This is a genomic window from Aureispira sp. CCB-E (assembly GCF_031326345.1).
Classification (GTDB): Bacteria; Bacteroidota; Bacteroidia; order Chitinophagales; family Saprospiraceae; genus Aureispira.
This window is the reverse complement of the sequence record NZ_CP133671.1, coordinates 4148491-4609863: the sequence shown is the minus strand read 5'-3', so window position 1 is coordinate 4609863 and position 461373 is coordinate 4148491. Positions and strand designations below refer to the sequence as shown.

Sequence of the window (461373 nt, the reverse complement as noted above, 5' to 3'; positions counted from 1 at the left end):
CTCATATACTTCGCCTTCGTCTTCAAGAGCTTGAAGATTTTCGATTACTTCAATAGGCGCACCAGAACGAATTGCGTAGTCAATTAACTCATCGCGAGTTGCTGGCCAAGGAGCATCTTGTAGGTGAGAGGCTAATTCTAAAGTCCAATACATAATATAGTATAATTTTAGTTTTTAAATTCAATTGTTAAGGTTCCTCAACCATGTTATAATATGGCTGTTGTTGGAAACGCTGCAAATGTAAAAAAGTTAATGTGAAATTGTATAACCTAACGTACTTTTTTTCAAAAGGTTGCTTTTTTTCTTTTTTTTTAGTCAAATAAAGCATTTATAAGCTATTTATTAAGGTAAACAGATGAAGAATAGAAAAAGTTTTGAAGCTTTATATTTTACTCATGAAATGTTTTTTTTACTAAATGTTAATAGCTTTTTCATAGAAAGAAGTTAGACTTTTTAGATTTTTAATTGGTTGATCATTATGTTTTTAGTTAAGAGTGGGCTTCGTTTGAGTTTAGATTATGGCGAAAAAAAGATGAATTAAGGGATGAAGTATTTTATACTTTTGAGTAGTAAAAAATATTAAAATCCCCCTTTTGTAAGTGAAATTATCTTTTTTATTAAAATCTAAATTTCTTATGAAGAAACTACTATTAATTTTGATCAGTTTGTGTTTTATTTTAACTGCCTATGGGCAACCTTCGGGTAATTCAGGACAGTTAACAGCAATTGAAAAAGTGCAAGGAGATGGCAAGCCTTATGGTTATTATGAATATTTGCCACAAAATTATACTTCAGGGCAAGTTTATCCACTTGTTTTATTCCTACATGGTCGAGGAGAACGAGGTAGTGGGCAGCTTCCTGATTTGAATAGAGTATTGAGACATGGACCAATGAAGCGAATCGGTCAGGCGATTAGCAATCCTAATGGAGGTTCTGGTAGACATTTTCCTGCTATTATTATTGCTCCACAAACATCGTCAAGGCATATGCCTATCTTATTGGAACAATTGATTGACTATTTATTAAATGTGGGTTACCCAATTGATGTTAGCCGAATTTATGTCACTGGATTAAGTGCAGGAGGGGGCTCTGTGTGGAAATTTGGAGAGGCTTATCCCAATTTGGTGGCAGCGATGGTGCCTATTTGTGGAGCAGATAAGGTAGCCGACCCATCCCCGCATCTTCAAAGTGTGCCAATTTGGGCATTTCATAATTTTGGAGATAAAGTAGTAAAAATTCCTTTTACAGCACAAAATGTAGATAGAATAGCAAATGTAGGTGGTCCTACAATCCTCAGAGAAGGGTACTTGTATCCTTATACTTACCCCAACCCAAATGACCCTAATGAATTGGGACCAGCAACAACAGACCAAACATTTCAATTTGATGGAACTAGTTTTAGCATCGCATCAGGTGTGCATTCTCCTACTCAAAACCTTGCTTTTACTTTATACAAAGCATCAGGGCACAATGCTTGGTCGGCTGCGTATTACAACGATAATATGTGGGCATGGTTATTTGCTCAAAGCAAATCTGTTGTTGTCCCTAATGTTCCGCCTGTCGCGGATGCGGGAGCAGATATACATATTACAAGCCCACAAAATGCAGTTACTTTAGATGGGACTGGGAGCTTAGATAGTGATGGTACCATTACTTCTTACCAATGGCGTTTGTTGAGTGGGCCAGTTAGTACTTCTGGTAATCCAATATTAATCAACTTTAGTTATACTCCGAATACGATATTAGCAACAGCCCCTTGGAATAATACGCTTGGTCAAGTATCTGTAGGAACAACTATTAATAATTTGGTTGATGATCAAAATAATCCAACAGGAGTTACTTTGCATCTCTTGGATGCTTGGAGCGCTAAGCTAAGCGGACTTTCTACAGGAAATAATTCTGGAGTAATGCCAGATGCTGTTATAGCATCTACTTATTGGATACGTAGTAGAGGTGTTGCTAGAAAAATTATCGTTGATGGTTTGGCTCCAAATGGTTTGTATGATTTTACATTTTATGGTGGGAGAAATGGAACAGGAAATAAAACAACTCGGTACACAATAGGGAGTCAATCTGGAATTCTTAATGCAACAAACAATACAACACAAGCAGTTATCCTCAATGATGTTGTAGCGGATGCTTCTGGGGAAATTTTATTTGAAGTAGATACTGCCAATGGAGCAGAATATGCTTATTTGAATGGATTGATTATAAGTCCAAAGGCTTCTGTTGTTTCGCTTCAAACGCCACAAAATGTCACGACTATGGTGAATAATTTAGCAGTAGGAACCTATGTGTTTGAATTGGAGGTAATGGATGACCAAGGAGCAACTCACACAGATCAAGTTTCAGTGACAATTGCCAATCCATCTATGAGAAAAAGTTCACAACACTCTATTGTTATCAAGGAAGACCATGTTACTGCAACCGTATTTCCCAATCCTGTTGAAACAGAAGTATATCTAACCAATGTGGCATCAGATATTGAACAAATTATTGTTATAGATATTTCAGGAAAGCTTATGTATCAAGCTAACTCTGCGAATGGAAATTATAAAATTTCAATGGCTGATTGGAAAGAGGGAATTTATTTTATTGCCTTGATGAATGCAGAAAAAGTAGTTGAGACTAAAAAAATTATAAAGAGAGGAAAATAAATCGGAAGGTTTAGTAAGGGCAAAAAAAATGGGTTGGTCATTTCCCCCGAGCAGACCAACCCTGTTAGGTTTGATTACCCCACCAAACCTAAGCTATGAAAACCATTATATTTAATTACTAAAATTTAATTTTAGTAGTGTTTTTTTAGAAGAAGATCAAGTGCTTTTTTTGATCTATTCCCAATGTCAGACTTTTTCTTTTTTTTTGCAAGAAAAAAGACATAAAAATATAGATTTATTTAACGAAGGCTTAAAGTACTATTTTTTAGAAACCTTATTTTCTCGCTTAATGCGTAATATATAGGGTTGATAAACTTGCGCAATATATAGATGATTTTTGTAGCTAACAGCAGTTGATGCAGCACTAATTTGCTTCCCATCGTTAGAATATGCCACTTCTTTGGTTCCATCAGTAGTATTTACACTATAAACAACGCTAGGAGCTATCTTGGATGAGTCCTTGAAATGAGCAAAAAACTTAAATGCTTTGAGATGTGCAGGAATTAAGAGTTCTTTGTTTTGACCTAATCTTATATTGTCTCCGCCGACCAATTGAGTAACTTTTTCTCGATTAATCAAGTTTCCATCTGCTTTAATACTGTACTTAAATAGAGTATGCTGGCGTGTGGTACTTGCGTATAAATAACGCTCTTTGGATGTAATATACAAGCCATTTGGGTACGCCAATTTAGAAGCAACTTTTGCCCAACCACCTTGCTCATCACAAAAAACGATGCTACCTGATTTTGCTTTAAAAAGCAAGGCGAGTTGATTGCCTCGTTTCTTTTGGTCAATACTAGTATAGAAGCCTCCTTTTTTTAAGGCAACAACAGTATTAGGGGAGTTCATTAATATATTTTGATAGGCTTTTACAAATTTAAGTTGTTGCTCGTTTACTTCATATTTGTAAACATAGTGTTTGTCTCTTTGCTCGTCATGAGAAACGATAAATAAATACACTTTTCCATTTTGACGAACCAAGTCAAATCCATGTGGTTGAAAAACGAGTGTGTCGGGTTCGTTGACCCGTAGGAGAGGACGACTGATTAAAGAATCTTTGTCCAAATCAATGGCATAAATATTCCCATTAGGAATACTATCTTTTAAGCGGCGATTGGTGCAAGAAACCAGTAATCTAGGGTGTTGACATGAAATAGTATCTAAGAGTATATCTTCGGGACCTGCCCCTGTAGCAATACGCTCAGAAGAGTTGTGCGTGTTTTTGGGTACCGAAACACAGGCAAGACAGATGGAAAAATAAGCGATAGAAATTAGATAATAAGTAAGTTTATACATATTCATTAAGCTTTTTGTTAAGTAATAGTAATAGGGGGTACTAATGTACGAATCATTACTGTTTAAAAGATAAAAATAGAAATATGTATTGCATAAATGTTTCTAGAATACCTGTTAGATGAACTTGTAATTAAGGGTATAATTTTTTATGTTTACACGATTTTAGTACCCTATCTATTAAGTATATGGCATTTTATAGGAGTCTTTTGAGGAGGCGTAATGTTTTTACGACTAAAAAAAGGATACTTATTTTATGTCCTCCTTATTACTGTAAGCATACTATTCTTTTGCTTTTAAAACAAACGGAATCTTTATGAGGATATCAAATAAACAATATATTCTTCTTTTCTTTCTTCTTTCTATTGTACTATGTATCCCAGCTTTTTATAATGGTTTTCCCTTGTTTTTTACCGACTCATTGGGGTATATTATTTCAGGATTTGAAGGGAAAGCAGGCAATACACGATTGTGGTTGTATGGTGGTTTTATACGACACGTTAGTTTATGGGAGTCTTTGTGGTTGGTTTTATTGGCACAGGGAATTATTTTGATAGGAGCTATTCACTTGATTTTTAAATACTTTTTCCCTAGCAAATACTTAGCAGTTTCTTTGACTTCTTATATTTGCATGATTGCAGCAACAACGGCAGCTTCTTTTCACGTTAGCATGCTAATGCCAGATATTTTTACTCCAATTGTCCTACTCAGTTTCTGTCTTTTATTACTAGCAACCAATATATCAAGAAGAGATTTTGGAATAGCAGTCTTTTTATTTCTTCTATCTTCAGGAATGCATAATTCGCATACGTTGTTAAATCTAATTCTACTTTTGGTAGTGTTGTTGGGAAGGTTCTTGAAAGGAGGGAAAGCTAGATACCAACAATTGGGGATTACAGGCCGAAAATTGGCATTTATGATGGCTCTGGTAGGAGGGAGTTATCTAACAACTTGTACCATTCAATACAGTCGAGGTGGAGGCTTTGTTGGAACTGAAGGCGGAGGAATATTTTTGTTTGCTCGATTGTGTGATTTTGGTCTAGCCCAAAGCTATTTAGAAGAAAATTGCACGGAATTCGACCATGATATTTGCGGGCATATAAAGTCATTGGGTTTGGGGCGGTACTTTTTATGGTCGCCAGGAAGTTATTTTAACAAGAAGGAGTTATGGCATTGGTCAGATGAAAAAGTAGCCCTTTACAATGAGTTATGTTGGAAAATTTTAACCCACCCTAAGTATTTAAAAAAGTATATCATTCGCAGTTTAGAAGCCACCTTGATGCAGCTGTCTTTTTTTGATTATAACAATCAGGAAGATATGGGGAATACCAAAGATCGCCCATTTATGGCTCCCATAAAACCTTATTTTCCTACCTATTATTTGGCAGGGCAAGACAGTCGCCAAGTTCTAAAAACATATACAGAGCAGGAAGTATATGTCGCTAATTTTGTGCAAAAGGTTGTGTTATATTTATCTGCGTTTATTGTTTTGATGGCTTTCTTTTTTTATAGAGGTTATTCAGAACAAGAAAAGGCATTGGCTACACTGCTAATTTTGGGAATTTTGGTAAATGCATTTATTGTTGCTTCAACTTCTGGTGTTTATGATCGTTATAATAGCCGAGTAGCTTGGTTGATTACCTTACCTGCTTTTGGATTGGTATGGAATATTCTGAAAACAAGAAAAGCAAGAGATAAAAAGTTGATTTAAAATAGCACCAAAAATAAGATCGTATTATTGATCGTTGGTTTATCTTTGGTGCTATATCAGAATATTTTATCAAGAGAAAATGAGGCAAAATCAATTGCATTTATAAAACTAATACAAGGTGCTACTGCGTGGAATACTTAAGCCTCAATTTCATATTGACGAATTTTTCGATACAATGTCCGTTCTGAAATGCCGAGTTCCTTTGCCGCTTCTTTGCGCTTTCCTCGATGTTTGGCTAGCGCTTTTTTGATTAACTCTTGCTCCATATCTTCAATGGATAAGGATTCTTCAATTTCTTCCACATCGCTATATTTATTACTAACAGGTCGTTCAGAATTGATGACAATAGGAGTATGTTTGCTATTGTGTTCCTCGTAATTTTCTTCCTCATAGTCCGAGTTGTTAAAGCTAGCCTTGGTTTGAGCTTGAAAACTGGGGACAGGCGTTAGACTCGAAGCTGTTGTGCCATTAGGCATTTGAAGATTATTGGTATGAGCAATTTCGGCAATCAATGTTTTTAGATCAGCCAAATCTTTTTTCATCTCATACAAAAACTTGAACAAAATCTCCCGTTCATAAAAACCAGAACCTGCGGCATTATCAAAACCGCCTCCAAATTGATTGCTGACTGCTGGCAGATTTCTATCCAATGCCTTGGGAATAAATTGCAAGAGTTCGTCTGCGGTAATTGTTTTACTATCAGAAAGGGCAGATACTTGTAAGGCGATGTTTTTTAACTCTCGGATATTACCTGGCCAACTATAATTTTCTAATAGTAGCTGGGCTCGTTCGTCCAAACGAACGGGAGTCGTTTTATAACGTTCTGCAAAGTCAGCTGCAAATTTTCGGAACAAAATGTGAATATCTTCTGAACGATCTTTTAATGGAGGAACCTTGATGGGAACCGTATTGAGTCGATAGTACAAATCTTCTCTAAATTTCCCTTGCTGTACATTCTCCAGTAGCTTAACATTAGTGGCTGCAATGACCCGAACATCTGTTTTTTCAACTTTGTTGGAACCCATTTTGACAAACTCACCTTGTTCCAAAACACGCAGTAAGAACTGTTGTAGTTTGGCAGGCATTTCTCCAATTTCATCTAAGAAAATAGTTCCACCATTGACCGTTTCAAAATAACCTTTTCGTTCTGTTGTTGCTCCTGTAAAGGCATTTTTAGTATGCCCAAAGAGTTCAGAATACAACGTGCTTTCGGGCAAAGCACCACAGTTAATGGCAATAAATTTTTGATGCTTTCGACTCGATAAATTGTGTATAATTTTGGAAAAAGATTCTTTTCCAACACCACTTGCCCCCTCTATGAGTACAGATAAATCTGTTGGTGCCACTTGTACGGCTATTTGCAAGGCATGATTTAAGGTTGGAGAATTACCTATAATTCCAAAACGTTGTTTAATTGATTGTAAATTCATATAGTATTATCTGTGTTCAGATGTATAAAATGAGTAAGTATATCGAATGACTTTTTCTTCACCGGCTTTCAATTTTAGCTCCCAGCATACATCCGTTTTTTTATTTAAAGTATAGCCAAACTGCACCCTTGGAGCCAATTGCCATTCAAGGTTGGATTTATCCAATTCACCAGCAATAGCACGTTTTAGGTCTAGGCGGATGGCTTTGTTTTTGTAATTATGAACCGTTACTTCTGCTTCAACCTCTACTAAATCATTATAATAAGTATAATTTCCCTTCTTTAAGCTTTTTTTATTGGGAGTACGATTGGTTTCTTTTTCTAAAAAGCGGACACTAACATCAGGTGCTTCCGTAAGTTTGACAGAAATATCATCTTTCTGGGAAGTATAGCCCAATTTATCTTGGCTAATAGGAGCTTGTTGGTTTTTATCATTTTTTAAAACGAGTGCAGAACCAGCTGTCCACGTAAACTTAGAATTGTTGGTTAGTTTAATGGTATGAACAACAGGATTTTCTTTTTTTATGAAGCTATATTCTAAGGCATAGGTAATGTTATTGTCTGATAGAACTGCTTCATAAATATGCTCTACGGGAACATCAACTGTGAAAATATCAAAGAAAGCTCGTTCCCCTTTTTTTAGAACAACATCATTGAGTGTATAAAAATATAGATCTTCCATAGCAGTAGCCTCGCCAAAAGAGGGAGCAGGTGAGGCGGTCGTTGTATTGCCCGAAAAAGTAGTTGGACTGTTGTAGACCGTTTCATTGAACTGGTTTTGAGGAATCGCAATGTTACCAAATGCTTGAACGTTATTGGCAAATCCTCCAATATGAATGTCTAAAAAATTAATTAATTCAGAAATGCTTGTAGCATATTTAAAATTGGGAACACCGGCTACTAAATTAAGTTTTTTGGTGCTGATGTCTTCTGCTTCATTCAAAACGGTAGACCGAAGGGATAATTTGGCTTTATTTTCTTCAATCAATTCAATTTTATAATCGGGTTTCCAAGCCAACCCATTGCATAAATACATCATATCCAAAGCCTGTTTGGGTTTATCTGATTTAAAATCAATTTGCAGAGCAGGCAATTGTTTTGACTGAGTATAGTCATAAGTAAATTGAGGCGTGTTAGAAAATTCGATGTGCATCAACCCATTAATACTGCTCTCTTTGAATACCATAGTTTTACCTTCTTTGGTAATTAAAGCGAATAATGGAGCTTTTAGATTGGGAGCATCGGGTTTCTTTTTGGGCGTTACTTGCATGAATAAAATTTTCCCTGTGTATAGCGTATCTTTAAAATATAGTGTTGCTGTTTTTCCATCGTTCAAAGCTAGCATAGCTGCAAAATCACTAGCTACTGCTTGCTCTTTTGTTTTAATGGTTTTTTTGTAAGCTTTTACCAATTTAAAATCATTGTCAGGAGAGTTGAGCCAAAACGTTCCGTTTAAAGCGGCGGGGATGGTATCTCCTAAAATCAGCCAACTATTGTTTTGGGTAGCAACAGTTCCTTTTTTTACAAAGAATGCAGTTTTGTTCTTAAAAATAGAAACAGATTCAATGTTCAATCCTTCTTGAGCTTGCGTTGTAATACAAACTAATAGGCAGATTAAAAATGTTGATAAACTTGATTTTGAAGGCATAATTTTGTGGCTTGAAACGAATAATTAAATTAAGTAGAGGAGTTTTTTATTGAATCTCTAGAATTCCATCCTTGCTACTAATGAAAAGTATTTTGGGCTTCTCCTCGTCTAGTGCCCTTTTGGCTTTGGCATAAGCTCCAATTTGTTGAGGACTAGGATTGATGCTCAATTCAGTTGGATGTACAAAAGTATATATTCCATAACCATTTCCGTACACCGACCAACCTTCTACCTGATCCAAGTCGCTAATGGTAAAATCCCAGTTAGTATCTGCAATCGTTTTAGGTTTGTATTGTGCTAAATAGCGTAAAGCAGATTGTTGAATATCAGGAATCGTATCTATGTAATCAAAAATAATATACGTTCCATTTTTGAATAAAACCCAATCTTTGTAGCTAGGAATAATAGCTGCTTGTACATACCCCAATAGCTCTTTAGGTGCTATCATCAAATCTTGATTCACAACAGCGGGAGCCATGTCTTCAATGGGCTGATTGGTCATGGTGCCAGACGATTTACGAGGTGTTGTTGTTGCAGGAGGCGATTCAGGAAGTGTTTGAGATTGATAGGTAGTTGGTTCGGGAAGTGTTGAAATTGGATCCTGTTCGATTGGAGTAGGTTGTTGGTTGCAACTATACAACAATAAAAGTATAAGAGAGAGAGAAAAGAAGAGTGATTTTATCATTGTAAGAATATTTTAATTAACGTGTTTAGGATTAGGAGCTATTGTTCAATTGTTTTTTTTAGCATGATCATATGGTTCAAAAGAATTCCTTTTTCGTAAATAGGCGTTGGATAATTATCAATAAAAAAATTCTTTTTGATGTCATCAATTTCAAATCCCTCTTTTTGGTACAAATACAACTGTTTGAAGGCCGTATTAGCAGTACCTATAAGAATGGTTGTATAGGATTGCTCCTTTGCTTTTTGGATGGCATCTCTAATTAACAACGTGCCAATTCCTTTGCCTTGAGCACTTTCTAAAACAGCAATGTTTTTTATTTCTATGCAATGATTGTTGATGGGGAATAAGACATATAAACCAAGCAGCTGCCCTTGGTGTTCAAAGACATAACAATCCGATTGATGGATGTATCGATTAATAGCTTCTATCGTTTCATCAGCAAGCAGTAGCAAATCATAAGGAATTTCTTCTTCCTTAGAACAGCGTCTAGTTATAACATTATATTCAAACAATACGTCAATAGATTTTCAGATGCGCTTGCATCAGCTTGATAAAACTGTTCCTTTTCTAAAATAGCTATAGAAGCCAAATTTTGAGGATGGACAAAAGCTTTTATCGTTTTGCAGTTGGTTGTTCTTACTTCTTGAACCATTGCATGTAGCAACTCTTTGCCATATCCTTTATTCCAAAACATTTTACCAATAGAATACCCAATGGTACAGGTTGGCTCTTGTTTATCATAGGTCAAGACGCAAGTGCCAATTAACTCATTGGTATCGTTTTTAGCAATCGCCCATCTTTTAGACGAAAAATGGGCAGCTTCCTGCGTTGCCTTTTTAATCATTTGGAGCGCCTCCTCTTCGTTTAAGAGAGGAGGATTAGCCCTAAATTTCATCGCTTCTGCATCCGAATAAATGCGAATTAATGCCGTTGTATCTTCTGTTGTTAAGGATCTAAAATGCAATCGTTTACTTGCTTTCATACATAGATTGTATTAAGCCTTGTGTTGCAAGTATTCTGCTTCGTCTACTAATGTTCCTTTTAGAGTAGCAGAAGTGAAGTCGTGAATTTTGACATAGGCATAAGTACCTATTTGGGCATCTTCACGAGGGAAAACGACCATTTTGTTTTGAGAGGTACGCCCTGCCAATTCTTGGTCTGACTTTTTAGAAACTTTCTCAATCAAAATTTTGTGATATTGCCCTACTTCTTTGCGATTGTGCTCAAATGACATTTGATTTTGCAAACGGATAATTTCATTCAAACGACGTTTTTTAACTTCCAAAGGAACATCGTCTTCGTATTTTTTATGCGCTAGTGTATTGGGACGCTCAGAATAAAAGAACATATAAGACATACTATATTGAGCAATCTCCATGATAGAAAGTGTCTCTTGGTGTTCCTCTTCTGTTTCACCACAGAAACCAGCAATCATATCTGAAGAAATGGCACAATCAGGCATAATTTCGTAGATACGATGTATTTTGTTGATGTACCATTCTCTATCGTAGGTACGATTCATTTTTTTAAGAATATTAGAATTACCAGACTGAACAGGTAGGTGAATGTACTTACAAATATTTTCATATTTTGCCATATTGAACAAGACCTTATCGGTAATGTCCTTGGGGTGTGAAGTAGAAAAACGTACACGCAAATCTGGGCTGACTTTAGCCGTCAATTCTAATAAATCCGCAAAATCAATGGTTTCATCTGTATCTGGATTTTTCCATTTATAAGAATCTACATTTTGACCCAAAAGGGTAACTTCACGAAAACCTCTGTTGAATAAGTCGGTACATTCTGCCAAAATAGAAAAAGGATCACGGCTACGTTCTCGTCCACGAGTGAAAGGAACCACACAGAACGAACACATATTATCACAACCTCTCATGATGGTTACAAAAGCGGTTACTCCATTGCTTCCCAATCGAACAGGATTGATATTTGAATAAGTTTCTTCCCTAGATAGAAATACATTGATTCCTTTATCTCCATCTTCTGCTGTTGCAATCAAGTTGGGAAGATCACGGTAAGCATCTGGTCCGACCACCAAATCCACTAATTTTTCTTGGTCAAGCAATTTTTGCTTCAATCGCTCAGCCATACAACCTAAGACGCCTACTAAAGTACCTGGTTTTTTGTCTTTGATTTTGTCAAAGACACGCAATCGCTTGCGAACGGTATCCTCTGCTTTTTCTCGGATAGAACAAGTATTGATCAAAATCAAATCAGAGTTATCCATATCCCTAGTTGGAGAATAACCTACTTCAGATAGGATAGAGGCAACAATTTCACTATCACTAAAATTCATCTGGCAACCATAACTCTCAATGTAGAATTTTTTGTTATTGTCATCAGTTTGATTAGCGACTTGCTCTTTGAAGAAAACATCACCTTGTTTGCTTTCGTCTATGTTTTTTATTGTTGGATTGTCGTTGTACATATTTAATTTGTAAAATTCAAAACGCTATAAAGTCGAACAAATAACTTAATTTCTACCTATATCGTTCACAGGATTGGAAACTTATAATTTGTTCTTTAAATTAGAATTACTCCGTTGGAAAATCATATTGTTTACTTCGTGAGGGCTTCGCCGTTGGTTATTAGTAAGATGCAGTTTTATTTGCTTTGATTCTAATAGCCTGATAAGTAAGCTAATACAAGATGCTTTTTTATGTTTTGTATAGAAAAACTAAAAAAATAACAGAGTATTAAGTAATAACACTGCAAAGATACAAAAAAAGAATGCAAAGCTGCCATTTTGTCAGAGAGTTTTTTGTGTCTAATTTCTGATATAGGCTTCTTGTACCAAAGAAAGTGCTTTTTGAGGCAAAATGGTAAATTATTGTTTAGCTTTGTTTGGCTTGTGGAAAGAACTTTATAGGGAGGCTAATGAATAAGGGTATACAATTTATCGTTGTATGGTTCTAAAAGAAAAGACTTAGAATACACAGTAATAGGCTCAAAAATAACACCATAAGTATAGGGAATAAGAATGCACCAACAATCCCAAACAAGGGAAGTATAAAAACAGTCGATTGTTTGAGTAGGTCTTTAAGTAATCGTTCATAAAAAATTATAGGCAAAATAGAATTCTTTTTGCACTGTTCTTCATCAAAAAATCTCGTTTTAGCCTGCTAAAACTTCAATTTTTTTCTTTGAACAGCACTAAAAACAATTACATTTTTAACTATACTTTTTTCGGTAGTGATGTAGATTGTATGATAAGTTAGAAAAAAAGACAATGAAGACTATATTTGTAAGATGTGTTCAATATCTATACAAATAAAATGTCCTCATTGCCACAATTCAAAGGTCGTTAAAAACGGGAAAAAAACCACAGGAAGACAAAACTTTCTGTGTAAGAATTGTGGCAAACAATTTCAAGCTGAATATTTATACCAAGGAGCAGATCCAAGTATGAAAGCCCAGCTACAAAGTTCTTTATTACATGGTAGTGGTATTAGAGATTGTTACAAAATATTTGGAATTAGTCCTAAAACTACTCTTCGATTTATACTAGAGCAAGGAGAAAAAATTAAAATTACTCCTAGACAAAAGAAGTATAAAAAAGTGCAAATTGATGAGTTATATTCCTTTGTGAATCAGAAAGGTAAAAAAGTGTGGGTTTTCTACGTTTACGCTCCTGAGACCAAAGAAATATTAGCTGTAACAATGGGCAAACGTACAAAAAAGCAACTTCGATATTTAATGACACAATTAAAGTGTCTAGATATAGAAATTGAATTTTACTGTACAGATGCTTTTAAGAGTTTTAAAGAGGTCTTACCTTATTATCAACATATTATTGGTAAATCTTTTACTAAAGATATTGAAGGTATTAATACTCTTATTCGCTCTAAAATTGCACGATTTCACCGAAGAACTACCAAGTTTTCTAAGAAACTTAAGTATCAATGGCATTTGTTTAAAATTTTTGTCTTTTATTTCAATGAACTTCCATCATACATTTAACAACACAACCCTTTTTTCTGTCCACTTACTTAAAAGTAAATTTGTTAAACTTATTCTCAGAATAGTCATTAAAATCATCTAGAGGAGACATTATTGTTTTTAATAAAAAGTTAATGCAAATAATTAATCAATATCAAATTAATGAATTGTTTTACGAGGTCAATGAAAGAATAAAACATTGGTTTTGCCAAGATGCTAAAGGAGTAAAACATGAACTCTTAACGATTCAACGAACAAAAGAAACAGCTTTTATATTAAAATGTTTGTTTAAATATGAGTTGCCCCTTTTGGTGAACCAATCTATAGAAGGAATACAAAATATTCAAGCGATAGGTTTTGACGAGCACGAACAATGTTACTTTATTGTCTACGAATATTTAGAAGGCTTTGTTCGATTGAGTAGTGGTCGTTCTATGACAAGTTTTCAAAATCTGTTAGACCTAGCAAAAGGCTTGGAGAGCTTGCAAGCGAAACAATATACAACACAAATTATAAGTCCCAATACGATTCGGATTAATTCAGAAGGAAGGGCTGTATTGAGTTATGTGGGACTATGGGACTTGTTTAGAAAAGAAGAGGTATTGCCTGAACGACAACTCTCGCCAGATACACAGGCATTTCTGAAATCCAATCAAAATGATGTCGTCAGCCGCCCTAGTCATCAAGATAATGTGTACGCTTTAATCAAGAGTTTTGAATCGTTCTTAAAAAAAGAACAAAAGCAAATGGTTGTTGGGGCTATTTTACAAAGGGGTTTATTTCCTCAAAGAGCAGACTCTCTAAGTAGTTATTCAGAATTGATAGAATTATTAGAACAAGTTAGCTTTAAAATGCCTTACGATGAGAAACGTCGAGCAATTCGAGTGATTGTGAACCGAAAAGCTATTGATGCCAATACCTTGCGCTTGCTGTTGAAAGAAATGAATCAAGAAGTGTGTTTGGATTTGGCGCATCAGCGTTCGGATAGAGGCTTGATAACAGGGCGTTTTAGTACCGCAAATTGGAACGGAAAATTTGTATTAAATAATGATAAGTCGCTTTTTATTCCACATTGTAATAACGAACGCAACAACCGCGTTTGGGATGCTCCTTACTCTTTTGTGCTGAAAGCTTCTTTTTCAGAATATCCATCTAACTACAATTGCATCCCATTTTTTACTCAAAAGTTCGAGTCTCAAAATGACTTGCTCAAATTGCAACGCAAACAGAAAAGTTTGGTGCGTGCTTGGAAGTTATTACCAGAAAAAGAGTTACAACAGTTGGAGCAAAATGCGTTTCAAGTAAACTATAAGCACCGAACTCAAGACGCAGAGGGGCGATTGGTATTTCGACTAAGCAAAACAAGTATCAGTACTTGGGTGAGAGTAGCCGCAATACATCAACAATCAATTGGTTTGTGTGTGGAGAGGCAGTTGGTGGGGCGCTTGGTGGATTATGATAAGATCCAAAAAACCATTGTTTTGGGAGATATACACTGTCTATTGGAGGAAATTCCTAAGAAAGGAATTTTAAAAGAAGATCTTCGTCAGGAGAGTAGTCAGCTAAGAAAGCAGTTGGAAGCATTGCAAAACTTTGAAGCGTCAAAGATAGTTAATCCTTTGTTGTGTCGGATTCTGGCACGTCCTGAGGTGAATGCTTTTGTCGAGAATCAACCGTTGCAGGAGGAAAATTACCAAGCATTTAGCAAGACTTTGTTTAATCCAAATTTGTGTAACGATAGAACGCAAGCAGAAGCAGTGTTAGAAGCTTTAAATCGGCAGCCACTTTATTTAATTCAAGGACCTCCGGGGACAGGTAAAACAACGGTTATTATTGAGCTTTTGCAGCAAATATTGCAACGAGAAAAAGAAGCCAAAATATTGGTAACTTCTCAATCTAATCTAGCCGTTGATAATGTCTTGGAAGGGATTTTGAAGATAAATAAAAGAACACAAAATAGCTTGCCTTTTATGCGTTTGGCTAGTAAGTATACCTTGAATAAATCCGCTATACCCACAGAAATTATGGCGCATACCTACGAACACAAACTGCAACAATGGATTCAAGAAAAAGAACAAAAATCTGTGGACTATATCAAGGGTTGTTCTCCGTCAGAGCAAAAACAACTGAAGGCAATACAGCAACGTTGGTTTGCTTTTTTGAATGGTGCGAATGTTGATTTAGCAAATGGTAAAAAACAAGCAATGGTGCAAACTGGGCATGGAGCAGTTGACTTTTTAAGTGCTTTGTTGCAAGAAGTTTCCATTGTAGGGGCTACCTGTATGCACATCGCTAGCGGTCAATATCAAAATATGAATTTTGAGTTTGATTATGTTATTATGGATGAAAGTAGCAAAGCGACTCCTTCCGAAACATTGGTTCCTATCAATATGGGGCGAAATATTATTTTAATAGGTGATCATCAACAGTTACCGCCTGTGGTTGCTAAAGATAGAGTACTGAAAGGAGCTTTAAAAAAGACTTTAGTAGATAATGGTTTGGGGGAGGATAGAGATTTTGGAAAAAGTTTATTTGAAACATTAATTGAAGCATTTGAGCAAGATGAGAAACAAAAAGCACACATAAAAATGCTGGCGGTTCAATATCGAATGCCTGCCCAAATTGGAAGTTTGATTTCTAAGTATTTTTATAAGAATACATTGCAAAATGCAGCACCTGAACTATTGAAGCATACTCAGCATGGTTTGAATTTGAAAAAAGATACGTCAATTGTTTTTATAAATACTTCTAATCGTTCTAATCCTAGTGATAATGGAGATTCCGTTCATCGTAGCAATGCTTGTAATGTTGCTGTTATTACTGAATTGTTGACTCAATTAAATACTTTGTATGTGGGGAACAAAGAGCAGGAAAAACCACTTTCAATTGGTGTGATTGCTGGTTATAATGGACAAGTGAAGTTGTTGCGAAAAGCAATTGATCAAAAGAATTACGAAAATTTTGAAGCGTTGATCAGCGTGGATACTGTTGATAAATTTCAAGGGGCTGAACGAGATATTATTATTTATGATATTGTACGAAGTAGCCCTCAAAAGAAAGATGTTATTGGTTTTTTAGAAGATCATCGGCGTATTAATGTTGCTTTTTCGAGGGTCAAACGCTTGCTTTTTATTGTAGGCGACAAAGACTATCTATTAAATAGAGCAATCCTTCATCCACAAAGTGCGGTTAAAATATTTAAATTGCAGCAAATTGTTCAAGCGCTGGATAAAGAGGGACTTGTATATGATGATTTTAGTGACTTGTTAGAGAAAGATTTTTAGAATGAATAACCGTATGCATACAGAAAAAATATGGCAAGAATATAAAGACCGATATCAAGATAAAGGGTATACATTGGTTGATGTACAGGAAACTTATTTTCCAATATGGAAATGTACACAGGAGCTAATCAGTTGTTCACAAATACCTTTGGATGGATTTAGTCGGGTGATCTTGCAAACGATAGAGGCTGGAAAGGTGGCGCACAAAGAAATTTGTGCTTTTCTAGGTTTAGATCAGGAGCGTTTTGTTTTAGGACAATTTCATTATTTGTTGCAACAAGATTTTGTCCGACTAGCGGAGGATCAAACTTATTGGATAACTCCCCAAGGAAAAGAGTTGTTGAAAGAACAGGCAAAAGTAGAGCAATTAGATAGCATTAAATTTGAGTATTATATTATACAAGGACAAGCTAGTACTCGAAAAGAAAAAATGGCGTTGCAGTTTTTTAATCCTAAGCAGCCTCTAAATACGGACTTATCCACTGCCAAACAAGCAAATTTTGAAGGATATCGAGTTTATCAAAGTAATCGTTTAGAACGAAGCTCTAGCGTTCAAATATTGCCTCATGATCAAAATCAAGCTCCCAATTTGAGTAAATTAAGAAGTCAAAAAAATAAGTTGGCTGATTTTTTTACCAAAGTGACAGGCAAGCAATTGTATAGTTTTGGAACAGGGGGCGTAAAATGTTATCCACATCATCTTTGTTTTTTGAAATTACTCTATCAGAAAGAAGGAGATAAGAGGGCTTCTGTGATAGATGTTCGGCAATCTCCTAAATCAGTATGGCGTTTTGAGGGGTTTGAATTAGAAACCTTTTTTTATAGTTGATCCAATTTTATGCTCTAAAAGATCAACGACCACGAAGTAGCAGCGAACCGAGCTATGCGAGCTCACGACCGTAGGGAGTAACAAAGCTAACTACTAAAACTAAATTAAGTAACGATAAAAAATAATATGAAAAGAACAATAGGAATTTTTTTGATGGGATTGTTACTCGTAGGATGCGAAGGCAATGGTACGATTTCGGGAGAAATGAGTGGCAAATACGAATCTACAACAACACATTCTTATACAGAGAAAGTGAATGGGAAAACGGTCAAAGAGACCAATTCTAAAACAACTTCTAGCGGTGGTTTTGAAAATGATTTTAATGTGGTGATAGGAAATGGAGATACAACATTGGCACAAAATGAAATTCCAGTTTTAAATCCTAAAATTAGTTGCACAAAGCAGTTGAGTCTAGAGGATGTGGAGGTCTTAAAAACGAAAGTTAGCCAAGCGCATTTGGATAAAAATAGAGTATTAACGGCTAAAATTTTAATCAATGATTGGTGCTTAACTTCCAATCAGGTAAGAGATGTTTTAGCCTTGTTTACAATGGATAAATATCGGTTGGAATTTGCAAAATTTGCTTATGGTCATGTCACCGATAGAATTAATTATGGTCGTGTCAAAGATGCTTTTTCTTTTGATGCTACCAAGCAACTGTTGGATAATTATATCAATACTTTGTAACGAAGAAAAGTTTGGTCTATAAACCTTTTATGGTCGAGGAATAATGTAAAGATTGCCTTGGGTTCTAATAGAATTCAAGGTTTTTTTATTGCTTACAATATAGTAATACTCCGTTGCTTTTTAGTTTTTCTACGAACTTGTAGGCTCACGAAGTAAAAACATAAAAAAGTACCTTGCATTAGTTTATTACATGAGCGCTTTGCTTTTAGTTAGCTGCGCTGCTATTGCGTGGTTTCAAGGGAGTAATGATATAGACAAGCGTTCAATATCCTTATTTAATGGGATTTTACAAAAGTAAAAAAGTTGGTTTCTTATTGTTTTGTAGATGCTTTATCTTTAAAATAGTTATTCGAATAATATATTTATTAACTTATAAGTAATCATCTAGAAAAAAATCTATAAAAATAAGATTCTTTTTTAACTATAATTTTTTATGTCCACTTACTCAAGATAGGCTTAGATGATAACAATACTTCTAAATTTAGTGCTATTGATTAATAATAACTCGATTTATAACCAACTAAAAGAAAATGTATGCGTAATTTATTAATGCTCTTAATGCTAGGGGCTATCTTTTTGGGAGCTTGTTCTCAAGATGATTTTTTTGACAAGCTAAGAAAAGAAACCCCACCTCATGTAGTTCTCAAAACGCTCACCTATTATGGAACACCGATTGTTAATTTGGAGTTTCAACAATACTTAGCGAGAGATTATACCAATCAAATAGATACAGGATCTATTTTACTCAAAGTAAGGAATTTAGATGCTCAACCCATTGATTCCTTAGAAATTACCTTGTTTTTGTACGAACAAGAAAGTCGAACCTCTAATGATTTGGCACAAGCTAAAAAGACAACGTTTTTGATTGCCAATTTGGTAGATTCTACCGTATTGCCTCTTTTCAAAACGGTTACCACCTTAAAAACAGCAGAACATATAGAGGTTTTTTGTACCCAATACAACCGCCAAAATTCATGGAGTGGCTATTATATTGGTCAGGTCGAAGCTTTTGATACCGTCTCAACAGCCACATTGTTAGGAGCGGGGAGTGTATACGGTGTGATTACAGCTGATAATAAGCTAGATTTTAGATTGCCACAATCGCCCCTTAGTACACAACAAATACGAGGAGTGTTCACTACTGATTTTAGTGCTTTTGTTGGGACAGGTTATACCGATTCGGGGGATACCACTGCTCAATTTTCCTTGGATACCTTGACAAGAATCAATGCTGACAACATACAAATCAGTTGGATACATCATCCAAGAAATGCTGCTGACCCTGTTGATAGTTTAAACTTTACATCATTTAATTAACCTCTAACGCCAATTTATTATGAAATATCTAATTATAATAAGCTTATTGTTAGGCTGTATTATCAGTTCCCTAGCGCAAACAACACTCATATCAGGAAGAACCATTTTAATTTCTGATGGAACGAATGATCATGTTTATGAAGCAACCGTAATCCGTACTTCTAAAGACAGATTTCGGGTAGAGATTAAAGATGGAAATGGAGCAGAACAACCCTTTGAAAGCCCTTTTAGATTAAATATATTTACGGCTAAATTTAATGCCGCAGTGTGTGGTCTGCCAGCACCAAGTGTTTGTGCACCAGCCAATAGATCCAATTTGCAAGTGGCGGCAAGTGCTTTGTATCATAATATTGTGATGCTAAATAGCCTAAATCCAGCTGCTGCTACAGGACCCAAAGCAGGCGATTTTAAGGTGCATCAAACGGTTCCTGTGTACGCTACTATTTATGATAATTCTGCGAAGATTAATAGACATTATCCCAATTCATCAAAGGGAGGGGGAATACTCCCTGTTACCACTTCATCTACTATACGTACAAATGTAAAATCAACGACTCCTTTGGCAAAGATAACCCCCAGTACATTTACAGTAAATAAAGTAGAGATAGTTGTTCACAATGGTTTTATCAATGAACTTAGGGCAACTGTATCCATAGGAGGTACGGAGTACCTTTTTACGAATCCTATTCCAATTGGTATTTCATCCAACAGGAATATCAGTAGATTTAACGAATACTATATCCGTTGTCATGATCCCATTCACTATAGGGTAGCAGGTGAAGATCTATTTAAACCTAAAGGCTATGTGGATTATGTAATTAACTTAAAAGATTTGTTAGAATATATCCCTGATTTAACGAGAAATGTGTTGGATAAAAGCCCTCAAAATGGAACCCATATTATTCTAGTGAAGCAAGACCCGACCGTACATACGGTATACAAAGAACCCCTAAGTCGAATCATACAAGCTGCTGTCTTTTCTGATTTTATGGGGATAGAAGAGGACAAGCCCAATGGCTTAATTCAGACAGATATATACCGACGAATCAACTTGCATACAATCCGAAATCAATTGTGGGGAAGTAAAGATATCAATTGGGGGATTTTCCAATATTTACGACCTAATATAACCATATCAAAAGTAGAAGACAAAGAACGAGTTTTGCCGCTAGATTATTTAACCACCACGATTAATGGTCAAGAAAAAACGCATGGATATGCTACCTCCATTGATTTACATTTGTATCAATACATGAGAGTAGGGAGTTTGTTTAATTTGGCATTATTTCAAAATCCTCATTTACATACTACCGTTGAGTTTAATTCTGGGTTTTACTTTGGTTTGGTTCCGTTAAAAGATTCGTTACGATTAAACCCTGTTCGACTCCCCGAAAATAATGAATACACAGCAGTGACATTGGAAACATTTTTGGAAGCCAATATAAAATTTTCGATGGATAAATACTTTGGTTTTAGTATGAGTTATACACCCTTTTTGTTATTGGGTTTGGGGGAATATTACAACCAAGTAAAAGACAGAGATGATTTTAGGAATGACTTGAAACAGGGCGAATTTTGGGATCGTTCTCTGTTAGGAAAAGCAGAGCTATTGGTTTGGTTAAAACCAGCTCCGAATAAAAGCAATGGTAGATTTTTTGGTCGTTACAGGTTCATACACCAATTCACGAATGCCAATTTATATTATCATCAAATTCAAGTCGGTTATTCTTTCTATTTAGAAATTCCGAGACCTAAGAGCTAGAAAAACAAAAGCCTTAAACTCAGAGATAGAGTTTAAGGCTTCTTTTTATATTTTAAGTAAGTGGACAGAAAAAAGTATAGTTAAAAATGTAATTGTTTTTAGTGCTGTTCAAAGAAAAGAATTGAAGTTTTAGCGGGCTAAAACGAGATTTTTTGATGAAGAACAGTGCAAAAAGAATTCTATTTTGCCTATAAATTTTTATGAACGATTACTTATTACAGTTATTGAGATCGAACTAACGTCCAGGGAATTTTGGCATGCTCATTCCACCACCACCTTGGCCTTGCATTTTGCTCATTTGATGCATCATCTTACGCATTTGCTCAAATTGGCGCATAAATTGGTTGACCTCTTCTAGTTTATTTCCAGAACCACGAGCGATACGTTTTTTGCGGCTACCATTGATAATACTAGGGTTTTTACGTTCTTGAGGAGTCATCGAATTGATAATAGCTTCAATTTTGCTAAAGGCATTATCATCAATGTCCAAATTTTTAGCAATTTTGCCCATACCAGGAATCATGCTAATCAAGTTCTTTAAGTTACCCATTTTGCGGATATGGTTCAACTGAGTTTTGAAGTCGTCAAAATCAAATTTGTTCTTTTTGATTTTGCTTTCCAAACGTTTGGCTTCTTTCTCATCGAATTGTTCTTGAGCTTTTTCAACCAAAGAAACAATATCTCCCATACCTAAAATACGCTGAGCCATACGATCAGGGTGGAAGACATCTAATTCATCCATTTTTTCCCCTCTACTAACAAACTTAATTGGCTTGCCAACCGTGTATTTGATAGAAAGTGCCGCACCACCACGAGTATCACCATCCATTTTGGTCAATACAACTCCATCGTAATTAATACGTTCGTTAAAGGCTTTTGCCGTATTAACAGCATCTTGACCTGTCATGGCATCCACAACGAATAATGCTTCAGAAGGATTGATACCATTTTTAACAGCTTCAATTTCATTCATCATTTCTTCGTCTACAGCCAAACGACCCGCTGTATCGACAATAACCACATCAAAGCCCATTTTGGCAGCGTGAGCCACTGCATTTTGAGCAATTTCAACAGGGTTTTTGTTTTCTAATTCTTTATATACCTCTACTCCCACTTGCTCTCCTAAAACAGTTAGCTGAGTGATGGCCGCAGGACGATAAACATCACAAGCAGAAAGTAAAACACGCTTACCTTTTTTTACTTTTAAAAATTTTGCTAATTTACCTGTAAAAGTAGTTTTACCCGAACCTTGTAAACCAGCAATTAAGATAATACCTGGTTTCCCTTTGATATTAATACCTGTTGCTTGACCACCCATTAGTTCGACCAATTCATCGTTAACGATTTTGGTCATTAATTCACCAGGACGAACAGAAGCAAGTACATTTTTAGTTCCCAAAGCTTGCGCCTTGATTTTATCTGTAAATTCTTTGGCAATTTTGTAGTTTACATCGGCACCAACTAAGGCACGACGAATCTCTTTAATGGAGGTAGCGACGTTAATTTCCGTTAGTTTACCGTCTCCTGTCAACGACTTAAAGGCACCTTCTAAACGTTCTGATAAACTGTCAAACATGGTATTTCTTTATTTGATTCTTAATTTTTTTCTATATAAATGCTTACTGAAAACTTGAAAATACTATCTGCCAAATCATTCAAATGTAGGTTGTGATTTTTGTGATAAAACAACTACTTTGAATGCATTTATAAACAATAAAATAGTAAGGAATCAGTATCGACCTGCGAATATACTAAAAATATGAAAAAGTAACTTTATCTGATTGTACTTTTTTATCTTTGAACAAAGTCAATAGCTATCTAGTTTACAAAAACTAAGTGAAACCTACTAAAAAAGACCCGCTGAAGTAGCACTTATCGGCTTTTTTATTTTTTAGAAAAAACAAAGGGCATCTCTGTATTTCAGCAATAATAAATCTATGGAGCGTATCAAAAATACATAAAATGAATTTCAATAAAATAAAGCTTTATAGCGCCAATTTAGCGGCACAAATATCCTTCTATACGCAAACGTTAGGATTTGAGTTGTTAGAAAAAACAGCCAATACGTTTAGCCTAAAAATAGGAAAAACAGTCTTGCAGTTTGTTGAGAAAAGTGGAGCAACCAATTATCATTATGCTTTTAACATTCCGTCCAACAAAGGAGCAGAGGCATTAAAATGGCTTCAACAGCGGGTAAATATTTTGGATTGGCAAGGAATGGATTTAGTTGACTTTTCAGATTGGAATGCTGAGGCAATGTATTTTTATGACAAAGATATGAATATCGTGGAGCTGATTGCCAGAAAAAATTTAAATATGGATAGGAAGGAAGCATTTGGAGTAGATCAAGTACTGGAAGTTAGCGAAATAGGAGTGCCAACCAATGCTGTAAAAGCTGTCTATAAGAGCTTGCTACAAACTTTTCCTATAGAACGCTACAGTGGTGATTTGGCACGTTTTGCGGCTTTGGGTGATGAGCATGGTTTATTTATTGTTATTAATAACAAGCAGAAAAAATGGATTCCTAGAGATGACGAAGCCCACTTTTCGCCTTTTGAAGTACATTTAAAACACCAGAACAGCCACTTTGAACTTCAATACAAAAATGGAATGTTTGTTAGAATTAACTAGGCTTAGAGGAACCAAAGACTATTATTTTCAACCGAATACTAATTATTAAAAAATAGTACTTAAAAATAAAAAAAAGTAACTTATTTTGTATTTTATAAGTGAATTTTAGCCGTTGGAAACCTTTTATTATAGGTTGTTCAGGACAATTAATTGGAGCAGGCATTAAAAAAAAATACAAAAATAGAGATCACTAAATGAGATTATGTTACGTGCTTTTAGTAGCACTTTTTACGATTACCATAGCTTGTGAAGCCCCTCAAGAAGAAGCACTCGATACATCAATACTAGAAACAGTAGCAAAAAAAATAGATACGTCTTTAGTCAAAAAAAAATTAACAAAAGAAGAAACAATAGGTCTGGGCAAACCAATCTGGGGATATCGCTTTGTCTTATTAGGAGATTTTAATGGAGATCATATTCAAGATACCTTGGTAGAACGTCATGTAAATGCAAAAACAAAACAAGAAACCAATAAATTTTTTGAAAACTTGGATATAATGGCTTATCAAGGTGGAAAGATAGAAGATCATGAGTTTTATTCTTATATGGTTAGCAATACCTTAAAAGATACGTTTCCCTTTACGTCTGATTTGGGAGTCGCTTATGCCGAAACAATCGGAGATATTGATGGTGATGGTGCGGATGAAATAGGAGTTGTAGAGTTTCATGCGGATTATTCAAGTGTGAATACCTATAGAATTTATACTTACAAAGATACTTGGAAGCTGTACTATTCTTTTGAAATTAGAGATTGGGAATTTCCTGACTTGCCAGAACACAATATTAGATATGGGTTGTTTGGAGCAATGGGTAAAGTCGTGGTACACGATGTGGATCAAAATAAAGCTCTAGAAGAAGCAATTAAAAATTATCAACGTGTCAAAATAGTCGCTCCAAATACGATTGAATATGCCGCTTTTGATGTTGGAGATTGTGCCATGAATTACATCTACCAAGCATATGAAGACAGCATACTTTGGGTTGTACCTGAGTTTCCAATCAAGGATAAAAGAATTGTTTCTGTTTGGACAGAATATGAATATTATGCTGCAGATGAATTAGAACAAATTAAAACAGGCAAGGAACTACTCGAAATTTGTGATCCTGCTTCTTTGTTTAGACAAAGAGTTCAATTTAAACCAGCTCCAAACACCCATTGGGTACAATAGTGCATCTAGCTTATATGAATGTAATGATTATTTCTAAAAGTTGATGATTTTGAAAATATTACTTTTATTCCTTATCTGTTTACTGGTTAGTTGTCAAAGCCCTGGTTCGCTGGTGCCTGAAATTAGTTACCCTATTTGTATTGATAATGTTAATTTTGATTCTAAAGTACTTGAATATGATGATTATAATCAAATGTTAAAGGGACATATTTTATATATAGGCAAAGAAAAAGATACAATATACATTGATTATCAACCGCCATTTTATATAGGTATCCCGCCTCCGCCGCCACCTCAAGATTTCTTACAAACAGTAACGGTTCAAAAAGATACAATGAAAGATAGTTTGACAAAAAAGTTAACTACTTTAAAACCCAAATGGGATTCCTGTAGATGTTATATGGCAGATTGTAATAGTCAATATGCATCGGTTTTGATAGGTGATACCGTTGATTTGAGAGTTATCGTAGATACCAACCGCCATTTGTTATCCTATAATTATTTGGCAATTAAGAGACAAGCGTTTAAAGCCTATCCTGTTATTATCAAAAATTTAGAAGAAGATACGATAGTTTTTGCAACGCAATATTCTATCCCTTTGGTTCTAGAAGGATATATGGGGAAAAAATGGGAAGAATTAAAAGAGCCTTATCAGTATAGAGGTTGTGGTATGGGGGCAATTTATTGGTTGTTACCACCTAATGAAATTGCTGTTACTACTATTCCAATCTATCAGTGGAAAACACAACGAAAACTTAGAATAAAATTAGGGCAAAACTACTCTTCTACTTTTACGGGCTACATCCATCCTTCATAAACCTATTCTTCGTTTTTCCAAAGCATATTTCTTATGTGAATTGGACTATTTCTCTTGATAAACCACCACCACTCTAAACCCATCAGGGTCTACATAAGTTAGCCCATAGTTATCCCAGTAGGTGTTTTTTGCCTTGACAGAGGGAATCTTGTTGGCTTCAAAATTTGCTTTTATACGTTCCAAATCTTCTACACTTGGCATATAAAAAACCAATAAATCATCCTCGTCTGGATGGTGTTCAGGAGCATCAGAAGATACTGTAAATTCTAGATGCCAATCCAAGCCTTTTTTGCCTAAAAAGACCCCATCATAATCACTATGATTGTTAAAACCACCTAAGATTTCCAGTTCCAAATTTTGAGTGTAAAAATCAACCATAGCTTGCAAATTAGTTGCATGTCGAGCAATTCGGAATTTCATAGTTGTATTGTTTGTATCGGTTACTGAAACGTTGTTTTAACTAAAAATCTTACGTTCAACTTCTTTTAACTCATTTTTGAGTTGGTGCGCAACTTTGTCGTATTCCTTGATTTGGTTGGCTTCTGATTTTAGGTGATAGTCAAAATCGACAAACTGATCGTTGATTTTTAGTTTAATTTGATTAAAATAACTACTTAAATTTTGGGTCAGCGTTTCTTCAAAAAGTACTCGTTTTTGAGCCAAAGCTTCTTTTACATCAGCGATATATTTTCCTTTTTTGCTAAAGGCAATACCGCCAGCCAATAACAAGCCAAGTCCCGTAGCAATGCCCCCAGTAATGTCCAAAACAGAAATTTGAGTAATAAATGTCAAGGCACCACCAACAGCGGCAACACCACCCGCTACATTAACACCTGTATAATCAACCCCATTGCCTTTGACAACTTGATCACCTTTAAAAACAGAAGATTTATCCAAAAAGTCGGTCAAATTTTGCTTGAGAGAATGTACAATTTCATTGCGTTTTTCGTCAATTTTATGAAACATTTCTGTCGGACGAATACGAATGTCCTCCAAAGCATCTAGTTCCTCTTTGACACCAATAACCATATAGGTAATGTCACTTTTAAGGCTATCAACACCACTATCTAAGATTAAATTGGTATCCTTGTTCAAGCGTTCTACATGTTCTTTGTTGACTTTTTCTAGCCATTCTTGGGTACTTTCACCTCCAAAGACAGAGCGAATGGACTTAAAGGTAAAGCTAAAGAATCCAATACCTTTGTTCAATTCCTCCAATGTCTTTTCAGTATTGGCATCATAAGCCGCCAAGCATTTACGGGTTAAATTTTGAATGTTAGACAAAGTGAGCGATTCTTTGCTTTTGATAATGCTAGCGATTCTTTCCCTTGCTTCCGTATCTTTAGCAAATTTTGTTTTGCGCAAATCGAACTCCTGATGAATATCTGCCATGAGCTTTTTAATCACCTTGACATCTTCAATAATTTTATTTAGAGCAGCATTTTTTAAAACATCACTATTGATATAATCTCGAATGGGAGCAAAACCACTTTCAGCAGTTTTGCCTTCGTCTTCTAATTTAGAAGAGGTAACATATATCAATGGATTTTCAATGTTTTCGTTAATGGCGTACTTGGTTAGAATGTTCTTATAGTTGATCTTTTCTTCCTCGCTGTAACGGTCGGCTTTGGTAAGAACAAAAACTACTTTTTTAGACCATTCGCCTTTTATTTTTTGAAACAAATCCCAAGCAGATTGTACGTGGATGTTGTCCAATTGAAAAACAAACAAGACCAAATTACATTTAGGAATGAAGCGTTCTGTAATCACTTGATGATCTAGTTCTCTACTGTTGGTGCCAGGCGTATCAACTACCGTAATTTCTTTTAGAATGTCCGCGGGAAACTGACGTGTTGTAATGCGTTCGTGTGTATCTTGAGTCAATGTTTCTTGTTCGCCATAGATGATTTTTTGTACATCTTGCGTACAAATTTCATGGCTAGTGGCACAGATAGGGCTACCCAACAAAGCATTGACAAAACTACTTTTGCCTGCATTTACTTCTCCAACAATGACAAACAAAAAGTTTTCATTAATATTATCAATTTGCCCTTTTAAAATTTCTCTAGTTTCTTTACTAGCACCAAATTCTCTAGCAGCTACTAGAAGATTGGAGCCCATTAATTTTAAGGAGGCTTTTAACTCTTTTATATGTTGACTGACTTCTATTTTGCTCATAGTTTGTTGTGATTATAACCATAATGGGGTATAAGGTAAGGAAACTATACGATTCTCCAAAGGGATTATAGAAAGGACAAAAAGTTTTTTCTAATCCCATTGGGCAGGAGTGGGATATCCAAGATTTTTTCAAGCAAAACTTTATCTTTTCCCTTACTTACAAAAGTATTGACAAGGTCTTGGATAGAAATAGCGTAAGGAGAAGACTCTATCAACTTAATTGTGTCTCCAGCCTCCAAAGTCCCTTCTTCTAAGACGCGAAAATAAATGCCATAACGTTTGAAATTATAAAACAAACTCGTCATATCTTCCCGATCAAAGCAAATATTTAATTTAAAACACGGAATTCTAGGCTGAGTAGCTTGAATGACCACCGAACCAATTTGGTAAATGTTCCCAATTAAAACTTGTGTTTCATCCAATCCCTCTGTACTCAGATTTTCCCCAAAAAGACCAAAAGACCACTCGTCTCGATGAAGTTGCTTTTTCCAAGCTTCGTAATGTGATAGGTCATAACTATAAATAGCTTTGTCTCTACCACCATGATAACGAAGGTCTGCTTGTTGGTCTCCTACTATATTCAAGAAAGAAACCGATTGTTTACCATGAATAGGTTGTTTAAAAATACTAGTTTGAACAGTTTTTCCTTTCCAAGTAAGCGTTTGAGGTTGTCCTACATTTAATGATATTAATTTCATGCAATAATTTGTTTAAAAAATCCAACAATAGTTAGCTGCGCTGCTACTGCGTGGTCATTGAAAAACTTTATTAGTTTGATAATTAATAAGTTGTGAATTTACTATGTTTTGTGTTAAAATTTTGATTATCAACTGCGCAGCACTTACGAAGTACCACGAAGTAGCAGCGCAGCTAAACTAGTATAAATGTGATTTTTTATCTTTTGGGTAACTAAGTTTGCGATCTCACGAGCGCAGCGAGCTAAAAAAGTAAAAAATCAACGAACTACTAATCCAAGGAGTATAACTAATATTTTATTCCCAAATAAGTGAAAAATCTAAGTTTTCCCCAGCCGTTTTTAAGTGATAAACTTCTTGTTTTTCAAATGCCATCCAAAATGCTTCCCATGCTTCTTTTGTTAATAATAATGCAAAACCATCCTCAAGCATTCGACTAGAATTTTCGGATTGTTCGCCAATTAATACCAACATACAACCACTAATAACCGTACCATTGCTATTAGGAAGGGTAATGGCTTCTGGTGTATTGGGAGCAAAAGACCAAGTTAGACAAGCATCTGCCTCTGCTGCCAAGGATGGTAAGATGCCAATTGGCACAGGTCCCGACAAGGCATCTGGAGGAAAGTCAATTTTTAAAGAGGTAGAAATTTTTAAATAGATGTGATTGTTATTTAACATGGTAACAGTCGCTTCTCTCAAATTGACCCGATTGACACGCAATAACAAACTATCCTGAAGTTCTTTAATTAACAAGTTTTCCCGATGATGGTCTGTCCAGTAAGGAAATGGATAATAGCGGGCTTGTTTGCCTAGCATAGATAAAATTCTAAGGGCTCCAAAATCTTGAACTGCTTGCACTTCTTCTAAAGTTAATAGAATCATACTGAGGCAATTTTGGGGAAGTTTGGATTGCAAATGCAATGGCGCAGGGGCATATACAATGCCTTTCCATCCCCACATATCTTTACTGCCAAATTGTGTAATATCACCCTCTTTGACAATGCGCCCTTGTTGTGCTAATTGATAGACTTGGGCTAGAAAAAATAGAGGATCTTGTGGGATATTTGACACATCAATTTGATTGGTTTTTAGAACAAAAAACAATTCTTGTTGCCCCACTGATGTTAGCCCTTTGCTAAGATAAGACAGAGCATTAAGGTTGCTGTTACCCATACTTTTAGGGATTTGATGCTCGTCAACAATAACGGATAGCTGATTTGGGACAACTTCTATAGTTATAGGAAAATGATCATTGGTTGCCTTCCCTTTAAATTTGGATAGTAGTTTATTTATAAATTTCATAAGTTGAATGGTTGTTTTCTAGTTCAAGAATATTTTGCCAAAGTAAAAATGGAGCAACGCTTGCATCAAAACCCAATTCTTGATAGGTAAGATATAATGAGGAATAATCTGCAATGGCACCAATTCTAGCAACAATTTTTGATGGCTCATTTATACGAGGTCGAGAAACTGAAAAAAGAGGTGTGAATTGAAAATCATATGCTCGAATGTTCGTGGTTTGATTGGCAAGCCAAAGTTTTTTTTCAAGGCAAAAAAAGTCTGTTTTCTTTAAATCTTGTTTCATGAGTTAATTTGGATATTGAATGTGTGTTTTCTATATGTAATAAACATTTTCTGTCAAATAAGGAAGATAAACTAAGTAATCTATTTAGACATACTTTTTTAGTAATGATGTATTTGGTACCATTTAATGATAGATGATTGATTGTAAGAAAAAAATCAGCCAATGATAGATACGTATAATAGTTGAAAAAAAGGATAAACAAGATTCTTTTTTTGTTGTAGAAAAAAAACAATACAAAGGTTACTATTGTATTGCATAGAATCAGTTAAATGTAAAGTGTTTTTTATTAAAAACGAAAAACACACAGCGCATGAATTAATCAACAACCAAGAAGTAGCAGCACAGCTAACTACTAAGTTAATAGTAATAGCAATGAAAACAAGTCTTTCTTTTATCTTAATTTTTGCATTTTTAATAAAAGCACAAAGTCAAAATTTGGTTCCAGACCCTAGTTTTGAAAATTCAGGTTGTGCAACTGGCAATATCAGACTACCTTGGCAGCGACCAACTGGTTCTACAACTACTCCTGATTTATTTAATGTCTGTGGTTTCCCCTCAACAGCAAGCTGTGCTTCAAAAGGAATCCCTGTCAATATGGGAGGTAGCACCAATCCTGCTCATAGTGGCAATGCTTATGCTGGAATTGTAGATGTATATGATTTGGGTGCTCCCAATGGTAGAGAGTATTTGCAAGTACGGTTAACAAGCCCATTAGCAGCAGGCCAACGATATAATATTGGATTTTGGATATTAAGACCCGATTCTACCAAATATGCCACCAACGGTAAAGGCATGTATCTTTCTTCGAGTCAGACGCCTCAAGCAGGAAATCAATTTATTAATGTGGTTCCGCAAGTAGTTTCAGGGGTAGTCTCAGATGCCAATAATTGGACGTTGGTCAGTGGCATTTATACTGCTTCGGGAGGAGAAGAGTGGTTGACGATTGGTAATTTTTATGATGATGCAACAACAACCATTCAATTAACAGGAACTGCGGCTACCAATGGTTGTATATTAATAAATCGAGCGGCCTACTATTTTATAGATGATGTATTTGTTGAAGCTCACATTGTGCTTCCATTGAAACAATTTCAAGTCAAAAAAAGAGGGGTGATGACAAGCTTGCTATCTTGGGAAGTGTCTAATATAGAATCATACCAAGAGATACACATCCAAAGAGGTTCAGACGGAATTCATTTTGAAACCATCGCAACATTAGAAGAATTAAAGTCATTGCAAGAATGGGAGGATAATAATCCTTTGAGTGGAGCGAATTATTACCGTCTAGAGATGGTCTTAAAAGCAGAAATTATAGAACATTCTGCTATAAAAGTCTTGAATCATTCAACATCAAATATGGTTATTAATGTTTATCCAAATCCATTTGTCCATCAAATAGAGGTTAAATTTGAGGAAGACATTGCGCTTGAAGCGTTAGAAATAGAGTTATGGAATAGTCTTGGAGAGTGTATGCCAATTCATTTATCTGAGGTATACCAAAATCAAAAAGTAAAGCTTGAGGTTCCAGAAACACTTCCCAAAGGGATGTATTGGTTGCGACTAACAAATGGAAGAAATATAACGTGCCACAAGGTTTTAAAAGATTAGTTCTATAGTTGTGACTACTGTGATGAAGTCGTATCTTTAAGTTGTCAAAAAAAATTGCAAAACAAAATAAAAATAATGATCGACTTAAGGAGTGATACGGTGACTCGACCTTCATTGGCAATGAAACAAATTATGTTAGAAGCACCAGTAGGAGATGATGTGTTTGGTGATGATCCTTCTATTAATGCGTTAGAAGCTTATGTTTCTGATTTGTTTGGTATGGAAGCAGCTGTTTTTTGTCCTTCAGGGACAATGACAAATCAAATTGCCATTAAAATAAATAGTAATGCGCCTGGGGAGTTAATCTGTGATCAGTTGTCGCATATTTACAAGTACGAAGGTGGTGGAATTGGGTTTAATTCAGGCTTAGCAACGCATCTTTTAGAAGGCAAACAGGGACGGTTGACCGCAGAACAAATAGAAGCAGCAATTCAGCCAGATGACCCACATTTTCCTGAAACACAATTGGTGAGTTTAGAAAATACTTGTAACAAAGGAGGTGGAACAATGTACGATATAGAAGAAATAAGAAAAATTAGACAACTTTGTAAAAGGAGAGGGTTGAAGTTGCATTTAGATGGAGCTAGAGTTTTTAACGCTATTGTTGAGTCAGATTATACGGCTCAAGATTTAGGAGCGGAGTTTGATACCATTTCTGTTTGTTTGTCCAAAGGTTTGGGAGCGCCAGTAGGTTCGGTGTTACTTGGAACAAAAGAAAGCATTAAAAAGGCTAGGCGAATTCGAAAAATATTTGGAGGTGGGATGCGCCAAGCGGGTAGCTTGGCTGCTGCTGCAAGTTTTGCCTTAAAAAACAATATTGAACGATTGAAGGAAGATCATGCTAGAGCAAAAACTTTAGGAGAAACCTTAGAAAAGTGTTCTTTTGTTAAGGATGTATTGCCAGTGTATACCAATATAGTAGTATTTGAGGTGAGGGAAGATTTGTCTCATATAGACGTAATTAATAAATTGCAAAATAAGGGAGTAAGAACGGTTGCTTTTGGTCCTCAACAAATTCGCTTGGTGACACATCTTGATTTTACAGAGCATCATTTGGATCAGACGCTTACAGTACTTCAAGAACTTTATTAAAAACTGCCTTAGGACACTGTTAAGTGATTTTCTGCTATTTTTAGAGCGTACTCAGAATGCTTAAAAATAGCATTTTATTTTACTTATAGATCGCCTTTTAATTACTTTTTAAAACACTTTTACAGCCTGAAACACCCTAATAACCGACTTTTAGAGCGATTTTTTAAAAAAAAAGGGTGTGTGTTTTGGATATTTTAGATGTTATTGTACATTTGCTTTCCCTTGAAAAAGGATTTTTTTAAAAACACCTTTGTAATATTCATTTATTGCAAAAGAAAACAAAGAAACTGTAATGGACAAATTTAATGAATTAAAAGGCATCGTTGATGCTTTAGAAGCTGATTTTGGAAAATTCTACAATGACAACAATAATGCTGCTGGTACTCGTGTACGTAAAGGTATGCAAGAAATCAAAACTCTTGCTCAAAGCATCCGTCTTGAAGTACAAGAGATCAAAAACAAAGCAAAATAAGCATTGTATATTGACCACACTTAGTGATACTCAAAAAAAACCGTTGATAGCAATTGTTATCAACGGTTTTTTTGTTTTAGTAGTTGGTAAAGTTAAATTTTAGCAGCTAATCGAGCGCCTTGGTTAATTGCTCGTTTGGCGTCTAGTTCTGCAGCAACATCAGCCCCTCCAATGAGGTGTACTTTTGCCCCAGCAGCTTCCAAAGGAGCATATAAGGTTTTTAATGGTAGTTGCCCAGCGCATATAATGACGTTATCAACTTCCAATATTTGCGGTTTTTCATCAATGGTAACATGTAGTCCTTGATCATCAATCTTTTGATAGGATACCCCATTAAGCATTTGTACTTTCTTTTTCTTGAGGCTTGCACGATGCCCAAAACCAGTTGTTTTGCCCAAGCCACCACCTACTTTTTTCTTCTTTCGTTGGAGTAAATAAATTTCTCTAGGAGAAGGGTGTACTTCTGGAGCGGTAAGTCCTGCACGACTTTCTAAGGTCATGTCTACACCCCATTCACTCATATAAGTAGGAATGTCAACACTAGGCGCAACACCTTCGTGCGACAAATATTCAGCTACATCAAATCCAATTCCACCAGCACCAATAATCGCAACCCTGTTTCCAACAGGCTTCTTGTCTCTTAGTACTTCGATGTAAGTTAATGTTTTGGGATGATTTTCTCCTTCTAGTTGAATGACTCTTGGACTAATCCCTGTTGCTAGAATTATTTCATCAAAATTGCCAATCAAATCTTCAGCACTTACTTTAGTATTTAATTTAAGATGAACACCAGTCAACTCTATCTGACGTTTAAAGTATCGAATTGTTTCGTAAAATTCCTCTTTGCCAGGAATTTGTTTCGCCATATTAAATTGTCCACCTATTTCATGGCTCGCATCAAATAGGGTAACTTGGTGTCCTCGACGAGCGGCAACAGTAGAGGCTGATAAGCCCGCAGGACCAGCGCCTACAACAGCGATTTTCTTTTTGTTATTGGTTGGTAGATAGTTGAGTTCTGTTTCATGACCAGCGCGTGGGTTGACTAAGCAAGAAACTTTCTTTTGTTCAAAGACATGGTCTAAACAGGCTTGATTACAAGCAATACAAGTATTAATTTCGTCCTCTCTTCCTTCCATTGTCTTTAGAACAATCTCTGGGTCTGCCAAAAAAGGGCGGGCCATAGAAACCATGTCTGCTTTCCCTTCGGCAAGGATACTTTCGGCAACACTAGGCATATTGATACGATTGGTTGCAATTAAAGGGATAGAAACTTCTCCTTTCATCTTTTCGGTAACCCAAGCAAAAGCTGCTCTTGGAACCCTAGTAGATATGGTGGGAACACGTGCTTCGTGCCAGCCAATACCCGTATTAATAATAGTAACGCCTGCTTCTTCTAAGCCTTTTGCTAGTTGAACAATTTCTTCCCATGTAGATCCTCCTTCAACTAAATCAAGCATCGATAATCTAAATATGATGATAAAGTTTTTGCCAACACGTGCTCTGGTTTTTCGAACAATTTCTAGTGCAAAGCGGATGCGATTTTCATAACTGCCGCCCCATTTATCTGTTCTTTTGTTGGTTCGAGCAGCGATAAATTGATTGATGAGATAGCCTTCAGAACCCATAATTTCTACACCATCATACCCCGCTTGTTGTGCTAAATAAGCAGAATTAGCATAGTCGTTAATCGTCCAATTAATCATGAAATTGGGCAACTTCCATGCTTTAAACATAGAAATCGGAGATTTGGTAGAAGAAGCAGAAACACAATAAGGAACATAAGCATATCGTCCTGCATGTAGAATTTGCATGCAAATTTTGCCCCCTTCCTTGTGTACCGCGTCTGTAACTACTTTATGATGTGCAATTTGAGATTTTTTCTTTAGTTGAGCAGCTAATGGTTTGACAACACCAGCGTGATTGGGAGAGATACCTCCTGTAACAATAAGTCCAACTTGTCCGCGGGCACGTTCTGCAAAATAAGCAGCCAATACTTTGGGGTCTCCTTCTTCTAACCCTGTATGCATAGAACCCATAAGAACTCTGTTTTTAAGGGTGGTAAATCCTAAGTCTAAAGGGGCTAGCAAATGCGGATATTTTTCCTTTGTCATAATAGTAAATTATAAATTGATTGATTTTGGTCAAACTCACCTTATCTAAAAAAAGAAACCTATTGAAGTTGTTTTTGAAGATTAGAATGAATAGGTAGCAATATAAATAATAAAGTTTAATCAAACGATTGTTTGGTAAAAAAACAAGATGAATTTCTATCTATTCTATTTTTAGCAAAATCTAAAAATAGGCACAACAGTCTAAAATATAATTAAATACACAAAAAAAAATCTTAAAATCTTAATAAAATGTTATGGTTTTGTTGTTATAAAATTGTAAATTTAAAGATAAGTAAGTCACTAAAAAATCAATCCCTTAAACTGATTTATTAATCCAATTTATTTACAGTACAATTATTTTAATCATGAAAAAACTAAGATTACTAGAATGTGCGACCTTTGTGCTCAGTTTTCTATTATCTGTAGGAGCTGCCAATGCGCAAACAAAACTATGGGGAGTTGGAGCATCTAATGGTCAAGCAGATGCAGAGTTTCAAAATGCTTTTGTACAGTCAACAACGGCAGGGTCTTATTCTGCAACTCAATGGACTGCGTTGACCGTCAATGAAAATGATGCGGCTGTGATGCCTGGAAATGCTTATTGGGTAAGAAGTACCACAGGTATTTCGCAAGGTGCTTATGTCGGTACATTAAATCCTGCCAATTCTGTTTCGGCGGCAAATGGAGTGGCAATATTTGATTCTGACTTTATGGATAATGGAGGCGTTAGTACTGCTCCAGGAACAGGAACTTCTCCAGCAGAACATAGGGGAGAGTTGATTTCTCCAAGAATAGACTTGACTGGAGCTACCGATTCTGCTATTGTTGTGCAGTTCTATTCTTATTATAGACCTTTTCGATTGACAGAGTTATCCTTGTCGATTTCTACAGATGATGGGACAACATGGAGTACACCTGTTAGTATACCTGCATTGCAACCTACTCCTCAAAACTCTTTTGTTCGAGGGATGGTTAGAGCTATGTTTCCATCTGTAACAGCAGGGGTGGCTAACTTGTCTCAGTGTCGCTTGAAATTTTCATTTGATGGAGAGCTTTATTTTTCTATTTTGGATGATATTGTTATCGAAATGGCTCCAGAATATGATATTGCTATAGGACTTCCAGATGCAGATGCACCAACTTATTTTGGTGTTGGAGATATGGTTAGAATAGGTAACAATGCTTATAATCCGCTTGTGAACATTGATCGTTACAACTTGGGTGAATGGTTATGGGGAGCGAAAGTTATTAATAATGGATGGAAAAATATCTTGCCAGCGGATGCACCAAGAGTGAAGTGCTCTATTGACTTTGAAGATGCCGTGACAGGAGCCTTAACAACAGGGGTTTATTTAGATACAATTGTAGGAGGGGCGACCGATTCGATCAAATCAAATGATCGCAACGGTATTGGTTTAGTTGACTACTTGAGAGATTTAGATTTTATTATGAACAATGGTGCTGGGCGTTACTATGTGACGTATTGGGTAGAGCATAACAATGCAGATGGAACACCAGAGAATGATACCATTAGACATTCTTTTGTTATTACAGATGATCAAGGAGGGGCTTCTTCGCATTACTTGTCTAAAGCGAGGTTAGCCAATTCAGATGGTCGAGTATTTGCCCGTAGTCGCATATTCCCAGGGGGGGCGCCACATTCAGCATTTGAGTATGGGTCTGTATTTTATTTTCCAAAAGGAATGACAGACGATATAAAAATAGATTCTATTGATTTCCGTTACTACGTACCTTCTGGTTTTACAGGAGCAGCCAACCAAACGATGTTTATCAATATCTATGAATATGTAGATGGTTCTAATGGTGGAGCATCTAATGGATTTGTGACGGGCGATGAATTAACACAAGTGGGGATAGGAACGATGGCTTTAACTGGTTTGGGGACTACTGTTGCCAATGGTGATTATGGCTTGGCTGTAGTTCGTAGCTTTGCAGATGCTTCGTCAGGAGGACCAATGGGTCCCTTATCCGATGGAGGATTTTATTATATTTCTGTTTTAACACAACCTTCCTTGGCTGGCGGGGTTTCAACTTTTGGGTTTAACGATGTGCCAATTCATGGAGTAGATCGTTTGAACTATGCTATGAATATAGGGACAACTTCTAATGCATCACCAGTAGCTCCATCTACTATGAGAGTAGTTGATGCGGCTGGTTCTATAGATTGGTTCGCAGGTTTCACAGGGTTCGATGAAGTACCTTCTATAGGATTGCATTTGAACTCCTCAGCGTTGATAACAGGAAATCAAGCAATATTGGAGGCAGAGAATGCTACAATGAGCGTTTATCCTAATCCAGTAGGAAATCATTTGAATGTCGAAGTAGAATTTGATGCTCCTATCGATGTTACATATATTATGACAGATGTATCTGGTCGTGTGGTTTATTTAAGCCAAAGCAAAAATGTAACTTCCGAAAAACAAACCATTGACGTAAGTAATCTTGCAATGGGAGTTTATTTTGTCACAGCTGAAACATCCGAAGGCGTATCTACTAGTCGTTTTATCAAAAAATAATAGAATAGTTTGAGAAGATTTATTTGCTCTTAAAGCTATTTGTAATAAAAATCACCTTGACATATGGGTTGGGGTGATTTTTGTATTTGTATATGCTACGTTGCAAAAAAAAACGTAATTCTTAGATAGTCCCAACCAATTGAGTTGCACAAGTTCGTGTCTTCGTGTAATGCAGGAAGGAACTAAAGGAAAGTAGCGAAAGTAACGCTTCTGTTTGCTTTTCAATTAACACTCAAAATAAACCTAGTTTTCTACTCATTTACTCTAAAAAAAAGTTACCCTAGTTGAAAAAATAAACTAAGGTAACTTTAGAAAAACTGTGAAGAAGTATATTTAAACGTACTGTTTTTAGTGGATTACTTTTACTTTTTGATTATAAATTCCATTATTTGTTTGGATTGATAAAAAGTAAACACCTGAAGCTAATCTTTCCATAGAAATTTTATTAGTATATGGATCAGGACTATTATTGCTGTCAATTAATTGCCCCATAGCATTAAATACTTTGATAGAGGTAATTTCTGATTTTTCGCTGATGATATTTAGTAAGCCATCTGTTGGGTTAGGGAACAATCGAATATCTAAATTATCAGGAGTAGGAGGTATATCTAAAAGCCCTGAAATAGTGATATGACCTGTTATTGGTGTTGTTCCAATTTCCAAATTCTGGTGGTTAATAAGACGAACAGACGAAATTGTTACTGGAGAAATAATAGTATCTGATGACCATTTACCCATAATTAGGTCATCTTTAATAGTGAAATGCATGGCTCCAATAGGTCCCTGTCCACTAATAGGGTATTTATCTTTTCTAGAGACAGCAACTTCAATTTGACCAACTCTATGAAAGACTTTTTGAATATGAATAAGATCATTACCTAGCCAAGAATTGCTAAAGTCCACCATTACTGAACCTGCTTCGATATGATCTGGATTGTAGTTAATCGTAAACGCTAGACCATAAGCATCCGTTATTGGATAAAAAGTACTTCCTAAATAAATATCAGTCGCTAGACTATCGCCTGTATTGGCAATAGCATTATTGATACCAAATGGGCTAATACCAGCTAAAGAGTGCCCCCCAGAACGGAAGTAAGAACGACCGTAGTTAAGTTGAATCGCATTGATATCTAGAGAATCAACAACACCATCTCCATTGGAGTCAAAGTGCTTTCCATTGGGTAAATCGATAATTGGAGTTGTACTCCAGTCGGAAGCAGCGTAAGGTGTCCATGTATTGGAGGTGATTGCTCTCGGAGGTCCTGCGTCACCATAAGCCAATCCAATTGGTAATAAATCAAAGTTGTTGGCTACCGTATTATCATCCGTATCACCTGGCCATACACAACCGCTTACCCCAACAGTAACAATCGAAGCTACGCTGTAGCCAAATAAGTCACTAACAACAACGGTATAATTGCCTGGACACATATTGGTTGGAGAAAAACCAGAGATGGTCGTATCACTCCAAGTGATGTTATAAGGAGGTAAGCCGCCCAATACAGAAATATTGACAGTTCCAGAACAACCAATAATAGTATCGCAACTAGCATCAGGAGTTGTAGAAACAATTAAGGACAAACTATTGGTGCCACCACAAGGTCCTTGTGTCCAACTCGCAATGCCATATTTATGGGTAGCGACACAAGCATTTATATAAGTGAGACTATCACAACCACAAACTGGCGCATAAACAGCAGGGCAGCTTAATGCTGAATCGATCAAATTACTATCTATACAGGCGCCATTAAAACAGCCTGTACTGACGATTGCAGTATGAATAACTCCATTGACATCACTAACGGAAAGGACATAATTTTGCTCAGGACACAAATCTGTTCTGATTGGTCCAGCAGTAGAGCCATCACTCCATGCAAACGTAGCTGGTCCTGTAGCGGTAGTGCTGTCCATGAATTGGATGAAAGTATAGCTTCCATCACAAGTAGCACAGTTAGAAGAATTGGTTGTATTTCCAATTACTTCATTAGTGTTGCCAATAAGTCCATTACAAGCATTTAGAGTATCCTGAATATTTACCAAGACAGTACAAGTATCTGGAATTTGCTGAATAGAATCAATAAGCAATAAAGTGAAATAGTGATACCCTAAGTTATTGCAATCAAAATATTGGCTGGTAGTTATTGCTCCTGATGGATCAATGAGATAAGCTTGAGTTTTATTGGTGTCAATTCCTATAAGACTTAGATCGTTAGGTGTTATGCTTACTTGATTATTAGCATCTAAATAACGAGTAATGCTATTAAAACAAGTCGCTACTTGAGGAGTAGTAGGACTATTACAAGTAACGGTTAGACTAGTAGCGCTTCTATTGCCAGCGTTATCTGTAACAACAATGGTATAAATACCAGGGCACAAGTTATTTCTAGTATGTTGAAGCGTGTCTGTAGCAGTGATCCCATCACTCCACTGAAATGTATACGGCGATCCATTAGGGTTTAAAATACTTATTTGTCCTGAACCATTACATTGGGTGCAAGTCGTTGGGCTTTGGAGAAGCGAATCGGTCAATAAAATACTAGGACCGTTAAAAGTTTGTCCACAAATAAGGTTTATACTATCATAGTAGTAATTTAAGTTCCCATCAATGACTTCTATTGAGTAAAAGGAATTGGCGGCGAGTTGAGATGCGTCAATACTAACCGATCCTAAAGAGTTGCTACTGACGTTAATACCTCCAAGTGAAAAATGGTAGGGAGGGTTAAAACTAGCAACAATATTATTGCTGTCTAGTAGATTAATCGTAACAATACAGTTGGAGTCAACGTCATAATCTAGTGTCAACATTTGCGCTTGGCTAGACCTTATTAGTCCAAACCAGAGGAGGCAGGCAAAAATTGCATACTGGATTTTTAAACTGAGATTTTTTGTCATTGTGATATAAGTTTCTTTTGTATATTTAGTGCGGTGTGAATACAGTATGATTGTTAAATGTATACTTTTGGTCGATAAAAATTAAATTTTAATTGTTTCTTTACAAGTTCAGGATTTGTTTGTGTTTTAAACAAAGTAGTGATTAAGTTTTGATTATGATTTAAAATTAATATTTTATATATAAATATAAACAAAGCGATGATTTAGATTTTGGAATACTACAAATATGAAACTTTATTTGAGCTAGATCAAAAACAAAAAATAGCTTTTCTTGGAAATATTATAGTTGATTTGATTTTTATAGCATTGGTTTTTAGTGATTTGAATGTATTTATGCTTCGATAAACTTTGTTTGAAATGTTTTGGTTGATTAGGGATGTTCAAGAATAAAGTCATTTTTTGATGTTATATTAGCTAATCCAATAGCTTAAGCACCTTATTTGTGTCAAAAAACGCAAATAACACACTTTTTAATGAACTAACAAAATAGTATGAAGTTCCCCACAAAATCTAATACTACTGATTGGAAAATCGTTAGTCGAATATTAGAACCCTTATTTTATTATGATATTTTTTCTTACCCCTTAACAGTAGAAGAAGTACACGAATTTAGTTGTCATAAATCGTCTGATAAAACATTAATAAAAGAGGTGCAGGAGATTTTAGAGGAGTTGGTAGCAAAGGGCTATTTATATAAAATAGACCAGTTTTACCTGTTGGCGAATCGACCGAATTGGGTAACAAGTCGAAGAGAGAACAATCAACGCGCATTAAGGTATCTCAAACGAGCTAAAAGAATGACGCAGTTAATGACTTTTTTCCCATATGTTCGAGGAGTATTTATCTCAGGATCACTATCCAAAAATGTAATGCCCTCGGATGGGGATATAGACTATTTTATTGTTACCAAGCCCCAACGTTTGTGGGTAGCTCGAACTTTTTTAATTTTATTTAAAAAGATTTTCTTATTCAATTCTAAAAAACACTTTTGCGTTAACTATTTTGTCGATGAGCATTTGCTTGAAATCGAAGAAAAAAATCGTTTCACAGCAACAGAAGTGGCTACTGTTTTGCCAATGTATGGGACTCAAATTTACCAAGATTTTTGGCTGGCTAACGATTGGTTAGAAAACTATTATCCCAACGTAAAACCTCGTGATTTGAAGCAGACCTTGCCAGAGAAACAAAGATGGGTGCAATATCTTACGGAAGCATTATTAAATACTAGGTTAGGCGATTGGTTGGATCTTTTTTTTATGAAAAAAACCTTGAAAAGATGGAATATAAAGTTTGAAGATATGCCTGTAGAAGATTTTAACATTGCCCTAAAATCAAGACGAAATGTTTCCAAGCATCATCCTCGATTATTCCAACAAAAAGTTATCAAAGCTTTTGCCGAACGAGTCCAAAATTTTGAACAACAACATCAAATCCAGCTTTATATGACTCCCTCAGAGTTATAAAAAATTAATAGCAAGATCTATTATCGTATCATCTGTCTCTAACTATTATCGTATACGTATGAAATTATTATTTACACATTCTTATTTTTATCGCTTTGATCCCAAACAGTGGGAAGATGGACGTCCTTACCCGCCCTACGGAACGATTTATGCAGCCGCTTTGATGCGGCAAGAAGGCTATGACGTGGGATTATATGATACCAACTTAAAAGAGCGAACGGACGAAATAATTCCTGTTTTGGATCAAGAAAAACCACAATATTTGATTATCTATGATGATGGGTTTAACTACTTGACAAAGATGTGTTTGACAAAGATGCGGGAGGCGGCTTTTGAGATGATTGCTTATGGCAAAGCACGAGATTGTACGGTAATTGTTTCTAGTTCTGATTCGACAGATCATTATGCCAAGTATTTGGAAAAAGGAGCAGATTATGTACTGTTAGGAGAAGGAGAGCAGACCTTATTAGAGTTGATCAATGCACTTGAATCGGAAAAGATCAATAAAGCTTCTGTTTTAGGAATGGTGTGGTCGGATGAGTTGGGGACTATTATAAAAAATCCAAGGAGACCTGTCTTAAGAAATTTGGATGAATTGCCACAACCTGCATGGGATTTGGTGGATATTGAGGCATATCGAAAGATATGGCTTCAAAAACAAGGTTACTTTTCGTTGAATATTGCAACAACTAGAGGGTGTCCTTATAAATGCAATTGGTGTGCAAAGCCTATTTATGGCAATCGTTACAATTCGAGATCGCCAGAGCGTATTGTTGACGAAATCGAGATGCTGGTAACGAAGTATGGTGCAGAGTACTTTTGGGTATGTGATGATATTTTTGGCTTAAAGCCTGGGTGGGTACAATCTTTTCGAGATTTGTTGCAAACTCGTAATTTATCCATTCAGTACAAAATTCAATCTAGGGTTGACTTATTGCTAAAAGAGGATACCATAGATGCCTTGGCAGCGTCAGGCTTAGAGACCGTTTGGGTGGGCGCAGAATCAGGATCTCAAAAGATTTTGGATGCTATGGACAAAGGAACGGATGTTGCACAAATTTACGAAGCTACGAAGCTTCTAAAAAGCAAAGGGGTAAAAGTCGCTTTCTTTTTGCAGTTTGGCTATTTAGGAGAAACAATGGAAGATATCGAAAAAACGATTCAAATGTTGTTGGATTTGCTGCCAGATGATATTGGAATTTCTGTTTCTTATCCCTTGCCAGGAACTAAATTTTTTGAGATGGTGCAGGCAGAATTAAAAGACAAACAAAACTGGGAAGACTCTGATGATTTGGATATGATGTATCAAGCTACTTTTTCGCCTGCTTTTTATAGACGATTACATCGGTTGGTGCACAAGGTATTTCGGAAGAAGCAAGGTTGGGAAAATTTGAAACTATTATTAAAATCTCCTCAAAAAACCAATCGGGTACGCTTGCGCTCAGCACTGGGAACATTTTATTATCTTCCTGCTGCGGCAATAGATAAAATGCGTTTAAAACGTTTGGAAAATGCCTAAATTAAATCAACAACCTATAGAGCAACCTTTTAATAGTATAGCGAAGGTCTACGATCGTGAATTTACACATACTCAAACAGGCGTACTACAACGCAAGCGAGTATATAATTATCTTCAAAGGTATGTATCTACATATTCTAATTGTTCTGTTTTGGAACTGAATTGCGGGACAGGAGAAGATGCCATTTGGTTGGCAAAACAGGGCTGTTCTGTTTTGGCAACGGATATTTCGGAGACGATGGTTGCCGTAACTAAAGAGAAGGTTTTAGAAAATAAATTGGAGACAAATATCACTTGCCAAAGGCTAGGAATACAAGATTTGGAGCAGTTGAATTCGAATGATAAATACGATCTTATTTTTTCTGATTTTGGAGGTTTGAATTGTGTGTCACCTAAAGAATTAAAAAAAATAAGTATTGTTTTGCAACGTTTACTGAAACCCAATGGTCGTTTTATAGGAGTCGTGATGTCAAGGTTTTGTTGGTGGGAAACGTTGTATTTTACTTTTAAAGGGCAATTCAAAAAAGCTTGGAGACGAGAGGCTAAGGAAGCAATTGCCGCCCCGTTGACTCTTGCCACTACCGTAGATACTTGGTATTATAGCCCCAAAGAATTTGGTCATCTTTTGCAAATGGAGTTTCATTGTCAACAGACTTATCCGATTGGATTTATGTTGCCTCCCTCTTATTTGGATAATTGGTTTAAAAATAAACCTTCGTTGCTTCGAGGGTTGAATCAACTAGAAAAATGGACTCCCAAAGTTTGTGCCCGATGGAGTGACCATTATATGATTGTATTGAGACCTAAAAAAAATTAATGAAGATAATTTTTACACACGGATATTTTATAAAAGAAGACGAAAAAGAGCAGGAAATTATGCGCCCCTACCCACCTCTGGGGATTTTGTATTTGTCAGCTTGGTTGGAAAAAAATGGTGTGGATAATACAGTGTTTGACACTACTTTTTCTACTAAAAAAGAACTGTATCAACACCTGGAGCAAAAGCAACCAGACTTAATTCCCATTTATACCAATCTGATGACAAAAGTAAATGTGATTGAGTTGGTACAATTCATTCGTTCTAGTTCTATACTAAAAGATACGATTGTGGTATTGGGAGGACCTGATGTTACTTACAATATAACTGACTATCTGGCTACAGGAGCGGATATAGTTGTAATAGGAGAAGGTGAACAAACAATGCTTGAAATTGCCCAAACCATTGCACAAGGGAATCGTCAAGAGTTTGCCCATATTGATGGCTTGGCATATCGCACAAGTGATGGAGAAATATTTAAGACAAAAGCACGAAAGCGATTGCGTCCAGTAGATGATTTGCCCTTTCCCAATCGCAAAAAAATAAATCTACATCAATACTTACATACATGGAAAAAACATCATGGTCTGAATGCAGTCTCTGTAAGTACTCAACGAGGTTGTCCTTATACTTGTAAGTGGTGCAGCACTGCTGTATATGGGCAAAGTTATCGGAGGCGTTCTCCTAAGGTAGTGGTGGATGAATTAGTACACATTAAAACGTGTTATAATCCAGAAACGCTATGGTTTGTAGATGATGTATTTACGGTAAGCCACAAATGGTTGGCAGCGTTTGCGCAAGAGGTGAATGAACGCAATGCAATTATTCCTTTTGAATGTATTACTAGGGCAGATCGAATGGATGAATCGGTGATTGATTTGTTGAAAAAAGCAGGTTGTTTTCGTATTTGGATTGGTGCAGAGAGTGGCTCGCAAAAAATTATTGATGCTATGGATAGAAGGGTTGACGTGCATCAAGTCCGTTCTATGATTCAACTTACTCGCAAAAAAGGAATTGAGGCGGGAACATTTATTATGTTAGGTTATCCTGGCGAAACAGAGGAAGACATAGAAGAAACCATTCATCACCTAAAAACATCGAATCCAGATCATTTCACAATTACGATTGCTTATCCTATCAAGGGAACAGGACTTTATGAGCAGGTAGATGCATTGCAAACAACTGTTAATGATTGGAATACAAGTACAGATCGGGATCGAGATTTTAAGCGAACTTATCCCAAACGTTATTACGATTATGCTGTGCGTCGAGTCGTTAATGAGGTAAATTATCATAAACAGGTACTAAAAGGACAACAGTTTAGCCTTGCAGCAACTAAATTGAAACTAAAATCTGTTGCTGCCAAAACAGGGATGGCGTATACCAAGCGCTTTTTATAATTTATTTTGCGATAGCGTTTTGTTAAGAATAGGGCGATTTATCCAAAATACCAGCCATTGAAAAAATTAAAAATTTAAAGCAATATTCATGAATAACTTAGGCTTTTTTACTGATTTTAAACTACTAGGATCGGATGCAAAAGTGACAGAATATGTCGATTATTATTTGGTAGAAACTCCAACCAATCCAACGTTTATAGATGGAAACTGCATGGTGTTAAAATCACCTGATTTACTTCTAGACAAAGACGAGCTGGAAAAGCTTTTTAAGTGTCATTTTTCTGAAGCAACAAATCAGCATCATGTAGGTTTTCGATTGATGCATATACCTTCGGATGAAATACTTGCCCCTTACCTTCAAAATGATCAATACCAAATAGACAACTTGGCGGTAATGACTTATGACAAGGAGGCTGTAGAGGCAAAAACAGTATTGCAGGAGGAGCGTGACCACATTCGAACATTTTCTTCTGATTTAGATTGGGAACAATGGACACAGCATGAAATTAGAGAGCGCCCAACGGTTTTTTCAGAAGCTTCTTTTAAGGCTTATTTATTGAATAGAAGAAATGTTTATAAAACCATGATAACACAGGAGATGGGGAACTTTTATGGCGTTTTTCGAGATGGAAAATTATTAGCTGCTGCGGGCTTGTATATTTTTGATAAAATTGGTCGATTTCAACAAGTTCGAACTATTGAAAGTGCTAGAAGGCAAGGTTTGTGCAAGCGTTTGATTCAACATATCTATACTGTAAATATGCTGCAAATGGAAGAAGCGGTTATTGTTGCCGATGAAGACTATCATGCCTTGAAAATATACGAAGGTTTAGGCTTTAGAACGAGAGAAAATCAATATGATTTGACTAAAGTTGTTGCTCAATAGTCTGAAAAAGAAGCCTTTAAATAATTGCTGTTTATAGAATTTCTGACGAATACCTACCAATTGAAAAAAACGACAAATATACCAACCTTATTATTTCTTGGACCACTACTATTGGGGCTGTGTTATTGGCTTATTAGAACGTATGGACTCCCTATTCATGATTTTTCGAATGCTTATATTGGTGCTGTATTTCTAAAAGAGGGTTGGTGGTCAACAGAAGTTTATGATGCTTGGAAATTCAATTCGATGGCTTTAGAAAAGGGATTTTCTAATTTATTTTTGGCCTATTATCCTAATACACCTTTTTTAGCCTTTTTCTTTTATCCTGCTACTTTTTTGTCACCAATATGGGCTAAGATTTGCTTTAATCTATTGAGTAGTAGTTTGTTTCTATTGATGTTGGTGCGAGCGCAGCGACGATGGCGATTTTCAGCTGGGGTATTTCTCCTAGTGCCTGTTGTATTTTTTACAAGCCTGCGGAATGGGCTATATTTTGGACAAGTATACTTATTATTGAGTTTTTTACTAGCCGAAGGACTGCATGCATTTCAAAAAAAACGCTTTGTTGTTGGGGCTTTTTGTTGGGCAATAGCATTGATGTTAAAAGTATTTCCAGTGTTGCTAGGTGTATTGCTAATTGCAGAAAAGCACTATAAGGCAGCGTTGGTTTATGGAGTCGCTTGTATTAGTTTGTTGAGCGTATCGTTATTTCAAGTAGACATGGCAAACTGGATGTATTATTTCACCGATGTATTTCCAAAATCATCTTCAGGAACCTACTACGATGGTTTTACACCTGCTGCAAAGTCCGCAACAATGCTGTTTAAGCATCTCTTTGTATACGATGCCTTACATAATCCTACGCCTGTTTTCAATTCGTACACAGCATTTATCTTCATGCAAGCTTTTTATAAAACGATTATATTAAGTACAGCTATTTTTTTTACTTGGAAGTCAAAACAAGACTTGATAACAAAAGTAGGGCTATGGCTCATTGCAGGTATGCTCTTGTCTCCAGGATTGAGTTCTTATGCAGGAATACTGTTATTATTTCCTTGGTTGGTTGTGTTTCGAAACGATTTGCAATTAACACAAAAACAACAGATTTTATTTTCTGTGCTAATCGCTCTATATGTTAACCTTCCGATTACTTATTTTTACGAATTACCTCTGTATTTAAAGTTCCCAAAAGTATATGTGTTGCTCTTGATTTTTATATACTACCAACAGTTATTGCTCCCAAAAGAAAGTAAGCGCATCAATCACATTAGCCAAGTAGGGATAGGAATGGGGCTGTTCTTGTTTTTTACCGTACCAGCTGTTATTAAAAAGACGCCTCCTCAAAATACCTATGTATTAGAAAAAGAGAAGCATATTTTGACGAGCGACTATACGATTAAGAATGGGCAATTGGAATACGAATATTGGACGGTTCCTACTCCCAAAAGACTTACCACTAATATTATGGTTCATCAATTTGATACGAATGTTGTACGGATCAAAGACAAACAAATTTATTATAAGGGAATGCCTTTGACCAACACGAACTCAAACAAGCGAAAGCCTATGGTTATTAATGGAAAAGAGATCTTTTATTTGTCGGATCAGAACCGTGGGATGGGATTTTATACTTTAATGAAAGTGAGGTTGACAGAGAAAAAATAAGGCAGTATGAAGTATTATTTAAAGTCATTTTACCGTTATCATATTCGTGGACAATGGTACTATTTAAAGGCTAAAAAATCATTATCATCGGAGCAAAAACCAATTGTAATTTACAGTATGGGAAAAGTAGGATCGTTGTCTTTGTATCATTCGATTCGAAGTCATAGTAACAGCCCAATATTCCACATACATAGCTTAAATCAAAGGCGTATAGATTGGGAATACAAGACTTGTAGAGCAAAAGGTTGGTGGCCCGATTCTAAAAATACGGGTGCTCTAATTTATAACAAAAAAATTCAACCCAACCAACCAACTTCAATTATAACAACAATAAGAGAACCGATAGAACGCAATGTATCTGCTTTTTTTGAAGTGTTTCGTTATTATAATAATATGGATGCTTCCAACTATGATAATGATGTTTCTCTTTTGCAAGAACAATTCTTACAACTAGTGCCTCATGATTATCCGTTAAATTGGCTAGACGATGAATTAAAAATGATGCTGGAAATAGATGTTTTTGCGACTAATTTTGATACTCAAAAAAAGTATAAAGAATATCAGAGAGGAAATTTTGAATTGTTATTAATGCGGGTAGATTTGCCAGATGCTAAAAAAGAAAAAAGGTTGAAGGAATTTCTTAATATTCCTAATTTGAAATTGGAGCGCCATAATATTGGAGCACAAAAAGACTATGCGCATTTATACCACACATTTAAAACCAGTTTGAGATTGCCTAAAAACTATGTAGAGCAAATGTTAGATTCTAAATATTGCCGCCATTTTTACAGTCAAGAAGAACGCCATAGCTTATTTAAAAAATGGACGAACTAGATAGAAAAAAAAAGCAACGATTGACATGGATTGTTCTGTATGGTAGTCTTCAAATTCTACCTCCACTAGGACAGTTTCTTATTTCTTATTTTGTCATTCGATTCAATTCAGAGGCAGCTTGGGGCGAAATAGTAAATTATTTGATTTTTGTCAACTTAGCTATTTTATTTTTTAATTGGGGGCAGAATACCTACTTGATTCGAGCCTTTAGTCAAAATGTTCAAATGGTAGCCGTTTATTGGCAAGAGTCGTTTTGCAGTCGTTTGGTTTTGTTGGGATTAGTGCAGATGGTTGCCATTGTTTTTTTTTATGGAGATGGGGTAAGTTGTTGGTGGCTTTCTGTTTGGTTGTGGGGAGCTTTTGGAGTGCGCTCCTTTGATCCGTTGCCTATTTATACTAGAAGATTAAAAGGAGCTTTGAGCATAGAAGGGGGAGGATTGATGATGATATTAATAGCCTTGTGGTCACATCGTTCCAATTTGGATACCAACTACCTACTTTTTTTATATGCATTTTTAGCTGTTGCCAAAGCTATGGCTTATGCCTTTTTTTATCGACGTGTTGTTTTAAAGAATTGGAAATGGAGGTTTCGAAAAGCATTTTTGGTCACTGCTTTTCCTTTTTTTATACCAGCGATGATTGGATTTGTTCAAAGTAGAATAGATTTGTATGGAGTAGCATTTTATTTATCAGAAGAAACATTGGGGGCTTATCAAGTTTTTTTCAAAGCATTTAGTTTGTTTATACTAGGAAATAGAATTATTGTGAGTCCATTTTTAAAAAACATTTATCGAATGCCTGATACAGCCTTACAACGGCTCAACCATTGGATGTTTGGGTTGGGAATATGGGGAACAGCACCAGTTGTAATTGCTTTTTACTATTTATTACCTTGGATATACGGAATTAACTTTTCTGCTTGGATGTATGGTTTGGGGTATCTAATGATCGTACCTTTTTTTGGCTATGCTATTCAAACGCATCATCTAATAAAAATAGAAAAAGAAAAGCAGTTAGTTGTGGTCTTTTTGGGGGCTGCATTCGCGAATATTTGTTGCAACTATATTCTAATTCCGACCTATGGTGCTTTGGGAGCAATTGCTTCAACGGCTATAGTACAGTGGTTGCTATTTTTTGTTTTTAGGATATTGCTTGGTAAGTCGTCAAAATGGCAAAAAATTAATAATTAGGCTCATAAAAAGATGCTTCTTGAGCAGATTCAGGAGTTGCTAGCACAGGCAAAGGATTTAAATGATCTACTTCTGAACGATGGTACAAGTTGCCCAATTGAGGATATTCTGGATGCGTATGTGTCGTATAGCTTTGTAATAATGCTTGAGTTTGTGGCAAGGTATAATTCCATTCTAACGCCAATCGTTCGGCGCTTGGTTCCATAAAAGATATATACAGTAATTCAGCAAAGTGGTGTTCTTGTAGTAATGCATAACTTAGATCAGAGTGTAGTTGATTTCTGGCATCGCTTAACAAGGCATTCTTGTGTCGGATGTTTTGATTAAAAGAAGCAGCTTGAGGATGTTGTAACACAAAATTAGGCTGTATAATTGATTCATGGCACCACATACACTTGGCAGGCTTTCCAGCTTCTCCTAAGGATGGAGGAACGGCCGTTTTTAGTTGTCCCAACTCATTATAAATAGCAAAACGAGGTTGTCCGTTAGGCATAAAATCAAATACCTCAAAATCGCTTGCTTGGAAAGTTCCTTGTTGGACATCTCCGGTTCCTTCTACAGCCATAAACGCCATTTTTTTAAAATCTATAATCGTATTATTGGTTTGGTAAATCACTCGATTTCCCATTGTTACACTCGAATTACCACTGTCCAAACGAATAACAGCAGTATCTTCAAAATTATAGACATTTTTAAAGCCCTCTAACGTAGGATAAACTCCTGTAATCGCGTAATAATGGTAACTGCTATTCAATGTGAGGACAACAAATCGCCCCAAATCCATATATTGATTTTTTTGGTAGGCGGCACTGCTTTTGATGGTATTAATAATTCGTTGCAAAGCATTTTGAGCATTGTTAGAGAAGCCTAGTAGCGCACAATCAATTTCTAGTAGCGCCAATTGATGATTCTCTTTTTTCCAACGAATCGCCTTTTCTAATTGTCCTTGAGGTAAGGCAGCTCCCAAATAAGAAAAATACCACTTTAAACCACTTTTGAGGGTCTCAGAGTCAGATGATGGAGGGTTGTAATAATATTGCAAACAAATTTTTAAATCAGAAGGTGGATTTAATTTATCGCTAGAACAAGCCAAGGGCAGAGCAATAAGGCTGGAAAGACCTCCATAAAATAAAAAAAAAGTTAGGTAACGTAAGGTTGCTGCAATCATAAAAGTAGACGATTCAAACGAAGAATTTATGACATAGATGGTTAAAATACTAAGTTTTACAAAAAACATTGTAAATTACGACAATAGAGCTAAAGTTAAAAATAACAAGGAATGATGAGAATCTCCCCCCACAAAGTAATTTTATTTAATCCTAGAAGTGCCAATTCCAAATATCGAATTCCGAATAGTATTTTACAAGTAGGAGCCTCTATAGAAGGTAAATTTGATTATGTATTTGTTGATGGTAATATGGAGCAAGATCCTTACGCTAAGATAGCTTCTTATTTGAAAACAGGTGAATTTAAGTATTTGGGCATGACGGTTATGCCCGGTCCACAACTTAGCCAAGCCATCCCATTTGCCAAAAAAGCCAAAGAAGAATTTCCAGATATTATTAATATATGGGGAGGATACTTTCCTTCCAATCAATATAAAGTGGTTATTCAAGCGCCTTTTATTGATTATATTGTGAATGGTCCTGGTGATAATGCCTTTCCTGCTTTGTTGATGGCGTTGGAGAACGACTTGCCTTATGAGTTTATTCCCAATTTAATTTATCAGACTGTTGATGGTCAAATTGTAAAAACTAAAAAAGAAGGTCTACTCAATCAAGATCAACTAACAGAGTTGCCTTATGATTATTTAAATACATTTTACCCAATTGAAAAATACCTCGGAAAGACGTATTTAGGCAACAAAACCTTGGCTTACCATTCTAGTGTAGGTTGCCCTTTTAAATGTTCTTTTTGTGCCGTTGTTCCTATTTATAATGGTCGTTGGCAAGCTAAAAGTGCTCAAAATGTATACAAAGATGTATTAAAAATTAAGAAAGAGTACGGAGCAACAGCAATAGAGTTTCACGACAACAATTTCTTTGTTTCTGAAAAACGTACAGCAGAATTCTCAAGGTTGATGTTGAAAGAAAATATGGTTTGGTGGGGTGAAGGTAGAATTGATACCATTGATCGTTATTCGGATGAAACATTGCATTTGATGCGAAAAGCTGGGTGCAAAATGATTTTCTTTGGGGCAGAGAGTGGTGATGATGCCATTCTTCAACAAATGGACAAAGGAGGGAAGCAAACGGCAGCACAAATAAAAAGCTTTGCCGCTAGAATGAAAAAAGTAGATATTATTCCAGAATATTCATTTGTCTTGGGGTTGCCTGCCGAAAGTGAAGAAAAAGTGATGGCTCAGATTGATGCTGATATTGCGTTCATCAAGGAAATAAAAGAAATTAATCCTGCAACAGAAATTATTATTTATTTATATAGCCCAGTGCCGACAGAAGGCTCCGAGTTATTTGAACGAATCACGGCTGCTGGATTTGAATTCCCTAGTCAACTAGAAGATTGGATTACACCACAATGGCAAAACTTTGATTTGAGAAAAAATCCGCTTACCCCTTGGCTGACTCCTGCTATGGTCGATAAGATTAAAAACTTTGAAACAGTTTTGAATGCGTATTATCCAACGGTATCAGACATTCGATTGAGTAAATTTCAGCGAAAGATGATACATATTCTATCCGTATTACGTTATCGCCTTGGGCTGTACAAATTTCCCTATGAGTTAAAAGTATTGCAGAAAATTTGGAAATATCGTCAACCCGAAATTGAAGGCTTTTAGAGTGTAGTATAAACATTATGATAGATCGAATACGACGTCAATTCAGACGATTGACGCAACCTATATTGTGGCGATTATACAAGGCTTATTTGTCCAAAACACGTTGGTTTAATTACGATGGCTTGTCTATAAAAGTAGCACCTTCTGTATTTCATCCAGGATTGCTATTTAGTACTAAAATTTTAGCCCAATTTGCATTAAATTTAGAATTAAAAGGCTCTAAAGTACTTGAATTAGGGGCAGGAAGTGGATTAATAGCTTCTTTAATGGCGAGAGAGGGTTTCCTTGTCACAGCAAGTGACATTAATCCTATAGCTGTTCGCTCTATCTTAGAAACTAAGGATATGAATAACTTAGAATTGGAGGTCATCGAATCTGATTTATTGGAAAATATACCCCCTACAATATTTCAATATATTCTAATTAATCCACCTTATTTTCCGCAAGAACCCACAAATAATCGAGAAAAAGCGTTTTTTTGTGGGCAGAATTTTGAGTACTTTCATAACTTATTTTCTACAATAGGTACTTACATGCAAGTGCAAAGTTCTATCTTTATGATTTTGTCCGACGATTGTGCCATTGAAACGATACAGAGTATTGCACGCAAACATCATTTTACGTGGAAGTTATTGCACGAAGAAAAAGTATGGGGCGAAACAAATTTCATTTATGAGATAACAAAAGACAGGTTAACACCAATTTAAAGAAATTAAATTTATCGCGTTTTATAATGCACAAAACCAAGCTAGTAAACCTATTTCAGCATTTAGACTCTAGAGAAATTACTCGTTTCTTAGATTATGTCAATTCCCCATTTTATAACAAACATGCGGAAGTTAAGAAGCTATGTGCTTACTTAGCGAAGTATGTTCCTAATCCTAAGCGACAGCATCGTTTAGAAAAAGAACGTGTTTTTAAATATGTTTATCCTAACAAAAAATTTGATGGCAATGCCCTTCATAGTATTAGTTCCAAATTACTTTCTTTGTTGCACGATTACTTAGTGATAACAGCGCACGAAGAAAAGCACAACCAACATTTGATCAAGATACTAGCAGAGTTGCGGCATAGAAAACAATTTAAAGATTATGATGCTATTCTTCGAAAGATTGAAAGAAGCGAAGAGAGTTCTTATACAGATGTAGAAGATTTGTACTGGGAAAAGTTTTCTTATCACAAAGAATTGGATGTTAATTTTGTAACACAGGGAGGACGGACTTACAATGAAAATTTGCAACTTAAAAATGATTTTTTAGACTTGTTCTTTATTACTAAAAAGCTTAAAGTTGCTTGTGATATGGTGAGTCGAAATATTGTTATTGGTAGTAATTATGAATACCGTTTGGTGGATGAACTTTTTGTTTATTTGGATCAACCGAATAGTCCATATGGGCAAGAGCCTACGATTAAAATTTATGCGGGAGTATTAAAAATGTTGTTGTATGGAGAAAAAGGAGATGGGGAATATTTTAAAGTAAAAGGCTGGTTGGTAGAGCATCAGGCAATTTTTTCAAAGAAAGAGCTCAAAAATATATACGACTACCTAGAAAATTATTGCATTCGTTGTTATAATAAAACGGCAAGTGAACAATATCTAAAGGAAATACTGGATATTTCTAAGTTTTTAGTCAAGCATGAGATCAATTTTGTAGATGGTTATTTGTCTGATGGAGATTATAAAAACATAGGAACAAGTGCAATTAGTCTGGGAGATTATGAATGGGCAGCCGAGTTTATTGAAACCTATAAAAAAGCTTTGATACCCCAATATCAAGAGAGCGCCTATTCTTTGTTGATGGGGTTTTTACTTTATTCCAAAAAAGAATATGGAGTTGCGTTGCAAGCTTTACACAATGTAGTGTTTACCAATTATACCTATCATATTGGAGCCAAAATGATTCAACTTAAAATTTATTATGAAATAAATGAAGGAGAAGCCTTATATTCCTTGACCGATGCCTTTCGAAATTACCTCAAACGGAACAAACAGTTGACAGAAGACATCCGAGTTGTGTATTATAATTTCATTAACCTTATTCGGCGGACGTATAAATTAAAAGAAAGTAAGGATTATCTGTCTGACAATAAGTTTTTAAAGGAATTTCAAAAATTAGAAATATTATTTAATACAACCAATCCGATTGCTAGTAAAACGTGGTTGGTAGAAATGTTTGAAGCATTGAGGAATACATAATTTCAGTGCGTTAAGACGATGGTGTTAATAGAACACAAATGGCATGGACAAGATTTTTATAATTTTTATAACTAAACACTAAATAAAATGATACGACTAATTATGCTGACAGTAGCACTATTATCAGGAGTATTGACTATGGCACAAGATAGATTGCCTGACGCTACTTTAAAGACATCCACAGGTCAAGAGGTGAATGCAAAAACATTGAGCAACGATGGAAAGCCATTCGTCGTTGTAATATGGGCAACTTGGGACAGTCCTAGTAAGCGATTGCTAAACACCATTCATGAGGAATACGAAGATTGGGTTGATGGAACAGGAGTGAAACTTATTGCCGTTTCTATAGACGATGCTCGAAATATGGCTAGAGTAAAACCTTATGTGGTATCAAAAGGCTGGCAATATGAGTACTATCTCAATCCAGAAAAAGATTTTATGACCAAAATGAATGCAAACCATCCACCACACGTAGCTGTTTTTGATGGGGAAGGAAAATTGATGTGGAAACAAACTGGATATGAACAAGGAGATGAGGAAAAAATACTTGAGGCAATCAAAAAATGTATTCCTTAATCCAAGTTAATCGTCGTACCAAAAAATTATAGTAAATAATAGATTAATTCTTACTATAATTTTTTGGACGATTTATGAGTAGAGTAAATTACAACTTGTTGATTGATAGTTTTGGTTTTGTAGAAACGGAAAAAGATCTAAAAATCAATTTGGAAACTAAGTACTGGCAAAATTCCAGCTTGATAACGAGGAAATAATTCATTCTTTTGACGATCATAACCATAAAAACTAATATTTCTATAGTTGGTAACATTTTGAACATCAAGAGCAATGGTATAGGAGAATTTTTTGTGATCTTTTCGATATGCGATACGCGTATCTAAGCGAAAATAAATAGGAGCTTTAGCACTATACGCTTTATCTTCGTCCTCTACCAAAGCACGAGCAGCAATAGAAGCAGCTTCATCTGCTGGAGTATAGCGAATACCATCTGCTAAAAATGTTTTAATACCCACTTGTAAAACACCCCCTTTTTTGAAGGTAAATTCATAGCCTCCCATCAAGCTTGTTCCCCAACCTCTATTGTAACGAGTATTACGCCATTCTGTATCGCCCAGAGATTTATACTGTGCTTGATAAATAGAACCCGTTGCCAATAAAAAGAAGTTTCTACCAAAGGCTTTTTCTATCGTAATATCTAAGCCGTAGTTTTGGGCAAACCCTTCCGAAGTCATTGCTACATGACCATAGGTTTGGCGTTCATTGAACAGCCAATAAGTACTTGCGCTATCAATACCTGTCGGGATATCAAAGCCATATTGATAGTAAATTTCAGCTGTTGCTCTAAAGCCCAATGCAATAACTTGTTGGTAAGATAAAATAGCGTGATGCCATTTAGCAATTTCTAAGTTTTTGTTAGGCTGACTTACGTTGCCAAATTGATCTTTGATGCGCAAATGATAGGTTCCAATAGGAATTAATTTGCCATGCAAGCCATAAGCAGCACTGATTGTTGTTTTGGAAAAAGGTTTGTATTGCACCGAAAACCTAGGTTCAATACTGTAGGTATTGTTCATTGCAAAATACATGGCATGAAGCCCAGCATTAATTGTAAAATAGTTGTTTGGGCGATAGCTTCCTTGGGCATAAGCTTGTATTAAAAAGTTTGTATTTGCATCACTGATATCCAAATACTGGTGATTGGTTAGATCGTTGGCGCGTCGTTCACTTAGACTTAACCAATGAGAAATGGCATGCACCAAAGCGCCTGATTTTAGACGAAAACGATTGCTAAATTTATAGCCATAAGTAACATGAGCTTGCGAACGGAGTATCTTATAATCGTACAGTAAAAAGCTATCTCTATTCTCTAAATTAGTAATTTCGGGTTCATACTGTGTCGAAAAAATATGAGTTAATACCGTTCCTACAGTAGCTTTTAAATAAGATTTTTCATTCATGAGTCGACGAAAACTTGCCCCTATGACCCCTAAATTAGAACCTGCTTTTTCGTATTGATAATCCCATGTGTTTTGCCAGTCTGCGGTATCTTCTTTAACAGACCAAAGTTCATTACTGATGCCTCCAACCCCAAATATTTTAAACTCATTTTTATTGTCTTTCGAATTAAACGTTAAGCAGAAAGATAGATCTTGAAAATCGTTTGCTACATTCTCACGAACAACATAAAGTCCCATTGCATTTAAAAGCCCCAGAGTTGAATAACGATAATTTATTAGATAAGAACTTCTACCTTTTTTCATCGGCCCTTCTGTGGAAAAACCCAGCCCAACCAATCCAATTTTGGCAGAATGTTCTCGTTGTATCATATTTCCTTTGCGAAAACGCATATCAAACACACCAGCAAAAGCATTGCCATACTCTGCGGCAAAGCCACCCGTAGAAAAATCAGTATTGCCTAGCAAAGCAGCACTAAAAACAGTGATTCCACCCCCCGTAGAAGCAGGTCGGGCAAAATGAGTTGGGTTGGTAATTTCTAAACCCTCTAAACGCCACAAAACACCTACGGAAGAATTACCTCGAATGATGACATCGTTTTCATTGTCTTGGTCACTTTGTACCCCTGGCAATGCTGCTGCCATACGTCCAGGGTCGTCCAAGCTAGCGGCATAACGTTTGGTTTCTTCTACAGAAAAAGAACGGGTACTGACAACAGACAAATCATTTAAAGCTTGGTTACCAACTCCATCGGCACTTTTAGAGGCATTGACAACAACTGTTTCTGTAACCTCTACTTGTTCTTTTAATAAGATGTCTAAGTATATTTCCTTACTTGAAGAGACAATTAAATCTTCTGATACATAAGGCTCATAACCTAAATATTGCGCTTTTATTTGTTGACGCCCTACAGGAACCTTTTCTAAAACAAAATCACCATTTTCATCAGAGACACCATTAATATTTGTCTGATCGACAACTAAGGTAACTCCAATTAAGGGCATTTGGCTAGCATGGTCTACAACTTTTCCTCGAATAGTTTGCGTTTGAGCAAAAGAAGAAAAAAGAAAAATAAAGTTAAAACACAAAGAAAGTAACAGTTTCATTGATTGTATGTTTATAGATCAATTTCAAGTGATAATGTTCATAAAAGTAAGTTTTTAAATAATAAATTTAGGTAAGCAAGGATAAAAAGTATGGGAAAAATATTCTTGTTCATTCTACAAAGTTCTGAGAGAAAACTAAGTTTTATAACGAAAGTGATGCCGTGAAAATAAAAAAGAAGTAGTCTTGTAGAGCACTATATTGGTGTTATATGAACGAAAGAACACTGTTCGCTAAATTAGATGTTTTAGCGAACAGTGCATTTGCCTTGTTTAGAAGTCAATTTGGAAACTAATAACAGGAAGTAAGCCCGATTGATAACGAGGGATTAGTGTGATTTCTTGGCGATCATAAATAAAATACCTTGGATTTTTGGTGTTGGTAATGTTCTGAACATCTAAGGAAATTGTATAGGAAAATTTCTTATGATCTTTGCGATAAGCTACTCGACCATCCAAACGGAAATAGGTGCCCGCAGAAGCTCCCCAATATTGATTGGTATCCTCGACTAGTTGCCCTGCTAGTTTGGACGCTTCAAAATCAGCAGGAGTATATCGTAGACCACCAGAAAGAAAACTCTTTAGACCAATTTGCAAAACGCCTCCTTTCTTGAAGGTAAATTCATATCCTCCCATCACGGAAGTTCCCCAACGTTTGTCTATGCGAGTACGCCTCCATTCTGTATCGCCCAAAGACTTGTATTGAGACCAAAATAAAGAACCTGTTACTAAGACAAAAAAACTGCGGCTAAATGCCTTTTCTACGCTTAAGTCAACACCATAATTTTGCCCTTGCCCTTCCGAAATCATTTCTCGTGTTCCGTAATTGTCACGTTCATTAAAAAACCAGTAACCACTATTGGGAATGGTACTAGTTGGATTGTCAAAGGTATATTGATAATATCCCTCCAAGTTGAGGCGGAAGCCCAAACCAATGATTTGTTGGAATGATAGAATGGCGTGGTGTGCTTTGGCAATTTCTAAATCTTTATTGGGTTGTGTAATATTTCCGTTGCCATTAGGCAATTGAAGGAGGTAGGTTCCAATAGGGAGCACTTTGCCATGCAAGCCATAGGCAGCACTAAAGGTCGTATTTTCAAAGGGTTTGTATTGTATGGATAATCTTGGTTCAATACTATAGGTATTGTTTAAGGTTAAAAACAAGGCATGGAACCCAAAATTGAACATTAATTTTTTGACAGGACGATAACTACCTTGAGCGTATGCTTGTAGCAAGAACGTATTACCATGGATGTTGTCCAAATAAGTATAGTCTCCATTACCCAAGTCCTTTGAATAATTTAACCAGTAAGTATTGGCTGTTAAGGAGGCACCTGTTTTTAGACGAAAACGATTGCTAATTTTGTTGCTATAAGTTAGATGCAGTTGACTTCTTAGGGTTTTGTAATCGTAATCCTCAACAACATCTTTATCTTCGATATCTAAAGTAGTAAGATTCGGTATGGCTTGTTTCAAAAAGATATGATTAAGAACAGAACCGACAACTACTTTTAAGTATGATTTTTCATTGATTAAGCGTCGGTAGGTGAATCCCAAAACCCCTAAGTTAGAACCATTGCGCTCATCAATATAATCTAAGTAAGTTTGCCAATCGGCTGTATCTTCTTTGGTAAACCAACGTTCATCACTTAGCCCGCCAATACCAAAAATCTTGAACTCATCTTTGTTGTCTTTCGAATTGAAGGTTAGGTTAAACGATAAATCCATGAAGTTATTTCCTACGTTTTCACGAACAACATACAAGCCCATGGCATTTAGTAATCCAAGTGTAGAGTAACGGTAGTTGACCAAATAAGAACTGCGGCCTTTCTTAATAGGACCTTCTGTAGAGGCACCTAACCCTATCAATCCAATTTTTACAGAATGTTCTCTATTGACCATATTTCCCCTACGATTGCGCATGTCAAAAACTCCTGATAGCGCATTGCCATACTCGGCAGCAAAACCTCCTGTAGACAAATCTGTATTGCCAATAACCGAAGCACTGAAAACAGAAATACCACCTCCTGTTGTCCCTGGGCGACCAAAATGGCTTGGATTAGGAATTTCTAAACCTTCCATTCTCCACAAGACACCAAAGGCAGAGTTGCCACGGATAACAACATCGTTTTCATTGTCTTGGTCGGTTTGAATACCAGGAAGGGCAGCGGCCATACGACCAGGATCATCAATACTAGCAGCATAGCGTTTGGTTTCTTCCACCGAAAAAGACCGAGCACTAACAACCGACAAATCATTGATGGCTTGGTTGCCAACCCCATCTTTGCCACCAGAAGCCGTAACAACAACCGTTTCTGTTACCTCAACTTGCTCAATTAAACCAATTTCAAGATAAGCTTCTTTGCTGGAGGAGATTACTAATCCTTCCGTCGAGTAAGGTTCATAACCAAGATATTGGGTCGTGATGACTTGTCGACCAATCGGAACATTCGATAAAATAAAGTTGCCATCAAGATCTGTGGTTGTATTCAAATCTGTTTCTGCTACCATAACAACAACTCCAATGAGTGGCATTTGACTAGCTTTATCTACAACTTTGCCTCTAATTGTTTGAGTAGGGGAATTTTGTGCTTGACTGGCAAAAAAATAAAAACAGCCAAACAAAAGGGTGAGCATGTTTTTCATCAGTAGTTTTTTTATTATCATTTCTTCTTTTTGGTTTGAAGAGTTTGTCTAGAAATTGAAGGTGTTTTGAGTCAAGAGTAGGACGTATACATTGATCTTGAATGTTTCCAATGTTTTTTAGTAGAGTATTGATAGGCTCGTTTAAAAAACTAAAGATAGACTCAACATCTTTTACTCTTAACTGAAAAAATAATGTTTTAGATAAACTCTATTGAGCGTAATTTAATAGGGAATTCTGATGAAAGATAAGAAATTTTAACTAATGAATTTATATGAAGTTTAATTTTATCTTGATAATGGCTGTGTAAATGGACGGCTGATAAATTCTAGCCTAGGCGTTTTTTTCTAATTGCTTTGCTTAAATAGATGAAGCCATTGATCCAGAAAATAATGGCAAGTATTGCGATTACAATACCCGCAATGGCTAATACGATACCGAGTGTTGCAGGTATACTAAATAGAAAGGACAGGCTACCAAGTAGGATGCCAACAAAGAGTATTGTAGCTACAGAAGCTAGTATGATGTAGGTGATGGCTTTTTTGCTTTCTGGACTTTGATGATGTTGACGGGCTTGTTTTAATTTTAAGGATTTTTGGAATCGCAATCTTTTTTTGAGTTTTCTAGGGTGTTGAGGTTTTACTTTTTTTTCAATGCGAGGCGTGACTTTGTCGTAAGAGTATACAATAGCGGCTTGTGTGGGATTCGTAGAATAGCAAATAATGCATAAACATAGTATGCAAATCTTATTAAATAGCTTCATAGTTTTTGTATTTATAAAATAACTGAATGTTTATTTAATTTAAAATAGATCAAAAAAATATCCCTCTTAGATTTGGATAGGGGTAAATATATTATACTTTAAATGAATGATCAAAATTAAAAAATGAATTTGTGACAAAAGAGCAAAGGTTGAAGGTGGATGTTTGATGTTTAATGTGTTGTTTTGTAAAGTCTTAGGTTGTATAATTTGTGAGAGAGTTTAGCACCTTGTAATTTAGTTTACTCGATACCATTGTGTTTTAATTTTTTTATCTTTTGGGTAAACAAAACTTTCTTCATTAAGATAATATCGAACTTGTCTATTATTTTTAATATGAAATAGAATGGAGTTATGTCTCATCTCAAAGCCTATTATGTAGCTTTGTCTCAACAGTTTTTCCAATTCATTGGAGGAAATTGGGTGTATTTCTTTGGTACTTGCTATCTTCGTTAATAGAGAATGATTGTATGATTGCTTAGAAAGTATGGGGGCGTTACCATTGGAGATGACGTAAGTCGTCAATTTTTTATACTTGTTGTCAGACTGAACAACTTGGATGATTTCTTGAAGTATGTTCTCTTTTTCCCATAAAAAAAAATGATCTGCAAAGCTGTTGGGATGAATTAAAATTAAAAGCCAAATAGGAAGTAGCATAGAAGTGATAAAATAAAGCAACTTCTTAGTTCGCATCCAAATAACAATGAAATAGAGGATGATAACCAAGCTTATGATAATTCGAATGGACTCTGCCAAAATAGGTTGTTGGTTATAAAGCGCTAAATACAGCAAACTAAATGCAAGGATGATACTGATGATTTTTAGGTGCAGTTCGAGTTTCATAGTAGCTTTTTTTGTTGTTATTCTCAATCTTACAAAGAAGCTCTATTTTATGAGGAAATCCTATTTTAAAAATATAGACTTATTATTTGGTATTTCCTTGGATCATTTGGAGGTAAATGCCAAGTCCAACCAAGAATATAATGCACCTAAATGCTGCTTTCCTATTCATATCCTTTATATTAGATGATTGTAAGAACATGTAGATTTGTATCAATAATTTTTATGGTCTATTGACATAGGGGTGTCATGCACTAGGCATAAGTTTGCAGTGTTATTAATCAATAGTTCGTTGAAACCACGCAGTAGCAGCGCAGCTAAACTTTATTAGTTTGATAATTAGCAAGTTGTGTCTTTGTTGCGTTTTATGTTAAAATTTTAATTATCAACTGCGTAGCACTCATGGAATAAACTAATATAAATGTGCTTTTTTATCTTTTTGGTAAAAAAGTAAAAAATCAACGAACTACTAAAGGTTATGCATGTAAAAAGTTATGGGAATAGTTACTATATCTTTTGGTTTTTAGCAGTAGGGAATAGTTTACTCCTCTGTCCTTCTTTTCTTGATAAAAGAAGCAAAATCAAGACCCAACACTACGATTAGATGATTTTTGCTGCTTGTTTGCTGAACTAGCTTGCATGCTTCGCCAAGCTAGTTCGGACGCAAAGCTGCGCAGAAATCATTGTCTAATCTCCGTTAACGGTCATTTTTATTGTTCATACAAAATTTACTTAAATAACCTTTACTAATTAATGACAGTTACGTTAATTTTTTAATAGTTATGCTTTACTGCTGTTTGTTATAATGGTTTGATTTTTTTTAATAGATAGGCAGGGGTGGAGCCGAATGTAAATAAAATGGAAGTAGAAACATATTGTCCTAGCAGCCGAGCAGATTGGCGAAAATGGTTGGAAGAAAATCATGAATCAAAACAGTCTATTTGGCTTGTTTATTATAGGTTCTCAACAAAAATTCCCTCGATCAGTTGGAGTGAAGCTGTTGACGAAGCATTGTGTTTCGGATGGATCGATAGTACTAAAAAATCTATTGACAAAGAAAGATATATGCAATATTTTTGCAAAAGAAAACCTAGCAGTACTTGGTCAAAAGTAAATAAAGATAAAATTGAACAGCTTATCCAAAATAACTTAATGACAAACGCAGGTTTTGAAAGCATAGAAAGAGCAAAAAAAAATGGAACATGGACATTGATGGATGATGTTGAAAAGTTGATTGTACCTGACGATTTAAAAATAGCCTTAAATAAGAACGATAATTCAATGGAGTTTTTTCAAAGCCAGTCAAAAACAATTAGAAAAGGTATGTTACATTGGGTTGTTATCGCCAAAAGAAATGAAACTAGAAAGAGGAGAATTGATGAAATAGCCCGATTGGCTGCCAAAGGGATGTTGCCCAACAAGTTTCAATAAAAAGCAATTGGTAAAAAAACTGAAATGACACCTGATATGAGAGTTCTAAACCTAATTATTCAAATGTAAAACGTCGGCAGTAAAACAAATTTATTTATTATGAAGAAAATAAAATACATTTTACTATTAACTAGTATTTTGATAATCGGCAACAGTATGACAACTATACAAGAACAAAATCCTCCTAAAGAAACCTCTTTAAAATCTGTTTTGGTAATTCATGGTGGTGCAGGTACTATTTTGAGAGAAAAGATGAGCAATGAAAAAGACAAGGCGTATCGAGATCAACTCGAAAAGGTATTAAGAAGTGGTATGAAAGCTCTAAAGGAAGGAAAATCATCTGTTGAAACAGTAGAGTTAGTGGTGCGATTGATGGAAGATTCTCCTTTGTTTAATGCAGGAAAAGGTGCTGTTTTTAATCATAAAGGAGAACAAGAAATGGATGCCTCTATTATGAATGGAGCAGATTTGAATGCAGGGGCTATTGCTGGGGTAAGGCATATTAAAAACCCTATTACAGCTGCCAGAATGGTGATGGAAAGATCAAAACACGTTATGTTGTCAGGGCAAGGAGCAGAAGATTTTATGAAAGAACAAGGCGGGGAATTGGTCGAGCCAGCGTATTTTTATGATGAGCGTCGTTATAGACAACTTAAAAATGCGATTAGACGTTCTCAAATAGAATTGGATCACGATGGAAAAGACTCAACCAATCCTTTAGATAAGGAAGATGGAAAACAAGGAAGCCTTTGGTCGAAAGAGAGCGAAAAATTTGGGACAGTAGGTGCTGTAGCCTTGGATTATAAAGGAAATTTAGCTGCTGCAACTTCTACCGGAGGGATGACCAATAAGCAATACGGTAGGATAGGAGATAGCCCAATTATTGGAGCGGGTACCTATGCCAATAATAAAACGTGTGCCGTATCTTGTACAGGACATGGCGAATATTTTATTAGAAACGTTGTTGCTTATGATGTTGCTGCTATTATGGATTACCAAAATAAATCTTTGAAAGAAGCCGCAGAATATGTAGTCAATACAAAATTAAAAGAACAAAATGCTAGCGGTGGTTTGATCGCTCTAGATGCCAAGGGGAATGTGGCTATGCCTTTTAATACCAAAGGGATGTATAGAGGTGTGATTTATGAAGATGGTCGGATTGAGGTAAAGATTTATGCAGAAGAGTAAGGTTTGGGGTAGAAATTATTTTAGTAAGAAATGATTGTCTACTTCCTTTTTTAGGTAATATGGCTTATTTTGTGTATAAATATACAAATATCAATCGTTCCCTACAAGTTGCTGATTTATAAATATCCTTTATTGGTAATATCACTTTAATGCCAATTAATTAGATGTCTATACACTCAAGTGTATATCATTGCATGACTCTTTTGCAATAGTCTAGTGTTTTAGGATATAAAACTTGTTAGAAATTATGAAGAAAATACTGTTTTTGACCTTGTTGTGTTACGCTTTAGGAAGTAATGCTCAAACAGATTGGCAAGAAAAAGTAGACTCGGAAGTTTGGGCAACGGCTCATCAAGCGAATTTTGAATATTTTGTTTTGCTGGAAGACCAAGCCAATACCAAGGCGGCCAAAAACTTTTCAACCAAAGAAAGAAAAGCACAATATGTTTTTCGACAATTAGAAACAAAAGCAAACGAAACACAGAGTGATTTGCTAGAGTTGATCGATCAGCATCAAGGTATGTATCGTCCCTATTTTATTGTTAACGGAATTTGGGTGAAAGGAAGTCGAACGTTGTTGGAAGCATTGGCTAAGCGAGAAGAAGTAGCCTTGATTGCTCCGAATCCTAAAATTTATAATAATTTGCCGAATCGTCCAGACGGCTCGTCATTAAATGCTCATCTTGCTAGAGGTCCACGAGCTTACGAGTGGGGAATAGGGATGATTCGCGCGCATTTGCTTTGGAATCAAAACTTGAAAGGTGCTGGAGTTGTAGTTGGTGGTCAAGATACTGGATACGAATGGATTCATCCTGCGTTGAGAAATCAATATCGAGGCGATTCTTTGGATCATAATTATCACTGGCACGATGCTATTCATGGTCAACTAAGTGCCGATACGTTTAATAAATGTGGGTACGATGTCAACTATCCCTGTGATGATGCCACGCACGGAACGCATACGATGGGAACGATGATTGGCGATGATGGATTGGGCAACCAAATTGGAGTTGCACCAGAGGCGGAGTGGATTGGTTGTAGAAATATGGAGAATGGTTGGGGAACCCCCGCAACTTATATAGAGTGTTTTGAGTGGTTCTTAGCACCTACCGATACCAATAATTTGAACCCCAATCCAAGCATGGCACCTCATGTAATTGCTAACTCTTGGGGATGCCCTCCTGTAGAAGGGTGCAACCCAAGCAACTTTCACATTATGCAGTTGGCAGTAGAAAACCTGAAAAATGCAGGGGTATTTGTTGTAGTATCAGCAGGAAACGATGGTTGGGCTGGTTGCAATTCTATTAGGAATCCTGCTGCAATTTACGAAGCTAGCTTTTCAGTTGGTGCAACGGATATCTTAGATACATTGACAAACTTTAGCAGTTTGGGGAGTGTTACTTCTGATGGAAGTATGCGTATGAAGCCCAATGTCGTTGCGCCAGGGGCAGGAATTCGTTCTTCTATTCCTAATGGAGGCTACGCTGCTTATTCGGGAACAAGTATGGCTGGTCCTCATGTTGCGGGTGCTGTTGCTTTGCTGATTAATGCTAAACCTAGTTTAGCAGGAAATGTAGATTCTTTGGAAACTTTATTAGAAATGACAGCCGATACGGTTTATACTTATAGAGACGATACTTGTGGAACGACTTCTCAATATGTTTTTCCTAATAATATGGTAGGGTATGGGCGTATTAATTTATACAAAGCATTACAAATTATCCGTCCCGATTTAATGCTAAACGTTACCCAAAAAACTGTACAAGATTTGCGTATCTATCCAAACCCTTCTTCTGGATTTGTTCAAATACAAACTGCTCAATCTATGGAGAATTGTCGTGTGACGATTATCAACTCGTTAGGGCAAGTCGTCCGTCAGTTTGATACTTATTTTAATACCGTATTAGAAATAGATTTAGGAGCAATGAGTACAGGAATTTACAGTATTACAATAGAGAATAAGACACAGAAAGTGATTGGGAAGATGATAAAATTCTAATCTTTGTATAGGCTTGTTTGGAATCGTTAATTTTTAAGCAAGTCTTTTAATATTTTTTTTAGGGCTTTGATTTCTAGATAATTGGTGTACGGAGGAAAATAATATGTTATAGTTTCTTCATTGCTTTGCTCTATCTTTAGTACATTTATTTCATAATCAATGTTGTTCATTGTTTCTAAAAAAAGTTTGGATTCTTTTAATACGGAAACTGAAGTTATTTTTTTGAGCTCGAAGAAGTATATCTTTTTCCGAAATATACTTTTTTGTACGACAATCAAAACATCTGAATGCAACTGGAAACGATAGATGTATAAGTGGAGTAGGTATTTGCCTATTTGCCATAGTATAAAAAGAAAAAAGAATAGAGGCATTATTGCTTCAGTATTAAAGTTAGGTTTACGAGACCATGGATGTTGATAGTGGATGATAGACACATTTTTTAGATATAAAAAAGTGATTAATAATGCTATCGAAAAAAAGAAAATTCCTTGAAAAAATAAGAAATTTTGATTCGATCTTGTTGCAGGAATAGAGATTTCTTTGAGCATAGTAGGATAAATGTTTTTTACCTAATTAACTCTTTTTATCACAAAATAATTTCAACTGCCTCTATAAATGTAACAGATTTGTACTTGAAAATTAACTAAAAAAAACGGATGAAGCTATCTAAAATATTACTTTTTATGCTGACTATTATTTCTACAGATGCCATGTGGGGGCAGCATATTAAGGTTGAGAAACGGAATGAACATCCTTTTTTAGTCGACCATGGCAGAGTGGCTAAGTCGTATGACAAAGCGGGAATGCTAAAAGACTCCATTACAATCAGTAGTCATACGGGGAGTGCATCTTCTATTAATCTATTTGAAATGGATACGGCTTTAATTTTAATAGATGTAAATGGTATGTGGTATTTTGTTTCTAAGAGTAGTGGAAAGTTTATCAATGGTTTTTGGGGATGGGAAAAGGATTTACCTATATATTATATAGGCACATATACTTATGATAAGGGCTTAAACGCATATCGTTTTGAGAAACAAGTGGTATCGAAGGAAAGTGTCTATCAACAGAAAGATCCAAGTGATTATAGTGGTCGATTTTTGGGGGAAGAAAGGGAATAGAGATGGGCTAAATGAACTTGATTGAAAATTTTTGTGTTCGGAAAGGACATTATTTTAAGATTGATTTTTTCTTAAAAAATCGAAATACATGGAAAACTGCACACAAATACTTGATGACGAAAAAGAAACTTCTTATTCTATTATTTTAAAAAATGAGAGACGAAAAAGAATTCCAATCTATTTTATAGGATATGGGGTGATTATTGGAGCTTTTTTGTGGGGAGGGCTTGATCCAAAGTTTTTTTCTGGAATTTTGTTTTTTGGAAGTATATTTATTTTTTATGAAATAATGAATTGGCAAGCCATATATCATATTTCAAATGCTGAGGAGCACATTAGATTATATATGCTGGATTTTTTTGGCAGAAAAAATGAAATCTCTTTATATGAAAATGATGTACGACAGGTAAGAGTAAATCACTTATTCAATTCCATACAAATTCCTCAATATAATTTACAATTGCCTCTTGAAGAAAAGAAATTTAAGATTTTGGTTTTAATGATTCAAAATCTAGCTTTAAAAAAACAACATTAAGCAAAACTTTATACAAGAAATAGATATTATATATTAGTAGAAACTCACCATTCCTAATAGAACAATGTCTAGACCATCACATACCGCCAATAAACAGGACTTAAATCCTAAGCTTTTAGAAACTATTGAACACTTTTTAAGAGATGCTACGTCTTGTGCCACACATTTAGGCTTAGAATATTGGACAGCATACGAGAAAGGAATTCAACGAAAACCTTGTGGCGATTCGTTCTGCTACTTTAGGCGTGGGCATCAAATTACAAATATCAGAAGAAAAAAATACTACGACCAGTTAGGAATTCCCCCTGCATGGCAAAACGTCTTTATTGCTCCCCTAAAACAAGCCCATTTGCTTAGCCTTGGAAATGATGATGCTGGTAGAAAACAATATTTATATCATCCCAAGTGGGTAGATGGAAGGAGTAAATTACATTTTTATGAGTTGTTAAATGTATATCCAACCTTATCAAAATTGCGGGAGTGGATAGCAAAGAACTTGGAGAGCGAAAACGATCTATTGGTGGAATATGCAGTTTGTTTTTACTTGTTAGATACTTTTGCACTTCGGGTTGGTTCTGAGCGATATTATGAACGGAATAATACGGTTGGTCTAACAACAATTCGTATGGAACATATTACTATTCAAGAAGGTGAAATAGAAATAAAGTACCAAGCAAAATCGCAGAAAGAACGTACATTTGTCATTAAGAATGATCGGATTATTTCCTTTATTTCAGAAATAGAAGAGGAAAGAAAGGGGGCTGTTCCTCTTTTTCCAGATATTGATGCTACTGCTCTTAATGATAAGCTGCACGAAATTACAGGTCAACGCTATACGGTAAAAGCATTTAGAACATGGCATGGCACTCAAAAAGCTTATACGATGCTTTGTCAAGAACTTTCAGAAAAAAAGGCTTATAAAAAGGCAGCTCAGTTCTTGAGCAATACGCCAGCGGTGGCAAAGGCTTCTTATGTACATCCAGAAGTGGTTCAAGCATCAAAAAAGCGAAAATACAAAGCTTTTTTTAAGCAACAAAAAACAAAAGAAGCTTATGAAAAGCAACTGTACCAGCTGATTGCTGTTTTGGCACAGGAGCATTTAAAACTTTAGAATGAAGTTGTGTTGTTGCTTGAAGATAGCGTTTGAGCGTTCTCTTAAAAAGAACAAAATAGCCTTGAAAAATTCCAAGACTATTTTGTTAGAGATTCAGTATGGTTGAATGACTACTTATCGATTTTGGATGGTAAGTTTTTGAGTACTAATTTCGTTGCCAACTTGGAAACGGACAAAGTAAGTTCCACTTGGTAATGCATCAGTTGGTAGTTTTATGACTGCTTCTTGAGTAGCGTGGAGACTGATTTTCTCTTGGCTACGCCCAGTAATATCAATGATTTCAATTGTTAAATCCGTTGTTTCAGCAAAACTAAACTTAGCAAAAGCATTCCCAAGGGTTGGGTTGGGATAAACTTGGATGTTCTCTTCCATTTCCAAACTATTAAGCCCTAGATTAATACTGATGCAAGCACTATCCGAACAACCATTATCATCTGTAATCGTTACACAATAAGCCACTCCAGCAGCTAATCCTGTTGCTGTAGCAGTCGTATCGCCATTACTCCATAAGAAAGTATAAGTAGTAGTGGTAACACCTCCCGAACCCGTAGCCGTAGCCGTTCCATTGCCATTATCAACAGCACTAGCAACAAGATCTGAAATACTCACCTCGATTGTATCCATTCCAACGCAACTGTTTGTATCTATAACCGTAGCTATATACATTCCAGAAGTATTTACGACAGTAGTTTGTGTTGTATCTCCGTTGGACCAATTGTAGCTGCTTCCCAAATTACCTGCATCTAAAGTAACCGTGCTGTGATCGCATTCTATAATATCTGCTCCTAGCATAACAATAGGATTGGAATGAATTTCAATGTCAATGGTATCTGTTGCCGAGCAGTTGTTGCTATCCGTGACCATTACAGTGTATATTCCAGAAGTACTTATTACAGTAGTTTGTGTTGTATCTCCATTAGACCAATTGTAGTTGCTCCCAGAATTTGCTGCGTCTAAAGTAACCACTCCACCACATTGATTAATATTGGTGCCTAAATTAATACTTGGTGCATTGCCAACGGTTACAGGAACAGGGATTCTAGCACTAGGGCAAAGCAAACCTGTTATTTTCCAGTCGTAAAAGAAAAAGTAGATACCACCATTACTAGAACCTGTAATATCAACAATATTAGTAGCGCTATAAGGAAAGGCAGCACCATTAGAATAACCTAAGGCTCCAACTGTGGATCCAAAGCTATTCATTCTATAATCACCAGGAGCAATTGTTATTCCTACAGGAATGCGCACAGGATCAAAAGCAGCATTAGGCTCGACTAAAACACTGATAGAGTCATAGACAATAGCACCAGTAGGATCTGTAATTCTTATACTTACCAAACCCGTATCGTTGGGGTAAAGGGTCATACTATCTATTGTAAATTCGCCCAGTGCTGTAAAGTTTTGATAAAAATTAAGCGTATTAGGATTGGTTGAGTTGGTATTTGGACCTAGGTGTCCTACGTTGGTCGTGACGACTTGAGCTGCATTGACATAAAACGTAGTGTTGGTAGCGATAGGACCTGTTGGGTAGTTGTCTCCTTTGGCTAATATATTGCCACCGAAAGCGCTATCAAACCAAGTATGAACAAAACCAGAGATGGGCGTTGCGATTAAGGTTGTAGAGTCTCCTAGAGAACAAATACTTGCCCCTGTTACAGTAGGGTTAGTAATACCTGTAAATGTAAGTGTTATACTAGCAGTATCGTTTTCAGGAATAGAATCTGTTGTTAAGGTAGTAAAAGCAGTAAGAGTAACGGTACCACCAGCATAAGTGTTGAGGAAGTCAATGGTAAAAGTATCTAGCTGACCAAAAGCAACTGAGTCACTGTTTGTTCCAGATACCGTTCCTGCCAAATCACCTGTCATGTTAATGGTTACATTTGCTCCGACTATCGTATTGGCTCCACAGTTTTCCATGACAACGGTCACACTTGTCATACTGTCTCCACAAGTGATACCACTAGGAGATAAAATGGCGACGACTCCAATGTTGTAAGGGACAATTTTTTCTAATTTGACATCATCAACGGTGAACCCATCTGAGCCATTAGGAGTAGAAGACATAAAATTATCTTCCTGTCCAAAACGAATCTCAAAAGTAGAAGAGTAATTTTGCCCTGCATTGAGTAGAATCGTAGAAATATTCATTTTCTCTACAAATTGATACGTGCCATTAGGAACAGAGATGCTGCTCCAATTCAATATTTCGATCCAAGTATCGGTATTGCTACCTCGTATCCAGACACGATCATTTACATCAGGTTCATCCCCATGATCCATCCAAGCAAAACTTAACCCAATAGCATCGGCATTAGCATCATAATTCGATAAATCCCAATGACCAATTAAATAGTTAATAGGTTCTGGATTAGCTCCATTAAGTATGGCATCTAATGTAATTGCTTTAGTACCGCTATTAGGGTAGCCTGTTCCTGCTTGTGTACGTATTCTACCTTGAGCCGTTGAAGTCTCGAACTCCCAACCTGTGAGCCCAGTAATAGTTGCTAAATTTGAAGAGGTTTCAATAGAATCTGCTCCTTCAAAATCTTCATGATAAGGTAAGGTGATTTGAGCATAAGTTTCTAGAGAGAAAAAAGATAGAAATAGGAATAGTAGAAAATTAAATGTTTGATTCATAGTCTTTATTTTAATAAAAGATGTACCTACAAAAAATGTTTTTTTGAAAAAATTAATACTGCAAAATTCTACTGCTAGAATTAAGATTGAAAGAATACAATTAGAAGTAGTTTCTACTGTATTGATAACTCAAATGTAGGTAATGAAAAATGTAGTAAAAAAACTATGTTCTCAAGCTCATTAATTCTGTTATGAACGAACACTTTTCTGTTATTGGGAATATTATAGAAAGGTTGAATCGCATTGAGAAAGGGGCATAGGAGTGAATTCAGCAAGTTATCGCTCTTGTTGATTGCGTTGGTAGTTTAGGAGTTAAACTAGCAAAAGAAGACGGGGCTGAAATTAATAAATTAGGGCTAAGGATAGAAGCTGCGTCCTAACTCTGAGAACGCAAGCATTAAGATAAAAACTAACTAACTGTTAGTTTCAAATGTTTAAGTTTTAATTTGCGTTTTAGATTTGTTTTTCTATCCTCAGTAACAAATTCCTTTTTGCTAAGATAGACAATTGTTTGGGCAGGCAGTGCTGCTAGGTTTGAAAAATCTTCTAATTTATTATTTTTGAGAGAGAGTGATTTTAAATTAACCAATCCTTCTAGCCCTTCGACTTTAGAAATAGCGCTCGATTCGATTTTTAAGAGTTGAATATTTTTCAAATGCTCTAGTTGTTCTATTTTTGAAATTTGTGTGGAGCTTAGGGCCAAATACTGAAGCTGATCGCCTTTGATGTATGGAATAGCTTGTAGTGCATTCATCCAAATAGTAAGAGAAAGGGTACTGTCGGGTAAAATAAGTTTTTGAATGCCAGTGTGTTGTTTTTTATCTGCGGAAATAGATATGGTTTTTAGATTTTTACAAAAAGACCAGTCTTCTGGTAGCCTGTTATCTTTGAGCAAAGACAATCGAAGGGTCGATAAGTTTGGAAAAGAACGTAAAAAGTCAAGGTTTTGGACGCCAACTAAATTGTTGAGCCAAAGCGTTTCAATAGAGGGTATATCCTTATCAAGCCATGCTTCAAAGTTGTTTGGACCATCCCCAATATAATTCAAATGAAGTTCTGTAACACTATCCGCTTTCTCAAGAGCATGTATGTTGCAATGATTAGGAACATTTTGAAGGAGTATTTTGGGCGCAGAAGCACTATCTTGTGTTGCCAATTGGCGATGCAAATTAGAAAACTTCGCAAAATCTATGTGGGAGGGTTGGGAATCAAAAGTTATATGGTCAAGTCCTCCATAGGATACTTTAGAATCTATTGTTTTTAAGTACTTTACTAGTCGGGTTTCTTCTTCTTTAAAATCCGTTTTTGTATCGGCTGTAAGGTCTGTTTCTGCTGCTGCTTGAAGGTCAAAATTAGAACTAGTATCAATTCCAAATGCAGACAAATCTAATTCAAGATGTGGTAATAAATGTGGCAACATGATGCCTAAATGCTTGTTATAAAAATTCTCCTTGTCCTGAAATAAAAATGCATATTGCCAATTATAGAAACATTTGGCTTGGTAAGCTAATTGAATGTAATCTAGGACTCCTATTTTTAGGTCATAGACCTTTTTTGCGTTTTCGCTATCAAAGAAATAGACCTTGTTTTTAACCTGTCCATTTACCTTTTTTAAACAAGCAACACGAGTCCAATGTCGATCAAATGGCAAATATTCAACGCCTTTTTGATTCAAAAAATTGGTATAAAATGTATCAGACATCATTTCTTGAAAGGAAACTATATTTAAGTTACCTCCAAGGCATTCTTCAGGAGGCAATCCCCTGTCTTCCAATACCTCCTTCTGAACCCAATTGCTAGTCAGTAAATTACCTTTTTTATCTTTAGAAAGTGACCAAAAGACACTGATTTTTTGAACAGTTGTATAGAGCTTATGCAGATCATGTAGAAGGTCTGGATGAAAAATATCTTTATAATTATCAAGGTTAAAAGCCGGATTAGGTTGCTCCAATATAAGAGGGTCAACGGAAAGCTCAACTTGTTTTTTATCAAAAGCCAAGAGTTCTTGGTGTAACTGTTGTGTGTATTGGAGTGGAGTCATGATACTTAGATTATTAATACAATAAAGAATAAAATAGGTAAGTGCTTGGACATTGCTAATATACCTAGGTCTCTCGTTCTTGGAATTCTAGAATCGCCTCAATAAATTGCGAACCATAATGTGCTGCCTTGTGTTCACCAACTCCATTGACTTCCAAAAAAGCATCTAGTGTTGTTGGGGCTTTGGCACTCATGTCTTTTAAACTAGCATTACTAAAGACAACAAAAGCAGGTTTGTTGATTTGTTTGGCAAGCTTTTGACGCAACAAACGCAAGTGTTCGTATAGAGAAGGATTGCTTTCTAAAACGAGTTTAGGAGCTACTTTGGCTTGTTTTTTTTGAGTGTCTTGACGTTCTCTAATAACATCATAACTTACCAGTTTGACAGAAACATCCCCCTTTAATATACGCCAACTATAATCGTTAAGCTTGAGATTATAGTGATCCTTGTAATCTAATTCTAGTATTCCTTGTTGAATCAGTTGTTGAATGTAAAGTTGCCAAGCTACAGCCGTTGTTTTTTTGCCGACAGCAAAGGTTTTTATATCGTGATATTTTTTTTCTCGAACTACTTCAGTATAAAAACCTTTCAAAATATCAATCAAGGTGCTAAGACTAATTTTTTGCTGTGTTCTTGCCACCGCAGAAAGTGCCATTTGAGCAAGCAGAGTTCCATCAAAAAATTTAGGAGGATTTTTGCAGACATCGCAATTGCCGCAATCCTCTTCTAAGGTTTCGCTAAAGTAACTCAATAGAATTTTTCGCCGACAAACTTGCGCTTCTGCATATTCTTGCATTCGCTGGAGCTTGGCAATTTGAATATCTCTATAAATTTCATTGTCAATTTCACTAGCAAAACCCAAATGCGTTTGAACATCTCGATAACTATAAAATAGAATTGTATCAGAGTTTTGTCCATCTCGTCCTGCCCGACCAATTTCTTGATAAAAGCTCTCCAAGTTGCCAGGCATATTGTAATGAATTACGTAACGCACATCAGGTTTGTCAATCCCCATTCCAAAAGCGATGGTAGCACAAATAACATCCAAATCCCCTTGAATAAAGGCATCCTGCGTTTTTTCTTTGAGGCGATTCATCATACCTGCATGATAACAAGCAGCTTTGACACCTTCAGCTTTTAGTTTTGCTGCCAAGGATTCGGTTGATTTTCGACTACTACAATATATAATGCCGCTTTTATTGGCATATTTTCGAACAATCCGACGAATCTGTTCCCATTTTTTTTGCCCAGGCAAAACAGATAACGATAGATTGGAACGATCAAAAGAAGAAAGAAAGGTAGTAGGGTTCTGCATACCCAATAGTTGACCAATATCTGATCGTACTGCTTTGTCTGCGGTAGCGGTTAAGGCAACCATTGTAGCTTGTGGTAGTTTGTTTTTGAGTAAGTATAATTTTTGATATTCTGGACGAAAATGATGTCCCCAACTACTAACGCAATGGGCTTCGTCTATAGCAATTAGTCGAATGTTTAATAAAGTAAGAAAAGAAAGAAAATTTTGAGCAAAAACTTTTTCAGGAGAAACATAGAGCAACTTTAACTCATGACGTTCTAGTTGTGCTTCAATTTCTTTTTCTTCGGCTGTGGTAAGACTAGAGTTGAGGTATGCCGCAGGAATGCCATTGGCATTTAAGGCTTGCACTTGATCTTTCATTAAGGCAATTAGAGGGGAAATGACCAACGTTAGCCCCTCTAAAAGCAATGCGGGGACTTGGTAGCAAAGTGATTTTCCGCCTCCTGTTGGCATCAGTACAATGGTATCATTGCCTTCTAAAATATGTGTGATAATGGCTTCTTGTTGATCTCGAAAACTATTGTAGCCAAAATGAGTCTTTAATTTTTGGTAAAGTGTACTTTTGTCGTGCTTTATGATCATTCTTAATTTCGTATCAGTATTATCGGAAGGGAATAAAGCCAACCTTTAACGCTATAAGTAATCGTTCAGAAAAAACTATATAAAAAACAACCTTCTTTTTGCGCTACTCTTCATCGAAACATCTTGCTTTAGCCCGCTACCACGCAGTAGCACCGCAGGTAAATCTGCACTTTTTCTCTTTGACTAGCACTAAAAATAAGTCTATTTTTTTAGCTATATTTTTTTCTGCCCACTTACTTATCGCAAATTATTGTTACAAATAAAGCTTGAATTTATCGTTTTTTTTTGTGAATTACGATTTCTTAACTCATCTTATCGTGAAAAAGTGGTTGCAAATTTTAAAATAGATGCACCTCAAAAAACTAGCTGTTACATTATTTAATACTCCGTTGATTTTTTAGTTTTCCTACGAACCCGTAGGCTCACGAAGTAAAAACGTAAAAAAGCATCTTGCATTAGTTTGATTATCAGTCTTTTAGTGCAAAGGCTGTTAAAAGTACATCTTGCTGATAATCAAACTAATACGATTTAGCTGCGCTGCTACTACGTGGTTTCAACGGAGTAATGATTATTGGGAGCATATTTTAATTAAATACAATTTTCTATAGAGTAATATTAATTAGCAAAAGCAGTGTTTTGATTGACAGCTGCTTGTATGATAGAACGCTTGTCTTTTATACATTTTTTTTTGTAGCGTTTGGCAACATAATCAGGCGTTTCCAGACAAGTGCAAAAGCGAAACGTTTCCTCTTTTTGCTCCAATGCAAGGTTCATTTTTTTATCATTGAGAGGCGTAAGAAAATAAAAAGCACCTAAACGTTCGTAGATTGGTAAGGTTCCGTTGGTCATAATTTCGCTTGCCTTTTTTTCTTGTTCTCGGACACTTTCTATCAAATCAGGATCAATAAATATGAAATGAATCGACTGTTCTTTTGTCTCGTTATAAAATGTACCATACCAGCGTTGAGCCAAGCCAATTTGCTCTAGTCGATCGGAATCAAATTTGTAGCCTGCTTCATTTCTAACATTACGAGCAATTAGTTTCTGTGCAGCTACAGAGTTAATAATATAACTAGGTTTCTTGATGTAATTGGTTAAATATTCAGGATTCAAACGATGGTGTTTGATTAAATATGCCCAAAGGCAAATGTCTTGAAATTCGGTACGAACAGCTTCATCATCAGGGTTGTCTTGCAAATAGGTTAAAGCTGTTTTGTAGGCACTTTCAAAATCCCCCTTTTGTAAATATGCTCGACTTAATCCGAGGATGCATCGTTGATTAATGCGATTGATATTGTCAAATTGAAGTGTTTTTTCATAATAATGTATGGCAGAATCCAATTGGTGTAAATGATAATAAGCCTTAGCAATATGGAATTGCGTGCTAGGTTGTTGAGCTGCAATTGTTGTTTCATATTGCTTGAAATTGGCAATTGCAGCTTTATAGTTAGCCGATTCAAAACTTTGAATACCATTTTCCCAATGTGCCTCTTGACCATGTATTGTAGCAAGAAATGATGAAAATAAAACGAAATAAATTGGTAGTAGTGACTTCATAATTTTTATAATTATTTTTTTAAAAAATATTATTTTGTCAACAGTTCGAATGAAATGTAAGTGAAGCTTATTCTACAATAAGTAGAGGTGCATACCCTAGAATAGCCAATAATAGGATAGGTGAGAGAGAGAACGCATTCTTTTGGGCTAAAGAATGTTCTTACTGTAGTGAAAGTTAGTAAGGAAAAATGCTTGTGAGTAGCATTGTTATTATTTATAACGAATGAAAGGCAATTTTGTTTGTAAAAATAGTATAAAATATAATATGAAATGAAGGTTTTTAAGATAGGTGTTAACATCTATCTTATCACTTAACGTTATGAAAATTGTAATAAGCCGAAATATTAGGGCTATGAATTCGTTGAGTTGGTTCAAATTTGTATTTTTGTCGGGTTTAGTCGAAATACTACTTAATAGTTAGTTATTCAAAAACTTAAAATTGGTATTAAGAACAAACAATTTAAAACCAACAAAATGGTATTTATTGTAAATAGTATTTTACCTCAATTAAGTAAATTTTTGTTGGGAAAATAAACAGAGTTATAATTTATAAAAGAAAAATAAAAAATGAATTTAGAGAAACTTGTTGCGGTTAGTGGACGTTCAGGAATTTATAAAATGGCAGCTAATCGTCCTAATGGATTAATTATTGAAGATTTGGATACAGGCAAGAAATTTTTTGCGCCAAGTAGAAGACATCAATTTACTCCTTTAGAATCTATTTCTATTTATACAGATACAGAAGAGGCTACAGTAGAACTAAAAGCAGTATTTATTAGCATGTTAACTCAATTGGAATCCAACCCTCCAGTAGCAACAAAAGCAAGTTCTGTAGAGATTAAGAACTATTTTGAAGGAATTTTGCCAGAGTATGACAGAGATAAAGTATTGGTGAGTGACATCAAGAAATTGATCAAATGGTTCAATTTCTTAAATGAAAGAGGTTTATTGAGTTTGCCAACAGAAGAAGAACTAGCGGCAGAGGCAGCGGCAAAAGAAGAAGCAGCCAAAAAGGAGGAAAAAGTAGACCAAACAGAGGAGTAGTTTATCTGAAAGAAAGCTATCAATAAAAATAATGAAGCAGAGTCCTTTACTTTAAAGGCTCTGTTTTTTTTTATTAAAAAAAAAGTCTGCAATTGACATCAATTGCAGACTTATAAGGAAGGAAGAAAGTAAATTTTTAGTTCTTCAAGATGTTCATAATTTCATCCAACTGAGGAGATAAAATAATTTCAGTACGACGGTTTTTAGCTTTTCCAGCTTCAGTATCGTTAGATGCAATAGGCACATGCTCGCCACGTCCTGCCGCAGTAATTCTACTTGGTTTAACTTTGTTTTTGATTAACTGATCGACAATAGACAAAGAGCGTTTGGTACTCAATTCCCAGTTCATTTTTTCATCTCCATCGCTATCGGTATGCCCTTCTACCAAGACGTTGATTTCATTATTTTTGTTCAAAACCTCAGCCAATTTTGTAATTGCCCCAGCCCCCTTGCTGTCCAAACGAGCACTTCCAGTAGCAAATAGCAAATTCTGACTTAAAGACACGTATACCTTTCCATTGCGTTGCTCTACACTCAAATCAGAGGACTCAAAACCCAACAAAGCTTGTGATAATTTGTCTTTTAGCGCTTTGGCTTTTGCATCGCGAGAGGCAATAGCATCTTCTAATTCTTTAACTCGTTTTTCACGTGCTGCCAAGCTGCTTTCTAGTGCAGCTACTTTTTCTTCGCGGGCTTTTAGACTTTTTTCTAACGCTGATTTATCGCCTTGAAGGTTATCAATATTAGCATTTTTGTCTTCTAAGTCTTTTTGCAGTCGTTCGATTTCTGCACGTTCTTGGTCCATGCGTTGTTTCATGTCTGCCATTTCTCGCTCACGACGGCGAATCTCGTCCTCTTTGCGGCGAATTTCTTCTTGCTTGCGTGTAACTTCTTCTGTCAATTCTCTGCTTTTTCCTGCTGCTTCTTGTGTTAATTTTTCGTTGACTGCCAATACTTTGTCATAAAGAATTTGCAAGTCTTTGTTAAGCTTTTCTTGTTGATCATAACGAGTTTTAATCAAAGTATAATCTTTGTCTAGTTCTTGAAGCTCTTTTTCAATTTTTTGAATTTCTTTTTGAGCTAACTCAAGTTCCTCTTGTGCTTGTTCGGCACTTTGTTTTGCTTGTGAAGCCTCTTGTTGAGCCTTTGTTTTAGCAGATACTTCTTCTTGGAATTTTCGATTGGGAACACAAGACAATAATGATCCAAAAAAGAAAAGGATAATACAGTAGTTAAAGTATTTTTGCATGACGATTTAATTAATTGTTTTGGAAGTTATAAGCAACTCCACTATGTGAGATTAAAATATCAAGTGTTACTAACAATAGTTCGTTGAAACCACGAAGTAGCAGCGTAGCTAACTACTATTACTAAATAATTTTCATTGATTGACTGCTTTCGTTTGAAAGGATAAAGCAACTCTAAAACCGAATAGTTAGTCAATTGGAACTACCTTTAGTAGTTCTAGGTTTTGATAATGCAAGACAATTTCAGTACGGCTATTTTTGTGATTAGCTTCGGGATCTTCTTCCGAAACAATAGGTTTGAACTGCCCGTAACCAATCACCCGAATCTTATCTTGCGGGATGTCCTTCTGTGTTAACGTATAGAGCACCGATAAGGTTTTGCGAGTACTATTTTTCCAATTATCTTTAACGGCACTACTAGCGGGCATATGCCCATTGATGTCAATATAAACCGCAGGGTATTTTTTGAATAGTTCTGCTAGTTGATAGAGCAATGCTCGTCCATTGCTTGATACCGAACGACTAGAGGATGAAAATAAGTCTTTGTTATCAAATGTCAAGGTTAATTCATCCTTGTTGAGCCATTGAACTAATTTAAATTCAGGATTAGCAGCAAGTAAAGCGTTAATATCATCCCGAATAGCTCGCAAAGAGCGATTTTGAGTCGTTAACCCTGATTTAATTTTTCTATAAGGTTCTAATTCTGTTTTGATTAATAAATCTTTGTCGGCTAATTTTTTTTGTGTTTGTTTCAACTGAGCCTGACAATTAACGGTAGCCGATTGTGCAGCATCTAAAGCCGATTGGTTGTCTTCCAGTTGTTGCTGCAAACTCTTGATTGTTCCCGATTGTGTTAGGTTGGCAGATGACGAAGCGTCTTTCAATTTGTTGAGTTCTCGTTTGGCTTGTGACAACTCTTGCTTGGTTCCTAAAAGTGTATTTTCCAATTTTAGTTTTTCTTCTTCCAACGCCTTGAATTTTTTTGTTCCGACACAGCTTGAACACAAAAAAGACAATAAGACAATAATGTACCCTAAAGATAACAGTTGTTTCATCTAATGAATGGATTACTTAAGTAAATGGCTATAATAATAGTAGTTAATGGTACTGCTATGGTAATAACATAATACATTACTTCGTGGCTTTTTTATAAAAGACCCAAAAAGCCACGAAGTATTAATAACGTATACCTAAAACACATGGGTAAAGTTAAGAGTTTTTGAATAAAAGAAGTCATTTTTCTAGAACTTCATGTTATATGATTTTGATCTTAATACGCTAAATGAAATCTATTGGCAAAAGACCTAGTCAAATGTCGTATTATCAAGGTCAATTCGCTCTTTGCGTCTTCTGAGAAACAATCGGAAAAGGACAATAACCAATACAATTGAAAGTATAAATAAGAACAAATTTGTCATCGAAAAAAGAAGTTCTTGTTCCAGTTTTAAAGCCTCATGGTTGCCCAATTGGATAAAGGCAGCCCACAAAGCAGGATGTGCAGAAATACCTTCGGTGTTTTCTAAATAGAATAATTTGGCAGCTTGTAGTGCTTCGCTCTTTGTTTTGCCCATTTTGAGTTCGTTATAAAAATATTCCATTATTTTAGAAGTAGAGTAGTCGTTGACTTGCCACAAGCTAACCACCAAACTAGGCACCCCCGCATGCATGAACGAACGTGCCAAGGACATAATCCCTTCTCCACGTTCAAACTTTCCATACCCCGTTTCGCAAGCACTTAAAACAACCAATTGTGCGTCAAACGATAAATTACTTATTTCGAAAGCATGTAAAAAATTGTCTTCGACCTCGCTGCCATTTTCGGTAAATGCTAAAGAAGAAGTAATCGGATTTTTTTGATTTAAAATACCGTGCATGGCCAAATGGATAATTCCATGTTGAGGAACCTTCTTTTTAAAAAGATGTTCCGACGCCTCATTGCCATAAAGAAATGTGCCCAAGGCTATTTTTTCCAATGTTTTAACCTCGTTGATCGCTTCGGGGAGAGGGGCTAGATTATGCCGAATAAGCAAATCTTCCTCTGTTCGATTTTGTTGCGTAAAATTCGTTTTATTATAATCGGCTGCAACAGCAAGTAGACGAACATTTTGCGACAAAAAATTGTACTGATCTTTATTTTTTAAAAGCAGCGTACCCGAATAAGAGTACTGTATTTCATAGTCTTTGAGTAAATAATTTTTCTGGTGATAATCGACAAGGGGTTGTGCTTGATAACTTGTGGTAAATGCCTCAAAGGGAAGGTGTCCTAGTAGATGATCGGGAATAATAATTAGTCGTTTGAATTTTTGTGATGTTAGGGCAGGCGCTACAAAGGAATTATAAAATTTATAGGATAGTTGGTCGTATAATTCTCCTGCTTTTATAGGATTTTTTTGAACATACTTCAAATTGGTTAATACCTTTCTAAAAGTATGGATGTCATTCATATAATTACTGTCTAATTGGATGGTTTGTAGGTGTGCATTTTGTTGAGTAATCGACCAGATATAAGCCTTTGGGTATTGTATATAGTAGGCAATTAGTTGAGTATTGGGGTCTAAAATTCGTGTTTGCAAATCTACGACAGATGCTATATTTGATTTGTACTTGATTTGGTAATATTGAGGATAGTTTTGTTCCAATTGTTTGATGAGCTGTTCTTGGGCTCGTTTGAGTTCAAAAGTTTGCTCTTGCAAATCATAATAATCTACTTCAGAATTTTTTTTGTGTAATAATTTTTTATTCAATTGGCTAATAGCTTTTTTTAGTTGATTTTCTTTGAGAATCAGACTATCTGGAACGCCGCCAAAATTAAGTGCCTTTTGAGCGCTTAATGCACTTGTTAAAACGGCATCTCTGCTGCGTTCGGCTAATTGAAAGGCTGCTTCCAAATAACGCTTGTCTTTTGTGATTTGATACAATTCTTCTGCAAATTGAACGCCTAAAGTAAAGGGCATAAATCGCTCATTGAGTAAACCAAGTTTATCTTCATCACTCAATTCATTTTTAACTTTGTCTAAAATTTCTATTTGAGCAAGGATGGTTTGATGAGCGTGTTTGAGGTATTCTAATTTTTCTTCTTTTTGGTATAATTTATAGAAAACTCTAGAACGGTTATTGAGATTGCCAATAGCATTAATGGGATCTAGTATGTTGTGTTTTTGAACGACAGGGACTAAGTTAAGATAGGGATTATTGTCCTCAAAATCTTTGGTATTGGCGATAAAACTTTGTTGACTCGCTTGAAGGGCAGCTTCGTATCGTTCCATCAAATCTAATAGAATGACAAGGTTGCCATATGCAATTGCTACATCAGGATTGTGTTTGCCATGGATGTTTTCTTTGATTTGAATATTTTTCCTAAAATAAGTCTCGGCTGTTTCCAAATCACCAGTTTGAGCATAAGAAATTCCCAAATTGCTATAAGCAACAGATGCCAAAACGCTATTAGGTCCATGTTCTTTGACTGTAGCGGTTACATATTTGTGATACGTCTCTAGTCCTTTGTTGGGTTGTTTGGTTTGAATGTAATAAGCCCCTAAATTATTTAGCAACGATATTTCTAGTTGTTTACTAAGCGAACTGGTATCTTTTTGGGTAATAGCTAGTGCTTTGTTGATATACTTAATTTGTTCGTTATATTGCCCAGAAGTACTGTAAGCCATAGAAAAAGCACGATACAAACTTGCATAATCAATAAGAGATGCTTGAGGTGTTTTGTTATAAATAGAAAGTGTTTTATTAAAATATTCTAAGGCTTTGGTGGGTTCTCTCTTTTCTATGTAAAAAATCCCCATTTTCTGGTAGTTTCTACCCAAGTCAATTTGTTCTTCTAAACCTCCCAAGCTGTAGATAGAGGCTAATTTTTCGCCTTGTTGAATGGCTTTTTGATATTGGCTTGTTTGCTCGTAAATGGAGCGTGCTGCCCAGTGTGTTAAACTTAGATAGCGCAAAGAATCAGGATGTTGTTTGGCAATTTTTAACGCTTGGGTGATGTGAATGAGTGCCTCGTCGTAGGATTCTTGTACGCCAAAGAGATGTGATTTTACAGTATGATATGTTTGCAATTCAAGACTAGATTGGTCGAGTAGATGCAAATAATTTTGTTGAAATAACTTTAAATTAAAACGTGCTTCTTTTAATTTTTTTTCTTTAATTAAGTCGTGAATTTGAACCAACTGCTCTAGAAGAGGGGGATCGCCTTGAGCTATAAGGTTGGGGCTGACCAAAAATAAAAAAACTAGTATTAGGTAATTCATATAATCTTGGTTCTTTTGTTGTAAATTAGGGTTCGTTTTGAAGCCTTTTCACACAAAATACTACCTCCATTTTCAGTATCCAAATAAATTTCTATATGAAATTAGTAATCGATCAAATGCATCAACAATTAGAAGTTCCTAAGGAGCCTAAGCGTATTGTTTCGTTAGTTCCTTCTCAGACCGAATTGCTTTATTATTGGGGATTAGATGAACGGGTAGTTGGAATAACGAAGTTTTGTATACATCCTAAAGAATGGTACAAAAATAAACCAAGAATAGGAGGAACTAAAACCGTTGATCTAGAAAAAGTAAGGGCTTTGAAGCCTGATTTGATTATTGGCAATAAAGAAGAAAATACGCAGTCAGATATTGAAGCTTTGAAAAAGGAATTCCCTGTTTGGATGAGTGACATGCAAACCTTGGAAGAGGCTTGGGATATGATGACTTTGTTAGGAAATGTTTTAAATGTGCCCGATCAAAGTACGGCTCTAATTCAACAGTTAAAAGAAGATTTTTTAGCTTTAGTTAACGAACAAAGTGAGCCGCCTTGGCGAGTAGCGTATTTTATTTGGCAAAATCCTTTTATGGTAGCGGGAGGTGACACGTTTATTGATGATGTATTAAAAAAAGCCAATTTTGAAAATGTTTTTGCTGAATCGTTGCGCTATCCATCGGTAACTGTGGCAGAAATTCAGGCGAAGCAACCAGAATTAATTTTATTATCTTCAGAACCTTATCCATTCAAAGAAAAGCACGTTCAAATATTTCAAGAAATTTGCCCTAACGCTAGAGTAGAAATAGTTGATGGTGAACTCTTTTCTTGGTATGGTTCACGGTTGTTGGAGACAACCCATTATATTAAAAAATTGCATCAAAAATTGGGTGCAAAAACTTGATATTGTACTTTTGTACGCAGTTGAATGGATAACACTACGATTTTTGGGACTTTGAAAGTTCAAAGTTATTGTTTTAGTAGGAGTTGGTCATAACAATAGTTAGCTGCGCTGCTGCTTTGTGGTCGTTGAAAAACTTTATTAGCTTGATAATTAATAAGTTGTTTGCTTGTTGTATTTTGGATTCAAAATTTAATTATCAAATTAATGTAAATGTGATTTTTTATCTTTTTGGTAAAAGTAAACAACTAAGCGATAGCGATCTCACGACTGCAGGGAGCTACCACGAAGTAGCACCGTAGGTAATCAACGACCACGTAGTAGCAGCGTAGCTAACTACTATCATCAGTCATGCGTTTATTAAATTCTAAAATCAAAAAGCAGAAGAAAATTGACACCACAAGAAGTACTCAAAAAATATTGGGGGTATGATGATTTTCGTCCATTACAATTGGACATCGTTCAGTCTGTATTGGACGGGAATGATACCTTGGCTCTGTTGCCAACAGGTGGAGGGAAGTCAATTTGTTTTCAGGTGCCAGCACTTTGTTTAGAAGGGATTTGTATAGTGGTTTCTCCCCTTATTGCATTGATGAAAGATCAAGTTAAAAACTTGAAAGAAAGGGGAGTTAGAGCTTATGCCATTTATTCGGGGATGAACATAGCCGAAATGGATCGAGTGTTGGACAATTGCATTCACGGAGGAGTACAGTTTTTATATTTATCGCCTGAACGCTTGACATCAGACTTGGCTATAGAGCGTATCAAGCAAATGAATGTAAGTCTAATAGCAATAGATGAGGCGCATTGTATCTCTCAATGGGGCTATGATTTTAGGCCATCGTACCTGAATATAGCAGAGATTAGAGAATTACTACCTAAAGTACCGCTAATTGCGCTGACGGCTACGGCAACAGCACCTGTCGTAAAGGATATTCAAGAAAAATTAGTCTTTTCCAAAGGAGCTAAAGTATTCCAAAAGAGTTTTACGCGTGAAAACTTATCCTACATTGTTCTTTATGAAGAAAATAAGCGCCGTAAGATGTTGGATATTCTTAAGCGAATAGCAGGCGCAGGAATTGTATATGTACAAAATCGACGAGAAACGCAGGAAGTAGCCTATTTTTTGAAAAAAAATGGTATATCGGCAGAATATTATCATGCTGGTAGAAATGGAGATACCAGAGAGAAAGTACAAGAAGATTGGATTAATAACAAAACTAGAATTATTGTGGCAACCAATGCCTTTGGAATGGGGATTGATAAGCCAGATGTTCGAGTTGTTATTCATTTGACGTTGCCAGATAGCTTGGAGGCTTATTTTCAAGAAGCTGGTCGAGCAGGTCGAGACGAACAAAGAGCATATGGTATTTTATTGTACAACCAATCGGATCGAATCAAGCAAGAACGCTATTTCAAACAGGCTTATCCTTCTGTCAAAGAAATTAGAAGGGTCTATCAAGCGCTGGGGTCTTATTATCAATTGGCGGTTGGAGCTGGTTTAGGACAGACGTTTGATTTGGATGTTCCAGATTTTGCCAAAACATTTAATCTAAATCCAATAGAAACCTTACATGCGCTTAAAGTGTTGATGAAGGAAGAGTATCTGGATTTGACAGAAAATGTATTTTTCCCTTCGACCTTGCGGGTGATTGTTCGGAAAGAAGAGATGTATGATTATATGCTTCGAAATAATAAGTTGCAACGACTAGTGCATATTATTTTACGTTCTTCGCAAGGAGCGTTTAATCATGATGTGAATATCAAAGAAGGGCAGCTGGCACACTCCTTAAAAGTGCCTCACAAGGAGTTGATTTTTATGTTAGAAAAATTGCACAAAGACGCAATTATTCAGTACAAACCCCAAAAAGATGCCCCCCAATTGACCTTTTTAGTAGAACGCTTACCTGAAAAAGAGCTTGTGATAGATCAACAGCGTTACCATTTTTTGAAAGAGCGTCAAAAAAAACGTTTAGAAAGCACGTTGTACTATGCCGAAACTTTGCAATGTAGAAATCAGCTTTTATTGGCTTATTTTGATGAAAATGGCGCCCCAAAATGTGGTCATTGTGATGTTTGCTTGGGTAGACACGACCAGTATGTGAAGCATCATGAGTATTATCAAATTAAAACTAAATTGGAATACTTGCTCAAAAAAGAGCCCACCGATTTGCATACGATAGTAGATGCATTTCCTGAGGACATCAAAGAAAAGGTACTCAAAGCTATTGAGCACCTTATGGATAATTATATGATTGTTCGAACGGGAAACAATCAGTTGCGTTGGAATTGACACAACTAATTAGAGTCTTATGTCTAAATAGTGGGAGGGGCTACGCCAATAAAAATTACAATTCCATCGCCTCCAGGATTTTCTTTTATGTCTACAGTCGCAGCAGGCTTCCAATTATTAGCAGCCCATAGATTTCCGCAACGATCAATAGAAGAAGCTGTTAAGCGCATAAGAGGGCTGTAACAAGGTAAGGGCAAGGGTTGACTAGTATCACCAGAAATGTTGCCATATAACGGAAATCCGTTTTTCAATAAGACTTCATGACCTCCAGATGGCAAAGTCATAAAATGATTGCTGGCACCATTGGGTGTTTCTTGAATGATTGTAACTCCAGTAGGTCCAAGGACTTCTTTGCCATTTGTTGCGTAGGTTTCTTTGCCAAAATTGCTAACCCAGATTGTATCGTTTCGATCAATTAAAATTCCCCAAGGCAAATGTATGTTTTGTTTGAATTCTTTGAGGTAGTTCAAATCTTTGTCAAACTTAATAATTCGACTCGATTTTATAGCTGCCAAATAAATTTCTCCCTTGGAATTGACAGCAGCTTGGCGAAAAATTTCATAGCCATTGGTTTCTGGATTATCAGCAGCAGTCCATTGCGCTAAAGGCTGAATGACGCCATCTTTTAGTTGTAGTTTATAAATAGAAGATATTTGACATTTACTGGGATCATCTTTAGAGTAAGCCCCCGCATTGCTAACAATGGCATTATCATCTTTGTCAAAAGTAACAGAAAATGTTAAGTTATATGGGCTCGCCATCTCGTCAAAGTCATAAGAAACAACTTTGTTTGGGTCACCGCCTAAATAAACAACAATGGAACTATTGTGCGATTTAAAGTTATAATAGGTAGCATCAGAAGGAGCTAAAGGATCTTGAGTGCCCCAAGAACACATCCACAGATTTCCCTTGCTATCAAAATTTAAACCTTGGATTCTATGCAAGGAATTGGTATACCCTTGAGGAGGGCTGATGGCTTTCCCTTCACAATTAAAGACCGAAATACTCCCTTCTTGTGGGTTGCACTGTGTTGGTCCCCATCCATAGTTACCAAAGTAAATTGTTTCCTTGTTTAAATCTGTAGCAACTCCAAAGCCAGAACCTAGTAGCCCTCCACCAAATAGTGGCGAAAAAGAAGCGGGAGAACCATCGGGTTCTAAAACAGTGCAAAAAGTACTTGAGTTGGGGGTGCCTTGGGTTACATTGTTGGTAATCCAAGCTCTGTCATTTTTATCAAAAACAACAAAAGCAGGTCCTCCAATTAGGAAATTTTTAGCTCCTGAATCGTGTACTTTTATAGTTAATGTCCATTGAGAAACTGCTTTTGTTTGTTTGCCAATTGGTTGGATTTGTGGTAATGAGGGGGTATAAACTTGTTCTTCTCCACAGACTAGGTCATAAATAAGATCAACATTATTAAATGGATGATGGACTAAAAAAGAAAGTCCACCTAGGAAAGAGGTAGCCTGCAAATCAGGAGTGCTTGTTGCGCTCAAAAAAGCTTGATAAATTGAAGCATCTGTCAAGCAATAATACAATAAATTTGACAAGGAGTTCCACATAGAATAGCTGTTGGTTTCCAGATGATTCGGAGAAGTAGAGATGACAGGAGATAAATTTCCTGCATCGTCCATAAAGTTGAGACGCATCAAATGCGCTACTTCAATACTTCTAGAAAGTCCTGTAATAGCTATTGTTTGCTCTTGTGATACTTGCATAAATTGAGCATAACAAAAAGCATTTGCAATCGTTAATGGTTCATTGAGCATAACTTCGGTACTAGCTCCATTAAAAACAGAAAGCAACTGAATGGGGTGTTGTTCTGAATAATTGCCTTCATTAGTTTGAGTAATGGTTAGAATAAGGCAGTAGTAAACATCCGAGTTGCTATTCAAGGTAACAGTAAAAGTAGGCGTATTTACTGAAATCTTTTCAGTATTGGGTGTACTCTGTTCTTGTATGGCATAAATTTCGAAATAGCCTTCTTTGAATGTTAAGGAAGAACCTAAATTGATTTGAAAATGGACAACTTGCATTGGGTTATTCATACGATAATAGAATTAAATAATGTAGAATGATTTCTTATTTAATATAATGCAATGCAATAAAATTGGCGCTTTTTGAATCGTTTAGATTCAAAGCTGTCCGATTTCATCTATAGAATGTCCATAATCGTATACTAAGTTCTAGTAAACAGACTTAAGAAGGCATCTTTTTTTCTGTTTTAGTAGCAGTATTGGTTTGTTTTTCAAAACGTTTTAAGAAAGATTTTAATCGAAAATTTTCTTGTTTTTTGCCCAATTGTTGAGCTGCTTTTTTAGCCTGATTCAGAATAATAGCTTGCTCTTGTTGAGAAAATCGACTATCGTAAGGAAAAAAGATTTCAGCTTCTATGTTTTTTAGTTCTAACAAGAGAATTTCTTTCTGGAAAATGGCTTTTATAATTTCTTCAAATGCTTTTGTATTCTTATCGTCTCGATACAAGATGAGAAACTCTATGGCTGCGTCTACAGCAGCGGTAGGATCGGGCAACTCTTTGCGAAAGGCAGGATTTGTCAAAATTTTCTTAGAATTTTTTTCAATACTTCTTGCTTCATTGGGACGGAGTGTTCGATGATGTTCTAGATTATACACTGCTTCGGTATAAGGGTACAAAGGGTATTGTGGCAAGACCATTCGTTCAACAGCTCTTTTATCCATTAGATCAGCCAAACCGTGTACAAACAAATTAACAGCACCCGTAGCATTTTTTAAGGTTTGGGGAGGCATGGGATGTTTTGATCTGCTTGCTTCTCCTACAAAACGATAGACTTTTTTCATGGCTCTAGTCCGCCAAGCTTTGTCATGGGTACAAAGATAAGAAATACGTCCTTCTTTGGTGAAATAATAATCTGCGAGCGGGTTGCCTACTAATTCTAATAATTTCTTGTCGAGGGGACAAATACCTTCTTGGGCATCTAGAGTTTCCTTAATGCTTGGGTTATTGGCAAATTGCGCCTCCGTTTCCATTTTTGCAACATAGTCCGTTAAAAGATCTTCGGGGCTTTTTAGTGTTTTTTGTTGAAATGCGGTACTATTTTTTTTCAATTCTACCTTTTTAAAAGTAGTAGAAAAGGGCGCTCCTAGTGGCAAGATATGATAAACATCAACAGGTTCTCCTAAGTGTTTGACAAGCAAATGTTGTTGGTCTTCACTTATTTCTAAGCTTAGATCATTTTGATATTGTTGAACGCTATCAGTTTTGGCTGCATCGTGCTCAAAAATAGCTTTTCGGTAAGGGCGGTCATTTAGTTTTAAGTTGTAGCGCATCGCATAAGAAGCCTTGCCTCCATGTTTTTTAAACTTAAATGTAAAACTCATTTTTTTCTTTTCTAGATGCTCAATTTGAATGGTGGCAACATTATCAGCATCCAATCGAATGTCTTTGGTCAGTTTTTCTAAGACAAAAGTTTTGGGTGGACTACAGCTGCATCCTCGACAACCTACAAGTGCTGTGATAAGAAAAATATAGAGATAAATGTGGTTCGATTTTATAGACATGATTGATTTTGTTTTGGTTCGATTGTTCTAATTAGAGAGCATCAATAAGAAAGATAGAGAAAAAAAGATTGTAGGGACTTTTGTCCCTCAAAATCAAGATACTTAAAAAAAGAAAGTCATCCTAAAAGAGATGACCTTAATTTGTACTCAGTACTTTGTAATAGTAGTTCGTTGTTATTTTTACAGCCTGCTGTTTTTGAGGCTTACTACTACAATCAATTGCCAATATTATCGAAATAGCCGAGGACTTTAGCTTTTAATCTATGAGAAACTGGAACTTGGTAATTCAGTGTCGTTATTAGAGCATTTTTGTCTTTTTTGTCGTATCGTTGAACATGATTTAGGTTGACCAAAAAAGACTGATGTACTCGCATGAAGTTTTTCTTAGGCAATATTTCTTCGTATTCTCTTATAATTTTAGAGACAATAATTTTTTGTTTGTCTGTCGTATAAAAAGTAGTATATCCTTTGTCCGATTCACAATAAATAATATCATCCACATTGAGAATATAGAGGCTATCAGCGGTGCTAATGGTTAGCTTTTGTATGCTCTCTTTTTCGTCTTGAAGATTAGAAAGAAGGGTGTCGATATATTGATAGCGTTGTTGTTCGGATCGTTTTTGTTCTACTTTTTGAACCGCTGCCATCAATTCACTGCCTTTGACGGGTTTTAACAAAAAATCGACTGCTGAGGCGCGTAATGCCTTGAGTAAATAATCGTTGTGTCCTGTTACAAATACAACATTTAGAGGCTCTTTTTCAAAGTATTGTAAGATTTCGAAACCATTGTTTGAACCTAAATTGATGTCTAAAAATAGAATGTCAGGTCGCTCTTTTTCTATCTCAATGATAGCATCTAATACGCTGTTGGCTTCTCTACAAATTGTGATGTTGGTACAACATAATCGAATGATTTGCAAAAGCGTTTCTCTTGCTTGTTTTTCGTCGTCAACAATAAGTGCATTCATTATAAAGGGAATATGATTGGTATTAATATTTATAATTTAAAGGTAGCGAAAAAGAAACTAAAGTTCCTTTAGAAGGAAGGCTTTTCATATTAAAGAATATTTTTTTTCCACGTTTTTTGTTGAGAAATTGTAGGCGTTCTTTAGTAATTTTAAGGGCTAATGATTGGTGCTTTTTTTGATCGTTAGGTTTATTATTCGCTTCTAAACCAACGCCATTATCATAAACTTTAATGTGCAAAATGTCGTTAGATATGTTAATTTTGACCTCAATTTTACCTTTGTAATCTACATCTTGCAGACCGTGTTCCAAAGCATTTTCAATAAAAGGTTGTGTGAGCATTGGAGGAATAAGCATATTATCCAAGTCAATGTTTTCATCTAAATCAATGGAATAATCAAAGTTGTTGTCAAAACGTAATAGTTGCAACTTTAGATAATTATCAAGCCATTGAATTTCTTTTTCCAACGGGATGTATTCTTCCATAGAATTTTCTAAAATAGCACGAATTAGTTGAGCAAAAGAAGCTAAATAATCTCCTGCTTGAATGGGGTTGCTTTTGTAAACAAAGTTTTGAATAGCGACCAAAGAGTTAAAGATAAAATGAGGGCTCATTTGATTGCGCAACAGGCGATTTTTGAGTTGATTGGTCAAACGAGCTGCATTTATTTTGGATTGGCGAACTAAGAGAATGGAAATAATTATTATTAGTATAATCGCAAAAATAGACAGATAAAGTAGTTGACGGTTGCGATCTGCTCTAATTTTTTCGATAGCTTTTTCTTGAGCAAGCAATTTATTTTCTTGCTCAATTTTTTCTGTTTGATACTTGGTTTCTAAATTTAGTAATTCATTTTGCTTTTCTAATGTTAGAAATGAATCTAGAACACTTTCTCGTTTTTTTTGATAGTTGTAGGCGGCTTCAAAATCATTGAGCTGCACCATGTTCTTAATCAGGCGATTTAGGCTTTGTTCTTGAAAATAAAAGTCGTTTAAAATAGTTGCTGTGTCTAACACTGTTTGGGATATAGCGATGCTTTGGTTGTAATTTTCAATGGCATAATAGGTGTGAGCAATATAAAGTTGCAATTCGAGGGTGTTACTTTGAGAATTAATAAATGGTTGGAACTCTATTGCTTGTTGAATCGCTTCCAAAGCCAATGATTTCTTTTTTTGGAAGGCATAAAGATGTGCTATGTGACCATAGGACAAAGCGACTTGTTCATAGTTATTTGCGTTTTTAAATGCAGGAATAGATTTAAGATAATAAGCTAAAGAAGAGTCGATTTGATGCGAGTTGAACATAATAGCTCCTATAGATTGATAGGCAAATCCTTGCATTGAAATATCATGGGTAGAGTGAGCGAGGGACAAAATTTTTCTCCCTGTTTCCAAGGCTTTGTTGTGTTCGCCAATCATTCGATAAATTTCCAAGAGATTTTGAAGCCCAGGCATTAGGGAAGCGGTATCACTCATTTGTTCGTTTAATTGTAGATTCTTATACAAATATTCAGCTCCTTTTTCAAATTGTTGTAATTGAATGAGAATGGCTCCTTTAGTGTTGTAGGCTATTGCTATTCCAACGGTATCTTTGGCTATTTCATAGAAATAAATAGAGCTATCTACGTAGGTTAAAGCTTGGGGGGATCTAGAAGTTTGGGCATAAATGGCAGCAAAAAGACCATAACAATCTCCCAATTGGCTATGATTGTCATCAGAGCAAAACTTTAAGGCCAAGTTTTCGTAGGCTTCTGCTTTTTCAAAATCTACATTTAAGTATTCTTTTGCAATCGAATGATATAGCTCTGATTTTTGGTCAGAAGAAAGGGCAGTATCGGCTAATTTTTCTAAACTGTCAATCCTGTGATTTTCTTGTGCTAGAAGGAGTTGAAAAGGGAATAAAAAGCAAAAAATGCGGAATAAAAAAGAAAGATACATTAGATAATTGTTTTATAAGGGGTAAATATGCTTAAAGATAAGATACAAAAAATTGTTGTTTGGCAAATTAGCTAAATGAATTGTCAAAAATCTAATAAATGGATGGCTATCATAACGAAAAATATACATACTTTGTGTGTCTATCAAATAAGGGTTGTGTTGTTAAATGTATGATGGAAGTTCATTGAAATAAAAGACAAAAATTTTAAACAAATGCCATTGATACTTAAGTTTCTTAGAAAACTTGGTAGTTCTTCGGTGAAATCGTGCAATTTTAGAGCGAATAAGAGTATTAATACCTTCAATATCTTTAGTAAAAGATTTACCAATAATATGTTGATAATAAGGTAAGACCTCTTTAAAACTCTTAAAAGCATCTGTACAGTAAAATTCAATTTCTATATCTAGACACTTTAATTGTGTCATTAAATATCGAAGTTGCTTTTTTGTACGTTTGCCCATTGTTACAGCTAATATTTCTTTGGTCTCAGGAGCGTAAACGTAGAAAACCCACACTTTTTTACCTTTCTGATTCACAAAGGAATATAACTCATCAATTTGCACTTTTTTATACTTCTTTTGTCTAGGAGTAATTTTAATTTTTTCTCCTTGCTCTAGTATAAATCGAAGAGTAGTTTTAGGACTAATTCCAAATATTTTGTAACAATCTCTAATACCACTACCATGTAATAAAGAACTTTGTAGCTGGGCTTTCATACTTGGATCTGCTCCTTGGTATAAATATTCAGCTTGAAATTGTTTGCCACAATTCTTACACAGAAAGTTTTGTCTTCCTGTGGTTTTTTTCCCGTTTTTAACGACCTTTGAATTGTGGCAATGAGGACATTTTATTTGTATAGATATTGAACACATCTTACAAATATAGTCTTCATTGTCTTTTTTTCTAACTTATCATACAATCTACATCACTACCCAAATAAGAATTGCTTGTTGATTCTTTTTGTTATAAATTGCAACTATGGAAAAGATTGAAGGAAGCTTAGAGCATATTATTTATAGAAACGAAGAAAATGGATATACTGTTGGCAAAATATTGGAAACAGGGCATGCCAACGTGACCACAGTAGTGGGGAGTATGATGGGAGTTCAGGTTGGTGAAACCTTGCTTTGTGAAGGTTATTGGAAGAATGATAAGAAGTTTGGTAAGCAGTTTGTTGTAGAGGCTTTTGATGTTAAAATTCCATCTACTACTAGGGGCATTGAGTTGTATTTAGCTTCGGGATCTGTGGCAGGAATTGGTGCTGTATTTGCCAAGAAAATTGTCGATCATTTTGGAGAAATAACACTAGAAGTTTTTGATATTGCTCCGCATCGTTTGTTAGAAATAGAAGGAATTGGCAAGAAGAAATTAGAACGGATACAATCGGCATGGGCAAAACAGAAAGATGTTCGGCAGGTTATGATCTTTCTTCAAAATTATGGCGTTTCACCTGCTTATGCTCAACGTATTTTTAAGGTTTACGGTCAAAAAAGCATTGAAAAGGTCAAAGAAAATCCGTATCGTTTATCAACGGAAATTGATGGTATTGGTTTTAAGAAATCAGATGCCATTGCTCAAAAAATGGGTGTGGATGTCAATGATGCCGCAAGAATTGCTTCTGGAATAGAATTTACTCTGGAACAGGTTGCTCGAATGGGACACAGTTGCTATCCTTTAGAAGGGTTGGTAAAGGAGGCAGCGATGTTGCTAGGAGTTGCTTTTGACTTGGTAGAAGATGCCTTAAATAGGTTGGCAGCAAAAGGAAGGGTTATTCTCAAATTATTAACACACAAAGGAGGTAGCCCTAAGACTTTTGTTTGGTCAAAGGTCAATTATGACTATGAAAAAGAAATTGCGGCAGAAATACAGCGCTTAAAGGTCTTTGAGGATGTTTTTGAAGCAACCGATTTGGAACTTGCTATAGAAAAATCTAGCAAGAAAAATGGAATTACTTTGGCTGTACAACAAGAAGCCGCCGTCATTAAAAGTATAGAAGACAAGCTGCATATTATTACAGGAGGACCTGGTACTGGAAAAAGTACGATTACAAAAGTAGTCTTAGATATTTGTTTAGAAACCACCGAGTCTATTGTTCTTGCTGCTCCTACTGGACGAGCTGCTAAGCGACTTAGCGAAATTACGAAAAGGGAAGCTTCTACCATTCATAGCTTATTAACCTTTGATTTTGTTACTCGCTATTTTCGTAAGAATAAATACGATCAGTTGGATTGTGAGGTGCTTATTGTAGATGAGGCAAGTATGATTGATGCTTTTTTGATGAGTGCTTTGTTGAAAGCTGTTCCTGATAATTGTAAGGTGATTTTGGTAGGAGATGTTGACCAATTGCCTAGTGTGGGGGCAGGGAATGTGCTAAACGATTTGATTCAAAGCGAACGAGTGCCTGTTACAAGGTTGACAGAAATTTTTAGACAAGCCATTAATTCGCAGATTGTAATCAATGCACATAAAATCAACCAAGGAATTTTTCCTAATATTACGACAGAAAAAGATAGTGATTTCTTTTTTATTACTGAACGTCAACCTGAACGACTCATACAACACATTTTAGGGCTAATTGACAAACGTTTGCCCAAAGCATATGGTTTACACAAGCTAAAAGACATTCAGTTGTTATGTCCGATGAATAAGGGGAAAATAGGAAGTGTAGAATTTAATCGTATTTTACAACTCAACTTAAATCCTAAGAAGAAAAACGAAGACATGGGGGTTGGACATAAAAAGTTGGTGGAAGGGGATAAAGTGATACAGACTAGAAATAATTATGATAAGGGTGTGTATAATGGAGATATTGGTTACCTTAAGAAAGTGATTGATGTTGATAAAATAGTTGTAGTAGAATTTGATGGAAAAGAGGTAGAATACGAATTTTCAGAATTGTTGGAGCTCGACTTGGCTTATGCTGTTTCTGTCCATAAGTATCAAGGAAGTGAAAGTCCTTGTATCATCTTGCCGATTCATGAGTCGTATAATCGGTTGCTTTTTAGAAATTTATTGTACACAGGGATAACAAGGGGCAAACAATTGGTTATTTTGGTGGGAACAAAGGAAGCTGTTAGTGCTGCGATTCGAAATAATAAGGCACACAAACGTTATACAGGCTTAGTGGCAATGCTGCAACAAGAAGAGAAAGGTTTGCCTATTATACAGATTGTACCCATGTTGGGGGCGGAAGGGTATGCCGATTGGGTAACAAAACATTTTAGTGAAAATGAAGCATAATGTAGATGAAAAGCGTACGGAATTAGTACCTTACCTCATTTTGGATGAATCGGCAGATGTAGAGGCATTTCAAGAAGTTATGAAGAAAGAGGGGATAGCAATGGTTTTAGAGTGGCGTTATTATTATGCTTACAAAGATGCGATTCGGATTATTGATTTTGTAGAAACAAAAGGAATTTATGATGGTTGGGCGGTTTTTTTGCCAGAAGCGTGCAAAGAAAAAGCAGACCAATTGGTTCAAAGATACAGCACTATTTTGACCTATTTTGAAGCTGCTGAAGAGCGTTTTTTCAGAGGTTTGCCAGTTACAGTATTGCAAAAAGCATTGGCTTCAGCGCAAATGAATGGAAAGAGCTTAGAATTGGCTTTGAAAGTATTGGCAGAGCAAAATATTGCCTATTCACTATCAGAAGTACAGCAGTTGAAGGAGACCTTAGTAGCTCGAAACCTTCAAAAAGCTTCCCAAGTATTGCCGGCTAAAATTCTCATTTGGTGTTTGTTAATAATAATAGTAGTAACGTATTTGTATTTGGTTGGAATGTTTGGATAGCATCATTATGATGTTGTCAGACAATAGAATTGGTATTTAAAATATCTTTCACAACTTCGCCAGGAAAAACACAGAATATAGGTATGTTTAAAGCATATTTTTGAGCGAAGGACATTACCGCTTGTTGGATTTGTTGCTTGGAATAACGAGAAGAAAAATGCCCTAAAATTAATTGTTCTACTTTAGATGCTGCCACCATTTCTATGACTTCTTCTAAGGTGCTATGTTGGTTCTTTTTCTGCCCTTTGGGGGGATTGATAGAATTATCCAAAAATGTTGCTTCGTGAATGAGAATTTTAGAATGCTTCCAGCGATCGAAATCTTGGACAGGAGTATCACCTGAATAACTTAAAATAGACTGTTTTTTTTCTTCTGTAATAAAATCATTGCCCTTTTGCAGTCGAAGGGTTTGCAATTCTTTAGGAGATAATGTTTTGAATTGTTCTTTTAGTTTTTGTTTGACTTCGATAACATCAAAGCTTAGACTTTTAATGCTATTTTTAGGAGCTTCAATGTGCTCATTTCTTATACTATGCACCAAAATTCCTTTTTTTATGGGAACGTCTTGTGTATCATTTAGAGGATGCCAAATATTGTGTTGGGTATGTGGATCAAATTTACTCATAAAGTTGTCCATAGCAGGAAAGGAGCCTGCATCTTTTGGATAGTAGACCCAAGGAAAACCGCCTTCACGGGCATTTAACTGACGGATTTGCAATAGACCTGTAATATGATCTCTATCAGGATGACTGATGAAAATATGTTTAATTTTTCTAGATTTTTGTAGTAAATGAGCCGATACCCCATCTCCTGCATCAAAGAGTAAACCCAACTCTTCAATAAAATACCATGTTGCAAATAAAGCGGTCGAATATCCTGTAATTGTTAGTTTCATAAATTATGTAACTATCTAGTACCCTAATAAGTTCCAAGGTTCATTATATCATTGAACACAAGCATAGGATTATCCTGCAACAAGAAAGTAAAAAAGCCATAAGCAACGATTGAACGAAAACTTATGGCTTGAATTATGGTATTTAGGATTGAATGCTTTTTTATTTTGAGTAAGTTCTCAACCCCTAATTAATGCTTTGTTTATAGTAGTGGATGTAAAGCCGTTGGAACAACATGGTATTTAATGCCATTAGGAATAAGGATTTCTACTTCCAAGAATTCGACCATTTTTTCGGCATTGTTTAGTACTGCTTTGTCTTGATTAGGAAGTTCAAAAATCATGACCCTTTCTTCTTCGTAAAACTGCATTTCAACTTGATGAAAGACTTTGTCTGTGTTGTTAGCTTCGGGAAGGTTTTTAAGGGTGTAAGTAATTTTGATGGTTGGTTCATCCCATGTATTTACTGTCGCATTAGCATTTAAAGCAAAAACGGCAAAATAACAATCTTCTTCAGGAATAAACGTTTGAACAAATGTGTTTTCTGTCTGCGCCCATCCTAGACCAAAGGTTAGTAGTACAATTACCCAAGTTAATAGTAGCTTTTTCATGATTGATCTGTTTTATAGTGAAGTAATTGTTTTTTGATTACAGACCAAATATAGTGGGATTCAATAGATCATAAAATGATGTTGCTTAGTTTAAAAAATGATGTTGCTTAGTATGAGCAAAAAGACAAAAAAACATGCTTTGACAAGTTAATAGTCCGCTGTTTTTAGCGGACTACTAAACAAGTAAAACATGTTTTTATAGGAAGATAAACACTATATCGAGGATTCTAAAAATCATTAAGTCGCTTGTCTCAATAGCTAGCTGTATTATTATCATAGTAGTTCGTTGATTAGCTCCCTGCGGTCGTGAGATCGCTATCGCTTAGTTGTTTACTTTTTACCAAAAAAACAAAAAAGCACATTTATATTAGTTTGATAATCAAAGCTTTAGTACGAAGTGAAACAAATGTGCAACTTACTGATTATCAAACTAATAAAGTTTAGCTGCGCTGCTACTCCGTGGTTTCAACGAACTATTGTATCAAATACATAGCTAATAAAACTTGGGATTGGACGAACTAAATTACATCAACATAAAATCCAAACCAATTTGATAATTCATTCCTTTCGGAACGAAAATTTTATAGTCTAATTGATCGTCAAGATCAACACCATTAATCATAATCGCATTCTCTTTTTTAGGCATATCAATGGTGATGGTTTGATTCATATCATCTATTGTCATTTCATAATCGTAACGCCCAGCTGCTACCAAAGCTTTTAAGACGTTTTCAGGAGTATTGGCAGTTGTAATTGTGGTGACAATTCGAATGGTTTTATTGTCCCATTCTTCAACGTCAACCTGTCCTTTTAAGGCAAAAATAGCTTCGTAAGTAGGGCACTCAACAGGCAGAGTTTTGACCAAGGTTTTTTGTGTTTGAGCAAAAGTGAGTGCTACAATACCCAAGAGGGTGATCCAAGTTAAAAAGAATTTTTTCATGATTGATATATTTTTTAGAATAACTAAATCTATTTGTATTTTGTATTATAAAAATACGGTTATTCTAAGTGTCTTACAATAACTTACATCATCACAAAGAATGATTTTAATCACTTTTTAACGCTTTAATTACTTGATTTTATAGACGTAGATTCTACAACTGATCTTTTAAGATAATAAAAGGCAATTTACTCTTAGTAGCTACATTAGAAGAAGTACTTTTGTGGAATAACTGTTGCCACGTTGTGTAGTCGTGTTTGATCAAACACAACAAATCTATTTGATGTTCTTCTGCCATTGTTAAGAGCGCATCGGTGGGGTTTTCAGAATCCATTTTATACAAATTAATTTGATACCCTTTTCTAGCAATTTGAATGGCTGTCTCTTTATGTGTATTAGAATGAGCGGCTTCTTGTTCTACATGAAAAAGAACTAATTCTGTATTAAACCGATCGACTAATTCATAAATAGGAGCCAAGGTTTTGTTGGATGGAACAAACCGATCGTCAATGGCAATAGCAATTTTTTTAGGAGGCTGAACAATGGCTATTCGAGGAATCACCATAACAGGAATCTCACTTTTTTCAATTAGTTGCAACGTGTTATTCCCCAACAGCCAATTTTTGACTCCTGAATGACCATTTCTACCAATAACGATACATTCAGACTTGCTTTCTCTAGCCTCCTGCAAAATAGTTTCTACAACAGGTCCTTTTCTTAATACTCCTTTTAAACTCACATGTGCTGGCAGATTTTTAGATTGTTTGTAAATTGCCAAATCAAATAATTCGTGCCGAGATAATTTTTCGATGTATTCTTCTGATAAAATAGGCTTCAATTCTTCCTTAATGTGATAAACGTTTAGTAATTTTAGTTCCACAGGTGTTTTTTGACCCTTTGCAATCATACTAGCGTAATCAACCGCTTTGTTGGCAGTAGAAGAGAAGTCGGTAGCTGACAATATATTTTTCATAATAATAGGTTACAAATTCAATGATTAGTTGTTGATTTGCTACAAAAATAAACCATTTATATGGACTATATTATGATAGTGGTCATAAACAAAAATGATTAAAAACACATTTCTATTTTTGCAAAAAGCTTATTTTTGACTTCATAGCTACCTAGTAGGAAGTGTAGAGGTGGATTTAGAATAACTTGTTGTATTCATTTTGAAGAACGAAGGAAGAACTACTAAATTAAAAATTACCAATTATGAAACCAATAAAAAGAATACTTTACCCAACTGATTTTTCAGCAATGTCTGTTCTAGGTTACCAGTATTGCCTAAATCTTGCACGCCAATTAAAGGCTAGGGTAGATGTTCTACATGTGTATCGTATAGACTTAGGGGTTCCTGTAACAGACCCAATTGCTTATAAAATGATTGAAGAACGGAAAGAAAATGCCCATCTAAAATTGGGGCGATTCGCCCACCTTCAAAAAACAGGACAGCAGAAATTAACAGAGGGATTGGACATCCACGCTCATGCATCTGTAGGTTTGCCAGAAGATGAAATCGTCGCTTTTAGCAAAAAAAATGATATTGACTTAATTGTAATGCCAACACATGGTGAACACAATATTATAGAGAGTTTATTTGGAAGTGTGACAACAGAAGTTGCCGCTACCTCACATTGTCCCGTCTTGATTGTACCAGAACAAGTAACGTATCGCAAAATAACGGACATTGCTTACGCCACGGATTTGAGCTTAGAAAATATGAATCAAGTTTCTATGCCCTTGGCTTTAGCAGAATTGTTAAATTCAAATTTGCATTATGTACATGTTTATTCTGATAAAAAAGCAGAACCAGGGGAAGTTGACGAGTTGTTGACCGCAAATTCAGCCGATATCGAAGTGCTTTTTCACGAACTAAAAGGAAAAACAGTTCAGGAAGGGCTGAAGTTGTTTCTAAAAGAAAAGAGCATTGATTTATTGATGGCGTATAGTCCTCCTAAAAACTTTTTTGAGCGTTTATTTAGATTAAGTACAACCAGACATTTGTTAGAGCATATTACCTGTCCATTGATGGTCATGCGTTAAGTCGTATAGGCTGTTTTTTGATAGGCAATCATCTATATTGATAAAAAAAGACCACTAGCTTTGAAGCAAATTGCATCAGAAACTAGTGGTCTATATGAACGATTATATTAATAACCGTAAGCAGTCCATCTTACAAGCATTTTGTTCTACCACCATCTACAGGAACATTAATTCCGTTGATGTAAGCAGCCGCAGGAGAAGCTAGAAACGCAATAGCATTTGCAACTTCGGAAGCCTCTGCGAAACGCCCCGCAGGAATGGTTGCTTTCATCACATTGGCAACCACATCAACCGTACTATTTTGTTTTTGCGCCTTATTTTCGATAATGGATTGAAGGCGAACAGTATTGGTTGCACCAGGAAGAACATTGTTGACGGTAATCCCATGAATACCGAGTTCGTTGGCCATTGTTTTAGCCCAATTCGCCACAGCGCCACGAATAGTATTGGAGACTCCTAGTCCATTCAAAGGTTGTTTGACAGAGGTAGAAATGACATTGATGACTCGACCGTAGCCTGCCTTTTTCATCCCATCTTTTACCGCAGATACTAAGATATGATTGCAAATCAAATGCATTTCAAAAGCTGCTCTAAATTCCTGTATTGCTGCTTTCTCAATAGGTCCACCCGCAGGACCTCCTGTATTGTTGATTAGAATGTGCATGATTTTTCCGTCTGCCAAGTAAGCAGTCAAGGTGTCTGCTAATACCTCAGGTTTTGAAAAGTCTACACATAAATATTGATGTGTTTGCCCTTTAGAAGTGTCTAAATCTGCTAGTGTTTTCTTTAGACGTTCTTCATTACGGGCTACCAAAGTGATATTAGCACCCATTTGTGCTAATTCTAAAGCTGTTGCCTTTCCAATACCTTGTGTGCTGCCACAAACTAAAGCGTTTTTATGGACTAAATTTAAGTTCATTTTAGAATATTTTTATCAATTAGAAGGTCAATTAAAGAACAAATTGAAAAATTAAACGTTTACTAATTTAGTTCTTCGAACCGAAACATAAATGTACTCAAAAGAAGTACGGCTTCAAAATCAGAATCAATCATAAATTCTAAAAAAACAAAAAAAATAGCTATCAATTATTTGTAAATAATAATTTTTTTGTATTATCTTAATCTTACTTAACTGAATAACAGTTATTTTTAGATTCAATTCTATTTAATTCATTTCTCATCTTGATGTTTTCATAAATCCAACAACTGAAACATCATACTTAGCCTTCAACAATTTATTTTTCCAAAAAATTAAAAATTCTACTTTAATTTTCTTGCCCCACTACCACCATTGAGGAATCCCTCGTGTTTATGTATTGCCCAACCAATACATTTAATTATGATATTAAAAACATATTTATAATATTTTAAACCACTCAAATTATGAAGGATACAAATTCGCAAGCTGCTAATTTTCAGCAGCAATTAAAAGAGCAATTAATCAACTTGGGTATTAGTATTGATGAAAAACGTTCCTTTGAAGGAGAAAGCAAACGACTTAAATTTTATTCCTTAGAAGATCACAAAGAGTGGCAAGGTCAAGATCCTAAGGAACAACTCCAACGTATTTCGCAGACATTGCATACGCTCTTTTTGATTGATTGGCGTGGAAATACAACAGTCCATAAAAAAAATGAGGAAGGAACTTATGATGAAATTGAGTTTAGTAGAACAACAGAAAATTTTGATACCGAATATAATGATGAACGCGTCTTATTGTATCAAATTGCTTGGAACATGAATAGTCAAGTTTTATATGCGGTTAATTTATTAGAAGCTGGAGAGAATTTGCGTGTTTATGGCTTAGAAAATGATGGAAGTGAGGTGGTTATGGAGTACTACTCTATCATGGACTTTTTAAATGCTTTAACTAAGAAATAGTCAAACATATTATATGTAAAAAAAATGGAGTCATTTTATTAAAGAATGACTCCATTTTTTTTGTTGTTAATTTGCATTAATTGTAGTATATTTATTGGTGCATTAGGCTCTATACCTTATAAATTCTCTCCTCTAGTAGAATAGAATGTTAAATAGGTTTTTAGTGGATCTGTCGTTTGCAAAACGACATGATTGCAAAATGTATTAAATACTAGAAACTTTACAGGAGACTCAACGTTGTAAACAAACTAAATAAAAATATGAAAGATTCTCTAACTAAGTCAACAGGTGATGAAAAGCAGTCGATATCTAACGAGTCGATTAGGAAACAACCTGATACGACCAATTCTGATTTTGTAGATAACAGCACAGAAGCAATTCGCATGCGCCAATTTCAGTCTGATGTGGATAATAACAATGAAAATAAAGAATTGTCCGATTATCAGGATAGTATCGGTAAAACCTCTAAGCCGAATAAAACAGGAATTCCAGATGATTTGAAAGCATCTATTGAAAGTCTTTCGGGGTATTCTTTGGATGATGTTAAAGTGCATTATAATTCTGATAAACCAGCACAAATAGGTGCGTATGCTTACACTGAAGGCAATAATATATATATTGGACCAGGGCAAGAGGAACATCTAGCACATGAGTTATGGCATGTTATTCAACAGAAACAAGGAAATGTGAAACCTAATACGGAATTGGGAACAGGTACCTTGGCTAATACAGAAACTAGCTTAGAGGATCAGGCGACTAGAATGGGAGATAAGGCAAAAAAAACAGAGATAACAGAAGAAAGAACGGATTTAAAAATAGCAACTACTTCTGGACCTGTACAAATGTTATCACAACCCAATCAAAATATCATTCATGCAGGAGATGATGAAGAGGATTTGTCTAGTGAACAACAGGATAAACAAATTGAAGCATTGTTGGCTGATGCGGCAAAAGCGTTGGGACCTTTTACACAGGTTTTTAATCAATTAAAAGTAGATACACGTGCTTCGACTAAGAAAATTGATCAACAAAAAAAGGTTAAATACAAAGCAGATCATCCTAAAGTGCTTGATGAGCAAGATCCTACGCAAGAAGGAGATATTATGTATCACCAACACACTAAGCGTCCAATTATGGAAACCAAAAACTTGGCAGCTACAAGTATGGGAGGGTTGAAAGGAAAAGAACGCATCAAGCAAAAGATGAATACTAAATATGCAGGGGCTGGAAAAAATGCTGTTAATGAAATCAATGATGTTGTGCGAGGAACCTTGGCGTTTGAAAACTTCCAAGAGATGTTATTTGCTTTGAACAAAATAGAAGAACTAGCAGGTTCTGATTTTGGTAATTTTAGCTACACAATTGCTCGCATCAAGCAAATATATACGCCTCTTAGTGCATTGCTTTATGGAGATGTAAAACTAAATCTAAATGTCAAGAGTGGTAGTGATTATGATGGAGAGGCGTTTAATCACAACTGTGAATTACAGTTAAACACGCTTCAGATGTTGGAAGGGAAAGGTACAACACAAGGTCATGGAGCATATGTTAAATGGAGGGACTTGGATGAAGAGCATTGGAAAAATGAGGGTTCTGCCTTGCCTGTGAAACTCAAAGATATGACCGATGAGCCGCTTACTAAATATAGAAGTAGAGCACGTCAAGCGGTTTTCTCTTCACATGACGCTTATAGAGCAGCTGATATAGCAAGACAAAGAGATTCTCATTTTAATGAAGTTGTTGAAAAAGTGAAAGAAATTGGTGGTAATACAGTAGATGTTGAACCGCAATATTTTAGTGAGCAAACTTTTGAGCAAACAGCAGAGTCCTTTGATGCGAATTACGCTAAGTTTATTAAAGCAAATATGAAAGAAATTGAAAATAAAGACTAAATAGATTGTCACTTAGTAAGTTAGCTTCGTGATATGATAGTTTTGTTTATGAAAAAATGAGCCAAATCGTTGAGAGTTGGCTCATTTTCTATTGGTAGAATAAGTATCAATAGTTAGCTGCGCTGCTACTACGTGGTCGTTGAAAAACTTTATTAGTTTGATAATCAGTAAGTTGTGATTTCATTGAGTTTTGTGTTAAAGTTTTGATTATCAGGCTAATATAAATGTTCTTTTTTATCTTTTTGGTAAAAAAGTAAACAACTAAGCGATAGCGATCTCACGACCGCAGGGAGCTAATCAACGACCACGAAGTAGCAGCGTAGCTAACTACTAATAAGTATAGAGCAGGGATATTTTTTTTGAGAAAGCGTTATTATCTTTTTGCCAAAACATCAGGATAGCGTTTGGCGTCCTTACTTTTTGTGTTCCATGGCGGAATCGTATATCCAGAACTTCCATTATAATTCACAGAACCATCTTCCTCTACAGAAAACGACCAGTTTCGGAATTTTTGGCATTGAAAACTGCAATCACCAAATTTAAAACTATAAACTAAATCCCAGCCTGTTTTGGTACGCATGATGCTAATATCGTTGCCGTCACCATAAGGTAAAACTTCTTCAATAGACCCAATTCCTTCACTAATAAAAAAACGCATCATTAAAGCAGGAATGTTAATAGGTTCACTAGATTGCAATACTAATGCAACTCGCTCTTCATCTAAATGAACTAACTTGGTAAGAACTAGGTGATGTTCCTTGATGATAGCATTCATCGCAACACTTCCTGTCGTATCTTGGCGTTGCCTTAGTGGTTCTAACCAAGGAGCGTCGTGCTCGGCAACCAAGACAATTTTTTCAACATTAGGCACTGGAAATGTCCGAATATAATATTGATTGGTAATTGTGTCAATAGAACTGTAGTCGCTTGTACGAACGGCAACCATAGCATTATAAACCGCTTGAACCAATTCTTCGGGAATTTGAACAGTTTGTTTGGATACACGCAATTCATTGTTTAGTAGTCGAATAGACATTCGTGCCGCATCTCGCTTATAGATTTGTTTTAAATAACTAGGAAACCTAGAATCATCGACAAAAAAAGTTGGCAAATTATCTAAGATAGATTTTTTATACCTTTGATTTTTCCTAATTTTGCGTTCCTTTCTAGGCTTTTGTTGAGCGTAGGAATTGGAGGTAAGGCAAAAAAAACAGCAGAGTAAAATAAAGCAAGAAAAGTTTTGTTTAAGTGGCATATCAAGAGAATTTTCATGTTGAACAAATGATAGCAGGTGGTTGCTAAAACAAATGGAGCCAAGCTCCATTTAAAGCTTAATTCGCCAAATAAAAAAAGGTAATCACCTAATACTTAATATTTCCAAAAAAACGTTTCTTTTCTATGAAATTCTAAACTCAAAAGCTTATCTTATTTGAGATTGCTCGCTTTATTAAAGGAGTAGCGTAGTTGCAAAAAATCTCCCATATTTAAAATGATTGTTTTTTTGACAATTTAGATAATGGTTCTATAAAGGAATGGTATATGTTGTTACAGACAATCAATTCAATACGATTTTGCGACGAAGTAACGATAGAATAAAAACATAAAGAAAAAAAGAATGACGCCAAAAGTAGGTATCACCGTTATTGTAATTATATTGACTAGTTTTTTAATGTGTCAATCTGATGTTCCTAACCGAGCTGAGTTGGAACGACAAAAATTTGTCCAAGATTCTATTGCACAAGCCGAAGAAGCTGCTCGTTTGTTGGCAGAAGAACGCCGAAAAGAGGAGGAAGCCTGGGTTAATAAGCAACTTCAAAAAATGGATAAAGAGGCTCGCTTGGGGCAGTTGTTTATGGTTGGTGCTTATCCTCCTAAGGGGGGGAGTGATGAAAAAAAGATCTTGGAGGCGATTGATAAGCATAAGATTGGAGGGATCATTTTTTTTAGAGGTCATGAAGATCGCATTGCTGCATTGACCAATAAATATCAAGAGCGTTCAGAAATGCCACTAATGATGGCTATGGATGCCGAATGGGGAACCAATATGCGGGTTAGTGCCTCTGTTAAATTTCCTCGTCAACTATTGATGGGGGCTATTCAAAACAACGCATTAATTTATGACTTTGGGGCAGCAGTAGCTGCGGAGTGCAAGGCAATGGGAATTCACGTTAATTTTGCACCAGTTGTAGATGTTAATAACAATCCTGCCAATCCTGTTATTGGAGACCGCTCTTTTGGTGAAAATAGAGAAAATGTAACCGCAAAATCTTTTCAGTATATCAAAGGTTTACAAGATAATGGAGTAATGGCTTGCGCCAAACATTTCCCTGGGCATGGAGATACAGATGTCGATTCACATAAAGATTTGCCTGTAATACCACATAATATGCAACGGTTGGATAGTGTAGAACTGTACCCTTTCAAAAATTTAGCGCAACATGGTGTACAAAGTGTGATGGTTGCTCATTTGCATATTCCTGCCTTAGATTCTACACCTAATTTGCCCATTACACTCTCCAAACCCGCTGTCACGGGATTGTTGAAAGAAAAATTGGGCTTTAAAGGACTTATTTTTACGGATGCTCTTAATATGAAGGGGGTAACAAAGCATTATAAAGATGGAGAAACAGATTTAAAAGCATTATTAGCTGGAAATGATATCTTGTTGGTGACGCAAGATATTCCTAATGCGAAAAAGCGAATTTATGCAGCGATCAAAGAAGGACTCATCACATGGGAAGAAATTGATAGCCGAGTGCGTAAGATTTTGCATGCTAAGTACAAACTAGGATTGCATAGTTACAAGCCTGTTAATGCTAAAAATGTTGTTAATCGTTTAAATGTTCAAGCGAATAAAGCTTTGAAGCAAGAAATGGTCAGTCAGGCGTTAACGTTGGTTGATCACGCAGCTATCTTTCCTTTAGGAAAACAGCGTATTGCTTGTATATCAGTGGGAACAAGCCGTAATGAAACTGCATTTACCAAAGAACTTTCAAGATATGGCATCAAACACCACCACTTTGCTAAAAATAATGTTTCTAATAATCGAATCAAACAGTTAGCAAAGAAAGACATTGTTATTGTTGCCGTTCATAATATTGGCAAAAATGCTAAGAATAATTTTGGAATTGCTTCAGGCATTCAAAAAGCAGTTCGAACAATAAGTTCTAAAACAAAAGTTCTAGTTGTTGTCTTTGGAACGCCTTATGCTTTGAAGAATTTCCCAACTGCTCAAGGAGCTGTGGTTGCTTTTAATGATGAAATATTAACACAGCAATTAGCAGCGCGAGGGATTGCAGGAGCCCTACCATTTAGAGGTCGCTTGCCTGTTTCTGCTTCGACTAAATTTCAATATGGCATGGGAAAAGACACTGAAGTACAAAAAATGATGTATGCATCTAGCCCTGAATCGGTCGGATTGGATGCTTCTATTTTGTCTAAAATTGATAGAATTGCTGCTGAAATGATTCGAGAAAAGGCGGCTCCTGGTTGTCAGGTATTGGTAGCAAAAGATGGTAAAATTGCTTTCCATAGAACCTATGGCTATTATGATTATCAAAAGAAGAAACGAGTAACCCTAGAAAATATTTATGATTTAGCTTCTGTTACAAAGGTAGCTGCCACAACAATTTCGATCATGCGTTTGGTGGACGAAGGTAAGCTGGATATCAATCAGCCTATGAGTCTCTATTTGCCAGAATTGCGCGGCACCAACAAGTCTAGGATGACGATCAAAGAGGTCTTATTGCATCAAGCAGGGCTCAAACCTTGGATTCCTTTTTATGTAAAAACCTTGGATGACAACAAGAAGCCTATTATGGGGCGTTATTATTCTGACAAACCAAGTAAGGACTATTCAATAAGGGTAGCAGAAGATCTATATTTCGCTCAATCTAAGGTTGATTCTGTTATTTGGCAACGAATTTATAATCAAGATTTGCGCTCAAGAAAGAATTATAAGTATAGTGATTTGGGCTTTTATTTATTTGCAAAATTGATTAAAAAGGTAAGCGGTAAAAATATAGATGACTATGCTAACGAAACCTTTTATCGCCCAATGGGATTGACGACAATGATGTTCAATCCATTAAAAAAGGGAGTGCCACGAGATTTGATTATTCCAACCGAAGATGACCAGTATTTTAGATACCAACGAATCCAAGGCGATGTACATGACATGGGGGCTGCAATGATTAATGGGGTTTCTGGGCATGCAGGATTGTTTTCGAATGCAAGGGATTTGGCAGCTATTTTTCAAATGTTGATTAATGGAGGAGAGTATGGTGGCAAGCGTTATTTGAAAGAAGCAACCGTAAAACAATTTACAGCAAAATACAGCAACCAATCTAGGAGAGGATTAGGTTTTGACCGAAAAGAAGAAAGCGACAAGCCTAGAACTTCTATTAATGTAGCGTATCAGGCATCTAATTTAACTTTTGGACATCAAGGATTTACAGGCATTGGTGCTTGGGGCGACCCTGAGAATAAGATTGTATATTTATTTTTGTCTAACCGAACGCTTCCTTCTGGTGAAAATATGACCTTAATTCGCAAAGACATTCGTTCTAGAATGCAAGAAGTGGTATACGAATCCATTCTTCGAGAGGCAATTTCGAGCGATGAATAAATGTATGGCTGCTGACATAAGGCTGTCATGAGCATGGTGTAGCTTTGACTTCATATTATTCATTAACATCTAAAATAAGTTTATGAAACACGAATGGAGAAAAAAAGAGAAAAAAGTTTACTTGCCTAAGAATAAGCCTGAAATAATTGAAGTGCCAGCTTATCAATTTATTACACTCCATGGAGAAGGAAATCCTAATAGTGGCCTATTTTCAGAATGCATTGCGGCTTTGTATAGCGTGTCTTATGCTATAAAAATGACGTTGAAAAAATTAGACAATCGCCCTAAAAACTACGTGGATTATACCGTTTATCCTTTAGAGGGAGTGTGGGATATTAATCAAGCTGCTAAAGAGAACTTTACTGGATTAATTAATAAGGATGATTTGGTGTTTAAGTTAATGATTCGACAACCTGATTTTGTTAGCCAAGCCTTCTTTGAAGAAATGTTGGCACTTACCCAACAGAAAAAACCTCAAAAGCAGTTAACTAACCTCCAATTTGAAACTATAAAAGAGGGAAAATGTGTACAAATGTTGCACATTGGGAGTTATGATAATGAGCCAGAAAGTTTTCAATTGATGGAAGCATTTGCTAAAGAGCAGAATCTAACCAGAATATCAAAAGTGCATAGAGAAATTTATCTATCAGATTTTAGAAAAGTGGCTGTCGATAAGCTTAAAACGGTATTAAGGTTTCGAGTGGTTTGATGTTGATTTGCTTTGAGCAGCTTCCTAATTAAACTTTCAATCTTCTTCATATTACTATTTCTCTTCAAGGCAATTTTGGCAGTAAATTGCCTTGAACTGAGGATTTTGCATTAGTTGATAATTGGTGTTCATCCAAGTACAACATCGATTAGCATTCATCTCTAGAGCTTTAGCTATGTCTTCCAAATAAGACGTATCCAATGCTTGATTAAAATCCTGTAACAAAGTCGATGTTTGAACATAGGTAAAATAAGTATCTTCGTGATTCGGTGCTTCTTTTAAGCTGTTTTTGAGCAAATCAATTGCCCAAGTAAAACGATAATTTTGATTAAAATAAGTAGCTAAATAAAGCGCCTCATCTATTTTTAAATCTTGATTAGCGTAGTGTTTACGAACGTATTTTAGAGAGTTATCTCGTTTTTCGTACTCAAATTTTTGATAAAAATAATCGGCAGCAGCTAAGTGAAAATTTAATTTCAAACGTTCTATTTCTATTTGATTCCAAGTACTGAATTTCCCATAAATATTACTATCAGAGAATCCCAATATTTTTTCGTAAAGTTGTGCGGCATCCATAATACTTGCTCGTGTGTATCGCATGTATTTGATAGCAAAAGCGCTTAAATTGTATTGGAGTGGTAAATCTGTTTCAGATAATTGAACAAGTTGAACTAATTTGTCCAAAAAAGCTTGATCAACACTAAAAAATGGATCGCCCCAATTGGGAACCAAAACAGAATGAGGAATATAATCCCCAAAGAATAACTCTACCGCAATTTGATTACTGAGCATAGGAATATACTCTTTTTCTAATGGAATTTTAGTCGCCAACAGCGTTGATTTTTTTAGCTTATCATTGACAAAAGCATAGACCATTTGAGACTGAATTTCCAAAGCTGCTTCTAACTCCTTATTCTCCAAAAGGCGTTCAAAGTCTATTAATAACTCTTGTTCATTGTAGGGGATTGTTGCGAATTTTTCTTCGGTAGCAATTTTTAGCGTAATTTGAGTTTTTCGTTGTTGTGCCAATAGATATTCAACTTTGTTAAATAGCTCTTGATCTGTATTAAGGCGTTGTTGAATTTGAGCATTGGTCATTTCCAAAAGAAAGGCAAAAGGCGTTCCTTTGACTTGCTGACGGAATAGATCCCAACGTTCTAAAGTGTGATAATTGATGATGTCAGAAGGATAGCCTGCTTGTTCAAAAATTTGTTGTATGTGCATGGCTCTATCTATTCCCAACTGTTCGTTTTTATCACTATTGCCTTCAACTGAACTTGTTGCAAAAATGTGTATGCGTTGGATGTTCTTTTGATAGTTTTGTATCAATTGTTTTATTTGAGCTATTTCTGAATGATTTAAATCTGATTTTCCTTGACCAAATTGAACCTCTGTGATTTGTTCTTCGTAGTCCAATTTGTTTACCTTGAATGTCGTGTGCCAAACGGGAAGAATTTTGACCAAGGGAATATCATTAACAGGAACTTCTAAATAGCTAGAATTGGTACAAGCACAATTTTCTCGAATGCTAACAACATTTAATTGATAATTATCTACCAAACCTTCGGGAAGAACGCCAAGAAAAGCTAAGAATTTGTTCTGTGCTTGCATAGGATTGTTAAGCAACAACTCATCTCTAAATTTAGGAGGCATTGGAACTCCTTGATAAGCCCCTGTAGAACTGATCAAGTTACTCGCGTCGCAAGGAAATTGCTTGCGTTCAACAATGTCGATTGTAAAACCATCGTTTTCATTGGTCAAAAAATATTGTTGAATGTGCTTTAAATTATGATAATGCAAATAGACAGAGTCTTTTTTGACAACAACAAAATTTGCTAAGACTTCGGCGATGGCATTGGTTTTTTTGTAATAATTACACGTCTCGTTATAGGGCAATACACCATAATTATCACTAGGAGTAATGACATCAGAAAAGAAGCGAGCTTTTAATCCAGCAAATACATGAGTTGCATAAATGATTGGTGTTTTAGTTTTGGAATCTTTCCCAAACCGAAAACGAATGCCAGAGTTCTTATAATCTGGGCTAATCATATTCTTATAATGCGGTGGTGAGTTTTTCCAAGCTTGAAAAAAATCTTCTGCTATACTGGCATAGGTGCTTTCTACACCCAAAGGAACCAAAGCAACATTTTCACCAACTAAATTAAAGTTGCCACCAAATTTAGCAACCCTCAAAGCGGGAGTTTTCAGACTAGCATTCCGCTGTTCGTGTGTTAATTCTTTGATGCTTCCTTGATAAGAAGAGTGATTAGCAGCTGCTTTGGCAAGTGTTGCTTCATTTTGTAATTCTCCTAGACTTTTCTCCTGACGATGTGTATTGACTTTTTCAAGAATCAATGCTTCTAACAAAGGTTCAGAAAGACGCCCTACTTCTAATTTAGATGTGGCTGTTTGTGCCCAGCTGGAAACAGAACAAAAGGCAAGAATTATTAAGCTATAAAAAAAAATCATGATTATGGATTAGTTGATTGCATGAGTGTTATGCAGTTGATAATCAAAATCTTAGTACAAAATACATAGCAAGTAAAAGCATGACTGGACGAAACCATCCATAAAACTATAACTTGAGTTGGTTGATATTTATTGTGAATAGTCGCTTAGCTCACTAATCAATAGATTTTATGCTTCTTCTGAGCGAATGGTTAAAGAGTCCTCCAAGACACTTCCGATAACGAGCAGTTGTTCGTCATTCATAGCTTTTATAATACTTTTGCCAACACCCAAAATTGCTTTTTTACCAACTTTGATGGCATTTTCAACAGCAATCATTTTGATTTTACTTAAGCCTGCTTTTTTTAAAGATTGAATAAAGTAATAATCTAATCCTTCGTCAGACAAATCACTAATTACTTGGAATAGCTTTAGGGCAAATTGGCGACGGTCATGGTTATTTTTTAGATCCAATAAAACGTCTTGAACACGATTTTCTAATTCTTTTGATAATGGAAAACCCAAGTATTTTTGAGACATGTTTCAACTAAATTAAAAGTGAATGAATAGCGTTAAATTTGAGATTTTTAAGAGAGGGGCATTCAACGTCTATGTTTTAATAATACTCCGTTGCTTTGCTTCGCTGCTACTACGAGGTTTCAATGGAGTAATGTTTTAAAAAACAATTCTTTTATTAAAAATCCAAAAAAAACTAATGTTAGTTTGATTGAAAAACAAATTGAATGCCTTAATCGTAATATATAGCTTAGTAAGCAGCCATACCTAGTGCTACATCGTTATAATTGTAATTTAAAAAAAATACCTTATGAGGTATCTTTAGCAATTATAAAAAACATCACATAACCATTAAAACACTTTATCTAATGAAAAAGAATTTTAACCTTCTTTGGGCATTAATTGTAAGCTATTTATGGGGAATAAATCTTGTTAATGGACAAACAGCAAGCCTATTAGGAGGAGAAATATCTTACGAATGTATAGGAGTAAATACCTATCAAGTTTCCTTAAATGTGTATGCCGATTGTTCGGGTGCTGATCTACCCGATTCTATATCTTTAAACTGGTCGGGTGCTTGCCAAGGATTGAATGCAGGAGTACTTTTGATGCCCAAAGCAGCAGGCTCACCTGTGGATGTAACTAGTTCTATATTTGGGGGTGCTAGTGGAAGTTCTTGTAATGGAGGAACAGGAACTAGAGGAGTAGAGCACTATTCATATATAGATACGCTTGTTATTCCTGCTACTTGCTCCATGATTAATCTTAGTTGGCAAAGCTGCTGTCGCAGCGATAGTTTAACATCTATAAATGATCCAGATACTACGCTATTTTATTTAGAAACGGAAATAAAAAATTTTTCTATTCCATGCAATACATCTCCTTTTTTTATGAATCCTCCTATTATTGGGGCTTGTGCTAATTGGTCATCAACCTACAATCAAGGTGCTGTAGATCCTGATGGTGATAGTTTGAGATTTTCTCTGATTCCTTGTCTTCAAGATTCTAATCAAACGGTTAATTATAACTCAGGCTATAGCGGAACAGCTCCTTTGGGGGCGACTAATCCTGTTTCTATTGATACGCAAACAGGGCAAATTAATTATACCGCATCAATACAACAGGCAAGTATGTTTTGTGTTTTGGTTGAAGAGGTACGAAATGGGCTTGTCATTGGTTCTACAATACGAGAAATAGCGATTGTTAGTTTAAATTGCTCTACTAATAACATTCCTATTATAACAGGAATAGACAGTACGAATAATTTTGATACCACGATACTAGTTGGTCAAACACTTTGTTTTGATATACATGGAGAAGATTTGGATACAAGCCAACAGTTGACCATGACATGGAACAACGCTATAGCAGGAGCAACATTTACGATTGATACAACCAACAATCCTATAGGAACATTTTGTTGGACACCAACGGTTCAAGATACAGGGGTACATACCTTTTGGGTGGAAGTCAACGACCATGCAATGCCAGTTCCTGGGGTAGAGGTTAAGGGATTTACAATTCAAGTCAATACAACGGTAGGGACGGATGCAATTAAAACCAGTTCCAAGAATACCTTCAATGTGTATCCCAATCCAGCTAGTAACACTATTCAAATAACTTTCGATTTTCCAAGCAACAGAGAAACGCTGAAATGGAAAATTGTGGATACGCAAGGCAAGGTTGTTAAGGAAGAAACGACGATAGGAAAGGGAAATTTAACAGTAGATGTACAAAGTTTAGCAACAGGTTTGTATTCTATTATAGCAACCAACAATCAAGGAGTATTTTATGAAGAAAAGTTGATCGTTCGATAAGCAGAAAGTAACTATGAAAAAACGAAAGCCCTCTATTAACAATTAGAGGGCTATATAGTAATTATTATGATTAGGAATGAACTAGATTCGAGCTTTTCGAATCATCATTGTTAATCGACTGACACAAACCATTTTACCTGCTTCATTTGTAATATCAATGTGCCATACATGTGTTTTTTTACCCAAATGAATTGGAGTAACTTTTGCTTGGACTTTCCCTCCTTCGGGAACAGAGCGCAAATGATTGGCGTTGATGTCTAACCCTACGGGATGATTTGTTGTAGGGTCGTCCAAACAAAGGACAGAGGCAATACTTCCAACAGTTTCTGCTAGTGCAACAGAGGCTCCACCGTGTAAAATGCGCATAGGTTGTACATTTTTATTTGTGACAGGCATTTCTGCTATCAAATAATTATCACCAAACTCTACAAATTTGATATCAAAGGTTTCGGATAGAGTATTAGCGGACATATTGTCCAAGCCTTCTAAGGTAAACGATTGTTTCCAGATTTTCATAAATATAATTGATACAATTTTTATCCCTCTTCTGTAACGAATTTATATCCAACGCCACGGACAGAGTGGAAAAACTTAGGAGATTTGGGATCCTCTTCGAAATATTTGCGGAAAGATAAGATAAAATTATCAATTGTTCTAGTAGAAGGATAGACATCATAGCCCCAAACACTTTGTAAAATTTGTTGTCTAGACACGACTTCACCACGGCGTTCAATCAGCAGTTTTAGAAGCATGGCCTCTTTTTTTGTCAATTTAAAATCACCTTGTTTGCCTGTTGCTTCAAATGTTTTAAAATTAGCTTTGTTATCTCCAAATTCAAAGCTATCCAAAGAAGTGCTCGTTTTGCCTTGGCTGCGTTTGAGCAAAATTTGAATTCTAAGCAACAATTCTTCTAAGTTAAAAGGTTTGACAATATAATCGTCAGCGCCTTTTTTGAGTCCTGTAACCTTGTCTGCGGTTGTATCTTTTGCGGTTAAAAAGATAATTGGAATATCCATATTAACCAACCTGATTTGCTCACAAAGTTCCAAACCGCTAACTTCAGGCAACATGATATCTAACAATACAATATCAAAGTGTTGTTCTTTGAACATTTTTAAGACTTGTTTTCCATCACCAGTGGTGACAACTTCGTAGCCTTCTAATTCTAAATTTAATTTGAGTGCATCTCGGATGCTAATTTCATCTTCGACTAAAAAAATTCGTACTGCCATACTATTTAACTTGTAATTCGTTAGGAGTTTTTAATCATGTAATTCTCTAACCTTAATAAACCTTTAAATGTTCATTTTGTTGGCATTAGATTTTACAAGATTACTTAATTATTAAAGGTAACAATAATTGATTTGCAAGTTGCTACCGTTTTATTTTATCATGCTTTAGGCAAAGAAATGGTAAAAATACTACCAGTAGGTTGATTACTTTTGATACTAACATTGCCTTTGTGTGCTTTTACTATTTGCTTAACAATGTACAATCCTAATCCAGTACCCTTTGTTTTTCTCGTATCTTCATTGCCAATTCGATAAAATTTTTCAAAAATATTTTCACGTTCCAGTTTAGAAATTCCTGGACCAAAATCGGAAATTTCGACACAATAAGTATTTTCCTTATTTTGCATCAAGCTAATAATAATTTTTGAAGTATTGGGGGCATACTTTATAGCATTTTCTATAATATTTAAAAAAACAGAAGATAAAGTAGTTTGATCACCTCTGTTGAGGGTTGCATCTCCAACATTATTATTAAATTCAATGGTTCCGCTATATTTAGGAGCAGCTATTTTTATACACTTTTGGAGCAAGAGCCCCAAGTCAAGAGATTCAAAAGTATACTGATATCCTCCATCTACGCGCGCAGCCAAGAGCAAATCTTCTACCAATTTATTGAGCCGGTCGGTGTCTGCAAGAGCATTGGTAGTGAGCATCTTGCTTTGTTCGGCGGTGAGTGTCCTTTTGTTAAACGTATCTAGGGTTAATTTTATAACAGCAATGGGGGACTTTAATTCATGGGTAATTGATAATAAAAAATTTCGTTGTTGTTCAGCTAAAGCCAATTCTTTTTGGCGGCTTTTGGCTATTCGCCAAATACCAAGTACAATTAGGATAAGCAAAACAGAAGATTCGCCAAAAATCATCCATTTTTGCCGACCATATTGCTCTATTAAACGGGTATACTCTGCGGATTCCAGATAAACCTGCCGGTCAGTGATGCCTTGTTCTTTCATTTGCAACCACAAAACTTCTTTTTTAGCATTAAGTGCATCCGAGTTTTTGATATACAAAAGATAAGACCACCAACTCCCAGCAACCATCACATAAGTAATGACCAAATAGAATAATATGTCAGCACCTTTTAACCTTTTTAAAACCATAGCAACAATTCAAACACTTTAACAAAAAAATAGTTTGTAATTTAATAAAATTTATTGTTTAAGGCTCCCTAAAGTAACGAATAAGATTACAAAAAAAGCACCAATTCAGAAATGAATTGATGCTCAGGTAAAATATTTTTTATGAATTAGTACAATCCTAGTGGACGCCTAATTGGATGGTAATATCTCCACAAGCCTCTGGTTGACCGGGGGCTTTTTCATAGCGATATTCTTTGGCACAGCCAACCACCAAATCAATCAAAGCTTGGCTTGTAATGGTTGATTTTCGGCGATTAAATTCAGCGCTAACCACTTTGCCTCTGGCATCCACACAAATTGTGACAACAGCCGTTCCTTTTTCTTGCCAAGAAGCATTGCCCGCTTTGTAATCTTCGCATTTACGAATATTGCGGCGACTACCAATTTTTCCTTTTCCTTTCCCTTTATCACCATTTCCTGTACCTCCTAAATCTCCTTTTCCATCTGGGCGACCTTGGGTACCATCACCTTTAGCTGTTCCTTTTCCATTGGATTTACTTGATCCAGGGAATAAAGAACCAGGATCTGGTTTAGGTGGTGTCGGAGTTGGTTCAGGTTCAGGTTCTGGAGTAGGTGGTGTTGGAGTAGGCTCTGGTTTTTCGTTGACGATAGGTTCTTCGTCATTCTTAACCGTTTCAACTTCATCTACCTTTTCTACAACAGGTTTTGTTTCGACAGGATCTGGTTGAGGAGGAGTAGGTTCAGCAGGTTTGACAAAATCTTCACTGCCACCTGCGAGTTCCACATCCCCAAAGGACGCCATCAAGCCCTCTGCCTCAGGAATTGGGTAAATAGTTTTGAACCAAGGAACAAATAATAGAACTAGTACTGTAACTAAGAAAATGCCTGCGCCAATACGTCCTTTTCGTTTGTCTTCTGGTTTTTCGAAGTCTTCTAGACTCGTATAGTTGTTGGTAATCATAGTATTAATATTTTATTTCCCAATCCAAATTCATTCCATTAACAATCATAATAATGTCTGCAACTTCTTTAGATTGTTTGCTAGTAGAAGGTAGTTTCAATTGAATTTGATTGTTCAAATGCTCTTTTTTAGATTGTATAACTTCCTTTTTTAGTTTAGATGCAAATTCCTCGTAATTAGTTGTATCGCCTTGTATAATAAACTGATTTCTATCCAACATCTCGACTTCAATCAAATGAGGTGTATCTGAATGGCTGAGCTCCCATGCCAATTGAGCTAATATAACAACAGTCACAATTGTTCCAATTAATACAATTATCTTTCGGCGAATTTGAGCATCATCAGCTTTATTAAAATTTCGTCTAAATGCCATGCTTTTTAAGCATTTATGATTTTGTGTAGCAATACTTGCTACAGTTATATTAAACGCTTATTTAGAAAGTTTTGTTGCCAAAATCATTTTAATACCTAAATCGTTGATTAAATCTACATTAGTTACCAATGTTTGAGCATCTACATTTTCATCAATAGATAAAATGATTGTAATGTCCTCTGGTTGTCTTCGATCATTGTTTACGATAGACGTTAATTTTCCTCGGACGGCTTTTTCTGCCAAGCGTTTACCATTAATTGTGTATTCTTTACGTTTATTAATGTCTAATTTGATTGGTCCTTCTACTTTTTTAGTATCGCGTTTAGCATCGGTACTAGAGTTAGGCAATTTTAAATTAATTGCGGTTGGACTTACCAAACTAGATGTTAACATAAAAAAGATTAACAGCAAAAAGATAATATCCGTCAAAGACGACATATTAAACTCTGCAGATACTTTTGTTCTTTTTTTTAATCCCATTGTTTGATGTTTTTTAGCAAACTTATAACGTTTTAATACTTTGAGGGGTGCAGCAGCAACCGATCAACTCAAAGTATAATAGAGTGCGTTTAATTATTCATCTCCTGGTTCTGTTGCCAAAATAAGGCGCACACCTAGTTTGTTGCTAAGCTTCATATATTCAACGATAGTTCCTGTTGTTTCAGTCATTTCTACATTTAAAACAACCGTTACTTCAGTTTGGATATTTTTTTCTCGATTTTTTCTTCTTTCTTTATTAATTGCTTCAAGCAATTTTTGTTCTAGTTGAGACTCAGGAACCTCATCTGCATCTACAAAAAATTTGCCTTCTGGTGTAATCGAAAGCGCAACGTTTTGAGGAGAAGGCGTTTTACTACTAGATTTTGGTCGGTCCAAGTTCTGACTATTAGGACTGGTCAAGCTTGAAGTTAACATAAAGAAAATCAATAACAAAAAGATAATATCCGTCAAAGACGACATATTAAATTCTGCATTGAATTTATTTCTCTTTTTTAATCCCATATTAAAGGTGCTTTAATAAAATAAATAGTTCGATTTGGATATACCTCCAAAAATTTAAATCTAACTTAAATGGCAAATCATTACTCTTTTTAAGAGAAAAGTTACCGAAAATAAGCAACGAACTATTCTAAAAATAGTGAAGAGAAAAATTTTAGTTCTAATAGGAAATAAACTCTCAGCACACTATAAAATAAATTTTTCAGCTTAGAAAGCCTTAAATTCAATACTTTTTAGCAGTTTGAAACAAAGATTTGCTTGAAAATTATTGAACATTCACTTTGCAGTGTGCTTAAGAACTAAAATATAATTTATGTTAGTGTCTAGCAGGCTCTTGTAATAAGTCTAGGAATTCTACGGTAGCCGCTTCCATTTTAAATACAACTCGATCCATTTGAGCAATCAATGTATTATAACCAATAAAGGCAATAATACCTACCACCAAACCAAATGCTGTTGTTACCAAGGCTTGGTAAATACCACCAGCCAACGATTCCGTACTAACATCACCACCAGCCATATTCATAAAAGACAAGATCATACCAGTCACCGTACCCAAGAACCCAATCATAGGAGCAGCTCCTGAGATGGTTGCTAATAAAGACAATCGCTTTTCTAGTTTGTAAATTTCCAAATTACCAACATTTTGTACAGCTGTATTGATATCTTCTAATGGTTTTCCAATGCGTTGTAACCCTTTAGAAACTAATCTGGCAACAGGTGTGTCTGTTACATTGCATTTGTTGATTGCCGACTGAATGTCACCATTTTGTACAAAACTTCCAATCTCCTTCATGAAATTATCATCTACTTCTCCAGCGCGCTTGATGGTCAAATAACGCTCAATTAAAATGTAGATAGCTATAACAGATAAGAACAAAAGAATAATAGCGATAGTGATACCAATAGCACCACCTTTGGCAACTACTCCAATTAAAGAAAATGCTTGTACAGTTGGTTCTAAACCAGTTGTATCTGTTGGTGGTGTTTGAAACAAGAAAAATAGATTCGAAAACATAGTGTTATGATTTGTTTTATCTTAAATTAAAAAAAATGCCAAAGCAATTCAAACAGACATTTGACCGTAATATATAAATTATAAGAAGTACTTACTACTATTTCAAGGATATTTTTATTTAGCGGCACACTAAATTTATTTGAAGTTTAGGGGATAAAGCATTTTGGTATTTAATTTTATTAAAAAACGCACGTTACGTTTTTTTATTTTTTTATTCGGCAAAAAGTTAGATATAATGCTAATTCTTATCTAGTAAAATGAAAAGATGCCTTCTTAAGTCAGCTTAAATCTAACGGGCAAATTATATTTTACTCGAACATGTTTCCCTCTTTGTTTCCCTGGCGTCCAGCGACTTGGCAATTCATTCATGAATTTAATTACTCGCAATGCCTCTTGTCCACAAGCACCGCCTGGATCTCTAAGGATTTTAAAATCAACAATAGTACCATATTCTGTTACTGTAAAACTAACGACAGACATCCCTTGTATGCCGTTTTCTAAAGCAGGTGTAGGATAGGTTATTTTTTTGTAGATAAATTGCAATAGTTTTAGATCTGCGCAAGCTTTTTTCTCTTTATGATCTTCTTGGAGTGCTTCACAACCTGGAAACCTAGGCATTTCTTCTACTGAAACAAATATGGGAGAATTTTCTTCTTTTCCTTCTTCTTCTGGCAAAGTGATATCGTCCTTTACATCTAAGTCCTCTTGTGGTGGTACATAGTCCGCATTGTTTCCAAAGGCATAAGGCCAATGTTTTTCAATGGTTGTTTTTAAGGTGTTATAGGTTTCTGTGTCATTGGTTCTATCACAAAAACTAGCATATCCAAACAATACTTCAAGGTGTGTAAAACTTTCTTCTTGAGACTCCTGAGCTCGATGCTGAGTAATTGCTTTCCAAAGATTTCTAGCTTGTTGCAAGTTATAGTAGTTGACACTATTGTATAAAAAATAAGCTTTCTCCCAGTTATTCAAATAATCTTCGTGTTGGCTACCTATAAACCGATGAGCAATTTGAAAGAAATGCATGATACCCAAGTATGCTTTTGCTTTAATGCTTCGTTCTATCCAATCTTTTTCTTGAATCAATTGTTGCGCAGTGGAATATTGTTCCTGTCTTATAAAACTTTCCCATTGTGTCAAGTATTGCTTTAAACGCAGGTTTTCTAATTGTCCTTGAATGATGTATTCGGTTTCATAATCTGGAGGAATACTGTCAGAAAACGTATTTAAAATAAGCGTTACTTCTTGGTCCAAATCGGTGGCTTTCTGAAAATCTTTTTGAATTTGGTACATTTGGGCAAGTTCCAATAATTTTTCAGCATATGAAAAACTGATAGAACCTTCCTCTTTTTTTATTTGATCAGCCTCTGTTTGGATTTCTGAAATAGTTTGTTGAGCCAATAGCATAGTGGAAGATACTAAGAAGCAACCCAACATAAAAAGTGTTGTGAATTTCATGGATTTAATTTGTTTCTTTACTTACATGACTCCGTTGAAAAATCGTATTAGTTTGAGCCTGCGGGTTCGTAGGAAAACTAAAAAACTAAGCTTGCGCCCTCACGACCGCAGGGAGCTACCACGAAGTAGCACCGCAGGTAATCAACGGAGTATAGTATTATTACTTAATGTTTGTAAACTTTAGAAGGCAAAGGTAATGTTTTCATATTATAAAATCAAGAAAAATTTCTATTCTACATCCATATTGAGCGCTAATCTAGGGTGGTCGTCAACATCTGCCAATATGATGATCTTTTGCCAAATTTTGCGACTCAAACCACTTGTCAAAGATTCTATTTCATTAACAACCGTAACAATAACATCGTCTGGAAGGCTTTGAGAATACAGCGCAGCAACCTTGCCAATTAAAGAGAGCATTTCAGTACAATAGTCCAAGTAACGTTGCAATTCAAATTTACTTAACGTACGTTCAGGAGAATTATATGTTTTTAGCTTTATTACGCCAACCATAACAGGGTCTTTAGTCAATTGATGCATATCAATGACATGTGCAAGTCCTCGCAGTTGATCTAGTATTTTTATAGCTTTGTTACGTTTTAAACGTACTTCTAAGGTGACTAAAAAAAAGATAGCAGCTCCAAGCAAAACAACATCATTAATTGTAGCTTCTGCAAGTGTGACAACATCTACAATGGTCATGCTAGAAAACTTGAAATTGACTAAAGTAAAACTATACAAAAGCGCTACTAAACCCATTAAGATAATAGCTAAAGCAAATAATCGAATTGGTAAATTGCGTCTGCCGATATAATCAATGTTGTTTTGACTATGGTCGGCTATTTGTGAGAAACCCTTGCACGTTTTTAAGAGACTAGATTCAGGGAAACGATCTTCAATACGTTTTTCTAGGGCTTGTATGGTTGCCATGATTTTGGCGCTATCCAAAACAAGGTTCACTTCGGTATGCGGCATAATAGTTTATTTAGAGGGCTATTTATTGTGACTATGTGTGAGCAATAGTTAGCTGTGGTGCTACTATGTGAGACAACAATCCTTTAATTTATAAATTCTTCTTTAAATTGCCACATCTTCTTCTTTGATTTTTGGTTCTTGATAATTGCTGTGAAATAAGATCATTCCAAAAGACAATGGACCGACTCGACCTAAAAACATAAGTATCATAACAATTATTTTGCCCAAAACGCTTAAATCACTTGTTATGCCAGTACTTAATCCAACTGTTCCAAGTGCCGAAACAGCCTCAAATAAGACCTCAAATTTGTCTTGTGGTTGGACCAATAACAATAAGTAAGTGCCTAGGCAAACTACTAAGACGTAAAAGAAAAAATTGCTAGTTGCCAGTCGTATTCTGTGTTCAGGAATTTTGCAGTGCATATAAATAATGTCTTGTGTTCCCCTAAACGTACTTTTCAGTTGGGCATACAACGTTGTAACGGTTGTTGATTTCATTCCCCCACCAGTTCCTGATGGAGAGGCTCCAATAATCATTAACAATAGCATAAAAAACAAAGGTCCTGAACTAATATTGCTAATATTATAAGAATTGAAACCAACGGTTGTAAAAGCTGCAACACTTTGGAATAAGGATGCTAGTAACCGCTTTTCAGGGGCTAAGTTGGCAATAGATAAATCGCTCAAAAAAAGAACAGCAGCCCCTAACAAAATGCCCCAAAAAGTGAAATGTATAATAATTTTACTAGTAAGGGTTATTTTTTCCTTTCGTCCAGAAAAACGTTCAAATAAATCGGTAAAAACAATAAAACCCAATGCTCCTGCAATAGATAAAAAAGAGATAACAAAATTTAAGAAAAAGTGGTCTCGATATCCAACAAAACTATCTGGAAATAAGCTTAAACCTGCCGTGCAAAAAGCAGAGATGCTGTGAAAAATGCCATTCCAAACAGCATTGTTTTCGCCTGCATTCCAAAAGATGAACGCTAAGAGAATAGCTCCGATTAGTTCTATAACCAAAGTAACAATAACCATATCTCGAATAAAGCTTCTAACTTCAAAATGTTCGGGCAAGCTAAAGTCATAATTGATTAGCTCAAAGTTCATCTCAGTAAGCTTTCTGCGAGTTAATAAAACAATAAAAGAACCAATAGACATATACCCCAAACCACCTATTTGAACTAGTAGTAAAATGACAATCTGACCACCCAAATTGTAAGATTCAGGAATGCTTACCGTTGCCAAGCCTGTGGTTGAGAGGGCAGATGTAGCGATAAATAGATTGTCTATGACTCGAATGGAGGTAGTTTGAAAGAACGGAAGGCAAAGCAACCCAAATCCAACAAACAGAATAACTAAGTACCCATACATCAAAAGTTGTAAAGGTTTTAGGGTTTTTACGAAGTGCTTGACCATTATTTTGAAAGGTTATTTTTTGCAAATAGAAACGCCTTCTGTTAAGAATGAGATTCCTTGTTGTCCGTTGGTAGAAATCATCACGCCTTGGAAAATAGGGGTAACATGTTGATTATTAGCTGCCCAGTTGATGATGAAATTGGCACCTGTACCTCCTTCGGTATCATCTTCTTCGATGACATATTCAATGGATTGCATGGGGCTTAATTCTAGTGTTTGATCTACTAAATAATGACGTACAAGTTGTCCGTTGGTATCATAATAATCAATATCATCAATATAAATGGTGTCTACTAAACTTGTATTTCGAATACTTAGCGTTGCCGTTAAATTAAATTTCACATCTTTGGTCTCGCTGTATATATCGGAGTAAATTGGAATATAAACCGTATCTCGGTACAGTAAATCACTACTGTTTGTCGTAGAATTATATTGGTCCAAAATTGGATCTGAAGTTGGTGGTTGAGCAGGCTTAGGAAGTTCGCAAGACTGGAATAAACAGGCTGTCAACAGTAGTAGGTAAAATAATGATTTCAAGATATTCATATTATTATATGATGTATAGAGTAGTTGTTAGACATAGTCGTCTACTATTTATTCTATTGCTTCTATGGGTGATGTTAAAAGTAGTTATACAGGAAAAAAGGCTTGTTATAAATAGTCATCCAATATAATGCATTTTACAACAAAAAAGTTTAAATTATAGATCTGTTTTAAGGTAGAGTGAAATTAAAAAATAAAAAAAATAAATAAATCATGTAACCTTATTATTCTATGTCATTATGGAGTCATACAATTAAAAAAATGCAACTAAGTAAAGCAAAAACAAAAAAATCTCTATTAACGATTATCACAAAACGTAGTTGGTGTACTTATAACCTTGGATGAATCACCGTAGCTTTTTTACTTTCTCTATAACATCGAAAAATGCAAAGCTTCTCTAAAAGATGCTCATTTCCGTTTCTTGGATAAAAGGAGAAAGTCGAATAGCCCACTTCTCATAAACTTCACGGAGGATAATTGGTATTAATAACAGTTCAATTTGCAACTTAGATTTTATGAATTCCTAAATATTGGATCATTCTAAAAACAAAATAACATGATGACTGTCAAAAACAAAATTTTAAGACTTTTTACGCCTGTTGTAGCAGGTGCTGCTTTGTTAGCAGCCTGTGATTCTAATTCTAATAACCAAAAAAATCAAGCAATTAACCTTCCTACTGATGAGCAAGGAATAGAAGCACCAGTTTTAGCTGTGAGTCCCCCGATTCAGGGATTGGATATTCCGTTTCAATCCTACTCTGTTGCCACATCAGATGGGATGACCATCGAAACAGCAACAGGAACGACCATCGAAATCCCTGCGAATGCTTTTGTAGACAAAGATGGCAATCCAATATCGGGTAATGTAGAGATTAAATTTAGAGAGTTTCATGATGCAACGGATATTATTGCCAGTGGAATTCCGATGCATGATCCAGAAACGGGAGAGTATATGGAGACAGCTGGGATGTTTGAAATAAAAGGGGAGCAGGCAGGACAAGAAATTTTTGTTAAAGGAGACAAAGATATCAAAGTAAATCTAGCCTCTTTTAATGAAGGTAACCAATTTAATTTTTATAAGCTAGGTCCCAAGGATTGTCGGTGGGAAGATAAAGGAACCGCAGCAGCAACGCCCAATGTTAAAAAACAAGAACGGTTGGCAGCTTTGGACGCAGCTTTACCACCTGTGCCTGTTAAACCAAGAAAACATTCCAATGTGGAAAACTTTGTATTTGATTTGGATGTCAATTATTCAATGTTTCCAGAATTAAAAACGTTCAAAGGCGTTGTATGGGAATATGCTGGCGAAGGAAAAAATCCAGAGAAAAATGAGTGGATTTTTAGCTCTGATTGGGACAAAATTAAGTTAGAGAAATCTCCGACAGGATATTTTGAATTGATCTTGTCGAATAAAGAGAAAGACTTCAAAACTTTGGTGCGACCAGTTTTGAGTGATGAAAATTATGAAGAAGCCTTGGCTGCGTTTACAGAAACTAAAATGAAAGCTTACAACGAAGTCAAGAAAGCACAAAAAGATGAGCGAGAACGTTTGGTTGCTCAAGCAAATTTGGTGCGTACTTTTAACGTAGGAGGGTTTGGTATTTATAATTGGGATATTTGGCACAAACCAGGAAGAACTCGTTGTGCTGCTCAACCTAAATTTGATGAATTGGCAAAGGTGAATTCAGATATTAATAAAAAGATTTCGTATTTTTTAGTCATGGGAAAACAACACTCCGTAGTTCGTTACCGTCCAACCGACTTGTCTAAATTTTCTTTTGACCCAGTAGATGAAAACGCTTTGTTGGCTATCTTGCCAGAGGGAAAAGTAGCTATTTTCTCTGCTAAAGATTTCAAAGCACTGAATTTGGAACAAATAAAAGAAGATGGTCATGCTTTGATGGAAATGGCAACAGAAATCGCAACGATATCTTCTGTAGACGGATTGGATGAAGTTATTGACCGAGCGTTTGCTATTTAGATAAGTGCGCAAAAGTTCAGGAAAATAGTTTTTTAGTAGGAGAACTTTTGTAGACTATGCTTTGTCGTAATAGATGATCATGTCTAGTATTATAGTAGCAGCGCAGCTAACTATTGGTATTAAACACATAAATTTTGATAGCTTTTCTAGGAATGGGGGTGTAGTTGTGAACACCTCCATTTTATCTCATTACATTTTCATTTTATCACTTTCCTAAACATCTAATTATGTTGCGTCCCTTTTTGGTAATGATATTCGCCATAGCAGCTCTTGTCGTAGAGGCTCAACAAAATCAACATTTATACCCTGTTCATATTAATAAAAAATGGGGAATGATGGATGTTAACGGCAATTTGATTGTTAATCCTTCTTACAGTGCAATTGGTGCTTTTCAAGATGGTTTGTATGCTATTGCCGAAAAAGAGGGCTTGTTGGGTGTTTTGGATACAACAGGGGCTTTGGTGATTCCTTGTCAATATGACTGGATGGACTATATAGGTCGAGGACTATTTTCTGTCAAAACAGAAGGTGCGAATTGGCGTGTGATTAATACAGAGCAGAAACTTATCTTGGATGATATGGCTGCCAGTATTGAGTTTTTGGAAGATGCTTTTTTGTCTTATGAAGAAATCACAGGACTAGGCTTGGCACATCTCAAAAAAGGGGTGATTTTGCCACCCCAATTTGAAAAATTTAGTTTCCTAAAAAACAAATTTATTGTAGCCAAAGATGAAGAGGGCATAGAAAAATTGTACGATTATGACGGAAAAGTAATTTTGGGGGCAGGGTATGACCGAATTGCTGTTCAAGATAATTTAATTTGGGCAAAAAGGAGTGGTAAATGGGGGGCTTTTAATGAAGAAGGAGTGAATGTAATACCACATAATTGGCTTAATTACAAAGCAATAGGCAATAAGTTTTACCGATTTGTAGACGAAGAAAACAAAATAGCTCTGTATTCAGTAGAACTAAATACAGTCCTATTAAAAGGCTGCAAGCAGGTTAAGGTGTTTGATGAAAATCATGTAGAGGTAATTATGGCTAGTGGCGTAAGGTCTCTAATTGATGGGACAGGGCAAACAGTTTTGTCTGGAGCATATGATTTTATTACAAAGTTTGGAAAGAATACTTTTAGAGTAAGAGAAAATGGATTAGAGGGAGTCTTAAATCAAGACGGATCGGTTTTAATTCCTCTTATTTATGATCATATTAGCAATTTAAATACGACGGTAGCTATTGCTCGTAAGGGCAAAAAATATGGCATTATTAATAATAATGGGGAAATTGTTGTTCCTATTGCTTATCCTCCGTCACTGGAGTTAAATGATAACAATGCTCGTTATCAAGATGATAAAGGGAACTTACAGCTGTTTGCTTTTGATGAAAATGGTCAATTGTCAAATAATACAAAATTTTCAAATTTAAAGTCTTTAAAAGTACGTTCTTCAGGACGGACGTTTCGTTCTACTACTACTGTCAACAATACCAATAATGCTACCTCCAATCCTTTTCAAATTAGCGATAGTTTGTGTTGGAAATATCACACAAGAGCGAGAAAATGGGGACTGTGGCACATACAAGAAGAACGGTATAAATTTGCACCACAGTGGGCAAGTGTTCAAGTATTTAAGAAGCAAGGAATTTCGATCGTAGAAAAAGAAAAAATCGATATAGGAGGTCGTATTAATACAGGAAGAATTCGGTTCAAAATTCACGAAGTTTATGGTGTTTTCTCAAATGTACATGGGTTGCCTGTTACTAAAATGGAGTTTTTAGATATAAAAACATCTGATTTTACGCTTCGCAATATGGATATTGCCCGTTGTGTCTTTGTTGGAGGAAAACATGGTTTAATAGCACAAAATGGAAAGATTATAAAAAGAGGCTTTGCTTATATTGGTGAATTTGTAGAAGGAAAAGCTAGAGCGACCAAAAAAGGACGGTTATTGGTTGACTTAGAGGGAAAAATTGAACGTCCTATAGGAAAAGCAGCTCCATTTTTTAACGATTTTTTGGCTGCTTATATTTTTGACAACGACAATGACCCCAAATATTTTGAAGCATTTAAAAAGGAAGGGACACTGTATTGCGCAGATGCAGAATGGGGATACTTGGATACGTTAGGTATGGTGCACAGTCCTTTTAAGTATGATTATGCAGAGAATTATTCTAATGATAGAGCGCTGGTTAGAAAAGAAGGGAAATGGGGAATGTTAGACGAAGAGGGAAACGAAATACTGCCCCCAGCTTACGATAATTTCAATTTTCTACCTAAATCCAACCAGCAATTATTTTTTATTGCACAGCATCGAGTTTTGCATGGTGCGATTGATAGTAATGCCAATATAGTTGTTCCAGTACAATATTTGAAGGTTCGAGATTATCAAGAAGATCGAGTTGCGGTTAAAAATTTGTCTGGTCGTTGGGGTTTTGTCAATCGAAGTGGCAAAGAGGTGATAAAATCAAAGTATAGAATAGCGAGAGATTTTAGCGAAGGTCTGGCTGTTATTTTTGATCAATCAAGATGGGGCGCGATAGATCCTTCAGGGAATGTTGTTATTAAGCCTCAATATCTAAGAATGGGAGATTTTAAAGAAGGCAAGGCTTGGGTACATCTTCCTAAAGGAAAAAAAGGATACATCAGCCCCACAGGAGAGTTGTTATTTGCTGGTAGGTTCTCTCGTTTAACAGATTTTAAAAATGGTATAGCAAGAGTCTATATTCGCAAAAAAGGTTGGGGACTGATTAATACCCAAGGGGAATTTATCCTAAAACCGAAAAGGCGCTATGAGAATATAAGTGCTTTTAATGAATATGGACTAGCAAAAGTGAAAATTGGCAAAAAGTATCGTTTAATGAATCAAAGGGGTGAGCTAGTTGGAAAAAAAGCGTATGGTAAAATTCGTGATTTTAAGGAAGGCTTTGCTGTTGTTCGCATTCAACCACTAGGAAAGAAAGCATTGGGAAAAACGAATTTGAATTGGATGTTTATTGACACAACAGGTACCTTGGTTTGTGATAAAGAATTTCGTCAATTGAAGGACTTTTCAGAAGGGCGAGCTGCTTTTACTTCTGATGAATCTAAACGAGGGTACATTAATACCAAAGGCGATGTCGTTATTGAACCGACTTATTTTAGGGTAGAGCCATTTCAAGGCAATCGAGCTGTCGTTTGGGAGAGTTATAATAAAACGGGAGTTGTTGATACGACTGGAAATGTAATTATTCCTGTAAAATATAATAAAATTTTGGACATCAACAAAGGCTTGGCATTGGTGCGTAGAAATTCTTGGACGTATTATTTTGTGCATGAAGATACCAAACGACATACCCCCAACAATTTTACAGGGGCAATGAGATTTGAAAACCATGTCGCTCCTGTTCGAGTCAAAAACAAGTGGGGAGTCATTAATGAAAAGGGATTGCAACTCTTAACTCCTAAATATGCAAAAATTACGCCCTTTAAAAAAGGAGTGGCCAATGTGAGTATTACCAACTTACTAGGAGTGGTTGATTTGCAAGGAAAGATAATTATTCAGCCCGAATATGAGTACGTGGATTATGTGGGAAATGGCTTGTTTAGAGTAGAACAAGGGGATAAAGTAGGATATTTAAACATGGAAGGGAACTGGGTTTGGGAAATGCAATAGTAGTTTTGGTTTGATTTTCTTTGAAATTAATTAACAGTACTTGTCTTTGATTTCCTGCTTAGAAGGGTTGCGAATATCTGTCAAATTTTGTATGTTTAGCTTTTTTTGAACGATTACTTATACTTATTCTTTGATAATTAATGTTGTTTGTAATGCGAGTATTCAACAACCAAGTAGTCAAAGCATTGAAAAACTGTAACCATGAATAAAAAACTTCCCGCATTTACCCTGACTGAATTGATGATGGTATTGGTCATCATCGGAATTCTAATTTTATTAGCCTTGCCCAATTTGCAAGGATTGTTTGGACAAGCTTACAGCTTGGAAGCCAAAAAACAATTAAAATACATTCAAACCTTACAAAAGGCATATTACCAAACCAATTTTCGATATACTGACAATTTTCAAGAACTGCGATTTGAAGCGCCTGCATTGAAACAAACAGGGGGAGATGCTTTGTATGTATACGAGGTGGTGAATGCCTCAAAAGAGAATTTTATTGCTAGAGCAACGGCTTCTGAAGACTTTGATGGTGATGGACAACTCAATGTTTGGGAGGTCGATAAAACGGGAACGCTCAAAGAAACCGTACTGGATTAATGCATCCTTATTATTGGCTTTGTTTGGTTTTGGGAATGGTTGTTTATCAAGATTTTAAAGACAGAGCGATTAGCGTTTGGACGATTCCCTCTATTTTTTTGTTAGGATTGTATGCAGCTTGGTCAAGTCCTACATGGGAGCCTTGGTTTTTGTATTTTAATCTTTCTTTTGTGGCAATACAATTGATAGGAGTTAGTCTCTATTTCTCCATCAAACACAAACAATGGATCAACATTACAGAGCATTATTTGGGATGGGGTGATATTTACTTTTTTTTAGCTATCACAACACTATTTTCTCCTGCACAATTTTGTTGTTTTTTTATAGGCTCCCTAATATTAATTTTATTGGTAACAGGCATTTATCATTGGAGCGTACAAAAAATTAAAACCATTCCGCTCGCTGGTGCCATGAGCCTTTGTTGGTTGCTTTATTTAATAGCACTTTATTATTATAATACTTCTTCTTACAACGATTGGAGTTTATTACAATACATTTATGGATAATTTAGAACTTCAACAAGTCGATCGTAGTATTTTACAATTAGTAAGTACAGAACAAGCTTGGCATTATAAAATTATCCCTTTTCAAAAAAAGGAAGGGGTCTTGTATTGTGCAGCGATAGAAGAAGAAAATACGTCTGTGGAAGAATTGGAAGTCTTGTTAGGAGCAGAAATTGTTTTAAAATATGTTCCAGCGAACACATTGCAACCTTTCTTGAGTCAATACTATAGGCGACAAGCTAGAGAACAAAAGAGCAAGGTATTAGATAAAAATCAAGACATCTTGGATCAACTAATTCATGAAGCACATCAATTAGGTTCTAGTGATATACACATTGAGACCTACGAGCACAAATGTCGAGTACGAATTCGTATTGATGGAGAATTAGTAGAACGATATCATCTAGAAAAAGCAACCTACCCTAGTTTAGTCAACAAAATTAAGATTCGCGCCAATTTGGATATTGCAGAAAAACGCTTGCCGCAAGATGGACGTATTTTCTTTCAGAATAACCATCAGAAATTTGATTTACGGGTTTCTATTTTGCCTACTTTATATGGCGAAAAGGTGGTGATGCGTTTGTTGAGTAGTGATATAGGAAATATTGCGTTAGAAGAATTGGGCTTTGAACAACAACAATTAGAAGACTATCTAGAGGGCATAAAACGACCTAATGGAATTGTTTTGATTAGCGGTCCCACAGGTTCAGGAAAGACAACCACTTTGTATGCTACGATGCACTTGTTGAACGAAACGAGTCGAAATATTACGACAATAGAAGACCCTATTGAATATACATTAGAGGGGATTAATCAAGTGCAATTAAAAGAAGCCATTGGTTTGGATTTTTCTTCTGCGATGCGAACATTTTTGCGCCAAGATCCTAACATTATCATGGTAGGAGAAATACGAGATAAGGATACCGCGGAAATGGCGATTCGTGCTTCTTTGGTTGGGCGTTTGGTGTTGTCTACCATTCACACCAATTCAGCTTGGGGGATCATTCCACGTTTAGTTGATATGGGGATTCCTGCCTATTTATTAGCAGATACACTTAATACAGCAGTCGCCCAACGACTGGTTCGCTTGCTTTGTGTGCATTGCAAGGAAGAACAACCCTTATCAGCCAAAGAATATCCTAGAAATTACAAGGCGTCTCTTGCATTGACAACACAATACGTAGCCAAAGGCTGTGACCACTGTTTTTATACGGGATATAAAGGTCGAAAAGCTGTTTATGAAATTATTCCACTAGATGAAGAATTGGCAAATTTGGTCAAACAAGAGGAGTTTAATGTAAAAGAACTACTAAAAGAAAAAGGAATTAGTTCTTTAGCTGACAATGCCTTTGAATTGCTTAAAAAGGGACTAACTTCTATGGACGAAATTTATCCCATCTTAGCCAGTCGTTAATAGAATATAGAAGAATGATTTCTTTGTTAGTTAGTGTTTGATTATCATTGTTTTGTGTGTTTGTTTGGTGGTTGGATCTCATAATTAACCACTAAAGTTTGTTTGTAATTGGTATCCTATCCATTTATTTTTGTGCTTGTTAATCTTACAGGTATGTAGGATTAAACAAGATCGCAGAATATAAAACTTGCCCCATGTTTTAGCTATCAATAGTTTTATTTTTTGTGTGTAGTAGGCGACTCAACGTTTACACTACCTACATCTTGTATGAATGCATTGTATGAAGTTTTGGATACAATGTATGCCCCCTCTATTCGGTAATAGTAATATAGCTTATGTATTTAAAATAATCCTATTCCACCTGTATCAGTGGATAGACGATCAATACACATTAATTACCAATTAAAACACACGAATTATGAAAACAAGAATAATCGGCTTGTTGGTTGTGATGATAACGACCTGTCATGCCCAATTAACCCATTCCTTTGTTAATAAGTTGGTCTTGCACCATACTCCATTTGTAGCACCAAATTATTACAGCAACGAATTTGTCGCAACTTCATTAGCAGATTTAGCCAATCCTAGTAACGCAGGCAAAATAGCTTGTTTTGAATCTATTATTACATTAAACAGCAATTTTGTATTAGCCGAAAATTTGACACTCAAAAGCTGTGGAGGCTATTTAGATATTGATTCATTTACCTTAACAGGGGTAAATACATCTATTTATGGACTAGAAGATCAATTAATTGTAGAGAGTTCTAACGGTGAATTGAAAGGAACTTGGAATGCAGGGGCAACACTATATGCCAAAAATTTGGGTTTGAAAAATGACGGAGTAGAATATACAACAGGAAGCATCAGCGCAGGAAGTGCTACTTTGGTGGTGACCGATGGGGTTTTTTCCGCTGCTGATGTTGGAAAATTTGTAGCAGTTTATGGGGCAGATGCAGGCTTTGTGGCTTCCAATCCTCAAATAAGTCAAAATTCTTTGCAAACTAAGATAAAATCGGTTGTTAATACCACCACTGTTGTTCTTGATAAACCTGCCACTAGAACAGTTAGTAATACAGAGGTCTGGACTGGAACGGATAACTTTCAAGCAGGAAAGAATTTGTTTTTTGTCAAAAATCAGACTTCAGGAAATACGCTGATTTTTACAGAGGGACTTTATTTTACCAGTGTTCGAGAGTATGTCAATAATCTTCGATTAACTACCTCTGTTGTTGGTTGGTACATGGGAGATGGTACCGATAAGCATACGCTCATGGGAGCTGGTGTGATACGAGCTATTCCTCATAATTTGAGAAAATCTAGGTTGTTGACAATCGGAAATACTCATAATTATACGATTTCCATTGACTTGGAACAAGATAAAAAAATGCATAATTATTCTGGTCTTACAGCTGCTAATACAGGAGATGATTTTAATATAGTTGTTTTTATTCGAACGGCAGCTTATAATGGATTGATAAAAGATTGTTCTATAAGCAATACAGAAGGAACATTAATGTCTAGCTCTGGTGACTTGCAGTTTACTAATTATATAAAAGGAGATAGCACGATTAATGTGCATCAACGAGCATCAAATGTAACAAATGGAGACATTAATGGTATAACTGGTGTACCACTTCCTGGAAATGGAAATTATACATATAATATTGATTTAATAGATATAAGCAAGTCACAGTTTGAAACAACTCGAATTGCGAGAAATGATCGAAGAGGAAGAAGGCATTATCAATTTTCTGGACTTGGATACGCTGGATGGTCAGGTTTGACAACACCAAGATACTGGGCGTATTATTACGATGAAAATGGTATGTTTTTACGGAAAAGCCAAGAGCAGGTATTTTATCATACTTATGAGTACGAAGACGATGTTAAGTTTATCAGAGTAAAGTTTGAGAAAGTAATAGATGCTACACTTGTTAACGCGCAAATTAGGGCTAATCTAAATCCAATAGGTTTGACGCTGCAAAATGTTCATTTTAACGCTGGTGGTGCTCATGGACTAAGTAATATGCCTACTAATTTTTTGATGGATGGAGGAAGTATTACGGATGTGGGAAATGTATTACCAGCCTATGCTTCGAATACAGAAGATATGCGTCGTGGTGTCCAAAATCAGACTTTTAGAAATGTGTTGTTTAAAGATGGTTATACAGGATATTTAAATTGGGTAGGTACAGATGGAATTGTTGTTGATCACTGTTATTTTTTGGGGACAACGGCACCAAGTAGACAAAGAAGAAATGATGGTTATACAAATTCATTAAGCGCAGATAAAGCAAGAAATGACAGAACAATTAACAACTTATTTTATAATGCTGCCATAGATCTTGGAAGGAGTTCCTTTTTTACCAATAATACAATGATTGGTGGAAGTTTGCAAATAACTGCTAATGGTTCAGAAGTGGTTGACAACCGCTTTCATAATGTTCAAATTGCCAATATTAATTATCCTCAAGCAGATAGAGATTATTCTAAACTTAAGGATGCTACATTTACATACGATAAGACTTGGAAGGGGTATTTGATTAGAGATGTTAATATGGGGTTGATTATGGAAAACGTAACCATCGAGTTTAACAAAAAAACTAGATTGACGTACTTAGTAGATCAATCAACGTCTTTTGAACCTATTGTTTTGGGACAGAATGGCAATAAGTTATTTAGCAATAACCCTAAAATAAAACATGATTTTGGCGGCTATCTTAAAAATGTAAGTGTTAGTGGTGCTCGGATAGAGCGATCAGTACGAGACTATTCGTTGACAGCTGTCTATTGGCCAGTAACGGATTATTATAATGTTTATTCAGAATCTAGCATGGTTTTAAAGTATGGTTTGCCTAAAGATCGTGTTTTTAATGATTTAACTGTTGATGGTCGTTTACAGTTGGATTACGATGATTATAAAACAACGTTAACAGCAAAACGCCCTGTACATACGTTTAACAACCTAAAAGTAACTATTCCTGAAGGAGAGTTCGATTGGACAAGTAGTTCGGCTTATATCTTGCGAATAAGTAAAAGAAATGTAGATCTAGTTTTTAACGATGCTGTTTTTGATTTACAAGTACCCTCTACTCAAGTAGGAACTTATGGTAAATGGATGCGTTTAGAACAATTGGGAACAACAGAATTTAACCGAACGACCTTTAAATCCGCTAGTCCTAGAGTAATTGATTTATCTACTTTTCCAGCTACTCTAGGAGCCATTACTTTCACCGATTGTATTTTTGAAAATGTAACATTTATACCTCGACCAGGAATTGATGTTATTCAAACAACAACCATTCCTACAACTATTGTCAATTATGCTGCAAGCCAAGATTTTGCCGTAACTGATTTAAACAAAAGTAGAAATTATACAGGAGGAGGCAATGACACTTGGTCAATGACAACCAATGTAGATGATTATGCCACGATTGGCACTAGCATCGAACTCTATAATTCAGGAGTTGGCAGCGTTACTGTCGCAGCTGGAACAGGCATTACGATCTTGAATTCTGGAAATGGGATGACCTTATCCACTAGTAGTAGAAGTGGAAAATTAATTAAAGTGGCTCCAAGAACTTGGTTGTTGAGTTTGTACAATTAAAAAAGAGGGTAGAAGTTGTCAATTTAAGGCAGCTTCTATTTTTTTTGTAAATCAAGGTGTTTACCAATTCTTAGCTTTAGAATGGGGTGTTTGGTTTATTTTGTGTTTGATCCAAGTTAAAATCCAAGACATTTGAATTGTTCTTTGTTCTGTATGGGTAGCATTGGTTTGAAAATCAGATAATTGTTGATGTAGTTTTTTTAGAATAAGCAAAATCTCGGAGGGTTTGGCTTGTAGTAACTGTCTAAATCCATTGACAACGATAAGTTCTACTTGATGATTTTTCTTATCTAAGTTAAACTTTCGTTGAATAGAACGAACGTGGCTCTCTAGTAATGAGAACTCTTGTGTATCAAAATAAATGCAGAGTTTGAGTAGAAGAGCAGGGGCGGTTAGCTTTTTCTTTTTATTATCTTTCTTCAAAACCACATCCAAAAAAGTCAATGCATGGTCGTAGTTCTTAATCATCAACGAAAGGATAACAAAACAGTAATAAACAGCACAAGCGTCTAATTTAGAATGCTCCAACCAAGCAGTATTTTGATTGATCAGTTGCAATCCACTATCAATATCTTGAATGCCAATATACCAATTGGCTTTCATTTCAATAGTTCTTAATTCATACCTATCTCTTTCGGCTTGTATGGTCAAGTTGTTTTGGTCTATTTTTTCAAATAATTCAGCAACCAGTTTATGATCTTTGTTGTATTGAGCAGCGGTACAAGCATTTTGTAAATAATCCATATACTCCTCGGCAGTTCGGATTGTTTTAAAGTGTTTTTCAAATAGCTCAAGTGCTTGAATGGAATATTGTAAACTCTGAGGATAGTCTGTTTTTAAGAAACTATAAGTAGAATGAATTTGTAAAAAATGCAAATGAGAAGTAATGCTGTTAGCTTGATTAAAAGAGGTTAACAAGTCATGTTGCAGGAGTTGTTCCATTTGATGGATATAGTCAGGAGACAGCTTTTTCTTTTTGAATAGATAATGTATTTGAGTTTTTAGAATGCTGTAATGAGTGGCACAAGCAGCCTGTTCTTTTTCTAGCAACATATTATCTACAAAATTTTGAAAAGATTGATCGGTGTGGCACGAAAAAAATGAAACCTTATTTTCTAATTGGATAAGTTGCTGATTGATAAGTTGAATGTAGTGAAATGCCTCGTGTTTTTGGGCAAATTGTCTTAATTGATGAATTTTGGTTTTTGCCTGTTCGTATAACTCTTTCTGATATAAAATATGAAATTGTTGTAAGCCAGCTAACAATTCGTGTTCTATCGTAGAATTTTGATGAAATTGACTAAGTGCTTCCATGACTAGTTGATACAATCGCTTTTTTTCTAAACTTAGCGCACTGCCTCTAAATATTTTTTTTAGCGCATTTTCATTATAAACTTCTTGCTTGGTAAGCATTTTAAAAAGACGTAAATGCTTGACTCCTTTTTTTCCTAATTCTTGAATACGGATGCTCACTCTTTTCTTTTCCTCTTTATTTAAACTATTAACTAGTTGGTGTAATTTGGCTGATGGTTTTCTCATTTTTTGACTTTTAATTAGTTGCTCTTTAGTGCCTTGGTTTTATACTCTAAATGGCAATGAAATCTATTGGTACAAATGACGCTTTGTATTGAATCTTACTTAATCATCTTAAGATGTTTGTCAGTCCCTTTTTGCTAAAAAAGTAAAAAGTCAACAAACTAATTCTTCAATATAAGGCTTTTATTAATATTTATTAGAACACTCAAAATCTATGCTATTAACGAAGTATATACCAAGCCTAAGGTGTGGGAAATTGACCAAATGGGAATACTAAAGGAGACGGTATTGGATTAATCTAGGCATCTCCAAAAAGCTGCCTAAAAAAATTATATTTGTATAGCAGGGTAGGTATAAAAGTATATGTAATATTTATATGTTGAATTTTAAGAAAGACTTAACTTATATTGGGAAAAAATATCCTATTTTTGGGATCTAATTGCCTAAACCAAATATAAAAAACATGAGATTACGATATTGGGGAGTTGTTCTTCTTTTATTAGTAATGGGAACCTGTCATGCTCAATTTGATAGAATTGATAACTTGACCGATGCCTTGGAGAATTTTTCGACCGACCACAAAAATTTAAATCGAAAGATTGATATTGCTGCTTTAGGCTCTGTCCAAGAAATTATTACCTCTATAGCCCAACAAACTAAAGTTAACATTACAATTGATCCAAATATTAATCAGAATGTTATTAGCAATTTTACCAAAGTAAAAGTCAAGGATATCTTAATTTACCTTTGTCGGCAGTACAATTTAGATTTAAAATTTACAGGTTCTATTATTTCTGTTGTTCCCTATCAAGTGCCTCCCAAACCTCCTACACTAAAAGAAATAGGCGTTTATTATAATAAATACAATTCTACGCTAAGTTTGGATTTAAAGAACGATACCTTAGCCAATGTAGCAAGAAAAATTACGCAGCAAAGCGGTCAAAATGTTATTATAAGTCCGCAAGCACAAAATCAAAAGGTAAATGGTTTTGTAGACAAACAGCCTGTTGGAAATGCTCTAAAATTTCTAGCCAAAAGTAACGGCTTGTATCTAACAGAGACCCCCGAAGGCGCTTTCTTTTTAAGAACAAATACAGAAGTTCCACCAGAAGAAATTGAAGAAACGAAAAAGAAAAAGAACCTTATTATTGGCGGAGGGGTCGATTATGAAGCCATAGAAAATTTGGCGTTAACTGTGAAACTGGATTCTATTAATGAGGAGTATCGAATGGATATTCAGGCAATTAATGTTCCTTTTGTACAAATTATAAAAGGGGTGTCAATTGAAATGGGGAAAGACTATTTCTTATTTGATGCACAGGGAACGATTGCAACTTCTGGCGCAACAAACAATCCTGCTCAAATTAATAAATACAATCGAAACCGAAATACCAATAATGGCAATGTAGGTTCTAATGGGATTAGCCTAAAATTAGAAAACGTTACTTACGAAGAATTTTTAAACTACATTCTCAAAGGAACAAATCTGACCTACAAAATAGACAATGATATTTATTTGATTGGAGATAGAGAAATGGAAGGCTTGCGCCAAACCAAAACCATTCAGTTGCAATATCGTTCTGCCAAGGAAATCGAGAAGCTAATTCCCAAAGAATTACAAGATAAAATTGCCATGTATCCTTTCTTGGAGTTGAATGCAATTATTCTAAGTGGCTCGGCACCTAATATTCGAGAAGTAGAGGACTTTTTGAGAGGAATTGACAAATTGGTGCCTGTGGTGATGATTGAGTTGATAATTATGGATGTGCAACGAACTCGACTGACGGAAACAGGGCTTCAAATGGGAATTGGTGAGAAACCTGTCGAAAAAGAACGCATTGGACTATCTCCTGGGTTTGATTTTCAGTTGGGGGCTAGTTCTGTCAATAAGTTGCTAAATATGTTAGCAGGACAAGGAATTGTGAATCTAGGAAACGTACTGCCAAACTTTTATTTATCTATTCAAGCGATGGAAGATGTTGGATTGGTAAAAACGCATTCTAGACCACAGCTTTCCACTTTAAATAGTCATGAGGCAAATTTTAATATTGGAGAAACACGGTATTATCTAGAGACAAGAACTACGGTGCAAGGGGTACAAGGAGCTGTGACACAGCAAGATGCCAATTATAAATCTGTACAAGCAGATTTTACAATTAACGTAACACCGTATGTGTCAGGAGATGAACAAATTACTTTGGAAATTGACGTGCAACAATCCGACTTTTTGGGAGAATTACAACTAAATGCTCCACCGGCACAAGTTACTCGAAAATTTGATTCTCAAATTCGCGTCAAAAATGGAGATATGATTGCTTTGGGAGGTTTAGAAACCAAAGAAAAAAGCAAAACAGGACAAGGTCTGCCAGGCTTGGCTAGAGTTCCAGTGTTAAATTGGTTTGGAAATCGAAAGAACAGGAAAAGTAATAGTGAATTGATTATCTTTATTAAGCCAACTATTGTTTATTAGTATGCAACCCAAAATCAAAGAGCTGATTTATAGTCGAGAAGCTTTTGCAGGAATAGAATGTTTGCAAAAGGAGGGAGAACTATATTATCATTTGTGCATTCTAAAAAAAGAAAAGAATAGTGCTAAAATTGTCCTGCAAAAAGAACAGATTGCTTCACTTGTTGATCTAAAAGAAATACTAAACGATGATGCAATTCCTATTTTTTTAGCAATCAACATCAAGGGAATTTTAAATCGAATATTGAATTATATTCCTAACTCTAAAGAAGAGGCGCTAAAAGCAGTTTTTCCTTCTGCCAAAGAAGCGGATTTTTACTGGCAACAAATAGAGCAGGATCAAAGAGCTTTGGTAAGTGTCATTCGAAGAGATAGTGTACAGAAGCTATTAAAGGAATTTGAAGCTGCTGGACTTTGGGTGGTGAATGTATTTGTAGGACCGTTTTGGATAGAAGAAATCTTACCTATTTTGTCCAGTTATACCCAACGCATTCAAGTAGGAGAACAAGCATTAATTATAGAAGGGCAACAGATAATAAACTTAGAGAAAAATAGTGCTGCTGCCCAAGAATTGTTTTCGGTTGGAGATGATAGAGTTTCAGAGTCGTTGTTATTGGCATTAGCGATGTCATTTATAGCATTGACACAACCTAATGCAGAGGGCATAAAGGCAGATTTTGTTCAACAACAGCAAGTCGATTTTTATTACAAAAAACTCTTTCATTACACAGCATTACTTGCCTTAGGTTTTTTCTTTACAACTTTGTTAGTTAATTACTTATTGTTTGAGCATTACAATGCGCAACAGCAAGGCTTAAAAATGGAAGTAAGCCAGCAGCAAAGTTTGTTGAATCAGCGCGATAGTTTGGAAAAAAAGTACAACGATAAACGCGCTTTGTTGGGCGATCAATTGAACTTAGGGCAGTCTAAGTCTTCTTACTATGCCGACCAGTTGGCGGCAACTCTGCCAAGTACATTGCAGTTGAGTAAGTTGATTTTATTTCCTGAAATAAAAGAAGAAGGTTATCAGACAGAGGAAGTATTGCCTCGATATAATAATCAAACCATTATAGTAGAAGGTCAGTGCCAAGCAAGTGTGTTTTACAACAATTGGAAGCGTTCTCTGGAGGAATTAGATTGGGTCGCCTCTATTCACAATTTAAGTTATCAGAATAATAAAAATGGGTATGGAATCTTTAAGTTGAAAATAACATTAAAGTATGAATAGTCAATTGCCCGCACGAGCTCTTTTTTATGCGGTGATTGTCTCTGTTTTTGTGGCAATGCTTAGTGCTGCTATTTTGTTGAGTAGTTATCATCAACATTTGTTGTTGGGGTATTATCAGAATCAAGAACGATTGATGGATAATTGTCAGTCGGGAGTAGAGTTATTATTGGGAACAAGTGCGCCATTAATTCCCGCTATGACATTGGATTTATTTCAGCAACATAGAGATAGCGTGCGTTTGGAGCAAAAAGCTTGGGGATTATTGGATGTGGGGATGGTTAAAAGTTGGTCGGGAGCAGGAATGTATGAAGATAGTGTTGTCACTACTTTTTTGTTAGGCAAAACAACACCAAATTATGCTTTAAGCCTTTCTGAAGGAACAGCGCCTTTGTATGTTTGTGGTAATACTAGAATTGTCGGAAAAGCCTTTTTGCCAACGGAAGGAGTGGAGCGGGGGTATTTTCATGTCGTACAAGGCAAACCCTATACTGGAGAGAAGTTAATTTATGGAAAAAAGGAAATTGTACGCCCTACAGATATGGCGGTTTTGAAAGAGCGTTTTGAAGACCTAGAAGCATTAAAATACAAAAATGCCACGATAAATCTAGAAGCAGACTCTGTTGTTCAGGCGTTTAATCAGTCCACTTTAATTTTGGGAGGCGATAACTTCGATACACAAAATTTGACTTTAAAAGGCAATGTAATGGTAATTGCTAATAACAGGATAGATGTTAGTCCGCATTCAATTTTAGAAGATGTTATCTTGTTGGCACCAGAAATTAGAATTCAATCGGGATTTCAAGGCTCCTTACAAGCCTTTGCTTGGGATAGTTTGTTGGTGGAAACAGGTGTGTTTTTAGATGTTCCATCTGTATTAAGTTTGCTGCCTTATTCTAATAAAACAACGTTTTCACCTGAGTTAATTGTCGAAGAAGGAGTAGAAATGTTTGGGACTATATTGGTGCCTAGTTTTCAATATAATAGTTATAAATCTAAGGTAACCATAGCGCCAATGACAACCATAACAGGGCAAGTGTGGGTAAATGGAGTATTACAACATAAAGGAACCGTTTATGGTAGTGTTTTTTGTGATGAGTTTTTATTAAAAACGCCAGCAGGTGTTTATGAAAATTATTTGTTGGATGCTGTTATAGACCGAACCTTGTTGCCGACGTATTACTTGACACCTAGTGTGTTGGGAGAACAGGAGGACAAACACATTTTAAAATATTTATAAATGAAGTTGCAAGCCTTTACAATTGTAGAATCTATGATGGCAATGGTAATTATCATGATTAGCTTTACAGCTGGAATGACAATTTACTTAACCGTGTTGGAGGGAGATGCATTTCCATTAAAAACAAAAGCAAAAAATGCCTTAGCTATCGTTTTTGAAACGACTCAAAAAGAGCGTCGTTTTATAGATGAAACGTTGCATCAAGATGGCTTGACAATTCAAAAAAAAGTATTGCCTTACAAAGCTTATGAAGGTATTCTGAAACAAAATAATGTTTACCAAGTTTCTTTGGAAGCATATAGCCCTGATGAAAAGTTAATTGCTGTTCAAGAACATTTAATTCGAGTGGCTTATGAGAACTAAATTGGCAGCGTTTACAATGGTTGAATTGATTGCTGTAATGGTTTTGTCTGGACTGATTTTTAGTATGGCGATGTTGGTAATTGGAATCGTTCAAGAACAAGCGAAACACCAAGAACAACAGCACGAAGAGGTCTTAGCAATAGAACAGCTAAAAGGCTTGCTTAAAAAGGATGCTTATGCTGCAACGGATGTTTGGGTTCAAGATCAGCAGTTGTTATTTGATTATGAAACGTATAGCATTCATTATTTTTTTAACCCAAAGAATATTTGTAGAAAAATCGTTCAGTCAGAGCCTCATATAGATACGTTTAGGTTGCCAACTTTAAAGATTACAACAACTTGGCAGTTGCAAGAAGTTCAAGAAGGTCGAGTAGATGCTGTAGAGCTGAAAACTCAGTTTTTTGAGCAAAATTTTACCATTTTTATAAAAAAAGCCTACGATTACAAAACCCTAATGCAGATAGAAAACAAATGAGTATCCAATTACCACAAAAGAAAGCTACAAAGGCGGTTCCTAAAGATTCAACAAAGACTTCTATTTGGAGTTTTATGAATCGGGATATTCAGTTTTTTGAACCCAAATTTGGCATCAAAAAAAAATTGGTACTCTATGGTCAATTGGAAACGCTATTGGGATCAGGACTAGATATTCAAGCTTCTTTAGAATTAATTGAACAAAGTTTTAAAAAGAAACAAGATCAAGCTTTGATTCGGGGCTTGAAAGAGTCTATTGTAAAGGGAAAATCGCTGTCAGAAAGTATGGCAGAGCTGGGCAAATTTTCAATTTATGAACAATACAGCGTGCAGATTGGAGAAGAAACGGGGCGTCTGCATTTGATTTTAAGAGATTTGTCTAGCTTTTTTGAAAAAACATTGAGCTATCAACGACAATTAACAGGGGCATTAGCCTATCCAGTTTTTGTGTTGTCTTTTTCGGTGTTAGCCGTTCTGTTCTTATTGCGTTATTTGGTGCCTATGTTTAGTGGCATTTACGGTCGTTTTAAGCAAGAGCTACCTTCCTTGACACAAATGGTTGTGAATTTATCGGGTTGGGTTGGTGTCTTGATGCCTTATTTATTGATAAGTGTATTATTGCTCATTGTTGGAGCTTATAGCCAACGAGAAAAGTTGTGGTATCGCAAAATGATGGGGTGGGTTTTATCGCATATTCCATTGTTTGGAGGAATTATTCAAAAGGTTTATTTGTCTCGCTTTTGCCAAGCAATGGCTTTGCTTTTGGCAGCAGGAGTACCTTTGTTGAATGCCTTAAAATTAGTTCAACAAATGATCAATTTTTATCCTGTTAGTTCGTCACTAAAAAAAACAGAGCAAGCCGTGTTTCAAGGGGCACAACTACACGAAGTTTTATCCCAGTTTGATTTTTATCCTCCCCAAGCGTTGGCATTAATAAAAGTGGGTGAGGAATCTGGTAAATTGGATATGATGTTTGAACGCTTGGCGAGACAATATACCGAAGAGGTCGATCAACAAACGGCAGTTATTGGTAGTTTGATAGAACCTGTATTAATCGTATTTTTGGGCGGAATTGTAGCTGTAATTTTGGTAGCTATGTATTTGCCTTTGTTTAAGATGAGCACTTCGATGGGCTTTTAAAAACTTAAAATGAATTACAAACAAAAATATCAGTTGTTATTAGGAGGAATGGTTCTTTTCTTGGGCATTGCTTATTGGTTGGCTTTTGGAAAAACATGGACAGCTTATCATGCTACGAATCAATTAAGACGACAAATGTCTAGTGCAGGGCAAGCTTGGGAACAAATAGAACGTTATCAAAAGCAATTGACAAAGTTGGAGTCGGAACAAAACAATCAGTCGTTTACTCAAAATCATTTGTTTCAAAAGGTAACGACCTTTTGTCAAGAAAATAAGTTGGCTATACAAGAAATGCCAGAATCCATTGTCTATGAAGAACAAGATTTAAATTTCTTGCACAATCCAATAAAAGTGGAAGGAACTTTTATCCCAATGGTAAAATTATTATACCACTTGGAACACGAACAGCAATTGGGAAGGATCGTTTCTGTGAGCTTTAATTTAGGTAAGAATTATCAAAGCCGAGCACCAGAATTGACCGCTGATATACACTTGCAAAATATTCAAAATAAATCCAAAAAAGAAACCGAATAACCATGAAATATTTAATTGTATTTAGCCTATTAATATCTACCATTAGTTGCAATTTAATTTTTGAAGAAGATTTAAGCAAACGAAAAGTAGATATGCTTTCACCGCCTAATGGTTATACTACTTATACCCAGACACAAACCTTTGTGTGGGATAGCCTCCCCGATGTCAGCACCTATCGTTTTCAAATTGTCTCCCAGCGATTTGATTTTATAGAAGACTATGTGTTAGATACCGTAATATCGGGAAGGCGTTTGACTTTAGGCTTAGAGCCCAAAGAGTATCAGTGGAGGGTAATCGGTAGAAATAATTCTAGTGAAACGGATTATAATACTTATAGTTTAAGTGTTGTACAAGATACGACTTTAGCTAACCAAACAGTCAATCTAATTGCTCCAACTCCTAGTACAATTTATGCCAAAGATTCTGTCGCTTTTTTCTGGACAGCACTTGGATTAGCCAATCAGTATCAGTTACAAGTAGCAACGCATCCCTCTTTTAATAGTCAAACTATTGCCGTAGATACTGCCACTACACAAGATTATGTTTATTTGATACGTCGATTAGGTTTGGGAACATTTTACTATCGAATTCGTGCCATGCGCGTGGGAAGAGATACCACTTCTTACACTTCCGTAAAACAGTTTAATATCAATATGATTCCAATTCATAATACACCAGCAAATAATAGCACATTGACGTTACCTTTTAATATGAGTTGGCAACGAGCTTCTAGAATTGCAAAAGATAGCCTCTTTTTATATCATAACAATACGGCAACTCCTTATCAAAAATTGGAATTGACAAACAATAATTACACTTTTAATAGTTCGGATACAGTTGGATATGGCGCAGGTACTTATTATTGGCAAGTGAAGTCTGTTGGAACGAATAATCAACAAAGCAGTCGATCTAGTTTGTGGCAATTTACAATTAACTAAGGAATGAAAGATAATAAATATGCACCCTATGTTTTAGGTCCTGTATTATTGGTGGTATGGGGGCTGGTTTTTTATAAAATTTATCAAGCTGTATATGGTTCAGAGGAAGTGTTTGACATTCCTCAATATAATAAGCTACCTGTATTTGAAGAAAAGCAGGAGGATAGTACTTATGTTTTGTTAGTAGACTATAAAGACCCATTTTTGGGAAAACGATTTTATTATTCTTCTGATAATAATGGAAGCGCAGTTGGTTCGAGAACAAAGTCTTCTAGAACGAAAAGTACGCCTCCCAAAATCAGTAAAAAAACACCTCAACCTATCGTGCAAAATGTAACCTCAAAACCCTTTCCTGCTATTGTCTATCAAGGTTATCAAGTGATGGATAATGATACCGTTGCTCTCTTGAAAATAAACAATCGATTTTATCCCATAGCCAGAAAGCGAGATGTTTTTCAACAGGTGCACGTAAAGGAAATCTATAAAGATTCTATTCGACTACAATTTGGGCAACAAGAACAAACTTTTATGAAGAAACGTTAGGTTTTCTGAAACACTATTTTGGATTGTTTGGAAGGTCTTTTTTGGCAGAGGATTGTTTTTTCTTCTGTTGTTTATGGTTGCGCTTTTTAGTAGGGCGAGTCTCTTTTTTTTGAGCAGGTTTAGCAGATTTTGAGGACTTTTTGGGGGACTGTTTAGCTTGGTCGTTGGGTTGTTTCTTTTTCTTAAAAAGTTGGAATTTATTGCTTGCTTCTTTTTTGACAACAATTTTGTCTTTACGATATTTTACCTTGGTTTCTTTTCCGTCCACAAAGGTAGAAAAAGGACCATGTAATTGCCCGTTCTTATACCTCCCTTTTTGAGTTAGCTGACCATTGGCATCAAAAGTCTCAAAAGAACCATGTCGCACCCCTTTTTTCCAAGAGACTTGCTCTTTTAGAGTGCCATCAGCATACCAACGTTTCCAAAGCCCAACTTTCCATCCTTTTTCATAAATGCCTTGCTCTAGTAGGTTGTGATTGGGGTAAAAAGATTCGTATTTCCCTTGTAGTAGTTTGCCAGACCAAGCCCCTTGTGTGTGTAAGATAAGTTGTTTTTGATACCAAGTATAAAATTTATTTTCCTCAATTTTCACTTTGGGATTGGCGATAAATATTCTGATTTTTTGAATTGTATCGGCAGCATTTAAGACAATCTCTCTAGTCGTAGGAATTTTGTTAGGAAGTTTTTGGGCTTGAGTAGAAGGCAATAAATAGAATAGGATAAGGGCAATAAAAAGCTTTTTCATCGTTTTTGTTTTAGTTTTTCACAAAGTACGAGTTTTTGTGTTTATTGGCAATGTTTGAGGTTGATTTTATTGGTTTGTAAGACACTCAAAAATAGAAGGTCATTTTTGATGTTTTGCAAACACGTTATAATAGTTTTTTCGAATTTTAGGGGGTAGGCAATTAATGGACGACCTTTTAATGTTTTTTAGATGGAAATAATCAACAATAAAAGATGACGACAATAAAGAATTATCAATTAGAGAAAATGTCTGCAAAAGAATTAACAAGTTTGTGGAAATCCATTAAATCTGTTTATACTCGGCATTTTGATACCCCAATACAGGATGATTACTTAAATAAAAAATGCAAGAATGCTGTCGTTGCAAGGTTGAGAGTAATTTGGAATGGAGCAGATGCCGTTGGTATTATGGTACTCTTTGGTTATAAATTGAAGTTAAATGGTCATAAAAGTATTGTATACAGAGGTTCTGGAGCAATAGATAAAGGATATCGAAACAAGAACAATTTGTCCAATTTTTTATTCTATAATGTTTTGCCACAAATTATTCGCTATCGTGGATACGCCCAATATATTATCGAAGGGTTTATACATCCTTCTTCTTTTTGTATTAGCCAAAAAGCGGTTCAAAAAATATATCCCTCACCCAATATGAATACGCCCTCAAAAATCTTAAATTTAATGGAAACGGTTAAAGAGCAGGGCTTGTTAGGAGGATACGAGTTTGAAGATGAACATCCATTTTTAGGTACTTACCCTTGCAATGTGGTTCAGTCTAGTAGGGAAAACAAACGTTGGGAAAATAAAGTAGCTATAGATGAGTATACAGAGTTTTTTTATCAACTTGGTGCCATGAAGGAGAACAAAGCAATCATTTGTATCGTTCCTTTATCTGTGTCTAATTTTGTCTTGTCGATTGTAAAGAGTGGAAAAGAAAGACTAAGGCAACTATTTTTGAAAAAAAACAATCTAGTAATGAGAAGAAATTACAACCATTCGTAAATGTTTTGTATCACAGTGCTACTGTTCTTGAGTACAAAATAGCAGCACTGCGACAGCATTTCTAATAAAAAGTTTCTTGATTCACAGCCATTTCACGAAGCGATTCTGGAACGATAAAACGAGGACCATAGCAACTTGCAAAATTGTCACAATCTTCTACAAATTCACGAATTCCTACATAATCAATGTAAGAAAAAACACCTCCTGTGTAAGGAGGAAATCCAAAACCTGTTAGAGAACCGACATCTCCATCGGTAGGCGAGTTGAGAACTCCTTCTTCCAAACAACGATAAGATTCTAAAGCCATGATATGCAAGATACGTTTACCAACAGTTTCTGCATCAAGGTAATTGGGATCACTTGGGAAGTGTTCTTTTAGACCAGCCCAAAGATGTTTATGACCACCAGAAGGGTATTCATAAAATCCTTTACCCGCTTTTTTGCCTGGTCTACCTAGATCAACAGCCATTTTATGCAACAATTCATATAAAGTTTGAGCAGTTTTACCCCGTTCTTTTTGATCTGCATCCATAACATTTAATGCTAAACTCAATGAAACTTCATCAGTTACGGCAAGAGGACCAACAGGCATACCGACACGTTTGGCTACATTTTCAATGACCGCAGGCGGAACTCCTTCATGGAGCAACAAAGCACCTTCACGAGTAAAGGTAGAAAATACTCTAGAAGTAAAAAATCCTCTACTATCATTTACTACAATTGGAATTTTACCAATTTGCGTTACGTAATCTACTGCCGCTGCAACCGCATAATCAGAAGTCTCTTTACCTACAATCAACTCTACGAGTGGCATTTTGTCAACAGGAGAGAAAAAATGCATGCCAATAAAATTCTCTGGGCGTTTGGCTGCTTTGGCTAGTAAAGTAATAGGAATTGTAGAGGTATTAGAAGCAAAGATTTTTTTAGGATTTAAATAAGCTTCTGCTTCTTGAGTAACCTTAGCTTTTAATTCAGGATTTTCATAAACAGCTTCTATAATCAAATCACAATCAGCCATGTCCTTTGTTTGATCTGTCGTTTGGATTTTATCCAGAGTTTGTTGCAATAATTCTGGCGTAATTCGCCCTTTAGAAACATTTTTTTGAAGTAATTTTTCAGAATATGCTTTTCCTTTTTCTGCATTTTCTACGGAGGTATCCTTTAGCACAACATCCATCCCAACACGAGCAGAAACATAAGCAATTCCTGCGCCCATCATTCCTGCGCCTAAAATACCTACTTTGTTAATTGTATAAAAGTCAAATCCTTTAGGTTTAACTTTGCCCTTTTTGGCTTCGTTGATAGCAAAAAATCCTGTACGGATTAAATTTTGAGCCTCTTTTGAATAAAACGCTTTGATAAAATAACGTGCTTCGATTTCCAATCCTCTATCAATAGGGAGCAACATTCCATCGTGAATGCAAGCCATTGCATATTGAGCGCCTGGATAATTGCCATGCGTTTTTTTCCGTAAATTGCCAATCCCACCAATCATAGTGTCAGTGCCAGATTTAGACATCAAGCCTCCTTGAGGAATTTTATAGCGTTTGTCATCCCAAGGCTGAATAGGGGCACTGTTCTTTAGAATCCACTGTTTAGCAGCGGCAATCAGAGCTTCTTGGTCGGTGACAACTTGATCGATAAAACCTTCTGATAAGGCTTGAGTCGGGCGAAATTGTTTTCCTTGAAGGATATAAGTCGTCGCTTTAGGAATGCCAATAAGATAGCTCAAGCGTTGTGTTCCACCTCCGCCAGGTAGCAAACCTAAATTAACTTCTGGCAAACCAATTTTAATACTAGGCTTGCTTAATGCAATTCGATGATGACAAGTTAAGGCGAGCTCGTACCCACCCCCCAAAGCAGTGCCATTGATAGCGGCTACAAAAGGTTTTCCCGCTTGTTCAAGTGTACGGAAACCTTTATGAACATTTAAAATATCTTTAAATAGACCTTCCTTGTTTTTAGGGGGATTACCAATGAATTTTAGATCGGCTCCTGCCATAAAATCTCTATGAGCAGAAGTGACAATAACCCCTTTTACGGTAGGGTTTTCTACTGCTTGTTGAGCAATTTCTAAATAAGATTGAATAAAATCTATACTAAATAAGTTAGTTGGCTCATTGACCATATTGATGGTAATGGTTGCAAAACCATCGGCATCAATTGCATATTCCAGCAAGTCATTTTTTATTGTTGTTGATTCCATTATTTTTAATCTTCTTCTTGAGTTATGTTTTTAATGAATAGATAAAAACTAGAGATAAGTAGGGAAATAAGCAGACTAGTTGCAAAAAAAAGACCAGCAACAATTAAGGAATTGCCAATTTTGACACCATCTATTTGCATTAAGGTCAACTGTGTAGTCGTTGCGCCCATAGCAAACCCAGTTCCAATAATCATTAATTTTCCAAATGTCTTTTTTCGTTTTTCCTGTGGCTGCCATCTATGATATAAGTAAATGGTCAAAAATAGAAACATTGCCATTAAAGAAAAAGGCGCAAAAATAGACACAATTTCTGTCAAATGATCTGGGTCAAAATTTTTGTACCAATCTAAAATTCCTGTCAAAGTAGCTGCCCAAGTGACAAAGATATAACCAATACCACCTACAAAACCTGCAATTAGTTTTCGTTCCATTGTATTTCGTGCTTACACTCGTTCTATAATTGTTGCAATCCCCATACCACCACCGATACAAAGGGTAATTAGTGCTGTACTCAACCCTCGTCTTTCCAATTCATCCAAAGCCGTACCGACCAACATACAACCAGTAGCGCCCAACGGATGCCCTAGGGCAATAGCTCCACCATTAACATTTACTTTAGCATGGTCAATGTCTAAATCATCCATAAAACGAAGTGCAACAGAAGCAAAAGCTTCATTAACTTCAAATAAATCGATATCGTTTTTAGACATACCTGCTTTTTGTAGAGCTTTGCGACTAGCAGGAGCAGGACCAACCAACATAATAGTAGGATCTGTGCCATAAGTGGCAACAGATTTAATTCTAGCTCTTGGTTTTAGACCTAGGCGTTCTCCAGCCAATTGGTTGCCAATTAAAGTAAGTGCTGCTCCATCAACAATAGCTGAGGAATTGCCAGCATGATGCACATGGTTAATCGCTTCTACTTCTGGGTATCGGTCAATTGCAACAGCATCAAAGCCGCCCATTTGTCCCATCTTTTCAAAGGCAGGTTTTAGGCTTCCCAAGCCTTCTAAGGTTGTGCTTGGACGAACATTCTCATCTTTATCCAGCACGAGAAAATCATTAATATCTCGAATAGGAACAATGGATTTTTCAAAAGCATTTTCTGCCCATGCTTTGGCAGCACGTTTTTGAGATTCTAACGCAAATTTATCGGCATCATTTCTTGAGTAACCGTATTTTGTGGCGATAAGATCGGCCGAGATACCTTGAGGAACAAAGTGCCCAGGAAGAGCAACAGTGGGGTCCATCGCAATTGCACCACCGTCTAAGCCAATTTTAACTCTAGACATAGATTCCACACCGCCCGCTAACATTAAATCATTAAATCCAGATTTAATATAGGCGGCAGCTTGATTAATGGCTTCAAGTCCTGAACCACAAAATCTATTTAAAGTAACTGCTGTAAGATGTTCTCCGTAGCCAGAATGTTGTGCAGCAGTCTTAGCCACATTGGCACCTTGATCCATGATTTGAGTCACACAGCCTAAAATCATATCTTCAACTTGAGTGGTATCTAAGTTATGGCGCTTTCTAAGTTCGTCCATAACAGTAACAACCAGTTGAGTGGCTGTAGTGCCAACCAAAGCGCCTTTTTTATTCCCTCTACCTCTTGGTGTGCGAAGGCTATCATATATGTATGCTTCCATAAAAATAGATAATTATTTTTTTAATGCCTCGACAGCATTTATAAGTTGATTGATTTGTTTTTGTTGTTGCTCAATAAGAGCTTGTTGCTCTTGATTGCTTTTGATAAGCAAGGGAATAAGCTCTGTATAGTTAATCCCTTTGTAGCCTTCTAGATCAGTATAAACTAAGTTAGGCAATACTTCCTCTAGTTCTTGAGCGATAATTCCATAGTGTAATTTATTATCAAATTGCCCATCACCAAATTTTTCTGTTCTAAAATTATAAGCGACTGGACGAATGTGATTCAATAAATCTGTACTATTGGTTAAATTTTGAATTTCCTTTTTATAACGTTGGTCAGAACTAGTAATGGTACCTGAAGCTAAAATATTTCCGATAACATGTAAACGTTGAGCGGGCGTAGTTGTTTTAATTCCTACGTTTCCATTTCCTTGAATGCGCATGGCTTCTGTAAAAACACCTCCTGTTTCACCACCAAAGGTAAATTTATCGCCTGCACTTCCCACATCAAAGTCGTCAGAAGCTACAAAACGCATTTCCGCAGCGTTCGAGTTGCCACGGTGGCGTATGTATCCTGGTTCTGTTGAGCTATTGGTAAAATAAATAGTACTAACATCCGCTACCTTGTTTATTTCTAAGACACCATTGACCGTTAATTTGCTTGTAGCATTGGTTGTTCCAACACCAACATTACCTGTATTGTTACCTGTGGCAATATATGTGTTTCCACCAACTGTATAGTGATTGATGTAAGTGTCAAATCCTGTGCGTGCTTCGAGGTGCAGGTTGCCATTTGTGCTACCAATGGTTGCCTCTGGAACAGTAGTGAGAGGGGCATCAATCCCTATTCTAGTTTGTTGCCCCCAAGTGTTGTTAGGTCCTTGAAGGATTGTTCCGTTTACATCTAGTTTGGCACTAGGAGCAATGGTTCCGATACCTACATTACCATTGTTTTGAACTCTAAAAAGCTGGCTAGTGGCACTGCCATTATTGGTTCGAACCCAGAATGCAGGATTATTAGTAGCTGTAGCCTCTGTTGTCTCAATAAGTTGACCATAAGGAGTGCCTGAATTTAAGGATATACCGTAACCTGTCCCTAAGTTAGCACCAATGGTAAGTTTATTGTTGGGAGTACTTTCTCCGATGCCTACATTTCCATTGGGTTGTAATATCATTACTTCTCTGCTAGTTGTGAGTCCTGACTCGTTGTATAAGAAGCGCAGGTCATCTTGAGGGTTGTCTCCCCAAGCAATAATAGCATCATCTTGATCTGCTCCTTCATCTTTGACTCCCACAAAAATACCATCTGTGTCGTTTCCAATGATTACTCCGTAATCCATCCAAGCTCGATAAGTGCCAGCAGGTGAGTTTCCGATTTGTAATTTGGTTAAAGGGGTTGTTGCTGCAATTCCTACGTTCCCCTCAGTATAAATATTATTATTGATGCTGTTGGCCGGAGAAGTAGTACCCACTTCATACCAATCATGATCAACTAATCCAGATAAATTGACAGGGCTAGCATCGTTGGTTAGGGAGAGGGTATTGGTTGCAGAGTTGTAGGTTAAATCTTGATTGTCTGTGTTGTCAAGGCTTCTCCACAGGCTTCCATCCCAGTAATAGTAACCAGGGCTAACATCTGCTACCGTAGCAGTATTGTAAACAAGTAATGCTGTTACGTTGCCATTGGTAATCGTTGTAGCATCGGTACTACTTGTTAGTGCAACTCTTGGAGCTAAGAGTCCTCTAGAAGTAGAACTTACATCGAGCATGGCAGAAGGGTTGGGGACTGTCCCTATGCCAACACCTTGCGAATAGCTAAGGTTGATGCAAGCCGTTAATAGAATTGCGGTTGAAATTTTTTTCATAGCTTTTTTTAATCTTTTATTTTGAAATGATATTTGGGTGAAAGAATGTATTAAACATTTGTTGTTTCAATTAGTAGTTTGTTGATTATTAACCTAATAAAGGTTGCTGTGTGCTTTCAACGAACTATAGAGAGAAGCATTAGTAATGCTAATCAAACAAGAGATTTGGAGTTGAACAAACGAACCTTGAACTACTCTGTGATTGTTTAATAGGAGGGGGATTGTTTTAATGTGCTAGGCAAATCGTATAAGGACTGTGTAAAATACAGTATTTTTATAAAATGTGTAAGTTATTTTAAAATAAAAAACTCATACCCTTTAGAGGTATGAGTTCTGTGAAATTGTAAGCTTATAAATTGAGGTGTTAGTAAGTCGATTTAATGGCTTTTACGGTATGAACATTGGCACTGTTTAAATGGTGTACCCGAATCATGTAACTCCCTGTGGGATAGCTGTTCAAGTGGATGGGGACAGTGTTGAGCCCCATCGTTGCCGTAAATGATTTTGTTGAGAGCGTTCTGCCATAAACATCAATAACTTGTATTTCTAAAAATTCTTTGGAGGATGCCTCATATTGGTAATGAATAACATCTTGAGTAGGGTTGGGATAGAAAAGGTACCCCAATCCATCTTCTGGAATAATTAGTTGTATGGTAGTGGAATAACTTATAGCTCCATCAGTGTCAATTAATTCTAAACGATAATAGTTAATCCCTTTGTATGGTGTTTTATCATCAAAAGTATAATGGTGCGTATTAGTAGAGTTGCCTTGTGCTGCGACAGCTCCTATTGTTTCAAATGAAATGCCATCTTTGCTTCGTTGAATATTGAAGTAATCAGAATTGATTTCAGATGCTGTAGCCCAACTCAAAAAGTTAGTTTTAGTATTGGTTTCTCCTTTGAAGTAAAGCCATTCAGAGGGCAAAGATTGGTCAGGAGTGAGTATTAAGGCTGCTGTTCCTCCTGAAAAACTTGTGATGCCTGAAAGTTCGACATAATTAATACTATTGCTAGTAATTCCAGTTGTATGAGGCAAATGGGTGCCATCATAATCAGGAGCGCTGTAATTAGAACCCGTGTTTTTAAACCAAAACAAACCATTGGGAGTGGAATATTTATAAGTATAGCCACAAGCGGCATAAGTAGCAGCCCATGTTGCGGCAGCTGTCTCAATGGCAATCCGTTCAGTTGGTTCGTAATAAAAACGGACTTGATAAGGAGGAATTAATGTTCCTCCACCAAAATCTACATTCCAACTACGTTCCATCTCAAAACGCTCTTCTCCTGGAGTATTGCCAGTTAATGCGCAAGCAGAAGGACTAAAAGGTCCTTGACTTTGTTGGTGCCAAGTTCCGTTGTCTCGGATGGTAATTTCTGGATAGCCTGCTGGAGCCCCACTTAAATCACCGTGGATGGACAATAAAATTTCATTACCGTTATAAAAGTGATGCCAACCCGTATTATCCGTACAATAATTACTTGTTGTTGCACCATCTAAGCCATAAATATAGTCTTTTATGTCAACAAGAACCATATCGTCTGCCGTTGTATTGCATCCTCCTTCCCGACGTACATAGTAGCTGGTTGTGTTGGTAGGAGTAACGGTTAGTGAGTTGCCACTTCCAAGAGAAGTGCCAGTTCCATTAGGACCTGTATACCATTCGATTGTTGAACCTGAGCTAGCTTGCCCACCACTGGCTGTTAAGGTTACGGAAGTATTGGGGCAGAGCGTTCCTCCAACAGGTGCTAATACAGGAGGGGTAGAAGCAGGCGTGACGGTTGCACAAAGTACATCACTGTAAGTACATCCAAAATTATCGGTTACTTCATAGGTATAACAAGCGTTGCCTGGTGCTGTTGGAGTAATGCTTGCAGTATTGCTAGTCAATGGACTTAAGCTAGGACTGGGAGTCCATGTTTCTGAAACAATAGTTGGTGTAAAGGAACCTGTTGGAAATAAGGTGGCGGCTAGATCCAAATCCCAGTTAAAAATGTATCCATCATCTTGTGCCAAATTATCGGTTACTTCAATAGTCCAGTTTCCATTGGCTGGGCAACCTATAAGATTGGCAAAAGACTGTGTCGGTTGATAGTTCCCTGCCACAATAGAGGCACTAGCAGGACTGCCCACATTGGTAGTAGCACCATTGACTAGTAAGGTTGTTGCAGTTGGAGTAAAACAATAGTTATAACCCGTTCCTGGACCAGAAGTTAAATCGTCAATAGCTTCTCCTAAATAAGTCCCTGCTCCTCCATCTGCATACGATTTTAGTACGGCAGATTGGCCATTTGGGCAAATAATTCTTACCTCAAGATCTCCCAAATAAGAATGTTCCATATTTAAACAAACATCCACAATATCTGTAGCGGATGTAATAGTTTGACCTGGGGCATAGCAATTGACAGGGATAGAGGTAGTATACGAAACACCAGAGCCATCTGGTAGGAATGTTGTTCCACTAACAGGAGGAGTACAATTGGTGATGTGTGCGGTTGGAATTGCTGTTCCTGTTACAACAGAACTATTTCCTTGACAAAAAATACCAGGAGCAGCTACAGTAGCAAGAGTAGGAGTAGTTGAAACTTGAACAACTTGATTAAATACATTATTATTGATACAACCTGCATTATCTGTAATGAGTAGATTAACAGAGTAGCTACCCGATGTTGTATAAGTATGATTGATGCTGGTACCCATTATTGTTGTGCCATCACCCATGTCCCAAGCATAAGTAGCACCTGCATTATTATTAGAAAAGGTACCACTGCCTACAAAATTCACAGATTGACCTTGACAAAGTCGGATAATTCCATCTGCATCAGCGGTAGGACTCGTGCTATTGAGATTCGCTGTAATAGTTTGGCAATTAGAAAAACAACTTATTGCAGCAATCCATCCAGAACGTGTTACGCTACCATCTGTTGTAAATCTAAAGGTCAAGCAGCCACTTGTATTGCTTGGAGTTGCTTGAGTCAAGCCAGGCCCCAATGTTCCCGTATATGTCCCCAAGGATGGGGCACTTGTATTAGGACCATCAAAGATTTCTAGAAAATCATAATTGTTCTCAATATTAAAGCTTGTAAAGTTTGCTTCTACTTTATTGCCAGTAATAGAGGGGCAAATCGTATAGACATAGTTTTCATTATTACCATAATTACCTCCTGAACCACCGCTATCATAGAATGTTCCAGTACAAGTTGTTGTGCTACTATTGGACATAAGGATTGAATTTCCAGAAATACATGAAATTGTAGCAGTCCACCCAGAACGGGTTACACTGCCATCCGTGGTGAAACGAATTGTTAAACAGCCACTTGTACTAGTTATGGTTCCTGGATTATTGGTATTGGTAAAGGTTCCTAGAGAAGGGGCAGTAGTAGAATTACCGTCATAAATGTAGAGGAAGTCGTAATTGTTTTCTAAGTCGAATGAGCTAAAGTTGATTTCTATCTGATTGCCAGATGTTGCACAAAATGTATGTGTCAAGTTCTGATTGTTGGTGTAGTTACCCGTGTTGCCATTGTCGTAAAAGGTTCCTGAACAGGTAGTTGTCGTCCCATTACTCATGTTGTAGGTTTGAGCATAGGTAGCAAACGAAATGACATTTGCTATGATGAAGTAAATATACTTATCCATGATATTGTCTTTTTAACATTACTCCGTTGAAAAATCGTATTAGTTTGATTATCAGTAAGATGTACTTTTATTAGCCTTTGCACTAAAAGACTGATAATCAAACTAATGCAAGATGCTTTTTTACGTTTTTCGTAGGAAAACTAAAAAATCAACGGAGTATTATTTTTAAAATAGGGGAATTTTATTGAGGTTTGATGATAAGGATATAGTCGCTATCGTCAATTCTATAGATTTGAGTTTGCTTTGAAAAGAAGTTTAAATCGTACCGTAAAGGATTGAAAGTGTTGGGGTTGAAGTTTCTGTCTAAGATGAGCTCACCATGCTTGTTCATTAACGGAACTTGTGAAAGTTTTGTGTATTTCTCATCTGAACGAAAAGGAAGGATTTTGTATTCAATTCTGTGGTTTAGTAGGCGATGAAAATGCCGAAGCAAGTCTTGCTTGTTGTCAAAAAAATGAGAACCATACACTTCTTCAATTTTTTGATTGTTTGCATATACGCTATTGTTCGCTACTGCATTGTTGGCAGTTTGAGAGAAGGATGAGGTTGTTCCATGTAGGAACCAAAAAACTACGAATAGTTTTGGTAAAAAATTTTTCATGTTGACTTTGTTAATAAGTTAAAAAAAGTTCAGAGACAATTTTTAATGGGAAACCTTAGATAACAAATAGCCTAATTTGATAAATGAGGGGCCTTTTGTGTATTAAATCTCTTGCATTTAGAGAGTTTAGGGATCAATTTATTTGGGGTGAAAGCAATATGAAATAATATTACATAAAAGTGTTATTTGGTGAAATATTATTATTGGGGGTATTGCTACTTGTAAAGAAAAGGCTTTTTTTTTGTTTAAGAGACTTTTTGCTATAAAAAAAAGTTTTTTTTGGGTTAAAAATGTCTTGTAGTATTTTGTAAATCAGTTTTGTGCATATTTTTTTTTGTCTTTTTTAATTTTTTTAAATAAAAATTATTAAAAATTAATCATAGAGTTGTTTGTACAATTCAAATGTTTGTTGCGTTGTTAGGATGTGCTAAAGTGTGTAGAGCATAAAGTGTTATTTTATAAAAAAGTGAAAACTCGGTATGTAATTGTTTTATAGTGCTTTTATGTCGGGTAAAATGTTTTTGTGAATTTATTCTGCAAAAAAAAAGCTGAAATCAGATACTAGAAAACTTTTTTTCGATAAAAAACTTCTTAGATATGCGTATTTTTTGAAAACACTTTTTGTTAAAACTATGTTTTGATTTTTGATTTTTATTTGATTATATATTTGGCTTGACTGTTGTTTTGTAGGATATTAATTTATATTTACTTGTTAATTAATTGTAACTTATTAGACTAGAATATGATATTTGTACGTTTCTAAGAAGACTTTTTAATTCTTCAAAAAAGTATAGGAGTTTATGACTAATTCTAAATAAGATTCAAAACTAAAATGATATTTTGTATGGCGTTATAGTCTTATTGCCAACAAAAAGTTGGTTGAGTATGAAAGGACACCACTCTATATGTATTAATTATTTTTATTCAACTTAAAATTGTAAAAATGAAAAAATTGACCCCGAAAGCATTTTTCTCTTTGGTAGTGATACTCTGTATGTCTAGTTGGACAGCGACGGCTCAAAATCAAGAGAAGAAAGCAATCATTAAGGAATGGCTTATTGCGAATAAAGGCAATGTTACTTTGCTCTCAACAAAAGAGTACCAACAAATGTCACCTTCTGTAAAAGCAATTATGGATGCTAATAAACAGACTTTGATCTATGATCAAGAGGTCACTCAGAAGGACTTGGAAGCCTTTGAAGCAAAAAATGTAGAAGGTAGTTATGTTTCTTTTAAGACTATTTGTGAAAATGCAACAGCAAAGAAGCTTGAAATAGTAAATGCTGAAAAAAAACAAGAAGAGCGTAAATATAAATTAACCAAATGGCTAGATTCTAATCGAGACAGAAATATAAAAATTATTTCTAGACAAGATTACGAAAGTCGTCCAGAGGCAGAGCGTACTTATATTGATAATCTAGAAGATAAGATTATTTATGAAGGGACTGCATTGACACTGGAGGATGTAAAAGCCTTTGAAAAAAAGAAACGATAACTGTGTTCTTTTGAATTTGTATGTAAATCTAGTTTGCTATTAAGCAAATAATTAATTAAGAATGATAGAATTCCAATATTATGAATTATAAAAAATTTACACTCTTTTTGTTGGCCTTTGGCTTCATGTTCCAAAATACATTTGGACAAGCAGATGACCCCTGTAGTGCTTCTGCCTTAGCTGTAAATACTTCTTGTTCCTTTGGCTCTTTTACTACAGCAGGAGCAACTGCAACCGCCAGTGCGCCTGCGCCTGGATGCGCCAACTATGTTGGATCAGATGTGTGGTTTACGGTGACTGTACCAGGATCTGGACATTTGATTTTTGATACCAATACGGGCGTTATTACAGACGGGGGAATGGCAATCTACACTGGCACATGTGCTTCCTTGACCTTGGTAGAATGTGACGATGATGACAGTGCGAATGGGTTGATGCCAATGATTGACAATTCGACATTGACACCAGGAGCAACGGTTTGGGTTAGAGTATGGGAGTATGGAGGTGATAACAATGGAACATTTGATATTTGTGTGGTAGATGGTAACCCAGCAGCTAGTGGACCAAGTAATGATGAGCCTTGTACGGCAACAGCATTAACTGTAGGTGCTGCTTGTAACTTTTCAACGTTTACTAATGCAGGGGCAGGAAATTCAAGCTTAACAGCAGGAACAACGGTTCCAACTTGTGCCAATTACAACGGTGCGGATGTGTGGTTTACAGTAACTGTGCCTGCTTCAGGACATTTGATTTTTGATACCAATACGGGCGTTATTACAGATGGGGGAATGGCAATTTATAGAGGAACTTGTGGCGCTTTAACAGAGCTAGATTGTGACGATGATGATAGTGCCAATGGAGCCATGGCAATGATTGATCAAAATACTTTGGTGCCAGGAGAAACTATTTGGATTAGAGTATGGGAGTACGGCGGAGATAACAATGGAACATTTGATATTTGCGTACACGATGGAGGTGGTTCTGGATCAGGTCCATGTGCAGGAGGTGCGGGAGGAAATAGCTGTGCGCAAGCTCAACCAATTTGTACCGATAACACGTATTGTTATACTGCGGGTATTGGTTCAACAGCAGCAGGCGGAAATGATTATGGTTGTTTGTTGACACAACCTAATCCATCTTGGTATTATTTTGAAATATCGACAGCAGGGAATTTAATATTTGATTTGTCTGCTGTTTCGGATATTGATTTTGCTATTTGGGGACCTTACGCTAATGTTGCCGCTGCTAATGCAGCTTGTGGAACTTTACCAGCTCCTGTCGATTGTAGTTACAGCACGTCACCAACAGAGCAAGTTAGCTTGACAGGAGTTGCTGTAGGTGAAATTTATGTATTGGTGGTAACAAATTACGCCAATGTGGTACAGGACATCACTTTAACAGCAGCAGGAGGAAACACTGCGGCGACAAATTGTGGTATTGTAAATCCAACCCCTTGTGCTGCAGATGCAGGAAATTGGTAATGTTCAAACTTGAAAAAAAACAATTATGACTAGCTATATAACAAAGCATTGTCAACTGTTTAGCATAGGAACATTATTCCTTTTGTGTGGACTTTTTAGTCAACCTGCTACAGCACAATGTGACTTTATTAATAATATAACAGGAATCGTACAAGGAACTCCACCTACAGGCAATGCAGCAAATCCACTGTTGTATACGCATGTATATGTCCTAGTAGATAATCAAGGAAATATTTTTGCTACGAGCCCAACACCTGACTTTTTGGCTGTTCCAGCTGGATTTTATAATTTATATGCTGTTAATTATGATAATAATGAATCAGCAGCAGTCGCCCCTTTGTTAGTGGTGGGGCAGCCTTGGTTTAATGTAGAGGTTTATGGTAATGATGATGTGAATAATTGTTTGGATTATTCATTACCTTATGGCTCGGGCTGTCCAATTGTGGTGTGTGAGGAGATGACAATTTGTGAGATAGATACGTTGAATACTTTGGCCTTGAATTATAATACCACAGGGCATACTCAAACCTATTGCTTGGTTTGTAATGATCTTGTTGTTGCTATGGAAACAAATGGAATTTTTCCATTACAAGATTATTCAGCAGCAGTGGCAGGAGCCAATTGCCAGTTGTTTGGTTTGAATTTTAATACTAATGATGGCAATCCTTTGAGTGTGGGCGCAACATGGACGACAACCACCGATGCAGAGTGTTCTAATGCTTGTATTGATTTTGTAGGAATGAATTTGAATATTACACCAATTACGCAACCATCAGGAAATGGGATTAGTACGACTGTAGATTGGTGGAATACATCGGGATGTATAGGTGCTCAAAGTGCTACAAATGGAGGCGGTACTTTCTCAGAGATTGTTAATAATATCTGTGTGCCAAGTTATAATCCTGGACCAATTAATGCTCGCCCTAATGCTATTGGGGATGATTTGCAACAGTATGCAGCGGCTAGAAGTGTTTATGGTAGATTTCCTTGTTCTGGAGGGATGGACTTAACTCAACAGCCTATTTTTTACACCGTAGAATGTGCTCCCACAGGACCATCTATATTAAATGTTTTGGTGTCAGGAGCTGGTGCAGGCATAACAGGAGTACAAGCTGCTCTGTATGGACCAGTAAATGCTGCTTGCCCAACGTTTACTGGTGGTAGTTTTGTTGATTGTAATGATGTGGGAACCAATGCAACATCTGGCTTGCCTCTAGGGGATTTGACTTTAACAACAACAGGAAACCCTGGTGAAGTTTACTTGGTTATCGTAGATACAGAAGGAGCCGATTTGTTTACAATTAGCTCTTCTATTATTTTATTAAACACCAAATTAGTTTCTTTTAGTGGAGTGAAGAATGATGTAGATAATCTTTTGACATGGGAGGTTCAAGACGAAAAGCAAGTAGACCGATATGTTTTGGAGCGTTCTACTAATGGGATAGATTTTGCTGTCTTATCAGAAACAGTAGCATTAAATAATGGAAATTCTTTAACTAATTATAGTTATACCGATGTGCTTCCTGGTATAGGTTCTAGATACTATCGTTTAAAATCATTGACTCAAGATGGAAGCTTTGAATATTCTAATACCGTTGTCTTGTCTCGTGGAGATGATAATTTGGGAGGCGTTGCAATTTATCCTAACCCAACAAAAGGAACCTTTTTTGTAGAGTTTGATGCTGATGCAGAAGCAGAACTGACTTATGAAATTCAAGACATTGTTGGACAGACGATAAAAGAAGGTACTCTAAGAACAGTTTTAGGATTGAATAAGATTGAACTAGATTTGGAAGATATCCCAACTGCTACTTATGTTGTTGCATTGACGATGAACGATCAACGTATTCAACGAAAGTTGATTAAGCAATGATACTTGAAGGAGCTGAAAATATATCTATGATTGTTTTCCGTTTATTTGCTTGACAATAATTTAATCAATCAATAAATAAAAGTACTTCTATTTTTAGAGGTGCTTTTTTGTTTTTATATTTAGAGGTAGCCAGTTATCAACAGAGTATTAAGTCATGAAATGTTTGCCTAATTTATGTGTTTAATCGAGATCAAATTGACAGTAGGTTGGTTGCTTGGCATTGATTTGTAAGACTTTAGTAGATGTTTGTAAAAGGTATTAGAGTAAAATTATTCAATTTAAAAAATGATTTATGAAAACATTGATGAATTCTTTAGCAGGTTTTGCTATGATGATTATGGGAGCATTAACAGTTGTTTCTTGTGATCCTTGTTCAGGGGTAGTTTGTAATAATGGTACTTGTAGTAATGGTACTTGTATTTGTGAGGATGGTTATGAAAGAAACAATTCTAGTTGTGTTGCTGTTAACAAGTTGTATGTAGGAACAGGTTCAGTTAGTGCCACAGTAGTAACCGTAGATGCTGCTGGAAATTCAAATACAACTAATAATGTTGGGTATACTTTGACAGCTTCGTCAACGAATCCGTATGAGTTTACTCTAGTGAGTTTTAATGGATTGGTCAAAAATGATATTACATTTATGATAAGTAGCTCTAATTATGAAGTTATTTCGTCAGGAACTATTGTAACAGGAGCTGGAAACAGTTATACTTATAGCGGTGCCAAGGTAGGTAGCCAAATTCAGTTGACTATAATAGATAGTGCAGATCAAAAAACATATACTTTATCTTATGTAGCGTAAGGTATTGGTAGATTGTTGTACTATTTTGAAAAAACACGAATCTGCTTTTCAGATTCGTGTTTTTTCAAAATTAACAATGCTTTAAAAGCTAAACGTTAACTTATTGATAAAAGAAAAATAAAGATGATCAATAGGAACGGGAGGAAGGGCGTCATAAAATAGGTTATAAATAATGGCAAAGTGAATGTTTTTAGTAAACTTAAAAGTCATTTTTCCATTGAGCGAAATTCTAGGATAACGAATGAAACTATCGGGGCGGGCTTGAAAATAAGCGGTCACTTGAAAATAAGCAAGTTCCTTTATTTTTTGGGTGAATGAAAGGTAGCAATTGAGCTTTATAAAGTGATTTTCTATAGGTGTTTCGTCTGCAATGGTAATGGATGAGGGGATGGCACTATAATTCCAACGTTCAAATTCATACATTGCTCCTAAGCCGAGGTGCAAATGTCCTTGATCATATTCTGTTAGGATAAAACGTAAGTTTCCACCACCCAATACGCGAGTTTCCATACCTCGAATGCCATCTAGTTGATATTGACCAAAAAACTCTGGATGCACCCAGTTGTCTTTTAAAATTCTAACTCGTCCATGAGCAAAACCTCCATTCAAGATATTGGTACTTCCACTTCTAAATAGCTTAAAATTGCCAATTAATACAAAAAGGCTTCTTTTGTAATAATAGGATAAGTCTAATTTGCTATCGAATGAAAAAATTAAATCTATTTGTTTTTGTATGGTAAATCCAACATCGAATAGGGCTTTAAAGGTAGTGGTGGAATCTAGTTTGGCACCAAAACGATCTGCATTTAGGATTTGTGCAGAGAGGGTTCCACTGAGTAACGTTATTAAAATAAAGGTGCTAAAAATTTTCATATTGTCAGTTTTGCTGCAAAACTACAATTTTCATTAAATATTAGTTTACTTTTCTTCTTCTGCTTTAAAAAAGTGTGCTAATAGTTTTTTAGCATTTTCTTTGTATTCGCTCTGCGCATGGATGGCTTTTAGTCGTTTAAAAGCATCATTTTTATTTCCTTTGGTCAAGCTAAGCAATGCGGTAAAATAATTCAAGTGAAAAGAGTCAATATCATCTTTTAGAAAACTAGGATAAGAATCAACTAAATTGTAGGCTTTCTCAAAGTCTCCTTGTTGGATGTATATGGCAGCTTTTGCACAAACGTTTTTTTTATTTAGTGGGTTTATATTTCTTGCTTGGTCAAAAATATTACAAGCTTTTTCTAATTGATTTTGATAAACATACAAGCATCCCAATGTATATAAATCCAAGGAATTGGGGACAATAGAGATGGTTTTTCTTAAAAATAATATGGCATTATCATAATCTAATTGTAGGCAATAACTTAAAGCTAATAAGCGCAACAAATCTGTATTTTGTGCTAAAATAGAACCACTATTTTTGAATACTTGAACGGCATCATTGGTTTTACCTTGTAAAATTTTAATGACACATAGGGTTGGGTAAACAAACGCAGGGATCTTAATGCTACTTTGTAACTGTTTTTGAACACTTCTTTCAATTTTGCGCAATAACTTGGCATCAGAAGGAGTGAGAGTAATAGCAATGTTTTCTTTGCCAATTTTTTTGTTGGGTACTTTTAATATAGTTCTATGAAAAATTGCAAATATATTGGCTGCATCTAAGCCCACTTCGGCTGATGTAATCCTTTGGTTGGCAATTGCTTTTTTGAAAAATTTATCTTCAATGGAAATGGCATTAATTTTTTTTAATGGCGGCTTGGGGCAAGAAGCTAGCTTTTTGACTTGAAGGATAACATTATTGAACTCCACTATCATGGCTGCAAAATAGATTTCTGAATGCTTAGGAGCTAGTAAGTAGGCTTCTTCTAGAACAAATCTAGCTTTTTGTATTGCTCCGTGATTAGATAGCTGCAAGGCATATTGAGTCAATGCACGAATGTCTTTGGAGTGCTTGGCGACATATTGATTTAAAAGAGTTACGGCTTCTTGAAAGTTTTGCTCTTCTTCTAGCACATGGACAAGGTTGCGTACAATTTCAAAGCTATCAGGAAACTGCTTGTACTGTTGCAAACATTGTTGATAGGCGTAGGTTAGGTATGTCTTATACTTAGAGGTATCACGAACGGATTGGTAGTTGCGAGCAATGCTGATGGCTAGTTGGTGATCAGTAGGAGATTTTTCAAAGGCTTTTAGAAGTTCTGTAATGGCTTGCTTTTCTTCTTTTACAAATTCATCCTCCCAATATCTCCTGTTAGTAGGGCAAGAAAAAGTATAGTTGGGTGTCGTTATAGGAAGTGTCGCACATTGTTTAAATAAGAGGCTATCTTCTAGTGTAATGATAACCTGTCCACAAACGGAAGTGGTGCCGCTCCCAAAAATGCTAATGAACAGCGTCCAGAGCGCAAAATGACATCGAGGCATAATGTTTATTTTGAATAAAGCTATCATATTAGGTCGTGCAATGTATCAAACTTACGAAAGTTGCAGAGAATATTATACTATAAGCTAAGGCATATTGAGAATAAATACCTTTCAAACTGCCATTTTTTGCAATAGAATTGCAATTTTTTGTAATTTTTGTTAACAAGTATAGACTACCTTTGTTTAACTAAAAATGGTTAACAAACAAAAATAATCTAAATTAAAATTATGAAAACACAATTACTAGGAGTTCTATTTTTCGGGGTTGCTTGTTTATTTATTCTTCAAAGTGCATCAGGAGGACGTGCAGCTATAGGTGGTCAAGATAGAACAGGAGCACCAGGGGCATTAGGCACTAATTGTACTGCTTGTCATGCCAACAACGGGGCTTTTTCTAATCCCCAAATTAATATCACTGTAAGCGATGCTTCAGGAACAGCTGTAACAAGTTACGTACCAGGAGATACCTATACAATAAGCTTTAATGTAACTAGTGGAGGAACACCTAGTGGGTATGGTATGCAAGCTGTAATTTTAGATGCTGCAAATGCTAATGCAGGAGATTTCTTGACAACAACAACATCGAATACACAACTATCGTCTATTAGTAATGGTAGAGAGTTTGTAGAGCATCAAGGAAGAAGCGGAACAGGTGTTTTTACTGCAACTTGGGAAGCGCCTGCGACAGGAACAGGAGCCGTTACAGTGTATGGAATTGGAATGGCTGTAAATGGTTCAGGTACCGCAGGTGACAATACTTCTCCAACAGAACAAGTAGTATTATCAGAAAGTACTGTTAGTCCTGTCAATGATTTGAATAGAGAAGAGGCTAGTTTTGATATTTTTCCTATTCCTAATGATGGTTCTTTTGTGTTTACCAATAAAGGGGAGTCTGGACCGATTACAATTCAAGTGTATAATATGGAAGGACGTTCTGTTTACTCAGAAAATGTAATCCTAAATCATGGTGTTTCTCATTCTATTTATTGCAAAAACTTAGTGTCAGGAATCTATGTTGTTGAGATGCAAGGAGTGAAAACTCGCCAAACACAACAAATGATTGTACAATAAGCATTGTTTATTGACTCAATAGTCTGTTGAAACCACAACGAAATAAAAATAATTACGTTTAACTATATCATCAAGTCTTAACATGAGTCATCCCGAATTTTTCGGCGATGACTTTTTTTTTGGAAAAAAGATAGGAATCTACTAGATTTAATTACCACAAAAAATTAGAGATTCCTATGTATTATAATAAACTACAAGATACAGAAAATATCAATAAAGAGAATGGAGCAGGATGGACAATTTTACATCGCTCACATCAATACTTGTCTAAATTACTCTTAAAACTAGATGAAGATTTAGATAAACGTTTGGTGCGTACATTTTATAATGTATTTATAGCAGTTTTAATGTCAAGAAATCGTTCAGATGCCTTGCTATTGACCGAGTTAGGCGCCTTAGTTCTTGGTCCTAAAAAAGCTAAAGCAGGAGTAAAACGTGTGAGTAATTTATTTCGCAGTAAGAAATGGGATTACCAAATAATAGATCAACATTTAGAAGAAGAGTTTGTTGCTAGATTGGAAGATAAGCAAGAATTAGGAAAAAGTTGGTTGATGCTCTGGGATGATAGTGTACTAGAAAAGCCCGAAAGTTGGTTTAGTGAAGGGCTAAGCCCAGTACACAGTAAGAAGAGTCAACGGTTAACACGAATAAAACCAGGTTATTATGATAAGCATAAACGTATTTGTGTTCCTGGATTTGAGTGGTCGGGTGCAGTTTTAACCTCCTTGCATGCGAAGGAAGTTCCTCAAATATCTAAAATGCGTTGGTTTGCCACAAGAGGTAAACATAAAGAGGAAAGTTCGGAGATATTTTATCGGATGTTTAATGCTCTAAATAAACGTGTAGCATCTACACAAGCGGATGTGCTTCATGTCTTTGATAGAGGTTATGCCAATGGTGTTTTTGTAGAACGTATGCTCAACTTTAAAGCAAAGTTTCTAGTTCGTTGGAAAAAGCTTAATAATTTGATTGATGAAAATGGAGTGAAGAAAAATACCTATCGTCTTTCTCTGGGACAAAAAGCTAAGGATCATCGCCTAATATGGGATAATATTCGGAAAGAAACGAGAAGCGTCAAAATACTCTACCGAAAAGTAGCTCATCCATGGTTTCCCCAAACAGATTTATACCTCGTTATTGTTCGTGATAAACGCAAAGGCACTTCTCCTATGTACTTGCTAACCAATGAAGTAATTGACACTTGTGGCAAAGCATGGGAAATGTTCTATTCTTATATGAAACGATGGGATATTGAACAGGTTTTTAGATATGGAAAATCAGAGTTGGGTATGGAGTCTCCTAGGCTTTGGTTCTTTGAAAATCGTCTTAAAATGTTGATGTTAGTTACTTTGGTAATGGATTTTTTGTTTCGGATGTTGAGGAACTTTAGAGCAACTATGACTACTATCATTAATATTTGGTGTCCTAGAACAGGAAATCGGCACCGAAAGACTTCGATGCCGATTTACAGACTTAGAAAAGCCATCCATTTTATCTTAACATTTTTATTTTGTCAATGTGCTTTAGAAAATTCGGGATGACTCATGTTTTTTATGTTTTTTTATAAAAAACTAAAAAATCAATGTAGTATTAAGAATTATTATGTATTTTAAAAAAGAGACATTGAGAGAGTCAATTGTCCAGTCTTAATATTCTTAAAAGAACACAGAGAGAATTCTGAAAGTAGCCACGCAAAGGAGTCCTACGATTATAAAGGGGCAAATAGCTCATACCATAATGAGCACACTACTTCATTTATAAAACAAATATAGAGAAGTAATAAGGCTGTTAAGTATTACATAAAAAGACGAAAGCATAAATATCCTCTATTTATAAAAACAATTTAGAAGCAAATAGGTTACATTATACTACATACCTCCATATCCTTATAGCTGCATTTCTATATTGTTACCAATATCAAGGGACATTCTACCCTTTAGCAACGTTCTTAAAAAAGATTTTTTCACTTAACACTAACTATATGAAACTAAGATTTATTTACATTTTAGCATTCTCCATCTTTGCCACCTATGTCCTACAAAGCAAACGATTGGGGTTAGCGGCTCAATTTGGTATAGACCGAACGGGAAGCCCAATAGCAAATGGAACCAATTGTGGTTCTTGTCATAGTGGAGCCTTGAATAACGTAACGCTTACTGTCAGGGTTAAAGATAGTGGAGGAAGTGTTGTCACTTCATATATTCCAGGAGATACATATACTGTAGAGTTTGATATAGCAAGTAATTTTGGTTTTTCAAGAGGTTTTCAAGCTGTTGCCTTGACAAGTTCCAATGCTCAAGCAGGAACCTTTTCGAATCCCCAAACCAATACGCAAATATCTACAATTGGCTCTAGACAGTATGTAGAACACAGTAGCCCAGCTTTGACAGCAAATAACTTTGTGTTTATTGCCTCTTGGACAGCACCTGCCATTGGGACAGGGAATGTTACTATCTACTCAGATGGGATTGTTGGAAATGGTAATAATGCAACCTCTGGAGACGATCCAGCAGGACCTGTTTCTGTAGTTCTGACAGAACAAGCGGCAGCAAGTATTGATTATAGCCAAGCTTCTTATTGCCAGGGCTCTGCTGATCCGACGCCAGTAATTACAGGAACGTCAGGAGGAAGTTTTTCGGCTTCACCTGTTGGACTTAGTTTGAATACAACAAGTGGGCAAATAGATTTGAGTGCATCAACACCCAATACTTATACCGTAACATATACCTATGCAACAGGAACCGCAACGGATGTTGTTACCGTTGTAGCGACAGATGATGCTTCGTTTACATATAGCAAATCTTCTTATTGTGTTAATGAATCGGATCCGACACCAACTATTACGGGGTTGGCGGGAGGAAGTTTTCAGGCTTCTCCAGCAGGTTTAGTGATTAATGGTTCGACTGGTGAAATTGATGTATCGGCTTCAGCTATTGGCTCTTATTCGGTAGGGTATATCACGAATGGACCATGTCCAACTGTTGGAACATTTGCAATATCAATTACTAGTATTGATGATGCTACTTTTTCGTATGCCAACAGTAGTTATTGCCAAAATCAAAACGATCCTACACCAACTGCTGTTACTTCAGGGGGAAGTTATAGTAGTACACTTGGCTTAGCGATTAATAGCAATACAGGGCAGATAGATTTAAGTGCCTCAACAGCGGGAACTTATACCGTTACCTATACCACAACAGGTTCTTGTTCTAATAATTCTACACAGGCTATTACTATCAATGCGGCAGACAATGCAGGGTTTAGTTATTCTTCGTCTTCGTATTGTCAAAATGGAAGTGACCCGACACCAGCAATTACAGGCTTAAGTGGTGGTTCTTTTAGTAGTACGTCAGGCTTGTCCATCAACAGCAATACAGGGCAGATAGATTTGAGTGCCTCAACTGTAGGGACTTATACTGTGACTTATACGACCTCTGGGACTTGCCCGAATAGTACTACTCAAGCAGTAACAGTAAATGCTTTGGACAATGCAGGGTTTAGTTATTCTTCGTCTTCGTATTGTCAAAACGGGAGTGACCCGACGCCAACGATTACAGGTTTAGGCGGCGGTTCTTTTAGTAGCACGTCAGGTTTATCCATTAATAGCAATACAGGGCAGATAGATTTGAGTGCCTCAACGGCAGGAACTTATACCGTGACCTATACCACATCTGGAATCTGTCCGAATACTGCCACCCAATCAGTAGTTGTTAACGCTACGGATAATGCAGGATTTAATTATTCCTCGCCTTCGTATTGCCAAAACGCCAACGACCCGACACCAACGATTACAGGTTTAGGTGGAGGTTCTTTTAGCAGTACGTCAGGTTTGTCTATTAATAGTAATACTGGTCAAATAGATTTAAGTGCGTCAACCGCAGGAACCTATGTTGTGACATATGCGACATCGGGAACTTGTCCGAATAGCACCACGCAGACGGTTGTTATTAATGCCTTAGATAACCCCACATTTGCATATAGTTCGTCTGCTTATTGTAAAAATAACAATGATCCAACCCCAACAATTGCAGGAGCAGGAGGTGGCACATTTAGTAGCACAACAGGCTTGTCGATTAACAGCAGTACAGGACAAATCGACTTGAGTGCATCAACCGCAGGAACTTATACTATAATGTATACAACCGCAGGACCTTGTCCTACTAGTTCGACAGATTTAATTACAATTAATAATGTTGATAATGCTAATTTTTCATATAGCAATACTGCTTATTGTCAAAATGCTAACGATCCGACGCCAACGATTACAGGCTCAGGTGGTGGTACATTTAGTAGCACATCAGGTTTGTCTATTAACAACAATACAGGACAAATTGATTTGAGTGCATCCGTAGCAGGAACCTATACTGTAATTTACACGACTTCAGGTCCTTGTCCGAATAGTTCGAATGTAGCTGTTACGATTACTGCTTTAGATAATGCAGGGTTTAACTATAGTTCTTCTTCTTATTGTCAGAATGGAAGTGATCCGACCCCAACGATAACAGGGTTAACAGGAGGAACATTTAGTAGTGCATCTGGTTTGGCAATCAATATTAATACAGGAACTATAGACGTCTCTGCTTCAACGGCGGGAACGTATACAATTTTTTATAGCACACAAGGTACCTGCCCTAACAATTCAACGCAAACAGTTACAATAACTCCAACGGATAATTCATCATTTAGCTATTCTTCGGTTTCTTATTGTCAAAATGGAAGTGACCCTAGTCCTAGTATTGCAGGAACAACAGGAGGTACCTTTACAAGCACCGCAGGTTTGGCTATTAACGCTACTAGCGGGCAAATAGATGTTTCAGCATCTAATACAGGAACCTATAACGTGACCTACACCACCAACGGATCATGTCCATCGACTACGACCGTAACTGTGACGATTACAGCTGCAGATAATGCTTCGTTTACTTATGGTGGCAATACTTTTTGTCAGAATGGAACCGATCCCACGCCAACAGGAAGTTTGGCAGGAGGTGTTTGGTCGGCAACAGCAGGTCTGGTAATCAATTCAGGAACTGGTACGATAGATTTGAGTGCCTCAACGGCAGGAACTTATAATGTAACCTATACGACGAATGGACCTTGTCCAAATTCTAATAGTGCGACTATAACGATTACGGCAACAGACAATGCTTCGTTCTCATACAATGCGACAAGTGCTTGTCAAAATGGGACAGACCTTACGGCAACAGTAACAGGTTTGGCAGGAGGTGCCTTTACAAGTACTACAGGCTTATCCATTAATGGAAATACAGGGCAGATAGATGTAAGTGCTTCGACAGTAGGAACCTATGTGGTGACTTATACTACGAATGGATCATGCCCCAATACAGCAACAGCAACGATTACAATTGATGCAGCTGATGACGCATCATTTACTTATGGTGGAGCAACTTTTTGTCAGAACGCAGTAGACCCAACACCTACGGTAAACTTGGCTGGGGGAACGTTTTCAAGTACCACAGGCTTATCCATTAATGGAAATACAGGGCAAATAGATGTTTCAGCCTCAACAGCGGGCTCTTATGTTGTCACTTATACCACCAATGGCACCTGCCCAAGTTCAAGTACACAAAATATTACAATAACGACAACAGGAAACTCTTCTTTTAATTATTCTAGTACTAGTTATTGTTTGAATGGAAACAATCCTACGCCAACTATTACAGGAAATCCTGGAGGAAGCTTTAGCAGCACATCAGGTTTGGCTATAGATGGAACAACAGGTACGATTGATTTAGCAAACACCACAGCAGGTACGTATACTGTTACCTATAGTGTAACAGGAAGTTGTCCGAGTTCAAGTACAGCAAGTGTAACGATTCTAACAATCGATGATGCTTCTTTCTCTTACAGTGCAGCTAGTGCTTGTCAAAATGGAACTGATCTAGTAGCGACAGTGACAGGACTAGCAGGAGGAACATTTACAAGTACAACAGGGTTAGCTATAAACAGCAACAGCGGTTTGATTGATGTTTCTGCTTCAACAGCAGGTAGCTATACTGTGACCTATACTACTAACGGAACTTGCCCCAATACCTCGACAAGTTCAGTAGTAATTATGGCGACTGATAATGCTTCATTTACTTATGGTGGTAATACTTTTTGCCAAAATGGAATCGATCCTACTCCAACAGGAGGTTTGTCGGGAGGCGTATGGTCCGCAGGAGGAGGATTAGTGATCAATTCTAGTACAGGAACCATAGATGTTTCTAGTGCAACAGCAGGAACCTATAATGTGACGTATACAACAAATGGACCCTGTCCAAATTCAAATACAATATTCATCACAATTACTGATGCAGATGATGCTTCTTTTTCTTATAATGCAGTTAGTGCTTGTCAGAATGGAAGTAATTTGGTAGCAACAATAACTGGTTTGTCAGGTGGTACTTTTACGAGCACGACAGGGCTTTCTATTGATGGAACAACAGGCGAAATTGATGTAGCTGCCTCGACAGCAGGAACCTACAATGTGACGTATACAACAAATGGTCCCTGCCCCAATTCTGCCTTAGTGAGCATTACTATTGAGGCTACAGACGATGCTTCGTTTACGTATGGCGGAGCGACATTCTGCCAAAATGCGGCAGACCCAATTCCTACAGTTAATTTGTCAGGAGGTACTTTTACCGTACTTCCAGCAGGCTTAATGGTTAATTCAGCGACAGGAGAAATTGACGTTTCTGCTTCTGCTGTGGGGACTTATGATTTAACTTACACAACAAATGGCCCCTGTCCAAGTTCTAGTACCTTATCAGTGACAATTACAGCGACAGGTGATGCTTCATTTAATTATAGTACTGCGAATTATTGTCAAAATGCGACCAATCCAATTCCAACAATTACAGGAAATCCAGGAGGAACCTTTACTAGTACTACTGGTTTGATCTTAAATGGAACAACGGGAGAAATTGATTTGGCGGCATCTACAGTAGGAACTTACACCGTTACTTATGCTGTAACAGGAAGTTGTCCAAGCTCAAGTAGCAATGCGGTTACGATTTTGGCAGCTGATGTCGCTACATTTGGTTATACAGATACAACCATTTGTTTGAATATCGGGGTTAACCCAATCATTAGCGTAACAGGTGTTAGTGCAGGAACCTATACAGCCAGTTCTAGTGGTTTGGTCTTTGCAAATACAACGACAGGAGAAATTGATTTGGCGGCATCGGTAGCAGGTAACTATGTGGTGACTTATACTAGCAATGGAAATTGCCCCGCAATAGAAACGGTTAATGTAGATCTTTCGATTTGTGGAGGAACGCAAACTTTAGTTCTTGAAGATGCTTATGCGCTATTTCCTAACCCTAACATAGGACGTTTTACAATTGAAAACAAAGGAACATCTGGCGATGTGATCCTGAGAGTTCGAGATGTGTATGGAAAGGTGATTTATATGCAAGAAGCTTACTGGGATAAGAAGGAACAATACACGATCGATGTACCCAATATTGTCGGGGGAATGTACTGGGTGGAAATACAAAAAGGAATGTCTTCGAAGGTACTTAAAATGATTGTTGCGGAGTAATTTAATTGCTCAATGGTAAAATAGAATAGAGCTTCCTAGTTAAGGAAGCTCTTTTTTTGTAGCTTTGTGCCAAAATAGCCTAGGTTCTTTTACTACCGAATGTTTATAAGATAAAATTGGGTAAGGGAATTAAAAGCAGGAAATTGAAAAATAAAAAACGTATTTGTATTAGCTGATTAAGTGCTTGTTGGGTGCAGTGCTAGCAAAACGATTAATTTAAAATAAAAATGATTGAATTAGGAAAATATAACCTATTAGAGGTGGCTAGAAGTACCCCTCATGGTTTATACTTAGAGGATAAAGAGGGGAATGATGTGCTATTGCCAGGTAAGTTCATTCCAGAAGGAACAGCTGTTGGAGATTATTTAGAAGTCTATATTTATAGAGACAACGAAGAACGGTTGGTGGCAACTACTGAAGAACCTAAAATAACATTGTATGAGTTTGCGAGCTTAAAGGTGTCCGATGTAAGCGAACATGGTGCTTTTGTAGATTATGGCGTTGGAAAAGACTTATTTATTCCATTTAGAGAACAAAAAGTAGCTATGGAAGTAGATAAGTACTATTTAGTGTATATGTATTTAGATGGGCAAACGGATCGATTGGCAGGGTCTACTAAAATTGAACAATTTTTGGATCTAGTGGATGTAGAAGAAGATGTAGTAGAAGTAGGTGATGAGGTGCTTGTTACTGTTTGGGGAAGGTCAGAATTGGGAACTAATGTTATTGTTAATAATCGTTACAAAGGATTAATTTATGCCAATGAGTTGTTTGAGAACTTGAAAGTAGGCATGACAAGAGCGGCTTATATTCATAGAGTTCGCGAAGATGGAAAATTGGACATACGTTTAGAAAAAGATGGTTATGCCAAAGTGGAAGATAACGCGCAAAAGATTTTAAATCTCTTAAAAAAACGAGATGGTTACCTCTTGTTGACAGACAAAAGCAGCCCAGAGTTAATTAAAAAACAGTTGGGAATGAGCAAAAAGACCTTTAAAAAATCAATTGGGGCGTTGTACAAACAAAAACGAATCTCGTTAGAAGATAGAGGCATTCGGTTGTTAGAGTAATTGATAAAGGGGTTTTCCTTTGTTTGTTTATTGATAAATCAAGACAGCTTCTTGTACAATCTCTGTTCCTAGAATCCCCAAACCTCCTTGAACGTTTCCTCTAACAGGGACAGGTTGAGCAAATATGTCGGTTCCAGAGCTATTAATTCTATATTTCTCTACATCTTGATAATAGTCGTACAAATCTTCGCTAACATGGTGGACATGAATTAAAAGTTCACTACTAAAAGGATTGCCATAATCTACCCATTGGTCAAATGTATGGGTAAGAACTCCTATTCTAGTAAAAATACTATCCGTACGTTGACGGTCTCGAAGCTTATTATCATCAATAAAAATATAAAAGAATTTACCATTAGCAGGACCAATTTCTTCATTGTCGTTCTCAGATGCAATAGAGTATAATTCACTTTTGGCTAATTCTGGAAATCCCCAAGCCCAGTCGATATTTCTATAAGTTGCTTCTATAATAAATAGATTTTCTTGTTGAGGATTAGGATCTTCCCAAGCCAAATCTATAGCAAAAGTTTGGTCGGTACCTGTGATTACACGTCTCGGGTTTCGCTTTTTAGCATAAATGGGAGCGAATGAAGTTGGTAGCGTTGCTTGTGCAGAGATGATTTTACTATTTTTAATAGCTGGTTCACTAACATACAATTCATATGTTTGGCTCGGCAAGGGGCGCAAACCCTCGATAGATTCAAAAACTAAAAAGCTGCTGTTGATACCCGAATAAACCTTTTGAATAAATTCTAAGGTGTCTATAATAGCTCCATTATCATCCTTTATGACCACAACAGCATCAATAGCCTGTGTGAGTCGGTCCTCAATTTCGTTTAGAGGTGCGGTGATAGCCGTGGAGTAGCTAATGAATACTCTAAAGACACTATCAGGGTTGAGAATTGAATTGGCATAAAGTTGTCCAGGAGGCGTTTGCGCTTTTAGGTTGATTTCTTTTTCACAGGAGTAACTTAGAAAAGCTAAAAAAACTAAACTGCTGAATAATAGAACCTTTCTCATAATATTAATGGTTGAATTTGTTTGCCTATTTGTCTACCAATGCTCGTTGTTTAATTTGGTTAATAATTCTGGAGCTTATCAATTCATAGAGTGCTTGGTGGTCAGGATATTTTTTTAAGAACTCAATGTGTTTGGCGATTGTGTCTAAATCTCCTCGAACAGCTGGACCCGTTTGCACATCTTGTGGACTAGATAAATCAATCTTTCGAACGGTTTCGTAAATTAATGGTTTTAGAATGTCGAAGGGAACATTTTGATCAGCGCAAATATCGTGCGCAATTCCATAAAGATAATTGCTGAAATTATTAACAATAACTGCTGTAACGTGTAAAATAGCTCGCTGCTCATCATTAATCAAGTAGACATTGGGGCAAATACTTTCAGCTAATTGGAACAATTGTTTTTCTGTAGAAGAATTATTGCCGTAAATGCAGAAAGGAAGTTTTTCAAAATCTACCTTCTTAGTTGTTGAGAAGGTCTGAAGGGGATAAAAAATACCGTAATTGGCAAAATGCTTGGTAAAAACATCGCTAGCAACAGAACCAGAGGTATGGGCAATTAGTTTGTTGTACTTTCCTAAAAAAGAAATTTCCTCAGTTATAATTTTTATGCTATCATCTTTTATAGCTAATATATAGATATCTGCTTCTAAAGAAATGTCTTTTAAGTTGCTGATTCCTTTAGCTTTAACAAGTTTTGCTAAGTGAGATGCTTTTGCTGGAGTACGACTAAATACTTGGCAAATACAATGCCCATATTTATATAAACGTTGTGCCAAATGGAAACCAACATTTCCAGCACCAATAACTGTGATTTTAAGTGCCATCTTAACTTCTATAAATCGTATTCTTTCTAAAAATAGACTTGATGATATAATAACAATACTCTGTATGGAGCAATTGTTTGGGGGAATTTAATTGCTGGGTTTCCATGCCAAATCGCTGCAATTGTCCTTGGATAGTTTCGTGTTTAAGTCCTGCTCCTCCAAAGGTAAGTTGAAACTTTTCTTCTCCCAAAATTTTATCAAAAAAAGCCTTAGAAACACCACTATCTGTAAAAGGAAAGGCAAAAATTTGATAAGGAAGTTGAAAAACTTCTTTTAGATAAGTTTGACTTAAAAGAGTTTGCTGTATTTGATCCTTTAACTCAATCGCATTATAAGTTGGGTGATTTTGACTGTGACTACCAAAAGTGAACCCATCGGCAATCATTTGGGAAATTTCTTGCTGGGTCAAATAGGGTTCTTGTTGTTTCAAAAAACTGTTAAAATCAACATCAAAGGCAGCCGCTAAATCATCTAGTAAGTTTTGTTGCAACCACCGAACAGATAGTAGACTACTTTTTAAATCCGAAAAAGGCAGCTGATAAGATTTAAAAAAGGGAGCAATTTTTGAATGTGGGATGGATTGTTTGCTTAATTCTTCGATTAAATAACTAGCCTTGTAGCGAAACATAAGCCCTTTGTTGTCTACGAAGTCTGAATTGATAAAAAAAGTAGCAGGGATTCCTTTTCTTTTGAGAATAGGAGCAATCACATGGTAACATTCGGCTAACCCATCATCAAAACTAAGAAAAAAAGCATTTGAAGGTAAGGGTTTTTCATGATAGATGGCTTCAATTAATTCGGTTATACCAATTGGAGTGAAAAAATTTAGCAAATAATCCAAGTCTTGTTCAAATAAAGTAGTATTACGAACGCGGTATAAATGCTTGATATGAGGAAGCTCTTGGTTGCTAATCGTATGATAAAAAATGGAGATAAAACGTTGACCACTAAGAGCCCTAAGCCAAGGTAAAGGAATGCTACGTGAAAAAAAATGTAAACTTTGAATCAACGTTTTTTTGAGCATTTTAACCCTCTTTTATAGAAGGTGCTGTTGTACTTTTGGCGCACATAGCTTGACCATTAAAAATAGCCCCTTCTTCAATTTGTAATTTAGTATATTTGATATTGCCCTCAACAATAGCTGTTGCAAATAAGTGAACCTTTTCTTTGGCAACAATATTCCCTTCTACTTTCCCTTCAGAAACAATGTTTTGGCAGATAATATCACCTTTGATATATGCATTTTTGGACATTACAATACGACCAGAACAAGAAACATTACCATAAATAGAGCCCTCCAATCTAATATTTGCTTCTGCTTTAAAACTACCTTCTATGGTTGTGCCTAAAGCAATGTTACAAACTTCTAAAGAGGAAGTGGTATTGGTTGAGGACTTTGAATTATTCTTTGGGGTATTACCATTTTTTCCAAACATAATGGAATTGTATTAATAGGTTATGGAACGTTTTTTTTGTATACAAGGGGGACAAAGATAGAAAAAACATTGAATATTTTATGAGTTTTCCTTTTTTGATTGTACTTTTATTTAAGCCAAAAGAGAAAAAAGTAACTGTTCTAAAACAAACCATGTGTTATGTTTACAAAACATAACATCATTGCCTTATATTCAACGATAATTACATCCTGATAGGATCTATCCGAGTACACTATTAAGCTATTTGGTAAGACAAAGTTTTGTTATACTCTAAAAAAAACCTTTACCTGATAGTTGTGTAGTGACAAATATCTTGTTTCCCCCCAATACTACTAGATAGAGTATTACGCTTCACTAATTTGTTTGAGAACAAAGACAATAAAGAAAAAATAAAATCGTTACTATTTTATCATAGTCCACCAGTTATTTTGAAACGAAAATAGTTAATTGCGTTGCTGTTACGTATTTTTAGTGGGCTAATGTAATTAACGTAAAATATAATAGGGATATTGTGAGCATCGTTTTTTACTATGAAGTTTAAGGATTAAGATCAAAAAGGAGGAACAGAAGAACGAATATCTTTGTTATAATATAAAGAATTAGGTTCAGAGAAACTATTAAAAATGGCAGACTTATTTTTGGCAACTTAAGGTCAACTATCAAATTCTATGACAAGTCAATTTTAAAATCATGAAAACACTATTACTACTATTGGTAGCAACATCATTGTACGGACAGCCTAATTTTAATGCTGTAATTAACGCAATAAAAGCAGGCAACACAACAGAAATAGGAACTTATATGGATGCTAATGTAGAAGTTACAGTAGGCGATAAAGACGGTTCTTATGCTAAAGCCCAAGCTATTTCAGTAGTTAATGGCTTTTTTCAACAACACAGCCCAAGCAGTTGTAGTTTGGTTCATAGTGGTGGTGCTCGAGATGGAGCCTCTTACTATTGTATTGGAAACTTATCAGCAGGAGGAGGGAAATATAGAGTATATATTTTCTTTAAGAAAGTAGGAAGTACTTATTTGATTCAAGAAATGCGGTTTGAGAAAGAGTAACAAACGTAGAACCGATAAAAATATAAAAGCGAAACTCATTTTCATGAGTTTCGCTTTTTTGATTGTACTCCAATTAATGGAGAACAACTTTAGACTAAGCTTCTGCGTTGTCATCAGTTGGAGTTGCATCTTCTGCTGTTTCAGTAGCAACTTCTTCAGTTGTTTCCTCTGCAGCTTCTTCTACAGGCTCTTCTTTTTTGACAGGAGCAACACCGAAGATTTTTTTGCGACGAGCTTCAGCAGCATCTTTAGTAGCATCTTTACGTTTTTCAACTTTTGCTTCTTTTGCTTCTAGCCACTCATTCAACATTTTGTCAGCAGTCTCTTGGTCAAAGGCACCTTTAGCTACACCACGTTGAAGGTGTTTCTTGTAGTATACGCCTTTAAACTTAAGAATTGCGCGAGCAGTGTCTGTTGGTTGCGCACCTTTCATCAACCAGTCGTAAGCTGCATCAATGTCCAACTCGATAGTAGCAGGAACAGTTAATGGGTTATAAGTACCCATCTTCTGAATAAATTTACCATCACGTGGAGCACGAGCATCAGCTGCTACGATGTGATAAAAAGGTTTCTTCTTGCGTCCTTTACGCTGTAAACGGATTTTTAAAGCCATTTTTAATTAACTTTTTTTAGTCAAAAATACCCTGTGTCGCTTGATAAACAAGTAGCAGGATTTATAATGAGGGCAAAAGTAAGCATTTTTACTTATAATGGGAAATTCGTAGCCTGCTAATTTTACTTTTTATTGTTAGAATGATATTGTTAATAGATAGATAGAAAAAAGTAGAATCAAAAAAAGGGATTAATGGTCTATTTAATATATAAAAAACCAACTGATACGAAAATCAGTTGGTTCTAACTTTAATTTAAATCATCTAATAAATGCTTTTTTCGGACAGGCTCACTACTGCCTGTGCCTATAAAACACTAGGTATAAGCCAAGGTTTTAGATCATTTAAACAGTTATTTTAGTGGTAGTCGATATTTTCTACTACCTCAAAAAGAGCGCTGAAAGAGGCACTACCCCCTTGTGAAAAGCTCTTATAAAGCACACGGTTCCAATAAAACTAGAGCTCACTACTTCTCTAAACTGAAAACTATGTGTTTATGTCTTTTGGTATATAATTGGCGTTGTAATATTACTACAAGAATTCGTTGAAACCGCATAGCATTAGCTTAGCTAACCAAGCGATTAAAACAGGCATTAATGAGGGGGAAATGCGTTTTTTATTCCAGTAAAAGATAGGACAGGAAATATTAATTGATAAAATAGGGTGTTTACTAACATTTTGTGTAGATTTACAAGTGAAACAATAGTTTTATTTCCTTGTTGCAGCAAGGAAATTTTTAGTCTCTTTTGATATGTTGATGTATCATTAGAGACTTTTTTATTCGATAGGGGATTGTTTATCTTTTGCAGAAAATAAACAAAACTCAAATTATACTTGGGACAAAATAATTTTGAAGAAAAGTAATAAAATGCTCTTTATTGCCAATCATCAAAGAAAAGGGAGTTTTTTTAAACTGTTTACATAGATAAAAAAATTCATGAATTTAGTTTTTTCTTTTGATGAAAATTTTAAGTTAACATCAATAATTTAATAGTGATTCTTCTAAGGTTGTATACTATCTTTGGAAATAATATACAGGATTAATGTGGGAAAGTGTGGGGTGAAAGTATTTATTTTTTTAAGATATGTAAATGGCTTTCTATTTATGGATTGAATATATAAAAAATAAATTATTAATTGTAACAGTAAGATACTAAAATTTTAATTTTTAATAAAAAAACTAGTCAAAGAATTACAAAATATATGATGTAACTTATTCAAAGTAAACGAATCGTTTCATTATGCAAAGCACAAAGTACTAGAAAGCGTTATTCGGAAAAATTAATGAAAAATTATATTGTTGTACAGAAGTATTAATAAGTCATATTTCTCTCAACTGAAAGGTAAGTGATTCAATTAATTAAAATGGAAATGCTATAAGTTATGCTTAAAATAACCATTGTCTGAAAGTCAAAAAGGTAAAGTTTGTTAAGAACTATTTAACAAGAGCAAGAGATAGAATCTGAACATTTATTTGTAATATTAACAAAAGATACGAATATATAATTTAAAATAATATAAATATGTTAAAAAACAAGGGGCTTTTTAGAGGCTTAACATTGGGCTTAATATTGGCTGGAAGTACGATAAATGCTCAAATTGTATTCGAAAAAGGTACATGGGAGGAGGTAAAGGAGAAAGCAGCTAAGGAAAATAAGCCTATTTTTGTAGATGCATATACTACTTGGTGTGGACCGTGTAAATGGATGGCAAAAAATATTTTTAGTCAAGAGCAAGTAGGAGTTTATATGAAGCAAAATTTTATTGCTTATAAAATGGATATGGAAAAAGGGGAGGGACCTGATTTTGCCAAGAAAAACAATGTTGTAGCGTATCCTACCTTACTTTATTTTGATGCAGAAGGAAAGATGATTCACAAGGGAATTGGTGCTCGAGATGCCGACGGGTTGATAGAACTGTGCAACGATGCATTAGACCCAGCCAAACAATTGGCATCTTTTATAAAAAAGTATGAAGAAGGAGCACGAGACAAGGATTTTTTAGTTACTTATCTTGGAGTGCTAAGTGATTGTGGAGAAGATATGGAAGCGCCTTTTAACACTTACTGGGAAAAAACATCAGATGTTGAAAAGCAAACTGCTGAATCCTTGAACTTAATGGCGGCTGTTACACATCGGTTTAGCGACTTCAAAAGTCCTATAACTCAATATCTTTTAAAAAATAGAGCTGCTTATGAAAAAGTAACTAGTAAAGAAGATGTTGCTCAATTATTAGAGAATACGTATGCCTATGGGATTTGGACGGTAGCCAAAATAGAAGACAAAAAGGAAGCAAAAGCTTTTAGTAAAGAATTGCTGGAGGTTTTTCCTGATGCTAAGAAAGAATTCAAGAAACGTTTGACTTATATTAAGGCAACTATGGAAACACCACCTGACGAGGCTAAAATAGCAAAAGCGCATGGTCAATATCTAAAGGTAGCAAGGAGTTGGACGGAATTAAACCAAGCTGCTTGGGATGTTTATGAAAATGAGGATGATCCCAAGAAAATGAAAGAGGCATTGGGCTGGGTAAATCGTTCTGTAGAAATAGATGCTAACTATTTTAATTTGGATACCAAAGCTTTTTTGTTGTATAAAATGAAAAATTACAGCGAGGCTAAAAAAGCAGCAGAAAAGGCTATTGAAGCAGCTAAAGCACAAGGTATGGACGAGGATTCTATTAGTACGATAGAGTTATTAGATAATATCAATGCTAAATTAGGTGAAGCAGATAGTGCGGCTAAAAGTTAGAAGATAGTCAATTTAAAAGAAAAAAACGCTTTAAGTGCTCCAAAGACACTTAAAGCGTTTTTTTATTCTGCTTTTTTTAGTGTAAAGCCAAATGTAGACCCAACATCGATTCTACTTCTTGCAGTTATGGTTTGTTGGTGTGCTTCTAGAATGTGTTTTACAATGGCAAGACCTAAGCCAGAGCCGCCTTCCGATCTAGAGCGCCCTTTATCAACTCGATAAAAACGTTCAAATAATCGGGGGATGTGTTCTTGAGCAATCCCTTTTCCATTATCAGATATTTCGACCAAAATGTTATTGTCTAAGTCATAAAAACCAACTAAGGTTTGTCCATTTTCTTTACCATATTTGATAGAGTTGCTGATCAAGTTAACAATAACTCTACGAATACTTTCTATGTCAGCAGTAACTTTTAATGGTTTTTGGTTGCTGTTTTTAAGTGCTAAACTGATATTTTTTTCAGAAGCTTTGAGTTCGCTATCTTCTAAAACATCTTTGACCAATTTGCAGATGTCAAAATCGGTTAAATGTAGTTGTAATTTGCCTGCTTCAAATTTAGAAATGTAGCCCAAATCCGCTACGATTTTTTCCATTCTTTCGGTGTTCTCAGCAGCACGAGTTAGATATTTGTAATTAATATCAGGATCCTCCATGCCTCCATCTAGAAGGGTTAGTAGATAGCCTTGTATATTAAAAATAGGCGTTTTTAATTCGTGAGAAACATTTCCTAAAAACTCTCTACGATAAACCTCCATGCTTTTTAGAGAAGAAATTTCTTTGGTCCAATTTTGCGCCCATTCTATTACTTCTTGTTCGACTTCGTCAATCATATGGTTTTTCATGTTTACACTAACAACAGTATTGGTTGTTGGTGTTTTCATACTATGGATGGTTTTATAAATTAACTTGATTTTTCGGTATATAAATCGGCGGAGTGAGTCGTAAACTGCCAAATACCCGAAGCCCAATGAGATAACTGGAATTAAGAAAACGAGTGTCCATGTAATGCTGTTGGTAAATAGTAATTTGGCACCTAAGGTAAATAAGAACAATATACCTGCGTTATTTGCTGCTGTTAGCCAAGCAAGCTGTTCTGGACTAGGATTTTTAGTAGTAAAAAAAAGCATTTGTTAAGATAGTTTAAGTTGGATCTTTTTTTGATGGAATTACCTAACATCTAGCCCCTTTGAAGCGAAAAGTTTGCAGATAGCTTGGGCTAATTTTTAGATGAATTATTCAACAACTTGTGAAGTTTAGGCAGCCTTCTTATAAGGAACAAATTCTAAGTAATTGTTGGTCACGTATAAGTACTGTAGAAATAAAAAAATACAGTTAAAAGTGCTTAACTGTATTCTTATGGTAGCTATTATATTAGTTAATAGTTTGTTGATTGATTACCTAATGTTGTTACATTCTGGTTTTAACAAACTATTGATTTGTATTAAGTTATAATATAGTTTACTACTGCCAAGTAACTAAATATACAAAATCTAGCTTAGAAATCAAACTTATATCCAATTCCTTTGATTGTCTGTATGTAATCTTCACCGACTTTTTCTCTAATTTTTCGGATATGCACATCAATGGTACGGTTACCAACAATAACATTGCTGCCCCAAATTTTATTAAAAATCTCTTCTCTTGTAAAAACTTTACCAGGTTTGGAAGTTAGCAAACAAAGCAATTCAAATTCTTTTTTCGCTAAAGTTATCTTATCGTCAGAGCCTTGTTTTTGGACAATAAATTGCTCTTTGTTGATGTATAAATCAGCTGCTTGAATAATGTTTTTATCGGTTTGGGTACTTTTTTTGTTGAATCGTCTCAATAAGGCATTGATTCTACTAATTAGTACTCGAGGGCGAATGGGTTTGGTGATATAATCGTCACCACCTACTTCAAAACCAACAATTTGGGAGTAGTCCTCACTTCTAGCAGTTAAAAAAGCAATAATGGTATTTTCAAACTCAGGTATGGCGCGCAACTCTTTACAAACTTCTACACCATCCATTTCTGGCATCATAATATCCAAAAGTATTAAGTGTGGTTTAAGTTCTTTCGCCTTTTTTAGTGCATCTAAACCATTCGTTGCTGTAGTCACTTCGAAACCTTCTTTAGCAAGATTGTAGCATACAAACTCTAAAATATCTGGCTCGTCGTCTGCAATAAGTATTTTGTATTCGCTTGAATTCATCTTTAATCTAAATTAATAATGGTTTTGAATGCTCAAAATATAAAATATTTTTGATTCATTAAATGAAATTGAGAGAAGGGCATTAATGATGCTCATGAAAGCAGTTTATTATAAAATAATAAATTCTTTAGTTTTCTCTTGTTATAATAAATTAGGATTGTTAAAGCAAATAAATTATTTTGTTCTTTGATGTCGCAAAAGTAAGGCTTCAAAGCTTAAGTTTCGTTAACATAGTATTAAATTATTGTTACGAATAATAATCTTTAAAGTAAAAAAAGCATAAACTACTATTATGGGCAGGAATCGAGTATTAGTAGGTTTGTAATTCGATTTCGTATAGAAAAATATAAAATATAAACTCAAGCAAGGAAAAAATAGAAAAAAGTTAGTAATGGTAAATGAAGAAAATTATAAACTCGTTTTAAAAAAAGTCAACGATAAGGCGGCAAATTTAGTAGCTGTGTCAAAAACGAAACCCAAAGAAGATATTGAAACAATGTATAATTTGGGACAACGTATTTTTGGCGAAAACAAAGTGCAGGAGTTAGTTGAAAAGCAAGCTGCTTTGCCTAAAGACATTGAGTGGCATTTAATAGGTACTTTGCAACGCAACAAGGTAAAATACATCGCTGACTTTGTTTCTCTAATTCATTCTGTTGATAGTTTTAAATTGCTAAAAGAAATTAATAAACAGGCACAAAAGGTAGATAGAGTAATTGATTGTTTGTTACAGTTTCATATTGCCGAAGAAGCTACTAAGTTTGGTTTGTCTTATGAAGAAGGTGTTGAGCTGTTAAGCTCTAAGGTTTATAAAGAAATGCAACACATTCGAATTGTTGGGGTAATGGGAATGGCAACATTTACAGATGATACAACCAAAGTTGCTAGAGAATTTGAATGTTTAAGACAGTATTTTGAAAAATATAAACAGGAGTTTTTTGCTGATAACGAATCGTTTAAAGAGGTATCAATGGGTATGTCTGGCGACTACGAAATTGCGCTGGACAAAGGAAGTACTTTGGTGCGGGTAGGATCGTTACTGTTTGGGGCGAGAGTGTACCCTTAAATGTTAACAATGAAAGAATTAATGGTTCGCTAAACTAGCGGACTAATGAAAGAATAGTAAATGAAAAAAATGGTCTGTTTTGCTGTTGTGATTGCTTATTGCTGGGCTTTTGGAGCTTGTGGCATGAATCAAAACATGCCGTTAGAAAAGATAGCAAAACGACTGGAAGGCAATTGGATTAATCAAGAGTATCTAAATGTTTTGAGATTAACGCAGTCTCCTCAGCAAGCAGATGAAGCCACAATAACGAAAGTTGTACAGATCAAAGTAGATACCTTTCAACAACTTATTCTTTCATTCCAAGAGGGCGATGATTGGTTGTTGGATCGAGATATGAATGGCGTCTATTTTAGTAGTGTTTTTAATCATAAACTTAAGTTAAACGCCAAGTTGCTATCCAACCAAAAATTACAACTGGGGAATAAAGTATTTTTGCGCTTTAAAGAGGAAACAGATGTGAAGAACAAGGACATTGTATTGGTGCAACAAATACTATTTACAGGTGCATACGATTGGAATGGAAAATTGGTAGAATTTCTTAAAGATGGTAGAATAAAGGGCATGGAGAAGGTGGGGCTAACTACGTACTATCCAGTTGTTCATTATAGCAGTAATAAAGAAGTAGATCAAGTTTGGCTTAATAAAGGGCGAGACAATTCGGTAAAATATGGTTTTGAGTTCAAAAAAAAGAAACTATATTTTTATCAGTTAGAATGTCCAGACCAAGAGGTTTTCTGCGGTGAAAAAAAACAGAGAGGAAAAGTGTTGTTTGAGTTGAACAAAAGGAGGTAGGTGAGGTTGGAAGTAGTTTGATGTAATAAAAATAAGTCGTAGGAAAATAAATTCCCACGACTTATTTTATAATTTATAGCGGCTTATTGTAATTAGCCAGCTATGATAATGATAATAAACAGCGATTACTTCTTAGCTTCATCTCGTAAAGCACGACGAAGGATTTTACCCACATTAGTTTTAGGCAATTCTTCTCTAAATTCAATGTGCTTGGGCTTTTTGTAACCAGTGAAGTTTTCTACACAGAAAGAGCGTACTTCTTCTTCTGTCAAGGAGGCATCTTTTTTTACAATAAATACCTTGACCGCTTCTGTAGACTTTGGATCAGGAACTCCAACAGCTGCTACTTCTAGAACTTTGGGATGAGAAGCCAGTACATCTTCGATCTCATTAGGATAAACATTGAAGCCAGAGACTAAAATCATATCTTTGATACGGTCCACAATCTTGAAAGCTCCATTTTCTAGCATAATACCAACATCACCCGTTTTTAGCCAACCATCTTCTGTAAATGTTTCAGCAGTAGCTTCGGGGCGATTGTAATACCCTTGCATAACTTGTGGTCCTTTGATTTGAATTTCTCCACGTCCTTCGCCAGGTCCTTGAACTTTTCCATCTTCATCCATGATTCGCATATAGGTAGAAGGCATTGGCAAACCAATAGTACCTGTTTGAACATTCCCAAAAGCATTGGCACTTGCCACAGGAGAAGTTTCTGTCATTCCATATCCTTCCAATAATTCATTATTGGTAACTTCTTTCCAACGTTTTGCAACGGGACCTTGTATCGCCATAGCGCCTCCAATAGCAAATTTTAAAGAAGAAAAGTCTAAGGCTCTAAAGTCATCGTTGTTTAATAAAGCATTGTAAAGCGTGTTGACTCCTGTCATTAAACTTGGCTTTGTTCGAGCAATGACATCTACCAAACCAGGAATATCTCTAGGATTAGGAACCAAAACATTTAGGGCTCCAAAGTTAGACATACACAAACAGTTGACCGTAAACGAGAAGATGTGATACATTGGTAGCGGCGTTAGCATAATTTCCTGTCCTTCTTTCATATCAACACCACTCAGCCACGCACTCATTTGTGCCATATTTGACAACAAGTTGCGGTTAGTCAATACTGCTCCTTTGGCAACACCTGTCGTACCACCAGTATACTGGATACAAGCCATATCTTCTTTGGTAACAGGATATTCAGTAACTTTTTTGCCCATACCTGCTTTGATTGCAGCAGGAAATTTAACAGCACCAGGAAGATTAAATTTCTTGACCATTCCTTTAAATTTAAGAACGGTGTTGATAATAAATCCTTTTACTCCGCCAAACATACCTCCAATAGAAGCGGTAACAATATGTTTAACGCCTGTTTCTTTGACTACTTTTTCTAGCTCATGTGCAAAGTTTTCGGCAATGATAACTGCTTTTACTCCAGCATCGTTAAACTGGTGTTTTATTTCACGACCTGTATAAAGTGGATTGGTGTTTACAGGTATGAGTCCTGCCCTCATTACACCAAACAAGGCAACGGGATATTGTACAATATTAGGTAACATAATGGCTACACGATCTCCTTTTTGAAGGCCCAAAGACTGTAGGTATCCAGCCATAGCATTCGACAGGCGATCTACATCGCCATACGTTAAGGTTTTCTGATTGCTCCCAATCAAGCAAGTATATGCTGGTTTATTTTTAAATTTTTTGAGATTATCTGAAATAAAACTAATTAGAGAAGGATATTGTTCAATATCAATATCATGAGGAACCCCTTTCCCATAGTTTTTAAGCCAAATACGATCTGTTGTAGTCATATAATTAAAAAATTTAGATTCATTACTCCATGTTTAGAAAAGTATTTTATTGATCATTAGGAGAATAGGCTTCTGGTTTTTAGTGTGTTAAAAACAAAGATCAATAAAATACACGAAGTATTGAGATTAATAGTGTTGATGTAATAATGTACTAGATAATGAGTATTTAAAGGTCGTGTACTTTTAAATCGAACTAAAAAGATAGAAAAAAATATTCTTTTTGCTCAATTTTTTGTTTTTAATTCAAACAATAGTGGGTTGAAAAGCTTGATTGTTATTGATAATCAGCAAGTTGTATTTTTGTTGTGTTTTGGGTTAAGTGTTTGGTTATCAGTGTTGTAAGGAAGTGCTTTTTTGTTTTTTTGTCAAAAAAGTAAAAAAGCACCAAACAACTAATAGAAACAATATTTCTGCTTATTTTTATTTTCCTGTAAGCTTTTTGAGATAACGAATGGCAACAGGATCTTTGGGGTTGTACTGCAACACTTTTTGAAAATCAGCAATTGCTTTTTGGTTTTGTCTTAACTCAACATAAGATATCCCTCGATTGATGTGAGCAATAGGAGCTTGTTCAGGTGCATATTGTAGTGTTTTGGTATAATCTTCAATAGCTTTGTCATGAATTCTAAGAATACTATAAGATACACCACGATTGTAATAAGCGGTACCTCGTTCGGGGTCAAGTTCAATAGCCTTGGAATGATTAGAAACGGCTTTTTGAAAGTCACTATTGGCTTGTTGGGCCATTTGTTGAGCTTCTTGTTGTCTATTCTTTTTTTGCAATTGCCGAGCTTGTTCCTGTTTCATACTTCCTCGCATTCCATAAATACTTCCAATACCTTCGTACACATCAGCTCGTTTGGAGCCAAGTTCTGTAGCTAATAAAAAATCTTGGAACGCTTTGTTGAGGTATTTTTGTCGCTCTTGAAGGCTGGTTGCTTTGTCGGCTTGTTTACCATAATAATTGCCTCTAATACCTAGAGGCTGCGCCATAGTAGGTAACAATTTTTTGCCTTTTATAGTGTTTAAGTCAATAACATTTGTCCAAAGGTTGTCACTGTTTTGCCAAGTTTCGATTTGTGAAATGGTCGTAGGGATATAAGCACAGAATCCAATCGTCATAGCGATTAATATTCCTCTTTTGGTGTTTTGGGGCGCATGTTCAAAGATCAGCATGGCTAAGGCAAAAGCTAAACCAATGTAAGGCAAATAACTGTATCGATCAGCCATGATAACAGCGCCAACAGATATAAATTGAAGTACTAAAATAATTGTTATCAAATAAAAACCAATTCCCCAAGCAATACTTTTGCTGAATCTAAGGCTTGCTAAGGCTACCCCTAAAATCAACACAACCAAAAAGGGAGCTACTTTAAAGAACAGGCTATTGTCAAATGTTTGTTGATCTGGATAGGGGTAAAAAGCAGAGAGATTGGTTGGTGCAAAAAATTGGATGATGTATTGTATAAATCCATAAGAGGCGAACTGAAGGCGCTCGGATAATTCAAAGGCACTAAAATCATTCATTGCCACAGCACTTGTGCCTTTTTGTAAGAATCCTCCCAAATCGCCACCTGCCTGTACATTGGTTGCAATTAGCCCAAATACAATAGAGCTGATAAAAAAGGGAATGGTTGGAACTAATGCAGTGGGCTTAAACGTGTCTTTTAACGCTTCAGTAGGTGTTGTGGCTTGGCGATTCCAAAAATAAAGTAATAGCATAACCAAAGGAAATACGACGGCCATAGCTTTGGATAAACAAGAAAGAATAAAAAGTACAAAAGCAGTGTAAATCCATTTTTTTGCATTGGTTTGTAGAAATTTCCAATAACTCAATAATCCCAATAAAAAGAAAAAACTATAAAGCACGTCTTTGCGTTCGGATACCCAAGCTACAGACTCTACATGCATAGGATGCAAAGCAAATACAGCTGCTACAAAAATACTCACGGGAAGATTTTTTTTACTCATCCGATAAATTAGCAGCATGACAAAAATGCTATTTAGAATATGTAAAACGATGTTCCAAAAAATAAAAGGACGTGCTGAAATTCCCTCTGGGCAGCTAGGACAAGCATTGTTATTCCAACGCATCGTCAAAATAGTAATGGGATGATAATTTAGTGCTACGGCAGTTGTGAAAACATCTCCTATACTTGTTGTATGAGGATTGACGGTTGGGCTAATTGTTCGTTGACTTCCTTTTAGTTGAATAAAAGCGGCAATGTCTGTTGCAGAACGAACCAAATGATTTTCTGTGACATAAGTATAGTCGTCCCAATCGACAAATTCATTGTTTAAAGCACCTCTATAAACAAAAGCAGTGATGATCGCAAGTACTAAGGCAGCAGTGATAGGAGAAAAAATTCTTTCTTGGAGCTGCTTTTTTTTCTGTGCGTTGTTTTTTGTCTTTGAGCTATGTTTCTCTTGATTATTAGAAGCTTTCTTTTTTTTATTCTTTTTGGAAGATGCCATTGGTGTTGATTATAATAATGAAGAAGTTATTTAAAAATAATAGTTTGTTGATTTAGAACTCTCTAAGTGTTGTCAAACTAGAATTAAATTACAACTAAGAACTAAAAATATACAACAATATGTTGATTACAAAGTTTCTTTAAAAAAACAAAATAGTTTTATCTCGCTGTTTGTTATTTATACTTGCTTCAATAAATTGGAAGAAAAATAAAAGTATACTTTTTTATTGCTTAACTTTGTTTGCCTATCAAAACAAATTTCTTCGTGAAAACGAAGGCTGTTTGGGAAGTTTTAAGATAGAAACTTTAAGAGTAATGTAAGAGGTTAAAAATAAAAAATAACAAAAACTACTATTGCTAACAATAATCCGTGTATTCTTCTAAGAGGGGATTTGGGAGAATACGAATTAAATGCGTTTTGGGCGGGTTGTTGATTAATTGAAAAATATGAATTTTACAAAGGAAGTTGCTCCACTTGTGGAAGCATTAAATGAAGGAAAGCTTATCTTGTATCCGACTGAAACCATCTGGGGAATTGGCTGTGATGCAACCAACGCAGAAGCTGTTAAGAAAATTGATGCACTCAAAAAACGAAAGGAAGGAAAAAACTACATTTTATTGGTGGATAATGAGAGTCGTTTGTCAGAATATGTTGCCTATATTCCTCCCAAAGCGAGCAATTTGATTGCTTATCACACCAGACCACTAACAATTGTATACGATAAACCGAAGAACTTGCCAGATTCTTTGTTAGCAGAAGATGGTAGCATTGCTATACGAGTAACTTTAGATCCATTTTGCAAAGAATTAGTGAACGCTTTTGGGAAACCTATTGTTTCCACATCGGCTAATATTAGTGGCAAACCATATCCCAAAACGTTTTTAGATATTGATAATGCTATTAAACGAGGAGTGGCTAGTATTGCACAATACAAACAATACGAAGAAAGTGAAAATGCCCCTTCTGTCGTTGTAAAAGTTGTAGATGGGGAAGATTTGATTTTTTTGAGAAAGTAAAGGTTAGTTTTCTTACCTTTGCGACTCAATTTTGACTAACTAAAGAGGATAATGCAAATCGAAATAAAGGAAAAGGAGCAAGAAATATTCGAGCTACTAAGTGAATCAGCTAAAGAACTCGGATTTCCTACCTATGTTATTGGGGGATATGTCAGAGATAGATTGCTTCAACGACCGTCTAAAGACATGGATATTGTCTGTGTGGGCAGCGGTATTGAGTTAGCTAAAAAATTAGCTACTAAATTACGCCCTAAACCTAAGGTTATAGTCTATAAACGTTTTGGAACGGCTATGTTGCATTTTAAAGACTTAGAACTGGAGTTTGTTGGAGCTAGGAAAGAATCTTATCGCCAAGATTCTCGCAAGCCTATTGTAGAAAATGGAACCTTGGAGGATGATCAAAATCGTCGGGATTTTACCATCAATGCCTTGGCTATTAGTTTGAATGATGAAGACTATGCCACATTAGTTGATCCTTTTGGAGGCCTACAAGATTTAAAAGAAAAACGCATTGTTACTCCACTAGACCCTAATATTACATTTTCAGATGACCCTTTGAGAATGTTGAGAGCCATTCGCTTTGCCACGCAGCTCAATTTCGAAATTGATAAAACGACTTTGAAGGCAATTGCCGATCAAAAAGAACGAATTCAAATTATTTCGCAAGAACGGATTACCACCGAATTGCAGAAAATAATGGCTACTCCAAAACCTTCTATTGGGTACAAACTTTTATTCGACACGGGATTGTTAAAATTAATCTTCCCTGCATTGCACGCTATGCATGGTGTTGATTATAAAAATGGACAAGGGCATAAAGATAATTTTTACCATACCTTACAGGTATTGGATAATGTGGCAAAAGTAAGTGATAATATCTGGTTGCGTTGGGTAGCTGTGTTGCATGATATCGCCAAGCCGTTGACCAAACGATACATTGATGGACAAGGATGGACATTTCATGGTCACGAAGCTTTGGGGGCTCGTTTTGTACCTAAGTTTTTTAGAAGAATGAAATTGCCAATGGGCAATGAAATGAAATATGTTCAAAAATTGGTTGGCTTGCATCAGCGCCCTGTGGTGTTGACCAAAGAAGAAATTACAGATTCCGCATTGCGTCGCTTGATGTTTGAAGCAGGAGAGGACATTGATGATTTGTTGCTGTTTTGTGGCGCTGATTCTACTTCAAAGTTTCAGTGGAAATTGGATAAGTATGCTAAGAACTTAAAAATTCTGACCAATAAGATTGCAGAGTTGGAAGAAAAAGATCGCTTGAGAAATTGGCAACCACCTATTTCAGGAGAAATTATTATGGAAACATTTAATTTAAAACCTTGTCGAGAGGTGGGACAAATTAAGAATAGTATTCGAGAAGCTATTTTAGATGGTGCAATTCAAAACGATTATCAAGAGGCTTTTGATTTTATGTTGAAAAAAGGAAAAGAACTAGGATTAGAACCTAGTCACTAGTATGTAAAATCTCTCTAGAAAATCACAATAGTTTGTTGAAACCACGAAGTAGCAGCGCAGCTAGCTAAGCTTGCCGAATAGGCTTATGCTAGTAGTGCAAAAGCCCAAGATGGAATAATCAACGAACTACGAAAATCAAGGAACGATGACTATTATGCAAGAAAAAAAAGCACTTCGAGCTGAAATTTTATTAAAAAGAAATAACATTCCTATAGAAAAAAAATCAGTTTATGATGCTCGGATCGTTCGTGATTTAATGGCTTTAATTCAAGCTAGAAATTGTACCAATGTTCATGCTTACTTGCCAATGGGGGCGGAAATAAATATTTATCCATTGATAGAGAAGTTACTAGGTCAAAAGACCAATGTGTATTGTCCTAAAACTTTGAAGAATCGAAAGTTGGAACACTTGAAACTGGAGGCTTTGGATAAATTAGAAGAAGGATTGTGGGGGACGAAACATCCTAATCAAAAATCTATCTATGAAGGAAGTTTTGATTTAATCTTAGTGCCTGGGTTGGCTTTTGATGCACATGGCAATCGCTTGGGCTATGGTGGTGGATATTATGACAACTTCTTGAGTCAGCATCCTCATGCTTATAAAGTTGCATTGGCGTATCCTTTTCAAATTGTCGAAGCAGTGCCCACAGAAGCACACGATTTTAAAGTAGATACGGTTGTTTACCACGACTTATAATGGATTGTTAAGAGGAGCAACATTATTATGATTTGTCAAGTAGAAATTGGGGGTTAAGGAGACGAATTGCTCAAAAATGGTAGGATAATCTTAAAAACCAAGGACGTACATTTTTTGCATCAATGTCTTTTTATGGTCTAAATAAGCCTTTTTATTCATAGAATTAGTCTAAATAATAAGCCCTGTGCAATTTTTCGCAAAAAAAATGTATTTTCGCAACCAAAGCCTTATATAAAGGTTATATTGTAAAAATGTAGTTTACAATAGGATTTTTCTATTAGAAAATTCAAGTATAAATTACATGGAAATAGGAAAACCAATTAATTTTTAATCAGATAAAATCATTTAATAGCACTATGGCATTTGACATTGATATGATTAAGAAGCATTATGCTTCTTTGCCTTCAAAAATTCAGGCTGCACGCGAAACTCTTAAAAAACCACTGACTCTAGCTGAGAAAATCTTGTATGCTCATTTAAACGATGATTCTAAGATCCAAGATTATAAACGTGGCGAAGATTATGTATTCTTTTCTCCCGACCGTGTAGCGATGCAAGATGCTACTGCACAAATGGCTTTGTTGCAATTTATGATGGCAGGTAAAGACAAAGTTGCTGTACCTTCTACTGTTCACTGTGACCACTTGATTCAAGCAAAAGTTGGTGCTGAAGATGATTTGGAAACAGCTAATGATAAAAATGCAGAGGTTTATGATTTTTTAAGCTCTGTTTCTGATAAATACGGTGTAGGCTTCTGGAAACCAGGCGCAGGTATTATTCACCAGATTGTATTAGAAAACTATGCTTTTCCTGGAGGTATGATGATTGGTACAGATTCTCATACTGTAAATGCAGGAGGTTTGGGTATGGTTGCGATTGGTATTGGTGGTGCTGATGCTGTCGATGTAATGGCTGGACTTCCTTGGGAGCTTAAAATGCCTAAATTAATTGGTGTAAAGTTAACTGGTAAATTAAGCGGTTGGACATCTCCTAAAGATGTTATCTTGAAAGTAGCGGGTATCGTAGGCGCCAAAGGAGGAACTGGATATATTGTAGAGTATTTTGGAGAAGGAGCTGTAAACATGTCTTGTACTGGTAAAGGTACAATTTGTAACATGGGAGCAGAAATCGGAGCGACTACGTCTACTTTTGGATACGACGATTCTATGAAGCGTTACTTAGAAGCTACAGAACGTGCAGATGTTGCTGCTTTGGCAGAAGGTGTTAAAGAACATTTGACAGGTGATGCTGAAGTCTATAATAATCCTCATCAGTATTTTGACCAAGTAATTGAGATTGATTTGGATACACTAGAGCCTCACTTGAATGGCCCATTTACACCAGACCGTGCTTGGCCGATTTCTGAGTTTGCTAAAGCAGTAGAAGACAACGATTTCCCTTCTAAATTATCAGTTGGTTTAATTGGTTCTTGTACCAACTCTTCTTATGAAGATTTAACTCGTGCAGCGTCTATTGCTAGACAAGCAGCAGAAAAGAATTTAAAAGCAAAAGCAGAATTTACAGTAACACCAGGTTCTGAATTGGTTCGTTTTACAGCAGAGCGCGATGGTTTGTTGGACGATTTTGAGAAAATTGGAGCAATGGTTTTGGCGAATGCTTGTGGTCCTTGTATTGGTATGTGGGCACGTGTTGGCGCTGAAAAGAAAGAAAAAAATGCAATCATTCACTCGTTTAACCGTAACTTCGCTAAACGTGCAGATGGTAACCCAAATACACAAGCTTTTGTAGCGTCTCCAGAATTGGTGACTGCAATGACAATTGCTGGTGACATGAAGTTTAATCCTTTGACCGATACTTTGGTGAATGAAAATGGCGAAGAGGTAAAATTAGATCCTCCAAAAGGAGATGAGTTGCCTACGAAAGGGTTTGATGTAGAAGATGCTGGATATGTAGCACCTGCTGAAGATGGTTCTAATATTGAAGTAGTTGTTAATCCAGATTCTGAGCGCTTGCAATTGTTGACACCATTCAAGCCAATGAATCAAGAGGAATTGACAGGAATGCGTTTGTTGATCAAGGCAAAAGGAAAATGTACAACAGATCATATCTCTATGGCAGGACCTTGGTTAACTTACCGTGGGCATTTGGAGAATATCTCTCAAAACTGTTACATTGGTGCTGTTAACTACTTTAATGAAGAAACAAATAATGTAGCTAACTATGCAGATGGCAATGAGCCTACATTCATGCCTGTTCCTGATTCTGCTATCAAATACCAAAAAGCAGGTATTGGTACAGTTGTGTTTGGAGAAGATAACTTGGGAGAGGGATCGTCTCGTGAACATGCTGCCATGGAGCCTCGTTTCTTGGGTGTAAAAGCAGTTATTGTAAAATCTTTTGCTCGTATCCACCAAACTAACTTGAAAAAACAAGGTATGTTGGCATTGACATTTGTTGATCCTAACGACTATGATTTGGTTCGTCAAGACGATAAAGTAGACATCTTAGGATTTGATGACTTTGCAGAAGGAAAGAATATGACAGTTGTACTGCATCATGCAGATGGAACAGAGGATTCTTTTGAAGTAGAACACACATACAATGCTGCTCAAATTGAGTGGGTTAAGGCTGGTTCAGCTTTGAATAAAATTCGTAAAGATCAAGGTTTATAGTATTTTATAAACTATCTAAAAAATACCGAAGCCTTTTACTCTTTTGAGTGAAAGGCTTCTTTTGTCTTAAAATGCTTGATTATTATCACATTAGTTCGTTGAAACCACGCAGTAGCAGGGAACCAAGCTATGCGAGCTCACGACCGTAGGTAGTAACAAAGCTAACTAAAAGCGCAACGCTACTATTATCAATAATCTACGAAAAAATATCTCAATAAACGAGTCGTTTAAGATTTGCCATTAGCCAATCTCGATTGGCAACGGAATGACAATTTTCTATTTCTTGTTGCAATCTTTCAATCGACTCTTGAATTATAGGACGCTTAGTATATTCAATCGTTTCTTTAATTTTAAAGAGCTTTTTACTGAATTTCATTAAGTTGGAGGTTGATTTTTTTTGATAGTCAGCAACTTGCTTACTCCTTCTTAGGTAGCTATGGCAGGCATCAATTAAGGCATAAAATGCTTCTCCTTCTTCTTTTTCGTAGTAAATTTTGAGCTGGATAATTTTGGTTCCTAAATAATAAGTAGGATTGATGAAATCAACATTATGCAAGGTTTGTAAAGCTTGATCATAGTCTTTTTTGCTGTGTTGCAAGGATGCGAGGTTATATTTATAAACATTGTTGCGGACATCTAAAGGAAGCTTCTTTTTGTATTCTTCTATAAACTGCTCCGCCCAACTGTATTTTTCTAAGCGGACAGCTAAGGTAACAATGTTCTTATATTCTTGTGGCATTAAAAAGCCTCCTACAAAAATAGCTTCGGATTCTACTAGGTACAAATATATCTCTAACGTTTCTTCTAAATAAGTGGAGCCTTGTTGATTGATTTTTCCAATAGCATAATTGAGCGCATACCCATAGGTGCCCAAAATTTCGTCTTTGGTAAACTGGTGGGCATATTTTTTTAACAATTGAAGCAACATCCTGTAGTAGGTTTCCGTTGCTTCCGCTTGTTTTGTTAACATTCTAAAGATTGTATGATAAATTTGAATGATTGGGTCAAACTCTTTGGATTTATCTTGTAAATGTTCTTCAATCCCCTTCATAATAGACCATTGATAATGCGCTTGAATAACTTTATTTCGACTCGCCATGTCACAAGCCATTTTTAGTTTTTCTAGGATAAAAAGATTGTCAAGCGAATCATTGGCTAGTTGCAAATTTTCATTATAACTTCGTCCGCCTTGCTCTACAAATAAATAGTCTAATTCTTTATGAAATTTATACTGACTTTCGTAATACGTTTGGTGATTCAGATGTTCTTTGGTTGATTGTTGCTTGTATCTTTTTTCTATAGAACGATAGTGTTTTTCCAGTTTATAATGTCGCAGCTTTTCTAATAATACAACCATCCGTTGGTTTTCCTTACTCTGAAGTGCATCATCTATTAAAAAATTGTGCAGTAGTGACAGCAATTGAGATGTTAAACGATGAAATTTTTTATTATCAAAAGCTTCTCCAGCAAAAATTTTATTGTAAATACGTGTTTTTTCTAATTTTTCAGGCTGAGCGAATGTTGGTGCGTACTTTAGCAGATACAAGCAAAGTTTGGTGGTTGCTTCATGTTTGTTAAAATAAGGAGATAAGGTATATTCCTTAAATCGAGTTAGCGTTCTGCTATCTAACTGTTGAAGTAAATCTAAAATTTTGGAATCTTGCATAGAAAAATAAAACTTAGACTGGAAATAATAGGATAGGCTAAGAGAATATTAAAAATAATGTATACAGGAGCAATATAAAGATAATATTATATTTTATTTTTTATTAATTGTCGGGTTTTTTAAAATGGATTTATTAACTTAAAACATCTTTCAAGGATTATTAGAAATTAATTTTGGATTTTCATCAAAAATACAATGAAGTTGTGATTAAATTTTTTGAAAATCATATGATTATGTACTATTTGTTTGAGTAGAACGTATTCAGGGGGTATTAAAGCATAAGTAACTGTATGTAATGAAATAAGACTTTTAATAGAGTGTTGGTTTGGTATATTATAAAGAATAAAAATCGGATAATAGTATAAAATAATTTTTTTATTGCAATGAATTTTAGCGCATCTTTGAATTGTGAAGAAAGTTAAAAGGAAAAATCCAAGGATGTATTGCAAGTGCGGTGCGATATATTCTTGGGCCTTTTTAGTTTGTACATATATGAAAATGCTTTATTGGTTATGGAGTTTTGTTTGTAAAACAGTTAATTTTAATAAAAAAAAGGTACAATAGGTTACCTTAATCCAATATAAACCATTAAAAAATAAATAATAACCTATTAGGATTGCACAATCCTAATAGGTTAAACAGAAAAAACGAAACAATGAAGCACATTTATTTTATATTAATTTTATTAATTCATTTGCTGTCTCTAAACAAGCTTAAAGCACAATGTGTCAATGATACCATTGCGCCAGTAGCTATTTGCAAAAATACATTGACAGTTTATTTGGATAGTTCTGGTACAGTAGAAGTACAGGCAAAGGATGTAGATGATAACAGTTTTGATAATTGTGGAATAGAAAAATACCAGATTAATGGAGATACAGTACTTACTTTAAGTTGTCTTAACATAGGAAGTTCTGTGCCTGTATCTTTTGTTGTCAAAGATACTACTGGTAATACCGATACTTGCAATACTTTTATTGTCGTGGTAGACAACCTACCTCCAGAACCTAACTGTGCTTCGATCGGAGCCATTTCTATCCCTTTGGGAATTTTGGGGACAGTGACATTTCCTTTGGGGCAAGCAATTGCTGGAAGTTCAGATAATTGCTCCATTGCCACAACATTAATTAACAACCAAGCAGGAATACCTACATTGACTTGTGATGATGTTGGAATCTACCCTTATACTGTGCAAATGATTGATTCTAGTGGAAATGTGGGGTGGTGCCAATCACAAATTGAAGTGCTTTGGAGCATTACTTGTGGTTTTACAGCTCAACTAGATTCTCTAGGGCGAACCCAATGTGATACAGGAGCCTGTAATGGATATGCTGCTTTATCTAGCAATGGCGGAATTGGAATTGTCAATTATCTTTGGGAGGATGGTTCTACGGCAATCATTAGAAATGATTTGTGTGCAGGGGAGCATATTGTTGTTGCAACAGATTTATTAGGAAATGTTGACACATTAGTTTTTAATATTCGTTATGAAAGTGGGTGCGTCTGGCCTGGTGATACCGATGATAATACCAAAGCCAATAATTTTGATTTATTACCGATTGCCTTGGCATATGGAACATTGGGTGGGGCAAGAGCTGGAGCTAGTATTAATTGGACGGGACAGAGTAGCAACGATTGGAACCTTCCATTGGCGTTACCTGTTTTGCCAGATTACAAGTTTATAGATTGTAATGGAGATGGTTTGATTGATTCTTCCGATGTAGAGGCCATTCGTTTAAATTATGCTCAAAGTTATTCGCGGAATTCAAGTACAACAACAAACAGTATGTGGACAACTAGACAAGACCCACCAATCTATGTAGATTGCGATACGGTATACGAAGGAGATGTTCACTGTATGGGAGTCAATCTAGGGGAGCCTTCACGGGAAGCTATCAATGCTTATGCCATTGCTTTTACCATCAATTATGATCCTCTGTTGGTTCACTCGGCAACAATTAGTTATGGTAGTTCTTGGTTGGGGGCAGCACAAGAGTTGATTTCTGTAGAAAAAGATTATGCTGCACAAGGAAAATTAGAAACAGCTGTTGGTCGAACAGATCAACAACCTTTGACTGGAAGTGGTCGATTGGGAACCGTTTGTTTTACAATTCGAGATGATATACTGAGAGTAAGTCAACCAGATACTACGGTTATGCCTGTTGATATAGATGGAATTCGGTTTGTAGATGAGAACGGGAATGAAATGCCAACAGAACCAAGAGAAGGTTGTGTTACGATTGTCGAAGTTATGAATGATATTAACAATGTAAAAACGTTTAATAAAGAAAACCAAATTAACTTATACCCAAACCCAACAACAGGCTGGGTCAAAATTACTGGTCTCGAACAGCGTTTGCAAAAAATTACAGTTCGTACAGTTACAGGAGAGGTATTATTGTCTAAAACAGTTCAAAGCCAAGGAGATCTAGAATTAGATTTAAATTATTTGCCAGAGGCTGTATACCTTGTATCTATGGAAACTTCAGATAAAATAATTAATAAAAGATTGTTAATTATAAGGGGATAAGTTGTTTTTTTTCTTTTATAAAATAATTTTTTTTTGTACATTTCATGAGAATTAGCGTCGAAGGAAAAGCTTTCGATGATGTGAGTAGATTTGTAAGTTGTTTTTAATGATTGTAAAACTACTTATGGGTGCGTTTTGCTTATTTTGATGCCCATCAAAATAGGTGGATTTATGTCAAAAAAAATGTCATACATTCATGAAGATTGGTCTTATGTTTGTTGATAATGACTTTACCATCTATTCCTGTTAATTTGAACTATAGTATTTAGGAATGATGCTCCAACTTTAGCCCAGTTGGAGCATTTCTTTTTTATGCATTTTTTAGATTGTAGGCTGGGAATTTTATTCCAATGCAATCATTACTGATTAACCTTTCTCAAAAGTGCGCGAAGCCAAAAGATATTGCTATTTTAGGGGCTAAAGTTCATTTTTGACTAAGAATTAGACAGGATGTGTTACTTAAATTTCTGGCGAAGTATCTGTTGATTGTCTAGATAATTGTAAGTGTACAAAGCCGCAAAAATGAATACATAAATAAAAAGATAAATAGAAGAGAACGATAGAGATATGAAGAATTGGGAGTATGTAGATACCAACGAGATTTTGACAACATGCGTTGATTTTTTGAAACAACAAAAAGAAATAGCTATTGATTTGGAATTTGATAAAAACCGTTACCGATATGGTTTTAATCTTTGCTTAATTCAAATCTATGCTGGAGGACGTTGTTTTATTGTAGACCCTTTGGTAGAAGGAGTTGTTTTAGAGGATTTGTACGCTGTAATTGAAGATCCTACGATAGAAAAAGTAGTGTATTCATTTGGAGAAGATTTGAGGTTGTTTCATTCGTTAGGTTGCTTTCCTAAAAATACATTTGATATAGCAATTGCGATGCGTTTGCTAGACTATCCACCAGCTTCGCTCGCAGCAGCAGTGGATGAAATATTGGATATAGAAATTAGCAAATCTGCTCAGAAAAGCAACTGGTTTTTGAGACCTCTTTCTGAAAAACAAGTTAATTATGCCGCAAAAGATGTCTTGTATTTGTTAGAAATGAAGGAAATTCTAATCAAGATGGCAGAGGAAAAAGGTATTTTGGACTGGATAAAAGAAGAGAACGAAATAATTGATGGTGTTTCTTATGCTGATATTGATAACAACAATTACTTAAAAGAAAAGGATAAACATGGGCTGTCAGAATACGAATATTACCTGTTTAAGGGACTATTAGAATACCGAGAGAAAATAGCAGAAAAATACAATCGTCCTAGTTATCAAATTATTGATAAAGAATATTTGAGAGAATTGGCAGAACGTCCCAAACAGATATATCGCTTTGAGAAAATTAGAGGTATTTATAAGAGCCTCAAAAATGATGCGTTTAAGAATGAACTCTGGGAAACGTATCAAGGCTTAGCAAAAGAAGCAGAGCGGGAAGGTTTATCCAAAACAGAAAAGGCTTTGAAGCGAATGAGCAGCGAATTATACCAAGCCAAAAAGAAAGAACGTGCGATTCGTGATGAAGCCAAAAAGAAAGTCTTTAAACCAATTCAAAAACTAATAGCAGAAAACCATGGTGAAAATGTAGTTACTTACATTATGGGCAATCGCTTGATGGATGAATTAGCACTAGGAAATTTAGATAATTTGAGGAAATATAAACGAGTATTAATTGAACGTTATGCAGATGAATTGGGAATAGATGTAAGCCCTTATTTAACGGTCAAAACATAAGAATTGCAACCACTAATAAAGATTACTCGTCCTTATTTAAAAGAGGAGTTTTTATCCTTAAGCAAAATTTTAGCCCATTTCACAAATGGGCTTTTTTATTGACCTAAAATTCGAAAGATCTATGTCTAGATACTTTGTTCTTATCACGATATATAGCATGCTCTCAATGGCTTGCAACAAAACAAAAACAGCATCTACTGAACTGCCATTTGAGAAAACGTATGGAGGGAATTTAGTTGACTATGCCTCAGAAGCCATTTATAGCGATGGTTATATTTATATGGTGGGAACTTCAAAAAGTTTACAAAGTTCTTCGGGAGGATTGGCGCTGACTAAAATTGATGCGTTAGGAAATTTGGTTTTTGAAAAATCGTATGGAGGAACAATACTTGACTTTGGGACTAATATTGTAAAAACGTCAGATGGTAATTTGTTGCTATTAGGTATAACAAGTCTTCCAACTAATTCGGGAACACAAGTAGATATTTTGATCGTAAAAGTAGATGTTGATGGGAATACGATATGGAGTAGAACGTATGGTGATGCAACTCAGTTTGATGTTGCGGAAGGTTTAATCGAAACTAGCAATGGAGATATTTTGGTGTTGGGGTCGGCTCACAATGGTTCTACCAATGATTTTAGTTTAACCTGTTTGAACAGCCAAGGCGACTTGAAATGGGAGAAAATTTATACAAGCCCTTATAATGATGAAGGGATTAATATTGCTAAAACAGAGCAAGACGAATACCTTTTGTTAGGAAGGCGTAAGGATGGAGACGATGATTTTTACCTTTTAAAAGTGGATGAACAAGGGAATGTACTCTGGGAACAGAGCTACGGAACGCCTCAATATGAACAAGCTCATAGCATCCGAAAAACTTTAGATGGTCACTTCCTTTTGTGTGGCCATTCCTCTGGTATCGATCCTTTGCATAATTTATACGTAGCCAAGATCTCAACTGATGGAATCGTTGTATTTGAAGAACATTATGGTGGCGTAGCTCATGACGGAGGAACTAGTGCCATAGAATTGAGTAATGGCAATCTTTTGTTAGCAGGTGAAACAGATAGCTATGGCAATGGAAGCAAAAGAGCTTTTTTACTAGAAACTAGTGCTGATGGGACGCTCATTCAAGAGCAAAGTTTTGGAGGCGATTTATCAGATAAATTTTCTACGGTGATAGAAACAGAAAAAGCTTATTATTTAATCGGAGAAAGTGCTTCATTTTCTGAATCTGGGGATATAGATATGTATGTTGTAAAACGTTTGAAATAAAAGCATTCTTTATAAGTCAATGATACAAGCACCTTGGGTAGAAACATCTATAAAGTGAATACCTAGTTTTTGGCATTCTTTACTCCATTGTTGTATACGCCATCGGCTATTGGAGGCATCGAAAATGAGTGTTTTGTAAAAAAATAAATCCTCAATTTGTTGAATGCTCTTTAACTTGGGGTTGCCATGAATCAAAAGGTAATCTACCTCTAAAGGAGTATGACTATGATGATGGAGATGTTTGGGAGTGTATAAGCTCAACCGATGTTGCCTAAATTGCCCTTTGTACTGCTTATAATATAAGGTGTTTCTTTGAACACTATCTTCTAAAACATGGAACTGGTGATTAGATATACCCGCAGACCAAAGGTGATTTTGCTGAGCATATTGTACTTGTGGATTTCCAATTAAAGTAGAATCCATCCATGTGATGGCTTTAGTGCCATTAAGATAACTGATCAGTGTACTCTTGCGACTGTGGTAAATGCAAAGCTGGCGTTGTTGGATTTGTTGGTAATCTATCATTGCATGATAACCAAACAATAAAATAGTTAAAGTAAGTGGAATGATGGCTACTTTGAGTTGTCGATGAATCAATAAATAAACAGTACTGATTAGGACAATATACCAAGTCCACATTTCCCAAGATTCTAACCAAAAGCCTTCCCAAACAGCACCTGGTAATTGTTGAATTAAAAAAATGAGGCTGTTCATTAAAAAAAGAAAACCATATAATAAATATCCTAATAGACTACTTAATAACGGTACCCAAGAGAAGCATAATAGAGCAATCCCTACACTGAGAATAATACCGGCAGTTGCGGCAACAACAATTCCAGAAAGCCAAAAAAAAGTTGGAAATTGATGGAAGTAATACAAACTAATAGGCAAAGTAGCAATTTGAGCAGCCAATGAAAGTGCAACACCATTCCAAAGCCAATCGCCTAATTTATTTTCAATATAGCAGCGTTTGTAGATTTTAGGGTACAAATAAAGAATGCCTATCAGTGCAAGGTAAGAAAGTTGAAACCCGACTTGAAATAACATCAATGGATTGATTGTTAGAAGTACAAAAGCAGAAGCGGCTAATGCATTATAGGTATTAATTTTTCGATTTAGAGATTGCCCAATAAGAACAAAAGAAAACATTGTACAGGCTCTCAAAACGGAAGCAGAGGCACCTGTTAAGAGGGCAAAACTCCATAGCAAAGTCAATAAAAGAAGGGTTTTAATTCGCAACCAGCGAACATCTGAACGCCGAATAAAACTAAACAAAAATGAAAGCAGCCCGACCAGAATTCCAATGTGTAAACCAGAAACAGCTAAAACATGCATGGCACCAGTATCGGCGTAGGCATTTCGCAATGCTTGGTTTAATTCTTCCTTAGCACCAAGCAGTAAAGCAGAAGCAACAGCATATTCGTTAGGCGAAGGCAAATGTATCTTTAGTGTTTGAAGTAATTGGCTTCTTAAGCGATAAATAAAGTGGTAAAGCCAGTGTCCTTGTCCACTACCTATTCTTTTCCATTGATCGGAAGGCAAATAGGTTTGATGGTAAATATTTTGAGTAGCATAATAAGCCCGACTGTCAAAGGCTTTGGGATTTAAAGGAGGGGATAATGTTTGTGGGGTGGCGTGAAAGGTGATAACGTCACCATATTGGAGTTTTGTGCTATTGGTATCTAATTGAAAATAAGCAATAACTTTTCCTGTGCAGGGAGTCAAGGTTTTTATATTGCTTCCTTGTATAGATAAGTTCAAGGTTGCCTTAATACTTTTGGCATTGAGCTTAATAGGACTATCTATGGTAGCAATATAAAGAGAATTAGTTGCTTTCCCGTTTAGAAATTGATCAAAGTGGATTGGAGAATTTCGAGCATCATAGGCATAGCTTACAAAATATCCAGCTTGTATTAGCAAAATAGAAAGCAGCATCCCCCAACCTCGTATGACAGAGACATTGGGCTTGGGTTTTAAGTGCAAGAGAAAAATACCCCCCAAAAGTAAGGCATAAATAGCAATTAGTATTTCCCATGGCACTGCTGTACCTAACCAATGGTAGGATATTATTCCTGACAAAAAGGGAATTAGCAATCGAAGAAAGGGAATTTGTTGCCAAGTCATAAGGGGAAGTGAATTTCAAGATCTGTAATTCTAGAATATTACTTCGTGGATTTTATTAGAAAGTATTACTAGAGGTAACATATTTATTATTGAAAGGTATAAAAATCTATGGATACTACCTAGTTGTGACCTTGTATTCTTTCCTTTTTATGTGACTAAAACTTAGAAAGAACTGCCTCTTACTCATTTTTGTTGCCGAATACTCACTAGGGGCTAAGATAATAATGCTTGACTGTATCTTTTTTCCTGTTACAAGGGTTTAATGAGATATAAAACAATTCGAAACCTAAAAAAAGATCGTTATTTGAGCTGTTTGTTAGTGCTTGATTATTAATGTGCTATGTGGGTTGAAAAAGCATAGTGCTAAATTAAAAAAGTACAAAGTAGAGATTTCAATAAGTGCTATAAAGGAATACTTTGTTGCCTTTTCAGCTTGATTATCAGCTTTTAGTGTTAAAAATAATAAAATCATATCCTTTTGATAATCAGTTTGATGTGATTATTGAGAGAGTAATGATAAAGATAACCATAAAATATTCTAATTATGAAAAGTATATCATTGAGTATTGCGGCATTGATGTTATGGACATTGGTAAGTTGTTCTGACAATAGTCAGAAACCAACTTCTGACATCATACAACATCCTACCATTGATGCGTCTCTAGCAGAACATGAAGTAGAAATGGTTGCGCTAGCGGATGAGTCTATAGAAGGAAAAAATAAAGAAAATGAGTCGAAGACGATAGAAAAAAAGAAAGTGAATGAAAAACCACAAAAAAGTATTCAAGAATTGACGAAGGAAGTGGTTCAGTTAGAGGAGCAAGGAGGAGATGATGAAGGAAATGCGATTACTTATTATACTTATGGAGAGGCTTTGGTTGATATGAAAAAGTACGATGAGGCAATCGAAATGTATAAGGAAGCGGAGCAGCTTGGTTATGAGGATTTAAAAACATTGTATTATAAAATAGCAAGAACATATGCTTTGAATGATGATTCTTATGGTTCCATGGAAGATTATTTGATAAGTGCTAGAAAAGAAGGGTTTAGAAATTATCGTGCTTTGTTATATGATTCGGCTTTTAAGAATTGGAGAGAAGAATATGACTTTATGTATTTGTACAATGATTTATTTGGTACTAATCAAAAAGCAATGTTTAAGGCATTTGTAACCTTTGCACCAAAGAAAAGGTTGGTTCAAGATTATATAATGAGCCCTAAAGAGTTATATGAAAATACAAATTATGAGTATCGATCAAAAATGGGCTACTATGAAAATCGTCCTGCTATCAGTGGCTTTTTTGAAAATTTTGTAGAAGGGGTTTCGGATGATATGTTTAGTAGGGAAGGAGGAGATAATTATCGTTATGAAATGATGTTAGAAGAAGCGGCGTACTTTGCCGTTGTTTACAGTGTGGAGGAACAATGGTCAGAATATATCTTGCCTAAGAAATATCGCTTGGTAACTTATGATTTAAAAGGAAATAAAATTTCAGAATTAGATATAGCAAAACGAGGATCGTTAAAGACTTGCAAGGGATTTGTACTACATCCCAATCATAGTTTGGTCGTCACCGATTATGAAGTGGAATGGAAAAAAGGCGCAAAAAAGCACTTAGGGAATGCTGAGCATTACTTGAATTACAAAAATTTGAAGGAAAGTAAAGCTGTTGCGACTAAAACGTATCAAATCACTACAACAGGGCGTATCGTTGAAACAGAAGGTATGGCTTCTGTAGAAATGCGATAACTTACACTAAAAAATGCACCAAAAAGGGAGTTTCTTGCATCTACTTATTAAAGAGTAGAAGCAGGAAGCTTTCTTTTATTATTTCATAAACTATTCTAATAAAATAATGCCCATGAAAATGAATCTATATGTTTGTGCATTGTCAATCAGTGTATTGGTAAGCTGTTCGGATACTGACACTAAAAAATCTGAAATTAAACAATATCCAATTGTACTGGATGAGGTAAGTGAAAAAAGTGTTACAGTAGCATCCAGATCTCCCAATGTACACATTGCTGTTCAAGAGTCTCAACCCTTATCGCCACAATTGGTGCTTCTAAGCAAAGAGGTAGAACCTGCACCACCACCTCCTCCTGAGCCTGAGCCAGAACCTGAGTGGGAAATTCTTCTTCCGCCAGAAACGATGGAAGAAAAGTGGCAACGGATTGTTCAAGGAGCGGTTGGTACGGGTAGGTACGCTTGGGAAAATGCTAGATTTTGCCAAACTTATGGGGATACATTGGTAGAACAAGGGCGTTATCAAGAGGCTATTGTTGCTTATGAGAAGGCAATAGAAATAGACTATCCGTACAAGGGAGATTGTTATTGGAAAATAGCAAGAGTTTATGGATTACAAGGTAAAGATGTTTACGAAATAGATAACTATTTACTTAAAAGAAAAAGAAAGTACAGCCTACTTAAACAAACGAAGGAATTGAAAAACTACGAATTCTTATTGCAAGACACGGCTTTTCAGGCTTACAGAAAATGGGAACGTTTTTGGAATTCGTATGATCAATTGTTTAAAGGCAATAAATTGGCCATGTTTGAAGCATTTAAGTATTCTGCTCCCGAAGCCCATACGGTAGGTACTTATGATTTGGGACCCACCAACTTGTTTGAAGCGGTCAATGCTAAGTATGATGATTATCAGCTATATGAAAAAGAACATCCTATTGTGTATGGCTATTTTGATGCTTTTGTAAAAGAAGCTCGATATAGAGCTTTTAGCCGAAGTGGGCGAAATTTGTGTCGATTTGAAATGTGTATGGCACAAGAAAATTACTTCTTAGTTGTATACAGTGTGGAGGAGAGTTGGTCAGAGTATATTTTGCCTAAAAAATATTATTTAGTCACCTATAATAAGCAAGGGGATAAAATTTCGGAACTAGAAGTTGCCAAACGTGGTTCCTTAAAAACATGCAAGGCTTTTGTGCTAAATGCTGACAATAGTTTTGTTGTTACGAATTATGCTATCAAGTGGAAAAAAGGTGCCAAGCAGCAATGGAGAAATAAGAATTTTTATAATCAGACACATCTCAAAAAAACAATTGCTAAATCCAGCCAAGCTTATGAGATTACGATTTCTGGTCGAGTTATAGAAGCTGGAGGCTCAATAAGTATGCGATAGTTGAATAAATAACATCTAAGTGATACATAATCAGGTTTGTATGGGGTGTATTTGGGTTTGGCATAGCCTTTGACATTTTAATACGTGTTTATAGTTGACTGATATATAAGAGGTGTAAGCAAGAACAAGAACTCAAACAATTAACGAACTACTAAAAAATCATATCCTTATGCAATTACTAAAAATAAGTTTCATTCTAAGTTTAGTAACAAGCTTATGCTCTTTTGCTTATTATTCTACCTACGAGGATGGTCGAGAGCGTTTGTACAAAGATTTTCTCAGTAAATTTGAGCAAATAAACTTGCCCAATACCATTACTTTAGAAGCCTATATTGTTACGAACGAAATGACTCCTCAAAAACGCAAAAAACAATTAGAAAAACTAGAAAGTAAAACAGAACTAAATAAGGTTTTAACGAAAGACTACGATGCTTTTATTCCTGGAATTGGGCGAGGTATGATGAGCCGAATGGGACCTAGTACTTATAAGGCTGAACTAGCTTTGGCAACGAGTGGTAAGTATAGTGCTGTGATTTATAGCGAATCTCGTGCTTTTGATGGAGGTGCTAAGTCATATCTATTAGCGACCTTTGATGGAAAAGGAAATCCGATAGCAACACGTTATTTAGGATATTCGGGACTAGAGGAACAAACAGAATTGACCATTACAGAAAGAATGGAATTGACAACAAAACGCATAGTTTTAGAAGGAGAATCTAAACGTTATGATGAGAAGGATGTTAAAAAGATGTTTATTACCCCCAAAGGAGAAATTTTAGTACATGAAGAGACAAAATCTATGGATGAAATAGAACCTGTTCAACAAAAAGCAATCCTTAAATTTTCTTAGGTACATACTTTATAAATTTTAAACAATTTCTTTTACTCATTACTCCGTTGGAAAATCGTATTAGTTTGATTATCAGTAAGATGTATTTTTATTAACCTTTTTACTAAAAGACTGGTAATCAAGATGATAAAAGATGCTTTTTTACGTTTTTACTTCGTGAGCCTACGGGTTCGTAGAAAAAATAAAAAATCAACGGAGTATTATTTACTAAAAGGTAGTTCTTAATTGAGCTGCCTTTTTTTTATGAATGGTTTGAAGGTGCAGAAAAATTATAATCCATTTTTGGGGGATATGTGAATGTTAAAGCGACTGTTTTTTGTAGTATGAGCGCACTTATTAGTTTGTGAAACTCATGAACAATACTTTTTCGCTACTAGGTGAAACGATTAGAAATTAAAAAAAGAAAGGTTTTAATACAATAGAAAACAAGGTTTGGAGGTTTTAGAATAGTAGATTGATTTCAACCCAACAAAAGAAAATACATGGTGAAACTATACTTGTTACATACTTAATTGAATTATTAACACAGAATCGAAAAAATACCGTGTGTTATTATTTAGTAGTTCGTGGATTGCTTCGTGAGCGCTTCGCTTTTAGTTAGCTCCCTGCGGTCGTGAGAGCGCAAGCTTAGTTTTTTAGCTTTTTTGTGAAAAACTAAAAAAGCATCTTTACATCAGTTTGATTATCAATTCTTTAAGAAATCAAGCAGCGAAAGTGTACTCTATTGATAATCAAACTGATGCGATTTTCCTACGAACTATTGATGATTCTAATCAAAAACATCAGTTATGCAAGTATTAAAAATGGGTTTAGTTGGAGCAGCACTATTGTTCTTATCATCGTTTGGAATAAATTCAGAAGCGGGAACAAGGAAAGTAAGTGCTAAATATCGGGCAGCACAATACGAACAATTTTTAGAAAAATTTGAAACGGTTGAATCGCTGCAAGAAATTCTTTTGGATGTGCGGATTCACCAGCCTTTGCCTGTGAGCGAAGCAGAATTTAAGGCAGTGAATTTGGATCGAATGGAAGTTCGAAAAGTTATTGAGAGTCGAATGTTACTGCCAGATTTTGATTTATTTTTGCCAGAGATTAGCCACAAAAGAAAAGGAGGGTTGCGCCCCAATACGTATGAGGCAGAATATTTAGTCAAGAGAACGAAAAAATTTGATCTAGTGATTTATAGTTCGTATGATGATGCGCGTCGTTATCATAAAAACTATTACTTGGCTACTTTTAATAAAAAAGGAGTTATCTTAGCCAAAGAACCAATTGGTATGAGTAATCAATATGTATATACTGCCGCAAAACTAAATCATCATTGGTTAACAAGTACGTCCGTTCTTGATGGTCAAGAGTTGCCTTTGAGTATTAAAAAAGTTAAAATTGAGCGAAAGGGGAATGTTAATGTATTGGGCGAAGTACATCCTTACCTAGATGCTGCTATAGATAAATTTAAAAATGAAACACCGAAAAATTACAGATTAAGAGTAGAGTAAATACCCCCTCTCTTTTGTATATTTTACTTGTAATCTGAAATCTGTTTTAGTCCTAAAAACAGTGGAAGGCAGCTTTTGAGCTGCCTTTTTTTTGAAATATAAGTGGCAGAAAAGCACCTAATTTTATAGGAGGATTACAAATCTAATCATCTAATATGTCTTCTAAAACATCATCCCAAGGATTGTCAAATTCGTCTGCTTCTGCTACTTTTTTCATATCACTTTCTAAATCTGTTACTTGAAGAATAATGATACCGATTATAAAAAAGAGGGTCATAAACAGCATACTATTTCTCATAGAACCAGTAATTTGATTGATAAAGCCAAAGGCAAAACTACCGATTACAATGGCTAATTTCTCTGTGATGTCAAAAAAGCTAAAGAACGAAGCCGTGTCTTTGGTCGCTTTAGGGATTAACCTAGAATAAGTAGAGCGAGAAATAGATTGTACACCTCCCATTCCTAATCCTAAAATTCCAGCTAAAATATAAAAGCCAACTTTAATGGTAAGGAAATAGCAAACAATACAAATGCCTACCCATATGACCAAAATAGTGCTAATAGCAAAGCGGCTACCTTTTTTGCTCGATACCCAAGAAAAGAAATAAGCACCAACAATAGCCAAAATTTGAAGAATGAGTACAACAACAATCATTTCAACAAAGGTGATGTCCATAACTTGAGAAGCAAATAAAGGAGCTAAAAGCATGACGGTTAATACGCCCATACTGTAGAAGAAGAAGGAAAGTAAGAACTTTTTCATTGTTGGTCTAGCCTTGACTTGCACAAATACTTTTCGGAGTTCTTTGATGCCACGTCCTAAGACTTGGGAAGACATTTTATTTCCTGTAGGTTGATCCTTTAGGTGATAAAAAGCAATTTGAGCAAAGCCTAACCACCAAAGTCCTACCAACAAAAAACCAAATTTGGTAGCAGTATTCACGCCATCAAAGCCAAATGTGTCTGGGAAAATGATGAACAGGAGATTAATGATTAATAAAATAACACTTCCAATATAACCAAAAGTAAAGCCTCTTGCACTAACACTATCCATTCTATCAGGGGTTGCTATCTCAGGCAGAAAACCATTATAAAAAACCAAAGATCCTGCATAACCTACACTAGCTAATACCGAACACATAATTCCGTACTCGATATTGGGACCATCAAAAAAATACAAACCCATACAAGAGGCAGCCCCCAAGTAGGTGAAAAATTGCATGAACCGCTTTTTTCCACCAATATAATCCGCAATGCCAGACAAAATAGGAGAGGTAATGACAATGACTAAAAAGGAAAAAGAGATAGCATAAGTAAACAAAACAGAACTGGAGATTTTAATCCCAAAAAATGGAACAATTTCGCCTCCAAATGCCGCTTCTGTAACACTTTCGTAGTATTTAGGAAAAATAGCCGTGGTAACAATTAAATTATAAACAGAGTTTGCCCAATCATAAGAAGACCAAGCATTGATGAGTTTTTTGCTATTTTTTTCCATATCTATGTTCGTGCTGTTGGTGTGCAGTGTCTTTTTTTAGGACAAGATAATAATAAGGTGGAAAGAAATTCATTTTCGAGTAGACTAAAATAAGATGTGTTATTTTTCTAGCTATTGAAGTAGGCATATTAGGGAATAAAAATAAAAGGAATAGGCAAGGCTGTTGGTGTGAACAAAACAATAGAAAAAGAGGAGTTCAAAAGGGACATAAATGGATTTTTGTAGTGCTTTAAAATAACATTTTGGCTATTAATTTGCACTGTTTTTTTGGCAGGAAAAATGTATTTTAGTTTAAAGCCTTAGTATGTAATATTGTTATATGTAAATTGATTTAAACCATTAATAGTCAAAACTTAATTGCCCATCAAGGTGTTTGGTTATTTCTCAATTGTTTTGGTTTTATTCAATAGAATTAACAGACTGCTAAATTTAGATAAGTGCAGGTGCAGCGTAAAATGATAAGCAATCTTAGGAAAGATGACCATCTGTAGGTTGTTGTTTATTTAGAACAGACACTTGTTATGAGTAAGACAATGGAATTCGTCCCTTTCATATTCTTGTAAAATAAAAAATTATGCAAATTAAAATTAACCTTATTGTTTACAACAGATTGTATCTCCTTATTAGTGTTTTATTCTTAACGGCTTGCCAAGGAAATAAAGAAATTAGAAAAGAGGAAAATAAAAAGCTGCTGGTTGGATTTGTTAATGAGACTGATGTAGGAATTGATTATTATCGTTCTATAAAAAGTAATGTAGCTCGTTTACAAGCATTTATGGCAGGGAAATTTGTTCAACAAGATATTGTATACTTAGATTCTTTTCTTGATAGTCTAAAAAATATAGTCAATGCAGAAGCAGAAAATACAAGCATAACAAAATTAACACAAGGCATGTATTCTACCTGGCTAGTGAATGATAATAATGACAGTGTCGTATTGTATAGTTTTCCAGTAGGTGACCCTCGTAAAGTTGGTTACTGGCTTTATCATTATCAAGTGCTAACAAGTTTGCCAGATGACCCCATTTATGAAGTTTTTGAAGAATTGATCGAAATAGATAGGGACACAATTGAGAGTTATTTTTATGCTTCTCCAAAAGACTTTGACCCTTCTTTAAAAGAGTTGTTAAAAAACTATACAGCCGAATTTAAGAGTATTAACTTGAGGAAGTTAAAACAATTGGAGGATAAAGAGAGACCAATTGAAAATGGGAAATTTTACTTGAGGCAAAACCCTATTTTTTTCAAAAGCGAAACTTATGTTACAAATCATTCATTAGATAGCCCCGTATGTGAGAAGGATATTTATGAATTGCATCCTAAATATTATTATTATCATACGATTGCCTACACCGATTCAACACGTAAAACAGTTGCTGGTGTTTATCCAGGAAGGTTCTTAAAAGAAGGTGCATTTATAGATAAATCGCTTCGTCAGTAGGGTGAATGTTTTATACGAAAAAATTAAATGTTGAATTCTAGTGTAAATAGCACTGTTTTACATTTAGAATTCAACATCCCATATTGGTATTTTATCGAGTCGAGTTCATGCCCCCACCAGAACCATAGTCGCCAGTAAATTCACCAAAGGAATAAGCATTAGCTGGTACTTCATAATTGCTAGGTACGACATAGGCTACCACCTTGCTTGTTGAGTAAGACTTGATGTTGACAGCATTTCTTTGATTGCCTCCAAGTAACAATACCTCTTCTCCTTTTTTACCAACCACAAAGCCGACATGACCTTTCCACCCAGGACCAGCACCATCCCAATCGATGACTGCGATGGCTCCATAGGCAGGTTTCCCTAGATTTTTACCATATTTTTTCCAAGAAATAGCCATTGCACTATTGGTACCTCCTTGACCTGCTTTTTTCATCACCCAATTAACAAAAGAAGAGCACCAAGGCGTTTCATCATTTTTTATATTACCTTTCACAGAAGCATGGTATTCTAAAACTCTAGGATTGTGCTTCTTCTTACTAGTATTTTCTTTGACACCTTTTTCTCCTTCTGCTATTTTTATCCAATTGGGTTTATTCAAAGGACCTGTATTGGAATTAATATCATCGCTACTAATAGGTTTTCCATTGCCAACCAAGAGCTTAAATGTTTTTCCATCAGGTTCTACAAGACCATCGCTAAATCCATTAAGATTAATGCTTTGAAACTTTTTGATGGCACTAATTGTAAGTGGTCCACATATACCAAGACCGATAAGTTTTCCACCTTTCTTTTTGAGCAATTCTTGGACTATCTTAACATCTTCCTTGTCGTTAACACCTTTTTTGCCAACGGAATTTTTGATGGATGATAAATCTAAATCTTTATTATCTTTATCAATAGGGGTATATGCATTAAGTTTTTTCCAAGTATTATCGTTGGGGGTGATAATCCCTGTGTCTGCTTCTTCTACTTTTTGTTGAAAATTTTTAATTGCTTTAATTGTTTTGGGACCACATATTCCAGAGCCTTTTAAGGGGGCATTATTTTTTTCTCTAAGCAAATTTTGAACAAGGCTTACGTCACTTTTTTTATTATCACCTTTGCGCCCAACCGAGCCACTAATACTTTTACTTGATGTTGGTTCATTTACTAACGTATGATCTACCGTGTCATCCTTGGTGCTAGACCAGTCTTTTATCCCTTCTTGGTGAGATTGCAAAGCATTTTTAATTCGTTCACTAGAGCTTAATGCTTTTTCTTTTGCCTCTATTTTATTGGCAATTTTTTTTAGACTAGTATTAAGCTTATTAAGTTTGAGTTGTTCATTTGAGTCAATCTGCCCATCTGCCATAAATAGCTTTTCATAATATCGAATGGTATCTTCATACTTTCGTATTGTTTCGCGCAACTTTGCTAGTTTTTGAAGTTTCATAGCTACTTTTTTTGAATGTTATTGAGTGTCTGTTCTAAATTGGATAGATTTTGAGGGCTAAAATAGATCGTTGGAATAGGTGTTAGTATGAAAGTGTGATTTTAATAGGTTGTCTATTAGGTAAATATAATTTTTTTTATTGAAAAAAAAAACTACTTTTTGCTTCTTTACAATAAGAAAAGTAATGAGAAAAAATGGTTTTGTAGCCATTGTTAAATAACCTAGAATTAAACTTAAACAGTGGCAAATGGTGTTGTTTTTGAGGCAGGATTATTATTCTAAAAATAATAAATCATTTATTATGCGAAAAGCAATACAATTTTTGGGGTTGGTATATCTTAGCATTGCATTAGTGGCCTGTAGAGTTGCGGAAGAGGATATAATAGGCACTTGGACAACTTCCGATGGCGGTACAATTACATTTAATGCAGATAGGACAGGAATAACAGTTAATTCACCTTATTTTGATTTTGCCTGTGGAGCAATTAATGGTGTTCCTATAAGTGTTGTTGATACTTTTGAGTGGTGGATTGAGTCAGAAGGCACTAGGTCTAGTTTGTGGCTGGACATACCTAACCCAGCAACATTTCCGACTTGTGAGCCTAGTTTAAAGCATCCTATTCAATTCAATGGAAATAATAGAATACGAGTAGGACCTCATATCCCTGGAGTTTTAGAAGATAACTTAGAGTTATCTAGGTAGCCACAATACGGCAAATAATAGCACAGCTAACAATTATAGATCGTACTATCTAAATTTTATGGGGCGACAATCAAATTTATTAACTCTATTCGTTTTTTTTCAGACATACCATAGTTAGGAGTGGGCCAACCGAGAGATTGATAATATTCAATGGTTTTGGCAATACTCTCTGTCCAGCCTTTTAGTTGAAACTTAAAATCGGTTTTTAATTTTTGATTCGAAAAGGTAAAATAATCTCCATTAATCCATAAAGGCATGGTTGTCCATTCTGCAATTTGTTGAGCATTCAAAAAGTCAGCTGTGGCATTGATTCTATTGGGGTTTTTATCAAGTAAGAAGCAAGCCGTATCCACTATTTTCTTGATAGACGCACACTCTTGACTCATGACATTATAGATTGTGTTGTGTTTGGAGATGCTCAAGGCTTCTACAATACTTTGTATCAAGTCGTCAATATAGGTAATGGAAAATAAAGAACTGCCACAATTGGGCAGCAAAAGCTCTTGGTGGTGCTGCACTTGATACAACCAGTAATACAAACGATCGGTATAATCGTATGCCCCGTAGACAAGCCCAGGTCGTAGGCTAATATAATCTACTCCCGATTGTGCTAATAATGTTTCGCAAGCTACCTTCTTTTCGCCATAAGCATCGGGTAGAGGTGTTGTTTTTTGCGTTTCAGAACAAGACAAAAGTGAACCATTTTCAGGTGTTGGCTGCTCTGATTTATGACTGTTGTCATAAACAGAACAAGTAGAAATGAAAATATATCGTTTCAATTTTGTTTTATTAATATTAGATAAAACAGCATCTAGCGAAGCAGGGTAGTAGCAAGACAAATCAATAATATAATCCCAGTTTTGTTGACCAATTTTTTGAATATCATTCGTGTTTCTGTCGCCAACAATACGCTTTAACTCAGGAAAAAGCGTTGCATTCGTCTTTCCCCTGTTAAATAAAGTAACAGAATACTGCGGATGATTTTTAAGCTGTTCAAGTAAATTTCGACCTATAAAATTAGGACCTCCAATGATTAATAATTCCTGCATCTTTATTATGATTTTAAAACGGATTGGCAGTTGTTAGTGGCGTTTTCTTTGGCAAAGAAAACCAATATTAACGCCGCTTGCTACTGTACCTTAAAATATCTTGACTAGAAATAAATTGGTCATTTTGATAAGGTTTAGTTTAGCTAGAGTAAAGTAAGGTCGTTTGAGTGTTAATATCGTTAATGAGCAAATTATTATAATACAAAATAAGAAAAAAAAGTTCCCCGAATAAAGAAGGATTATGTAGGCTGTGCAAGTAGAGGTGGAAATAAGTTGGTGTAAAATTGCTGATAAACAATACTCGTTAAAAGCTCTTTTATTTCGTTTGATAATCAAAGTTTTACGTATTGAAGTAGGCTATTGTTATCTGATAAGCTCAATATTATGTATTTTAGAATGTTGAATGTTTAGTGTATATTAGTTTAGTTGTTGTCGGTTTGCAAAAAGTATATTTGTAATCATTTTTAAACCAAGTAAATGATCTGTTTGCTGAAAATTCAGAAGTTTTAAGGGGTGTGTCATCTGGTTATTTACCAGTGATAAAAAATTATAGTTAAAAAAGAAGGTTGTTTTTATATAATTTTTCTGAATGATTACATATATGTATTTATACATTATTAAACAAGATTAACTATGCATAGATTACCTATAAAATTGGGACTTTTGTTATTGATTTTGAACATTTCTACTGCCTTTGCTCAAAATTGGACACCTATCTCAATCACTGGCAAAACGAATTATAAAGCTCATAACTTGAGTATTTATCCTATACAAGCCTATTCTCTTGTAGATTTATATTATGTACCGACTTCGATTGTGTTTCGAACAATAGAAGTGGATAGTGTGCAACAAGTGAATGGTTTAACAAATTATTTTTTCAATGATGTTTCTTTTTTGGCAGCTGGAGTTGGTATCAAAGCTCACCAACCTAATTTTTTAGAGCGCAAGATGGTTTCAGGGGGAGGAGGTGTTTATAATTTTTATGATCCAGATACACTTGTTCTCAATACACAAGCAAGTATAAATGACAGTTGGACCTATAATCAAAATACTCAAAATATAGCAACCGTGACCAATATTGTTCAAGATACTGTTTTGGGACAAGTGGACTCTATCAAAGTAATTCATTTATCTTTAGGTGATAGTATTTTACTATCTAAAAATCATGGAATTGTATACTTTCCAGATACTTCGGATCTCTATTACACATTAGCTGGAATTGAGTATACACCCACTAATTTTATTGGACAACAAATGCCAAGTACTTTGAATACCTATGATTATGAAGTGGGGGATGTCTTGGTGTATGAGTCGAGAAGTGTATACATCAACTCTAGTTCATTATTACGAGAGAAATATACTGTGTTATCAAGATCAGGGAACAATTATACATTTCGAAAAGAATCTTTCCAAAAAAACAATAATTATGGTAATCAGTCAATAACAACTGCTGTAGGAACAACCTCCTTATTGCCTTATTATCATGACGAAGAACTTGTTTCTAATGGGGGAATTATGGCTTCTAATTATCCTCAAGAGTATAGGTTGTGTGTCATTACAGAAGATAGAGCAGGTAAAGCAATTAAAAAAGTTACACCATTTAGACTTAGCAATTACAGCCCCAATCCTGGTATCTATAATATCATTTCAAGTTCTAAGAGTAGATTCTTTGCCTCTGGTCTGGGCTTTTTATATGATGAGGAATCTAATCACTTAGGTAGTTTTGAAAATCAACTTGTTGCATACGTAAAAGATGGTGTCTTAGTAGGAGATACTACCACATTATCCTCTTTAGTACCCATTGCTAAGATAGAAAAACTTCCAATAGAAGTTAAGACGTTTCCACAACCAACAGATGTACTCCTTAATATTGAATTAGATGGTAGCGCTTTGGAACTTGGTCAAGTTCAATTACTGAATTCAGCAGGGCAATTAGTGCTTGAGTGCGCTTATAAAGGGGAAAATATCTTTAGTATTGATGTGACAGGAGTAGAGCAAGGTATCTACATCTTGAAAATTATAACGGATGAAAAATATGCCACTAAGAAAGTAGTCATTGGGCACTAAAATTATAAGCTTGGTTAAAGCGAGCTTGTGGAGTGCGTTTTCCATTAATACTTCTACTTGTTCTTTTCTGTATCCCAAATATACTTTACCACTCAAAGATCAGATAAAATAGCTATTTAGTGGTCACTATTTTTGTCATTTTGATAAGGTTTAGTTTAGCTAGAGTAAAGTAAGGTTGTTTGAGTGTTAATATCGTTAATGAGCAAATTATTATAATACAAAATAAGAAAAAAAAGTTCCTTGGAGATTTATGTAGGTATATCATTTTATTTGTGATAATTTCTACTACTAAGACAAAGTAGCAGCACAACTAACTACTAAAAAAAAGACGCCAAGAAAAAATCTTGGCGTCTGTTGTGTTGCTGCTGTGTTAAGAAAAAATATCCCTTTATTGTTTGATAACCTTTCTAACAAGCTGTTTTTTATCGTTTGCAAACGTAATAAAATAAACTCCACGATTTAAATCATTCAACACAACCGTTTTATTTTGGAGCGTGCCAGTTTTTACAATTTGACCTTGTAAATTCACCAATGTATAATTCGTAAGCCCTTCAATATTGGTTTGAATTTGTAGTTGATCTGTAAATGGATTAGGTGACACGTTTAAGAAGGTTCCTTGTACTTTTTCAACGTTGTTAACATCGACACTAGCACTTTCGTTGCTATTGACACAGAAGTTCTTTGTCTCTGTACTGCTAAAACTTCCTCCAGAAGCTAAAACAGTTCCGCTTGACGCATTGCTAAGAGAATAAGAACCATTACCGTATGCACAACACATCCCATCTCCATAAGAGTCATTAACAGTTAGTGTGTAACAACCAGCTGGCAAACATTGATTGATGTTGAGCGTAGAACCATCTGCTTGGTTAGGATAAGTACCTCCAGAAGCAACAGTAGCACCAGCACTATTTTTGATGTTCCAGCTTGTTTCTTCTGGATAATTATCAAACTTGAGAGTCAAGCGAGTATCGATACAAGTTGGAGTAGCCGTACCTGATATAGAGAATGCATCTACAGCCATGTCTCCTTGCCAAGTTGTTCCTGTTGTACCATTAAATCGTAACTTTAACTCTGTTTCGGAAGTATAACTGTTTAGACTGACAGTAGCTGTTTGCCAAGAATTTCCTTGGTTACCTGCTTTAGACCAAATTGTAGTCCAAGAAGTTCCATTAGTGCTTGCTTCTAGTTTTAAATTGCCCATTGCAGCAGCACCATACATATGATACTTGAAGGTTAAGCTAGGAGAACTCAAGCCAGATAAGTCAAAACAAGGACTATTTAAGATAGCTTGTTTGCTAGAGTAGTTTGGAGAAGATGATTCCATATAAACATAGTAACTACCGCTACTTGCAGCACTTGGTCCTGTATTAGAAGAAGGTGTGCCACCTGAATTGCGACTCCAGTTAAAGTCATCACCACTTGCTTGTGTCCAAGCACCAAAGTTGGTTTCAAAACTTTCAGTATATGGGAAAGAACTTATGGTTGAACTACAATTGGCTGGTGGATTGGTGCCTCCATCAACACCACAATTAGGCATGTCATTACCAATGTGTGCGATTAACTTATCGCTTCTACCACTAGAACCGTTGGTACAGCCACCTGTATTGTGAATGGCAACTACTAAATTAGAATTATAATCCAAAACAGGAGATCCAGAACTACCACCTTCTGTATCAGCATAATAACGAATGCCATTAGTTGTCACGGTATTAACTTGTGCATTACCATTGGCATCACCTCCTTGGTCTGTTTTTACTGTAATCTCTTTGCGTCTACCTCCTGGATGCCCTACGATGTAAATGCGATCATTTACAGAAGGTGCAACAGAACTCAAGCTTAAATAGCCGTAGGTGCTAGTTGGATTATTTGGAAGTTTTAGTAACGTATAATCTAGTGTAGAACTAGTTTTGATAAATGTAGAAGAAGATGCGACAACATCAGAAGTGGAATTACCAGAGCCATTACAATTAGTATGATGATAATTGAACATAAAATCAGTGTTAGCTGCCGCAGAAGCCGTGCCAACACAGTGATTATTTGTCATCAAATGACCATCACAACCTAGTAACCAACCTGTACAAAGACTAGAGCCATTGATTAATAATCGGCAAACAGCCCGGCCTTTGGTGTACATGGTTGTTCCATTATAGCAAATGATAGGTTCTTTTTCGTCACCACCACAAATTGATTTTTCTGCTAAGATAGCATCGATCTTTTCTTGTGGATAGCCATAAGCAACTCGTGCTATGTCAAAACCGTAGTAGTTGGACGCATTTTGAGCATGGAGACGAACAATAATACGCTCGTCAAATAAAACTTTGGTCCAAAAATCACTGATCGTATTTAGCTGAGCATCAATAATTTTCCCTTGACCACCATAAATGATAGATTCTCCAATATTAGGAGCTGTAATCTCTACATAATCACCTGGCGCTAAGTTGAAATTTTTAAAGTATAATTTGATGTAAGAAGCTTGTTTGGAATAGAACTCTTTTTCGAAGATAATCCCTGTTGTACCAGTTGCATTGTAAGGATGTTGAGTCTGTATGTTTAATGCTTCCTCATCTCCAATTTTGAGTGGTTTGCTAGGTCGATCGAGATGGTTTTGAGAGGAGTGGTTAGATCCTGTAAGTGGGCTTTGGGCGTAGGTAAGACTACTAATGAATAGTAGGAAAAATAATAAATTTTTCATCATAAATAGTTTTAATTAAAACAGAAAGTGTGTGTAGCGTACTACCAAGGGGGATGTCGTATTGGGGAATATTAAATCCTTTGTTTATCTGTTGTGAGGGTGTTTGGATAGATTGATGTTAACTAGTGTTTTTCAATTGAATCATTTGAAATTGTTTTAAGTAGAATGAGGAAAATTTTGAATAAGTATTATGGTGTTTGTGTTTTGTATCTATGTTGTTGTTTGTAATTATACACATTAAAAATCACAAAAAGTAAAATTTAATTTTGTTATTAGGTTTTAAGTCGAAACCTAATTTCGTTTAAAAAAGGAGTTAGATTTAATATATTTAAGGGTAATATTTGAAGTGTTAAGTTTTTTATTTTGATTAGTCTTGTTATTTGAAATAAAATTTTGTTTAAGCTTGGTTTTATATCCGTTATTAAAATTTTCTTAACATATAATTAAGAGTTTAAAAAGTTTTCTAAATCTGTAAAACGTAGTGTTATTTTAGTTATGTATTATGTATTGTAAAATAAAGGCTAAGGTGTTTTTGGGGCGAAGAGGATTCGCTTAGGGTAATCACATCGTTATTGTGGAAAGAAAAAAATAGGAATAAAAAAAGCAGAAAAGCTACCAAATGTAGTTTTTCTGCTTTGATAAGTAAGAGCTTTTTTACTTACTTGTACGTGTTTATATAAATGCTTATGGGCAAACCTGAGTACAATACTCGTTGTACCATCCCCATCTGTTGGTATTAGGGAATTCAGTCCCGAAACTCCAAGCTGTTTCATACTGTTCGTCGTCAACGCCATTGGATTGACTAACACTTGCATGCGTTGCAATGATAAAACAAGAATCACTAATTGAAGATAGGGGAATAGTATAGGTATAAGTAGTTGTTCCTGCAATATGAGTGGCTTGATAAGGGAATTGTCCTGGAATAGGGGTATTGGAATTATTGGTGGGCAAATTAGCTAAGCTGCCAATGTATAGATGCGTTTCTGCCAAATTCCATCCTCCAGTAGTATTAAAAGTAACATAGAGGTTGGTTGCGTCGTTGATTACCTCAACATTTCCAACCAAAATTGTTTGACCACCATAAAAATCATAAGAAATTGTGTCGTATACACAAGGTTCACATTCTTGTACGCAATAGTTCATATATCCTGCCCAGCTTCCTGAGTTATTAAATTGGACATCATTAGCCCAAGCTGTTTCGGACTGAACAATTTCGCCCTCACTATTTAGTAAGTGTGCCTCAGCGTGTGCCGCAACAATAAAGCAAGAATCCAAAGTAGACAAATCGTATGTATATGTAAAGGTGGTTACCATAGGGCTGTGTGTAGTACTAGATGGGAAATTTCCAATTTTAGGATTTCCATTTGGAGTAGCGGGCATATTTGCCAAAGAGCCAACATATAGATGTGTTTGTCCTAAAACCCAGTTGTTTTGTGTCGAAAAAGTAACAAATAGTTGTGTTGCGGTATTGGTTACAGTAACCGTTCCAATATTAATGTGCTGCCCTGCATTAAATGTACTAACTACTGGTGTGCCACAAGGTGTGTTATTAATTATATTATTACTAGTATTTGTGATAGTCGTATTGTTTGCATCCGTAGAAGTAGATGGAGTGATTACTTCATTTTGTTCTGAACAAGAAACAACTAAAAAAAATGTAACAATGAGTAGAAAAAAGTGTTTAAAGGTGTTCATTTTAATAAAATTTTAATTTATTATTTAACATAATTCTATTCTATAGGCTTAAGAAGTTGAGTCTTTATTTTCTTTATTAATCAGAAGATTACAATAAATGTAATTGTAAACTTTGAAACTTTTAAAATTTGCAAATAGAAAAAAGAAGCAAAAAAAATTATTATTAAGCATTCAACGTTTTACTAGCATAGAAAAACTAACTTTTACTTATATCTATATATTATTATAACCTTTTAAAATTTGAATTGTTTAGAACACAAAGATATGTACTATTAGCAAAGCTTGGATGAACTAAACTTGCCAAAGTATGTCACGTTTTTGCCATTTTGGAGAAAAATATATGTTATTGACTAAAAGAAAAATATTAAAAAAAGCACTGTTTTATCTTTTGCGATCTACTTTGCTAATGAAAAAAAAGAAGACAATAGCTGATATACCATAAAAGACCATAAACGCAGGATCTCTCTTGGCAAATTCTAATTTTAATCCAAAAAGATCTAAATAAACAATCAAAGTATACAAAAGAACTTCTATTCCAATAAATAATAAAAACAAGGTAACAAAGTGGCGGCTATCGTTAGAATTGCTCATAAATAGTAAATCTTAATTTATTTTAATAGTGTGCCAAAGCCATACTATTTAGTACAGCAAATTATCGTATGAAGTTAAAGTGAACGACTATGGTTAATATAATAATCGATAGAAAATCGATCCCATTGACTAGGCAGCAACAATAGAGCAATTAAAAGTATCGCACGGTACATAACATGAGACAAATCCCAAATAGGTTCTGCGTAGCCATGTCCAAATGTTACAAGAACCAAAACAGATGCTAGAGCATATAAGGCATAATCTCGTTTTAAACCAATCACAAGCAACAACCCTCCTATAAGTTCTACATAAGAAGTATAATAAGCTGTTCCTAACAACAGGAATTTAGGAATACTAGCATAGGCTTGAGTAGCAAATGCCATTTGATAAATGCCGTCTACTGTATAGGTAAATACCTTGCCGTATCCTTGCATTAAAAAGATAAAACCCAATAATAAGCGCAATGTTAACACAGCAACTTGCTGATTAAGAGGAACAGTTTGCATGGAATGTTTTTTTATAAGTCAATGGTTTCTGGACCTTTGTGAAGGTAAATGTGACACTCATCTCCTCCAATAATGTAGGCTTGCTCCACAATAATAGAACCATTCGAGAAACCAACAAAATGAAAGCTATCTTTTTTGTTGACTAAATTACTATGATAAGCATCAGTTATAACAGGATAAAAACTATCGGACTCATTCGGATCTTCATATTTAAGGGTATCCCCATCTGATATTCTAATGGTATAGTAGCGATCGAGTTGCTGGCCATTGATGCCTACATCTATACTTTTGTAAATAGTACTGCAGATGATATCATCCTGTGGTTGAGTAGGGGCACAAGAAATGAGTTGATAAAATCCTATTATTAGAAAGGAAAAGAAGAAAAATCGTTTCATAAAGTTGTGTGTGTTTATTTTTACTAATGTAATTTACGGGACACTCATTTAGACTAAAGCCAAAAGGCTAGAGCAATGGTATCTCTACTTAAAACAACAAAATGAAAGCGGTCTTTGTTCTTGGTAAAAAGGAGCTTGTCCTTGTTTATAGATGTTTTAATGTTTTGTAATAACAATAGTTCGTTGAAACCACGCAGTAGCAGCGAAGCTAAACTTTATTGTTTTGATAATCAATAAGTTACAGTTTTATTGTATTTTGTGTTAAAAATTTGATTATCAAGCTAATATAAATGTGCTTTTTTATCTTTTTGGTAAAAAAGTAAACAACTAAGCGATAGCGATCTCACGACCGCAGGGAGCTACCACGAAGTAGCACCGCAGGTAATCAACGAACTACTATAATAAAAGAAGATGGATATATTTAATCCAAAAACTCTAATGCAGCTCTCAAACGTTCAGGTTTACCTACATCAAACCAATAATCTTGGTTGTGAGGATAGGCTATGATTTTGTGTTTGTCTGCTAAATTGAGGTATGTTTCTATAATAGAAAATTTGCCTTTTTGTGTCATCAAATCGAGCAAAGAAGGATGAATAATGTGTATGCCACTAAAGGCATACGATTGAATTTTTTGTGCAGGGCGAACATGTCGAATGGCTTTTGTTTTGGTGTTTGTCCAACCACACAGTTCTTGCTGTTCGTTGAACAACAAATAGCGGGAACTTTCTCTATTCCGTGTTGCTAGTGTTGCTAAAGCCTCGTGCTGCTGGTGATGGCGGAGCATAGTCGATAAATTGATGTTAGAAAGTACATCGACATTGTAAATAACAACGGCTTCTTCTTCTTCAAAATGTGCTTTAGCTTTTAACAAGCCTCCACCTGTTTCCAACAGTGCTGCTCGTTCATCTGAAATAGAAATGCAACAACCAAAATTCTGATGTACCTCCAATTCTTTTAGTACCTTTTCACCAAAATGATGAATGTTAATAACAATATCTATTATCCCAAAGGATTTTAAGTGTTCTACAGCATGTTGTAAAAGTGTTTTTCCATGGACTTTTACCAAAGCTTTGGGGCGGTCATTGGTTAAGGGGCGAAGACGAGTACCCAAACCTGCTGCAAATAGCATTGCTTTCATAATATCTCTTTAACAATTTTATAAACTTTACCAATATCTTTTGCTAATTATTTTAGCCAATCCTATTCTTATTTTAATGCCTTATTTGGAGACATCATGCAAAAATCATGGCTTTATCATGCAATCAAAAAATTGCAAAATACTAAAAAATAGGACAGTGTAAAAGTATTGTTTAAACTTGAATATGTGTTCAATTTTGTTATATTTGTTTAGCCAATATTCTTGCTGTTTAATAACAGGTCGAAACCAAGGAGCCATAGCAAAATGAAACTGGATTCGTCCCTTTATGGGAACAACACATGCTCGCTAGATTATGATTTAGAGTTGTGTGGTCTCACAAAATTACCACATTAAAGCATTAAAATTAAAAAAAATAAATAATAGATTGATCAAAATGGAAGTAAAGACCAATAAGATTTCGATTCCTCAAAAAGGTTTATCGACAGAAGAAATACTAAGCGAGCTAAAAGCTATGAAAAAGAATGATGTGCCTTGGGATTCAGGGAAAGTGCTCGCTTATGTTTATGAACCCAAAAAAGAAACGGAAAACTTGACAAAGGAGGCTTATAAGATGTACCTCATTGAAAATGGTTTGGATCCAACAGCATTCCCAAGCTTATTAAGGCTTGAAAATGATTTGATTGGGATGGCAAAAGATTTGTTAGGAGGAGATGATGAAGTAGTCGGAAACTTTACCTCAGGCGGTACAGAAAGTATTATACTGGCTGTTAAAACGGCAAGAGATTATTTTAGAGCCAATCGACCAGAAATCCAAGTGCCAGAACTAATTATAGGAGAAACGGCACATGCAGCTTTCCACAAAGCGGGACATTATTTGGGGGTAAAAGTCGTTATGGTTCCTGTTGATAAAGACACTTTGAAAGTAGATCCGAAACTGGTTGAAGCAGCGATTACAGAAAACACCATTCTAATTGTTGGGTCGGCACCTTCTTATGCTCATGGGGTAATTGATCCCATAGAAGAACTTGCAGCGATGGCAAAATCTAGAAATATTTTATGCCATGTTGATGCTTGTGTTGGTGGCTTTTACTTACCTTTTGCCCGCAAGGCAGGCTATGATGTTCCTCCTTTTGATTTTAGTGTCGATGGTGTAACCTCTATGTCAGCGGATTTTCACAAATATGGATATGCTGCTAAGGGAGCTTCTTGTATTCTGCAAAAAAATAGAGATTTGAGACGGCATCAAATTTTTGCTTGTTCTAGCTGGTCTGGTTACACAGTGATTAATCCAACCGTATTGTCTAGCAAGACAGGTGGTCCTTTGGCTGGTGCTTGGGCAACCCTAAATCATATTGGACAGGAGGGATACATTGATATTGTCAAAGGTTGTCAAGAAGCCACTAAGTTATGTCGAGAAGGGATTGCAGCAATTCCAGAGTTAGAAGTAATGGGGGATCCTGACATCAATTTAGTAGCAATTGTTTCTACCGATCCTAAAATTAATGTTTTTGCTATTAGTGACTGGATGGCAAAAAGGGGCTGGCATATTCAAGTTCAATTAGCCGCTAATTGTTCTAAAGAAGCATTGCATTTGAGTATTAATCGAGCGAACGTAGCACATATTCCAGAATTATTAAAAGAATTTAAATCAGCGATTGCAGCATTAAAAGAAAAACAAGCACCTGAAATGGCATTGGATCCAGCTATGTTGGCACCCATGTTTGACAATATGAATGCTGAAACGTTTGACAATCTAGCAGAAATGCTTGGTTTAGGAGGTGGAGGCGAAGGGGCAGGCTTGCCTGATAATTTAGAAATGATTAATAATATTCTAAATCAACTGCCTGTCCAACAGCGCAATGTTTTGCTAACAGAGTTTATGAATAAGCTGTTTAGTGCTATTTAAGGATTAAATTTTGTGATATTTACTACTGAATGCTTGATAATATTCGTCAGTCAAGCATTCAATAGTAATATTGTAAGCACTACTTTATAATCACATCTATCGCTTCAGAATGTGCCGTAAACTCTGGCGCATACATAGATTGAATTGTTGTAATCCCATTAGAAAATTGCCCCTTGTGGACGGCACGAAGGGTATATTCAAAAGTATATGCTCCTTTCTTTAACTCTCTAAAAAAGAAATTGCTAGAGGCATCTTTGGTCATTTGATAATAGCCTATGCCATTCTGATAATGATAACGACTGAGAACATTGGTCGGTTCAAAACCGGCTGCACGCATATCTTTTAGGTGTAAATATTCCATCGTTTGCCCTACTTCCAACTCAATTTTTACCAAAATCAAATCTCCTGGTTTTATGTCTGTTGTTTGAATTGGTGTGTGAACAACACCTGTTGTACTTGGCGTTTGCAAGAACAGCTCTTTTTTTATCTTTAGAGGTGTTTCTTGAAAAGTGTGGATGTTTTCAAATTGCTCAAAGTATTGCCAATAAGCAGCACCCAAAGCAGGCGTATTATTTTTATTGGTAATGCTTATGATTGCCATGTCTTTGTTGATCGAGTCAGAAGGCCAAGTTTTTTGAAAATAACCTGTTCCTAATTCTTGATCCATAGTTGTGGACGAAAAGGATTCTTTTCCAATTTGAATGTCCAAACCAATTGAATGGTCTAACCAATTGTTGCCAGACATCAGCAAAGCGTAACAAGCGGTAGTAGTCGCTTTTGTACTAGCCCAAGCAGTTCCTTTTTTCTGGCGCAATAACCAAAGCTTTAGTAAGTAGACAGCAGCATCGTCTTTGGCTACTTCTTCAAATAGCTCAATCATAATGGCTTGCGTTTCTATTGGCAATTGATGCGAATAAAATCCCCATGGTTGCGTCCAATACATCCCTTGTGTTGAATCTATAATAGCTTGATTTTTTAAGCTGTCGGCAATCATTTGCGCATATTTACTTTGAGGACGGATGCGATGAGCAGCCAAAGCCAGTAAGCCTTGTTGATAAATAGATTTATTGCGCCAATGCAACTTAGCTTGTTCCAAATAGTACTGAATGCTTTGAGCCAAAGCAGAGTCTTTTTGAATACTTGTAGCATCCCAAAAGAAACTTTTTGTATATAAATATTGAATGGCAGAAGGACTCAGATTATCTTCCAAGCGCATGGCATCAGAATCTGGTTTAACTTGTTTGTTGTTTTGATAATAATGTGCTAACTGCTGGTACTGTTGGATGATTTGTTGGTCTGTATAATCCAATGCTTTTTTCAGCATTTGTTGAATCGCTTTGTTTTTAGACCATGCATTAGCACCCAATTGTTCTAATTTTGCCAACCCACTAAGAATATACTGTGTTATAAATGGACTGGAATGCCCTCCCTTAAACCAAGAAAAACCACCATCTTCCGATTGACGTTCTAGCAATTGGTGGCGGACTTTTTGAAATTCTTTAGCCATACGACTTAGTTTTAACAGCTGCCCCAAGTGTTTTTGTCGCTCAGCACTTGAATTCGATTGGAGCACCCAAGGCGTTTCTTCTAGTAAAATCGATTTCAAAGTGGGATTATTCAGCAATTTATCCAAACTAGAACTAGGAACATCTTTTGCTGCCCAAGTTTCAAATAGTTTTTCGAGTTTAGGGTTTTCAGTAATAATTTTCGTAGCCAAACTATTCGCATAAAACCTTGAAAACAATTGTTCTGAACACTCATAAGGATATTCTATCAAATAAGGTAATGATAAAAGAGCTTCCCAAGCAGGGTTTGTGCTCATCTCTAAAGTAAATCGGTGTTGTTGTAAGGTAGTAGAAGCGTTGTGCTTCAAACCTTTAAAGACAACGTTTTGTTTTTGCTGTCCATGCGCCAAAATCGGCAAACTTTCCAAAACCAAGGTTTTATTACTAATAACAGGCAACTGATTTTGTTCGCCATCTGAAAAATTATCAGCCTTTGCAATTATCTTATACAAAACAGGGTTAGTCCAGTCCTGCGGAACTTTTAAGGTCCAGTGAACTTTGGTAACAGCTTCTTGTTTTAAATCAAATGATTGAATGGTATTGATATGCTCAAACTGGACATCAATAGGAGCATTGGTCAGCGCATCAAAAAGCTGTAACGTCACTTTTCCTGCTAGTGGCTCTTGGCTTAGATTAGCAACTTTGGTGCTGATGTCAACCATATCCCCTTGACGCAGAAAACGGGGCGTGTTAGGCATGACCATTAACTTTTTTTTTGTGACCAGTTCTTTGTGACTAAGGGTAGTTTTTAAGTCTTTTGTATGCGCCAAGAGCCTGAATTTCCAGCTTGAAAGCGCCTCACTCATCTTAAATTTAATGCTAATACTACCTGTACTATCTGTATTTAGATGCGGGTAGAAGAAAACAGATTCTTTTAAGTCGGAGCGTATTTTGACGTTGTTGAAGTTAGCAGACAAACTGTTTCGAGTTGCACCTCCTACATTATTGCTAGGAGAGAGCAATATAGCATCATTGGGATCACCATACTCGACGGGAATTCCTCCATAATCGTAAAGGTTAAAATCCATATCATTGACAACGCTTAGGCATGGAATACCATCTACGAGTATATAACTTTCCTGTCGCTCCATAGTAGCGATTTCCTTTTCCGCCAATTCCAAAACAGGAATAATAATATTTCGACCATGGGCATCAACAGGATAATAAGGCAAAGAATTAGGCTCTAAATCTTGTTCATTCGGAATGCCATCACCATCTGCGTCCTTCGGCGTTGGAGGATGAGCATACCAAAATTGATTGAATTTTAGAAAAGAAGCAGTTGCATTGATATTGGGATCAACAATGGCGTAGGATTTGAGCGTAGGAAGCTGCCAGTTGGGCGATTGAGATACCTTAAATGTTCTTTGTTTGATATTATCTTTGCTAGACCAATCCTCTAAACTTCTGTAATAAGAATTTTGATACACATCGAAATGCCAAGAATGGCTTGTTAGATAATCTAAGGAACTATCGTACATAGAAGCTAGTATTTCACTGGCAACCGCCTCTCCATTAGGGCTAGTTATTTTTATAGTCCATTCTTCTTCTTGGCCAGGTAGTAAATTGTCTCTAAAGGACAAATATTCTATGGTTAAATCTTTATTGCTCCAAGGTACCTGAATGTAATTTTCAAAATCATGAAAACGATTATTATAAATAGACAGCAATCGGTAGTGCAAATTACCTCGATGTTTCTCATTAAGTACAATAGGAACTTTTTGATAGGCTTGAGGTTGTAACCAACGGTATTCGTGTACTTTTTCATAGTTCTCTAGTTCTAGCAGAATATGGGCATCGTCAAAGTAAGAACCAACCTCCAGTAGAACGATATCTTGGGGTTCTCCAGTCAAAAAACTATCTTTATTATAATGCAATAAAGCAACATTGTAAGTAGGAGAAGGGAAGGTATCTTGTAGGTTAAAATAACGAATCTCTTCTTGAGCTAAGACAAGGCTGCTGTCTTGATAAATAAAGCGAATGCGATAAAAGCCCTTCGCCCAATTTAAGGTATTCAGTTGCCATTCTTTGGATGCCGCATGGACTTGGTCTTTATAAATAGTATCCAATACGACCCAATTGGCTTTGTGGCGTTGGTTGTCATAAGCTTCGTAGAGAGGGAAATCTTTCTCAAATGCTGCGACAGTAGTGATCGTTGTATCAGGGATACTCCACAGCCTATTGATATAAGGATGCTTGGGAGTACTTAATTGCTCTATAATTAAATAAGTTTGAATTGAAACAGGCTGCTTAGAAGTAGAAGAACCTTGTTGTTTAGTGGCTTTGTAGTTGGCTATAGTTGAAGTCGAATGACGAACAATATTGGATTCATGGGCAAAAACAACATCTATAGAAGAATCATTTGAAGTTGAAAGGAAATAGTTGAGATTTTTTTGTGAAGTGTGCGTGGAACATTCAATGGTTTCGCCAGTTAAATCTACGATTGTCCCATGAAACGAATAATCACTTTGATAGATCAAGGAATCTTTCTCCTTGTCAATTAGCAATCGAACATAAAAGTTGCCCTTAGCATCAATCAAAGCAGTAGCTACTTTTAACGTATCTTGATATTCTTTTAGAATAGAATACTGAATTTTTGCATCCATCAAAGGCATTCCAGAAAAAGTTTTAGCTGTTCCGACTACAACCAAAGTATCCCTATATTCACCAAGTACAACAAAGCTCTCAACTTTTGTTTGCAGTGTTGGTTTTTTGTATTCTTCAACATCGAAATAAACCTTATTCCTGCTCAAAGAGTCCTGCAGATGCATTTCCCCCAATAAAATACTATTCGGTATTCTAAATTGACCGCTATAAGCGCCATATTCATTGGTGGTAATGATTTGACTGGCTATTTTTTGTTGATTAGCATCATAGAAATGGATGGTTGTTTTTTGGCGGGGTAGAATATCACTAGTGCCATCGGTGTTAAACTGAGTAAGAATGCCTTTGTATTGAATGTTTTGTCCCGGTCGATAAATAGGTTTGTCTGTAAAGAGGTAGGTTTTTTTACCTTTTTTTAGGCGACTGTAGTCATTGTATCTTAGCTGATGATCGTCTAGCCACAATTGGTCTTTGCCTTTTTTAATTCGAATGGAGTAAGGTTTTGTACGGTTTAAATGAGTCGTTAGATGCCCTTGGTTGTTGCTGTATTGGGTGTCAATTTTTTTCCAATCTTTATCTAAAAACTGAACTTTTGCTTGCTCAATAGGCGCGCCATTTTTTCGATTAACAATAAAAAACTCATTAATAGACTGTCCTTTTTGAGGGCGTGCTCTAGCGATAAATGCCAAATCAGAAACTTGGAAATAAGCATAAACCAATCCATTTTTTTGATAAGAAAAATCAGCTTTGTGAGACATAATAAGTAGATAAGCACCAGCTTTTTGAGCAGGAACCTTTATTTCAATAGAATGGTTTTTGAAATCATTTGACAACGGAATTTGCTCTTCCCAAGTATGACTATAATGAGATGCTATTTTAGCAATATAGGCACTCCAAATGGAATCGCGGGTTGTTGGTTTTGCTAATAAATCTAACTGGGCTTTTTCCTTGTAATAATGGTCAGGTAAAGGCAATAATTTGCAATAGACTTTGTCAATATTTTTGCTCGTAACTTTAACTAAAATATTTTGTTGAGTTGGAGTCACTGCCTCTATGGACAGACTTAATTCTTTTTGTAGAATCTGATTCAACAGTGCTTGGCAATTTTTTGCTCCAACGGAGTTAGGAAAGCGCTGAATGGCTGCTTGACAGATATCGTGCGCCTTTTTTATATTCCAGCGATTATTATAAATACTGTTTCTAAATTGAGGGTAATGATAACCATAAGGATTAAATAAGTCTTTGGCAACTTCATAACTAATCATGGTACCCATAGGAACATCTGCGTATGTTTGTTCCATTTCTAGCAAGCGAGTTAGGTAATAGCTGTTGTGTTTTTTTATTCCTTCATAATTATAATTTAATCCAAAGACCATTCGCTCCAAGTCAAATTTGGCAAGTAGATTGCGTTGGTTGTGCTTCAAATAATGGCGTAGAAGCACTTGGTATAATTTATAGATTTGAATTCTTTTAGCATGCTCATCAGCAACCGTAAAATCAAACTGAACAAAATCTTCTACACGAACGAATGCTAGAGAGTCACGAAAAGGATAGTGTTTTTTTGTCTTTTTATAGGTTGTATATGTCGATTGATGGGTAAGGTAATCAATCGCATTATCAACCAGTAAATCATAGAGCGAGTAGTTGGGAAGCGTATTGGTTATGGTGTCAAGCCCTAGCAAAACTACATAATCATGTGCCCAAACATTTTTGGGTGCTGTTGATGCTATAGCGGACAATAGGTAACGGCTGGTTTCTTCTTGATAAAGACGCAGCATATTATCAATAGAATCTTGCACAGGATCAGGATCAGAATCTAGGGTATAGTTGCCTGTTGCATTCCAAATAACCCTTCTAACTTTAGGGCGGATATTATTACAAACATAAAAATCACGTTGATACTTGATCAATAAATCTGCTAGATGAGCATAAAGTAAGGCATTAACAATAGAGTCTTTGCTTTGGTCTATTTGGGCGAGTAATTTAGGTTTTAAAGCATCAATTACCGTTAAATAACAAAGGTGCTTTCTATGGCTACTATCTTGGAGTCCTAACTCTAGTTCTACTTCATATTTACTTCTGAACAAAAATGCTTTTACATAATGAGCTCTAGCACTTAAATCAATTGTATCGTGTCGAGATTGTTCCATTAATTGATTTAATAAAGGAATAGCAGGTTTTAAATCTCTATAATGTTCCAAAGAATCAATCTTAGCCCATTGCTGAGTGTAAGAGTTGGTTTGTGCAAAAGAGGCGTTTAGAAAGGATAGCAAAAATAACGTAACGATTAAAGGTTTCATAGGTAAAAGTTTAGGATGCTATTTATAATAATATTGAAGCACTGGAAAGTGTTTCTCCAGTGCTTCTAATTGATCTTATTGTTGTTAGTTTACTTTTACTCAACAGAGACTCGAACGCCCTCAGAGTGAGCCGTAAATTCAGGGGCATACATACATTGAATGGTGGTAATTCCATTGGAGAAATTACCTTTGTGATTGACTCGCAAAGGATATTCAAAGACATAAGTACCTTTAGATAAATAACTAAAGAAGAAGTTGGTCGAAGCATCTCTAGTACTTTCGTAATAGCCCAAACCTCCTTGGTATTTATACTGACTCAAGACATTGGTTGGTTCTAAACCGGCTGCTCTCATATCCTTCATGTGAACATATTCCATATCTCGATCAACCATCAATTCAATGCGAACTTTAATCAAGTCTCCAGGTTCTAAGGTTTGGCTATCAATAGGTTTTAAGACAGGACCTCGATCGGTGTTAATTTGTTTGAACAGTTTCTTATTCAACTTCAAAGGTGTTTCTTTGAAATGCGTAATCTTGTCTAAATTCTCGAAGTATTGCCAGTACAAAGCTCCCCAAGCCACGACATTGTTTGGATTTTTGACCTTGATGTTTGCCATATCGTTGGTAATTTCATCTGCTTTCCAAGAAGTTTTAAAATACCCCGTTCCTGCTTCTTTCTTGATTTGAGATTGATCCAATTTTTTGTTGCCCAAAGTAATTTCAATTTCTTGGTCGTCCATCAACCAATTATCACCCGACATGAGCAACGCATAACAAGCGGCGGCAGTAGCTTTGGTCGTTTTCCAATGAGTTGTCTGCTTGGCTTTTAGCAACCAAACTTTCAAATCTTCTACCGCCTTAGCATCTTTAGCTACAACATCAAAGACCTCAATCATCAAGGCATGGGTTTCGATGGGCAGTTGATACCAAAAGTAACCCGATGGATACTTCCAATACATGCCCATTTCATCGCTATTCAAGGCATTTTCTTTGGCAGCTGCAACAATCTTTTGAGGCGTTTCTAAGTCGGTTCCTTTTCTGTGGAAACCTAAGGCTAACAGTCCTTGCATATACATGGACTTATTTCTCCAATATTTTAGAGCTTGCCCTTCGTAGTACTGGATGGCTTCTAAAGTAGTTTTATTGGTAATTTTTTGCTCTAAAAAGAAGGTTCTAGCATAAAAATAATGAATGACCATTTGTCCTAGATGATCTTGCTCTAAGTACTCTTTTTCATTCTTGCTTCGTTTTGCCCATTTGAGCAATTCTTTGTACTGTCGAGCTAGCTCCACATCAATGTAGTCAACGGCACGTTGAATCATTTTTGCCATCTTAGGATCAGATTGAATATCCTTAACCCCCAACTTATCTAGATGTCCCATGCCTTCTACAATATATTGGGTGATGTACCAGCTATCTCGACCACCAGGCATCCAACTAAAGCCACCGTTTGCCAATTGACGATCCGCCATTTTGTCCCTAGCTTTTGTCAATTCATTCGCCATACGATTAAGATCAAAAAGCACCCCAATATTTTTCTTTTGAGTCGCTTCACTTTGCGCTGCCAAAACCCAAGGCGTTTCTTCTAATAAAGCATATTTAAGTTCCTCATTTTTAGCCAAATTACTTTTTAAAGCATCGGTATCAATATTTTTCCATTGATCAAAAACTCGTTTCACCTTGGGATGCGCATTGGCAACATCAGAAGCCAAACTGTTGGCATAATAACGAGAGAAAATTTGTTCGGTACACTCATAAGGATATTCCATCAAATAAGGCAAAGATTGAATGGCATACCAAGCAGGGTTTTGCGTGAATTCTAAGGTCAGTTGATGGTGTTGGAGCGTTTTTGATTGACTGACTTGAGCCATTCTATCAAAGGTGAATTTTTTAGTTTGTTTTCCTCGAACAGGGAGCGGTTGTGTTTCGGTGACCAACATGCGATTGGTCAGCACAGGAATAGCAGCTTCTTCGCCATCGGAGAAATCACCCGCTTTAGCAACGACTCGATGCGTAACAGGTGTGTTCCAACCATCAGGAATGTTGAGTTTCCAAGCCAAAGGAGCAGATTGCCCTGCCTTTGCATCAAAAGAAAGCGTAGCTTGAGTATTACCAAAAGCAGCATCAATAGGTTGCATGCTAATCGCATCAAAGAGTTGTAATTGAGCCTTACCCTTCATGGCTTTTTCAGTCAAGTTGCTGACCTTAGCTGTAAAGTAAATTTCATCATTTTCTCTAAAGAATCGAGGGGCATTGGGAACAACCATCAAGTCTTTTTGAGTGACGACAGATTTGGTGTCAGAGACAAAAGCCAACTCCTTGGTATGCCCAAAAAGCATGAATTTCCATTTGGTTAAGGCTTCGTTCATCGTGAATTTAATGATGATATTTCCATCTTTATCGGTCATTAAATCAGGATAAAAGAAAACAGTTTCATTTAAGTTGGTACGAACGTTTATATTTCCAAAATCTTCTTCAGGAGCCTGCTCTGGTGCTTCAGGCTTAGCTGTAATTTGGTCGTTAGAAACGACTGTTTTATCTTGTTCTGCATTCATAAAACCATCTGCTTCGACTTCTTCCATTTCTACAGAACTGTCCATGATAGGAGCGCCCAATTTTGAACCTTCTTTTTTGGATCTCATGCGTCCTTTAGGACTGGCACTTTTATAAACCCGATTGCCACGAGAATAATCATATTCATAGAAAGAAAAACCATTCCAATCCAGTGTAGGGTAGGTTCTAGATGCACCCGATTTGTAGGTATTCCAGTCATGTTGTAGCAAGGCAGAACCCACCATAGTAAACGAATTATAACCTTGTAAACTTAAACTCCTGTAGGAACTAGGATGAATATTGAAGTACCAAGAATTAGCACTAAAAGCATCTAAGGAGGCATCATACATACTCGCTAGAAATTCGGCGGCAACTTTATCTCCTTTATGACCAGAAATTTTAATCTTCCATTCTTCTTTTTGACCAGGATATAGTTTGTCACGGAATGTAGCGTATTCAACTTTTAAATCTTTGTTGCTCCAAGGAACATAAATCGTTCCTCCAGAGCTGTAAAAACGACCATCTTGAATGCTTGTTAGATGAAAATGTAGGTTGCCACGATGTTTTTCTTCTATTGAAAGACTACGAATGATTCTTCCTTTGGGTTGAATCCATTCTCGATGTATAATTTGATGATCATGTTCTATCTCATACAATACATAAGCAGCCTTTTCGTAAGTGCCAAAATCTATATTGATACTAGTGTCTGGTTCAGCAGTAAAAGAACTTTGAGCGAGAAACAAAGCATTGTTGAGCGGTGTTTTTTTAGCTTTATTGCTATACAATGTAAAAAACTTTCGAATCTCAATCGGAGCACCGTATTTATCTTTAGTTTTAAGCGTAACTCTATAACGTCCTTGTTTCCAATTGTTGACGTTTTTTAGCTCTAATTTTTTTGATTGTTTCGTATCAAAAGAAGTCCTTAAAACTTCTTTAGAGACCGACCAGTTGTTGGGCTCGTCCTCATTTTTGAAAGCATACAAAGGAAACTTTTTCTTAAAGCTTTCTTTGTCCATGTTTTCATAGTCAGGTTTAGACCACAAACGATTCTTGTAAATAATATTGGGTGTTTTCAATTGTTCAATGACAATTTCTCCTTGTGCTGCTTCAAATTGATAGTTAAGGTTTTGTGTGTTAATGCCAAAAGAAGACGTGTTTTCTCTGTTGACATTTTCGGGGATAGACAAACTAACATCCAAAGCAATATAACCTACTCGAACGGTAGATTGTGTCGTATGTGTCTCTCCTGTAATGTCGGTTACAGTAGCATGTACGGTATATTGAAATTCAGGATTTTTATCTTTTGGAATAGAGCGATCTGCTATTGCTTCAAAAGCAATTTCATATTCTCCTTTTTCATTGGTTGTTGTTTCTCCAAAAGTGATCTCTTGTTGTTCTCTATTAAACGGAATGTACCAACCCCAACGCCAATTCCAATAAGGAAAACGAGCTTGGCGAACCACACGATATTGCACTTTGGCACCATCAATATTATTACCTGCATAGGCTTTGGCGTGCCCTTGAACATGAACCGTATCGCCAATTTTGTAGGACTCCTTGATGGGCAGAGCAACGACTTCAAACTTAGGGCGCTTGTATTCTTCAACTCTAAAATACTTTGTACTGTGGCTATGACTATCTTCCAAGTACATTTGACCCAACAAGCCACCTTTAGGAGCAGTGAATGAGCCACTAAAAGAACCATATTCATTGGTGGTTACCGTTACATCGGCTACTTTTTGTCGGTTGGCATCGTAAAAGGTAATGATTCGTTGTTGATTGGGGACAATTTTTTGATCTTTGCCATCTGTCATATGACTCAAGACCAAGCCCTTGAAGTAGACCAATTGTCCTGGGCGATAAATTGCTCTATCCAAAAAGAAATGTGTTGTCTGTTTTTGATAAGGAGCATTAGGATCATGGTTGTAGTAAGAGTCGTCGAGAAATAAAACATCCTCTTTTTGGGATAATTTAATGAAATAAGAACTTTGGTAATAACCATTTTTAGTTTGTAATCCTTGACTATTAATTAAACCATTTTTATCACTATCAGTCGTGTGTGCACGAATGGTTTCGTAACGTCTTAAAAGGCTATTGTATTTGGATACATAAAATTCTGCACGAACGCCTTCTAAAGGCATACCTGTTGTTCTATTCGTTACATAAAAACTATAATTTCCGTCATTTTGACGCGCTACAAGACTCATATTAGATACAAAGAAAGAACTATAGGCAATGCCATTTTCTTTGTAGGAAAAATCTTCATCCGCAGAGACTGCAATAATATAACGACCATTAGGTAGTTTGGGAATTTCAAACTCAATGGTGTGATTTTGATAATCCCCCTCATCTTTAATCTCCAAAGACCATTGGTAAGTGCTGGATAATTTGCGCAAATATGCAGCGCGTTTTTCGCCATACTTTTCATTCAAAGTAGTGTGTTGAGCTTTTGTAATCGGAATGGCTCTAAAGTATACTTTTTGTAGATTTTTGTAACTTAACAGAGCTAAGATAGGGGCATCAATCGCATTAATCTTTTCTACATCCAGAGACATATTCTTCTGCTGAATACTGCTGATTAGAGCTTCGCAGTGAGAAGCACCGTAAGACTTGGGGTATTGCTCTATTGCTTTTTGGCAAATTTCGTATGCTTTTTTGATATCCCAACGATATTGCTCGGTTGGAGAAGGTTGGTATTTTTGTCCTTGATTATAATAATAAGTAGCAATTTGAAAAGCAATTTCAGCGGCAACTTCTTGTTTTTTGTACTGTTGATGAAGTGCTTCTAAACGATCTAAATAAAGTAAGTTTTTATCATTTAAAATAGATTTGTTTAAAACATAACGCAATCGTCTAAGTTCTAAATCAATATAAGCTTTGGGGTCTTTGTCATCAACATGAAAGGCTAATGCTTCTTGATACAAACGCAAGGTTTGAAATTCCGAGGCAAGGCTATCTTTAGCTTTTAGTGTTGTATTAATAAAACTTGACCCATCGGCAAAATGTACTTTAGAATCCAAATAAAACTTAAAGGCAGGTTTCGTTAAATAGTATTTCTCAGACTCAAAAAAATCAAGGGCGCGATGAACAAGAAAATCATAGAGCGTTGGGCGTAGTCCCTCTACATTAAAAGAACTGTAGGTGATGGCTTCAAAATCTTTTATAGCCAACGTTTTGGTCTCATCATAAGTGATGCTTTGGTGGTACAATTCAAAGCATTTTTCTGTAATCCTAGCAACATCCCAAGTCCGAATATCTTCTTGTTTAAAATCTGCTGTTTTGGTTCGGTTTTGAAACTTGTACAAATGTTGGTTGAGATAACGGTCGTACATTTCAGCTACCATCGATAACAAAATAGGCTTGATTGGAGCTGTGGCTGTTTTTGCTTCTTCTTGAAAACGATAAATGGCTTTGATCAAACCATCTTCTTCTAAGCGTGCCTGATATTTATTAATAAATAAAAGGGCTTTGATTAACTGCGCCGTTTGGGCAGGATTTTCAGCGTCTTTTTTAATTTGAGTATAGAGCTTTTGAGTTTCTTCTAGTGCAGACTTGGTCAAACCATCATACTCTAATTTGTTGATGGCTTCCCAAGCTTTGGGATAATTATTCATTGTTGTCTTATTTGGTTTTTGTGCAAATAGGTTGATAGATAATGCAACCGTTATAAAGGCACAGATAATTCCCCAATATTTATTTTTTTGCATAATGTTTATTTTTAAGTTTAGGTATTGGGTCGTGTGATTTTGATATTTTAATTGATTAGGCAATTTGAAAACGATATTCCAAATTGCCTAATAGAAATAGCCTTACTTTTACTCAACAGAGACTCGAACGCCCTCAGAGTGAGCCGTAAATTCAGGGGCATACATACATTGAATGGTGGTGATTCCATTGGAGAAATCACCTTTGTGATTGACTCGCAAAGGATATTCAAAGACATAAGTACCTTTAGATAAATAACTAAAGAAGAAGTTGGTCGAAGCATCTCTAGTACTTTCGTAATAGCCCAAACCTCCTTGGTATTTATACTGACTCAAGACATTGGTTGGTTCTAAACCGGCTGCTCTCATATCCTTCATGTGAACATATTCCATATCTCGATCAACCATCAATTCAATGCGAACTTTAATCAAGTCTCCAGGTTCTAAGGTTTGGCTATCAATAGGTTTTAAGACAGGACCTCGATCGGTGTTAATTTGTTTGAACAGTTTCTTATTCAACTTCAAAGGTGTTTCTTTGAAATGCGTAATCTTGTCTAAATTCTCGAAGTATTGCCAGTACAAAGCTCCCCAAGCCACGACATTGTTTGGATTTTTGACCTTGATGTTTGCCATATCGTTGGTAATCTCATCTGCTTTCCAAGAAGTTTTAAAATACCCCGTTCCTGCTTCTTTCTTGATTTGAGATTGATCCAATTTTTTGTTGCCCAAAGTAATTTCAATTTCTTGGTCGTCCATCAACCAATTGTCACCGGACATGAGCAACGCATAACAAGCGGCGGCAGTAGCTTTGGTCGTTTTCCAATGAGTTGTCTGCTTGGCTTTTAGCAACCAAACTTTCAAATCTTCTACTGCCTTAGCATCTTTAGCCACAACATCAAAGACCTCAATCATCAAGGCATGGGTTTCGATGGGTAGTTGATACCAAAAGTAACCCGATGGATACTTCCAATACATGCCCATTTCATCGCTATTCAAGGCATTTTCTTTGGCAGCTGCAACAATTTTTTGAGGCGTTTCTAAGTCGGTTCCTTTTCTGTGGAAACCTAAGGCTAACAGTCCTTGCATGTACATGGACTTATTTCTCCAATATTTTAGAGCTTGCCCTTCGTAGTACTGGATGGCTTCTAAAGTAGTTTTATTGGTAATTTTTTGCTCTAAAAAGAAGGTTCTAGCATAAAAATAATGAATGACCATTTGTCCTAGATGATCTTGCTCTAAGTACTCTTTTTCATTCTTGCTTCGTTTTGCCCATTTGAGCAATTCTTTGTACTGTCGAGCTAGCTCCACATCAATGTAGTCAACGGCACGTTGAATCATTTTTGCCATCTTAGGATCAGATTGAATATCCTTAACCCCCAACTTATCTAGATGTCCCATGCCTTCTACAATATATTGGGTGATGTACCAGCTATCTCGACCACCAGGCATCCAACTAAAGCCACCGTTTGCCAATTGACGATCCGCCATTTTGTCCCTAGCTTTTGTCAATTCATTCGCCATACGATTAAGATCAAAAAGCACCCCAATATTTTTCTTTTGAGTCGCTTCACTTTGCGCTGCCAAAACCCAAGGCGTTTCTTCTAATAAAGCATATTTAAGTTCCTCATTTTTAGCCAAATTACTTTTTAAAGCATCGGTATCAATATTTTTCCATTGATCAAAAACTCGTTTCACCTTGGGATGCGCATTGGCAACATCAGAAGCCAAACTGTTGGCATAATAACGAGAGAAAATTTGTTCGGTACACTCATAAGGATATTCCATCAAATAAGGCAAAGATTGAATGGCATACCAAGCAGGGTTTTGCGTGAATTCTAAGGTCAGTTGATGGTGTTGGAGCGTTTTTGATTGACTGACTTGAGCCATTCTATCAAAGGTGAATTTTTTAGTTTGTTTTCCTCGAACAGGGAGCGGTTGTGTTTCGGTGACCAACATGCGATTGGTCAGCACAGGAATAGCAGCTTCTTCGCCATCGGAGAAATCACCCGCTTTAGCAACGACTCGATGCGTAACAGGTGTGTTCCAACCATCAGGAATGTTGAGTTTCCAAGCCAAAGGAGCAGATTGCCCTGCCTTTGCATCAAAAGAAAGCGTAGCTTGAGTATTACCAAAAGCAGCATCAATAGGTTGCATGCTAATCGCATCAAAGAGTTGTAATTGAGCCTTACCCTTCATGGCTTTTTCAGTCAAGTTGCTGACCTTAGCTGTAAAGTAAATTTCATCATTTTCTCTAAAGAATCGAGGGGCATTGGGAACAACCATCAAGTCTTTTTGAGTGACGACAGATTTGGTGTCAGAGACAAAAGCCAACTCCTTGGTATACCCAAAAAGCATGAATTTCCATTTGGTTAAGGCTTCGTTCATTGTGAATTTAATGATGATATTTCCATCTTTATCGGTCATTAAATCAGGATAAAAGAAAACAGTTTCATTTAAGTTGGTACGAACGTTTATATCTCCAAAATCTTCTTCAGGAGCCTGCTCTGGTGCTTGGGGCTTGTTCGTTGCTAATTGTTGTTCGTTGACACTAGAATCTTTAGGTCTAAAATCGGCAATGGTAGCAGAAGAAGGAGTTGGAGGGGCAGGAGCTCGATTCATAGACTTCTCTCTAATTCCACCAGATTGCACTTCTTCCACAACTTCAACATCTTCAGATTCAAATACCTCATCATAGCGGCCACCTCTAGCGTAGTCCCATTCATAAAAAGAAAATCCATTCCAATTAAATGTTTTGTAGGTTCTAGATTGACCATAACTGTATGCATTCCAGTTTGACCCTAATAAACTTGAGCCTACATAGTAGAAATTTTGATTTCCTTGAAGTGACATATTGCGATAACTTGTAGGGTGAATAGTCATGTTCCAAGAGTTAGGAGCAAAAGCATCTAAAGAGGCATCATACATACCTGCTAAAAATTCAGCCGCAACTTTATCTCCTTTATGACCTGAGATTTTAATTTTCCATTCTTCTTTTTGCCCAGGATATAACTTGTCACGGAATGTAGCGTATTCGACTTTTAAATCTTTATTGCTCCAAGGAACATAAATGGTTCCTCCCGAAGTATACAAACGATTGCTTTGTGTGCTTGTTAGGTGAAAGTGTAAATTGCCACGATGTTTTTCTTCTATAGCAATCTCAACTTTTGTTCTTCCTTTGGGTTGAATCCATTCTTTTTTTACAATTTGATTATCATGTTCTACCTCATATAAAACATAAGCAGCTTTGTTATGCGCACCAAAATCCAATGTTACCGTTTCCCCAGGTTCTTTCGTAAAAGAAGTTTGGGCTACAAATAAGGCATTATTGACAGGAGTTGTTTTTTCTTTAGAGCTATAAAGCGTAAAGAATCGAACCAATTCAATTGCTTTTCCGTATTTGTCTTGGGTTTTTAGAGTGACCTTATAAGCACCTTGCGTCCATTTTTGGATCTTTTTAAGGTCGAGTTCTTTGGATTTTTCTGTGTCAAAAGCTGTTTTTAAAACTTCTTTGGCAACGTTCCATTTTTGTTGCTCGTCCTCGTTTTTATAAGCATAATGAGGAAATTTCTCTTGGAATTTCTCTGCGGTTAAAATAGTATAATAATCAGGCTTAGCCCAAAAACGATTGCTATAAACAGTTTTAGGTGTTTGTAGCTGTTCGATGATAATAGAACCTTTAGCAGCTTCAAATTCGGCATTTAAATTTTTACTGTTAATGATAAATGCTTCGGCATTTTCTCTATCTACATTTTCAGGAATAGACAAACTAATATCTAAAGCAATATAACCAACTTTGACGGTTGTTTGCACCGTATGCGTTTCACCCGTAATATCGGTAACTGTAGCATAAACGGTGTAGTTAAATTGCGGGTTTTTATCTTTGGGAATAGAACGATCGGCTAAAGCCTTAAAGGTAATTTCATATTCTCCTTTTTCATTGGTAGTTGTTTCTCCAAAAGCAATTTCTTGAACCTCTTGATTGAATGGGATATACCATCCCCAACGCCAGTTCCAGTATGGAAAGTTAGCCTTTCTTACAACACGATATTGAACTTTGGCACCATCAATATTATTACCAGCATAAGCTTTGGCGTGCCCTTGAACTTTTACAGAATCATTTATTTTGAAAGATTCTTTTACGGGCAATGCAATGACTTCAAATTTAGGTCGTTTGTATTCTTCTACTCGAAAATACTTGTTGCTATTATTTTGGGTGTCTTCAATCCGCATCTGCCCTGTTAAACCACTCGAAGGAGCTGTGAAAGAACCATTAAAAGAGCCATAGTCGTTGGTCGTAACTTTTGCTTCGGCTATTTTTTGATAATTGGCATCATAAAAGACAATGGTACGGGCTTGGTTTGGAACAATTTTAGGATTTTTTCCATTCGTCATACGTTTTAAAACCAATCCTTTGAAATAGACAATTTGACCTGGTCTATAAATCGCTCTATCCAAAAAGAAGGTTGTAAATTCTTGTTCATAGGGTTCGCTATTATTATAATTATAATAAGAATCGTCTAAGAACAACTCGTCATCTTCGTGTGTAAGTTTAACAAAAAAAGAATTGTTATAATATGAATTTTTAGCTTTAAAGTTGGTGGTCTGAAAATAACCATTTTTATCACTTTGGGCATTGCCAGCTTTGACAGTTTCGTACCGACGCAACAAACTATTGTAGGTAGAAACATAAAACTCAGCTTTTACATCAGAAAGTGGCTTGCCAGTTACTCTATCTGTTAGATAAAATGTTTGTTTTCCATCTTCTGATCGAGTGCTAAAACTGATGTTAGAAACATGAAAAAGACTATAAGCAATGCCATTTTCTGAGTATGAAAAATCTTCATTGGCAGAGGCAGCAATGAGGTAACGTCCGTTTCTTAATTTGGGAATACTAAATTCAACGCTGTGTTGTTGATAATCCCCTTCATCCTTGAGTTCGTTAGACCATTTATAAGCACCTGAAAGATTTTTTAGATAGGTAGCCCTAGCCTTTCCGTATTTGCTATTAAAAGCATCGTATTGTGCCTTGGTAATTGGGATAGCTCTAAAATAGAGTTTAGAAAGGTTTTTGTAAGTAATCAGGCCTAAAGTGGGTTGATTGATAGGATTTACTTTTTCTACATTTAGTGAGATGCTTTTGCTTTTGATCGTTGCCATTAAGTTCTTGCAATGAGAAGCGCCGTAAGACGAAGGGAAAGCTTTTACCGCTTTTTCGCAAATTTCATATGCCTTTTTTATATCCCAACGATATTGCTCGGTTGGAGAAGGTTGGTATTTTTGCCCTTGACGATGATAATGCATGGCAATTTTATAGGCAATCTCTGTAGAAATTGCTTGATCTTTGTGTTTTTTAAACAAAGCTTCCAAACGTTCTATATACAATATCTCTTTGTCGTTTCGAATGGATTTATTTTTAACAAACTCTAGGCGTTTTAAGTCCAAATCAATTAAAGCTCTAGGGTTGTCCAAATGGAAAGCCAAGCCTTTTTGAAATAAAATGAGCGCTTGAAAATTAGCAGAAAGACTATCTTTGGCAGTTAAACTACGTTTAGAAAATTCAGCAGCACCAGCAAAATCTTCTTCTGAGTCTAAATAAAACTTATAAGCAGGTTTAGTTAAATAATATTTATCAGATTGATGAAAATCTAAGGCTCTGTGAAGTAGGAAATCATATAGAGTAGGTCGAAGTCCTTCTACATTGGCACCTTGTTGGGTAATCGCTGCAAAATTATCAATAGAAATATTTTTAGTGTCTTCAAATTGAACACTTGATTGATACAGTTCATAACACTTTTGGGTAATGCGGTCAATATCCCAAGTTCTAATGTCTTTGGGATCAAATTCTTCTGTTGCAGTTCGGTTTTGAAATTTATAAAGATGTTGATTTAAATAACGATCATACAATTCTGCAATCATAGATTGCAAAATGGGCTTGATAGGAGATTGTGCTTTTAGGGCTTCTTCTTCGAAGCGATAAATAGCTTTGACTAGACCATCTTCTTCTAATCGAGCTTGGTATTTATTAATAAAAAGAAGTGCCTTTATACTTTGTCCAGTTTGCGCTGAATTTTGGTCATCTCCTTGAATTTTTGTGTACAATTTTTGAGTAGCTTCTAAGGCAGACTTAGTTAGACCATCATATTCTAACTTATTGATTTCTGCCCATTCTTTGGTGTAGTTGTTGGTTTTGGTTTGTGCAATGCTATTCTGTTGCACAAAAAACAATAGAATACTGATAAGTATCCAGTTGAACATTTTTTGCATGATATGTTGGTTTGTTATGTTTGTTGGGAAAATTTGGATGCTTCTAATAAATGAATGATTCTAGGAGAACTATAGCTTATTCAAAAAGCCTGCAGCTTCGATTAAATGATATTTGTTATTCCAATAGATTACTTGAATATCATAGCCATAGGCTTGTTTGTCACCATTATCAATTCTAATTTGATAACTTTGTAACATAGCGGGAGAGTTTTCTGAATAGGGTTGTTCGTGGACGAATTCCAGACCAATGGTTTGAAAAGCAGCCTTATTAATTGTAATCTGATTGGGAAGTCCTGTGCTAAAAAAAGCATTGATACGTTGTTTTTGTGCCATTTGATCGATGCTGAAATTGCGCTTTCCTTCTTCTGTCATTAAATAGGCTTTGGTCTTGTTGGCGTCATCGCCTTCGGCATTTGTCAATAAATCAAAAATTAAGGCATTATTATCCAGTAATTTTAGCATTTTTTGTTCGTCATTATTCTTAATGCTTTCAATAATTTTATGCGATAGTTCGTCCATCGTGTCAAAGGCAATATAATTGTCCCCATTATAATTAGGGTCATTGCAAGCGATGAAAATAGAAAGAAAAAAGAGAATGAAATGTACTTTTAATGTGGTGGTCATTGGTGTTTTATCTATTTTTAAATTCGTTTTAATAAAAGCTCGTCTTTATTGTTTTGTATGATTTGAAACGTGCCCATTTTTTTGTTGCTAAATTGCTTAGGATCAGAACAGAAACCAGATTGTTGGGCAGACAATACAAATATCTCTACTGAATTGCCTTTGGTGGTATAAATACCGTTGGTTGAAGTAAAACAATCATTGCCACAAGATGCCCTGTAATAAGCTTGAAAGGTATTGTCCTCATTAAACTCAACAAAATATCCAAAGTGAAAGTTTGTAGAATTTAATGTATAATTATCAATTTCTATATCAAAAAAAGCAGGGGAATTTACTTGCCACTTGTTTACCAGTGAAATAGAGCTAGTTTTTGAGGAAGAGGTTTTTTCTAAATCTTTTGTTAGTACATTATAGTTGATCGAACCCAAGCTTATAAGCAGTGGGAAACTCAGTACTAATAAATAGAATTTACTTTTCATGGTTAATGCTCGTTGTATGGATTATTGAATATAATAAAAAAAGCCAAAAAGCACAAGGCCTTTTGACTTTATAGATGTCCATTCTATTCTTTTTGGTGTATAGAATTTTCTTAAGAAAGTTTTAATGTTTGACAACTTTTAAGGTTTGGTCTCCAATTCGAATGAAATAAATACCCGTTTCCCATGCCTGTCCTAGCAAAAGACGTCCTTTGGGTTGCTCAATAGTTTGTTGCTCAATTATCTGTCCTAATGAATTAATAACTTCTAGTGCGGCAGGGAGCTTTACTTGATCGTAAGTTAAGACGACGTTTTCTTGAAAAGGGTTAGGAGCAGTAGAAGCGATTGTTTGAGGAATTTCTACTTGCTGTATGGCAATATGATTGCCAGCAGAATCTACCACCATAAAATCATCTACCCAAATTCGTACTAGGCTATTGGTGCTTGGTGTAGAGTTGTAAGCTTTAAAAATTACTTCCATCGTATTGGTCAGCGAGACATGGTTCTTTAAGTAAATATCTGGAGAAGCTGTCCATGTAGCAGGGTTAATATTGCTAGAATGATTCATCACTTGAACCGTATCAATACCATTACTGACATATACTTCTAGTGTGCCAGCAGATTGGAATAGACTGTAAAAGTAATATTGGAAGTTCAGATAAGGATCTGTAGCTGTGCTCAAGTCCATTAGGGGAGAGTTGAAAATGGTTGTTCCAGAGTCCATCCAGACAATACTAGAAAGAAGAGTATCGGATGGATAATGACCTGTTGTAACGCACTTATTCCCTAAATCATCCGAATCTACATTAAGAAGTGGAAAGAATAGACCTGGAACGCTGTACAATTCTTGTCTTGTCCAATTTCCATTAGTAACGCTTCCTGATAAAGCCCAGCCTAAATCGAGTTCAAATTCATCTTTATAACCTTTATTGAGTTGTATGGTTGTTGATGTATTAGAATGGATACTTAAAGAATCTCTCTGAGTTTGATGTCCCCAATGTCCAACCCATAGTTCATAATCTGATTGGAGTAAGGCTTGTTGAAAATCTCCATTGGCATCGGTAAATCCCGTATAAATTGTATCAACGTTCAATCCTCTAACTTCTACAATGCTATTGGGAATAGGATGGCCACTTTTTTTATCTTCAACTTTTAGATTAAGTGTAACTCTGGGAGTCAAAGCTAGTTCTACATTTTCGAGGGTTAATTGTCCATTTTGTAATGTTGTTGTAATTGTTTTGGAAATGTATCCCAATTTGCTAAAAGTCACTTGATAGGTTCCTGGAACAACAGTCCCTGTTTTGTAAGCACCTGTAATATCCGAGTTGGTGGAAGGGACATTTCCAGTAATGCTAACTGATGTATTGTGCAATGGTGCTCCAGTAATCGAATCGGTGACAATTCCTTCTAGCCAACAAGCTCGAACATAATTAGGATTTAAAACATGCAAACCCGTTTGTCTATCTGAAACTAAAATATGACCAGAAGGCAAAAATGGATAAGCACCCCAAGCACCATCCAGCTCACTATTAGGAACCAATGGATAGGTATCGTAGCGAGCGACTTCAACCAAGTTATTAGGTCTGCTAGCATCCAAAATAATTAAACCGTCCGTATAATAAGAGACAACTAAATAGTTGTTGTGAACATGTACATTGTGGGGGACAACTCCTGGATTGGGGGTACGCCAACGATCGATTCGTTTGATATCGGATAAGTCCGATACGTCATAAGCATCTATCCAAGCACCTGCTTTTTCATCGGTAGTAAAAAGTGTCTGACCATCTTCAGATAACCATACATTGTGCGCAAAATCTCTAGACGTTCTTTGGGTTGCTAATAACTGAGGAGAACTCTTGTTACTCATATCAAATACGGTAAAAAATCCATCGTAGACATTAGCGGACCACAAGGTGTCATTTCGAACATATACATCATGCGAGTAGTAAAACGGAAATACATGTCCCATGTATGTAGGCGTGTCTGGATCTGGGTTTAAGTCATAATAAGCTGGAGAACCAGAACCAGAATCCCCCGCAAGATACAGATAACCTTGTTCGTCAATCCACAAATTATGAGCAGAGTAGGCAGGAAAATTTGTATGAAAATGGTGACTGACACTGTTGGGCAAATCTGAAAGGTCAACAATTAAAATTCCACCACCACCTTCGGTAACGGCATAGGCGCGAGAGCCATATGTTTTTACGTCTCGCCATATACTACTGTTGGCGTTGATATAACTAATTTCGACAGGATTGGCAGGGTCGGCCAAACTTACAATAGAAAGACCATCTAAGTCTCCCACCAAGGCATATTCTGTTCCTGATGAGTCTACATAGCCCCAAATATCATTTAATATGATACTGTAAGGTAGATTTCCTACTGGTGTAATGTTGTGATTCGGGATTTGAGCTTGTATGCTACCAACAAACAACAAGCATAATAAAGTAATTAAACGCATATTGTAGAGATTGAGAATAGCCCACTAAAGCTATAGTGATACAGTCAATTTAGAGTAGTAAGTGAACGTACATTGACTTTGAGTGGCTTAGTGGAGCGTTAAAATGAAAAAATGTGGGGTTTGACTTGTTTGTTGGTAGGTCAATTAGAGAGATAAGTAGCTAAATGGATATAAGATTTAGTAGGTGTTAAGCAATAATTGATTCTGATTTTTTGATTTTATAAAATTTTAGTGAGTGATGATTAGTTATAATATAACAAGGAATGGATACAAAAGTTGGGATTTTGTATCCATTCCTTGTGTTAATAAATGAACGGTACTATGATTCTGATTTAATGACTTTGATTGTTTTGTTACCTATTTTTATAAAGTATATGCCTGCTTCCCAGTGTCTCCCTAGGTTTAACTGACTAGAGACAGGAGGCAATATTTGTCTTTCAACTATTTGTCCTAAAGTATTGTATACTTCTAATGAAATATTTTGAAGATTATTATTATCTATTTCATAATCAAGTTGAATGCTTTGTTTGAATGGGTTTGGATAATAGTTAACATTAATATCTTGAGTAGGAAGAACATGGACAGATGTCGCATTGGAGTCTGAGATTTCGAATAAATCGACAAGCGCCTCTAAAGCAGTTCCACTAGCATCATTTACTTGAAAATAAACACGCATTGTGTTAGTTAGGCTGATGTAGTCAGCAATAGAAATAGATTGCTTAGCAGACCAACTGTATTGTGGAGCAGTGCTACTAGCAAGTATAGCGGTGTCTGTACCATTGGTTATATAAACCGTAAAAGAGTCCGTTCCACTTGGAGGCCAGTTGACGTTAAAGAAATAATGGTAGTTTAGAATAGGATTTGTTATACCACTTAAATCCATGATAGGAGAAACAATCGTTGTAGCACCATTGTCTACGTCATCTGCACCATGTATGCCATTCCCATTATTACCTGTGATTAGGCAATATACTCCAATATCACCCGTTAAATCACCTTCTTCAGGAAGTACACTACCTTGCCAAGTAGACAAAGGAGCAGGGATACCGCGTTCCCATTTTCCAGAAGTAGCGTTTCCAAATTCTGACCACCTATAATCTAGAACAAATTCATCTTTATAGCCTCTTCGCAAAGGATAAACTTGGGCAGGAATCGCAGTAGAATCCAAAGCAACTAACTCAAAAAGTTTGGCATGATGCCCCCATTTTCCAGCTATAACTTTATAGTCGTTGTCGGGATAAATCGTAACACTAAAATTACCATTAGCATCTGCTGTAGTGGTATACTCATAAAGCGAACTTTGTAGGTTGACAATAGCATTTGAAAGACCAATACTAGGATTGATACTATCTACGACTTGACCTGTTAAAGTAAAGGCTGTGGCGGGAACCAACTGTACATTTTGTGTAGTTACAATTCCATTGGTTAGAGTAACCGAAATTGTCTGAGGAATATAGCCAGCTTTTTTGAATTCTACATCGTATGTTCCAGCTATTCCCATTCCAGTTTTATAGGTGCCCATGAAATCGGTCGCGTCGTTAGAATGTGTATTTAAAATTTGGACATCTACATCGAATAGAACGCTAGATGTTGCTTGATCAGTAACAATTCCTTCCAACCAGCAGGCACGTTGATAGTTGGGTTGTAGAACATGCAGTCCTGTATTAATATCAGAGACGAGTACTAAGCCAGAAGGCAAATAAGGGTAAGCACCCCAAGCACCAAAGAAACCAGTTTCAGGACTTAAGTTATAAGTATCATAGCGTCCTACCTCAATCAAGTTGTCGGGACGACTAGCGTCAATAATAATAAGACCGTCGGTATAATAAGAGGTAACTAAATAATCGTTGTACGTGTGTGTATTATGAGGAATTGTATTGGGAGTAGGCGTTCTATATCGGTCCAATTCTTTGATATTGCCTAAGTCTGAAACATTAAAAGACGCGACCCAAGCATTAGATTTTTCATCAGTGGTAAAGAGTGCATTCCCATCATCCGAAATCCATGCGTTGTGTGCAAAGTTTCGAGGTGTTGTTTGGTTGCCTAAGATGACAGGAGCGTTCTTATTACTAACATCGTATACAGAAAACGTACCATTATTAATATCAGAAGTCCAAAGCGTATCCCCTCTAGCATAGGCATCGTGCGCGTAAACAGGAGAGGTTGCACCTAATAGTATAGGGTTACCAGGAGTAGTATGTACATCCAGTATAAATGTTTCTCCTGTGCTGATATTGCTACCTGCAATGTAACAAAATCCCCCCTCGTCAATATAGAGGTTATGTGCTCTATTAAGGGTGTCTGTTGAGCTGTTGATGGTGAGTTCTGGTCTCCAAAATTGATAACTAGGGGTGCCACTTGGGAGAGGAGACAAATCTATAATTAGTAAACCATCATTTCCTTGGTCTGATGTGACGTAGGCAAAATTACCCCATGTTTTTAGATCTCGCCAAATAGAGGTGGCTCCAGGAATAAACAAAACTTCTGAAGGGGCATTAGGATTTGCCAAACTCACTATAGAAGTTCCAGTTCGAGTACCAACCAAAGCATACTCAACCCCCGTAGCATCTACATATCCCCAAATGTCGTTTAATTCTTGAGTATAGGGAAGGTTGCTAACGGAAGTTAGGTTGAAATCTGAAATTTGTGCTTGACTAGACTGAAAAGAAAATAAAATGGCAAGAAAAATTAATAAAGACGTTGTACTGTAGCTTTTCATGTAATATTAAAATTATTTGTTGCGTTTTAAAAATAAGAAAATATTAGAATACAACAAGTTAAGTTAAGTGATGTTTGTAATGTGGGGCGTTGCCTTTTGGGCAGAATCAGGAGTGTTGGTTGATGTGGTTATCTTAAATGTCGATAAAAAAATGAAAAAAATAAAAAAAATAGCTTAAAAATTTTGTCAAAAAATAAATTGTGTCTTATATTTGCACTCGCAGAAAATGATAAGCGAAAATAGCTCAGCTGGTAGAGCACAACCTTGCCAAGGTTGGGGTCGCGAGTTCGAATCTCGTTTTTCGCTCTTTTAAAGTCTTCAAGGTGTATTCTTGAAGACTTTTTTTTGTGCTTTTTTTAATTAAAAAAATATAGTGTTTTTTTTTAATTATTGTTAGTATTCTTCAATGTGGTACTTTATCTTTGAATAGAACTTTCACCAAATATCAGTTCAATGAACATCGTTAGTTGGCTACTTCTGACATAGAGGAGGACTAACATGGTTTTAGTAGACTATTTTTATTGATAACAAAACTCAATTTTATTTACTCCTTTTACTACTATGGAAGAAATTAGTGTTTTTGATATTTTTAAAATAGGAGTAGGGCCTTCGAGTTCCCATACAATGGGACCTTGGGTAGCGGCTTTATCCTTTTTAAAAAAGGTTGGTGACCGAAAAATAATTACCGTTAGTGTTAAATTGTATGGCTCCTTGGCTAAAACAGGTCAAGGTCATGGAACCGATATAGCGGTAATGTTGGGCTTGATGGGATACAACCCCAAAACAATTAAAACAAAAAAAATAGATCGATATATAGAGCAAGTGTATAAAAGCAGTCTCTTGGGAATTAATCGTTCTTATAATATCCCATTTATCCCGTTAGAAAACATTGAGTTTATTTACAAAAATCTTCCTGCGCATCCCAATGCATTAACTTTTGTCGCTGTGTTAGAGGATGAAACGAGAATGGAGGAAACCTACTATTCTATAGGAGGGGGATTTGTAACACAAGAAGGAGATCCCACTGTTCGACAAGAAAATCAAGAACCCGAAAAACCGAACTTTCCATATTTAATTCAGACGGAGAAGGATTTGTTGAAATGGGTAGGAGTAACTGGTTTGCCAATTTCTGAAATTGTCATGAAAAATGAGCTAAGTCTAAGATCTAGAAAGGAGATTAGAAAAGGAATTTTGGAAATATGGAACACTATGAAAGCTTGTATTCACAGAGGTTGTCATACTGAAGGGATTTTGCCAGGTGGTTTAGAAGTAGAGCGAAGAGCCTATCGTTTTAATAATAAATTACTAAATGGAGTACAAACAAAAGATATAGATGATTGGATTCGTTTGATTCAGGTTGTCAATCCAAGTTTTAGCAATGTAGTCAATTGGATTAGTTGTTTTGCTTTGGCTGTAAACGAAGAAAATGCTGCTTTTGGTCGTGTCGTAACAGCGCCAACCAATGGAGCGGCAGGAGTCATTCCAGCTGTACTGATGTTTTACTTGTGTTTTTATCCCAACAGAGGCAATAAGGATGTGATTCGATTTATTTTGACCGCGTCTGAAATTGGGTCATTGTTTAAAAAAGGCTCGACAATATCGGCAGCGCTTGGAGGTTGTCAGGCAGAAATAGGCGTTTCTTCTGCAATGGCAGCTGCTGGTTTGACGGAGTGCTTGGGAGGAACACCTCAGCAAGTTTTGATTGCTGCCGAAATCGCAATGGAACATCATTTGGGGTTAACTTGTGATCCAATTAGTGGTTTGGTTCAGGTGCCTTGTATTGAACGGAATACAATGGGGGCGATGAAAGCATTGACGGCTTGCCAAATAGCCTTAACTAGCGATCCTACTAAGGCAAAAGTGAGCCTAGATAGCGTTATTAAAACCATGAAAGAAACAGCTTTGGATATGAGTGATAAATATAAGGAAACGTCGGAAGGTGGTTTGGCAATCAATGTCTCCGTCCGAGTACCAGAATGTTAAGTTGCTAATAGTTGACCCAATACTAAATTAGTAAGAATATTTATATAGAAAAAAGCTAAAGCTAGTTTTATCTAAAAAGTTTGCTTTATCCCTTGTTTAAAGTTCATAACTTTTGCATATATTGCAAGGTAAGCGCAAGCAGGTTGTTGGTTATTTGAGCCAAGTAAAAAAGCTTTTAAATGAACAATTTGTTTGAAAAACTGTTATTTTACTATGTTAATTGTCTCAAAAAAGTAAAAAAAAAAAGATTTTATTTAAAATAAAATGTCTAACTTCATTGAGTGACATTTATGAGAGATTAAAACATCTTATATCCTTTGGTTGCCAAATCAAAGGAGCGTAATTGAACATTTAGAGTACTTAATTATATTTAATAATTTTAAAAAAAGTTTTTACATGAAAACGAATATATTACGTTTTTCTGCTGTTTTGCTAGCATCTGCAACTCTTTTTAGCTGTGGTGGTGGAATGTCCGCAGAAGAAATTCAAGCAGAAGCACAAAAGAAGTTTGATGAAGCTAAAGTTGAGCTACAAGAGGAGGCAGCAGCAGATTGTGAATCTAATATGGCAGCATATACAGCAGCAGCTTTAGATTCTATCAAAATGGCAAATTAGTAAGAGTACAGCTAGTTTGAATAATAATTTGAATAATCCAAAATCGAGTCTAATATTATGAAAAAAACAAGATTATATAAGGTGGGTGCATTGTGTCTTACATTTTTAGGCGCTGGTGCATTTATGGCATTTGATGATGCTCAAACAGATGAACAAAAAGTAGAAACAGCTTACCAACAATTGGTAACAGATTTTAAAATGGAGCAAGAGCAACTTTGTAAAGCACAGGCTTTGGCTGCAGCACAAGCTCACTGGACAGAATTGCAAAATGCAGGAGCTGAAGCTTCGGAAGGTGGCAATACTGTTGTGACAACAACAACTACAGGTGGTGGAAGTTCTCAAGGTGGAACAACAACTACAACAACAACTACCACAGGGGGCAATGATGAGCCAACTACTACTACTAAGCCAACCCCAACAACTGGAAAGAAAGGAAAAATGAGTGGTGAAAAAGATGCTTCAGTTGACGGTAAAAAAGGAAAAATGAGTGGCGATAGTAAATCTGGAGAAGGTACCACTTCTACAGACAAAAAGAAAAGCAAAATGGGCGGTAAATAAATTATTGTAATGGCATAATTTATTCGCTTAATGATAATGGCAGGATAGGTTCCAATGGAACTTATTCTGCTTTTTATTTTTGGGGTTATCAGGAGTTGTTTTGTGCAACAGAAACAAAAGTCTGGGCAGAGTAAAAGCGTAAATCTTGGTTTTTGTTCTTGGGGCAAGCCAAGAATCTATTGTTGACATAGATTAGAAAGAAAATGAAATGGAACAAAATAAAAAACTGATTACACGCTGCCGTGTAACCAGTCTTTATTTGAGATTTAACTCTATAAGTTAAATGCAACAGTATCTTATTATTTTACCCAAGTAGACATACATGTATCTCTCTTGATGTTGTTTGCATCTGTTTCATCAGAAACAACATACTTTATAGTAATAGTGTTTCCACTAATGCTACCAGTACCTACAGACTCTACAAAGAATTTGTCATTGTCTGGCTCTTGACGAGAAATACTGAATTCTGTAGAAGAAGAAACATCTGCAACTACTACGTTTGTAAATTGATCCCAGAAATTAGTAACATTAAACTTCTTGATGTTAGAACTTGTATTGGTTGTAGTTACTGTGTAACTAGCAGTACCAGAAGTGCTACAACTATCAGAAACAACCCAGCTACCGATGAATTTAGCACGCATTTCTGTGTTACAAAGCCCAGCAGCATCTTGCTCGTATCCTTCTGTACAAACACAAATACCTTCTGTACAAGTACCTTGGTCACCACAAACTACGTCTTTACATGGATCATTCTCACATGAAATAACGAAAATAGCAGCTAAAAATAAAATGATTAAGTTTTTCATAATGTCATTAAAAGTTTAAACTAAATAAAAAAAAGCGTTAAAATATATTTGTTCGTATAGGCAGTAATTACCTAATTCAAAGGTTTCACAAATATCTTGCTAAAATACAATTCTCATGGGAATTTTATAATTTTTACTACATATATATAGTCCTTAATTAAAAATATATTGATAATATTATTGGGGAACTAAAAAAAGGACAAGATAGGAGGCTAATAGTTTCTACTATATATAAACTTGATTTATGATTTATTGTTCTAAGAAACAAAAAAAAAATCTTTAAAAAAAAGAAAAAAACTTCTGTTGTTGTTCTTCTTGGATTGGCTTTTTACGATTTAATCTCTGTTTATCTGCAACCCATCTCATTGGTGGTCGATTTGTTATTCATCAATCAAAGCCAAACGTTCGTCTAAGAATTGCCAAAAGGGATGATAGGCTTGAAGAATACCTTTATCATGGTCATAAGTAATTGGATTAGGCAAAACGAGTTCGTTTGCCTTAATGCATTGTCTTGCCTTGCTTACAAAATCGAAAAAGCTCCAATAAAAAATACCATCCACTTTTATTTTGCTTAGTTCATCGAAGGGCAATACAGATTCTCTATATAGTTCGCCAAAGCCGTTATGTACTTGGTAAAATAGACCTAAGTTATGTTGATACTTTTGGCTGATGCTGCGGCGCTCGAATTCAGCAGCCTCATCTATTGGTGCGCCTCCATTGTAAAAGAGATAAAAAGGAGTTCCATTGTCCATTAATGCTTCAATCAAATAAATTAGTTGCCAATTTTTATGCTGTTCAATTGTCAAAATATACTTGCAACGTGCTTTAAAAAGATCTAAAAACTGTGGTAACAACTTGTCTAGGGGAGACCAAATTTTTGTAACAGCTGAAGCAGGGCTATCGTGTTTGTATTGAAACCATGGGCAAGTTTCGTCTTTTACGTCTTCTAAAAAGGAACAGTTGCCAAGGTTTTCTTTTTGTAATAAATATAGAACACCTGCTTTTCCATGTTTTTGGATGATTTTTGTTTTTTGGTCAATCAAAGCTCTGAATTTTTTTGCTTTCAAAGCTTCATCGTATAAAAGCCCTAAGTTTTGCATGATGGTAGCTGAGTTGCAATTAAGAATAATTTATAGAATCGTGTTGATACTTTTAACAATGAGTAATACTCCAGAAAAAAGCATGAGTCCATAAACATATTTATTGAATTTTTGGGGACTCTTAATAGACTGGTTAATTTTTTTTCCAATAGGTATGGCCAAAAGCATTGATGGAAGTGCAATTAAGTAATAAAGTACAATATTAGGATTATCATAAGATCGAATATAAACATGGCTGCTGATAACAATACAATTTACATATAAAAAATAAGCTTGCAAAGTAACTCTAAATATATTGGGTTGCCACTGTCGTAGGGCTGCATAAATAACTGCTGGTGGACCAGAAATATTACATATTCCTGCAAACAACCCAGAAAGTCCTCCAAAAATAGGAGCTGTTTTATTATCATTGAGTTTGGGTAATACAGGCGTTTTTAGATTGTAGATAGAAAAAATAACAATAAAAATGCCTAAAATCAATTTCATAATCATTTCTGGACCATATTTATTCAAATAAACGCCAATTGGAATAATTAATGTGGCAGCTAAAGCTAGCGGAATAACACTTTTGAATTGCACATTCTTTCTGCCCTGAAAAACGATAAGAATTCCTGAAGTGAGAAATAGGAGAGGAATTAAGGGACCAAGTGTATTGAGTCCAAAAAAGAGAGAAAGCAAAGGAACTGTTGTTAAAGCAAAACCAAAACCAAAAGTAGAATTTACCAAACTACCCAAAAAAATAATTACAACTAAATACGTTGTTGTTCCCATTTTATGTTGTATAATGAAGCGATTAAAATTGATGTATTTTGGGTTGCTAAAGTAATACCTTCTTGTGAAGAATTGCTTTTGCAATGAAAATATTTTAAATCTCTATAGAATTACTAGAAAGAGGACACATAAAAATAAAAGCCCCCATCTTGTATCATTTCTCAGGCTTCGGTTGTAAGCCTTATGTAACTTTCTTAATTCTAATATTATGTATAATAGATTATTTTTGAGTTCTATCTTTCTATTCGTAATAAGTACAATAGGCTGCCGACCTGTCGATACTTGTGAAGCTCCTGTTCAGAAAGGCTTACTAAAAGCTAAAGTTTGTGGTATGTCCTTAACTGCTCCACGCAACCCGTTTGTTCAAGACCCGATGGAAGAGATGAATGCTTTAGGTATTAACTGGGTAGCTTTATTACCCTTTGGTTTTTTTGACCAAAGTAATGCAACGATTTCATTTGACACGACTGGAACCGCCGGTGGGTGGTGGGGAGAAACTAAAGTGGGGATAACGACCAGTCATAATTTGGCGGTTGCACAAGGAATGAAAACAATGCTGAAACCACAGCTTTGGTCTTGGCAGGGGTGGATTGGGGATATGGAGTACCCAACACAACAGGAATGGGATCAATTTCACGCAGATTATACAAGTTTTATCTGTTATTGGGCGGGCATTGCTGAAGACTTAGAGGTAGATATTTTTTGCATAGGAACAGAGATCAAGGAATCCGCAATGAATCATCCAACTTATTGGAATAATTTAATTGATTCTATCCGCCAAATATATAGTGGTCCGATTACTTATGCTCCTAATTGGGATGAATACGACCAAATTACATTTTGGGACAAATTAGATTATATAGGTGTAGATGCTTATTTCTCATTGTTGCCAGATGCTACTCCCAAGGTTTGTGATTTAAAAACAGCATGGGAACCAACGTTTGAACGTTTAAAAACGTTTTCAACAAAGTGGAATAAGCCTATTTTATTTACAGAGTGGGGCTATCTAAGTTTGGATGGCTGTGCTTATAAAACTTGGGAGTTGGAAAAGAATCGGAGTAGTGCTGCTATTAACGAACAGGCACAGGCAAATGCCGCTCAAGCGTTGCTGGAGATATTTGGAAAGGAAGATTGGTGGGCAGGTGGTTTTCAATGGAAGTGGTATGCAGATTTGGCTGCTAGTTCGCAAGATCGCTCGGATGATTACACACCTCAGGGTAAGATGACAGAAGAGGTTTTGAAAGGACTTTATCAATAAGTTGCGATTTATTTTGAAATTTTGTTAAGTAGTTAATGTGGAACAACATTGCACTCAATCAATGTAAGAATGTCCATTTTGAAAAGAGAATAAAAAGAGCAGATTAGATGCGTTATTTAATATTAGGAGGGCTGTTTTTAATTGGCTTAACATTAGGTGCTTTGTCTACTCTAGATAAAGAAACTGAAGTGTTATCCGTAGATACCTTTGCCCAAGAAAATTGTGATGCCGCAATACAATCAGGGTTGTTGTCAAACAAAATAAAAGGCATGTCGTTTGTAGCTCCACCTAATCCTTTTCCAAATGACCCCTTATTACCACTAAAAGCGCTGGGAACAGACTGGGTGGCGGTATTGCCTTATGCATATTTCAAAAAGAATGAGCCTGAAATACATGGTTTTTCCAATGGAGGTTGGTGGGGAGAGCGTCCTGAGGGTATTTGCACAACCGTAAATCATGCACACGATAAAGGAATTAAAGTGATGCTTAAACCTCAACTTTGGACGCACGATCAGTGGATTGGAGAACTGAAATTCGACACAGAAAAAGATTGGAAGAAATTTGAAAAAAATTATGCCACCTTTATCTTGAAATGGGCAGCTATAGCTGATAGTATGGAAATGGATATGTTGTGTATAGGAACTGAAATTCGCCATTCTGCGGAACAACGACCAAAGTACTGGCGTCAATTAATCCAATCGATTAGAAAAGTATATAATGGTAAGTTAACTTACGCTCCAAATTGGGATGATTATGATAAAATTACCTTTTGGGATGCTTTGGATTATATCGGTGTAAATGCCTATTTTCCACTTTCTTTTGAAAAAACACCTACTGTTTGTGATTTAAAAGAGGCTTGGGAACCTATTGTAACTAAATTAGAAGGGTATGCAAAAAAGTGGAACAAGCCAATTTTGTTTACTGAATTTGGGTATTTGAGTTTGGATGGTTGTGCAGGGAAAACTTGGGTGTTGGAGAAAAACAGAGCATCAGCTGGCATTAATGAACAAGCACAGGCAAATGCCATTCAGGCTTTGTTGGAAGTCTTTGCAGGCAAAGATTGGTGGGCAGGTGGTTTTTTATGGAAATGGTATCCCAATTATTCGAGTTCGATGGGAGAAGGGAAGCGGGCAAGAGACTATACGCCTCGAGGTAAATTGGCAGAAACTTTGTTGCAAAAAATGTACTCAGACTAATGTCAATTATTAAAGTTGTAAAAAAAAATATTTATTATTTCAATAATCCCTATTTTACGATGTGACCTTAATCACAAGTTTTAAAGTAATTTTATTTTTTCTGTCCTACATTCAAAATTTTTCATAGAAAAACGAACGGTGATGCATCCGTTTGGTTTAAATTACAAAAGTATAAACCTATTAAAACCATGAAAAAAACATTGGTGTTTCAATTTTTGAAGAAAATGAGTATTCTATTCTCTATTTTTGGACTATCAAGTTGTACGGCAGATAAATTACCTTGCGAGGTTCCAGTGACAAAAGGGCTTATGACTGACAAAATAAGAGGAATGTCAGTAGTAGCAGCAGAAAGCCCTATAGATGGAACGCCTATAAAAAACCTAAATAGCATAGGAGTCAATTGGGTGGCTGCCATGCCTTATGCTTATTACGAGGTAAATAACCCTAGAATTGATAGCGTATCTGTTTGCCCGTTGCCTGATTGCCCACATGGACCAAGTTCTAAACAAGCTGTTATAGAGTTGATTCAGCGTTCCAAACAAAGAGGTTTGAAGGTAATGTTAAAGCCTCAACTTTGGGCGGCAACAGAATGGATTGGAGACATGGAATTTGATACAGAATCAAAATGGGATCAATTTGAAATTAACTATACAAACTTAGTTTTGGAGTGGGCTCAAATAGCAAATAATATGGATGTTGATCTATTGTGCATTGGAACCGAAATTGCAAAATTTGTTTTACAACGCCCTAATTATTGGAGAAATTTGATTGCGCAAGTTCGACAAATTTACGATGGACCTTTAACGTATGCAGCTAATTGGGATGATTATCAGGATGTTTCTTTTTGGGATTTACTAGATTATGTAGGTGTGGATGCTTATTTCCCATTGATCCCAGAAGCAACCCCACCTGTTTGCGATTTAATGAATGCTTGGGGATCCTATGAACAAGAACTTTCGGTTTATTCTGCACAAATAAATAAGCCAATTTTATTTACAGAATTTGGATATTTAAGCGTTAGTAGTTGTGCTTATAATACTTGGGAATTAGAGGGGAAAATGTCTTCTAACGAGATTAACGAACAAGCGCAAGCAAATGCTTTGCATGCTTTGATAGAGGTATTTGGTTCTAAGGCATGGTGGGCAGGTGGTTTTCAGTGGAAATGGTATGCCGATGCAGTCAGTGCTTCTTGTGAAGAAGATTTGGCAAAAGATTATACACCTGAAGGAAAAATGGGAGCAGATATGTTGCAGCAATTGTACCAATAATAGTAGCAGCGAACCGAGCACAGCGAGCTCACGACCGTCGGGAGTAACAAAGCTAACTATTGATCCATAAGGAAGATCAAATTTATTTTTAGAATACCAGAACTAGAACATTCTAAAGTAGCAATTTGAAACAAATTTTTATCATATTGATGCTAATTAATTTAGCAGCTTGTTGGGTTTACCCGAATCGACAAGCACCTGTTATGAAAGGGCTTTTGAAAGGAAAAATAAATGGAATGGCAATAATGGCTCCGCCAAATCCTTTTAAAGAGAATCCTATGCCTATCATAGAATCAATTGGTGTTAATTACGTTAGTATTCAGCCTTTTGCTTTTTTTAATAAAGATCAGCCAACGATTGAGTACGGTGGTTATTTGTGGTGGGGTGAAAAAAAAGAAGGATTAATTCAATCGATCCAATTGGCAAAAAAAGAAAATTTAGCAGTCCTTCTAAAACCGCAGTTATGGGCTTATAATCAGTGGATTGGAGATTTAGAATTTGACAATGAAGCAGATTGGCTGTTGTTCGAAAACAATTACCGTAATTATATCTTACCCATGGCAAAGCTAGCCGATAGCATGAAGGTAGAGTTGTTTGCAGTAGGTACCGAGGTAAAACTATCCGCTATTCAGCGACCTGAATTTTGGAGAGGTTTGATTCAAGACATTCGAACAATTTACTCTGGAAAGTTAGTTTATGCATCTAATTGGGATGCTTATTCATCCGTAAGTTTTTGGGATGCTCTAGACTATGTTGGGATAGATGCCTATTTTCCTTTAATCAAAAAAAAGCGCCCCAATGTAACGGAATTGAAACGGGCATGGGAGCCAACTATAGATAGTATGGAAGCTTTTTATAATATTTGGCAACGCCCCATCTTGTTTACAGAGTTTGGTTATATGAGTTTGGAAGGCTGTGCTTATAAAGCTTGGTTATTAGAAAAAAAGCAAGCAGAGGCAAAGTTAAGTGAGCAAGCACAGGCGAATGCCTTGCAAGCGTTGTTAGAAGTTTTTGGTCAAAAATCTTGGTGGGCAGGTGGTTTTCAATGGAAGTGGTATGCCGATATATCATCCGTTTTGAAAAAATCTGAAATAGAGCGAGACTATACTCCCCAAGGGAAAAAAGCATTAAAAGTGTTGAAGGAGTTGTATGGAAAGAGAGAAGAAGCGAGTCAATAAACTATCGAATATAGTTTAATAAAGATGCCTTGAACTAAAGAAAAATCAACAAACTATTCCTATACAATCAATCAAAACCTATTCCGTATTGTTTTTGTTTTTATAACTAAGTGGTCAGAAAAATAATAGCACCTTGTACTATTATTGGTTGATGCGGAGCTCTGCTTGTTGGGACAAAGTACTTTAATAAGCATTTTACGCTCGAAAAGAAAAGAAATAGTTAATACTTGAAGGTTTCTGCATGAATTTTAATTCTAAATGATTAGATTACATTTTTCCTGCTAGGCTTCTTAATTATGAATCAATGGAATTTGGAAAGTTAAAAGATATCAGTAAGGTAGATTTTTCTATGGGAACCGTACATCCCAATACTACAAAATTATTAAAACGATTACCTGCAACAAGTGAAAAAACGAATTTCTATTTTGGTTGTACAGGTTGGGGAATGAAAGAATGGTTGGGTAAATATTATCCGCAAAAAGCGAAGACCAAAGAATATTTGTACCATTACTCCAGACAGTTCTCTACCATAGAACTGAATACAACGCATTATCGAATTCCCACTGCTCAAACCATTCAAAATTGGTACGATCTATCTGCAAAAGATTTTAAGTTTGCACCCAAAATTCCTCAATCTATTAGCCATAGCAACGATTTGGGGGCTTATGGAAATCAAATTGATCTATTTTGTGCCTCCATTACAGGTTTGAAGGAAAAATTGGGGACTTCTTTTATGCAATTGCCACCTAATTTTGGTCCTAATCGAATGGCAATTTTAGAGCAGTTTTTATCTAAGTTTCCTACAGATGAAGTGCCTCTTGCCATAGAAGTACGTGCAGAGAACTGGTTTAAAGACGAGCACTATTTTCAATTATTACTCAATTTATTAGCTAGTCACGATGTAGGAACGGTAATAACAGATGTTGCGGGCAGAAGAGATGTCTTGCATCTGGGCTTGACGACACCTAGTGCAATGATACGTTTTGTGGGCAATGGTTTGCATCCTACAGATTATGAACGAGTGGACGAGTGGATTGATTTATTAGTGGATTGGATGAAACAAGGATTAAGAGAAATTTACTTCTTTTCTCATCAACCAGACAATATTTTATCTCCAGAGATGTGTATTTACCTGATAGAACAATTGGAAAGAAAGAGCGATTTGCGTTTTTCTATAAAAACAAAGCCTATTGATGATGGTCAGATGACTTTGTTTTAGTATTTTGACAGAATGGAAAGCAAATCAATCCCACAACGTAAAAGTTCTAATATTATTATAACAAGAAGCAAGAATTATTTAAAATAAACTCTTTTTGCTGATTACTAACTATAAAAAAACAGTATAGAAACGTAGACAATGAATTATTTGAAATTGACAATAGAAACAGAGGATGTAAGTATCAATGATATTTTGGTAGCACGCTTAGCAGATTATGATTTCAATGGGTTTAGTGAGGAAGACGAAAACTTAGTGGCGTATATTGAGGAAGCAGCTTGTAGCAAGGAACTAGAAGCGGATTTGAATGCTTTGACTGCAAAATATAACTTAACTATTAGTCGAACGATTTTGGAAGATCAAAATTGGAATGCAAAGTGGGAGTCGGATTATGAACCTGTTTTAGTAGACGATTTTTGTGCTGTTAGAGCTACTTTTCATGAACCGATTGAGACGGTAGAACATGAAATTATTGTAACACCTAAAATGTCTTTTGGAACAGGACACCATGCTACAACTTATATGATGATGAAACAAATGCAAGATTTGAAGTTTGAAGATTGTATGGTGTTTGATTACGGTTGTGGAACAGGTGTTTTGGCTATTTTAGCTCAAAAATTAGGTGCTAAGGAATCGGATGCTATTGATATTGATTCTTGGGCATATGAAAATACCGTAGAGAATGTTGAGATCAATGCTTGCACCGATCAGATCAATGTCTATTGTGGAGAAATTGATGCAGCACCACTCAAAAAATACGATGTGATTCTAGCGAATATCAATAGAAATGTGATTTTAAACACAATGGATGAAATGGTAAGTCGTTTAAAGGAAGGAGGACATCTGTTGACTTCTGGTTTTTTGGAAGCAGATGTTGCCTTAGTTTTGGAGGCTGCCGCCAAACATGGATTAAAGTTAGTTCGCAAATTAGAAAGAGAACAATGGCGCTGCTTAATGTTGTCATAATGTTAATGCTTAAAATAACTTGCTAAAAGTCCTTATTTTTATAAAAGCATGACGACAAATAACCTTATACAATGATTTTAGACTAAAGTTAAAGAGTTTTGTTTTACGGTTCATCAGATTAGTAGTTCGTTCTACTACTACTGTATGATATTTTATGAACAGCTCCTACTAGTTTAGTTTGGCGAACGATTGTATAGCAATGAACTATAAAATATATACGATAGATCAAATAATAATCTATAACTATGAATGGATTAAAATTTACTTTACTCAGTGTTTTTCTCTTTGTTGGAACCTCTTTTTCTTGGGGACAAGATGAGGTAGATGAAATTCCAACGACTCCTGATGCTTGTTATAAGTATATGGAGGAAATAATGCTGGCAACTAAGAGGGCAGAATGTGAGGAAATAATGAAAGAAATGAAGCAGAAACAAAAGGCAGGAAAGTGGACGCCTGAGTTGTATGCTGGACTAGCAGATTTGGGAAACCAAATGATTGCTCGAAAAATGAAACGTTACAATTTCTTTCGACATGTCTTAGATATTATTCACACTTTTGCGGATGATCCTGGTTTGGCTTCGCAGCATTTCAACAAATGGATTAAAATTTCCAAAGAAATTTTAGCTGGGCAAGCAGAGGGTAAAACCCTAGAATTTGAAAATTACTTAAAATTTAGTCGTAGTTTTTGGAAAACAGGAAACCTTTATGATATTTCAAAAGGTAGCCACAAATGGCGTTCTGAATCAAGGGTGTTTGATATGAAATACGTAGATGGTATTTTGTCCATTAAATACGACAACACAACTTTGTATTGTTTTAATAAGAAAGACTCATTGACCATCAAAGATGCAAAAGGGGTTTATTATCCTTTGGAACAAAAATGGAAAGGAGTGAAAGGTCAAGTGGATTGGACTGCTGAGGGGGCAAAAGATGCTTATGCTCTTTTAAAAACGTACACCATTGAAACTAGAAGAACTTCTTATGCTGCTCAAAATGCCGTTTTGTATTATAACTCAGTGTTTAAACAACCTATCGATGGTATTTTAAAAGATAGAGCGGTTCGTCGAAGTGCTGCGAATCTGCGATACCCTTACTTTGAATCGAACTCACGAGATATTCAAATGGATGATATTGGAGAAGGGGTGTCTTATCGAGGAGGTTTTGTGATGACAGGGGCTTCTGTAAAAGGATATGGAGACAGCAAAGGACTTTCTACTGTATATATCACTGACAAAAGCGGAAAAACGTTGATTAAAGCGGAGTCTGGAGGTTTTGATATTTTAAAGGGAGAAAAAGTTGTCTCACAAGATGCAAAAGTGACGCTGTATATCAATCATGACGATGGAACGATAGATTCGATTTATCACCCTAGTATTAATTTCTTGTATAGTATTACAAATCGAAAATTGGATTTGACTAGAAGTGATTCTCGAATTTCAAGAGTGCCTTTTTCAAATTCGTTGCAAGAAATGGATATGAAAGTAACGTCCATTTCTTGGTTTATTGATACCGATGAATTGGTAATGGGAGATAATAATCAAGATATGGAAATGGCCTCTGAAAATCATTTTGATCAGTTGCTTTTTGAAAAATATCAAAATATTATCTCTATCAATCCTTTGATTAAGTTTGCGGTTTATTCTAACAAACTAAAAGAGTCACAAGAAATGTTAGGAGCCGTCCGTCCAGGTACAAACCCTTGGGAGCAAGAAGGTCCTATGTCGGATGAGGAATATTGTAGGCAACAGCCTGATCTTTGTGATGAGAATGGCAAACCATTTTTTAATAGAGAAGAAGAGGGCGAAGAAGAAATCGATACCGCTTTTTTGGAGTTAATTGGGGAGTGGCCTCCAAAAGAGGATGATAGTGATCCAGAAAACGAAGAAAGTTTTGATGATGAGTTTGCAGAAACAGATCCTAGGGTGGTTTCAGCAAATGAGTTGGCTGCGTTGTTGGATAAACGGATGGAAAAAATCACCATTTTGACTTCTGAGGAGGTTGAACGGGCCGCTAAAAACCCTGCCTTTAAAATTATCAAGCGAGATCAAGATTATCGAGATTTTATGAAAGGATTCCCCCTGCGCTACAAGTTTGGAGCAATTGATGTTTATGACTTAATGTCTGTGGTGCCAGATCCTTCGTTTAATCTAAGCAATACGTTGCCATTGTTTTTGGAAATGGTAAAAGATGGTTTTATTCTTTATAACAAAGATAAAGGAACAATCACACTTCGTGATAAGTTATTCCACTATGTAGCTTCGGTGAATACAAAGAAAAAAGACCACGATTTTGATAAGATTAGAATTAAGTCAGTACCTTCTAGAAATAATAAAAAACCTGCCAATGCCGTATTTGATATGAAAAAGGGCGAGATTCAAACTTTTGGAGTACAAGAGTTTATATTGAGTGATTCTCAGCAGGTAATTGCAAGACCTTTTAACGGAGAGGTCAAAATGTTGAAGGGGCGTAACATGGATTTTAACGGTGTTATGTCAGGAGGTGCTTGTAACTTTACAGGAACTGATTTCCATTTTATTTACGATATTTTCCATGTCGAAATGGATTCTATTAGTTATTTGGATTTGTTTATCTATAAACGTGCCCGTCATGGTGAAGAAGCTGGCTACATGGCTGGTCGCCCGAAAGCAGAACGAGCAGTTGAAGACCTAACAGAACTGCCTACCAAAGAAAAAGAACCAATTAATAGTGTGATAGAAGGAGGTAGTGGTTTGATGTTGATCGATGTTCCAAGTAATAAGTCGGGAAGGATGAAAAGTGATCCTATTTATCCATCTTTTGAATCTACCAGTAAATCGAGGGTCTATTACGATAAGCGAAATAGACAGGGAGAAGGAACCTATCCTAGGGAGACTTTTTATTACGAATTGGAGCCTTTTATGTTGGATGGTATGGATGAACTGAAACCAGAGCAATTGAATTTTGAAGGGAAATTATATGCAGCCGATATCTTTGAGCCAATTAATCAAAACTTAACAGTGATGTACCACGATTTATCACTTGGTTTTGAAACAGAAACTAGAGGGAACGACCCGAATCCAATCTATATTAGAGACGATAAGAGAGGAAAGGGAACTTTTAAAGGCTCTGTAGGTGTGAGTAATGAAGGTTTGATTGGTAATGGTCGATTGGATTATTTGGGAGCCACTGTAGAGTCAGAGTATATTGAGTTTTTGCCAGAGCAATTCCGTGCAGAGGATGTAGATAGTTTTAATTTAGCAGGATCTGTTCGTGATGGAGTAGAATTTCCTAATGTAAAAGGAGAGCAAGTTCAAATTGATTGGGCACCTTATAGCGATAGTATGTACATTGAATCGGCGATTGTGGAAGGAGTGCCATTTCAGTTCTTTGATTCGACAGATTTTAATTTAGAAGGCTCTTTGACATTGACACCCGATGGTTTGTTAGGAAGAGGAACATTTGATTGGTATGGGGCTACCTTGGAATCTAATCCTGGAGGAGACTTTAAATTTGGCAAACAATCGATTGCTTCTCCATCGGCAGCAGTTATTATCAAATCTCAAGGCGTTCAGAAATTTGCTTTTGAAAATGAAAATGTAGACGCTATTATCGATTTTGAAAAGCAAACAGGAGATTTTATTTCTCAAGAATCTGACTTAGCAACAGATTTGCCTTATAATAGTTATCAAACATCATTGGATCAATTCCATTGGGATATGGCAACGGATCATATTTTTATGGATGCACAAGAAGGAAAAACAGGCTTTTTCTTGGCGACGGAACAATCACAGGATTCGTTGGTGTTCTTGGGAGAAAAAGCAGATTATGATTTGAATACAGGATTGTTAAAAATTGATGGGGTTGAACATATCCGTGTTGCAGATGCTTTTATTTATCCAAAAGACAAGCACGTGGAAATTGAAGAAGCTTCTCATATGAGAACTTTAGAGGATTCTAAAATCATAGCAGATACCTTAAATCAAAACCATGTTATTCAAAGAGCATCTATCAATGTGTTGAGTAGAAATGAATTCAAAGCTTCTGGTTATTTGGAGTTTAATGTAGAAAATAAGGAGCAAGAAATTAAGTTTGATAACGTAACTTCTGCACAAGAATCCGCAGGGCAATTTGTAACCGTAGGTAGTGGTATGGTTGCAGATACAGCAGATTTTCATTTGGACAAACGTACAAAATTTAAAGGAGAGGTTTCGTTGAATTCAAAATCAGAACTGTTGACCTTTAAAGGATATGCAAAGATATCTTCTTCTGTTATTCCTACTCAAGAATGGTTTGGCATTGAGTCTAAAATTGATAAACGAGATGTGTCCATTGAATATGATAATCCTAAAAATCCAGCAGGGGATTTCTTGCATGTTGGATTGTATTTAAATTTGGATACAATGGATTTATATCCTGCTATTCTATCTCCTAAGCAAACCCCCTCAGATAGAAGCATTTTCTCAGCAACGGGAGTGTTGAAATTTGATGATGAAGAGAACATGTATATCTTCGGAGATTCTGCTAGAGTGTTGGGAGATGCAGAAGCAGGAAAGTTGTTTACGGTTTCTGAAAAAAATGCAAAAGTTACCGCTTCTGGGCGCTTTGATTTTGACAAAGGGTTTAAATCTGCTACGGCTCCTGATTTCTTAGTAGATATTGTTGGGGATTTTACGTTCTTCCTAAATGCCAAATCAGATTACTTATTTGAAACATCTACCAATTTAGATTTCTATTTGCCACAAACTTTGCGAGATGTTATTGTCAATGATTTGCAAAGTAATGATGAGTTGATTGATAAGTTGTTGTATGCAAGTATCAAAAATGAAAAATTGCATCAGCACATGAAAAATTACATTACAGACGATAAGAAGTTCGATAAAATGTGGAAAAAGGTAAAAGATGATGAGCGTTTGCAATTGCCGAATGATTTTTCTCATACCTTCTTTTTTGTAAACAACAAATTATTGTGGAGTCCCAAAACACAGTCTTTTATTACCAAGGGACGTCGTCTACAGTTGGCTTCGATAGGAGGAAAGCACGTGGGGCAAGTCGTAAAGGGGCACATGGAAATTTTGAACGATCCAGCACGTGGAGATGCCATGACATTTTATATTGTTTCGCCGAATGGTGATTGGTATTATTTCTCGTATCAAAATGGATTTTTGAAAACCGTATCGTCTAATCCTGATTATAACAATGCTATTTCATCTCTAAAAAGTAAAGATCGCCGTGTTAGAACAGAAAATGGCAATTGGATCGAATTGGTGATTGGTTCTCCAGGAGAATATTCTAGCTTTAAAAATAAGGCTAGCGCCGCGCATAACTAGATGCATAATAGCATAACCTTTTAAAATTAAAAGCCTTGAAAAAGATTCTACAAAATCCATTTCAAGGCTTTTTTTATTAGGAAGGTTCAAGCAAAGAAAAGATCATGCTGTCAATGAACCGACCATCAAAAAAATAATCTTCTTTAAAATAGGCTTCTTGTACAAACTTATTTTTTTCTAACAGTCGGATAGAGCTTTTATTGTTAGGGTTGACATTCGCCATAATACTGTGGAGCCCGAATTGTTCGAAAGCAAAGGCTATCATCGTTTTTAAGGTTTCATCCATGTATCCTTGTCCCCAGTAGTCGGGGTGCAAGGCATAGCCTATTTCGGCTCGACAATTTTGCCAAAAAAGTCGCCAAAAACCAAAGTAACCGATAAAGGTATTAGAGCTTTTTTCTACGATACTCCAATTAAGCGCTGTTTTTTCTATAAAGGCGGTTCTATTTTGCTGAATGTTTAATTCTGCATCTTCGATGGTTTGGTAAGGATAACTATCCATGTAGCGCATGACTTCTACATTAGAACGTAGCTCAAACATTGCTTGGCAGTCATTTAATTCAAATTCTCGAAATAAAAGACGGTTACTTTCTAAGGTGGGAAAATGCTCAAAGACAGCAGCATTAATTTTTGTATTCATAATAGAAAGTTATTTTTTTTACAAAATAGAAACGCCATTCATATCTGTTGTCAAGACATCGGTCATGTAATCAAAGAAAGGGCGAATTGCTATAAATGTTTCCGTCATTTGATCTGCAAAATCTTTACGGGTAACTTCTTCGTCAGCAAAATTCCTAAAAGCCAAAAATTGTTTCATTCTCAACCACTTGATATGCGGATGGTTTTTGTCGAAACCTCTTGGTGCAGTTTTTAAAGAAACTCCTTGTAGTTCTCCAAAGTATTTTACAAAGGTAGGATCTTGAGTCACCTTCTCAATATAGGAACTGTCCATTTCAAATTCTTTGCGAATGCGTAACAAATCATCAGCATTAGGACCAAAAAAACCGCCTCCTACAACAGATTTGCCATTGGGGCAAATGTCAAAAGTATAGCTTCCTCGGCGGTCATTACCAAAGCGCCTGTAATATCCTCCAAGGTAACCTTTGTAAGGGAGTTTGTTTTTTGAAAAACGGACATCACGGTAAATTCTATACAATTTGGAAAATTCAATATTATCAACTTTATTAAGGTTTGCTTCGACTTTTTTAACTAAAGTCTCTACTTCTCTTTTTGTTTTTAAATAATCTTCTTTGTGTGCCTCAAACCAAGGTCGGTTGTTGTTTTCTTGTAATTGGGAAAGAAAATCGAGGGAATGCTTACTAATCATGCTTTGTTTTTTTATAAAAAATTCGTTTTTACTATTGTTTGATACGTTATCCTTGGTTATTGTGTGGTTCCAACGGAGTATTATAAATAGTAATAATAGCCGAATTGTTCAAAATATTTTCACTTAAGATAGGTGGGCTAAAAAATATAAAAATACCATTACAAAGTATAAAAGTTGTAAAGGAATCATTATTTCTTTATCAAAGATATTAAAACTATTATTAGTAAAATTAATACTATTATAAAAGATAGTAATTAAAACTATATACCTTAATGGGAATTTTTTTGAAAAGGGGAATGTTTGAATAGCAGAACAACTCCTTAGAAATACAACTTGTAGAATTGCGATGAACTTTTAGTATATTAGAGATGATATACAAAACATAGTACTTTGCAATGTATAATCTATAACCATTCGACGACTCCTTTTTTACTCTATATATCAATACAAAATAGTTCGCTAGAGTCGTAAAATAGCGATTTAGTCAACTACTATTAACAACTTCAATAATCACAACAAAAAGAAACACGATGAAACACTTATTTTTATTATTAATAACGGCTTTTTTTATTAGCTCTTGTACAACAGTACAACCTGGACATAAGGGCGTGAAAGTATATTGGGGAGGTAAAACAGATATGGAAACGATTTTGCCAGAAGGGATGGATATGGGAATTAGTTGGCTATGGAATTCTTGTGTAGAATACGATGTAAGGGAAAAGACACTGGTTCAGAAATTCGTTTTTAACGACTCAAGAAACATGGAAACTAGTGTAGAGATAGCTTTGGATTATAATTTGAATCCAGATCAGGTTAATTTAATTCACACCAAAATTACAGACATAGATACCAAAATTTTAAAAACCTTAAAATCTTCAGGAAAAGAAGTGGTTCCACAGTATACCGCTTCAGAACTGAACCTAAAAAAACGCAAAGAAGCAGAGTCGGCATTGCGTGATATTATTAGCCAAGAGCTACCAGAATTTTATGTAGAGTTTGCTAGAGTACAAATTACAGATGTGGATATTCCAAAGGCATTGGCAAAAGTAGCTGAGGAGACGGCTATTCAAGAAGGTAGAAACTCTCTAGCTGCTAAAAAAGAATTGGAACAAACAAATTTAGCAAAGGCAAGAATTGCAGAAGCAAAAGGTAAATACGATGCTGCCTTGTATGATGCTAAAACAAAAGATATTTTATCTTCGCCTAAAATGTTGGAGTTGAAAAAATTAGAAATTGAGATGGAGTGGGCCAAAAAAGGAGTGAGCAAATATGGCAATAATAATGTTTTTGGTGCCAATACTTCTGTTTTAAAAGGGTTTAATTAGGACAATTTAGGTTGCTAACGTGCTACGAAATTATATGAATAAAAAAACTTCTACGATACGATTGTAGAAGTTTTTCTTGTTGAGGGAAAACTAAGAACATTTATCATTACTCCAAGTAGCGCCATTTTCTTTTCTAATCCAACATTTGAATTGTTGTTGAATAGAAACAATTTGCCAGTGAACCCCTTTTTCTTCTAAGGTCATCACGATTCGATGCCCTTGAATACTAGTATGTTCGCTTTGGTTATCGTGTGTGATGGTCACAATGGTTTGGGCTCCTTCTTTTTGAGTTTGAATGTCAATTTTTTCAAAGCTCGTTTTATTCGAAATTTTAGCAGGATAATACATTTGAGCAACCTCTTTAGCTGTTTTTTTAGAAGTAGAGGCAGCTAATTTTTCATTTAGGTTTTGATAAACTCCTGCGGGGACATTTTCAAAGGCTTCTGGAGTAGTTACTTCTTTAGAAGCAGTAGGAAGCGTATTATAAGTATTATTACTATCACTCTTTGATATAGATTGGTCAGGTGATGTTGTTGCTGGCTCGGACTGACAAGAGATTAGTAAGTAAAAAAGGCTTAGTAAAGTGAAAAAATGTATTGTGTTCATAATTTGGAGTTAGTGCATTTTTGAAATTTTTTTGGTCATTTAAGTTTACGAAAAACTAATCGTCCCATTGTCTGTCAACATACTTAATGGTTCAAAGTGTAGACCATCCCATTCTCCAAAAAGGCAAATGGATTTCCCACCACTAATAGCTAATATTTTCCATACAACTTCCTCCTTTAGAGTACTTAATGGAATGATATGGTCGTTAATATCTTTGATGAGTAATTCTTTTTTGTCGTTCATGAATGCTCTTAATTGTGAAAGAACGACAGGGAAAGAAAATAGCCAAGGATTTTGGACAATAGCTTCGCCATATTGTGTTAAAACAGCATTAAAATCTTTATAGCTAGTTGCATTGGGGCTTTCATAAATTTGAGCAGATTCAAAAGATTCAAAAATAGCTCGTTGGGGATAAGCCTTAGAATAATAAGTTAAGGCGCCATCTAGCAAATCTCCGACAATATATTGTTGCTCGTATCCAATATTTCCAAAAGCATAGTCCAATATTAGAGCATGTTGCTTTGTTTTTTGACCTTGCAGCCAGATTTTTCGAAAACTACGTCCTTCAATGTCAACCCCTTCTTTTTTGCCTACAACAAACCAAAGATCTTTTATACTAGGGTTTTGTTCCAAAACGTCTGCTTTCTTGACGATTTTACCCAAACTTAGATACAACTCTTCTTGAAGCTCAGGAGTAAGCAGGGACCTTTTTTTGAAAGATTCTGTCCATAAGTAAAGTTCGCCCAAACGGGCAAGAACAATTTCCGACCAATTTTGGTTTTTTTGAATCAGTTGGTGGGTTTCTTTTAAATAAGTACTAATTCTAGGCAACTTGGCATCCACCATTTTGGCAGCAACTTGATTCCAAAAACTAACTTTTTGAATAGCCGTATTGGCAATCCCTTGGCGAATAAGGTCGGTGAGCCAAAGTTCCAGTTCATCCATACCGCTTGCCATGAGTTGAACCCGTTGTTCCCAGCGTTTTTCTTTGGCTGCTTTAGCTTGTTGGAGGGCTTCTTCTGTTTTTAGAGTAGGTGCAATAGTCTTGGAATGACTGGCAACACTATTAGAACTTTGTTTGGACAACCAATTTTGAATTGCTTCGGGAGGAGCTTGGTACTTGAATAAAGCACTGCTTTGAGCAAATAAAAAGAAGAGTCCTAAAACGTGCTTGCAAGGAGGTTTGCGAACAGGGCAGCTGCATTTATATTTTGGTCCACTCAAATTGATTTGAACAATATAGGGTTGAGAACCAGATCCTTTGCATTCTCCCCAAATGGCTTCATAATTGGTAGCGATATAATTCCACTTGGTTGAGTTGGCTAAGGTACGTCCTCTACGCTCTGTGGAATCGTTGGGAGAAAGTGCTGCTATTTTTTCGTCAGTCCATTGCATAAATTAAAAAATGGTTTTAGTAGGATCAATCTGAATTGTTATCATTACTTCTTGGGACAATTGCATTTGTTAGTTACGTAGTTGCTAGATTGTATTTAGTTCATGAACTTTGTTCTATGAAGTACTCCAAGAAGTGTTTTTATAAAAGTCTTGTTAAGAATAATCTGCTTACCAACCAGAAAAAGCTCGATTAAAAACATCGTCTAACACCTGATCGTAGATTTCTTGAATCAAAGCATCTTCCACCGTTGATAAATCGGTATCGGCGGCAAAATTGGCGAACCTAGAAAATGTCTGTGTCCAGTTCTTAGAGCCGTCCTTTTGTTTGGTGTCTTTATAATTGATGGCAATTTCAATTGTCAAGCGTTGAAAAGCAACTGTTTGGTTTGCCTGCGGAGCAAGTGATGAAATTTGATAGCCAACTACATTTCCAGAAAATTGAACATCGCCATCTTCATCAACATATTTTAAGCGGGTATTATTCAAAATTCTATCTTTGAGCTGTTCAGAAAAGGTTTGCCCGCTTGTTGGTGGTGCATTAGAGCTTTTTACTTCAAATTGTTCCAAAGAAAAACTGTCTAAAACCGAGTAATCAATACCAGTATTAATTAAACTGACTGTACAAGCTTGGGCTATTAGAACAACAATTATAAAAATAAATAAATGAAACTTTTGCATAAATCTTTTTATCTTTTAATTTGATACTTACCACTTATTTAAAAGTACAAAACTTTGAATCATTATTACCTTTCTTAACACCTACTAAGATGAGTTTAACAATAACTTTAGTTCAATCTACTTTGCATTGGGAATCTATTGATGCAAATTTAAAAATGTTTGATGAAAAACTGCTTGATCTTGACAATACAGATGTAATTATTCTACCTGAGATGTTTACGACTGGGTTTTCAATGAATGTTGAGTCGTTGGCGGAAGAGATGGAAGATAGTAAAGGAATTGTGTGGATGCAAGAAAAAGCAAAAGAACTCAATGCTGTAGTAACGGGGAGTTTGATTATAAAGGAAGGTGAAAACTATTTTAATCGACTGTTGTGGGTTGAGCCAAATGGTAAGCAATGTCATTATGACAAGAAGCATTTATTTACAATGGCAAAAGAAGACTTGCATTTTACAGGAGGCACAGAGAAGTTGATTGTTGACTATAAAGGTTGGAAAATAGCCCCTTTCATTTGTTATGATTTGCGTTTTCCTGCTTGGTGTCGCAATTTAGAAGATTATGACTTGGCTTTTTATGTAGCCAATTGGCCAGCTAAACGGTCTTTTCATTGGAGAAGTTTGCTGACGGCTAGAGCAATTGAAAATCAGGCTTATATAATAGGGGTTAATCGAGTAGGAGAAGATGGCAAAGGTTTTGCCTATTCGGGAGACTCTTCGGTTTTGAGCCCTAGTGGTGCTTTATTATACCATCAAGCGAATGAAGAAGCTATTTATACAATAAATTTGTCTAAAACGCATTTGGCAGATGTTCGCAAAGAATATCCGTTTATTGGAGATCGAGATAACTATTCTTTTCATAACACACCACAGTAGCAGAGCTTAAAAATAAATTGAAATTGATAATTATCACAACAAGTAATATAATTATCAATTTCAATAGTCTATGTAATTGGATGCTCACAAAAAACAAAAGAAATTATTCTTCCCCTTTCATGATAAAGCTAGCACGGAACAACATTTTATTATTGGCATCAGCTGGACCATCGGGACCAGAAACGGTATAGCTGCCTTTTAAATCATTGATTGCAAATTGAGTGTAAACATGCAAACGAAGGTCGCCATTCTCGTCTAAAAATGGTTCAAATTGAGCGGTGGCGGTAACAGGAGCCGTTTTTTCGAGTAATGTTAATGCCACTTCGATCTTTGCCGTCGTGATATTTCCTAAGGCAAGTTGCAACTGTTCCCCATCAATGCTTTTGAATACTAACTGAGCTGTTGGATATTTGTCAACGTAAAGCATACTTTCTGTAACGGCTTGTGTTAAGTCACTTTCGCCCATTTCTATAGAAGCAACATTAACTGTAAATTGACCTGTTGCTGCTTTTAGATTCTGTGATTGTTCTAAGGATATGTTTCCTGTGACAGAGGTCAGTTCGCCACCATAATGTCTTAGAGGTGGTGGAAAGTTAAAGGCTAGAATAGGAGTACTTTTATCTACGGGACCTGCTATCGTCCATGTTTTTGGAAACGCTATGTTTTCCATGTTTGTGATGGTGCTTTTTTCAGGAGTTGCTAGTTTTTTTAAATTCAGTGCTTCCCAAGAAACACTATTTTTATCGGTGATATAATTCATCGCATCTCCTAGCTTAGACTCAATTAGTTGTCGCTGAATTTCAGCAAACGAATTTTGAGCTGCCAATGCAAATGCTTTGGAAATAGACGTACCAACGGCAGGCGTTTCAAACTGTTGATAAATAGCGGTGTGGCAGTCGTAATGAGAATGAATTTCTGAACTTACATAGACCTTGCCATCTTCGGCTAGGTATGGATAAAAACTGCAATAGATGAGTTCGTCAGAATTGCCTACTAGGCTATTTTTTTTATATTTGGCAGCATCAAAACCTTCTTTGAGACCTTTTAGATATTCTTGTTGGAATTTTTTTTGACTAAAGTTCTTTGGCAAAGTACCTTGTGCCTCGGTAACTTTTAATTTTATAATTAAGTTAGAACGTTCTTTTTCCCAAACAAACACATTACTTTCTTCATAACTAGAATTTTCAACAGGCAATCGTCGAACGGTTCGGATAAAATTGAGCAAGCGTTTATGAGAAGTATAACGCCCTTTGAAAATTTTTCGTCCAAGGTAGTTTCTATAAACAATAAAAGGAGTATAACCAACCTCTTTTGGGGCACCAGTTTTATCAATATCAATAATTTTTGTTGTAATATTGCGTTCTTGCATATAACCTTGTAATGCCTTGATATTTTCTAACGTAAATGGACTATCCGTTGATTTTTGAACAAAGATAATAAGTTCTTCATCTATTTTTTGTTGAGCAATTGTCGAAAAAGATAGGAGGAGTATTAAAAATGTGATATATTTTGGCATAATAATAATAGTATAGAATTAATCGAAGATTTTAAGTTATTGAAATATTTACTTACTTTAATTTTTAAGGCTAAGGTTTGTAAAGAGCTAAATTCAGTCGATAGAGGAGGTCTTATTATAATTACTTATTTTGTCGAAGGAATTGAAATAATAAATCCTCATCATATAATTACCCTTATCAATAGTTCGTTGAAAAACTTTATTAGTTTGATAATTAATAAGTTATGATTTTATCGCATTTTGTGTTAAAATTTTGATTATCAAACTAATATAAATGTGCTTTTTTATCTTTTTGGTAAAAAAGTAAAAAATCAACGAACTACTACCTTATAAGACTGTGCTAGAAAAACAAGGATAGAAAATTATTGCTATTAAATAGATTAATAGACCAAAAGGTTTTGAAACACGCACTATTTTTAAAATAAATTAACACATAAAATAAACAGAAGAATGATATACAGATTAAGCGTCTTAGTTGCATTTTTTATCGTAACCACCTCTACTGTTTGGGCACAATCCGACCGTTGGCAACAGCGAATTGAATACAAGATGGATATTGTCATGGACGTAGAAGTACATCAATTTACAGGTAAACAAAATGTCGTTTATCATAACAATTCCAAGGATGAACTAAACAAGGTTTTTTATCACTTGTATTTTAATGCTTTTCAGCCCAATAGTATGATGGATGTTCGTTCTAGAACAATTCAAGATGCAGATACTAGAGTAGGTGGTCGAATTTTGGAATTGAAAAAAGACGAAATTGGTTATCACAAAATAAAGTCATTGAAACAAAATGGAAAAGATGTTGCATTTGAGGTCGTTGGAACCATTTTAGAAGTAACCTTAAACGAACCGATTAAAGCAGGAGCTTCTGCTACATTTGATATGGAGTTTGAAAGTCAAGTGCCTCTTCAAATTCGTCGTTCTGGATGGAATAGTGAGGAAGGCATTGAGTTGTCGATGACGCAGTGGTATCCCAAAATGTGTGAATATGATTATCAAGGTTGGCATGCCAATCCCTATGTTGGTCGTGAGTTCTATGGCGTGTGGGGCGATTTTGATGTTAAAATTACGATTGATAAAGATTATACTATTGGTGGAACAGGAATGCTTCAAAATCCTAGCGAAGTAGGACATGGTTATGAGAAAGTAGGAGAAAAGGTGGATTTAAAAGATAAAAAGAACATCACTTGGCATTTCAAAGCGGAAAATGTACATGATTTTGCTTGGGCAGCCGATCCAGATTACATTCATGATGTTGTAGAAGTGGATGAAAATTTAGTGTTGCACTTCATTTATCAAGATGATGATAATTATAAGGATGTGTGGAAAAAGGCACAAAAGAAAACCGTTCAAGCGTTTAAATTTATCCAAGCTAGATATGGAAAATATCCTTATGGACAATATACGATTATTCAAGGAGGTGATGGTGGTATGGAATATCCAATGGCAACCTTGATTACTGGAAAACGCAATTTTGGTTCTTTGGTTGGTGTAATTGTGCATGAGGTGATGCACACTTGGTATCAAATGTTGATGGGATCAAATGAGAGTTTATATGCTTGGATGGATGAAGGCTTTACTTCTTATGCCTCTAATGTGGTTCGCGCTCATTTATTTAATGCACAAGGTGCTTTTCCTCATGATGGTTCTTATAGAGGTTATTTGTACTTAGCAACAAGCGGTGCAGAGGAACCAATGAGTACTCATGCTGATCATTTTAATACCAATTTTGCTTACGGTCAAGCTTCTTATTCAAAGGGAGCGGTATTTTTGGGGCAACTCAATTATATTGTAGGAGAAGGTGTTTTTGACAAAGCGATGCTAAAATATTATGACGAATGGCATTTTAAGCATCCTAATCCAAATGACTTCATTCGTGTGATGGAAAAAGAATCTGGTTTGGAATTGGATTGGTACAAAGAGTATTGGGTAAATACTACGAATCGAATCGACTATGCCATTGTTGATGTTTTAAAAGGAAATAAAAGTTCGAAGGATTCTGTCGTTATTAAAGCAAAAGAAGGAAACTATTTTGCCAGTAGTGGCAAGGTAGACAAGAAAGGAACGACTATTTATATTGAAAGAAAAGAGCGTATGCCAATGCCTTTAGATGTTGTTGTAACTTATAAAAAAGGAAAATTGACACAGTTGGCAACTTTTAATATTCCTTTGGAAATTATGCGTGGACACAAGCAAGATGAACTAAAAAACGGTAATCAAACAGTAATGCCTGATTGGAAATGGACACATCCTGTTTACGAATTGAACCTTCCAATTCCAATGAAAGATATTGAAAAAATAGAGATTGATCCTTCTTTGCGCATGGCAGATATAGATCGAGATAATAACGTTTGGGAAAAATAATCCAATCTGTTATCAATAATTAGGAGCTTTGGAAGTAGACATGATGTTTTGCTTCGTTCTAGAAAAGAGTAATGCTGCTATTGGCATTGCTCTTTTGTTGTTTTAATAGAGAATAGACCATTTTAGCACATAAATTTAGACCATTAGATATGTTTAATAGAAATACAGAATTTGATGAGATTACCTTGGTTTGGACTGCCGTGGAGTATGACGATTGTTCTAAAATTATTTCAACTATTGTTAAACCTGAAGATTTGGAGCTTAAAAAATTCTTTACTAGTACAGAGAACAAAGGGTATTGTATTTTTTTGGATTATAAAATCAATGATGTATCATTGGCTAGTTGGCTAAATATGAATTATTTTCAGAGGAAAGTAATTGGACCAATTCATTCTTATGATGAACCCATAGGATCTCTCAAAAATCCATTTTATCGAAAAATTCTGTTAAAAAGAATGTTTGGTTTAGAAATTACTAGAGAGGATGCACAGGAGGCTGCCAATTATTACAAACACAACGAACCTAAATCTGCTGAAGCATTAGAGGAAGAGCGAAAGTTGAATGAAGAATACGCTAGTCGTATCTTTGATGAAGAGAATAGTGATACCATGCTTTATTGTTCTGGTTGTTGTGGTGATAGGGCTTGTGGGTATTTTGGAATAGGAGTGTCTCAGTCCAAAGACTCCGTTATTTGGTTTGCTAATTTAGGTAAACATCTGAACCTTAAATTTTCCTTTGAAAAAGAACAGTATATCAGTGCTTTTAGGGAGATTATAGAGATGATTAATCAAGAAATAAGTGAAAAAGGAGGGGAACCATTTTGGATAGAAGGAACTTCCGAAAGTTGGTATAGAGTGGAAGATTATGCGCCAATTGTAGCCCAAAAATACAATCTAAAGCAGACCTCTTTTTCTCGTGAACAATTAGATGAAATTTTTAAAGCAGGAGAAATTAAGGAAATAGATTCAAGTCTTTTTATTGCACAATCATTTGGTTATAACTTAGAACATTTAAGAGAAGAAGTTGAGGCTACATACTGTAACTTATCTGAAAAAGATAAAAACTTAATTGAATGGAAAATTATTGATAATGCTACATATTGGGGGACTATTGAATTATTTGAACCAACGCTTACAAAGAAAATTCTACTACTTTATAGTGAATCATTTTCTTAATAAAAAAATACATTTATACTAACTTGTTGTTTAAGTAAACCAACTAATATTAGAAAAAAATGAACTACATCGAGAATACTAGAAATCTCTTTGCTTATTATAAGCAGTTAGGCGAGCAATCAATGGCACAATTAGAGGAAAAACAATTGTTTTGGAAATACGCAGTTGACGAGAACAGCATTGCCACGATTGTAAAACACCTATCTGGAAATATGCTTTCTAGATGGACTGATTTTATGACAGCAGATGGCGAAAAAAATTGGCGAAATAGAGACGATGAGTTTGAAGATACGACACTCAAAAATAGAGTAGAAGTATTAGGGGCATGGGAAAGCGGGTGGAAATGTCTTTTTGATGCTATCAATCCTTTGACAGACGAAGACTTGGAGCATATTGTTTATATTAGAAACCAAGGGCATACTGTTGTAGAAGCTATTAATCGCCAGTTAGGGCATTATGCTTATCACATTGGACAAATTGTATTGATGGCTAAATTGCAAAAAGGCAAGGATTGGCAGACCTTATCTATAGCCAAAGGGGCTTCTAAGGAGTATAATAAAAATAAATTTGCTCAAGAAAAAGCAAAAGGGCACTTTACAAAAGAGTTTCTAGATAGGGATAAAACTAGATAACGGATTAGAAGTGCTTACCTTTAAACAACCTCAATGTCATATTTTCTGAGCAAACCTGCTAGCCCATCTTTGGAAAAAATGGCTTTGTTAATACGATTACTCTCTGGATTGATTGTATAATTAAATGCGTGCTGAAAATTGGTTTTTTCCATATTTGTAAAGTCAAAAATAGCATTTGTTAAGTCACAATCTTCGAAGACAGCACCACTAATATCAGCAGATGCAAAGTCTACTTTTTCTAGATTGCAGTGCTTGAATTGCGTTTTAGGGAGTTTTAACTCAAAAAAAGAGCTATAACTAAGGTTACAATTCTCAAAATCAACAGAAAACAAAAAATCATTGCAATCGCTAAAGTTAAAACCTACTAATTTACAATCTACAAATCGGACTGCTTTTAGTGCTGTATCTTTGTTTCTAGACATAGAAAAGTCGCAGTTGTCGAAGTTGCAGTCTACAAACGTGATTCCTGAAATATCGCAACTATTGAAGTTACAATAGCTAAAGTTACAATTTTCAAATTTTTGATTTTTGATACTAGCTTCTGAGTAATCAACTTTATCAAACGTTTTGTTTTCTGTTATTTTACTAGACATTGTTTTATTCTAAAGAGTGAAATTTAAAGATAAACTATTTTATGTAAAAACTAGATAAGTTTATTTTATATTTTATAATATCTTAAATTTATATTGAAATAAAAAATAATGTCTTGGATAATTATCATCGCAATTTGTTAATTAGATCTGGCTTTTTTACTTATCAGGCTAAGAAATCAGCAACAATCTTAGCCACATTTTCTCCGTCCATAGCCGCAGAAACAATACCACCAGCATATCCAGCACCTTCGCCACAGGGATATAGACCAACGACATCAGGATGCATCAAGGTGACACTATTTCGAGGAATTCTAATAGGAGAGCTTGTTCGACTTTCGGTGCCTACAATTTGCGCTTCGTTAGTAAAATAACCTTTTTTCTTCTTATTGAATTCAGGTAGTGCTTTTTGCAAGCGTTTACTTACCCAATTAGGAAGTAATTCATGCATGGGAGCACTATAAACACCAGGAATGTAAGATGTACTAGGGAGGTTGTTAGATAATTTGCCTTTTGTGAAATCTACCACTCGTTGAGCAGGCGCTTTTTGACTACCATCGCCAGCTTGAAACATAATTTGTTCTACTTCTTGTTGGAATTTTAAGCCGTTAAAAATAGGATCCTCTATTCCTTCAAAAGTTTTGTGGTTATAATGCGTTAAATCTTCGAGTTCAATCGCTACAACCATGCCTGAGTTAGAAAAAGGAGAATCTCTACGAGATAAAGACATCCCATTTACAACCAATTCATTAGGAGAGGTGGCAGCGGGTACAATTAGTCCTCCAGGGCACATGCAAAAAGAAAAAACACCTCGTTTTTCGACTTGACAAACAACACTGTAACTAGCTGCGGGGAGATGCTCCTCTCGTTTTGGTTGGCGGTATTGTATCTTATCAATTAGCGATTGAGGGTGTTCAATCCGTACTCCTAAAGCAAAGGGCTTGGCTTCTAGTCGGATTTGTTTTTTGTACAACAAGGTGTAAATGTCCCTAGCAGAATGTCCGGTAGCAAGAATCGTAGCATCTGCAAAATATTCCTCTTTTTGATTCACAACAACGCCTCGGATGGTGCGCTGACCACTATTTTCTTTTTCTATGATAAAGTCTGTTACTAAACTGTCAAAATGAATTTCACCTCCGTGGGCTAGAATCGTTTCTCTAATATTGGCAACCACCTTAGGGAGTTTATTGGAGCCAATATGAGGATGAGCATCTACCAAAATATCAGAAGTAGCACCATGCTCAACCAATAAGCGCAAAATCTTCTCAATTTTTCCTCTCTTTTTAGAACGAGTATAAAGTTTTCCGTCGGAATAGGTTCCAGCTCCCCCTTCGCCAAAACAGTAATTAGAATTGGGATTAACGACTCCATCTTGTTGAATAGCTCTTAGGTCTCTACGGCGTTCTCTAACATCCTTTCCACGATCCAAAACAATGGGTTTTAAACCTAGTTCGATTAACTGAAGCGCAGCAAAATAGCCAGCAGGTCCAGCACCAACAACAATTACTTTTTTAGCTGTTTTGACATTGCTATATTGTTTGATAATACTTGGTGGTGCAATATATGCTTCATCGATATAGGCATCAACCAAAAGTCGCACTACAGGTACTTTACTTCTAGCATCAATGGAGCGTCGAACAGCAATGACATCAACTAGTTGTTGATTGTTGGATAAGTGTAGTTTTTTTAGGACTTGTTGCTTGATGAAAGTTTCTGATTGAGCATTCTTGGGGGAGAGTGCGATTTCTATGCGTTGAATCATATATAAGAATAGGAAAAATGCTTTATAAACAGATGTTTGGTGTAGTTGGTAAGAAGATTTTGTGCCAATCTGCGAAGTACTTTGTTGTGGTGTATTTTTATACACAAACACAGGAACAGAGTCACAACGCAGTTAAGCATAATATAATAATAGGAATGTTGATTTTTTAATGTCAAAAAAGTGATTCTATTAAGCGAACTCTACTCAACATTAGAAAACCAACATTCTAAAATATCTTAGTATAAGGTTAGACTTTTGTCAACATCTCTAGCATAAGCGACAATACCACCGTTTAAATTGAATAAGTTGTCGTATTCGTATTCTTGTTGCAAAAATAAGATAGCCATGTAGCTACGTTTGCCACTTCTGCACATGACAACAGCAGGTTTATCTCTAGGGATTTTGTCTGTATTTTTATCAATTAATCCCAAAGGGACATTTATACCACCAATAGAACAAATTTCTCTTTCATCGGGTTCTCTTACATCAATGATGATAAAATCATCTCCATTGTCCATCATTTCTTTTAATTGCTGAACATTAACTCCTTTTACTTCGTTTCTATCCATAGCAGAATATAGTTTTATATGTTTTAGTAGTTATAATAGACCACTTACTTAATTATCAATATACTATGATTTTTTAAGTAAATTAATGTAATTATATTGGTTATCAAAAATCGGATTAGATGATTATATGTTTTCCGATTCATTTTGTTTCTAAGCAACAAAACTACTACTTTTATGCTTTATAACAAAGCTCCTTAAAGGCAGAATATCTTTTTGGTGTACAATTCACATTTGTGATTGGGACAACCATAGTTTAGTATCTTATTTTTTATAAAAACGTCGGATTAATTTATGCATACCTTAGAACCACATTACAGGTGGAGATTGGAGTACATAGCTTCAGAAGACCCTCAATCACCTTTTTATGGGCAAGTTTATAGTGAGTTTGAATTTTCAACTAAAATCTACAATTATTACATTCACCCACAGTGGGATGATTTTGGCTCTGAAACATTGTACGTGAAAATTCTTTATGTTAATTATGCAGATAATTATGCTATTTTAGAACTGATTGGAGAATGGAACGATTGCTTGCACAATGATATTATGCTATTGAAGCAAGGTGTTGTTGATCGAATGCAAGAACACGGCATTTCTAAATTTATTATAATTGCTGAAAATGTTCTGAATTTTCACGCTTCTGACGATTGCTATTACGAAGAGTGGTACGATGATATTTCAGACGAGGATGGATGGGTTTGTATTATAGGGTTAAGGGATCATGTTCTAGAAGAGATGGAAGAGTATGGTATTCACAATTACATTAACTTTGGTCCTCAGTTTAATATCAACTGGCGTCCTCAAAAACCAGAGTTGGTATATGAAGATATCCGTTATAAAATAGAAGAACAGGGATATTGATAATTCTTGAAACGAAAAAAGAACAAGTTGTAAGAACATAATAGGATTCTTACAACTTGTTTGTCATTTTATTCTGCGTGAGCAACAACTGTTTTAACTGTTTCAGCTTCAATAAAAATTCGATTGACAGTAGGAATTGCTTTTTTGATTTTCGATTCAACCCGATCAATTGCTAATTCTATCTGAGAAGAAGTCATCCCTCTTTTGAAGGTCACATCCAAGTTTACCAAAACCTCATTTGGTCCAAAGTACAAACTAAGTGGTCGCTTGTAAGCTCCGATTTCAGGCTCTTCATCCAAAATCTTGGTGATTTTGTCCAAATCGCTTTGAACCAATCCTTCCCCAATTAGCAAATCTTTACATTCTATGGCAAAGAACAAAGAGACACTAACCAGTAAAACTCCAATTAGAATAGAACCAATTCCATCAAAATAAACGTTGCCTGTCATATGCCCAGCAAAAACAGAAAGAAAGGCAATCGACAAACCAATCAAGGCTGCGCTATCTTCAATCACAACGGCAGCTGTAGAAGTATCCTTACTAGCAACAATTTCTTTAAAGAACGAACGATGAGTTCTATGACTATTGAATTCTTTGAGCGCAACACTCAAGGCGAATCCTTCAAAGACCATAGCAAAAATTAAGATGGCATAGTTCCAAATAACATAATCTGTATTGACCTTATCGTGTGGGTGCAAGACCGCTTCGATACCTTCATAAAGAGCAATGCCTCCTCCTAAAGCAAAAATTAGAACTGCCACAATAAATGACCAAAAGTAAATCTCATTTCCATATCCATAAGGATGTTGCTTATCAGCAGGTTTTTGACTTTTTTTGATGCCTAATAGGAGTAAGGCACCATTTCCTGTGTCCACTAAGGAGTGAATGCCTTCAGAAAGCATAGATGAAGATCCTGTGAAAAATGCAGCAATGAATTTGCTGACAGCAATTGCTGTGTTGGCTATAATTGCGCCGTAAATTGCCTTTTTGGATGAACCAGCCATTGTTGTGTTGTATTTTTGTTTGATAATTATAATAGTTGAGTATAAAACTTGTTGGACGTGTTTTATCACAACTTGTTAAAGAATTAATTGTATTTTTTGTAAACGATTATTTAAAATCGGGTATTTAGTTATAATAATGCTAATGTGGGCTATAAAGAAGTATCTTGTATCAGTCTATCTGCGTTACTAATTTGTGGTTTTAATAGAGTAAAAGTATTCATTTAACAATTACAAAAGAATATATGTTCTAGTTATTTAGAATATTAGCTTGTTTAGAACATAGCAAGCTGAAAAACTAAAAAAACAGTGGATTATTTCTAAAATTATCGCATAAGAACGTTCAACAATCTAAGTTTTATAATTAAAAATTTTTACTCTAAGCCCAAAAGAAATCATATGTTCGAAAAACCAAAAATTTTGTGTCGCTTTATCAGCTAAAGAAGCTGTTGTTTTAACAGAAGGAAGGTGTATAAAACCACCTCTAAGACCTATCTGAAAGTAAAAGTATTGCAAAAGCGTAAAACTTAAATCTAGATTTGTTGCTACTCCAAAACCTGCGACATAAAAAACGTCATTTCTTTTATTATTCAACAGCTTAGCATTAGTTTTGGGAATGATTAATCCTGTTGAAAAACCTTCGGACAAGTTGATTTCTATCCATTTATTTTCTAAAGCAATTCCTTTTAGTAAATCATCGTAACGATCGACTCCTATGCTCACATAATTTAACCCATCGGTGTGTTCGTAAGCTAAGAAATCTTCCTTTAAAACAATAATATCTTGATGATAGTTGCCATCATAATAGGAGCTGGAGTTTGCAATCTTTCCACTAATTCGTACGGTTTGGTTTTGAGTCACGACATACTTCATGTGGTCTATATTAAAAGAAATATGAAAATTGTCATGAAAAAAATACCCAACTTTTAAATTCGTTTGTGGAATTGTGAATGTTGTGGGATTTAAGTACAAGTCAAAATCAAACTTTGAGGGTCTATCAGTTGCTCTTACATTGAACAAAGTAAAATCGTAATCATCCCCTTTGAAATGAATGTTTGAGTTGCTATAATAGCCTCGATTCCATCCAAATGAAACAAAAACTTTCCCTTTATTAGGTCGTATTTTAAAAATATTGGCTTCTTTTTGAGCGATTGACTGGGAGAAGAGCATCATCAAAAAGCTTAGTGTTATTACGGTTTTCATAGTCATACTTTTATTTTAAATATTTTAAAGTTAAAAAAAGTATGTTTTTCATTCTAACATAAAAATGTGGGTTTATCAGAAAAAAAAGATCAATTTGAAATTAATGTTGAATTGACCAAAACAAAGTTAAAGAAGCAAGTTTTATATAATTTTTTCTGAAGGATTATTTAAACTCAATTTCTTTAAAAGGAATAAAAATGATTATGAAAACAATAGCCACAGGCAAGCAATAGCTAGCACGACAATAACAATTTGGTAAATTCCTTTGGAGCCTGATAGATTGGTAACTTCTGCTTCTTTTTCAGCCAAATCAGAAAGCGCTTGCCCCAATTTTGATTCATTTTCTTTCAGGTTATTCTTTGCTGCTTCTAGATCTGTTGTCAACCAGTCTACTCGTTTAGATTGTTCGACCAAGTTGTGAATGAGTTGTTGCATTTCTTGACGAGCCTGGATGGATTTTTCTTCCAAAGAGCTAATAATCAAATGTTGTTGTTGAATAGAACGCTCGGTGTGCTCCAGCATAGTCATGTAACTATTTTTATCTGCACGATATTGCTTTTGAGCTTCCAAAAATCGAGTGATGCGCTTGTCTACAAAGATATCCTCAGGGCTGACTGGACGCTTGAGAGTAATTCCTTTGAAAGAAGTACATCGACTCAACGCAACATAAGTTTGTCCTGTTGCAAACGCTTTTCGACCCAAATTAATAATAACATGGTCAAAAGTTTGTCCTTGGCTCTTGTGTATGGTAATTCCCCACGCAAGTTTTACGGGTAACTGGGTAAAAGAACCAATAGGTTTGCGTTCAACAGTTTCGGTTTCATGATTCCATTGATAAACGTATTTATGCCAAGTGTGATGAGAGACTGACACAATTTCAGTTGCCTTTCCAGCTTTGATTTCAACCAATAACTTATCTTCAAAAATTTCTGTGATTCGACCAATAGTACCATTAACCCACTGTTCGTTTTCATCGTCTTTGACAAACATAATTTGAGCACCAACTTTTATTCGCAACTCCTTATCTGTGGGATAGGCACTACCAACATTGGCAAAGTTGCCTAGCTCTTCAGCATGAAAAGTCACCAAGGGAGCTTCAATAGCTGCTAGGTTTTCTTCGTTTAGCTGTTTGATAACAGCATTGGTAGAAGCCAAGGTGATTTTAAAGTTAGAAGACAATCCTCCTTTGACATCGTATCGCTCGTTGAGCAAATTTAGGTGTTGTTGATCTAATTGATTGACACGAATCGCATTGAGCAAGCTAATAAATTTTTTGTCTCTTTGGCGATACACCTTAGACAGCTCAACAATTTGATACTGATAATCTCCTTCAAACGCTTTGGCACTGAAAAAATACCTAGAAGTATAATGCGTGCGCAATAAATTGACAGTTTCTTTGTCTCGTTCGTCAATAATAGGAGGCAGTTGATACAAGTCTCCAATCATTAAAAGTTGTTTGCCTCCAAAAGGGAGGTTGGATCTTAAATTAGCTCTTAAGGATAAGTCAATGGCATTCATTAAGTCGCATCGTACCATTGAAATTTCATCAATAATAATCAACTCAATTTCTTCCAGAAGTTGAATGGTTGTAGGGGGCAAGGGAGGAATGCCTTTGTCATTGGGCAGATAAGCACGCCATTCAAAACCAAAAAAAGAATGAATGTTTTCTCCACCAACTTGCAGCGCAGCAAGTTCGGTAGGTGCTAATATGATGTGTTTTTTACTTAAACTCTTGGTTAAATACGTTAAGAGTGTCGATTTTCCTGTACCTGCTTTTCCTGTTAAAAAAACAGAGCTGGATGTATGTTCAATTAAGCGAATGGCATCTTGTGCTTTTTGATTGTTGCTATATGCCTTTAGTAAATTAGTAATTGAATTCATTTATTTATCTGGTAAATAACAAGTATTCCTCCTCAAAAAACTCGTTATGTTTTGTTAAATGTTGTTCTTTGATATAGCCAAGTTGTCAAAGGTCTGTTCTGTTTTAGCTCCCAAAATACACATTTAAAATAGAACAAAAACATCCATCGCAAAAATATTTTAAAGCAAAACAATAGACATTGTCACCAATAGGTTTTAGGAGTCGAAAGATGTTCTGATTTTTTCTCGGATCAAAAACTTAGTTGCTGGGCTAATTTTTAGACTATAGATATTAAAATCAATAGTAAGAATTAAAAAATCATTATTAAAGCAATTGCACCAAAAACACCGTTACAGAGTTGTTAAAAAATAAAAATCCTGCTAGTAAATATACCAGCAGGAAATTATGTGCTTTTTTGTTTTTAGATTTTATTCTACTACAATTTGATGACTTTCAACGTTACCATCAACACTTACTTTTAAGATATAAGTACCTCTAGGAAGACGACTAACATCAATCTGACCATTGTAGTTGTCCATTAAGATTTTTGCTTTTGGAAAACCATAGAAATCAAATAATTCAGCTGACACAGTTGCTTTTTTATTAGGCGTATGAGATTGGTCGGCTAATTCTAGGTTAATAATTGTAGAAGCAGGATTAGGATAAGCTGTAAAGTAATCCAAAGTAGCTTTGCTACTATTCAAACTTGAAATATTGCTTCTTTCTGCGAATCCAAAAACATTGTCATCGTCATTATCACATTCTTGCGTGATATTGATTCGTTGATCATACCAAGAAGACCAACCGCATACGTTTTGAGCTCTAACTCTGAATCGAATAGTTCCCATTTGGTAAGGAAGAAAACGGGCTCTATGTTGCTGTGTTGTCCATGTGAAATTAGTGGTTTGTTGATCCCAATCCCAAGTTAAATTGTGACCTCCTGTTGCCTCTGCTTCTATCATATTTTTATCCGCATAAAAATTATTTGAACGGCATAAGTCACAATAAGAATTATCGGATGGGAATTGGTCAATAGGAGTTAGCACTAAACCACCACAATTTGGCTTGATAATTACAGGTACACCAACCCCTACTTTCATTCTTTTAACAATTGTTTGGCTACAGCTGTTGGTGATTGTTCCTGTTAAGAAAACATCGCCTTGTCCAACTCCTGTTAGTGTTACTTGGCTATTAGTCGCGTTGCTTATTGTAACTAAGGAAGGATTCGAAACAGTCCAATTAACTGTCTCTCCATTTTGCAAACCTGTCATTGTATAAACAGCATTGCTCGCCGAGCAAACGGCACTATTCCCTACAATTCGTGCGGTACTAGTAAAAGGACTGATAGAAACTTGGCAATGCAGACTTCTTTGGCGATTGCCTTTAAAAATAGGCACGACGCTTATATTAGACAAGGGATAAGTATTAGGAACCAATGTTAAGGTTCTAGAGGTTGTCGTTATAAGACCACTTACTGGAACTCCTGCTGTTGTTGCCCAGCCAGAACCAACATTCCATTCATAAGATACACTTCCAGAAACATTATTGGTCTCGGTTACAGAAAAACTAACGGATGATGTTGTCCCACAGGTGATGGTTTTGCTTGTTGGAGACAAAGAAAAACTTGGAGTGCTTGGAGGAGTCGAAGTAGCGCCTTTTTTTAGCGTGTATTCACAAGAGCGATACTCTACACCAGTCAACGTTTTAAGTACTGCAATAAGCTTATCACCAGTTGAAAAAGTGCTTGCTTGTAATGTAAAAGGGAACATTATTGAACTAACTTGAGGAGAAATACTTCCTATAAATGAGGAGCCAAGAATCCATTTGTTCTCTACTTGAAAGCGGATACCGAAACTATTTTCTATATAAATATACAAATCAGTATCTCCCAAAGCATGGTTAAAAGGCTTCTCCATATACACTTCACAATGATATGTACTAGTGCTACTAGAGCCTAAATCAATTTCTCCACATTCACTAATGGTAGCACCACCAGAGGTGGGAGATATATTTCTTAACTTGACAGTTACCTGTGCCATAGACCAAGTAGACATAAATAGCAATAATAATAATTGAATTTTAATTTGTGTTTTCATAAAAAATTTAATCTGTGTTAATAAAAAAAAAGTTTTTGTAAAATACAGCACAATAGGGGGTGGGCTAAAGTAGATTTTACTTTAGTAAAAAAACTAAACATCTTATTTTTATATAAAAATAAATGGTGGGGAGTAAATCAGTGTAAGTAGTTACAGGTTACTATTAGTTAGTCTTGTCATCAATTGAGCAGATGAATGAATTTTAAAGACAAGGGCAATAAAATGTTTTAATGAACAATGTGTTTCTCTGATTAGTTTGGTATCGCAAATGTAGACGATGATTTAAAGAAAGTAAAGACATGTTTTTTTTAGTTTCAAGCCATTCAACCACTACCGAATAGTTATTGAGCGTTGAAAAAGAATGTGTTGGATTATCTAAATTAGATATTCTTAAACTAGTTATTCTTTTATGTTTTATTTGATGTTAAAAAAAACACTTGAAGAAGCTTAGAGCTAATTTTTATTCAATTGCTTGCTAATTAGTAGCAATAGCTAGGCAGTTATTACAAACTTATTTTAAAGCAAAATAATAGGTATAACCAATTAAAAGCGTTATGGCATGGTAGTTCATAAAAGCACTTTCGTTGCGTTTTCCGATTAAAAAAAGTGGAGATTGGATAACAGGTTCTGTAAAATTGACTAACTGACTAAAGCCTTTGTCTCGATGACCATAGGTGTAGTTGACACCGATACTCATCAAGCTTGCCTTTCTACGCCAAGATATGCCTGAAGAAAAATGCCACAAATCAATAGGAGCGCTGACAATTGTTAAGTCACCTTCTCTGATTCGGTCAGAACGCCTTGCATAACTAAAGTCGCTGCGAAAACCTATGTGCAGACGAATTTTATCAATGATTTGTTGTTCCCAACCAATTGCTCCGTTGATAACTTGGTTGGCACCATGATGAATGGTGAAAAAGTCTATGCCAGGGCGGCTCAAAAAGGCAGGAAAAGTAGGTTGGCTAGGGTCTGATTCAATCATTTTATACTGTTTGATGCTCGAAAAGTATTCTCCTGTAAAGCTGATTAAACCTGTTTTATAAACATAGGAAACGCCAAGCCCTATGCTCAATGGGTATTTATATTGTGATTTTAATTGAGTTTGTTCTCCTGTTTGAATTTTATCAACATTGCCAGGAAGATTGGTTTGACTAAGTTCTCTTTGAACCCTAGATTCTCCCCATATTGTTATGGAAGGTGAAGAGATGTTGAGACCAAAACGCCAGCCATTAAAACGAGCGTGAAAGCCAGCTTTTAGTAGTCCTCCAATCATATTGGTGCGTGTATGTAGATAAAATGAGTTGGTTGCTATGTCAAATGGAATGTTGTTAGAAATATAGGTCGAATCTCCACTAATAGAACGCGCTGTGTAAGAAAAAGTATGCCGTTGAGAGCGATAGGTGACAATTGCTGTTAGACCAACAGAAAAATTTTCGCTTAATTTATAACCAGCCCCCAAACAAGCCCAAGTTTCATTTAGGTTATTTCGCAACTCGACACTACCAATATAATTTTCTGCACCAGCTTGATTAGGGTTGAGCTCATAAGTCATCTCATGGCGTTGAGTCATGTCAATATTAACGTGTTGGCGTGTTAAGATGTTGAAACCTAGACGCCATTTTTTCTCTGGATTTTTAGTTAGCAAACCAGAAATCATTTGTTGATACAAACTAATCCTTTGAGAGTTTAAATCTACATTAGTTCCTCCTCCATTACCGATATACAAGTCGGTATATTTATAAACAGAGGTATTTAAAGAAACCGTACTTTGCTTGATAAACGCTAAATTAGCAGGGTTGTAATAAACGGCACTGTTATCATCCAACCCCGAGATTACAGAACCGCCAAGAAAAGAGGCACGTGCTCCAAATTGATTGGTCCAGTAATGTGTATCTTGTCCTTGAAGGTTATGAATTGTTATAAAACATAGAAATAGTAAGAGGTTGTTTTTCATGGTTATAATACTTCTATAATGTGGTTAAGTATGTCGTTCTTTGGGAGGTGAAATAGCAAATTCAAAACCATTTTTAGTCAATTCTTCGTACTTCTCTTTGTTGAATTTATACAAGAAAGCAGGGCGATGAGGAACATCCTTCTGGCGTTCTAGTTGTTCCAAAATACCCATTTTTAGGATTTTAGATCGAAAGTTTCGACGATTTAATGCTCTACCTAAGATAGTTTCGTATAAATTTTGTAATTCACTCAGTGTGAATTTGTCTGGTAATAATTCAAAACCAATGGGTTGGTAGCGAACTTTCGAGTCTAAGCGTTTGATGGCCATATCTAAAATTTGGGCATGGTCAAAGGCTAGTTCGGGAACTTCAGATAATTTGAACCATTGAGCGTCTTGTGCATCGGTTGCTGCAGAAGTAGGGTGTTCTTCTAAATTAATTAATGCAAAGTAAGCAACACTAATGACATGCCCTCTAGGGTCTCTATCCAAACTTCCAAAGGTGTAGAGTTGTTCTATAAAAATATCTCGAACACCTGTTTCTTCCTCTAGTTCACGTTGAGCAGCGGCATCTAAGGTTTCATTTTCTTTGATGAAACCACCAGGAATTGCCCAAGCGTTTTTGAAGGGTTCGTAAGCACGTTTGATTAATAAAACACGAACATCTGCACTTTTGTCCAATCCAAAAACCACGCAGTCTACGGTTACAGAAGGTTTGTAATTTGTTTTATTATAAAGCATATTTTAAGCATATTTTTAGTAATAGTTCGTTTTTTTTAGATAAAAAGCACATTTATATTGTGTTGATAATCAATTTTTTAACATAAAATACAACAAGTTTTTAACTTGTTGATTATCAATTAAATAAGGTTTTTTGACGAACTATTGTTTAGATAAGAAGGTAAAAATTAATATACCTTCTTGCTAGATAATTTTTAATAAATTTGAAGGCTACAAATAGTGTTGAATCAATTGGAGTTTTTGTTGATTGAGTTGTTGTTCTAATCCCATCGGATACAACTTGAAATCAACTTGTTGAAACAACTTGACTTGTTCTTGTCGATGCCTTCTGATTTGATGGATAGAAGGACTTTGGTATACTAATTCACCTTTCCTAAAAATAGGAATTAGCAAATCTTTAAAAAGCCGATTGTCCGCAACAATTGTTCTGCCATCAAAACTTTGGATTAGAGGAAATAGTTCCGTATTATCTGTATTCCAAATCATATCGCCAAAGGGTTGCCCATCGCTCATAAAATAACGACGCACTTGTAAAATGCCAGGTGTTGAAACTTTGTTGGGAGTATTGGATAGTTTTAGTTTGTACACCCAATCACTTCCTTGTTTCTTAATGGCAGCCAATTTATAAACGCCTCCCAAAGCTGGTTCATCTTTGGCGGTGACCAAATTAGTACCAACTCCCCAAACATCAATCAACGCACCTTTGGCTTTTAGGTGGCTAATTTTATGCTCGTCTAAATTATCGCTTGCCACAATTTTAGCTTGTTCAAAACCTGCTGCATCTAACAAAGCCCTTGCTTGGATACTTAAAGTACACAAGTCGCCACTATCCAATCGAATGCCTAAAAAATTCTGCCCTTTCTCACGGAGTTGTTGCGCAACTTGAATCGCTTTCTCAATACCTTTGATACTATCAAAAGTATCCACCAAAAAAATACAATTATGAGGGAGTGTTCTAGCGTAAGCTTCGAAAGCATCTAGTTCATTATCAAAACTCATAACCCAACTATGCGCATGGGTGCCTTTGACAGGAATATCGTAAATCCTTCCTGCTAGCAAATTGCTCGTGGCTACACATCCACCAATATAAGCAGCTCGGCTAGCAGAGAGTCCTCCGTCTATTCCTTGCGCCCTACGCAATCCAAATTCAAGTACAGCGTCCCCGCCCGCAGCAGCTACAATTCGAGCAGCTTTTGTAGCGATCAAAGTTTGAAAGTTGAGGCTGTTTAATAGAAACGTTTCAATTAATTGAGCTTGCAATAAAGGACCTGTAACTCTCAGCAAAGGTTCGTGGGGAAAAACTACTGTTCCTTCTTCTACCGCATCAATATCACAAGTAAATTTTAAATGACTCAAATAATCTAAAAATTCTGGTTCAAATAAAACTTGGTTGTTAGATGTTTTTAAACTTTTTAAATAAGCTAAGTCAGAAGGCGTCAATCTAAACTCATTTAAAAAATGAATGACATTCTCTAAACCACAAGCAATCGTATATTTAGCCCCAAATGGAGGTTTTCTATAAAAAAGATGAAAGACAGCTTCGTCTTCAGCAGAGCCCGTTTTCCAATAGCCATAGGCCATGGTTAATTGATACAAATCAGTCAACAAACCTAAGTTTGTTTGATAACGAGTTTTAAGGTGATTCATAAAAGCTTTGAATGATTCTTATTATTTTGTAACTTTCCCACACAATATAAGGTAGCTTAGTTTTAAATACAAACTAAGAAGCAAATTAAAACAAAAAAATAACAATTAATCGCCTCAAAGAGGTTTATAAAGAAATGGCAAAAAAGGACTATACTGTTTTATTCGAAGATGAGCATTTAATAATCGTGGACAAACGCAGTGGTTTGCTGACTATCCCTGACCGATACAGAACAGATATCCCCAATTTATACAATATCCTTCAAACGACTTATGAAGAAGTGTATGTCGTCCATAGATTGGACAAAGGGACGAGTGGTATTATCTGCTTTGCAAAGACCAAAGAAGCCCACCGTTTGTTGAGTTTGCAATTTCAAGAACGCATACCATTGAAACGTTATCACGCTATTGTACAAGGAGTTCCGTTTGAAAGCGAAGGGGTAATTGATGCAGGCTTGTCACCTAATAAAGAAGGTGGTATGCGAGTAGATATTAAACGAGGAAAACCCTCTGTTACAGAATATAAAGTACTAGATAGTTATGGTCAATTTGCATTGATTGAGGCAACAATTTTAACAGGTAGAACCCATCAAATTAGAATTCACTTAAAACACTTGGGACATCCTTTGGCGGTAGATCCTCTTTATGCAAACAAAGAAGAACTATATCTTTCTGAAATAAAACGAAAAAAATTCAATCTAAAGAAACATACAGACGAGCGTCCTTTGCTAACAAGGGTACCGCTTCATGCGCATTATTTAAGTTTTGAGCATCCAATTACCCAAAAAGCCATAGAAATAGAATGCGCTTATCCCAAAGATATGCGGGCTATTTTGAATCAATTGAACAAATGGGGGAAATAAAAAAGCATTTTACAGATTATCTCTCACTCTCAATACTCTGCCAAAATGAAAGAAATTTCTAGTACAGAGTACCAAGTTATGTGTAATTTGTTATCTTTCTTTTACTTCGTTCAATAGTCAGACCAACCCCTTGTTTAAAAGAATCCTCTGTCAATGCTTCCAGGTAGCTATCATAAAAATTCGGTACGGATACAGCGTTTTCAACGTGTCAATAAATATATTCGAAATATTTTATTGGCGATTGTTTTGCTATGTACGACTACAGTCACTGGGATCGTGGGATTTATGACAATAGATCATTATACTTTTTCAGAGGCGTTTTATATGACCATTATCACCTTGTCGACAGTAGGGTTTGGGGAAGTGCAACCCTTGTCTCCCAATGGACAGGTATTTACGTCCTTTTTGATTATTTTTAATTTGGGTGTTTTTGCTTATGCAATTTCTATTATTTCCAATTTTATTCTAGAAGGCGAACTGAGAGTTTTCTTAAAAGATTATAAAATGTACCAAAAAATACAGAAACTAGAAGACCACACCATTGTTTGCGGTTTTGGTCGTCATGGTCGACAAATTTGCAAAGAGTTGACAAAGAATAATTTGCCTTTTGTCGTGATAGAACCAGAGGGGAAACAGTTTGAGGATTTGAGAGAACTGAAGTACTTGTTTATGGAAGGAGATGCTACCGATGATGAAATTTTGATTGATGCAGGAATTCACAATGCAAAAGCGGTGGTGGTAACCTATAATGAGAATGCTTTGAATGTCTATACTGTTCTAACAGCAAGACAGTTGAACCCTAAATTGAGAATTATAACTAGAGCGACAGATCGTACTGCGGAAAAGAAATTATTAAGAGCAGGTGCCAATCATGTTGTGTTAACAGAGGTGATTGGGGGATTTTATATGGCAACTCTAATTCATCAGCCCAATGTCGTGGAGTTTTTTAGCATTATTTCCAATATGGGAGATGTGTCGATCCATTTCAAAGAGGTACATTATGATGAATTAAAAAAGGAATATCGAGACAAATCGATTTTAGATTTAAGCCTACGCTCTCATACTGGTGTCAATATTATTGGGGTTAGAAGAGTAGGGGGACAATATGATGTCAACCCCAAGCCTGATATTATTATCAAGAAAGGAATGACGTTGGTTGTTTTGGGTGATTTAAATCAAATTAAACTATTCCAAGACAGAATTATGATGAATCAACCTCCATCGGAGGATCAAAACACACATTCACGTTATTAAAAAAAGCACCCTATAAAAATAACATTAGGCATTGCTACGTAGAATTTTCTCCATTTTACGCCCTTTTGCCAATTCATCAACTAATTTATCTAAATACCTAACTTGTTGTGTCAAAGGAGTTTTGATCTCTTCTACTCTATAGCCACAGATGACACCTGTAATAAGAGGTGTATTGGGATGCAAGGAGGCATTTTTAAAAAATGTTTCAAAAGACACCTTGTCCTCTATTTGCTTTTGTAAGGCGCTTTCATCATAGCCTGTTAACCATTCTAAAACTTGATGTAGTTCAGCTTTAGTTCTTCCTTTTTTCTCTACTTTATGAACGTAATGCGGGTATACAGAGGCAAATGTCATTTTTGCAATGCGCTCATCTTGTTTTGTAGTGTCTTTCATTATTTGGATTTTTTTATCAATTAGTATATTGAATCAATAGAGGTCTAAGTAATCATTCAGAAAAAATATAGCTAAAAAGTAACTTTCTTTTGCATTGTTCTTCATCAAAACGTCTTGTTTTAGCTTGCTAAAGTACTTATTGTGAACAACGGCTTATTTTTAGAAATTGGCTGCACCTGTTTTCAAACCCTTCAAAAGAGTCTATTAAAATTGCTGCACCACCTTTGTGCATTAGTTGATTGGTAACCTCATTGACTATTTTTTCAGCACCTAATGGATCTAGACCTCCTAAATCAAAGATAATATTCCTAGTGTAAGAAAGTGTAGTCAATAATGATATTAATTTTCTGTCAGTACCAGGTAAATGGGTAATTTTAGAATTAGGAAAAATATTCTCAAAAGAAACAATTTGATGTAGAGTGTTTGAAGGTGTTTTAGCATTTTTGTAAATATACTTTTGAACACTGGTGGGGATAAAAAACTCTTTGATGCTATTGAGTTGTATGTTAGCAACAGTAGTTATGTTTTCATTGATTGTTAATTTTGGATGTAGTTTCTTGCTACTAAAAAGCAAGAAAAGTTGTTCCTTTAGATGCAATGCTTCAAAGCTATTTTCTACGAATAAAAGAATAAAGTCTCCTTTATTTAAGGTAAAAGGAGGGATTTTAAAGCCATTTACTATAAAACCATTGCTTTGAGCGATCATTTACAAGTTTTATTTGTTGCTAATAATAATGCCTAAATTGGAAGGATTAAAGAGAATGATTAGTTGCAATTCTAGCAATATTAAGCATTAGAATGACCGTTATCTAATACACCATAATCATTTTCTAACATGGTTGTTTGTTTATAGGATTGTAATAGAATTTATAATGTATTATAAATCTAAAAATTGATAGTTGCAAACTTTGAATCCTCTAATTTTAATGTATTTTTGTTTAAAGAATTCAATATTATGACGAAAAAAGAAACACAAGAAGTATGGACATTGTTGGAACAGGTTTCAGATCCTGAGATTCCTGTTTTGACGGTGATTGATATGGGAGTGATTCGAGATGTGAGAGCGCAAGAAGGGCAAATAGAAGTAGTGATTACGCCAACTTATTCGGGCTGCCCTGCAATGGATATGATTGAGGTAGAAATCCGTTCGGTTTTACAGGAGAATGGTTATGATAATGTGGCGGTAAAAATGGTGTTGTCTCCCGCATGGACAACCGATTGGATGTCAGAATCAGGAAAGAAGAAATTGAAGGAATACGGGATTGCTCCTCCTGAAGGAACAACGATAGACAAAAGTGTCTTATTTGGCGAAGCAAAAAAAATTGAATGTCCAAGGTGTCATTCTCGAAACACAGAGATGTTGAGTCAATTTGGTTCTACAGCTTGCAAGGCTTTGTATCAATGTTCGGACTGCAAAGAACCTTTTGATTATTTTAAATGTCATTAGAACTTAGTAGTTAGCTACGCTGCTACTATGTGGTCGTTGCTTTTTTACTTTTTTAGCTCGTAAGATCGCGAGCTTAATTACCAAAAGATAATTATCTAAAAATATACTTGAGTAAGCGGGCTAAAATGAACGATTACTTAATATTTATTAATAATAGCAGCTCACGAATAAGCTTTGAGCCCCATAAGTTGCTTGGAGTTACTCTGTGCATAAAGTGAATTGCTAGAATAAAGAACAATCTAAAAATGTCAGAAACGGTTCAATTTAAACAAGAAAATGGCGTCGCAATATTAACGCTCAATAGACCCAAAGCATTTAACAGCTTTAATCGAGAAATGGCTTTTGCTTTGTTGGAGCGATTGGATGCTTGTGCCAAAGATGAAACCATTCGTGCAATTGTGTTGACAGGAGAGGGCCGAGCTTTTTGCGCTGGTCAGGATTTGAAGGAGGCAACAGAGGATAATGGGATCAGTTTTGAGATGATTTTGAACGAACATTACAATCCAATAATCAAGGCTATTAGAACAATTAAGAAACCTGTTCTTGCTGCTGTAAATGGTGTCGCAGCTGGAGCAGGAGCAAATATTGCTTTTGCTTGTGATATGACAATTGCCAAGAAATCGGCTAGCTTTACACAGGCATTTAGTAAAATTGGTTTGGTGCCTGATAGTGGAGGAACATTCTTTTTGCCACGCTTAGTAGGGATGCAACGAGCGACTGCTATGATGATGTTGAGCAACAAAATTACAGCACAAGGAGCTGTTGAAATGGGATTGATCTATCAATATGTAGAGGACGAGCAATTTGAGGAGCAGGTCATGAACTTGGCAACTTCTTTGGCTAAGATGCCAACTAAAGCTTTAGGGATGACCAAAGAATTGATCAATGCAGGCATGCAAAATGACTTGGATAGTCAATTGGAGATGGAAGGCAAATATCAAATAGAAGCGAGTCGAAGTGCCGATTATGAAGAAGGTGTAAACGCTTTTTTGGAAAAGAGAAAACCTGAATTTAAAGGCAAATAAGGGGCTGTTTTAGCAAAAAAGATTGATTATTAGGTTTAAAACTCAAAAAAATAAAAAATGAAAGTAGGAGTACTAGGTGCTGGTTCAATGGGAATTGGAATTGCTCAAATTGCAGCAGGATTTGGTCATGAAGTTGTGTTGTGTGATAATAATGCGGCTGCGATGGAAAAATCAATTCAACAACTAACTAAAGTATTGCATCGTTTGGTCGAAAAGGGAAAAGTGACCACAGAATATGTTGGTGATTTGTTAATGAGAATTCAACAAACTTCTTTAATTAATGAGTTTAACGATTGCGATATTGTTATTGAAGCGATTGTTGAAAATCTAGCCATCAAAAAATCTGTTTTCCAAAAAATGGAAGATGTGGTAAGTGATACTTGTATTTTGGCAACCAATACTTCTTCTTTGTCTGTTGCTTCTATTGCTGCTGCTTGTGCGAAACCAGAACGAGTGCTTGGAATTCATTTCTTCAATCCAGCTCCATTGATGAAATTGGTTGAAATTATTCCAGCGATTCAAACAAGTTCAGAGGTCTTAACAAAAGCACGAGATTTGATTGATTCTTGGCAGAAAGTGACTGTTTTGGCAAAAGATACGCCTGGTTTTATTGTCAATCGTGTTGCCCGCCCTTTTTATGGCGAATCTTTGCGTATTTTGGAAGAGGGAATTGCAGATGTTGCGACAATTGATTGGGCAATGACGGAATTGGCAGGTTTTAGAATGGGACCCTTTACATTGATGGATTATATCGGGAATGATGTCAACTATGTTGTAACAGAAACAGTCTTTACAGCCTTTTATTTTGACCCAAGATACAAACCCGCTTTTACACAAAAACGCTTATCAGAAGCAGGGTACTTGGGGCGTAAAACAGGCAGAGGTTATTATGATTATGCGGAAGGGGCTAACAATCCTGTAGCGACCAAAGATCAAGTATTGGGACAACAGATTGTCGATAGAGTTGTCGTGATGTTGATCAATGAAGCAGCAGATGCGTTGTTCTGGAATGTGGCATCTGCCGAAGACATTGATTTAGCCATGACCAAAGGTGTCAATTATCCCAAAGGTTTGTTGCAATGGGCGAAAGAAATTGGTTATCAAACATGTGTTGATCGTTTGGATACTTTGTATAATGAGTATCATGAAGATAGATATCGCTGTAGCCCAATGTTGAGACGGATGGCTAAAGAAGCATAGTATCTTAACAGAGCGTGCGTAAAACTTTTTTAAAATTAAAAATGCGAGCCAAGTCAGAGTGGATTTGGTTCGCATTGTTATTCCATTCAAAATATGAATTCAAAAGAAAAAGCATACCAAATAGCAGAAGAACAAATGTATAATCACGATGCCTTTAGTCAATGGTTGGGGATTGAGATCGTCGATTTGGATGCAGGAAAGGCGGTTCTAAAAATGGTCGTTCGAGATGAAATGACCAATGGTTTTGGTATAGCACACGGAGGAATTACGTATTCGTTGGCAGATAGTGCGCTTGCTTTTGCTTCTAATGCTTATGGTCGCCATAGTGTGTCTATTGAAACGTCAATATCGCATACGCAACCTGTTCGAGTTAACGATGTTCTGCTGGCTAGCGTTTGCGAAGAGAGTTTGAACCACAAAATTGGTGTTTATCGAGTACTGATTGAAAATCAATCGAAGGAAACGGTAGCAATATTTAAAGGAACGGTATATCGTAGTTCTAAAGAATGGGAAGTGATGGAATAAAAGGAGATAGAGTTAAAGCAACTAGAAGATTACAATCGAATGTAGTGGTTTTGCGTAGCGTGATAAGTAATAGTACAAAAGTATGATACTTAATAATCGTTAATCATATTCTTATCGGAATATTAATAAGATAGGTCGAAAAAGAATTTTTTTTTACCTAAAAGTAAGGATATTGCAAATTACTTGGAAAGCAGTATCCTTTTATAAAAAGACAAAAGTGTTTGTGAAAGCTATAAATAGTAGATTGGGTTCTACTTCGTTTTTTCAAAAAAAAACTTATTTTTACGGCACTTTTCAAGACATCGCAGTTGGCACAACTTTATTTTTTATAAAAGTAAAAAATGTTTGCAAACAAGGTGTTTAATAACATTCAATAGTTCGTTGAAACTATGAAGTACTAGTGCGGATAGATTTTATTAGTTTAATGACACTATTACTAAGTAGCGTTTCATGGAATAAATTGATGTGAATGTATTCTTTATTTTTTGTTAACGGACTTGTGACCTCAGGGAAGAACGGGGGAGAGCGAGTTTTTGGTAGCGCAAAAAATGAAAAAAATCAACGAACTACTAAACATTAGTAAAAGGCTATATATGACACAGATTAGAACAAAAATTAAGGGTTTAGGTTTTTTTGTACCTAAAAATATTGTTACGAATGACGATTTGACAAAAGTAATGGATACTAGTGATGAATGGATTCGTGCAAGAACGGGAATTGAAGAACGTCGTTATGTAACTCGTTTTAAAGACACTCCTTCTACAATGGGAGCAGAAGCTGCCAGAATCGCTATGGATCGTGCTGGTGTAAAACCTGAAGATATTGATTTTGTTGTGTTTGCAACATTGAGTCCTGATTATTACTTCCCAGGTGGTGGGGTTTTGGTACAGCGTGAGTTAGGTTTGGGGCATTGCGGATGTCTAGATGTGCGCAACCAGTGTTCTGGTTTTGTGTATGGTTTGTCGGTAGCAGATCAGTATATTCGTACAGGAACGTACAAAAATATATTGTTGATAGGATCAGAAGTACACTCAGCAGGAATTGATTTTAGTACTAGAGGGCGTGATGTAACGGTAATTTTTGGAGATGGAGCTGGTGCGGCTGTTTTGCAACCAACAACAGAAGAAGGAAAAGGTATTTTGACAACGCATTTGCATGCAGATGGTCGTTATGCTGAAAAACTTGCCTTCAAGAATCCTGGATCTCATGCAGGGGTATTTACTGGTGAAACAGATATTTTCCCTAAAGAAGATCCTTATGCTTCTTTAATGATTACACCTAAAATGGTAGAGGATGGAGATCACTATCCTAACATGGACGGGCAATTCGTATTTAAACATGCTGTTCAACGTTTTCCAGAAGTAATTGGCGAAGCGCTCCAAGCAACAGGTTTGTCTGTGTCAGACATTGATTTGTTAGTACCACATCAAGCTAACTTGAGAATTGCACAGTTTGTTCAAAAAACATTGCAGTTGCCTGATGAAAAAGTGTTTAATAATATTCAAAAATATGGTAACACAACCGCAGCATCTATTCCGATTGCACTAACAGAAGCATGGGAGCAAGGTTTGGTCAAAGATGGTGACTTAATTTGTTTGGCTGCTTTTGGTAGTGGTTTTACATGGGCAAGTGCTTTAATTAGATGGTAATTGGCATTAACATTTTTTTGTCGGATTTTAAAATCCTGTTAAAAGGTATTGGTTTGTAAAAATCGGCATTGCTATTGATTTTAGCTAGATCAAATTCCTCGGATTAGAGGATTGGAATGAAACAAATTTTGTATAAAAGGTTTGTCGCCTTTTATAAGTACAGTATATAAGATTACTTAACAATTTAACAACAGTATGAAATTAAGAAATATAATATTTCCTGCTTGCTTCGTTGCTCAAGCGTTTTTTGCTAATGCTCAAGCGCCAGAGAACTGGTATAATTTGGACAAAGAGACCGATAATGTTCAAGGAGTGAGTACAGAAAAGGCTTATAAAGAGCTATTGAAAGGAAAACAATCTTCGACCGTCGTTGTCGCTATTATTGACTCTGGTATCGACGAAGAGCACGAGGATTTGAAAGATGTGATGTGGATTAACGAAGATGAAATTGCTGGAAATGGTATTGATGATGACAAAAATGGATACATTGACGATGTCTATGGATGGAATTTCATCGGGGGTAAAGACGGTAAACATGTGGGGAAAGATAGTTACGAGTTAACTCGTGTGTATACTTACTTGAAAAATAAAAAACGCAACAAAAAAGAAGAAGAGCGTTACAAAAAGATTAGAGAAGAATTTGATGCTAAGGTGACAGGAATGCAAAATAGCATGCAAGAGACACAAGCAATTTATGGTGTGGTGACTTCTTTGTTGGAAGCTTTGGGAGACAAGCCAATGACGGCAGAAAATGTAAAAGCAATTGAAGCCAAAGGTGATAAAGTTACTATGGCAAAACAATTGTTTGAGGCTGTTTTTGTACCTCAATTAGAAACACCTCAAGATACAGTTCCTGGCGAAGAAATTGTAAAGCAATTGGAAGGTGCTTTGGAGTATTATTCTGATGCCTTGGAATATGGGTACAATGAAGAGTTCAACCCTAGAGATATCGTGGGAGATAATTACATGAAGTCGAAAGAAAAAAATTATGGAAATAACGATATCACTGGACCAGATGCAAGACATGGTACGCATGTTGCAGGTATTGTTGGAGCTGTTCGTACCAACGATATAGGAAACAAGGGCGTTGCGGATAACGTAAGGTTAATGGCTGTTCGTGTTGTTCCTGATGGAGATGAGCGTGACAAAGATGTTGCTAATGGTATTATTTACGCTGTTGACAATGGTGCTAAAATCATTAACATGAGCTTTGGAAAAGGGTATGCGTTTGACAAGAAAATCGTTGATAAAGCAGTTAAATATGCAGAAAGAAAAGGTGTCTTATTGGTACATGCTGCTGGAAATAGTGCTTTGAATACAGATGTAGAAAGCAATTATCCAAACAAGTATTGTAAAGATAACACAGCTAAACCTTACAGCAACTGGTTAGAAGTTGGTGCTCTTTCTTGGAGAGGTGGTGCTGATGCACCAGCAACTTTTTCTAACTATGGTAAGAGAAATGTAGATGTATTTGCTCCTGGTGTAGATATTTATGCAACAGTACCTGGTTCTAAATACGAAGCATTGAGCGGTACTAGTATGGCATCTCCTGTAACGGCAGGGGTAGCAGCATTGGTATGGTCTTATTACCCAGAGTTGACTGTAAAAGAATTGCGCAAATGTTTGGTAGAGTCTACTGTTAAAATGAACGAATATGTTAATGTTCCTGGTTCTGGTGGCGCTACGCAAATAGAATTTAAAGATTTGTGTAATACTAGTGGTGTTGTTAATGCTTATAATGCATTAAAAATGGCTGAAAAGATTGTTGCTGATAAGAAAAAATAAATTATAAGTATTGTTATTAATAACATTATTTTAGAATGATTAAAACCTTCTCTTAGTTAAACACTTTGGGAAGGTTTTCTTTTATGATTTGAACTAGAATGTTGCTCAATGGCTTAAAAAAGAATGCCTTATGTGCTTTGTTTTTGCGAAAAATAATATCTTAGAGTGGTTACATTATCCAATTTTGAACCATTACTACAAAAAAGTTTATTTGCGTTCATTAACTGTAGTAGTAAGTTGTACTGTTACGTGGTTTTAACCAACTATTGTAAATAGAAACTGAGTTAACATATTATTGGTGTAAAACGTTTAGTAGATAACGCTTTATTCAAAACATGTTCTATTCCCAATTGACATTTATCTAATTAAAATTACAAATCCTATGAAATTATCTGTACACACGTTGATTTCTTTTATGTTTCTGTTTGGAGTTTATTTTAGTGCAAGCGCTGCTCCAGATTATACCGATTATGTTCCCAAATATCGTAGTCAAAACAAAAATTTCATGCTCACAAAAATTGAATATACGACTAGTGAGATGATTCTTCATTTTAGATATGTGGCTAGTAGAGAAGAAGAAATAATCTATTTTCCAGGCTCATCTAGATCAACTGCTTGGAAATTGTATACTTCTGGCAGAAGTGGTTCTGAATTGACCAAATACGCTACACTCGAAAACATTACAATTAACGGCGAATTAAAATCCAAAAAAATAGAAGCAGGTGATGAACCTTCTTTTGTTGCGAGATATGGGGAGGTGATTAGAGGAGAAGCGCACTTTGGTAGGCTTCCTGGAAATGTAAAAGCAATTAATTTTAAGGCTAGCACTTTGGCAATTTGCAGCGATATTTTGGTAAAAGATGAAGATAGCCCAATGTTGGGAACGGTAGAGCAAATGGAAGGTAGTGTCGAGCGTTTTGATAAAATGCTTACTAATTTGGGGATAACAGTAGTTCCTGAACCCACTCAAAATAAATCTAATTTGGGAATTGCTAATAATGCAGAAGCCAAGGAAGAAGATCTTTCTACAGAAAATGCGGTGAAAGATGAAATTATTGTGAAAGCACAAGAACCAATTACATATACTCCGCAAGAATTAAATTCTTCAGAAGATTTGGATTGCAACAAGCGGGTGATCTTGAAAAATGTCTATTTTGATGACAATAGTGCTAGTTATGCAGGACGCGTCAATGCCTTAAAAACAATTCAGGTAATTGTCGACTATATGAATTATTATCCTCAAGCTATGATTATTTTACATGGACATAGTGATGTTTTAGGAGACCAAATTCGGAGCTTTGAGTTGTCAAAAGAGCGAGTGCTAGCAGTTAGAAATTCTCTAGTCTTAAGGGGGATTGATAATGATAGGATTCGAACAATTGCGCATGGAAGTAAACAACCATTACCAAAGTTTGAAAATGGAGGTAAAAAAAATAGAAGAGTTGAAGTAGAATTGATCTGTAGGGATTAATAGGATCAATGTAGTTGACCGACATAATGATTAGTGTCCAAGAGCACTCTTAAAACTTAATATTTCTATTAAAAAAGTTTTAAGAGTGCTTTTTTAGTAAATGAATGGCGCATAAAATCTGATAAAAAAAACAAAAATGCATACCATCTGAAAGCTATAGAAGTATTCTAAGAAGTTTTTTTGCCAAAAGGTTAAATTTTTTAGATGTTTTTTTTCTGATAAAGCCAATATTCTGTATTTGAGCATATTTTAGATTAACGTTATAATTGTAACAGAAAGAAGAAATATACAAGTTGGTTATGTATAATGTTCATTTTAGTGAGTGTCGTGTAGATTAACAAAAGAAAAAAAGATAAAGAGAAAAGGAAATAGACGAAATTCTTTTGTAATCAAATAGCCTTCCTTGATAAATTAGATTTGGTGGTTCGAGTTCTAATTTATGACTAATAACAAGGAAGGTTATTTTTTTATAAAAATCCAACTTTTTTTAACTTTTTACTCTCCTAAACCAACATTTAACTCACAGTAAAGCCCTCCAGACATATAAAATATTATCTTTGCGGGAAAAGAATATTTCACTTGAATTTAGCCCTTAATGAAACTAACAAAATTAGAGTTGTTACTTTATCTAAGTATTATAGCTTTGCTTTTTTGTGCTCCTGCATTTTACAATGGCTTTCCCATTTTATTTCCTGATACTGCAAGTTATATCAATGCAGGTTTTATTGATAAAGTGCAAGGGTCTAGACCTTGGCTTTACAGTGGTTTCATTCGGCATATAAGTTTGTGGGAAACCTTATGGCTAGTTGTTTTTACACAAGGTTTTTTAATGGCGGGTACGGTCTATTTAATGTTCAAAGAGTTTTACCAAGGACAAAACAGGAATAAACTATTTATATTTTACAGTTTAATTATAGGAACTACCACTGCTGTATCATTCCATGTAAGTAGATTGATGCCGGATATTTTTACACCTATAGTTATTTTACTTTTTGGCTTGATGTTGCTTGAAAAACATCTTAGTCGAAAAGAAAAAATCTTTGCCATTATACTATTTATAGCGGCATCAGGAATGCATAATTCACATTTAGTGATGAATATAGGGATGATCCTATTGGTTATCTTTGGGAGTTTGTTCAAGGCACTTCGAGTACATTACCAATCATTAGGAATCACAAAAAAAAGAGTTGGATGGTTGACCTTATGCGTTGTCATAACCCATTTATTTACTTGTACATTGCATTATTCTAAAAGTGGAGAATTTGTAGCAACTAGAGGGGGCTCCATCTTCTTATTTGCTCGACTGTGCGATTTTGGAATCGTACAAAGTTATTTGGAAGAGCATTGTGGAGAAGACTTAAATGGCGGTATTTGTGACCATCCTGGCAAATTGTATTATGCTGGAAATTTTTTGTGGCACAAGAATTCTTACCTAAATAAAAGTGGTGGGTGGTCAAAACACAACGAGGCGTATTTTGGCGAATTGACCAAAAAAATATTGACAACGCCCAAATATCTAAAAGCTTATATCATACGTTCGATAGAGGCGACATTTATTCAATTTTTTATATTTGATTATAGCCCTGTAGAACCTCATATAAAATGGGTGACAGGTTCTGTCAAACTATACTACCCCATGTACATATTGGCAGCGGATGGTAGTCGCCAAATGCAAGATGGTTACAATCAGAACTATGTTGATGTCAATAATGTGATTCAACAAATCGTTGTATTTATATCTTTCTTGCTTGTTCTATTACTCTTGTGGCATCCTAAGACTTCAAAACAACAAAAAGCGTTGGCAATATTAATTATATTAAGTTTATTAGTTAATGCTTTCATAGGAGCAGCTACTTCAGGAGTGTTTGATCGTTATCAAAGCCGAGTCAATTGGCTGTTAACTTTACCTGCTTTTTGGATGGTTTGTTACTGGTTGAGTAAGTTTGAATTATTTGAAAAAAAAGCTAGAATATGAGTTCACCAATTGCTAAAAAAACTAAAAGTAATTTAGAAAAAACGATTATAAAGTCACACCAGAAATTATCTCACAATAATAGAATTAATTATTTGTCTAATCTTTTTATAGGATTATTAGATGAATTAAATTTAGATGAAATTTCTTTGTTAGATATTGGTTGTGGCGATATGTCTATTGCTGAAAACTTGATGAATAGCAGGGAAAATATCAATGCGATATGTTTGGATACCTATCCGCTTCCTGAGCAATACAAGGGAGAAGAAAAGTGGGAAAAATATGTCAGTTTTGATGGACGAACAATGCCTTTTGAAGATAAAAAATTTGACGTGGCTATTTTGTGTGATGTGCTGCATCACGATTTTGAGTTTGCGGATGTTATCTTAAAAGAAGCTTGCAGGGTGGCAAAATACATAGTTGTCAAAGATCATTTCGAATATGGAATGGTTTCTCGGCAAACATTACGTTTAATGGATTTTATTGGAAATTGGGGATATGGCGTTTCTGTACCCGATCGATATTTTTCAAAAGAAACATATCAAGATGTATTGAACCAGTTAGGAGGTGTGAAAGAATTAAAACAAATCTGCCCAATACCTCTGTATGAACATAATTTTCTTTTTAATCTAATTTGTCCAGGGAAGTTGCAATACATTTCTATTCTGAAAAGTGCCTAGTCATTTATGCTACTATTTATATAAAAAATAGCTATTATTGTTTTGCTATACCGACTTGTCTTTTAACTATAATAGTGACTTGTTTAAAAATACGTTAGTTTGTTGGCTGTTTGCACAGAACTTTCGATAAATTAATGATAAAAAATTAATCATAAAAACTTGAACTCGATGTCTGATGAACTTTTAGAATTGACAATTCTAATGCCTTGCTTGAATGAAGAACTTACGCTAGGAACTTGTATAAAAAAAGCAAAAAAATACTTAGAAGAAAATAATATAAGAGGAGAGATTGTTATAGGAGATAATGGAAGTACAGATCGTTCGATTGAAATTGCGGAATCTCTAGGAGCTCGCGTAATTAACATTCCCCAAAAGGGCTACGGTAGTGCTTTAATTGGAGGAATAAAAGCAGCGAAGGGTAAGTATGTGATTATGGGGGATTCAGACGATAGCTATGATTTTTCAAGACTAATGCCTTATGTCGAAAAACTGCGAGAGGGGAATGACTTAGTAATGGGCAATCGTTTTAAGGGAGGGATTGAAAAAGGAGCCATGCCATTTTTGCACAAGTACTTGGGCAACCCTGTATTGTCATTTATTGGGCGCTTGTTTTTTAATACTTCTATTGGCGATTTTCACTGCGGTTTGAGAGGCTTTAATAGGGAGAGAATGTTATCTATTAATTTGGAATGTCCAGGAATGGAGTTTGCGTCAGAGATGGTGGTGAAGTCTATCTTAAATGATTTTAAAATTGCAGAAGTTCCAACAACTTTGTCTAAAGATGGAAGAGATCGTCCTCCTCATTTGAATACATGGACAGATGGATGGCGCCATTTAAGATTTTTGCTATTATATAGCCCTGCATGGTTGTTTTTATATCCTGGGATAGTGCTGTTTTTATTGGGAACAGTGTTGACGATAATGTTATTGTTGCAACCTTTACACATATTGGGGATTGAATTGGATATACACACTTTAGCATACAGTGCAACTAGTATTTTTATAGGTTTTCAGTTGATGTTTTTCTTCGTGTTCTCTAGAATATATGCTAGCATGAACGGATTGCTTCCTCCCAACAAACTGTATAATTATTACAAAAACAAGTTCTCTTTAGAGAAGGGGTTGATTTTAGGCGGTTGTTTTATTCTTTTAGGAATTGCTTTGGTCATTGCAGCGTGGCTTTCTTGGCAATCTGTGGATTATGGTGATTTAAAACCAAGAGAAACTCTACGTACTGTAATTCCATCTATCTTCTTCTTAATTGGAGGGATTCAAATTGCTCAAAGTAGCTTTTTAATTAGCATATTAGAACTAAAAAAAACAAAGTAATTTATCCTTCAATCTAGTGCAGAATAGCATAAATTTTCAAACGAGTATTTTTTGTGAAATTTCTTGATTCTGTCATCAAATATGAGCGTTCTTGAATTTTATCAAAAATACTCTAATAACAATTAAAACTTCTGTTAGAATGTACTTTGTAATTATCACCCATGAAATGGACTCGTCTAGAGAAAATTAGTTACCTTTTAGTAGCTGTATTGGTTTTATGTATTCCCGCTTTTTACAATGGTTTTCCTTTTAGATTTCCAGATACCACAGGGTACTTAACATCAGGATTTGAGAATAAAATCGGAGATGCTCGTGCTTGGTTATATGCAGGTTTTATTAGGCATGTAAGCTTATGGGAGACTTTATGGTTCGTTGTTTTTGCTCAAGGTCTGCTTATTACTGGAACAATTTACTTGTTGTTTAAATATTTTTTTAGGCATAAATACAAGAGAGAGTTCGCGATAGTATATGTAATACTTGCAGGTTTGACGACAGCCATTTCTTTTCATGTGAGCATGTTGATGCCCGACATATTTACACCGATAGTTATATTGAGCTTTGGTCTATTGCTTTTGGGAAAGGAATTATCGCAAAGAGATAAAATCCTTACTGTTTTCTTGTTTGTAGGAGCAACAGCAATGCACAATTCGCACTTAGTATTAAATTTGGGAATATTAATTTTAATTGGTTTGACCATGCTCGTTAAACCTTGGCGCGTACAGTGGAATAGCTGGGGTGTCAATGGGAGAAAATTAGTACTGTTGATTGGGCTTATATTCTTTACGCATCTAAGTGTTTGCACGTTGCATTATAGCAAAGGTGGGGAATTTAAAGCAACACGAGGAGGTACAATATTTCTTTTTGCTCGATTGTGTGATTTTGGAATTGCGCAAAGTTATTTAGAAGAGCATTGCAAAGATTCAGAGGATGCTATTTGTTCGCATGTTCAAACTTTAAAATTAGGTAGAGGTTTTTTGTGGATGTGGCAAAGCTACTTGTATAAATCAGGAGGGTGGACAAAAGAAGGAGAAGCGTACTATGGGGAACTGGTTAAAGATATATTGACAACACCCAAGTATTTAAAGAAGTACATCATAAAGTCTACAGAGGCAATGTTCATGCAGTTTTTTTATTATGAAGTTGATCCTCTATCCGAAATGCGAAATAAAGTGAAGGATAGTGGTTTGATTAAGACATATTTTGAAACTTATGATTTAGCAGCTGTACACAGCCGACAGTTTAAAAAAACATATAGTAATACATTCATTGAACGTCAGAATGCAGTTCAACAATTTGTAATCGCAATTGCGATGATTTTATTAGTATTGTTGTTTTGGGATAAGAAATATTCAAAACAACAAAAAGCTCTTACCGTTTTTATTGTATTAGGTTTGTTCGTTAATGCCTTTATCGCAGGAGCTACCTCAGGAGTGTATGATCGTTATCAAAGTCGAGTAGCTTGGTTGCTTACCTTACCTGCTTTTTGGTATCTTTGTGCTAAGATAGAAACATTTGGTAAAATGCTATCTATAAGCAAAGATACTACCATTGAAAAAGATGCATCGTAGAAAAATTAAGTAGATGACTTTACTTCAAAAAATACTCTGTATAACCTTAGGTGCTTTAGTGCTCTGTGTACCTGCTTTTTACAATGGTTTTCCGTTTATGTTTCCCGATACCAATGGGTATATAATGACAGGTTTTACCAATGAAATAGGATATGCTAGGGTTTGGTTGTATGGAGGTTTTATAAGGCATATCAGTCTCTACGAATCGCCTTGGTTGGTCGTTATCGCACAAGGAATGTTAATTACAATGACCTTGTCTTTAGCGTTTAAGCATCTTTTTACCTGTTTTAATTGGCAAAAATATACCTTGCTTTATATTTTAGTGGTGGGACAGACGACAGCGGTTGCTTTTCACGTGAGTATGTTGATGCCTGATACCTTTACACCTATTGTTATTCTAAGCTTGTGCTTGCTTTTGTTTGGCAAAAAAATGTCAAAAAGTGCCACTATCTTAAGCGTCATCTTGTTTATGATGGCAACAGCAATGCACAATGCGCACTTAATACTAAATATTGGTTTGATTATAGGTTTGAGTCTTTTGATGCTGGTAAAAAAGGTGCGTTTGTTCTTAAAAAGTTGTGGCATAGGCTATCGAAAAATAGCATGGCTTGGAGGATTGGTAGTTATAACTCATTTGTTGGTGTGTACCTTGCACTATAGCAAAGGAGGAGCTTTTCAAGCAACCAAAGGCGGGCAAATCTTTCTTTTTGCACGGTTGTGTGATTTTGGAATTGCTCAAAGTTATTTGAAAGAAAATCGTGATATAGAGAAATTAAACCAACTGTATGATAATGTGACGAGCTTAGGTTTAGGAGCTCATTTTTTGTGGTCAGGCGAAAGTTATCTTTACCAAACGGGAGGTTGGACAAAAGAAAATGAAGCCTTTTACGGAAAACTTGTTAAAAATATATTGACAACACCCAAATATTTAAAAAAATACCTTATCAAAACGATGGAAACAACCCTTATGCAGTTCTTTTCTTATGAAAGAAGCCCTCATTCTGAACTGTATGGTGTTAATGCAAATGTAATCAATACCTATTTCCCAACTTATACATTAGCGGCAAAACACAGTAGACAACTGAAGCGCTCTTATAACGAGAGTTCTATTGAGAATCGAAATGCGATTCAACATGGTTTACTAATGTTATCTATGATAGTAATTTTAGTTATGTTGTGGAATTCAGGATATTCAAAATATCAAAAAGCAATCGCCTTATTTATTCTTTTTGCATTATTGTTAAATGCTTTTATTGCTGCTGCCTCTTCAGGTGTTTTTCATCGTTATCAAAGCCGAGTTGCTTGGTTGGTTACATTGCCTGCCTTTTATTTTATTAGTGATAAAGTTCATAACATATTTACTAGGATTAAAGAATAATCATTTATGAAATCTATGTGAGTGATTTGTTTTTTGTTGTGTTTTGTGGAATTAAATTTCGATTTTCAATTATAATTGATATTATATTTTATTATTGTTGCTTTTTTTATGTGAAAATTTTTCTTTAAAAACAAAGCATATAGGTAATAATAGGTGTATTTTTCCTATATTCATAGAATTGAAAATAAATAGATATTACCTCCCCATTCAATTCTAAATAAAGTAATATATGAAAAAATGCAACCTCAAAAAGGTGCTTTTGGGAATACTCTGTTGTTCTCTAATCGCTTGTCAAAAAGGAAGATCTTTGTCCAATGCATCAAAACTCTCTACTGAAAATAAGGAAACTTACTTGATGTCTAAAACTAGTCTTGAACGTTTGATTTTAATGCAAGAAGGCTTGTTTACGTTATATCTACCATCTAGAACGGAAGCCCTACGCCTCAAGTCAGGAGATAGTTTAATGGTATTTAGCAAGCAGTTCGGAGACCGAGACAAAGATGGTTATTGGCTGTATCAAAAGATGTATATGTCCTCATTTCCAGAAGAGCCACTGAGTGTTGGCTTTTTGAAATTTAGTAAAATCACAAGAGATTCATTTGTTGCCCAACAATACACTTCTCAAGAAGATTATAAGAGTGCAGATATAAATCCTGAAATTTTGGCAGAGGTAGAATTCAAAAATTTAGAGTTAGGTGATTGTGATATTATTTTTAAGAAAATTGGACAATTAGAGTTTAGAGGACAGACAGATACTTGTATCATAAACCATGAAGGAGGAGCAGTGCAAATTACTTCTAACACCTACCATATTGCCTCAGATGGGTTTAATGTTAAAACCAATCATTATAAAAAGAAAGAAGGAAAGATAGTTTATGATTCATTTGGCGATGCTTATTTTCATTATAACAACAAAAAGTAATCGAGGAAATTATACTACTGTAGTTGAAGATGTTCGTTCAACAGCCAATGGTAATTCAACAAAAAAGTCAGTTCCTTTGCCTTCCTCAGACTCAAAGTAAATTTGACCTTTTGCCATTTCAACAATCGTTTTAGACATAGCTAAACCAATGCCTGTACCTGAGCTTTTAGTGGTAAAATTGGGGACAAAAATATCGTCTTCTTGAGCTTTGGGAATGCCACAGCCATTATCAGATACTTTTAAAATAGCTGTAGTGCTGGTGGCTGCTAATTGAACTTTTATAATACCTGGTTGATCGTCAGGAATAGCTTGTACAGCGTTTTTGAGCAAGTTATTTAAAACACGCATAATTTGTGTTTTGTCAGCAAAAACAACACATTTTTTGGATGTCATATCCAAGTATAGTTGTACATTTTCTTCTTCTTTAAATAAGCTATATGCATTGCGAACGAGTTCATTGATATCTAAGAACTCATTGTTTGCGGTAGGCATTTTTGCAAAGTTAGAAAACTCTGAGGCAATGTGAGCCAAGCTATCAATTTGTTCAATTAGCGTATTGGAAACTCGTTTTACCATTTTTTGCGCCTTTTCAGGGTTGGTATTAACGACACGTTCTAGTAATTGGATGTTGAGTTTCATGGGAGTCAGCGGATTTTTGATTTCATGGGCAATCTGTTTGGCCATCTCTCGCCAAGCGCTTTCTCGTTGCGAACGAGCTAGTTTTTTGGTACTCTCTTCCAGTTCTTTAATCATATGGTTGTAACGATCAACCAATTCCCCAATTTCATCCTTGTTATTCCAAATCAACGGTTCATTCTTTTTTCCAAGTTCAACTGCATCTAATTTTGCGCCAATGACAGAAAGAGGGTTGGTAACAGAGTTGGCAATAAAAAAGGCGGCACCACCAGCTATTAATAAAAAGATAACATAGACGTTTAATAACGCGCCTAAGAATTCTGCAACATCTTGAGAACCAATATTGTTGGAGCCAGCTAAATCATAAGGTAGATTCAAATAAGCAATGGTTATTTCATTTTTATCTTTTAAAGGCATGTAGGCTGCGATGTATTCAAAATCATTAATAATCTCTGTACGCGATACTAAGTTTTGTTGTTCATTTCTCAGGAGTTGAAAGGCAATAGGGTTCATTTTTCTACTAATCAAATGCCGTTCAAAAACAACCTTTTCGGATGAGGTAATTAAATTCCCCCCTAAATCATAAATATTAACATCAATTTTGTGTATATCAGCTAAACTTCTAGCATCAGGAAGCTTGATAATAGAATCTTGATTTTGGTGAATTTGCCAAACCGCTGTTCGAGCCGTGCTGCTTATTTTTCTTAACAACCTTGATCGGTGGTAATCGTCGTATTCGTCGCTATAATAAGAGATTGTAATAATTGCAATAGCAACAAAGGACGTTAAGGTAACCATAATGATACCTCGTTGTATTTGCTCTCGAAGCGAGTTTTCAAAGTTTAAAATAGCAAATTTAATATTTGTTACTTTGAAAATAAGATAGTTAATAAGATAACCTAAGAATAACAAGAAAATACCAAAACAAAAGATATAGGCGAAAATAGTGAATACCTTAAACAGATTAAGCTTAGGAACCGTAACGATAGAGATAGTAGAACCGTCGTATTGGCTACTATAAACCAAATGATTTTTTTGGTCGTTGGTGCTTTTAATCATGAGCATTTTATACTCTCCAGGATCAGGTCTAGGAAGAGAATAAGCTAGTTGCGCCCTAAAATTAGACCCATTGGTTGAGACACGCTCTTCATATTTGTAAACCGCATAAGTAAATTGAGCATAAATACTCTCCAAACGTTCTTTGTTTCTACTTAATAACTCAACATAAATATTCGATTTTTTAAACTCTTTTTTGGGAGTAAATTCTATAATAACAATACCTAATAAAGCACCATTCTGTGTAATTGGTAATTTGGCATAATAGGCATATTGTCCATCGGGTATAGAATAAAATTGCAAATACTTTGAGATCGTTTTGCGACTACTTTTAATGATATTCATTAGTGACTCATAATCTCTAGTTTCGCCTCGATAAGGTTGTCCTTCCTCTTTGTAAATGTGAACACTGTAATCGTAACGACCAAAAAAGTAGTTGTCTAAGTATCGTGAAGTTAATAATTCTATTGCCTGAGTTCTAGGAGAAGGAGAAAGAGGGTTGTTCATGAACAGTTTTAAGAAACCATCATCTAGTATTTTGGGAACAAGAGATTTAAAGGTTACTTCTGTCTCCATGTCTCGCTCAAACGCCAAGGCTTTGGCAAAATCTTTTCTCAATGAAATACCTTTATCTGTATTAGAATTTTCGATGACAATGGTCGCAAATGTTGAAAATAAGAAGAGCCAAATACTAATCCAAGCTAAAGACGTTGTTTCTCGTTGCACAAAGAAATACAGAGTGATGGCATGTATCATAGATGCTATCGTAAATACTCCAATATCAATTGGGAGAACATTAGTAATGTATGCGACAACCAAAACAATCCCTAAGGCACTCGAAAACAAGCCAATATTGGTTCGTATTCCCAATTCAAATTCTTTAAGAAAAGTAAAGAATCGGTAAGTACAAAAGAAATAAGCCAGTAGCATAATTCCCATACCTGTTAATGCCAATAAGGAGTATAAATCTAAGCGAGAAAAGTCGTTAAACTCAAATGAAATAAAAGAGGACATAACGATATCTCGCATTGCAAATTGAGCACCTGCCAAGCCACCTATCAGTCCAATATAGCCTAATCCACCAACGGTCAGTTGTTGAATGAAACGATAGTTTTTGATATCGGTCAAACGAATCACCTTAGAGATGTAGATAGACAACCAAAATAGTAGTGCACTATCAATTAGAAAATCCCCCAAAGAGTAAAACCAAATGTTGTTTGCATTCGAAAGTCGCTCGTTAAATATGCCATATTCGTGCGCTAATAAGGGAAAATCATAAAAAATAGTGAAAAGCCTAAATAACAAAAATGTAAAGACAAAAAGACTTAAACCGAGTAGTATGTGCCCTTTGAAGCTAATTTTTTGAGCAATTAGATGGATGGCTAACAAAAATGAGAAGCTACTTAAAAAGTACAAGATAGTACTAAAGATAATAATCCAGTGATAGGGATAACTTTCGCTAGCTTGTATGTAAATAATTGGTCGCCCCAAACGATCTTTAATGCTGAAGTCTGTTTCTTCTTCACTAATCGTGATATAATTAGAAAATTCCTTCGGCATTAGCGCAAAGTAGTTTTGCAAATATTCGTTTTGTATGGAATAGTGCCTATAGAGTGGAATTAAGCCTTCAAGATTATAATAATAAGTGACGCCATCAATCAGGAATTGATACGGTCGCCGAATTCTCAAAAAAATGGATTCGTTGATTTTATACTTTTCAATGGTATCAACTTGGGAATATTGTATATCCGATTGAAAGGGAAGCACCTTATTATTGTTCCAATAAACAATAGAATCCTGATCGTTGTAAATAATAAAGGTATAAGGCTTGTTGATGTATTTCTCAACACTATCGCTTAGAACGTAACCTTCTACGGCATTTAAGAGAAAAGAACCATTATTAAATAAACCATCAATCTCTTTCTCTGCTTGATGCAACGCCTGCTCTATATTTTGAGCGTAAGTAGCTACATTGGGTGCTTGATGGGCGTAGTTTTCTATTACTTGACCTGTCGCAAATCCAAGTACAGCGAGAAGTAAACAAATAGAAATGGAATTAAAGAGGATTTGTTTAAGTTGATTCATAGCCAAGCGTTCACATAATTTGTACCATACTAAGAAAAAGATGTATAAGAACCAAAGAAAAGGATTTTTTTTAACAAAAAAGGCAATGAGCTAAATAAGAGAAACAGTGAAATTTTAAACTAATAATAGTTTTGTTTGCAATGTTTTACATTTGTTTACATTGTGATACATTTTATTTTTTAAAATTTAATGGTGTGCATTTGACATAAAAAAACAGAGTACCTTTAAGAGTACTCTGAGTTGCGAATGGTCATTACTTAATAATAAAATGTATTGGTTAAATTTTTATTCCATTTTGAATTTGAGAGGTAAACTTAGGGCAACATCAATAGGTTTCCCATCTTTTTTCCCTGGAATCCAGCGAATTCCTTTTTTATTCATTAGTTCTACCACGCGGATACCTTCATTATCAAAGATTTTATTAAGGGAGCGTTTAATAGAAATGTCTTTGATCGTTCCTTTAGAACTGACAACAAAATTGACCATTACGGTTCCTTCCTCTTTTCCTTCCACTTCTTTGGGATATTTCAGGTTATTTTGAATGAATGCCATGAGTTTTTCATGGGAACACCTTTTTTGTGATTTTTGGTCAGTTTCTTGGCAACCAGGAAATTGAGGCATTTGGTCAACTGTTTTAGTTGTTTCATTTTGTCCATTGACCAAGAGAGCAAAGAAAACTAATCCTAAACTCATCAAATATTTTATAATTGTAATCATGAGATTTTTTTGTAAAATAAAGTTCAACGCAAACAAACATTTTAAAACGTATTTTTACGTTGAACTTTTGAAAAAAATATTAAAAAAATAAAAGCGTCTTTATGGAAAAGTAAGCCCGTTTTATGTTTATGTTATTGATTTTTAGGTTTTACTTTTATTTTAGTTTAAATCGGATAGGCAAGTTATAAGTAACATCCACAAGCTTTCCTCCATCTTCTCCTGGTGTCCAAACAAGCCCATTTTCATTCATTAATTCTATAATACGAAGTACTTCAGCATCACATTCTTGACTTACAGAACGCAAAATTTTAGGATTTTTGATAGTACCAGTTTCAGAGACAATAAAGCTGACAATAGCTACTCCTTCTGTACCATCTTTCTTTGCTTTTTTAGGATATTTTATATTATCATAAATAAACTGCAATAACTTTTCATCAGCACAAGTTTTTTTTGCTTTATTATTGCCAGCGATATGCTCGCAACCAGGGAATCTAGGCATTTTTTCAGCTACAAACAAAGGAGATGTTTTATCTGACTCTGTTGGTTTGTATTTTGATGCGGTTAATTTTTCAGAAGATAGTTTTTCAGCGATTTCTGCTTCTGCTTCTGAAGGAAGATCTTTGCTGCAAGATACGGTCCAAAAGACAAGAAGAAAGGCACTAAAACTAAGTGCGTATCTGAAATAAGGAGGTCGATTGGATTTCTTTTTTTTAGTCATCATATTGATGCGTTTTTTTAATTGTGAATAAATAAGATGGTTGACCAATCCAATTTTTAATCCCGGGATGGATTGCTCAATTAGTAATTGACCATATTCCTTGATTGGAACATGTGAAAGGACAGCTTGATCAGCCAAAAATTCATGTTGGTCGCGCAAGGCTGTCTTATATAAAAATACTAAAGGGTTGAACCAAAACAGAATGCTTAAGCATTCTACAAGCAATAAGTCTAAAGTGTGTTTTTGGCGAATGTGTGCTGTTTCATGCTCTATGACATATTGATATGCTTGCTTTTCTAAAGCAATATTGTTGCTAATAAATAGGTAAGAACCAAATGAAAAAGGAGAGTGAATAGAATTGGTTTTTATTAAAGTATAGAAAGATTTGTGTTCTGCCATTCCATTTTTGTACATAGAATGTAGTTTTTGTAATGATAGAACAAAGCGTACTACGCCAACAAATACTCCGATTCCATAAATCCCCAAAAGGATGGATGACCAATGCCAGTAGTTCGTGTATTCCACTGTTTCTGCCACTTGTTCTCCTACTGTAATTTCCTCTAAGAAATAGGATAGTTGTGGAATAGGATAGGTGTAAGTTGTTTCAATTTGTAAAAAAGGTAACCATAAACCCGTAATTAGAGTTATTAAAAGATACCCTCTATTGACTCCAAAGAAGTGTTCTTGCTGCAAAAGTAAAATATAAGCAAGATAAAATATCAACCAACTAAAACTAACTTCAAGTATATAAGAAATCATTGGAATCAAATTTTTTGGTAAAGGTTATTTGGAAATACTTCACTAGAATTATGCTTTGTTTGGGGAATAATACTCTCTATAATCAATGGATTATTCTTCTTCTGTGTTATCTAACTTTTCCATCATTTCTGATAAATCTTGAATAGACAAATCTTCTTTGTTTACCAAGAAAGAGACCAAACGCTTGGCAGAACCTCCAAAATAATTGCGTACTAATGAACTAAGAGATTCCTTACTATAGTCTTCTTTGGCTATAATAGGAAAGTATTCATAGGTACGTCCATAGGCTTTGTGTCCTAAAAAACCTTTTTTTTCTAATATTCTTACTACAGAAGAAATCGTGCTATGAGGTGGTTTCGGAGTCTCTTTTAATTGGTCAATAATATCTCGGACAGTGCATCGTTCGAGTTGCCAAATAATTTGCATTATTTCCTCTTCTACTTTAGTTAATTTGGTCATACTATTTTGTTTTTAAGCAAGTGGACAGAAAAAATAATAGCTAAACAATAAATTTGTGTTTGTAGAATTTTTTCTGAACGATTGCTTATTACTTGCAAATATGGAGAAATTGTGTTGTGATAAAACAAATGTATACCTTTAGAATAAGTTTTGCAACTTTTTTGTGCGTTTTTTAACGTAAAAATACGTCAAATAGTTTAATTTTTTTTGATAATCAATGATTTTTACTGTTTTTTGGGACTTAAGTTTTATTTTTGATAGACAATTTTTAAGTAATGAACTTGCAAAGAGTTAATTGTTAGGGCAACAAAATAATGTCCATTGGAAAGGTTAGCGGGAGGTTGCCAAAAGGCTTCGTATTTGCCAGCACTGAGTTGCTTTTCGCCCAAGTTGGCAACTAAATGTCCTGCAACATCATAAATTGCGATATTAACCCTAGATTCTCTAAATATCCCATAATAAATTCGGATGCTTTCGGAGTAAGGATTAGGGCTAGCATTATAAATGATTCCTTTGTCGATGTGAAGATTGCTAGTGCCCGTTGGAATTCCATTACCACTAACAACAATATCCCAAGTTCCTTCTAAAACACCTCCATTATTGGTTAGTGAAATAATTCGATTAGTGGCATCAAAAGCACCAGAATTGACCGAAGCAGCAGCATCGTTAGTAATATACGGGTCGCCTTGAAAATAGAGCTGGGTGGTTAAGGTAGGAAAATTAGGAGGAGTGATTTTGAAGTGAATGTGAGCTGGACGATAGGTAGGACCATTGAGATAATGACCTGGTTTGACCGTCTCAAAAATATAAAATCCTTGTTGATTGGTTTGCATTTTTCCTCGCAAGTGATAACCTCCTGAATTGTCATACGCACCAGCATCATTAGCATGCCAAACATCTATTACTGTATTGGGAATAATTTGACTACAGTCCAAATTAAAGACTCGACCACTGATGATCATTTTTGTCCCTGGTTCATTGGTGGGTGCTAGTTGGTTGTTGGAAATCGTTGGTGGATTAGCGGTGTAAAAAGGACCTTCTCCGTAGTAATCTTCTGTGGTTTGATTGCAGTTGTGCAATTGATCAGTCGTTTCTTCGGAGGCTTTTAGAGTAGTAGGAATTGCACTAAGTCCTAATAGAGATAAAGCAGAATTGCGTAAAAACTGACGTCTATTTTTCTTTTCTTTCATAATTTTGATTATTAAGTAGTACTTAAAAAATTGGTAGTGATGTAGATTGTATGATAAGTTAGAAAAAAAGACAATGAAGACTATATTTGTAAGATGTGTTCAATATCTATACAAATAAAATGTCCTCATTGCCACAATTCAAAGGTCGTTAAAAACGGGAAAAAAACCACAGGAAGACAAAACTTTCTGTGTAAGAATTGTGGCAAACAATTTCAAGCTGAATATTTATACCAAGGAGCAGATCCAAGTATGAAAGCCCAGCTACAAAGTTCTTTATTACATGGTAGTGGTATTAGAGATTGTTACAAAATATTTGGAATTAGTCCTAAAACTACTCTTCGATTTATACTAGAGCAAGGAGAAAAAATTAAAATTACTCCTAGACAAAAGAAGTATAAAAAAGTGCAAATTGATGAGTTATATTCCTTTGTGAATCAGAAAGGTAAAAAAGTGTGGGTTTTCTACGTTTACGCTCCTGAGACCAAAGAAATATTAGCTGTAACAATGGGCAAACGTACAAAAAAGCAACTTCGATATTTAATGACACAATTAAAGTGTCTAGATATAGAAATTGAATTTTACTGTACAGATGCTTTTAAGAGTTTTAAAGAGGTCTTACCTTATTATCAACATATTATTGGTAAATCTTTTACTAAAGATATTGAAGGTATTAATACTCTTATTCGCTCTAAAATTGCACGATTTCACCGAAGAACTACCAAGTTTTCTAAGAAACTTAAGTATCAATGGCATTTGTTTAAAATTTTTGTCTTTTATTTCAATGAACTTCCATCATACATTTAACAACACAACCAAAAAATTGAGTAGAGATGTAAGTTGTATGATGAGTTAAGGAAGGAAGATGATGAAGATCTCTTTCTAATGCCTCATTCATCTTATAGCTAATAGCTCACGTAGCTTGGGGTGTGGTATTAAGTACTAGTTGGGAATTGGTATCATACAGGTTCTTCGTTTATTACTCTGTTGAAAAATTTGTAATGTATGGACGAACCCCAAAATATGAAACCAACATAACCCATTTTTAGTAAACCAAAGATAGGTCAACATTCAATAATAGGAAATACAAAAACCTGCGATTTTATTGCAAAAAAATAAAATTGCTTAGTAACGTTCAAAAATATAAGTTTTCAAAAATTGGCAGCAAGATTAGGCAAATCGGAAGATTATTTTTTATCGTTACTTAGGTGTTTATCTCAGTATGAGGGCTCTTTTATGCCTACGTTCTTAGCATAAAAGAATCAGAACTGAGTGAGGATACAGAATGAAAAAAAGTAATCCTATGGAATTTTGAAATAAAAATCGTCTTCTACAGACGAACTTTCCCAAGGAATTTGCTTGCCTTCCGATGATTTACGAACATTTCTGCGGACTTGCTTGAATACTTCCTCCAATCCAGGTCCTTTTTTGCTCATGGCTTTTAGCAGTTCTTGCGTATACAACCCATTGACTCCTTTACCATCCAAAGCAACCGATCCAGGAGCGGTTGAAAAAGCTATAAACGAGTTGTAAGGCGCAGAACCAATAGATGCCAAACCATTATAACTGGCATGCTTAGATTTTTCAAACTCCTCTTTGTATGGATTATCTCTACAAGCATCCAGAATAATAATATTCATATCATTTTCTGCGTATTCGAACTCTGACAAAACACGCCCTAAATCGACCGATTCAAATTCAATATCTTGGACTTTGGCAATAACCGCATCAACAGGAACTAAAAAGTTTCGTCCATCAGCTTGTAGACCATGCCCTGCATAAAAAAATAGACCTACACCGCCTCGTTCTTTTAGAGTTTCTCCAAACTCTCGAATGGCTTTTTTCATAGTAATTTGGTTCAAGTCCGTATAAACATAGGCATCAAAACCAGAACGTTGGAGTTCTTCTGCAATGGCAATGGCATCATTGACTGGATTTTTTAGAGGGGCTTTTTGATAGTAACTATTACCAATAATCAACGCAGTTCTTGCTTGACTAGTGTCAACATTGCTCAATGCTTTGAAAAATTTGCCAACATATTTTTCTTCTTTGTTGGAACCAAAAGGATCGTTGCTAGCAACAACAACTTCTGTTTTTTGTTCTACAATAGTTTCTACAAATGTTCCATCTCGCCAAATACCTTTTTGTTGCGTGCCATCCGAAAATGTATAGATGCCTTCTCCATGACGCATATTATTGTGGTACTCTCCAATGTATTTTTCGCCATTAGTCCAAATAAACGTACCATAACCTTGGCGTTTCCCATTTACAAAGGGACCTTTATACATGCTTCCATCTTTGTTATAATAAACGCCACGACCATGAGGCACTGAGTTTTTAAATTCCCCAATGTATTTGTCTCCATTTTCATAAATAAATCGACCTTTTCCATTTTGGCAATCGCCAATGGTGCAACCTGTTTGCCCAAATCCAAGGGTACTAAGTATTGTTAAGATGAAAATAGAAATAAAAGAAGATAGGTATTGTTTGGATAACATAATGATGAAATCGTTTGCGTGTGTTTTTTAATAACATTACTTCGGGTAAAAAGCGCATCAGTTCACTTCGTGAGCACTGCGCTTTTAGTTATATTGCTACTACGTGCTACTTTGTGAGTACTGCGCAGTTGATTATCAATAAGATGTGTTTCTTAGGGTTTGAATGGTTAAAATATTGATAATCAGATTGATGAAAAATTGCTTTTTGTTCTTTGTAAAAAACGAAAAAATCCACGAAGTATTCAATAAAGTATATGGAAAATAAAGTTGATGTTATGACAGTAGTAAAAATACGATTTTAACCTAAAAATCAATTATCATTCCAATTGAAACTTTAAGATCATATCAATCTTATTTGGTTAAATCAATGTTTTTATCCGAATTGAATCCAAGTTCTTCATTGGATTTGATGTTTTTACTTATGTCCTCTTGTTGAGGATCGGGAGCAGGAGGGTTGGGAAGGTTTTCTACACTTGCCATCTCATTAGCTTCTCGGAGTTTGGTATATGAAGGTGGAGCTGCTATCAAGAAATCATTAGAAAGATCTTCTAGCTGTTTGCGAGCAATTTGTTTGATTATCTTTTTGCGGCGAGTCTTTTGCAGTGCTCTAGCAAATCGTTTGGGTTTGATTTCAACGTCGTTGTAATTACAAGCAGCAATAATAAATTCTGCCCCCAAAAAGACTAATTGAGAAGAATAGGAAACCCAAATTAAGATGACAATAATAGACCCCGCAGCACCGTAGGCTGAAATGACACTAGTCTTGCTCAAATAGATTCCCATGACCAATTGCCCAATCCAAAATAGTATGGCAGCAAAAAAGGCACCTAACCAGATATATTTCCACTGTAATTTGACTGCGGGAAGAATTTTATATAGCATAGCAAAAAATAAGGTGACCAAAAAAACAGAAATGCCAAGATTTAAGAATACTAAAAAATAATCGGTCAAATATTCCATATAAGGAATGAAGAAATCAGGAAGTGTGTCGTGCAAAAAGGCTTTGTTGCCACTAATGAAATTACTCATTTCTAAGAGTAATGCATTGAGAACAATGGATAAAAGAAGCAAACCACCAATACTTAGTACAACTCCCAAAGAAAGTACCCGATTGATAAGCACTTCCAATACTCGAACTCTTGTAGGAACTGGTTTGACTTCAAAAATATGATTTAAAGTATCTTGGAGGGCATAAAAAACACCTGTAGCAACAAAAATAAGAACCCCTATACCAATAACAGTTGCCCACCAATTGGTATCTGGAGTACCGATGTTGATCACGGCATTTTCTACTTGTTTGGCAGCCTCTGGTCCAACAAATTCGACCAAAAAAAGATAGACTTCTCCATGAACAGCGGCTTCTCCTAAGAAAAAGCCAACCAAACCAACAATTACAATAATAAGTGCTGGCAAGGAAAAAATAGTGTAATAGGCTAGTGCTGCTCCTAAACGAAATACCTTGTGATCGTTGTAACTTTGTATGGTATTGCTAAGAATAGTATATATTGGATGTATAATAGGATGTACTAAGGGGTGGTTGTAAATATAATGTACAACTGGAAGAACTTTTGCCTTTATATTATTAAATAGCTTCTTAATCATTGTTCTTTAATCAAATATACACACAAGGTGTTTTGTGCGGATTTGGAGCGATAACCTGTGAATGACTACTCTAATTATGAGCTTCTAAAATCAAAGCGGTTCCTGTACCCAAACCAGCGCAAGTTGTCGCCAATCCATACTTGATTTTTTTATTCCGTTGCATCTCTTTTGCCAGAGAAACAACCAATCGAGCAGAGCTCACAGAAATAGGATTGCCAATGGTCAATGCCCCTCCGTTTGGATTTACTTTTTGAGGATCTAGTCCCAGTTCTTGGATGCAAACCAAAGTCTGAACAGCAAAAGATTCACTCATTTCAATCCAGTCGAGATCATTGGTTTTTAAATCAATTTTATTCAAAGCTTTTTGTGCTGCTACCACAGCCGAAAGACTCATTTCGCTAGGATGACACGAGGCACTTGCCCATGCTTTTACTTTTGCAATAGGTTGAATATTATGTTTGCGAATGTATTTTCTCGAAGCAAAAGCAACCAAAGCTGCTCCATCGCCGATTCTAGCCGCATTCCCTGAGCTAATATGAGCCCCATTAGAAACTAATGTAGGTAATTTAGTTAACAAGTCCAAAGATAAAAGGCGGTGTTGTTCGTCTAATCGCCAAAGCTTCTTTTTTTGATCTGCCAAAGCTAGTATCTCTGATCGCCAGATGTTTTTTTCGAGAGCAGCTTGGTATTTTTGTCTGCTGTGATAAGCGTATAAGTCTTGTTGGTCTCTAGAAATAGCATATTTTTGAGCCAATAACTCCGCTGTTTCAGCCATCGACAAAGGAGGACAAGCTTGCTGTATATTGGGGTTAACGAATCGCCAGCCAATAAGGCTATCTACTGTCGTTTGATCTACTTTGCTTGTAACCATTGGGCTTCTACTCATGCTTTCTACGCCTCCAGCTAAATACAAATCACCATCCCCAAGGGCAATATTTTTTATTGCATTTAGCATGGCTTCCATTCCCGAAGAACAAAGACTATTAATGGTAGTGGCTGTAGAGCCGTAAGGGAGTCCTGCTAATAGACTAGCCATTCTGGCTATATTCCTATTATCTTCGCCAGCCTGATTCGCACAACCGAGGATAATGCCATCTATTTCTTCTTTATTAATAGCGTTTTTATTAACTAACCCCTTGATAAGTAGGCTTGTTAAGTCATCGGGGCGGATATGTGATAGTGCTCCATGTAGTTTTCCTATTGGTGTCCTTAGAGCATCTATGATGTATATTGTTTGATTTTTATTGTTCATTTGAAGCAAAATATTAATTTTGCGAGAGTTTATTTTAATATTGAAGTGACCTTTTCGCAAAAAGGAGTTCAAAGGTATTAAACATAGTAGAGCAAAGGAAATGTCTAGCGAGAATTGTTTTGAATCTTATAACAACTAATAGGCAAGCTTGTTCAGTATTTGATTTTTATTATAATCTACAATATAAGTAAATGAACACAGAAGAAATTACGTCATATGTTTGTTTTGTGTCCGACTACTTATCATAAAAAATTAAAAGAAAACATGATACAACGCATTCAATCTGTTTACTTATTATTAGCATCTTTGGTAGGAAGTTCCTTGTTTGCACTTCCATTTGCTAGTGGTCCTGTTAAATCAGAAGGAGTCTTGGCTGATGGTTATCTAAATATTAATGATAATATCGCTTTAATTATTTTGACCGTTTTAGTGGTTTTGCTATCATTTGTCACGATTTTCTTGTACAACAATCGAAAATTGCAAATGAATTTAGGCAAGCTTAATATTTTGATTACAGCAGGGTTGTTTGCTTTTGCTGCTTACTTGTTTTACACCATTCAATCAATTGCAACTGTTGGAGGAGGTTTGTTTATGCCCGTATTGGTAATGATTTTAATTATCTTAGCCAATAAAGGAATTCAAAAAGATGACAAATTGGTTCGTGATTCTAACCGTTTGCGTTAACCAAACTTATCTGCTCAATAATTCGATAAGCCTGCTTTGTATTTTTAATACGATCTCTTGATCTGAAATGCAAAGCAGGCTTTGTGATAAGAGGGATTTATGAGTTGTCTTTTAATTCATAATCTTTCTTGTTTCTCCAATCAATTGCCAAACCAAGTCCTAATAGAATAAAGTTTGGAATAGCGACTACCCAATAATTGGCAATTGTTTCTTTCAACTCATCATTTTCTCTTGCTCTTATTTGTTCTTGAATATCCTTGGGAATATTACGCATGTCAATCTTAGAAGGTTGCGCACTTGGCAACTGAGTTGTACGAATTTCTTGAAACTTATAAGCAATAGCCGCAGCTCCTAAGATGCCAATTAAACTACATATATATAGCCATTTAGACGAGAAGTTAGGGCGCATTAATTTATGAATAAATAAACCCAAGCCTAAAATAGTGATGGCATAAAATGGCAATACATAGAACAATAAATCATCTAAATCAATGTAATGTACATTGACAGGAGTTTGGGCGGATAAGAAGGAAGGAGTGGTGAGTAGTATGGATAGTATTAAAAAACTAGATGTTGTAATTTTCACAGTAAAAAAATATGCATTAGAATTAAAAAGCCACAAGGTGTTAAGTGCTGATAAATAGGGCTATAAAAAAACTATTTTTAGAGCAAATATCAAAAACTTAAAAAAGAGATGACTTATGAAAATATTGTTTGGCAAAGTTACATTTTATTTGTAATTTAATGCTGTATTAGCTGGCTCATTTTGTTTTTGTTTAAATGGGAGCATGCAACACACTTTTTTCTAGACTAATTGATATCCTACATGGCTAATCCAAATGACCTTACCAACGGTAATAATTTAAATAAAAATAAAGAAAAAGAGGGCAAAGAGTTTGTTCGTATGAACGATCACTCTAAACCTAAAAACATAAATGTAGAAGCAGGGTTTAAATCTAAACACACAAAACCTGTAGCCATAAATTTTGATGGAAATAGTAAAACTTATGCCATAGGAGAGGGAAGCCTACAAAAAAAATCCCAATACACCGATTGGGAAACAGTAAAAAAAATAGAGTCTAACCCTAAAATTAATACATCAGGTGGCTTGAGTGGAACACCTCCAACAGTTAAAAATAAATTAAATACAAATACTAGCGGAGGACTGAAGAGCAAACCCGTTGGCACAACTAATCCTCAAAAAAATACAGGGGGTGGACTTGGAGTAGCGCCTAGTACTTATGTTCCACCTACCCCTAAAGGTCCTATGCCTAATGTAACTCCTTCTCCAACACCTAAAAATATAGCACCGCCTACCGAAACAACCGAAAAGGTTGCTCCTAAACAAACTGGCACAGTGCCTTCTGGAACAACAGGAACCCCCGATTCTCAAAAGAAAGAAGCTCCGAAAGAAAAAAAGGAAGCCCCAAAAGGAATTTTTGCTTCTGATAAATTAAAAGGTGTGTTAGGGATTTTGGCTCAAAAAGACAAAAATGAGAATGGGGCGGTACCTACAGGACAACCAGATAAAGATGGCGCTAAGCAGATCGGACAAGCAAAAAATGCGTTGACCAAGAAGAAGAAATCAACGACAACATTCTCAGGGACTACTAATACGACTTCTGTAGGGGGAACTTCTACACCTAAAACGACAGAGCCTAAAAAGGAGGAGAAAAAGGAAGAAAGAAAAGAAGATCCTAAAGCCAAGGCTTTAGCCGCTTTTGATGTAAAAGAAACAGATGAAGAGATTAAGGAAGATGCTGAAGCGGAAAACATTAAAAATGAAGGAAAGAATAGAGGATTAATGGTTGGACGAAGCTTAGGCTATGGTGCCAAGCTTACTCCTGCTGCTGGAGGGAAGTTTAGCATTACAAAATTTTCGGAAAGTGATGACCCTGCGGAGGAAGAAACGGCAAAAAATAAGTATGACCGTGTTAATACGGAGATCGCCAAAAATATGGAGGAGTACGGTACAGAGGAAAAACCAGAAAGTGGCGTTGGAACTCCTATGAAAGGGTATTATGATGCTTATATACAAGGTTATAATGAAGGTTATAGAGAAGGGGAAACCCTAAAAGCTGAAGCAGCAGCAGCAGAGCGAACGGCTCAAATGGAGAAAGAACAAGGTTCGGAAGAATATAAAGTGGGGGCTTCATTGGGAATGACTTGTGGGGTGCTCTTGGCAAAAGGTGAAAAAAATGTCGATACAAAGTTCTCGATGACAAAAGATGGCAAATATCACGAAGTAATTGTGAAAACTACGGTTGCTGAATTGGAGAATGCTGCTTCTGAGAAGAAACAAACTCCAGGTGGTGAATTGTCTGGTCCTGCTTATGAAAAAGCTTTTTTGTTGCATTTTAATCAAGGATATCGCCAAGCTCAGAACCAGCGGAAGCAAGCTCCTAAAATGGATGAAAATTATAAAGCTACTTATGAGCAAGGCTACCAACTAGGGGTACAACAAGCAAATGGAGAAAGTGGTGCCCCAGATTTGTTGAAACTAGAAAAAACGTTTGAAGGAAAAGATGAACGAGAACTAAAGGGCGCTGATATGCAGCGATACCGTGGGTTCTATGCAGGTTATAATAAGGGCTATGCACAGGTTCAAGAGGGAAAGAAAAATAAAGCGAAAGCTGAACGAGAAGCAAAATACAAGAAACCGAACTTTGTTGCAGGTTACTCTACGGGAAATCTAAAGGGCTTTTTATCGGCAATGATAGAATCTTCGGGGATTGATCTGTTAACGGCTTTAAACGATCCTGATCAAATGGAAGCGGCTGGTGTGCCTAAATATTTTCCTATCCCCGATGAGTTGAGAGAAAGTATCAAGGCAACATTGATATTTGGAGAGGTGGCAGACAAAGAGAACGAGTCGAACCCTACCAAGGCTTTATTGGGCAAACCCTTATTTAAGGAAGGGTTGTTGATGGGCTTTAATCAAGGGTACCGTCAAGGGCAAAATTCTAGAGTTGCTTTTAAACGGGATAAGCATAAAATGCACCCTGATTATCAACGATCGATATTGGTCTTGATGCCAAGCGATGAATCTACTTATGCGGGACCAACCGAAACTGGAAATGTTGCTAAAGGGTTTACAATGGGGCAGTTGTTGGCAAATGCTGAGTTTGAGAAAAACGAACTGCTGACAAAGAATAGTCGTTCAAAGGAAGAGGAAAAACGATTGACAGATTTAACCAAAGCAATAGATGCTTTGAATGGAGTTGTGGGGGCAGAAAGTAGTTACTATAAGTTGGGAGTAGATGAGTATTTTAATTGGTGGACAAAAGAACTGATTAAAAAAGCACAAACAAAGAAACAAGAGGAAGGATATGCTGGTGCAGAGAATTCTCCTAAGAGAAAGGGCTTTAACTGGGGGCTGAAAGTGGGAGCTAAAGTTATTGAAGGAAAAGAAAAATTAAAAGAACTTAATCGGAAAGGACGAGACATAAAATCTCGTAGTGCGCAACTTAATGCTGCTATCAAAGCTTCGGAAAAAGAAGCGAAGGTTACTTCTAAAAATCAAGGTGGAGAGGATTATTTTGTAGGGTATAGAAATGGTTATAATCATGCTTTTAGAGTAGCCAAAGAGGGGAAGAAATCAGATAAAGGGAATTTGGATACGGATGATTTATTTGAAAATGCAAGTGGTAAAGGTTCGTATTTGGTAAAAGAAATTTACGATAAAGTTATTACAAAAGTTAATTTGGGAGGAAACCTAACGGAATCTGCTTTGCGGAAGGGGGTAGAAAGCGCTCACTCAAAGTTTAAGGGCAAAACCCAAGAAGCTTTTGAGGATGGTCTTGCTAGAGGGTATAGCTCTGGGTATAGTACATATGTGGTTGATGCAAAAACAGGCAAACCTGAAAATAATACAAAGGAAGACGAAGCGCAAATAAGAGATCAGTATAAGACCTATAAGGGGATGAAAACGGAGGATGGTAAGCTTCAATATGCAGGAGATATGGGGGCAGGAATGCTGTATTTTTTCTTAATTGGATATCAATATCATAATAAAGATAAATCGACTCTAAAATATGGTTTGCCAAAAGGAAAGGCAGATGCGGAAAGTTTTAACTTGGGTTATCGTGTGGCTGAAGAGGAATCTAAAGGAGGAAAAATTGCTGATAGAAGTGGTGAGGCAACGTCTAAAGCTGCTTATCAAGAGGGATATCGTGCCGCTAAGTATCAAGCTAGATACAATGCTTTCAAAAAAGGAATGATTCGCTCTATTGCTGGTGAGAAAACGGCTACTGGTGCATCGGGTAATCATAAAAAAGGCAAAGAGGAAACAGCAAAAGGAAATGACAAAGGGGGGGGACTACTTGAGAGATTAGGTGGCTTCATAAGCAAACTCGGAACCGATCCAACTTTGGAAGAAAGTGTGACAGATGCAAGCCTTACTGGAGGTTTGGCTGAATTGGCAGAAAAGGAAAACGTGGATCTAAATAAGGAGAAAGAAGATAAAGAACGGTTTTATTTGCAAGGCAATAATGATGCTACATCGCTTTGGACTAAAATTATCTACATGAGGAAAGGGGTGAAGTTAGAAGGTGTTAATATTCCTAAAGAAATAACGTTTAGATATCTTGAAGGCGAGGCTGATTTAGAGGCTGGGGAGACAGTAACGATAACTGACTCAACTGATTTGGCTGTTATTAATGATTTTTATGGTAAAAAAGATGATTATATTAAAAAAATTGCCAATTATTACATAGAAGAAAATTATACTAAAGATGTATTCTTGAGTATTTTTTCGCTGGATTTTTCAACTTTAGGAGATGCTCTGCAAGGCTACGATAAATCTAAAGAAAAGGCGAAAGAGGCTTACATCAAAGGTTATCAAGCAAAAGTTGCATCTATTGAAAGTAATTACAAAGATAAATTCATGCAAGACTGGTTGCAGGATTATGGTTACTATATGGGGATCACAGAGATGGCTCCAGAGACAGCAATAGAAGTTCCTAGTGCTCCGTATGCTCAAATGTCTGGTGATGAAATTGATTATGAAAGTTCTTATTACAAAACAGGATATTTAGAAGGTATTAAAGTAGGAGTGCTGATCAAAAATGGAGTAATACAGCCTTCGGATGCAGACTTGGCAACGGCTAGTGGAGATGAATATAAGCAGGGTTTTGATGATGGACAATCTAAAGGAAGGGAACAGGGGGCATTAGATGCTCAAGAGCCCCACAAAGAACCGCCTTCAAGAAGAGAAATAGTACAGCAATTGGACGATGATTATCGACGAAAAAATAAAGGTAAGCACGATGCTATGAATTACGATTATAAATCGGCTTATGTGAAAGCGTATTTTGAAGCATATTGGACAAATAGAGATTATGAATATGGCAAGTTGTTAGGTTATGATCGTGGACTTCTAGGAGGGGATGCTATGTTTAATGTGGAGCCAGAAGATGGGGTTCGCATCGATGATAAAGATGCCTTTTTTAAAGGGGTAGATGAAGGAAGAAGTGTCGCTATTGCTGGTTTGCCTAAAGAGGCATTGTATGGAGCTAAAGGGAAATCTGGAGCGACTCCTAAATCGCCACTAGGAGTTATTCAAAAAATTACGGCAAAATATGCTGAACGAAATGCGGCTATTGACGCTGTTCATGAATTGAAATTAAGTGAAAAAATAATTCGAAAAATTGTTTACTCTCAAGATCCATTTTATAGCCGTTATAAAAAATTGAATACCATCAAAGCACTTGGTGTTGGAGAACAAAGTATGGGGTCTTTGGGGGAGTTGCTGGTTTATTATGAAGTAAAAGACTTAACCGTTGTATCTGATTATTTGGACGAAGGTTTTAATAAATATTTGAATTATTCTTTTGCCGATTTGTCTGAAGATGAGCGCGTGTCTTGTTGGCAAAGTTTTGAGTCAAGTTATAAAGAGGCTTATCAAATTGCTCGTGCTCAGAGTTTGGCAGAGCTAAATGCTGTTGCAATGACGGCCGCTCTGGATAAACGGAAAGAAGTTAGTAGTGGTGGAATGGGGGGTGAAATTGATAATGGTTTGGGAGAATCAGGAAATAGCATTTTAAATGTACTCAAAGATTTACTCTTTGGAGATTCTCAAGATTTTTATCTGGACGATCTACTATTGTTGGATATGTTTTTTGCCTTAGAAACAAAAGTGGAAGAGGTGCAGTACCATATAGAAGATGATTTGAGAGAAATTGAAGTCAACCAAATGTTGGCGGAAATGGGAGAAGATGAATCTCTAAAAGAGGACTTAAAAAAATTAAAACGACTAGAGAAAGAATTAAAAGAAGGAAACCTTAGCCCTGGTGAATCGCTGTCTAAAGAAATGTCTATTAATATTCTAAAAGCAGAAATAGAAAGTAAGCGCGCTAACCAACAGCAAATCTACCATGATTGGCAAGCTGCAGAAGCTGCTGCAAAGGAAAAAATAGATAGCATCCGTCTGTTAATGAAAGATAGTTTGGCTTTTGATACACCTTTGGAATCTAACGAAGATATATTGACCTACATCAAAATCAATTTGGAAAGTTCAGAGGGAAATAGGGAGGATATTTATGAGGATATTGATATCTTTAATGACTTGGTATTGAGTGGTCTATATACCTACAAAGAATCGGATGCTATTGAAGCTTCAGTACTTGGATCGGGGAATTTTTATTTAGATCATTATGCTGAAAATGTACATATCGAAAATGCAGAAATTTTAATGCAACAAAATGGCTTTGAGATTAAAGCTAGAGGTTTGTCTTATGTGAAATCTGCTAACGAATTGACTTTTATGAGTGGCTCATTGGTAACGCCAAGTATTGAAGGAGGTGCTCATATGGGGCAGCAATATCAATATAATTTTGACGATTTTAGTGTTAATTTAAACGAAGGGGTGAAATCTCAAATGGACGCTCAAAAATATAAATTGCAAGGAGGTCCTCTTTAGAAAAAAAACTCTAAAGGATTAGTTCGATCAACTGCTTAATTTCTTCTAGTGAATTATGACAATGAAGACAAATTCGAATGCGTTCTTTTCCCATAGGAACGGTTGGTGTGCGAATAGGGCGCACGTCATACCCCGCATTTTGTAGGGATAATGCAAGTTGAGAAACGGCTTCATTTCCAGGGACAATAAGGCATTGAATAGGACTAGTACTTTGTATGTAAGTATATTTGTTCTGTTTGAGAATGAGTTTTCGGAAATAAGCAATACGTTCGTTTAATCGCTGAATAGAATGCTTGCCTTCTTGTTCCAAGAATTGATAGGCTACTAAAGTACTTTGTACAGTATGAGGACTCAAGGCGGTTGTGTATATTAAAGGGCGAGCATAATTAATTAAATACTCTTTAAGTAGTTGGGAACCAACAATAGCAGCGCCATGTGTACCAATGGCTTTGCCAAATGTATGTACCCTAGCAAAGACAAATTGTTCGATACCCAATTCGACACAAAGCCCAGCTCCATGACTGCCATAAATTCCTGTGCTGTGTGCTTCATCAACAATTAAATTGGCATCATATTTCTGGCAAAGTTCCTGAATTTGCACTAGAGGAGCAGCATCTCCATCCATAGAGTAGATGGATTCAACGAGGACAAAAATATTCTTTCCAAGGTGTTTGCTAAGCAAATGCTCTAGTTCACTTAAATCGTTGTGTGCAAAACTTAGGGGTGTTGCAGGACTTAATCGTATCCCATCGTGAATACTTGCGTGGATGAGTTCATCGTACAAAATAACATCCGATCGTCTTGGGATGGTGCTAATAAGTCCTAGGTTAGCATTGTACCCTGAATTAAAGACCAAAGCAGACTCAGCGCGATGAAAAATTGCCAATTGGTTTTCTAATCTTTCTAACAAATCATAATGCCCGGATAATAGCCTAGATCCTGTGGCGCCTGATAATTGGTTTTTGTATTGTTTTTTGGTTTCTATTTGTAGTTCTTCGGATCGAGCTAGGCTTAAATAATCGTTAGAACAAAAATCAATTAAGTGGGATTGACTGCGAACCACTCTAAAAGCATTTTGGGCTTTTCGGCGGTTTAGCAAAGCTAACATTCTTTTCTCTAATAGTTTATTCATCTGGCTAATGTGTTCTAAGCGAATTGTTTACAATTGATAATCTTAAAAATAGTTGCATATCCTCTATTCTAAATCGTTAGAAACTAAGATTTATAGTATATTTGCTAGACAAGGCATTCAATTTCTGTGATAGTTGTTGTAACTATTATACCAATTATCAAAGGTTATAAAAGAACACAAATGTACAAAATATATATTGGCGAGATTCCTGTTTTGCTAGTTTCTAAAGAAGAGGCACCTCAATATACAACAGGACGATTGAGAGATATGGTCGTTCAACACACACTAAAACGTCGAAAAAAACTACATCAAATTGTTGATAATCTAGAAAAAGGTACCAAAAGCTACGATTCTATAATTGTAGTCTCAGAAGACTTGCCTCAATTGAAGGAAGATTTTTTTACAATGTATAAAATTCATAGAGCGGGAGGCGGTGTTGTTTTTAACTCAAAAAATGAAGTATTGGCTATTCATAGAATGGGCTATTGGGATTTGCCGAAAGGAAAAGAAGAAGAAGGAGAATCTATAGAAGAAACAGCTATTCGAGAAGTCCAAGAAGAAACGGGAGTGCAAAAACTGAACCTAGAGAACTTCGTCTGTGATACCTATCATACCTATAAAACTAAGAAAGGCAAACGAATTTTGAAATGGTCTACTTGGTACAAGATGACAACAAACGAAACCCTATTGACACCACAAACGGAAGAGGATATTGATCTGGCGGTTTGGATGCCCGTTGAAGAACTTAAGAACAAGGAACCAATTTACAAAAATATATTAGACGTATTGAACCAACTATAAATGAACACAGTATATTTATCCATAGGAACCAATATGGGAAATCGAGCGGCAAACCTAGAATTAGTACACAGTCTGATTAGCCGCAATATTGGAATTGTTGCCAAAGAATCCAATATCTATGAAACAGAACCTTGGGGCGTTGAAGGACAAGAAAATTATTATAACCAAGTACTTTGTGTGAAAACAGCATTAGAACCAGCTGTATTGTTGCACAAGTGCCAAGTTATCGAGCAAAAAATGGGGCGCTCCCGCATTGTAAAATGGGAGCCAAGGGTAATGGATATTGATATCCTATTCTTTAATGATTTAGTAGTTAAAGAAGAGGGGCTAGAAATTCCACATCCATTGTTGCAAGAGCGTAATTTTGTTCTGAAACCTTTGGCGGAGTTGACAACAGATTGGGTACATCCAATTTTAAATAAAAATGTTCAAGAGCTATTAGAAGCATGCACAGATAAAGCATCTGTTGTATTGTTAGAACTTGCAGATTAATTATTATGACAAAGAGTACTCTAAAAGTGAGGAATGGAAATTATATTGTTGTCGAAGGAAATATTGGGGCGGGTAAAACGTCTTTGAGTAAATTACTGTCAGAAGATTTGAACGCCCGTCTTATTTTAGAAGAGTTTTCAGATAATCCTTTTTTGCCACTTTTTTACAAGAATCCTGATCGTTATGCATTTCCTGTGGAGTTGTTTTTTATGACCGAACGACACAAGCAATTACAAGATTTGTTAATGAAAGGTAATTTGTTTCAAGAGTATGTCGTTTCAGATTATATCTTTTCCAAGACTCTGTTGTTTGCAGGCCAAAACTTAGTCAACGAAGAATTGCGCCTATTTCAGCGGTTGTTCCATACACTTAATGCCTCTTTTCCAAAACCGCACTTATTGGTTTATTTGCACCGTTCTGTGGATGACCTGTTAGCAAATATTTCTAAAAGAGGAAGAGCATACGAGCAGGACATTAGTGCCAACTATTTACTAAAAATTCAGCAAGCTTATTTTGATTTCTTTAGACTGGTAGAGCATGATTTATCCATTTTGATAATGGATGTAGAGGGCTTAGATTTTATTAATAATGTCTCGCACTATCAAATTGTTGTGGATCAGTTAGAGAAAGAGTACCCCAAAGGATTGCATCACTGGAGTTATCAACAATAAAACAGTGTTTGTGTTTTTAAAGAGATGTTTTGTAGTAAAGGTTATGCATGTAAAAAGTTATGAGAACCGTTACTATGTCTTTTGATTTTTAACACTATGGAATAGTTTACTCGTCTGTTCTTCTTTTCTTGATAAAAGAAGCAAAATCAAGACCCAACACTGCGATTAGATGATTTTTACTGCTTGTTTACTGAACTAGCTTGCATGCTTCGCCAAGCTAGTTCGGACGCAAAGCTACGCAGAACTCTCTCACGAGCCTGCGAGCTAAATCATTACCTAATCTCCGTTAACGGTCATTTTTCATTCTTCATACAAAATTTACTTACATAACCTTTAGTAGTAGTTCGTTATGTTCATGACCTTGGGCTTTTGTGCTACTAGCACAAGCCTACTCGGCAAGCTTAGTTTTTTACTTTTTTACCAAAAAAAACAAAAAATAAACTTTATTAGCTTGATAATTAATGCTTTAGCACAAGTGTAGTGAATTTGTAACTTATTAATTATCAAGCTAATAAAGTTTTTCAACGACCATGTAGTAGCAGCGCAGCTAACTATTGTTATAGGAAGTTTATCAAAAATGAGGTTTGATGCATTGGCGTCAAACCTCATTTTTGATAAAAACAGTACGCATTCTACAAAGCAAGTTTAGAATATTTGTGATAATCCTGTTTATAAATTGCACATTGTTTGTACTTTTGTGTAACAGAAACAATTAGAAGCCAATTAATAAATTTAATGACAAAAGACAATGGCATTTAAAGTATATACAAAAACAGGTGATAAAGGATCTACAGCTCTTTTTGGAGGAGCAAGAGTGCCCAAAAATCATATTCGAATCGAATCGTATGGAACAGTAGATGAATTAAATTCTTATATAGGGCTGATTCGAGACTACTTAGAAGATAAAGCATTGAGAGATGTACTAAAAGAGGTACAAGATCGTTTATTTACTTTAGGAGCTATTTTGGCAACAGATCCATCTAAAAACAATTTAAAAACACCTGATTTGCACGACTCAGATGTGACTTATCTAGAATCAGAGATTGATAGAATGCAAGAAACGCTGCCAACACTCAAATATTTCGTTTTACCAGGAGGACATCCAACAGTATCTTTTTGCCATGTTGCTCGATGTGTTTGTAGGAGAGCAGAACGCATGACTGTTGCATTGAATGAGAATGAACCCATTTTGCCTGTTGTCATGCAGTATTTAAATCGACTATCTGATTATTTATTTGTCTTAGGTCGTTATGTAGGAGCTTTGTTAAATGCCGAAGAAGTTTGTTGGATACCTCGGAAATAAAGAAAAAGGTAGTCAAGACTTTCTTTTTAGGAAAAAACAAACCTTAACAAAACATTAAGCCAGAATGGATTAAAAATTGTTATTAAGGAAAGTGCAGTTTTGCTTTGTACAATAGTTTTTATTCAACTCAATAGGTTTTTGTATAGGTCATTGAATGTTGAACTTGCTCAAAATACTATTAAGTCAATCAAGGTTTTGAGTTGAGAATAGAATTGCAGCTATGGTGCTGATTTAATTGCTCTTAATAACATTACAAAACAGATCGATACTCAACAACTCACGATTATATACTTATGAAGAAAGTATTCATTGTTACAATTACTTGTATTCTTTTTTGTGCTCAGATTGATGCACAACCTGGAGACACACCTACCAAGACCAAAAATGTAAAAGAGCTTATTCAAGATGCGGAATTACTTATTAATAGACAGCAATTTGAACCAGCAAAGGTAGCATTGGAATCGGCAATTAAGCAAAAGAAAAATTTTGTTATTGCTTATCGTTTATTAGGTATAGTTAATACCAAATTAAGAAACTACGACGAATCTATTCTTGCTTATGAAAAGTTGTTTGAGTTGTCTCCAACGTTGTCCAAAGCAGCTTATTTTGAATGTGCGCAGGCGTATATGAAACGTTACAAGTATGACAGAGCATTGGCATTGTTTAATTTGTATAAAAATGCTGCTTCTGCGGATTATAAAGCCGATGAGCAAACGGTACAAATTGCTTATGATATGATTTTGGAGAGAGAAATTAGGAGTTGTCTTTATGCTAGAGAAATTGATGTAAGTGGGATGAAAGAAGAATCAATTAATCTCGGAGGAAATATTAACTCTGCTGCGGATGAATACTTGCCTACTCTTACAGGGGATGGTCGTTGGTTAATTTTTACTTCTAATAGAGGGGGCGAAAATATTTTAATGAGTAAGCCTGCTGCGAATGGTAATTGGTCGCAAGCTAGATCTATATCAAAAGCAATCAATACTCCTAGAAATGAAGGAATGGCCAAATTGACGGTTTGTGGTCGAGTGATTTATTTTTCTGCTTGTGGTTGGGAAAATGTGGAAGGCGGTTGCGACATATTTGAAGCAGATTTTGATACTCAAAACGACTTTGCAGTTGTAGATGAAGTGCGCCCATCTCAAGGACTAAACAGCAAGCAATGGGATTCACAACCCGCTATTAGCTGTGATGGAAAAACCATGTATTTTGCATCCAATAGAAAGGGAGGAAAAGGGGGAACAGATTTGTGGATGAGTAAGTTAGCAGAGGATGGTCTCTGGGATCCTCCAGTTAATATGGAAGCAATTAATACTGATGGCGATGAGGAAGCGCCTTATATTGCTCCTGATGGGGTCACCTTGTATTTTTCTTCTGATGGTCATCCTGGTTTTGGGGAAGCAGACATTTTTAGAACGGTTCAACAAGAAAATGGAACATGGACCCAACCTGTAAATTTGGGACACGCTGTTAATACGCCATTTAGAGAGGCAGGAATTGTCATTAGTCCTGATGGTACGACTGCTTATTATGCTTCCGCAAAAGAAGGCGGACAAGGTGGGTTGGATATTTACACCATTGCAATGCACCCCGAAATCGCTCCAGAAAAAGCGAATGTCATGGTTGATGCTTATGTTTATGATGCGGCTACCAAAGAGCCTGTAGAGAATGTCAAGGTTAAGATAGGTAAATCTGGAACGCCAAAACAAGAATTTAAAACGGATGAGCATGGTCGCTTTTTTGTTTGTTTACCCGATAAAAATTCCTATTCTTATATTTTAATGAAACCAGATTATCAAACTTTTGTGGGCGCGGAATATTTTAGAAGAAACAAAGATGAGCCTACTAAAAAGATAGAAGTGTTTCTAATTCCAAGCACGACCAAGACAGAAGCAAAAATACCTCCCAAACGAAAGGTGCGTAAAAATCTTTCCGTTTACTTTGATTCTGGAAAGTATAATATTACAGAAATTCAAAAAGAACAATTGGAACGGATGGTGAACCAATTTGAAGATAAAACAACCATAAAGCTAAAAGTAACTGGTTTTGCTGATGATGTTGGAAACCAAGATTTTAATCTTGCTCTATCCATAGAGCGAGCTAAAATGGTCTCTGACTATTTAATTAGTTTGGGCTTGGATACCTCGCAAGTTAAATATGAAGGAGGAGGCGTTGTTCAAGGCGATATTGCAAAGCATCAGAAACGTAGAGTAGAGATTATTATTTCTAATTAAAAAATAGTTATGATAAGTCTTTCATATTTTGAAAAGTGATTTAAAAGAAGTATCTTTATTGGAGTTTTGAATTGGTATTTCAAGGTATATAGAATACCAATTCATTGCTATCAATCAATTAAATAGTTCGATCTTACATTTACTTAAGAGAGTTCAATGCTTTAATGTGTTTAGTTATCAGTTGGTTGCTTATATTGCAGGAATTAATTAACCTACTTGTAAATAGAAAAACTCCCCCGAACTGCCATCAATTAACACCTACTTTATTTTTAGGTATAACCTGCGTTTAATTCACTTTTATGAAAGATGTTCAAATAGAGAAGAAAACCTCTTTATCACCAGATCAATTAGAATTTGCAGCTTCGATACTAAAAGCTGTAGCACATCCTATTCGTTTATCTATCTTGCAACTGTTAGACAATGAGGATAGATTATCCGTTAACGAAATTTGCGAACGAATCAATAGTGAGCAGTCTCTAACCTCACATCATTTGTCCAATATGAAACTGAAAGGAATTTTAGGAAGCAAGAGAGAAGGACAACGAGTTTATTATTACCTCAAACTACCTGCCTTAAACAATTTGCTATCTTGTTTAGATACTTGTGTTAATTGTTTCTAGTTCCCAAGAATGTAATAAAAATGTTAAAATTAAAACGTTGTAAGTGAATGCTTGCAACGTTTTTTTTTAGACTTGAATTTTTAATTGTATCTTATAAAGAATTGTCTTATTGGAGGGATAATCTCTACTTTATAAAATAAAAAATATGCCATTACGGAATTATTGGTTGTGTATACTATTTTTACTTTTTATTCATAAATCAGTAGAGGCTCAATTCTATGTGAATATGGAATGTGGTCTGAAATGGGATATTGTCCAAACGTTTGCTTCGCAAGGGGAGTTTAATTTTGTCAATCGCCCAGATTTTATTGGTGGAGCTCGTTTGGGTTTTGAAATCAATCCTTACCTTGCCTTGGAGATGGGAGTATATGCCCATCAACTGAATAATAACTATGCCTATCATTTGGATGGAGTAAGTTGGTTGGACAAAGAGCAATGGTTGCCTGGGCAATTTTTACAATTTCCACTGCGGCTAAAAACGACTATTTTTACGATTGACAAAAAACTATCGATTCATCCTTATCTTGGAATTGCGCTCTTGGTACATCGACACGAAACAGGGCGTTATGAGTGGCGTTTTCAACAGCAAAAAATAGAAGATCCTACCAATAGTTCTTCTTTTAAATATGAGTACAATGCTAGTTTCAAATCTAGGTATCTGTTACTTGGTGAAGCGGGGTTGATTGCTCAGTATAAAATCACGAGACATTTTAGCATTACTTTGTCGTTGGGTTTTACATTGGGAAGTACTTCTATACATGATTCTTTGGTTTATTGGGAACGAAAAACACCTGCCTTGGATGATGAAGGCATTCTTAATGCTCAATACAAAGGAGACCAAGTTAGTTTGATGCTAGGAGTTCAATGCTCGTTTAAGAAGTAGTTATTTTCTCCTGTAATATAAATATTGACAAGGTGATAAAAACTAAAATAGTAGTCTTAATTTTACTACTTTTTATACTAGAAGGATGTACGCTCAATAAAACTGAAAATCTGCCTAATATTTCAGATTTAATTTTCCCTGTAACCAACCAACCTGTTATCATCAAAAACGAAATCAAGAAAACGATTGTTTGTTACAAGGACTCTTTGCATAATACCTTGCAAGTTGGATATAATTTATTTGATTCATTAGGAAACGTAATTTATATAAATGCTTCAACTGGGCGTACTCGTTTAAAATATGATTCATTAGGATTTCTTATAAAGAAAGAATTCATAACAGATTATATAGCCTCTTTTAGCATTAGATATGATTTTTTCCCTAAAGAAAGAAAACTACACCAAATTTGGTTCAAGACCCAACAATCATTAGAAACAATGGACCCGAGTGAAATGCCGCTTTCAGATACTACTATTTTGATATTCTCATCAGAAAACTTGCTATTATCAGAAAATGGATATTGGCACGAAGATAAAGAGGTAAAAAGTATTGCTTACAAAAAAGCATATCAGTATGATTCATTAAATAGAGTCAAAAAAATCACAACTTTATATTTGAACTTAGAAAAAGATTTTCGTTATATGACAGTTTTACACAACCCTTTTGAAGGAGTAATGCTTTCTTCTAAACCCAAAATTGAAGAAACTTTTAGGTATCAAGGAAAAAGTAAGCTGATAATTCAAAAGAAAGCTTTGTATACAGATTTAAGTGAGCAAAGGGATAGTTTCATTATAAAGACATTGTATGATGCAAGAGGCTTGGAAAAAGAAGTATTTAATCTAGTTAATCAATCGAGTCTAAAATATTTCCATGCTACTTCAGTGCTAGAATGAAACTAAGTATTGATACTATAATATTTAATCCCAAGATAGCCTTCCTTTAGGTAAATATTTACTTTATCTCCTTTTTCTATTTTATGAAAAAAAGATTGAAGAACCTCTACTTCTTGAGGTTTGTTGTAGGTGGACCACGGAGCCAATGTTATATGCTTTGCACTGTCATTGTTTTTCCCTGATCTTTTATTTAATATTTCAACAGGGTATATTTGAGCTTCAGATTTATCAAAATAAAAATTTAGATAAGCTATGGTTCCATACCCATATCCTAGCATGAGAATAACAGCCAATGATGCACCAAAGTAATCACCAATCTTTTTAAACGAAACATCTCTTGCAGAATAAAATATAGGAAAGGTGATAAGTAAGCTTATCACTAAAGCATATGTCCAAATAGTAGAAATGTCAAAGATATAAAAACCAGTCAAAAGCCAGTAGGTGCTGAGCGATATATTTGGATTGATTAATGATTCAAATATGCTTGGGAAATGAGATATTTTATTTTGTTCTTCATCTAAACTGAAAAAGCCTTGGTATCTCAGAGAGAAGTACACTAATATGATAGGAATTAAAATGGTTAAAAAAATGCTTATATCTAGCAGAATATAGGGGATGGGGAATAGATTTAGACTACCTACAAAGATCAATATGAATAAAATAAATGCAAACCTATTTAGTATTTTCACAAAGTGATTGACAGAAGCTATATTCTCTTCTTTTTCTATTTTATTTTTTCCATATTTATTATCACTCAAAATTTCTTTTAATTCATCTTCATAAGCTCTTACATAAGTTTCTGTTTCGAGGTTTTTAGAATAATACGCCAACCATGTATATAGTATTTCAGAATTATCTAAATTAGCAGTTATTGAAATACAAGGAGATTCAGAGTAGTTCTTTATGTAAATATGCAAACCATACTGATCTGTTTTATAGTTGTCTACACTTGCAGCTAATATTTTTTTATCTGTGAATAGACTTTTTAAATGAATAAATTGGTCGGTGACAGTTAATTTATATTTTAAGGCATTCCAAATATAAGTGATAGCCCATAAAATTAAGATTATCATTATAGAATAGATAAACAAGGTGTCGTTACTATCATCTTTGGTTGGATTTATAAAACCATGATAAAATAAAAAACTAAAGATGATGCTGGGCATAACCATAACACTTATGATATGTTTCTTTGTTATTCTAAGTTCTGAAAGAGTGTTTTTTTTCATGAAGGGTTAGGTTTAAAAATGAATAGTGTTAGAAATGATTATTTAATAAACCGTTTGGTGTCATTAGAAAGTTCCTTTTAAGACTGCTAGAAGGGGAAGCAAGTTATATTATGGTTATACACAACCACAAAAGCCACTGCTCTAGGATTTCATTCAATCCATTGTCAAAAAATCAGATTTTTTTATTAATTTAAACTGTTTTCTGTTTTTGCAGTTATACGAGTGTGACTATTTTACTAAAAAAATCCTCAATGACAATACCAAACCTGCGTCTGAAATTCTATGTTGTTTCGATCTTATCCATTGCGATGGTCCTATTGTTGGCACAATTTTACACACCAAAAGCTTTATGGGCATTCGCCGTACTTGCACCACTTATACTAATGGGCTTGTATGATGTTTTTCAGAAAGAACATGCTATTCGACGAAATTACCCTATATTAGGACGTTTGAGGTATGTAATGGAATCCTTTCGACCAGCTATACAACAATACTTTGTAGAAAATGATTTAAATGGAAAGCCATTTAGTCGCCGTCGCCGTTCTTTAGTTTATCAACGTGCCAAGGAGGTCAATGAGAACGTACCTTTTGGAACTCAGATTGATGTTTACGAAGAAGGGTACGAATGGATGGTGCATTCAGCTTACCCGTTGGATCCCTCCAAAATGAATCGACATCCTAAAGTTCGAGTAGGAGGGACCGATTGTCAACATCCCTACGATTTAAGTTTGTACAATATTTCTGCTATGAGTTATGGTTCTTTGAGTGCTAATGCTGTAATGGCAATGAACAAAGGAGCTAAAAAAGGTGGATTTGCACACAATACAGGAGAAGGCGGAGTTAGCCCTTATCACAAGCAAGGTGGCGACTTGATATGGCAGTTAGGAACAGGGTACTTTGGTGCTCGTGCCGAAGATGGTTCTTTTGATGCCGAAAAGTATAAAAAAACGGTTGCCTACGAATCTATCAAAATGATAGAACTAAAACTATCTCAAGGAGCAAAGCCTGGAAAAGGTGGTATCTTGCCTGCTATTAAAAACTCAAAAGAAATTGCAAAAATTCGTGGTGTAGAGCCTCATCAAGATGTTATTTCGCCAGCTTACCACAAAGCTTTTAGCAGCCCTGAAGGGTTGATGCATTTTATCAAAAAATTGAGAGATTTATCAGGAGGGAAGCCCGTTGGTTTTAAACTTTGCATAGGAAGCGAACAAGAGTTTTATGATATGTGCAAAGCGATGATAAAGACTAATATTTATCCCGATTTTATTACCATTGATGGAGGCGAAGGAGGAACAGGAGCTGCTCCTGTCGAGTTTTCTGACTCTTTGGGAATGCCTATGAAAGAAGGATTGTCATTTGCCATTGATACATTGAGAGGCTTTAATCTAAAAAAAGACATTAGAGTTATCGCTGCTGGTAGAATTACTTCAGCATTTGACATGGTCAAAGTATTGGCAATGGGAGCAGATGCTTGTTACAGTGCTCGAGCTATGATGATGGCGGTGGGATGTATCCAAGCATTGGAGTGCCATTCGAATCAGTGTCCTACTGGTGTCGCTACGCAAGACAAAGAGTTAATGAAAGGTTTGCATGTTGATGATAAGAGTGAACGTGTTTATCATTTCCATAAAAAAACATTGTACGCTTTTGTGGATATGATGGCTGCTGCGGGCATTGCAGAACCAGCAAAAATCAAACGTAAGCATATATTTAGACGAACAACCGTTGGTTTGGTTCGCCGATACGATCAATTGTATCCCAATATCCCTGTTGGTTGTTGTTTGAATACAGAGGAAATTCCTGATTTGTTTAAACGAGAGATGTTGATGTTATTAGGAGATACAGAAGAGGACGAATAAGAGGTTAATAATATGAATCGAATAGGTTTTGTACTAATTGTAATATTGTTTGCAATACTTGATTTGCAGGCACAAATAGATTTTGGACAAGTTGAGCAGCAAATTTTAGATACTTATAGAATTCTAAAAAAGGCGAACTTAGAACAAAACCCAGAGCGTCAACAAATTTTTAGTGAGAAACTAAAAAGTCAATTGATGCATGTTTTGTTGCAAGAAGGGAGTTATTATTATCCTTTTTTGCGATTAAAACAGTTGATCAAAATAGTCGAATCTCCCGATAAGAGAATTCGTGTTTTTAGTTGGGATGCATTCTGTTTAGGTAATGGCAGAACAGTCTGTTCCATTGCTCAGTTTAGAGGAGCTCGAAATGAGTCTTATTTCCATGTTTTGTCCGATGGAAAGGAAAGGGAGAGAGATTATAAGGATGTTTTTATTCAAGAAATTTATTTGTTAGATACCCCTTCTAATGATTTGTATTATCTCTTCTTGGGAAAAGGCAGCCATGGCGTTGGGCAAGAACACACGACACTTCGCATTTTTTCTCTTGAACACAATCAACTCTTAGAATGTGCTCATTGCTTTGATAGTAAAACATCTTACTGGAGTGTCGAGGGGTCCACTCAATATCCCGTCGAATTAACTTACAATGCTCGCAGAAAGCAAATACATTATTACCAGCCTACATTTAATTTTAAAACGGGAGCAAGAGAAAAAGGATTGCACCATCAATTGTTTTGGAAAAATGGGGCATTTAGAAGCTATTAAATATAATTCTGTTTATCGTTAGAGTTACTGAGAATATTACATCTTATCAAGAATATGATTGATGTGTTGACTTACTTCAGCAGCTTTGTTAAAAACCATCAAATGACTACCCCCTTCGATTGCTATAAGGGGTGGTTGAATGCGTTTGAAGGCAAAAGTTTTGTCTTTTGTGCCGTGAATATGAGCAATTGGGGTGGTTATATCTTTTGATTCCCAAGCGATAATTTGGGAAGTTGCCCAGCGGAAATAATAACTACTGTGTTGCTGTGCTGCATGGAGAAACATAGCTTGTGCCTCTTGACTTTGGTAACCATGTTTTTTGCCCCAAGATTTGAAGCTGTTAACGACCATTTTTTGAGTTACTAATTGGTGTAGAGGAAAAGTACGCATCCAAAAATTCATTCCTGCATCTTTTTCTTTTTTTGCTTTAATACTTGAAATCAAAATAATTTGATCTGTTGTTATAATTTTTGAAATTTCTTGCATCAACACACCTCCGAAGGAATGTCCAATTAAGACAAGTTTGTTGTCTCCTTTAAGCTGGATGCCTTCTGACATTCTCAAAGCATAGGACTCTAATGATTCTTTCTTTTTTGGTTCTAACCATTTGAGATGATGAATGTCATCTGAATGAATTGTTAAATGTTTAAAAACATTTGGGTTTAAGCCCAATCCAGATAATAGATAGACCGTTGTTTTTTTCTCTTGTACTGGCATTGTTTGGGAATTTATAAAACTAGCTTTACTTTTAAGTGTTATGAAGAAACATAACAAGAATAAATTAAAAAAGATAGTTTTACTGTTTATCATTCTAAGTCAGTGGTCAAAAAAATAATATTAAAGAATAAGATGGTTGTAGCGATGCTGCTACTGTATGGTATTTATTATTTTTGAGGATTACTCATTTTAAATTAACAAATGCAAATCGAAATCGTTCCCCATAATCCTTATTGGAAATTAATTTACCAAAAAGAAGAACAAAGGATACTAAGAGCTTTAAAGGTAGCAAATATATCGTCTAAAATAGCCCACATTGGAAGTACTTCTGTTCCTGAGTTGTCTGCTAAGCCAACGATAGATATTTTATTAGGTTTAGCCAAAGAGGCAACACTAGATGATTGCATTCCTGTTTTTAAGAAATTGGGGTATATATATGTCTCCAAATATAATGGAATTATGCCATTTCGTCGTTTTTTTATTAAGATTAAATCAAAGAACCCTTTACAAAAATGGTCTCAAAAAGAGATCGGTACTGAAGATAGGATGCCCTTGCGTCAAACTTATGATCGAGTGTTTCATGTCCATATAGTACATGAAGACACTAATTTTTATGCACGGCACATAGCCTTTAGAAATCATTTGAGAAAGCAGGTTGAAGATAGACAAGCCTACGAAGCATTGAAACTGCATTTAGGGGCTTTGAACTGGGAATCGGAAAATGATTATGCTCAAGCTAAATCAGGGTTTATCAACACTATTATGAAATCGTTGGGGTTTGAAAATACCTAAAGATAAATAATTGATTGGGATTCGTGAACGATTTGTACTATGGTTATTGTTGTAATAATTTAATGAGAATTATAGGCTGTAGTACTTCGTGGCTTTTTTAGCTTTTTTGTAAAAAACTAAAAAAGCCACGAAGCAACGAGGCTGGGGAGAACCATAAAAAATAAAATAACAAGGATGAATCGTTTAAAGTTGGCAAAAAAATCCTTAAAAGGACTTTCGATTGGAGATGCTTTTGGTGAAAGCTTTTTTGGTGAAAGCTTTTTTGGTGAAAGGGCGTTTGTATTATCTAAAATAGCGCAACGAGAAATTCCGACAACAACTTGGGAGTTTACTGATGATACCGTAATGGCAATTGCTATTGTTGAGCAGTTGAAACGGCACGAATCGATTGTACCCAACGAGTTGATTCAGTTGTTTGTAGAAAATCATGATAAAGATCCAAATCGAGGATATGGAGCTACCGCTAGGCGAATTTTACGAGAAGTAGGCGAAGGGGGAGATTGGCGTAAAATCACAACGGCTGTATTTGATGGAATGGGGTCTATGGGAAATGGAGCAGCTATGCGTGTAGCTCCAATTGGTGCTTACTACTATGATGACTTTGAGAAGATAAAAATGCTAACTTTTGATGCATCAAAAGTCACGCATGCTAACATAGAAGCAAAAGCAGGAGCATTAGCTGTAGCGTTAGGAGCTGCTTTAGCAACTCAAATCAAGTTGCATCAAATATCCTTAAATCCCCATGAATTTATAAACCAGATTCTAGCTCATTTGCCTGATACAGACACGCGCTCCAAAATTAAGAAAAGTTTATCCGTGCCTTATTCTTATCATATAGATACGGTAAAAACTATATTAGGTAATGGCAGCAAGATTATGACGCAAGATACGGTTCCTTTTACAATTTGGTGTGCTGCACATAATTTAGAGCATTTTGAGAATGCTTTGTGGAAGGCTGTTTCTATTTTGGGAGATCGAGATACCATAGGGGCAATTGTAGGAAGTATTACCATTTTATCCTCAAAAGAAGAAAATATTCCTAAAAAGTGGGTGTGTGCAGTGGAGGATTTTGAGACTAGTATTTTTTGGAACGGTCAAAATGAATAGCAAAAACGACTTCGTGATCTACAGGAAGTCGTTTTTATTAAAGTATTCTAACTTGGAAGTTGTTTGAAATTAGCGTTTTACAAAACTGCCAATTCGTTTTTGTTGGGTGTCATGATCTGTTATTTGAACCCTGTAAACCCCAGTAGCTAAGGCTCGAATGTCTAATTGTTTTATTTTGGAATGAATGGATGTTTGGAGTACTAATTGACCAAGATTATCATAAACCGAAATCAAACCATCACATTGTTGGGATAATGTAAGTTGTAAGTAGTCTTTGCTAGGATTGGGACTTAATTGTAAGAAATTTTCTGAGTTCGATACAATTTTGTCAACAGAAACAGGAAAAGGATTTTTGCCATATATAGGCAATTCTAATCGAGAAGCCAAACTATCACTAAAATGGATGCTGTTGTCAGCGACTCTAGCACTATAGGTTTGATTTTGGTAGGTATACGTTTTACCATCGTTGGGTCTTCTTCTAAAGAAATCACCATTTTCTAAAGGAATATTAGGGTTTGCCATATAACGAGGGTAATTGCTGCTGCTAATCAACACTTTCATTTTGTGCTGTTTGCCGAATGTGTAGGCAATAGGTAATAAATTAAATTGATACGCATAAATTTGACCGATTTGGATGTTTGAGAATAGGGCATTAGGATTTTCGTTGTTATCATAAATTGACTTAGCGTACGCTCTTGCCCGAGCATTTACAGCCCCTTCAATGACCAAATACTCCTTGCCATCAGGATAAACATCTACAATTCTAATAAAAAAGTCTGTATCTGTTTCGCCAGAACCGCTAGATTGAGGCTCTGATTGGGCATATATAGTGGCTTTAGGGATACCAATCATAGAAAAAGTATCCGTCAAGACAGTTGTTTCAAACTGAATAACTCCCGCATGATTTAAAGTTCTGTTGATAACAGAAGAATCAGCCAAGTTCATTTGCCCGTGAGAATCTCTGCCGTCAGGATTTTTGATGAAAAGATTACCGCCCCCGACTGTTAAAACAGGGTGGTTAGGGTCGTGTATATAAGTTGTGCTTCCTTCATTTGTGGTGGGGCGAATACCATCAATGGTTCCATTTTGATGCAAATAAAAAGGAGTATAATGAATGCCTTGACTAAGAGGAAATTCTGTGGCAGCATACCAGTAGTTGCCAGCTCGCTCGTTTCCTGCTAAACTATCGGTTGGACCAATGACGTAGAAGCGAACATCTGGAATGGTATCAAAATCTATATCTTTGGGTTCTGCAATGGGTTGGTTTAGAGTAAAGGGCAAGTTAGGTAATAAGCCGCTTACATTAGGAAATGGAATGTTTAAATTAACAGCTGGTAAAATACCGAGTTGCGCTTCTACAGGAATATCAGGCAAACTTCCTTGCCCTGCAATAAAATTGAGCAATTGGATAAGACTCAAATCGTAGTTTTGAGAGGGAATTCTAACTTTTAAATTATTGCCTTGCCATGTGTTACTTTCAGGAATTCGAATCACTGGGTCGCCCAATTTGAGGTAACCATTGCTACTAAGTGTGTAACGCATAAACTCGATAGGTTCTGTTCCCAGTATTTTACTAAAGTCTATTGTTGCTAAATTTCCTAAATCCAGTCCAGAGCCGTCAAAACCAAGTAAATCAGCAGCTTGTTTGGGATAAACTAAGTCGCCAGATTGATTCATCGTAAGAGAGGTATGTGCCCAAGGACCAATGACAATTTTTTGTTGAGTAGAGGTGTGTGTACGTAGATTTTTCCAAGTTTTGATTTGCCCATCTACAAATAAGTCGTACCAACCTGTTAAGTGGTAAGTAGGAACATTCATATTAGTATATCTAGAAAAAGTTCCGTTAGGATCTCCTTTTCCATTTATATCCACAGGAGCATAGCTAATGTCCATTTCAGTCCGCCCAATAGAGTTGGGGTAGCCATTGGCAATGGAGGAGTTCGGGTATTTGTATGCAGTATAATGGTCAACAGTTGCATAAAGAACATCTGCTTTGGTGGGTAAGCCAAAATCAAAAGGGGTATGCAAGGCATTGGATAGTGAATTGTCTGTTCCAATAGAGTCTTCTATAGATTCCATTTCTTTTTCTAGCCATTTACTGACTAGACCTTGTCTGAAAACACCATTATGGTAGCCTGTTGTATTGTAATGTTCACCTGTAGCAATTAAAGCAACATTGCCCTTTAAGCCTGGTAGATTGGGAGAAGGATCAATGTAGTTGGATGCCATCAGTTGAAAATGAGGAATAGAAAAGGCTGACGCGCCAAAGAGTCCAATGGTACCATTACAAATAGTAGCATTCGTTTCGGCAATTCCATCTCCATCTAAATCAAAATCTTTTTTTAGGTCGTTCAACAAGTATTTATAAACAGTCCAGCCATCTTCATGGAAACGACCATTGGTAGAATCTGTAGAGTTGCTAATGTCTAATAAATGATTGTAGTTGTGATAGGGAGCTTTTTGCCAACTGTCACTATAAAGAGGCAGATAAACGCCTTCGGATTCACCTCTACCTCGTACATCTTGATTGGCGTAAGCATAGCCTAAAATGGGAATAATATTGCCAATGCCTCCCAAACCATCTTTGCCATAAGGTGTTCTAGTCAGAACGATAGGAAGTTGATATGGATTAGGATTAGGAATCCAATTTCCTGAGCTATCCATAATTTCGGGATATACTACAATTTGTGTTCCTTTTGGAATTAATTCTAAATTAATGTTTTGTCCTAAAATATTGGTATTAATGACCAAGCTATCACTTGTAATTGGTAAAAATAAATCGGTAGCAATATGCACGTCTCCTGGAGCTCTAATCGGAACCGATAGTTTGGTGCCTAGCTCTTCGATTTGATCTAGTCGACCATTGTTGTTTTGACCATAAGCAGAAATGAAAAAAAAAGTATTGATTAAAAGGGACAATAAAAGTGGGGGAATTTTTAATAGCATATTGTTAAGTAGTCTGTTCAGTTGAATAAAAAATAACGGATGAATATAAGCATTTTTTTTGCTAAAAAAAAGTAGTTAGAATTATTGATGAGAGAGGAAAAGGATAAAAATGCTTTTGGTTGTGAAGGAGTAGATAGAGAGAGCATTGTTCAAAGATACTGCAAATTGAGTTTTATAGATGGTTGTATGTTAGCCTATTGGTCTTATAAAACTTTAGTATGCTTTTTATTTTTGATAGAAACTAACAATAAAGGTGTTCGAACAAATAATTCTGTATATCTGAATTATTTGTTAGCTTTGTTCTCCCCAAAAACAAAGGGCGGTTTTAGAAGAGTATAAATCTACATGCTCTTAAAATATAAACAATAATGAATAGAGAAAGTAGTCGTTAAAAAAATGATAGAAACCATATGCTAAGTCATGTAAGTGTACACTAAAGGCTAGTACTGGCAGCATAGCTTTTTTCTTTATCTCGGTTTGATTGTCATGTTTTTAATTCTTTAAATGTTTGAAGGTTATTTTGTTGATAATTAAATGGATAAGATTTTGTAACGAAATATTGTAAAGTTGCTTTATTCATTGAAAATAAAATAAGGAATGAGTGAAATTGTGGCAAAATCAGCGTATGATGTCGTCATTATTGGTGCAGGAATCGCAGGAATGACTGCGGCTGCTTTGTTAAGCCGTTCGGGCTTGTCTGTTTGTGTCGTAGAAAAAGAACCTCATGCGGGAGGATATTTGGCAGGATTTAGACGAAAAAACTTTCGATTTGATTCTGCTATTCATTGGTTGAATCAATGTGGTGAAAAAGGAATTGTAACCAGAGTGTTTCAATTTATAGGAGAAGATCGCCCTAAACCAAAACCTTTGGATCGAATCTACAGAAACAAGGCAGAGCATTTGGATTATGTATTAACTAGTAATCCCGAAGACTTAAAAGCGCAGTTGATCAAAGATTTTCCACACGAAAAGGCTGGCATAGAAAAGTTCTTTGGAGCTGCAAAAAAAATAGCACGTACTTGGGATTTGTATGCAGAAAATTTTAGAGCAGCAGAAACCATGTCTGTTTTGGATAAGGTGTCTAATGGAATGAAAAAACTGAATTTCATCCGCCCACTCATTCGTTACATTTGGTATCATGGAGAAGAGGGCGTTACAAAAGGGCTGAATTTGTTCTTTAAAGACCCTGAATTGCACCGCTATTGGGCTTCGGAGCATGATTTGTTGTCTTGTTTGTTTCCAATTGCTTGGGCTTATATTGGAGATTATCAATTACCACCTCAAGGCGGAAGCCAAGTATTTATAGAGTGGTTGACGCACGTAACGGAGTTTTATAGAAACGATATCGTATATGGTGCTACGGTTCAAAGTATCTTGTTGGAAGACAATGTCTGTAAGGGGGTTGTATTTGAGAGAAAAGGAAAAGTACATACGGTTAAAAGCAAACAGGTAATTGCCGCTTGTGATGTGGAAATGCTTTACGAACGCTTACTACCGACCGATTTAATTCCTCAAAGTTTGAAAGATAATCTAAAGTCAGCTGAATTATATAGTTCGGCAGTGGCTATTTCTTTAGCATTAGATTGCCCGACAGAGGATTTAGGATTTACCGAAGAGTTAATTATGATTCAAGCGGAAGGAATTAGCAGGGCAGAGCACGATTCAGGAGATCCTTATAAAACTGCTATTTCTATTATTCCGCCTAGTTTGAGAGATAAAAGCTTGGCACCAGAAGGGAAAGGTACTCTAACAGTATATTCTTCTGCTTATATTGATTATAAGAATTATTGGGGGTGTGAAGTAGACGCTGCTGGAAACTATGTTCGTACAGACGCTTATTATAAAATAAAAGAGGAATTTGCGAATATTATCTTAGACCGTATAGAAGAACGTCTAAAGGTCGATTTGCGCGGCCATATTATGTTTATGGATGTAGCTTCTCCTATTACACACTGGAGGTATAGTTATAATCGGGGAGGATCGATCATGGGAGCACGTCCAGGAAGGGCGAATATGGAAGCAAAAATTGCGCATTATCAAACGCCTGTCAAAAACTTAATTTTGGGTGGTCACTGGGCGGATTTAGGTGGCGGTGTACCTATTGCTGTTAAATCTGCTGCCAATGCAGCTTTGATTGTTTTGAAAACTCAAAAAACAGAGGCATTTAAAGCCTTTGCCCAATACGCAGATGGGAAAATAGATCACAAGAAAGCTCATGAAACAGGAGCCTTTGAAGCATACGACAATTCTTGGGTGCAGTGCAAAACGCCTGCCGAAGAGCAAAAAGAAAAAAAGAAATAAAAAGGATTAAATTTTTTTAAGCGCTACTTGTCTTTTGATGGGTAGCCTTTTTTGTTTAAACGGACGTTAATAAAAGAAAGTGAATGAGAAATATACCTTATCCTGCATCAGACTGGATATTCGAAAAGTCTCCTTTAGCAAGTTTTTCTTTTTCAATAAATAACATTAAAAAATCTCCATCGTGCCAACACCAATCCAATTCTTGAATTGATGCAAGATTTAACAATGATACCCAAGTTTCATCAGGTCTAGGGTCATAAGCCAAGGTCGAAAAAAAGGGATATCCCAAAAGGTGATTCATTTCTTTACATTGGCGTTCTAAGATTTCAAATTGAAGTTCTTCCATTTGTTCAGGGCTAAGCAAGGAGTTGCGGATCAAATCCTCTCGAAGAGGTAGGGCAACAGATGGAACTAATTTTATCGAGATAAAAGGTTGTTGGAATCCTTGAGGATGTTGGCAAGGACTTAGTTTTTTACTATTATCAAACCAAAAAACTTTGGCATATCCATCATCTCCCCAAAAGTATTCTTTTTCGGGCGTATCGGCTACAAAAACACTAAGCAAGCCGTTAGATGGAAGATCTGTATGGGTAGCTAATTTTGTTAAATTGAATTGAGCTATGAATCTATAAGGATGATGGTGATGAGAAGGCCATACAAAATTGAGGGGAACATCGGGAAGACCACCTAATTTACTATCCCCTGTTTTATGGACATTAGAATCTGTTTTTTCTATTTCTATAGAAGGTTGTATAAGGAGTTTGATAGCATCCCAGCTAATAGTAGTTATAGACTTTTTTACAATTTGTTCAAGATCCTTTGTGGTCATTGGTTAGGAAGTTTGGTAATTGTTAGCTCAAAAACTCATCGTCCAAAATATTGGATTTATTAAGCGGTTTTTTTACATTAACATTTGATAAATAAACAACAATAAATGTGCATACTAAAATACCTAAATATACAAATAATCCATTGGTGAACCCCCAGTTACAAATATGGACTGGAAATAAAATACAGAGAATTATAGTAAGGATAGAAGCAAGTGGATGCCTATTATAACAATGTCCCCATGAAATACGAACATTTGTTATTATTAACAACAAGTCCAATAGGAGACCACCGACCGCAAAAAATAATTCTAAGACAAATTGACCGATAATTTCTATAACAATTTCTCCCATTATTTTTTGACACCAATTAATTTTAGAATTACATCCGTTAAAAAACTTAAAAAGGCAACCACCAGCTCTATTATTATTTCCATAATTTTTTTTATCGATAACAGCTACTTTGAAGAAAACGTTCCGTATTGGTGTAAAAGCAGTTGTTATTGTTGTTAGGTAGAGGGAGGGAATTAAGAAACATTTAAAAAATAAATGAAAAGAAGCATAGGTATAGTCGTTTTAATGAGCAGCCTTCTAGGGAGTTGTTTGCTTTTTTCAGAGAAAAAAAAGGCATCTATGGCGGGTTATTATAATAGTAGTGTTTTTCCTATTAGTAGTTCGTTGGTTTTTATTTTTTACCAAAAAGATAAAAAATCACATTCATATTAGTTTGATAACCAAAACACCAGCACGAAATGCACTAGTGTTTTGATTATCAAACTAATAAAGTTTTCAACGAACTATTGTTCCTATCAATTTGAAATGTATCCAGATTCTACATTTTGTCTCCGAACAATAGGAGCTCAATGCGGTACTTGGAAAATAAAGGAAGATACATTTTTTCTTTTTGAGAGAGAGGATAATAATCAGATAGTAGGAAAAATTCATCAAGGGAAGTGTCTATATGGCATTTCAATGTATCGAATTTGAAAAGAAATGGATTTGAAAACTTTTAATCCTCCCAAGGTGATTGTGTATCCCAAGCCTAGATGATGCAGCGTTTATTTAGAAAAAAAGCCACTTATAAAAAGCAGCTTTTATGTTTTTATATCAATAAGTTTAATACTCCGTTGATTACCTGCGGTGCTACTTCGTGGTAGCTCCCTGCGGTCGTGAGGGCGCAAGCTTAGTTTTTTAGTTTTTCTAAGAACCCGTAGACTTACGAAGTAAAAATATAAAAAAGTATCTTGCATTATTTTGATTATCAGTTTTTTAGTGCAAAGATTGACATAGGCGTATCTTGCTACTAATCAACTGCGAAGCACTCATGAAATACCACGTAGTAGCAGCGCAGCTAACTAAAAGCAAAGCGCTCACGAAGTACCACGAAGTAGCAGCGCAGCTAAACTAATACGATTTTTCAACGGAGTAGTGTAAGTTATAAATAGTATTAATACTGTACAATAATGCCTATGGTCGGAATAACTGTGCCTCTGCCTGCGTCCAACGTTTTTAACTTATAAGATTGATTTTGTCCCCCAGGATTTTCGATTTGAGGATTTCCATCAGCATCTCTATCCAAAACCAAGGAAGCATTTTCTGTGACAACTCCAGGAATGTTTTGTAGATCAAGGTATAAATTGAAGCTCCACTTTGGAAAGAACCATTTGTAATCAATTCTAAAATCAAGACTGTAGTTGGCACCCAATCGCTGAGAATTGAGTTGGTCATAATCTAAAATACCTTGACGAAAACGATTCCAATTGGTCACCAATGCTGATTGTTCTACATCGTATGGTGTATAAGGTAGTCCTGTTTGAAAACGAAGATTGGTTCCAATTTCTAATGTTTGAGCAACAACTTTTCTGGTTAAAACGGCTTTGCCTTTGGCTGCTCGTTTGGCGTTGATTTTATCACGAATGGCTTGATTCATGGTTTTAAATGACTTACCTAAGGTTAAGTTAACAATATGGCGGCTATCCCAAGCTGAGGGAACGAATTGCCCACTGCCATCAGTATATTCAGACCATCCCAACGTATAAGCTAGAATGCCATAAAATCCTTTGTACAAGCGCTGTTGAACCAACAATTCTAAACCATATGTTCGCCCTTTTCCAGTAGAAGAGATTGGAGCATCGCCAATGACGCCAAAATCAGCGCCAAAATTTGCTAAAGAAACCTGATCTTCAATTAAAAAAGGATAATTATCATATAATTTATAATAGCCTTCCAAACTAAACTTAGTGCTACTTTCTGTCACATATGCAAGTCCTCCTACAAGGTGAAAAGAGCGAGTATATTGTAGTCGATCTCGATTCACAAATTCATTATCTTCTTGGTAGCCCAATGTGGTGTAAGAAGGTAGTTGATAATAAAGCCCTGTATTGGCATTGATGGTTAGACCTTTCATAATCGCAAAAGAAGCAGAGAATCTTGGAGAGACTTGATTAAAAGGATTCATCATATTTTCATTGTAATCATTTCCATCCAATCGAACTCCTGTTGATAAGACAAGCCTATCAGAAAAGAATTTTTTACTTAGCTGTCCAAATGCAGCGTATTTATTCATTCTTAGGTCGGTTCTTATTTCTTGATAAGTCGTAGCATCAATCTTAGTCAAGTTAGTATATCGGGCGTATTCATATCCAACACCATAGTTTAAAATGAAACCCTTTGGTAGATTAACACGATGTTCTAGACGTACTTTATTTTCTGCTTCTTGAGAAGTATAGTCAATAATCCTTTTTTGACTTTCATCATTATCAACATGTTTGTAAATATCATTGTTCAGCATACTTCTACTAACAACGGCTGTAAAATAGCCTTTTTCCATATAATGTTTGTATACCGCTCCAATTGTATAATTCCATTGAAAATAGACAGGTAGTCGTTCCAATTGAAAACGTTGTGCCTCTGTTTTGTTAGCATTTAAATTCAACTTGAAGCGATCACAAGCACCTAAGCCTACAAAATAAAGCTCATTTTTATCATCAAAACGAGTTCTAAACTTAAATTGAAAATCATTATAAATGGGCAAAAATGGTAAATCTAATGCCTGAAATAAGAATTGTAGATACGATTGGCGAATGGAAAAGATAAATGTTGTCTTATCTCCAATGGGACCTTCCAAAGTTGCGGCTAAATCACTAGAACCAACGGTTGCTGTAAAACCCAAGCGGTCATCACGACCATTTTTTTGTTTGAAATTAAAGACAGAGCTCATGGAATTGCCTCGATTAGCAGGAAAAGCACTACTGTAAAAGTCTACCTCACGAATAAAGTCCACATTAATCAAACCATTAGGACCTCCAGAAGAACCTTGTGTGGCAAAATGATTGATGTTGGGCACTTCAACATCGTCCAAGAAAAAACGATTCTCACTAGGACCACCACCACGAATCAATAAATCGTTTCTAAAACTAGAAGCGCTCGTGACTCCTGGCAAAGAACGTATAACCTTTGATATATCCCTATTGCCTCCTGGATTTCGTTGAATTTCTGCTGTTCCGATTGTTTGTAGGGATACAGGGGCATCTGCTGGTTGCTTAAATGGCGATGCTTTCACAACAACCTCGTCTATTTTTTCAGTATCTTCTTCCAATGCAAAGTCTACAATAGCAGGTTTTGAATTGGTAACCTGTATTTCTCGTTTGGCTTCGGTCTTAAATCCTAAAAAGGTAGCATTAACGGTATACAATCCAGGTTCTAGTTGATTCAATTCATAATTTCCATCAATATCTGTTGTAACGCCTATGGTTGTTCCTTCGATGAATACATTGGCAAAAGGAATGGGTTGATTGCTGGCGGCTTCAAGGACTTTTCCTTTGATAATTCCTGTTTGTGCCCAAAAAAAGTGGGGAATAAAAAGCACAAATACAAAAAGGAAGGACTTTTGTAGACAATTAGAACTCATTTGATATTTTTTTGTTGTAATATTGTTAATAATATTGTGATAACATAGTAAATGTAATTAGGTTTAATATCCAAGAAAAAAAAGTTTATTTTACAGCTTATTTTTTTCTAAATGACAAGAAAAGCAAACTGTTTTGTGATTTAAATGTTTGATATACAGTGGTGTTTTGCTTTTTATTTTGAGATATTTTTAATAAAAAATAATTGTCAATAGAAAATTATTTAAACAGCTTAGTGGATGAAATACAAATTATTGATAGAAATACTTCCTTATTTAGAGCAATTTGAAAAGAAAGGAGATGGAGAGACGGTAAAAGACTTTATTAGTTGGATGCAAGGAACTCCAATCTTAGATGAAAGTGTGGGGAGCAAAAGATTAAAGTCGGTACCATTGCAGGGAAATATTAATGCTCAAATTTGTCAATTGATTGCATTAATGTATAAATACACTCGATTTTACTATAAAAAGGGATTTAAGAATTCACTTTTACAAACATCGGAAGATTTTGGTTTTTTGGCAACGCTAGCTACTTTTGGAGATTTACGAAAGAATAAATTAATTCAAAAAAATACTAGTGAATTTACTTCAGGAATGGAAGTTATTCGTAGGTTAGAGCGGAATGAATTGATTGAGTCTTTTCCTGATCCAGAGGATAAACGGGCCAAACGAGTGAAAATTACTGCAAAAGGTCAGGAGGTTTTTTTTAGTGCCTTGCCTATATTACAACAAATAGGTGCAATAGCGACAGGAGAGTTGACGGATATAGAAAAACAGCAATTGTTTGAACTATTGAATAAATTGAACTATTTTCATAATCCTATTTTTCACAATGAAAAAGACGCTCCTTTGGAGATAATTGTAGAGGACTATGTTGAAACATAATATATATTTGCTGGGCTTTATGGGCTCTGGAAAATCGCATATTGGCAAAATACTGTCAGAGGTATTAGACGTGCCATTGATAGATTTAGATGCCTTTATTGAGTCCGAAGAGGGATGTACAATCACTGATATTTTTGAACAGAAAGGGGAAGCTTACTTTCGGCAGGTAGAAACAGTGTGTTTACGGCAGTTAGAATCGGCTAGAGCAGTCATTGCTTTGGGAGGGGGAACGCCTTGTTTTTCGGGTAATATGCCTTGGATCAATCAAACGGGATGCAGTTTCTTTTTGGATCCGCCGATTGATGTATTGGTAGAACGTTTGATTGGAGAACAAGACAAAAGACCTTTGCTAAAGGGCAAAGATAGCGTGGCATTGCGCCTTTTTATTGAGCAAAAATTAGAAGAACGTCGCAATTTTTATGAGCAAGCAATTCATACTATAAAAGAAAACTATTCCGCAAGAATCGTATTTGAAATTCAACGTAAAATGAATCAGAAACTATTGTTACTACATGGAGCACTAGGGAGTGCTGAGCAACTAAGCCCTTTGAAACAGGCATTGGAACCTTATTTTGAGGTACATACACTTAATTTTGAAGGACATGGAGGAAGAGCGACAGAAGCAGCAAATTTTTCTATTGATTGTTTCACAGAAAATGTGTTGGAGTACCTCAATAAAAATAAAATTGCGCAGATTGATATCTTAGGATATTCAATGGGGGGCTATGTGGCTTTGAATCTGGCTCTGAAACATCCTAGCAAAGTTTTTAGGATTTTTACGTTAGCAACAAAATTTGCTTGGTCGGCAGAAAGTGCTTCTAAAGAAGTAAAAATGCTTGATCCAGTTGTGATAAAAAAGAAAGTTCCTGCTTTTGCAGAAACATTGAAAGAACGACATGCTCCCTTAGATTGGAAGGTTCATTTAAGCAAAACAGCTGCAATGATGTTAGCTTTGGGCAATGGTGCAAAGTTGTCTACAGAAGATTTTCAAAAAATTCAGCATAGGGTTTTATTAACAGTCGGTTCAAAAGATAGAATGGTTAGTGAAGAAGAGACTAGAGAGGTTGCCAATACTTTACCCAACGGGACGTTTAAATTATTAGAGGGAGTTAAGCATCCAATAGAACAAGTAGATGTGAAAACTTTTAGCCAAAAGGTAGTCTCTTTTTTTGATTAATACAAAGTCAACTTTAGCAATTGGCTTACTCTACAACCCAAGCTTTTTTGTTATAATTTTCTTGCAAAAAATCTAAATGCAACTTTAGTTCTTCTGGAGTACAAGTAATTTGAACACCAACTCTATTTAACCCATTTTTTACAGTTACCTCTGGTAGGTAATTGTCTTTTTCTAATTTTTTGGCCAGACGATCAGCATTTCTCTTTTTTCCAAAAGCTCCCAAAACAATAACATAATCTTCTGCATTTTTGTCTATCTCAGGCAACTCTTCAATCACTTTCTCAACAATTGTATCAACTGGTGTTTCTTCAACTTCAGGTTGGGTTGCTGTTGGATTACTTCCGATAGATGGGATCAAAGAAGCTTGAGAACTATTGTTTGTATCTTGAGTAGATGTATTGTTATTGCTAGCAATAGTTGTAGGTGGATTAGTGCTAGAAGCACCAACAATAGCCCGATAGATAAACGGTGTAGATAAAGCAAAAATAAAGACAGCAGCAATAGCAATCACTTTAGGTTGTGCTACAATCGACAAAATACCTGCTTTTTGTTTTCGTTTGATCGGAACTAAATGCTCTGGTATGTCTTGTTTGCTCAAGTAATCCTTGTTGCGAAGAATTGGAGTACAAGCCAAACTAGGTAACCCATAAGCGTCTTTCAAGAAATTAGTATCAGCAGGAACAAATTCTAATTTAGAATCTGAGTTAAAATACAGTTTACCAATATTTTCAAAATGAACAATTTTATTGTTAAATAAATCAACTTCAATTTGACGACTAAAAGCCTCTACTTTTTGAGTAGCTTGTTTATAAGTTAAATGTTCTTTTTGAGCAATATGGTTGGCTAACAAGCCATCGTTGTTGACTAACTTGGGATTGAAGGAAACGACTTTTTGAGGAGGTAATAGACGCTGTTCTACAAAGTCAATTGATGCAGAAGCGTAATTGACAATAAAGCCCCCAATTGTGGGTATAATAACACAATCGTTTGAAAAAAGGAGTTCTTCTATGTGATAAGATAGATCCAAGCCAAGTCTAATTAGATAGATAGAAAAACTCTTTTCTATCTTGTTGATAATTTATTGAATGGTTATTTCCTCACGAATAATTTTGTTGTCGTAAGTATATAACTCTACAAAATAACTACCTCTTTTTAATTTTTCCAAATTTACTTCGTAAATAGTGTTGATTGGAAGGTCAAAAAGGTGATTATCTTCAATAACAATATCTTTTTCGGAAGACTTTAAGACCAAACGATTCATTTTGCCACCTAAAGATTCAAAATCTATATAAAGCAATTTGCCTTCTTGGTTGGTGTGAAAAGACCAATTATCTTCTTTTGTTAATTCATTTTCAAAATTAGCCCAATCAATATCAGAGGAAGGAGTAGAAACAATGGCAATGTCAGAGGTAGAAGCGGTTTGATGTTGTCCTATTGCGTATTGGCATAATAGGAGAATAAAGGTAATGCAAGTTACGGCCTTCATTAATTTTTTTTTTAGAAAATTTAGCGAGTTTTTTTCTTTTCTTAAAAAGTAGTTCAACATTGGAGAATAGCTATTTTTTTTATTTACTACAATGTTATAGGAACTTACTTTTGATGTCTTTTATTTCAATATTCTATCTATACGGCTATCAATAATAGGGTTTTTTGGTAGAATTACCAAATTTAGAATGCTTAATTTCTTTTTTTTAAGACAATGTTATAGTTTTAACAACCATTTGGTTAATAACAATTATAAAATAAAACCTTAATCAATAGGACACAAAAAATTATTATTAACCTAATATTTGAGGTACTAACCAAAGAGAATTATTCGTTTAAAGATAATATTATTATACTCTATTTACGGCTTCGTTTTGTATAGAATAAACCAATTACTATTATTAAACGTCGATATTCAATAATTATTTTATATGCCCATGTCCAAAATCTGTCATTTTTTTCTTGTTCTATTCTTGCTGTGCAATATCCCCATTTCTGTCAAGGCACAATTAAAGCCAACCAAAACAGAAGCGGTTGTGACATTTATATTCACTAATCCAATGACAAAAGAACCCGTTGGAGGGAAGAAATTTGTATTAGAAGGACAAAAAAATAAAAAAGAACTCTATTTAGAGACGGATAAAGAAGGGAAAGCAGCTTCGTTGGTACCTATAGACGACATCTATGCAGTGCATTTGGATAATTGGCAGCGTTTTGCTTCGGTAACAATTCCCAAGGGGGAATATCAACGACACGAAATTCCAGTGCCTTTTTACGAAATGCCTAAAGATGGGAGTGCTTTGTTGATTGATATACCAGTGCATATTCGGCTCATTAACAGTGATAATAAGCCATCTAATTTGATGGAAGAATTGACGATACGAAGTGGGACGAGCCGAAAAACACATCGGGTAACGACGGATTCGAATGGGCGAGCGGCACTTGATTTGCCAATAGGTTGTGAGTATATGCTAAATTTGAAAGGAGCACCGAATTATTATAAATTTGAAATTCCTAACAAACCTTACGCTGCTTGGACTGAGGATGTGTTGTTTGAGCGAAAATTAGGAATGGATAAATACCCATCTATTCATCGTGCATTATTTAATTTTGTATTTCAAGATTTGGATGGAAATTTGACCGAAGGAGAAACCTTTTGGTTGATTAGCAAAAAAGACGGGACTCGCTACGAAGGAGTGACAAATGCTTATGGGATTGCACAGATTTTGGTACCTCTAGATGATGTCTATGTGCTCAATGCGACTTATAATCTCAATTTTGGTGAAAAAGAAGTTGTTTTGGATCAGGAGAGTGATATTGTAGTTGAAACTATTGTTTATGAGTCGGTTACCTCTAAAGCATGGCGTGCTCGTCAAAAGAAACAGGAGCTCTTGGCTGCCCGTCGAGATTCTATAGCGGTGGCAGAAGAGTTGCGGCAAGCAAAAGAATTAGACTCGTTAAGGAAGCTAAATTTAGAAGAAAAATTGATACAAGAGCTGATTCGAAAAAATCAACCTATTCCGATTAAACGAACGTTTAAAATTAGAAAAGCGGTAAAAGCTAAGGTAGCAATCATAGAAGAGCAACTAAAGGTTAATCCCAATTATTTTGTGGATGAAGGGAAACCGATTTTGGCAACATTACAGCGTTTTAAGGAATCATGGAAAGGAAAAGTTGTAGTGACAGATATAACACAAAGTATGAACCCTTACTTGGAGGAGGTTTTAATTTGGCATTTGTTAAATCTAAAACAAGGAGAACACACCAAGTATTTATTTTTTAATGATGGCGATCAGAAAATGGCCAGTGCAAAAAAAATAGGAGCAACGGGGGGGATTTATGACTGTGAAGGTGCTTGGGAAGAATTGCCTTTAGTTATAAATACCATGCATCTGGCTATAGAACGAGGTTTAGGAGGGGGAGAGCCGCCCGAAAATGATTTAGAAGCGGTCTTAAAAGGCATTCAACAACGTCAAGATATAGAAGAAGTAGTGCTAATTGCAGATAGTTATAGTCGTGTTCGTGATATGGAGTTACTCTCACAAATCGACATTCCAATTCGAATTATTCTATGTGGGGCAGAAGAAAAAAATAGCTTTTATCAAGTACTTAAGCCAGATATCAACGAAGAGTATTTGACCATTGCCCATCGAACGAAAGGTTCTATTCATACTTTAAGACAAGATATTCTCAATCTTAGCGAAAAAAAAGAAGGAGAAATTGTTGAAATTGGAGCGCATCGTTATATATTGAGAAATAAACAGTTTATTAAATTAGACGATTAGTAAAAGATAAAACTTAACTGTGCTATTATTGCGTGGTTTTATATTTTTTTGAGTTTTAACAAAAAACTGAAAAATGCATCTTTGGATGGATTGGATGATTAATCCTTCCAGTATTAAAACAATAAGCCGATTAAAAGCCCCCGAAATCAATTTCTAATTGTTCCCAATTGGGACAAAAATGGCTTAGTAAGGCATTACTAGCATACGACTAAACTATAAAAGCATTATTACACATTTATGAATAATATTTCTATTGCTCCAGAAATAAGAAAAAAATGCCCTGATTTGGTTTTGGGCTGCTTCTCTTGTCAATTGACTTGGGAGGCTAGTTCAAAAGGACTCGAAAAAAAAATACAAGATACTTGCGCTTCTTTGGCTCAAGAGTTGACTAGACCAGAGGTCAGTCAAATTGAAGCGATCGCTTCTTCTAGAGCAGCTTACAAGGCTTTGGGAAAAGATCCTAGCCGTTATCGTTTATCGGCAGAGGCTTTATTAAGGCGAGTAGTCTCTGGAAAGGGATTGTATCAAATTAATACGATTGTAGATACATTGAATTTAATTTCCATAAAGACGGGATATTCGATAGGAGGCTATGATGCTGCAAAAATAGAGGGGGATATTGTGTTGGGAATAGGTGCAAAAGGAGAACTTTATGAGGGGATAGGAAAGGGAGATTTAAATATTGAACATTTGCCTGTTTTTAGAGATAACAAAGGGGCTTTTGGTACGCCAACGAGCGACTCTACTCGAACGATGGTGACAGAAAATACAAGTTCTTTTTTGATGGTTTTTCTAAACTTTGGAAATCATGCCACTTTAAAAGATAGTTTGATACAGACCAAGAGCTTGTATGAGGAATATACGAATGCAACGGATTGCCAAACTTTAATTATCGAGTAATCTGATGAAGCAATTTTTTTTGTCAACGTTCTTTTTTTTGATAACATGTAGTGCAACTGCCCAACTGGATTTTGGACAAGGTTTTGGCGGGCAGATTGGTTTTTCTTTTAATTTGGGAAGCCATTTTAACCGAATTGGTTTGATCGCAAAGGTTTATTTCCATTACGAATACATACAAGCAAATTTACAACTAGCAGGTTATTACAATCCACGTTCTTTTGCAACAGAAATTCCTTCTTGGGAGGGGCAGCTTAGAGTGGGAGTTGTAGCTGCTTTTGGAGCTAAAGATTCGGTGCATTATAGTCCTTTTATTCATGAAATTAGCAACCAAACAAGTCGCCCATATTCCATTGGTTATAGCTATAATTTTTATTTGGATAATATAAAAACTTCTCAATTAACTGGGACATTTGGTTTTGGAATTTATGGTTTTAGTTTGTTGATGGAAAATGATTTTTTGGCATTTTTTCAAGAGGATAAGCACAGAACTGGAGCGGTTGGTTTATATTATAGAATACAAAATACTCAAATTTCGATTGCTAATATTGCTTGGACAGCCGATCCCTACGGTCCAGGAAGCATTACCATGAAATCAAAGCAATTTCCTGCGAAATATGGTTATCGAGCCATGAAAGATGTTTTGTATCAAGAAAAAAGTGCTGGCGTATTGGCAATAGGAATAGAACAGTATCTAGGTTTTGGGCAATATTTAGGGGCAACGCTAGGGGTTGATGCAGATCAAGTAAGAAATGCTTTTCAAAATCTATTGATTCACGATTCCTTTTTATTAACAGATCCACATATTCCAATGATCGACACCGAAGGAAAACAATATTTGTACGAAGAAGGACAAAAAGTTCGACCTGCTAAATTGTTCTTTCAGATACAAGGAAATAATACGGCATTGTATTAGTTCAGCAGGCTGTTTGTTTTTTAGTTATTCGTATTATTCTATTTTAGAAGGGGTGCCCAGTTGACGATAAGCCCTCCATAGGAAAATAGCGGTTACCAACATTGACAAAACATCTGCAATAGGAAAAGCATACCAAATGCCATTAATCCCCCAAAAACGAGGAAGTATAAAAACCAATGGGATGAGGAAAAAACCTTGTTTGGTTAAGGTTAGTAATAACGCAGGGACGGCTTTCCCGATAGCTTGATAGTAGGAAGAACCAATCAATTGTATGAGTATCAAAGGCATTGCCATAAATACAATCGCCATAGCTTCGGGAGTAATTGCTAAAATCTCTTTGTTGGTAGAGAAAAGTTTAACAATTGTAACTTGAAAATACAGAATACAGATGTATATAAGAATCGCAATTAAGCTTCCATAAATAATTGATTTTCGAATGGTTTCTTTGACACGATGGTATTCTTTTGCGCCATAATTATAACTGGTAATAGGTAAAAAACCTTGTGTAATTCCTGTGATTGGGAACATAGCGAACATCATAACACGATTGATAATTCCATAGACCGAAATATAAATTTCGCTACGTCCATAAGTATATAAGGAGTGGTTGAGGACAATAGCCAAGATACTAATCACTCCTTGGCGTGCTAAGGAGACAAAACCCAAAGAGATAATTTCAGAAATAATGGACCAATGTAGGACTAAGTTTTTTTTACTAATTCTCAAATCGCTATCGCCTTTTACAAAGAACCAAATGGTATAACTAGCACTTACAAAATACGAAAAAATAGTAGCCAAAGCAGCTCCTTGCATTCCCCAATCAAGCCAATAGATAAAAATAGGATCTAGCACTAAATTTAAGATAGCAGGAACAAGCATTACATTCATAGCTATTTTGGGAAAACCTTGTGCTCGAATAACATGGTTGCTCATCATTCCCCACGACAAAAAAGGTATGCCTAGCAGTATGATGGTGAAGTATTCTTTGGCAAAGGGCATGATGTCGTCTTTGGCACCAAAGATCATTAATAACTCTTCTTTGAAAATCATTCCCATGATAACAAAAAAGGTAGCAATAGACATGTTTAATGTGATCTGATTGCCAAAGACTTGTTGTGCGTGTTGGTTGTCGTTTGCACCTAATGCTCTAGAAATGATTGAGGCGCCTCCAATTCCTATCGACATTCCAATAGAGGCGATTAAAAATGTAACAGGTAAGACAACTGAGATAGCTCCAATTCCCATGGCACCAACCCAATGCCCTACAAAGATAGTATCGACAATCAAATAGATAGACATGACTAAAAAACCAATTGCAGCTGGAATTCCTTGCTTGGCAATCAATTTGTCGATTGTCTCGGTGCCTAATTCGTTGGATTTTTTTTCTGTACTTAGATTATTGGGTTGCATACAAGTTCTGGAATATAAGTAAATGTTTAGAAAAAAATATAGCAACCATAATAAGTTACTGTTTGACTCATAAATGAGATGCGTGTTCAATAACTTTTACCGATAATTTTTTATGCTCACTTACTTAGGTGCTAATAAAAGAAATGTGTATTTTGTAATTATAATTTGTTGGTTTTGGTAAATTGTAAAGGTTTATTAAAGGCACTTATTTGCAAACATAATAAAGTAAGAATTGTTCATTTAGTTTAAAATAAAAAAGTCATTATTAAAAGGCATTAAACTTGTAAAACTGCTGGATCCTAGTATTTTAAATTAAAAGATATCTGCATTGTATTTCTTAAGTGTCACCAACTATTATACTTATCAACTTAAAATTTTATAACTATGAAACGGGTAACAGGAATTGGAGGCATTTTTTTTAAAACAAAAGACCCTCAAAAAAGCAAAAATTGGTATCAAAATCATCTAGGGATAGAGTCTGACCAGTATGGGGCAACTTTTAAGTGGTTAGAAAAAGAAAACCCTGAACAAGAAGGAAATACGGTGTGGAATGCCTTCCCAGAAGATACAACTTACTTTAATCCTTCTGAACAGGAATTTATGGTTAATTACAGAGTAGATGATTTAGAGGCTTTGTTGACTAGTCTAAAAGAGGAAGGCGTAACGATCGTAGGAGAAATGCAAAGCTTTGAATATGGTAAATTTGCTTGGATTTTGGATCCTGATGGTTACAAGATTGAGTTGTGGGAGCCCGTAGATGAAAAACTTTAGAATGACAGTTCTATGACGTTGAATTAGAACAATTGGTCTTATTTTAGTGTTATCGAAACGAAAACAATGCATCTGTTGTTTTAAAGTGCCTTTATTCTTCTTTATTAAAAGTAGTAGTTCGTTGATTAGTTCGCTACGCTCATGAGGGCGCAAGCTTAGTTTTTTACTTTTTTACCAAAAAAATAAAAAAGCACATTTATATTAGTTTGATAACCAAAGCTTTAATACGAAACGAAGCAAAGTTGCAACTTGCTGATTATCAAACTAATAAAGTTTAGCTTCGCTGCTAATGCGTGGTTTCAACGAACTATTGTAAAAGCAATCCATGATGAAAAATTACTTACTTACTTTTCTGTTTACGACCCCATTGTTTATGATTTCCTCATTGATAAATGCTCAAGGTATTGATTTTGAAGCAGTAGACTGGGAGTCGGTAAAAGCAAAGGCGAAAGACTCGAATAAACCAATTTTTGTTGATACCTACGCCTCTTGGTGTGAGCCTTGTAAGTGGATGGATAACAATACTTTTTCTAAAGCCGAAGTCGGTGCGTTTTTTAAAGAAAACTACATTAGTTATAAGTTGGATATAGAAAAAGGAGAAGGAGTAGATTTTGCGAAAAAATATAGGGTGACTTCTTATCCAACTTTGTTGTATTTTGATGCAGAGGGGGAGTTGGTACACCGAATTATTGGTGCTTACAAAGCAGAAGATTTAATTACTAAAAGCAAAGAAGCTCTACTGCCTGAAAATCAAATTTACACTTTACAAAAGCAATTTGAAACGGAAAAAGATAATCCAGCTTTTCTTAAAAAATATGCTGAAGCATTGAAACGTGTTGGAGAAGATTATACCTATATAGCCGATGTATACATTGATTTGGTGGGGATGGAGGCACTAAAAGAGGCGGAGCATTTTGATGTTCTGGAGCATTGTATCAATAATTATAACCATAGAGCTTATCATTATGTCGTAGCTAACAAATCAGATTTTATCACAAGTTTGGGGATAGATAGAGTTGATAGTTATTTGGATGCCGCTTTTAACATTCGTTGTTATGAAATTATTGAAAATGGTTCGAGTCAAGTAGTTATTCGTGATTTTTTACAAGAAGTAAAACAAATTTTGCCTGATAGGGTAGAGTATTTTAAGACGAGAATTGATTTTTATAGCAAGCGTGGAGATGAGCGCAGAGATTATCGTTTGGCTCGCAAATATGAAAAGCATTGCAAGGATGCCAAAAGCTTGAATGGAATCGCTCGTTATATGTTGGATGTATATGGTAAAAGTAAAACGCAATTGAATGCGGCTTTGGAGTGGGTAGATCGAGCAATTTTGTTAGAAGAAAGTATCGCAACTCTAGAAACCAAAGCTTTGATTCTACTAGCCTTAGAAGATCGGGAGGCTGCTTTGGAAGTGGCCAATAAACAGTTAGAGCTGAGCAAAAAAGAGAATAAATACATCAAAGAAACAGAAGCTTTGATAGCTCAAATTAAGGGGGAATAATTGTTAAAATAAAAAAGCGTTGAAAGATTTCTAAATGATTCTCTCAACGCTTTTTTTTACAAAAAACGAAGTATATTCTATACGTTAAACATAAATTCTAACAAATCGCCATCTTGAACGACATATTCTTTGCCCTCTTGACGCAAAGTGCCTGTTTCTTGGGCACCTTTCCAACCATTGTTGGCAATAAAATCATCAAAACCAACGGTTTTGGATTTGATAAATCCTCGCTCAAAGTCAGAGTGAATAACACCAGCTGCGGCGGGAGCTTTGGTTCCAACTTTAATGGTCCAAGCACGTACTTCTTTTTCTCCAGCAGTAAAGTAAGTGATAAGATTTAGAATACTATAACAAGCGTGAATCAATTTATTGACACCAGGCTCTGTCAAGCCTAAATCAGATAAAAATTCCATGCGTTCCTCGTAAGTATCCAACTCCGCTATATCAGCTTCAATAGCAGCACTAACTAGAATGATTTCTGCATTTTCATCTTTTACAGCTTCTTTAAAAGCTTCAGTATGTTCGTTACCAGAGATAACAGAATCTTCATCAACGTTACAAACATAGATGATGGGTTTTGCAGTTAGAAGTTGCAATTGTTTGATAATAATTTCAGCTTCTTCTGTTTCGTAATCGTCAAAACTACGAACAGGTTTGCCATCTTCTAAGTGCTTCAACAAGTTTTCTAAGATAACGACTAATTTTTGTAGCGCTTTATCGCCACCTTTAGCCATCTTTTTTTGTTTTTGAATCTGCTTCTCAACACTTTCAATATCTTTGAAAATTAACTCCAAATCAATCGTTTCTTTGTCTCTAACAGGATCTACATCGCCATCAACATGTACAATATTACCATTCTCAAAGCAACGAACAACATGCACAATAGCATTTACTTCACGAATATTACCTAAAAATTGGTTGCCAAGTCCTTCCCCTTTACTAGCACCACGAATCAATCCAGCAATATCCACAATATCAATAGTAGTAGGAATTACTTTTTGAGGATTGATAATAGATTCTAATTTTGTCAAACGCTCATCTGGTACTGTAATCGTACCAATATTGGGTTCTTTGGTCGCAAAAGGATAATTAGCTGCTAAGGCTTTAGCAGAAGAAAGTGCATTGAAAAGCGTTGATTTTCCTACGTTTGGAAGTCCAACAATTCCACATTTTAATGCCATGTTGTATGTAAGTTAAATAGTTAGCAAATTTAGAAGTTAATGGCCACTTAATAAAATTTATAAATGCTTCAAAATGTCTAATAAAGACAGTTGTTTTTTGAAACATTTGAAACGTTATTGCCAAAACTTGCTGCAAAAATACAATTATTTGTCAAAGTCTGAAACAATAGTTCGCTGAAACCATGTAGTAGCAGCACAGCTAAATTTTATAAGCCTAAGAATTAACGACTTATGTTTTTATTTTATTTTGTATTAACCTTTTGATTATCAGTATTTATAATGCTTTTGAAATGCGAGGTAGTAGGAGCGAAACTAGCGGAGTTTATAACTCCATGAAATAAGCTACTATAAATGTGTTTTTTTCTCTTTCTGTTAACCAAATTTGCTGTGTGGTTTCTACTGATAGTACCGATGATTGCAGAGGATTAAAGAAAGCTTTTATCACTAGTTTTTCTTAATTCATCGTTTATAACAAGCCGTTCGTCTGATAATGTTGAATGTAATCCGAAACAAGCCCTTTCTCAATCCAATTATCGCTAGATATTTTTTAACTTAGAAGTTTCTATTATTACACATTACTCCGTTGAAAAATCGTATTAGTTTGATTATCAGTAAGATGTACTTTTGTTGACTTTTATACTAAAAGGCTGATAATCAAACTAATGCAAGATGATTTTTTACGTTTTTCGTAGGAAAACTAAAAAATCAACGGAGTATTATTACACTAACTACTACCAAAATACTACTCAAATGATAACAAATTGGAGATTATGCCTAATGGCATTATTATTCGTAGCAATAAATCAAGTATGGGCGCAGGATGGACCTCCTTTGTGGATGCGATATGCTGCCATTTCCCCAGACGGAAAGCAGATTGTATTTAGTTATAAAGGAGATTTATACAAGGTGCCTTCGACAGGAGGGACGGCAACAGCCTTAACATTGCACGATGCGCATGACTCTCGACCAGTATGGTCTAATGACGGTAAGCAAATTGCCTTTGCTTCTAATCGATATGGCAATTTTGATGTTTATATCATGCCAGCTACAGGTGGTCGTCCTACGCGTTTGACGTATCATTCCGCCAATGATTTTCCAACAGATTTTGCCAATGATGATAGCGGGGTGTTGTTTAGTTCGTTGCGCTTGGATAATGTTCAAAATAGAATGTTTCCTTCAGGACGAATGCCAGAATTGTATCAGGTTCCAACAAAGGGAGGGCGAGTGCAACAAATTTTGACCATCCCGGCTGATGATGCTGTATATTCAAAAGATGGAAAAATGATTGCTTATCACGATAGAAAAGGCTATGAAGATGAGTTTCGTAAGCATCATACCTCCTCTGTGACGCGTGATTTGTGGATGTATTCTATAGTGGACAAGAAATATACTCAATTAACTTCTTTTATCGGAGAAGATAGAAACCCTGTTTTTTCAAAAGACGGCAAGGAGTTATTTTACCTAAGTGAAGAAAGCGGGACAATGAATGTTCATGCAATTAAATTAGACGACCCCAAAAGTACCAGAAGGGTAACCAAACTAAAAAATCATCCTGTTCGTAACTTAACGATTTCTAATGAAGGGTTAATGTGTTTTAGTTATAATGGTGAAATTTACTTGCTAAGAGATGGCAACAAACCATTAAAAGTGTCGATTAACATCGTTGCAGATGCTCGTTACAATGAGAAAAAAACAGTTGCGATTAGTGCTGCACAAGAAATGGATGTCTCTCCAAATGGAAAAGAAATCGTTTTTGTCAATAGAGGAGAAGTATTTGTGACTTCTGTTGAAAGTGGTATGACAAAGCGAATTACCAATACAGCAGAAAGAGAACGCACAGCCAGTTTTAGCCCAGATGGACGTGCTATTTTGTATGCAAGTGAACGCAACGGAAGTTGGAACTTATATCAGACTAAATTAGGACGAGAAGAAGAAACGTATTTTTTCAATTCTACGATTCTTAAAGAAGAGCCTATCTTGGAAAGTAAAAACGAAACGTTTCAACCTGCTTTTTCTCCTGATGGCAAAGAGGTTGCTTTCTTGGAAGAGCGCACGGCTTTGAAGGTAATTAACTTGGAATCGAAGGCAGTTCGAGAGGTAATGCCTGCGGATAAGAACTATTCTTATGCAGATGGCGACCAAACTTATTCTTGGTCTCCAGATGGAAAATGGTTCTTGGTGAACTTTTTACAGCCTCAACAATGGATTTCTGAAGTTGGTTTAATTAAAGCCGATGGGAAAGAATCCGTCATTAACTTGACTCGTAGTGGTTATGGTGATTATGCGCCTAAATTTGTAATGGGGGGCAAAATGATTATTTGGGGATCAGGACGAGATGGTATGAAGGCGCAAGCTAGTTGGGGCGGACAGTCGGATATTTACGGTATGTTTTTGACAGAAGAAGGATGGGATCGTTTCAACCTAACAAAGGAAGAGTATGCTTTGTTGAAGGAAAAGGAGAAGGAAGACAAAAAGAAAAAGAAAACGGACAAAAAGGATACAGAGGAAGAAACTGAGGATAAAAAAGACCAAGATAAAGATAAAGAAGATAAGGATGGAAATGATGATGAAATTAAGTTGGAGGAAATAACAATTGATTTTGATGGAATTCACGATAGAAAAAAACGTCTAACCATTCATTCTGCTTCTATTATGGATGCTATTGTTTCGAAAGATGGTGAAAAGCTATATTATATGGCTAGCTTTGAGAAGGGCTTTGATTTGTGGGAAACAAACTTGAGAACTAGAGAGACAAAAATCTTAATGAAGCTAGGTGCTAGAGGTGGAGGAATGGAATTGTCTAAGGATGGTAAGTATCTTTTTGTTGTTAATGCAGGGCGTATCGCTCGCATTGAACTAGCTTCAAAGAAGAAAAAAGCGATTACTATTCGGGGAGAAATGATTTTGAAGGAAGCAGAAGAACGAGCTTATTTGTTTGAGCATGCTTGGAGACAAGTTGTTAAAAAGTTTTACAAAAAAGACTTGCATGGCGTTAATTGGGACTTTTATAAAAAGGAATATGCGCGTTTCTTGCCACATATTAATAATGGTTTTGATTTTGCAGAGATGATGAGCGAATTGTTAGGTGAATTGAATGCTTCTCATACAGGTTGTCGCTATCGTCCTCCTTATAATAGAACGGCCGATGCAACAGCTAGTTTAGGATTGTATTATGATGAAGGCTATAAGGGTAAAGGCTTGAAAGTGGCAGAAGTGATTAATAAAGGTCCTTTTGATAAAAAAGCGTCTAAATTGGAAGCTGGGCACATTATAGAAAAAATAGATGGTATCGAAATTCTAGCAGAGACCAATTTTTATCCAATGTTAAATAGAAAAGCGGGCAACTATACCTTAGTTTCTTTATTTGATCCAGCTTCTGGAGAGCGTTGGGAAGAAACGGTAAAGCCAATTAGCAGAGGAGCGGAGTTTAATATTCGTTATGATCGTTGGGTAGAAAACTGTAGGGAAACAGCAGAACGAGTTTCGAACGGTCGCATCGGGTATGTGCATGTTAGAGGAATGAATACAGAAAGTTATAAAACGGTTTACGAAGAAGTTTTAGGGCGTAATGCTGGCATGGATGCTGTTATTGTGGATACTCGCTTTAATGGGGGTGGTTGGTTGCACGATGACTTAGCAACTTTCTTAGGGGGAAAAATATATATGAAAATTTTGCCTCGTGGACAAGATATAGGAAGAGAGCCTATGTTTAAATGGTCTAAGCCATCTTGTGTTTTGATGGGGGAAGGAAATTATTCTGACGCGCATCTATTTCCATATGTTTACAAGGCATTGGGTGTAGGAAAACTGGTTGGAATGCCTGTGCCAGGAACGGGGACAGCTGTTTGGTGGGAACGTTTGCCCGGTGGATATGTTTTTGGTATTCCACAAGTAGGAATGGTTGGCAATGATGGTTCCTTTATGGAAAATACGCAGTTGGAGCCAGATGTGAAAGTAGCCAACGAACCATCAAAAGTAACCAATGGACAGGATCAGCAAATTGAAGCAGCTGTAAAGGTATTGCTTAAAGAAGTAGACGGAAAATAAGATTCAACGAATAGTACTGTTTTGTTCAAACATGAGTCATCCCGAATTTTTCGGCGATGACTTTTTTTTTGGAAAAAAGATAGGAATCTACTAGATTTAATTACCACAAAAAATTAGAGATTCCTATGTATTATAATAAACTACAAGATACAGAAAATATCAATAAAGAGAATGGAGCAGGATGGACAATTTTACATCGCTCACATCAATACTTGTCTAAATTACTCTTAAAACTAGATGAAGATTTAGATAAACGTTTGGTGCGTACATTTTATAATGTATTTATAGCAGTTTTAATGTCAAGAAATCGTTCAGATGCCTTGCTATTGACCGAGTTAGGCGCCTTAGTTCTTGGTCCTAAAAAAGCTAAAGCAGGAGTAAAACGTGTGAGTAATTTATTTCGCAGTAAGAAATGGGATTACCAAATAATAGATCAACATTTAGAAGAAGAGTTTGTTGCTAGATTGGAAGATAAGCAAGAATTAGGAAAAAGTTGGTTGATGCTCTGGGATGATAGTGTACTAGAAAAGCCCGAAAGTTGGTTTAGTGAAGGGCTAAGCCCAGTACACAGTAAGAAGAGTCAACGGTTAACACGAATAAAACCAGGTTATTATGATAAGCATAAACGTATTTGTGTTCCTGGATTTGAGTGGTCGGGTGCAGTTTTAACCTCCTTGCATGCGAAGGAAGTTCCTCAAATATCTAAAATGCGTTGGTTTGCCACAAGAGGTAAACATAAAGAGGAAAGTTCGGAGATATTTTATCGGATGTTTAATGCTCTAAATAAACGTGTAGCATCTACACAAGCGGATGTGCTTCATGTCTTTGATAGAGGTTATGCCAATGGTGTTTTTGTAGAACGTATGCTCAACTTTAAAGCAAAGTTTCTAGTTCGTTGGAAAAAGCTTAATAATTTGATTGATGAAAATGGAGTGAAGAAAAATACCTATCGTCTTTCTCTGGGACAAAAAGCTAAGGATCATCGCCTAATATGGGATAATATTCGGAAAGAAACGAGAAGCGTCAAAATACTCTACCGAAAAGTAGCTCATCCATGGTTTCCCCAAACAGATTTATACCTCGTTATTGTTCGTGATAAACGCAAAGGCACTTCTCCTATGTACTTGCTAACCAATGAAGTAATTGACACTTGTGGCAAAGCATGGGAAATGTTCTATTCTTATATGAAACGATGGGATATTGAACAGGTTTTTAGATATGGAAAATCAGAGTTGGGTATGGAGTCTCCTAGGCTTTGGTTCTTTGAAAATCGTCTTAAAATGTTGATGTTAGTTACTTTGGTAATGGATTTTTTGTTTCGGATGTTGAGGAACTTTAGAGCAACTATGACTACTATCATTAATATTTGGTGTCCTAGAACAGGAAATCGGCACCGAAAGACTTCGATGCCGATTTACAGACTTAGAAAAGCCATCCATTTTATCTTAACATTTTTATTTTGTCAATGTGCTTTAGAAAATTCGGGATGACTCATGTTTTGTTGCAACACGAAAACAAAAAAGCTTGCAATTCCTAAGAAATGCAAGCTCCTGATAAGTTAAGTTATATGGTATCCAGAGGATAAAGTTATTTTACATGAACGCAAAGAAAACGACAGCAGCAACAATAAAAATACCTGTCATAATACTACCGACAATCATTCCTGCAAGCCCAAAGCCTCTCATGGTAAATTTATCAGGGTTTTTGGCATTCAAAATTAGTGAAATAATAGATATGGTCAAGCCTATAATGGCAAGCCCTAAACCACCTAATAATAAGCCCAAAGAAGTAATTCCTATAGCAATTCCAGCAACAGCAGCTGAAAGCAAGCTAGCGATAAATGCAACGAACAAAATGAAGGAAAGGATAGACAATACCATTCCAACAATTCCCAACGCAGGGCTTCCAAAACCATCGTCTTTCTGTTTTTGAATTCCTCGAATTTTTTTCTGAATTCGTTGACGCTTTACAGTGTTTTTGCTTTTCTTCAAACGTTTTTGTAGTCTAGCTTGGCGTTTTTCAAGGCGATGCTTACGGCGGTTTTCCTTTTGGGTGACAGGGGGATTATCGTCTCTACTATCAACTTTTGAATATTCTACCGAAAAGCTTGAAAATAGAAGGGTGCAAACAAAGAGCAAACCTAGTAAAAATGGAGATTGGACAAATTTTTTCATCGTAATTCGAGTTTAAGATTAGAGTAGTTTACTAACCAAATGCAAGCTATCGAGCAAAGCTAGCCACAATGTATTTTACGAAGTGGGATATTCACAGGTATAGCTGTTTGATAATTAGACAACTACTAAGGTTAATGATAAATGGATTTCTAAACAAAGGTACAACTAATGTAGTGTAGATCAAAAAAAAACGGACTCGATTGATACGAATCCGTTTTTTTAACTATTCAGGAAATGAAAGGTTCACTTATTGAGTATAAAATTGCAACTTTTCTTTTGAGAAACGTCTAGTTCTTTCTTTCATAATGGCAATAGCCTCTTCGTCAGATGCAAATGTATTGCCGTTAATGTTGACTAAGTGCTTGGCTAAAATATCGTATCGTTTGACCATCAGTAGCACCCAAACTAATTGAAAATCTAGTCCTTCAAATATTAAAGATTTATTATCAGAGTATTTTTGCAAATTCTCTTGAAATTTAATCGGCATATCTGTCCAATGCATATTTGGAACCAAATGATGTCCAATGTGGTAACCATCATTGAAGCATTTTTGGTTGTATCCAGAATTAATGCAAGTAATACTACTTGTATAGTCGTTGTCGGGATCGTTGGGATCGACAAAGGCATGTTGTCCCCAATTACCAGACATCATAGCAAAACGAATAATTAACAATGGAATGATAAAAACAGTCATTGTAGCTCCCAAATTAACAAAAATACAAAGCAAGGCTAAAATGGATAGGTAAGTAAATTCTGCTCTAGCAGCCTTGATGCCGAGTGCTTTTCTTTTTTTGCCAAAGAAGTATTGTGCTAGTTCAATGATTCCTATTAATAAAAAACGCAAGTAATAGTGCAAAAAACCAAAGAAACTATCTCTTTGAAATGGCATTGTAGAGCTTTTGTCTTCTGGCATATTGCCCTCATTGTGGTGCATCCCCATATGATGGATGAAATACAATTCAGGTGATTGTCCCAACAGAGGCCCCAAAACCCAAGGAATGTATTTGTTCCAAACTTCGTTTTCTCGTTTGAAAAATGGTCGATGACTTGTATTGTGCAACATTAAGGTGTAAGGTCCCAAAAAGACAACGATAGTTAAAAATAGATGAAATGCCGCCCACGCCCACCAATAGTTGCCTTGCAATAAAGGGGAGTACAAAAGGATAGCAGATGGTATTAGTATAAATGTAATTTTTAGCATTAAATGAATAAAAGGCAAGTCTCTTTCATCTCTAATTTTAGTGACAAAAAATTTATCCATTCCTTTCAATTCTTTTTTTACGAATATTGGATCCGTAATTTTTGGCAGTTCTCTCATTATAAACTTGATTGATTTCAAAATTTCAGCAATGATTACATGTTCTTACAGGCACATAACACAATGCTGTCCTATTTCTTGGTGCAAAGATACGTTTTTTTGACGAGTTCTTAGTTTTCGATTCTAAATTGTTCCATAGAATTTTTAAAAGATAAGCCTTATTGATTATTGGTCAAAACGATGTTAATAGAGAATAATCAATGGTTCTATCTAGTTAGACGATAAAAATAAGAAATACCCCTAAGAGCTGTACAATACTTGGTGTAAATACCTATTGAGATTGCCACGATTCGAGGCAAAATTTAAGGCAATTGATATTGGTTGGATATTCCCACAATTCGGCTAAACGGTGTGATTTTTTAGGAACAACTTTGAATTGATGCTCAATGCCTTTGGAGTGAAAAAAGGCACTCATATTAGGGCTTCCTTTTCGCTTGTTGTTCAACACATATTGATCGTTTTCACCAATAAGCATATAAATGGGAACTTTACGTTGTAAAAGTACATCTAAATTTTGATTGGCAGCTTGTTGCAATCGTTCCACCGCATAATCGCTGACAAATGCACTAGAGACAACAGAGGCAAATTGATTCGGAAAGTAAAGTGCAAAGTTTAGAGCTCCTGTCGCACCTCTAGAGTGTCCTAAGATAGAAATTTTGGAAGGATTTAGGCTAGTATGGAAATTCCTATGGCAATAACGTCTCAATTCTTGGGCATCCAAACTAGTTATCATCGCTTCATTGGAGTTGGAATACCACTGCATTTTATTAGTGTTTGTGCCACCTCGTACGGCAATTAGTACAAAGTTATCTGATATAAATTGTTGTTTTATCCAGTGATTTAGACTAGAGGCAGGAAGAGCTCCCAAAAAAGTAAATTCATCTTCTCCTTGACCGTGAAGCAAGATCATTAAGCCATATTCTTCCGTGTTGTCTTTTGACCAGTTGGGAGGTAGGTAAACATTAAAATCAACATGCCCTCTTTCTTTGCTTTTAAAAGAGCCATGAGTATAGTTTCCAGTTTCAAATTTTATGGCACTTTGAGGAAGTATTTTTTTTGATTGGATGTCATTGTCATTAGAGCAACTCAATATAAACGTAGAGCAGATAAGAACTAAAAGATGAATTAGTAGTGATGGGAATATTTTCATTAAGTTGACTTTTTTGTAATAATGTTTTACTCAGACTTAGTTTTGTTGCTTTTTAAAAAGTTGAAAATAAATCATTCTATGCATCATGAGTAGGTTCTATAAAATGGTTCGCTGTTTTTTTTATATGAAAAAGCAGCGAACCACGAATACAAAATAATAATTACTTTATCGTAATTTCATCGGCAAAGATCCAAGTGTTTCCTCCTGCACCAAGATGCCATTCAGGGCAAACGCCATAATTAGTTGCCAAAACTTTGACATAACGAGCCATTGATTTTTTATCCAAATCAAAGACTAAATTTTCGGTAAAAGCACCGTATTTATTATCTGGAAAATCACTAGAAGTCTCTCCCAATGCTTGGAAGTTTTTGCCATCTTTTGAGATGAAAAACGCTACTTTTTTAGGATAGAAAATCCAAGATTGAATATCCTGCAAAAATCCCACTTCAATGCTAGCAATAGATTTTGGTTCTCCTAAATCAACAATAACATCCAAATCTTTTTGGTAGCCTTGCCAAGAACCTGTTCTAAAATTAGCTCCTCCCCGCAAATGATCAATCAATGCCTTGTCACCTCCCGCAGCGTACTGGTTTTCGTATTGGCTATTGATTGTAATGGCACGGTTGTCATTGATTTTAATAATTTCTTCTTGAATAACAGCACTTTCTTTTCCTTCTGGATTGATAGCAATTAATTGAAAATTAGTAGTTTCTTTGATAACAATTCCTTCTGAATAAATAGGACTTTGAGCGGTTGGTTGGCTGCCATCTATGGTATAGTGAATCATACAATCTTGACAAGCTGCTCCCATTTCTACACGCATTTCATCTACAAAAGTTTTCCCTGTTGCTAGCAAATATGGTGCAGGAACAATCAATGCCTCTGTAATTTGAGAAGGAGGAATGGCTTCTTTTGAAGCAGCCCATTGTTTATTAGGCTGGCTTCCCATTTCAAAAATTAGTTCGCCTCCTTTCATAATAACATCATGTTGAAGATAACCTAGATTATAATCTTTTCCATTGAGTTGAACCGATTGCACGTATATATTTTTAGAGTTCAACCCGTTTGCTTTGATGGTAAATTGTTTTCCGTTTTCTAGATTTAAACGAATTTTTTCAAAGGTTGGACTGCCCAATGTATAGTAATTGGTCCCAGGAGTAACAGAGTAAAAGCCCATTGCACTAAGGTTATACCAAGAAGACATTTGCCCACAATCTTCATTACCAGAAAGACCATCAGGAGCATTTTGATACATCTCTTGCATGATTTGATGCACTCTTTCTTGCGTTTTCCAAGGCTTTTGGATGTAATTATACAAATAAGCGACATGATGACTCGGTTCATTGCCATGGGCATATTGCCCAATCAACCCTGTAATATCTACTTGATGTCTACCTTCTAATGTGCTTTCAGTGGTGAATAATTGATCTAGCTTTTTTTCAAAACTATTGGAACCTCCCATCAATTGAATCAAACCTTGAATGTCTTGTGGTGCAAACAGCGTATACTGCCAGCCATTCGCTTCTGTATAATTAAAGTTGACTTCACTTGGCTCAAAAGGAGAAAACCACCCTCCATGTATCCTACCTCGTAAGAAGCCACTATTGGGATCGTATAAATTTTTGTATCCCTGTGCACGTTGAAGGTAAGATCGGTATAAAGAATCATTTCCAATTGCTTGAGCAAATGTGGCAATACACCAATCGTCATAAGCATACTCCAATGTTTTTGAAACCGATTCGGCTTCTTCGTCACAACCTATAAAACCTTTGTCTTTGTAAAAAGATAAGCCTAAATGGTCTTTCATAGCACTGTGTTGCATGGCTTCTAAAGCAAGTTGAGTATCGAAATCTTGAATTCCTTTTGCATAAGCATCAGCAATAACAGAGACAGAATGATAGCCAATCATACAACCAGTATAATTACCCGCTAGTTCCCAAACAGGAAGTTGCCCTCCTTGCTGATATTGAGCCAAAAAAGTTTTGATAAAATCGGTGGTTCGTTTGCGTTGCAAGATTGTATAAAGCGGGTGGGTGCCTCTAAAGGTATCCCATAGGGAGAAAATAGTATAGTTGTCAAAGTCTTTCGCTTGGTGTATCTTCAAATCAGTACCACGATATTTACCATCGACATCCATAAATAAATTAGGAGCTAAAAAGGAGTGGTAAAGCGCTGTATAAAAAATTGTTTTTTGATCTTCTGTACCTCCTTCTATTGCTACTTTTTGCAATTCTTTTTCCCAAGCTTGATTAGCAGCCGTTCGAACTTTTTCAAAATCCCAATGCGCAATTTCTTTTTCTAAATTCTTTTGAGCGCCTTCCATAGAAACACTAGAAATGCCCACTTTTACTAACAATTCTTGATCGTTATTATCAAAATTAAATTGAGCATGAACCACTTCTTCTCGATCGTTCTTTAGCAAAGCTGGTGCTTTGAATGGCTTTGAGAATTGTAAATAGAAATAAAAATGCTGATCCGTTGCCCAAGCATTAGAGCGTCGAAAACCTCGAACGGTTTGCTCGTCTACTATTTCCAAACTGGCAGCTAAGAGCTGATCTCTATGTTGTAAATCTAATAAAACATTTTGTAGGGCGCCTTTTGGAAAAGTGTACTGATGCATTCCTGCGCGAGCTGTAGTAGATAGGGCAACCTGAATGTTTCCTTCTTGGAGCTTTACCTCATAGTAACCTGCCGACGCTTTTTCGGTATTTTTTTCAAAAGCAGATTTATACTTTGTGTATTCTAAACTCGGAGGGATTGTCTGGCTGTGTGGCATTAACAATAAATCGCCATAATCAGAAACCCCCGTGCCACTTAAATGTGTATGGCTAAAACCATAGATAACCGAATCGGTATAATGGTATCCAGAGCAACCGTCCCAACCCGTCAAGCGAGTGTCAGGGCTTAGCTGCATCATGCCAAATGGAAGTGTTGCACCGGGATAAGTATGTCCGTGTCCCCCTGTTCCTATGAATGGGTTAACGTATTGTGTGTAAGTGGTAGAATTGTTAGAGGAGTTGGGTTGAGGTGTTGTGCAACCAATGATGAAGACTATAAAAAAAGATAAGAAGAACTTGTTCATTGTATTTTATGGAAATTGAATAAAGGAAGATAATAATGTTTAATAATCAAGTTAAAGTTAAGAACGTTTTTTTAAGTACGAAGCATCGTGAATATAATTAAATTGAAATAAATAGGCTTGTTCCTTTCTTGAACTTCTTATCTTGTGCGAATTATTGGATAGAATTAAAAAAGACATTATGACAGATAATGAACTGCACTATCGAAAATTAGAACGAATGTACCTAGAAGGGGCATCTATTAACAGTAGTTTTTATGAAACTACAACATTGCACATAGAAGAAGAAAAGGCAACAATTACCTTAGAAATATCGCCTAAGTATTTTCATGCTTTGGGAGCAATGCATGGAAGTGTTTATTTTAAACTATTGGATGATGCTGCTTTTTTTGCTGTTAATTCAATTGTTAAAGATGTATTTGTATTGACTACGAATTATAATATTAATATTATACGTCCTGTTAGTCAAGGAGTTCTTAAAGCAATCGGAAATGTCAAATTCAGCTCTAAGAATTTATGGATTGCAGAATCAACGCTTTACGATGAAAAAGGAAGACCCATTGCTTTTGGAACAGGGCATTTTGCAAGGAGTAAAGTAGCTCTAACTGAAAAGATAGGTTATTGCTTGCCTTGATAATATTTTGTTTATCAGTTAGATGTAAGTTTTTTTTTGATGCTAACGAATACAGCTTAGTAAATTATAAATAGAATGGAAGTAATCAATACAACAATAAGCGAAGAAGACATTGCTTTTGACAAAGAACATTTGTGGCACCCTTATACTTCTTTGACCCAGCCACTCCCTGTTTATCCCGTGGAATCAGCGGAAGGAGTAAGAATTCATTTGACAGACGGTCGTACATTGATAGATGGAATGGCAAGTTGGTGGTCTGTCATTCATGGTTATAATCATCCAAAGTTAAATCAAGCGGTTGTCAATCAAACTCAAAAAATGGCGCATGTGATGTTTGGAGGGTTGACGCATCAGCCAGCGATTGATTTGGGTAAAAAGTTAGTTAACTTGACACCCAAGGGCTTGGAAGCAGTATTTTTATGCGATAGTGGTTCTATCTCCGTAGAGGTGGCTATGAAAATGGCGATACAATATCAACACGCTCTAGGAAAGCAGAATCGCTCCAAGTTTTTAACCTTAAAAAAAGGTTACCATGGAGATACTTCTGGCGCCATGTCTGTTTGTGACCCTGTATCTGGAATGCATCATTTGTTTCGAGATTTTATGCCACAACACTTTTTTATGGAAGCGCCAGAACGTGGTTTTGAAGAAACTTTAGCAGCAGGGGAAATTGAAGACATCGAAATGTTTTTTGAATTACATGCTAAAAATGCAGCTGCTTTTATATTGGAGCCAATTGTCCAAGGTGCAGGGGGAATGCGTTTTTATGCCCCTCAGTATTTAAAAGAGATTCGTCGCCTTTGCTCAATGCATGGCTTGTTGCTAATTGCAGATGAAATTGCAACAGGATTTGGGCGTACAGGGAAGTTATTCGCGGTGGAACATGCGGATGTTTTGCCTGATATTTTATGCATAGGAAAGGCGTTGACAGGTGGTTACATGACATTAGCAGCTACAATTTGTACTAGAAATGTCGCTGATACAATTTGCAATGGAGAAGCAGGGGTAATGATGCATGGTCCAACATTTATGGGGAATCCTTTGGCTTGTGCTGTTGCGAATGCTAGTCTAGATTTATTGCAACATTCAAATTGGCAACAGAACATTACCTCTATTGAAGTTGTTCTGAAAACAGAATTGTCAAAGGCAAAAGCATATCCTTCAGTAAAGGATGTACGTGTTTTGGGCGCAATAGGCGTCATTGAAACAACTGTTCCTGTCAATGTACAGGAAACGCAAGCCTTTCTGGTCAATCGGGGCGTATGGATTCGTCCTTTTAGAAATTTGCTTTACATTATGCCTTCTTACGCTATGTGCAAAGAAGATTTGGAGCATGTTTGTAGAATGATGGTAGAGGTGGTGCAGCAAGAACATTGTTTTAATAAAGTGTAGTTTGTTTAGTGATAAATTTTACTCATTTAAAAAATTACCACCATGTGAATCTATGACATTATTAATCTTTTATTTTTTACTGAGTTATTGAATCAAGTTGTTATGTTAGCTAAATGCAAAAACCTTTCTTTTAGTAGAAGAGAGCTGTTTTTATGCCTATATTTGCCCAACCTAATCCAGCGATAGTTTGTTATCAAACGAATCGGAACCTGCTTTTTTAGCTTTTGTTAATTAAGCAACAGGGGAATAAGCTCATAACGTAGCTTATGGGTTAGGAGCAATCAACGACTACTAATTTTTAATAAATTAAATTAACGACATCAACCTATCTAAAGGGGAAAAAATTATGGAAGACAACAAAATGCTTAATTATATTAAAGATGTTTTAGAAAATATGCCCGCCAATTGGTTAAAACTAACTACTCATCGGCTGGATATTTATGAAGAAAAATTAGCTAAAACGCAATTTATAGAGCAATTTGAAGCATTATTTAATGAAAACAATGCCAAAGAAGCAGCATTGAGTGTATTGCCAACAGCATTTGATTATATTCGGTTGGGACATCCATTGTCTTGTGTTTTGGAATGGGCTATTGCTAATTTGAATGGTTTGAAGGCTGATAATGTTATTAGTTTTTCTTCTAAGACAGTTCCCATTTTAGCGGTATTAAGAAAAAACTTATTAACCAATAAAAATACTCAAATTGTTTACACAGGAGAGTTGCCTGATTGTTTTGATGCAGCAATCATCAAAAATGTTTATGGGTATCAGTTTGACTTAAAAAAGGTAGAACGAAAGGAAGATATTGTAGCCTTTGAAGGTAGTACTGTTTTTATCTCAGAACAAGAGCATATTGGTAACTTAGAGTTAGCTCCTAATATTGATTTCTTTATTGGGTTAAATGGAAGTTTAGGTAGTATTTTATTGGTTAATGGAAGTGCTAACGATCATTATGTTTCGGATATCCAACATGTACGAAGAAGAGAGACCGTAGCGATGACACCTATCAATTCTTTGGCAGCTCTGAAAGCTATGGTAGGGGATGTTTCCTTGCAAGATAGAGAAAGTAGTGATGTGGCAAATAATGAAAAACTAGTTCTAAACTCAATTAGAAAAATTACAGGAACAAGTGGCAAAGGGCTCGTTGCTTCTAGTGGTCTATCGACTCAGTATGCAATCATGATGGGGCTTATAGATGCCGCCTTAGAAAATCATTCAGGAAAAGCCATCAAATTTATCGTTCCTCCTAATTGCTACGGTGGAACAAACGATCAAGCAAGACGAGTGGCTGCTTGCATTGACAATGTAGAAGTTATGGATTTGCCTGTTGACGGTGGAAAAGATATGGTTCAAAGCATTGATGTGGTTTTGGATCAAATTGCCGAGGAAGATGCCGTGCCTTATATTATTGCAGAAATTCCAACCAATCCTAGAGTGGAAGTGCCTGATCTATTAAAATTACAAGCAACGCTAAACAAAAAAAGAAAGAACAAGAAAGGAGAAATAGCTGTAGAGCCTGTCTTTATTTTAGACCAAACATTTTGTCCTAATGTACACTTTTTAGGGGAAGGAGAAATCCTTTCGACGATCCAATCTATATCGTATGTGAGTGGATCAAAATTTCCAAGCGGAGGTTTGTGTACTGCTGGTTATTGTGTGGCAAATCAAGAAGCAGAATACCTAATGGAAAAGATTGAATTGCACTTGAATCTTTGTGATAATGCAGCGACCAATCACCAAATGGAAACATTAGCAAAACAACTACCTTCAATGGAACAAAGAATTCATGATGCGTACAAAAATACGCGTGAATTTGTACAATTCATTGAGGAACATTTGCCCAATGCAAAAATAAATTTCGTATCAGAAGAATTAGCAGCAAAAGGATTTACACCATCCGTATTTTCATTGGATTTGCCTACTAAGGGAAATACAGAAGAGGAAAAAGAATTGTACAAAAGAAAATTGAATCTAAAATTGATTCACTTGATGATCAAAGAGATTCCCCACGAGAGTAAATTTTGTGTTAGTTATGGACAATTAAAAGGCTGTTATTGGACGATTCCTGCAACTTCGACACAAGGAACGACCAAAGAGGGCGACAAAGATTATATTGTTCGTGCTGCCTTGTCTCCAGATTTAGATTTAGAACTACACAAGAAAGTCTTTTTAGATTTTGTCCAAGCAATTTAATTGTCGAAGTATGGGAGGCAAAGGATTGTCTCCCATGTTTATATAAGTGTGAGTTTCTAATTTGCAATAGTTCGTTGAAACCACGAAGTAGCAGCGTAGCTAACTACTATAATTTAATAACTTTGATTGAAAGGCATCATCTTCATCAAACTGCCATCTGTTGTAAACATTTGTTTCATTAAATTGGCTGTCATACAAGCGTGTACAGGTAAAATTTTAACAATTTGCCCAACAGCACATTGTTTGATGAATGCATCGCTGCAAGAAATAGTGCCATGTTCTTGTGATAATTTAGAAACATAAGTGCCAGAGATAGGAGTAGACCAACTATTTCCATCGTCTTCAACGATCCATCCATAGCATGAACCATAATTATTATCTAAATAGACTTCCTTTGAAAAATGAACGCCACCTCCATGGATGATAATTTCGTTGCGTTCAGGATGTAAGGCAACGATAGGACAGGCAAGCGCAACGGCAATTTGTTGCACCGAACAAGCTCCAATTTGCAGTTGCATCAAATCATAAAATACAAAATTGCCTGGTCGAATTTCAGTAACAAACTCAAAATCGTTCATTTGACTACAAGTGGGAGTATCGCCTATAGAAATAGAAAGATTAGGGTAAGTATTGTGATAATAATCGTAAACCAGCCTCATTTTTTCCATCGCTTCATAGTGCACAGCCCTAATCTCTTCAAGACCTCTTGCAGCATAACTATGTCCAGCATGTCCTAAGAATCCACTAAAAACAAGTTGTTTGGAAGCTTCGATTCCTTTGGTCAAAGCATCTAAAAACTCAAAATTATTGGCTTCAATACCTGTTCGTTTGGTTCCCAAGTCTATTTTGACAAACACACCAATAGGACTTGTTAAGTTTTTCTTTAAGAAAGCCAAAGTTTCTAAAGACTGAACTAGTAAGTTAAGTTTGATTTTAGCCGCTAAATGATTGATTAAATCAATCTCTAAAATATTGGCAGGAAAGGCAACTGTAATGTCATTCCATCCATCTTCAGCAAAATAAGCCGCCATAGGAAGAGAAGAAACCGTAATCTTTTTTACACCAAAATCCCTAAACCACTGACCAACTTGGTGTGATTGATGTGTCTTGAAATGAGGACGCAATTCTATTTGATTTTGATGCGCTTTGTCCCACATCAATTGAATGTTTTTGAGACAGCGTTTTTTGTCTACTAGAAGTGTTGGTGTTTTTATTTGCATGATTTACAACATTAATTGATCACTATCTAACAATGTAATACCTGCTTTTTGTAGCTCCAAAATAGCCAACCGACCATCTTCTAGGGTATCTAAATTAGCAGCCAGACAAGCATCTTCCAATAGAAATGTTTTAAAACCCATCGAAGCAGCATCTAAAGCTGTATCCTTGATGGCATATTCTATATTAACGCCCAATATAAATACTTCTTCAACTTCCTGTTTGTGGAGATATATTGCTAGTTCGGACTCATTAATTGCCGTTTTTTCAGAATTAAAACAACTGTAACTACCACGAGTAGCATCAATAGACCGCTGAATAATTTTATGCACTCCCTTAATTTGTAAGTTATCCATAAATTCAGCTCCAAAACTACCTTCTATGCAGTGGATAGCCCAAAGACGTTGAGGGATCCCATTGATTTCAATAACTTGATTGGGATAGCGAAAAAAATGATTGGCTGCAAAATTTTTAAGATCAGCTGGATGAGCATACTGGCTCGCAACAATACAATCGAAATAACCAACGTCTATCATTTGATTAGCAATGGCAATAATTTCAGATGTTCCTTTAATTTCTAAGATACCAAAATTCCCAAAATCATTTTGCAAATCAACTAAAAGTAAAGCTTTCATAGTTATTGATTGATTGGATACAAAACAGGTCTGCTTGGAGTCGCATCATTTTCAAAAGCAGCTGTTTGTAAATTTAAAAAATAGAAACCGTCTGAAACTTCGTTAGGAACATATATTAACTCGGTAATAGTGGCATCTAGTCGAGGGTTTTCAGGATAATTCCAATAGGCATGATGAGCAGCTAAAACGCCATCATCAACTTCCTTGTCTACAGAAGGAGTGTCAATTAAAAAATGTCGAACGCCTTGATTGTACAACCAGTCCATTGCTTGAGCTTCTACAAAAGGAGGATTCGTATTGGTGTATTGAGTGAATCTTTTGTGGTCAGAATTTGGTAATGTTCTAAGGACTAATGCTTCCACCTTTTGCTCACAATCAAGCAATGTTTTTAGCTGTTGCAGAGTTATAATCTGATCCTCCTGAACCTTAACAGGTTTGCAGCTCAATACCTGTGCGAAAAAAAAGGAACGTTTCAAAAGTTTGTGAATAGAATAAAACTCTTTGGAAATATGCCCTACACACTCCGTATGTGTGCCATTGCCATGTGGATTAAAGGAAATATCGTTAAAATTAACGGCGCCACCTTCTCGAACTGCTCCTACAAAATGTTCCGTCATAACAGGCTGTATTGAAGGAGGAGGACAGTACCAAGCACTTGCCGCATTTTTATTATTCTGTATAGGTAAAGAAATATCAACTCCTGTGTTCAAATCTAATTGATAATCTTTGTGATGGTAATGAATGGTTGCTTGCATTTTATTGTAAAGGTTTGCCAAGTTCATCTAATTGTTTCCATTTTCGGTTGCCATAGGCAATTAATATAAACCAACCAATAATAGGAATAAAATAAGCCAAAGTAATAGGATTTCTCCAAATCAGTCGAATAAAAGTTCCCCAACCCGTTCCAATTTCAATGGGCTCTTTGGTTTCATATTTGCGTTCTTTGATCCATTGACGCTCGAACTCATGAAACATCAAAGGCCAAAAAAATGGTAGATTATATGGAAAATAAGCACGTTTTTGCCACATAACTTTTATTAACTCCTTTACTTGAAAAGGGGAGTGACCATATTTTTCTACCGCAGCATCTAGGTCTTTTTGCATTTGTTCCTTCACCCTATCCCTAATAGCTCCAATTTCTGCTTCGGTCATATCTTTATATTCTTTATCTGTCCATTTGTAAGGACTAATCCGTGTACCTTTTACAAAATGCATTTTGACAGGAAATGCAAGATAAAAAGCCCAAGGAAATACTAGGGCCAAAGTCAATACTCCCAATGCCATAAAAGGCACTCCAATTTTGTTGAATTGTCGGTTGACAAAATCAAAACTATAAACATAGGGCACGACATACTCAGCATTGACCGTAGAGTAAGGTAAGATATCTGTTTTATATTTTAGACTCATTCGAATAAATGAAGTAGCGAAACGTTGCAGTTGATACTTTCTATTAAATCCTTTACCTATGCCAGGAACGCCTTCTGGGTAAATCAGCAAATGCCCTTTGGGATATTGCATCATTGTTTCAAAGTTTAAAAAGTTTGCATCAACACCGCCAGCCATTTTCCAAGATCCTTTCATGAAAAATGGATGCATTGCAGGAATACCTGATAGCCCTGGCGCTACAATGGCTCTAAAGATTTTATCCTCGTCATAATCAAAACGCTTCAGTATTCCACAGCCAAAAACCATTGCATCCCAAGGAAAAGCCATTCCAGAGTGGTTGCTAGCTAAAATGATTGGATGGGCAGGATTATTACGCTCAGGCATTTCATCAAAACCAATATAAACAGGGCGAAAATAAGCTTCATCGACTATTTTAAATAAGGCATTGTTCATTTGGCGCACATAATTCGAGTCAAAGTGGTCGTAAATGAACTTGTTGGCTTGGATTTCTGCTTGGGTATAGGTGCGTTTTTTTTTGGTGCTAATATTGGAGGTGATCTTCTCAGTCATGTATGCAATGTTTTTCGGACAGCTAGTATTATATATAGTTTGTAAACGAAAATAGTATTCTACTCTTTAAGATATTAATCTTTCAATAAATTTGATGCACTTATTATAAAAATTTCTGTTTAAAATAGGAAAAAAAAGCCAGCGTCTAAGAAGAAAAAAGTCTTTTAAAATTATTTCAAAAAAAAAGACAAAAAAAATAACATTGCTTCTTTTTAATAATGAATGAGTTATGAAAAAGTACTCAAAAAAGAGTTAAAAAAACAGAAATAAAGTTTGCAAGATTAAAATAACCGTCTTATATTTGCACTGCACTAAAACAAAAGGGTGCATTTGAAAGGTCGCCCGGATGGTGGAATTGGTAGACACGCAGGACTTAAAATCCTGTTCCCGTTGAGGGAGTGCGGGTTCGATTCCCGCTCCGGGTACTACTTGGGCGACCATACGTCTACATAGAGAGATCAAAAACTTAGCAAACATCGGTGTTCTAGGATTTTTGGTCTCTTTTTTTTTATGTTACTATTTTGTTACCCAACCTTTGTTTAAACGCTCTCTACATAGGTTGACATTATTTTATGTTTCTCTCTTGTTTCCCTCTATGTTTCCCTCCAAAATGTCGATTTGTCTACATATGTCTACATGACCAGTTGTTCAGTTTATGGTATTTTTCAGAATAGAATGATTTTTGTTTTCTAGAATAAAAAACTACCAAATGATACAATTTAAGTTAATTTATAACGTCAAGAAAAAAACGCTTCAAGATGGAACGGCATCTATTCAAATACGAGCGTATCAAAGTCCTAAACGGAGATATATAGCAACAGGGTTGTACGTCAAGCCCAACCAATGGAGCAAACGCTTCTCTAAGGTCGTAGACCATCCAAACGCCAACGAATACAATGCGGAGCTGATGCGCCAATTGGTCGATCTGGAGAACTACGTCTTTGAACGAGTGCGAAGGTTGGGCGCAATGACCATGGAGCAACTAGACGATTATTTTAAAGGGGAGAACAACGATTCTTTTACCGATTTTTGGGAGCGAGAGCTAGAGCAAGACCCCAAACTGCAGAAAACAACCAAAAAGAAACAACGCACGGCGCTCAATTATTGGAAAAAATTTAAAAAGGACGTGCAATTTTCTGAATTGACCTATCAACTCATTCGGGATTTTGACCGTTTTTTGTACCAACACCAATTGCACACCAACACGGTATACACGCATCACAAACAAGTCAAGAAGTATATTAATTTGGCAGTTCGCAGCGATTTGCTCGACTTTAATAAAAATCCTTACCTTAAATTCAAGCCTAAAACAGCCGAAACACAGCGCCTTGTTTTGTCAATGGAGGAAGTAGAGCGACTCGAGGGAATGGCTTTCTCTACCGAGGAATTTTATTTGGAGTTGGTGCGAGATATGTTTTTATTTTCTTGTTACACGGGCTTGCGGTTTTCGGATACGTCCAAACTAAAGTATGAGGACATCAACCACGATCGAGAGGGCATGACCTTGAATTTAGTGGCTAAAAAGACTCAAAAACAGCTCTTGTTGCCTTTATACAAATTACACCAACGCAAACCCGAGGCGATTATAGAAAAGTATCGGGAAGAGGTGTTGTACGAACGGGGTTTGATTTTTCATGCGTACAGCAACCAGTATTTTAACCGCACTTTAAAGGAGTTGGCAGCTCGTGCGGAGATTCTAAAGCCGATTACTAGCCATGTGGCTCGACATACCTTTGCCACGCATTTGGCGGGGAAGGTGCCAATTCATGTCTTAAAGGCGATTTTGCAGCATTCTAAGATCGAGACAACAATGGTGTATTTGCATCTGTCGAATAAGATTGTAAAGGATGCTTTGGATGGGGTGGAGTGGTAGAATACAGAAACAGGTCACTTATTTATCCAAGTGACCTGTTTTGTTGAATTTACTTAGAATGAAAAGAATATTTTTGTTTCTTTTGTTTGTATTTTTAATTATATTTGTTTTTAATTTGATTATTAATTAAAAATATAAAATGAATTTAGATAATATATTGAAAGAGATAGAAGGTGAATTAGTTGCAATGGGGGATAAAGTTATAAAATCTTTACCTAATAACAGGAGTAATGGTAATTCTATAAGCGATCTTGCATCTAATTTGAGAAATAAAGCAAATAGAATTAAACTTTTTACTGAATCTTTTAACGAGAAAAGTACAATACTCATCAATGCAAAAATGCAAGAGTATAATTTGACAAAAGATAGAGAATTGGAAGTGAATGATGGGCTGAAACAGGTTGTTAAATCAGTTCTTAAGGATTATTTAGGTAAAATTCTTTAGTATGGTTTTCTTTTATAAATGGAATGAAGAGTATTATATATTATTTAAATATAACTAATATGAACTACAAAGATGCGCTTAAGTGCCTTAAGCAGAACAAAAATTTAATTGGGGAAACTGACGGCGATTTCAAAATAACTCATATAATAATCGTTCCTTTTGATAGACAGAATCAAGTTGAAATTATTTCGAGAGCTCACCTTAGAAAATCTTATAAAGATTTAATAACTGGGTTTGTAAAGTATAGAGTTCTAGTTGTCGACTTGTCTAAATTTGGTACTTATGGTATCCTGTCTCACTGTGATATAGATCATTATATCTAATTGCAAAAGTTTGTCATTTTGTTAATTATTAAAGATGACTTTTAACTCAATTATACTTTGACTGCTTCGTAGTTATCCAAGAAGCCTAAGTATGGTTTGTCAAAATTAAAACTTACCGTTTTGCTAGAATTTTTTTGGTTGCTACTCCAAAAATTTAATAAACTGATTTTAGGAGAGTATAAGTTTATTGCGACCCATTTTATATTATTATTTAGTAACTTTTCTTTTATTAATTCATCCTTAACCAATTCTGTTTTCATATGTTGAGTATTATACTTGGGCTGAAATAAATTGATTAGTATTCTTTCCAATAAGCCATATTTTGTTTTGTACTCATCTGGTAAAATATTAGGATTACTAAAGTTTAAAGACATCATATTTAGGTTAGGATCAAAATTATGCAAACTCCCACCATAACTTGAATAAAAGTATACAAAGTTGAATAGGATTTCTTTATCTTCTTCTAATTCAATAAATATTTTTTGAACAGTCGAATGATTTCTAATTCTTTGAATAATTTTTTTAGACTTTCCAATGTAAACTACCTCTGGTTTTAGCTGAAGATAATTTGCAACTTCTACGATGTGTTGAATTAATTTAATTGATTGGGTACCATCGGAAAGAATGAAAGTTAATTCATTTATAGTTGATTCTTTTGGTAGAAACTTTAATACTGTATTTGAATGATTAAATGTATTTGGAATGTGATTTCCCCATTGAGTAGCATTTTTCTGTATAAATTTATTTATTTCAATGGATAGAGATTGTGTTTTTCCCTTATAGGAGAAAGAAAAGTTTATGAACTCATTTTTAATGATTTTTGTTGCTTCTATTTTATATTTTATTTTAGGGATTTTTGTAATAAAGTATAGGTTGAACCACCATCTTCCTTTCATCTTTTTATTTAAAAATTGAAGATAATCATCATCATACAATTTATCCTTAGGTATTATAAAACCAATATTAAATGTGTAATTAATTAAACTCATTAATCTTCCTCTATTTTTAAGATTACATATATTTTTACTAAAATCATAATTAATGTTAGTAGATAGTGAATTAGTGAAGCAACAATTATTGTAGTATAAGCTTTGTCTAAGAGCCAATGGACTTCTTTATTTAGGATAATTTCATAAATTATGAATAAAATAATCATGAATATAGAAACCAAAATAGCATAAGAAATGTTAGCATGAATATGCTTGGCGAATTTTAGTCGTGTGGAATTGGGTTCTAGGGTTTGCTGAATTTTGTCTCTAATGTTATAGATTAGGGCAAGTAAATTGAATAAGAATGCACCAAAAAAAGCAACTACCTTGATAAGGTCACTCATAATATTAGCTATGCTAATATTGCAAAAAATTAATATAAGTGATAGGGATATAGGGGTAAAAAATATTAATATAATATCTATGGGAATCATTTTGCCAGTATCTACTGACTTAAATGTCGCAAAATGACCTTTGACTATATTCCAAACATTTATACTACTAAACATTCTTAGGCTTTAAGTTTATAATGTCTTGTATTAGTTCTTGACTTACTTTTATTAATGATTCTATTGTAGGTTGTTTGTTTTTGTCAAATTCAACATCTCCTGTTACATCTACACTAGGTTGAATTTTATTTTTATTGATAGTGTGGAATGTTTTCTTTTTTCCATCTAGTTCTATTTCGAAAGTTGCTTCATCAAAATAAGCATTTTCTTCATCAAAATCAATTCTATGATTTTTAGTATTATTACCTCGTAAAATATCAGCCGCATCCTTTAACCATTCACTCGTGAATCCTCCTCTCATTTTCATAGTATGGGTCATTGTACCCTTAACTCTGCGTGCATGTTGATTATTTGCAATAAAATCTTTCATATTTGCTGGGACAGTATTTTTAATAAACTCTACTTTTTTTAAAGTTCCATACTGAATCATTTCTTTATAGAGGTCATAGGGAACTCTGTTGTGTAATTTAACTAATACTCCCTTAGGTAGCTTGTCTTTTAATCTAATTTGTAATGCATTGTTCAAATCTGTTTTTATACCAAAGTTTTTTATCTTCTGTAAAACTAAAAAACCCTCTGTGCTATTTGGTGGAACTTGTAAATAATAGAACACATTTTTAGTTGAAATATGTTTGTTTGAATTAACAGAAAACTCTCTTACGTTAGTTGAGTTATTCATTATATCAAAATTGTCACCTCCTGTTCCTGCTTGAAAGTAACCATAGATAGCATTATTGCTTGCATCAATATTAAAAGGAAGTCTATTATTTAAAATTTCAGCTGAAGGAACAGTAAGGCTTTTATCTGTGAATATGCCTTTACTTTTTGGAATAAATGGATCTTTCATTATGTTCATGGAGAAGGATTCAAATAACTCAATGAAATTTTCATCTTCATATAACTTATCTAAATTTAAAGGTACTTTTTTTTCTTCTACAGTGATAACATAAGTTGATAATAATATTTTATCTGCCATTAGTCGAGAGTTTTAATAAACGCAAATTGATAAATAATGTTGCGTTCTTTTAATAATTATTTGTTTGCTAGGTATAGTCATCAAAAGAGAGGAATAGTTTTATCCTCAATAACTGTTGTTATTTATTGCAACCTATTTATTACTAATACTTTTAGTTATTTCTGCAACACTCTTTAGTGAATCATTTACAATACTTTCTGTTTTGTTTTTTATCTCTGTTACAGGATGTTTATTTGTTTTAACTCTAGATATCAAATCATTAATATCCATAAACATATTGGCTATTTTTTGATTTATTATTTTTTTTGACTCTGGATCTTGACTTATTAATTGAGAAATATAAGTAGCACCGCCACCTAAAAAGTTATTTAAATGAGTATATTTCAAATCTAGTAGTTGATGCAATTTGAATTGAGTGAATAAGAAATAACTAAGAATTCCTAGAGGGATAATAGAGAGTCTAATGCTAATCCTGCTGAATAGGTCTAATTGAGATATACTCTTAAGGAAAAATGAAAGGATAATTAATGTAGAAATGATTATCATTGAGGCAATAAAAGACCAAAGATAGTACTGCTTAATTTTTTTAGCGTTTTCCCTTTCTTGAGAAATACTATCTTCAAAATTTTTATTGAGACCTAATTCTGCTTTTAAAGAAACAACATTATTTATTCCTTCATTAATTTTTTCAAGGACGTCGATTTTTATTTGAGCCATGTCTTGATCAATTTTTTCAAGGACTTCTCTTTTTAAAGATTCAACCTCATCACTATGTGAAATGACTATAGAAGCAATTTTTTCTCTTTCCTCACTTAATTCCTTGAAAAGATCTATTCCTTCGTTAAAAAAATCAATATACGATTGGGGATTGCTTGTTCTTAAGATCGTACCCCATTTTTGATGCCAAGGAGTCCATTTCTGATCAAAAGTAGCCACTACTTTATTGTATTTGGTCCAGTTTTCAATATTATGGATTTGATTCCTGAATTGATGAAAATAATTTCTCAATAAATCTATTCTTCTTTTAATTTCTTGCCCTTTTGCTTGGATATCCTGAGTTTTAGTTAAAGATGTCAATTCTTGAGGACTATAAATTGATTCAAAGTTATTCATAGAGGGATTTTGTATTTATAATTATTATTACAATAAAGACATTAAATTTATTTATTTTTTATGCATGTGTTTAGCCAAAAAAAAGCGAAAAAATCGCTCTCTATTTCTGATTCTTTTCAAGGACAGAAATAAGCCGCTCTTTATCTTTTAAAGATTGTTTGAGAAGCTCAATCTCTTTTTTTAAATATTCAATTTCTTTATTATTTGAACCTGTGTTTATATTTGTATCACTATTGGTAAAATGCCCTACCTGTGTATTATTCCCATCGCCATTTATTATTTTTTCTTGGCTAGAAATATCACTATTTAAGAGCATTTGCCCTTGTCCCTTCAAAACCCAATCTATGCTAATTTTGGGATTATGATTTATAAGGGATTTTATCATATTAATTGATACACCACTTTTGCCACTAAGGTAACTGGTATAGCTCTGAGGAGTAGTATACCCAAGTATTTTAGAAAATGCAGTTTTGTTCAAACCTAAAAAAATCCTTACGTGTTCAATTCTCTCTCTGTCAGTCATTTGTGGTTTTTTAATTATTTTTTAGGGTGTAAAAATTGCGTTATGTGGTATAAAAATTTTGTTTCCATTATTTTTTAACCTATATTTGTTTGCAGAAAGGGGGAAGTTTAAGCGACAGTCCAACTTTATAAACAAATAAAAGAGTCGATTTTTATAATCGAATCATAGTAAATTAAAAAACAAACTCGTTAACATTCGCTGTTAATACAGGCTTTTTTGTGTCTCCATGTAGACATATGTAGACGAATTTAGATAAAAGTTGAGGGAAACAAAAAAAAACGATAAAAAAGTTCGGTTAGAAAAAGCAAAAGATTGAACGGTCATGGACGTGCCAAAGAGGCATTATTTTTCCATTGGGGGAATAGGAACAATAACTAGGGAGCGATCTCTAGCGTCCAACTAATTTCTAATACCAAAAAGGTGGTTGTATAGGGTTCGATTCCCTTCATTAGAACGCTAAGTATAGGTCAAGTTTGAGTGTTTCTATAATAGAAGGAAGGCTTGCGGACAAGCTGCGAGCTTCCTTTTTTACGCACTCAGTTAGACAAAAAAAAACAATAGAGCCACAAGGGTTTGCATCTTCCTTATTTGTACTCTAGTGCTTGCCAGTAAAGCTGCTCACGTCCCGAGCAAAGAGGGTTCGATTCCCTCTACTAGAGCCAAACCAATTTCATTTACACACAAAGTAAGCTTACCAAAGTCGTTTTTGTAGCGAATTTGGCAGGGCGGAGCTTTGCCCAAAAACAGATTTTATGGCAAACAACAGCACGGAAAACAGCCAAACAACGGCTATCACGCAAACATTTCGCCAATTTGTAGAAAGTCGCCTATTGGCGGTAGACTTTAACAAATTGCCCGAGAAACTAAACTGCAGTCTGAGACGGACAAACATCAGTTTGAACCATCCTAGACGAATGGAATTAGAGACCATCCAAAAACTAAATAAGGTATTGGGTGGCAAGTTACTAGAGGTCATCGACCAGTACAAAATTGGCTATGATCGTCTAACCGCAGCAGAATACAAGGGGCTGCTCGGTCAGCAATAAAAAAAATACCATGACTGAACAACAAGTCGACCAAATAGAGGAACTAAAGCAGATAATAGCGAAACAGAGAGCAACCATAGAGCTATTAGAGAGCGAAATAGAGCGAGGGAAAATTTACGATTACAACTACATCAACACCGAACAAACTGCCAAGCTACTAGATGTCAAACCGAGGACAGTTAGAGCGTATAATCAACAGGGTTTAATTACAGGAAAGAAGCGTAAAAAGGAAGGTAGACTACTTTTTCCGCTCAAAGAGATATTGAATTTCCGAAAGGAGCATTTAAAACATTGGGCTTGTTTTGACTAATGTTATCAACCATCAAAAAAAAGAAGCATGAGCATAAAAAAAGAACTGATTGCCGCAGGCATTGTCCTTGCGATCACTTTTGTTATTTGTCTGAAAATACGAGCAAATTCAGACCACAACATCAAGGCAGCCTTAGAAACCGTTCAGAGCCAAAACGAGGCTTTAAAAACGGAGCTGCACGATATAAAAGCCTTGTTGCAAACAAGGGATTAAAGTAATCATTAAAAACAAAAAAAAGCCATCATGGTAAACTGGAACGGTTGTTAGAAGAGTTCGATTCTCTTCCCAGTTTCGAGAAAACAAGTGTTAAGCTTGTAGGTTACGGCGACCGATATGCCGATGATTTCTAATTTTTTATTGTTTAAAAATAAGAGGGCGCCCGTGGAAAGTGTCGCCCTCTTAAAACTCAATGAATGAGCCAACAACTAAACATACAGGCAAGGGTTGTGAAAAGTTCCGAGAAAGAGTCTTTTTTTATAGATATGATTGATAAAAAGGCAACGTACCAAGCGGGCAAGGATATGATGGAGCAGTACCATAAGAATCGAAAGAAAGGTGATAAACGGATTACTGCCTATACCCATGATTTATTTCACGCTGTTATTCGTTCGGTCATTGGCACGATGGCAGACATCAAAAAGTATCAAAGAGCGCTCTACGATGAATGTCGAGCAAAAGGGCAGTACTTTTGTTTTACGACCACTCCGAGCTTGCAAACCATGCTGAACAATACCAAAAATCATGCGTCCTTAACTCCCAAGGATAAGACCGTGTACAATCAAATCAAATTGCTAGAAGCGATTGGCATTGTGACCGAGAAAGTAAACTATGTACAGACAGGAAAAAGAAACCCGTTCCCGTGCGAAAAAAGCCCCAAAGGACGTGGTAAATTTCAGTTGTGGATAAACCCACAAGTACTGTGCATGAAGTCAAAATACCAAGGTTCTGCGGTCTCTGACGATGCCTCTTTTTTTGAGGATATAGAGAAAAGTTTACCGCAAATAGGTACAAGTACTTTACCATATAGAGATAAAGAACTTAAATCAATAACTAATACTCCATCCAGTGTGGATAAAGCGGCTTTGCCTGTCGGCAAGCTGAATCCATTAAATATTCAGAATAAAGGACGAGAAAACAAGTCTAAGCCCGTGACATTTCCAACTTTTCCGCCGCAAAATTGGAGCAAAAAACAATTTTCTAGCTTCAAGCTGTGGGAATTGATGCGCTACAATTTGTATCAAAATCGAGTGTTCAACGAGCAGACCAACACCGAGTGTCAACTGCTGTTAGAAAGTCTCTTAGATCGAGCCGCTCAGCACGTACAGGCCTATCGAAAAGCAAAGATTCAAAGCTTTGAAAAAAATCCCGCTTATTTGGTGGCAAAGAATCAACCAAGAATGCTTAAAAACTTTGCGGCAAGGCTGCCGAATGTAGAGCGCTCAGCGGTGGAAATTGTAGCACACGCCATCATCAAGCAAGAAAAACACGCCAAAAAGAAAGGCTATGCTTTGTGGTATCCTGTGAATTATCTAAGCTCGACCGCAGCTCAAAAAGCCTTTGGCTATTCTGTGGCTGATTGGGACAGGATTCAAGCGAACTATTTTGATAAAAATCGCTCGTCCAAAGCCTATTTTGAGCAAGTGCAATGGATAAACAGCCATTACAGCAAAATGCTAGAGCTGTTACAAAGTGATGGTGCCAAACGAGTGTATGAGCTGACCAATCAAGCTTATTGGAAATGGTACCAGGGAATCAAACGAGATCCAAATCTCAACGCATCAAAAAGACAAGAATTAACGAATTTATTCATACAAAAATTTAAACCATTGCTAAACGATGAACACCTCCAACGCCAACAAAGCGCCTAAAACAAAAGTTGTAAAAAAATACCTTGGTTACGTGCATATCCTGTTCAAGGATCGGACAAATTACCAAACGATGAAGTTTGAAAATGAGAAGCAGCTCAAGAGCATTGAAAAGTATTTGACCAAGCATCGACAGTCATGGAAATGGGCAACGCTGCGAGAAATAGGCAGCAATACCATTCTTGCTTATTACCATCCGAAAACAGGTGTTGAGCGCTTGAATTTAAAGAGGTACAAAGCCCAATTTACCGCCTATTCCTTGTACATCATTCCGACCAGCTCCTACAAGCGCAGAACGGGCATAGAAAAAGGAATTAGCCAACGCATTTACGATTTAGAGCAAATCCATCAGTACTGGACAAAAGATGTGTTGAGAATAGATATATATGTGGAGGGTAAGAAAATTAATTCGTATGAAAATGGTCGCTTTTTAAACTAACACAACATGAGTGATTACAAACTATACACCAGCCTAGAGCAGCAACGGATTCCTTTGCAACTACAACGCTCGCATTGGAAACAGCTGCACGGATGGCTGACCAACTACCTTAGGAACGGAACGGCCAACAGCAGTTTGGAACAGTTGATAAAATGTGCCTTGACCCAAATTTATATTAAGGTATCAAAACAGCTGGAAACCTTGGCAAAAAAAGGCAAAGCCATGCAAAGTTTTTCGACCCTTCATTTTACACCATTAGAGAAATATTGCTTTCGTTATGTGTTTTCGGTAGAGTTAGAAATTTTGGAGGAAGAACAGGAAGATACGACGTTTTTTATAGGCTATTTGCAACCGATATTAGACCGCTTACAAGAACAAGAAATCAATTCAAAGACAGGATTAAGCTTATTATAAAAAAGAAAAAAGGGGCCGCCTAGATATGACGGTTAGACCACCCCTATTGTAAATGTATGAACAGCTAAGATATGACAACTTTCGGAAAAAATCCACACGTAGAAGCTAGAAAAAAGCTCAATTTTAAAATTTTTCATGGTCGATTAAATACGACTTTAGAAAAAAAATTCAAGCACCAACGGTTTGCAGAGCGTTTTGCAATGGCCAACGCAGCTTTTGATGGCATGAGTGTCATTGCTCAACTGGCAAGCCTCACCACGGCATTTATGATGCTGTCGTATTTGTTTGTTGGGGTGCATATTATTGCCCGAGTTGCCTGCTCAGCGGTGTTGGTGTTGGCCATAGAAGCCATCAAACGAGAAGCGACCAACGATGTCATGAAAGGCATTTTTCAATACAAAGAGGTTGAAAAATTTCCTGCCCTACTGGCTTTGATTACAGTCAGTGCGAGTATTTATATTTCTGTAGAAGGGGCTAAAATCTTACCCGATTTTTTTATTTCGGATGCCGTGGAAATGCAAGCAAGCATTCAAAGTTCGGATGCTATTCATTCAGACTTTGCAGCACGGATCGCCGACAAGGAAGCCGAGCGCAACCAGTACCGAGAAAATAGAACGTGGAAAGGTCGCCTAGCGTCTAAAGATGCTTTGGTGATTCAAGAATACAACGAAGATATCAAAGCGCTACAAATGGAAAAAGACGAGGCATTAAAAGCTTTAAACGAAGCGAATCAAAGCGCACAAATAGCAGCCACTACTGCTTATCAAAACGAGCTTGAACGAGTCCAAGTACAACGGCAAGAATTGGGCAAACAACTGGTGATTACTGCAGTAGTTTTTGAAGTGCTTTTCTTGTTGTCGTTGTGTTTTTCGTGGTGGTATCATGCGGAGTGTAAAAAGGAAAAAGACGAGAGCGAAACTGCAGAAGTTTCAATGCAAGTAATTGAAAAACAGGAAAAAGGAACTCCAGAAGTTTCAAGTGTTACTGCAGAAGTTCACCCCGAAACTGCAGAAGTTTCGGGCAGTCCAAGGCAGCATAAAAAAGCAAGTTTTATTGATTATGAGGAAGTGAACGAAACTCAAGAAGTTACAGAGAAAACTATTGAAGTAGAGAAGGTAAAAAAGGAGTTTACAAGGATTTGTCCGACCTGTTCGACGCCTTTTGTGCATCGCTCAGCGAATCATAAATATTGTACTCGAGTGTGTATGATTGAGGCGAGGAAGGAGCGGATGAAGGAGGATAAATAAACCACGATACAAGCCACTTTAATTGGTGGCTTGTGTTTTAAAATACAAGAGAAAATGAAAATAGTTTCAAGTGTAAGCGGTGGTAAAACATCTGCTTATATAGCTGCCAATTATAAAAGTGATGCCTTAGTATTTGCGTTGGTCAGAACAGAGGACAAGCAATGCAGATTTAAGGATAGAGCTTTAGCTCGAAAAGTAGAACGCCGAATAGATAAGGAATTTAACGGAACCTTAGAAGATGATACAATCATACATACGATGTTTGATTTGGAACAGCATTTAGGTAAAAAAATACACTGGGTAAGTGGCTTAACTTTTGAAAAAGTATTAGAGACCAAAGGCGGTTGGTTACCATCTATACATCGCCGTTATTGTACAACGTGGTTGAAGATAGACCCAATTTTTCATTGGTGGCATGAGTACTTTAATGCCGAACCTGTAAAAATGAATATTGGCTATAGATGCACCGAAGTTTCAAGAGCCAAAACGATGATTGAGAGCCTTAATGAAGATAATTTAAGTGTGTATAAAGCAACGTTTGAAAGGCACACCAAAGGAAGGCATAAAGGACTAAATAAATGGGTAAATATTGCATGGAGAATGCCTCAATTTCCATTAATAGAAGATGGGATAGACAAAGTGGATATTGAAAATTTTTGGAAAGATAAATTGATTCGATTTGCTGAGTTAAACAATTGTGTGGGCTGCTTTCATCGTCCAGCTGCTCTGTTGAAACAACAGAGTATAGAACAGCCTAATAAATTTCAATGGTTTGCCAATCAAGAAGGGAAGGGCAAAGGTACTTGGAAAAAGAACATTTCTTATAACTATATTTCAAAACTAAATTTCACACAAAATCTATTTGAATCCGAAGGATGTAACAGTGGCTTTTGTGGAATGTAAAAATCAAAGATCAAAGCAGTATAACAAGAAAAACACTCCAAAAAACGGGGTGTTTTTTTTGTTTTAGGAATAAAAGTGTCGAATTACGCCACAAAATGAAGGGGGGAGGGCTAGCAAGCCTTTTTTTTATTATAGGTGTGCCATAGTTTTGTAAGAGCATCTTATTCACTTACTAAACTTTAAATCAATGCATCACTTTTTAAAATTTCTAAAAATTGTCGTTGGCCTACCTTTTTTTGCCGTGGTGGGCTTGTTAGCTCTGATCGTGTTCTTTTTTATCAATCTGTTTTTTACCGATAAAAACAAAGTTGAAAAAGAGGATATAAAAGAAGCCTTAAACAGAAGAAAAGGACTTTACAAGTATAGACAAGAACACAAAGTCTTAGTTAATGGCAAGTTCTTCTCCGTAGAAAAACTCGAAAAAAATGCGCCTCCTTCTTTGGCTTGGGACGACTTAGAGCCGAGTTATAGCCCTCCAATAGATCAGAAGCAACGCTGCAAAGAAAAAGCCATCGCCAAACGCAGAAAGCGCAAAAAATTGGCAAAAAAGAGCCGCCAACAAAACCGCTGTTAATTTTTACAATCCATTCTATCACTAATCATTCTATCACTAATCTAATAACCTTAAAATTATCTATCGTGAGCAATCAAAATTTAAAACTAAGCAAAGGTTCTCAAATTGCCATTTTAGGCACGCATTACAAAGTAACTCGCACGACTATTTTAAACGTGAGCAAATGTCGAGCAATTCCTCAAGAACAGGAAGAAAAAGAAGTACAAGGCAATCACCAAAGCGACCCACAGCCCGACCGTACCAAGCGCATTGCTTGTGCGAAAATTGAAGCAAAAATAAAAGCACTGGAAGAGGAGGAGTACAACGCTTTATTTGATATTGAAGAGGATGATCCCTTGTTTTTGTCGGATCGTTCAGAAGGCTTTGAAAAAGTAACGATTTCTGAACAGTTGGGAAGGATACAAGCGATTAATTATTTAAAAGAAATTCTAAAAGAATTACAAGCGATTTAAAAGAAAAATCAAAGCCATTCACAAAGCATTTTCAAAAGGATTTCAAAAGAATTTCAAAGCGTTTTCAAAATTGTTTCAAAACGCTTTCAAAAGCAAAAAAATGCGTTTAAAGGCTAAAAAAGCACTTTTCAAGATTTTTACTATATTTTTTCAAAAGTGCTGACAAAATGATTTCAAAAGAATTTCAAAAACCTAAAAAACAACCTAAAAAACATGAACGAACCAACAGCCCCAATTCAAGAAACCATGAACGAAGAATCGAACGATTTTCAAGAAGAAATAGCAAGCGATTTTGATGGTTTTATGGAGGATTTGGACAAGGAATATACCGAGGAGGACGAAACGGAATTTGACCAATTGATGAACGATTGGGAAGAGGAAGAAGAGGATGAAGAGGAAGGCGATTTGGAGGAAATAGAGGAAGGAGAGGGCGACCCCTTGGAAGATTACCAGGGCGACGAAAATACACCGCCACCAACTGAAAAAGTAGAGCAAGTAAACGAACGGATCAGCAGCGAAAAGAACCGCAAAAACTTGGAACGATTGGGGGCAAAGTTTTTGGATAAAGCGGATTTGTTGAAAGCGAATCTCTGCAGTAAAATTAGTGGGGAACATTTGGGCGAGTATGTGGCGGATGAGGAAATGAAAGAGATTTTACTCGAGTGTATCAAAGAATATTTAGCGACCAAAGAAGTCACCGAATTATCGCCCTTTGGGGCTTTAATGGCAGCTTTAGCGATGTGGAGTTTGCCCCCTTTGGGTGTAGCCTTGTTGGATCGCTTCCAGTTGAAAAAGGAGGAACAGAAAAAACTAAAAGCTGCCGAAAAGAAAAAAGCAGCTTCAAAAGAAAATGAACCGATGACTGAAACCAATGCCACCGAAATAGAAGCAGAGGAAGTGGAAGGCGAGCAGCAAACGGATTACACGCATTTAAAAGAGTACCAAGAGCAGCGCAAAGTATTTGAGACCAATGCAGCGGGGAAATACAACCGAACGGCAAAAGGTACTTATTTAAAAGTAGATTTGGCGGACGAGCTGCCCAGCCCCGAAGTGCAGGAGCTGCTCGACCAAGGGAAAAAGGACAGAGAAATAAGAAAAATATTAGGCTATGGATAATAAACCCGTTGTCATTACGCATTTTGGGCGGCCGCATTCGGGCAAAACCTTTGCGATGGAAAAGTTTGCGAATAGTGCCAAACGAGAGACGATTTTTGTCTACAATGCAGGCAGGAAGGAGGACTGGCAAGGCTACGTTTCTATTAAGCTAGACATTGACGAAAAAGGCAAAACGCTGCTTTTTGAATACAAAGGCAAACTACACGATTTTAAAAGCTCTTTTATGCGTTTGTTTAGAGGAAAAAAGGTTCGAGCAAGAAGAGGCAGACACCGCAAAATTAGAGATCTGTTGTTCTTAGAAATGACCGAGGAAGGCTACGAAGGTACCTTTTTTATTATTGATGATGCGGTGGGTATTATTGGTAGCCGTTTAACCTTTGAAATGAACTCTCTGTTTTTTGGATCGAAACACGTGGACATTTGGTTGGGGGTGGTCTTTCATATGCCAAGCCAGTTTCCAGTAGGAGCGTGGGGCGCCTTGACCTTTGCCCGCTTTTTTGTGAATAATGTAGCGCCTTGTTTCTCGAGTGCGGATAAAATTCCACACAGTAAAAAGATGATCGCCGCCTATGAAAAATTACAAGTGGCACCTCAATACAGCTATTGCACCTTAGAAATGAATACAGGAAAAATGACTTATACCCCTTACAAAAAACCAAGAAAGAAACGTACTTCTACAACCAATTCAAAAACTAAAAAAAAGTAATTTAAACGATGAACATTTTTGATAAATTAAGCCCCAAAGCCCAATTTAAGAAACTATTTTTTAAGCGCTTGCCACAGATTAGAGAAGATTTAAGCATGATGCTAGATTCTTTGTTCTTAGAAACAGCAGACAAACATCAATGCAATCCTTTTGAAACGTCTTTGGTCTTGCTAAAAATGGAAAATCACGCCGTTGGTAAATTCTTTGACCACCACAAAAAAGAGGTTGGAGCGTTTGATGCAGGCGCCTTGATTCAAGAATTGTTTAAAAAGCAATTGGAGACCCTACCCGAAGTTCTCAAAGGTTATGTCCTGGATGAATTGGGAACAGAAAACACAACAAAACTGGTCTTGAAAGCTTTAAAAAATAGACGTCTATTGATTCACTATGGAGAAGGCGACCAATTTGTATTTACAGAAGTGACCAAAAAGGGCAACAAAGTGATTGACCTAGACGAGTTCTTTAATACCTTTGAATTTTAAGCATCCTTCTATTTCTAACAATCTATAAACCACCTAATTTATGACGAGCGTCAAAGCAGAAACTTTGACCGTTCAACCTCCGATTCCTCAAAAGCATTTAAGTAGATTTCGCAAGAAAACAGGCATTTATCTCATACGCCGAAATGAAACGGTCCTTTTTATAGGATCGTCCAACAACATCTACAAGGCAGTGATGCGGCACTTTCAAAAAGGCGGCAGCTTGAGCCACTTAAACCGCAATCGCCTTACGTTTGAAGTGGTCCAAAGCCATTTATTGTTTCGGAACATCGAAACGGTTTTAAAACGCTACTATCTGCCGAAATACAACAAACGAATCAAAGCCAAAGGCAAACAATCAAGATACGAAAAGAGTCACTCCAACCGTATTTTAGAAGCCTATTTGCATCAAACAAGGTTTGAGGTTCAAGGCGAACACCAAACCGATTTAAACAACTCCTAAAGACCATGAACAGACTAATTCCAGTTCTTGGAAATGGACACGGCGGCATGATTGGCGGCGTGTACCAAACCAAGGGCAAACGATACACTTTTAAGGATGGAACGACCATTTACGAGGGGGAATACAACCGAGCAATTAAAGCCCGTGTTATAGAGCAGCTCACCGCCAAGGGCATTCCTTTTTATGATTTGGTACCCGAACAGCAAGATATTAGAATGGGTACCCGAATTTCAAGGGCAGATTACTTATACAAAAAGAGTCAAAAGAGGACTTTTTTAATTGATCTACATTCTAATGCAGGCGGTGGTCATGGTTGCGAGACGTGGATCGCTAGACAGTCCAGTTCCAAAAGCCAAGCTTTGGCAAGATGGACAGAAGTTTTATTTAAAAAGCATTTTCCCGAAAGTAAATTTCGAGGGATCAAACGCAAGAATTGGGATATACTTGCCAAGACAGATAACCCCGCCATTATCTTGGAGCTGTTCTTTATGGACAATTACGAGGAATGTAAAAAGTACTTGCTATCGAGTGAGGGAAGAGACAGAGCTGCCGCCTATGTGGTGGATATTATCGAAAACTTTATTAAATACCATTCTTAGCCATGACGAATCAAAACAAAAATAGATTGCTGTATATTTTGCTTATTGCAAACCTTGCGCTTAGTACCTTTTATTTGCTCTCGGATATAATAAACGTTCGCTTTTCAACAGAACCAACAGCACCGCCTCAAGAAAGAATTATATCCATCGACACGACAGCACCACCGCCTATTATTATACAAATGCCAAGGCAACCCACCCCAAAGCCTATTATTGTTTATGTAGACAGTACAGGGAGCAGCGTTCCAACCGCTAAAATTGATACTTCTAAGCACGAAAAGGCAAACTTATATAGGGATAGTATAGAGGACGAGAATTTGACGCTTTATTATGAATCGACGGTCAAAGGATCGCTTTTGAAGAATGCTTTGGATTATAAGTTGAAAATACCCAAATTGATTACTAAGAAAATAGAGGTTTTAAAGCCTGTTCCAACGCCCGTTAGTACGTTGTTGCTAACGGGTGGCGTTGGTGGGAATGTGAATCAATTTTCAAGCATTCGGCTTGGGTTACAATTTGTTTCTGCGAAGGGTTGGGCGGTTGGTTATGATTATGATTTGTTGCAGAATGTGCATAGTGTTAATGTTGGGGTTCGGTTGTTTCAATTAAAAAAGTAGATCAATAAGAAACTAAAAATTGATATATGTAGGTTGTTATTAGTAGTTATTCAATATCAAAATTTAGTTCATCTTTTTTGCCTAGACTATCTTTCACGGTAGAACCTGTATCATTTTGATTGTTTATCAAATTATTAGATTCAATTCCAATCTTTTTGGCAGCAAACCTGTAGACTAAAGTATAGGAATAAGTGAACTTGTCTATAGCTAAAATAACTAGTAGGTAGATTATAACTAGTAGCCCTAATATGATAGGGATTTTATAAAGGAGAGAAATAGAAGAACAAAGTATAAAAATAACATTCAAGGATACCAAAATGATATAATTAAATGCCAAAAGATAAGTTGCGTGATGCTTTACTACCCATTCAATTAGGTGTAAAGGAGCTTCATCTAATAGAGATTGAGCACCAAGTCCCCTAATATGCTTACTTTCAATGTTATTGTAGAACATATTACCATTTTCTTTTAAAAGAATAATATATTTTTCTTTCCAATAATCATAGTGGCTTGCCATTCTGCCTATTGGCGTTAATTTAATTAATGAACTTTTGATAGTTTGTTTTTTATTAAAAAGAGTTCGAAGTATTTCTCTCAAAAAAAGTGACATTGCTTCTATTATTAGTCCAAGAAAAACAAACACAAGTATAGCTAAAAGTAGCAAGGTAGGTTTTATTCCATCTGATATTTGTGTGTGTGGAATATTAAGCCAATTAAGCCCTAGGGTATATTCTAAAATACAGTAATTAGCTAGGATTGATGCACCAATAATAAATAGATTAATTGTTTTATTTAGACTTGAAAATTTCATATGCAGGGGTGTTTGAGTTAAAAAATGATGAGAGAGTTTATCTTTTAATACAAAAATACATGACAGAAAGTTCCTATAGGTATTTTGTGTATGTAGTGTTATTTATTTCAATATTTCTAACCCAAACTACAAACAACAGCCGTAATTCAAAAAAAACTTTCTTTGCAACCCCCTCAAAACAAACATATACGCCCCAGTTTTTAGAGTAACACATAATAGGCGTAATTGCCCGAAATACGCCACAAAACGCCCTGAAACAGGCATAAAAACTCGCTTTTGTGGTACTTTTTGCCTCATCTTTGTAACACTAAACAAAGCAACCAAAAACAAACCCTAAAAACCCTCTACGATGAAAAACTAAACCCTATTTTTTATGCTAATTCCAAACGAAATTGTGTTTGAGATCAAACTAGATTATTTATCCATTGCTTTGGTCGGAGTAACCGTCCTTTTGTTGATGGTGATAAAGAAAAAATTCCTATAGAATGAAAGCATTACAAAAGCCCTTCAATTGGCTACTCACCTTTTTTAATGTTGGTGTTTATAACCTTAGCGACCAAATCGACAGCCTAGTACAAGACCTCTTGTTAAACGGCTTAAAAAATCAAGCGGAGGCAATTATCACGCTCTCTCAGAGCATCGCCCACCAACAAGGCATTATCATACTACTAGATACCTTTAAATGCCTATTCATGCTAATTTCTTTGGTGTTTTTCTTTGTGACCAACCAAGCAATTATTAAACAGTCTTTTCAATGGTTTCAAAGCAAGTTGAAGCAAGTGTACTCTTTTTTAAAACAACAATTAAAAACTAAATCTTAATGATGAAGAAAACCGAAGTAATCCGAATTTACACCCCTATCACCGCTGAGTTATGTGTGGCCACTCCAAATGCCATGATTAACGGCAAAAAGTCGTATATGCCAATGCCTGCGGATGCTCCATTGGAATGGGAATTAATCAGCGAAGTAGAGGCAGAAGGAGGCATTGTTGATGCCAATTATTCTTTAATTTCTAGCCAAAAAGGACACAGCGAAGAGGGACAAATAGAGCTAACGGTATTGATGCCGAATGTGGCAGAAAACCCAGCCAAAACAGATCTATTATTGGGGGTAAATGCCGATAGCTTGCCTATTTTTGGAGTAGACACCACGCCTCACAACAAACTAGAAGTTAGTGGCACGTTTGGAGCAGACACCTTGAACATTATTGCCGATTTGGCAAAACGTGGTACCGCTCTGCGTATCAATGGGATTCACGTAGATGCAGACGATGACAAACATTTTACTGGTCGAGTGGTTGAGCGTCAATTTGCACACGATGGAACAAGCACAGGAGACAACAACCATGTTTATCCAAAGTCAGATTCTAAAGACCAACAAACGACCATTAGAACCCTAACAGGGATCAACGCCTATTTAGATGGTTTTTCCTTCTTAAAAATGCCTATTTACAAAGGTGTTGCGGTTAATATGACCATTGAGACGACTTACATTAAATAAGCCCCAAAACTAAACCCTAATTATAACTAAAGCCAATTGCCAAAGTGTTGGTGATTGGCTTTTTTTAATCCATAAAATACAAAACCCAATTCTATGGCATTAGCACAAACGGGCGTTGTTGGCGATATACAAACAGGCGACATAGGGATCGACCTATTAAGCGGCGGGATCGGCAACCACGGACTAAGCGGCAAAGATTTGGCTAACATTTTTGGAGCGCAAGCTCAAGCCGAAGTCATCCAAGACGCTAGAGATCGAGCAGAACGCAAACAACGGACTAAAATTTTTATCATTAGTAGTTCAGTAGTTGCAGCGATCGTCCTAATCATACTCCTCTATTCTTTTACCTCAAAAACCAAATAACTCATGAGTTTAGGCACTTTATCAGAAAAAAGAAATACGGCGACTATTAGCCCAACAGCCACCACAACAAGCAGCCCTCCCAAGGCAGAAAAACCCGCCTTAAAGCTTGTAGAAGAAACGCCCAAGCCCAAAGAACCCACTTTAGTGGCAAATCCTACCCCAACACCAACAGCCCCACCAACAACTCCGATACAAGATAAAAAATGTGTGTATTGCGGGCTTGAAAAAGGGATAAGCCTAGCCTTTAAAGGAAGTGTTGTTTTGGTCTTGTTGGCACTTTGTTTTAACCTTATCAAAACCGCTAAATAATGAGTACAGGACTAAATAAAATCAAATTTGAATTTGATAAACCCGACTTTCAAGGGCAGTTTGGCGGCAAAACAGGCACCTTGAGTGAAAAGCGAAGCGAAGCTGCTCAAAGCACCAAAGGCAACGACACGGCAGAGATCATCGAAGCAAGTGCAGGCGGTTTGGATAGCATCACGAATTTTGTGTCCTTGTTTACAGGAAAAACGCCAACGACCGAAACGAACTACACGCCACCACCACCACCCGAAAAAAAAGTCAGTCCTTATGTTTGGATCGGAGGAGGAGTAGCGGTGGTTTTATTCATCATCCTTTTAATCTCTTCAAAAAATGGACAAAGCCAATAACCTAAAATTACCCTTGTTGCTCCTTGCCATTGTCTTGATTTTAGGTGGTGGTGGTTTTGCCATTTGGATGGTGACCCAAAAAGAAGAGGACAAAGTACCCGAGCAGCGAAAAGGAGGAGCAGCTCCTCCCGTTCAAGGTCGAACGGATGCCACGAGTTTGTATACAGAAGCAGAGCTGCAACACAGTGGGCTAGTCAACAAGGACAGCCCCGACAAGACGCCCGAATATTCAGCCGTATTAATGACCTCGCCCGATGGTTTGCGCTTGATACGGGATCGAATGGAAAAGATACAATTGAATAAAAAAGACGCTGATTTTGTCCGAGCCAAGCATAAGGTGGGACGAACCTTAGTAGGGAACAGGGCATTTAGTACGGCCGCCAATAAAGCGATTGATAAAATGTTCGGTTTGGTAGATGGTGCCACAAGTGGTCAATACCTAACTTATCCCGTTTACGGGAAGTTTGAACCCGATGCCGACCCACTAAGAGCAGATATTGAAAACTTTTTATCCAAAGATGGTCAAGGCTACAACTTAACAAGTGTAAGGCATGGCGGGAATGCGTGGTGGTTTGGTTCGGTGGGATTAAATCTAATGTATGGAAACAAAAGTGCTCACCTGCACAGCGCCGACCAAATATGGTGGTACAAAGCCGATCGAGCGGGCTTAGACTTCTTTAAGTTGGTGAATGGTCATAATGTGGATGATCGTCGGATGGTAGACGAGAAGCGCAACGGAAAAGGTGTTTTTGCCGCTTGGGGAATGTACAATTTAGTGAAAGAGTGGAAAGCGCAAATGGATTTTTTCGACAAAGTGACCCGACTGGAAGCAATAGCAGCCCTAGAACGAGAGGGATTAATAAGACGCCTTTAAACCTTTAAAAACAGATGAAAAAAGCAGATAAAAAAAAGATGCTGTATGGTGTTGGTGCGTTGGTCTTGGTGCTAATGGTGGTCTTTGTTCTTGGAAAGTTGCAAGGTAGAACAGAGAAGGAGCAACGAGAAATAGACGTACAAGTGGATATCAAGGACGAGAACGGGCAAACCGTGACTTATGATCCCAATCCACTTCTAGAACGGTTGCACAAAGGTTTAACCACCCGTTATTATTTTGATTTTTCAGAACGTTGTGATCCCATCAAAGAATTGTACTCTTTAGATTCAGTTCGATTTATGGCAGCGGTAAGAGCTTACAAAGTCAAATATGGCATAGACATTCAAGTTCACATGAAAGCCTGTAATGTGGATTGTAACGTAAATACAGGACTACAAGCATTGAGTTATTTTGATTTGATCTATCAGCGTATTAACAACCTAAAAGACATCATAAAATAATGAAAAATATATTTATCATACTAGTTGTAATTCTTCTTTTTGGGGTGGGCGGAGCGGTTGCTTTTGTCGTGCTGAAAAAGAAGAAAGACAAGGAAAAAACAAGCCCCTCAGCGTTGAGCGATTCTGTCGAAAGTCCTATCCTCGAAAACAAAGCGATCGGAGCAACGACCAATAACAAACCTGTTACAAAGACTCCAGTAACCAATCCCGTAACCAACCAAGGTAAAACAACCAATGAAGCGGTGCAAATGGATATTGTTGTTTCGGATATAGACACGAATAACAGGCGTTTTGAGTACGATATGCACTATCAAGGCGTTCGTTACAAAGGCATTTTTGAAGATGGTGTCACCGCACCAATGATCCAAGTTAAAAAAGGCTTTGGTTCTTTTATGATTCAACAATTGAAGCTAAGAGCTACAAGCCCAAAAACAAAAGGCGATAAAATGGGCAGCTCACTTGCTGTGAAAAACGACCCTGTTAGTTTATCTATTTTAGACTTAAAAGGACAGACCTTAAAACAAGTAAACGTAAACTTAGCAACAGGCGAACAAAAGAGCCTAAATGTCAACAATACATCTAATCTTAGAACTTTATAACCTAACAAATCATGTTCAAAAAACACAAATTCAAATTTTTAGCCCTGCTTCTTATCTTGGTAGTCGGTGGTGGTGTGGCGTACTATTTTAAGAAAAAAGAAGTAGATAAAAAAGCGGCAAAAATGGATTCTAAACAAACCCAAGAACAAGCGCCAAAAGAACCGCTTGCCGTTGATCCTGTTTCTGATAAACCAACCCAAAAACCAACTACAAGCGAAAAAGCAACCACAAAGGAATTGGTGGTCTCCAAAGGAGACAAGCAGCTCCTTGCTAAATCTAAATAAAGACCATGAAAAAGACCCTAAAAAAGAACCAACAAGCCCTAATTGGGGGGCTTGTTGTCATTGCCTTGATTATCGTTTATGTTAAAAGAGATGTTCTAAAAACTTTCTTCAGTAAGTCGAAGAAATTGCCGTCTACTCCTGCTGCAACAACCGTCAGCACCAACTCCTCAACACTTTCAGAAAATGATATTGTCTTAAAGAAAGGAAGTAGTGGCACACAGGTAAGAAAATTGCAGCAACTTTTGAACGACAAGCACCGCCAAAGCACGCCTACTTTTACGCCGCTTTTGGTCGAAGATGGGAAGTTTGGAGCGCTGACCGAAACGATGCTAAAAAAATACACAGGCAAAACAAGCATTACCCTTAATCAACTCCTTAAAGCCCTTTCCTAATGCCTTTTTTTATACCCTTAATCATTGGAGCAAGTACAACAGGCTTTTTGTGGTATAATTCAGCGAAAGAGGACAAAAAGGAACCCACCTTTAACGAAGAATTATTAAAATTGGCATACCCTGTTTTATTGCTGTTGATGGTTCTTTTATTCTTTCGTTGGTTGTACCACAAAGGTACTCCTTAAAAAACTAAAACCATGAAAAAAACAGATAGTGCGATGTTAGGCGGTGCAATTGTCACCCTATTAATTTTCACCTACGGACTAAAGACCCAAAGAGGTTGGAAATATTGGGTGTTTTCCATGTTGTTTATTCCTTATTCAGGCGGTGCCATTGGTTATGCGCTAGGACAGGAGGAAACGACCACAGCAACCCAAGAGCGAAACCCACTAGAAATGATCTAAGCCATGAGCAGTCCTTTAACAATCATTCACAAAAACAAAAAAGTCCTATTCTTGGGGCTGTTGTTGGTCGTGGTTTTGGTCGTAACCGCTGCCACTCGAAAAGTGCGCATTATAGACAAAAGCCGTCAATTAATGCGCTCTAACAATCAACAATACCGAACACGGTCGCTCGATAGCATCAACCAAATATTTGTCCATCATTCGGCAAGCATTGGACAGACCGCCGAAGATTACGCCCGTTATCATGTACAGTCGAGAGGATGGCCGGGAATTGGCTACCATTTTGTGATCGAGGTCAACGGCGATATTATACAAGGCAATCCACTAACGAAGGTTTCTTACAATGTAGCAGGACATAACACTCGAGGGATTGGTATTTGTTTGAGTGGAGATTTTACCAAACAAGAACCCAGTGCCGCACAGCTCAAAAGTTTGGGGCGTTTGATCGCTCATCTCCGCAGACAATTACCACAATCTTTGGCGGTCAATGGTCACAAAGAGTTCGGGCAAACGTCCTGCCCTGGCCATCATTTAGAAAAGCACCTAAAAAAGTATCAATTCGCATGATTCAGAGCCGAAAAAATAGCCTTGTATGCCACCTCTTTACAAACGAAGCTTAATTCTTAAAACCAATGAAAATAAACAGCAATTCAAAGGGTAATATTGTTATCCAAAACAATCAAGACGAGATTTTACATATCATATCAGATAATGTTTTTTTGCATTTACATTCTATTAAAGAAAATGTCATTCTAATATCTAAAGAAGCAAGTAGGTATAAAGCAAAAAGTTCCATACAATTGGATAGCAACGAAGTGACAGAAGTAGAAGGTGTCGCTTTTAGTGGAACTAGAAATGAATTGTTGCTTTTATTATCAACGCTTTTTCAACGAGTGAACAATGATTCTAATATTGCCAAATTGGAAGAGTTGAATTTAAAGCTTCAAGAAATTATAGATAAACCAGACTTTGAGACCGTTTTAACAATAGGCATTGACAGCGATTCATTAGAGGGAATTGTCTATGATGCAGTGACCTCGGAAACCTATGGTGTAGGAGGTGGAACCGTGCCTACGATTGTACAGGAGGAACAAACCCCCAATATAGTAGAATGGACTTCTGTTAGCAATAGTCATCGGTTAGTTATCCCTTTTAATTATGCTTTTCAGGCAGAGAATATGAGCCTATATTTTGAATTTGAAACATTGGCAACAAATATAGATCAAAATAGGTATTATTTCTATTTTCAAAAAATGGATGGAGGAACGCCAACAACCATTTTATCTGTATCTAGTGATACATTTAGGTTAGGTCGCTCTAATGGTAACAAACAAATTATAGAACTAAAATATGATAATAGTGTCACCAATTATCAAGACTTTAGAGTTCTAGTTCAACCTTTTGCAAGTAATGTAAATTATCCTGCTACCTATCAATTAAAAGCTTTAGGAGTGTTGCCGTCTAACTTCTCTTATCACAATTTAGTTAAAGAGCTGTTGACCATTGAAAACAACATTCCTGTTGGAGCAACTTATTTAGGAATAGATAATAGCCCTAAGAATCTAACGGGTGTGTTTTTGCCTACAAGTAATTTTCCTTCAGAAAACACTCTAAAGGAAACGCTAACGACCATTTGTGAAAACTTAGTAAAAAGCAACTATGAAAAAATAGTTGTTGCCAATGATTACACACAAACAACAAGCTATCTAGATGAAGGAAATGCAACGGATCGTCGTATTCATACCATTGTTCATGCTAGCACGCTTTTAGGTTTGACAATAACAGAAACGTATGTTTATGGCGGTGTTGCTGGTGGCTACTATCTCACTTCTATAACTCGTACTTAGATTTAATAAATACAGAACTCAACTTGACTTATTTTTTAATCCTAAACTAAACAAAATACAAAATACAAGCTTACCCAATCCTATGAACATAGACTTAAAATTAAACGATTGCCTAGACGGCTTAAAACAAATCAACCACCAATCCATTGACGCCATTATTACCGATCCGCCCTACTTTTGCGGCATGACCCACAACGGCACCAAAGGCACCTACAGCGATTTAAACATGGTAAAACCGTTCTTTAAAGAAGTCTTTAAACAATGGAAACGAGTATTAAAGCCCAACGGTGAAATATATGTTTTTTGCGATTGGAGAACCTATCCTTTATTTTATGAGCTGTTACAGGAGGTTTTAACCATCCGCAACCGTATTACATGGGATAAAATTAGCGGTGCAGGCTGTTATTATAGCTATTCGCATGAAGATATTATCTTTTGTACCAATCCCTCACCACAGTACAAACGCTATAAAAAAGGGCAAAATGTTTGGCGAATGCCTGCCTTCAGCTCGGGAGCAAAAAAGACCAATGGAGAGAAGGTCCACCCCACACAAAAACCAATTGAATTGATTGAAAGGCTTGTTTTGTCTGCTACTGAAAACGAAGGCGACACCGTCCTAGATTGTTTTGCAGGAAGTGGCACCACCGCCGTAGCTTGTAAGCGTCTTAATCGTAATTTTGTAGGTTTTGAGATTCAAGAAAAGTATTACAATATTGCATTGGAGCGTATCAAAGCGGTTCCCTCTTAAAGAAAGATAGAATAAGGCTTTTAAACTACGTTTAAAGGGTTTTTTTACGCCTTTTAGGCGTCTTGTTTAAGTTTTTTTGAAGTCTTTTGTTTTATTCCTAAACTAAATTTAAACCACATGAAAAAACTAAAAAAAACCAAGGCAAAGCTGCCTAAAAATGAATTAAAAATCGGCTCGGGCTGCTCTACTAAAGAACTGAATCAAGAACGCATTCAAAAACTGGGAAAACTAAAAAAATAAGATGGCTATTAAAATAACCGATACCTTAGGAGGAGCAGATACAGGCGTTTCCAAAATGGAGGCTTGGTGGCGTGGAAAAGGGTTTCAAGCCATTTATAAAGAATTTAGAAAAGGTTCTTTGCCTGCTGTTTTTCTCCATAAAATCAAAGATGTTCGCAATGTCCAAAAGGTATTTAATTTGAGAGGTTTTCAGTTTGGCAACTGGGTATCCAATGAAGACCGTTTTAATTATTTAGCAGGATTGGGAATTTGTTTGTATGATCTCAACAAAGTTCTAAAGTTTAAGGCTAATAATTTGGGCTTAGATGGTACGTTGGGCATTGCCTTTGGCGCTAGAGGACAACGAGGAGCGGTGGCACATTATGAACCTAGTACGCATATTATCAACATGACCCGTTACTATGAAGCCACTCGATATAAAAACCCAAAAAGTAAAGCCGTTCGTTTTGTTAATTCGGGGGGTGTGGGGTCTTTTGCGCATGAGTATGGACACTTTCTAGATTACTTCTTTGGTTCTTTAGTAGAGCCGCATAATCGTTATTATTCGCTATCGAATGGAAGTAGTACCAACTCAACAAGGATTCCATACAATAAAAAAACGTATCCGATTCGTTCTGCTATGGAAGATATACTGGAGGTGGCGTACTGGAATGCGAATAAAACCGAATCATCAACCTTTATCAAGCGAATTAAAGCCTTTTCTAATAGGTCTTATTATGTGGAACGTACTGAAATTTTAGCCCGTTTGTTTGAGCAGTACATCGCCTATAAATTAAAGCGCTTAGGGGTGGCTAATTCTTACTTAACTAAGACCAAATACACTCGAGAGGTTTATATGACGCCTACTGAATTAAAGAAAGTGGTGCCGCTTTTTGATCAGTTGTTTATTTTGATGCGCACGAAGTTTTAATGTACTTGAATAGTACGCTTTTTAGAGGACTTTTTTTCATTAATTACAAAAGTCGTTTTCAAAAATTCAGTATTTATCGTGGTTGTGGCGTTTTGTTTTTTCCTGGAGATCTGCAGCTGCTGTTTTCATTTGAAACGAACACAAAAAAGCCTTTGATAAATGTATCTTAGATGTTTCCTTCAAAGGCTAAAAAGTCCTATTTTATTGGCAATGAGAACGTACTGCAAAAGTCCAACTAAGCCGCTCCGGGTACTACTTGGGCGACCATACGTCTACATAGATAAAATTAAAAGCTAGCAATCATCGAGGTTCTAGCTTTTTTTTTTGCTCCTATGCTTGGGAGCTGTTTTTTTTGGGTAACATAGCCTATACGCCCTCAGAGGGCATACGGGCATTTTTTTTGTTACCCATTTGTTACCCGTTTTTTGCCTATTTTTATTAAGTTTGTAGGAGAAAAAAAACTGTGTAATGTAGGTTTTATCGCTGTTTCGCCTTCTTACTGGTTTAAATTTCCTTTTATTGCTGTTTTTGAGGAGCAAAAAAACGCTGTTTTTTGTTACTCGTTTGTTACCCGCCTATTTTTGGGGGTGCAAAAATGAATGAATTTCTCGACTTCATAGGTTGTCTTTTTTATGGATTTGCACGAATATTGTAAATAGATAAAAAAAGATAAATTATGATTCAATTTGTAGTGGTATACAACTTTAAAAACAAATTAAAAAAAGACGGTACGGCTTTGGTTCAAATACGAGCGTATCTGGAGGGGAAAAGAAAATATTTCTCAACAGGCATTTATTTAAAGCCGTCGCAATGGAACAAAAAAAGCCACCAAGTCCAAAATCATCCCCAAAGTTTGCAGTACAACGCCGAAATAAGACGGCAATTAGACGAGTTAGAAGCCTATGTCTTGGATTGGATCAAGAAGCACGGCTCGATGACCTTGGAGCAGCTAGAAAATTACTTTAAATACGACGATGTGCAGTCGTTTACGGACTTTTGGCGGTACGAGCTAGAGCAGGACACCAAATTGACCAAAATAACGAAGAAGAAGCACAAAACGGCTTTAAATTACTGGGGGGAATTTCAAAAGAATGTCAAGTTCTCGGAATTGACGTATAATTTGATTGATGATTTTGATACCTTTTTATTTGGAAAAGGGCTACACACCAACACGGTATACACGCACCACAAGCAAGTCAAAAAATACATTAACCAAGCAATTCGGCGGGGGCTATTGGAGGCTACTAAAAATCCTTATCTAAATTTCACACCCAAAACGCAACCAACCGAGCGGATTGTATTATCTACGGAGGAAGTGGAGCGCCTCGAGGTCTTGACCTTTGAACGGAATGAATTTTATCTGGAGCTAATTCGGGATATGTTTTTATTTTCGTGTTATACGGGCTTGCGTTTCTCAGATACTTGCGCCATTCGTCACAAAGACATCGACCAAGATAAAGAGGGGCTATTATTAAATATCGTGGCTAAAAAGACAAGCAAGCAGCTCTTGCTGCCCTTGTACAAATTGCATTTAAGGAAACCAGAGCTATTGATTCAAAAGCACCAAATTGCAGGGGCGAAAGAGGAGCGGGTCTTTCATCAATACAGCAACCAGTATTTTAACCGCACCCTAAAGGAGTTGGCGGTTTTGGCGGGCATCACCAAACCGATTACAAGCCATGTGGCTCGGCATACCTTTGCCACGCATTTGGCGGCTAAAATTCCGTTGCATATTTTAAAGGCGATTCTACAACATTCTAAGATTGAAACAACAATGGTGTATTTGCATCTGTCTAGTAAGATGGTGAATGATGCTTTGGATGGGGTGGATTGGTAGGAATTAGGAACAGGTCACTTTTGGGGTGACCTGTTTTTTTTTTGTAACGTGAGTGTATAAAACTGTGCGGAATGCCATACCATGTATCTAATTTACTACGTCCCAGAGCCTTTACTTTGTATTAGATAATTCTATGAACTAAATAAAGTCGTATTATTATATAAAAAAGAGGAGTAGAGGTGTAATTCATACGACGGGCTTTTTCTTTAGTCCTAAATGTGGGATGAATATATATATTGTCTATAGTTTTATTTTGTTTACTTTATCCATTTCTTTTTTATATAAAAATCGACTTATTAAAGAACTTTCAAGTTGTGCTAGGGTAGTGTCTTTTTTATTTTTATATTCATTTACTTTGCTAACAATATTTTCTTTTTCTTCCTCAGTGACTGATGTTTGCCATAATATTCTGAAAATTTTAATTATACCTTCTTCGATTTGGCTCACTTTATCAATAACAATTATTGGCAGGTTATATTTTTTATATTTTTTGATTTGCAGAGTATTATATTCTTTTTTGGATTTCACTTTACTCTTAAACTCTACGATTATCAATATTTCATGAGTTTTAGTATCGAAAACTACACCATCAAAACGAGAGTTTTCATATTTAAATTCAAGGTAAAAAGGAATTTTATACAACCTGCATTGGTGGTAAAATTCAGCTTGGATATTTGCTTCAGAAATTTTCTTTCTCTTTATTCCCAATTTCATTTTAGGTTGGTATTTTCTGTTTTTTATGTCTATTTAACTTAGTAAAAAATCTAGGAATTACAGATAATATTGGTATATACAATGTGTTAAAAGTCATTTACCTATAACTGTAGTTAATCCCAGAATGCAAAATCTTTGATTTTGCGGTGTAGTGCATACGACGAGAATTTAGCTTTAGCCCGAAATATGGGATGAATATGTAGCTCTTGTAAACAACACGATAAAATTAGTGGGGTCTTATGGACCCACTTAATTTTGATCGCTAATTGTTGTGTGTAGTTTTTCTTCTGGGGCTGGTGAGCATTGAAAGATTCGAACTTTCCTTTCCTCCAATCATCTTAAAACCTAAATACTAAGATGGCTGGAGGCGTCTTACCCATAAGACGAAATGCCCATTTTTATAATTCAGCAATGATTTCATCAACTAATATATCAGAATCATTTTCTTTTACAAAGCCATATTCCGTTTTTAACCAATTTTCGATGCCTTGATAGTGTTTTTCTTTATTGGACCTATATTTATTCAATTTCTTTATCTCTTTTTTTTTAGCTAGTTCTGTAGCAGGAGGGTAGCATAGAGAACTAATTTTTAAAGCTAATTCTTTTGAAATTTGAGTAAAAAGGAAAAAATCTTCAAAATCTATTTGATTTAAAATTTTAGGTCCACTATTTATTCTATATTTATTCAAGAGGACTTCATTATAATGAGCATGTGCCTTTTTCCATTTATTCTTAATTTCATTTTCAGATGTTGTTGATTTATGAGAAAAGAAAACTCTTAGTTGGTGATAATAGGAGAATGTATCTATTAGGTAATCATCAATGAAATCTTTATGATTTATTCTCCCTTTATTTTTAATAAAAGTAATTACTTGGTCAAGTTTAGTTTTTCCTGAAACAAAGCTCCATTTTTCAGAAGAAAATTGGTTGTATTCACTTTGTAACTCATAGAAAAAATTTTCCGTTAAGTGATATACTGTTGCAATATATCCTAGAATTATTTGATTTTGAAAAGTATTACTTGAGTCATATGAAACTAAAATGCCATAGAGTTGAGATTTTTCTTTTAGAAATTCTTCAGGAGATTTAGTCTCATTCATTTGTTTTATAAAATCTCTTGCAGCAATTTCAGACAGCTCTATGACATAGTCAGCTCGTCCTAAGTCTCTTAATAAATTTGAATATGCTTTATATTTGAATATCATGTTTGTTTTTTTACTCTAATTACACACAACGTTTTGCTATATATGGTGCAACAAGCTATGCGAACAGAAATATAAGCAAATCCCTAAAGCAAAATCACAGATTTTGCTAGCATTTTTGCTTCAGCCCCTTAAACAGCTTACCCGATTTTGTTTTTTATTGTAGATATTTAGAGCCTAATTACCTTGACAGCATGCCCATTTTTTACTTTTTTAAGCTTCTCTTTTAGCATCATTTTGTTTTTTAAGCTCAGCACAAAGAGTTTCAAATACTAATCGGTAAGAGCTTTGCTCTAACATCATAATATTAAAATAGTCTTCTCCTACTTTTTTTAATTGAATTGAACCCCCTTTCTCTCTTTTTATAACATCGATTTTCATGACATGCTTATTGCTATATTCTTCTAATTTAATGGGTGTTTGAAGCTTTACCTCAAAAGCTTTGTCGTTTATTACATATGATTGATTCTCATTGTAACCGTATAAAAAACATTTTGCGCTTTCTAGTTGTCTATTAGTTTCGCTATAATGTTTCCGCCATTTTTTTATTTGTCTAGAGAGCACATCACTCTTTGTCTCTAAGCGCATTCCTAAAGTTTCATAAGGTACTTCAGATACAACAGGATTAACATTAGAAAAAGCTGTTGTTATATCATCAAGATGTTCTTTGGGAACATTTGTAAATGTATAGTCACCTTCATAGATAGAACCATATCCACTTACACTATATTTACTACAGATTTTATCTATTTTTTCTTCATTTCTATCCATTTGCCTATCAGCTCTTTCTGAGCGAGGGCTATAATAGAATTTTAATTTAATATCATATAACATAAGTATGATGCTTTTTTTATGTTTTTTACCAAAATTTCTTTTCGTTAAAGTATCTAATCTGCTTTAGTGACTTATTTTTTTCGTTGAACAATTTAAACTTTTTGCTGAACTAAACTGAATTCCTTAATTAAAGATAACGTTTGGCTATATAGCGTGCCACAAGCTATGCGACATTAAATATAGCTAATCCCTAGAGCAAAATCACAGATTTTGCATTCTATCTATAAAACCAAATAAAAGAAGCAATATTTAAGCAGCAAATTTTTGAGTATTGATATAAGGCTGCTGCCTATTAATAACCGCATAAACTCTACCCAAAATTTTGTTTGCGATATTATTCAAAATAAGCATGGGATTCTTTCCTTCACTTTCTTTTTTTAGGTAGTAGTTATTTAATTCTCTATCCGCTCTTTTAGCATTGAGAGCACCTATTATTAATAGACTTTTTAATTTTTTATCAGCAAAGGGACTTACTTTTGTCCTGCCTTTTATACTCGTTCCAGATTGAAATGGGAATGGCGCAACTCCCGCATAACAAGCTAACTTTTTTGCGCTTTTGAACTTTGAAAAACCACGAGTTACTATGATCAAATAAGTAGCAATCTGAGGACCAATACCAGGAATACTTTGGACCAACTCATAATCTATCTTAAGTTGACGTTCAGATTTTATAGTGGCTAAGATTGCTTGTTCGATTAACTTCAAGTTCTTCTCTAAATTATTCAAGATACTCTTGCTTGATTTTGTCAATTCTTTAAGCATTTCCTTTGGCAAAAAAGCCTCTAATTCTTTATTGCTCTTATATTTTTTTATAGACTTAACAATCTTTTCTCTTTGAGAATGAAGGACTTTTAGTTTTTCTATTGAAGCTGGGTTGTTTTGACTCAAGCTTAACTTCATTCGATTAAATAAGGTATATTGGGCAATTCTATAAGCATCTATTTTATCTGACTTTCCTCTACTGAGTCCTTTACTCAAGAACAAATCTAAAGGAGATAATTGACAGTAATCAATATCTAGTTCTTCCAATGTACATGCAAGTAAAGAGCTATAGACTCCTGTATTCTCAAAAGCTACTACAAAATCTTTATCTCCTAATTGTTTAACAATGTTTAAAAAGAAAGTCTTAGTTTCTCTTGTTTTGTTAGCTATTGTACAAGCTGATATAACAATTTCATTGGATGAATTAAGTGCTAATAAGTCTAAGCTTAATTTAGATACATCTACACCAATGTAATGGGAATACTTTTTCATAATTTAGATCATTAATTTGATGTTGAATTTCTTTCACGCCTTTAGTAGATCTGCTAATCTATTATTCTATTTGAAGCTATTCAACGAAGGGAGAATGTAGAGGACTAATGCAAAATATAAGCCTATTAGCTTTGCTAGTAAGATAGTTCACCTCTACTTCTCTTTTTTCTAATTATACGACTTTATTTAGTTCATAGAATTACCTGATACAAAGTAAAGGCTAGTAATTTTTTCTTCGTGATACTAGCAAAATCTGTGATTTTGCGGTGTAATACATACGACGAGGATTTAGCTTTAGCCCTATATGTGGGATGAATATATAGCTCTTGTTGTCAGCCGTTTTATTTTAGTAAATATACTAAAGAGTTTTTTTGAACTGGTTTATCTAGACTTAGACCTATTTCCCCATTTGAAGTTTTTGAGACAGGTTTATTATCAATCTGAATGCTTTTTATTTTTACAATGTTAAAATCGTCATCCTTTTCAATTAAAAGTTCATCTCCAACTTTGATTTCTGTACCTTTAATGTTGAGTATAATTACTTTGCCCTCTTTAAAAATTTCTTCAGTTTTATTTAAGTATTTACATTCTGGTTTTAAATCGAATAGACCATTTTGTAAGTAAAATTTTTGACGAGCTTTTGCTTTTGTTAGTATATTTTTTTCGATTAAGAAATATAATTTAAATAATTGCCAAGTAGTAATCAACCCTCTTTCTTCTATTTTTGCATCATTAAGTTGTTCTTTGGAAAAAGGAGGATTTTCTCTTTGCAAAGGAGGAATGTGTCTTTGATGATTTACTATATAATGGGCATAAACATCATAAGATTGTCTCTTTTTACCACGTCGGTATTTGACTTTTGAAATTTGGGAGCACTCAGAGTCTTTAGATGTTCCTCCTATTCCTTTGACTTCAATTATTATTAAGCCTTTATCTGTTTCAATTTGAATATCTTCTTCTTTTACTTTTTTGCCTGCTACTATCAATTCTGAATTAATACTATCTGCATCAACTGCATTAGTAAATCCTAGCCATTGTAAATATTTTAGCATAGCAGTTACTAATTCATCTCCTGTTGCTATTAGCATAGTATGCAAGAATGCATGAGAATCATAGTTTTCATTTAATTCGTCTTCTAATTCCTTTATTTTTTGTTTGTGTCTCTTTTTCTCACTCTCAATTTTTTGTAAAATAAGTTTATGATTCGGAAGAAAGTAGTTCTCGTTTAAAGTCCAATTATCTTTAATTATTGAGGGGAAAAGTTCTGGAGAAATATTTGGGGCATAATTTTTTAGAAAATCTAATAAGAATTCTCCTTTGTTCTCAAACTGAGGAAAAACAAAAAGAGTCATATCGTTGAATAAGTGTCTAAAAGATACAATCTGCTTTGTATTGTTCAACATGAGAGGTTTGAAATAAGGGTTAGGAACATATTTATTAGTTTCTTTATCTCTTATCTCAGGAAAATCAAAAATTACATGATATGTTGCCTTTGCGTTATATTTAGATAAAATTTGAGCTAACTCAGAATCAATGGAATTTGCTATGATTGTTTCTTCACCATATTTGTTTTGAATGTAAGGAAATTTTGTGAAAGAATAATTTGAATAAACTTCTTTGGGTAAAGTGTCGGTAAAAGAATCGGTTATACTTACAAACTTATATTCAGTCTCAGTTTTTTCATCTGCAAAAACAATGAATAATACCTTTTGTGGAAATGAAGATATATCTTTCTCTAAAAGATGAAGGCCTAAAGCTTTTGAATTAAATATGGTCTCTGGATAAGCACTTACAACTTTTATTATTGAGTTACTTGAAATTTCTTTCCTCTGATGATTTTCAAATTTCCATTCAACAGCTTCTTTATTCTTTAAATCAACGATAATAATATCGTATTCATGCAAATTTTGGGGGTAATTTAAACTTGGTAAGCAATAATGAGAATCGCCTCTTCTGTTATTAGGAACTTTTGTTCGTACTCCCAAACTTCCAATGTATAAATTAAACTCATTATCAGTTAGAAGTGAAGTAGATGTTTCATCTAAATCAAGCGTACAAATTTTGGGTTTTTCCATTTTGGTATTAATATTCAAATAAATAAAAAAGAATAATAATAATTTTTCTGAAATTAGAGGTAAATAAAGATTTATTTTTTCTAATGCCCGACAACTACCATATATACACAATTGCATATACAAGCACATATAGCGATCTATATACACAATCTATCTATACAGCTTTAGGCACTTTGTTAAAAATTAATCAATATTCTATAAAATTTTCACACATACATAAAGGCAAAAAAAAGCGAACCCTCGCTTTCCTATTTCTGATTTTTCTCAAGTATAGAAATAAGTTTTTCTTTGTCTTTTATAGACTGCTCCAGTAGAGCAATTGGCAGCTAAAATTCCGCTTTATATTTTAAAGGTGATTCTACAACATTCTAAGATTGAAACAACAATGGTGTATTTGCATCTGTCTAGTAAGATGGTGAACGATGCTTTGGATGGGGTGGATTGGTAGGAATTAGGAACAGGTCACTCAAAAAGTGACCTGTTTTGCTTTTTTTGTAACGGTTTGACTATGAAGCGTGGCGCGAAGCGACATGATTTATAGCCTTTGTTGGCGGTAGTTTTTTATTCTTTTTTCTCAGTTATTTTATTCAAAATCGGGGTTGCAATAGTTCCTAGAACATCAAGTATTGAAAAGACGCCTAGAAGTCTAAAGTAGAATTCAGATTCTTCAAATTCTGTCATTGTATATTTAATTAACATCAAAGCGACTGTGGACACAAAAACTATTGTTGCGATTAATGAATATCTTACATTGTCGGTCTTTGGAGAAATTAGAAGTAGGAGAGAAATATGCGCTATTGCTACAGATAGGATAATAAAGACCACCATAGTTTTCCATATGTCATTAAAGTCTATTATTTCCCAAATCGCTCCAAGAGTGACTACAAAACCTATTACTGAAATGAGCATTCCAACAATTGAAAAAGGTCTTAAATCTGGCTTTTTTTGATTTGTCGCACTGCAAAGGCCTGTCAAGCTGTAGCCGCTAATTGTTAGGGTTGTTAATAGCAGTCGAAATTCCGTTTCTCCAAAGTTGCCTATGAGAAAAATGAATATTCCGATTAAAGCACTTACTGAAAGTGCAATGACTAATGTTCTCAGGAAGTATTTCTTAAAGTCGAGATTTTCCATTTCTTTTAATTACCGCCAACAACCACATATACACAATTGTAGATACAAACACACATAGCGATCTATATACACAATCTATCTATACAGCTTTAGGCACTTTGTTAAAAATTAATCAATATTCTATAAAGTTTTTACACATACATAAAGGCAAAAAAAAGCGACTCCTCGCTTTCCTATTTCTGATTTTTTTCAAGCATAGAAATAAGTTTTTCTTTGTCCTTTATAGACTGCTCCAGTAGAGCAATTTTATCATTCAGTAGTTTTACATCTGTGCAAGTTGAGTTTCTACTATTTGAAGAATCTGTTTTATCAATGCTTGATTCCTCACCTTCAAGAAACATCTTGCCTTTTCCTGTTAGTAGCCAATTTACATTTACATTGTATTCTTCAACTAAAAAAGTTAAAATCTTACCACTAGGCAAAGTAACGCCTTTTTCTATTTTTCTGATAGTAGGAGCTGTAACTCCAATATCTTTAGAAAGAGCATTAGATGTTTTGTCTATTATTTTTATCAAAGATGTAAATCTATCATTAACAGGCATTTGTTTATATTAATTTTCTTAAATAGAAATTTAAATATCTTTTTAGATATTTTTATTTGCTTTTTAGTAAATAAACAGATATATTTGTTTCAACAAAGAAATTTAAATATGCATCAATGGCATTTTGAGTAAAAACAAAACTGTATTAAAACACGCCAAAAAGTATTTAATAGGCAAAAAAAGCGTTAAGACTTTCTTAAGAAGTCTTTAAGATTTTTTTAACACTTATGTCAACCAATGTAGACGTATGTAGACCAATGTAGACAAAATGTTAAAAAAAGGCGAAAAAAAAGGGGAAAAAATTCAGTCAAAGGAGGTTGAATGGTTGGACGCGCTGCAAAGAATTGTTGGCTCTATGGGGATGGTCGTCGGCAATTAGAAGGAAACTTCTAGCGTCCAATTTTTCTAAACGACAGCAAAACAAAGGGTTTTGTTACTGTATTTAGATATATATGTCTAGTGTTTCAAGGAAAAAGGGCAGGGGCAACTGCTAAAAGAGTTCGATTCTCTTCACTAGCGCAAAAACCAATTAGATCGGATAAAGTAAAGCAACGGCAACAAATCGGCGGTTCGGCGGAGCTTTGTCTATTACCAAACAAACAGATAAAAAAAATTGAGTAAACCAATGAAAAAAGCGACCACAAACGAGCGTCCAGACACTTTTTATGACTTTGTCTTCAACACCCTATCGGCAGCGGATTTTAAGAGCTTGCCCGAACAATTGGGCTTGAGTACAAGAATGACGACAATGCGCTTGCGCAAACCTACTTTATTAACCTACGACACGATTCCAAAACTGGCGGTGATCTTGGGGCGAGATTTAAAAGAATTGGTTCAAAAATACGAACTGGGTTACGATGCCTTATCGGCTCGAGAATATAAGCAATTAATGTATTAAAAATAGTACTCCGTGTGCTTTGGATAGCAGACAGGGAGTAATTAAAAAAGGAGGACCGATGGAGGTCGAGGAACTCAAAATTCAATTAGAACAGCAAATAGAGCAGTACAGAAAGGCAAAAGAGACCTATGAGCGGATCGCTCGAAGGGTAGCGATTTTAAAAAACGTAAAAATTACGACAGAGGAAGCAGCGGTTCTCTTAGGCGTAAAACCAAGAACGGTTCGAAAATACCACGAAGAATGGAAATTTTTAGAAGCCTATTTGCATTAAACAAGGTTTGAAGTTCAAGCAGAACACAAAACAGACTTAAACAACTCTTAAAAAGACCATGAATCAACTAATTCCAGTCCTTGGAAATGGACACGGCGGCATGATTGGCGGCGTGTACCAAACCAAGGGCAAACGCTACACATTTAAAGATGGTACCACCATCTACGAGGGGGAATATAACCGAGCGATCAAAGCTCGTGTAATGGAGCAGCTCACCGCCAAGGGCATTCCTTTTTATGACCTTGTGCCTGAACAAAAAGACATCCACATGAGTACAAGGATTTCAAGAGCAGATTACCTGTACAAAATGAGCCAAAAAAGGACTTTTTTAATTGATCTACATTCTAATGCAGGCGGTGGTCACGGTTGCGAGACTTGGATCGCTAGACAATCCAGTTCTAAAAGCAAAGCTTTGGCAAGATGGACAGAAGCTTTGTTTAAAAAGCATTTTCCTGAAAGTAAGTTTCGAGGGATCAAGCGCAAGAATTGGGATATACTTGCCAAGACAGATAACCCTGCCATTATCTTGGAGCTGTTCTTTATGGACAATTACGAGGAATGTAAAAAGTACTTGCTATCCAATGAGGGAAGAGACAGAGCTGCCGCTTATGTGGTGGATATTATCGAAAACTTTATTAAATACCATTCTTAGCCATGACGAATCAAAACAAAAATAGATTGCTGTATATTTTGCTTATTGCAAATCTTGCGCTTAGTACTTTTTATTTGCTCTCGGATATAATAAACGTTCGCTTTTCAACAGAACCAACAGCATCGCCTCAAGAAAGAATTATATCCATCGACACGACACCACCACCGCCCATTATTATACAAATGCCAAGGCAGTCCACGCCAAAGCCTATTATTGTTTTGTAGACAGTACAGGGAGCAGCGTTCCAACAGCTAAAATTGACACGTCTAAGCACGAAAAGGCGAACTTATACAGGGATAGTATCAAGGAGGATAATTTGACGCTTTATTATGAATCGACGGTGAAAGGACAGCTTTTAAAAAATGCCTTGGATTACAAGTTGAAAATACCCCAATTGATTACTAAAAAAATAGAGGTTTTAAAGCCTGTTCCAACGCCCGTTAGTACGTTGCTACTAACGGGTGGCGTTGGTGGGAATGTGAACCAATTTTCTAGTGTTCGGCTTGGGTTACAATTTGTTTCTGCGAAGGGTTGGGCGGTTGGTTATGATTATGATTTGTTGCAGAATGTGCATTCTGTAAACATTGGAGTGCGGTTGTTTGGTTTTGGGGCTAAGATGAAGTGATTTTGGTCTCGTACTGCGTCTTGTTGATTGTGGTTTTATTATTGTTAGTTTTCTTTTTTAGGTGCATTTAGAATTTTTGATTTATACCAAAAACTTAATGTAGGTGTCATAAACTTAAAATTATCTTATAAAGTACCATTAAATTCACTGGTAATGTATTCTTGGTGGTAGCCATAATAATCGCGAAATTCATAATATTTATGAAGGTAGAGACTATCTTCAGAAGTATAAAACCGAGCCTTATATGTCCATTTAAAAGAATCATTAGTTTGTAGTATATAACTGTATCTGTATTCTGTAAAAAGGGAATTACTTAAGGTTCTAACCAATGTAATGGAATCATGACCGAAAGGAGCAACCCCCAAAGAATCTGGTAACAAAATAATTTCATTATCACTTTCATTATAGACAAATTCAATCGTTTTATTAAAGTTGGTATGGGTCGTATCTCTAGTTACAATAGGAGGCCCTCCATTGAATTGGACGTTGTGATCTATATTTGTTACAGATAGGGTGCCGTTGTATATTGGAATTTTTTCTTTCTGCTCTGGGAAGGATTCCTTTTTACAACTGCACAAAAAAGTAAAAAAGCAAAAAAGGAATAAGAAGAAGGATATCTTTTGTATCATTAAGTAGTTGTTTTTAGTAGATTGTAAAGGTAGTTATCTATGTTTTTTTAAGCAAACTCAAAAAAAGCTATTTATCAGAAAAAGTAAGATGCTCTTTTAAAACTTTAATAAACAGAAATGGTTGAATTGCAGCCAACGATTAGTGTCTGCCTTTTGCTTGGGTTTGTGCAATAGACTTGTAAGGCAATTGGTTATACACCTTGTTCTAAACAGTTTTAGGTTCTAAGGGGAATTTTCTATCTTTTAATTCTTGAATTTCTTCTTTCGTCATTTCAGCACCTAAATCTACTAGCTTTGTGAAAAAATGTTTTGAGTTATAGTAAGCCATTCCCAGAATACTTCTTCTAGGAATCCCAATGAAATCATTTGATTCTACAATTAGATTAACATCCGCATTTGAGTTTAGAAGACTTTCAACTATTCGAGGTGAAACGTTTAATTTGCTTATACAGTAGGCTAATGGACTCCAACCTTTTTTATCTAAAATATTTGGATTAGCTCCAGCTTTTAAAAAATGAGAAAATATTTCGGCATATGTTTCTGTGGAATTATGGCACTTTTCTGCTAAAGCTGTCAATGGGGTCTTACCGTTTTGTAGTTCATCCAAATCAAATTTCCCGCTAGAACAAAGTAGTCTATTTATTTCTACGTAACCTTTCATTGGAAACCACGGATCCTTAAAGTTTAATCCAATGTGTAAGGAAACTTTGGATTCAAAATTTTCTGTTGAGTTAATTATTGAAGCAACTTTTTCCACATTTTTTGCGAAAATCGCCTTTTCCAGACTTCTTTTACTATTCATTTTTAGTTTGAATTAATTGTTTAGAGCGGCTCGTATGTATTATGTGCCACAAAATATGCGAAAAGAAATATAACTAATCCCGAAGCAAAATCGAAGATTTTGCGGTTTAGGGCAAAGCCCCAAGACTTTAGCTTTAGCCCTAAAACCGTGGGATGAAAATATATACATTGTTAGCAGTATGTTTATTTCTTGAAGAATTTCTTAAAATATCCACCTTTCTTTCCTCCTGCTTTATTCGAAGAGAATTTTGAGTCTAAGTACATTCTTTTCAGATCTATGCCATACCTCAAGGCAAGCTCATAATAGCTGTAGTCTGGATCAATTTCCGCCAATCTCAAAATTTTATCTCGGGCACCATAAAATACGGATAGAAGTTTTTCAAACTCTTCTACCTTTAGGCTCGTTAGGGACAAGAAATTTGTCGGATTCTTTTTTAAGTTATCATGGTTCATGCTTTTAATATACGAAAAATAATCCTGCCTTGCGTATGCGTACGCGCGGTCATGCTTTATTCCTAATAATATCTAATAAACTCACTTAAATTTTTATTGTTTAAATAAGTCCAAGGAGAGTTATTCGGAAATTGACTTAGTTTATAATAATTGGCACTATTTCTATTCTCAAAGAGAAGTCGAAGCCCTTCAAATCCATACTTATCAATAATTGTTCGCTCAAGATTGGTTGTTCTTATGAATTCAGAATCGAAACTTTTATTTGAGTCAGGTATTAAGGCTTTTCTGTAATCATTTTTCTCTTTTTCTGTCACAATATTTAATTTAAATTGATTTTGTGGTGGTGTACATGCGTTCACTCCTTTTTCGCTGTTCGAGGAATGTACCATGAGTATATATATTTAGTTTAGTAATATGGAATAATAGTTTTAGATACGAATGAAATAGATATACAAAATAGAAACTATTGATACTAGAGCGAAGATTCTATTCTCTTAAAAAAGCGTTCCACTAAACTGAACCATGCTATTGTTGCCTTTACCATTAAATCAGTTTTAACTAGGAACAACTTTTGTTCAGTTTTTTATTAACTGTATATTTCACAATCAGGGAAAGTCATTCTCACTTTATCTAAAACACTTTCCTCTATTAGATTACTTTCAAGGTCTAAAACACTTAATTCTTCCATTTTTTCGATAGATTCAGGAAGATCTTTTAGTTGATTCTCTCTTAAACTTAATTCATATAGATTAACTAAATTTCCGATGGACTTTGGTAATTTTTTCAATTGATTATTATTGAGCACCAAACGACTAGATAAATTTATTAAATTTCCAATAGTGTCAGGTAATTGGGTCAATTCATTGTCTTCTAAATTTAATTCTTCTAGATTAGATAAATTCCCAATAGATTCTGGTAATTCTTTCAATTTATTTTCAGAAAGATCTAAGCCTATCAAATTCGTTAATTTACCAATGGATTCTGGTAATTTTTCTAATTGATTACCTGGTAAGAATAATCCTTCTAACTGTTTCAAGTTACCAATAGAATCTGGCAATTCAGTTAGTGAGTTTGAGTTAATATAAAAAGAATCTAAATTAATGAAACGATCTATTGAGGCTGGTAATATTTCTATTTCCATATTGCATAGTTCTAATATTGTAATGGCTTCTAGCTTTTCTTTTAAAGTTGGATCTTCCCACCAAGAATCAAGAGTCTCGTTCTTAATTGCTTCTCCAATTGCTTTATTATGGTCTGTATTTAGTTTTTCGATACATAATTCTAAATTTTGTAACATGCTTATTTGTTTTTGTGTGTAAGTTAATTTTATTAATGTGTAATTGTAGATAACGTATTGATATATTATATGAAGTACCACAAGTCGTGCGCTCAGAAATATAGCTAATCGTAAAGCAAAATCTACGATTTTGCGGTAGTCTCACAAAAGCCTTGAACTTTTAGCTTTAGCCCTAAACATGGGATAATTATATATAGCCGTATTAGTTGCAGTTATTTTTTATTTGTATATCTAATGGAGTTGCTAATTTGTATTGGTGGTATTGAGATTTAAATTTAATATTTGTGATTAAGATTCTTTCACTCACTTTTATGTGTTTTGAAATTTCTTCCATGTTTAGTGCTGCCCCTTCACAATCTTTAAAGTAGACAAGTTTGTTTTTTCGGATGATAGCAATGGTATAACTTTCTATAGTAAACTGTATATCGAAATCGTAATTTATAAGTTCAACGATAATTTTTTTTGAAGCTTTAAATTGCCCTGATTTCATTTCGTGTTTTTCATTCAATTTTCCTAAGCTTCCTAAGTGAGCAATAGGTTGAGGAAGGTCTTTTACTGTGAAGAAGTTTTCCTGAATTAATCTAAAGTCATTATTTTCTTTTTGGTAAACTTCCAGAGCAATTTTTCCTTTTCTTTTGGGGCAGAGGATAAATGAACCATCGGGCTTTAGATTTTTTATTTCACAACCATAAGCGTTTAATTTTATCTTATTGATAGGAATTTTTTTAGAGTGCAGGTAGAGACGATTATTGAAGTTTACAAATAACCAATCGTGAGCTTTTTGAATTTGAACCAAATTTTGAGACTGAACAGTATTTAGAAAGCATATAAATGCTAGGATTGAAATAATTATTTTCATGAAGGTTTTTCTTAGTTTAATTTTTTGTGTTTTTAGAACTAATTCTAGAGAATAAACTATTTATTATAATTCTACGGATCATTGCGTTTTTATTTATAGAGTTTTAAAACATCTTCCTTATTTAAAACTGCATTTTGAAACTGACTTGCTTTTAAATATAATTTAGAAAGAGGTTCAAAAATGGTTAGTCCTTCTAGATAGAAAGACATTCTTCCTCCAGTAATGCCACAGCCAATAGCTCCATTTTCTCTATATGGTAGATTTTTAGAATTGATAAAAAGAGCATAATTTTTTAAAATATAGATATCCCAATCTTTTTCATAAATTTTAAAGAACCTGTTACTTCCTTTAGATATCACTTCTATGAAAGGGGCTTTTTGTTCTGTTATTATCCAAGTTCTGAGTTTTTTATGGATAGTAGAGTCTATTTTATTTGAGATGTATATAGGAAAAGAAATTTTATTCTTACTAACTCCAGCATAGGATCCTGCAAACCCAACAAACTCATGAAATTTAAATTTAGTTTTGATTAATAGCTTTTGCAATTGGATATTTCTGATAAAATTAAAAACTGTATCTTTTTGATATATAATAGAATCTGCCTTAAAAATAAAAGGAGAACAATAGTCTAATTTATCTTCGTCAAAATAAGCAGTTTCGTTTACTGGTATTTCATCATAGAAATTTGTACATTCTTGAACACAAAATTTCTTTTCATTAAGAAAAACCCATTTTTTTAGAGAGCAAGATGAAAATATAACAAAGATTGATAGTAGAGGAATCAATATTTTCACAGAATGAGGTATTTTTCTTTAATGAAGTAATGTTCACATTTATGCTGGATAATGGTATGTTTTAATAAACTTAATTTATTTTCTTTTTTACTTTATTAGCTCTTTAAATTATTACTTTTTTGGTGCGGAAGGGATAATTTTTTATCTCAATTCTTTGCAAGCTATGGAGATTGTCAAAGAACTTGGAGTCCATTTTTTTGACAATCTCCACTCTCACTTTTCTATTTCTGATGTTGCTTTACTATTTTGAATGTTTGGGAATTTTCAAGAACTAAAATATAAAGACCTGCATCTAGTGTTTCAAGATTTAACGTGTCGTTAGGCGAAATTTTCTTTTCCAATAGTAATTCCCCAATAAGATTGTATACCTCTATTTGATAAAGGGATTTTTTAGGATTTTCTACTTCTATTGTCAAGTTTTGAGTAACAGGAATAGGATAATGTTTAATTTTTATTTCGCTTGTTGATGAAATTGGTTCTATATTGGTAACATTAGTTAATGATTGAATACTATCGCAAGTAATATTTGTATTTGAATTAACTTGGCTAACGTATTTATATCCAGCGACAACAGAAGAGCTAGAATTCATATTTAAACCTCTATAATAATCTCCAACTCCTTCTACGAACTTTAAATAATGATTGCCCGAACCATATCCTTCAAAATGTAGTACTCGTCTGTTCTTTTGAGCAATAAACATGGTGTCAATATGTACTACTTTGGTGTAGGCAGGAGTATCAAAACCAGTATAATAGATACTATCTCCAACGTTTAAAGAGTAGTCAATAAAAAGTGTTTCCGTTGTGCTACTAGGAGCCATGAAATATATTTTTTTATTTATAGTGTCTTCTCGCAGATAACCATATAGACCACTTGAGATGTTATTAGCGTTATAAAGATGATAATAATGTTTGGAGTTAATAACGGTATCACAGTTTAAAACTTGGAACTCATCCCAAAAACTCGACAGTCCACCGTGATGGGTTGTATGTCTAACAGTCCATTTTTTTTGAGGGATTAAAGTTTTTTCGTATGACTGGGCAAAAATAGAATACGAGAATAGAAGCAAAGAAAACAATAGAATAGACTTTGGGAAGCAATAATTACACTTTTTCATTAATTGGAGTTTTTTGTAAAGTATTTACACACATGAAGTGGTGTTAAATATTAGTATTAGTATTAGTATTAGTTAAATATACACTATTTTTAATGAAGATTCCACTCTAACAGTCATAATTTAAAAAATGCCTTCTTCGTAAGCCCTTTAAAATAGGCACATACACTCAGTTTTTAGCGGAACAGAAATTGCCCGAAAATTAGCGGTTCAGCTATTTTGTAATTACCATAATTAAGCTCCTCAATGCTTTTATCTCAAAAGCCAAATAATCAGTTTAGGGATTTAAAAATAGCCTTATTTTTAGTGCTAGTGAGCTGCGAGAGCTTGGCATAATGTATTAAAGGCTTGATAAAAGAACCAAATCACGAAGTAGTAGCGAAGGTAATCAGTTTGAAAGTTTTTTCTATAGAGGAGCTACGGATAACTTTTCTTTTATAAGAACACAATGAAAATGAAATATACAGGCAATAATAAAAATGGAAATTATTAGATACTTTGGGAATCTGTATTTGATGGCGATTCGTTCTATATAGTTTACAGGACTAGCTCCATGTTTTTGGGAAGGATTGATCGTATTAAATAGTTCTATTGATATAACTTTCTGTATAATAAAAATGCATTTCGAACCCAAAGTATCTCTTGAGGTGGAAACCGTCCTCTTTTTCTTTGACTTTTTTACAGTAGATTTTAAAAGTAATAAAATAGTCTGAGTTTTCGAATACTTCTTTGACATACCAGATTCGATTTTTACCTCCATGAATAACTTGGCAGAGTTTTAATTTGAAATTAAGAGAACTCTTTAATAACTCAGATTTATAGAGCAAGTATTCCTTTAAATTCTTAGAGTATAGCGAGAGTGGCATAGAAGTAATTAAGTTGAAGGTTTCCTCACAATTGTTATGCTCTTTATTATATTGAGAACAAAGTTTTCTCGTTTGGAAAGCATGAAATGAACTTCCTTGGAATTTATAATGGCAAACTACAAAAAAACTCCTTAAGGAATCCCAAACAGAAGTTTCGACTGATGTACTATCAAGTTCGTAACCCAGCCTTTTTGCCAAGCTATCAATTAATGTTTGTTTGGTTGTTGTTAGTGCCAGTAATTCTTTTAAGGTAAAGGGAAGATGATTTCCACTTCTAACTTTTTTTCTAAGATTTAGATGAATACAATCATTTAAGTTTTTAGAATTTTTGTGAATATCAATGTATGGAAATGGTTGTGACTCTCCATTTTTAGAGAATGAAACAATTATTATTAAACTTAGGATTAAGCTTTTCATTATAGAATTCTATTTTTGGTAGCTAAAAATTAGACCTATCAAAATTACAGTCGCAGTAGTTCTAAGAATATATTATTGTGGTTCAACTTATAACTGCACAGAGTCATTATATAAAGGTGATATTGGCTACAGTTTTATTGTTTTTTTAAATTAATATAATTTAGATATTCTTTTGGGAAACAATCTGGGCAAGCTTCCTTCTTTATCGACTTATTCTCACTATACTTTTTTATATAACACCATTCAATAGCGTTTTTTTTATCTAATGAAAAGTGATGTGTTGCTGTTTCGATAAGAGAGAATTTTGTCCCCTGCCATCTATATTTTTCGCCTTGAATTATCTCTTCCCCAAAATATGTAGTGGTAAATGTTTTTGATTTAGGGTTGAATCCAAAATTTGGAGTTTGATCAATAACTTTTGCATAACAATCAGATAGCGGGTCAAAAAGAAAGATTGTATGTAAATATTTAATTCCAAATCCTGATTCTGCATATGATTCTAAAATAAGGTCTTTAAATTTATCCCCATTTATATCAATAAGAGTATCTGCATAAATTGCTAGTTGTTGGATTTTTTTTAGGCTATCTGCAATATATTTTGCGTTTTTTTTAAGTTGAATATAGCTAAGGTTTTCGATTTTTCTGCCATTTAAATTTGAATTCAAACTTTTCCCGTTTCCAATAGTGTTATAGATGATTTTGCACTCTTTTTCATCAGGTGTTTTTTTTTGATTGTTACAATTTAGAAAGATAAGAGATAAAAGAATCCCATTTAGTATTCTTAATTTATTCATCAAGTAAGCTTTGTAAATTTGATTATTTAATTTATAACATAAATGCGATATGTATAGGTAATATTCTGACTAGCCTTTTTAGTCCTAAAGCTTAATATAATTGCATTGTCAATGTTTGTTTCTGTTATTCTTATATGTTATTTATGGTTTTATAGATGATTAAAGAGGTGCTTGTTGTAACTTATCCTTCCTCTCTAAAGCCTTCGATGAGTAATTGGAAAGTAAAGTTGTTATATTGGTCAATTTTTTCTTTCAAGGCGCTAATTTTTACGCCATCAAAAAGACCAATCATTTTTAATAATTTTATCTTTTTAGAGGGAGGTATTTCTTTATTAAAAGATAGCTCAAATTTAATTTTAAGACTGTCTTTAATATTTTTACAAATAAAATTTCGGAGTTTTTCGCTTTCATTTTCCTACCATTCAGTGTCAATATGAAAATTTTTTATAATGTTTTCTTCTTTATAGTTGAATCTTGTAGGAAACTTTTCTTTTATACAGTGATTAATGAAATCAAGAGGAAGAGCAATATTATGTTCTACTAGACGATGTTCTAACTACTATTGGCTCTTTTTTTTAGCCACCAATCAAGCCTTGTTTCTACTTTGTAATTTGTTGCTTTTGGTTTTGTTTCAGCTCGTTCAATACTCAACTCGTTTAAATTTGCTACGACTGACCAAATTGTGCCAAATTTTTCTTTTCTTAAATTTAAGCAAACACACTTGTCTGAAAGAATCTCTTTAGCTTTTTCTAAATCTATCTGCTTAATAGGTTTTAAGTTGTTTCCTAGACCATTATATCTTTCTTCACTTTTGCTCCACTCAACGCCACCACGATCATATGCTTGCATTTCCTTTGATTTAAATTCATTGGTTATGTATATGAATGGTTCTTTTTTTTGTGGGAGTCTTACAATACTTTTTTGTGGTGCCGATTCTACTACTGCAAGATTTCCATTTTTATCAGCAATCAAAAAATTATTAGCGGTCGAAACTTTGACTTTTTGAATTAATTCTACAGCCTGTTTAGTGTTTTGACAATCTTCTAAGATTTTTCGTATTATAAAATGAAAACTTATTCCTGTTTGAATTTCAGTTCCGTTAACGAATGACATTGCAATAGATAATCCTTTTTCATTAATCCCATCCGAACGACCAATAAAAACGTCTGATTGACTTATGTATGCGTATTTGTTTTTGGGTGCAATTAGGCTACTTTCTGTAAATTTTTTAAAATCAAAGAGCATATCATAGTTTCGTCCAATTATTGTAGAAGTTTTGTTTTTGAAAGCAAAAACACTACATTGACCCGTTGGATTGAAAACGCCAAGGCTTAATAAAAAAGCACCTAGATTTTCAGGTTTGTCATGAATTCCTTTTGCAAAACCTTTAATTTCTTCGATAACTTCAGGAAAGAATATTTTTAGCTCTTTATAAGATTCAAGCCCAAAATCCATTTTTTTTTTGCTAATGGTTGGAATGGTGAAGTTTGCCTTTTGGTATAATAGCTGACCATATTTGAACCCCATATCGTAAAACTCTCCATATAATCTCGGATGATACATCTTGTTTTGTTGATTTAAAGTATTCTTGTTAAGAATTAATAGTTTGTCGAAATTACACAGTAGCAGCGCAGCTAACTAGAAGCAAAGCACTCACGAAGTAATCAAGGAACTACCTAAGAATAGAAAGTTTTTATTCTCCTTCTTTAGGTTTGTATAAAATAATAACCTGAATTAGTACAGCCATGATAACTAAGAAAATAATTTCACTTTGAGTAAAAAGATTAATGATACCTTTGGCTTTTTCGCTAATAAAAACTTGCCGTCTTCCTTCCTGCAATTGAATTTTTGACAAGTCATATAAATGTTGATCAATTTTTTGGATACTTTTAAAAAGCTCATTGTTTGCTACATTATCAAAGGACTTCTCTTTTTGATTGAGAACTGTAATTTCTTCTTGTAGTAGTTGGAAAATAAACTTCTCTTTTTGGGTTAATTTAGTAAGAGCATATTTCCCTATTAGTTGGTTTAACTCCTGACTGTATTTATCATTTTGTTTTGTAAAAAAAATGGTGTCTAAGGTTATAACTGCAATTTCTTTTTCTTGAATAATTTTTGACATCTCAAAGAGCAAATCACTTGCAACAAGTCTATCTTCGTATATAGTAGTGACGGAGTAACTTAATCGATTAAAGTTGTTTCGATCGATCAAGTTCGTAATGAGTACAATGAAGAAGACCAAAAGAATACTTACAGTCCATTTTATTTTAGCGAAAAATTCCATAACGTGTTTTTTGACTTTAAAAAATTCATTGATTTTGCTCAATTGTGCTATCAAACTTATCACTTAAATTAAGTATATACAAGGAAAATAGATTTAATTTTTGCAGATGCAATTTTCAATAATTAGAATAAAAAAAGCTCCTCTTTCGTAAAGCCCTAAAAACAAATAAATAGCCCTCTATTTTTAGTAAAAGAGAATTCTAAAAATACACTATAAAATGCTTGAAAGCAAGTTTGATAGCTTACTTTTGTACGATTTTGTGTAGTATCTTTTATATTAAATTTCAGACGAGATTATTGATCTGCACCTTGATCAGCAATCATTATTCTCTTTGCGAAAGAGTTATGATAATCATTGTTTTTTGTCGCCTTAAATCTATGATTTACAGAAAAAAATTGTAGCTTTGAGTATATTGATAAAAACAAAAAACTTGTTTTTTGTTAAACACATCAAAATCTTGCCAATAATCAATCAAAAGAACGGCAAAACAAAGCAATTAAAATTTCCCCCTCGATGATTTAACTCCATGTTATTGGCAAATGCTTTAACACGAGAAGCAACAAAAGAGCTTCTTTTTCCATTGTTTTGTGTTCTATAGTAAGGTATATAATGTAGACTTAGTGAAAATTAAAAGTGCTTATTTCGTACTAAATATAAATTAGTAGAAATGAGCAATAGTTTTATTTATTTGTACACTTTGAGAAGCGGTTGTTTCAAAGTTAGAGGAACTCATAAAATAAAACGGTTTTAATTATTGAGTTGTGAAAAGCATAAGTATTTAGTTTCAATGATAAAAAATGACATAAATCTTCCTGAATGGAGTGATTAAAAATAGATTGTTTTATCCAGCTTGTTTCTTTTGTGCAAAAGCAGGGTATGACTAGGCGTTTTGTGAATGTTGTAGGGATGTTTTTTTGACTCCTAATAAGATGAACTATAATAATTTATTTATAACTAATTCATTAACACACAAAAACACATACTATGAAACTAAAATCGTGTATACTTTTTCTTTGGTCAAAAAGAAATATAGGGATTCTATTTTTTGTACTATTGGCTTGTTCTGGATACAGTCAAGAAGTGATTTTTGCAGATTATTTTGATATTAAAACTAGCTCTCCTGCAGGTAGTGTTGTAACAGGTAAAATACATTTAAAGAGAAACAAAGACGTATTGGTGACACCTGTTCCTGTTGGATATAATTTTGAGCTGACCACCGACCCTTCAGGGCTTTTTGATTTAACTAACAAATGGGATACTGTTGGAAAAATGCAAGGCTTATTGATAGGGGAGCTTTCTATAAAAAACGGTCAGACAACTCCGACTTTACCAACAAGTTATAACCTAACTATTTCCTTAAAAAACAACCAACAAGTTTTAGCTTCTCAACAAATTACAGTGCATATTGTAGATACAACAACGTGGGAAAAACTATTTGAGTATTACAAAGCAGAAACAATTAGTAATAGCCGACTTTATGGGCGGTTTACGTTGAGCGATGTTGCCATACAATCCTTAATTACAGAGGTTAACTTAAACAATGGGATGATTACTTCCGTTAATAATTTGTATAGTGCGCTCCCTGAAAATACCTCAGGTTTGGATAACAAACTGAAGGATATGGCAAAGCATATCGGAGCGATGGGCTATGCCTATGCCAATCAAAACTCAACTCATTATCAATCAGCAAGTCTTCGGCAAGCGATTTATAAGGCAGCTCGTTATTATATGAACTATTTGCCGATATTTGGAGATGATATTAGCAATCCTATAGGGAGTGCAATTGGAGATGGTTATCATGGCTTGAGGTTTAGTCACGGGAGATTGAGTGTAGGTACAACAACGCATCAATGGGTATTGGTTGATGCCTTAGGAGCTCCTTTAGTACAAGTGATGGATCATGTAATTGCTGATATTCATAATAATAATCCTGATGCTATTGCTTTGCAAGAGTCCATTTACCGATTCTATCAACATTATCTTTCTTTGGTGCCTACTCGTCGTGCGATGATTAATAATAGCCGATGGCGTGATATTGCTGATACGAGTCGGAATGAAGGGGCTTGGGCTGATGCCAATATTCACCACCGAATGCGTTCTTTAATGGCGATGGGAGTTATTTGGGCAGATTACAATCGTCCTATGACGTATGTTCCTTATTGGTATGATGATTGGAATAATGGAACTCCTTTTGCAGGCTTAACTTTGTCCAAAGGATGGAGTCCAAGAGGCATTATTTTGGATCTGAGACACTGGTGTACTAAAATTTACTGCAAAACTTACCAATATGCACAATCAGGATTTCATCCTGATGGGACAATTACCCATCATAGTGCTTATGGGGCTTCTGATGTAGCTTTATTTGCATATGGATTCGAATGGGCTTCCCTAACCAATTATGCAATTGAATATTTTAAAGAAACTCCTTATCCCTTTGGAAATTCAACCTATCAGTTTTTTACGGATCTTATTAAGTACACTTATCCGCATATAATTTACAAGCAACAGTTGGATTATGTTGTAGCAGGTAGGAGCTTTAGTTCTGATATGAGAGGGTTTACAATTGGAAAAATAGTTGCTCAATCCAACAAATTAATTGCTAATAAACTGCCTTCAACAGTGATTCAAAATGAAGCCGTTTTAGTTGCTTTAAAAAATGCCTTAAATAACAACTCACAACAGCAAAACAGTTCTGTAGCTTTTTGGAATGCTCATTATTTAGTGCACAGGAGAGAAAATAATATGAAAAACTTCTTTTTCTCTGTTCGCCAAAAATCAACTCGATCTGCAGGTGCAGAAGATTTTGGATCTATAAGACGTTCTTGGCATGCTGGTAGTGGTGTTTTTCAGCTAAGAGTAGATGGGGCAGAATACACTAAAGCAGTGTTAGATGAATACGATTGGCACATCTTACCAGGGGTTACAGAGGAGTGGCGAACGGATGCTATGCCGACTGGACGTGCTTCATTGGCAGGACCAGGGCTTAGTGCTCATTCTGGCGTTGTTGCAGACGGGGAACAAGCAATGGCCGCACACTTGTATGATCCAGCTCCTGGAATGTCAGATCTTGGCTTTAACATTACTAGTGGAAATGTTCCTTCTTACGCTATAGCCAAGGCTAATAAGTCCTATCATATGGTGAATGGTTGGGGAACAGCAATAGGTTCAAATATATTGAGAAAGAGTGCTGGACAAGGTTTAGAAATAGTTACTTGTGTAGACCAGTCTAAGCAGGATACAACCATTTATTACTCTGTTAATAGTGCTCCAGAAGTTAGTTTGCCACATACTGCTAGTCATAATCTGACGTTAACTATGACGGGACCGACTTGGTTGCACCATGATAATAAGGGATACCTAATCTTTCCGAAAACGAATCAAGATTTATTGATAAAAACGGGGACGCATATTAATCCAACACTAGGTGGGACTAGTGATAATTTTATTATAGCCATAGGGCACGGAACGACACCTAATCAGACAACGCTCAATGGCTACCATTATGTATTAGTGGGAGATGTTGTAAAAGATAGCATGCCATTCATTATGAATCAATATTTGGCAGACAATTATATTGAAATAAAAGAGGGGAGATGCCATGCTGTATACAATCATGCCAATAAGGTGGCAGAGGTAGCCTTCTACGCAGCCGATACTGCATTTTTAGACAATACGCAGAGTACTTGGATTCGTGCCAATAAAGCGGCATTAATTCTCGAAAAAGAGGGGGTAAATGACATTCAATTGACAGTAAGTGATCCTATGCATGATATTAATAATTCTTCAATAGAACTAGAAGTTTCGCTAAATCTAATGCCAGGTACCTATCATACGGAGATTCATGGATTTGATACCATTGCAGGAGAAGTGGCTATTGTTACAGCATTAGCGAATGGAGGAAGTAGGATTGTGATCAATCTGCCCAATACTGGCGATGAATTGATTTATGGATATCAAGAACTTGTTTATGCTGGTGCTCCAATTACCTTAACTGTACCGAAGATGAATGTTGCCGTTTTACCTTTAGAACTATTGTTGTTCAATGTTCAAAAAGGAGAAAAAGAGATGACCTCAGAAATAACATGGGAAACAAATGCTAATTGGGATAGAAGCCATTTTGAGGTAGAATGGAGCAATGAGAAAGCATTAAGCTTTTCAAAAATAGGAACGGTGACTACGGAAAACAATCAACTATTTTCTACAAATAACCAATATTTATATGTGCACGAAAACCCAACAGCTGGTGTTAATTATTATCGCTTAAAAATGATTGATAAGAACGGCGCTTTTGAATATTCAGATATTCGGGCAATAGAATTTGATGATGTGTGGGGGAATGTGGAGGTGTTGCCTAACCCAACTACGGGGAATTCTGTAATTGTTTTTGAAAAATTGAACCAACAGGCTCTCTTGCAATTATATGATGCTGTAGGAAAGATGCTTTGGGAAAAGAAACTCCAGACTGGAATAACAAAAGCTAAAATTGAGTTATCAACACTTCCCGCAGGAGTTTATTGGCTACGATTGTTGGACGAAAATGGCTATTTAAAAACATTCAAGTTAGAGAAAATCTAATTATTACTATTTGTAGAATTCTTATTTCCTAGGCAGAGGCACGGTATTTAGTGCCTCTGTTATTCATCTAATACTCCTCCCAACTATTGTCTTTCGCATAAGAGAACCATTCTATATTTTTAATTTCATTTAAAATTTCATGCTCAAATGGAGGACCAAATGAGTTTTGAAAACAAATTAGAGTCAATGAAGAAGTACCACCAACCTCTGAATTGGATGTTCCATGGTATTTTAACCCCATCACGCACACAGTTCCAGGTAACCGCATAGGCTTACCAAATGGATACTTTCTTCCGATGTTAATGGGAATCTGTTTTGGAGTAACTAAATAATAGTTTTCGACGTGGGTGAACGGTATAGCTTTTTTATGAATTTTTGCTAAAATCTCTTGGTTTATTTTTTCATACGGAATTCCTACGATAAGATCTTGATAAGTTGGCCACTGATATAGACAGGTTATTTTTACTGTTTTATCTTTAAATTTTAATTCCATGTGTTTATTTTAATCATTGATAAGGTTTAGCAATAGTATTTTATAGAAACAGGTTTTGGTGCAGCCACCGTATTTTGCTAACTATCGTTTTTGTTTTTTCTAATAGATTGCTTTATAAGGCTTAGCAAATATTCTATATCATCCAAATCTTGAACTTTTATTTCATAAGACCCATTTCCCCAATGTCCTACATTAGAAACATCTCTTGAGATATTCTTTGCATCCATCAAATCTCCACTTTTTAGATTGAGGTATATTTTAAGTGCTTTACTTTGGATTACAAAATCACAAAATATTTGATTCTCGATCTTGAAGCCAATCGTTTTTTTCTTTGGATGAGGAGAAACGTTATCATCTAAATTAATTATTCGCTCTTTTAAGGCATGATACATCTCTTTAATTTCAGAATTAGCCCCTTCCAAGTGATCTTGTTCGGTATAAACCTTTACTTCTTTATTGACTTGGTCAACAACAGCATCTTTGCTTGAGATGGTCTTAATACTTTCTTGAGCTCCTGAAGTCTTTATTTGGTTGTAAGTTATTGTCTTATTGTTGTATCTTTTTATCTCCCATAATTCAATGGGTAAGTCTTTAAAATTAATCGCCTCTTTTTGGTAAGTTGTAAAGGATGGTGAAATAAAAATTACTCTTGATTGCGACCAGTCAACGTCTTTTCTTCGTAAAGTCCCTTTACCGCTTTCATTAAATTCTAAAATAAAATCAGCCTTGTTGTTTAGCATCAACGATAGATAGGCGTAGCCTTGGTCAATGACACTAAAATTTTTATCTCGCTTGTACTCAATAATTACAAAAGTTCCAGCTTCCTTGTCAAAAGCCAATGTATCAATTCTAAAATTGTTTAAACTAAATTCTGATTTTACGAATTCAAGTCCAAAAATTGATTGTAAATTGTTTTCGGTTAAGGTCTGAATATCTTTTTCCAGTTTAAAAGGATGTTCCTTAATATTTTCAAGGTTACCGTTTTCAATTATTTTGAATAATGGCATTTTGTGTTTGTTTTTTGTAGAAACTAATTGGTCGCGTATCTTTTGGATAAAGATTATGGTCGCTGAATATAAGCCTTTCTTAGAGTAAAACCGTAGATTCTAGTATTTATATTTTTTATTGCTTATTAATGGATAGGCATTGCGTTTACATTGTACCAAATATCCGTTATTTTTAATTTCAACCAAGTCCATTCGCTGCCTTCTAGTTCCCAACTAGCCTCACATTCAACGGGTATTTTTATTCCATTTATTTCTTTAGTTTTAGTGGCAATTACTGTCCATTGAGTCGGTACTTTATCTTTTGGATCTCGGTAACGCATGGTTACAAATTTTTCAAAATTTCCATTTGCATCAAAGTGAAATTCACCTGTACCTTTCGTTCCATCATATTCCATTGTAGCCCTTGCTGAGTAGTCGTTTATCGCTTCCCATTTTATATATTGGCTCAAAGATGCAGAAGGAAACCAAACAATTTCAGCCAAATAACGCTGCAATGTTGCTTGGTCGACCTTTTTGTCATGTTTTGCATTGGCAACAGGGATCATTGAAAGGAGTTTAATTAACATCTCACCTTTGCCATCCTTAAATTTATCTCGCCCTACTACATTTAATATTGAATTCATTTCTGTGCTAATATTCCAACTAAAAGCAGGTGGATAGACTGTGAAATATTGCTCTGCTTTTCCTGTGCTCCAATTTTTTTGTTCAGGTTTTAGTTTTAACAATAATTCTTGAGTTAGATACACATTAGAAACATCCTGCTTGCCAATTACGCCACTATTACTTAACCATTTTTGAATTATTAGTGGTAAGTTATTGAATGATTGCTTATCAATAATCTCTAGATTTTTGGGATGTGCGCTTTGATAAAGAACATTTCTTTCTTCTTTAAGTTGATTCTCAAAACGGAGATACGAATTAGCTACAATAGCTGCAAATAAAATAATTAGATTGGCTATTGTCCCAAATTTTGCATCAGACCAATAGTTGAAAATTAAAAGTTGCGAAATAGTCACAGAAAAAAATCCGCTTAACCACCAGTAATTGGAGCGGAAAAAATATAAAATGAGTGTAATGGAAAATAGAAGAAATGCCAATAGCCAAAGCACTCCAAAAGTCTTTGAAATGGGGTGTGTAATCGCATTAAATTCAGATAGGTTAAATGCTTTTAGAAATCCAAATAAATGGATAAGCCCATGAATTCCAATTAATATGATTAAAACTATTCGCATCATTTAGTGCTACTTTTTATTTATTTTTTAATTGGGTTAAGTCAGTCAATTGCATTCCATCATATTTCCACAAATTTCCTTTTCTACCACCAAACCATAGATGACCATTTTTATCTTCTAAGATTGTTCTTATAGAAACTCCTGTTAACCTGTCAAATGTTTTGAAACTCCCATTCTCATAATAACAAAGTGTTTCTCTATCGCTACCCAACCATATTTTGCCATCGCTGCTTTGAAAGATGACAGCAATATTATTACTGCACAAGCCATCATTTTGATTAAAATTAGTAAAACTAGTACCATCAAATTTATCCAATCCGCCATTTCGATTTCCATTTGTTCCTATCCAAATATTTCCTTCTCGATCTTGGTAGAGGCAACGAACCATATTATCACTTAATCCATCCGCTTTTTTGAAATCTTTCGATGTCTCCCCATTAAAACGAACAATACCTCCATTGCTCATTGAAGCAAACCAAATATGATTATTGTTATCTTTTATAATGCTTTGCACAACGTTGTGATGAAGGTTATCTTCATATTTTCTGCCTTTGTTAGCCAAAATATTTTCAAATGTTTTTCCATCGTACTTGTAGGCTCCAATACCCGAGGTGCCAATCCAGAATATTCCATTCTTATCTTGAACCATCGAACTAGCTTGATTGGGATTTACAGTTGGGTAGATGTTTTTATACCAATCGCTGTCCGTGTTGATAGGAGGAAGGGAGATGGGAGTAAATGTTTTGCCATTGTATTGGCACAAGCCTTTATTGGTTGCCAACCAAATGTGCCCTTTGTTATCTTCAATTATGCTCCATATTTGGTTTGTACAGAGACCATCTTTGATATTAAAATTTGAAAATTTCCCATTACAATACTTATAAAGCCCTTCAGTTGATGTTCCAAACCATAAATTCCCATTCTTGTCTAACAAACTACTTGTAATAATATCAGCATCTGTGTAAATTTTGGGATCTGTTATTTGAGTAGGTTTGTTTTTTTGTCCGCTACAAAAAGCAAATAAAAGCAACAGTGTTGTAGGCAATAAAAATTTCATTTGGATGATTGTTCACTTTGCAATGAAGTTATGCTTTATTTAAGGACTTGAAGGCATAGTCAGAGACTTAATTACTCTGTTTTTTTTCATATCCATTCTTCGTATAGTGGTATATTCCCTCTTTCAAATTAGAAGGGCAATAATTTTTTGTTGTATCGTCATATTCAGGATTGGATTCTACTAGCTCTTTTTTTATATTTATAATACCCTTTGAATTGATTTTAAAACTATATTGGTAAGCACAAAAGCCTTCTGAATTAGGAGAATTCTGGTAGGCATCGGAATAACAATATTGTTTGTCTAATGAAGTAGTACCTTCAAATAAGAGTTCTTTTGCGTCTACATCCCAAACTTCAATTTTCCCAATTTTAACTTTTTCACGGATACTGAATGTACCTCCCTCTTTCTGTACATCTGCTGAGCATTTGCGGTATATAACGACTTCTTTTGCTCCTATTCCATTGATTTGTATTGAATCAATAATTTCAATTTTTTCATAAACACAAAATGAATGAGGAACAATTGGGGCTAAAAAAATAGTATCATTGAGATTGTTGATATATAGTGTGTTGGAATCTATGATCTGAGATTTAGCACTAGATAATATAAAAATGTAAAATATGAATATAAGTTTGATGTGCTGCATAATTGGGAATGATTTTATAGATTGATTTTCTCTACCCAATACAAAAAAAGTACCATTTTACAGCAAAAATCTTTTAGGGGAATTAATCAAAATTAACTACATAATTCTGTTCCCCAACTAGAATGCCCTCTAGAGTCCCAACATTTCCAATTTTTCTTTATAGAAAGAACAATCCATTTATCATTTCTTTTAGTTAGCTCCATGATATATTTCTCTGCTTTTATGGAATCATCTAGCAAATTATCATGAATTAAAGTCACTATCACATTCCCATTGCCAATAGTTTTTTCTGAGATTTCTATTTTTTCATTTCCCTCACTAGAGTTTACTTCTTTGGGGTAAAACAGTATCATGACTTCTTTGGCAGATAAAACCTCTTGTTTATGGGTTAATAATTGATTTAAATTATCACTACTTATTTCTTTGAATTTTTCATCTTTATAGGTGGTTTTAGTTGGAACTTCCTGTTTTGGGGTAGAATTGTTATCATTAGAAGCACAAGAAAAAGTTAAGGTTATTGTTAAAATCAATCCTACTACTTTTTTCATAATGTTGTTTTTTTTCGTTTGAGAATCTATTTTCCTAAAAAGCGTGATTGTGCGATAAAGATATATTTTTTTGAGTTTTGCCCCAAGACCCAAAGAAATTTTATATGGAGGAATTAAAAAGGAGTTCTCATTCACACGCTAATATGACCTACAGTTGTGCTAATGCAGGAGAGAACTCCTTGGATTATTGCTTGAATTTTAATTCATAGGATAAACTCTATTAACCGCCCATTCATCCTTGTAACCTTCTTGCCAAGCGTTCGAACGAAGTTCTTTTTCTGTTGCCAAGCAAGCGTCTAATTCCGTTTGGATTTGATTCTGATCTAAGTTGTGCCCTATAATTACAATTTCATTGGCACGGTCTCCAAATCTATTATCCCACTTCGATTCAATTAGATGCTGATTGTGAAGATAAGATGGGTTTGCTAGCCTATTCTCTTTGGGCATACTAGCCCACCAGAGTCCTGCACTATCGGCTCTTAGTGAACCACCCGCTTGATTCCAAATCAAGGCTTGGTTGGGGCGAGAAGCCATCCAAAAAAGCCCTTTACTTCTTATAATGTTACTAGGAAATTTGTATTGGATATATTCCCAAAACCGAACGGGGTCAAATGGAAGATTACTTTCGTAAACAAAAGAACTAATGCCATATTCTTCTGTTTCGGGAGTGTGTTCTTCTCTATTCAATTCTTCTATCCAACTTGTACTTTGCTCTGCTTCTTCAAAAGAAAATAGTTTTGTATTAATAATTTCGTTGGGATTGACTTGACTAAAAGTGGATTCTATTATTTTGGCATTTGAATTTAGTTCTTGAATCGTTGCTTTTAGAAAACCTAGCTTTTTAGGAGAAACTAAGTCTGTTTTATTAAGAATAATTACGTTAGCAAATTCAACTTGATCGGTTAATAAATTGACAATGGATCTAGTGTCTTGTTCCATATCAGTCAACTCTCTGTCCATAAGTGTTTCAGCACTGCCAAAGTCTTTAAAGAAATTAAAGGCATCAACAACTGTTACCATGGTATCAATATAACTCCATTTAGATAAATCAATGTTATTTTCTTCATCTATAAAGCTAAATGTTTGAGCGACAGGAACAGGTTCGCTAATTCCAGTACTTTCAATAAGCAAGTAATCAAATCGTTTTTCTTTGGCCAATCGTTCGACTTCAGCCATCAAATCTTCTCGGAGCGTACAGCAAATGCATCCATTACTCATTTCTACTAACTTCTCTTCTGTACGAGACAAGACATTTTCATTTTTTACTAGGTTAGCATCCACATTTATCTCACTCATATCATTGACAATAACAGCAACTTTTAGATTATCTTTGTTATGCAAAA

General features: G+C 35.6%; 357 protein-coding genes and 3 tRNA genes (2 of these 360 cut by a window edge). 190 read left to right on the top strand and 170 right to left on the bottom strand.

Annotated elements, in window-relative coordinates; genetic code table 11:
- Nucleotides 1-153: the 5' portion of a DUF2795 domain-containing protein gene (locus tag QP953_RS17915; RefSeq protein ID WP_052597406.1), read on the bottom strand. It extends 69 nt beyond the left edge of the window; the window shows 153 of its 222 coding nt (coding positions 1-153); it begins with the start codon at nucleotides 151-153; its stop codon lies off the left edge, out of view.
- Nucleotides 154-635: 482 nt separating this feature from the next.
- Here QP953_RS17915 and QP953_RS17910 point away from each other — a divergent pair, with 482 nt between their 5' ends.
- On the top strand, nucleotides 636-2657 hold the full coding sequence (locus QP953_RS17910) for a PKD domain-containing protein (RefSeq protein WP_309552193.1): 2022 nt from the start codon (nucleotides 636-638) through the stop codon (nucleotides 2655-2657).
- 258 nt (nucleotides 2658-2915) lie between these two features.
- Here the strand turns inward: QP953_RS17910 and QP953_RS17905 are convergent, their stop codons facing one another.
- Nucleotides 2916-3953: an SMP-30/gluconolactonase/LRE family protein gene (locus QP953_RS17905; protein WP_309552191.1), complete on the bottom strand. Its 1038-nt coding sequence runs from the start codon at nucleotides 3951-3953 to the stop codon at nucleotides 2916-2918.
- A 313-nt stretch (nucleotides 3954-4266) separates the two neighbouring features.
- On the opposite strand from QP953_RS17905, the gene QP953_RS17900 reads away from it, so the two are divergent.
- On the top strand, nucleotides 4267-5661 hold the full coding sequence (locus tag QP953_RS17900; protein ID WP_309552189.1) for a hypothetical protein: 1395 nt from the start codon (nucleotides 4267-4269) through the stop codon (nucleotides 5659-5661).
- 137 nt (nucleotides 5662-5798) lie between these two features.
- Here QP953_RS17900 and QP953_RS17895 read toward each other — a convergent pair whose 3' ends face one another.
- Genes QP953_RS17895 through miaB form a run of 6 tightly spaced genes read right to left on the bottom strand, consistent with a single transcriptional unit; the run spans nucleotide 5799 to nucleotide 11869 of the window.
- On the bottom strand, nucleotides 5799-7091 hold the full coding sequence (locus QP953_RS17895; protein WP_309552188.1) for a sigma-54 dependent transcriptional regulator: 1293 nt from the start codon (nucleotides 7089-7091) through the stop codon (nucleotides 5799-5801).
- 6 nt (nucleotides 7092-7097) lie between these two features.
- Complete coding sequence (locus QP953_RS17890; RefSeq protein ID WP_052597395.1) at nucleotides 7098-8738, bottom strand: hypothetical protein; 1641 nt, start codon at nucleotides 8736-8738, stop codon at nucleotides 7098-7100.
- A 46-nt stretch (nucleotides 8739-8784) separates the two neighbouring features.
- On the bottom strand, nucleotides 8785-9423 hold the full coding sequence (locus QP953_RS17885; protein ID WP_309552186.1) for a hypothetical protein: 639 nt from the start codon (nucleotides 9421-9423) through the stop codon (nucleotides 8785-8787).
- Between the two features lie 38 nt (nucleotides 9424-9461).
- Complete coding sequence (locus tag QP953_RS17880) at nucleotides 9462-9935, bottom strand: GNAT family N-acetyltransferase (protein WP_309552184.1); 474 nt, start codon at nucleotides 9933-9935, stop codon at nucleotides 9462-9464.
- Nucleotides 9914-10405, bottom strand: a complete 492-nt coding sequence (locus tag QP953_RS17875; protein ID WP_309552182.1) for a GNAT family N-acetyltransferase — start codon at nucleotides 10403-10405, stop codon at nucleotides 9914-9916. Before QP953_RS17875 ends, QP953_RS17880 begins: the two co-directional genes overlap by 22 nt.
- A gap of 12 nt (nucleotides 10406-10417) precedes the next feature.
- Complete coding sequence (gene miaB, locus QP953_RS17870; RefSeq protein WP_309552181.1) at nucleotides 10418-11869, bottom strand: tRNA (N6-isopentenyl adenosine(37)-C2)-methylthiotransferase MiaB; 1452 nt, start codon at nucleotides 11867-11869, stop codon at nucleotides 10418-10420.
- Nucleotides 11870-12690: 821 nt separating this feature from the next.
- Between miaB and QP953_RS17865 the strand changes: the two genes are divergently transcribed.
- The 6 genes from QP953_RS17865 to QP953_RS17840 all read left to right on the top strand — a co-directional run bounded on the left by QP953_RS17865 (nucleotide 12691) and on the right by QP953_RS17840 (nucleotide 21259).
- A complete protein-coding gene (locus QP953_RS17865; RefSeq protein WP_309551951.1) occupies nucleotides 12691-13401 on the top strand; it encodes an IS1 family transposase in 711 nt (236 codons plus the stop codon).
- 113 nt (nucleotides 13402-13514) lie between these two features.
- Nucleotides 13515-16664 (top strand): AAA domain-containing protein, encoded by a 3150-nt coding sequence (locus QP953_RS17860; protein ID WP_309552180.1) that lies wholly within the window; start codon nucleotides 13515-13517, stop codon nucleotides 16662-16664.
- Between the two features lies 1 nt (nucleotide 16665).
- Nucleotides 16666-17493, top strand: a complete 828-nt coding sequence (locus QP953_RS17855) for a hypothetical protein (protein ID WP_309552178.1) — start codon at nucleotides 16666-16668, stop codon at nucleotides 17491-17493.
- Nucleotides 17494-17619: 126 nt separating this feature from the next.
- Nucleotides 17620-18180, top strand: a complete 561-nt coding sequence (locus tag QP953_RS17850) for a DUF4476 domain-containing protein (RefSeq protein ID WP_309552176.1) — start codon at nucleotides 17620-17622, stop codon at nucleotides 18178-18180.
- A 534-nt stretch (nucleotides 18181-18714) separates the two neighbouring features.
- The gene (locus QP953_RS17845) at nucleotides 18715-19497 is read left to right on the top strand and encodes a hypothetical protein (protein WP_052597381.1); all 783 of its coding nucleotides are present in this window, start codon (nucleotides 18715-18717) and stop codon (nucleotides 19495-19497) included.
- Between the two features lie 19 nt (nucleotides 19498-19516).
- Entirely contained in the window at nucleotides 19517-21259 is a 1743-nt protein-coding gene (locus QP953_RS17840; protein WP_309552174.1) for a hypothetical protein, read from the top strand.
- A gap of 235 nt (nucleotides 21260-21494) precedes the next feature.
- Here the strand turns inward: QP953_RS17840 and ffh are convergent, their stop codons facing one another.
- Nucleotides 21495-22835, bottom strand: coding sequence for a signal recognition particle protein (gene ffh / locus QP953_RS17835; RefSeq protein ID WP_309552173.1), 1341 nt, complete (start codon nucleotides 22833-22835; stop codon nucleotides 21495-21497).
- Nucleotides 22836-23221: 386 nt separating this feature from the next.
- Here ffh and QP953_RS17830 point away from each other — a divergent pair, with 386 nt between their 5' ends.
- The 3 genes from QP953_RS17830 (at nucleotide 23222) to QP953_RS17820 (ending at nucleotide 25876) form a co-directional block, all read left to right on the top strand.
- Nucleotides 23222-23890, top strand: coding sequence for a VOC family protein (locus QP953_RS17830; RefSeq protein ID WP_309552171.1), 669 nt, complete (start codon nucleotides 23222-23224; stop codon nucleotides 23888-23890).
- A gap of 194 nt (nucleotides 23891-24084) precedes the next feature.
- Nucleotides 24085-25059, top strand: coding sequence for a hypothetical protein (locus QP953_RS17825; RefSeq protein ID WP_052597372.1), 975 nt, complete (start codon nucleotides 24085-24087; stop codon nucleotides 25057-25059).
- 49 nt (nucleotides 25060-25108) lie between these two features.
- On the top strand, nucleotides 25109-25876 hold the full coding sequence (locus QP953_RS17820; protein ID WP_309552169.1) for a hypothetical protein: 768 nt from the start codon (nucleotides 25109-25111) through the stop codon (nucleotides 25874-25876).
- Between the two features lie 45 nt (nucleotides 25877-25921).
- On the opposite strand, the gene QP953_RS17815 is transcribed toward QP953_RS17820, so the two are convergent.
- The 5 genes from QP953_RS17815 to QP953_RS17795 form a co-directional block, all read right to left on the bottom strand.
- A complete protein-coding gene (locus QP953_RS17815) occupies nucleotides 25922-26296 on the bottom strand; it encodes a VOC family protein (RefSeq protein WP_052597368.1) in 375 nt (124 codons plus the stop codon).
- Nucleotides 26297-26332: 36 nt separating this feature from the next.
- Nucleotides 26333-28054, bottom strand: a complete 1722-nt coding sequence (locus QP953_RS17810) for a dynamin family protein (protein ID WP_052597366.1) — start codon at nucleotides 28052-28054, stop codon at nucleotides 26333-26335.
- A gap of 65 nt (nucleotides 28055-28119) precedes the next feature.
- Nucleotides 28120-28752, bottom strand: coding sequence for an MOSC domain-containing protein (locus QP953_RS17805; RefSeq protein WP_052597364.1), 633 nt, complete (start codon nucleotides 28750-28752; stop codon nucleotides 28120-28122).
- Nucleotides 28753-29046: 294 nt separating this feature from the next.
- Nucleotides 29047-30054, bottom strand: a complete 1008-nt coding sequence (locus QP953_RS17800; RefSeq protein ID WP_309552168.1) for a hypothetical protein — start codon at nucleotides 30052-30054, stop codon at nucleotides 29047-29049.
- Complete coding sequence (locus QP953_RS17795; protein ID WP_309552167.1) at nucleotides 30038-30337, bottom strand: hypothetical protein; 300 nt, start codon at nucleotides 30335-30337, stop codon at nucleotides 30038-30040. The genes QP953_RS17800 and QP953_RS17795 overlap by 17 nt, the downstream gene beginning before the upstream one ends.
- A 372-nt stretch (nucleotides 30338-30709) precedes the next feature.
- Here QP953_RS17795 and QP953_RS17790 point away from each other — a divergent pair, with 372 nt between their 5' ends.
- The 3 genes from QP953_RS17790 (at nucleotide 30710) to QP953_RS17780 (ending at nucleotide 33509) form a co-directional block, all read left to right on the top strand.
- Nucleotides 30710-31945, top strand: a complete 1236-nt coding sequence (locus QP953_RS17790) for a T9SS type A sorting domain-containing protein (RefSeq protein ID WP_309552166.1) — start codon at nucleotides 30710-30712, stop codon at nucleotides 31943-31945.
- Between the two features lie 75 nt (nucleotides 31946-32020).
- On the top strand, nucleotides 32021-33037 hold the full coding sequence (locus QP953_RS17785) for a low specificity L-threonine aldolase (protein ID WP_052597357.1): 1017 nt from the start codon (nucleotides 32021-32023) through the stop codon (nucleotides 33035-33037).
- A 292-nt stretch (nucleotides 33038-33329) separates the two neighbouring features.
- Nucleotides 33330-33509, top strand: coding sequence for a hypothetical protein (locus QP953_RS17780; RefSeq protein WP_052597355.1), 180 nt, complete (start codon nucleotides 33330-33332; stop codon nucleotides 33507-33509).
- 92 nt (nucleotides 33510-33601) lie between these two features.
- On the opposite strand, the gene QP953_RS17775 is transcribed toward QP953_RS17780, so the two are convergent.
- Nucleotides 33602-35620 carry an NADPH-dependent 2,4-dienoyl-CoA reductase gene (locus QP953_RS17775; protein ID WP_052597352.1) on the bottom strand — a complete coding sequence of 673 codons (2019 nt, stop codon included), beginning with the start codon at nucleotides 35618-35620 and terminating at the stop codon, nucleotides 33602-33604.
- 365 nt (nucleotides 35621-35985) lie between these two features.
- Here QP953_RS17775 and QP953_RS17770 point away from each other — a divergent pair, with 365 nt between their 5' ends.
- Nucleotides 35986-38157, top strand: a complete 2172-nt coding sequence (locus tag QP953_RS17770) for a T9SS type A sorting domain-containing protein (protein WP_052597350.1) — start codon at nucleotides 35986-35988, stop codon at nucleotides 38155-38157.
- A gap of 348 nt (nucleotides 38158-38505) precedes the next feature.
- On the opposite strand, the gene QP953_RS17765 is transcribed toward QP953_RS17770, so the two are convergent.
- Entirely contained in the window at nucleotides 38506-41049 is a 2544-nt protein-coding gene (locus tag QP953_RS17765) for a T9SS type A sorting domain-containing protein (protein ID WP_309552164.1), read from the bottom strand.
- Nucleotides 41050-41540: 491 nt separating this feature from the next.
- Between QP953_RS17765 and QP953_RS17760 the strand changes: the two genes are divergently transcribed.
- The 8 genes from QP953_RS17760 to QP953_RS17725 all read left to right on the top strand — a co-directional run bounded on the left by QP953_RS17760 (nucleotide 41541) and on the right by QP953_RS17725 (nucleotide 50823).
- Nucleotides 41541-42512, top strand: a complete 972-nt coding sequence (locus QP953_RS17760) for a hypothetical protein (protein WP_052597344.1) — start codon at nucleotides 41541-41543, stop codon at nucleotides 42510-42512.
- 58 nt (nucleotides 42513-42570) lie between these two features.
- Nucleotides 42571-44031 carry a radical SAM protein gene (locus QP953_RS17755; protein WP_052597342.1) on the top strand — a complete coding sequence of 487 codons (1461 nt, stop codon included), beginning with the start codon at nucleotides 42571-42573 and terminating at the stop codon, nucleotides 44029-44031.
- Complete coding sequence (locus QP953_RS17750) at nucleotides 44024-44848, top strand: methyltransferase domain-containing protein (protein WP_309552162.1); 825 nt, start codon at nucleotides 44024-44026, stop codon at nucleotides 44846-44848. Before QP953_RS17755 ends, QP953_RS17750 begins: the two co-directional genes overlap by 8 nt.
- Nucleotides 44848-46248 (top strand): B12-binding domain-containing radical SAM protein, encoded by a 1401-nt coding sequence (locus tag QP953_RS17745; protein WP_309552160.1) that lies wholly within the window; start codon nucleotides 44848-44850, stop codon nucleotides 46246-46248. The genes QP953_RS17750 and QP953_RS17745 overlap by 1 nt, the downstream gene beginning before the upstream one ends.
- An 88-nt stretch (nucleotides 46249-46336) precedes the next feature.
- A complete protein-coding gene (locus tag QP953_RS17740) occupies nucleotides 46337-47134 on the top strand; it encodes a GNAT family N-acetyltransferase (protein WP_309552158.1) in 798 nt (265 codons plus the stop codon).
- Between the two features lie 60 nt (nucleotides 47135-47194).
- Complete coding sequence (locus tag QP953_RS17735; protein WP_309552156.1) at nucleotides 47195-48799, top strand: glycosyltransferase family 87 protein; 1605 nt, start codon at nucleotides 47195-47197, stop codon at nucleotides 48797-48799.
- Between the two features lie 6 nt (nucleotides 48800-48805).
- Complete coding sequence (locus tag QP953_RS17730) at nucleotides 48806-49633, top strand: putative capsular polysaccharide synthesis family protein (RefSeq protein ID WP_309552153.1); 828 nt, start codon at nucleotides 48806-48808, stop codon at nucleotides 49631-49633.
- A complete protein-coding gene (locus QP953_RS17725) occupies nucleotides 49621-50823 on the top strand; it encodes a polysaccharide biosynthesis C-terminal domain-containing protein (RefSeq protein ID WP_309552151.1) in 1203 nt (400 codons plus the stop codon). The genes QP953_RS17730 and QP953_RS17725 overlap by 13 nt, the downstream gene beginning before the upstream one ends.
- On the opposite strand, the gene QP953_RS17720 is transcribed toward QP953_RS17725, so the two are convergent.
- Nucleotides 50813-51991, bottom strand: coding sequence for a hypothetical protein (locus tag QP953_RS17720; protein WP_309552149.1), 1179 nt, complete (start codon nucleotides 51989-51991; stop codon nucleotides 50813-50815). The genes QP953_RS17725 and QP953_RS17720 overlap by 11 nt on opposite strands.
- Before the next feature lie 111 nt (nucleotides 51992-52102).
- Between QP953_RS17720 and QP953_RS17715 the strand changes: the two genes are divergently transcribed.
- From QP953_RS17715 to QP953_RS17700, 4 genes are all read left to right on the top strand, one after another.
- On the top strand, nucleotides 52103-53620 hold the full coding sequence (locus tag QP953_RS17715; protein ID WP_052597324.1) for a B12-binding domain-containing radical SAM protein: 1518 nt from the start codon (nucleotides 52103-52105) through the stop codon (nucleotides 53618-53620).
- Nucleotides 53621-53637: 17 nt separating this feature from the next.
- Nucleotides 53638-54327, top strand: a complete 690-nt coding sequence (locus tag QP953_RS17710) for a methyltransferase (RefSeq protein ID WP_309552148.1) — start codon at nucleotides 53638-53640, stop codon at nucleotides 54325-54327.
- A 26-nt stretch (nucleotides 54328-54353) separates the two neighbouring features.
- Nucleotides 54354-55817 carry a hypothetical protein gene (locus tag QP953_RS17705; protein ID WP_052597320.1) on the top strand — a complete coding sequence of 488 codons (1464 nt, stop codon included), beginning with the start codon at nucleotides 54354-54356 and terminating at the stop codon, nucleotides 55815-55817.
- A gap of 87 nt (nucleotides 55818-55904) precedes the next feature.
- Entirely contained in the window at nucleotides 55905-56393 is a 489-nt protein-coding gene (locus tag QP953_RS17700) for a TlpA disulfide reductase family protein (RefSeq protein ID WP_052597318.1), read from the top strand.
- 137 nt (nucleotides 56394-56530) lie between these two features.
- Here the strand turns inward: QP953_RS17700 and QP953_RS17695 are convergent, their stop codons facing one another.
- From QP953_RS17695 to QP953_RS17680, 4 genes are all read right to left on the bottom strand, one after another.
- Nucleotides 56531-58897 carry a TonB-dependent receptor gene (locus QP953_RS17695; RefSeq protein WP_052597316.1) on the bottom strand — a complete coding sequence of 789 codons (2367 nt, stop codon included), beginning with the start codon at nucleotides 58895-58897 and terminating at the stop codon, nucleotides 56531-56533.
- A 270-nt stretch (nucleotides 58898-59167) separates the two neighbouring features.
- Nucleotides 59168-61540, bottom strand: coding sequence for a carboxypeptidase-like regulatory domain-containing protein (locus QP953_RS17690; RefSeq protein WP_309552146.1), 2373 nt, complete (start codon nucleotides 61538-61540; stop codon nucleotides 59168-59170).
- A 326-nt stretch (nucleotides 61541-61866) separates the two neighbouring features.
- Nucleotides 61867-62301 carry a hypothetical protein gene (locus QP953_RS17685; protein WP_309552145.1) on the bottom strand — a complete coding sequence of 145 codons (435 nt, stop codon included), beginning with the start codon at nucleotides 62299-62301 and terminating at the stop codon, nucleotides 61867-61869.
- 234 nt (nucleotides 62302-62535) lie between these two features.
- Nucleotides 62536-63141: a hypothetical protein gene (locus tag QP953_RS17680; RefSeq protein WP_309552143.1), complete on the bottom strand. Its 606-nt coding sequence runs from the start codon at nucleotides 63139-63141 to the stop codon at nucleotides 62536-62538.
- A gap of 855 nt (nucleotides 63142-63996) precedes the next feature.
- On the opposite strand from QP953_RS17680, the gene QP953_RS17675 reads away from it, so the two are divergent.
- The 6 genes from QP953_RS17675 to QP953_RS17650 all read left to right on the top strand — a co-directional run bounded on the left by QP953_RS17675 (nucleotide 63997) and on the right by QP953_RS17650 (nucleotide 70523).
- Nucleotides 63997-64569: a YdeI family protein gene (locus QP953_RS17675; protein WP_052597309.1), complete on the top strand. Its 573-nt coding sequence runs from the start codon at nucleotides 63997-63999 to the stop codon at nucleotides 64567-64569.
- Between the two features lie 156 nt (nucleotides 64570-64725).
- Complete coding sequence (locus QP953_RS17670) at nucleotides 64726-65757, top strand: isoaspartyl peptidase/L-asparaginase (protein WP_309552141.1); 1032 nt, start codon at nucleotides 64726-64728, stop codon at nucleotides 65755-65757.
- A 247-nt stretch (nucleotides 65758-66004) separates the two neighbouring features.
- Entirely contained in the window at nucleotides 66005-67756 is a 1752-nt protein-coding gene (locus QP953_RS17665; protein ID WP_309552140.1) for a S8 family serine peptidase, read from the top strand.
- Nucleotides 67757-68439: 683 nt separating this feature from the next.
- A complete protein-coding gene (locus tag QP953_RS17660; protein ID WP_309552138.1) occupies nucleotides 68440-68877 on the top strand; it encodes a hypothetical protein in 438 nt (145 codons plus the stop codon).
- Nucleotides 68878-68965: 88 nt separating this feature from the next.
- Complete coding sequence (locus QP953_RS17655; protein WP_309552137.1) at nucleotides 68966-69412, top strand: hypothetical protein; 447 nt, start codon at nucleotides 68966-68968, stop codon at nucleotides 69410-69412.
- Nucleotides 69413-69476: 64 nt separating this feature from the next.
- Complete coding sequence (locus QP953_RS17650; RefSeq protein ID WP_309552134.1) at nucleotides 69477-70523, top strand: hypothetical protein; 1047 nt, start codon at nucleotides 69477-69479, stop codon at nucleotides 70521-70523.
- A gap of 117 nt (nucleotides 70524-70640) precedes the next feature.
- Here the strand turns inward: QP953_RS17650 and QP953_RS17645 are convergent, their stop codons facing one another.
- The 4 genes from QP953_RS17645 to QP953_RS17630 all read right to left on the bottom strand — a co-directional run bounded on the left by QP953_RS17645 (nucleotide 70641) and on the right by QP953_RS17630 (nucleotide 78658).
- Nucleotides 70641-73163: a T9SS type A sorting domain-containing protein gene (locus QP953_RS17645; protein ID WP_309552133.1), complete on the bottom strand. Its 2523-nt coding sequence runs from the start codon at nucleotides 73161-73163 to the stop codon at nucleotides 70641-70643.
- 409 nt (nucleotides 73164-73572) lie between these two features.
- Nucleotides 73573-75204, bottom strand: a complete 1632-nt coding sequence (locus tag QP953_RS17640) for a hypothetical protein (RefSeq protein WP_309552131.1) — start codon at nucleotides 75202-75204, stop codon at nucleotides 73573-73575.
- 64 nt (nucleotides 75205-75268) lie between these two features.
- Nucleotides 75269-77101 (bottom strand): DNA helicase RecQ, encoded by a 1833-nt coding sequence (gene recQ, locus QP953_RS17635; protein WP_309552129.1) that lies wholly within the window; start codon nucleotides 77099-77101, stop codon nucleotides 75269-75271.
- A gap of 615 nt (nucleotides 77102-77716) precedes the next feature.
- Nucleotides 77717-78658, bottom strand: coding sequence for a tetratricopeptide repeat protein (locus QP953_RS17630; RefSeq protein ID WP_309552127.1), 942 nt, complete (start codon nucleotides 78656-78658; stop codon nucleotides 77717-77719).
- Between the two features lie 567 nt (nucleotides 78659-79225).
- On the opposite strand from QP953_RS17630, the gene QP953_RS17625 reads away from it, so the two are divergent.
- Nucleotides 79226-79702: a DUF5606 domain-containing protein gene (locus QP953_RS17625; RefSeq protein ID WP_052597288.1), complete on the top strand. Its 477-nt coding sequence runs from the start codon at nucleotides 79226-79228 to the stop codon at nucleotides 79700-79702.
- Between the two features lie 136 nt (nucleotides 79703-79838).
- Here QP953_RS17625 and QP953_RS17620 read toward each other — a convergent pair whose 3' ends face one another.
- The 3 genes from QP953_RS17620 to QP953_RS17610 all read right to left on the bottom strand — a co-directional run bounded on the left by QP953_RS17620 (nucleotide 79839) and on the right by QP953_RS17610 (nucleotide 85205).
- Complete coding sequence (locus tag QP953_RS17620) at nucleotides 79839-80951, bottom strand: OmpA family protein (RefSeq protein WP_052597286.1); 1113 nt, start codon at nucleotides 80949-80951, stop codon at nucleotides 79839-79841.
- Between the two features lie 186 nt (nucleotides 80952-81137).
- Nucleotides 81138-82004 (bottom strand): OmpA family protein, encoded by an 867-nt coding sequence (locus QP953_RS17615; protein WP_309552125.1) that lies wholly within the window; start codon nucleotides 82002-82004, stop codon nucleotides 81138-81140.
- Nucleotides 82005-82253: 249 nt separating this feature from the next.
- Complete coding sequence (locus QP953_RS17610; RefSeq protein WP_309552124.1) at nucleotides 82254-85205, bottom strand: CHAT domain-containing tetratricopeptide repeat protein; 2952 nt, start codon at nucleotides 85203-85205, stop codon at nucleotides 82254-82256.
- Between the two features lie 95 nt (nucleotides 85206-85300).
- Here QP953_RS17610 and QP953_RS17605 point away from each other — a divergent pair, with 95 nt between their 5' ends.
- Both QP953_RS17605 and QP953_RS17600 read left to right on the top strand, forming a co-directional pair.
- On the top strand, nucleotides 85301-86101 hold the full coding sequence (locus tag QP953_RS17605; RefSeq protein ID WP_309552122.1) for a helical backbone metal receptor: 801 nt from the start codon (nucleotides 85301-85303) through the stop codon (nucleotides 86099-86101).
- A 388-nt stretch (nucleotides 86102-86489) separates the two neighbouring features.
- Nucleotides 86490-88391 (top strand): ATP-dependent DNA helicase RecQ, encoded by a 1902-nt coding sequence (locus tag QP953_RS17600; protein WP_052597278.1) that lies wholly within the window; start codon nucleotides 86490-86492, stop codon nucleotides 88389-88391.
- A gap of 23 nt (nucleotides 88392-88414) precedes the next feature.
- On the opposite strand, the gene QP953_RS17595 is transcribed toward QP953_RS17600, so the two are convergent.
- The 5 genes from QP953_RS17595 to QP953_RS17575 form a co-directional block, all read right to left on the bottom strand.
- On the bottom strand, nucleotides 88415-90439 hold the full coding sequence (locus QP953_RS17595; protein ID WP_309552121.1) for a hypothetical protein: 2025 nt from the start codon (nucleotides 90437-90439) through the stop codon (nucleotides 88415-88417).
- Nucleotides 90440-90590: 151 nt separating this feature from the next.
- The gene (locus QP953_RS17590) at nucleotides 90591-91931 is read right to left on the bottom strand and encodes a hypothetical protein (RefSeq protein WP_309552119.1); all 1341 of its coding nucleotides are present in this window, start codon (nucleotides 91929-91931) and stop codon (nucleotides 90591-90593) included.
- Nucleotides 91932-92146: 215 nt separating this feature from the next.
- On the bottom strand, nucleotides 92147-92899 hold the full coding sequence (locus tag QP953_RS17585) for a LytTR family DNA-binding domain-containing protein (RefSeq protein ID WP_052597273.1): 753 nt from the start codon (nucleotides 92897-92899) through the stop codon (nucleotides 92147-92149).
- Between the two features lie 22 nt (nucleotides 92900-92921).
- Nucleotides 92922-94835 (bottom strand): histidine kinase, encoded by a 1914-nt coding sequence (locus tag QP953_RS17580; protein WP_309552118.1) that lies wholly within the window; start codon nucleotides 94833-94835, stop codon nucleotides 92922-92924.
- A 162-nt stretch (nucleotides 94836-94997) separates the two neighbouring features.
- A complete protein-coding gene (locus QP953_RS17575) occupies nucleotides 94998-95708 on the bottom strand; it encodes an IS1 family transposase (RefSeq protein ID WP_309551951.1) in 711 nt (236 codons plus the stop codon).
- A 106-nt stretch (nucleotides 95709-95814) separates the two neighbouring features.
- Between QP953_RS17575 and QP953_RS17570 the strand changes: the two genes are divergently transcribed.
- The gene (locus QP953_RS17570; RefSeq protein WP_309552116.1) at nucleotides 95815-98076 is read left to right on the top strand and encodes an ATP-dependent RecD-like DNA helicase; all 2262 of its coding nucleotides are present in this window, start codon (nucleotides 95815-95817) and stop codon (nucleotides 98074-98076) included.
- Nucleotides 98066-98626, top strand: a complete 561-nt coding sequence (locus QP953_RS17565; RefSeq protein WP_309552115.1) for a hypothetical protein — start codon at nucleotides 98066-98068, stop codon at nucleotides 98624-98626. The genes QP953_RS17570 and QP953_RS17565 overlap by 11 nt, the downstream gene beginning before the upstream one ends.
- Nucleotides 98627-98642: 16 nt before the next feature.
- Here QP953_RS17565 and QP953_RS17560 read toward each other — a convergent pair whose 3' ends face one another.
- From QP953_RS17560 to QP953_RS17545, 4 genes are all read right to left on the bottom strand, one after another.
- Nucleotides 98643-99521 carry an MBL fold metallo-hydrolase gene (locus QP953_RS17560; RefSeq protein ID WP_309552113.1) on the bottom strand — a complete coding sequence of 293 codons (879 nt, stop codon included), beginning with the start codon at nucleotides 99519-99521 and terminating at the stop codon, nucleotides 98643-98645.
- Nucleotides 99522-99721: 200 nt separating this feature from the next.
- Nucleotides 99722-100129, bottom strand: a complete 408-nt coding sequence (locus tag QP953_RS17555; RefSeq protein ID WP_052597262.1) for a hypothetical protein — start codon at nucleotides 100127-100129, stop codon at nucleotides 99722-99724.
- Between the two features lie 523 nt (nucleotides 100130-100652).
- Nucleotides 100653-101069: a hypothetical protein gene (locus QP953_RS17550; RefSeq protein WP_052597260.1), complete on the bottom strand. Its 417-nt coding sequence runs from the start codon at nucleotides 101067-101069 to the stop codon at nucleotides 100653-100655.
- Between the two features lie 154 nt (nucleotides 101070-101223).
- On the bottom strand, nucleotides 101224-102042 hold the full coding sequence (locus tag QP953_RS17545; protein ID WP_052597258.1) for a universal stress protein: 819 nt from the start codon (nucleotides 102040-102042) through the stop codon (nucleotides 101224-101226).
- 242 nt (nucleotides 102043-102284) lie between these two features.
- On the opposite strand from QP953_RS17545, the gene QP953_RS17540 reads away from it, so the two are divergent.
- Nucleotides 102285-103115 (top strand): universal stress protein, encoded by an 831-nt coding sequence (locus QP953_RS17540; protein ID WP_052597256.1) that lies wholly within the window; start codon nucleotides 102285-102287, stop codon nucleotides 103113-103115.
- Between the two features lie 130 nt (nucleotides 103116-103245).
- Here the strand turns inward: QP953_RS17540 and QP953_RS17535 are convergent, their stop codons facing one another.
- Nucleotides 103246-104034, bottom strand: a complete 789-nt coding sequence (locus QP953_RS17535) for an SDR family oxidoreductase (RefSeq protein ID WP_309552111.1) — start codon at nucleotides 104032-104034, stop codon at nucleotides 103246-103248.
- A gap of 464 nt (nucleotides 104035-104498) precedes the next feature.
- Here QP953_RS17535 and QP953_RS17530 point away from each other — a divergent pair, with 464 nt between their 5' ends.
- Both QP953_RS17530 and QP953_RS17525 read left to right on the top strand, forming a co-directional pair.
- Nucleotides 104499-104996 (top strand): hypothetical protein, encoded by a 498-nt coding sequence (locus tag QP953_RS17530; protein WP_052597251.1) that lies wholly within the window; start codon nucleotides 104499-104501, stop codon nucleotides 104994-104996.
- 260 nt (nucleotides 104997-105256) lie between these two features.
- Nucleotides 105257-106888: a DUF4157 domain-containing protein gene (locus tag QP953_RS17525; RefSeq protein WP_309552110.1), complete on the top strand. Its 1632-nt coding sequence runs from the start codon at nucleotides 105257-105259 to the stop codon at nucleotides 106886-106888.
- Between the two features lie 373 nt (nucleotides 106889-107261).
- Here the strand turns inward: QP953_RS17525 and QP953_RS17520 are convergent, their stop codons facing one another.
- On the bottom strand, nucleotides 107262-107999 hold the full coding sequence (locus QP953_RS17520) for a hypothetical protein (protein WP_309552107.1): 738 nt from the start codon (nucleotides 107997-107999) through the stop codon (nucleotides 107262-107264).
- A 504-nt stretch (nucleotides 108000-108503) separates the two neighbouring features.
- On the opposite strand from QP953_RS17520, the gene QP953_RS17515 reads away from it, so the two are divergent.
- Entirely contained in the window at nucleotides 108504-111515 is a 3012-nt protein-coding gene (locus QP953_RS17515; RefSeq protein WP_309552105.1) for a glycoside hydrolase family 3 N-terminal domain-containing protein, read from the top strand.
- Between the two features lie 82 nt (nucleotides 111516-111597).
- Nucleotides 111598-112224 carry a GyrI-like domain-containing protein gene (locus tag QP953_RS17510; RefSeq protein WP_309552103.1) on the top strand — a complete coding sequence of 209 codons (627 nt, stop codon included), beginning with the start codon at nucleotides 111598-111600 and terminating at the stop codon, nucleotides 112222-112224.
- Between the two features lie 54 nt (nucleotides 112225-112278).
- Here QP953_RS17510 and QP953_RS17505 read toward each other — a convergent pair whose 3' ends face one another.
- Nucleotides 112279-114696, bottom strand: a complete 2418-nt coding sequence (locus tag QP953_RS17505; protein ID WP_309552101.1) for a CAP domain-containing protein — start codon at nucleotides 114694-114696, stop codon at nucleotides 112279-112281.
- A 168-nt stretch (nucleotides 114697-114864) separates the two neighbouring features.
- Nucleotides 114865-115215, bottom strand: coding sequence for a hypothetical protein (locus QP953_RS17500; RefSeq protein WP_052597239.1), 351 nt, complete (start codon nucleotides 115213-115215; stop codon nucleotides 114865-114867).
- Between the two features lie 344 nt (nucleotides 115216-115559).
- Here QP953_RS17500 and QP953_RS17495 point away from each other — a divergent pair, with 344 nt between their 5' ends.
- Nucleotides 115560-117008 (top strand): T9SS type A sorting domain-containing protein, encoded by a 1449-nt coding sequence (locus tag QP953_RS17495; RefSeq protein ID WP_309552099.1) that lies wholly within the window; start codon nucleotides 115560-115562, stop codon nucleotides 117006-117008.
- Nucleotides 117009-117089: 81 nt separating this feature from the next.
- On the opposite strand, the gene QP953_RS17490 is transcribed toward QP953_RS17495, so the two are convergent.
- From QP953_RS17490 to QP953_RS17435, 12 genes are all read right to left on the bottom strand, one after another.
- Nucleotides 117090-117524, bottom strand: a complete 435-nt coding sequence (locus QP953_RS17490; protein ID WP_309552097.1) for a hotdog fold thioesterase — start codon at nucleotides 117522-117524, stop codon at nucleotides 117090-117092.
- A gap of 20 nt (nucleotides 117525-117544) precedes the next feature.
- Nucleotides 117545-118240, bottom strand: coding sequence for a response regulator transcription factor (locus QP953_RS17485; RefSeq protein ID WP_052597233.1), 696 nt, complete (start codon nucleotides 118238-118240; stop codon nucleotides 117545-117547).
- A 158-nt stretch (nucleotides 118241-118398) separates the two neighbouring features.
- Nucleotides 118399-119400, bottom strand: coding sequence for a HAMP domain-containing sensor histidine kinase (locus tag QP953_RS17480; protein ID WP_309552096.1), 1002 nt, complete (start codon nucleotides 119398-119400; stop codon nucleotides 118399-118401).
- A gap of 157 nt (nucleotides 119401-119557) precedes the next feature.
- Nucleotides 119558-120361 (bottom strand): hypothetical protein, encoded by an 804-nt coding sequence (locus QP953_RS17475; protein ID WP_052597229.1) that lies wholly within the window; start codon nucleotides 120359-120361, stop codon nucleotides 119558-119560.
- Between the two features lie 4 nt (nucleotides 120362-120365).
- Entirely contained in the window at nucleotides 120366-120734 is a 369-nt protein-coding gene (locus QP953_RS17470; protein ID WP_309552094.1) for a hypothetical protein, read from the bottom strand.
- 57 nt (nucleotides 120735-120791) lie between these two features.
- Nucleotides 120792-121214, bottom strand: coding sequence for a biopolymer transporter ExbD (locus QP953_RS17465; protein ID WP_052597224.1), 423 nt, complete (start codon nucleotides 121212-121214; stop codon nucleotides 120792-120794).
- Nucleotides 121215-121307: 93 nt separating this feature from the next.
- Nucleotides 121308-121736: a biopolymer transporter ExbD gene (locus QP953_RS17460; RefSeq protein ID WP_052597222.1), complete on the bottom strand. Its 429-nt coding sequence runs from the start codon at nucleotides 121734-121736 to the stop codon at nucleotides 121308-121310.
- A gap of 313 nt (nucleotides 121737-122049) precedes the next feature.
- A complete protein-coding gene (locus QP953_RS17455; protein ID WP_052597220.1) occupies nucleotides 122050-122751 on the bottom strand; it encodes a MotA/TolQ/ExbB proton channel family protein in 702 nt (233 codons plus the stop codon).
- Between the two features lie 273 nt (nucleotides 122752-123024).
- Entirely contained in the window at nucleotides 123025-124209 is a 1185-nt protein-coding gene (locus QP953_RS17450) for an energy transducer TonB (protein WP_309552092.1), read from the bottom strand.
- Nucleotides 124210-124437: 228 nt separating this feature from the next.
- On the bottom strand, nucleotides 124438-125181 hold the full coding sequence (locus tag QP953_RS17445) for a hypothetical protein (RefSeq protein WP_052597217.1): 744 nt from the start codon (nucleotides 125179-125181) through the stop codon (nucleotides 124438-124440).
- 102 nt (nucleotides 125182-125283) lie between these two features.
- Nucleotides 125284-126552, bottom strand: a complete 1269-nt coding sequence (locus QP953_RS17440; RefSeq protein WP_197043851.1) for a TrkH family potassium uptake protein — start codon at nucleotides 126550-126552, stop codon at nucleotides 125284-125286.
- Nucleotides 126553-126609: 57 nt separating this feature from the next.
- Entirely contained in the window at nucleotides 126610-127134 is a 525-nt protein-coding gene (locus QP953_RS17435) for a DUF3124 domain-containing protein (protein WP_309552091.1), read from the bottom strand.
- A gap of 562 nt (nucleotides 127135-127696) precedes the next feature.
- Here QP953_RS17435 and QP953_RS17430 point away from each other — a divergent pair.
- The 6 genes from QP953_RS17430 (at nucleotide 127697) to QP953_RS17405 (ending at nucleotide 138895) form a co-directional block, all read left to right on the top strand.
- The gene (locus tag QP953_RS17430; protein ID WP_309552090.1) at nucleotides 127697-129121 is read left to right on the top strand and encodes a hypothetical protein; all 1425 of its coding nucleotides are present in this window, start codon (nucleotides 127697-127699) and stop codon (nucleotides 129119-129121) included.
- 227 nt (nucleotides 129122-129348) lie between these two features.
- Entirely contained in the window at nucleotides 129349-132771 is a 3423-nt protein-coding gene (locus QP953_RS17425) for a WG repeat-containing protein (protein ID WP_309552089.1), read from the top strand.
- Between the two features lie 201 nt (nucleotides 132772-132972).
- Nucleotides 132973-133371: a prepilin-type N-terminal cleavage/methylation domain-containing protein gene (locus tag QP953_RS17420; protein WP_052597209.1), complete on the top strand. Its 399-nt coding sequence runs from the start codon at nucleotides 132973-132975 to the stop codon at nucleotides 133369-133371.
- Nucleotides 133371-133877, top strand: coding sequence for a prepilin peptidase (locus QP953_RS17415; protein WP_309552088.1), 507 nt, complete (start codon nucleotides 133371-133373; stop codon nucleotides 133875-133877). The genes QP953_RS17420 and QP953_RS17415 overlap by 1 nt, the downstream gene beginning before the upstream one ends.
- Nucleotides 133870-135288 carry a GspE/PulE family protein gene (locus QP953_RS17410; protein ID WP_309552087.1) on the top strand — a complete coding sequence of 473 codons (1419 nt, stop codon included), beginning with the start codon at nucleotides 133870-133872 and terminating at the stop codon, nucleotides 135286-135288. Before QP953_RS17415 ends, QP953_RS17410 begins: the two co-directional genes overlap by 8 nt.
- Nucleotides 135289-135706: 418 nt before the next feature.
- Complete coding sequence (locus QP953_RS17405; RefSeq protein WP_309552086.1) at nucleotides 135707-138895, top strand: hypothetical protein; 3189 nt, start codon at nucleotides 135707-135709, stop codon at nucleotides 138893-138895.
- 60 nt (nucleotides 138896-138955) lie between these two features.
- On the opposite strand, the gene QP953_RS17400 is transcribed toward QP953_RS17405, so the two are convergent.
- Nucleotides 138956-140434 carry a hypothetical protein gene (locus QP953_RS17400; protein ID WP_309552085.1) on the bottom strand — a complete coding sequence of 493 codons (1479 nt, stop codon included), beginning with the start codon at nucleotides 140432-140434 and terminating at the stop codon, nucleotides 138956-138958.
- Nucleotides 140435-140894: 460 nt separating this feature from the next.
- Here QP953_RS17400 and QP953_RS17395 point away from each other — a divergent pair, with 460 nt between their 5' ends.
- The 9 genes from QP953_RS17395 to QP953_RS17355 are packed head-to-tail and all read left to right on the top strand — an operon-like array spanning nucleotide 140895 to nucleotide 149355.
- A complete protein-coding gene (locus tag QP953_RS17395) occupies nucleotides 140895-142901 on the top strand; it encodes a secretin and TonB N-terminal domain-containing protein (RefSeq protein ID WP_309552084.1) in 2007 nt (668 codons plus the stop codon).
- A 1-nt stretch (nucleotide 142902) separates the two neighbouring features.
- Nucleotides 142903-144126: a hypothetical protein gene (locus tag QP953_RS17390; protein ID WP_309552083.1), complete on the top strand. Its 1224-nt coding sequence runs from the start codon at nucleotides 142903-142905 to the stop codon at nucleotides 144124-144126.
- Nucleotides 144119-145363 (top strand): hypothetical protein, encoded by a 1245-nt coding sequence (locus QP953_RS17385; protein ID WP_309552082.1) that lies wholly within the window; start codon nucleotides 144119-144121, stop codon nucleotides 145361-145363. Before QP953_RS17390 ends, QP953_RS17385 begins: the two co-directional genes overlap by 8 nt.
- Nucleotides 145364-145726, top strand: coding sequence for a hypothetical protein (locus tag QP953_RS17380; protein WP_052597186.1), 363 nt, complete (start codon nucleotides 145364-145366; stop codon nucleotides 145724-145726).
- Nucleotides 145716-146201, top strand: a complete 486-nt coding sequence (locus QP953_RS17375) for a type II secretion system protein (protein WP_309552080.1) — start codon at nucleotides 145716-145718, stop codon at nucleotides 146199-146201. Before QP953_RS17380 ends, QP953_RS17375 begins: the two co-directional genes overlap by 11 nt.
- Nucleotides 146198-147340, top strand: a complete 1143-nt coding sequence (locus QP953_RS17370; RefSeq protein ID WP_309552079.1) for a type II secretion system F family protein — start codon at nucleotides 146198-146200, stop codon at nucleotides 147338-147340. Before QP953_RS17375 ends, QP953_RS17370 begins: the two co-directional genes overlap by 4 nt.
- 9 nt (nucleotides 147341-147349) lie before the next feature.
- Complete coding sequence (locus QP953_RS17365; protein WP_052597180.1) at nucleotides 147350-147874, top strand: hypothetical protein; 525 nt, start codon at nucleotides 147350-147352, stop codon at nucleotides 147872-147874.
- A gap of 2 nt (nucleotides 147875-147876) precedes the next feature.
- Nucleotides 147877-148812, top strand: coding sequence for a hypothetical protein (locus tag QP953_RS17360; RefSeq protein ID WP_052597179.1), 936 nt, complete (start codon nucleotides 147877-147879; stop codon nucleotides 148810-148812).
- A gap of 3 nt (nucleotides 148813-148815) precedes the next feature.
- Entirely contained in the window at nucleotides 148816-149355 is a 540-nt protein-coding gene (locus QP953_RS17355; protein ID WP_052597176.1) for a hypothetical protein, read from the top strand.
- Between the two features lie 13 nt (nucleotides 149356-149368).
- Here the strand turns inward: QP953_RS17355 and QP953_RS17350 are convergent, their stop codons facing one another.
- Nucleotides 149369-150100, bottom strand: coding sequence for a toxin-antitoxin system YwqK family antitoxin (locus QP953_RS17350; RefSeq protein WP_052597175.1), 732 nt, complete (start codon nucleotides 150098-150100; stop codon nucleotides 149369-149371).
- A gap of 212 nt (nucleotides 150101-150312) precedes the next feature.
- Here QP953_RS17350 and QP953_RS17345 point away from each other — a divergent pair, with 212 nt between their 5' ends.
- Nucleotides 150313-151101 carry a hypothetical protein gene (locus QP953_RS17345; protein ID WP_309552078.1) on the top strand — a complete coding sequence of 263 codons (789 nt, stop codon included), beginning with the start codon at nucleotides 150313-150315 and terminating at the stop codon, nucleotides 151099-151101.
- 61 nt (nucleotides 151102-151162) lie between these two features.
- Here QP953_RS17345 and QP953_RS17340 read toward each other — a convergent pair whose 3' ends face one another.
- From QP953_RS17340 to QP953_RS17315, 6 genes are all read right to left on the bottom strand, one after another.
- Nucleotides 151163-153307 carry a 3-hydroxyacyl-CoA dehydrogenase NAD-binding domain-containing protein gene (locus QP953_RS17340; protein WP_309552076.1) on the bottom strand — a complete coding sequence of 715 codons (2145 nt, stop codon included), beginning with the start codon at nucleotides 153305-153307 and terminating at the stop codon, nucleotides 151163-151165.
- A gap of 5 nt (nucleotides 153308-153312) precedes the next feature.
- Nucleotides 153313-153738 (bottom strand): hypothetical protein, encoded by a 426-nt coding sequence (locus QP953_RS17335; RefSeq protein WP_052597169.1) that lies wholly within the window; start codon nucleotides 153736-153738, stop codon nucleotides 153313-153315.
- Nucleotides 153739-153750: 12 nt separating this feature from the next.
- Nucleotides 153751-154956, bottom strand: a complete 1206-nt coding sequence (locus QP953_RS17330; protein WP_052597167.1) for an acetyl-CoA C-acetyltransferase — start codon at nucleotides 154954-154956, stop codon at nucleotides 153751-153753.
- Between the two features lie 12 nt (nucleotides 154957-154968).
- Nucleotides 154969-156822 carry a tail fiber domain-containing protein gene (locus tag QP953_RS17325; protein ID WP_309552074.1) on the bottom strand — a complete coding sequence of 618 codons (1854 nt, stop codon included), beginning with the start codon at nucleotides 156820-156822 and terminating at the stop codon, nucleotides 154969-154971.
- A gap of 364 nt (nucleotides 156823-157186) precedes the next feature.
- The gene (locus QP953_RS17320; RefSeq protein ID WP_309552072.1) at nucleotides 157187-160459 is read right to left on the bottom strand and encodes a CUB domain-containing protein; all 3273 of its coding nucleotides are present in this window, start codon (nucleotides 160457-160459) and stop codon (nucleotides 157187-157189) included.
- Between the two features lie 181 nt (nucleotides 160460-160640).
- Complete coding sequence (locus QP953_RS17315; protein WP_309552071.1) at nucleotides 160641-161060, bottom strand: hypothetical protein; 420 nt, start codon at nucleotides 161058-161060, stop codon at nucleotides 160641-160643.
- Nucleotides 161061-162003: 943 nt separating this feature from the next.
- Here QP953_RS17315 and QP953_RS17310 point away from each other — a divergent pair.
- From QP953_RS17310 to QP953_RS17295, 4 genes are all read left to right on the top strand, one after another.
- A complete protein-coding gene (locus QP953_RS17310; protein ID WP_309552069.1) occupies nucleotides 162004-162555 on the top strand; it encodes a hypothetical protein in 552 nt (183 codons plus the stop codon).
- An 80-nt stretch (nucleotides 162556-162635) separates the two neighbouring features.
- Nucleotides 162636-164036, top strand: coding sequence for a hypothetical protein (locus QP953_RS17305; protein ID WP_309552067.1), 1401 nt, complete (start codon nucleotides 162636-162638; stop codon nucleotides 164034-164036).
- A 25-nt stretch (nucleotides 164037-164061) separates the two neighbouring features.
- Nucleotides 164062-165909, top strand: coding sequence for a T9SS type A sorting domain-containing protein (locus QP953_RS17300; RefSeq protein WP_309552066.1), 1848 nt, complete (start codon nucleotides 164062-164064; stop codon nucleotides 165907-165909).
- A 292-nt stretch (nucleotides 165910-166201) separates the two neighbouring features.
- Complete coding sequence (locus tag QP953_RS17295; RefSeq protein WP_052597151.1) at nucleotides 166202-166711, top strand: hypothetical protein; 510 nt, start codon at nucleotides 166202-166204, stop codon at nucleotides 166709-166711.
- An 81-nt stretch (nucleotides 166712-166792) separates the two neighbouring features.
- On the opposite strand, the gene QP953_RS17290 is transcribed toward QP953_RS17295, so the two are convergent.
- Both QP953_RS17290 and QP953_RS17285 read right to left on the bottom strand, forming a co-directional pair.
- Nucleotides 166793-167584 (bottom strand): DUF481 domain-containing protein, encoded by a 792-nt coding sequence (locus QP953_RS17290; RefSeq protein WP_052597149.1) that lies wholly within the window; start codon nucleotides 167582-167584, stop codon nucleotides 166793-166795.
- A gap of 45 nt (nucleotides 167585-167629) precedes the next feature.
- On the bottom strand, nucleotides 167630-169129 hold the full coding sequence (locus tag QP953_RS17285; RefSeq protein WP_309552064.1) for a CDC27 family protein: 1500 nt from the start codon (nucleotides 169127-169129) through the stop codon (nucleotides 167630-167632).
- A 228-nt stretch (nucleotides 169130-169357) separates the two neighbouring features.
- Between QP953_RS17285 and QP953_RS17280 the strand changes: the two genes are divergently transcribed.
- From QP953_RS17280 to QP953_RS17265, 4 genes are all read left to right on the top strand, one after another.
- A complete protein-coding gene (locus QP953_RS17280; protein ID WP_052597145.1) occupies nucleotides 169358-170200 on the top strand; it encodes a choice-of-anchor V domain-containing protein in 843 nt (280 codons plus the stop codon).
- A 176-nt stretch (nucleotides 170201-170376) separates the two neighbouring features.
- On the top strand, nucleotides 170377-171741 hold the full coding sequence (locus QP953_RS17275) for a hypothetical protein (RefSeq protein WP_052600389.1): 1365 nt from the start codon (nucleotides 170377-170379) through the stop codon (nucleotides 171739-171741).
- 440 nt (nucleotides 171742-172181) lie between these two features.
- Complete coding sequence (locus QP953_RS17270) at nucleotides 172182-177749, top strand: choice-of-anchor V domain-containing protein (RefSeq protein WP_309552062.1); 5568 nt, start codon at nucleotides 172182-172184, stop codon at nucleotides 177747-177749.
- Nucleotides 177750-177976: 227 nt separating this feature from the next.
- Nucleotides 177977-178819, top strand: coding sequence for a S1-like domain-containing RNA-binding protein (locus QP953_RS17265; RefSeq protein WP_309552060.1), 843 nt, complete (start codon nucleotides 177977-177979; stop codon nucleotides 178817-178819).
- A 27-nt stretch (nucleotides 178820-178846) separates the two neighbouring features.
- Here the strand turns inward: QP953_RS17265 and QP953_RS17260 are convergent, their stop codons facing one another.
- From QP953_RS17260 to QP953_RS17245, 4 genes are read right to left on the bottom strand one after another with little or no spacing between them, the layout of a single operon-like run.
- Entirely contained in the window at nucleotides 178847-179839 is a 993-nt protein-coding gene (locus tag QP953_RS17260) for a DUF4249 family protein (RefSeq protein ID WP_309552058.1), read from the bottom strand.
- A 25-nt stretch (nucleotides 179840-179864) separates the two neighbouring features.
- A complete protein-coding gene (locus QP953_RS17255; RefSeq protein WP_052597139.1) occupies nucleotides 179865-180665 on the bottom strand; it encodes a Rossmann-like and DUF2520 domain-containing protein in 801 nt (266 codons plus the stop codon).
- A gap of 1 nt (nucleotide 180666) precedes the next feature.
- Nucleotides 180667-181689: a polysaccharide deacetylase family protein gene (locus QP953_RS17250; protein ID WP_309552056.1), complete on the bottom strand. Its 1023-nt coding sequence runs from the start codon at nucleotides 181687-181689 to the stop codon at nucleotides 180667-180669.
- A gap of 1 nt (nucleotide 181690) precedes the next feature.
- Complete coding sequence (locus QP953_RS17245; RefSeq protein ID WP_052597135.1) at nucleotides 181691-182101, bottom strand: polymer-forming cytoskeletal protein; 411 nt, start codon at nucleotides 182099-182101, stop codon at nucleotides 181691-181693.
- 690 nt (nucleotides 182102-182791) lie between these two features.
- Here QP953_RS17245 and QP953_RS17240 point away from each other — a divergent pair.
- Nucleotides 182792-183166 (top strand): DUF4783 domain-containing protein, encoded by a 375-nt coding sequence (locus QP953_RS17240; RefSeq protein ID WP_052597132.1) that lies wholly within the window; start codon nucleotides 182792-182794, stop codon nucleotides 183164-183166.
- Between the two features lie 94 nt (nucleotides 183167-183260).
- Here the strand turns inward: QP953_RS17240 and QP953_RS17235 are convergent, their stop codons facing one another.
- Nucleotides 183261-183779 carry a 30S ribosomal protein S16 gene (locus tag QP953_RS17235; protein WP_052597129.1) on the bottom strand — a complete coding sequence of 173 codons (519 nt, stop codon included), beginning with the start codon at nucleotides 183777-183779 and terminating at the stop codon, nucleotides 183261-183263.
- Nucleotides 183780-185300: 1521 nt separating this feature from the next.
- On the opposite strand from QP953_RS17235, the gene QP953_RS17230 reads away from it, so the two are divergent.
- The gene (locus QP953_RS17230; RefSeq protein WP_309552054.1) at nucleotides 185301-186527 is read left to right on the top strand and encodes a thioredoxin family protein; all 1227 of its coding nucleotides are present in this window, start codon (nucleotides 185301-185303) and stop codon (nucleotides 186525-186527) included.
- A 62-nt stretch (nucleotides 186528-186589) separates the two neighbouring features.
- On the opposite strand, the gene QP953_RS17225 is transcribed toward QP953_RS17230, so the two are convergent.
- Entirely contained in the window at nucleotides 186590-187654 is a 1065-nt protein-coding gene (locus QP953_RS17225; RefSeq protein WP_052597125.1) for a cell wall metabolism sensor histidine kinase WalK, read from the bottom strand.
- Nucleotides 187655-188022: 368 nt separating this feature from the next.
- A complete protein-coding gene (locus QP953_RS17220; protein ID WP_052597123.1) occupies nucleotides 188023-188718 on the bottom strand; it encodes a response regulator transcription factor in 696 nt (231 codons plus the stop codon).
- Between the two features lie 391 nt (nucleotides 188719-189109).
- On the opposite strand from QP953_RS17220, the gene QP953_RS17215 reads away from it, so the two are divergent.
- The gene (locus QP953_RS17215) at nucleotides 189110-189784 is read left to right on the top strand and encodes a YggS family pyridoxal phosphate-dependent enzyme (RefSeq protein ID WP_052597120.1); all 675 of its coding nucleotides are present in this window, start codon (nucleotides 189110-189112) and stop codon (nucleotides 189782-189784) included.
- Nucleotides 189785-189844: 60 nt separating this feature from the next.
- Entirely contained in the window at nucleotides 189845-190576 is a 732-nt protein-coding gene (locus QP953_RS17210; RefSeq protein ID WP_309552052.1) for a hypothetical protein, read from the top strand.
- 125 nt (nucleotides 190577-190701) lie between these two features.
- Here the strand turns inward: QP953_RS17210 and QP953_RS17205 are convergent, their stop codons facing one another.
- Nucleotides 190702-192390 (bottom strand): AMP-binding protein, encoded by a 1689-nt coding sequence (locus tag QP953_RS17205; RefSeq protein ID WP_309552050.1) that lies wholly within the window; start codon nucleotides 192388-192390, stop codon nucleotides 190702-190704.
- A 420-nt stretch (nucleotides 192391-192810) separates the two neighbouring features.
- Nucleotides 192811-194865: a tetratricopeptide repeat protein gene (locus QP953_RS17200; RefSeq protein ID WP_309552048.1), complete on the bottom strand. Its 2055-nt coding sequence runs from the start codon at nucleotides 194863-194865 to the stop codon at nucleotides 192811-192813.
- A 446-nt stretch (nucleotides 194866-195311) separates the two neighbouring features.
- Here QP953_RS17200 and QP953_RS17195 point away from each other — a divergent pair, with 446 nt between their 5' ends.
- From QP953_RS17195 to QP953_RS17180, 4 genes are all read left to right on the top strand, one after another.
- Nucleotides 195312-195881: an L-threonylcarbamoyladenylate synthase gene (locus QP953_RS17195; protein ID WP_052599528.1), complete on the top strand. Its 570-nt coding sequence runs from the start codon at nucleotides 195312-195314 to the stop codon at nucleotides 195879-195881.
- 51 nt (nucleotides 195882-195932) lie between these two features.
- A complete protein-coding gene (locus QP953_RS17190) occupies nucleotides 195933-197351 on the top strand; it encodes a CCA tRNA nucleotidyltransferase (RefSeq protein WP_052599530.1) in 1419 nt (472 codons plus the stop codon).
- Nucleotides 197352-197496: 145 nt separating this feature from the next.
- A complete protein-coding gene (locus QP953_RS17185; protein WP_309552046.1) occupies nucleotides 197497-198048 on the top strand; it encodes a 5-formyltetrahydrofolate cyclo-ligase in 552 nt (183 codons plus the stop codon).
- A gap of 356 nt (nucleotides 198049-198404) precedes the next feature.
- On the top strand, nucleotides 198405-200681 hold the full coding sequence (locus QP953_RS17180) for an aconitate hydratase (RefSeq protein ID WP_052599534.1): 2277 nt from the start codon (nucleotides 198405-198407) through the stop codon (nucleotides 200679-200681).
- 211 nt (nucleotides 200682-200892) lie between these two features.
- On the opposite strand, the gene QP953_RS17175 is transcribed toward QP953_RS17180, so the two are convergent.
- A complete protein-coding gene (locus QP953_RS17175) occupies nucleotides 200893-202347 on the bottom strand; it encodes a hypothetical protein (protein WP_052599536.1) in 1455 nt (484 codons plus the stop codon).
- Between the two features lie 655 nt (nucleotides 202348-203002).
- Between QP953_RS17175 and QP953_RS17170 the strand changes: the two genes are divergently transcribed.
- The 3 genes from QP953_RS17170 (at nucleotide 203003) to QP953_RS17160 (ending at nucleotide 207887) form a co-directional block, all read left to right on the top strand.
- Nucleotides 203003-204877 carry a T9SS type A sorting domain-containing protein gene (locus QP953_RS17170; protein ID WP_309552044.1) on the top strand — a complete coding sequence of 625 codons (1875 nt, stop codon included), beginning with the start codon at nucleotides 203003-203005 and terminating at the stop codon, nucleotides 204875-204877.
- Nucleotides 204878-205444: 567 nt separating this feature from the next.
- Nucleotides 205445-206611 carry an HRDC domain-containing protein gene (locus tag QP953_RS17165; protein ID WP_309552042.1) on the top strand — a complete coding sequence of 389 codons (1167 nt, stop codon included), beginning with the start codon at nucleotides 205445-205447 and terminating at the stop codon, nucleotides 206609-206611.
- 121 nt (nucleotides 206612-206732) lie between these two features.
- A complete protein-coding gene (locus QP953_RS17160) occupies nucleotides 206733-207887 on the top strand; it encodes a hypothetical protein (protein WP_309552040.1) in 1155 nt (384 codons plus the stop codon).
- Between the two features lie 9 nt (nucleotides 207888-207896).
- On the opposite strand, the gene QP953_RS17155 is transcribed toward QP953_RS17160, so the two are convergent.
- Complete coding sequence (locus QP953_RS17155) at nucleotides 207897-210011, bottom strand: ComEC/Rec2 family competence protein (protein WP_309552039.1); 2115 nt, start codon at nucleotides 210009-210011, stop codon at nucleotides 207897-207899.
- 544 nt (nucleotides 210012-210555) lie between these two features.
- Between QP953_RS17155 and QP953_RS17150 the strand changes: the two genes are divergently transcribed.
- From QP953_RS17150 to QP953_RS17135, 4 genes are all read left to right on the top strand, one after another.
- Complete coding sequence (locus QP953_RS17150; RefSeq protein ID WP_309552037.1) at nucleotides 210556-211761, top strand: tetratricopeptide repeat protein; 1206 nt, start codon at nucleotides 210556-210558, stop codon at nucleotides 211759-211761.
- 112 nt (nucleotides 211762-211873) lie between these two features.
- Nucleotides 211874-213151 (top strand): tetratricopeptide repeat protein, encoded by a 1278-nt coding sequence (locus QP953_RS17145; RefSeq protein WP_309552034.1) that lies wholly within the window; start codon nucleotides 211874-211876, stop codon nucleotides 213149-213151.
- 169 nt (nucleotides 213152-213320) lie between these two features.
- Nucleotides 213321-214001 (top strand): hypothetical protein, encoded by a 681-nt coding sequence (locus tag QP953_RS17140; RefSeq protein WP_052599548.1) that lies wholly within the window; start codon nucleotides 213321-213323, stop codon nucleotides 213999-214001.
- A gap of 788 nt (nucleotides 214002-214789) precedes the next feature.
- On the top strand, nucleotides 214790-215500 hold the full coding sequence (locus QP953_RS17135) for a hypothetical protein (RefSeq protein ID WP_052599550.1): 711 nt from the start codon (nucleotides 214790-214792) through the stop codon (nucleotides 215498-215500).
- 142 nt (nucleotides 215501-215642) lie between these two features.
- Here QP953_RS17135 and QP953_RS17130 read toward each other — a convergent pair whose 3' ends face one another.
- Nucleotides 215643-216998, bottom strand: coding sequence for an MFS transporter (locus tag QP953_RS17130; RefSeq protein ID WP_052599553.1), 1356 nt, complete (start codon nucleotides 216996-216998; stop codon nucleotides 215643-215645).
- Between the two features lie 574 nt (nucleotides 216999-217572).
- Between QP953_RS17130 and QP953_RS17125 the strand changes: the two genes are divergently transcribed.
- Entirely contained in the window at nucleotides 217573-218439 is an 867-nt protein-coding gene (locus QP953_RS17125; protein ID WP_052599554.1) for a hypothetical protein, read from the top strand.
- 91 nt (nucleotides 218440-218530) lie between these two features.
- On the opposite strand, the gene QP953_RS17120 is transcribed toward QP953_RS17125, so the two are convergent.
- Nucleotides 218531-219877, bottom strand: coding sequence for a TIGR02594 family protein (locus tag QP953_RS17120; protein WP_309552032.1), 1347 nt, complete (start codon nucleotides 219875-219877; stop codon nucleotides 218531-218533).
- A 301-nt stretch (nucleotides 219878-220178) separates the two neighbouring features.
- Here QP953_RS17120 and QP953_RS17115 point away from each other — a divergent pair, with 301 nt between their 5' ends.
- Entirely contained in the window at nucleotides 220179-220580 is a 402-nt protein-coding gene (locus QP953_RS17115) for a hypothetical protein (protein ID WP_309552031.1), read from the top strand.
- Between the two features lie 56 nt (nucleotides 220581-220636).
- Here QP953_RS17115 and QP953_RS17110 read toward each other — a convergent pair whose 3' ends face one another.
- Nucleotides 220637-221629, bottom strand: coding sequence for an NAD-dependent epimerase/dehydratase family protein (locus tag QP953_RS17110; protein WP_309552029.1), 993 nt, complete (start codon nucleotides 221627-221629; stop codon nucleotides 220637-220639).
- 633 nt (nucleotides 221630-222262) lie between these two features.
- On the opposite strand from QP953_RS17110, the gene QP953_RS17105 reads away from it, so the two are divergent.
- Nucleotides 222263-223696, top strand: a complete 1434-nt coding sequence (locus tag QP953_RS17105) for a T9SS type A sorting domain-containing protein (RefSeq protein ID WP_309552027.1) — start codon at nucleotides 222263-222265, stop codon at nucleotides 223694-223696.
- A gap of 388 nt (nucleotides 223697-224084) precedes the next feature.
- Here the strand turns inward: QP953_RS17105 and QP953_RS17100 are convergent, their stop codons facing one another.
- The 6 genes from QP953_RS17100 to QP953_RS17075 form a co-directional block, all read right to left on the bottom strand.
- Nucleotides 224085-226388 (bottom strand): trypsin-like peptidase domain-containing protein, encoded by a 2304-nt coding sequence (locus QP953_RS17100; RefSeq protein WP_309552025.1) that lies wholly within the window; start codon nucleotides 226386-226388, stop codon nucleotides 224085-224087.
- Between the two features lie 684 nt (nucleotides 226389-227072).
- A complete protein-coding gene (locus QP953_RS17095; RefSeq protein ID WP_309552024.1) occupies nucleotides 227073-228083 on the bottom strand; it encodes a hypothetical protein in 1011 nt (336 codons plus the stop codon).
- 381 nt (nucleotides 228084-228464) lie between these two features.
- Nucleotides 228465-228674 carry a hypothetical protein gene (locus QP953_RS17090; protein WP_052599580.1) on the bottom strand — a complete coding sequence of 70 codons (210 nt, stop codon included), beginning with the start codon at nucleotides 228672-228674 and terminating at the stop codon, nucleotides 228465-228467.
- A 74-nt stretch (nucleotides 228675-228748) separates the two neighbouring features.
- Nucleotides 228749-229180: a DoxX family protein gene (locus QP953_RS17085; protein ID WP_309552022.1), complete on the bottom strand. Its 432-nt coding sequence runs from the start codon at nucleotides 229178-229180 to the stop codon at nucleotides 228749-228751.
- An 11-nt stretch (nucleotides 229181-229191) separates the two neighbouring features.
- Nucleotides 229192-229575 carry a hypothetical protein gene (locus tag QP953_RS17080; RefSeq protein WP_052599583.1) on the bottom strand — a complete coding sequence of 128 codons (384 nt, stop codon included), beginning with the start codon at nucleotides 229573-229575 and terminating at the stop codon, nucleotides 229192-229194.
- Between the two features lie 421 nt (nucleotides 229576-229996).
- Nucleotides 229997-230713: a nucleotidyltransferase family protein gene (locus QP953_RS17075; RefSeq protein WP_309552019.1), complete on the bottom strand. Its 717-nt coding sequence runs from the start codon at nucleotides 230711-230713 to the stop codon at nucleotides 229997-229999.
- 394 nt (nucleotides 230714-231107) lie between these two features.
- Here QP953_RS17075 and QP953_RS17070 point away from each other — a divergent pair, with 394 nt between their 5' ends.
- Nucleotides 231108-232580, top strand: a complete 1473-nt coding sequence (locus QP953_RS17070; RefSeq protein WP_309552018.1) for an aspartate aminotransferase family protein — start codon at nucleotides 231108-231110, stop codon at nucleotides 232578-232580.
- A 79-nt stretch (nucleotides 232581-232659) separates the two neighbouring features.
- Here the strand turns inward: QP953_RS17070 and QP953_RS17065 are convergent, their stop codons facing one another.
- From QP953_RS17065 to QP953_RS17035, 7 genes are all read right to left on the bottom strand, one after another.
- Nucleotides 232660-239046, bottom strand: coding sequence for an alpha-2-macroglobulin family protein (locus QP953_RS17065; protein WP_309552017.1), 6387 nt, complete (start codon nucleotides 239044-239046; stop codon nucleotides 232660-232662).
- 95 nt (nucleotides 239047-239141) lie between these two features.
- On the bottom strand, nucleotides 239142-245306 hold the full coding sequence (locus tag QP953_RS17060) for an alpha-2-macroglobulin family protein (RefSeq protein ID WP_309552015.1): 6165 nt from the start codon (nucleotides 245304-245306) through the stop codon (nucleotides 239142-239144).
- 108 nt (nucleotides 245307-245414) lie between these two features.
- Nucleotides 245415-251567 (bottom strand): alpha-2-macroglobulin family protein, encoded by a 6153-nt coding sequence (locus tag QP953_RS17055; RefSeq protein WP_309552014.1) that lies wholly within the window; start codon nucleotides 251565-251567, stop codon nucleotides 245415-245417.
- Nucleotides 251568-251636: 69 nt separating this feature from the next.
- Complete coding sequence (locus QP953_RS17050) at nucleotides 251637-252191, bottom strand: hypothetical protein (protein ID WP_309552012.1); 555 nt, start codon at nucleotides 252189-252191, stop codon at nucleotides 251637-251639.
- Nucleotides 252192-252208: 17 nt separating this feature from the next.
- Nucleotides 252209-252667 (bottom strand): hypothetical protein, encoded by a 459-nt coding sequence (locus tag QP953_RS17045; RefSeq protein ID WP_309552010.1) that lies wholly within the window; start codon nucleotides 252665-252667, stop codon nucleotides 252209-252211.
- A 121-nt stretch (nucleotides 252668-252788) separates the two neighbouring features.
- Nucleotides 252789-255125 (bottom strand): choice-of-anchor B family protein, encoded by a 2337-nt coding sequence (locus QP953_RS17040; RefSeq protein WP_309552008.1) that lies wholly within the window; start codon nucleotides 255123-255125, stop codon nucleotides 252789-252791.
- Nucleotides 255126-255444: 319 nt separating this feature from the next.
- Nucleotides 255445-257844, bottom strand: a complete 2400-nt coding sequence (locus QP953_RS17035; RefSeq protein WP_309552006.1) for a choice-of-anchor B family protein — start codon at nucleotides 257842-257844, stop codon at nucleotides 255445-255447.
- A gap of 233 nt (nucleotides 257845-258077) precedes the next feature.
- On the opposite strand from QP953_RS17035, the gene QP953_RS17030 reads away from it, so the two are divergent.
- From QP953_RS17030 to QP953_RS17015, 4 genes are all read left to right on the top strand, one after another.
- Nucleotides 258078-258150: transfer RNA gene (locus QP953_RS17030), tRNA-Gly, on the top strand.
- A 255-nt stretch (nucleotides 258151-258405) separates the two neighbouring features.
- The gene (locus QP953_RS17025; RefSeq protein WP_052599606.1) at nucleotides 258406-259827 is read left to right on the top strand and encodes an L-serine ammonia-lyase; all 1422 of its coding nucleotides are present in this window, start codon (nucleotides 258406-258408) and stop codon (nucleotides 259825-259827) included.
- 396 nt (nucleotides 259828-260223) lie between these two features.
- Nucleotides 260224-260442 carry a hypothetical protein gene (locus tag QP953_RS17020; RefSeq protein ID WP_052599609.1) on the top strand — a complete coding sequence of 73 codons (219 nt, stop codon included), beginning with the start codon at nucleotides 260224-260226 and terminating at the stop codon, nucleotides 260440-260442.
- Between the two features lie 57 nt (nucleotides 260443-260499).
- Nucleotides 260500-261000, top strand: coding sequence for a hypothetical protein (locus QP953_RS17015; protein WP_052599612.1), 501 nt, complete (start codon nucleotides 260500-260502; stop codon nucleotides 260998-261000).
- 299 nt (nucleotides 261001-261299) lie between these two features.
- On the opposite strand, the gene QP953_RS17010 is transcribed toward QP953_RS17015, so the two are convergent.
- The 3 genes from QP953_RS17010 to QP953_RS17000 form a co-directional block, all read right to left on the bottom strand.
- A complete protein-coding gene (locus QP953_RS17010; protein WP_309552004.1) occupies nucleotides 261300-261806 on the bottom strand; it encodes a hypothetical protein in 507 nt (168 codons plus the stop codon).
- 380 nt (nucleotides 261807-262186) lie between these two features.
- The gene (locus QP953_RS17005) at nucleotides 262187-262906 is read right to left on the bottom strand and encodes a hypothetical protein (protein ID WP_309552003.1); all 720 of its coding nucleotides are present in this window, start codon (nucleotides 262904-262906) and stop codon (nucleotides 262187-262189) included.
- Between the two features lie 30 nt (nucleotides 262907-262936).
- Nucleotides 262937-263761, bottom strand: coding sequence for a sulfite exporter TauE/SafE family protein (locus QP953_RS17000; RefSeq protein ID WP_309552001.1), 825 nt, complete (start codon nucleotides 263759-263761; stop codon nucleotides 262937-262939).
- Between the two features lie 124 nt (nucleotides 263762-263885).
- Between QP953_RS17000 and QP953_RS16995 the strand changes: the two genes are divergently transcribed.
- The 7 genes from QP953_RS16995 (at nucleotide 263886) to QP953_RS16965 (ending at nucleotide 276065) form a co-directional block, all read left to right on the top strand.
- Nucleotides 263886-264935, top strand: coding sequence for a glycoside hydrolase family 113 (locus QP953_RS16995; RefSeq protein WP_309552000.1), 1050 nt, complete (start codon nucleotides 263886-263888; stop codon nucleotides 264933-264935).
- 107 nt (nucleotides 264936-265042) lie between these two features.
- Nucleotides 265043-266131: a glycoside hydrolase family 113 gene (locus QP953_RS16990; RefSeq protein WP_309551999.1), complete on the top strand. Its 1089-nt coding sequence runs from the start codon at nucleotides 265043-265045 to the stop codon at nucleotides 266129-266131.
- 188 nt (nucleotides 266132-266319) lie between these two features.
- Complete coding sequence (locus QP953_RS16985; protein ID WP_052591971.1) at nucleotides 266320-267399, top strand: glycoside hydrolase family 113; 1080 nt, start codon at nucleotides 266320-266322, stop codon at nucleotides 267397-267399.
- 149 nt (nucleotides 267400-267548) lie between these two features.
- Nucleotides 267549-268577 (top strand): glycoside hydrolase family 113, encoded by a 1029-nt coding sequence (locus QP953_RS16980; protein WP_309551998.1) that lies wholly within the window; start codon nucleotides 267549-267551, stop codon nucleotides 268575-268577.
- A 304-nt stretch (nucleotides 268578-268881) separates the two neighbouring features.
- Complete coding sequence (locus tag QP953_RS16975) at nucleotides 268882-269796, top strand: DUF72 domain-containing protein (RefSeq protein WP_052591974.1); 915 nt, start codon at nucleotides 268882-268884, stop codon at nucleotides 269794-269796.
- Between the two features lie 138 nt (nucleotides 269797-269934).
- Nucleotides 269935-270759 carry a 50S ribosomal protein L11 methyltransferase gene (gene prmA, locus QP953_RS16970; RefSeq protein WP_309551997.1) on the top strand — a complete coding sequence of 275 codons (825 nt, stop codon included), beginning with the start codon at nucleotides 269935-269937 and terminating at the stop codon, nucleotides 270757-270759.
- Between the two features lie 245 nt (nucleotides 270760-271004).
- Nucleotides 271005-276065: a hypothetical protein gene (locus QP953_RS16965; RefSeq protein WP_309551995.1), complete on the top strand. Its 5061-nt coding sequence runs from the start codon at nucleotides 271005-271007 to the stop codon at nucleotides 276063-276065.
- A gap of 76 nt (nucleotides 276066-276141) precedes the next feature.
- Here QP953_RS16965 and QP953_RS16960 read toward each other — a convergent pair whose 3' ends face one another.
- Together QP953_RS16960 and QP953_RS16955 are read right to left on the bottom strand one after the other, a co-directional pair.
- Entirely contained in the window at nucleotides 276142-276705 is a 564-nt protein-coding gene (locus QP953_RS16960; RefSeq protein ID WP_309551994.1) for a GNAT family N-acetyltransferase, read from the bottom strand.
- Between the two features lie 18 nt (nucleotides 276706-276723).
- Nucleotides 276724-277392, bottom strand: a complete 669-nt coding sequence (locus QP953_RS16955) for a DUF2461 domain-containing protein (protein WP_309551993.1) — start codon at nucleotides 277390-277392, stop codon at nucleotides 276724-276726.
- Nucleotides 277393-277922: 530 nt separating this feature from the next.
- On the opposite strand from QP953_RS16955, the gene QP953_RS16950 reads away from it, so the two are divergent.
- Nucleotides 277923-278717 (top strand): SPFH domain-containing protein, encoded by a 795-nt coding sequence (locus QP953_RS16950; RefSeq protein WP_052591985.1) that lies wholly within the window; start codon nucleotides 277923-277925, stop codon nucleotides 278715-278717.
- 90 nt (nucleotides 278718-278807) lie between these two features.
- On the opposite strand, the gene QP953_RS16945 is transcribed toward QP953_RS16950, so the two are convergent.
- From QP953_RS16945 to lptE, 3 genes are all read right to left on the bottom strand, one after another.
- Nucleotides 278808-279323: a hypothetical protein gene (locus QP953_RS16945; protein ID WP_309551991.1), complete on the bottom strand. Its 516-nt coding sequence runs from the start codon at nucleotides 279321-279323 to the stop codon at nucleotides 278808-278810.
- A gap of 45 nt (nucleotides 279324-279368) precedes the next feature.
- Complete coding sequence (locus QP953_RS16940) at nucleotides 279369-280718, bottom strand: SWIM zinc finger family protein (protein ID WP_309551989.1); 1350 nt, start codon at nucleotides 280716-280718, stop codon at nucleotides 279369-279371.
- Between the two features lie 168 nt (nucleotides 280719-280886).
- Nucleotides 280887-281396 carry an LPS assembly lipoprotein LptE gene (lptE, locus tag QP953_RS16935; RefSeq protein WP_052591991.1) on the bottom strand — a complete coding sequence of 170 codons (510 nt, stop codon included), beginning with the start codon at nucleotides 281394-281396 and terminating at the stop codon, nucleotides 280887-280889.
- 89 nt (nucleotides 281397-281485) lie between these two features.
- Here lptE and QP953_RS16930 point away from each other — a divergent pair, with 89 nt between their 5' ends.
- Nucleotides 281486-282268, top strand: coding sequence for an amidohydrolase (locus QP953_RS16930; RefSeq protein WP_309551987.1), 783 nt, complete (start codon nucleotides 281486-281488; stop codon nucleotides 282266-282268).
- A gap of 103 nt (nucleotides 282269-282371) precedes the next feature.
- On the opposite strand, the gene QP953_RS16925 is transcribed toward QP953_RS16930, so the two are convergent.
- Entirely contained in the window at nucleotides 282372-283784 is a 1413-nt protein-coding gene (locus tag QP953_RS16925) for a YceI family protein (RefSeq protein ID WP_309551986.1), read from the bottom strand.
- Nucleotides 283785-284234: 450 nt separating this feature from the next.
- Between QP953_RS16925 and QP953_RS16920 the strand changes: the two genes are divergently transcribed.
- From QP953_RS16920 to QP953_RS16910, 3 genes are all read left to right on the top strand, one after another.
- On the top strand, nucleotides 284235-286154 hold the full coding sequence (locus QP953_RS16920) for a M1 family metallopeptidase (protein ID WP_309551984.1): 1920 nt from the start codon (nucleotides 284235-284237) through the stop codon (nucleotides 286152-286154).
- A 149-nt stretch (nucleotides 286155-286303) separates the two neighbouring features.
- A complete protein-coding gene (locus tag QP953_RS16915; RefSeq protein ID WP_309551982.1) occupies nucleotides 286304-287329 on the top strand; it encodes a hypothetical protein in 1026 nt (341 codons plus the stop codon).
- Between the two features lie 59 nt (nucleotides 287330-287388).
- The gene (locus QP953_RS16910) at nucleotides 287389-287961 is read left to right on the top strand and encodes a DUF1572 family protein (protein ID WP_052592000.1); all 573 of its coding nucleotides are present in this window, start codon (nucleotides 287389-287391) and stop codon (nucleotides 287959-287961) included.
- 20 nt (nucleotides 287962-287981) lie between these two features.
- Here the strand turns inward: QP953_RS16910 and QP953_RS16905 are convergent, their stop codons facing one another.
- The 3 genes from QP953_RS16905 to QP953_RS16895 all read right to left on the bottom strand — a co-directional run bounded on the left by QP953_RS16905 (nucleotide 287982) and on the right by QP953_RS16895 (nucleotide 290882).
- Entirely contained in the window at nucleotides 287982-288554 is a 573-nt protein-coding gene (locus tag QP953_RS16905) for a pentapeptide repeat-containing protein (protein ID WP_063832976.1), read from the bottom strand.
- 163 nt (nucleotides 288555-288717) lie between these two features.
- Nucleotides 288718-290313, bottom strand: a complete 1596-nt coding sequence (locus QP953_RS16900; protein ID WP_309551981.1) for an FAD-dependent protein — start codon at nucleotides 290311-290313, stop codon at nucleotides 288718-288720.
- Between the two features lie 236 nt (nucleotides 290314-290549).
- Nucleotides 290550-290882 (bottom strand): rhodanese-like domain-containing protein, encoded by a 333-nt coding sequence (locus QP953_RS16895; RefSeq protein WP_052592004.1) that lies wholly within the window; start codon nucleotides 290880-290882, stop codon nucleotides 290550-290552.
- 291 nt (nucleotides 290883-291173) lie between these two features.
- Here QP953_RS16895 and QP953_RS16890 point away from each other — a divergent pair, with 291 nt between their 5' ends.
- Nucleotides 291174-291743, top strand: a complete 570-nt coding sequence (locus QP953_RS16890; protein ID WP_052592006.1) for a hypothetical protein — start codon at nucleotides 291174-291176, stop codon at nucleotides 291741-291743.
- A 68-nt stretch (nucleotides 291744-291811) separates the two neighbouring features.
- Here QP953_RS16890 and QP953_RS16885 read toward each other — a convergent pair whose 3' ends face one another.
- From QP953_RS16885 to QP953_RS16855, 7 genes are all read right to left on the bottom strand, one after another.
- Nucleotides 291812-292747: a cation diffusion facilitator family transporter gene (locus QP953_RS16885; RefSeq protein ID WP_052592008.1), complete on the bottom strand. Its 936-nt coding sequence runs from the start codon at nucleotides 292745-292747 to the stop codon at nucleotides 291812-291814.
- A gap of 348 nt (nucleotides 292748-293095) precedes the next feature.
- Nucleotides 293096-293947 carry a hypothetical protein gene (locus QP953_RS16880; protein WP_081909413.1) on the bottom strand — a complete coding sequence of 284 codons (852 nt, stop codon included), beginning with the start codon at nucleotides 293945-293947 and terminating at the stop codon, nucleotides 293096-293098.
- A 201-nt stretch (nucleotides 293948-294148) separates the two neighbouring features.
- Nucleotides 294149-295828 carry an AAA family ATPase gene (locus QP953_RS16875; RefSeq protein ID WP_309551979.1) on the bottom strand — a complete coding sequence of 560 codons (1680 nt, stop codon included), beginning with the start codon at nucleotides 295826-295828 and terminating at the stop codon, nucleotides 294149-294151.
- Between the two features lie 408 nt (nucleotides 295829-296236).
- Entirely contained in the window at nucleotides 296237-297904 is a 1668-nt protein-coding gene (locus tag QP953_RS16870) for a T9SS type A sorting domain-containing protein (protein WP_309551977.1), read from the bottom strand.
- Nucleotides 297905-298415: 511 nt separating this feature from the next.
- On the bottom strand, nucleotides 298416-299858 hold the full coding sequence (locus QP953_RS16865; RefSeq protein ID WP_309551975.1) for a hypothetical protein: 1443 nt from the start codon (nucleotides 299856-299858) through the stop codon (nucleotides 298416-298418).
- A gap of 24 nt (nucleotides 299859-299882) precedes the next feature.
- Nucleotides 299883-300596, bottom strand: coding sequence for an NrtR DNA-binding winged helix domain-containing protein (locus QP953_RS16860; RefSeq protein WP_052592015.1), 714 nt, complete (start codon nucleotides 300594-300596; stop codon nucleotides 299883-299885).
- A 210-nt stretch (nucleotides 300597-300806) separates the two neighbouring features.
- Complete coding sequence (locus QP953_RS16855) at nucleotides 300807-302243, bottom strand: nicotinate phosphoribosyltransferase (RefSeq protein WP_309551974.1); 1437 nt, start codon at nucleotides 302241-302243, stop codon at nucleotides 300807-300809.
- 134 nt (nucleotides 302244-302377) lie between these two features.
- On the opposite strand from QP953_RS16855, the gene QP953_RS16850 reads away from it, so the two are divergent.
- Entirely contained in the window at nucleotides 302378-303103 is a 726-nt protein-coding gene (locus tag QP953_RS16850; RefSeq protein WP_052592020.1) for an RluA family pseudouridine synthase, read from the top strand.
- Between the two features lie 153 nt (nucleotides 303104-303256).
- Nucleotides 303257-304357 (top strand): TrkA family potassium uptake protein, encoded by a 1101-nt coding sequence (locus QP953_RS16845; RefSeq protein WP_052592022.1) that lies wholly within the window; start codon nucleotides 303257-303259, stop codon nucleotides 304355-304357.
- Nucleotides 304358-304381: 24 nt separating this feature from the next.
- Here QP953_RS16845 and QP953_RS16840 read toward each other — a convergent pair whose 3' ends face one another.
- The gene (locus QP953_RS16840) at nucleotides 304382-304750 is read right to left on the bottom strand and encodes a DUF2200 domain-containing protein (protein WP_309551973.1); all 369 of its coding nucleotides are present in this window, start codon (nucleotides 304748-304750) and stop codon (nucleotides 304382-304384) included.
- A gap of 136 nt (nucleotides 304751-304886) precedes the next feature.
- Complete coding sequence (locus QP953_RS16835; protein ID WP_309551971.1) at nucleotides 304887-305456, bottom strand: hypothetical protein; 570 nt, start codon at nucleotides 305454-305456, stop codon at nucleotides 304887-304889.
- Between the two features lie 249 nt (nucleotides 305457-305705).
- Between QP953_RS16835 and paaD the strand changes: the two genes are divergently transcribed.
- The 13 genes from paaD (at nucleotide 305706) to QP953_RS16770 (ending at nucleotide 321701) form a co-directional block, all read left to right on the top strand.
- A complete protein-coding gene (paaD, locus tag QP953_RS16830; protein WP_309551970.1) occupies nucleotides 305706-306197 on the top strand; it encodes a 1,2-phenylacetyl-CoA epoxidase subunit PaaD in 492 nt (163 codons plus the stop codon).
- A gap of 245 nt (nucleotides 306198-306442) precedes the next feature.
- On the top strand, nucleotides 306443-307222 hold the full coding sequence (locus tag QP953_RS16825; protein WP_309551969.1) for an enoyl-CoA hydratase-related protein: 780 nt from the start codon (nucleotides 306443-306445) through the stop codon (nucleotides 307220-307222).
- 57 nt (nucleotides 307223-307279) lie between these two features.
- Entirely contained in the window at nucleotides 307280-308422 is a 1143-nt protein-coding gene (locus QP953_RS16820) for a 3-hydroxyacyl-CoA dehydrogenase NAD-binding domain-containing protein (protein WP_309551968.1), read from the top strand.
- A 93-nt stretch (nucleotides 308423-308515) separates the two neighbouring features.
- On the top strand, nucleotides 308516-308947 hold the full coding sequence (locus tag QP953_RS16815; RefSeq protein WP_309551967.1) for a hotdog fold thioesterase: 432 nt from the start codon (nucleotides 308516-308518) through the stop codon (nucleotides 308945-308947).
- A 593-nt stretch (nucleotides 308948-309540) separates the two neighbouring features.
- Nucleotides 309541-310596: a 3-oxoacyl-ACP synthase III family protein gene (locus QP953_RS16810; protein WP_052592038.1), complete on the top strand. Its 1056-nt coding sequence runs from the start codon at nucleotides 309541-309543 to the stop codon at nucleotides 310594-310596.
- Nucleotides 310597-310791: 195 nt separating this feature from the next.
- A complete protein-coding gene (locus tag QP953_RS16805) occupies nucleotides 310792-312381 on the top strand; it encodes a S8 family peptidase (RefSeq protein ID WP_309551966.1) in 1590 nt (529 codons plus the stop codon).
- A 382-nt stretch (nucleotides 312382-312763) separates the two neighbouring features.
- On the top strand, nucleotides 312764-313852 hold the full coding sequence (locus tag QP953_RS16800; protein ID WP_052592042.1) for an OmpA family protein: 1089 nt from the start codon (nucleotides 312764-312766) through the stop codon (nucleotides 313850-313852).
- Between the two features lie 595 nt (nucleotides 313853-314447).
- Nucleotides 314448-315827, top strand: coding sequence for a hypothetical protein (locus QP953_RS16795; RefSeq protein ID WP_052592044.1), 1380 nt, complete (start codon nucleotides 314448-314450; stop codon nucleotides 315825-315827).
- Nucleotides 315824-316504: a class I SAM-dependent methyltransferase gene (locus QP953_RS16790; RefSeq protein ID WP_309551965.1), complete on the top strand. Its 681-nt coding sequence runs from the start codon at nucleotides 315824-315826 to the stop codon at nucleotides 316502-316504. The genes QP953_RS16795 and QP953_RS16790 overlap by 4 nt, the downstream gene beginning before the upstream one ends.
- Nucleotides 316505-316672: 168 nt before the next feature.
- Nucleotides 316673-317833 carry a glycosyltransferase family 2 protein gene (locus QP953_RS16785; RefSeq protein ID WP_052592050.1) on the top strand — a complete coding sequence of 387 codons (1161 nt, stop codon included), beginning with the start codon at nucleotides 316673-316675 and terminating at the stop codon, nucleotides 317831-317833.
- Between the two features lie 161 nt (nucleotides 317834-317994).
- Complete coding sequence (locus tag QP953_RS16780) at nucleotides 317995-319401, top strand: hypothetical protein (protein WP_052592052.1); 1407 nt, start codon at nucleotides 317995-317997, stop codon at nucleotides 319399-319401.
- Between the two features lie 13 nt (nucleotides 319402-319414).
- Nucleotides 319415-320779, top strand: coding sequence for a hypothetical protein (locus QP953_RS16775; RefSeq protein WP_309551963.1), 1365 nt, complete (start codon nucleotides 319415-319417; stop codon nucleotides 320777-320779).
- A gap of 229 nt (nucleotides 320780-321008) precedes the next feature.
- Nucleotides 321009-321701, top strand: a complete 693-nt coding sequence (locus tag QP953_RS16770; protein WP_309551961.1) for a CpcT/CpeT family chromophore lyase — start codon at nucleotides 321009-321011, stop codon at nucleotides 321699-321701.
- Nucleotides 321702-321710: 9 nt separating this feature from the next.
- Here QP953_RS16770 and QP953_RS16765 read toward each other — a convergent pair whose 3' ends face one another.
- From QP953_RS16765 to QP953_RS16745, 5 genes are all read right to left on the bottom strand, one after another.
- Nucleotides 321711-325478, bottom strand: coding sequence for an ATP-binding protein (locus tag QP953_RS16765; RefSeq protein WP_309551959.1), 3768 nt, complete (start codon nucleotides 325476-325478; stop codon nucleotides 321711-321713).
- Between the two features lie 285 nt (nucleotides 325479-325763).
- The gene (locus tag QP953_RS16760) at nucleotides 325764-326195 is read right to left on the bottom strand and encodes an energy transducer TonB (protein ID WP_309551957.1); all 432 of its coding nucleotides are present in this window, start codon (nucleotides 326193-326195) and stop codon (nucleotides 325764-325766) included.
- A 154-nt stretch (nucleotides 326196-326349) separates the two neighbouring features.
- Entirely contained in the window at nucleotides 326350-327672 is a 1323-nt protein-coding gene (locus tag QP953_RS16755; protein ID WP_309551955.1) for a M56 family metallopeptidase, read from the bottom strand.
- A 90-nt stretch (nucleotides 327673-327762) separates the two neighbouring features.
- A complete protein-coding gene (locus QP953_RS16750; RefSeq protein WP_052592063.1) occupies nucleotides 327763-328131 on the bottom strand; it encodes a BlaI/MecI/CopY family transcriptional regulator in 369 nt (122 codons plus the stop codon).
- Between the two features lie 248 nt (nucleotides 328132-328379).
- Nucleotides 328380-329321, bottom strand: a complete 942-nt coding sequence (locus QP953_RS16745; RefSeq protein WP_309551953.1) for a hypothetical protein — start codon at nucleotides 329319-329321, stop codon at nucleotides 328380-328382.
- 93 nt (nucleotides 329322-329414) lie between these two features.
- Between QP953_RS16745 and QP953_RS16740 the strand changes: the two genes are divergently transcribed.
- Nucleotides 329415-330125 (top strand): IS1 family transposase, encoded by a 711-nt coding sequence (locus QP953_RS16740; RefSeq protein WP_309551951.1) that lies wholly within the window; start codon nucleotides 329415-329417, stop codon nucleotides 330123-330125.
- A gap of 494 nt (nucleotides 330126-330619) precedes the next feature.
- On the opposite strand, the gene QP953_RS16735 is transcribed toward QP953_RS16740, so the two are convergent.
- The 3 genes from QP953_RS16735 to QP953_RS16725 form a co-directional block, all read right to left on the bottom strand.
- Nucleotides 330620-331816, bottom strand: a complete 1197-nt coding sequence (locus tag QP953_RS16735) for a caspase family protein (protein WP_081909415.1) — start codon at nucleotides 331814-331816, stop codon at nucleotides 330620-330622.
- 351 nt (nucleotides 331817-332167) lie between these two features.
- Nucleotides 332168-333418, bottom strand: a complete 1251-nt coding sequence (locus tag QP953_RS16730; RefSeq protein WP_309551950.1) for a YihY/virulence factor BrkB family protein — start codon at nucleotides 333416-333418, stop codon at nucleotides 332168-332170.
- 70 nt (nucleotides 333419-333488) lie between these two features.
- Nucleotides 333489-334670, bottom strand: a complete 1182-nt coding sequence (locus QP953_RS16725) for a thiolase family protein (RefSeq protein WP_309551948.1) — start codon at nucleotides 334668-334670, stop codon at nucleotides 333489-333491.
- A 264-nt stretch (nucleotides 334671-334934) separates the two neighbouring features.
- On the opposite strand from QP953_RS16725, the gene QP953_RS16720 reads away from it, so the two are divergent.
- Nucleotides 334935-335354: a DUF4293 domain-containing protein gene (locus tag QP953_RS16720; protein ID WP_052592073.1), complete on the top strand. Its 420-nt coding sequence runs from the start codon at nucleotides 334935-334937 to the stop codon at nucleotides 335352-335354.
- 97 nt (nucleotides 335355-335451) lie between these two features.
- Here QP953_RS16720 and QP953_RS16715 read toward each other — a convergent pair whose 3' ends face one another.
- Nucleotides 335452-335940: a hypothetical protein gene (locus QP953_RS16715; protein WP_156039609.1), complete on the bottom strand. Its 489-nt coding sequence runs from the start codon at nucleotides 335938-335940 to the stop codon at nucleotides 335452-335454.
- 240 nt (nucleotides 335941-336180) lie between these two features.
- On the opposite strand from QP953_RS16715, the gene QP953_RS16710 reads away from it, so the two are divergent.
- Entirely contained in the window at nucleotides 336181-342273 is a 6093-nt protein-coding gene (locus tag QP953_RS16710; RefSeq protein WP_309551946.1) for a hypothetical protein, read from the top strand.
- A gap of 10 nt (nucleotides 342274-342283) precedes the next feature.
- Here the strand turns inward: QP953_RS16710 and QP953_RS16705 are convergent, their stop codons facing one another.
- Nucleotides 342284-343405: an 8-amino-7-oxononanoate synthase gene (locus tag QP953_RS16705; RefSeq protein ID WP_309551944.1), complete on the bottom strand. Its 1122-nt coding sequence runs from the start codon at nucleotides 343403-343405 to the stop codon at nucleotides 342284-342286.
- 180 nt (nucleotides 343406-343585) lie between these two features.
- On the opposite strand from QP953_RS16705, the gene QP953_RS16700 reads away from it, so the two are divergent.
- The 8 genes from QP953_RS16700 (at nucleotide 343586) to QP953_RS16665 (ending at nucleotide 351302) form a co-directional block, all read left to right on the top strand.
- Nucleotides 343586-344206 (top strand): NUDIX hydrolase, encoded by a 621-nt coding sequence (locus QP953_RS16700; RefSeq protein WP_052592081.1) that lies wholly within the window; start codon nucleotides 343586-343588, stop codon nucleotides 344204-344206.
- Nucleotides 344207-344698, top strand: coding sequence for a 2-amino-4-hydroxy-6-hydroxymethyldihydropteridine diphosphokinase (gene folK / locus QP953_RS16695; RefSeq protein ID WP_309551943.1), 492 nt, complete (start codon nucleotides 344207-344209; stop codon nucleotides 344696-344698).
- Nucleotides 344699-344703: 5 nt separating this feature from the next.
- Nucleotides 344704-345369: a deoxynucleoside kinase gene (locus QP953_RS16690; protein ID WP_052592085.1), complete on the top strand. Its 666-nt coding sequence runs from the start codon at nucleotides 344704-344706 to the stop codon at nucleotides 345367-345369.
- A 748-nt stretch (nucleotides 345370-346117) separates the two neighbouring features.
- Complete coding sequence (locus tag QP953_RS16685; protein ID WP_052592087.1) at nucleotides 346118-346672, top strand: cob(I)yrinic acid a,c-diamide adenosyltransferase; 555 nt, start codon at nucleotides 346118-346120, stop codon at nucleotides 346670-346672.
- Between the two features lie 293 nt (nucleotides 346673-346965).
- Entirely contained in the window at nucleotides 346966-348906 is a 1941-nt protein-coding gene (locus QP953_RS16680) for an OmpA family protein (protein ID WP_052592089.1), read from the top strand.
- Nucleotides 348907-349205: 299 nt separating this feature from the next.
- Nucleotides 349206-349526, top strand: coding sequence for a helix-turn-helix transcriptional regulator (locus QP953_RS16675; RefSeq protein ID WP_052592091.1), 321 nt, complete (start codon nucleotides 349206-349208; stop codon nucleotides 349524-349526).
- Nucleotides 349527-349671: 145 nt separating this feature from the next.
- A complete protein-coding gene (locus QP953_RS16670) occupies nucleotides 349672-350409 on the top strand; it encodes a hypothetical protein (RefSeq protein ID WP_156039610.1) in 738 nt (245 codons plus the stop codon).
- A 32-nt stretch (nucleotides 350410-350441) separates the two neighbouring features.
- Complete coding sequence (locus tag QP953_RS16665; RefSeq protein ID WP_309551941.1) at nucleotides 350442-351302, top strand: hypothetical protein; 861 nt, start codon at nucleotides 350442-350444, stop codon at nucleotides 351300-351302.
- 2 nt (nucleotides 351303-351304) lie between these two features.
- Here the strand turns inward: QP953_RS16665 and QP953_RS16660 are convergent, their stop codons facing one another.
- Nucleotides 351305-352531, bottom strand: coding sequence for a hypothetical protein (locus tag QP953_RS16660; protein ID WP_309551940.1), 1227 nt, complete (start codon nucleotides 352529-352531; stop codon nucleotides 351305-351307).
- A 251-nt stretch (nucleotides 352532-352782) separates the two neighbouring features.
- Here QP953_RS16660 and QP953_RS16655 point away from each other — a divergent pair, with 251 nt between their 5' ends.
- Together QP953_RS16655 and QP953_RS16650 are read left to right on the top strand one after the other, a co-directional pair.
- Nucleotides 352783-354390, top strand: a complete 1608-nt coding sequence (locus tag QP953_RS16655) for an FMN-binding glutamate synthase family protein (protein ID WP_309551938.1) — start codon at nucleotides 352783-352785, stop codon at nucleotides 354388-354390.
- A 12-nt stretch (nucleotides 354391-354402) separates the two neighbouring features.
- Entirely contained in the window at nucleotides 354403-355155 is a 753-nt protein-coding gene (locus QP953_RS16650) for a hypothetical protein (RefSeq protein ID WP_309551936.1), read from the top strand.
- 36 nt (nucleotides 355156-355191) lie between these two features.
- Here the strand turns inward: QP953_RS16650 and QP953_RS16645 are convergent, their stop codons facing one another.
- The gene (locus QP953_RS16645) at nucleotides 355192-355872 is read right to left on the bottom strand and encodes an alpha/beta hydrolase (RefSeq protein WP_309551935.1); all 681 of its coding nucleotides are present in this window, start codon (nucleotides 355870-355872) and stop codon (nucleotides 355192-355194) included.
- A gap of 201 nt (nucleotides 355873-356073) precedes the next feature.
- Here QP953_RS16645 and QP953_RS16640 point away from each other — a divergent pair, with 201 nt between their 5' ends.
- Entirely contained in the window at nucleotides 356074-356664 is a 591-nt protein-coding gene (locus QP953_RS16640) for a GrpB family protein (protein ID WP_309551933.1), read from the top strand.
- Between the two features lie 174 nt (nucleotides 356665-356838).
- A complete protein-coding gene (locus QP953_RS16635; protein WP_309551932.1) occupies nucleotides 356839-357771 on the top strand; it encodes an ADP-ribosylglycohydrolase family protein in 933 nt (310 codons plus the stop codon).
- Between the two features lie 69 nt (nucleotides 357772-357840).
- On the opposite strand, the gene QP953_RS16630 is transcribed toward QP953_RS16635, so the two are convergent.
- Entirely contained in the window at nucleotides 357841-360717 is a 2877-nt protein-coding gene (locus QP953_RS16630; RefSeq protein ID WP_309551930.1) for a CocE/NonD family hydrolase, read from the bottom strand.
- A 597-nt stretch (nucleotides 360718-361314) separates the two neighbouring features.
- On the opposite strand from QP953_RS16630, the gene QP953_RS16625 reads away from it, so the two are divergent.
- Nucleotides 361315-363018 (top strand): NAD(P)/FAD-dependent oxidoreductase, encoded by a 1704-nt coding sequence (locus QP953_RS16625; RefSeq protein WP_309551928.1) that lies wholly within the window; start codon nucleotides 361315-361317, stop codon nucleotides 363016-363018.
- A 97-nt stretch (nucleotides 363019-363115) separates the two neighbouring features.
- Here the strand turns inward: QP953_RS16625 and QP953_RS16620 are convergent, their stop codons facing one another.
- Both QP953_RS16620 and QP953_RS16615 read right to left on the bottom strand, forming a co-directional pair.
- Nucleotides 363116-363847, bottom strand: coding sequence for a YwqG family protein (locus QP953_RS16620; protein ID WP_309551927.1), 732 nt, complete (start codon nucleotides 363845-363847; stop codon nucleotides 363116-363118).
- Between the two features lie 1445 nt (nucleotides 363848-365292).
- Nucleotides 365293-367755 carry a TonB-dependent receptor gene (locus QP953_RS16615; RefSeq protein WP_309551926.1) on the bottom strand — a complete coding sequence of 821 codons (2463 nt, stop codon included), beginning with the start codon at nucleotides 367753-367755 and terminating at the stop codon, nucleotides 365293-365295.
- Between the two features lie 237 nt (nucleotides 367756-367992).
- Here QP953_RS16615 and QP953_RS16610 point away from each other — a divergent pair, with 237 nt between their 5' ends.
- Nucleotides 367993-368637 (top strand): MarR family winged helix-turn-helix transcriptional regulator, encoded by a 645-nt coding sequence (locus tag QP953_RS16610; protein WP_052592117.1) that lies wholly within the window; start codon nucleotides 367993-367995, stop codon nucleotides 368635-368637.
- Nucleotides 368624-369814 (top strand): alpha/beta fold hydrolase, encoded by a 1191-nt coding sequence (locus QP953_RS16605; RefSeq protein ID WP_309551925.1) that lies wholly within the window; start codon nucleotides 368624-368626, stop codon nucleotides 369812-369814. Before QP953_RS16610 ends, QP953_RS16605 begins: the two co-directional genes overlap by 14 nt.
- Before the next feature lie 25 nt (nucleotides 369815-369839).
- Here QP953_RS16605 and QP953_RS16600 read toward each other — a convergent pair whose 3' ends face one another.
- Together QP953_RS16600 and QP953_RS16595 are read right to left on the bottom strand one after the other, a co-directional pair.
- The gene (locus QP953_RS16600; protein ID WP_309551924.1) at nucleotides 369840-370841 is read right to left on the bottom strand and encodes an SPOR domain-containing protein; all 1002 of its coding nucleotides are present in this window, start codon (nucleotides 370839-370841) and stop codon (nucleotides 369840-369842) included.
- 51 nt (nucleotides 370842-370892) lie between these two features.
- Nucleotides 370893-371300 (bottom strand): hypothetical protein, encoded by a 408-nt coding sequence (locus QP953_RS16595; RefSeq protein WP_156039613.1) that lies wholly within the window; start codon nucleotides 371298-371300, stop codon nucleotides 370893-370895.
- Between the two features lie 430 nt (nucleotides 371301-371730).
- On the opposite strand from QP953_RS16595, the gene QP953_RS16590 reads away from it, so the two are divergent.
- From QP953_RS16590 to QP953_RS16580, 3 genes are all read left to right on the top strand, one after another.
- Complete coding sequence (locus QP953_RS16590; RefSeq protein WP_309551923.1) at nucleotides 371731-373584, top strand: hypothetical protein; 1854 nt, start codon at nucleotides 371731-371733, stop codon at nucleotides 373582-373584.
- Between the two features lie 237 nt (nucleotides 373585-373821).
- Nucleotides 373822-374484, top strand: coding sequence for a phenylalanine--tRNA ligase beta subunit-related protein (locus QP953_RS16585; protein ID WP_309551921.1), 663 nt, complete (start codon nucleotides 373822-373824; stop codon nucleotides 374482-374484).
- A gap of 4 nt (nucleotides 374485-374488) precedes the next feature.
- Complete coding sequence (locus QP953_RS16580) at nucleotides 374489-375397, top strand: polymorphic toxin type 23 domain-containing protein (RefSeq protein ID WP_309551919.1); 909 nt, start codon at nucleotides 374489-374491, stop codon at nucleotides 375395-375397.
- 33 nt (nucleotides 375398-375430) lie between these two features.
- On the opposite strand, the gene QP953_RS16575 is transcribed toward QP953_RS16580, so the two are convergent.
- Nucleotides 375431-376807, bottom strand: a complete 1377-nt coding sequence (locus QP953_RS16575; protein WP_309551917.1) for an MATE family efflux transporter — start codon at nucleotides 376805-376807, stop codon at nucleotides 375431-375433.
- Between the two features lie 384 nt (nucleotides 376808-377191).
- Between QP953_RS16575 and QP953_RS16570 the strand changes: the two genes are divergently transcribed.
- Both QP953_RS16570 and QP953_RS16565 read left to right on the top strand, forming a co-directional pair.
- Nucleotides 377192-377578 carry a VOC family protein gene (locus QP953_RS16570; protein WP_052592132.1) on the top strand — a complete coding sequence of 129 codons (387 nt, stop codon included), beginning with the start codon at nucleotides 377192-377194 and terminating at the stop codon, nucleotides 377576-377578.
- A gap of 328 nt (nucleotides 377579-377906) precedes the next feature.
- Complete coding sequence (locus tag QP953_RS16565; RefSeq protein WP_309551915.1) at nucleotides 377907-379082, top strand: thioredoxin family protein; 1176 nt, start codon at nucleotides 377907-377909, stop codon at nucleotides 379080-379082.
- A gap of 77 nt (nucleotides 379083-379159) precedes the next feature.
- Here QP953_RS16565 and ychF read toward each other — a convergent pair whose 3' ends face one another.
- Complete coding sequence (gene ychF / locus QP953_RS16560; RefSeq protein WP_052592136.1) at nucleotides 379160-380263, bottom strand: redox-regulated ATPase YchF; 1104 nt, start codon at nucleotides 380261-380263, stop codon at nucleotides 379160-379162.
- 777 nt (nucleotides 380264-381040) lie between these two features.
- Here ychF and QP953_RS16555 point away from each other — a divergent pair.
- On the top strand, nucleotides 381041-384310 hold the full coding sequence (locus QP953_RS16555; protein ID WP_309551913.1) for a S41 family peptidase: 3270 nt from the start codon (nucleotides 381041-381043) through the stop codon (nucleotides 384308-384310).
- Nucleotides 384311-384435: 125 nt separating this feature from the next.
- On the top strand, nucleotides 384436-385800 hold the full coding sequence (locus tag QP953_RS16550) for a hypothetical protein (RefSeq protein ID WP_052600389.1): 1365 nt from the start codon (nucleotides 384436-384438) through the stop codon (nucleotides 385798-385800).
- Between the two features lie 102 nt (nucleotides 385801-385902).
- On the opposite strand, the gene QP953_RS16545 is transcribed toward QP953_RS16550, so the two are convergent.
- The 4 genes from QP953_RS16545 to QP953_RS16530 form a co-directional block, all read right to left on the bottom strand.
- On the bottom strand, nucleotides 385903-386484 hold the full coding sequence (locus QP953_RS16545; protein ID WP_052592141.1) for a hypothetical protein: 582 nt from the start codon (nucleotides 386482-386484) through the stop codon (nucleotides 385903-385905).
- A 247-nt stretch (nucleotides 386485-386731) separates the two neighbouring features.
- On the bottom strand, nucleotides 386732-387745 hold the full coding sequence (locus QP953_RS16540) for a fatty acid desaturase (protein WP_309551911.1): 1014 nt from the start codon (nucleotides 387743-387745) through the stop codon (nucleotides 386732-386734).
- A gap of 328 nt (nucleotides 387746-388073) precedes the next feature.
- Nucleotides 388074-388952, bottom strand: a complete 879-nt coding sequence (locus tag QP953_RS16535; RefSeq protein ID WP_309551910.1) for an alpha/beta hydrolase-fold protein — start codon at nucleotides 388950-388952, stop codon at nucleotides 388074-388076.
- Between the two features lie 160 nt (nucleotides 388953-389112).
- A complete protein-coding gene (locus QP953_RS16530; protein ID WP_309551908.1) occupies nucleotides 389113-392034 on the bottom strand; it encodes a GH92 family glycosyl hydrolase in 2922 nt (973 codons plus the stop codon).
- Nucleotides 392035-392212: 178 nt separating this feature from the next.
- On the opposite strand from QP953_RS16530, the gene QP953_RS16525 reads away from it, so the two are divergent.
- From QP953_RS16525 to QP953_RS16515, 3 genes are all read left to right on the top strand, one after another.
- Nucleotides 392213-392665: a PaaI family thioesterase gene (locus tag QP953_RS16525; protein WP_309551906.1), complete on the top strand. Its 453-nt coding sequence runs from the start codon at nucleotides 392213-392215 to the stop codon at nucleotides 392663-392665.
- 75 nt (nucleotides 392666-392740) lie between these two features.
- Nucleotides 392741-394057 (top strand): adenosylmethionine--8-amino-7-oxononanoate transaminase, encoded by a 1317-nt coding sequence (bioA, locus tag QP953_RS16520; protein WP_309551905.1) that lies wholly within the window; start codon nucleotides 392741-392743, stop codon nucleotides 394055-394057.
- A 346-nt stretch (nucleotides 394058-394403) separates the two neighbouring features.
- On the top strand, nucleotides 394404-396251 hold the full coding sequence (locus QP953_RS16515; RefSeq protein WP_052592150.1) for a PLP-dependent transferase: 1848 nt from the start codon (nucleotides 394404-394406) through the stop codon (nucleotides 396249-396251).
- Between the two features lie 113 nt (nucleotides 396252-396364).
- Here QP953_RS16515 and QP953_RS16510 read toward each other — a convergent pair whose 3' ends face one another.
- From QP953_RS16510 to QP953_RS16495, 4 genes are read right to left on the bottom strand one after another with little or no spacing between them, the layout of a single operon-like run.
- Entirely contained in the window at nucleotides 396365-397471 is a 1107-nt protein-coding gene (locus tag QP953_RS16510; RefSeq protein WP_309551903.1) for an alanine racemase, read from the bottom strand.
- A gap of 3 nt (nucleotides 397472-397474) precedes the next feature.
- Nucleotides 397475-398104 (bottom strand): isochorismatase family protein, encoded by a 630-nt coding sequence (locus tag QP953_RS16505; RefSeq protein WP_309551901.1) that lies wholly within the window; start codon nucleotides 398102-398104, stop codon nucleotides 397475-397477.
- 2 nt (nucleotides 398105-398106) lie between these two features.
- Complete coding sequence (locus tag QP953_RS16500; protein WP_309551900.1) at nucleotides 398107-398859, bottom strand: cyclase family protein; 753 nt, start codon at nucleotides 398857-398859, stop codon at nucleotides 398107-398109.
- Between the two features lies 1 nt (nucleotide 398860).
- Nucleotides 398861-400060, bottom strand: a complete 1200-nt coding sequence (locus tag QP953_RS16495; RefSeq protein ID WP_309551899.1) for a glycerol acyltransferase — start codon at nucleotides 400058-400060, stop codon at nucleotides 398861-398863.
- 340 nt (nucleotides 400061-400400) lie between these two features.
- Between QP953_RS16495 and QP953_RS16490 the strand changes: the two genes are divergently transcribed.
- The 3 genes from QP953_RS16490 to QP953_RS16480 all read left to right on the top strand — a co-directional run bounded on the left by QP953_RS16490 (nucleotide 400401) and on the right by QP953_RS16480 (nucleotide 402378).
- Nucleotides 400401-400485 (top strand) — tRNA-Leu (locus QP953_RS16490).
- Nucleotides 400486-400769: 284 nt separating this feature from the next.
- Nucleotides 400770-401933, top strand: coding sequence for a site-specific integrase (locus tag QP953_RS16485; RefSeq protein WP_309551897.1), 1164 nt, complete (start codon nucleotides 400770-400772; stop codon nucleotides 401931-401933).
- A gap of 139 nt (nucleotides 401934-402072) precedes the next feature.
- The gene (locus QP953_RS16480; protein ID WP_309551895.1) at nucleotides 402073-402378 is read left to right on the top strand and encodes a hypothetical protein; all 306 of its coding nucleotides are present in this window, start codon (nucleotides 402073-402075) and stop codon (nucleotides 402376-402378) included.
- Between the two features lie 373 nt (nucleotides 402379-402751).
- On the opposite strand, the gene QP953_RS16475 is transcribed toward QP953_RS16480, so the two are convergent.
- From QP953_RS16475 to QP953_RS16460, 4 genes are all read right to left on the bottom strand, one after another.
- Nucleotides 402752-403690 (bottom strand): hypothetical protein, encoded by a 939-nt coding sequence (locus QP953_RS16475; RefSeq protein WP_309551893.1) that lies wholly within the window; start codon nucleotides 403688-403690, stop codon nucleotides 402752-402754.
- 501 nt (nucleotides 403691-404191) lie between these two features.
- Entirely contained in the window at nucleotides 404192-405175 is a 984-nt protein-coding gene (locus tag QP953_RS16470) for a hypothetical protein (RefSeq protein ID WP_309551891.1), read from the bottom strand.
- A gap of 132 nt (nucleotides 405176-405307) precedes the next feature.
- Complete coding sequence (locus tag QP953_RS16465; RefSeq protein WP_309551889.1) at nucleotides 405308-406288, bottom strand: hypothetical protein; 981 nt, start codon at nucleotides 406286-406288, stop codon at nucleotides 405308-405310.
- A 100-nt stretch (nucleotides 406289-406388) separates the two neighbouring features.
- Complete coding sequence (locus QP953_RS16460) at nucleotides 406389-406811, bottom strand: hypothetical protein (RefSeq protein WP_309551888.1); 423 nt, start codon at nucleotides 406809-406811, stop codon at nucleotides 406389-406391.
- A 752-nt stretch (nucleotides 406812-407563) separates the two neighbouring features.
- Between QP953_RS16460 and QP953_RS16455 the strand changes: the two genes are divergently transcribed.
- From QP953_RS16455 to QP953_RS16380, 16 genes are all read left to right on the top strand, one after another.
- Complete coding sequence (locus QP953_RS16455; protein ID WP_309551887.1) at nucleotides 407564-407857, top strand: hypothetical protein; 294 nt, start codon at nucleotides 407564-407566, stop codon at nucleotides 407855-407857.
- A 10-nt stretch (nucleotides 407858-407867) separates the two neighbouring features.
- Nucleotides 407868-408167 (top strand): helix-turn-helix domain-containing protein, encoded by a 300-nt coding sequence (locus tag QP953_RS16450; RefSeq protein WP_309551886.1) that lies wholly within the window; start codon nucleotides 407868-407870, stop codon nucleotides 408165-408167.
- 27 nt (nucleotides 408168-408194) lie between these two features.
- A complete protein-coding gene (locus tag QP953_RS16445; RefSeq protein ID WP_309551885.1) occupies nucleotides 408195-408380 on the top strand; it encodes a hypothetical protein in 186 nt (61 codons plus the stop codon).
- Nucleotides 408381-408580: 200 nt separating this feature from the next.
- Nucleotides 408581-410035: a hypothetical protein gene (locus QP953_RS16440; RefSeq protein ID WP_309551884.1), complete on the top strand. Its 1455-nt coding sequence runs from the start codon at nucleotides 408581-408583 to the stop codon at nucleotides 410033-410035.
- Nucleotides 410004-410471, top strand: coding sequence for a hypothetical protein (locus QP953_RS16435; RefSeq protein WP_309551883.1), 468 nt, complete (start codon nucleotides 410004-410006; stop codon nucleotides 410469-410471). The genes QP953_RS16440 and QP953_RS16435 overlap by 32 nt, the downstream gene beginning before the upstream one ends.
- Nucleotides 410472-410477: 6 nt before the next feature.
- Nucleotides 410478-410885 carry a hypothetical protein gene (locus QP953_RS16430; RefSeq protein WP_309551882.1) on the top strand — a complete coding sequence of 136 codons (408 nt, stop codon included), beginning with the start codon at nucleotides 410478-410480 and terminating at the stop codon, nucleotides 410883-410885.
- A gap of 71 nt (nucleotides 410886-410956) precedes the next feature.
- Nucleotides 410957-412132: a hypothetical protein gene (locus QP953_RS16425; protein ID WP_309551881.1), complete on the top strand. Its 1176-nt coding sequence runs from the start codon at nucleotides 410957-410959 to the stop codon at nucleotides 412130-412132.
- 54 nt (nucleotides 412133-412186) lie between these two features.
- Complete coding sequence (locus QP953_RS16420) at nucleotides 412187-413035, top strand: hypothetical protein (protein WP_052596239.1); 849 nt, start codon at nucleotides 412187-412189, stop codon at nucleotides 413033-413035.
- Between the two features lie 187 nt (nucleotides 413036-413222).
- Nucleotides 413223-413609, top strand: a complete 387-nt coding sequence (locus QP953_RS16415; protein WP_309551879.1) for a hypothetical protein — start codon at nucleotides 413223-413225, stop codon at nucleotides 413607-413609.
- Nucleotides 413610-413674: 65 nt separating this feature from the next.
- Nucleotides 413675-414061 carry a hypothetical protein gene (locus QP953_RS16410; protein WP_309551878.1) on the top strand — a complete coding sequence of 129 codons (387 nt, stop codon included), beginning with the start codon at nucleotides 413675-413677 and terminating at the stop codon, nucleotides 414059-414061.
- Nucleotides 414062-414274: 213 nt separating this feature from the next.
- The gene (locus QP953_RS16405) at nucleotides 414275-415177 is read left to right on the top strand and encodes a hypothetical protein (protein ID WP_309551876.1); all 903 of its coding nucleotides are present in this window, start codon (nucleotides 414275-414277) and stop codon (nucleotides 415175-415177) included.
- Complete coding sequence (locus QP953_RS16400) at nucleotides 415170-415883, top strand: hypothetical protein (RefSeq protein ID WP_309551875.1); 714 nt, start codon at nucleotides 415170-415172, stop codon at nucleotides 415881-415883. Before QP953_RS16405 ends, QP953_RS16400 begins: the two co-directional genes overlap by 8 nt.
- A gap of 8 nt (nucleotides 415884-415891) precedes the next feature.
- On the top strand, nucleotides 415892-416365 hold the full coding sequence (locus QP953_RS16395; RefSeq protein WP_309551873.1) for a hypothetical protein: 474 nt from the start codon (nucleotides 415892-415894) through the stop codon (nucleotides 416363-416365).
- A 40-nt stretch (nucleotides 416366-416405) separates the two neighbouring features.
- Nucleotides 416406-416825, top strand: coding sequence for a hypothetical protein (locus QP953_RS16390; RefSeq protein ID WP_309551871.1), 420 nt, complete (start codon nucleotides 416406-416408; stop codon nucleotides 416823-416825).
- 5 nt (nucleotides 416826-416830) lie between these two features.
- Nucleotides 416831-417424 carry an N-acetylmuramoyl-L-alanine amidase gene (locus tag QP953_RS16385; RefSeq protein ID WP_309551870.1) on the top strand — a complete coding sequence of 198 codons (594 nt, stop codon included), beginning with the start codon at nucleotides 416831-416833 and terminating at the stop codon, nucleotides 417422-417424.
- A gap of 2 nt (nucleotides 417425-417426) precedes the next feature.
- Entirely contained in the window at nucleotides 417427-418041 is a 615-nt protein-coding gene (locus QP953_RS16380) for a hypothetical protein (RefSeq protein ID WP_309551869.1), read from the top strand.
- A 46-nt stretch (nucleotides 418042-418087) separates the two neighbouring features.
- Here the strand turns inward: QP953_RS16380 and QP953_RS16375 are convergent, their stop codons facing one another.
- Nucleotides 418088-418852, bottom strand: a complete 765-nt coding sequence (locus QP953_RS16375; protein ID WP_309551868.1) for a hypothetical protein — start codon at nucleotides 418850-418852, stop codon at nucleotides 418088-418090.
- A 485-nt stretch (nucleotides 418853-419337) separates the two neighbouring features.
- On the opposite strand from QP953_RS16375, the gene QP953_RS16370 reads away from it, so the two are divergent.
- From QP953_RS16370 to QP953_RS16285, 18 genes are all read left to right on the top strand, one after another.
- The gene (locus QP953_RS16370) at nucleotides 419338-419673 is read left to right on the top strand and encodes a hypothetical protein (RefSeq protein ID WP_309551866.1); all 336 of its coding nucleotides are present in this window, start codon (nucleotides 419338-419340) and stop codon (nucleotides 419671-419673) included.
- Entirely contained in the window at nucleotides 419673-420353 is a 681-nt protein-coding gene (locus QP953_RS16365) for a hypothetical protein (protein WP_309551864.1), read from the top strand. Before QP953_RS16370 ends, QP953_RS16365 begins: the two co-directional genes overlap by 1 nt.
- 93 nt (nucleotides 420354-420446) lie before the next feature.
- Nucleotides 420447-420716 (top strand): hypothetical protein, encoded by a 270-nt coding sequence (locus QP953_RS16360; RefSeq protein ID WP_309551863.1) that lies wholly within the window; start codon nucleotides 420447-420449, stop codon nucleotides 420714-420716.
- A gap of 3 nt (nucleotides 420717-420719) precedes the next feature.
- Nucleotides 420720-421025 carry a hypothetical protein gene (locus QP953_RS16355; RefSeq protein ID WP_309551861.1) on the top strand — a complete coding sequence of 102 codons (306 nt, stop codon included), beginning with the start codon at nucleotides 420720-420722 and terminating at the stop codon, nucleotides 421023-421025.
- Nucleotides 421025-421369, top strand: coding sequence for a hypothetical protein (locus QP953_RS16350; RefSeq protein ID WP_309551859.1), 345 nt, complete (start codon nucleotides 421025-421027; stop codon nucleotides 421367-421369). The genes QP953_RS16355 and QP953_RS16350 overlap by 1 nt, the downstream gene beginning before the upstream one ends.
- Nucleotides 421353-422243, top strand: a complete 891-nt coding sequence (locus tag QP953_RS16345; RefSeq protein ID WP_309551858.1) for a hypothetical protein — start codon at nucleotides 421353-421355, stop codon at nucleotides 422241-422243. Before QP953_RS16350 ends, QP953_RS16345 begins: the two co-directional genes overlap by 17 nt.
- Before the next feature lie 14 nt (nucleotides 422244-422257).
- Nucleotides 422258-422704 (top strand): hypothetical protein, encoded by a 447-nt coding sequence (locus tag QP953_RS16340; RefSeq protein ID WP_052596275.1) that lies wholly within the window; start codon nucleotides 422258-422260, stop codon nucleotides 422702-422704.
- On the top strand, nucleotides 422704-423303 hold the full coding sequence (locus QP953_RS16335) for a hypothetical protein (RefSeq protein ID WP_309551856.1): 600 nt from the start codon (nucleotides 422704-422706) through the stop codon (nucleotides 423301-423303). Before QP953_RS16340 ends, QP953_RS16335 begins: the two co-directional genes overlap by 1 nt.
- 11 nt (nucleotides 423304-423314) lie before the next feature.
- Complete coding sequence (locus QP953_RS16330; RefSeq protein ID WP_309551855.1) at nucleotides 423315-423587, top strand: hypothetical protein; 273 nt, start codon at nucleotides 423315-423317, stop codon at nucleotides 423585-423587.
- A 5-nt stretch (nucleotides 423588-423592) separates the two neighbouring features.
- On the top strand, nucleotides 423593-423979 hold the full coding sequence (locus QP953_RS16325) for a hypothetical protein (protein WP_309551854.1): 387 nt from the start codon (nucleotides 423593-423595) through the stop codon (nucleotides 423977-423979).
- Nucleotides 423979-424164 carry a hypothetical protein gene (locus QP953_RS16320; protein ID WP_052596285.1) on the top strand — a complete coding sequence of 62 codons (186 nt, stop codon included), beginning with the start codon at nucleotides 423979-423981 and terminating at the stop codon, nucleotides 424162-424164. The genes QP953_RS16325 and QP953_RS16320 overlap by 1 nt, the downstream gene beginning before the upstream one ends.
- A 33-nt stretch (nucleotides 424165-424197) precedes the next feature.
- Complete coding sequence (locus tag QP953_RS16315) at nucleotides 424198-424383, top strand: hypothetical protein (protein ID WP_309551852.1); 186 nt, start codon at nucleotides 424198-424200, stop codon at nucleotides 424381-424383.
- Between the two features lie 3 nt (nucleotides 424384-424386).
- Entirely contained in the window at nucleotides 424387-424950 is a 564-nt protein-coding gene (locus QP953_RS16310) for a peptidoglycan recognition family protein (protein WP_309551850.1), read from the top strand.
- 65 nt (nucleotides 424951-425015) lie between these two features.
- The gene (locus QP953_RS16305; RefSeq protein ID WP_309551848.1) at nucleotides 425016-426230 is read left to right on the top strand and encodes a hypothetical protein; all 1215 of its coding nucleotides are present in this window, start codon (nucleotides 425016-425018) and stop codon (nucleotides 426228-426230) included.
- Nucleotides 426231-426312: 82 nt separating this feature from the next.
- Complete coding sequence (locus tag QP953_RS16300) at nucleotides 426313-426978, top strand: site-specific DNA-methyltransferase (RefSeq protein WP_309551847.1); 666 nt, start codon at nucleotides 426313-426315, stop codon at nucleotides 426976-426978.
- Between the two features lie 117 nt (nucleotides 426979-427095).
- Nucleotides 427096-427218 (top strand): hypothetical protein, encoded by a 123-nt coding sequence (locus tag QP953_RS16295; protein ID WP_309551846.1) that lies wholly within the window; start codon nucleotides 427096-427098, stop codon nucleotides 427216-427218.
- 1 nt (nucleotide 427219) lies between these two features.
- Nucleotides 427220-428128, top strand: a complete 909-nt coding sequence (locus QP953_RS16290; protein ID WP_309551845.1) for an LPD1 domain-containing protein — start codon at nucleotides 427220-427222, stop codon at nucleotides 428126-428128.
- Nucleotides 428129-428804: 676 nt separating this feature from the next.
- Nucleotides 428805-429965, top strand: a complete 1161-nt coding sequence (locus tag QP953_RS16285; RefSeq protein ID WP_309551844.1) for a site-specific integrase — start codon at nucleotides 428805-428807, stop codon at nucleotides 429963-429965.
- A 240-nt stretch (nucleotides 429966-430205) separates the two neighbouring features.
- Here the strand turns inward: QP953_RS16285 and QP953_RS16280 are convergent, their stop codons facing one another.
- From QP953_RS16280 to QP953_RS16245, 8 genes are all read right to left on the bottom strand, one after another.
- Nucleotides 430206-430679 carry a hypothetical protein gene (locus QP953_RS16280; RefSeq protein ID WP_309551842.1) on the bottom strand — a complete coding sequence of 158 codons (474 nt, stop codon included), beginning with the start codon at nucleotides 430677-430679 and terminating at the stop codon, nucleotides 430206-430208.
- Nucleotides 430680-430973: 294 nt separating this feature from the next.
- Nucleotides 430974-431073: transfer RNA gene (locus QP953_RS16275), tRNA-OTHER, on the bottom strand.
- A 4-nt stretch (nucleotides 431074-431077) separates the two neighbouring features.
- Entirely contained in the window at nucleotides 431078-431884 is an 807-nt protein-coding gene (locus QP953_RS16270; RefSeq protein ID WP_309551840.1) for a hypothetical protein, read from the bottom strand.
- Nucleotides 431885-432094: 210 nt separating this feature from the next.
- On the bottom strand, nucleotides 432095-432715 hold the full coding sequence (locus tag QP953_RS16265; protein WP_309551838.1) for a hypothetical protein: 621 nt from the start codon (nucleotides 432713-432715) through the stop codon (nucleotides 432095-432097).
- Between the two features lie 249 nt (nucleotides 432716-432964).
- A complete protein-coding gene (locus QP953_RS16260; RefSeq protein WP_309551837.1) occupies nucleotides 432965-433969 on the bottom strand; it encodes an IS110 family transposase in 1005 nt (334 codons plus the stop codon).
- 341 nt (nucleotides 433970-434310) lie between these two features.
- On the bottom strand, nucleotides 434311-436044 hold the full coding sequence (locus QP953_RS16255) for a hypothetical protein (protein WP_309551835.1): 1734 nt from the start codon (nucleotides 436042-436044) through the stop codon (nucleotides 434311-434313).
- 561 nt (nucleotides 436045-436605) lie between these two features.
- Nucleotides 436606-437175: a hypothetical protein gene (locus QP953_RS16250; protein WP_309551833.1), complete on the bottom strand. Its 570-nt coding sequence runs from the start codon at nucleotides 437173-437175 to the stop codon at nucleotides 436606-436608.
- A gap of 173 nt (nucleotides 437176-437348) precedes the next feature.
- The gene (locus QP953_RS16245; protein WP_309551831.1) at nucleotides 437349-437717 is read right to left on the bottom strand and encodes a helix-turn-helix transcriptional regulator; all 369 of its coding nucleotides are present in this window, start codon (nucleotides 437715-437717) and stop codon (nucleotides 437349-437351) included.
- A 625-nt stretch (nucleotides 437718-438342) separates the two neighbouring features.
- On the opposite strand from QP953_RS16245, the gene QP953_RS16240 reads away from it, so the two are divergent.
- From QP953_RS16240 to QP953_RS16220, 5 genes are all read left to right on the top strand, one after another.
- On the top strand, nucleotides 438343-438615 hold the full coding sequence (locus tag QP953_RS16240; RefSeq protein WP_309551829.1) for a hypothetical protein: 273 nt from the start codon (nucleotides 438343-438345) through the stop codon (nucleotides 438613-438615).
- Between the two features lie 19 nt (nucleotides 438616-438634).
- Complete coding sequence (locus QP953_RS16235) at nucleotides 438635-438886, top strand: hypothetical protein (RefSeq protein ID WP_309551828.1); 252 nt, start codon at nucleotides 438635-438637, stop codon at nucleotides 438884-438886.
- 58 nt (nucleotides 438887-438944) lie between these two features.
- On the top strand, nucleotides 438945-439538 hold the full coding sequence (locus QP953_RS16230; RefSeq protein ID WP_309551826.1) for an N-acetylmuramoyl-L-alanine amidase: 594 nt from the start codon (nucleotides 438945-438947) through the stop codon (nucleotides 439536-439538).
- 2 nt (nucleotides 439539-439540) lie between these two features.
- A complete protein-coding gene (locus tag QP953_RS16225; protein ID WP_309551824.1) occupies nucleotides 439541-439762 on the top strand; it encodes a hypothetical protein in 222 nt (73 codons plus the stop codon).
- Nucleotides 439763-439854: 92 nt separating this feature from the next.
- The gene (locus tag QP953_RS16220) at nucleotides 439855-440163 is read left to right on the top strand and encodes a hypothetical protein (protein ID WP_309551823.1); all 309 of its coding nucleotides are present in this window, start codon (nucleotides 439855-439857) and stop codon (nucleotides 440161-440163) included.
- A 125-nt stretch (nucleotides 440164-440288) separates the two neighbouring features.
- Here the strand turns inward: QP953_RS16220 and QP953_RS16215 are convergent, their stop codons facing one another.
- The 12 genes from QP953_RS16215 to QP953_RS16160 form a co-directional block, all read right to left on the bottom strand.
- A complete protein-coding gene (locus QP953_RS16215) occupies nucleotides 440289-440792 on the bottom strand; it encodes a hypothetical protein (protein ID WP_309551821.1) in 504 nt (167 codons plus the stop codon).
- Nucleotides 440793-440997: 205 nt separating this feature from the next.
- On the bottom strand, nucleotides 440998-441594 hold the full coding sequence (locus QP953_RS16210) for an ankyrin repeat domain-containing protein (RefSeq protein ID WP_309551820.1): 597 nt from the start codon (nucleotides 441592-441594) through the stop codon (nucleotides 440998-441000).
- 182 nt (nucleotides 441595-441776) lie between these two features.
- Nucleotides 441777-442046 (bottom strand): hypothetical protein, encoded by a 270-nt coding sequence (locus QP953_RS16205; RefSeq protein ID WP_309551819.1) that lies wholly within the window; start codon nucleotides 442044-442046, stop codon nucleotides 441777-441779.
- A 62-nt stretch (nucleotides 442047-442108) separates the two neighbouring features.
- Nucleotides 442109-442435, bottom strand: coding sequence for a hypothetical protein (locus QP953_RS16200; RefSeq protein ID WP_309551817.1), 327 nt, complete (start codon nucleotides 442433-442435; stop codon nucleotides 442109-442111).
- Nucleotides 442436-442632: 197 nt separating this feature from the next.
- Nucleotides 442633-443343 (bottom strand): leucine-rich repeat domain-containing protein, encoded by a 711-nt coding sequence (locus tag QP953_RS16195; protein ID WP_309551815.1) that lies wholly within the window; start codon nucleotides 443341-443343, stop codon nucleotides 442633-442635.
- Between the two features lie 202 nt (nucleotides 443344-443545).
- Entirely contained in the window at nucleotides 443546-444202 is a 657-nt protein-coding gene (locus QP953_RS16190; RefSeq protein ID WP_309551813.1) for a GldM family protein, read from the bottom strand.
- A gap of 89 nt (nucleotides 444203-444291) precedes the next feature.
- The gene (locus QP953_RS16185; protein WP_309551811.1) at nucleotides 444292-444996 is read right to left on the bottom strand and encodes a hypothetical protein; all 705 of its coding nucleotides are present in this window, start codon (nucleotides 444994-444996) and stop codon (nucleotides 444292-444294) included.
- Between the two features lie 221 nt (nucleotides 444997-445217).
- Complete coding sequence (locus tag QP953_RS16180) at nucleotides 445218-446114, bottom strand: T9SS type A sorting domain-containing protein (protein ID WP_081909450.1); 897 nt, start codon at nucleotides 446112-446114, stop codon at nucleotides 445218-445220.
- 575 nt (nucleotides 446115-446689) lie between these two features.
- Nucleotides 446690-447394, bottom strand: coding sequence for a hypothetical protein (locus tag QP953_RS16175; protein ID WP_309551809.1), 705 nt, complete (start codon nucleotides 447392-447394; stop codon nucleotides 446690-446692).
- Between the two features lie 134 nt (nucleotides 447395-447528).
- Nucleotides 447529-448188: an XAC2610-related protein gene (locus QP953_RS16170; protein ID WP_309551807.1), complete on the bottom strand. Its 660-nt coding sequence runs from the start codon at nucleotides 448186-448188 to the stop codon at nucleotides 447529-447531.
- 552 nt (nucleotides 448189-448740) lie between these two features.
- Complete coding sequence (locus QP953_RS16165) at nucleotides 448741-449751, bottom strand: C45 family peptidase (RefSeq protein ID WP_309551805.1); 1011 nt, start codon at nucleotides 449749-449751, stop codon at nucleotides 448741-448743.
- Nucleotides 449752-449881: 130 nt separating this feature from the next.
- Nucleotides 449882-450526 carry a hypothetical protein gene (locus QP953_RS16160; RefSeq protein ID WP_197043777.1) on the bottom strand — a complete coding sequence of 215 codons (645 nt, stop codon included), beginning with the start codon at nucleotides 450524-450526 and terminating at the stop codon, nucleotides 449882-449884.
- A gap of 930 nt (nucleotides 450527-451456) precedes the next feature.
- On the opposite strand from QP953_RS16160, the gene QP953_RS16155 reads away from it, so the two are divergent.
- Nucleotides 451457-455047, top strand: coding sequence for a polysaccharide lyase family 8 super-sandwich domain-containing protein (locus QP953_RS16155; RefSeq protein ID WP_309551804.1), 3591 nt, complete (start codon nucleotides 451457-451459; stop codon nucleotides 455045-455047).
- 67 nt (nucleotides 455048-455114) lie between these two features.
- Here the strand turns inward: QP953_RS16155 and QP953_RS16150 are convergent, their stop codons facing one another.
- The 7 genes from QP953_RS16150 to QP953_RS16120 all read right to left on the bottom strand — a co-directional run.
- Nucleotides 455115-455540: a hypothetical protein gene (locus tag QP953_RS16150; protein WP_309551802.1), complete on the bottom strand. Its 426-nt coding sequence runs from the start codon at nucleotides 455538-455540 to the stop codon at nucleotides 455115-455117.
- 77 nt (nucleotides 455541-455617) lie between these two features.
- The gene (locus QP953_RS16145) at nucleotides 455618-456547 is read right to left on the bottom strand and encodes a DUF5655 domain-containing protein (RefSeq protein ID WP_309551800.1); all 930 of its coding nucleotides are present in this window, start codon (nucleotides 456545-456547) and stop codon (nucleotides 455618-455620) included.
- Between the two features lie 125 nt (nucleotides 456548-456672).
- Entirely contained in the window at nucleotides 456673-457782 is a 1110-nt protein-coding gene (locus QP953_RS16140) for a DUF6920 family protein (RefSeq protein WP_309551799.1), read from the bottom strand.
- A 13-nt stretch (nucleotides 457783-457795) separates the two neighbouring features.
- Nucleotides 457796-458836 carry a two-component regulator propeller domain-containing protein gene (locus QP953_RS16135; protein WP_309551798.1) on the bottom strand — a complete coding sequence of 347 codons (1041 nt, stop codon included), beginning with the start codon at nucleotides 458834-458836 and terminating at the stop codon, nucleotides 457796-457798.
- Nucleotides 458837-458903: 67 nt separating this feature from the next.
- Nucleotides 458904-459482, bottom strand: coding sequence for a hypothetical protein (locus QP953_RS16130; protein WP_309551796.1), 579 nt, complete (start codon nucleotides 459480-459482; stop codon nucleotides 458904-458906).
- 92 nt (nucleotides 459483-459574) lie between these two features.
- Entirely contained in the window at nucleotides 459575-460030 is a 456-nt protein-coding gene (locus tag QP953_RS16125) for a hypothetical protein (protein ID WP_052593346.1), read from the bottom strand.
- 198 nt (nucleotides 460031-460228) lie between these two features.
- Nucleotides 460229-461373 carry the 3' portion of a GTP-binding protein gene (locus QP953_RS16120; protein WP_309551795.1) on the bottom strand. The gene runs 79 nt beyond the window's last position, so the window shows 1145 of its 1224 coding nt (coding positions 80-1224); the start codon falls outside the window, past its right edge; the stop codon is at nucleotides 460229-460231.

Coding starts and splice junctions, on each gene's coding strand:
- QP953_RS16980 (WP_309551998.1), top strand. CDS start 267,549: ATGCTAATTAATTTAGCAGCTTGTTGGGTTTACCCGAATCGACAAGCA.
- QP953_RS16205 (WP_309551819.1), bottom strand. CDS start 442,046: ATGAACCATGATAACTTAAAAAAGAATCCGACAAATTTCTTGTCCCTA.
- QP953_RS17685 (WP_309552145.1), bottom strand. CDS start 62,301: ATGAAGCTATTTAATAAGATTTGCATACTATGTTTATGCATTATTTGC.
- QP953_RS17610 (WP_309552124.1), bottom strand. CDS start 85,205: ATGAATTACCTAATACTAGTTTTTTTATTTTTGGTCAGCCCCAACCTT.
- QP953_RS17855 (WP_309552178.1), top strand. CDS start 16,666: ATGAATAACCGTATGCATACAGAAAAAATATGGCAAGAATATAAAGAC.
- QP953_RS16265 (WP_309551838.1), bottom strand. CDS start 432,715: ATGTTATATGATATTAAATTAAAATTCTATTATAGCCCTCGCTCAGAA.
- QP953_RS16340 (WP_052596275.1), top strand. CDS start 422,258: ATGAAAAAAGCAGATAAAAAAAAGATGCTGTATGGTGTTGGTGCGTTG.
- QP953_RS17890 (WP_052597395.1), bottom strand. CDS start 8,738: ATGCCTTCAAAATCAAGTTTATCAACATTTTTAATCTGCCTATTAGTT.
- QP953_RS16615 (WP_309551926.1), bottom strand. CDS start 367,755: ATGAGTTCTAATTGTCTACAAAAGTCCTTCCTTTTTGTATTTGTGCTT.
- QP953_RS16130 (WP_309551796.1), bottom strand. CDS start 459,482: ATGCAGCACATCAAACTTATATTCATATTTTACATTTTTATATTATCT.
- QP953_RS16880 (WP_081909413.1), bottom strand. CDS start 293,947: ATGAAAACCGTAATAACACTAAGCTTTTTGATGATGCTCTTCTCCCAG.
- QP953_RS17370 (WP_309552079.1), top strand. CDS start 146,198: ATGAGTATCCAATTACCACAAAAGAAAGCTACAAAGGCGGTTCCTAAA.
- QP953_RS17660 (WP_309552138.1), top strand. CDS start 68,440: ATGCTGACTATTATTTCTACAGATGCCATGTGGGGGCAGCATATTAAG.
- QP953_RS17065 (WP_309552017.1), bottom strand. CDS start 239,046: ATGAAACCTTTAATCGTTACGTTATTTTTGCTATCCTTTCTAAACGCC.
- QP953_RS17315 (WP_309552071.1), bottom strand. CDS start 161,060: ATGAAAAATTTTTTACCAAAACTATTCGTAGTTTTTTGGTTCCTACAT.
- QP953_RS17235 (WP_052597129.1), bottom strand. CDS start 183,779: ATGGCTTTAAAAATCCGTTTACAGCGTAAAGGACGCAAGAAGAAACCT.
- QP953_RS17025 (WP_052599606.1), top strand. CDS start 258,406: ATGGAAGAAATTAGTGTTTTTGATATTTTTAAAATAGGAGTAGGGCCT.
- QP953_RS16905 (WP_063832976.1), bottom strand. CDS start 288,554: ATGTCTAGTAAAATAACAGAAAACAAAACGTTTGATAAAGTTGATTAC.
- QP953_RS17480 (WP_309552096.1), bottom strand. CDS start 119,400: ATGGTTTTAAAAAGGTTAAAAGGTGCTGACATATTATTCTATTTGGTC.
- QP953_RS17145 (WP_309552034.1), top strand. CDS start 211,874: ATGAAAATGAATCTATATGTTTGTGCATTGTCAATCAGTGTATTGGTA.
- QP953_RS17840 (WP_309552174.1), top strand. CDS start 19,517: ATGAAATATCTAATTATAATAAGCTTATTGTTAGGCTGTATTATCAGT.
- QP953_RS16260 (WP_309551837.1), bottom strand. CDS start 433,969: ATGAAAAAGTATTCCCATTACATTGGTGTAGATGTATCTAAATTAAGC.
- QP953_RS16125 (WP_052593346.1), bottom strand. CDS start 460,030: ATGAAAAAAGTAGTAGGATTGATTTTAACAATAACCTTAACTTTTTCT.
- QP953_RS17485 (WP_052597233.1), bottom strand. CDS start 118,240: ATGGCAGTACGAATTTTTTTAGTCGAAGATGAAATTAGCATCCGAGAT.
- QP953_RS17655 (WP_309552137.1), top strand. CDS start 68,966: ATGGAAAACTGCACACAAATACTTGATGACGAAAAAGAAACTTCTTAT.
- QP953_RS16595 (WP_156039613.1), bottom strand. CDS start 371,300: ATGAAGGCCGTAACTTGCATTACCTTTATTCTCCTATTATGCCAATAC.
- QP953_RS17420 (WP_052597209.1), top strand. CDS start 132,973: ATGAATAAAAAACTTCCCGCATTTACCCTGACTGAATTGATGATGGTA.
- QP953_RS17505 (WP_309552101.1), bottom strand. CDS start 114,696: ATGATTTTTTTTTATAGCTTAATAATTCTTGCCTTTTGTTCTGTTTCC.
- QP953_RS16500 (WP_309551900.1), bottom strand. CDS start 398,859: ATGCAAGCAACCATTCATTACCATCACAAAGATTATCAATTAGATTTG.
- QP953_RS17130 (WP_052599553.1), bottom strand. CDS start 216,998: ATGGAAAAAAATAGCAAAAAACTCATCAATGCTTGGTCTTCTTATGAT.
- QP953_RS17335 (WP_052597169.1), bottom strand. CDS start 153,738: ATGGAACGAAAACTAATTGCAGGTTTTGTAGGTGGTATTGGTTATATC.
- QP953_RS16325 (WP_309551854.1), top strand. CDS start 423,593: ATGAAAAAGACCCTAAAAAAGAACCAACAAGCCCTAATTGGGGGGCTT.
- QP953_RS17800 (WP_309552168.1), bottom strand. CDS start 30,054: ATGAAATTTATAAATAAACTACTATCCAAATTTAAAGGGAAGGCAACC.
- QP953_RS17565 (WP_309552115.1), top strand. CDS start 98,066: ATGAAGCATAATGTAGATGAAAAGCGTACGGAATTAGTACCTTACCTC.
- QP953_RS16945 (WP_309551991.1), bottom strand. CDS start 279,323: ATGAACACAATACATTTTTTCACTTTACTAAGCCTTTTTTACTTACTA.
- QP953_RS16475 (WP_309551893.1), bottom strand. CDS start 403,690: ATGAGTTTAATTAATTACACATTTAATATTGGTTTTATAATACCTAAG.
- QP953_RS17670 (WP_309552141.1), top strand. CDS start 64,726: ATGACAACTATACAAGAACAAAATCCTCCTAAAGAAACCTCTTTAAAA.
- QP953_RS16295 (WP_309551846.1), top strand. CDS start 427,096: ATGAAAAAACTAAAAAAAACCAAGGCAAAGCTGCCTAAAAATGAATTA.
- QP953_RS17760 (WP_052597344.1), top strand. CDS start 41,541: ATGAAGTTCCCCACAAAATCTAATACTACTGATTGGAAAATCGTTAGT.
- QP953_RS16825 (WP_309551969.1), top strand. CDS start 306,443: ATGTCAGAAACGGTTCAATTTAAACAAGAAAATGGCGTCGCAATATTA.
- QP953_RS17465 (WP_052597224.1), bottom strand. CDS start 121,214: ATGGGATTAAAAAAAAGAACAAAAGTATCTGCAGAGTTTAATATGTCG.
- QP953_RS16570 (WP_052592132.1), top strand. CDS start 377,192: ATGAAACGGGTAACAGGAATTGGAGGCATTTTTTTTAAAACAAAAGAC.
- QP953_RS16565 (WP_309551915.1), top strand. CDS start 377,907: ATGAAAAATTACTTACTTACTTTTCTGTTTACGACCCCATTGTTTATG.
- QP953_RS17695 (WP_052597316.1), bottom strand. CDS start 58,897: ATGAAACTGTTACTTTCTTTGTGTTTTAACTTTATTTTTCTTTTTTCT.
- QP953_RS16540 (WP_309551911.1), bottom strand. CDS start 387,745: ATGGATAAATTTTTTGTCACTAAAATTAGAGATGAAAGAGACTTGCCT.
- QP953_RS16735 (WP_081909415.1), bottom strand. CDS start 331,816: ATGTTATCCAAACAATACCTATCTTCTTTTATTTCTATTTTCATCTTA.
- QP953_RS16415 (WP_309551879.1), top strand. CDS start 413,223: ATGCATCACTTTTTAAAATTTCTAAAAATTGTCGTTGGCCTACCTTTT.
- QP953_RS17680 (WP_309552143.1), bottom strand. CDS start 63,141: ATGAAACTCGAACTGCACCTAAAAATCATCAGTATCATCCTTGCATTT.
- QP953_RS17075 (WP_309552019.1), bottom strand. CDS start 230,713: ATGAAAGCAATGCTATTTGCAGCAGGTTTGGGTACTCGTCTTCGCCCC.
- QP953_RS16790 (WP_309551965.1), top strand. CDS start 315,824: ATGAGTTCACCAATTGCTAAAAAAACTAAAAGTAATTTAGAAAAAACG.
- QP953_RS16170 (WP_309551807.1), bottom strand. CDS start 448,188: ATGAATAAATTAAGAATACTAAATGGGATTCTTTTATCTCTTATCTTT.
- QP953_RS17540 (WP_052597256.1), top strand. CDS start 102,285: ATGAAACCAATAAAAAGAATACTTTACCCAACTGATTTTTCAGCAATG.
- QP953_RS17020 (WP_052599609.1), top strand. CDS start 260,224: ATGAAAACGAATATATTACGTTTTTCTGCTGTTTTGCTAGCATCTGCA.
- QP953_RS17510 (WP_309552103.1), top strand. CDS start 111,598: ATGAAACACGAATGGAGAAAAAAAGAGAAAAAAGTTTACTTGCCTAAG.
- QP953_RS17140 (WP_052599548.1), top strand. CDS start 213,321: ATGCAATTACTAAAAATAAGTTTCATTCTAAGTTTAGTAACAAGCTTA.
- QP953_RS16900 (WP_309551981.1), bottom strand. CDS start 290,313: ATGATTCAACGCATAGAAATCGCACTCTCCCCCAAGAATGCTCAATCA.
- QP953_RS16420 (WP_052596239.1), top strand. CDS start 412,187: ATGAAAATAGTTTCAAGTGTAAGCGGTGGTAAAACATCTGCTTATATA.
- QP953_RS16605 (WP_309551925.1), top strand. CDS start 368,624: ATGTTGAAACATAATATATATTTGCTGGGCTTTATGGGCTCTGGAAAA.
- QP953_RS16930 (WP_309551987.1), top strand. CDS start 281,486: ATGAGTTTAACAATAACTTTAGTTCAATCTACTTTGCATTGGGAATCT.
- QP953_RS16385 (WP_309551870.1), top strand. CDS start 416,831: ATGAACAGACTAATTCCAGTTCTTGGAAATGGACACGGCGGCATGATT.
- QP953_RS17525 (WP_309552110.1), top strand. CDS start 105,257: ATGAAAGATTCTCTAACTAAGTCAACAGGTGATGAAAAGCAGTCGATA.
- QP953_RS16450 (WP_309551886.1), top strand. CDS start 407,868: ATGACTGAACAACAAGTCGACCAAATAGAGGAACTAAAGCAGATAATA.
- QP953_RS17865 (WP_309551951.1), top strand. CDS start 12,691: ATGTGTTCAATATCTATACAAATAAAATGTCCTCATTGCCACAATTCA.
- QP953_RS16675 (WP_052592091.1), top strand. CDS start 349,206: ATGAAAGATGTTCAAATAGAGAAGAAAACCTCTTTATCACCAGATCAA.
- QP953_RS17605 (WP_309552122.1), top strand. CDS start 85,301: ATGAAATTAGTAATCGATCAAATGCATCAACAATTAGAAGTTCCTAAG.
- QP953_RS17305 (WP_309552067.1), top strand. CDS start 162,636: ATGAATTATAAAAAATTTACACTCTTTTTGTTGGCCTTTGGCTTCATG.
- QP953_RS16280 (WP_309551842.1), bottom strand. CDS start 430,679: ATGAAATTGGGAATAAAGAGAAAGAAAATTTCTGAAGCAAATATCCAA.
- QP953_RS17755 (WP_052597342.1), top strand. CDS start 42,571: ATGAAATTATTATTTACACATTCTTATTTTTATCGCTTTGATCCCAAA.
- QP953_RS16850 (WP_052592020.1), top strand. CDS start 302,378: ATGGCAAAAAAGGACTATACTGTTTTATTCGAAGATGAGCATTTAATA.
- QP953_RS17720 (WP_309552149.1), bottom strand. CDS start 51,991: ATGATTGCAGCAACCTTACGTTACCTAACTTTTTTTTTATTTTATGGA.
- QP953_RS17010 (WP_309552004.1), bottom strand. CDS start 261,806: ATGAAAAACTTAATCATTTTATTTTTAGCTGCTATTTTCGTTATTTCA.
- QP953_RS17275 (WP_052600389.1), top strand. CDS start 170,377: ATGTATTATAATAAACTACAAGATACAGAAAATATCAATAAAGAGAAT.
- QP953_RS16895 (WP_052592004.1), bottom strand. CDS start 290,882: ATGGATAGAAACGAAGTAAAAGGAGTTAATGTTCAGCAATTAAAAGAA.
- QP953_RS16425 (WP_309551881.1), top strand. CDS start 410,957: ATGACAACTTTCGGAAAAAATCCACACGTAGAAGCTAGAAAAAAGCTC.
- QP953_RS17455 (WP_052597220.1), bottom strand. CDS start 122,751: ATGTTTTCGAATCTATTTTTCTTGTTTCAAACACCACCAACAGATACA.
- QP953_RS16940 (WP_309551989.1), bottom strand. CDS start 280,718: ATGCAATGGACTGACGAAAAAATAGCAGCACTTTCTCCCAACGATTCC.
- QP953_RS17790 (WP_309552166.1), top strand. CDS start 30,710: ATGAAAACAAGTCTTTCTTTTATCTTAATTTTTGCATTTTTAATAAAA.
- QP953_RS17405 (WP_309552086.1), top strand. CDS start 135,707: ATGAAAACAAGAATAATCGGCTTGTTGGTTGTGATGATAACGACCTGT.
- QP953_RS16195 (WP_309551815.1), bottom strand. CDS start 443,343: ATGTTACAAAATTTAGAATTATGTATCGAAAAACTAAATACAGACCAT.
- QP953_RS17125 (WP_052599554.1), top strand. CDS start 217,573: ATGCAAATTAAAATTAACCTTATTGTTTACAACAGATTGTATCTCCTT.
- QP953_RS17750 (WP_309552162.1), top strand. CDS start 44,024: ATGCCTAAATTAAATCAACAACCTATAGAGCAACCTTTTAATAGTATA.
- QP953_RS17850 (WP_309552176.1), top strand. CDS start 17,620: ATGAAAAGAACAATAGGAATTTTTTTGATGGGATTGTTACTCGTAGGA.
- QP953_RS16380 (WP_309551869.1), top strand. CDS start 417,427: ATGACGAATCAAAACAAAAATAGATTGCTGTATATTTTGCTTATTGCA.
- QP953_RS16400 (WP_309551875.1), top strand. CDS start 415,170: ATGGATAATAAACCCGTTGTCATTACGCATTTTGGGCGGCCGCATTCG.
- QP953_RS16365 (WP_309551864.1), top strand. CDS start 419,673: ATGATGAAGAAAACCGAAGTAATCCGAATTTACACCCCTATCACCGCT.
- QP953_RS16250 (WP_309551833.1), bottom strand. CDS start 437,175: ATGGAAAATCTCGACTTTAAGAAATACTTCCTGAGAACATTAGTCATT.
- QP953_RS17535 (WP_309552111.1), bottom strand. CDS start 104,034: ATGAACTTAAATTTAGTCCATAAAAACGCTTTAGTTTGTGGCAGCACA.
- QP953_RS16525 (WP_309551906.1), top strand. CDS start 392,213: ATGACAGATAATGAACTGCACTATCGAAAATTAGAACGAATGTACCTA.
- QP953_RS17120 (WP_309552032.1), bottom strand. CDS start 219,877: ATGAAACTTCAAAAACTAGCAAAGTTGCGCGAAACAATACGAAAGTAT.
- QP953_RS16210 (WP_309551820.1), bottom strand. CDS start 441,594: ATGAATAGTAAAAGAAGTCTGGAAAAGGCGATTTTCGCAAAAAATGTG.
- QP953_RS17580 (WP_309552118.1), bottom strand. CDS start 94,835: ATGTATCTTTCTTTTTTATTCCGCATTTTTTGCTTTTTATTCCCTTTT.
- QP953_RS16780 (WP_052592052.1), top strand. CDS start 317,995: ATGAAATGGACTCGTCTAGAGAAAATTAGTTACCTTTTAGTAGCTGTA.
- QP953_RS17365 (WP_052597180.1), top strand. CDS start 147,350: ATGAATTACAAACAAAAATATCAGTTGTTATTAGGAGGAATGGTTCTT.
- QP953_RS17150 (WP_309552037.1), top strand. CDS start 210,556: ATGAAAAGTATATCATTGAGTATTGCGGCATTGATGTTATGGACATTG.
- QP953_RS17225 (WP_052597125.1), bottom strand. CDS start 187,654: ATGCTTTTTTTTACTACTAAAAATCCTAGTCCAGAACAGCTTGCTTGG.
- QP953_RS17185 (WP_309552046.1), top strand. CDS start 197,497: ATGACTATTATGCAAGAAAAAAAAGCACTTCGAGCTGAAATTTTATTA.
- QP953_RS16800 (WP_052592042.1), top strand. CDS start 312,764: ATGAAATTATCTGTACACACGTTGATTTCTTTTATGTTTCTGTTTGGA.
- QP953_RS17395 (WP_309552084.1), top strand. CDS start 140,895: ATGAGATTACGATATTGGGGAGTTGTTCTTCTTTTATTAGTAATGGGA.
- QP953_RS16505 (WP_309551901.1), bottom strand. CDS start 398,104: ATGAAAGCTTTACTTTTAGTTGATTTGCAAAATGATTTTGGGAATTTT.
- QP953_RS16885 (WP_052592008.1), bottom strand. CDS start 292,747: ATGGCTGGTTCATCCAAAAAGGCAATTTACGGCGCAATTATAGCCAAC.
- QP953_RS16225 (WP_309551824.1), top strand. CDS start 439,541: ATGACGAATCAAAACAAAAATAGATTGCTGTATATTTTGCTTATTGCA.
- QP953_RS16660 (WP_309551940.1), bottom strand. CDS start 352,531: ATGAAAAAAAACACTCTTTCAGAACTTAGAATAACAAAGAAACATATC.
- QP953_RS16640 (WP_309551933.1), top strand. CDS start 356,074: ATGCAAATCGAAATCGTTCCCCATAATCCTTATTGGAAATTAATTTAC.
- QP953_RS16580 (WP_309551919.1), top strand. CDS start 374,489: ATGAAGCAATTTTTTTTGTCAACGTTCTTTTTTTTGATAACATGTAGT.
- QP953_RS16515 (WP_052592150.1), top strand. CDS start 394,404: ATGGAAGACAACAAAATGCTTAATTATATTAAAGATGTTTTAGAAAAT.
- QP953_RS16805 (WP_309551966.1), top strand. CDS start 310,792: ATGAAATTAAGAAATATAATATTTCCTGCTTGCTTCGTTGCTCAAGCG.
- QP953_RS17240 (WP_052597132.1), top strand. CDS start 182,792: ATGAAAACACTATTACTACTATTGGTAGCAACATCATTGTACGGACAG.
- miaB (WP_309552181.1), bottom strand. CDS start 11,869: ATGTACAACGACAATCCAACAATAAAAAACATAGACGAAAGCAAACAA.
- QP953_RS17070 (WP_309552018.1), top strand. CDS start 231,108: ATGGAAGTAAAGACCAATAAGATTTCGATTCCTCAAAAAGGTTTATCG.
- QP953_RS16840 (WP_309551973.1), bottom strand. CDS start 304,750: ATGAAAGACACTACAAAACAAGATGAGCGCATTGCAAAAATGACATTT.
- QP953_RS16775 (WP_309551963.1), top strand. CDS start 319,415: ATGACTTTACTTCAAAAAATACTCTGTATAACCTTAGGTGCTTTAGTG.
- QP953_RS16955 (WP_309551993.1), bottom strand. CDS start 277,392: ATGATTAGTAAGCATTCCCTCGATTTTCTTTCCCAATTACAAGAAAAC.
- QP953_RS17765 (WP_309552164.1), bottom strand. CDS start 41,049: ATGACAAAAAATCTCAGTTTAAAAATCCAGTATGCAATTTTTGCCTGC.
- QP953_RS17450 (WP_309552092.1), bottom strand. CDS start 124,209: ATGAAATTCACAACACTTTTTATGTTGGGTTGCTTCTTAGTATCTTCC.
- QP953_RS16145 (WP_309551800.1), bottom strand. CDS start 456,547: ATGCCATTATTCAAAATAATTGAAAACGGTAACCTTGAAAATATTAAG.
- QP953_RS17270 (WP_309552062.1), top strand. CDS start 172,182: ATGAAACTAAGATTTATTTACATTTTAGCATTCTCCATCTTTGCCACC.
- QP953_RS16910 (WP_052592000.1), top strand. CDS start 287,389: ATGAACTACATCGAGAATACTAGAAATCTCTTTGCTTATTATAAGCAG.
- QP953_RS16320 (WP_052596285.1), top strand. CDS start 423,979: ATGCCTTTTTTTATACCCTTAATCATTGGAGCAAGTACAACAGGCTTT.
- QP953_RS17550 (WP_052597260.1), bottom strand. CDS start 101,069: ATGAAAAAATTCTTTTTAACTTGGATCACCCTCTTGGGTATTGTAGCA.
- QP953_RS16690 (WP_052592085.1), top strand. CDS start 344,704: ATGACAAAGAGTACTCTAAAAGTGAGGAATGGAAATTATATTGTTGTC.
- QP953_RS17640 (WP_309552131.1), bottom strand. CDS start 75,204: ATGACTCCACTCCAATACACACAACAGTTACACCAAGAACTCTTGGCT.
- QP953_RS17620 (WP_052597286.1), bottom strand. CDS start 80,951: ATGCAAAAATACTTTAACTACTGTATTATCCTTTTCTTTTTTGGATCA.
- QP953_RS17330 (WP_052597167.1), bottom strand. CDS start 154,956: ATGGAAGCATACATATATGATAGCCTTCGCACACCAAGAGGTAGAGGG.
- QP953_RS17295 (WP_052597151.1), top strand. CDS start 166,202: ATGAAAACATTGATGAATTCTTTAGCAGGTTTTGCTATGATGATTATG.
- QP953_RS17860 (WP_309552180.1), top strand. CDS start 13,515: ATGCAAATAATTAATCAATATCAAATTAATGAATTGTTTTACGAGGTC.
- QP953_RS17100 (WP_309552025.1), bottom strand. CDS start 226,388: ATGAAAAATTTATTATTTTTCCTACTATTCATTAGTAGTCTTACCTAC.
- QP953_RS16495 (WP_309551899.1), bottom strand. CDS start 400,060: ATGACTGAGAAGATCACCTCCAATATTAGCACCAAAAAAAAACGCACC.
- QP953_RS16470 (WP_309551891.1), bottom strand. CDS start 405,175: ATGGCAGATAAAATATTATTATCAACTTATGTTATCACTGTAGAAGAA.
- QP953_RS17035 (WP_309552006.1), bottom strand. CDS start 257,844: ATGAAAAGCTACAGTACAACGTCTTTATTAATTTTTCTTGCCATTTTA.
- QP953_RS17910 (WP_309552193.1), top strand. CDS start 636: ATGAAGAAACTACTATTAATTTTGATCAGTTTGTGTTTTATTTTAACT.
- QP953_RS16300 (WP_309551847.1), top strand. CDS start 426,313: ATGAACATAGACTTAAAATTAAACGATTGCCTAGACGGCTTAAAACAA.
- QP953_RS16915 (WP_309551982.1), top strand. CDS start 286,304: ATGTTTAATAGAAATACAGAATTTGATGAGATTACCTTGGTTTGGACT.
- QP953_RS17665 (WP_309552140.1), top strand. CDS start 66,005: ATGAAGAAAATACTGTTTTTGACCTTGTTGTGTTACGCTTTAGGAAGT.
- QP953_RS16355 (WP_309551861.1), top strand. CDS start 420,720: ATGAGTTTAGGCACTTTATCAGAAAAAAGAAATACGGCGACTATTAGC.
- QP953_RS16680 (WP_052592089.1), top strand. CDS start 346,966: ATGAAGAAAGTATTCATTGTTACAATTACTTGTATTCTTTTTTGTGCT.
- QP953_RS17360 (WP_052597179.1), top strand. CDS start 147,877: ATGAAATATTTAATTGTATTTAGCCTATTAATATCTACCATTAGTTGC.
- QP953_RS17210 (WP_309552052.1), top strand. CDS start 189,845: ATGAAAAAAATGGTCTGTTTTGCTGTTGTGATTGCTTATTGCTGGGCT.
- QP953_RS17060 (WP_309552015.1), bottom strand. CDS start 245,306: ATGCAAAAAAATAAATATTGGGGAATTATCTGTGCCTTTATAACGGTT.
- QP953_RS16465 (WP_309551889.1), bottom strand. CDS start 406,288: ATGAATAACTTTGAATCAATTTATAGTCCTCAAGAATTGACATCTTTA.
- QP953_RS16990 (WP_309551999.1), top strand. CDS start 265,043: ATGCGTTATTTAATATTAGGAGGGCTGTTTTTAATTGGCTTAACATTA.
- QP953_RS16960 (WP_309551994.1), bottom strand. CDS start 276,705: ATGAATACAAAAATTAATGCTGCTGTCTTTGAGCATTTTCCCACCTTA.
- QP953_RS16655 (WP_309551938.1), top strand. CDS start 352,783: ATGACAATACCAAACCTGCGTCTGAAATTCTATGTTGTTTCGATCTTA.
- QP953_RS17045 (WP_309552010.1), bottom strand. CDS start 252,667: ATGAAAAGTAAATTCTATTTATTAGTACTGAGTTTCCCACTGCTTATA.
- QP953_RS17430 (WP_309552090.1), top strand. CDS start 127,697: ATGATGACTGTCAAAAACAAAATTTTAAGACTTTTTACGCCTGTTGTA.
- QP953_RS16865 (WP_309551975.1), bottom strand. CDS start 299,858: ATGAAAAACAACCTCTTACTATTTCTATGTTTTATAACAATTCATAAC.
- QP953_RS17175 (WP_052599536.1), bottom strand. CDS start 202,347: ATGCAAGATTCCAAAATTTTAGATTTACTTCAACAGTTAGATAGCAGA.
- QP953_RS17300 (WP_309552066.1), top strand. CDS start 164,062: ATGACTAGCTATATAACAAAGCATTGTCAACTGTTTAGCATAGGAACA.
- QP953_RS17200 (WP_309552048.1), bottom strand. CDS start 194,865: ATGGCATCTTCCAAAAAGAATAAAAAAAAGAAAGCTTCTAATAATCAA.
- QP953_RS17785 (WP_052597357.1), top strand. CDS start 32,021: ATGATCGACTTAAGGAGTGATACGGTGACTCGACCTTCATTGGCAATG.
- QP953_RS16395 (WP_309551873.1), top strand. CDS start 415,892: ATGAACATTTTTGATAAATTAAGCCCCAAAGCCCAATTTAAGAAACTA.
- QP953_RS17410 (WP_309552087.1), top strand. CDS start 133,870: ATGGATAATTTAGAACTTCAACAAGTCGATCGTAGTATTTTACAATTA.
- QP953_RS16815 (WP_309551967.1), top strand. CDS start 308,516: ATGAATTCAAAAGAAAAAGCATACCAAATAGCAGAAGAACAAATGTAT.
- QP953_RS17205 (WP_309552050.1), bottom strand. CDS start 192,390: ATGACTACAACAGATCGTATTTGGCTTAAAAACTATGGGAAAGGGGTT.
- QP953_RS16985 (WP_052591971.1), top strand. CDS start 266,320: ATGAAAAAAACATTGGTGTTTCAATTTTTGAAGAAAATGAGTATTCTA.
- QP953_RS17170 (WP_309552044.1), top strand. CDS start 203,003: ATGAAGCACATTTATTTTATATTAATTTTATTAATTCATTTGCTGTCT.
- QP953_RS16965 (WP_309551995.1), top strand. CDS start 271,005: ATGAATGGATTAAAATTTACTTTACTCAGTGTTTTTCTCTTTGTTGGA.
- QP953_RS16390 (WP_309551871.1), top strand. CDS start 416,406: ATGACGAGCGTCAAAGCAGAAACTTTGACCGTTCAACCTCCGATTCCT.
- QP953_RS17375 (WP_309552080.1), top strand. CDS start 145,716: ATGAGAACTAAATTGGCAGCGTTTACAATGGTTGAATTGATTGCTGTA.
- QP953_RS17805 (WP_052597364.1), bottom strand. CDS start 28,752: ATGAAATTAATATCATTAAATGTAGGACAACCTCAAACGCTTACTTGG.
- QP953_RS17260 (WP_309552058.1), bottom strand. CDS start 179,839: ATGAGAAAGGTTCTATTATTCAGCAGTTTAGTTTTTTTAGCTTTTCTA.
- QP953_RS16245 (WP_309551831.1), bottom strand. CDS start 437,717: ATGCCTGTTAATGATAGATTTACATCTTTGATAAAAATAATAGACAAA.
- recQ (WP_309552129.1), bottom strand. CDS start 77,101: ATGATCATAAAGCACGACAAAAGTACACTTTACCAAAAATTAAAGACT.
- QP953_RS16750 (WP_052592063.1), bottom strand. CDS start 328,131: ATGACCAAATTAACTAAAGTAGAAGAGGAAATAATGCAAATTATTTGG.
- QP953_RS17780 (WP_052597355.1), top strand. CDS start 33,330: ATGGACAAATTTAATGAATTAAAAGGCATCGTTGATGCTTTAGAAGCT.
- QP953_RS17310 (WP_309552069.1), top strand. CDS start 162,004: ATGAAAAAATTGACCCCGAAAGCATTTTTCTCTTTGGTAGTGATACTC.
- QP953_RS16190 (WP_309551813.1), bottom strand. CDS start 444,202: ATGAAAATAATTATTTCAATCCTAGCATTTATATGCTTTCTAAATACT.
- QP953_RS17705 (WP_052597320.1), top strand. CDS start 54,354: ATGCACAAAACCAAGCTAGTAAACCTATTTCAGCATTTAGACTCTAGA.
- QP953_RS17515 (WP_309552105.1), top strand. CDS start 108,504: ATGACGCCAAAAGTAGGTATCACCGTTATTGTAATTATATTGACTAGT.
- QP953_RS17115 (WP_309552031.1), top strand. CDS start 220,179: ATGCGAAAAGCAATACAATTTTTGGGGTTGGTATATCTTAGCATTGCA.
- QP953_RS16925 (WP_309551986.1), bottom strand. CDS start 283,784: ATGCCAAAATATATCACATTTTTAATACTCCTCCTATCTTTTTCGACA.
- folK (WP_309551943.1), top strand. CDS start 344,207: ATGAACACAGTATATTTATCCATAGGAACCAATATGGGAAATCGAGCG.
- ychF (WP_052592136.1), bottom strand. CDS start 380,263: ATGGCATTAAAATGTGGAATTGTTGGACTTCCAAACGTAGGAAAATCA.
- QP953_RS16710 (WP_309551946.1), top strand. CDS start 336,181: ATGGCTAATCCAAATGACCTTACCAACGGTAATAATTTAAATAAAAAT.
- QP953_RS17190 (WP_052599530.1), top strand. CDS start 195,933: ATGCAAATCGAAATAAAGGAAAAGGAGCAAGAAATATTCGAGCTACTA.
- QP953_RS17895 (WP_309552188.1), bottom strand. CDS start 7,091: ATGAATTTACAATCAATTAAACAACGTTTTGGAATTATAGGTAATTCT.
- QP953_RS16350 (WP_309551859.1), top strand. CDS start 421,025: ATGAGTACAGGACTAAATAAAATCAAATTTGAATTTGATAAACCCGAC.
- QP953_RS17595 (WP_309552121.1), bottom strand. CDS start 90,439: ATGAATAACCCAATGCAAGTTGTCCATTTTCAAATCAATTTAGGTTCT.
- QP953_RS16360 (WP_309551863.1), top strand. CDS start 420,447: ATGGCATTAGCACAAACGGGCGTTGTTGGCGATATACAAACAGGCGAC.
- QP953_RS16330 (WP_309551855.1), top strand. CDS start 423,315: ATGTTCAAAAAACACAAATTCAAATTTTTAGCCCTGCTTCTTATCTTG.
- QP953_RS17475 (WP_052597229.1), bottom strand. CDS start 120,361: ATGATTACCAACAACTATACGAGTCTAGAAGACTTCGAAAAACCAGAA.
- QP953_RS16705 (WP_309551944.1), bottom strand. CDS start 343,405: ATGAATAAACTATTAGAGAAAAGAATGTTAGCTTTGCTAAACCGCCGA.
- QP953_RS17470 (WP_309552094.1), bottom strand. CDS start 120,734: ATGGCATTTAGACGAAATTTTAATAAAGCTGATGATGCTCAAATTCGC.
- QP953_RS17215 (WP_052597120.1), top strand. CDS start 189,110: ATGGTAAATGAAGAAAATTATAAACTCGTTTTAAAAAAAGTCAACGAT.
- QP953_RS17180 (WP_052599534.1), top strand. CDS start 198,405: ATGGCATTTGACATTGATATGATTAAGAAGCATTATGCTTCTTTGCCT.
- QP953_RS17825 (WP_052597372.1), top strand. CDS start 24,085: ATGAGATTATGTTACGTGCTTTTAGTAGCACTTTTTACGATTACCATA.
- QP953_RS17055 (WP_309552014.1), bottom strand. CDS start 251,567: ATGCAAAAAATGTTCAACTGGATACTTATCAGTATTCTATTGTTTTTT.
- QP953_RS17290 (WP_052597149.1), bottom strand. CDS start 167,584: ATGAAAATTTTTAGCACCTTTATTTTAATAACGTTACTCAGTGGAACC.
- QP953_RS17460 (WP_052597222.1), bottom strand. CDS start 121,736: ATGGGATTAAAAAAGAGAAATAAATTCAATGCAGAATTTAATATGTCG.
- QP953_RS17340 (WP_309552076.1), bottom strand. CDS start 153,307: ATGGAATCAACAACAATAAAAAATGACTTGCTGGAATATGCAATTGAT.
- QP953_RS16995 (WP_309552000.1), top strand. CDS start 263,886: ATGTATAATAGATTATTTTTGAGTTCTATCTTTCTATTCGTAATAAGT.
- QP953_RS16435 (WP_309551883.1), top strand. CDS start 410,004: ATGAACACCTCCAACGCCAACAAAGCGCCTAAAACAAAAGTTGTAAAA.
- QP953_RS16670 (WP_156039610.1), top strand. CDS start 349,672: ATGCCATTACGGAATTATTGGTTGTGTATACTATTTTTACTTTTTATT.
- QP953_RS17875 (WP_309552182.1), bottom strand. CDS start 10,405: ATGAAAGCAAGTAAACGATTGCATTTTAGATCCTTAACAACAGAAGAT.
- QP953_RS16795 (WP_052592044.1), top strand. CDS start 314,448: ATGAAACTAACAAAATTAGAGTTGTTACTTTATCTAAGTATTATAGCT.
- QP953_RS16770 (WP_309551961.1), top strand. CDS start 321,009: ATGAAAAAATGCAACCTCAAAAAGGTGCTTTTGGGAATACTCTGTTGT.
- QP953_RS16875 (WP_309551979.1), bottom strand. CDS start 295,828: ATGAATTCAATTACTAATTTACTAAAGGCATATAGCAACAATCAAAAA.
- QP953_RS17445 (WP_052597217.1), bottom strand. CDS start 125,181: ATGCCGCATACCGAAGTGAACCTTGTTTTGGATAGCGCCAAAATCATG.
- QP953_RS16725 (WP_309551948.1), bottom strand. CDS start 334,670: ATGAACAATAAAAATCAAACAATATACATCATAGATGCTCTAAGGACA.
- QP953_RS16585 (WP_309551921.1), top strand. CDS start 373,822: ATGAATAATATTTCTATTGCTCCAGAAATAAGAAAAAAATGCCCTGAT.
- QP953_RS16630 (WP_309551930.1), bottom strand. CDS start 360,717: ATGCTATTAAAAATTCCCCCACTTTTATTGTCCCTTTTAATCAATACT.
- QP953_RS16635 (WP_309551932.1), top strand. CDS start 356,839: ATGAATCGTTTAAAGTTGGCAAAAAAATCCTTAAAAGGACTTTCGATT.
- QP953_RS17710 (WP_309552148.1), top strand. CDS start 53,638: ATGATAGATCGAATACGACGTCAATTCAGACGATTGACGCAACCTATA.
- QP953_RS17380 (WP_052597186.1), top strand. CDS start 145,364: ATGAAGTTGCAAGCCTTTACAATTGTAGAATCTATGATGGCAATGGTA.
- QP953_RS17425 (WP_309552089.1), top strand. CDS start 129,349: ATGTTGCGTCCCTTTTTGGTAATGATATTCGCCATAGCAGCTCTTGTC.
- QP953_RS16255 (WP_309551835.1), bottom strand. CDS start 436,044: ATGGAAAAACCCAAAATTTGTACGCTTGATTTAGATGAAACATCTACT.
- QP953_RS17615 (WP_309552125.1), bottom strand. CDS start 82,004: ATGAAACAACTGTTATCTTTAGGGTACATTATTGTCTTATTGTCTTTT.
- QP953_RS17690 (WP_309552146.1), bottom strand. CDS start 61,540: ATGAAAAACATGCTCACCCTTTTGTTTGGCTGTTTTTATTTTTTTGCC.
- QP953_RS17815 (WP_052597368.1), bottom strand. CDS start 26,296: ATGAAATTCCGAATTGCTCGACATGCAACTAATTTGCAAGCTATGGTT.
- QP953_RS16150 (WP_309551802.1), bottom strand. CDS start 455,540: ATGGAATTAAAATTTAAAGATAAAACAGTAAAAATAACCTGTCTATAT.
- ffh (WP_309552173.1), bottom strand. CDS start 22,835: ATGTTTGACAGTTTATCAGAACGTTTAGAAGGTGCCTTTAAGTCGTTG.
- QP953_RS17280 (WP_052597145.1), top strand. CDS start 169,358: ATGAAAACACAATTACTAGGAGTTCTATTTTTCGGGGTTGCTTGTTTA.
- QP953_RS16180 (WP_081909450.1), bottom strand. CDS start 446,114: ATGAAAAAGTGTAATTATTGCTTCCCAAAGTCTATTCTATTGTTTTCT.
- QP953_RS17500 (WP_052597239.1), bottom strand. CDS start 115,215: ATGTCTCAAAAATACTTGGGTTTTCCATTATCAAAAGAATTAGAAAAT.
- QP953_RS16270 (WP_309551840.1), bottom strand. CDS start 431,884: ATGATATTCAAATATAAAGCATATTCAAATTTATTAAGAGACTTAGGA.
- QP953_RS16430 (WP_309551882.1), top strand. CDS start 410,478: ATGAGTGATTACAAACTATACACCAGCCTAGAGCAGCAACGGATTCCT.
- QP953_RS17245 (WP_052597135.1), bottom strand. CDS start 182,101: ATGTTTGGAAAAAATGGTAATACCCCAAAGAATAATTCAAAGTCCTCA.
- QP953_RS17570 (WP_309552116.1), top strand. CDS start 95,815: ATGGAAAAGATTGAAGGAAGCTTAGAGCATATTATTTATAGAAACGAA.
- QP953_RS17845 (WP_052597381.1), top strand. CDS start 18,715: ATGCGTAATTTATTAATGCTCTTAATGCTAGGGGCTATCTTTTTGGGA.
- QP953_RS16730 (WP_309551950.1), bottom strand. CDS start 333,418: ATGATTAAGAAGCTATTTAATAATATAAAGGCAAAAGTTCTTCCAGTT.
- QP953_RS17770 (WP_052597350.1), top strand. CDS start 35,986: ATGAAAAAACTAAGATTACTAGAATGTGCGACCTTTGTGCTCAGTTTT.
- QP953_RS16870 (WP_309551977.1), bottom strand. CDS start 297,904: ATGAAAACACAAATTAAAATTCAATTATTATTATTGCTATTTATGTCT.
- QP953_RS16405 (WP_309551876.1), top strand. CDS start 414,275: ATGAACGAACCAACAGCCCCAATTCAAGAAACCATGAACGAAGAATCG.
- QP953_RS16230 (WP_309551826.1), top strand. CDS start 438,945: ATGAATCAACTAATTCCAGTCCTTGGAAATGGACACGGCGGCATGATT.
- QP953_RS17545 (WP_052597258.1), bottom strand. CDS start 102,042: ATGAAAAATATATTGTCAGCTACCGACTTCTCTTCTACTGCCAACAAA.
- bioA (WP_309551905.1), top strand. CDS start 392,741: ATGGAAGTAATCAATACAACAATAAGCGAAGAAGACATTGCTTTTGAC.
- QP953_RS17625 (WP_052597288.1), top strand. CDS start 79,226: ATGAATTTAGAGAAACTTGTTGCGGTTAGTGGACGTTCAGGAATTTAT.
- QP953_RS16155 (WP_309551804.1), top strand. CDS start 451,457: ATGAAACTAAAATCGTGTATACTTTTTCTTTGGTCAAAAAGAAATATA.
- QP953_RS17675 (WP_052597309.1), top strand. CDS start 63,997: ATGGAAGTAGAAACATATTGTCCTAGCAGCCGAGCAGATTGGCGAAAA.
- QP953_RS17555 (WP_052597262.1), bottom strand. CDS start 100,129: ATGAAAAAGCTACTATTAACTTGGGTAATTGTACTACTAACCTTTGGT.
- QP953_RS16140 (WP_309551799.1), bottom strand. CDS start 457,782: ATGATGCGAATAGTTTTAATCATATTAATTGGAATTCATGGGCTTATC.
- QP953_RS17830 (WP_309552171.1), top strand. CDS start 23,222: ATGAATTTCAATAAAATAAAGCTTTATAGCGCCAATTTAGCGGCACAA.
- QP953_RS16370 (WP_309551866.1), top strand. CDS start 419,338: ATGAAAGCATTACAAAAGCCCTTCAATTGGCTACTCACCTTTTTTAAT.
- QP953_RS17265 (WP_309552060.1), top strand. CDS start 177,977: ATGATTGAATTAGGAAAATATAACCTATTAGAGGTGGCTAGAAGTACC.
- QP953_RS17160 (WP_309552040.1), top strand. CDS start 206,733: ATGTCTAGATACTTTGTTCTTATCACGATATATAGCATGCTCTCAATG.
- QP953_RS17900 (WP_309552189.1), top strand. CDS start 4,267: ATGAGGATATCAAATAAACAATATATTCTTCTTTTCTTTCTTCTTTCT.
- QP953_RS16755 (WP_309551955.1), bottom strand. CDS start 327,672: ATGATTTCTTATATACTTGAAGTTAGTTTTAGTTGGTTGATATTTTAT.
- QP953_RS17220 (WP_052597123.1), bottom strand. CDS start 188,718: ATGAATTCAAGCGAATACAAAATACTTATTGCAGACGACGAGCCAGAT.
- QP953_RS16455 (WP_309551887.1), top strand. CDS start 407,564: ATGGCAAACAACAGCACGGAAAACAGCCAAACAACGGCTATCACGCAA.
- QP953_RS17560 (WP_309552113.1), bottom strand. CDS start 99,521: ATGAAACTAACAATTACAGGATATTCGACCGCTTTATTTGCAACATGG.
- QP953_RS16950 (WP_052591985.1), top strand. CDS start 277,923: ATGAAACACTTATTTTTATTATTAATAACGGCTTTTTTTATTAGCTCT.
- QP953_RS16530 (WP_309551908.1), bottom strand. CDS start 392,034: ATGAACAAGTTCTTCTTATCTTTTTTTATAGTCTTCATCATTGGTTGC.
- QP953_RS16200 (WP_309551817.1), bottom strand. CDS start 442,435: ATGGTACATTCCTCGAACAGCGAAAAAGGAGTGAACGCATGTACACCA.
- QP953_RS17135 (WP_052599550.1), top strand. CDS start 214,790: ATGCAAGTATTAAAAATGGGTTTAGTTGGAGCAGCACTATTGTTCTTA.
- QP953_RS16215 (WP_309551821.1), bottom strand. CDS start 440,792: ATGATACAAAAGATATCCTTCTTCTTATTCCTTTTTTGCTTTTTTACT.
- QP953_RS17195 (WP_052599528.1), top strand. CDS start 195,312: ATGAATTTTACAAAGGAAGTTGCTCCACTTGTGGAAGCATTAAATGAA.
- QP953_RS17530 (WP_052597251.1), top strand. CDS start 104,499: ATGAAGGATACAAATTCGCAAGCTGCTAATTTTCAGCAGCAATTAAAA.
- QP953_RS16620 (WP_309551927.1), bottom strand. CDS start 363,847: ATGACCACAAAGGATCTTGAACAAATTGTAAAAAAGTCTATAACTACT.
- QP953_RS16375 (WP_309551868.1), bottom strand. CDS start 418,852: ATGAAATTTTCAAGTCTAAATAAAACAATTAATCTATTTATTATTGGT.
- QP953_RS17325 (WP_309552074.1), bottom strand. CDS start 156,822: ATGAAAAAAATTTCAACCGCAATTCTATTAACGGCTTGCATCAACCTT.
- QP953_RS16175 (WP_309551809.1), bottom strand. CDS start 447,394: ATGAAAAGCTTAATCCTAAGTTTAATAATAATTGTTTCATTCTCTAAA.
- QP953_RS17905 (WP_309552191.1), bottom strand. CDS start 3,953: ATGTATAAACTTACTTATTATCTAATTTCTATCGCTTATTTTTCCATC.
- QP953_RS17810 (WP_052597366.1), bottom strand. CDS start 28,054: ATGAGCAAAATAGAAGTCAGTCAACATATAAAAGAGTTAAAAGCCTCC.
- QP953_RS17740 (WP_309552158.1), top strand. CDS start 46,337: ATGAATAACTTAGGCTTTTTTACTGATTTTAAACTACTAGGATCGGAT.
- QP953_RS16135 (WP_309551798.1), bottom strand. CDS start 458,836: ATGAAATTTTTATTGCCTACAACACTGTTGCTTTTATTTGCTTTTTGT.
- QP953_RS16555 (WP_309551913.1), top strand. CDS start 381,041: ATGGCATTATTATTCGTAGCAATAAATCAAGTATGGGCGCAGGATGGA.
- QP953_RS17650 (WP_309552134.1), top strand. CDS start 69,477: ATGTCTAGACCATCACATACCGCCAATAAACAGGACTTAAATCCTAAG.
- QP953_RS16855 (WP_309551974.1), bottom strand. CDS start 302,243: ATGAATCACCTTAAAACTCGTTATCAAACAAACTTAGGTTTGTTGACT.
- QP953_RS16920 (WP_309551984.1), top strand. CDS start 284,235: ATGATATACAGATTAAGCGTCTTAGTTGCATTTTTTATCGTAACCACC.
- QP953_RS16290 (WP_309551845.1), top strand. CDS start 427,220: ATGGCTATTAAAATAACCGATACCTTAGGAGGAGCAGATACAGGCGTT.
- QP953_RS16975 (WP_052591974.1), top strand. CDS start 268,882: ATGGAATTTGGAAAGTTAAAAGATATCAGTAAGGTAGATTTTTCTATG.
- QP953_RS17080 (WP_052599583.1), bottom strand. CDS start 229,575: ATGAAACGATTTTTCTTCTTTTCCTTTCTAATAATAGGATTTTATCAA.
- QP953_RS16745 (WP_309551953.1), bottom strand. CDS start 329,321: ATGAAAGAAAAGAAAAATAGACGTCAGTTTTTACGCAATTCTGCTTTA.
- QP953_RS17645 (WP_309552133.1), bottom strand. CDS start 73,163: ATGAATCAAACATTTAATTTTCTACTATTCCTATTTCTATCTTTTTTC.
- QP953_RS16310 (WP_309551850.1), top strand. CDS start 424,387: ATGAGCAGTCCTTTAACAATCATTCACAAAAACAAAAAAGTCCTATTC.
- QP953_RS17085 (WP_309552022.1), bottom strand. CDS start 229,180: ATGCAAACTGTTCCTCTTAATCAGCAAGTTGCTGTGTTAACATTGCGC.
- QP953_RS17040 (WP_309552008.1), bottom strand. CDS start 255,125: ATGCGTTTAATTACTTTATTATGCTTGTTGTTTGTTGGTAGCATACAA.
- paaD (WP_309551970.1), top strand. CDS start 305,706: ATGACGAAAAAAGAAACACAAGAAGTATGGACATTGTTGGAACAGGTT.
- QP953_RS16240 (WP_309551829.1), top strand. CDS start 438,343: ATGAAAAAAGCGACCACAAACGAGCGTCCAGACACTTTTTATGACTTT.
- QP953_RS16645 (WP_309551935.1), bottom strand. CDS start 355,872: ATGCCAGTACAAGAGAAAAAAACAACGGTCTATCTATTATCTGGATTG.
- QP953_RS16610 (WP_052592117.1), top strand. CDS start 367,993: ATGAAATACAAATTATTGATAGAAATACTTCCTTATTTAGAGCAATTT.
- QP953_RS16315 (WP_309551852.1), top strand. CDS start 424,198: ATGTTAGGCGGTGCAATTGTCACCCTATTAATTTTCACCTACGGACTA.
- QP953_RS16685 (WP_052592087.1), top strand. CDS start 346,118: ATGGCATTTAAAGTATATACAAAAACAGGTGATAAAGGATCTACAGCT.
- QP953_RS16820 (WP_309551968.1), top strand. CDS start 307,280: ATGAAAGTAGGAGTACTAGGTGCTGGTTCAATGGGAATTGGAATTGCT.
- QP953_RS16440 (WP_309551884.1), top strand. CDS start 408,581: ATGAGCCAACAACTAAACATACAGGCAAGGGTTGTGAAAAGTTCCGAG.
- QP953_RS17575 (WP_309551951.1), bottom strand. CDS start 95,708: ATGTGTTCAATATCTATACAAATAAAATGTCCTCATTGCCACAATTCA.
- QP953_RS17885 (WP_309552186.1), bottom strand. CDS start 9,423: ATGATAAAATCACTCTTCTTTTCTCTCTCTCTTATACTTTTATTGTTG.
- QP953_RS17250 (WP_309552056.1), bottom strand. CDS start 181,689: ATGCTCAAAAAAACGTTGATTCAAAGTTTACATTTTTTTTCACGTAGC.
- QP953_RS17400 (WP_309552085.1), bottom strand. CDS start 140,434: ATGAGAAAACCATCAGCCAAATTACACCAACTAGTTAATAGTTTAAAT.
- QP953_RS16480 (WP_309551895.1), top strand. CDS start 402,073: ATGAATTTAGATAATATATTGAAAGAGATAGAAGGTGAATTAGTTGCA.
- QP953_RS16785 (WP_052592050.1), top strand. CDS start 316,673: ATGTCTGATGAACTTTTAGAATTGACAATTCTAATGCCTTGCTTGAAT.
- QP953_RS17090 (WP_052599580.1), bottom strand. CDS start 228,674: ATGAGCAATTCTAACGATAGCCGCCACTTTGTTACCTTGTTTTTATTA.
- QP953_RS17015 (WP_052599612.1), top strand. CDS start 260,500: ATGAAAAAAACAAGATTATATAAGGTGGGTGCATTGTGTCTTACATTT.
- QP953_RS16535 (WP_309551910.1), bottom strand. CDS start 388,952: ATGAAAATATTCCCATCACTACTAATTCATCTTTTAGTTCTTATCTGC.
- QP953_RS17110 (WP_309552029.1), bottom strand. CDS start 221,629: ATGCAGGAATTATTAATCATTGGAGGTCCTAATTTTATAGGTCGAAAT.
- QP953_RS17715 (WP_052597324.1), top strand. CDS start 52,103: ATGATGAGAATCTCCCCCCACAAAGTAATTTTATTTAATCCTAGAAGT.
- QP953_RS16860 (WP_052592015.1), bottom strand. CDS start 300,596: ATGCTTTATAATAAAACAAATTACAAACCTTCTGTAACCGTAGACTGC.
- QP953_RS17745 (WP_309552160.1), top strand. CDS start 44,848: ATGAAGATAATTTTTACACACGGATATTTTATAAAAGAAGACGAAAAA.
- QP953_RS16740 (WP_309551951.1), top strand. CDS start 329,415: ATGTGTTCAATATCTATACAAATAAAATGTCCTCATTGCCACAATTCA.
- QP953_RS17700 (WP_052597318.1), top strand. CDS start 55,905: ATGATACGACTAATTATGCTGACAGTAGCACTATTATCAGGAGTATTG.
- QP953_RS17495 (WP_309552099.1), top strand. CDS start 115,560: ATGAAAAAGAATTTTAACCTTCTTTGGGCATTAATTGTAAGCTATTTA.
- QP953_RS17005 (WP_309552003.1), bottom strand. CDS start 262,906: ATGCAAAACTTAGGGCTTTTATACGATGAAGCTTTGAAAGCAAAAAAA.
- QP953_RS16720 (WP_052592073.1), top strand. CDS start 334,935: ATGATACAACGCATTCAATCTGTTTACTTATTATTAGCATCTTTGGTA.
- QP953_RS17095 (WP_309552024.1), bottom strand. CDS start 228,083: ATGAACACCTTTAAACACTTTTTTCTACTCATTGTTACATTTTTTTTA.
- QP953_RS17165 (WP_309552042.1), top strand. CDS start 205,445: ATGAAGAATTGGGAGTATGTAGATACCAACGAGATTTTGACAACATGC.
- QP953_RS16165 (WP_309551805.1), bottom strand. CDS start 449,751: ATGTATCATCCGAGATTATATGGAGAGTTTTACGATATGGGGTTCAAA.
- QP953_RS17775 (WP_052597352.1), bottom strand. CDS start 35,620: ATGACAAAGGAAAAATATCCGCATTTGCTAGCCCCTTTAGACTTAGGA.
- QP953_RS17355 (WP_052597176.1), top strand. CDS start 148,816: ATGAAAGATAATAAATATGCACCCTATGTTTTAGGTCCTGTATTATTG.
- lptE (WP_052591991.1), bottom strand. CDS start 281,396: ATGCAAAAGTTTCATTTATTTATTTTTATAATTGTTGTTCTAATAGCC.
- QP953_RS17385 (WP_309552082.1), top strand. CDS start 144,119: ATGAATAGTCAATTGCCCGCACGAGCTCTTTTTTATGCGGTGATTGTC.
- QP953_RS16590 (WP_309551923.1), top strand. CDS start 371,731: ATGCCCATGTCCAAAATCTGTCATTTTTTTCTTGTTCTATTCTTGCTG.
- QP953_RS16575 (WP_309551917.1), bottom strand. CDS start 376,807: ATGCAACCCAATAATCTAAGTACAGAAAAAAAATCCAACGAATTAGGC.
- prmA (WP_309551997.1), top strand. CDS start 269,935: ATGAATTATTTGAAATTGACAATAGAAACAGAGGATGTAAGTATCAAT.
- QP953_RS16305 (WP_309551848.1), top strand. CDS start 425,016: ATGAAAATAAACAGCAATTCAAAGGGTAATATTGTTATCCAAAACAAT.
- QP953_RS16460 (WP_309551888.1), bottom strand. CDS start 406,811: ATGACTGACAGAGAGAGAATTGAACACGTAAGGATTTTTTTAGGTTTG.
- QP953_RS17390 (WP_309552083.1), top strand. CDS start 142,903: ATGCAACCCAAAATCAAAGAGCTGATTTATAGTCGAGAAGCTTTTGCA.
- QP953_RS17725 (WP_309552151.1), top strand. CDS start 49,621: ATGGACGAACTAGATAGAAAAAAAAAGCAACGATTGACATGGATTGTT.
- QP953_RS17590 (WP_309552119.1), bottom strand. CDS start 91,931: ATGTCTATAAAATCGAACCACATTTATCTCTATATTTTTCTTATCACA.
- QP953_RS17350 (WP_052597175.1), bottom strand. CDS start 150,100: ATGAAAAAGCTTTTTATTGCCCTTATCCTATTCTATTTATTGCCTTCT.
- QP953_RS16760 (WP_309551957.1), bottom strand. CDS start 326,195: ATGATTACAATTATAAAATATTTGATGAGTTTAGGATTAGTTTTCTTT.
- QP953_RS16510 (WP_309551903.1), bottom strand. CDS start 397,471: ATGCAAATAAAAACACCAACACTTCTAGTAGACAAAAAACGCTGTCTC.
- QP953_RS16845 (WP_052592022.1), top strand. CDS start 303,257: ATGCTTCCAGGTAGCTATCATAAAAATTCGGTACGGATACAGCGTTTT.
- QP953_RS17585 (WP_052597273.1), bottom strand. CDS start 92,899: ATGAATGCACTTATTGTTGACGACGAAAAACAAGCAAGAGAAACGCTT.
- QP953_RS16345 (WP_309551858.1), top strand. CDS start 421,353: ATGGACAAAGCCAATAACCTAAAATTACCCTTGTTGCTCCTTGCCATT.
- QP953_RS16765 (WP_309551959.1), bottom strand. CDS start 325,478: ATGAATCAACTTAAACAAATCCTCTTTAATTCCATTTCTATTTGTTTA.
- QP953_RS17415 (WP_309552088.1), top strand. CDS start 133,371: ATGCATCCTTATTATTGGCTTTGTTTGGTTTTGGGAATGGTTGTTTAT.
- QP953_RS17630 (WP_309552127.1), bottom strand. CDS start 78,658: ATGAAGTCACTACTACCAATTTATTTCGTTTTATTTTCATCATTTCTT.
- QP953_RS17255 (WP_052597139.1), bottom strand. CDS start 180,665: ATGGCACTTAAAATCACAGTTATTGGTGCTGGAAATGTTGGTTTCCAT.
- QP953_RS16810 (WP_052592038.1), top strand. CDS start 309,541: ATGACACAGATTAGAACAAAAATTAAGGGTTTAGGTTTTTTTGTACCT.
- QP953_RS16650 (WP_309551936.1), top strand. CDS start 354,403: ATGAATCGAATAGGTTTTGTACTAATTGTAATATTGTTTGCAATACTT.
- QP953_RS17050 (WP_309552012.1), bottom strand. CDS start 252,191: ATGACCACCACATTAAAAGTACATTTCATTCTCTTTTTTCTTTCTATT.
- QP953_RS17285 (WP_309552064.1), bottom strand. CDS start 169,129: ATGCCTCGATGTCATTTTGCGCTCTGGACGCTGTTCATTAGCATTTTT.
- QP953_RS17795 (WP_309552167.1), bottom strand. CDS start 30,337: ATGAAACAAGATTTAAAGAAAACAGACTTTTTTTGCCTTGAAAAAAAA.
- QP953_RS16625 (WP_309551928.1), top strand. CDS start 361,315: ATGAGTGAAATTGTGGCAAAATCAGCGTATGATGTCGTCATTATTGGT.
- QP953_RS16445 (WP_309551885.1), top strand. CDS start 408,195: ATGAGCATAAAAAAAGAACTGATTGCCGCAGGCATTGTCCTTGCGATC.
- QP953_RS16485 (WP_309551897.1), top strand. CDS start 400,770: ATGATACAATTTAAGTTAATTTATAACGTCAAGAAAAAAACGCTTCAA.
- QP953_RS16335 (WP_309551856.1), top strand. CDS start 422,704: ATGAAAAATATATTTATCATACTAGTTGTAATTCTTCTTTTTGGGGTG.
- QP953_RS17490 (WP_309552097.1), bottom strand. CDS start 117,524: ATGAAAATCTGGAAACAATCGTTTACCTTAGAAGGCTTGGACAATATG.
- QP953_RS16285 (WP_309551844.1), top strand. CDS start 428,805: ATGATTCAATTTGTAGTGGTATACAACTTTAAAAACAAATTAAAAAAA.
- QP953_RS16700 (WP_052592081.1), top strand. CDS start 343,586: ATGTACAAAATATATATTGGCGAGATTCCTGTTTTGCTAGTTTCTAAA.
- QP953_RS17105 (WP_309552027.1), top strand. CDS start 222,263: ATGCATAGATTACCTATAAAATTGGGACTTTTGTTATTGATTTTGAAC.
- QP953_RS17345 (WP_309552078.1), top strand. CDS start 150,313: ATGACGACAATAAAGAATTATCAATTAGAGAAAATGTCTGCAAAAGAA.
- QP953_RS17155 (WP_309552039.1), bottom strand. CDS start 210,011: ATGACTTGGCAACAAATTCCCTTTCTTCGATTGCTAATTCCCTTTTTG.
- QP953_RS16550 (WP_052600389.1), top strand. CDS start 384,436: ATGTATTATAATAAACTACAAGATACAGAAAATATCAATAAAGAGAAT.
- QP953_RS17730 (WP_309552153.1), top strand. CDS start 48,806: ATGAAGTATTATTTAAAGTCATTTTACCGTTATCATATTCGTGGACAA.
- QP953_RS16545 (WP_052592141.1), bottom strand. CDS start 386,484: ATGAAAAAATTTGTCCAATCTCCATTTTTACTAGGTTTGCTCTTTGTT.
- QP953_RS17320 (WP_309552072.1), bottom strand. CDS start 160,459: ATGGATAAGTATATTTACTTCATCATAGCAAATGTCATTTCGTTTGCT.
- QP953_RS16835 (WP_309551971.1), bottom strand. CDS start 305,456: ATGATCGCTCAAAGCAATGGTTTTATAGTAAATGGCTTTAAAATCCCT.
- QP953_RS17440 (WP_197043851.1), bottom strand. CDS start 126,552: ATGTATGGGTACTTAGTTATTCTGTTTGTTGGATTTGGGTTGCTTTGC.
- QP953_RS17230 (WP_309552054.1), top strand. CDS start 185,301: ATGTTAAAAAACAAGGGGCTTTTTAGAGGCTTAACATTGGGCTTAATA.
- QP953_RS16890 (WP_052592006.1), top strand. CDS start 291,174: ATGCATACCTTAGAACCACATTACAGGTGGAGATTGGAGTACATAGCT.